The organism is Paraburkholderia sp. BL21I4N1, from assembly GCF_002973525.1.
In the GTDB taxonomy this organism is placed as follows: domain Bacteria; phylum Pseudomonadota; class Gammaproteobacteria; order Burkholderiales; family Burkholderiaceae; genus Paraburkholderia.
The window spans coordinates 575,281-1,036,653 of the sequence record NZ_PVEN01000001.1 but is presented as its reverse complement, the minus strand read 5'-3'; the positions used below and the strand labels follow the sequence as shown (position 1 = coordinate 1,036,653).

The 461,373-nt window shown below is 62.8% G+C and carries 414 protein-coding genes and 7 pseudogenes (2 of these 421 cut by a window edge); 173 read left to right on the top strand and 248 right to left on the bottom strand.

From position 1 onward, the window contains the following. On the top strand, positions 1-357 hold the 3' portion of the coding sequence (locus B0G83_RS04535) for a GNAT family N-acetyltransferase (RefSeq protein ID WP_105506189.1). It extends 165 nt beyond the left edge of the window; 357 of the gene's 522 nt are visible here — the last part of the coding sequence; its start codon lies beyond the left edge, outside the window; it ends in the stop codon at positions 355-357. 78 nt (positions 358-435) lie between these two features. Here B0G83_RS04535 and B0G83_RS04530 read toward each other — a convergent pair. Continuing rightward, positions 436-1,155: pseudogene (locus B0G83_RS04530) on the bottom strand (response regulator); the annotation flags it as partial. A gap of 439 nt (positions 1,156-1,594) precedes the next feature. Here B0G83_RS04530 and B0G83_RS04525 point away from each other — a divergent pair. Then, positions 1,595-1,966: a VOC family protein gene (locus B0G83_RS04525; RefSeq protein WP_105506187.1), complete on the top strand. Its 372-nt coding sequence runs from the start codon at positions 1,595-1,597 to the stop codon at positions 1,964-1,966. 67 nt (positions 1,967-2,033) lie between these two features. Here the strand turns inward: B0G83_RS04525 and B0G83_RS04520 are convergent, their stop codons facing one another. Together B0G83_RS04520 and B0G83_RS04515 are read right to left on the bottom strand one after the other, a co-directional pair. Further along, positions 2,034-2,753, bottom strand: coding sequence for a DsbA family protein (locus tag B0G83_RS04520; protein WP_105506587.1), 720 nt, complete (start codon positions 2,751-2,753; stop codon positions 2,034-2,036). After that, entirely contained in the window at positions 2,753-3,754 is a 1,002-nt protein-coding gene (locus tag B0G83_RS04515; protein WP_105506186.1) for an MBL fold metallo-hydrolase, read from the bottom strand. Before B0G83_RS04515 ends, B0G83_RS04520 begins: the two co-directional genes overlap by 1 nt. 107 nt (positions 3,755-3,861) lie before the next feature. Between B0G83_RS04515 and B0G83_RS04510 the strand changes: the two genes are divergently transcribed. Next, complete coding sequence (locus B0G83_RS04510) at positions 3,862-4,761, top strand: LysR family transcriptional regulator (RefSeq protein ID WP_105506185.1); 900 nt, start codon at positions 3,862-3,864, stop codon at positions 4,759-4,761. Between the two features lie 22 nt (positions 4,762-4,783). Here the strand turns inward: B0G83_RS04510 and B0G83_RS04505 are convergent, their stop codons facing one another. Both B0G83_RS04505 and B0G83_RS04500 read right to left on the bottom strand, forming a co-directional pair. Further along, complete coding sequence (locus B0G83_RS04505; RefSeq protein WP_105506184.1) at positions 4,784-5,134, bottom strand: hypothetical protein; 351 nt, start codon at positions 5,132-5,134, stop codon at positions 4,784-4,786. Positions 5,135-5,213: 79 nt separating this feature from the next. Beyond that, positions 5,214-6,062 (bottom strand): MipA/OmpV family protein, encoded by an 849-nt coding sequence (locus B0G83_RS04500; RefSeq protein WP_105506183.1) that lies wholly within the window; start codon positions 6,060-6,062, stop codon positions 5,214-5,216. Positions 6,063-6,216: 154 nt separating this feature from the next. On the opposite strand from B0G83_RS04500, the gene B0G83_RS04495 reads away from it, so the two are divergent. Then, on the top strand, positions 6,217-6,939 hold the full coding sequence (locus tag B0G83_RS04495) for a response regulator (protein WP_105506182.1): 723 nt from the start codon (positions 6,217-6,219) through the stop codon (positions 6,937-6,939). Then, a complete protein-coding gene (locus tag B0G83_RS04490) occupies positions 6,936-8,303 on the top strand; it encodes a cell wall metabolism sensor histidine kinase WalK (RefSeq protein ID WP_105506181.1) in 1,368 nt (455 codons plus the stop codon). Before B0G83_RS04495 ends, B0G83_RS04490 begins: the two co-directional genes overlap by 4 nt. A gap of 83 nt (positions 8,304-8,386) precedes the next feature. Here the strand turns inward: B0G83_RS04490 and B0G83_RS04485 are convergent, their stop codons facing one another. From B0G83_RS04485 to B0G83_RS04475, 3 genes are all read right to left on the bottom strand, one after another. Beyond that, positions 8,387-10,189 carry an NAD(P)/FAD-dependent oxidoreductase gene (locus tag B0G83_RS04485; RefSeq protein ID WP_105506180.1) on the bottom strand — a complete coding sequence of 601 codons (1,803 nt, stop codon included), beginning with the start codon at positions 10,187-10,189 and terminating at the stop codon, positions 8,387-8,389. Between the two features lie 85 nt (positions 10,190-10,274). Further along, complete coding sequence (locus B0G83_RS04480) at positions 10,275-11,444, bottom strand: sigma-54-dependent Fis family transcriptional regulator (protein WP_105506179.1); 1,170 nt, start codon at positions 11,442-11,444, stop codon at positions 10,275-10,277. Positions 11,445-11,629: 185 nt separating this feature from the next. After that, a complete protein-coding gene (locus B0G83_RS04475; protein WP_105506178.1) occupies positions 11,630-12,412 on the bottom strand; it encodes a helix-turn-helix domain-containing protein in 783 nt (260 codons plus the stop codon). Positions 12,413-12,898: 486 nt separating this feature from the next. Here B0G83_RS04475 and B0G83_RS04470 point away from each other — a divergent pair, with 486 nt between their 5' ends. Further along, positions 12,899-15,013 carry a TonB-dependent siderophore receptor gene (locus B0G83_RS04470; protein WP_258167690.1) on the top strand — a complete coding sequence of 705 codons (2,115 nt, stop codon included), beginning with the start codon at positions 12,899-12,901 and terminating at the stop codon, positions 15,011-15,013. Positions 15,014-15,047: 34 nt separating this feature from the next. On the opposite strand, the gene B0G83_RS04465 is transcribed toward B0G83_RS04470, so the two are convergent. Next, the gene (locus B0G83_RS04465; RefSeq protein WP_258167689.1) at positions 15,048-15,551 is read right to left on the bottom strand and encodes a thiol-disulfide oxidoreductase DCC family protein; all 504 of its coding nucleotides are present in this window, start codon (positions 15,549-15,551) and stop codon (positions 15,048-15,050) included. A 50-nt stretch (positions 15,552-15,601) separates the two neighbouring features. Here B0G83_RS04465 and B0G83_RS04460 point away from each other — a divergent pair, with 50 nt between their 5' ends. The 6 genes from B0G83_RS04460 to B0G83_RS04435 all read left to right on the top strand — a co-directional run bounded on the left by B0G83_RS04460 (position 15,602) and on the right by B0G83_RS04435 (position 21,467). Next, positions 15,602-16,132: a GbsR/MarR family transcriptional regulator gene (locus tag B0G83_RS04460; protein ID WP_105506175.1), complete on the top strand. Its 531-nt coding sequence runs from the start codon at positions 15,602-15,604 to the stop codon at positions 16,130-16,132. 134 nt (positions 16,133-16,266) lie between these two features. Next, positions 16,267-17,523: an SDR family oxidoreductase gene (locus B0G83_RS04455; protein ID WP_105506174.1), complete on the top strand. Its 1,257-nt coding sequence runs from the start codon at positions 16,267-16,269 to the stop codon at positions 17,521-17,523. Then, positions 17,520-17,993: a DUF2269 domain-containing protein gene (locus B0G83_RS04450; protein ID WP_105506173.1), complete on the top strand. Its 474-nt coding sequence runs from the start codon at positions 17,520-17,522 to the stop codon at positions 17,991-17,993. Before B0G83_RS04455 ends, B0G83_RS04450 begins: the two co-directional genes overlap by 4 nt. Positions 17,994-18,108: 115 nt before the next feature. Next, positions 18,109-18,912 carry a GNAT family N-acetyltransferase gene (locus B0G83_RS04445; RefSeq protein ID WP_105506586.1) on the top strand — a complete coding sequence of 268 codons (804 nt, stop codon included), beginning with the start codon at positions 18,109-18,111 and terminating at the stop codon, positions 18,910-18,912. A 145-nt stretch (positions 18,913-19,057) separates the two neighbouring features. After that, positions 19,058-20,095 carry a transporter gene (locus B0G83_RS04440; RefSeq protein WP_105506172.1) on the top strand — a complete coding sequence of 346 codons (1,038 nt, stop codon included), beginning with the start codon at positions 19,058-19,060 and terminating at the stop codon, positions 20,093-20,095. Positions 20,096-20,258: 163 nt separating this feature from the next. Continuing rightward, positions 20,259-21,467, top strand: a complete 1,209-nt coding sequence (locus B0G83_RS04435) for a GGDEF domain-containing protein (RefSeq protein WP_105506171.1) — start codon at positions 20,259-20,261, stop codon at positions 21,465-21,467. Positions 21,468-21,494: 27 nt separating this feature from the next. Here B0G83_RS04435 and B0G83_RS04430 read toward each other — a convergent pair whose 3' ends face one another. Continuing rightward, a complete protein-coding gene (locus tag B0G83_RS04430; RefSeq protein WP_105506170.1) occupies positions 21,495-22,040 on the bottom strand; it encodes a DUF1003 domain-containing protein in 546 nt (181 codons plus the stop codon). A gap of 262 nt (positions 22,041-22,302) precedes the next feature. Between B0G83_RS04430 and B0G83_RS04425 the strand changes: the two are divergent. Further along, a pseudogene (locus B0G83_RS04425) lies at positions 22,303-22,488 on the top strand (glutathione S-transferase C-terminal domain-containing protein); the annotation flags it as partial. Between the two features lie 52 nt (positions 22,489-22,540). Further along, positions 22,541-23,500 (top strand): alpha/beta fold hydrolase, encoded by a 960-nt coding sequence (locus tag B0G83_RS04420; protein WP_258167688.1) that lies wholly within the window; start codon positions 22,541-22,543, stop codon positions 23,498-23,500. 116 nt (positions 23,501-23,616) lie between these two features. Here B0G83_RS04420 and trpS read toward each other — a convergent pair whose 3' ends face one another. Continuing rightward, positions 23,617-24,645: a tryptophan--tRNA ligase gene (gene trpS / locus B0G83_RS04415; protein WP_105506169.1), complete on the bottom strand. Its 1,029-nt coding sequence runs from the start codon at positions 24,643-24,645 to the stop codon at positions 23,617-23,619. Between the two features lie 264 nt (positions 24,646-24,909). Continuing rightward, positions 24,910-25,143, bottom strand: coding sequence for a hypothetical protein (locus B0G83_RS38040; protein WP_146120156.1), 234 nt, complete (start codon positions 25,141-25,143; stop codon positions 24,910-24,912). A gap of 345 nt (positions 25,144-25,488) precedes the next feature. On the opposite strand from B0G83_RS38040, the gene B0G83_RS04410 reads away from it, so the two are divergent. Continuing rightward, positions 25,489-26,586, top strand: coding sequence for a porin (locus tag B0G83_RS04410; protein WP_105506168.1), 1,098 nt, complete (start codon positions 25,489-25,491; stop codon positions 26,584-26,586). Continuing rightward, a pseudogene (locus B0G83_RS04405) lies at positions 26,587-26,976 on the top strand (3-methyl-2-oxobutanoate hydroxymethyltransferase); the annotation flags it as partial. Here the strand turns inward: B0G83_RS04405 and B0G83_RS04400 are convergent. Beyond that, positions 26,923-27,492 (bottom strand): hypothetical protein, encoded by a 570-nt coding sequence (locus tag B0G83_RS04400; protein WP_105506166.1) that lies wholly within the window; start codon positions 27,490-27,492, stop codon positions 26,923-26,925. The pseudogene B0G83_RS04405 and the gene B0G83_RS04400 overlap by 54 nt on opposite strands. Before the next feature lie 1,125 nt (positions 27,493-28,617). On the opposite strand from B0G83_RS04400, the gene B0G83_RS04395 reads away from it, so the two are divergent. Beyond that, positions 28,618-30,675, top strand: a complete 2,058-nt coding sequence (locus B0G83_RS04395; protein ID WP_258167687.1) for a hypothetical protein — start codon at positions 28,618-28,620, stop codon at positions 30,673-30,675. A gap of 71 nt (positions 30,676-30,746) precedes the next feature. Here B0G83_RS04395 and B0G83_RS04390 read toward each other — a convergent pair whose 3' ends face one another. Then, a complete protein-coding gene (locus B0G83_RS04390) occupies positions 30,747-31,892 on the bottom strand; it encodes an MBL fold metallo-hydrolase (protein ID WP_105506164.1) in 1,146 nt (381 codons plus the stop codon). Between the two features lie 83 nt (positions 31,893-31,975). Between B0G83_RS04390 and B0G83_RS04385 the strand changes: the two genes are divergently transcribed. Further along, positions 31,976-32,614 (top strand): TetR/AcrR family transcriptional regulator, encoded by a 639-nt coding sequence (locus B0G83_RS04385; RefSeq protein WP_105506163.1) that lies wholly within the window; start codon positions 31,976-31,978, stop codon positions 32,612-32,614. A 6-nt stretch (positions 32,615-32,620) separates the two neighbouring features. Here the strand turns inward: B0G83_RS04385 and B0G83_RS04380 are convergent, their stop codons facing one another. Then, the gene (locus B0G83_RS04380; protein WP_219848998.1) at positions 32,621-33,628 is read right to left on the bottom strand and encodes a fatty acid desaturase; all 1,008 of its coding nucleotides are present in this window, start codon (positions 33,626-33,628) and stop codon (positions 32,621-32,623) included. A 326-nt stretch (positions 33,629-33,954) separates the two neighbouring features. Here B0G83_RS04380 and B0G83_RS04375 point away from each other — a divergent pair, with 326 nt between their 5' ends. Next, a complete protein-coding gene (locus B0G83_RS04375) occupies positions 33,955-35,142 on the top strand; it encodes a glycosyltransferase family 9 protein (RefSeq protein WP_105506162.1) in 1,188 nt (395 codons plus the stop codon). A 118-nt stretch (positions 35,143-35,260) separates the two neighbouring features. Here B0G83_RS04375 and B0G83_RS04370 read toward each other — a convergent pair whose 3' ends face one another. The 8 genes from B0G83_RS04370 to bla form a co-directional block, all read right to left on the bottom strand. Continuing rightward, a complete protein-coding gene (locus B0G83_RS04370; protein ID WP_105506161.1) occupies positions 35,261-36,688 on the bottom strand; it encodes a cytochrome-c peroxidase in 1,428 nt (475 codons plus the stop codon). A gap of 117 nt (positions 36,689-36,805) precedes the next feature. Then, positions 36,806-38,497 (bottom strand): phospholipase C, encoded by a 1,692-nt coding sequence (locus B0G83_RS04365; protein WP_105506160.1) that lies wholly within the window; start codon positions 38,495-38,497, stop codon positions 36,806-36,808. A 401-nt stretch (positions 38,498-38,898) separates the two neighbouring features. Continuing rightward, entirely contained in the window at positions 38,899-40,035 is a 1,137-nt protein-coding gene (locus B0G83_RS04360; RefSeq protein ID WP_105506159.1) for a pyridoxal-phosphate dependent enzyme, read from the bottom strand. A 74-nt stretch (positions 40,036-40,109) separates the two neighbouring features. Further along, the gene (locus tag B0G83_RS04355) at positions 40,110-41,081 is read right to left on the bottom strand and encodes an ornithine cyclodeaminase family protein (RefSeq protein ID WP_105506158.1); all 972 of its coding nucleotides are present in this window, start codon (positions 41,079-41,081) and stop codon (positions 40,110-40,112) included. Further along, a complete protein-coding gene (locus B0G83_RS04350; RefSeq protein ID WP_105506157.1) occupies positions 41,081-41,710 on the bottom strand; it encodes a transcriptional regulator in 630 nt (209 codons plus the stop codon). Before B0G83_RS04350 ends, B0G83_RS04355 begins: the two co-directional genes overlap by 1 nt. 162 nt (positions 41,711-41,872) lie before the next feature. After that, positions 41,873-43,684 (bottom strand): methyl-accepting chemotaxis protein, encoded by a 1,812-nt coding sequence (locus B0G83_RS04345; protein ID WP_105506156.1) that lies wholly within the window; start codon positions 43,682-43,684, stop codon positions 41,873-41,875. A 263-nt stretch (positions 43,685-43,947) separates the two neighbouring features. Beyond that, positions 43,948-45,072 (bottom strand): acyltransferase, encoded by a 1,125-nt coding sequence (locus tag B0G83_RS04340; RefSeq protein WP_105506583.1) that lies wholly within the window; start codon positions 45,070-45,072, stop codon positions 43,948-43,950. Beyond that, positions 45,069-45,947 carry a class A beta-lactamase gene (gene bla, locus B0G83_RS04335; protein ID WP_258167686.1) on the bottom strand — a complete coding sequence of 293 codons (879 nt, stop codon included), beginning with the start codon at positions 45,945-45,947 and terminating at the stop codon, positions 45,069-45,071. The genes B0G83_RS04340 and bla overlap by 4 nt, the downstream gene beginning before the upstream one ends. A 277-nt stretch (positions 45,948-46,224) precedes the next feature. On the opposite strand from bla, the gene B0G83_RS04330 reads away from it, so the two are divergent. Further along, a complete protein-coding gene (locus tag B0G83_RS04330) occupies positions 46,225-46,611 on the top strand; it encodes a cupin domain-containing protein (protein ID WP_258167684.1) in 387 nt (128 codons plus the stop codon). 60 nt (positions 46,612-46,671) lie between these two features. On the opposite strand, the gene B0G83_RS04325 is transcribed toward B0G83_RS04330, so the two are convergent. Then, positions 46,672-47,214 carry a PaaI family thioesterase gene (locus B0G83_RS04325; RefSeq protein ID WP_105506153.1) on the bottom strand — a complete coding sequence of 181 codons (543 nt, stop codon included), beginning with the start codon at positions 47,212-47,214 and terminating at the stop codon, positions 46,672-46,674. Positions 47,215-47,521: 307 nt separating this feature from the next. After that, on the bottom strand, positions 47,522-47,839 hold the full coding sequence (locus tag B0G83_RS04315) for a hypothetical protein (RefSeq protein ID WP_105506151.1): 318 nt from the start codon (positions 47,837-47,839) through the stop codon (positions 47,522-47,524). Positions 47,840-48,419: 580 nt separating this feature from the next. On the opposite strand from B0G83_RS04315, the gene B0G83_RS04310 reads away from it, so the two are divergent. Continuing rightward, positions 48,420-48,920 carry an N-acetyltransferase gene (locus B0G83_RS04310; RefSeq protein WP_105506150.1) on the top strand — a complete coding sequence of 167 codons (501 nt, stop codon included), beginning with the start codon at positions 48,420-48,422 and terminating at the stop codon, positions 48,918-48,920. Positions 48,921-48,933: 13 nt separating this feature from the next. Here the strand turns inward: B0G83_RS04310 and B0G83_RS04305 are convergent, their stop codons facing one another. The 3 genes from B0G83_RS04305 to B0G83_RS04295 form a co-directional block, all read right to left on the bottom strand. Beyond that, the gene (locus B0G83_RS04305; RefSeq protein ID WP_146120155.1) at positions 48,934-49,356 is read right to left on the bottom strand and encodes a hypothetical protein; all 423 of its coding nucleotides are present in this window, start codon (positions 49,354-49,356) and stop codon (positions 48,934-48,936) included. 241 nt (positions 49,357-49,597) lie between these two features. Next, positions 49,598-50,857: a dicarboxylate/amino acid:cation symporter gene (locus B0G83_RS04300; protein WP_105506148.1), complete on the bottom strand. Its 1,260-nt coding sequence runs from the start codon at positions 50,855-50,857 to the stop codon at positions 49,598-49,600. Continuing rightward, positions 50,841-51,506: a GntR family transcriptional regulator gene (locus B0G83_RS04295; RefSeq protein ID WP_105506147.1), complete on the bottom strand. Its 666-nt coding sequence runs from the start codon at positions 51,504-51,506 to the stop codon at positions 50,841-50,843. Before B0G83_RS04295 ends, B0G83_RS04300 begins: the two co-directional genes overlap by 17 nt. Positions 51,507-51,775: 269 nt before the next feature. On the opposite strand from B0G83_RS04295, the gene B0G83_RS04290 reads away from it, so the two are divergent. Together B0G83_RS04290 and B0G83_RS04285 are read left to right on the top strand one after the other, a co-directional pair. Continuing rightward, entirely contained in the window at positions 51,776-52,261 is a 486-nt protein-coding gene (locus B0G83_RS04290) for a GNAT family N-acetyltransferase (RefSeq protein ID WP_105506146.1), read from the top strand. A gap of 228 nt (positions 52,262-52,489) precedes the next feature. Continuing rightward, positions 52,490-53,728, top strand: coding sequence for a serine hydrolase (locus B0G83_RS04285; protein ID WP_105506145.1), 1,239 nt, complete (start codon positions 52,490-52,492; stop codon positions 53,726-53,728). A 63-nt stretch (positions 53,729-53,791) separates the two neighbouring features. On the opposite strand, the gene B0G83_RS04280 is transcribed toward B0G83_RS04285, so the two are convergent. From B0G83_RS04280 to B0G83_RS04250, 7 genes are all read right to left on the bottom strand, one after another. Next, positions 53,792-54,403 (bottom strand): ATP phosphoribosyltransferase regulatory subunit, encoded by a 612-nt coding sequence (locus B0G83_RS04280; protein WP_181156691.1) that lies wholly within the window; start codon positions 54,401-54,403, stop codon positions 53,792-53,794. A 284-nt stretch (positions 54,404-54,687) separates the two neighbouring features. Further along, on the bottom strand, positions 54,688-55,539 hold the full coding sequence (locus tag B0G83_RS04275; RefSeq protein ID WP_105506144.1) for an AraC family transcriptional regulator: 852 nt from the start codon (positions 55,537-55,539) through the stop codon (positions 54,688-54,690). 155 nt (positions 55,540-55,694) lie between these two features. Next, a complete protein-coding gene (locus B0G83_RS04270; protein ID WP_105506143.1) occupies positions 55,695-56,498 on the bottom strand; it encodes a lipid II flippase Amj family protein in 804 nt (267 codons plus the stop codon). Between the two features lie 67 nt (positions 56,499-56,565). Then, positions 56,566-57,891: an MFS transporter gene (locus B0G83_RS04265; RefSeq protein WP_105506142.1), complete on the bottom strand. Its 1,326-nt coding sequence runs from the start codon at positions 57,889-57,891 to the stop codon at positions 56,566-56,568. A 76-nt stretch (positions 57,892-57,967) separates the two neighbouring features. Next, the gene (locus B0G83_RS04260; RefSeq protein ID WP_105506141.1) at positions 57,968-58,813 is read right to left on the bottom strand and encodes an NAD(P)-dependent oxidoreductase; all 846 of its coding nucleotides are present in this window, start codon (positions 58,811-58,813) and stop codon (positions 57,968-57,970) included. A 10-nt stretch (positions 58,814-58,823) separates the two neighbouring features. Continuing rightward, positions 58,824-59,822, bottom strand: a complete 999-nt coding sequence (locus B0G83_RS04255) for a transketolase family protein (RefSeq protein ID WP_105506140.1) — start codon at positions 59,820-59,822, stop codon at positions 58,824-58,826. Beyond that, positions 59,819-60,601 carry a transketolase gene (locus B0G83_RS04250; protein WP_258167751.1) on the bottom strand — a complete coding sequence of 261 codons (783 nt, stop codon included), beginning with the start codon at positions 60,599-60,601 and terminating at the stop codon, positions 59,819-59,821. Before B0G83_RS04250 ends, B0G83_RS04255 begins: the two co-directional genes overlap by 4 nt. Before the next feature lie 300 nt (positions 60,602-60,901). Here B0G83_RS04250 and B0G83_RS04245 point away from each other — a divergent pair, with 300 nt between their 5' ends. From B0G83_RS04245 to B0G83_RS04235, 3 genes are all read left to right on the top strand, one after another. Then, positions 60,902-61,807 carry a LysR substrate-binding domain-containing protein gene (locus tag B0G83_RS04245; RefSeq protein ID WP_105506581.1) on the top strand — a complete coding sequence of 302 codons (906 nt, stop codon included), beginning with the start codon at positions 60,902-60,904 and terminating at the stop codon, positions 61,805-61,807. Between the two features lie 349 nt (positions 61,808-62,156). Next, positions 62,157-62,948, top strand: a complete 792-nt coding sequence (locus B0G83_RS04240) for an MHYT domain-containing protein (RefSeq protein WP_105506138.1) — start codon at positions 62,157-62,159, stop codon at positions 62,946-62,948. A 207-nt stretch (positions 62,949-63,155) separates the two neighbouring features. Further along, positions 63,156-63,851 (top strand): pyridoxamine 5'-phosphate oxidase family protein, encoded by a 696-nt coding sequence (locus B0G83_RS04235; RefSeq protein ID WP_105506137.1) that lies wholly within the window; start codon positions 63,156-63,158, stop codon positions 63,849-63,851. A 19-nt stretch (positions 63,852-63,870) separates the two neighbouring features. Here the strand turns inward: B0G83_RS04235 and B0G83_RS04230 are convergent, their stop codons facing one another. Both B0G83_RS04230 and B0G83_RS04225 read right to left on the bottom strand, forming a co-directional pair. Continuing rightward, complete coding sequence (locus tag B0G83_RS04230; RefSeq protein ID WP_258167750.1) at positions 63,871-64,425, bottom strand: SRPBCC domain-containing protein; 555 nt, start codon at positions 64,423-64,425, stop codon at positions 63,871-63,873. 118 nt (positions 64,426-64,543) lie between these two features. After that, entirely contained in the window at positions 64,544-65,272 is a 729-nt protein-coding gene (locus tag B0G83_RS04225; protein WP_146120154.1) for a hypothetical protein, read from the bottom strand. Positions 65,273-65,580: 308 nt separating this feature from the next. Between B0G83_RS04225 and B0G83_RS04220 the strand changes: the two genes are divergently transcribed. After that, positions 65,581-65,901, top strand: a complete 321-nt coding sequence (locus tag B0G83_RS04220) for a pyrimidine/purine nucleoside phosphorylase (RefSeq protein ID WP_105506134.1) — start codon at positions 65,581-65,583, stop codon at positions 65,899-65,901. 78 nt (positions 65,902-65,979) lie between these two features. On the opposite strand, the gene gcvA (B0G83_RS04215) is transcribed toward B0G83_RS04220, so the two are convergent. Beyond that, a complete protein-coding gene (gene gcvA, locus B0G83_RS04215; RefSeq protein WP_105506133.1) occupies positions 65,980-66,894 on the bottom strand; it encodes a transcriptional regulator GcvA in 915 nt (304 codons plus the stop codon). Positions 66,895-67,052: 158 nt separating this feature from the next. On the opposite strand from gcvA (B0G83_RS04215), the gene B0G83_RS04210 reads away from it, so the two are divergent. From B0G83_RS04210 to B0G83_RS04200, 3 genes are all read left to right on the top strand, one after another. Then, on the top strand, positions 67,053-67,829 hold the full coding sequence (locus tag B0G83_RS04210; RefSeq protein ID WP_105506132.1) for an SDR family NAD(P)-dependent oxidoreductase: 777 nt from the start codon (positions 67,053-67,055) through the stop codon (positions 67,827-67,829). Between the two features lie 139 nt (positions 67,830-67,968). After that, positions 67,969-68,571 carry a DUF1326 domain-containing protein gene (locus B0G83_RS04205; RefSeq protein WP_105506580.1) on the top strand — a complete coding sequence of 201 codons (603 nt, stop codon included), beginning with the start codon at positions 67,969-67,971 and terminating at the stop codon, positions 68,569-68,571. Next, positions 68,568-69,383: a DUF2182 domain-containing protein gene (locus tag B0G83_RS04200; RefSeq protein ID WP_105506131.1), complete on the top strand. Its 816-nt coding sequence runs from the start codon at positions 68,568-68,570 to the stop codon at positions 69,381-69,383. Before B0G83_RS04205 ends, B0G83_RS04200 begins: the two co-directional genes overlap by 4 nt. Here B0G83_RS04200 and B0G83_RS04195 read toward each other — a convergent pair. The 4 genes from B0G83_RS04195 to B0G83_RS04180 form a co-directional block, all read right to left on the bottom strand. Continuing rightward, on the bottom strand, positions 69,318-70,142 hold the full coding sequence (locus B0G83_RS04195) for a hypothetical protein (protein WP_105506130.1): 825 nt from the start codon (positions 70,140-70,142) through the stop codon (positions 69,318-69,320). The two genes, B0G83_RS04200 and B0G83_RS04195, sit on opposite strands and share 66 nt — an antisense overlap. A gap of 82 nt (positions 70,143-70,224) precedes the next feature. Continuing rightward, positions 70,225-71,499, bottom strand: a complete 1,275-nt coding sequence (locus tag B0G83_RS04190) for an oligosaccharide flippase family protein (protein ID WP_105506129.1) — start codon at positions 71,497-71,499, stop codon at positions 70,225-70,227. 249 nt (positions 71,500-71,748) lie between these two features. Then, positions 71,749-72,639 (bottom strand): sterol desaturase family protein, encoded by an 891-nt coding sequence (locus B0G83_RS04185; RefSeq protein WP_105506128.1) that lies wholly within the window; start codon positions 72,637-72,639, stop codon positions 71,749-71,751. Between the two features lie 67 nt (positions 72,640-72,706). Next, the gene (locus B0G83_RS04180; protein WP_105506127.1) at positions 72,707-73,585 is read right to left on the bottom strand and encodes a LysR family transcriptional regulator; all 879 of its coding nucleotides are present in this window, start codon (positions 73,583-73,585) and stop codon (positions 72,707-72,709) included. A 125-nt stretch (positions 73,586-73,710) separates the two neighbouring features. Between B0G83_RS04180 and B0G83_RS04175 the strand changes: the two genes are divergently transcribed. Further along, positions 73,711-74,538: an SDR family NAD(P)-dependent oxidoreductase gene (locus tag B0G83_RS04175; protein ID WP_105506126.1), complete on the top strand. Its 828-nt coding sequence runs from the start codon at positions 73,711-73,713 to the stop codon at positions 74,536-74,538. Positions 74,539-74,564: 26 nt separating this feature from the next. Here B0G83_RS04175 and argE read toward each other — a convergent pair whose 3' ends face one another. Genes argE through B0G83_RS04155 form a run of 4 tightly spaced genes read right to left on the bottom strand, consistent with a single transcriptional unit; the run spans position 74,565 to position 78,223 of the window. After that, entirely contained in the window at positions 74,565-75,749 is a 1,185-nt protein-coding gene (argE, locus tag B0G83_RS04170) for an acetylornithine deacetylase (RefSeq protein WP_105506125.1), read from the bottom strand. Further along, on the bottom strand, positions 75,742-76,422 hold the full coding sequence (locus tag B0G83_RS04165) for a DUF1028 domain-containing protein (RefSeq protein WP_105506124.1): 681 nt from the start codon (positions 76,420-76,422) through the stop codon (positions 75,742-75,744). Before B0G83_RS04165 ends, argE begins: the two co-directional genes overlap by 8 nt. Positions 76,423-76,432: 10 nt before the next feature. Next, positions 76,433-76,864: a RidA family protein gene (locus tag B0G83_RS04160; protein ID WP_105506123.1), complete on the bottom strand. Its 432-nt coding sequence runs from the start codon at positions 76,862-76,864 to the stop codon at positions 76,433-76,435. Positions 76,865-76,915: 51 nt separating this feature from the next. Then, on the bottom strand, positions 76,916-78,223 hold the full coding sequence (locus B0G83_RS04155; protein WP_105506122.1) for an NAD(P)/FAD-dependent oxidoreductase: 1,308 nt from the start codon (positions 78,221-78,223) through the stop codon (positions 76,916-76,918). A 196-nt stretch (positions 78,224-78,419) separates the two neighbouring features. On the opposite strand from B0G83_RS04155, the gene B0G83_RS04150 reads away from it, so the two are divergent. Continuing rightward, positions 78,420-79,346, top strand: coding sequence for a LysR family transcriptional regulator (locus B0G83_RS04150; protein ID WP_105506121.1), 927 nt, complete (start codon positions 78,420-78,422; stop codon positions 79,344-79,346). Positions 79,347-79,441: 95 nt separating this feature from the next. Here the strand turns inward: B0G83_RS04150 and B0G83_RS04145 are convergent, their stop codons facing one another. Further along, the gene (locus B0G83_RS04145; protein WP_105506120.1) at positions 79,442-80,851 is read right to left on the bottom strand and encodes a cytosine permease; all 1,410 of its coding nucleotides are present in this window, start codon (positions 80,849-80,851) and stop codon (positions 79,442-79,444) included. Between the two features lie 1,168 nt (positions 80,852-82,019). Further along, a complete protein-coding gene (locus tag B0G83_RS04135; RefSeq protein WP_105506119.1) occupies positions 82,020-82,757 on the bottom strand; it encodes an SDR family NAD(P)-dependent oxidoreductase in 738 nt (245 codons plus the stop codon). A gap of 166 nt (positions 82,758-82,923) precedes the next feature. Here B0G83_RS04135 and B0G83_RS04130 point away from each other — a divergent pair, with 166 nt between their 5' ends. Together B0G83_RS04130 and B0G83_RS04125 are read left to right on the top strand one after the other, a co-directional pair. Continuing rightward, the gene (locus B0G83_RS04130; RefSeq protein ID WP_105506118.1) at positions 82,924-83,868 is read left to right on the top strand and encodes a LysR family transcriptional regulator; all 945 of its coding nucleotides are present in this window, start codon (positions 82,924-82,926) and stop codon (positions 83,866-83,868) included. A gap of 193 nt (positions 83,869-84,061) precedes the next feature. After that, positions 84,062-84,604, top strand: coding sequence for a DinB family protein (locus tag B0G83_RS04125; protein ID WP_105506117.1), 543 nt, complete (start codon positions 84,062-84,064; stop codon positions 84,602-84,604). Between the two features lie 49 nt (positions 84,605-84,653). Here the strand turns inward: B0G83_RS04125 and yiaA are convergent, their stop codons facing one another. Further along, positions 84,654-85,094 carry an inner membrane protein YiaA gene (gene yiaA, locus B0G83_RS04120; RefSeq protein ID WP_105506116.1) on the bottom strand — a complete coding sequence of 147 codons (441 nt, stop codon included), beginning with the start codon at positions 85,092-85,094 and terminating at the stop codon, positions 84,654-84,656. 132 nt (positions 85,095-85,226) lie between these two features. Beyond that, positions 85,227-85,847 (bottom strand): YebB family permuted papain-like enzyme, encoded by a 621-nt coding sequence (locus B0G83_RS04115; RefSeq protein WP_105506579.1) that lies wholly within the window; start codon positions 85,845-85,847, stop codon positions 85,227-85,229. A gap of 116 nt (positions 85,848-85,963) precedes the next feature. Between B0G83_RS04115 and B0G83_RS04110 the strand changes: the two genes are divergently transcribed. Continuing rightward, on the top strand, positions 85,964-86,701 hold the full coding sequence (locus tag B0G83_RS04110) for a helix-turn-helix domain-containing protein (RefSeq protein WP_105506115.1): 738 nt from the start codon (positions 85,964-85,966) through the stop codon (positions 86,699-86,701). A gap of 49 nt (positions 86,702-86,750) precedes the next feature. On the opposite strand, the gene argC is transcribed toward B0G83_RS04110, so the two are convergent. Then, positions 86,751-87,680 (bottom strand): N-acetyl-gamma-glutamyl-phosphate reductase, encoded by a 930-nt coding sequence (argC, locus tag B0G83_RS04105; RefSeq protein WP_105506114.1) that lies wholly within the window; start codon positions 87,678-87,680, stop codon positions 86,751-86,753. A gap of 127 nt (positions 87,681-87,807) precedes the next feature. On the opposite strand from argC, the gene B0G83_RS04100 reads away from it, so the two are divergent. Together B0G83_RS04100 and B0G83_RS04095 are read left to right on the top strand one after the other, a co-directional pair. Continuing rightward, complete coding sequence (locus tag B0G83_RS04100) at positions 87,808-88,692, top strand: LysR family transcriptional regulator (RefSeq protein ID WP_105506113.1); 885 nt, start codon at positions 87,808-87,810, stop codon at positions 88,690-88,692. A gap of 362 nt (positions 88,693-89,054) precedes the next feature. Then, on the top strand, positions 89,055-90,302 hold the full coding sequence (locus B0G83_RS04095; protein ID WP_181156686.1) for an EAL and HDOD domain-containing protein: 1,248 nt from the start codon (positions 89,055-89,057) through the stop codon (positions 90,300-90,302). Positions 90,303-90,399: 97 nt separating this feature from the next. Here B0G83_RS04095 and B0G83_RS04090 read toward each other — a convergent pair whose 3' ends face one another. The 3 genes from B0G83_RS04090 to B0G83_RS04080 form a co-directional block, all read right to left on the bottom strand. Continuing rightward, a complete protein-coding gene (locus B0G83_RS04090) occupies positions 90,400-91,584 on the bottom strand; it encodes a porin (protein WP_105506111.1) in 1,185 nt (394 codons plus the stop codon). Positions 91,585-91,744: 160 nt separating this feature from the next. Beyond that, positions 91,745-93,079: an MFS transporter gene (locus tag B0G83_RS04085; protein WP_219848996.1), complete on the bottom strand. Its 1,335-nt coding sequence runs from the start codon at positions 93,077-93,079 to the stop codon at positions 91,745-91,747. 85 nt (positions 93,080-93,164) lie between these two features. Beyond that, positions 93,165-93,530 (bottom strand): cupin domain-containing protein, encoded by a 366-nt coding sequence (locus B0G83_RS04080; protein WP_105506110.1) that lies wholly within the window; start codon positions 93,528-93,530, stop codon positions 93,165-93,167. Positions 93,531-93,663: 133 nt separating this feature from the next. Here B0G83_RS04080 and B0G83_RS04075 point away from each other — a divergent pair, with 133 nt between their 5' ends. From B0G83_RS04075 to B0G83_RS38035, 4 genes are all read left to right on the top strand, one after another. Further along, a complete protein-coding gene (locus B0G83_RS04075) occupies positions 93,664-94,623 on the top strand; it encodes a LysR family transcriptional regulator (protein WP_258167683.1) in 960 nt (319 codons plus the stop codon). A gap of 113 nt (positions 94,624-94,736) precedes the next feature. Then, a complete protein-coding gene (locus B0G83_RS04070; protein WP_105506109.1) occupies positions 94,737-95,828 on the top strand; it encodes a mandelate racemase/muconate lactonizing enzyme family protein in 1,092 nt (363 codons plus the stop codon). 34 nt (positions 95,829-95,862) lie between these two features. Beyond that, positions 95,863-96,795, top strand: coding sequence for a dihydrodipicolinate synthase family protein (locus tag B0G83_RS04065; protein WP_105506108.1), 933 nt, complete (start codon positions 95,863-95,865; stop codon positions 96,793-96,795). A 265-nt stretch (positions 96,796-97,060) separates the two neighbouring features. Beyond that, complete coding sequence (locus tag B0G83_RS38035; RefSeq protein ID WP_146120153.1) at positions 97,061-97,333, top strand: hypothetical protein; 273 nt, start codon at positions 97,061-97,063, stop codon at positions 97,331-97,333. A gap of 65 nt (positions 97,334-97,398) precedes the next feature. Here the strand turns inward: B0G83_RS38035 and B0G83_RS04060 are convergent, their stop codons facing one another. Further along, entirely contained in the window at positions 97,399-97,842 is a 444-nt protein-coding gene (locus B0G83_RS04060; protein WP_105506107.1) for an SRPBCC family protein, read from the bottom strand. 110 nt (positions 97,843-97,952) lie between these two features. Beyond that, the gene (locus tag B0G83_RS04055) at positions 97,953-98,645 is read right to left on the bottom strand and encodes an NnrU family protein (protein WP_105506106.1); all 693 of its coding nucleotides are present in this window, start codon (positions 98,643-98,645) and stop codon (positions 97,953-97,955) included. A 151-nt stretch (positions 98,646-98,796) separates the two neighbouring features. Here B0G83_RS04055 and B0G83_RS04050 point away from each other — a divergent pair, with 151 nt between their 5' ends. Then, complete coding sequence (locus B0G83_RS04050) at positions 98,797-99,267, top strand: hypothetical protein (protein WP_105506105.1); 471 nt, start codon at positions 98,797-98,799, stop codon at positions 99,265-99,267. A gap of 68 nt (positions 99,268-99,335) precedes the next feature. Here B0G83_RS04050 and B0G83_RS04045 read toward each other — a convergent pair whose 3' ends face one another. The 7 genes from B0G83_RS04045 to B0G83_RS04015 all read right to left on the bottom strand — a co-directional run bounded on the left by B0G83_RS04045 (position 99,336) and on the right by B0G83_RS04015 (position 104,195). Further along, on the bottom strand, positions 99,336-99,728 hold the full coding sequence (locus tag B0G83_RS04045; RefSeq protein WP_105506104.1) for a hypothetical protein: 393 nt from the start codon (positions 99,726-99,728) through the stop codon (positions 99,336-99,338). A 125-nt stretch (positions 99,729-99,853) separates the two neighbouring features. Further along, complete coding sequence (locus tag B0G83_RS04040; protein WP_258167682.1) at positions 99,854-100,546, bottom strand: cytochrome b/b6 domain-containing protein; 693 nt, start codon at positions 100,544-100,546, stop codon at positions 99,854-99,856. A 43-nt stretch (positions 100,547-100,589) separates the two neighbouring features. Beyond that, positions 100,590-101,387 (bottom strand): BPSS1780 family membrane protein, encoded by a 798-nt coding sequence (locus B0G83_RS04035; RefSeq protein ID WP_146120152.1) that lies wholly within the window; start codon positions 101,385-101,387, stop codon positions 100,590-100,592. A 57-nt stretch (positions 101,388-101,444) separates the two neighbouring features. Then, a complete protein-coding gene (locus tag B0G83_RS04030; protein ID WP_105506101.1) occupies positions 101,445-102,617 on the bottom strand; it encodes a DUF1700 domain-containing protein in 1,173 nt (390 codons plus the stop codon). Beyond that, complete coding sequence (locus B0G83_RS04025) at positions 102,614-102,955, bottom strand: PadR family transcriptional regulator (protein WP_105506100.1); 342 nt, start codon at positions 102,953-102,955, stop codon at positions 102,614-102,616. The genes B0G83_RS04030 and B0G83_RS04025 overlap by 4 nt, the downstream gene beginning before the upstream one ends. A 201-nt stretch (positions 102,956-103,156) precedes the next feature. After that, positions 103,157-103,654, bottom strand: a complete 498-nt coding sequence (locus B0G83_RS04020) for a hypothetical protein (RefSeq protein ID WP_146120151.1) — start codon at positions 103,652-103,654, stop codon at positions 103,157-103,159. Between the two features lie 187 nt (positions 103,655-103,841). Beyond that, positions 103,842-104,195: a lysozyme inhibitor LprI family protein gene (locus B0G83_RS04015; protein ID WP_181156683.1), complete on the bottom strand. Its 354-nt coding sequence runs from the start codon at positions 104,193-104,195 to the stop codon at positions 103,842-103,844. A gap of 257 nt (positions 104,196-104,452) precedes the next feature. Here B0G83_RS04015 and B0G83_RS38030 point away from each other — a divergent pair, with 257 nt between their 5' ends. Further along, a complete protein-coding gene (locus tag B0G83_RS38030) occupies positions 104,453-104,725 on the top strand; it encodes a hypothetical protein (protein ID WP_146120150.1) in 273 nt (90 codons plus the stop codon). Between the two features lie 318 nt (positions 104,726-105,043). Here B0G83_RS38030 and B0G83_RS04005 read toward each other — a convergent pair whose 3' ends face one another. From B0G83_RS04005 to B0G83_RS03990, 4 genes are read right to left on the bottom strand one after another with little or no spacing between them, the layout of a single operon-like run. Beyond that, the gene (locus B0G83_RS04005) at positions 105,044-105,304 is read right to left on the bottom strand and encodes a PAAR domain-containing protein (protein ID WP_105506096.1); all 261 of its coding nucleotides are present in this window, start codon (positions 105,302-105,304) and stop codon (positions 105,044-105,046) included. A 42-nt stretch (positions 105,305-105,346) separates the two neighbouring features. Continuing rightward, on the bottom strand, positions 105,347-106,966 hold the full coding sequence (locus B0G83_RS04000; protein ID WP_258167680.1) for a DUF2875 family protein: 1,620 nt from the start codon (positions 106,964-106,966) through the stop codon (positions 105,347-105,349). Then, on the bottom strand, positions 106,963-109,155 hold the full coding sequence (locus B0G83_RS03995; RefSeq protein WP_105506095.1) for a DUF3274 domain-containing protein: 2,193 nt from the start codon (positions 109,153-109,155) through the stop codon (positions 106,963-106,965). The genes B0G83_RS04000 and B0G83_RS03995 overlap by 4 nt, the downstream gene beginning before the upstream one ends. A gap of 4 nt (positions 109,156-109,159) precedes the next feature. Beyond that, positions 109,160-111,976: a type VI secretion system Vgr family protein gene (locus B0G83_RS03990; RefSeq protein WP_105506094.1), complete on the bottom strand. Its 2,817-nt coding sequence runs from the start codon at positions 111,974-111,976 to the stop codon at positions 109,160-109,162. A 672-nt stretch (positions 111,977-112,648) separates the two neighbouring features. On the opposite strand from B0G83_RS03990, the gene drt3a reads away from it, so the two are divergent. From drt3a to B0G83_RS03950, 8 genes are all read left to right on the top strand, one after another. Beyond that, positions 112,649-113,878, top strand: coding sequence for an antiviral reverse transcriptase Drt3a (gene drt3a, locus B0G83_RS03985; RefSeq protein WP_105506093.1), 1,230 nt, complete (start codon positions 112,649-112,651; stop codon positions 113,876-113,878). Next, on the top strand, positions 113,871-115,427 hold the full coding sequence (drt3b, locus tag B0G83_RS03980) for an antiviral reverse transcriptase Drt3b (protein WP_105506092.1): 1,557 nt from the start codon (positions 113,871-113,873) through the stop codon (positions 115,425-115,427). Before drt3a ends, drt3b begins: the two co-directional genes overlap by 8 nt. A gap of 35 nt (positions 115,428-115,462) precedes the next feature. Further along, complete coding sequence (locus B0G83_RS03975) at positions 115,463-116,119, top strand: hypothetical protein (RefSeq protein WP_146120149.1); 657 nt, start codon at positions 115,463-115,465, stop codon at positions 116,117-116,119. Positions 116,120-116,876: 757 nt separating this feature from the next. Next, positions 116,877-117,347: a hypothetical protein gene (locus B0G83_RS03970; RefSeq protein WP_105506090.1), complete on the top strand. Its 471-nt coding sequence runs from the start codon at positions 116,877-116,879 to the stop codon at positions 117,345-117,347. A gap of 304 nt (positions 117,348-117,651) precedes the next feature. Beyond that, on the top strand, positions 117,652-118,383 hold the full coding sequence (locus B0G83_RS03965) for a gluconate 2-dehydrogenase subunit 3 family protein (protein ID WP_105506089.1): 732 nt from the start codon (positions 117,652-117,654) through the stop codon (positions 118,381-118,383). Beyond that, on the top strand, positions 118,383-120,161 hold the full coding sequence (locus B0G83_RS03960; RefSeq protein ID WP_105506088.1) for a GMC family oxidoreductase: 1,779 nt from the start codon (positions 118,383-118,385) through the stop codon (positions 120,159-120,161). Before B0G83_RS03965 ends, B0G83_RS03960 begins: the two co-directional genes overlap by 1 nt. After that, positions 120,158-121,543: a cytochrome c gene (locus B0G83_RS03955; protein WP_105506087.1), complete on the top strand. Its 1,386-nt coding sequence runs from the start codon at positions 120,158-120,160 to the stop codon at positions 121,541-121,543. Before B0G83_RS03960 ends, B0G83_RS03955 begins: the two co-directional genes overlap by 4 nt. 138 nt (positions 121,544-121,681) lie before the next feature. Further along, positions 121,682-122,875 carry a porin gene (locus tag B0G83_RS03950; protein ID WP_105506086.1) on the top strand — a complete coding sequence of 398 codons (1,194 nt, stop codon included), beginning with the start codon at positions 121,682-121,684 and terminating at the stop codon, positions 122,873-122,875. 4 nt (positions 122,876-122,879) lie between these two features. Here the strand turns inward: B0G83_RS03950 and B0G83_RS03945 are convergent, their stop codons facing one another. Genes B0G83_RS03945 through B0G83_RS03935 form a run of 3 tightly spaced genes read right to left on the bottom strand, consistent with a single transcriptional unit; the run spans position 122,880 to position 127,126 of the window. Continuing rightward, positions 122,880-124,304, bottom strand: a complete 1,425-nt coding sequence (locus B0G83_RS03945) for an FAD-binding oxidoreductase (protein ID WP_105506085.1) — start codon at positions 124,302-124,304, stop codon at positions 122,880-122,882. Positions 124,305-124,332: 28 nt separating this feature from the next. Continuing rightward, entirely contained in the window at positions 124,333-125,640 is a 1,308-nt protein-coding gene (locus B0G83_RS03940; RefSeq protein ID WP_105506084.1) for an MFS transporter, read from the bottom strand. Positions 125,641-125,695: 55 nt separating this feature from the next. Next, positions 125,696-127,126 (bottom strand): sulfatase-like hydrolase/transferase, encoded by a 1,431-nt coding sequence (locus tag B0G83_RS03935; RefSeq protein WP_105506083.1) that lies wholly within the window; start codon positions 127,124-127,126, stop codon positions 125,696-125,698. A gap of 130 nt (positions 127,127-127,256) precedes the next feature. Between B0G83_RS03935 and B0G83_RS03930 the strand changes: the two genes are divergently transcribed. Further along, complete coding sequence (locus B0G83_RS03930) at positions 127,257-128,207, top strand: LysR family transcriptional regulator (RefSeq protein ID WP_105506082.1); 951 nt, start codon at positions 127,257-127,259, stop codon at positions 128,205-128,207. A 21-nt stretch (positions 128,208-128,228) separates the two neighbouring features. On the opposite strand, the gene B0G83_RS03925 is transcribed toward B0G83_RS03930, so the two are convergent. Next, positions 128,229-129,080, bottom strand: coding sequence for a helix-turn-helix domain-containing protein (locus B0G83_RS03925; RefSeq protein ID WP_105506081.1), 852 nt, complete (start codon positions 129,078-129,080; stop codon positions 128,229-128,231). A 141-nt stretch (positions 129,081-129,221) separates the two neighbouring features. Then, positions 129,222-129,770, bottom strand: coding sequence for a carboxymuconolactone decarboxylase family protein (locus B0G83_RS03920; RefSeq protein WP_105506080.1), 549 nt, complete (start codon positions 129,768-129,770; stop codon positions 129,222-129,224). 221 nt (positions 129,771-129,991) lie between these two features. Between B0G83_RS03920 and B0G83_RS03915 the strand changes: the two genes are divergently transcribed. Next, positions 129,992-130,588 (top strand): molybdopterin-dependent oxidoreductase, encoded by a 597-nt coding sequence (locus B0G83_RS03915; protein WP_105506079.1) that lies wholly within the window; start codon positions 129,992-129,994, stop codon positions 130,586-130,588. A 3-nt stretch (positions 130,589-130,591) separates the two neighbouring features. Here the strand turns inward: B0G83_RS03915 and B0G83_RS03910 are convergent, their stop codons facing one another. From B0G83_RS03910 to B0G83_RS03900, 3 genes are all read right to left on the bottom strand, one after another. After that, on the bottom strand, positions 130,592-131,698 hold the full coding sequence (locus B0G83_RS03910; RefSeq protein ID WP_105506078.1) for a porin: 1,107 nt from the start codon (positions 131,696-131,698) through the stop codon (positions 130,592-130,594). 84 nt (positions 131,699-131,782) lie between these two features. After that, complete coding sequence (locus B0G83_RS03905) at positions 131,783-133,111, bottom strand: uracil-xanthine permease family protein (RefSeq protein ID WP_105506077.1); 1,329 nt, start codon at positions 133,109-133,111, stop codon at positions 131,783-131,785. Positions 133,112-133,161: 50 nt separating this feature from the next. Then, positions 133,162-134,277, bottom strand: a complete 1,116-nt coding sequence (locus B0G83_RS03900) for an aryl-sulfate sulfotransferase (RefSeq protein WP_105506076.1) — start codon at positions 134,275-134,277, stop codon at positions 133,162-133,164. A 104-nt stretch (positions 134,278-134,381) separates the two neighbouring features. On the opposite strand from B0G83_RS03900, the gene B0G83_RS03895 reads away from it, so the two are divergent. Further along, positions 134,382-135,338, top strand: coding sequence for a LysR family transcriptional regulator (locus B0G83_RS03895; RefSeq protein ID WP_105506075.1), 957 nt, complete (start codon positions 134,382-134,384; stop codon positions 135,336-135,338). A gap of 63 nt (positions 135,339-135,401) precedes the next feature. On the opposite strand, the gene B0G83_RS03890 is transcribed toward B0G83_RS03895, so the two are convergent. Continuing rightward, complete coding sequence (locus B0G83_RS03890; RefSeq protein ID WP_105506074.1) at positions 135,402-137,555, bottom strand: tetratricopeptide repeat protein; 2,154 nt, start codon at positions 137,553-137,555, stop codon at positions 135,402-135,404. A 242-nt stretch (positions 137,556-137,797) separates the two neighbouring features. Here B0G83_RS03890 and B0G83_RS03885 point away from each other — a divergent pair, with 242 nt between their 5' ends. The 10 genes from B0G83_RS03885 (at position 137,798) to B0G83_RS03840 (ending at position 148,124) form a co-directional block, all read left to right on the top strand. Continuing rightward, positions 137,798-138,199 carry a DUF2946 domain-containing protein gene (locus B0G83_RS03885; RefSeq protein ID WP_105506073.1) on the top strand — a complete coding sequence of 134 codons (402 nt, stop codon included), beginning with the start codon at positions 137,798-137,800 and terminating at the stop codon, positions 138,197-138,199. 82 nt (positions 138,200-138,281) lie between these two features. Further along, on the top strand, positions 138,282-140,690 hold the full coding sequence (locus B0G83_RS03880; RefSeq protein WP_105506072.1) for a TonB-dependent receptor: 2,409 nt from the start codon (positions 138,282-138,284) through the stop codon (positions 140,688-140,690). Between the two features lie 68 nt (positions 140,691-140,758). Next, the gene (locus B0G83_RS03875; RefSeq protein WP_105506071.1) at positions 140,759-142,285 is read left to right on the top strand and encodes a PepSY domain-containing protein; all 1,527 of its coding nucleotides are present in this window, start codon (positions 140,759-140,761) and stop codon (positions 142,283-142,285) included. Positions 142,286-142,337: 52 nt separating this feature from the next. Further along, on the top strand, positions 142,338-142,793 hold the full coding sequence (locus B0G83_RS03870) for a copper chaperone PCu(A)C (protein ID WP_105506575.1): 456 nt from the start codon (positions 142,338-142,340) through the stop codon (positions 142,791-142,793). 121 nt (positions 142,794-142,914) lie between these two features. Continuing rightward, positions 142,915-143,175, top strand: coding sequence for a DUF2282 domain-containing protein (locus B0G83_RS03865; protein WP_105506070.1), 261 nt, complete (start codon positions 142,915-142,917; stop codon positions 143,173-143,175). Between the two features lie 18 nt (positions 143,176-143,193). Next, on the top strand, positions 143,194-144,102 hold the full coding sequence (locus B0G83_RS03860) for a DUF692 domain-containing protein (RefSeq protein ID WP_258167679.1): 909 nt from the start codon (positions 143,194-143,196) through the stop codon (positions 144,100-144,102). Beyond that, entirely contained in the window at positions 144,086-144,859 is a 774-nt protein-coding gene (locus tag B0G83_RS03855; protein WP_105506574.1) for a DNA-binding domain-containing protein, read from the top strand. The genes B0G83_RS03860 and B0G83_RS03855 overlap by 17 nt, the downstream gene beginning before the upstream one ends. 134 nt (positions 144,860-144,993) lie before the next feature. Further along, on the top strand, positions 144,994-146,049 hold the full coding sequence (locus B0G83_RS03850; RefSeq protein ID WP_105506069.1) for a HoxN/HupN/NixA family nickel/cobalt transporter: 1,056 nt from the start codon (positions 144,994-144,996) through the stop codon (positions 146,047-146,049). A 129-nt stretch (positions 146,050-146,178) separates the two neighbouring features. After that, on the top strand, positions 146,179-146,973 hold the full coding sequence (locus tag B0G83_RS03845; RefSeq protein ID WP_105506068.1) for a DeoR/GlpR family DNA-binding transcription regulator: 795 nt from the start codon (positions 146,179-146,181) through the stop codon (positions 146,971-146,973). Beyond that, positions 146,970-148,124 carry an MFS transporter gene (locus B0G83_RS03840; protein WP_105506067.1) on the top strand — a complete coding sequence of 385 codons (1,155 nt, stop codon included), beginning with the start codon at positions 146,970-146,972 and terminating at the stop codon, positions 148,122-148,124. The genes B0G83_RS03845 and B0G83_RS03840 overlap by 4 nt, the downstream gene beginning before the upstream one ends. Here B0G83_RS03840 and B0G83_RS03835 read toward each other — a convergent pair. The 15 genes from B0G83_RS03835 to B0G83_RS03765 form a co-directional block, all read right to left on the bottom strand. Continuing rightward, positions 148,121-148,684 carry an isoprenylcysteine carboxylmethyltransferase family protein gene (locus B0G83_RS03835; RefSeq protein WP_105506572.1) on the bottom strand — a complete coding sequence of 188 codons (564 nt, stop codon included), beginning with the start codon at positions 148,682-148,684 and terminating at the stop codon, positions 148,121-148,123. The genes B0G83_RS03840 and B0G83_RS03835 overlap by 4 nt on opposite strands. A 214-nt stretch (positions 148,685-148,898) precedes the next feature. After that, the gene (locus B0G83_RS03830) at positions 148,899-150,230 is read right to left on the bottom strand and encodes a TadE/TadG family type IV pilus assembly protein (protein ID WP_258167677.1); all 1,332 of its coding nucleotides are present in this window, start codon (positions 150,228-150,230) and stop codon (positions 148,899-148,901) included. Positions 150,231-150,291: 61 nt separating this feature from the next. Beyond that, positions 150,292-150,942, bottom strand: a complete 651-nt coding sequence (locus B0G83_RS03825) for a TadE family protein (RefSeq protein WP_105506065.1) — start codon at positions 150,940-150,942, stop codon at positions 150,292-150,294. A gap of 1 nt (position 150,943) precedes the next feature. Then, positions 150,944-151,492, bottom strand: coding sequence for a TadE/TadG family type IV pilus assembly protein (locus B0G83_RS03820; RefSeq protein ID WP_105506064.1), 549 nt, complete (start codon positions 151,490-151,492; stop codon positions 150,944-150,946). Next, on the bottom strand, positions 151,489-152,352 hold the full coding sequence (locus tag B0G83_RS03815) for a sterol desaturase family protein (protein WP_105506063.1): 864 nt from the start codon (positions 152,350-152,352) through the stop codon (positions 151,489-151,491). Before B0G83_RS03815 ends, B0G83_RS03820 begins: the two co-directional genes overlap by 4 nt. A gap of 46 nt (positions 152,353-152,398) precedes the next feature. After that, positions 152,399-153,370: a type II secretion system F family protein gene (locus B0G83_RS03810; protein WP_105506062.1), complete on the bottom strand. Its 972-nt coding sequence runs from the start codon at positions 153,368-153,370 to the stop codon at positions 152,399-152,401. A 44-nt stretch (positions 153,371-153,414) separates the two neighbouring features. Then, complete coding sequence (locus tag B0G83_RS03805) at positions 153,415-154,392, bottom strand: type II secretion system F family protein (protein WP_105506061.1); 978 nt, start codon at positions 154,390-154,392, stop codon at positions 153,415-153,417. 36 nt (positions 154,393-154,428) lie between these two features. Continuing rightward, positions 154,429-155,808 carry a CpaF family protein gene (locus B0G83_RS03800; protein ID WP_105506060.1) on the bottom strand — a complete coding sequence of 460 codons (1,380 nt, stop codon included), beginning with the start codon at positions 155,806-155,808 and terminating at the stop codon, positions 154,429-154,431. Positions 155,809-155,851: 43 nt separating this feature from the next. Next, positions 155,852-157,057: an AAA family ATPase gene (locus B0G83_RS03795; protein WP_105506059.1), complete on the bottom strand. Its 1,206-nt coding sequence runs from the start codon at positions 157,055-157,057 to the stop codon at positions 155,852-155,854. 44 nt (positions 157,058-157,101) lie between these two features. After that, positions 157,102-157,395 carry a hypothetical protein gene (locus tag B0G83_RS03790; RefSeq protein WP_105506058.1) on the bottom strand — a complete coding sequence of 98 codons (294 nt, stop codon included), beginning with the start codon at positions 157,393-157,395 and terminating at the stop codon, positions 157,102-157,104. A 23-nt stretch (positions 157,396-157,418) separates the two neighbouring features. Then, entirely contained in the window at positions 157,419-159,242 is a 1,824-nt protein-coding gene (locus B0G83_RS03785) for a type II and III secretion system protein family protein (RefSeq protein WP_105506057.1), read from the bottom strand. 89 nt (positions 159,243-159,331) lie between these two features. Then, positions 159,332-160,171 (bottom strand): Flp pilus assembly protein CpaB, encoded by an 840-nt coding sequence (cpaB, locus tag B0G83_RS03780; RefSeq protein WP_105506056.1) that lies wholly within the window; start codon positions 160,169-160,171, stop codon positions 159,332-159,334. A 36-nt stretch (positions 160,172-160,207) separates the two neighbouring features. Continuing rightward, positions 160,208-160,744 carry a prepilin peptidase gene (locus tag B0G83_RS03775; RefSeq protein ID WP_105506055.1) on the bottom strand — a complete coding sequence of 179 codons (537 nt, stop codon included), beginning with the start codon at positions 160,742-160,744 and terminating at the stop codon, positions 160,208-160,210. Between the two features lie 142 nt (positions 160,745-160,886). Further along, entirely contained in the window at positions 160,887-161,072 is a 186-nt protein-coding gene (locus tag B0G83_RS03770; RefSeq protein ID WP_105506054.1) for a Flp family type IVb pilin, read from the bottom strand. Between the two features lie 1,069 nt (positions 161,073-162,141). Then, on the bottom strand, positions 162,142-163,764 hold the full coding sequence (locus B0G83_RS03765) for a methyl-accepting chemotaxis protein (protein WP_105506053.1): 1,623 nt from the start codon (positions 163,762-163,764) through the stop codon (positions 162,142-162,144). 359 nt (positions 163,765-164,123) lie between these two features. Here B0G83_RS03765 and B0G83_RS03760 point away from each other — a divergent pair, with 359 nt between their 5' ends. Beyond that, positions 164,124-165,239, top strand: coding sequence for a GAF domain-containing protein (locus B0G83_RS03760; RefSeq protein WP_105506052.1), 1,116 nt, complete (start codon positions 164,124-164,126; stop codon positions 165,237-165,239). Between the two features lie 59 nt (positions 165,240-165,298). Here B0G83_RS03760 and B0G83_RS03755 read toward each other — a convergent pair whose 3' ends face one another. The 14 genes from B0G83_RS03755 to B0G83_RS03690 all read right to left on the bottom strand — a co-directional run bounded on the left by B0G83_RS03755 (position 165,299) and on the right by B0G83_RS03690 (position 181,052). Next, positions 165,299-166,201 carry an alpha/beta hydrolase gene (locus B0G83_RS03755; RefSeq protein WP_374954893.1) on the bottom strand — a complete coding sequence of 301 codons (903 nt, stop codon included), beginning with the start codon at positions 166,199-166,201 and terminating at the stop codon, positions 165,299-165,301. Positions 166,202-166,337: 136 nt separating this feature from the next. After that, positions 166,338-167,348: a fatty acid desaturase family protein gene (locus B0G83_RS03750; RefSeq protein WP_105506050.1), complete on the bottom strand. Its 1,011-nt coding sequence runs from the start codon at positions 167,346-167,348 to the stop codon at positions 166,338-166,340. A gap of 58 nt (positions 167,349-167,406) precedes the next feature. After that, positions 167,407-168,063, bottom strand: a complete 657-nt coding sequence (locus B0G83_RS03745; protein ID WP_258167675.1) for a phosphatase PAP2 family protein — start codon at positions 168,061-168,063, stop codon at positions 167,407-167,409. A gap of 14 nt (positions 168,064-168,077) precedes the next feature. Then, on the bottom strand, positions 168,078-169,193 hold the full coding sequence (locus B0G83_RS03740; protein ID WP_105506048.1) for a hypothetical protein: 1,116 nt from the start codon (positions 169,191-169,193) through the stop codon (positions 168,078-168,080). Next, entirely contained in the window at positions 169,190-169,951 is a 762-nt protein-coding gene (locus B0G83_RS03735; protein WP_258167674.1) for a hypothetical protein, read from the bottom strand. The genes B0G83_RS03740 and B0G83_RS03735 overlap by 4 nt, the downstream gene beginning before the upstream one ends. Next, positions 169,948-171,021, bottom strand: coding sequence for a hypothetical protein (locus B0G83_RS03730; RefSeq protein WP_219848995.1), 1,074 nt, complete (start codon positions 171,019-171,021; stop codon positions 169,948-169,950). Before B0G83_RS03730 ends, B0G83_RS03735 begins: the two co-directional genes overlap by 4 nt. Positions 171,022-171,094: 73 nt before the next feature. Further along, positions 171,095-172,147: a glycosyltransferase family 2 protein gene (locus B0G83_RS03725; protein WP_258167673.1), complete on the bottom strand. Its 1,053-nt coding sequence runs from the start codon at positions 172,145-172,147 to the stop codon at positions 171,095-171,097. Positions 172,148-172,480: 333 nt separating this feature from the next. Further along, the gene (locus B0G83_RS03720) at positions 172,481-172,813 is read right to left on the bottom strand and encodes a DUF2322 family protein (RefSeq protein WP_105506571.1); all 333 of its coding nucleotides are present in this window, start codon (positions 172,811-172,813) and stop codon (positions 172,481-172,483) included. Between the two features lie 75 nt (positions 172,814-172,888). After that, on the bottom strand, positions 172,889-174,775 hold the full coding sequence (locus B0G83_RS03715; RefSeq protein WP_258167672.1) for an SMP-30/gluconolactonase/LRE family protein: 1,887 nt from the start codon (positions 174,773-174,775) through the stop codon (positions 172,889-172,891). A gap of 186 nt (positions 174,776-174,961) precedes the next feature. Next, a complete protein-coding gene (locus B0G83_RS03710; protein ID WP_105506045.1) occupies positions 174,962-176,344 on the bottom strand; it encodes a 2-hydroxycarboxylate transporter family protein in 1,383 nt (460 codons plus the stop codon). A 79-nt stretch (positions 176,345-176,423) separates the two neighbouring features. Further along, positions 176,424-177,788, bottom strand: coding sequence for a short-chain fatty acid transporter (locus B0G83_RS03705; RefSeq protein WP_105506044.1), 1,365 nt, complete (start codon positions 177,786-177,788; stop codon positions 176,424-176,426). A gap of 98 nt (positions 177,789-177,886) precedes the next feature. Beyond that, positions 177,887-178,771, bottom strand: coding sequence for an amidohydrolase (locus tag B0G83_RS03700; RefSeq protein ID WP_105506043.1), 885 nt, complete (start codon positions 178,769-178,771; stop codon positions 177,887-177,889). Positions 178,772-178,838: 67 nt separating this feature from the next. Continuing rightward, the gene (locus B0G83_RS03695) at positions 178,839-180,044 is read right to left on the bottom strand and encodes a CaiB/BaiF CoA-transferase family protein (RefSeq protein ID WP_105506042.1); all 1,206 of its coding nucleotides are present in this window, start codon (positions 180,042-180,044) and stop codon (positions 178,839-178,841) included. 99 nt (positions 180,045-180,143) lie between these two features. Continuing rightward, entirely contained in the window at positions 180,144-181,052 is a 909-nt protein-coding gene (locus B0G83_RS03690) for a CoA ester lyase (RefSeq protein ID WP_105506041.1), read from the bottom strand. A 102-nt stretch (positions 181,053-181,154) separates the two neighbouring features. Here B0G83_RS03690 and B0G83_RS03685 point away from each other — a divergent pair, with 102 nt between their 5' ends. Both B0G83_RS03685 and B0G83_RS03680 read left to right on the top strand, forming a co-directional pair. After that, entirely contained in the window at positions 181,155-182,060 is a 906-nt protein-coding gene (locus B0G83_RS03685; RefSeq protein WP_105506040.1) for a LysR substrate-binding domain-containing protein, read from the top strand. 513 nt (positions 182,061-182,573) lie between these two features. Continuing rightward, a complete protein-coding gene (locus B0G83_RS03680; protein ID WP_374954892.1) occupies positions 182,574-184,310 on the top strand; it encodes a protease pro-enzyme activation domain-containing protein in 1,737 nt (578 codons plus the stop codon). A gap of 133 nt (positions 184,311-184,443) precedes the next feature. Here B0G83_RS03680 and B0G83_RS03675 read toward each other — a convergent pair whose 3' ends face one another. Together B0G83_RS03675 and B0G83_RS03670 are read right to left on the bottom strand one after the other, a co-directional pair. Then, positions 184,444-184,950, bottom strand: a complete 507-nt coding sequence (locus B0G83_RS03675; protein WP_374954883.1) for a lipocalin-like domain-containing protein — start codon at positions 184,948-184,950, stop codon at positions 184,444-184,446. Positions 184,951-185,018: 68 nt separating this feature from the next. Further along, complete coding sequence (locus tag B0G83_RS03670) at positions 185,019-186,290, bottom strand: MFS transporter (protein WP_181156675.1); 1,272 nt, start codon at positions 186,288-186,290, stop codon at positions 185,019-185,021. 110 nt (positions 186,291-186,400) lie between these two features. Here B0G83_RS03670 and B0G83_RS03665 point away from each other — a divergent pair, with 110 nt between their 5' ends. Both B0G83_RS03665 and B0G83_RS03660 read left to right on the top strand, forming a co-directional pair. After that, positions 186,401-187,291, top strand: a complete 891-nt coding sequence (locus tag B0G83_RS03665) for a LysR substrate-binding domain-containing protein (protein WP_105506036.1) — start codon at positions 186,401-186,403, stop codon at positions 187,289-187,291. A 168-nt stretch (positions 187,292-187,459) separates the two neighbouring features. After that, on the top strand, positions 187,460-187,753 hold the full coding sequence (locus B0G83_RS03660) for a DUF1330 domain-containing protein (RefSeq protein WP_105506035.1): 294 nt from the start codon (positions 187,460-187,462) through the stop codon (positions 187,751-187,753). 78 nt (positions 187,754-187,831) lie between these two features. Here B0G83_RS03660 and B0G83_RS03655 read toward each other — a convergent pair whose 3' ends face one another. From B0G83_RS03655 to B0G83_RS03620, 8 genes are all read right to left on the bottom strand, one after another. Beyond that, complete coding sequence (locus B0G83_RS03655) at positions 187,832-189,028, bottom strand: aminotransferase class V-fold PLP-dependent enzyme (protein WP_105506034.1); 1,197 nt, start codon at positions 189,026-189,028, stop codon at positions 187,832-187,834. Between the two features lie 2 nt (positions 189,029-189,030). Then, a complete protein-coding gene (locus B0G83_RS03650; RefSeq protein WP_105506033.1) occupies positions 189,031-189,507 on the bottom strand; it encodes a RidA family protein in 477 nt (158 codons plus the stop codon). Positions 189,508-189,599: 92 nt separating this feature from the next. Continuing rightward, entirely contained in the window at positions 189,600-190,520 is a 921-nt protein-coding gene (gcvA, locus tag B0G83_RS03645; protein ID WP_105506032.1) for a transcriptional regulator GcvA, read from the bottom strand. A 26-nt stretch (positions 190,521-190,546) separates the two neighbouring features. Beyond that, a complete protein-coding gene (locus tag B0G83_RS03640) occupies positions 190,547-191,401 on the bottom strand; it encodes a helix-turn-helix transcriptional regulator (RefSeq protein ID WP_105506031.1) in 855 nt (284 codons plus the stop codon). A gap of 114 nt (positions 191,402-191,515) precedes the next feature. After that, positions 191,516-192,196: an OmpA family protein gene (locus B0G83_RS03635; RefSeq protein ID WP_105506030.1), complete on the bottom strand. Its 681-nt coding sequence runs from the start codon at positions 192,194-192,196 to the stop codon at positions 191,516-191,518. Positions 192,197-192,290: 94 nt separating this feature from the next. Beyond that, the gene (locus tag B0G83_RS03630) at positions 192,291-193,055 is read right to left on the bottom strand and encodes a flagellar motor protein (protein ID WP_105506029.1); all 765 of its coding nucleotides are present in this window, start codon (positions 193,053-193,055) and stop codon (positions 192,291-192,293) included. Positions 193,056-193,139: 84 nt separating this feature from the next. After that, positions 193,140-194,378 carry a Crp/Fnr family transcriptional regulator gene (locus tag B0G83_RS03625; protein WP_105506028.1) on the bottom strand — a complete coding sequence of 413 codons (1,239 nt, stop codon included), beginning with the start codon at positions 194,376-194,378 and terminating at the stop codon, positions 193,140-193,142. 195 nt (positions 194,379-194,573) lie between these two features. Then, complete coding sequence (locus B0G83_RS03620) at positions 194,574-195,467, bottom strand: LysR substrate-binding domain-containing protein (RefSeq protein WP_105506027.1); 894 nt, start codon at positions 195,465-195,467, stop codon at positions 194,574-194,576. Between the two features lie 98 nt (positions 195,468-195,565). Between B0G83_RS03620 and B0G83_RS03615 the strand changes: the two genes are divergently transcribed. The 6 genes from B0G83_RS03615 (at position 195,566) to B0G83_RS03590 (ending at position 201,518) form a co-directional block, all read left to right on the top strand. Then, positions 195,566-196,471 (top strand): DMT family transporter, encoded by a 906-nt coding sequence (locus B0G83_RS03615; RefSeq protein WP_105506026.1) that lies wholly within the window; start codon positions 195,566-195,568, stop codon positions 196,469-196,471. Positions 196,472-196,839: 368 nt separating this feature from the next. Further along, positions 196,840-198,996: a TonB-dependent receptor gene (locus B0G83_RS03610; protein ID WP_105506025.1), complete on the top strand. Its 2,157-nt coding sequence runs from the start codon at positions 196,840-196,842 to the stop codon at positions 198,994-198,996. A 27-nt stretch (positions 198,997-199,023) separates the two neighbouring features. Further along, positions 199,024-199,671 (top strand): MotA/TolQ/ExbB proton channel family protein, encoded by a 648-nt coding sequence (locus B0G83_RS03605; RefSeq protein ID WP_105506024.1) that lies wholly within the window; start codon positions 199,024-199,026, stop codon positions 199,669-199,671. Beyond that, entirely contained in the window at positions 199,668-200,066 is a 399-nt protein-coding gene (locus tag B0G83_RS03600; protein ID WP_105506023.1) for a biopolymer transporter ExbD, read from the top strand. Before B0G83_RS03605 ends, B0G83_RS03600 begins: the two co-directional genes overlap by 4 nt. Before the next feature lie 4 nt (positions 200,067-200,070). Next, positions 200,071-200,790 (top strand): energy transducer TonB, encoded by a 720-nt coding sequence (locus B0G83_RS03595; RefSeq protein WP_105506022.1) that lies wholly within the window; start codon positions 200,071-200,073, stop codon positions 200,788-200,790. Positions 200,791-201,017: 227 nt separating this feature from the next. Then, a complete protein-coding gene (locus B0G83_RS03590; RefSeq protein ID WP_146120148.1) occupies positions 201,018-201,518 on the top strand; it encodes a lysozyme inhibitor LprI family protein in 501 nt (166 codons plus the stop codon). 58 nt (positions 201,519-201,576) lie between these two features. Here B0G83_RS03590 and B0G83_RS03585 read toward each other — a convergent pair whose 3' ends face one another. Continuing rightward, a complete protein-coding gene (locus tag B0G83_RS03585) occupies positions 201,577-202,059 on the bottom strand; it encodes a cupin domain-containing protein (RefSeq protein WP_105506020.1) in 483 nt (160 codons plus the stop codon). 157 nt (positions 202,060-202,216) lie between these two features. Next, the gene (katG, locus tag B0G83_RS03580) at positions 202,217-204,400 is read right to left on the bottom strand and encodes a catalase/peroxidase HPI (protein ID WP_105506019.1); all 2,184 of its coding nucleotides are present in this window, start codon (positions 204,398-204,400) and stop codon (positions 202,217-202,219) included. 344 nt (positions 204,401-204,744) lie between these two features. Here katG and B0G83_RS03575 point away from each other — a divergent pair, with 344 nt between their 5' ends. Then, the gene (locus B0G83_RS03575; RefSeq protein ID WP_105506018.1) at positions 204,745-205,254 is read left to right on the top strand and encodes a DUF1993 family protein; all 510 of its coding nucleotides are present in this window, start codon (positions 204,745-204,747) and stop codon (positions 205,252-205,254) included. Between the two features lie 66 nt (positions 205,255-205,320). On the opposite strand, the gene B0G83_RS03570 is transcribed toward B0G83_RS03575, so the two are convergent. Beyond that, on the bottom strand, positions 205,321-206,343 hold the full coding sequence (locus B0G83_RS03570; RefSeq protein ID WP_219848994.1) for an NAD(P)/FAD-dependent oxidoreductase: 1,023 nt from the start codon (positions 206,341-206,343) through the stop codon (positions 205,321-205,323). A 575-nt stretch (positions 206,344-206,918) separates the two neighbouring features. Between B0G83_RS03570 and bfr the strand changes: the two genes are divergently transcribed. From bfr to msrA, 3 genes are all read left to right on the top strand, one after another. Continuing rightward, positions 206,919-207,395, top strand: a complete 477-nt coding sequence (gene bfr, locus B0G83_RS03565; RefSeq protein WP_105506017.1) for a bacterioferritin — start codon at positions 206,919-206,921, stop codon at positions 207,393-207,395. Between the two features lie 5 nt (positions 207,396-207,400). After that, the gene (locus B0G83_RS03560) at positions 207,401-208,450 is read left to right on the top strand and encodes an FUSC family protein (RefSeq protein ID WP_258167671.1); all 1,050 of its coding nucleotides are present in this window, start codon (positions 207,401-207,403) and stop codon (positions 208,448-208,450) included. A gap of 137 nt (positions 208,451-208,587) precedes the next feature. Then, the gene (gene msrA, locus B0G83_RS03555) at positions 208,588-209,097 is read left to right on the top strand and encodes a peptide-methionine (S)-S-oxide reductase MsrA (RefSeq protein ID WP_105506015.1); all 510 of its coding nucleotides are present in this window, start codon (positions 208,588-208,590) and stop codon (positions 209,095-209,097) included. 73 nt (positions 209,098-209,170) lie between these two features. Here msrA and B0G83_RS03550 read toward each other — a convergent pair whose 3' ends face one another. After that, positions 209,171-210,088, bottom strand: coding sequence for a LysR family transcriptional regulator (locus B0G83_RS03550; RefSeq protein WP_105506014.1), 918 nt, complete (start codon positions 210,086-210,088; stop codon positions 209,171-209,173). Positions 210,089-210,196: 108 nt separating this feature from the next. Here B0G83_RS03550 and B0G83_RS03545 point away from each other — a divergent pair, with 108 nt between their 5' ends. Further along, positions 210,197-210,856 carry a peroxiredoxin-like family protein gene (locus B0G83_RS03545; protein ID WP_105506013.1) on the top strand — a complete coding sequence of 220 codons (660 nt, stop codon included), beginning with the start codon at positions 210,197-210,199 and terminating at the stop codon, positions 210,854-210,856. Between the two features lie 66 nt (positions 210,857-210,922). On the opposite strand, the gene B0G83_RS03540 is transcribed toward B0G83_RS03545, so the two are convergent. From B0G83_RS03540 to B0G83_RS03515, 6 genes are all read right to left on the bottom strand, one after another. Then, a complete protein-coding gene (locus B0G83_RS03540) occupies positions 210,923-213,496 on the bottom strand; it encodes a hybrid sensor histidine kinase/response regulator (protein ID WP_105506012.1) in 2,574 nt (857 codons plus the stop codon). Positions 213,497-213,720: 224 nt separating this feature from the next. Continuing rightward, positions 213,721-214,572, bottom strand: coding sequence for a carbohydrate ABC transporter permease (locus tag B0G83_RS03535; RefSeq protein WP_105506011.1), 852 nt, complete (start codon positions 214,570-214,572; stop codon positions 213,721-213,723). Positions 214,573-214,582: 10 nt separating this feature from the next. Beyond that, positions 214,583-215,557: a carbohydrate ABC transporter permease gene (locus tag B0G83_RS03530; RefSeq protein WP_105506010.1), complete on the bottom strand. Its 975-nt coding sequence runs from the start codon at positions 215,555-215,557 to the stop codon at positions 214,583-214,585. Between the two features lie 96 nt (positions 215,558-215,653). After that, on the bottom strand, positions 215,654-216,907 hold the full coding sequence (locus B0G83_RS03525; protein ID WP_105506009.1) for an ABC transporter substrate-binding protein: 1,254 nt from the start codon (positions 216,905-216,907) through the stop codon (positions 215,654-215,656). 83 nt (positions 216,908-216,990) lie between these two features. Next, positions 216,991-218,997: a beta-galactosidase gene (locus tag B0G83_RS03520; protein WP_105506008.1), complete on the bottom strand. Its 2,007-nt coding sequence runs from the start codon at positions 218,995-218,997 to the stop codon at positions 216,991-216,993. Between the two features lie 11 nt (positions 218,998-219,008). Further along, positions 219,009-220,160: an ABC transporter ATP-binding protein gene (locus B0G83_RS03515; RefSeq protein WP_105506007.1), complete on the bottom strand. Its 1,152-nt coding sequence runs from the start codon at positions 220,158-220,160 to the stop codon at positions 219,009-219,011. A 190-nt stretch (positions 220,161-220,350) separates the two neighbouring features. On the opposite strand from B0G83_RS03515, the gene B0G83_RS03510 reads away from it, so the two are divergent. The 6 genes from B0G83_RS03510 to B0G83_RS03485 all read left to right on the top strand — a co-directional run bounded on the left by B0G83_RS03510 (position 220,351) and on the right by B0G83_RS03485 (position 226,890). After that, on the top strand, positions 220,351-221,382 hold the full coding sequence (locus B0G83_RS03510; protein WP_105506006.1) for a LacI family DNA-binding transcriptional regulator: 1,032 nt from the start codon (positions 220,351-220,353) through the stop codon (positions 221,380-221,382). 185 nt (positions 221,383-221,567) lie between these two features. Next, positions 221,568-222,344, top strand: a complete 777-nt coding sequence (locus B0G83_RS03505; RefSeq protein WP_105506570.1) for a flagellar brake protein — start codon at positions 221,568-221,570, stop codon at positions 222,342-222,344. 349 nt (positions 222,345-222,693) lie between these two features. Next, positions 222,694-223,698, top strand: coding sequence for a sugar ABC transporter substrate-binding protein (locus B0G83_RS03500; RefSeq protein ID WP_105506005.1), 1,005 nt, complete (start codon positions 222,694-222,696; stop codon positions 223,696-223,698). A 96-nt stretch (positions 223,699-223,794) separates the two neighbouring features. Then, complete coding sequence (locus B0G83_RS03495; RefSeq protein ID WP_105506004.1) at positions 223,795-224,781, top strand: ABC transporter permease; 987 nt, start codon at positions 223,795-223,797, stop codon at positions 224,779-224,781. A 20-nt stretch (positions 224,782-224,801) separates the two neighbouring features. Further along, positions 224,802-225,608 carry an ATP-binding cassette domain-containing protein gene (locus B0G83_RS03490; protein ID WP_105506003.1) on the top strand — a complete coding sequence of 269 codons (807 nt, stop codon included), beginning with the start codon at positions 224,802-224,804 and terminating at the stop codon, positions 225,606-225,608. A 31-nt stretch (positions 225,609-225,639) separates the two neighbouring features. Next, positions 225,640-226,890, top strand: coding sequence for an ROK family transcriptional regulator (locus B0G83_RS03485; RefSeq protein WP_105506002.1), 1,251 nt, complete (start codon positions 225,640-225,642; stop codon positions 226,888-226,890). Between the two features lie 37 nt (positions 226,891-226,927). Here the strand turns inward: B0G83_RS03485 and B0G83_RS03480 are convergent, their stop codons facing one another. Together B0G83_RS03480 and B0G83_RS03475 are read right to left on the bottom strand one after the other, a co-directional pair. Further along, entirely contained in the window at positions 226,928-230,011 is a 3,084-nt protein-coding gene (locus tag B0G83_RS03480) for a transglycosylase domain-containing protein (RefSeq protein ID WP_105506001.1), read from the bottom strand. A gap of 193 nt (positions 230,012-230,204) precedes the next feature. Beyond that, positions 230,205-231,218: a LysR family transcriptional regulator gene (locus tag B0G83_RS03475; protein ID WP_105506000.1), complete on the bottom strand. Its 1,014-nt coding sequence runs from the start codon at positions 231,216-231,218 to the stop codon at positions 230,205-230,207. 125 nt (positions 231,219-231,343) lie between these two features. Here B0G83_RS03475 and B0G83_RS03470 point away from each other — a divergent pair, with 125 nt between their 5' ends. The 5 genes from B0G83_RS03470 (at position 231,344) to B0G83_RS03450 (ending at position 235,948) form a co-directional block, all read left to right on the top strand. Then, positions 231,344-232,276, top strand: a complete 933-nt coding sequence (locus B0G83_RS03470) for a dihydrodipicolinate synthase family protein (protein ID WP_105505999.1) — start codon at positions 231,344-231,346, stop codon at positions 232,274-232,276. A gap of 206 nt (positions 232,277-232,482) precedes the next feature. Then, positions 232,483-233,052 carry an RNA polymerase sigma factor gene (locus B0G83_RS03465; protein ID WP_105505998.1) on the top strand — a complete coding sequence of 190 codons (570 nt, stop codon included), beginning with the start codon at positions 232,483-232,485 and terminating at the stop codon, positions 233,050-233,052. Further along, positions 233,052-233,834 carry an anti-sigma factor domain-containing protein gene (locus B0G83_RS03460; RefSeq protein ID WP_105505997.1) on the top strand — a complete coding sequence of 261 codons (783 nt, stop codon included), beginning with the start codon at positions 233,052-233,054 and terminating at the stop codon, positions 233,832-233,834. Before B0G83_RS03465 ends, B0G83_RS03460 begins: the two co-directional genes overlap by 1 nt. 34 nt (positions 233,835-233,868) lie before the next feature. Next, a complete protein-coding gene (locus B0G83_RS03455; protein ID WP_105505996.1) occupies positions 233,869-235,158 on the top strand; it encodes an FAD-binding oxidoreductase in 1,290 nt (429 codons plus the stop codon). Positions 235,159-235,252: 94 nt separating this feature from the next. Then, positions 235,253-235,948, top strand: a complete 696-nt coding sequence (locus tag B0G83_RS03450) for a TetR family transcriptional regulator (protein WP_105505995.1) — start codon at positions 235,253-235,255, stop codon at positions 235,946-235,948. Between the two features lie 91 nt (positions 235,949-236,039). On the opposite strand, the gene B0G83_RS03445 is transcribed toward B0G83_RS03450, so the two are convergent. The 3 genes from B0G83_RS03445 to aroQ are packed head-to-tail and all read right to left on the bottom strand — an operon-like array spanning position 236,040 to position 238,840. Then, a complete protein-coding gene (locus B0G83_RS03445) occupies positions 236,040-237,416 on the bottom strand; it encodes an MFS transporter (protein WP_105505994.1) in 1,377 nt (458 codons plus the stop codon). 60 nt (positions 237,417-237,476) lie between these two features. After that, on the bottom strand, positions 237,477-238,388 hold the full coding sequence (locus B0G83_RS03440) for a shikimate dehydrogenase (RefSeq protein ID WP_105505993.1): 912 nt from the start codon (positions 238,386-238,388) through the stop codon (positions 237,477-237,479). Next, positions 238,385-238,840, bottom strand: a complete 456-nt coding sequence (gene aroQ / locus B0G83_RS03435; protein WP_105505992.1) for a type II 3-dehydroquinate dehydratase — start codon at positions 238,838-238,840, stop codon at positions 238,385-238,387. Before aroQ ends, B0G83_RS03440 begins: the two co-directional genes overlap by 4 nt. 317 nt (positions 238,841-239,157) lie before the next feature. On the opposite strand from aroQ, the gene B0G83_RS03430 reads away from it, so the two are divergent. From B0G83_RS03430 to B0G83_RS03420, 3 genes are all read left to right on the top strand, one after another. After that, entirely contained in the window at positions 239,158-241,041 is a 1,884-nt protein-coding gene (locus B0G83_RS03430; protein ID WP_105505991.1) for a bifunctional sugar phosphate isomerase/epimerase/4-hydroxyphenylpyruvate dioxygenase family protein, read from the top strand. A gap of 180 nt (positions 241,042-241,221) precedes the next feature. Further along, the gene (locus tag B0G83_RS03425) at positions 241,222-241,554 is read left to right on the top strand and encodes a hypothetical protein (protein ID WP_105505990.1); all 333 of its coding nucleotides are present in this window, start codon (positions 241,222-241,224) and stop codon (positions 241,552-241,554) included. Positions 241,555-241,745: 191 nt separating this feature from the next. Continuing rightward, complete coding sequence (locus tag B0G83_RS03420; RefSeq protein ID WP_105505989.1) at positions 241,746-242,009, top strand: hypothetical protein; 264 nt, start codon at positions 241,746-241,748, stop codon at positions 242,007-242,009. Between the two features lie 113 nt (positions 242,010-242,122). Here the strand turns inward: B0G83_RS03420 and B0G83_RS03415 are convergent, their stop codons facing one another. From B0G83_RS03415 to B0G83_RS03390, 6 genes are all read right to left on the bottom strand, one after another. After that, positions 242,123-242,452, bottom strand: coding sequence for a hypothetical protein (locus B0G83_RS03415; RefSeq protein WP_105505988.1), 330 nt, complete (start codon positions 242,450-242,452; stop codon positions 242,123-242,125). Between the two features lie 10 nt (positions 242,453-242,462). Then, complete coding sequence (locus tag B0G83_RS03410; protein ID WP_105505987.1) at positions 242,463-243,230, bottom strand: AraC family transcriptional regulator; 768 nt, start codon at positions 243,228-243,230, stop codon at positions 242,463-242,465. A gap of 132 nt (positions 243,231-243,362) precedes the next feature. Further along, positions 243,363-244,760: an FAD-dependent oxidoreductase gene (locus B0G83_RS03405; RefSeq protein WP_105505986.1), complete on the bottom strand. Its 1,398-nt coding sequence runs from the start codon at positions 244,758-244,760 to the stop codon at positions 243,363-243,365. After that, positions 244,757-245,032, bottom strand: coding sequence for a 2Fe-2S iron-sulfur cluster-binding protein (locus tag B0G83_RS03400; protein WP_105505985.1), 276 nt, complete (start codon positions 245,030-245,032; stop codon positions 244,757-244,759). Before B0G83_RS03400 ends, B0G83_RS03405 begins: the two co-directional genes overlap by 4 nt. Continuing rightward, positions 245,025-246,152, bottom strand: coding sequence for an FAD-binding oxidoreductase (locus B0G83_RS03395; protein ID WP_105505984.1), 1,128 nt, complete (start codon positions 246,150-246,152; stop codon positions 245,025-245,027). Before B0G83_RS03395 ends, B0G83_RS03400 begins: the two co-directional genes overlap by 8 nt. Continuing rightward, positions 246,149-247,111, bottom strand: coding sequence for a 4-hydroxyproline epimerase (locus tag B0G83_RS03390; RefSeq protein WP_105505983.1), 963 nt, complete (start codon positions 247,109-247,111; stop codon positions 246,149-246,151). The genes B0G83_RS03395 and B0G83_RS03390 overlap by 4 nt, the downstream gene beginning before the upstream one ends. A gap of 349 nt (positions 247,112-247,460) precedes the next feature. Here B0G83_RS03390 and B0G83_RS03385 point away from each other — a divergent pair, with 349 nt between their 5' ends. Then, the gene (locus B0G83_RS03385; protein ID WP_105505982.1) at positions 247,461-248,366 is read left to right on the top strand and encodes a dihydrodipicolinate synthase family protein; all 906 of its coding nucleotides are present in this window, start codon (positions 247,461-247,463) and stop codon (positions 248,364-248,366) included. A 24-nt stretch (positions 248,367-248,390) separates the two neighbouring features. On the opposite strand, the gene B0G83_RS03380 is transcribed toward B0G83_RS03385, so the two are convergent. Continuing rightward, positions 248,391-249,113: a response regulator transcription factor gene (locus tag B0G83_RS03380; protein ID WP_105505981.1), complete on the bottom strand. Its 723-nt coding sequence runs from the start codon at positions 249,111-249,113 to the stop codon at positions 248,391-248,393. A 394-nt stretch (positions 249,114-249,507) separates the two neighbouring features. Here B0G83_RS03380 and B0G83_RS03375 point away from each other — a divergent pair, with 394 nt between their 5' ends. Then, on the top strand, positions 249,508-250,809 hold the full coding sequence (locus B0G83_RS03375; protein ID WP_105505980.1) for an MFS transporter: 1,302 nt from the start codon (positions 249,508-249,510) through the stop codon (positions 250,807-250,809). Positions 250,810-250,968: 159 nt separating this feature from the next. Then, positions 250,969-252,444, top strand: a complete 1,476-nt coding sequence (locus tag B0G83_RS03370) for an MFS transporter (RefSeq protein ID WP_105505979.1) — start codon at positions 250,969-250,971, stop codon at positions 252,442-252,444. A 159-nt stretch (positions 252,445-252,603) separates the two neighbouring features. Here B0G83_RS03370 and B0G83_RS03365 read toward each other — a convergent pair whose 3' ends face one another. The 6 genes from B0G83_RS03365 to B0G83_RS03340 all read right to left on the bottom strand — a co-directional run bounded on the left by B0G83_RS03365 (position 252,604) and on the right by B0G83_RS03340 (position 255,572). Continuing rightward, positions 252,604-252,876 (bottom strand): hypothetical protein, encoded by a 273-nt coding sequence (locus tag B0G83_RS03365; protein WP_105505978.1) that lies wholly within the window; start codon positions 252,874-252,876, stop codon positions 252,604-252,606. A 64-nt stretch (positions 252,877-252,940) separates the two neighbouring features. After that, positions 252,941-253,372, bottom strand: a complete 432-nt coding sequence (locus tag B0G83_RS03360) for a DoxX family protein (protein WP_035558872.1) — start codon at positions 253,370-253,372, stop codon at positions 252,941-252,943. Between the two features lie 256 nt (positions 253,373-253,628). Then, entirely contained in the window at positions 253,629-254,039 is a 411-nt protein-coding gene (locus B0G83_RS03355; RefSeq protein ID WP_105505977.1) for a VOC family protein, read from the bottom strand. Positions 254,040-254,129: 90 nt separating this feature from the next. After that, positions 254,130-254,594, bottom strand: coding sequence for an RbsD/FucU family protein (locus B0G83_RS03350; protein WP_105505976.1), 465 nt, complete (start codon positions 254,592-254,594; stop codon positions 254,130-254,132). 47 nt (positions 254,595-254,641) lie between these two features. Next, entirely contained in the window at positions 254,642-255,175 is a 534-nt protein-coding gene (locus B0G83_RS39040) for a hypothetical protein (protein WP_258167670.1), read from the bottom strand. Positions 255,176-255,203: 28 nt separating this feature from the next. After that, the gene (locus tag B0G83_RS03340; RefSeq protein ID WP_105506569.1) at positions 255,204-255,572 is read right to left on the bottom strand and encodes a nuclear transport factor 2 family protein; all 369 of its coding nucleotides are present in this window, start codon (positions 255,570-255,572) and stop codon (positions 255,204-255,206) included. Positions 255,573-255,845: 273 nt separating this feature from the next. On the opposite strand from B0G83_RS03340, the pseudogene B0G83_RS39535 reads away from it, so the two are divergent. From B0G83_RS39535 to flhC, 5 genes and pseudogenes are all read left to right on the top strand, one after another. Further along, positions 255,846-256,049: pseudogene (locus B0G83_RS39535) on the top strand (hypothetical protein); the annotation flags it as partial. A gap of 33 nt (positions 256,050-256,082) precedes the next feature. Next, positions 256,083-256,985, top strand: a complete 903-nt coding sequence (locus B0G83_RS03330) for a helix-turn-helix domain-containing protein (RefSeq protein WP_105505975.1) — start codon at positions 256,083-256,085, stop codon at positions 256,983-256,985. An 89-nt stretch (positions 256,986-257,074) separates the two neighbouring features. After that, a complete protein-coding gene (locus tag B0G83_RS03325) occupies positions 257,075-257,632 on the top strand; it encodes a GNAT family N-acetyltransferase (protein ID WP_374954882.1) in 558 nt (185 codons plus the stop codon). A 737-nt stretch (positions 257,633-258,369) separates the two neighbouring features. After that, positions 258,370-258,690, top strand: a complete 321-nt coding sequence (gene flhD / locus B0G83_RS03320; protein WP_035558891.1) for a flagellar transcriptional regulator FlhD — start codon at positions 258,370-258,372, stop codon at positions 258,688-258,690. A gap of 14 nt (positions 258,691-258,704) precedes the next feature. Then, the gene (gene flhC / locus B0G83_RS03315; RefSeq protein ID WP_105505973.1) at positions 258,705-259,274 is read left to right on the top strand and encodes a flagellar transcriptional regulator FlhC; all 570 of its coding nucleotides are present in this window, start codon (positions 258,705-258,707) and stop codon (positions 259,272-259,274) included. A 152-nt stretch (positions 259,275-259,426) separates the two neighbouring features. On the opposite strand, the gene B0G83_RS03310 is transcribed toward flhC, so the two are convergent. The 12 genes from B0G83_RS03310 to B0G83_RS03255 all read right to left on the bottom strand — a co-directional run bounded on the left by B0G83_RS03310 (position 259,427) and on the right by B0G83_RS03255 (position 274,524). Next, on the bottom strand, positions 259,427-260,755 hold the full coding sequence (locus B0G83_RS03310; protein WP_105505972.1) for an Nramp family divalent metal transporter: 1,329 nt from the start codon (positions 260,753-260,755) through the stop codon (positions 259,427-259,429). A gap of 61 nt (positions 260,756-260,816) precedes the next feature. Next, positions 260,817-262,019, bottom strand: a complete 1,203-nt coding sequence (locus B0G83_RS03305) for an acyl-CoA dehydrogenase family protein (protein ID WP_105505971.1) — start codon at positions 262,017-262,019, stop codon at positions 260,817-260,819. 35 nt (positions 262,020-262,054) lie between these two features. After that, positions 262,055-262,711 carry a methionine ABC transporter permease gene (locus tag B0G83_RS03300; RefSeq protein ID WP_105505970.1) on the bottom strand — a complete coding sequence of 219 codons (657 nt, stop codon included), beginning with the start codon at positions 262,709-262,711 and terminating at the stop codon, positions 262,055-262,057. Next, positions 262,704-263,864, bottom strand: a complete 1,161-nt coding sequence (locus B0G83_RS03295) for a methionine ABC transporter ATP-binding protein (protein ID WP_105505969.1) — start codon at positions 263,862-263,864, stop codon at positions 262,704-262,706. Before B0G83_RS03295 ends, B0G83_RS03300 begins: the two co-directional genes overlap by 8 nt. A gap of 13 nt (positions 263,865-263,877) precedes the next feature. After that, a complete protein-coding gene (locus tag B0G83_RS03290) occupies positions 263,878-265,320 on the bottom strand; it encodes an LLM class flavin-dependent oxidoreductase (protein WP_105505968.1) in 1,443 nt (480 codons plus the stop codon). Between the two features lie 42 nt (positions 265,321-265,362). Further along, on the bottom strand, positions 265,363-266,208 hold the full coding sequence (locus B0G83_RS03285; protein ID WP_105505967.1) for a MetQ/NlpA family ABC transporter substrate-binding protein: 846 nt from the start codon (positions 266,206-266,208) through the stop codon (positions 265,363-265,365). Positions 266,209-266,526: 318 nt separating this feature from the next. Further along, positions 266,527-266,904 (bottom strand): hypothetical protein, encoded by a 378-nt coding sequence (locus B0G83_RS03280; protein WP_258167748.1) that lies wholly within the window; start codon positions 266,902-266,904, stop codon positions 266,527-266,529. After that, positions 266,904-267,371, bottom strand: coding sequence for a helix-turn-helix domain-containing protein (locus B0G83_RS03275; protein WP_105505965.1), 468 nt, complete (start codon positions 267,369-267,371; stop codon positions 266,904-266,906). The genes B0G83_RS03280 and B0G83_RS03275 overlap by 1 nt, the downstream gene beginning before the upstream one ends. A 176-nt stretch (positions 267,372-267,547) precedes the next feature. Next, positions 267,548-269,149, bottom strand: a complete 1,602-nt coding sequence (locus tag B0G83_RS03270; protein ID WP_105505964.1) for an efflux transporter outer membrane subunit — start codon at positions 269,147-269,149, stop codon at positions 267,548-267,550. Between the two features lie 13 nt (positions 269,150-269,162). Next, entirely contained in the window at positions 269,163-272,348 is a 3,186-nt protein-coding gene (locus tag B0G83_RS03265) for an efflux RND transporter permease subunit (RefSeq protein ID WP_105505963.1), read from the bottom strand. A 57-nt stretch (positions 272,349-272,405) separates the two neighbouring features. Next, on the bottom strand, positions 272,406-273,626 hold the full coding sequence (locus tag B0G83_RS03260) for an efflux RND transporter periplasmic adaptor subunit (RefSeq protein ID WP_105505962.1): 1,221 nt from the start codon (positions 273,624-273,626) through the stop codon (positions 272,406-272,408). Between the two features lie 43 nt (positions 273,627-273,669). Beyond that, on the bottom strand, positions 273,670-274,524 hold the full coding sequence (locus B0G83_RS03255) for an alpha/beta hydrolase (protein WP_105506568.1): 855 nt from the start codon (positions 274,522-274,524) through the stop codon (positions 273,670-273,672). A 173-nt stretch (positions 274,525-274,697) separates the two neighbouring features. On the opposite strand from B0G83_RS03255, the gene B0G83_RS03250 reads away from it, so the two are divergent. Then, positions 274,698-275,702, top strand: a complete 1,005-nt coding sequence (locus tag B0G83_RS03250; RefSeq protein WP_105505961.1) for a LysR family transcriptional regulator — start codon at positions 274,698-274,700, stop codon at positions 275,700-275,702. A gap of 235 nt (positions 275,703-275,937) precedes the next feature. Beyond that, on the top strand, positions 275,938-276,255 hold the full coding sequence (locus tag B0G83_RS03245; RefSeq protein WP_105505960.1) for a DUF4148 domain-containing protein: 318 nt from the start codon (positions 275,938-275,940) through the stop codon (positions 276,253-276,255). A gap of 239 nt (positions 276,256-276,494) precedes the next feature. Here B0G83_RS03245 and B0G83_RS03240 read toward each other — a convergent pair whose 3' ends face one another. After that, positions 276,495-277,568 (bottom strand): purine nucleoside permease, encoded by a 1,074-nt coding sequence (locus B0G83_RS03240; protein ID WP_105505959.1) that lies wholly within the window; start codon positions 277,566-277,568, stop codon positions 276,495-276,497. A gap of 271 nt (positions 277,569-277,839) precedes the next feature. Here B0G83_RS03240 and B0G83_RS03235 point away from each other — a divergent pair, with 271 nt between their 5' ends. Further along, positions 277,840-278,820, top strand: coding sequence for an aldo/keto reductase (locus B0G83_RS03235; protein WP_105505958.1), 981 nt, complete (start codon positions 277,840-277,842; stop codon positions 278,818-278,820). Between the two features lie 7 nt (positions 278,821-278,827). Here the strand turns inward: B0G83_RS03235 and B0G83_RS03230 are convergent, their stop codons facing one another. The 5 genes from B0G83_RS03230 to B0G83_RS03210 form a co-directional block, all read right to left on the bottom strand. Continuing rightward, on the bottom strand, positions 278,828-279,733 hold the full coding sequence (locus B0G83_RS03230) for a cation diffusion facilitator family transporter (protein WP_105505957.1): 906 nt from the start codon (positions 279,731-279,733) through the stop codon (positions 278,828-278,830). A 130-nt stretch (positions 279,734-279,863) separates the two neighbouring features. After that, positions 279,864-280,682 carry an alpha/beta fold hydrolase gene (locus tag B0G83_RS03225; protein ID WP_105505956.1) on the bottom strand — a complete coding sequence of 273 codons (819 nt, stop codon included), beginning with the start codon at positions 280,680-280,682 and terminating at the stop codon, positions 279,864-279,866. 300 nt (positions 280,683-280,982) lie between these two features. Next, a complete protein-coding gene (locus B0G83_RS03220; protein ID WP_105505955.1) occupies positions 280,983-281,951 on the bottom strand; it encodes an anti-sigma factor in 969 nt (322 codons plus the stop codon). Further along, positions 281,948-282,505 (bottom strand): RNA polymerase sigma factor, encoded by a 558-nt coding sequence (locus tag B0G83_RS03215; protein ID WP_105505954.1) that lies wholly within the window; start codon positions 282,503-282,505, stop codon positions 281,948-281,950. The genes B0G83_RS03220 and B0G83_RS03215 overlap by 4 nt, the downstream gene beginning before the upstream one ends. 294 nt (positions 282,506-282,799) lie before the next feature. Then, positions 282,800-283,546: a superoxide dismutase gene (locus B0G83_RS03210; protein ID WP_105505953.1), complete on the bottom strand. Its 747-nt coding sequence runs from the start codon at positions 283,544-283,546 to the stop codon at positions 282,800-282,802. 304 nt (positions 283,547-283,850) lie between these two features. Here B0G83_RS03210 and B0G83_RS03205 point away from each other — a divergent pair, with 304 nt between their 5' ends. Next, complete coding sequence (locus B0G83_RS03205) at positions 283,851-284,954, top strand: TIGR03118 family protein (protein WP_105505952.1); 1,104 nt, start codon at positions 283,851-283,853, stop codon at positions 284,952-284,954. A 77-nt stretch (positions 284,955-285,031) separates the two neighbouring features. Here the strand turns inward: B0G83_RS03205 and B0G83_RS03200 are convergent, their stop codons facing one another. The 3 genes from B0G83_RS03200 to B0G83_RS03190 all read right to left on the bottom strand — a co-directional run bounded on the left by B0G83_RS03200 (position 285,032) and on the right by B0G83_RS03190 (position 291,842). Then, on the bottom strand, positions 285,032-289,873 hold the full coding sequence (locus B0G83_RS03200) for an NAD-glutamate dehydrogenase (protein ID WP_105505951.1): 4,842 nt from the start codon (positions 289,871-289,873) through the stop codon (positions 285,032-285,034). Positions 289,874-290,031: 158 nt separating this feature from the next. Next, entirely contained in the window at positions 290,032-290,808 is a 777-nt protein-coding gene (locus B0G83_RS03195) for an alpha/beta fold hydrolase (RefSeq protein ID WP_105505950.1), read from the bottom strand. Further along, positions 290,805-291,842 carry a M14 family zinc carboxypeptidase gene (locus B0G83_RS03190; protein WP_105505949.1) on the bottom strand — a complete coding sequence of 346 codons (1,038 nt, stop codon included), beginning with the start codon at positions 291,840-291,842 and terminating at the stop codon, positions 290,805-290,807. The genes B0G83_RS03195 and B0G83_RS03190 overlap by 4 nt, the downstream gene beginning before the upstream one ends. 327 nt (positions 291,843-292,169) lie before the next feature. Between B0G83_RS03190 and B0G83_RS03185 the strand changes: the two genes are divergently transcribed. The 5 genes from B0G83_RS03185 (at position 292,170) to phnE (ending at position 296,670) form a co-directional block, all read left to right on the top strand. Further along, complete coding sequence (locus tag B0G83_RS03185; RefSeq protein WP_105505948.1) at positions 292,170-292,766, top strand: PAAR domain-containing protein; 597 nt, start codon at positions 292,170-292,172, stop codon at positions 292,764-292,766. Between the two features lie 3 nt (positions 292,767-292,769). Then, positions 292,770-293,387, top strand: coding sequence for a type VI secretion system amidase effector protein Tae4 (locus B0G83_RS03180; protein WP_105505947.1), 618 nt, complete (start codon positions 292,770-292,772; stop codon positions 293,385-293,387). Positions 293,388-293,867: 480 nt separating this feature from the next. After that, positions 293,868-294,812, top strand: coding sequence for a phosphonate ABC transporter ATP-binding protein (gene phnC / locus B0G83_RS03175; protein WP_105505946.1), 945 nt, complete (start codon positions 293,868-293,870; stop codon positions 294,810-294,812). A 41-nt stretch (positions 294,813-294,853) separates the two neighbouring features. Further along, entirely contained in the window at positions 294,854-295,831 is a 978-nt protein-coding gene (phnD, locus tag B0G83_RS03170; protein WP_105505945.1) for a phosphonate ABC transporter substrate-binding protein, read from the top strand. Beyond that, entirely contained in the window at positions 295,828-296,670 is an 843-nt protein-coding gene (phnE, locus tag B0G83_RS03165; protein WP_105505944.1) for a phosphonate ABC transporter, permease protein PhnE, read from the top strand. Before phnD ends, phnE begins: the two co-directional genes overlap by 4 nt. A gap of 55 nt (positions 296,671-296,725) precedes the next feature. Here the strand turns inward: phnE and B0G83_RS03160 are convergent, their stop codons facing one another. Further along, positions 296,726-297,208, bottom strand: a complete 483-nt coding sequence (locus B0G83_RS03160; RefSeq protein ID WP_258167664.1) for a hypothetical protein — start codon at positions 297,206-297,208, stop codon at positions 296,726-296,728. A 280-nt stretch (positions 297,209-297,488) separates the two neighbouring features. Here B0G83_RS03160 and B0G83_RS03155 point away from each other — a divergent pair, with 280 nt between their 5' ends. Continuing rightward, on the top strand, positions 297,489-298,415 hold the full coding sequence (locus B0G83_RS03155; RefSeq protein ID WP_105506566.1) for a LysR substrate-binding domain-containing protein: 927 nt from the start codon (positions 297,489-297,491) through the stop codon (positions 298,413-298,415). A gap of 132 nt (positions 298,416-298,547) precedes the next feature. On the opposite strand, the gene B0G83_RS03150 is transcribed toward B0G83_RS03155, so the two are convergent. Beyond that, positions 298,548-300,191 carry a PLP-dependent aminotransferase family protein gene (locus B0G83_RS03150; protein ID WP_105505943.1) on the bottom strand — a complete coding sequence of 548 codons (1,644 nt, stop codon included), beginning with the start codon at positions 300,189-300,191 and terminating at the stop codon, positions 298,548-298,550. Positions 300,192-300,328: 137 nt separating this feature from the next. Here B0G83_RS03150 and B0G83_RS03145 point away from each other — a divergent pair, with 137 nt between their 5' ends. After that, positions 300,329-301,612 (top strand): 4-aminobutyrate--2-oxoglutarate transaminase, encoded by a 1,284-nt coding sequence (locus B0G83_RS03145; protein WP_105505942.1) that lies wholly within the window; start codon positions 300,329-300,331, stop codon positions 301,610-301,612. Between the two features lie 11 nt (positions 301,613-301,623). Further along, on the top strand, positions 301,624-303,084 hold the full coding sequence (gene gabD, locus B0G83_RS03140; RefSeq protein ID WP_105505941.1) for an NADP-dependent succinate-semialdehyde dehydrogenase: 1,461 nt from the start codon (positions 301,624-301,626) through the stop codon (positions 303,082-303,084). 172 nt (positions 303,085-303,256) lie between these two features. On the opposite strand, the gene B0G83_RS03135 is transcribed toward gabD, so the two are convergent. Both B0G83_RS03135 and B0G83_RS03130 read right to left on the bottom strand, forming a co-directional pair. Beyond that, on the bottom strand, positions 303,257-303,577 hold the full coding sequence (locus tag B0G83_RS03135; protein WP_105505940.1) for a DUF4148 domain-containing protein: 321 nt from the start codon (positions 303,575-303,577) through the stop codon (positions 303,257-303,259). 146 nt (positions 303,578-303,723) lie between these two features. Continuing rightward, positions 303,724-304,734 (bottom strand): GlxA family transcriptional regulator, encoded by a 1,011-nt coding sequence (locus tag B0G83_RS03130; RefSeq protein WP_105505939.1) that lies wholly within the window; start codon positions 304,732-304,734, stop codon positions 303,724-303,726. Between the two features lie 421 nt (positions 304,735-305,155). Here B0G83_RS03130 and B0G83_RS03125 point away from each other — a divergent pair, with 421 nt between their 5' ends. From B0G83_RS03125 to B0G83_RS03105, 5 genes are all read left to right on the top strand, one after another. Then, positions 305,156-306,109, top strand: a complete 954-nt coding sequence (locus tag B0G83_RS03125) for a choline ABC transporter substrate-binding protein (protein ID WP_105505938.1) — start codon at positions 305,156-305,158, stop codon at positions 306,107-306,109. A gap of 42 nt (positions 306,110-306,151) precedes the next feature. Beyond that, on the top strand, positions 306,152-307,081 hold the full coding sequence (locus B0G83_RS03120) for a 3-keto-5-aminohexanoate cleavage protein (RefSeq protein WP_105505937.1): 930 nt from the start codon (positions 306,152-306,154) through the stop codon (positions 307,079-307,081). A 106-nt stretch (positions 307,082-307,187) separates the two neighbouring features. Continuing rightward, on the top strand, positions 307,188-308,153 hold the full coding sequence (locus B0G83_RS03115) for an L-carnitine dehydrogenase (protein ID WP_105505936.1): 966 nt from the start codon (positions 307,188-307,190) through the stop codon (positions 308,151-308,153). A 92-nt stretch (positions 308,154-308,245) separates the two neighbouring features. Further along, positions 308,246-308,731, top strand: a complete 486-nt coding sequence (locus B0G83_RS03110; protein WP_105505935.1) for a thioesterase family protein — start codon at positions 308,246-308,248, stop codon at positions 308,729-308,731. A gap of 15 nt (positions 308,732-308,746) precedes the next feature. Further along, positions 308,747-309,727: an alpha/beta hydrolase gene (locus B0G83_RS03105; protein ID WP_105505934.1), complete on the top strand. Its 981-nt coding sequence runs from the start codon at positions 308,747-308,749 to the stop codon at positions 309,725-309,727. 29 nt (positions 309,728-309,756) lie between these two features. Here the strand turns inward: B0G83_RS03105 and B0G83_RS03100 are convergent, their stop codons facing one another. Then, on the bottom strand, positions 309,757-310,719 hold the full coding sequence (locus tag B0G83_RS03100) for a response regulator (RefSeq protein ID WP_105505933.1): 963 nt from the start codon (positions 310,717-310,719) through the stop codon (positions 309,757-309,759). Positions 310,720-311,054: 335 nt separating this feature from the next. Here B0G83_RS03100 and B0G83_RS03095 point away from each other — a divergent pair, with 335 nt between their 5' ends. Genes B0G83_RS03095 through B0G83_RS03080 form a run of 4 tightly spaced genes read left to right on the top strand, consistent with a single transcriptional unit; the run spans position 311,055 to position 316,011 of the window. After that, positions 311,055-311,375 (top strand): hypothetical protein, encoded by a 321-nt coding sequence (locus B0G83_RS03095; protein WP_258167661.1) that lies wholly within the window; start codon positions 311,055-311,057, stop codon positions 311,373-311,375. Next, complete coding sequence (gene mdtN / locus B0G83_RS03090) at positions 311,372-312,421, top strand: multidrug transporter subunit MdtN (protein ID WP_105505932.1); 1,050 nt, start codon at positions 311,372-311,374, stop codon at positions 312,419-312,421. Before B0G83_RS03095 ends, mdtN begins: the two co-directional genes overlap by 4 nt. Continuing rightward, positions 312,402-314,441 (top strand): FUSC family protein, encoded by a 2,040-nt coding sequence (locus B0G83_RS03085; protein ID WP_105505931.1) that lies wholly within the window; start codon positions 312,402-312,404, stop codon positions 314,439-314,441. Before mdtN ends, B0G83_RS03085 begins: the two co-directional genes overlap by 20 nt. Next, complete coding sequence (locus B0G83_RS03080; protein WP_105505930.1) at positions 314,428-316,011, top strand: TolC family protein; 1,584 nt, start codon at positions 314,428-314,430, stop codon at positions 316,009-316,011. Before B0G83_RS03085 ends, B0G83_RS03080 begins: the two co-directional genes overlap by 14 nt. A 24-nt stretch (positions 316,012-316,035) precedes the next feature. Here the strand turns inward: B0G83_RS03080 and B0G83_RS03075 are convergent, their stop codons facing one another. Further along, complete coding sequence (locus B0G83_RS03075) at positions 316,036-316,914, bottom strand: DUF2182 domain-containing protein (RefSeq protein ID WP_258167660.1); 879 nt, start codon at positions 316,912-316,914, stop codon at positions 316,036-316,038. 29 nt (positions 316,915-316,943) lie between these two features. After that, positions 316,944-317,711, bottom strand: a complete 768-nt coding sequence (locus tag B0G83_RS03070) for a DUF899 domain-containing protein (RefSeq protein ID WP_105505929.1) — start codon at positions 317,709-317,711, stop codon at positions 316,944-316,946. A 161-nt stretch (positions 317,712-317,872) separates the two neighbouring features. Here B0G83_RS03070 and B0G83_RS03065 point away from each other — a divergent pair, with 161 nt between their 5' ends. Together B0G83_RS03065 and B0G83_RS03060 are read left to right on the top strand one after the other, a co-directional pair. Beyond that, the gene (locus B0G83_RS03065; RefSeq protein ID WP_105505928.1) at positions 317,873-319,096 is read left to right on the top strand and encodes a helix-turn-helix domain-containing protein; all 1,224 of its coding nucleotides are present in this window, start codon (positions 317,873-317,875) and stop codon (positions 319,094-319,096) included. Positions 319,097-319,105: 9 nt separating this feature from the next. Continuing rightward, positions 319,106-319,783: a DUF5074 domain-containing protein gene (locus B0G83_RS03060; RefSeq protein WP_105505927.1), complete on the top strand. Its 678-nt coding sequence runs from the start codon at positions 319,106-319,108 to the stop codon at positions 319,781-319,783. Between the two features lie 45 nt (positions 319,784-319,828). Here B0G83_RS03060 and B0G83_RS03055 read toward each other — a convergent pair whose 3' ends face one another. From B0G83_RS03055 to B0G83_RS03015, 8 genes are all read right to left on the bottom strand, one after another. After that, positions 319,829-320,647 (bottom strand): hypothetical protein, encoded by an 819-nt coding sequence (locus B0G83_RS03055; protein ID WP_146120147.1) that lies wholly within the window; start codon positions 320,645-320,647, stop codon positions 319,829-319,831. A 422-nt stretch (positions 320,648-321,069) separates the two neighbouring features. After that, the gene (locus tag B0G83_RS38020; RefSeq protein WP_146120146.1) at positions 321,070-321,987 is read right to left on the bottom strand and encodes a hypothetical protein; all 918 of its coding nucleotides are present in this window, start codon (positions 321,985-321,987) and stop codon (positions 321,070-321,072) included. A gap of 134 nt (positions 321,988-322,121) precedes the next feature. Beyond that, entirely contained in the window at positions 322,122-323,486 is a 1,365-nt protein-coding gene (locus B0G83_RS03040) for a sensor histidine kinase (protein WP_105505923.1), read from the bottom strand. Further along, on the bottom strand, positions 323,476-324,153 hold the full coding sequence (locus tag B0G83_RS03035; RefSeq protein ID WP_105506563.1) for a response regulator transcription factor: 678 nt from the start codon (positions 324,151-324,153) through the stop codon (positions 323,476-323,478). Before B0G83_RS03035 ends, B0G83_RS03040 begins: the two co-directional genes overlap by 11 nt. 20 nt (positions 324,154-324,173) lie before the next feature. Further along, positions 324,174-325,499, bottom strand: a complete 1,326-nt coding sequence (locus B0G83_RS03030; protein ID WP_105505922.1) for an MFS transporter — start codon at positions 325,497-325,499, stop codon at positions 324,174-324,176. A gap of 126 nt (positions 325,500-325,625) precedes the next feature. Then, positions 325,626-326,615: a quinone oxidoreductase gene (locus tag B0G83_RS03025; protein ID WP_105505921.1), complete on the bottom strand. Its 990-nt coding sequence runs from the start codon at positions 326,613-326,615 to the stop codon at positions 325,626-325,628. A gap of 37 nt (positions 326,616-326,652) precedes the next feature. Next, positions 326,653-327,672: an ABC transporter substrate-binding protein gene (locus B0G83_RS03020; RefSeq protein WP_105505920.1), complete on the bottom strand. Its 1,020-nt coding sequence runs from the start codon at positions 327,670-327,672 to the stop codon at positions 326,653-326,655. 210 nt (positions 327,673-327,882) lie between these two features. Then, a complete protein-coding gene (locus B0G83_RS03015; protein WP_105505919.1) occupies positions 327,883-328,332 on the bottom strand; it encodes an Rrf2 family transcriptional regulator in 450 nt (149 codons plus the stop codon). Positions 328,333-328,458: 126 nt separating this feature from the next. Between B0G83_RS03015 and B0G83_RS03010 the strand changes: the two genes are divergently transcribed. Continuing rightward, complete coding sequence (locus tag B0G83_RS03010; protein WP_105505918.1) at positions 328,459-329,373, top strand: NAD(P)/FAD-dependent oxidoreductase; 915 nt, start codon at positions 328,459-328,461, stop codon at positions 329,371-329,373. Positions 329,374-329,438: 65 nt separating this feature from the next. On the opposite strand, the gene B0G83_RS03005 is transcribed toward B0G83_RS03010, so the two are convergent. The 3 genes from B0G83_RS03005 to B0G83_RS02995 all read right to left on the bottom strand — a co-directional run bounded on the left by B0G83_RS03005 (position 329,439) and on the right by B0G83_RS02995 (position 330,872). Then, a complete protein-coding gene (locus B0G83_RS03005) occupies positions 329,439-329,723 on the bottom strand; it encodes a hypothetical protein (protein WP_105505917.1) in 285 nt (94 codons plus the stop codon). 51 nt (positions 329,724-329,774) lie between these two features. Next, positions 329,775-330,191, bottom strand: coding sequence for a MarR family winged helix-turn-helix transcriptional regulator (locus B0G83_RS03000; RefSeq protein WP_105505916.1), 417 nt, complete (start codon positions 330,189-330,191; stop codon positions 329,775-329,777). 102 nt (positions 330,192-330,293) lie between these two features. Then, complete coding sequence (locus B0G83_RS02995) at positions 330,294-330,872, bottom strand: TetR/AcrR family transcriptional regulator (protein ID WP_105505915.1); 579 nt, start codon at positions 330,870-330,872, stop codon at positions 330,294-330,296. Positions 330,873-331,026: 154 nt separating this feature from the next. Between B0G83_RS02995 and B0G83_RS02990 the strand changes: the two genes are divergently transcribed. Beyond that, positions 331,027-331,449, top strand: a complete 423-nt coding sequence (locus B0G83_RS02990) for a 4-oxalocrotonate tautomerase (RefSeq protein WP_146120145.1) — start codon at positions 331,027-331,029, stop codon at positions 331,447-331,449. Positions 331,450-331,518: 69 nt separating this feature from the next. Here B0G83_RS02990 and B0G83_RS02985 read toward each other — a convergent pair whose 3' ends face one another. From B0G83_RS02985 to B0G83_RS02965, 5 genes are all read right to left on the bottom strand, one after another. Continuing rightward, a complete protein-coding gene (locus B0G83_RS02985) occupies positions 331,519-333,396 on the bottom strand; it encodes a cation-translocating P-type ATPase (RefSeq protein ID WP_258167659.1) in 1,878 nt (625 codons plus the stop codon). Between the two features lie 191 nt (positions 333,397-333,587). Continuing rightward, positions 333,588-334,766 (bottom strand): SPFH domain-containing protein, encoded by a 1,179-nt coding sequence (locus B0G83_RS02980; RefSeq protein ID WP_105505912.1) that lies wholly within the window; start codon positions 334,764-334,766, stop codon positions 333,588-333,590. Further along, on the bottom strand, positions 334,763-335,809 hold the full coding sequence (gene hflC / locus B0G83_RS02975) for a protease modulator HflC (protein WP_105505911.1): 1,047 nt from the start codon (positions 335,807-335,809) through the stop codon (positions 334,763-334,765). Before hflC ends, B0G83_RS02980 begins: the two co-directional genes overlap by 4 nt. A 43-nt stretch (positions 335,810-335,852) precedes the next feature. Further along, on the bottom strand, positions 335,853-337,766 hold the full coding sequence (hflK, locus tag B0G83_RS02970; protein ID WP_258167658.1) for a protease modulator HflK: 1,914 nt from the start codon (positions 337,764-337,766) through the stop codon (positions 335,853-335,855). Positions 337,767-337,869: 103 nt separating this feature from the next. Then, a complete protein-coding gene (locus B0G83_RS02965) occupies positions 337,870-338,598 on the bottom strand; it encodes a helix-turn-helix transcriptional regulator (protein ID WP_105505910.1) in 729 nt (242 codons plus the stop codon). Between the two features lie 299 nt (positions 338,599-338,897). Between B0G83_RS02965 and B0G83_RS02960 the strand changes: the two genes are divergently transcribed. Next, positions 338,898-340,058, top strand: a complete 1,161-nt coding sequence (locus tag B0G83_RS02960; protein WP_105505909.1) for a porin — start codon at positions 338,898-338,900, stop codon at positions 340,056-340,058. A 198-nt stretch (positions 340,059-340,256) separates the two neighbouring features. Next, complete coding sequence (locus B0G83_RS02955; RefSeq protein ID WP_105505908.1) at positions 340,257-340,709, top strand: TerB family tellurite resistance protein; 453 nt, start codon at positions 340,257-340,259, stop codon at positions 340,707-340,709. Here B0G83_RS02955 and B0G83_RS02950 read toward each other — a convergent pair. After that, positions 340,682-341,563 (bottom strand): LysR family transcriptional regulator, encoded by an 882-nt coding sequence (locus B0G83_RS02950; protein ID WP_105505907.1) that lies wholly within the window; start codon positions 341,561-341,563, stop codon positions 340,682-340,684. The two genes, B0G83_RS02955 and B0G83_RS02950, sit on opposite strands and share 28 nt — an antisense overlap. A 121-nt stretch (positions 341,564-341,684) precedes the next feature. Here B0G83_RS02950 and B0G83_RS02945 point away from each other — a divergent pair, with 121 nt between their 5' ends. Next, a complete protein-coding gene (locus tag B0G83_RS02945; RefSeq protein ID WP_105505906.1) occupies positions 341,685-342,449 on the top strand; it encodes a TerC family protein in 765 nt (254 codons plus the stop codon). A gap of 42 nt (positions 342,450-342,491) precedes the next feature. Continuing rightward, positions 342,492-342,794 carry a zf-TFIIB domain-containing protein gene (locus B0G83_RS02940; protein WP_105505905.1) on the top strand — a complete coding sequence of 101 codons (303 nt, stop codon included), beginning with the start codon at positions 342,492-342,494 and terminating at the stop codon, positions 342,792-342,794. A 49-nt stretch (positions 342,795-342,843) separates the two neighbouring features. Here the strand turns inward: B0G83_RS02940 and B0G83_RS02935 are convergent, their stop codons facing one another. From B0G83_RS02935 to B0G83_RS02915, 5 genes are all read right to left on the bottom strand, one after another. Then, positions 342,844-343,512 (bottom strand): DUF2894 domain-containing protein, encoded by a 669-nt coding sequence (locus B0G83_RS02935; RefSeq protein ID WP_105505904.1) that lies wholly within the window; start codon positions 343,510-343,512, stop codon positions 342,844-342,846. Then, on the bottom strand, positions 343,505-344,152 hold the full coding sequence (locus tag B0G83_RS02930; RefSeq protein ID WP_105505903.1) for an OmpA family protein: 648 nt from the start codon (positions 344,150-344,152) through the stop codon (positions 343,505-343,507). Before B0G83_RS02930 ends, B0G83_RS02935 begins: the two co-directional genes overlap by 8 nt. After that, complete coding sequence (locus B0G83_RS02925) at positions 344,149-346,506, bottom strand: DUF802 domain-containing protein (RefSeq protein WP_105505902.1); 2,358 nt, start codon at positions 346,504-346,506, stop codon at positions 344,149-344,151. The genes B0G83_RS02930 and B0G83_RS02925 overlap by 4 nt, the downstream gene beginning before the upstream one ends. A 10-nt stretch (positions 346,507-346,516) precedes the next feature. Next, positions 346,517-347,299 carry a DUF3348 domain-containing protein gene (locus B0G83_RS02920; RefSeq protein ID WP_105505901.1) on the bottom strand — a complete coding sequence of 261 codons (783 nt, stop codon included), beginning with the start codon at positions 347,297-347,299 and terminating at the stop codon, positions 346,517-346,519. 155 nt (positions 347,300-347,454) lie between these two features. Then, positions 347,455-348,399 carry an aromatic alcohol reductase gene (locus B0G83_RS02915; RefSeq protein ID WP_105505900.1) on the bottom strand — a complete coding sequence of 315 codons (945 nt, stop codon included), beginning with the start codon at positions 348,397-348,399 and terminating at the stop codon, positions 347,455-347,457. 324 nt (positions 348,400-348,723) lie between these two features. Between B0G83_RS02915 and B0G83_RS02910 the strand changes: the two genes are divergently transcribed. The 5 genes and pseudogenes from B0G83_RS02910 (at position 348,724) to B0G83_RS02890 (ending at position 354,964) form a co-directional block, all read left to right on the top strand. Further along, positions 348,724-349,635, top strand: a complete 912-nt coding sequence (locus tag B0G83_RS02910; RefSeq protein WP_105505899.1) for a LysR family transcriptional regulator — start codon at positions 348,724-348,726, stop codon at positions 349,633-349,635. Between the two features lie 5 nt (positions 349,636-349,640). Further along, entirely contained in the window at positions 349,641-350,873 is a 1,233-nt protein-coding gene (locus B0G83_RS02905; RefSeq protein WP_105506561.1) for an FAD-binding oxidoreductase, read from the top strand. Positions 350,874-351,219: 346 nt separating this feature from the next. Next, a pseudogene (locus B0G83_RS02900) lies at positions 351,220-353,469 on the top strand (TonB-dependent receptor). An 11-nt stretch (positions 353,470-353,480) separates the two neighbouring features. Next, positions 353,481-354,284 carry a tetratricopeptide repeat protein gene (locus B0G83_RS02895; protein WP_105505898.1) on the top strand — a complete coding sequence of 268 codons (804 nt, stop codon included), beginning with the start codon at positions 353,481-353,483 and terminating at the stop codon, positions 354,282-354,284. Further along, the gene (locus B0G83_RS02890) at positions 354,281-354,964 is read left to right on the top strand and encodes a Fe2+-dependent dioxygenase (RefSeq protein ID WP_105505897.1); all 684 of its coding nucleotides are present in this window, start codon (positions 354,281-354,283) and stop codon (positions 354,962-354,964) included. The genes B0G83_RS02895 and B0G83_RS02890 overlap by 4 nt, the downstream gene beginning before the upstream one ends. A 59-nt stretch (positions 354,965-355,023) precedes the next feature. Here B0G83_RS02890 and mctP read toward each other — a convergent pair whose 3' ends face one another. Continuing rightward, positions 355,024-356,505: a monocarboxylate uptake permease MctP gene (gene mctP, locus B0G83_RS02885; protein ID WP_105505896.1), complete on the bottom strand. Its 1,482-nt coding sequence runs from the start codon at positions 356,503-356,505 to the stop codon at positions 355,024-355,026. Beyond that, positions 356,502-356,699 (bottom strand): DUF3311 domain-containing protein, encoded by a 198-nt coding sequence (locus B0G83_RS02880; RefSeq protein ID WP_035559097.1) that lies wholly within the window; start codon positions 356,697-356,699, stop codon positions 356,502-356,504. Before B0G83_RS02880 ends, mctP begins: the two co-directional genes overlap by 4 nt. Positions 356,700-356,980: 281 nt before the next feature. Here B0G83_RS02880 and B0G83_RS02875 point away from each other — a divergent pair, with 281 nt between their 5' ends. The 7 genes from B0G83_RS02875 to B0G83_RS02845 all read left to right on the top strand — a co-directional run bounded on the left by B0G83_RS02875 (position 356,981) and on the right by B0G83_RS02845 (position 364,534). Further along, positions 356,981-358,387, top strand: coding sequence for a cache domain-containing protein (locus B0G83_RS02875; protein ID WP_105505895.1), 1,407 nt, complete (start codon positions 356,981-356,983; stop codon positions 358,385-358,387). Between the two features lie 7 nt (positions 358,388-358,394). Further along, positions 358,395-359,042, top strand: coding sequence for a response regulator transcription factor (locus tag B0G83_RS02870; protein WP_105505894.1), 648 nt, complete (start codon positions 358,395-358,397; stop codon positions 359,040-359,042). A 4-nt stretch (positions 359,043-359,046) separates the two neighbouring features. Next, positions 359,047-359,595: a hypothetical protein gene (locus B0G83_RS02865; RefSeq protein WP_105505893.1), complete on the top strand. Its 549-nt coding sequence runs from the start codon at positions 359,047-359,049 to the stop codon at positions 359,593-359,595. Positions 359,596-359,755: 160 nt separating this feature from the next. Continuing rightward, positions 359,756-361,702 (top strand): arylsulfatase, encoded by a 1,947-nt coding sequence (locus B0G83_RS02860; RefSeq protein WP_181156672.1) that lies wholly within the window; start codon positions 359,756-359,758, stop codon positions 361,700-361,702. 14 nt (positions 361,703-361,716) lie between these two features. Further along, positions 361,717-362,799: a formylglycine-generating enzyme family protein gene (locus tag B0G83_RS02855; RefSeq protein WP_105505892.1), complete on the top strand. Its 1,083-nt coding sequence runs from the start codon at positions 361,717-361,719 to the stop codon at positions 362,797-362,799. After that, a complete protein-coding gene (locus B0G83_RS02850) occupies positions 362,796-363,590 on the top strand; it encodes a MetQ/NlpA family lipoprotein (protein WP_105505891.1) in 795 nt (264 codons plus the stop codon). The genes B0G83_RS02855 and B0G83_RS02850 overlap by 4 nt, the downstream gene beginning before the upstream one ends. Then, on the top strand, positions 363,584-364,534 hold the full coding sequence (locus tag B0G83_RS02845; protein WP_105505890.1) for a hypothetical protein: 951 nt from the start codon (positions 363,584-363,586) through the stop codon (positions 364,532-364,534). Before B0G83_RS02850 ends, B0G83_RS02845 begins: the two co-directional genes overlap by 7 nt. Here B0G83_RS02845 and B0G83_RS02840 read toward each other — a convergent pair. From B0G83_RS02840 to B0G83_RS02790, 11 genes and pseudogenes are all read right to left on the bottom strand, one after another. Then, on the bottom strand, positions 364,531-365,769 hold the full coding sequence (locus B0G83_RS02840; RefSeq protein WP_105505889.1) for an HlyD family efflux transporter periplasmic adaptor subunit: 1,239 nt from the start codon (positions 365,767-365,769) through the stop codon (positions 364,531-364,533). The genes B0G83_RS02845 and B0G83_RS02840 overlap by 4 nt on opposite strands. Further along, on the bottom strand, positions 365,770-367,317 hold the full coding sequence (locus B0G83_RS02835) for an efflux transporter outer membrane subunit (RefSeq protein WP_105506559.1): 1,548 nt from the start codon (positions 367,315-367,317) through the stop codon (positions 365,770-365,772). A gap of 20 nt (positions 367,318-367,337) precedes the next feature. Further along, the gene (locus B0G83_RS02830) at positions 367,338-368,324 is read right to left on the bottom strand and encodes a glycosyltransferase family 2 protein (RefSeq protein ID WP_105505888.1); all 987 of its coding nucleotides are present in this window, start codon (positions 368,322-368,324) and stop codon (positions 367,338-367,340) included. Positions 368,325-368,334: 10 nt separating this feature from the next. Beyond that, positions 368,335-369,990, bottom strand: a complete 1,656-nt coding sequence (locus tag B0G83_RS02825) for a DHA2 family efflux MFS transporter permease subunit (RefSeq protein WP_374954881.1) — start codon at positions 369,988-369,990, stop codon at positions 368,335-368,337. Beyond that, on the bottom strand, positions 369,987-371,306 hold the full coding sequence (locus tag B0G83_RS02820) for a glycosyltransferase (protein WP_105505887.1): 1,320 nt from the start codon (positions 371,304-371,306) through the stop codon (positions 369,987-369,989). Before B0G83_RS02820 ends, B0G83_RS02825 begins: the two co-directional genes overlap by 4 nt. Before the next feature lie 9 nt (positions 371,307-371,315). Next, the gene (locus B0G83_RS02815; RefSeq protein ID WP_105505886.1) at positions 371,316-371,885 is read right to left on the bottom strand and encodes an isoprenylcysteine carboxylmethyltransferase family protein; all 570 of its coding nucleotides are present in this window, start codon (positions 371,883-371,885) and stop codon (positions 371,316-371,318) included. Between the two features lie 86 nt (positions 371,886-371,971). Beyond that, positions 371,972-372,871 (bottom strand): annotated as a pseudogene (locus B0G83_RS02810) (alpha/beta fold hydrolase); the annotation flags it as partial. Between the two features lie 387 nt (positions 372,872-373,258). Continuing rightward, on the bottom strand, positions 373,259-374,521 hold the full coding sequence (gene cls, locus B0G83_RS02805) for a cardiolipin synthase (protein WP_105505885.1): 1,263 nt from the start codon (positions 374,519-374,521) through the stop codon (positions 373,259-373,261). 149 nt (positions 374,522-374,670) lie between these two features. After that, positions 374,671-375,156 (bottom strand): hypothetical protein, encoded by a 486-nt coding sequence (locus B0G83_RS02800; protein WP_105505884.1) that lies wholly within the window; start codon positions 375,154-375,156, stop codon positions 374,671-374,673. Positions 375,157-375,178: 22 nt separating this feature from the next. Continuing rightward, entirely contained in the window at positions 375,179-376,018 is an 840-nt protein-coding gene (locus B0G83_RS02795) for an H-NS family nucleoid-associated regulatory protein (protein WP_105505883.1), read from the bottom strand. Positions 376,019-376,243: 225 nt separating this feature from the next. Next, positions 376,244-376,528 (bottom strand): hypothetical protein, encoded by a 285-nt coding sequence (locus B0G83_RS02790; RefSeq protein ID WP_258167657.1) that lies wholly within the window; start codon positions 376,526-376,528, stop codon positions 376,244-376,246. A gap of 298 nt (positions 376,529-376,826) precedes the next feature. Here B0G83_RS02790 and B0G83_RS02785 point away from each other — a divergent pair, with 298 nt between their 5' ends. After that, on the top strand, positions 376,827-377,063 hold the full coding sequence (locus B0G83_RS02785; protein WP_105505881.1) for a hypothetical protein: 237 nt from the start codon (positions 376,827-376,829) through the stop codon (positions 377,061-377,063). Positions 377,064-377,142: 79 nt separating this feature from the next. Here B0G83_RS02785 and B0G83_RS02780 read toward each other — a convergent pair whose 3' ends face one another. The 3 genes from B0G83_RS02780 to B0G83_RS02770 form a co-directional block, all read right to left on the bottom strand. After that, entirely contained in the window at positions 377,143-378,216 is a 1,074-nt protein-coding gene (locus B0G83_RS02780) for a DUF6765 family protein (RefSeq protein WP_105505880.1), read from the bottom strand. 225 nt (positions 378,217-378,441) lie between these two features. Then, the gene (locus B0G83_RS02775) at positions 378,442-378,795 is read right to left on the bottom strand and encodes an FKBP-type peptidyl-prolyl cis-trans isomerase (RefSeq protein WP_258167744.1); all 354 of its coding nucleotides are present in this window, start codon (positions 378,793-378,795) and stop codon (positions 378,442-378,444) included. A gap of 203 nt (positions 378,796-378,998) precedes the next feature. Next, positions 378,999-379,535: a MarR family winged helix-turn-helix transcriptional regulator gene (locus tag B0G83_RS02770; protein ID WP_258167656.1), complete on the bottom strand. Its 537-nt coding sequence runs from the start codon at positions 379,533-379,535 to the stop codon at positions 378,999-379,001. Between the two features lie 199 nt (positions 379,536-379,734). Here B0G83_RS02770 and B0G83_RS02765 point away from each other — a divergent pair, with 199 nt between their 5' ends. Then, positions 379,735-381,306 (top strand): sulfatase-like hydrolase/transferase, encoded by a 1,572-nt coding sequence (locus B0G83_RS02765; RefSeq protein ID WP_105505878.1) that lies wholly within the window; start codon positions 379,735-379,737, stop codon positions 381,304-381,306. Positions 381,307-381,412: 106 nt separating this feature from the next. Next, on the top strand, positions 381,413-382,753 hold the full coding sequence (locus B0G83_RS02760) for an MFS transporter (protein ID WP_258167655.1): 1,341 nt from the start codon (positions 381,413-381,415) through the stop codon (positions 382,751-382,753). A 17-nt stretch (positions 382,754-382,770) separates the two neighbouring features. Here the strand turns inward: B0G83_RS02760 and B0G83_RS02755 are convergent, their stop codons facing one another. Then, the gene (locus B0G83_RS02755) at positions 382,771-383,628 is read right to left on the bottom strand and encodes a carbon-nitrogen hydrolase family protein (protein WP_105505877.1); all 858 of its coding nucleotides are present in this window, start codon (positions 383,626-383,628) and stop codon (positions 382,771-382,773) included. A 220-nt stretch (positions 383,629-383,848) separates the two neighbouring features. Between B0G83_RS02755 and B0G83_RS02750 the strand changes: the two genes are divergently transcribed. The 3 genes from B0G83_RS02750 to B0G83_RS02740 all read left to right on the top strand — a co-directional run bounded on the left by B0G83_RS02750 (position 383,849) and on the right by B0G83_RS02740 (position 387,915). After that, a complete protein-coding gene (locus tag B0G83_RS02750) occupies positions 383,849-386,575 on the top strand; it encodes a ligase-associated DNA damage response DEXH box helicase (RefSeq protein ID WP_105505876.1) in 2,727 nt (908 codons plus the stop codon). Then, positions 386,572-387,234 carry a ligase-associated DNA damage response endonuclease PdeM gene (gene pdeM / locus B0G83_RS02745; protein ID WP_105505875.1) on the top strand — a complete coding sequence of 221 codons (663 nt, stop codon included), beginning with the start codon at positions 386,572-386,574 and terminating at the stop codon, positions 387,232-387,234. Before B0G83_RS02750 ends, pdeM begins: the two co-directional genes overlap by 4 nt. Before the next feature lie 183 nt (positions 387,235-387,417). Continuing rightward, entirely contained in the window at positions 387,418-387,915 is a 498-nt protein-coding gene (locus B0G83_RS02740) for a hypothetical protein (RefSeq protein ID WP_146120143.1), read from the top strand. Here the strand turns inward: B0G83_RS02740 and B0G83_RS02735 are convergent. After that, entirely contained in the window at positions 387,893-388,309 is a 417-nt protein-coding gene (locus B0G83_RS02735; protein WP_181156670.1) for a hypothetical protein, read from the bottom strand. The two genes, B0G83_RS02740 and B0G83_RS02735, sit on opposite strands and share 23 nt — an antisense overlap. Before the next feature lie 1,071 nt (positions 388,310-389,380). On the opposite strand from B0G83_RS02735, the gene B0G83_RS02730 reads away from it, so the two are divergent. Both B0G83_RS02730 and B0G83_RS02725 read left to right on the top strand, forming a co-directional pair. Then, a complete protein-coding gene (locus tag B0G83_RS02730; protein ID WP_105505873.1) occupies positions 389,381-390,142 on the top strand; it encodes a 3-oxoacyl-ACP reductase in 762 nt (253 codons plus the stop codon). Positions 390,143-390,363: 221 nt separating this feature from the next. Then, positions 390,364-390,954, top strand: a complete 591-nt coding sequence (locus B0G83_RS02725; RefSeq protein WP_105505872.1) for a YSC84-related protein — start codon at positions 390,364-390,366, stop codon at positions 390,952-390,954. 443 nt (positions 390,955-391,397) lie between these two features. Here B0G83_RS02725 and B0G83_RS02720 read toward each other — a convergent pair whose 3' ends face one another. Then, entirely contained in the window at positions 391,398-392,957 is a 1,560-nt protein-coding gene (locus B0G83_RS02720; RefSeq protein ID WP_105505871.1) for a methyl-accepting chemotaxis protein, read from the bottom strand. 217 nt (positions 392,958-393,174) lie between these two features. Then, on the bottom strand, positions 393,175-393,714 hold the full coding sequence (locus B0G83_RS02715; protein ID WP_105505870.1) for a YbaK/EbsC family protein: 540 nt from the start codon (positions 393,712-393,714) through the stop codon (positions 393,175-393,177). A 208-nt stretch (positions 393,715-393,922) separates the two neighbouring features. On the opposite strand from B0G83_RS02715, the gene B0G83_RS02710 reads away from it, so the two are divergent. Both B0G83_RS02710 and B0G83_RS02705 read left to right on the top strand, forming a co-directional pair. Next, entirely contained in the window at positions 393,923-395,272 is a 1,350-nt protein-coding gene (locus B0G83_RS02710) for a YihY/virulence factor BrkB family protein (RefSeq protein ID WP_105505869.1), read from the top strand. A gap of 410 nt (positions 395,273-395,682) precedes the next feature. Further along, on the top strand, positions 395,683-396,858 hold the full coding sequence (locus B0G83_RS02705; protein WP_105505868.1) for a porin: 1,176 nt from the start codon (positions 395,683-395,685) through the stop codon (positions 396,856-396,858). Positions 396,859-397,069: 211 nt separating this feature from the next. Here B0G83_RS02705 and B0G83_RS02700 read toward each other — a convergent pair whose 3' ends face one another. The 10 genes from B0G83_RS02700 to B0G83_RS38470 all read right to left on the bottom strand — a co-directional run bounded on the left by B0G83_RS02700 (position 397,070) and on the right by B0G83_RS38470 (position 409,454). Continuing rightward, positions 397,070-397,942, bottom strand: a complete 873-nt coding sequence (locus B0G83_RS02700; protein ID WP_105505867.1) for a proteasome-type protease — start codon at positions 397,940-397,942, stop codon at positions 397,070-397,072. 187 nt (positions 397,943-398,129) lie between these two features. Further along, positions 398,130-398,930, bottom strand: coding sequence for a transglutaminase family protein (locus B0G83_RS02695; protein ID WP_105505866.1), 801 nt, complete (start codon positions 398,928-398,930; stop codon positions 398,130-398,132). Positions 398,931-398,942: 12 nt separating this feature from the next. Then, positions 398,943-399,893 (bottom strand): alpha-E domain-containing protein, encoded by a 951-nt coding sequence (locus B0G83_RS02690; RefSeq protein WP_105505865.1) that lies wholly within the window; start codon positions 399,891-399,893, stop codon positions 398,943-398,945. Positions 399,894-400,022: 129 nt separating this feature from the next. Continuing rightward, complete coding sequence (locus tag B0G83_RS02685) at positions 400,023-401,432, bottom strand: circularly permuted type 2 ATP-grasp protein (RefSeq protein WP_105505864.1); 1,410 nt, start codon at positions 401,430-401,432, stop codon at positions 400,023-400,025. Between the two features lie 372 nt (positions 401,433-401,804). Then, complete coding sequence (locus B0G83_RS02680; protein WP_035559188.1) at positions 401,805-402,257, bottom strand: HU family DNA-binding protein; 453 nt, start codon at positions 402,255-402,257, stop codon at positions 401,805-401,807. A gap of 441 nt (positions 402,258-402,698) precedes the next feature. Further along, the gene (locus tag B0G83_RS02675; RefSeq protein WP_105505863.1) at positions 402,699-403,454 is read right to left on the bottom strand and encodes a tetratricopeptide repeat protein; all 756 of its coding nucleotides are present in this window, start codon (positions 403,452-403,454) and stop codon (positions 402,699-402,701) included. Continuing rightward, positions 403,451-405,514 carry a bifunctional 2',3'-cyclic-nucleotide 2'-phosphodiesterase/3'-nucleotidase gene (locus tag B0G83_RS02670; protein ID WP_374954891.1) on the bottom strand — a complete coding sequence of 688 codons (2,064 nt, stop codon included), beginning with the start codon at positions 405,512-405,514 and terminating at the stop codon, positions 403,451-403,453. The genes B0G83_RS02675 and B0G83_RS02670 overlap by 4 nt, the downstream gene beginning before the upstream one ends. A 187-nt stretch (positions 405,515-405,701) precedes the next feature. Beyond that, entirely contained in the window at positions 405,702-407,180 is a 1,479-nt protein-coding gene (locus tag B0G83_RS02665) for a PLP-dependent aminotransferase family protein (RefSeq protein WP_105505861.1), read from the bottom strand. Between the two features lie 57 nt (positions 407,181-407,237). After that, a complete protein-coding gene (locus B0G83_RS02660; protein ID WP_105505860.1) occupies positions 407,238-408,785 on the bottom strand; it encodes a peptide MFS transporter in 1,548 nt (515 codons plus the stop codon). 528 nt (positions 408,786-409,313) lie between these two features. Then, positions 409,314-409,454 (bottom strand): hypothetical protein, encoded by a 141-nt coding sequence (locus B0G83_RS38470; RefSeq protein WP_181156668.1) that lies wholly within the window; start codon positions 409,452-409,454, stop codon positions 409,314-409,316. A 132-nt stretch (positions 409,455-409,586) separates the two neighbouring features. On the opposite strand from B0G83_RS38470, the gene B0G83_RS02655 reads away from it, so the two are divergent. The 7 genes from B0G83_RS02655 to B0G83_RS02625 all read left to right on the top strand — a co-directional run bounded on the left by B0G83_RS02655 (position 409,587) and on the right by B0G83_RS02625 (position 417,633). Further along, positions 409,587-410,159, top strand: coding sequence for a cupin domain-containing protein (locus B0G83_RS02655; protein ID WP_035559194.1), 573 nt, complete (start codon positions 409,587-409,589; stop codon positions 410,157-410,159). Positions 410,160-410,331: 172 nt separating this feature from the next. After that, complete coding sequence (locus tag B0G83_RS02650) at positions 410,332-411,948, top strand: peptide ABC transporter substrate-binding protein (protein WP_105505859.1); 1,617 nt, start codon at positions 410,332-410,334, stop codon at positions 411,946-411,948. A 16-nt stretch (positions 411,949-411,964) separates the two neighbouring features. After that, positions 411,965-412,903, top strand: coding sequence for an ABC transporter permease subunit (locus B0G83_RS02645; RefSeq protein WP_105505858.1), 939 nt, complete (start codon positions 411,965-411,967; stop codon positions 412,901-412,903). Positions 412,904-412,906: 3 nt separating this feature from the next. Beyond that, a complete protein-coding gene (locus B0G83_RS02640; RefSeq protein ID WP_105505857.1) occupies positions 412,907-413,821 on the top strand; it encodes an ABC transporter permease in 915 nt (304 codons plus the stop codon). 1 nt (position 413,822) lies between these two features. Continuing rightward, positions 413,823-414,821: an ABC transporter ATP-binding protein gene (locus B0G83_RS02635; protein ID WP_105505856.1), complete on the top strand. Its 999-nt coding sequence runs from the start codon at positions 413,823-413,825 to the stop codon at positions 414,819-414,821. Next, the gene (locus B0G83_RS02630) at positions 414,818-415,843 is read left to right on the top strand and encodes an ABC transporter ATP-binding protein (protein ID WP_105505855.1); all 1,026 of its coding nucleotides are present in this window, start codon (positions 414,818-414,820) and stop codon (positions 415,841-415,843) included. Before B0G83_RS02635 ends, B0G83_RS02630 begins: the two co-directional genes overlap by 4 nt. A gap of 200 nt (positions 415,844-416,043) precedes the next feature. Then, positions 416,044-417,633 (top strand): OprD family outer membrane porin, encoded by a 1,590-nt coding sequence (locus tag B0G83_RS02625; protein ID WP_105505854.1) that lies wholly within the window; start codon positions 416,044-416,046, stop codon positions 417,631-417,633. A gap of 77 nt (positions 417,634-417,710) precedes the next feature. On the opposite strand, the gene B0G83_RS02620 is transcribed toward B0G83_RS02625, so the two are convergent. Then, positions 417,711-418,595, bottom strand: a complete 885-nt coding sequence (locus B0G83_RS02620; protein WP_105505853.1) for an IclR family transcriptional regulator — start codon at positions 418,593-418,595, stop codon at positions 417,711-417,713. A gap of 302 nt (positions 418,596-418,897) precedes the next feature. On the opposite strand from B0G83_RS02620, the gene B0G83_RS02615 reads away from it, so the two are divergent. The 7 genes from B0G83_RS02615 to B0G83_RS02585 are packed head-to-tail and all read left to right on the top strand — an operon-like array spanning position 418,898 to position 425,798. Beyond that, positions 418,898-419,989 (top strand): ABC transporter ATP-binding protein, encoded by a 1,092-nt coding sequence (locus B0G83_RS02615; RefSeq protein WP_105505852.1) that lies wholly within the window; start codon positions 418,898-418,900, stop codon positions 419,987-419,989. Beyond that, on the top strand, positions 419,982-420,896 hold the full coding sequence (locus B0G83_RS02610) for an ABC transporter permease (protein ID WP_105505851.1): 915 nt from the start codon (positions 419,982-419,984) through the stop codon (positions 420,894-420,896). Before B0G83_RS02615 ends, B0G83_RS02610 begins: the two co-directional genes overlap by 8 nt. Before the next feature lie 27 nt (positions 420,897-420,923). Next, the gene (locus B0G83_RS02605; protein ID WP_105505850.1) at positions 420,924-421,718 is read left to right on the top strand and encodes an ABC transporter permease; all 795 of its coding nucleotides are present in this window, start codon (positions 420,924-420,926) and stop codon (positions 421,716-421,718) included. 23 nt (positions 421,719-421,741) lie between these two features. Further along, complete coding sequence (locus tag B0G83_RS02600; RefSeq protein ID WP_105505849.1) at positions 421,742-422,128, top strand: (2Fe-2S)-binding protein; 387 nt, start codon at positions 421,742-421,744, stop codon at positions 422,126-422,128. After that, complete coding sequence (locus B0G83_RS02595) at positions 422,125-423,564, top strand: NAD(P)/FAD-dependent oxidoreductase (protein ID WP_105505848.1); 1,440 nt, start codon at positions 422,125-422,127, stop codon at positions 423,562-423,564. Before B0G83_RS02600 ends, B0G83_RS02595 begins: the two co-directional genes overlap by 4 nt. Then, on the top strand, positions 423,557-424,720 hold the full coding sequence (locus tag B0G83_RS02590; protein ID WP_105505847.1) for an FAD-binding oxidoreductase: 1,164 nt from the start codon (positions 423,557-423,559) through the stop codon (positions 424,718-424,720). Before B0G83_RS02595 ends, B0G83_RS02590 begins: the two co-directional genes overlap by 8 nt. Before the next feature lie 31 nt (positions 424,721-424,751). Further along, complete coding sequence (locus B0G83_RS02585; RefSeq protein ID WP_105505846.1) at positions 424,752-425,798, top strand: ABC transporter substrate-binding protein; 1,047 nt, start codon at positions 424,752-424,754, stop codon at positions 425,796-425,798. Positions 425,799-425,823: 25 nt separating this feature from the next. On the opposite strand, the gene B0G83_RS02580 is transcribed toward B0G83_RS02585, so the two are convergent. The 11 genes from B0G83_RS02580 to B0G83_RS02530 all read right to left on the bottom strand — a co-directional run bounded on the left by B0G83_RS02580 (position 425,824) and on the right by B0G83_RS02530 (position 436,586). Continuing rightward, positions 425,824-426,123 (bottom strand): hypothetical protein, encoded by a 300-nt coding sequence (locus B0G83_RS02580; protein ID WP_105505845.1) that lies wholly within the window; start codon positions 426,121-426,123, stop codon positions 425,824-425,826. A gap of 65 nt (positions 426,124-426,188) precedes the next feature. Next, entirely contained in the window at positions 426,189-427,124 is a 936-nt protein-coding gene (gene panE / locus B0G83_RS02575) for a 2-dehydropantoate 2-reductase (protein WP_105505844.1), read from the bottom strand. 199 nt (positions 427,125-427,323) lie between these two features. Beyond that, on the bottom strand, positions 427,324-428,289 hold the full coding sequence (locus B0G83_RS02570) for a nucleoside hydrolase (protein ID WP_105505843.1): 966 nt from the start codon (positions 428,287-428,289) through the stop codon (positions 427,324-427,326). Beyond that, entirely contained in the window at positions 428,286-428,675 is a 390-nt protein-coding gene (locus B0G83_RS02565) for a cytidine deaminase (RefSeq protein WP_105505842.1), read from the bottom strand. The genes B0G83_RS02570 and B0G83_RS02565 overlap by 4 nt, the downstream gene beginning before the upstream one ends. A gap of 15 nt (positions 428,676-428,690) precedes the next feature. Continuing rightward, the gene (locus B0G83_RS02560; RefSeq protein WP_105505841.1) at positions 428,691-429,968 is read right to left on the bottom strand and encodes a NupC/NupG family nucleoside CNT transporter; all 1,278 of its coding nucleotides are present in this window, start codon (positions 429,966-429,968) and stop codon (positions 428,691-428,693) included. A 228-nt stretch (positions 429,969-430,196) separates the two neighbouring features. Next, positions 430,197-431,384: a thiolase family protein gene (locus B0G83_RS02555; protein ID WP_105505840.1), complete on the bottom strand. Its 1,188-nt coding sequence runs from the start codon at positions 431,382-431,384 to the stop codon at positions 430,197-430,199. A 54-nt stretch (positions 431,385-431,438) separates the two neighbouring features. After that, on the bottom strand, positions 431,439-432,872 hold the full coding sequence (locus tag B0G83_RS02550) for an efflux transporter outer membrane subunit (RefSeq protein ID WP_105506555.1): 1,434 nt from the start codon (positions 432,870-432,872) through the stop codon (positions 431,439-431,441). Between the two features lie 10 nt (positions 432,873-432,882). Further along, positions 432,883-434,454, bottom strand: coding sequence for a DHA2 family efflux MFS transporter permease subunit (locus B0G83_RS02545; protein ID WP_105505839.1), 1,572 nt, complete (start codon positions 434,452-434,454; stop codon positions 432,883-432,885). A 10-nt stretch (positions 434,455-434,464) separates the two neighbouring features. Beyond that, a complete protein-coding gene (locus tag B0G83_RS02540; protein ID WP_181156667.1) occupies positions 434,465-435,565 on the bottom strand; it encodes an HlyD family secretion protein in 1,101 nt (366 codons plus the stop codon). A gap of 86 nt (positions 435,566-435,651) precedes the next feature. Beyond that, positions 435,652-436,074, bottom strand: a complete 423-nt coding sequence (locus B0G83_RS02535; protein WP_105505837.1) for a MarR family winged helix-turn-helix transcriptional regulator — start codon at positions 436,072-436,074, stop codon at positions 435,652-435,654. An 89-nt stretch (positions 436,075-436,163) separates the two neighbouring features. Next, positions 436,164-436,586 carry a MarR family winged helix-turn-helix transcriptional regulator gene (locus B0G83_RS02530; protein WP_105505836.1) on the bottom strand — a complete coding sequence of 141 codons (423 nt, stop codon included), beginning with the start codon at positions 436,584-436,586 and terminating at the stop codon, positions 436,164-436,166. 650 nt (positions 436,587-437,236) lie between these two features. On the opposite strand from B0G83_RS02530, the gene B0G83_RS02525 reads away from it, so the two are divergent. Next, positions 437,237-438,847 carry a DUF2957 domain-containing protein gene (locus B0G83_RS02525; RefSeq protein WP_258167654.1) on the top strand — a complete coding sequence of 537 codons (1,611 nt, stop codon included), beginning with the start codon at positions 437,237-437,239 and terminating at the stop codon, positions 438,845-438,847. Positions 438,848-438,952: 105 nt separating this feature from the next. Here the strand turns inward: B0G83_RS02525 and hutG are convergent, their stop codons facing one another. From hutG to B0G83_RS02485, 8 genes are all read right to left on the bottom strand, one after another. Beyond that, positions 438,953-439,933: a formimidoylglutamase gene (hutG, locus tag B0G83_RS02520; protein WP_105505834.1), complete on the bottom strand. Its 981-nt coding sequence runs from the start codon at positions 439,931-439,933 to the stop codon at positions 438,953-438,955. Continuing rightward, the gene (locus tag B0G83_RS02515; RefSeq protein ID WP_105505833.1) at positions 439,930-440,715 is read right to left on the bottom strand and encodes an amino acid ABC transporter ATP-binding protein; all 786 of its coding nucleotides are present in this window, start codon (positions 440,713-440,715) and stop codon (positions 439,930-439,932) included. The genes hutG and B0G83_RS02515 overlap by 4 nt, the downstream gene beginning before the upstream one ends. Then, positions 440,712-441,380, bottom strand: a complete 669-nt coding sequence (locus tag B0G83_RS02510; protein WP_105505832.1) for an amino acid ABC transporter permease — start codon at positions 441,378-441,380, stop codon at positions 440,712-440,714. Before B0G83_RS02510 ends, B0G83_RS02515 begins: the two co-directional genes overlap by 4 nt. 17 nt (positions 441,381-441,397) lie before the next feature. Then, positions 441,398-442,153 (bottom strand): transporter substrate-binding domain-containing protein, encoded by a 756-nt coding sequence (locus B0G83_RS02505; RefSeq protein WP_105505831.1) that lies wholly within the window; start codon positions 442,151-442,153, stop codon positions 441,398-441,400. 83 nt (positions 442,154-442,236) lie between these two features. Next, positions 442,237-442,986, bottom strand: coding sequence for an IclR family transcriptional regulator (locus tag B0G83_RS02500; RefSeq protein ID WP_105506554.1), 750 nt, complete (start codon positions 442,984-442,986; stop codon positions 442,237-442,239). A 203-nt stretch (positions 442,987-443,189) separates the two neighbouring features. Then, the gene (locus tag B0G83_RS02495; RefSeq protein ID WP_105505830.1) at positions 443,190-444,080 is read right to left on the bottom strand and encodes a transglutaminase family protein; all 891 of its coding nucleotides are present in this window, start codon (positions 444,078-444,080) and stop codon (positions 443,190-443,192) included. After that, positions 444,077-446,737 carry a circularly permuted type 2 ATP-grasp protein gene (locus B0G83_RS02490; RefSeq protein WP_105505829.1) on the bottom strand — a complete coding sequence of 887 codons (2,661 nt, stop codon included), beginning with the start codon at positions 446,735-446,737 and terminating at the stop codon, positions 444,077-444,079. Before B0G83_RS02490 ends, B0G83_RS02495 begins: the two co-directional genes overlap by 4 nt. 31 nt (positions 446,738-446,768) lie before the next feature. Continuing rightward, positions 446,769-450,242, bottom strand: coding sequence for a DUF2126 domain-containing protein (locus B0G83_RS02485; protein WP_105506553.1), 3,474 nt, complete (start codon positions 450,240-450,242; stop codon positions 446,769-446,771). Between the two features lie 333 nt (positions 450,243-450,575). On the opposite strand from B0G83_RS02485, the gene B0G83_RS02480 reads away from it, so the two are divergent. Next, a complete protein-coding gene (locus B0G83_RS02480) occupies positions 450,576-451,778 on the top strand; it encodes a putative zinc-binding metallopeptidase (RefSeq protein WP_105505828.1) in 1,203 nt (400 codons plus the stop codon). Between the two features lie 4 nt (positions 451,779-451,782). On the opposite strand, the gene B0G83_RS02475 is transcribed toward B0G83_RS02480, so the two are convergent. From B0G83_RS02475 to B0G83_RS02465, 3 genes are all read right to left on the bottom strand, one after another. Then, positions 451,783-453,069 (bottom strand): DUF3443 domain-containing protein, encoded by a 1,287-nt coding sequence (locus B0G83_RS02475; RefSeq protein ID WP_105505827.1) that lies wholly within the window; start codon positions 453,067-453,069, stop codon positions 451,783-451,785. A gap of 11 nt (positions 453,070-453,080) precedes the next feature. After that, entirely contained in the window at positions 453,081-453,530 is a 450-nt protein-coding gene (locus tag B0G83_RS02470; RefSeq protein ID WP_105505826.1) for a DUF2844 domain-containing protein, read from the bottom strand. Between the two features lie 565 nt (positions 453,531-454,095). After that, the gene (locus tag B0G83_RS02465; protein ID WP_105505825.1) at positions 454,096-454,521 is read right to left on the bottom strand and encodes a phasin family protein; all 426 of its coding nucleotides are present in this window, start codon (positions 454,519-454,521) and stop codon (positions 454,096-454,098) included. Between the two features lie 291 nt (positions 454,522-454,812). Between B0G83_RS02465 and B0G83_RS38465 the strand changes: the two are divergent. Both B0G83_RS38465 and B0G83_RS02460 read left to right on the top strand, forming a co-directional pair. After that, a pseudogene (locus B0G83_RS38465) lies at positions 454,813-454,980 on the top strand (hypothetical protein); the annotation flags it as partial. Between the two features lie 503 nt (positions 454,981-455,483). Continuing rightward, positions 455,484-456,251: a DUF4410 domain-containing protein gene (locus tag B0G83_RS02460; RefSeq protein WP_105505824.1), complete on the top strand. Its 768-nt coding sequence runs from the start codon at positions 455,484-455,486 to the stop codon at positions 456,249-456,251. A gap of 79 nt (positions 456,252-456,330) precedes the next feature. On the opposite strand, the gene B0G83_RS02455 is transcribed toward B0G83_RS02460, so the two are convergent. Beyond that, complete coding sequence (locus tag B0G83_RS02455) at positions 456,331-457,017, bottom strand: dihydrofolate reductase family protein (protein ID WP_105505823.1); 687 nt, start codon at positions 457,015-457,017, stop codon at positions 456,331-456,333. 118 nt (positions 457,018-457,135) lie between these two features. Then, positions 457,136-457,711: a DUF2878 domain-containing protein gene (locus B0G83_RS02450; protein WP_258167653.1), complete on the bottom strand. Its 576-nt coding sequence runs from the start codon at positions 457,709-457,711 to the stop codon at positions 457,136-457,138. A 447-nt stretch (positions 457,712-458,158) separates the two neighbouring features. On the opposite strand from B0G83_RS02450, the gene B0G83_RS02445 reads away from it, so the two are divergent. Then, positions 458,159-459,079, top strand: a complete 921-nt coding sequence (locus B0G83_RS02445) for a proline dehydrogenase family protein (RefSeq protein WP_105506551.1) — start codon at positions 458,159-458,161, stop codon at positions 459,077-459,079. Between the two features lie 150 nt (positions 459,080-459,229). Then, positions 459,230-461,373: the 5' portion of a LuxR C-terminal-related transcriptional regulator gene (locus tag B0G83_RS02440; protein ID WP_258167652.1), read on the top strand. 646 nt of this gene lie beyond the right edge of the window; 2,144 of the gene's 2,790 nt are visible here — the first part of the coding sequence; the start codon lies at positions 459,230-459,232; its stop codon lies beyond the right edge, outside the window.

Sequence of the window (461,373 nt, the reverse complement as noted above, 5' to 3'; positions counted from 1 at the left end):
TTGGTCGCGCGGGAAACGAAGTCGAACGGGATTGTCGGCATGATCAACGTCAACGAGATCGTCGCTGGCGTTTTTCAAAGCGCTTATCTGGGCTATTACGGCATGTCGGGCTTCGCACGCCAAGGTCTGATGACCGAAGCGCTGCGCGCGGCGGCGAGCTATGCGTTTGACGAGATGGGACTGCATCGGCTGGAAGCCAACATTCAACCGGGCAATGAAGCGTCGATTGCGCTGGTACGCCGACTGGGCTTTCAGAAGGAAGGGTATTCGCCGCGCTATCTGCGCATCGACGGCGAATGGCGCGATCATGAGCGGTGGGCGCTGCTGGCCGACACACCGTCCCGCGACGCAAGCTGAGCCCGAGGCGGGCTACGCAATGTCCCGCTGCGCCAACGCCAGCGAAGCGCGCCGGTTCGAGACGCGAGTCATCGTCTTGCGGACCGGCGAATGCCGTGCGCCATCCGGCACGAACACATAGCCGTGACTGCGCACGGTCTGGATAAATCTCGGCGCGGACGGGTCGGCCTCGAGAATCCGCCGCAACCGCCACACCTGCACGTCGACGCCGCGATCCGTGCGTTCGTCTTCCGAGCCGTGCAGCAATTCGAGCAGGCGCACTCGCGTCAGCGTCCGCATGGGGTTTTCGACGAACACCTTCAGCAACGCGAACTCCGCCGCGGATAGAAAGAACGCGCCGCTATCCATTTCCAGGGTGCGTGAGCGCAGATCCAGCGTGAACGGACCGAACACGATCGCGCGATCGTCTTCTCGCGCGGCGGCCGGCAGGCACGTATTGCAACGCCGCAGCACGGCCCGCACGCGCGCCAGCAGTTCGCGCGGATTGAAGGGTTTGCCGATGCAGTCGTCCGCGCCCATTTCGAGGCCGATGATGCGGTCGACGTCGGTGGGACGCGCCGTGAGAATCACCGGCACTTCGTTGCCCGCCGCGCGCAGCTTGCTCAGCGCATCCAGGCCTTCGGTGCCGAAGCGGATCTGATCGAGCACGATCAGATCGGGCGATAGCTGTTCGATCCTGTCCGCCAGCGAGCTCACGTCGCGCAGGACGGAGACCGTCATGCCCGCGCGTTCCAGCAGGGTGGTCAGCACCTCGGCGAGTTCGACATCGTCGTCAACGACCAGTATTTGTGCATTCATATCAAGGAATCTGACGCGCAGGATGGCAAGCGGGTTTGCAATCACGCCTGCGGGTAGACTCGCCGTGGCCGGATCTTGAAGTTGGCTTTCAAAGCCGCTTTCAAAACCGTCAGTCAGGTGCGATTCATGCGCAAACGTGCTGCCCAGATCTCTTGAACGGAGCGAACGGAGAGAATCCGTCGCTGAATGACTCATTATTTCTGTTGCGTCGTGCCGGTCTATACGGTAAGGCGCGGTATGGGCGCTCGAAAGCGGTCGGTAAGCCCCGTCAATAAGCGTGTTTTCAGGCAGCCGGGAGCAAACGCGCCGAAGCATCGAATGTGATCGCCGCGGAGCATTTAAACTTCGCCGGTGGCGTTGTGGTCACGAATTGCCAGCCGATCCTATTCACCCGGCGGTGCTATCGAAGTTCGAAGCGCTGCGCCCTTCGGAGAGATCCATGCCGTTGCACATGTCGAGATTGATTCTTTATGTCCACGACGTCGCGCTGCTGAAGTCCTTCTATCAAACCCATTTCGCGTTGCCCGTCAGCGAGGAAATCGAACACGAATGGGTCGTGCTGCAAGCGGGCGCGGTTGAGATTGCGCTGCATCGGGTTGGTGAGCCGTATCGCAAGCTGGCGGCCACACCGAATCATTCGAATGCGAAGCTGGTTTTTTCGGTCGATTCAGGACTGACCGAGTTGCACGACCAACTCACGCGCGCAGGCGTGCCGATGCGCGGTCTGAAACGCTACGACGGTTTCCCTCAACTGATGTGCGACGGCGAAGATCCTGAAGGTAACGTGTTTCAGCTTTCGCAAGCGGATTGACCGGGGTCGCGGCCCGACGTCCGCTTATGCACCGGTCCATGCCGCCCACGTTGCCATCAGGTCTTGTTCACGCGCAACCACCGATATCGCAGCTCGGCCCGCTTTCCGGCGCAGATGAAACCGTAGCGAACGCCGACGCCCCAATCGACACACCGGTCAAGCGAGCAAGCTCACGCGCCCATTCGACCGGCCGCCCGAGATACGCGCGAATATCGACGACGCCGACCCGACCGTTCTCATCTTCCAGCGCGAAGGTCGGGAAGCCGTGTCCCCCGACCTCGTCCAGCAGACGACGGCTAGCGCCGATATGCTGCTGCGTCGGCGCGCCGCTTTGCCGCGCGAAGGCCGCGCGAAACGCGTCCGCCGGCAAGCCGATCTCCACGGCGAGTTCCTGCAGCACGGCGGCGTCGCTGATGCGCATGCCTTCCTCATAGTGCGCGCGCTGTTGGCGATGAATCATGTCGAGTCCGCGCCCAGCCACTTCTTCCGCCGCCAACGCCGCCGTGATCGGTGGCTCCGAATCCATCACGGCGTGCTCGTCGCGCAACAGGCCGTCGAAATAAGCCGCGCCGAACGGCTGGCCGGTCAGGTCGGCAATGCGTCGGTCGTGCGGCATCACGTAGTCGCGCCATTGCGGCGTCACGCGACGGCGCTGCGCGCCCGCCAGCATGCCGCCGCCATGAAACGCGAGCGTGAGACCGGGCACGGCACGCGCCGCCTCGACGAGCGGTGCGGCGCCATAGCACCAGCCGCACAGCGGATCGTAGATGTAGTGAAGCGTCGCCATCATGCGCCTCCTTGCGCGGCGGCCTTGCCGTCCACGCGTTGACCGGCAGCGGCGGGAGCCGAACCCGCGGCTGCCGGTTTGCTATCCGATGCCGACGCCGCCGGCGCCGGCCATTGCATTTCGCCCTTGATGACCTTCGCGCTCAATTCGAGCGACGACACGCCGCCCAGGTCCGGATACGCCCGTTTCATCGCGTCGACGAGTTCGGTCGAATTGTTCGCCTTCGCGGCGGCGCGGTCGAAGGTCTTCAGATAGTCCGCGGTAAAGCGCACTGCCTTGACGCCCGTCGGCATCGGGCCGGTGAAGTGGCCGGGCACGACCGTCGCCGGCTTGAGCGCGACGATATCATCGAGCGTATTCAACCATGCCGCGCGCGACGCTTCGCTCTGTGTATCCGCGACCCACACATGATCGCCGCTATTGACCACCACGCCGCCCGCCACCGTCTTCAGCGACGGAATCCACAGATAGGTGCGCTCGGGAGCCGGGCCAGCGAGACCTTTAATCTCGATGGACCGGCCTTCCAGCATCAGACGATCGCCGTGCAGCGCTTCGGGCAACACGAGACGCTTCGGCGCATTGTCCTTCAACACCGGACCCCAGTAGGCGAGCTTGCCGTCCATGGTCGCCTTGATCGCGGCGACCGTTTGCGGCGTCGCGACGATCTTCGCGTGCGGGAACGCATCCTGAATGACGTCGAGGCCGAAGTAGTAATCGGGATCGCTCTGGCTGATGTAGACCGTGGTCAGCGTCTTGCCGCTGGCCTTGAGCTTCTTCACCAGCGCTTCGGCGTCGCTGCGCTGGAATTGCGCGTCGATCAGCACCGCGTCATGCGCGCCCGTGACGATCTCCGACGACACCGGAAACACGCCCTTGTCGCCGGGGTTATAGATCTCGAGATGAAGCGGTGCGGCGCCGGCCGCGTGAGCGGCGAGACCGATGCTGAGCAGCGCGGCGGGAACGACCAGACTGAATGGCGAAAAGCGGAAAGAGCGCGACATGGATTCTCCAATAGCGGGTTCTGAAACGATGCCGCCATTGTAAATTTCTTCGATCGATCTAAAAGCCGCTTATCATGCGCATATTTGTTGCATGAATCGATCGAATCATGGACCGTATCACCGCTGCCGAAGTTTTCGTGACGATTGCCGAACGGGGCAGCCTGACCGCCGCCGCCGACGGTCTGGCCATGTCGCGCGCCATGGTCACACGCTATCTGGCGCAAATGGAGGCGTGGTCGGGCGCGCGGCTGCTGCATCGGAGCACCCGGCGTATCAGCCTGACCTCTGCAGGCGAAGCGGCGCTGGCGCGTTGCCGGCAGATGCTCGAGATTGCCGGCCAGATGGCCGTGACCGACGGTCCCGAGGCGGAGACGCCGCGCGGCCTGCTGCGCGTGGCCTGTGCGCAGGTGCTGGCGCAGCAGGTGCTCGGCGCGGCGATGACAGCATTCCTGAAGCGCTATCCCGCCACCGCCGTCGATCTCGTGGTGGACGGCCGCACGGTGAATCTGGTGGAAGAGCGCATCGACCTGGCGATCCGCATCACCGAGCAACTCGACCCCAGCCTGATCGCGCGGCCGCTCGGCATTTGCCCGTCGGTCGTGTGCGCGGCGCCGTCGTATCTCGCCGCGCACGGCACGCCGCGCGACGTCACGGAGTTGGCCGTGCACAACTGCCTGACTTACTCGTACTTCGGCAAGAGTCTGTGGAAGTTCAAGGACACGGCGAGCGGAGAGCCGTCGGCCGTGGCGGTGGGCGGCAATCTCAGCGCGAACGATTCGATGACCTTGCTGGCGGCCGCGCGCGAAGGCGCAGGGATTGCAATGCAGCCGGTGTTCGCAGCGGCACCGTTGATCGCGAGCGGACAACTCGTGCGTCTGCTGCCCGGTCACGAAGCGCAAACGCTCGATATTTACGGCGTCTACAACTCACGGCGACAAATGCCCGCGGCGCTGCGTGTGCTGATCGATTTTCTGGTGGACTGGTTCGCGACGCATGTGGCGGCGTGACGCGACCTGACGCACCGGCCCCTCAATGGTCCGGACTAAAACCGCGCGCGTAGTCCAGCGCTTCGGCCAGTACATCGACTTCCGACTGTTTTTCCCGCAACTGCGCGCGCAGTTCGACGATCAGTTGAACCGCGTCAAGCACGTTCGTGACTTCGACCGGCTCGTGACCTGATGCCGCGCTCCCATCTTGCGAATGAAGACGGCCTTGCGCTTTCCATCCGTCGAGGTTGCTCGACCCGGACAGCGTGCCCACGGGCCGCTGACGACGCACTCTGCCGCGCCCGGCATCGTGCTCCTGACGGCAGTCGCTATCCGACGCCTCGCAGGACGCGCGGCGCCGGACGACTCGGGTGTGACGCGTAGCAAACAGCATGTTCTTCTCCGTTCCGGGGTATGACCGAACCGCGCCGCCCTGCCGCGCAGGCCCAAGCATACCCGGGACTTTATTTACGTTACTGGAACTGATACAGATACCCGACGCGCGCGGCGGGAATGAAGCGCCTGCCGACCAGCGGGCTATCGGCGATACCGCTGCCGAGATGCGTGACCTGCAGATCGAGGCTCACCGACTGACGCGGCGCGAGCTGATACGCGACGCGTGTGCCGATCGTCGCGTTCACCGTCGCGCTGCCGTCATACGCAGGCCGCCCGGCGCGCGCTTCCGACGAGGTCACGCCGTAGTAGTAGTCGACATATTTGCCGGCGAGCCAGGTGGCGTCCGCATGCGGTTCGATGCTCCAGCGTCCCATTTCAAAGGCCTTCTTGAATTCGAGGCTGGCCTGCTGGCCCTTGTTGCCGCCCAGCAGGTAGCTACCGGTAAGCGTGCCGAATGCCGTGTGCCAGCCCACCACCGGGCCGTACCAGAAGGTCAGGCTGTCGCGATTCGGCATGCCGTTCAGGATCGGCGCATCCGAGCCCCGATAGCCTTCGAGAATCCCCACGCGGGCCCGCAATGCAACCGTGACGCCGCTCCATTGTCCGACCTTCAGATCGAGCCTCGTGGCGTACGCGTTGATCCATTTATTGTCGATGTAGAACAGCGGAATCGGCGTCACCCGCGCCTTGTCGCCGCGGTAGGGCGACGCATCCACGCCCACGCCGGCGCCCAGGCCCCAGTGCGTCACGTTGGTCGCGTTGCTCAACACGGTGAAGCCGGAATCGGCCCCGCTATCGACGCCGCCCGCCCACGCGAGGCGGGAACTCATCAGCAGCGCGGCGGCCAGCAGCGCCGGGTAGTCGCGGCAACGGACCTTCTTCACGACATCGACAACACGACGCGTGGCTTTCGACGAACTCGCCATTCAGTAACCTCCAATCAGAAGCGGCGAGATTACTCAGGCGAATCGACGCCATGATGTGCGCGATATTTCGAGCCCGATACAATGTGTCAGCCCTGAAATATTGCCGGGGCACGGCTGACATAGATTAACGGCCGTTCAGGATTAGCATTTGGGAATGACTTATATGCCGCACGTACTGGTGGTCGACGACGAAGAGGACATCCGGTCCTTATTGACGGGGTTTTTTCGCCGGCATGGCCACGAGGTCAGTATCGCGACCGACGGCGTCACGCTCTTCGAAATGCTCAACAGCCGACCCATCGACCTGGTGATTCTCGACGTCATGCTGCCCGGCGAAGACGGCTTCAGCCTATGCCGGCGTTTGCGCGCCACCTCGAAAGTGCCCGTCATCATGCTCACCGCGGTGGCCGATCATGTGGATCGCGTGGTCGGCCTTGAAATCGGCGCGGACGACTACCTGGTGAAGCCATTCGACGCACGCGAATTGCTCGCCCGCGTGAAGGCTGTCTTGCGTCGCACGACGCAGTCCGATGTCGCCGTGGCGAGTACCGGCACGCGGCCGATGCTGTCGTTCGCCGGCTGGCGGCTCGATATTGCACGGCGCGAATTGCGCTCCGCCGACAACACGCTGATGATCCTGTCCAGCACCGAATTCGACCTGCTGCTGGCGTTCGCGGAACACCCGCAACGCGTGCTGTCGCGTGAACAGTTGCTCGATCTCGCGCACGGCGCGGCGCATGAGGTGTACGACCGCAGCATCGACGTGCAGGTTGCGCGCCTACGCCGCAAACTCGATCTCGACGACAAGGAACCGCCCGTGATCCGCACGGTACGCGGCGGCGGTTACATGTTCACCCCCACGGTGCGGCGCGGATGAAAACCAGCCTGCGGCCGCCCGATACGATCGGCTGGCGTATTGCGCTCACGGTCGGCTCCGCGATTGTCGGCGTGCTGCTGCTCAGCGTGGTGTTCAATCATTTCGCGGGCGTGTGGGCGCGGCCGTCGGTCGAGGAAACCGCGCTGCTCGGTCGGGCCAACGACATCATCCTGATGGTCGAGACCGTGCCGGATCGTTACCGTCAACCAGTGGCCAGCGCCTCGCACATTGCGGCGACCTCGGTCGACTGGTATCCGGCGGGCTCGCCGACCGCGCGCGTGCTCGCGGCGTCGCCCATGACGAGCCGCACCGACGCGGAGCTCACGCAGTGGTTCGCGGCTAATGGCCACCCGCGCACGGTGTTGCTGTTCAAATCGAACGACGACCTGTCGGGCAGCTTGCCGCATTACGATCGTGCCCGCGACCCGCACGCCTATTTTCTGGCGGCCGGACTGAACGACGGCAGTTGGCTCGTGTTCACCGCGACCCGCCGCGCGTGGGGACTGCCGCGGCCGGCGCAGATCGCAATTGCGCTAGGATTCGTGGCGCTGTCCATTCTCGCGGCCTCGGTGGTGGCCACGTATTACCTGTCGAAGCCGTTACGGCGTTTCGCCGACGACCTGCGCCGCTTCGGTGGCGATCCGCGTTCCGGTCCGGTACGCGAAGCGGGGCCGCGCGAATTGCGCGCCGCGATTGCGGCCTTCAACGCGCTGCAGGCACAGTTGCGCAAATTTGTCGAAGACCGTACCGCGATGCTGGCGGCCATGTCGCACGATCTGCGCACGCCGCTCACGAAAATCCGGCTGCGCGGCGAGTTCATCGAAGACGAGGATCAGCGCGAGCGCCTGTTCCGCGACGTCGACGATTTGCAGGCCATGGCGGATTCCGCGCTGTCTTTCTTTCGCGACGACTACAAGGACGAAGAATCGACCGTGTTCGATTTCGCCGGACTGCTGCGCACCATCGCCGACGATTACAGCGATCAGGGCAAGCCGGTTTTCTACGCCGGCCCCGAGCGTTTCGCGTTCAGCGGACGGCCGTTTTCATTCCGGCGCGCGTGTGCGAACCTGGTCGACAACGCGTTGAAATACGGCAACCGCGCGGAACTGGAGCTTCGCTGTTCGGCCACGCAGATTCACCTGAAGGTAATCGACCACGGCCCGGGCATTCCGTCGTATGCGCTCGAAAAAGTGTTCGCGCCGTTTTACCGCCTCGAACAGTCGCGCAATCGCACGACGGGCGGCATGGGTTTGGGGCTGACGTCGGCACGTGCGGTGATTCAGGCGCATGGCGGCGATATATCGCTGAGCAACCGGCAAGGCGGCGGGTTGGAGGTGAACGTGACGCTGCCCGCCATGTGCTGAGGGATCGGTTGTCGCATGGGGCACGGCGCGCGGGGCCGCCATCGTCCTCGCCACGAACCCGCGCCCCACACCCCGCGCTCACGCTACGACAGGTGATGCACCTCCTGCAGTCCGAACACCGGTGTCGCAATTCCTTCCATCCGTGCCTTGAGTTGCAACGACAGATACTGCGAGTAATGCCGCGACTGATGCAGGTTGCCGCCATGAAACCATAGCGCCTGCTGCTGCGTGGGCTTCCACATGTTGCGCTGCTCGCCCTCCCACGGGCCCGGGTCTTTCGTCGTGTTCGAACCGAGTCCCCATACCTTGCCTACCTTGTCGGCGACCTCGCGCGAAATCAGGTCGGCGGCCCAGCCGTTCATCGAGCCATAACCCGTTGCGTACACCACGACGTCCGCTTCGAGTTCGCTGCCGTCGCTCAGCAACACCGCATGCTCTTTCAGCTCGACCACGTCCACGCCGCTCTTCAGCTTGATCTTGCCGTCGGCCACCAGCTGCGACGCGCCCACGTCGATGTAATAGCCCGAGCCGCGCCGCAGATACTTCATGAAAAGGCCGGAATCGTCGTCGCCGAAATCGAGCATGAAGCCGCTCTTTTCCAGCTTGGCGTAAAACTCGGCGTCGCGCTCGCGGATCGCGTTGAACACCGGAATCTGAAACTCGTGAAGAATCGCGTACGGGATCGACGCAAAGGTCAGATCCGCCTTCGCGGTCGTCATGCCGGCCGCCACCGCGCGCTCCGAATACAGATCGCCGAGCGCGAATTCCATCAGCGAATCCGACTTGACGATGTGGGTCGACGAACGCTGCACCATCGTCACGTCGACGCCCGCTTCCCAGAGCGCGGCACAAATGTCGTGCGACGAATTGTTCGCGCCGATCACCACGACCTTCTTGCCCCGATAGTTGTCCGGACCGGGATGCTGCGACGAATGGTGCTGCTCGCCCTTGAACACGTCCATGCCCTTGAACTTCGGCAGGTTAGGCTTGCCCGACATGCCGGTGGCGAGCACCAGTTGCTTCGGGTGCAGCACGATCGTGCGGTCGCCGCGCTCGACTTCCACGGTCCATACGCCCTTGGCTTCGTCGTACACGGCGGACTTGCAGGTCGTGCCGCCCCAGTAGTTCAGCTCCATGACGTTGGTGTACATCTCGAGCCAGTCGCCGATCTTGTCTTTCGGCGTGAAGACCGGCCAGTTGTCCGGAAACGGCAGGTAGGGCATATGGTCGTACCAGACCGGATCGTGCAGGCAGAGCGTCTTGTAGCGCTTGCGCCAGGCGTCGCCCGGCCGCTCGTTTTTGTCGATGATGATGGTCGGCACGCCGAGTTGCCGCAGCCGCGCGCCGAGCCCGATACCGCCCTGCCCGCCGCCGACCACGAGGCAATACGGCTGCGTGGAAGTACCGAGTGCGTCGAGTTCGGCCTCGCGATTTTCCTTCCAGCTGGTGCGGTTCTGGCGCGCGCCGTGTTCCGCCCCCATCGGCCGCTTGGCGCCCTTCGGTTCTTCGTGGCCTTTAAGTTCGGCCATGGTGGTCAGCAAGGTCCAGATGCGGCCGTCTTTCAAACGAATGAAGCCCGTGCCGCGCGCCGCCTCCGTTTCGAACGTGATCCAGCCCTGCGTCATACCGCTTGCGTCGGTAGCCGGTTCGGGCTCCGCGAGCCTGAAATTCGATGGTTTGATCGCGCCTAGTTGCGCGCTCAACATGTCCGCGATCTGCTCGCGGCCTTCGAGCGTTTTGATGTTCCAGGTGAACGCGACCAGATCGCGCCAGTAGCAATCGGGCTGGAACAACTCGACGGCGGCCGCGACGTCGCCGCGTTTCAGCGCGCCTTCCAGCGTCTCCAGCACGGCGGATAGCGTAGGTTTGACGTTATTTTCAGGCATGGTTGCTCCTCCATACAGAACGGATGATCGAACTTCGATAGGAAACGCGGGTTCTACGCCCGCTAATGGAATCGGCGCGGCTCGGCTAGCACTTGTGTGGCGGTTTGATGCCCAGCCGCGCAATGCGCCGGTACAGGGTCGCGCGCGAAATACCCAGCGCTTGCGCGGCCAGTTCGGTGCGCCACTTCGCGTCGCTCAGCGCGGCGACGATGCGGCGGCGTTCGAGCGCGTCGTCGTCGGACAGCGGCGCGGTCTGCAATGCGGTCTGTGAAGCGGTCCGAGCGGCGGCGAGATCGCGCGGCGTTAGCACCGGCCGTCGTGTCGTACGCGCGAGCATGGGCGGACGCACTCGCGCATACAGCGGCGAACCGGTGTCGTTCAGTCTGAGCGAGACGAGACCGCGCGCCGCCCTGGTGTCGAACAGGCGCTCGGCGGTGATGTCGAATAACGCCGTCACGTGGCGCGGCAGCGCGTTGAGCGCGGGCATGCATTCGCGCGCGCGGCGGTTCACGGCGACGACGTTGCCGCTCGCGTCGACGGCTATCAGGATTTCCGGCTGCGCTTCCACATAATGGCGATTGCGGTGCGCGAGCAGCACCCAGCAGTCGGTCGCGGCGTTGAGGAAATACGCGTCTTCGATCAGCAATGCGCTCTGCCGCACGATGTGGTTGACGAGCCGCTGGCTCTCGCGGTCGTCGGGGGAACGCACCGCGGACGCATCCAGCACGCCGAGCAATTCGCCGTGCAAGCCGAAGATCGGCGAGGCGCTGCAAGTCAGCGTCGTGAACGCGGCCCGAAAATGATCCATGCGATGCACGGTGATCGGCTCGGCGTCGAGCAGCACGCTGGCCACGCCACAGGTGCCCTCCTCGCGTTCCGACCAGCACGACCCGAGATACAGGCCCGCGCGCTTGAAATCGTGACGGCGCTCGCGGTCCACGCGGTAGTCGATCGTCACGCCTTGCGCGTCGGTCAGCATTACGCAGTAGTCGGCCTCGCGCACCATTTCATGCAACCGCGACAGACACTGCCCCGACGCGCGGAGAAACGATTCCTCGCGATGCTGGACGTCGCGCAATTCGGGCACGGTCAGCACGCGCGGCCCGACGGTCGCGCACGGATCGAGATGATATTGCTCGAGCGAACGCCGATAAGACGATGCGAGCCGCGCACCGTCCACGCCGGGACGCACCGTACGCCCTTCGATGACGTTGCACACGCGGTCGATATGTCGGGTTGACGGAACGTACGGCATCGCGAGTCTCCGGCGAATTCAGCGCTTGTCGGGTGCTGGAGGCATTGTGCGCCACCTGCGGCGCCGCATCGTCTCCCAAGCTGAAACGTATGGGACGATTTTTAGCACGCGTGCTCCGGGAGATCACACCGCAGTGCACCATCGGCGTCGGTGAGAATTTTTTCTCAGGCGCCACACCGGCACATTCAGCCGGACAGATAGTGCTGAGGCGCGCTGCCGGTGATCTGACGAAACATCACGATAAAGGCGCTCGCACTGCTATAGCCCAACTCGCCCGCCACGCGCGCCACGGGTTGGCCGAGCGTGAGGCGCGAGATGGCTTCGTCGACCCGCATATGCTGGCGCCACAAACCGAACGTCATGCCGGTTTCGTCCTTGAAACGGCGCGCGAACGTGCGGCCGCTCGCGCCCATGCGCGCGGCCCAGAAATCGAGCGACGTGTCGCTGCCGGGCTCGTTCATCAGGTGTTCGCAGATTTTCAGCAGGCGCTCGTCGTGCGGTAACGGCACACCGCTTTCCGGCATCGTGGCGGCTTCGGCGATCACCTTGAGCAGCAACGGCACCGACAGCGCGGCCTGGCTCGTGGGCGCGTAGTCGTCGCCGCCGGCGCTCAGATTGAGCGCGAGTTCGCGCAGCAAGGGCGACGCCGACATTGCCAGCGGTTCGCGCCACTGCCATTCGAACACTTCGGGTTCGATATACACGTTGCACAACTCGAGCGCGCCGACCGCGTGCAATTCATGATCGACGTCCGACGGCAACCACAGCGCGCGCGATTGCGGCAGCGTCCACGTGCGCTGCGGCGTCAGCGCGCGCACCACACCGCGCACCGCGAACACCAGTTGCCCGTGATGATGCTGGTGCCACGAAATCCGTTCGCCGTGCCGATACTGCGTCAACGATGCCATCACACTGCGCGGCAACGGCAGCCGTGCCATCGGATAACGCTTCAGTAAAAACTCTTTCATCGGTTCCTCTTTGCCCGGCGGGATGCGCGCGTCGTGCTCACGTCGCCGCCGCCGGGCTGCTTCAGATTGCCCATACCGACGATTGGACACATGTTGTCCAAAAATCGACATTGATTGTCGGCCTTTCGGGCTGCGCAACCGATATTCTCCTTGCCTATCAACGCTTGAGGCCGCAGCCCTCGAGATAATAGGAATGAATCTCATTCTCAGGCTGGACGCCATCTTAACCGGAAAGAATGCTTCCGGCATGGATGTGACAGCCATCGCGAACACCACGCGCGGCACCGGCTGACATCCAGCGACGCCGATCGCCGGATCGAATAACAAAGCGCTCTCCCCGTCGACCCGCTTCAGGAAATCCGCTTTCAGCCGGAAGGGCATTGCTCGTCCATTTATTTTTAAACGCACTCAGTTCTTCACCCGATGAAAACAACGACAGACCACGCACGACGCGACGTTGCGCCACGACGTTTCAGCGCGCCGCCCATGACCTGCCTCGCGCTCGCGCTGCTCGCCGCGTGGTCGCTCCCGACGCACGCACAAACCGCTGCGCCGGGCAGCAACCTGCCGGTGGTCACCGTGACGTCCACCGCGGACGCCGATGCCTCGACCGAAGGCAGCGGCTCGTATGCGGCCCGCTCCGCGACGGTCGGCAGCAAGGTGCCGGTGGCGATCAAGGAAACGCCGGCGTCGGTGTCCGTACTGACACGCCAGCGCATGGACGACCAGAACATGGTCACGATCCAGCAGGCGCTGCGCTATGTGACCGGCGTCCAGTCGGTCGATTACGGCGACGGCACCGCGTACTTCAAGGCGCGCGGCAACATGCTCGGGGTCGAGTTCGACGGCGTGCCGATCGTCAGTGGCCTGCAGTATCTGCAACAGTTCGATCTGGCCATGTACGACCGCGTCGAAATCTTGCGGGGTCCGTCCGGCGTGATGGACGGCGCGGGCGATCCGGGCGGCACGGTCAATCTGGTGCGCAAGCGCCCGCAGGACACCTTCCATGTCGCGACCGAAACGCAGGCCGGCTCGTTCGGTTCGCTCCGTCAGATGGTCGACGTGACCGGACCGTTGAACAAGGACGGCTCGTTGCGCGGCCGCGCGGTGCTGGTGGGCAGCGACGGCTTGCAGTCGGTGGACGGCGTGCGCCAGAAAGAAGTGATGGCTTACGGCGCGCTCGATTTCGACATCACGCCGCGCACCACGTTGTCGCTGTCGGCGGCGTATCAGAACAACCCGATCTCCGGTCTCGATTACGGCGCGAGCGGTATCGTTAACAGCGACCAGAGCGCGTTGATCGGCCGGGTGCCGGGTTCGTATTCGCAGAACTTCAGCCCGAGCTGGAATTATGGCTACACGTCGGTGCAGGAGGCCAATGCAAACCTCGTGCATCGCTTCGAAAACGGCTGGCAGTCGCAGACCACGCTGTTCTATCGCCATGAACTGCTGAAAGCGGATTACGCGTACGCCGGTCCGGGTGCGAGCGCGAGTGGTCTGTCGTCTTACGGCGAGCAGCGGCAACGCAACACGTACGACTGGTTCGGCGCGGACACCAACGTGTCTGGTCCGCTGCAACTGTTCGGGCAGACCCACACGCTGACGTTCGGCGCGAACTACACGCTGCAGTCGAATACACAGAACTCGGGTTTCGTGCTGGCCAACGGTCCCTTCGCCGATGGAACGTTTAGTCTGTACGACCCGAATGCGGTTTCGAAGGTCGACGTACCGTTTACCTACGGCGCCAACAACCGGTTCGAACAGCTAGGCGTCTATGGGCAGGCGCGGATTCACATCACGCAGCCGCTCACGCTCGTGCTCGGCGCGCGCGAGGCGTTCTACCATCAGACCGCGCAGACCATTCTGCCGACCGTCTCCGACTGGGCGACGCAGGCGCAATTGAATCACCGCTTCCTGCCGTCCGCGGGGCTCGTCTACGACATCGTGCCGTGGCTGACCGCGTATGCGAGCTATTCGAAGTTCCTCGCCGCGCAGACCGCGACGACCTATACCGGTGTCGGCCTCGCACCGCGCACCGGCGAACAATACGAAGCGGGCCTCAAAGGCAGCTTTCTGCACAACCGCCTCAACGCAACGGTCGCGGTGTTCAACATTAACGACAACAGCCGCGCGATCACCGACCCGGATCATCCCACCGGCTCGATTGCGGGCGGCAAGTCGCGCGATCAGGGCGTCGAACTCGAGGTATCCGGCCAGCCGTTGCGGAACTGGAACGTTTACGCGGGCTACACGTACCTGAACGTCAACTACGAAAACGACGTGCCGAATCTGACGGACGGTACGGACCCGAAGCATCTGTTCAAACTGTGGACGAACTATGCCTTCACGCAAGGCATGTTGAGCGGCGTGACGATAGGCGGTGGGATGCTGGCGCAAACGCGTATTACGCGTGGTGTCGAGCAAGGCGCCTATGCGATCTTCAACGCGCAGGTCGGCTATAAGTTCAACAAGCATGTCGAGGCGTCGTTGCAGTTGAACAATTTGTTTAACCGCGATTACTACATTCGTCCGCCCGGCAACTTTTATAGCGTGTTCGGCGATCGCCGCAATGTGATGCTGACGCTGCGGTCGGATTTTTAAGGGCGTCGTGACATTCGCCTCGCGCCGTTCGAGTTCAGCGGAAGGGATCGGTCTTGATAGCACAGGTTCCGTCCGCGCAGCCGGACGCGGCACGCACGCCGAGCCATCTCGAGATGCGCATGCGGTTGCGGGCAAACCCACGATACAGCGCCTTGAAGGCCGGACGCATCGCCTTGATCCGCAGCGGCGCGACCAGCCAGCCCCGTCCGACCAGCGTGTACGCGGCGATGAAACTATCGATTCCCACGACACATTCGCCGCCCGCGGTCCACCCGTGCAACTCGCGGTTCAGATCCGCCAACTCGACGCCGAGCGGCGCGGGATCGAAACCCGGCTGCGCGATGTCGACAAAGCCCAACCGGTCGTGCCGGTCCCATTGACGCAGGCGGTTCCACTCGGCAACGCAAAGCGGGCAGTTACCGTCGATGTAAAGCGTGAGTTCAGGACGCGCCATGATCAATTCCCTTTTTTTGTCGATTCCGTTAATTCCGTTGTTTCTGTCAAAACAGAAATTAGATCGATGCAGCGTTCCCGTCAAGCGTTATTTCTGTCTTGACAGAAATAACTGAATGAAATAAAGTCCAAGACATGGAACTCACACCGATCGCTGAAAGATTCATCCTCCACTGGGGCGAAATGGGCTCTCGCTGGGGCGTCAACCGCACGGTCGCGCAAATCCACGCGCTGCTTTATCTGCTGGGCCGCCCTATCGCGGCGGACGAGATCGCGGACACGCTGGGCGTCGCCCGTTCCAATGTGAGCACGAGTCTGAAAGAACTCCAGTCGTGGCGCCTCGCGAAGGTGGTGCACGTCATGGGCGACCGGCGCGATCACTTCGAGACGTCCACGGATATCTGGGAACTGTTCAAGCTGATCGTCGAGGGGCGCCGGCAGCGCGAGATCGATCCGACGCTCACGGTGCTGAAAGACAGTCTGGACAGCCCGGAAATGGCGCAGGAAAGCCGTGACACCGAGCAGCGGATTCGCGACACGCTGCAGTTTCTCGAAACCTTGACCACATGGTCCGACGAGATGCTGCGCATGAAACCCGAAACGCTGATGAAGACGCTCGGCATGGGCGCGAAGCTCAGTCGCACGATGAGACGGACGAAGAGCTAGCACGATGGCGCGGACGATCGGATCGTCCGTTTTTTTGACTTTTAATTTCTGTCAATACAGAAATAACAGTAATTAAGAGAATGATAATGAATCCAACCTCGACGTTCGCTTGTCAGTCCGTCGCACCGGGCAGCATGAACATTTTGGTTTGCGGCGCGGATGGTTTCATCGGCCGTGCGCTGTGCGACGCGCTCGTGCGCGGCGGGCATCGGGTGCGCAAAGGCGTGCGGCACGCCCGGCACGACGACGAAGTCGAGATCGACTACACCGCCGATCTCGACCCATCGGTCTGGCTGCCCAGGCTGCGCGATATCGACGTGGTGATCAATGCCGTCGGCATTCTGCTCGAACGCGGCGATCAGACCTTCGACCGGATCCATCGGCGCGCACCGGTCGCGCTGTTCGAGGCGGCGGTTACGGCGGGCGTGCGGCACATCGTGCAGATCTCCGCGCTCGGCGCGCACGGCGGCGAGACGGCCTACTTCACCAGCAAGCGCGCCGCCGACACGTATCTCCTGTCGCTGCCCGTCGCGCACCATGTGCTGCGGCCGGCGCTCGTGTATGGGCCGCACGGTTCGTCGGCGCGCTTTTTCCGCTGCATCGCGAGCTTGCCGGTTCATCCGCTGCCGGCGGGAGGTCATCAATTGTTGCGGCCGATTCATCTCGACGAACTCGCCGAGATCGTCGTGCGCCTGGTCGACGGCAGCGTCACGGATCAGCCTGTGCTCGATCTGGTCGGCGGCACGCAACTGGCGTATCGGCAGATGCTGGCGACATATCGCGCGTCGATGGGATTGACGCCCACCGGAAGCATCGGCATCCCCGCTGCGGCGATCGGCTTGAGCGCGGCGTTGCTCGATCGCGTACCGCATTCCATGCTCACCCGCGACACGTGGCGCATGTTGCAATCGGGCAGCACCGCGCCGGCCGCAACGACCGCCAGGCTGTTGGGCCGCGAGCCCGCCGGGATCGAAACGTTCATCACGCCCGCCGACGCGCTGCCGCTGCGTCACGAAGCGCTAGCCGCGTGGCGCCCGGCCGTGTTGCGTGGCGCGCTGGCCATCACGTGGATCTGGACGGCACTATGCAGCGCGTTCATCTACCCGCGGGCGGACAGTCTCGCTCTGCTCGCCCACGTGCATCTGCACGGCGGCGTCGCCATCGGCGCGCTCTATCTCGCATCGGCGTTGGATCTGGCCTTCGGCGTGGCCACACTGGTCCGTCCGGGACGACGGCTATGGGCGATGCAGGCCGCACTAATCGCCGCGTACTCACTCGCGATTGCGATCACCATGCCCGAATTTCTCTGGCATCCGTTTGGCCCTCTGCTGAAGAACCTGCCGATCCTTGCGCTCCTGCTCATTCTATTTAGCGAAGAAACACAACCATGAACCTCTATCTCGCGATCAAGGCTTTGCACATCATGTCGTCGGTACTGCTGGTGGGCACCGGCTTCGGTACAGCGTTCTATCTGTTCTTTGCGAACCGCACGCGCTGCGTTCCCGCCATCGCCACGGTGTCGCGCCTCGTGGTGCGGGCCGATCTCTGGTTCACCACGCCGGCTATCGTGTTTCAACCGCTGTCGGGCCTCTGGCTCGCCCACACAGCCGGTTGGCCGTGGAGTACACCATGGATCGTCGCGGCCATCGGCCTGTATCTGGTAGCAGGCGTCTGCTGGCTGCCGGTCGTCTGGCTTCAACTGGAGATGGCAAAGATCGCCGCCAGCGCGAACACGAGCGGCGTGACCGCATTGCCTCGGCAATACTGGCGCTATGCACGCTACTGGGAATGGCTAGGCTATCCCGCGTTCGCGGCAATGGTCGCGATCTACTGGCTGATGGTGTTCAAGCCTGCGTTGTGAGCGCTTAGTGCCCTGGCCCCGATCGATCGACTCTACCGGTTAAATCGTCGACAATCGCGGCTCGGCCGTCGCGTGACGGCGCACCGCTGCCGCACACACCGAGATGCTCGACCTCATGCCCGTCGTACCCGAAAACCTTGGACTCGCCACCGATCTGCTGCTGCATGCCGAAACCGGCAGCGTGGAAACGAAGGATCGCTATGTGGTGGTTCGCACGCCTCAGGCGCACGACTACTTTTTCGGCAACATGCTGGTGTTGCGCGACCGGCCTTCGGCAGGCGAGATCGACCGGTTAGAGGAAGACTTCGCGCGGCTCGTCGGTGTCCCGCCGTCGATCGCGCATCGCACGTTCACGTGGCCTGAAAATGATGCCGGCGCCGTGGATCTCGCTGCGTTCGTCGAACGCGGTTACGACGCCACGCTGTGCAGCGTGCTCACGGCGACACCCGATCAAATCCGCCCGGCCGTCACGCGCGCGAACATTGAAGTCCGCGCATTCCATTCGCAGCGTGACTGGGACGACTGGGCCGCCATGCAACTCGCGGCTATGCCGAACCCGGCCGATCCCACCTCGCAGCGCTACATGGCGCAGCAGCAGATCGCCCATAGAAACGTCATCGCCCGCGGTATGGGTGCATGGTGGGGGGCGTTTATCGACGGCGAGCAGGTGGGCAGTCTCGGACTGTTCTTTTTCGGCCGTATCGGACGTTTTCAGGCGGTCATTACCAGCGAACAGCATCGCAACAAAGGCATCTGCAAGACGCTGATCAGCGAGGTGATCCGTGCCACGGCCGGTTCGGACGATCATCTGGTAATGGTCGCGGACGAGAGCTATCACGCGGGAAAAATCTACGCGTCGCTCGGTTTCGTGCAGCACGGCCGGCTCGGCAGCGTGTGCCGGGAGCCTGCGCCGGAGTGAGCCTCCTGCTTCGCCCGCTGCGAACACGCGTGCAAATTGCCTGCTGAAAATCCGGCCCTTTATGACGAACATGACGCGTTCATGATCTCCCGGTAAATTGCTGACCATGCCGAAACCCGGGTGCGAAGAGCACGCTGAACGACTTATGAACCCTGAACTGCTAGTGCAAACCTATGGTGCGGACTCGTCCGGCATGGTGTGCGGCTTCCTGTTTGCGTCGACCCGTGCGGGGCAGTCCATCGACGCGGCTGACGCCGCCAACTGGCTCCGCACGCAAGAAACGCCCGGCGCCACCGGCGAATCCGGCGAATTCATCTGGCTGCATTTCAATCTGGCGCACAGCGCGAGCGAGCGCTGGATCCGTGCTCACCTCGACTTGCCCGAAACGTTTTTCGACGCGCTGCGCGAGGGCTCGCACTCCACACGGATCGAACAGGCGGACGGCGCGCTGCGCGCGGTGGTCAACGACGTCATGTTCAACCTCGAATTCATTCCGTCCGAGATCGCGACGCTGTGGATCCACGCGAACCGGCGCGTGATCGTCACCGCCCGTTTGAAACCGCTGCGCTCGGTGGACCGCTTGCGGGCGTCGGTGCGGGACGGTGAACTGTTCCGCTCGCCCGCGGAACTGCTGGTTCATCTGATGCGCGATCAGGCCGATCTGCTGGTGCAGATCGTTCGGCGCACCAGCGCCGACGTCGACCGGATCGAGGACCGTTTTCTGTCGCAACGGCCGACGCAAAGCCGTCTGGACCTGGGCGCGATGCGCCGCACGCTGACCCGCTTGCAACGGATGCTCGCGCCCGAACCCGGCGCGATTTTCCGGCTGCTGGCGAGACCGCCGCGCTGGCTGCATCCCGATGACGTGCAGGACCTGCGCGAGTCGACGGAAGAATTTTCCGTGGTGATTTCCGACGTGGCCGGGCTGATTGAACGCGTCCGGCTGCTGCAGGAAGAAATCATTTCGCGGCTCGAAGAACAGAACAACCGCACGCTGTTCACGCTGACGCTGGTGACGGTGCTGGCCATGCCGATCAATATCGTCGCGGGTTTCTTCGGCATGAATGTCGGCGGCATTCCGCTCGCCGAGAATCGCCATGGCTTCTGGGTGATGGTGATCCTCGTGGCCGGGTTTACCGGGCTTGCCGGCTGGTGGGCGTTCAGTCGCCGCCGCGAACGGTAAGCGCCCGTTCTGGCGCGGTCGCGCTGCCCAAATCCCCCACCACCCCAATGCTACAATCCGCCGCGCCGAGGCTGCTGTCCCGTCTCGGGCAGCACCGCGCGCCTGGGCCGGCGAGCGGATCACCATAAAAAGACTGACGACGTATTTCGGGGAGGTGCCTCGAATGTTGGATCCCGCTGTGGCCGTCACCACCGCCGCACTGATGAGCCTGGTACTGCTGGTGCTGCTCGGCTCGCTGCTTCGCTCGGGTATGCCGGGCGTGCGCGAATGGTTTGCCGCCAATCTCGGCATCGTCGTCGCGCTGCCGCTTATCCTGATGCGCGGCAGCATTCCCGACGTCCTGTCCGTCGTCATCGCGAATCTGATGATGGCCTTGTCGGCCGTCACGTACTACGCCGGCTGTGCCCAATTTTTAGGGCGTCCGGTACGCTGGCCGCTGTTGAGCGCCTCACTCGTGCCGCTGGGTATCGCGCTGATCTACTGGCGTTACGTCGTCGACAGCATTCCGGTTCGCGTGCTCGCCACCACGCTCTTCACGGCCGCCGTTTGTCTCGCGACCGCACACCTCGTCGTTCGATACCGGCCACGCGAGCGCTCGACTTACCCGTATTGGGTGACCGCGGCGATGGCCCTGCTGTTCGCGCTGTGCCAGCTTGCGAGAGGCTTCTATTTCATGACGCTGGACGGCGTGTCGAACCCCGTGATGTTCGCTTCCGCAGGGAGCGTGATGTTGCTGGTCGCGGCCACGGCGATCATGCCCACGCTCTCCATGTCGGCAATGATGATGGTGCACAACGTGCTGCTGGCCGACGCGCGCGACGCGGCGAATCGCGACTACCTGACCGGCGCGCTGTCACGAAAAGGGTTCGAAGCGATCGCGCGAACCCGGCTGGAGGAAGCGGACCGGCACGGCTTACCCGTCTCCCTGCTGATCGTCGATCTCGATCATTTCAAATCCATCAACGATACGTTCGGCCATGCCGGCGGCGACACGGTGCTGCGCGAATTTGTTCGGGTGGCGCATTCCCAGTTGCGGCAAAGCGATGCGCTGGGTCGCCTGGGCGGCGAGGAATTTGCCGTGCTGCTGCCCGCCACGCTGCCGGACGACGCGTGGCGATTCGCGGAGCGGCTGCGCCAGGCGGTCGCCGCACAGCCGGTCACAACCGTCGCCGGACCCTGCGCCTACAGCATCAGCGGCGGTCTGGCAGGCTGGATGACGGGTGAAACGCTCGACCGCCTGAGTGCCCGCTCGGACCTTGCGCTGTATGACGCCAAACGCGCGGGACGCGACCGGATATGCGTGCACCAGCCGGTCACGAACGCCAGCGCGCAGCATCCGCGCGACAGCGCCGAACACGCGCTTGCCCGTTGAATGGCCGCGCGCGAAATCTCGGCGAATTTAAGCGCTGGGACCGACTTGCGCCAGCTTGTTGTGCAATTCGAGCGTCAATGTCTCGATGCGTTCGCTCATCTGCTTGGTCAGCGCGGTGAGTTGCGTGTTCTGTTCGAGCAACGCCACCAGTTGCTCGGTCTGCCGCGCGGCGAGCGCCTGACGCTGCTCGCTCGCCGTGGCGATATCCTCACGATGACGCGCGTCGGCATCCGCATGCACTTTGTCGCGATCCGCCTGACGCGTTTGCGCGAGCAGGATCAGCGGCGCCGCGTACGCGGCCTGCAGACTGAAGGCGAGATTCAGCAGAATAAACGGGTAGACGTCGAACTTCGTCCAGCCCAGCATGTTCACGGCAATCCACACCGCCACGATCAAGGTCTGCGCAATCAGGAAGGTCGGCGTGCCGAAGAATCGCGCGAAAGCTTCCGCCTTCAGCGCGAACCAGTCGTCGCCGAATACCGACGTGAGATGAACGTGCGGCAGGTGGAATCGATAGTGATGATTGCCCTGCGCGTGGGATGACTGGGGCTTCTCGTGTTTCGCGTCGCTCATGATGGTGGTCCGTTGACTGAAGGGATAAGGTCATACCGGCTGCGGGCATTGGCGCGATTTTGCGTCTACTGTGCGTCGATTTTGCGACTACGCCTGTCGCGACCGACTATACCGGGCTGACCTATCGTTCCTCTTACATAGCGGGCGGCATGTGGCCCGGCGCCGTGACTGTCGCGACATCTTCCCGCTTTACCCGTACCTGAAAAGTAAACTTGCGCGCCGGCGTTGCCGACCTATGCTGTTCGACGAGACGACGCGGTTCGCGGCGCGTGATTACAACCGGCTGCCGTATCACTATCAAGGCATCGGCCGTTACGAGCCGGACCAGATCTATGCAAGAGGTATCGACGATCCGCGCGTCGTGGCGGATCTGCTCGGCGTTGATGGGTTTGTTTTTGGGCCTCGTCCTACCAGCGTCGATGCGGCGATTTATGGCTTCGTCGCCGACCAGAAGGCCGACGAATGACGGCACCTTAATCGGACTTTCACGGAGTCTCTCTTTGCACGAACTTCAGATAGAAACGTTGCAGGTCGGCGCGCTGCGCATGCGTGTCGCCAGTCAGGGCAGCGGCCCGCTCGTGCTGCTATGCCACGGCTTTCCCGAGTCGTGGTCCGCCTGGCGGCATCAATTGGCCGCGCTCGCCGCCGCGGGTTTTCGCGCGGTCGCACCGGACATGCGGGGATACGGCGGCACCGATGCCCCGCCCGACGCCGACGCGTACACGATGCTGCATCTCGTCGGCGATATGGTCGAGCTCGTGAATGTTCTCGGTGAGCGCGAGGCTGTGATCGTCGGTCACGATTGGGGCGCGCCGGTCGCCTGGCATGCGGCGATGCTGCGGCCGGACCTGTTTCGCGCAGTGGCGGGTATGAGCGTGCCGTTTTATCCCCCTGCGCGGGACGATTTGCTCACGGCGCTGGAACGGCAAGGCGTGCACACCTTTTACATGCAGTACTTCCAGACACCCGGTGTGGCCGAAGCCGAATTCGAAGCGGATCCCGAAGCCGCCCTGCGGCGCGTGACCTTCAGCATGTCGGGCGATGGGCCCGATCGCATCGTGGCCGGGATATTGAACCCAGGCGCAGGATTTCTCGACAACACGGTCGATCCCGAAACGCTGCCGTCATGGCTCGATCGCGAAGAGATTGCTTATGTGGCCGGCGAGTTTGCGCGCACCGGTTTTCGCGGCGGACTGAACTGGTATCGCGCGATTCGGCGCACGTCGGAATTAATGGCCGCGTGGCGCGGCTGCGTGATCCGGCAGCCTTCGCTGTTCGTGGCCGGCGCGAAAGACGACGTGCTGAAATTTCCCGGCGCGCAGGCCCGTATCGAGCATCTCGCGAGCGTGCTGCCTGGTTTGCGCGGCTGCCATATTCTCGAAGGCGCGGGCCATTGGATCCAGCGTGAGCGCGCCGTGGAAGTGAGCAATCTGCTCGTGGCGTTTCTGAAAGGGCTGTAGATTCGCAGGCGGACCTGGGGTTGTGAGTGGCGGGTTGCGAGCCACAGGTTGCGGGTCGCGGCAACGATTCACCTTGCCGCGCGACCGCAACCGCCCGCTTCATTCAGCGCCGCGCGTCAGTCGGCGAAATAGTCCAGACCCAGCGCGCTCTTCACCTCGGACAGCGTGGCGCCGGCCACTTCCCGCGCGCGCATCGTACCGCTGCGCAGCATGGCCATCACTTCGCCACGGTCCGCTTCCATCTCGCGACGGCGTGCCGCGATCGGCGCCAGCATGGCTTGCAGGCGCTCGTTGAGCGCGCGCTTGACGACGCTGTCGCCCAGTCCGCCACGGCGATAGTGCGCCTTGAGTTCGTCGACCTTCGCGACGTCCGGCTCGAACGCGTCGAGGAACGAGAACACCACGTTGCCTTCCACCTGACCCGGATCGCTGACGCGCAGATGGTTCGGGTCCGTGTACATGTTGTTCACGGCCTTGGTGATTTCGTCAGGCGTTGCGCCGAGGGGAATCGCGTTGCCAAGCGACTTGCTCATCTTGGCCTTGCCGTCGATGCCCGGCAGCCGCGTCACGTTCGACAGCACCGCTTCGCACTCCACCAGCACCTGGCGTTCGACCGTGTTGTTGAAGCGCCGCACCAGTTCGTTGGTTTGCTCGATCATCGGCAACTGGTCGTCGCCGACCGGCACCTGGGTGGCCTTGAACGCGGTGATGTCAGCGGCCTGGCTGACCGGATACGTCAAGAAGCCGGCGGGAATATCGCGTTCAAAACCACGCAGCACGATTTCCTGCTTGATGGTCGGATTGCGTTCGAGGCGCGCGACCGTGACGAGATTCAGCAGGTATTGCGTCAGCTCGGCGAGTTCAGGCACCTGCGACTGGATGAAGATGGTCGACTTCGCCGGGTCGATGCCGACCGCGAGATAGTCGAGCGCGACTTCGATGACGTTTTCCGTGACCTTCTGATGCCGGCCGACGTTGTCGGTCATGGCCTGCGTGTCGGCCAGCAGCAGGAATTGCTGCGCTTCGTGCTGTAATTGCACGCGGGCGCGCAACGAGCCGATGTAGTGGCCGAGGTGCAGCGGGCCGGTCGTGCGGTCGCCGGTCAGAATGATGCGTTGCTTAGCGGGTTGGGTGTCTTGGGACATGATCCGAGTGTTCCGTGTTGATCGACGCTACCAGTTTCTAGCGCGCCAAAACGACGATGCCGCCAGACTGGCGGCATCACGTTTTCAATGTGTTGGGAAACGGGCCGCCTCGTTCAGGCGCACCACCAGCGCTTCAGTTGCAGCGGGATCCACGTCGTTTCCATCGCGCGAGTATACCGTCGCTTGCGCCGATGTGCCACCCGGGTATGCAGACGGACGGGTTTTGCTGTGCCTGGCGGCATTTTTGCCGATGCAGTATCCCGCCTAGCCGGGGTGAACGACCGTCAGCATGTTGCGCACGCCGAACGTCATCATCGCCAGAAAAGCGAGCAGCGCCAGAATCGCCATGATCACCAGCAGCGGACCCGCGAGCGCCGACTTCTCGACAATCGCCTTGATCGTCTCCAGGGTGGCTTTGTATTGCTCGCTTTGCGCCAATGCCAAAGAAGACGTGAATAACACGGCAACAGACAGCGCGCATTTCAGGAATGCATTCACACAGCCCCCGCTCGGAATTTTAATTCTTGTGTGCTCGTTCGCCTGACAGGTCTATTGATTTTCAATGCGGCGAGTCTGTCCGGTTTTCTACAGCACTGCGCTAACGAAAGACTTTCAGTTCGTTGAATTCGCAACAGATATTAAATTGACCCAGAGAAAACATTTGTGCGGTACGGCACGCAATCATTTGGGCGACTTGAATCGACTGCCCGATTCGACAGTCAACGTCAAGCTGGTGCGGACAATTCACCACGCCGCAACCGCAATGAAAGCTCGTCTTCGTAGAATCCCGCCGCGCCAGCAATTCAACTAGTAAAGCAACTATTCTGAGAGCACGGGGAATTAATGAAAATCGCCAAATACCTCCTTTTACCGACGCTTGGCGTCCTGTCGAGCATGGCCCACGCGCAAAGCAGCGTGACGCTGTACGGCTCGATCGACGAAGGATTCGAATACATCAGCAATCTGGGTGGCCATGCCGACTATGCGATGGTGAGCAACACCCAGCAACTGGGCAGCCGTTGGGGTATTAAAGGCACCGAAGATCTGGGCGGTGGCGTCAACGCGGTCTTTCAACTCGAAAACGGTTTCAGCCTGAATAACGGCAGCGCTTTGCCGAATGGGCAGATGTTCGGCCGCCAGGCGTATGTGGGGATCGGCTCGAATCAGTTCGGTACGGTGACGCTCGGACGACAGTACGACTCGGTTGTCGATTATGTCGCGCCGTTGGCGGCGGTGGGGAGCTGGGGCGGCACGTTGTTCTCGCATCTGGACGATGCTGACAACCTCAACGAGACTTTCCGCATTAACAACTCGGTCAAGTACACCAGCGCGGACTACGCGGGCTTGCAGTTCGGCGGGTTGTATGGTTTCAGCAATCAGGCCGGTGCATTTTCCGACAACCGGGCATGGAGTGTCGGCACACGCTATCAGAATGGCCCGCTGTCGGTCGCCGCAGCGTACATGAATATCGATAACGGCAGCGCGAACTCTACCGGCGCGGTTATTGGCACACCCCAACTGTCGGCGCAGCAACGCGTTGCGGGCGTTGGTGCGAACTATACGATCGGACCCGCGGTACTCGGCCTGGTTTACACGCACACCGATATCGTCGACCGGCCGACCGTGCCCGCGACAAGCACCGTCAAGTTCGACAACATCGAGTTCAACGCCAAATTCAACGTCGCAGCGGCATGGTATCTGGCTGCCATGTATGTCTACACCCGCGATTCCGTCACGTATTCGGGTGGCCACAATAATCCGCACGAGAATCAGGTTGGTGTGATGGCGGACTATCGCCTGTCGAAGCGGACCGATGTCTATGTACAGGGTGTCTACCAGAAAGCTTCCGGGAACGCCGTGTTTGCCATGATCGGTAATAACAGTGGATCGTCGGGTCAAAACCAGAGCGTCGCTCGCGTTGGTATCCGCACTTCGTTCTGATTTGCCGACACGCTAGCAATGGAACAGGCCGACGCATTCTGCGTGGTGGTCGAAGGTACGGCCGAAGCGTTGGCGAAACGCATTACCGCAGTACTGCCAGTGCCGACGATCGGCATTGGCGCATCTCCGTGTGCCGGCCAGACGCTGGTGACCGAACACATGCTCGGCGCGTTTAGCGCTTACACGCTCCGCTTCGTGAAGCAATACGCGGATACGAAGGCCGTCATGGAACACGCGATCAGACAGTATGCTGACGAGGTGCGTAACGGTGCGTTCCCCGCGTCGAAGCATGGCGTCGCGTACGGGAAGCCGCTTGCGATGATCGGCGTCGTAGTTTTACGGCAGCAGCGAAGCTATCGCGCCAGCCCAAAGGATCAACCCCGCGCATAACGGACCTAGAGGACTCGCGGGCCCCGTGGCGCCCAGATGAGGATAGACGAGCGCCACCAGCATCAAGGCAATGCCAATTACGTACCGTGCCTTCGACTTGAAGACAACACCGATCGGAATGAAATGCGCGCCAATCGTAAAGATCACTAGCGGCAGTATCCAGATGCTTTTGTTTAGTTCGGCAAGCGCTGTCGCCCCGACGACAATGATCGCCCACTGCACCGCATTGATGATATTGAAGGCTCGCGATTGTTTGAGCCTGCGCGGTGTGCCTTGATTCGCACGATAAGCCGATCTATTACGGCGGAATTGCGAAGACGAGAGCAGGAGAAGAGAGACGGCCGCCGCCACGATAAGCAGCAGGACGCCGAGCGCCGCGCCGTACACCTGCAGGCACCATAAAACCAGCCAGGCCGCGCCGAATACGCTAAAGAAGATCGCACCGATCGCGCGGCTTGCGCGCACCTCCGATTGCTGCGAGGTTAGATCGGTGTCGGCATGCTGGACAGCGCTCATAGAGCACCTATGGATTTTGGCTTATCACTAACAGAAAATATCGGTAAGCCGATGAAGAACAGTTCAGTTCTAATCCGCACCGAGAGCTTTTCTGATTGTACACATCGCCAATCGCCTTCTTAGCTCTCTCGCATAAACTCCAGAATTCCTGCAGAAATTGTTTCAGGTCCGTGACCTCTCTTCTTCAGGAAGTCGCTATCCGATTGGTTGCAACTGCAGCCACTTGCTTTGTAGCACGACTTTTTTATATTGCGGCCAGCCGGGGAAGCGCGACCACGAGCAGTGCGTCTCTTCGAGAAGGTCCCTTGATCGCGAAGAACATATTGGCCGGACGACACGATCGTGCGAACGCCGTCGGAACCGTCCAGAAGAAAGCGAACATAGCGCCGCGGAACAACGCCGCGAGTCGGATCGGCTATGCCGCGATTACCGCAGGGCTCGCGTCCATGCTCGGCGAGACTAATCGATCCACATCGGACATCCATACGCAGGCACCTTCGCCTTTATCCGGCGCTTTTTTGCGAGTGCAACCTCTGGGGCAATGCACTTCGCATAGCGTTTTCGACGGGCGCGTTCCATGTCTTTTTCGCCAATGCGCCCTTGGCCGCCCAGGCGGCATGCGATGTGTCTCCGGCAACGTTGGGCTTCCCATGTCTGAGTGGCTCGCTTCTCTGATCGCGCTGCTCGCCGCGTTATATGTGCGCGTCGTGGATACAGACCAGGAGCCTTGACGATTGGACATGGACACGTGACTCCCTGTGGTGAGTCATTGACCTGGAAGCCATGTCGCTTAAAGGACGTTGCATAAGCTGAAGCGCGCTGAACTCGATGTCCGCGCCGAGCGTCATGTCACGTTACGCCGAGCCGGAACACGGTCATGTTCTTGCGTGACATGCGACACGTGCAACTCGGCCGCGTTCCGTTCGCCCGGTCTTTAAACCGCGCCGTAGCGATACCGCACCTCGTTTCGATGACGAAGTGCCAATTGGCACGTTCTCTGCAGATACCCGCCTCGCATTCACCTCAGCAGCAATAACCAACACAGAGAGAGGCAGGGCGATGGAAAAGAACTTCGCAGGGACGGCGGTTACCGTAATAGCTTTGTGCGCGGCTGCAGCATTCGGCATGGCTGCAAGCGAAGCGGCCATGGCAGACTCGACGGTGCCGAGCGCCGGGTTGACCTTGGGCCTCGGCGCGGGTGTGACGCCCGGCTCGATTGCGTTGGGCGTTATTGGCGGTGGTACGGCCACGGCTAACGACGTCACGGTGACGGTGGGTGGCGCGGGCGGTGTCGCGGTCAGCTTCGGTAACGAGTCGCTTGCTCCGCTGACGGGCTTGCTTGGGACGGTGACGGGTAGCTTGCCCGGCGTGGGCGGCACGGATCCGTTGGCACCGATAACGGGGGCGATCGGGACGGTGACGGGAGCGCTGTCGGGCGCCGCGGGGAGTAACCCGCTGGCACCGGTGACTGGTGCAATCAACTCGGTAACCGGTGCGCTTTCCGGCGCTGCTGGAAGTGATCCGCTAGCGCCAGTAACGGGGGCTATTGGGACTGTCACGAGTGCGTTGTCGGGCGCTGCCGGTAGCAATCCGCTGGCACCGGTGACAGGCGTAATAAGCTCGGTGACCGGCGCACTTTCCGGCGCTGCTGGAAGTGATCCGCTCGCGCCAGTAACGGGGGCTATTGGGTCTGTCACGAGCGCGTTGTCTGGCGCTGCCGGTAGCAATCCGCTGGCACCGGTTACGGGCGCAATCAGCTCGGTAACCGGCGCACTTTCCGGCGCGGCCGGCAGTGATCCGCTCGCACCAGTGACAGGCGCCATCGGGACTGTCACGAGCGCGTTGTCGGGCGCTGCCGGTAGCAATCCGCTGGCACCGGTTACAGGTGTCGTCAATACCGTCACGGCTGCGCTCGCCAATGCCACTAGTGGCAATCCGCTTGCCCCCGTGAGCGGAGCGGTCTCCTCAGCGACGGGCGCGCTGACGGGCGCAATCGATTCCGGCACGGGCAGCCTGTCGAATACGATCAACATGACCACCGGCGTACTCACCACGGCGATCGATTCGACCGCGGCCAACGTGGCGAACAGCGTCAATGGAACGACAGCCGTTGTCGCGAATGCAGTCGACTCAGGTGCGAGCACGGTGTCGACCGCCGTTAATTCGCTGACCGGCATCGTCGCGGGCGCAGCGGGCAGCAATCCGTTAGCACCTGTCACGGGTGCGGTGAACTCTGTGACTAGCATGCTGGCTGGCGCTGCTGGAAGCAATCCGCTCGCTCCTGTGACGGGCGTGGTCAACTCCGTGACGAGCACGCTTGCGGGTGCTGCAGGAAGCAATCCACTGGCTCCGGTTACGGGCGTAGTCAATTCCGTCACTAGCACGCTCGCTGGTGCTGCTGGAAGCGACCCGCTTGCCCCTGTCACCGGTGTCGTGAATTCCGTGACCAGCACCCTTGCCGGCGCCGCCGGCAGCAACCCGCTGGCTCCCGTTACAGGCGCGATCAACTCCGTGACCAGCACCCTCGCCGGTGCCGCCGGCAGCAATCCGCTGGCTCCCGTTACAGGCGCGATCAACTCCGTGACCAGCACCCTCGCCGGCGCCGCAGGCAGCAACCCGCTGGCTCCCGTCACAGGCGCGATCAACTCCGTGACCGGCACCCTCGCCGGTGCCGCCGGCAGCAATCCGATCGCCCCCGTAACAGGCGCCCTCAGCGCCGCCACCGCGCCGATCAGCGGCGTGGTCAATAGCGTGACCAGCACCCTCGCCAGCGCCAATCCGATCGTGCCGATCACCAGCGCCCTCAGCACGGTCACCGGATCCGCCGGTTCATTGACGGGCACCTTGTCCGGTATCGCGAAGAGCAACCCGATCGTGCCGCTGGCCACCACGGTGACGTCCACGCTCGGCAACACGCTAGCCTCGACAACCGGCATCACCGCGTCGGTTACGGGTCTGGTCAACGCCGGCGTCGGCGTATCCAGCAGCGTCGTCAACGCCGGCGCAGGCGCCGCGGCGACGACAAGCGGTTCGACGAGCTCGGCGGCATCGGGTCTGCTCGCCCCCGCAACCGGTCTGGTCGCAGGGCTGACCTCGACCGCTTCGCACACGGGCAGCGCCACCAACGCGCTCGCCCCGGTGACGAACCTGCTCAGCTCCGTGACCGGCGCATTGCCCAAGTAACCGGACAGTGCCTTTAAAGCGGGGCCGGCTTCACTCTCCTGCAAGAGAATGAGGCCGGCCCCGCAACGCCATCACGAATTCGCCTGCCCCGCGCCGCGGCACGAGAACCACCGCCGCGACGTCTTTGGCGCGTCGGCAACTTCGGTCGCCTCGACGACCTCGATCACCTTGCGCCACCATCGCTCGCCGCGATGCGGCGCGGCGAGATCCAGCCGCTCGCCCATGCGCGGCGTCGACAGCGCAATGCCGCGCACCGCGGCCAATCCGATCACGCGCTCGAACGGCTCGTACCACCGGTGCATCGCCAGATCGAACGTGCCGTTATGAATCGGCACCAGCCAGCGGCCGCGCAGATCGGTATGCGCCTGCACGGTGTCGTCGGGCTGCATGTGGACGTACGGCCAAAGCTTGTCGTACGCGCCGGTTTCGACGAGCGTCACGTCGAACGGACCCAGCCGCTCGCCAATCGTCCTGAAACCGTCGAAGTACCCGGTATCGCCGCTGAAAAACACCCGCAGATCGCCGTCGACGATCACCCACGACGCCCACAACGTACTGTTGCTATCGAACAGGCTGCGACCGGAGAAATGTTGCGCGGGCGTTGCCGTGAACGCGATGCCGTCGATCTCCACGCCCTGCCACCAGTCGAACTGACGTACCTTGCGCGCGTCGATGCCCCATTCGATCAGCCGGTCGCCGACGCCGAGCGGCGTCAGAAACACGGTGGTCGTGGCGGCGAGCGCCAGCACCGTCTCGCGGTCCAGATGGTCGTAGTGATCGTGCGACAGAATCACCCCGGCCAGCGGCGGCAGATCGGCCAGCGCAATGGGCGGCGCATGAAAACGCTTCGGCCCGAGCCGCCGGAACGGCGACGCGCGTTCGGCAAACACCGGATCGGTCAGCCAGAACTGTCCGCGCAGCTTCAGCAGCAGCGTGGAATGCCCGAGCCGGTACAGACTGCGGTCGGGCGCGGCCTCGAGCTGCGCGCGCGTCAAGGTATCGACCGGCAGCGCACCCGTCGGGACAGTGCCCGACGGCTTGTTGACCAGCATGTTCCACGCAATGCTCAAGGTCTTGCCGAACCCTTCCACCGGCCGCCGCTTGACGTTGCGAAAGCGCTCGCCGTCATGCTGCGCCGATCCTAGCGAACGTTCGCGCCCACGTCTCGCGGCGGTGAAACCCAAAGCATGGCGGATGGAACCGATGAGCGAAGTCATTTAAGACGCCCCGAGGCAAAAAGTAGACTACTCAGTGTAGTTTATTTTTGAGAAAAGTAAACTACCCGGTGTAAAATTTCACGATGGACTCGAACGACACGCCCCAACGACTGACCGACCGCAAGCGCCTCGCCATCATCGGCGCGGCGATCGAAGAATTTCTCGCGGCCGGTTTCGACGCGACCAGCATGGACCGCATCGCCGCCAGCGCGAACGTCTCGAAGCGCACGGTGTACAACCATTTCCCGAGCAAGGAAGCGCTGTTCGCGGAAATCCTGCGACAGTTGTGGGAGGCCAGTCACGAAGGCGAGTCGCCCGCCTATCGCGGCGACCGGCCGTTGCGCGCGCAACTGCTCGCGCTGCTGTCGCGCAAGCTGAAGCTGATCAACGACGACGCTTTCCTGTCGCTGGCGCGCGTCGCGATCGCGGCGGGGATTCATTCGCCGGAACGCGCGCGGGAGATGGTGGCGCGACTCGGCGAACGCGAGGAAGACCTGACCGTGTGGGTCCGCGCAGCCGCTGCCGATGGGCGTCTCGACACGACGGATCCGCTGTTCGCCGCGCATCAGTTGCAAGGCCTGGTGAAGTCGTTCGCTTTCTGGCCGCAGGTGGCGATGGGACAGCCGCCGCTGGGTCCGGATGAACAGCAGCGGCTGGCGGAATCGACGGCCGATATGTTTCTGGCACGCTACGCGAGCCCGTCGGTTGAAAAACAGGATTGATGTCGCTCAACGCACCCGGCCGAAGCGCCGGAACTGCCTCAGCGCCGCGCTGAAATAAGCCTCATCCTCGATCGGCGAGGACGACGCCAGCCCCGACATCGCGTCGAGCTCGCGCGCCAGCGCCGGCAGCGCCGTCCACGGCATGGTCGGATGCCGGTGATGCAACTGGTGCAGATGATGATTCATCAGCACCCCTTGCCAGACCGCCGGCACACGAAAATTGCGGGCTCGCTGCGGGGTGTCGAGCGAGACGTCGTAATGCGGCAGGTTGTCCGCCATCGAGAGCCATACGCCACGCAGATACATCGTCACGGCAAGCGCCGGCCACCACGCGCCGTACAGATAGAACGCGCCGCCATGCAGCACGATCGACAGCAGCCAGTCGCGCCGAATGCGGCCGCGTCGCTCCGGATTGCCGGCAAAGCCGACGAACAGGCGCTGCACGTCGTCGCCCGCCGGGCCGGCATGGCCGATCTGCGATGCGACCAGCCGGCATGTCCACCGCGCCGGCAGAAACGACAGCAGCGGCAAGGCCATTTCCGCCAGATACAAACCGCCCAGCAAACGCAGCGTATAGCCGGCCCGGGCATAGGCTCGAGGCGTCGCGCCGTCGTACACGTCCGGCTGATCGTAGGGCTCGCGCGTAAAACGATGATGCATCAGATGACCGAAACGCACGGCGTCGAACGGCAACAGGTAGGCGATCGCGAGCAACCGGCCGAGTGCTTCGTTGCGGCGCCGCTGCGGCAGCAACTGACCGTGAATCGCTTCATGGATCAAGCCCCAGTGCGTCGGCGCCAGCACCACGAGCGGCACCGCGAGGCCGAGCGCGGCCATGCCCCAATGTCGCAACAGAAACGGCCACGCGACGAACTGCAGCACCATCGCCGCGCCGACGAGCGCCAGCAGCGTCAGATTCGCGCGGCGGTCGATCGCGACCGCGCGCGGCGCGCGCCGCACGCGTGCCGGGTCGGGCGTATCGGGTAATGCCGTGGCCAATGCCTGTGGGTCCATCAGTGCTCCGTCGACGACAAGTCGTCGCAGAACTTAGCAATGCGTTGTGACAGTCTGAAGAATCGCGGCCGCCCTCCGCCCGATCCGCGCGACACCGCCGATTGCCAATTCTTACGCGCCGATCCGGCGGCTACGTTTGTCGTTTGTCGTGGGTTCCGACGCGCTATCTCGCGATGCTTGCATCACGCCTGCTCCGCGATACCGCCGTGGCCGCGACCTCCGCGCCTCTGTACGCCCGGCCACACAATGCCGTGAGGCCTCCATGCACAATCGGGGCGAGATCCGGGCGGTAGCCCGCGACGCCGCCCTCTGCGCATGGAGAAACCATGGGTTGGAAGAGTTGGAAAAGCCTCCTCATCGAAGCGCCGGTCTGGCTGGCCGGCCGCTTCTATCCGCCGCGTTTCGATCCGCGGCGTGCCACGCCGCGCGAAATTCTCGTGCTGCGTCCCAACGACTTCGGCGAACTTCTGACCACCACGCCGCTTTTCGACGCGCTGCGAAAGCGTTTTCCGACCACGCGCCTGATCGCCGGCATCGGCGCCTGGGGACGGCCGATCCTCGAGAACAATCCGTTCGTCGATGAAATCGTCGAGATCGACGCGCCCTGGAACAACAAGCTGGTCGACGACCGTTCGCATCGCAACGTCCTGCGTTTTCTGTGGCGCTCGCCGCAGGTCGCCGCGTTGCGCGCGCGCGGCGGTGTCGATGTCGGCATCGACGTGCTCGGCAGTTACATGGGCGCCGTGTTGCTGATGCGGGCTGGCGCGCGTTATCGCATCGGCGTGCGCGGTTATCGCGGCGGCTGGAGCGGCTGTCAGGCGCACATCGAATTCGCGGCGCGCCAATGCGGGCGCGCGGCACTCGCGCAAGCCGAGTTGCTGGGCGCGACCGAACTACCGGAAGCACGCCCGCAATTGTTCCTGACCGACGACGAACGCGCTCACGCCACCCGCATCTGGAACGCTTGCGCGGACGCGTCGGGCCACCGGATTGTGCGGATCGTCGCGGGCGTGGGCGCCGGCGTGGCCAGCAAGGCATGGGACGCGCGTCAAGCGGGCGCCGCGCTCGCGCAGATCGCGCGGGCCATCGGCAAAAGCGGCGAGGTCTGCGATATCGTGGTTGTCGGCAGCGTGGCGGACCAGGCGCGCGCCGCCGAAGCCATCACCACGGCGGGCATGGGCGTATCGATCCGCTCGGTGGCGGGTCACGTGCCGATGCGCATTACCTTCGCGCTCACCGAACAGGCCGATGTCGTGCTGACCAATTCGTCGATGCTGATGCACGTCGCGGCCGCGTTTCATCGTCCGACCGTAGCGGTAATCGGCGGCAGCATCACGCGGACGGAACGGCACGATGCGATCTGGGGTTATCCGCCGCCGTATCGCAGCGTGTGCCCCGAGCAGATCGTGACGGACGACCCCGCACGCAACTGGCCGAGCGTCGAGCGGGTCGTGCAGGCGGTGCTGGAATCCATCGGCAAACAGCGCACGCAAGCGGCGGACGCCGCGGCTTGAGGTGATGTGGCAAGGCGCCGGGCGCCACAAAAAAAGGGTTGCGTCGATCTCGACGCAACCCTTTGGAGCCCACCTACTCTGCTGACCGCTCGCTACCCACCGAGCGGCGCTTCATCGCTCAAGGCTTGTACCCATCGTTCAAGGTCTTCAGGAACGCGATGATGTCCTTGATATCCGCGTCCGTCATCGCCGGCTTATCGCCGAATTTGCGATCGAACGGGGCGTCCTTATCGTCGATATTCGCCTGGTACTTGACCGGCAGATCGTCGTATTTCTGGACCTTGCCGTCCGGCCCGAGCGGATAGAACTTCTTCGGATCGGTATTGCGGTCGTTGTAGAACGCCATCACGTCTTCGAGCGTCTTATACACGCCGTTGTGGAAGAACACCTGACGCGTCGACACGTTGCGCAGCGTCGGCGTAAGGAACATGCCGCAGTACTGCGTCTGGTCCTTGATGTCGGTGCGGAACGGACCGCAAATGCCCATATCGTAGAAGTTGTGATCCTTGTTGACGGCCAGATGCGGATTGCGCGGCACGCCGAGCGCTTCGTACTGGTAGTCCGTGAACATCGGCGGCAAACCGTCCGTGCCCGGCTTCGAAAGATGGCAACCCGCGCAGTTCGCCTTGTTCGGATCGTTGAACAACCGCAGCCCGTGCAGTTCGGCCTGGCTCAAGCGCGCCTTGCCTTCCAGCCAGTAATCGTACTTGCTGGTGTACGGATGGAACGCCTGCTCTTCCACCTGATAACGCGCCACCGCGAACATCGCTTCCGACATCGCCAGGTCGGTGTTCTGAAACACGTTGGGACCGAACAACTGCAGGAAGTCTTTGCGATATTCCGTGTGCTGAAGTTTGGTCAGCACGTCGGCGGCATTCGCGTTGGCCATCTCGACCGGATTGAGCATCGGACCGGACGCCTGCAATTGCAGCGTGTCGGCGCGACCATCCCAGAACAATCCGCCTTGCGGCACCATCGCGGGTGCAGCTGGCGCTACACCGGCGTTCTTCTGCGCGCGGGCCACACCGGTGGCGGCACTCGCGGCCGCCGTCAGATCCGGCGCAACGTCCGCGTCGCCCTGATCCGGGCCGATGCTGAAGTTCGGCTGACGGTACAGATACATCAGCGATTGCGGCGGCCGATAGCCTTCCAGCGTCAGATGCGCGCCGCCCAGTTGCACCGCCAGATCGTTAGGCGGCCCAAACGCATGATCGGGGCTATGACACGAAGCGCACGACTGACGACCCGACGCGGACAGCGTCGGATCGAAGAAGATTTTCTTGCCCAGTTGCGCGACGGCACTCAGCTGAGGCGGTGCAACGGGACGTTGAAGCGCGATCGGCGTGGCGTTCGCACCGGTGAGGTCCTCGACCATCATGCCGACAGCAGCGGGCACGCGCGACGGGTACAGCAGCGCCCACACGGCAAACACGACGGCGGCGAGAATCACTGCGACGACAAGCTGCACAAGCAAACGCCGGATACCGGATCCGGGCGGGTTCTGAATAGGACTTGTTTCCGTTGGGCGAGCTGAGGAGGCGGGCATATGAGCGACGACAAGGGAAGCTGAAAGCGAAAAATGTTGCCAGCCCAAACGGGCTGGCAACACGGGGATACTGCCTGCTTCGTATCGACGCGATCGCGTCGATACGATTCACGACGTTTAGATCGCCGGGACCGACGAGACCACCGTACCCAGATTCGGGTCGACGAACACGGTCGGGTTGTTGCCGTTGCCGCTGAAGTTGAACAGGCTCATGATGCTGCCCGCCGTCGCGTCGAACGAACCGCCGCCGAGGCGTTGGCTACCGAGCCAGTTGTCTTCGATGAAGCGAACCACCGATGCCTGGCTGATCGGCGTGTGGTCAACGTAATTGACCTTGGCCCACGGCGAGATCACGAGGAACGGGATACGCGTGCCCGGGCCGCAACGGCCGTTGACCACGCCACCACCCACGCCCACCGGAGCCGTACCCGTGCCGCACTTGCCGGCGCCGTTCAGCTGGTCAGCCTGCGAGTCGAACGACGAGCTCGTCGTGTTTGCGAACGCATGGTCGTACCAGCCGTCCGAATCGTCCCACGCCACGATCACAGCGGTGCTCTTCCAGTCCGGCTGTTGCTGCAGGAAGTTGACCACCTTGGCCGTGAAGGCTTGTTCGTCCAGCGGATCCGAGTAACCTGCGTGGCCGTCCTGGAACGCCGGTGCCTTGATGAAGCTGACCGACGGATAGTTACCTGCCTTCACCGACGCGAAGAAGTCGTCCGTGTCGTACTGGTGGTTAGCCGGTTCGGCGGTCTTGCCGTCGGCTTCCAGCGAGTAGCCGATCTGGGCCGTCGCGCTCGGGCGCAAGTGTTGCGGATTGGCCGTCGACGCGAAGTACTGGAACCAGTTGTGGTGCGGGACGTAGTCGTTGGTCGGCTGACCCACTACCGGCGAGAGCGTGTTGCGCGTGCAGCCCGTCGAGTTGTTCGCGTTGACCGTGCTCAGGTTGAAGCCGCCCATGAAGCCGCCCCACGTGAGGCTCTTCGCGTTCAGCAGATCGCCGATGTTCTTGCCCGTCATCTGGATCTGATCGGTCGCGCTCGAGCACGTATCGCCAGCCGGGTCCGCGTCGTTGATCAGCGTGAAGCCGCCCTGGCCGTCGTTGACGTAGTACGAGCTCGACGCCGTCGTCAGGTTGAACACCGGGTGCGAGGTCTTGACGAGCTTCACGCCGTTGTTCTGACCGGAAACGACTTCGAGTGCGCCCGGCGTCGACGGACCATACGTGTCCGTATAAGCGTTGTCGCTCATCGCGAAGTTCTGGGCCCAGTTCCACATCGCGCCGACGGTGTTGCCGTCGTAGTAGCCCATCACCTGACCGCTCGTGCCAAATGCGCCTGCACCGCCGCTCGAACCCTTACCCGTGTACTTCGGGAACAGGTCGGCCAGACCGTTATCGTAGGCTTGCTGCTCTGCCGTGTACGCGTGGTTCTGGTCGGCCGTCGCCGCTTGCGTGCGGTCCAGGCGGAACGGGTTCGCCGCGCCGGTGCCGTTCGCCGTGTTGGTAAAGTTCGCGTTGGCGGTGAGCAGCGTGCCGCTCAGACCGTTGACCGTCGGCGTGCCCGCTGCGGCGTTGAACACCGGTTCACCCGCCGGGTTCCCCGCTACCGGGTAGGTCGCGAAGTAATGGTCGAACGAGACGTTCTCGTTATAGATCACCACGACGTGTTTGATCGGCGTGGAGGTGGCGGCCTGGTTCTGGACGGAAATCGGCGACAGCGTATTGCCGTTTCCGTTGTTGCCGCCGCATGCGTATAGCGAAACCGCTAACGCAATGCCGGACACGCCAAACAGGAAAGCTCGGGAAAACATAGGTGTTAACTCCGGATGTCGTTCTGCTAGTTATTCTTTAACCGCTGTTCTATTGCAAGTGAGCGGCCGTGTGGGGAGCGTTTCAATACCCGACGACATTGGAACACCGCGCCGTTACGGGGAAATGGCGCTTTGCTTACCTCGACATTACGGGTTTTGCGTGACTGGAGGGAGATTGAAGGCTTGCGGCGAGACGCGGTCTGCACGAGAAATGCGCGACGCTGCCCGGTAGGCAGGATGCTGCTAATGACGTAAAGCAATTGCGGGCGCAACCTTCTTGCAGCCCGTTTTTTTGAAGCGCGAATTTGAAGCGCCGAGATGAATTAGCTCCATTCGGCCGCTTTTATCCCCTACAAATGCATCGGCCGCTCGCGGGCCGAACACGGCACGACCGACAACAATTACGCCGGCTGAGCGAACAGCTCCGCGATATAACCCGCTGCCTTGATACCCGTGCCGGTCAACAACACGACGGTTCGTTCGGATGCCTTGATGGTGCCGCGACGCGTCAACTCGTCGAGCGCAGCAGCGGCGTGCGCGCAAGTCGGTTCAACGAAAATGCCTTGAATCGCGAGCTTTTTAAGCGCGGCGACGATGTCGTCTTCGGCAACCGCAACGGTGGAGCCGCCGCTATCGCGTAGCGCGGCAACCATTTCCCGCAAGCGAAGCGGATGCGCGATCGCGGTGCCTTCGGCAACGGTCTTCGAAACAGCGCGCGCCACCGGCACATCCAGGCCCGCCTGGAACGACGCGTCGAGTGGAGAACAATTCAACGGCTGCGATGCGAAGAGTCGCGGCAGCTTCTTGATCTGTCCCGCCGCCAGCAACTCCTTGAAGCCGATATCGCAACCCAGCAGATTGCTGCCCGCGCCGACCGGAATGATGATGTTGTCCGGCGCTTCGAAGTTGAAGTCTTCCCACAGCTCGTACGCGATCGACTTCGTGCCTTGCAGAAAGAACGGCTGCCAGTTGTGGCTGGAATAAAAGATCTCCGCCGACTGCCGGATCGCCTCCGCCTGCGATTCCTCGCGCGGCCCTTCGACCAGTTGAATCTGCGCGCCATACGCGCGGACTTGCGCAATTTTGGCCGGCGACGTATAGGCCGGCGCGAGAATTTTCACGCCCATGCCGCCCGCCGCGCCAAACGCCGCGACCGACGCGCCGCCGTTGCCCGAGCTGTCCTCGAGTACCGCGTCGACGCCGATCCCGCGCAGGAAGGACAGCATCACCGCTGTGCCGCGATCCTTGAAACTGCAGGTCGGGTTAAACCATTCCAGTTTGAAGAACGGCCGCAAGTCGTTCCACGCTTTCTGCACGAGCGGCGTGCAACCTTCGCCCATCGAAATCGGTTTGGCGATATCGACCGGCAGCGCCGCGCGGTAACGCCACAACGAGCGATTAGACCGGTCGATGTCGTCGCGCCCAATGCCGGGCTGCGCGGTGATTAGCAGCGGCGTCTGCGTATCCGAACACCAGCGCGGCACGTCGAACGGATAACGGGTTCCGGTAAGCGGATCGATGTATTGAGCTTGAGACATGATTTCTCTCGATAGGGATTGTTACTTCGGGCGGATGCAGCGAACGGTTGCGGCCTGACAGCCCCGCAAGCGCACTACCACGGCCATGGAATGTTGACCCCCACCCGCTCGGCAAGCGCCCGGCGATACAACACGCGCGCAACGGTCAGATCCTGCAGTGCAAGGCCGGTCATATCGAACAGCGTGATATCCGTCGGCTGCCGGTGGAAGGTCTCCTTGCCCGTGAGCAGGTCGCCAAGTTCGACGTTGGGTGTCGCGGGTGCCCACTGCGTTTCGCCAATCCGCTTCGCCTGTTCCCGGTCGTCCACGACGAGCGTCACGCGCGCCAGCACGCCGTCGGGCAGTTCGCGTTTGCCCTGCGTATCGGCGCCGACGCAGTTCAGATGGGTGCCCGCCTGCAAGGCTTGCGCGTCGAATAAAGCGCCCGCGCCGGGAGTCGCGGTGATGATGATGTCGCTCGCCGCAACCGCGTCGTTTCTATCCGTTGCGAGTGACACCTCGCACCGCGCTGAAAACGCGGCTTCGAATTGCGGTTTCGGCTGGCCGTCATGGGTAACGTAACGGACCTTCTCGACCGCGGGCAGGTGATCCAGCGCGAAGCGCAACTGGATCGCCGCCTGCACGCCCGCACCGAACACGCAAGCGCTCGCGCTGTCGGCGCGCGCCAGCGTCTTTAGCCCCCACGCACCCGCCGCGCCTGTACGCATCGTGGTAATGGCGTTGCCGTCGATCACGCAGACCGGACGGCCGGTGGCCGGGTCCATCAGCATCACGGTCGCCTGATGCGGCTCGCCGCCACGGGTGCGGTTATCCGGCCAGAAGCCGGCGGCCTTGAAGCCGAGCAAGCCCTGCGATTGCACGTCGCCCGCCTTGATGCCGAAGATGCCGCCCGTTGCGAGCGTTTCGCGCACCACCGGAAACACACGGCCTTCGCGATCGCTGTGCAGCACGAAGGCTTCTCTGACGGCCGCCATGACGTCGGCCGGTTGCATCAAACGCTCGACGTGATCCTTGTCGAGCAACAGAAGCTGCGCGTCGATCGGCATCACTTGGTATCGCTATAAACGGTGGCGCGCGAGACGCCCAGGTACTGCGCGGTCACTTCCATGGCGCGGCGGATTTCCATGATTCCCGACTCCTTGAGTTCCTTCAGCAGCGCGCGACGGTCTTCGGTCTTGAGCGCGCGCGGGGTGGTCGCGAGCCGCGCGGCGAACTGGTCGATCCGCGCGCGGATCAGATCGGCGCCGGCGGGGTCGAGCGACTCCCGGGTCGTTGCGCCCGCATCGACCCGGACGAACTGCCCGACCGCGCTTTGCAAACCGCGGAACAGTGTCAGGTCGATATTCATGCACAGCGCGGCCACGTATTGTCCAGACGAATCCTTGATGCCGATCGACGTGCTCTTCGCGGGCCGGCCGTCGGCGAATTGATTGGCGTAATTCGCGATCACCTGCGGATAATCCGGATCGGCGATACGCGCGAGGCCGAGTTCCGTTGCCGGATGACCGGCCTCGCGGCCGGACAGGTTGTTATGGATCGCCAGTACGGCGTGCTTCGGGTCGAGCAGGTCATGCACGACCACTTCGCAGAATGGCGCGAACGTCTGCGCCAGTCCGTCCGCGATCTGGCTGATCTGGTCCAGCAGCGCGCGCTGCTCAGCGGTATGTTTCGTCATCTGGACATACTATCCAGAATTGTACATTTTGTCAAAAACAGAAAAAATGTCTGGATGGCACGCGTGGCGCACCGAGGGATCGAGGCTTGGGAGGAACGGAGAAGGAAGCCGTGATGCGGGGTCGACGGCGCGCAGCCGCGACGTCGACCCCGCTATTGAAAATTACGCGCGCGCGTCGCCGTGACGCAGTTTGAAGGTTCCCACAATGCCCGACAGGCCATGCGCCTGCTCGTTCAGCGTCGCGGACGCGGCGGTCGATTGCTCGACCAAGGCGGCGTTCTGCTGCGTTGCCTGGTCCATCTCGGCGACGCTGCGGTCGATCTGGCTGATGCCGGCGCTCTGCTCGTGCATGGCGCCGTCGATCTCGCCGATCACGCGATTCACGCGCTCGATCCCATCGACGATTTCCTGCATCGCCGCGCCGGCCGCCTGCACGCGCTGCGCGCCGGTGCCCACGCTCGCTTCCGACGACTGGATCAGGTCCTTGATCTCGCGCGCGGCCGTCGCGCAGCGTTGCGCGAGCGTCCGCACTTCGCCGGCCACCACCGCGAAGCCGCGGCCGTTCTCGCCGGCTCGCGCCGCTTCGACCGCGGCGTTCAACGCAAGGATGTTGGTCTGAAACGCGATGCTGTCGATCACGCTGATGATTTCCGTGATCCGCGCCGACGAGCGGGCGATGTCGTCCATCGTGCTAACCGCGCTCGTCACCACCGCGCCGCCGCGTGCCGCCGCCTCGCTCGCCGAGGTCGCGAGCCGCGACGCTTCCATCGCGCTCTCGGCCGACTGCTTCACACTCGCGGTCAACTCCGTGAGCGCCGCCGACGTGTGCTGCAGATTGCTGGCCGACGTCTCCGTGCGTTGCGACAGATCGCGGTTGCCCATTTCGATCTCGCCGGTCGCGGTCTTCATGTTCTCCACGCCGGCCCGTACTTCGAGTAATACGGTGCCGATCTTGTCGACGAACGCGTTGAACGACGCGGAAATCTGCGCCACCTCGTCGTTGCCGACCACCGGCAGACGAAGCGTGAGATCGCCGTGGCCCGAGCCGATCGTGTCCATCGCGTCGCGCACCTGCGAGAGGCTGCGGAACGAATGCGACGTGAAGAAAGCGGCGACACCGACCGCCGCCAGCGTTAGCAGCACCATCGCGATACCGAGCGCCCGCAACACGTTGGCAAGACCCGCCGTCGCTTCGGCCTTGTCGAGCGCGATCACCAGATACCAGTCAGTGCCCGACACCGGTTGCGCCTTCAACAGTTTCGGCACGCCGCCCAGTTCGACTTCCATCGGCGCGCCGGCTTGCGCGAGCGAAGCCAGCGCGGCCGGCGTGAGCGCGGTGGAGATGTCGGTGGCCTGCTTGAGGATCAGCTTCGCGTCCGGATGGGCGATCACCTGGCCGTCGCGCGTCACGACGAACGCGAGACTCGACGGCGTCGGGTGCACGGTGGCGACCACCTCACGCACGCCTTCGAGCGGCACGGCGCCACTCACCGCGCCGGCCGGCTGGCCATTGCGAATCATCGGCGCGGCGAACGACACGAACGGCACGCCGGTCGATGCGTCGCCGTAGGGCTTCGTCACGACGAGCCCGCCCGCCGCGATTGCCGCCTTATACCAGGGACGCGCGGTCGGGTCGTAATCCGGCGGCGTGCCGCTGGTCGAGAAAAAGGTCTTGTCGGTCCAGCCGACGGTGGTAATCGGAAAGCCGTCCGCGCGGCTCATATGCTTGACGAAGCCTTGCGGATCGCCGTGCTCGACGTCGTCCGCCGATGCCTTGACGGCCTGCGCCTTGGCATCGACCCACTTGTCGATCGCCAGCGTGTTGGCGCCGGCAATGGCGCTCAGGTTCTGCGCGATGGTCTCCATCGTATTGGCGCGCACGGTGACGTAAGCGGCGCTGCCCGACAGCGCGAGCGCGCCGATCACCGTGGCGGAAGAAATGATCAGGATGCGGCTTCGGAGTGAGGAAATCATGTTTTCGTGAAGAGAGGATGGGTACTGCACGAATCGGAATGCCTGCTGCAATAGCTTGAAACAGCGCTTGAACCAACGCCTGAACCAACGAAAGCCGGGCCACGATGCTGAAGCCACTTCTGAAGCCACTTTTACGGTCTACGGCGGGAATGGGAAAAACTTGAGGGAGAAGTGGGATGCGAGGGGTTATAGCGAGGGACTACAGCGAGGGGTAATAACGGCGGGCGGCGGTTCTTAACGACCGCCCGGCCGCCCGCCATCGATCACACCGCGTTCAGCCAGTTTCTCAGCTTGCGGTTCAGCGGCTCTGAATAAAACCGCGCCACGCCGGCGCTCAATAGGGCGGACGACGCGAAAAACACCGCCAGTAGCAGGAGTTTTTCATCGCCAATAACGACACGCGGTGGCTGCACCGTGCGTATCGCGCCGAGTACGATCAGGTGGAACAGGTAAAGCTCATAGCTTTGCCGCCCGAACCATGCGATGCCCGCCGCCGCAGTCCATGCACGCTTTTCTCGCGGTTCGTCGCGGCGGTCATAAGCGGCCAATAACAGTACCGCCGTTCCCAGCGCCATGGCAGTGACGCCGAGAATATTTGTTTCCCCGATGGGGCGATATAGATACAGATACGCCATGCCGGCCACCACGATACTTTGCAACACGACCGCCCAGCGCCCTCGCAACGCGAATCGTTTCGCGAGCACCGCCGCGCAGCAACCGATCGCGATGCCGTCGATACACGCGAAATACGCGTAAAGGAAGCCCCCTTCGTCGCTCTGATGCGTGAAGCGATACAACGGTCCGATCGCGGCGATCACCAGCCAGAATGCAAGCAGCCGCGACTCGCGACGAAGCGCGACACACAGAAGCGGAAACGCCAGATAAAACACTTCCTCGACCGACAGCGACCACAGCACGCCCAAGGGATAATTGACCCAGCCATGTGCGGCGATCAGCACATTCATCCAGAAGGTCAGCGACGCCAGGTTCACGATCCAGAAAGAAACCGGTGTTCCGGCCAGCGCATGATTCTGGAATATCGCGAGCCCCGCGAACGCGGCTGCGTTGACGATGGCGAGCAACAACAGCAGGCAAGGCACGATGCGAGCAATACGCCGCGCGTAGAACGCCCGCGTATCGACACTACCGAGTCCCGCCCAACGCTGCCCGGCATTCGAGGTGATCAGAAAACCCGAGATCACGAAAAACATCGTCACGCCGTAATTGCCGTTACGCGCAACCGCGCGAACGGCATTCCAGCCCAACGTGCCTGCCAGTATCGTGTCGTTCAGGCGGTATGCGATATTGAAGTGATGAAACAGCACGAGCAGGATCGACACGCCGCGAATCAGATCGATCCGCCGGTTACGCAGACCGGCTTGGTTCATGCGCTCGCCTTGGCCCACTCCACGAAAACGTGGCCGGCTTCGCGCAACACGGTCTCGCGAAGCTCCATGCTGACGCCCGGTGCATCGTAATAAGCGGCGACGAGCAATGGCGACCGGCCCGGTGGACGCACGATTGCGTAGTCGTTGGTTTCGCGTTCCACGCTCGTACCGGGACGGTCGCCCGCGAGCCAGTCCGCGGGCAAGGCCGCGCGAAGCCGGTTGAGTCCCGGCTTGCAGGCGACCATCCATTCTTCGAGTTGCCGGCGCGATTGATGACTCAATACGTCGCCTAAAAGAATTCGGGCAGCCGATGTCGCGATGGCCCTCGGTGTCGTGGTATCGAGCAAGCCGCTATATTGGTTCGACTCAGGTTCGTAACGATCGGAGCGGGTAACGGTATCGCCGAGATCTCGCATGAAACGGGTCAGTGCCGCGGGGCCGCCAGTGCTTCTCATCAACAGAATCGCGGCGGTGTTGTCGCTCACCTCGACGGCGGCCTGACAGAGCGCGCCGACCGACATGGCGCCCTGCGCCACGTTCGCCTTGGTAATCGGCGACGTGAAAATGAGGTCACGCTCGGTGTAATGCACGAGGCGTTCGAGTTTCTCCTTGCCGGCGTCGACGCGGGCGAGCACCTGCGCAACGAGCAAACCTTTGAAGGTGCTGCACATCAGGAATCGCTCGTCGGCTCGGTAGGCGAGCGTTCTTCCCGAGCCGGTGTCCACGGCGAATAGGCCGAGGCGGCCACCGTAGCGGCGCTCGATCCCGGCTATCGGAGATTCCGCCGCGAAAAGCGGTGTGGAGATGCCGCTACCGATACCGAGCAGCAGAGGGAGTCCAAGGGTCAGGCGCCGGCGTGTTCTGGAAATTTTCACTCTACTGTCCTGTTGGTTTAAGGCCTGGCTTTGCGTGGAGCGCCGTATAAGCTGCGCGATTATCGGACGACATCGGCGCGCCTTTCCACACGAAATACAAAAGAGCATTGATTATTGGAATCAAGATTGACAGACCCCGCGCGCGTTCCGAGAATGACTTTACAGTCAGTGCTCCCGACGAGGATTGTCAATGGAACATCTCAAGCATTGCATCATAGCGAACGATGCTGCTCCCCGGACAAAGCCGTCCAATTACCCCGAGCCGTTCGCGTCGCGAATGAATGGCAGGACGAAGAAGCCACTCGGCGATCCGTTCGGGCTAAGCCAGTTCGGCGTCAATCTGACCACGCTTGAACAAGGCGCTGCGTCCGCGTTGCATCATCAACATTCGTTGCAGGACGAGTGGGTGTACGTGCTGCAAGGAGAGGTCACGCTTCACGTTGGCAACGACGAGTTCCCGATGCAAGCAGGCATGTGTGCCGGCTTTCGCGCGGGAGGCGAACCGCACCATATCGAGAACCGCTCATCCGCGAATGCGGTCTTCCTCGAAGTGGGCAGTCGCCCGCAAGGCGACGAAGTCAGTTACCCCACCGACGATCTGGTTGCGGTGATGAACGCAGCGGGGAAATGGGCGTTTGAACATAAAGACGGCCGGCCGTATTAACCACGCGGGAGGCTGGCCGACTTTCAGCGCAAGCGCCTGAACCCACACGCCGCGTCCGTCTTACCGAGTGGGGATTTCGAACACGAGGCAGGTCGTCGTGGCGTGCGCGTAGAGCGTGCCGTCGGGGCCGACGAGGCGAGCTTCCGCGGTCGCCAGTTGACGGCCGCAGTGAATCACTTTGCCCTCGGCACGCACACGCTGCACGCGCGGCAGCACGGCCTTCACGTAGTTCACGCTGAGTTCGGCGGTCGTATAGCCGCGCCCGACCGGCATCAAGGTGTGTACCGAACAACCGAGCGCGGAGTCGAGCAGCGTCGCCATCCAGCCGCCGTGAACGGTGCCGAGTGGGTTCAGATGCTGGGCGAGCGGCGTGCCCTGAAACACCGCCTGGCCTGCCGATACTTCGATCAAGGTGAAGTCGAGCGTCTTTGCGATCGCGGCATAAGGCAATTCACCGGCGATCATCGCCTGCAAGACTTCCAGTCCTGTCTTGCCTGCTATCTGCTCCGGACTCGCGAGGCCCGGTCCCGGACCGGCGTTGACTCTGGCAAGGACTTCCTGTTCTTTGGCCAGCCAGTGTTCGAGGGTTTGTTCGTGAGTCAAAGCAGGTCTCCCAGACGAATGAAAATCGAAGGCATCGATTAAATCATCATTTGGTCGTCACTGCTGCGGCGAGACAACGGACGCGAGGCGACGTGTATCCACTGCGGTGAACGTGAATGGCGCGGAGATCCGGCTTGTCCACGCGCCATGCGTTTTTGAGGTTTTCCTTGAAAAGGGCATTGCCTTCGCCATCGTCGACGCGACCGGCTCCGGCTTATCGTCAATTGCGATTAGCAACGGTCGCTCCATTCGGCTGCTGGTCGCGCGGCATTTTGCGGGGGCGAATATCGTTGGTAAGGTCTAAAGGCTATGACGTACGCCGCGCTGCTGTCGCCCTGGCACTGCGGTGACGACGGCGTAACACGGCATAGCCGACAAAGAGAAGCGCGCCGATGAGCAACGCCGCGATCACCCAACAGAGGAGCAGCGCAATCATCGGCATGTCATCCGGGTTAGCCAGATGTTCTGCTCCCACGGCGGTCAGGCCATGTCTTATGAAAGCGTCCTCTCCGGTCGGCATGTTGTAGGGCACCAGCATGAAAAGGCATGCCACGTACCAGCCGCCGACAATCGACAAAGCGGCAGCGACTCCACATCCGAGAATCTTCAACAGGATGCGTTTCATTTCACGATGACCGTTCCATAAGCCCTCATCGTAGTGCCAGGAACCGCCACGGTAAGTCCTTGGGACCGAATGAATGTCTGTAGTCTATCAAACGCAGCCGGCGTCGACGACGCTAATGCACGCGGTTCCTGGACACGTCAGAATCGACGTTTTTTTCCCGTTGAGAATGAAAGCGCATGCGACTGGCATAGAGACACTCCGTACCATACAGTGAATGCCCGCAGGCTACGAAGAACAGGATGGACGCAACAATAAGAGACCGTCGATCCGTCGCCCGGATTTTTCGCAATCTGGTCCCGTAAAGCCCCGTAGAGGAATAGCTACCGGTATTTAGATGCGGAATGTACTTTCCAGAGTCTCCGCACTACTTCGAAACAGGACGCACGAGAGAGTTCTCCCACTCAAATGTGCGACAATCCTCAACCATTTTTGGCGGCCGCGCCTGCTTCAGAATCATTTGTCTTCAAGCGGCTTTCATTTATATTCACGCATCACCATTAGACCACTTCCGACCTGTGAAGAGACGCCCACACGTCGATCCAAAAGATTGCACAAGAATGGGCACGCGGAGACATGCTGAATGACAACAAGAACCGTACATCGCGCGGCAACGGAACACGTTTCCGCTCTCACCGAAATCCTGAACGACGCCGTCGCGTACAAGCTGCAACAAGGCGACGCCGCGTGGGGCCAGACGGGCTGGACCGAGGCCGGTGTGCTGCAAACCATCACGCGCAGCGAAGCCTACGTCATCGAGCATGACGGTGTCTGCGTCGCGACCATGTCGCTCTCGTGGCAAGACGAAAAGTACTGGGGAATTCAGGAACCTGTCGCCGGTTATGTCCACCGCATCGCCGTGCGCAATGGTTTTCGTGGACTCAGCATCGGCCGCTTCGCAATGGATTGGTGCGCGAATCAGGTCAGCGCACGAAACCGGCGTTTTCTTCGACTGGATTGCGACCAAAGGAATACGAAGCTCTGCGCTCACTACGAGTCGCTCGGTTTTCTACGGGTTGGAACCCGGCCAATTCCGGAGTTGAGAAATTACGTCGCGGCGCTCTACGAGAAAGCGGCGCGTTAAACCGCAACCGCCCCTATCGCACCGCACCCGATTGCGGCTCCCTCTGCTGCTGTCCTGCGGCCAACCCATGCGCCACGACTCGCCGCGCACGCGCCCAGGCGAGTGACATCCGCGCCTCATAGTCGCTCACCATGGCATCCAGCCCATCGTCGCCGCACGCTTTGCGGCCATTGATCGCATCGCGCAGGTCTTCCAGTTCGAGCAGCTCGCGCAGCGCGTCGAACCCATCGGCCGACGCCGGCGCGTCCCCGTCGCCCGCAAGCCTCGCCGTCGCGGCGGCCGCGTCACGCTCGTCTGAAATCATTGCACCGTCGCTGATCACCGCCGCCAGCCTGTCCGCGATTTCCCCCAGCGCAAAGGACCGTTGCCACTCTCCGCCGAACGAGTAAGCGGTATCCGCTTGCTGCCAGATCGCAGTCAGTTCACGCATCAGCATGGGATGCACACCTTGCTCGCCGCCATCGCGCCGCACTGCCTGCCCGGCAGCTGGAGCACGCGCGGCGGGGCGCGCGTTCAACGCCTCCGCGACACGCTTTTCCAGCACGCCGTCGCCGCAGACGCGCCGTTGCGAAGTGCGTGCGCCGCTTGATTGATTTCCCCTGCCGCTGATCACTCGCGATTCACCGGCCGGACCATTCGCCGCACAACTCCATTTCCCAGCCATAACGGCCTCCGAGTCAGGCATTCTCATGTAAAGACCGCAGCGTCGCGGCGTGACTGCCGGCGATAGGCTCCGACGGCGCCTCGCCGGAAATGCGCATGGCAACCGCGGTAGCGACCGTGCTCGCATAGACATTGAGCGCCGTACGACCCATGTCGAAGAACGCGTCGAGGCCGAGAATCAGCAACACGGCTTCGGGCGGCAAGCCGACCGCCGACAGGATCGCCGTGATCGCCACGATCGCGCCGGACGGCACGTTAGCCGCACCGTCGATCGTGATGATGGTCAGCACGATGATGGTGAATACCAGCGGCCAGGTCCACGCCAGGTGATAGGCATCCGCGAGATAGCCGACGGCCAGCGCCGTGTACAACACCGCGCCGTCGCGATTGAAAATGTACGACAGCGGCAAAATGGTCGACGCGACAGTTGACGGCACACCCATTTCCGTCAGCCGCTTCAAATGGACCGGAAACGTGATTTCCGAAGAACGCGTACTGAACGCGAGAATCAGCGGCTCGCTGACATGCCTGATCACGGCACGCGGCGAAAGACCCACCAACTTGATGATGAGCGTGAGCACCACCGCCAGGATCGCCATGCCCAGATACGCGACGCCCAGCAACTTGAGCAGTGGCGTGATGGAAGCAATGCCCTTCGACGACACCAATGCCGCCAGGCCCGCGAATACGGCAAACGGCGACAACGCGATCACCCATTCAATCATCTTGAAGAGCGCGGCCAGCAACGATTCGAACACGGCAACGAGCGGCGCCGCGCGGTCCTCGACCACAGACAGCGCCGAGCCCAGCAACACGCCGAACACCAGCACCGGCAATGCATTCCCTTCAGCCAGCGCCGCCACGATATTCGCCGGCACCAGGTCGACGACGAACTTCGTCCAGTCGATTCCCGGCGCGAGGTTCTTCGGCATCACGGCGGTTTGCGCGAGGCTCGCGCCGAGTCCCGGCCGGAACAGCATATTGAGCCCGAGGCCGAGCGCGCTGGCCAGCAGCGTCATGAGCAGGAAAAAGGCGATGCTCAGCATCGCCGTCTTGCCGAGGTGGCCGCGCTGCACGCCGGCCCGATACGCGCCGAGCGTGACGGACAGCAGAATCAGCGGCATCACGACCATCTTGATCGCGTGCGCGAAAATCGCGGAGATAAACGACAGCTTGCCGCTGAGGTCCGGTACATAAATACCCGCGAGGATACCTAGCGCGAGACCCACCAGCATCTGCACCGGCATGGAGATCCGCTTATTTGACGGTTTCATTCTGAGCCCTTATTAGATTGATTCTTGCGTCAGTGCCATCGATGATGTGATTCCACATATGACGCCGCGCCGTCTCCGGCTCCTTGGCCTCGATCGCCGCGTAGATGTTCAGGTGTTCCAGCGTGCCGCGTCGAACCGTCGCTACGTCGTCGCGATGCAGTTCGTTCAGCGCCAACCCCGTTTGCGCCCGGAGCACCTTGTACGTAGTGAATAAACGTTCGTTGCGGGAAGCCGCGAACATCTCCTGATGAAACACCCAACCCGTACGCTGCTCGACCGATAGATTGGTGGAGGATTGATCGAGCAGTTGCCGCATCTGCGCGGCCGCCCGGGTCAATCCTTCCGTCGCACCGTTGATCGCGGCCAGATACGCGGCCGTGCTTTCCAGCGCCAGACGAACCTCGAAGATTTCCCGCAGATCGTTGTTCGTCGGCGCCGAAACGTAGGTGCCTTTCTTAGGAATGACTTCGACCAGCCCTTCGACAACCAGCCGTTGAATCGCCGAACGCACGGGCGTGTGTCCGAGCATCAGATCTTCCGCTACGTTGCGAGGCGAAAGCGGATGACCCGGCGCCAGCCGCCCATCGAGAATTCTCGTGCGGAGCTGGATATAGGCGGCCTGCGTATCGGATTGAGTTTCCTCTAACATCTGAGATCTCAGTTGGCTCTCTCGTTTAAACTGTATTTACAACGTTGGCGATGATTGCTCTAATGCGAGCACCGCGCAACTATTATTTTAGATAGGTACTCACTCTATTCATTCCAGATTGCAGATCGATCTGAATTGCATAAAACTGGAATACAAGGTGGCTCTTTTGACCAATCAGGGAGACCTGGATTAAGGTAAAGAGATGCTTCCAGAAGTAATCTATTCGCCCCTTTCGGGCACCATTCATTTTGCAGATACGGACTCAATTTATGCTGCGTGATCGTTCGCTCTTCGCTATACGCCCGGTTCCCGCCGAGCAGGTCTATCCGATTCGGAGTGCTGTTCTGCTGGACGGCGACATGGAGCAATGCCGCTTCCGCGGCGACGATCAGGCGACGACTTTACATCTGGCGGTGTGCGATGGCGACGCGATCGTTGCAGCAGCAACGGTTTGTCAGGAAGCCTTTCCCGGCTCGCCCGGCGACAATGCGTGGAGATTGCGTGGCGTGGCCGTGGAACCTTCAATGCAGCGCTACGGCTTTGGCCGGATGTTGATCAAACGGTGCGTCGATCATGCGAGAAAGGAAGGCGGACGTATCGTCTGGTGCACGGCGCGAGAAAGCGCGCGAGGGTTTTACGAGGCGCTCGGGTTCGCCTGCGCGTCCCCTCCTTTCACCTTACCGTCGCGGGGCGACGTGTTGTTCCATGAAATGCATTATGTATTGCCGGGAGAACCCGTTATGGATGTCGAGTAGTCGACACAGGCTCACGCCGGCTATTTGATGAAGATAATCCGCATTGCTCCCGTTCTTCTCCCAACAACTGAGGGCGGACTCGGCAAATAACCGCTAGATAACCGCTAATGGACCGTAGCCAGCGCGAAATCTCCGCTCAGGGTCAACCGGATTATTTCTCGACCGTTGTGTGAGTACCGGTGTCGCGGCAGACATCTACCTCGATTACAACAAGAAAGGAGCGATGCAATGCGGCAGAGCGTTAGGGTGGTCGTGGGCTTCATGCTTGCGTTGTCATGCGCGGTAGCGCAATCGGACGCGGTGTTCTCCGACGCCGGCTATGCCGCCGACGCTTACGGCGCCGCGGATCGTTATCCGTTACCGGTGCCGGGCCACGCCAGAACACAAAAACAGTTTGTCGGCTACTACACGCATTTCGACGAAGTTCATCCGACTGATCCGATTTCCAGAGCAGGCGTTCCGTCCACACTCAAAACCTCCGAACACGAGCTGGTACTGAATTATCCCTACGGAGGCCAGTATCGCAGTGTCAACGACTACCTCGATCGCAATCCGGTGACCGGCCTGCTGATCGCGCGCGACGACACGATTCTTTACGAGCACTACCGCTACGCCCGGAAGGACACCGATCGCTTCATGTCGCAATCCATGGCGAAAACGATTGTCGGCATGCTCATCGGCATTGCCCTATCGGAAGGAGCCATTCACTCGATTGACGACCTCGCGGCTGCGTACGTGCCGCAACTGGCCGACACCGCGTACGGCCAGACTTCAATTCGCGACCTGCTGCACATGTCTTCCGGCGTCCATTTCTTCGAAGACAGCAACGCCGGCGACGATCGCGACAAACTAGGCCGCGATCTTTTCAATCCGCACGGCGCGGGCGCCATCGAAGCCGTCAAACGCTTCAATCAGCGCGACCGCGCACCCGGCACGCATTTCAGCTACGCAAGTATCGAAACGGAAGTACTCGGTCTGGTCTTGAGTCACGCAACGCATCAGTCCGTGGCGCAGTACGCGAGCGAGCGCATCTGGAAGAAGATGGGCATGGAATCGGATGCGTCGTGGGGACGTGACGTAACCGGACAGGACATTACCTACTGCTGCGTGAGCGCCACGCTGCGTGATTGGACGAGACTCGGACTGATGCTGGCCAATGACGGCAAGTGGAACGGCCAGCAGATCGTGCCGCGTGACTGGGTGCTGCAAGCGACCAGCGTCGCCTCTCCCGATAGTTTTCTTGCCCCCGGCAAGGCCAATCCGTTGTTTGGCTATGGCTACCAGGTGTGGATTTTGCCCGGCGACCACCGCATGTTCGCGTTGCAAGGCATGGACGGTCAAAGAATTATCGTCGACCCACGCTCGAAGCTCGTCCTCGTGCAGACCGCCGTATGGACTAGCGATCACGATCCAGGCATGCGAGAGGTCTACGCATTGTGGAACGCGCTGGTCGCTCAATTCGGATAACGTCGTCTCGGGAAGGCTCGCGGCGACCGCCAATCGCTCAGCCTTCCCACGAAACGAACGTCGCTAGATCAGCGCTTGAGCGGCCATTGCCAGCAGCAGCCGTTCCGCGCCAATGCCGAAGCCCGCTCCCTCGCGATACGCCCCACCGCCCACAACTTGCTGTTGCGCGCCGAGTTCGGTACAACGCAACTCGAAACCGCGGCCGTTCAGATAGTAGCTAAGACCTCTTCTCGCAGCGGTGTCGATCTCGTAGCGCAGTCCGAGTGAATCGAAAAAGCCGCTCACGATCTCTTGACTGCGTCTCGCCGCGAAGTCGGGATCGGCGCACAGGTACTCGAATCCGAGTTGCGAGAACTCCCGATAGCGGCCCGCCTGGGGCCGCTCATACCGATAGCATCGCGCGATATAGAACAACATCCGTTCCGGTTTTCGCTCCAGCAGTTCGGCGCAACGCTCCTGGAATAGCGCGGTTGCTTCCGGAATCAGGCAACAGGGCCGTCCTTTCTTGTCGGGGAAAGCCCACATCTGGCCGATAATCTCGCTGCCACCGGCCTTCTGGATAAAAGTGTCCTGCGACCACAGCGCGGGAACGATCGCCTCCTCCGCGCCAACGTCAATGAAGATAGCTCCGGAATTGATTTTCCAGCGCGCGTATTTGTGCCGCCTCTTTCCCAACGACGAAGCGAGTTCCGCGAATCATGGTCATGAAAACCTCTCTGATCTAGTGGTGTGGTGGTGCTGAAAATAAAAAAGGCGCCTGAGGGGCGCCTTGGTTGTACGTGCAGGGAAGGGAGTCGAAATCCCGCGTTCCTTGCTATGGACGTAACGAACCACGGCGCAGTGCAATGCGACCGTGATGATGAGACTTGCTCGGGACGTTACGGGGTTCCATATTGCTTATAGTGGCACATTAAAAAGGTTCTGTGTGTGCTTGCCGAGGTGTCGCAGTACTTTCGCGATCAGTCAGACCGACGCGCACCGTCCTTGACCGGCAACCAGATCTCCAGCGTGCCGGTCCCGGCACAGGGATCGAAGTCCTCGCTATAGCGCTCGAACTCGGGCGCTTCCGCGGCCTCCATGCCCGACGCTGGCAGCCATTTATTCCAGATGCTGTGAACCGTCTCGTGCAAGGTGGAGATGTGCCCCTTGTGCTCAAAAACCGCGTAACGCCGTGGTTCGATTTCCACGCAACGGAACGAGTCGGGCAAGCGGTCCCGGCTTCTCACCTGCACGCCCGCAATGTAGTCGAATCCACCCTCTCCATCCGCATTGCAGCACACGCCGTAAGTCACGTAACCCACCTGGTCGGGCAGGTTCCCCATGTAGGGATTGAAAGTCTGCCAAAGCGCCGGAATGCCTTCGTTGGTTTCGAATGTGAACCGGCCGCCCATGCCGGCGATCAGAAGCCTCTCGCTCATTTCGAAGCGCGGCTCGGCAATATCGGTCAGTTTCGTCTCTTTCATACGTAGCGGTTCCACCAGAGAAAGACCATCGAGATCGCGCCGTGTCCGCACCTGTTCAGGCGTAACGCCGAACAGATCGTGAAAGGCGCGCGTGAATGCCTCGTGCGAACCATATCCAGCGTCGATCGCCACGCCGAGAATGTGCGGTGCGCCCTGCGTCAACGAGTGTGCGGCGCGCGTCAGCCGCCGTGCACGGACGTAGCGCATGACAGGCCAACCCGTACTCATCGAGAAGAGGCGTGAAAGACCGAAGCGCGACATGCCGCAAGTCGATGAAATTCGCTCGAGCGTGAGTTCGTCGCCGAGTTCGATTTCAATGAACCAGAGCGCCTTTGTAACCGCATTCATACCGCTCCCAGAATAAGTGTCCGACGGGAATATACGATATCGGCAGACGGCTCATTTGATCGTTCTTGCGCGATGACGGGCCGACTGGCGGCTTCAACTGTGTCGGTCAATGCGGCGGATCATGAGGTCGTGTTCGTGCAGGTGGAAATTTTCTATCAAATCACCTCGGCCACACGCACAATCAGAAACGCAGCCGGCACCAGCATCAATTGCGCGAGCAAGGTTCCCACGACTCGCGCGCCGATCAGCGTGGTGATCGCGCGCCGGAATCGATTTTCCGTGACGCGCCCTTCCATGACGTCGTCCGTCATGACCGATATTTGCGGGTCGATGATGACAGTCAGCACGATCGTCGCGAATCCATTGATGACCGAAGAAAGATTCGCACAGGTCACACGCAACTCCGGTTTCAACAACCCCGCGTAGAGCGACGCGAAAACGCCGACCGTCCAGAGCGACATGGCAACGACGTTCAGCATGATGACTTTCCACGACACACCGGCATCGGACGTCAATTGAGTTACGTTTTCTCGCGCGGGCAGGCGGGCACCGCCGCGAATGTACGCGATTCCGCCACGACTGAACGCATGCAGCGCCAGCCGCGGAATCGACCGATGCACCTGGAAATGGACTACTGCGCGGCTGAAATAGCGCTGAAAGGTGGGAATGAGAAACGCCCCGACGACCGTGGCAAGGGTGGCCGCCAACAGGAAAAGCCGGAAGTCCCCGAGCATGCCGGCCTGCACGTGATGGGCGAGATCTTCTTCGACCCGCTTTGCCAGAAACGGCCCCTGGAACGAGTTCGCCGTGCGCGAGACCAGCGCGATGACGCCGAACAAAGCGAACGAAACAGCAATCCGCCGTGTACGAACCCCGGCGATCCGAACGGCGTACGCCAACGTCGCGATAACGTGAATGACGAACGTGAGCGCGCAGATGATGATCAGTTGAGTATCCATGAGCGTGGCGGGAGTCGGGGCTGAGAAAGTCTACCTGACCTGCCTCAGCCCATCGACACGCCACTGCTCAGCGCGTGCCCACCTTATGGCGGCTCATCGGCATGTCGGAGCGTTTTTCGAGCACGGCCGGCGCGGTTTCGCGCATGGACAGCGCGCACAGGCTGGAGATAATGCCGAGCAGCGAGAACATCACGGCCGGTCCCATCCATCCGACCACGCCATACAGTCCGGTAGCGACGAACGGCAGCAAGCCCGCAACGACCGACGCCCCGTTATAACCCAGCGAGATCCCCGACGACCGCACGTTCGCCGGAAATTGCTCGGAGAACCAGCTCGATTCGACCGCGAAGATCGGATCGTGGCTGAACAGCAGCGACAGCGTCACCGCCGTGATGACCATGATGGCCGCACCGGTATTGACGAGCATGAACATCGGCATGCCGAACACCACGGTGAAAAGGGCGCCGAACAGGAACAGCGGACGCCGCCCTAACCGGTCGCTCAGCATGCCGTAAAACAGATGACTGCCGAGACCGAGCGCCGAGCCGATCATCGTCCCCCACAACACGTTCTCCTTGGCGGACACATGCGCCAGGATCACGTACGACAGCATGAAACTGGTGGTAATGTAGTAGCCGCCCGTTTCCGCGAGACGCAGGCCGATGATCTTCAGGATCATGCGCCAGTCGCTGCGGATCACCTGCAGCGCGGGCTGTTTGACGATCGTGTCGCTGGCCTTGATCGCCTCGAATGCGGGCGACTCCTTGACGCTCAAGCGGATAAAGAGGCCGATCGCCACCATAACGAACGACACCAGAAACGGCGCACGCCAGACCCAGTTGCCTTCGAACAGCGTCGACGACAGCAGAAACGCCCCGTTGGCCAGCAGCAGGCCCAACGGAATTCCCACTTGCGGCACCGCGCCGAAGAACCCGCGACGTTTGGCCGGCGCATGCTCGCACGCCATCAGAACCGCGCCGCCCCATTCCGCGCCGAAGCCGATGCCCTGCACCATGCGCAGCAGAATCAGCAGCACGGGTGCTAATACGCCGACCTGATCGTAGGTGGGCAGCGCGCCGATCAGCACGGTCGCGGCGCCCATGGCGAGCAGCGACCAGAACAACACCGTCTTGCGCCCCAGACGATCGCCATAGTGCCCTGCCAGATAACCGCCGAACGGCCGCATCAGAAAGCCGACCGCCAGCGTCGCGAACGCCGCCATGATGCCGACGATCGGCTCGTTCGTATGAAAGAAGATCTTGCCGAACCAGCCGGCGGCGGCAGTGCCGTAGATGAAGAAGTCGTAGCTCTCCACCGCCGAGCCGATCATCGATGCAAAGGACACCTTGATCGGATTGTCCTTGGCAGGAAGTGTCGCGGATGAGGTACTCATGGTTTGTGTCTCCGAATCGTTTTAGTAGGTGAATATCGCACTGAGGCTCCGGCTGAGGCCGGGTTGAAACCGCACGTCACCGCCAGGTTTCGATCACCCGGCTGTCGTCGCGCAATCCCAATCCCGCGTCGGCGGCCTGCTGATAGCGCTCGTGCGCAATTCTCAGCAGCGGCACGTCGGCGCCGCATTGCGCGGCGGCCTCATTCACCAACCCGCTGTCCTTAACGAAAATATTGATCGCGCTGGTCACCTCGACGTCGGTGCCCGCCACCATGCGCGGGCCGCGATCCGACAGCATCCACGACCCCGCCGCGCCTTTCTCGATCAGCTTCAGCACGGCGGCCGGATCGAGTCCGAGCGCGCCGGCAAGGTTCAGCGCTTCGGCGGCGGCCACGATATGCACCGAACACAGATGCTGATTCACGACCTTGATGCTTTGCCCGTCACCGAGTTGCGGGCCCGTCACCTGCACGTTGCCCATGGCGTCCAGCACCAGCCGCACGCTGTCGAGGTCCTGCCGCTCGCCGGCCGCGAAAATCACCAGCATGCCGGTTTTCGCCCGCGCGACGCCGCCCGTCACGGGCGCATCGACCACGCGCGCGCCGGCTTCGCGTAAACGCGCGCCCTGCTCGCGCACACTCGCGGGACCGACCGTGGACATGATCACCCACGTCTGGCCCTTCACCGCACCGACGGCCTCGTCGACTAGTGTCGACAGATGCTCCGGCGTGGCGACCATCACGACGACAATCTCCGCCGCCGGCGCCGCGCCGAAACTGGCGACCGCATCGATCCCGCTCGTCTGCGCGTTGTCACGCGCGCGGCCGAACACATCCACGCCGGTCACCGCATGCCCGGCCTGCTGAATGCGCAGCGCCATCGGCAAGCCGATCGCGCCGACTCCCACAAAGGTCACGTTCATCGTGGTCTCCTCACGCCAACCATTGTTTGATGCTGCCCACCAGCGACGACGTCGAGATGCCGTACCGGTCGTGCAGCGTGGGCAACGCGCCCGCCGCGAGAAACCGATCCGGCAGGGCGACCTGCCGGAATACGGGCTGCACGCGCGCGCGCATCAGCGCCGTGGCGACGGCTTCCCCAAGTCCGCCGACACAGCTGTGATTCTCCGCGACGATCACGAGGCGCCCCGAGCGCCGGCACGCTTCGACGATGGTCGCTTCGTCGAGCGGTTTGATGGTGGGCACGTGCAGCACGGCGACATCGGCAGCGCCGTCGCCGAGCGCTTGCGCGGCTTCGAGCGCGCGCATCGTCATGATCCCCGACGAGATGATCAGCACGTCCTTCCCATCGCGCAGCAGCTTCGCCTTGCCGAGTTCGAACTGGTAGTCGTATTCGTCGAGCACCAGCGGCACCTTGCCGCGCAGCAGACGCATATACACCGGGCCATCGTGCGCGGCGATCGCGGCGACCGCCTGTTCGGTATCGAGCGCATCGCACGAATCGACGATCGTCAGCCCCGGAATGCCGCGCATCAGTGCGATGTCTTCGGTGGCCTGGTGGCTCGGACCGTAACCCGTCGTCAGGCCCGGCAGCGCCGCGCAGATCTTCACGTTGAGGTTTTCCTCGGCGATCACCTGGTGGATGAAGTCGTACGCGCGGCGTGTGGCGAACACCGCGTAAGTCGTCGCGAACGGAATGAAGCCTTCCTTCGCCATGCCGCCGGCGGCGCCCATCAGCAGCTGTTCGGCCATGCCCATCTGGAAATGGCGCTGCGGGTATTCGTTGGCGAAAATGTGCAGGTCGGTGTACTTCGACAGATCCGCCGTCATGCCGACGATATTCGGCCGCTTCGCCGCTTCCGCCACGAGCGCGTGTCCGAACGGCGCGGCCGTGGTGCGCTGGCCTTCCGCTGCGATCGACGCAATCATCGCCGAGGTCGTCAGGCGGGGTTTATTGATGACGGTGCTCATGCTCGGTCTCCCGCGGGTTGCGCTGCGTCGAGCACGGCGATGGCCTGCTGCCATTCGTCCGGGTCGACGCGAATGAAGTGGTTTTTCTCGCGCTGTTCCAGAAACGGCACGCCCTTGCCCATCAGCGTGTCGAACAGGATCACGCGCGGCACCGGCTCGCTGACGTCGCGCGCCTGATCGAATGCGGCGACGACGGCGGCCAGATCGTTGCCGTCGACGCGCTGCACATGCCAGCCGAACGCGCGCCATTTGTCCGCCAGCGGCTCAAAACCGAGAATGCGCTGCGACGGGCCGTCCGCCTGCTGCTGGTTGACATCCACCAGCGTGATCAGATTGCCGAGCTGGTGATGCGCCGCGGACATCGCGGCTTCCCACGTAGCGCCCTCGTCGAGCTCGCCGTCGGACATCGAATTGAAGACCCACGCCGGATTGCCTTTCTGCCGCAGCCCGAGCGCCATGCCCACCGCGATGCACAAGCCCTGGCCCAGCGAGCCGCCCGAGATTTCCATGCCGGGGGTATAGCTCGCCATGCCGGACATGGGCAGACGGCTGTCGTCGGACCCGTAGGTTTCCAATTCCGCCTCGGCAATCACACCCGCTTCGATCAGCGCCGCGTACAGCGCGATCGCGTAGTGCCCATGCGACAGCAGAAAGCGATCCCGGCCTTCCCATTCGGGTTCGCCAGGACGCAGGTTCATCGCATGGCAGAACGCCACGGCAAGCACGTCGGCGAGGCCTAGTGCCTGGCCGATATAACCCTGGCCCTGCACTTCGCCCATGCGCAGCGCAAAGCGGCGGATCCGGTACGCGTGACGCGCGAGGTCGGCGTGGGAGGTGGCGTCGGAATCGGCGGGGGTGGCGGCGCTCTGCCGCCGTGTTTCGGTGATGGCTGTCATGTCTCCGTCCTGGATGTCTTCGGAATGCGCTGCCCGGCGTGGCGGGCGAGTCGACTAACTCGCTCGCAATAGATGCTTTTCATTCATCAGTTGCAAACCAGTTCGACGCAGAGCCAGCGTATCATTGGGAAAAACTGGTTGACAAAAGAAAAGATTGCACCCATTCATGAACGGAATTCACGCATGAAGCCGATTCGCAAGTTACCGCTGCCGTTCCTGCGCGTGTTCGAGGCGGCCGGCCGCACCGCGTCGTTCGCGACGGCGGCGCAGGAGCTGGATCTGTCGCCGAGCGCGGTCAGCCACTCCATTCGTAAGCTGGAAGAAACGGTGGCGTTGCGGCTGTTTCAGCGCAGCACGCGCGAGGTGACGCTGACCCGCGAGGGCGCGATCCTGCTCGAACACGTGCAGCGCGGCATGGAAGAGATGCGCCGCGGACTCGCGCTCGTCACGACCGACGAGCCGAGTCCGCTGCGCCTGCACACGGCCCCGAGTTTCGCCACGCAATGGCTGCTGCCGAGACTCGCCGGCTTCGTGAAAGAAAATCCCCGGATCGACCTGCGTTTTTCCGCGAGCACCGATTACGCACGCTTCGAGGACGACGACTTCGACCTCGATATCGTGTACGGCGAGCCCAAGCCGTCGCCTTATGAAAAAATCCCGCTCGCGCTAGAGAAGCTGACGCCGCTCTGCGCGCCGGAACTCGCGCGGAAGATTCAGCGCCCGGAAGATCTGTACGAACACACGCTGATTCAGTGCGACGTTCAGTTGTTTCAATGGAAAGGATGGTTCGAGGCCAACCAGCTGACGCCGCCGAATCAATATGGATTGCGCTTCGATCGCAGTTCGATGGCGATCGCCGCGGCCGTCGGCGGGCTCGGTGTGGTGCTCGAATCCACGCTGCTCGCCGAGCGCGAATTGAATCAGGGGACGCTGATGTCTCCGCTGATCGGCACCACGCGGGAAGTGCCTTATGTGGGTCACTATCTGGTGTACCCGAAACGGCTGCATCATCACCTGGCGTTCGACACGTTCAGAAGCTGGTTGCTAAAAGAGCTGGGGATCGAGAACTTACCTGGCTCTTTAATCTAAACCGCCCTGCTCGACGGTCGATGAAATGGAAAGTCAGTGAGGCGGCATTGCGACAATGCATCGAGCATTAAATTAGCGGGCACACAGTGCCAATACCTGTGCTTATTTAATCAGGCATCCGACGTACTTGCTTTAGATTCAGGAGTGCTTTATCGTAATCCATATCGCGTCGACCAGAAGCAAAATAAACGGCACGCCGGCTGCACCGCGGCAACGGCAAAGACACTAAATAAACGAATCGATCAACGCACAGGCCAGCGTGATGTACAGGGTCAGGCTCTTCGTCAACGAAGAGTCCTGCGAGGTTGTCCTCCATTACTCGTCGAGCTCTTCTGAAAGCCGTCAATCTATGCAAAGCAGCTATAACCTGGGCCTAGTCGCCTTTTCGCTCGTCGTCGCGACATTAGCGTCCTATACGGCACTGGATCTCGCCGACCGTATTTCCTTACTCGCCTACTCACGTTCCCGGCATATCTGGCTGGCCGGTGGCGCATTGGCCATGGGGATCGGTATCTGGTCGATGCACTTTATCGGCATGCTCTCGTTTTCCCTAAGTATTCCAATTGGCTATGATTTCGCGGTGACCTGTTACTCGCTCGTCATTGCCATTCTCGTTTCGTGGTTCGCGTTGCATGTCGTCACGCTCGATCGCCTGAAAATGTCGGGCTTAATCGCCGGCGGCACGCTCATGGGTCTCGGCATTTCCGGCATGCACTACCTCGGCATGGTCGCGATGAAAATGAATCCGCCTATTCAGTACGAGCCCACCATTTTCGCCGCATCGATTCTGATTGCGATCGCCGCCTCCACGGCGGCGCTCTGGCTTGCCAATACGCTGCGCGGCGCGGGGCCTAACCGTTTAATGCGCAAACGCATTGGCGCGGCTTGTGTGATGGGCATTGCCATTGCAGGCATGCATTACACCGGTATGGCCGCGGCGGACTTTCCGCTCGGCTCGATTTGCGGTGCGGCGGGCGGCATCAAACCTCAGTGGCTGGCGCTCGCGATCATTCCGTTGTCGATCGCCATTCTGGTCGTGACGTTGCTGCTTAGCCGGCTCGACGCGAGGGCGACGTTTCTGTCGAATTCGATTACGCGGCTCAATGAGCAGATCGATCGGATCCAGGGGCCGGCGCGGTAGGCCGGTTCGATCCATGCGCAACACTCGTTGCGATTGCCGCGTAGAGAACCCGATCTGAACCCGTGTGTCGGCGTCGCCGTGGGCTGTATCCGCGAACGTCAGGTTCATTATCATGGCTCTAAAAATAGCGTTATTCGTGGATCTACAAATCGTGGCGCGATTTTCTTATCGTGTGAGCCTTCCCGATTAAACGCACGGAGTTACGCCATGACCGCCACTGAAGCCTCGCCGCCATCCGAGCGCAGCCGCATTCGCCGCCTCGCGCAGCGGGGCCATTATGACCGCGCTACGCTCCACGCGGTCATCGACGCCGCGTATATGTGCCACGTCGCCTTCGCCGACGACCACGGCGTGCACTGCATCCCCACCGCCTGCTGGCGCGACGGCGATCATCTGTACATTCACGGCTCCAACGGCAGCCGCATGCTCAAGCTGGCAGCCAGCCGCGCGCAGGTTTGCGTGACGATCACGCACCTCGACGGTCTGGTGCTAGCGCGCTCGGCGTTCAATCATTCAATGAACTATCGTTCGGCGGTTATCTACGGCGAATTCGACGTGGTAGCAGACGCGTTCAAGTCCGCGGCGCTCGACACCCTGATGGAGCACATCGCGCCGGGTCGTTCGCACGAGGCCCGTCCAGGCGACGCCAACGAACTGGCCGCGACCACCATCCTGCGCATTCCGCTCGACGAAGCCGCATGCAAGATCAGCACCGGCGGGCCAGAAGACGACGAAGCCGATCTGGATCTGCCGGTGTGGGCCGGCGTGCTACCGCTAGCGCTGCAACCGGCAATGCCCGTGGTGGTCGCCGCGCCGCGCGGCACGCCCGACTATGTGGCGCGTTGGCAGGACGCCGCGGTTAACCGCGCGGACCTGGACGCGCTGGCGTCCGCAACGCCCTGAGCGACGACGCGCGCCCGCGTTACCCGGCGTGCTTCTGCCGGAGCATGTCTTTCGACCGATCCGGTAAAGGCGCGGACCCCTGCTCGGCGCGTCGCTTCAACGCTTCGTTCATCTCGCGCATGCTGTCGACCGTGTCTTTCAGAACACCGGAAGTCAGGCGCCCAACGAGAAGGCCGCTGAAGGTTTCGCCTTGAACGAAGCGTGTCCTGTTGCCCATCGGTTCAAGAACAAACCAGTGCTCGCCGTCGAAGAAACCCGGAAACCATATGGACCCCTTCCACCGCAACTCCCGCTCCGGCCGAACCACCAGAATTCGCGGATGAAACACCATGGCGTCCGGCCCCGTGCCCTCGGCGAATTCAATCACGTTGCCTTCGCGGAGTTGTCCATCCAACCGCGAAATCTCGGGATTCCATGCGGGGTAGTCGGCAGTCGCGGTGAGAACTCGCCAGACCGCTTGCGGCGAACGGTCGATCATCACGTCGGTTTCTATCGCGCCGTTGCGGTGCAGCGCGATGAGTGCCAACGCAACCAGAACAATCAGGCCAAGCAAGCCGACGACAATGCGTTTCACCAGACTCAAGTTTGATTCCTCGATGTTCGCGCGGGGCATGCGTCGCGATGGACGCATCGTTCGCCGCGAATCTTCGCATAAGTGGTTCTCCGTTAGATTCGCCGCATCCCGTTCCTCGTCACCCCGGACCTAGCACCAACCCCATGATCGGCTGCAAAAAAACATGGGTGCTAACGTGCGCGGTTTCCGCCGTGACGAAACCATATTTCCAGTAGAGAAAGCCCCACAAAACACCCGCCAGAATGAACCGCACAACCACATACACCAAAAAAACCGGTGTCAGGTGCGGCGGATAAAACGGCGCCTCGTTGATCAGCATCGGTACAGCTTGCGCAAGGATAATGGCGAACCAGTAAGCCGCGTTCGGCAATCGCCCTTGGGAATCCCGGCAGACAAGTCCAAGAACCCACACCACCGTCGACATGAAAAACAGGCGGTAGAAAATGTTCTCATTGAACGCGCGCAGCATGAAGTAAGTCAGACGCGCAGTCAGCGTAGCCCCGGAAAAATAGGCGACGTAAGTCGCAGGCAGCAAGTGCCGAAACAGAACAAGATCGACGAACGCCACGTAAAGCGCGACGAACAGAGCAATGCCAAAGGCGAGCGGAAGCGGATGACGAAGACCGTGAGCCGCCAGTTGCAAGCCGCTGCGCTGAGCACAATAAATCCCGACCACTCCGAGCACAAGAAACAACCCGACGCGAGCCCACGGCATGCCGCCGGTGACGGCATCGAAGACCCTATCTAATCCCGCCCGCGACGCGATCAGCGCGCCGACGCCCAGAAGCACGCCGGCCGGCAGCCAGTTCGAACGAAGTGAGCGTTCGGGGAATGTCGACATACTCATGGGTTTTCAGAAACCATCCAGCACCTCGAGAACGGTGAACCCGATTCGTTGCGTAATCCGCCACGCCTGTTTGCCTCGGGCGTATTGGACCATTGAAAAGAACTGAAAACGCATTCTGCTCAAACAAAATTCAGCTTTACAACTTTACTGGGCACGGCAAACCGCACCGCCGCCAGCCTGTATGATGGCGGCTCCGCGCCGGACCGCACAGCCAGGCGGCTCGCCTTATCTGCGGCCGCCATCACGGCCACCGCGCGCCAACGCATTCATTCGCCATTTCATTCACCCTACGCAGGAGGAAGACCGCCATGACGGCCGCCACGCAATTCGATCAAGTTTCCGTTATCAAACGCGCCAACGTCTACTTCGACGGCAAGTGTGTCTCGCATACCGTTCTGTTCGCCGACGGCTCACGCAAGACGCTCGGCGTGATTCTGCCGGGCACGCTGAACTTCGGCACCGACGCGCCGGAACTCATGGAAGTGCAGGCGGGCCAATGCCGCATCCGCCTGGAAGGCAGCGACACGTGGCAAACGTATGGCGCGGGCGAGTCGTTCTCGGTGCCGGGCAAGAGCCGCTTCGATATCGACGTGGTCGAGACGCTCGACTACGTTTGCAGCTACCTGTAAGTGCGAAGGCGACGGCGCGCGGATACACACCGCCCGCCGTCGCCCGCGAATGGCAAACGCGCGGCGGCCGAAGCTAATTCAGGCGGCCGACACTTCCTCGACCAGCCAGTCGCGAAACGCCGCCAGCTTCGGTAGCCCACCGCATTCCGGCCGGTACACGACGTAATACGCCAGCGCCGAGGTCAACGCCACCTCGGGAAAGAGACGCACCAGCCGCCCCGCCGCCAGGTCGTCGCTAGCCATGACACTGCGGGCCAGCGCGACGCCGTGTCCATCTATCGCGGCCTGCAGCACCGCGGCGGAGTTGTTGATCCGCAAACCCCGTTTGGTCGCTACGCCTTTCACGCCGGCGGCGTCGAGCCAGGCGTCCCATGTCGCGAAGCCCACGTGACTTTCCACCGATTGATCGTGAATCAGCGTCTGCCCGGCGAGATCGGCCGGCTTGCGCAAGCGGCGGCTGTTTTGCAGCAGCACCGGCGAACAAACCGGATAAAGCTCCTCTTCCATCAGCTTTTGCGCCGTCAGGCCGGCCCATGAACCGGCGCCGTAGCGCACGCCGATATCAATCCCCTGCGCAACGAAATCGAGAAGCTTGAGGCTCGTGTCGAGCCGCACGTCCGTCTCCGGCCATGCCGACTGAAACCGGTCGATACGCGGTAGCAGCCACTTCGCCGCGAACGCCGGACTCACCGTAACGGTCAGCACGCCGTTCGCCGACCCCTCCGTCAAACGCGACAGCCCCAGATTCAGCCGATCGAATCCCGCTCGAATGTCCGGCAACGCGCGCTGCGCCACTTCTGTCGGCATGAGACGCGCGCGGCCACTGCTGCCGCGATGGAACAGCGGCGTGCCGAGCCAGTCTTCGAGACTGCGTACCAGTTGCCCGATGGCCGCCGGTGTCACGTTGAGCTCCAGCGCCGCAGCGGAAAAGCTCTGATGCCGGGCGCTCGCCTCGAAGGCGCGCATCGCGTTCAGGTAGACGGGTGACTTCATGATTAAAAGATTTTCTTTACTGATCGCGAAGATTATCTCATTTGCCCGGATTGGCTGGCGTGCCAATAATAACGCCATGAATTAAGAGAAATTTTGTGGAAAAAGCGACGAAGCCAAGACACGCGGCGCGATCCCCATTCTTATCACGGAGAATCATCATGAACAGTTTTTCTTCTAATGTAGCGATCGTCACCGGCGGCGGCTCGGGGATCGGCAAGGAAGTCGCGCGACGTCTGGTCGACGCCGGCGCGTCGGTGGTGATAGGTGGCCGCGACGCGCACAAACTCGCGCAGGCCGCCAGCGAAATCGATCCGACCGGTGCCAAGGTGCGCACACTGGCGGGCGACATTGCGTCCCCCGCGACCGCGAACGCGCTGGTCGATCTCGCGACACACGCCTTCGGCGGCGTCGACATTCTGATCAACAACGCGGGCGTGTTCCGTCCGAAGGCTTTTCTCGATGTCGACGAGTCGGAGTACGACTGGTTCCTCGACATCATTCTGAAGGGCAAGTTTTTCATGGCGCAGGCTGCGGCGCGCGCCATGAAACTTCGCGGCGGCGGCGCGATCGTTCAGACCGGCTCGCTATGGGCCTTGCAGGCGATCGGCGCGACACCGTCGGCGGCTTATTCGGCGGCGAACGCGGGCGTGCATGCGCTGACTCGCAACCTCGCGATCGAACTCGCGTCGGCGAACATCCGCATCAACACGGTCGCGCCCGCCGTCGTCGAAACACCGGTCTACAACACGTTTATGAGCGAGGAGCAGGTGAAGGACACACTGCCGTCGTTCAACGCGTTTCATCCGCTCGGCCGCAATGGGCAGCCCGCCGATATCGCCGAAGCGATCCTGTTCCTCGCGTCGCCGCGCGCGTCGTGGATCACGGGTACGGTGCTGCCGGTGGACGGCGGCGTGATGGCGGGCCGTCAGGCTTGACGACGACGCGCCAGCCCGCTCGTATCACGGTGAAAGCGATTGACGCCGACGACTTCACGGCCGGACAATTACTTCCCCTTGCGGCCGTTTTACGACGGCGGCAAGAAGGTGTTTTGCGTGCCTCCACATGGAGATTCGTATGAGCTATCACCTGGAAGGACGTCTACTCGAGGTGTGCAATTGCAAGGTTCTGTGTCCCTGCTGGATCGGCGAGGACCCCGACAACGGAACCTGCGACACCATCGTCGCATGGCACATCGACCAAGGAACGATTGAAGGCGTGGATGTCGGCGGCAATACCATCGCGGCCGTCGCGCATGTCCCCGGCAATATCCTGCAAGGCAACTGGACCGCCGCGATCTATATCGACGATCAGGCGTCGCCGGCGCAGGAAGCCGCGCTACTGAAGGTCTACACCGGCCAGGCCGGCGGCCCGGTCGCCGACCTGGCCAAACTGATCGGTCAGGTAGTGTCGGTGGAGCGCGCGCCGATCCGCTTTACGGTCGTCGCGGGCAAGGGCGAACTCGAAATCGGCGCGAACTACTACGCGGAACTCGAACCTTACTCGGGTGCAACCGGCGGCCAGACGACCCTCTCCGACACGGTGTTTTCCACCGTGCCGGGCGCGCCGGTGTTCGTCGGCAAGGCGCCCACCTATCGATCGAAAAACGCGGCGCTCGGCATCGACCTCAATATCAAGAACCATAACGCGCTGCAGAGCACCTTCGTCTTCGACGCATGAACGCGCCGGCAAGCCGGGCACCGCCCGGCTCCTCGCGCCATAACCACGTGTTCGTGCCGGTCCTGGCTGCGTTGATCGCGCTGGCCTGGGCATTGTTGTGGGCCTGGGGGCGCAGTCCATATGGACGCTATCTCGACCACGGCGACTGGACCGCCGCGGGGCCGGCGGCGTTTCTATGCCGCGCCGTGCCCGCCGGCAACATCGTGTTGCCCGTGCTGCTCTACGCCATCGCGTGGATTCTGATGACAGCGGCCATGATGCTGCCAAGCACGTTGCCTCTGTTCGACACATTCGACCGCCTGACGGCGCAACGTCCCGATCATGCTCGCCTCCTCATGCTGCTCAGCCTCGGCTACATGACGGTGTGGGGCGCTTTCGGACTCGTGGCGCATCTACTTCACGGCGGCGTGTTCGCACTGTTTGCCCGCGTGCCCGCCCTCGCGTGGCATGGCTGGACGATAGGCGTCGCGATCGTCGGATTGGCCGGTGCATTCCAGTTCAGCAAGCTCAAGCATCGTTGCATGGACAAGTGCCGCACGCCGCTGAGTTTCGTGATCGAGCACTGGCGTGGGCACGCGCAAGGCCGCCACGCGTTCGCGCTCGGCGCGCACCACGGACTGTTCTGCGTCGGTTGCTGCTGGGCGTTGATGCTGCTGATGTTCGCACTCGGCACCGGCAGCCTCGGCTGGATGCTTCTGCTGGCGGCCGTGATGGCGATCGAAAAGAACGTACGTTGGGGCCGGCGGTTAAGCGCGCCGTTCGGTGTGGCGCTGTTGTCGTGGGCCGCCTTCATGGCGATCACTCACACCTGATGCGCGCGGCGTCGTCGCGAGCCGCTTCGTGCACCACTGCACGAACATTGCCAGTAACGCGGCCTCGATAAACGCGACCAGAGGGCGCTGATAAGGCAACACGAACGACAGCAGCAAGCAGAACGCAGCAAACGAAAACCGCCCGAGCACCATGCCGCGCAGCAGCGAAACGACGAAGTCCGGACCATGCGCCCGATGCGACGACACCGACAGCACGATGCCGAGCAGCGGAAAGACCGCGAGCAAACCGCTCCACGCGGCGCCCACCCGTCCCGACAACGACGTGACCAGCAGCGTCAACAGCGCGCCGGCCACCATCCGCCCGATCAGGTCGGCGCGCGACAGCGGCGCACCGGCCGCGACCGCCGAACCGCGCGGCAGGAACGACTGGCCGCAACACACCGCGACGAGTGCCACGATAGCGGCCCATAACGGCGACGCAGGCAACCAGGACAGGCCGAACGCGGCCACGATCCACGCGATCAATCCACTCGCCAATGCAAGCGGCCATGAGCGTGAGCGACAGGTCCATGCGTAGGCGAAATTGAAGGCTTCCGAAGCGAGAATCGCGGACAGCGATAGCGTCGCGGCCCGCGCGCCGAAAGCGGGCCCGTGCGCGAGCACGAGCAGATACAGAATCGGCCCCGCGACCACCGGCAGGCCCGCCAACCAGCCGGCGATGGAAGGCCCCCACCACTTGCCCGACATCGAAACGATCAGCAGAAACAACGGGACTAGCGTGAGTTTGAGCGCGAGCATGCCGGAATCGAGCGGAAGTAAAGTGGGATCATACCGTGCGCTCGCGCCGGGCCCCTTCCATTACCCGTGCCCTGACCGTCGGTCAGCCAACCGGCGGCACAGGGCGCGCATCGTGCCGCCGCAACGTGCGATACAACATCCATGTAGCGGCCGAGCCCATGCCGATCGTCATCGACCACGCGACGCCCGTCACGCCCCAGTAGTGCGTCATGGGCGGCACGATCGCGATCAGCAGCACCATCTGGATCAGCGATGCATGCGTCACCGCCTTCGCATCGCCCACCGCGCGCAGGTAAGCGACGAACACCGCGATCAACGCACCGATCGCCATGTTGATGACGAATATCTTGAAGAGCGGCACGGCCGACATCCACGCGGGCCCGAGAATGAACGAGAACAGCGGTTCGGCGATCATTCGCAGCAGCAAGACGAAAATCGCGAGGCCACCGGCCACGATCATCAGATACAGCCTGACGCGCCGCGCGGCGATGCGCGCGTCGTGCCGGTGTTGTGCGGAAAACGTCGGAAACAGATACTGACCCATCGCGAACGCGGCGTCGGTCAGCAGCATCTGCGCGAGCTTCGACGACATCTGATAGGCGCCGAGTTGCGCCGGCCCGAGCAGCTTGCCGACAATCACCTTGTCGAACTGGTTGAGCAGCAGGTTGACCACACTGCCCGCCCAGATCCAGCGGCTGAAGTCGATGTAATGGCCAATGCCGGCCCACGCGAGCCGGATCGGCGGCCGCGGCCGCATCGTGAGCCAGGTCAGCAGGCTTTTCAGCGTATCGCCGACGATCATCCCGATCAGCAGCGAATACGCGCCCGCGCCGCCGAGCGCGAGAGCGAGTCCGGTGCAACAGTCGACGAACGCCGCGGCCGTCTCGATTCCCGCAAGCTGCTGAAAACCGCGATTACGTTGCACGACGAAGTAAGCGGGCGAAGCGAGACCGCGAATCAGCGGCAACGCCGCCGCGAGTTGCAGCAGCGTAAGGGCATTGCCGAGGTGAAACTGGCGATTCATCACCGGCGCGAGTGCGACCAGCAGCAGCGCGACCACGACGCCGCGTGTCGTCAGCGTGGTCCAGACCGCGCCGAGTTCCTGATGCGTGGGCGTGTCGCGCCCCTGGATCACCGCCTGCGCCAGCCCGGTGTCGGACAGCGATTCCGCGATCGCCACCGCGAGCAGCGCAATGCTGACGCTGCCTATCGCCGACGGCCCGAGAATGCGCCCCAGCGCAAGAAACTTCACCGCCACGAGACCGCGTACGACAATCTGCTGCAACAACACCCAGGTGGGCGCACTCGGCCCGAGGCCCCCTCGCACCGAGAAAGCCGCAACCCTGATCGATCTCACTGTCTCCCCTCCCTGGTCGCTTGGTCCCCGGATGGCGTGATGTCTTGGCGATCAGGGCGGATGCGGCGTCGACCGAATTTGCGTCATCTTTGGGCAACGCTCTGTGCGGCACTTAACGTGGCGTGACAGAAATATGGCCGGGACAAGTCAGGGAGACGTTGCTTAGGAACGGAAAACAAACGGAAACTGCGGCGGCAAACCTTCGCGTGCACGATGGAGGCAAGAGCGCCAGGGTATTTCCCTGGCGACTTACGAGGGGCTGGCGCGGCGTCGTAGATCTTCGGTGGTCGCACCGTCGCCGCCGGGCCGCCAACCGGGCGGCTTGAACAGATAGCCGCAGACTTCGCCCGGCGAGCGTGCGGTCTTCAGGTCACGCCACAGTGCGCGCCAGTGGTCGAATTCGATCGTCAGCAAGTTGTAGGTCGTGACCGGCTGCACGAGGCCGTAACGGCATGGCGTGTCGCGCCGCTCCGCGATATAGGTGCCGAAAAGCCGGTCGAACACGATCAGCGCACCGCCGTAGTTGCCGTCCAGGTATTCGAGGTTCGACGCGTGATGCACGCGATGCGCGGACGGCGTGTTCAGTATCCACTCCAGCGGCCCGAGGCGCGGAATCCAGGTGGCGTGGATCCAGAACTGGTACAGCAGGTTGAGCGACAGAAAGGTCAGCACGACACGCGGCGGCATGCCGAGCAACGGCGCGAGCAGGAAGAACAGTTGCGAACCGGCGAGGCGCCCAGCCCATCCGAAACGATAGGCCGCCGACAGCGTCAGTTGATTCGGCGAGTGATGGACCGCGTGGTTGCACCAGAACCAGCGCGTGCGATGCGCCGCGCGATGAAACCAGTAGTAGCAGAACTCCTGACCGATGAAGCAGGCGACCCAGCCGCTCCAATGGTTCATCGGCACGGTCCAGAGGCGGTGGTGCCAGACCCAGTTCATCGCGTCGCTGTAGAAGGCCAGCGGCAACAACCAGCGCAGCGGGTATTCGCGCACCAGGAAGTCGACCACCGACACCGCCGCCGCGCGCCAGTCGTAGCCGTGCCGGCCGCGCCGAATGGTGAGCACGACCGCCTCGACCAGCGACGACACGAGCACGATCGCGACGCTGTATTTGAGGATCGTCAGCAACTCGTCCATGCGCGAACACTCCGTAGCGACATGCGGGCTAGCGTAGATCGGCAAGCCTCTTACCGCAAGGCCAACGTCATTCGCCAAACACCTGCAACGCGAACTCGACAAAACTCCGCAGCTTCGGCGAGCGATGATCCGCGAAGTAAACCAGATGCATGGGACGGCTCGGCAATTCGTAAGCGGCTAACAGTGGCACGAGACGCCCGGCGGCGACATCCGCTTGCAGCAGCACGGCGGGCTGCAAGACGATACCCAGGCCCTGCAACGCGGCCACGCGAAGCGCCTGACCATGGTTCACCCGCAGACGGCCGGTGACCGCGACATGGCTCACGCCATCGGCGCCGCTCAGCCGCCACGGCGCGCCGGACGACGAACTGAACGCGAGGCATTCATGCCCGGCCAGATCGTCGGGATGCTGCGGTGTTCCCCGCGCGGCAAGATACGCGGGCGACGCGCAGATCATCATCCGGTACGGCGCCAACGGACGCGCAACCAGGCCCGCGTCGGCAATCGCGCCAATCCGGATCGCAGCGTCGAAACCGTGCTCCAGCAGATCGACCGTGTGATCGTTCAGCGACAAGTCGACCTCGACTTGCGGATACCGCGCGAGGTAATCGCCGAGCGCGGGTGCCAGCACTTCACTGCCGAACGACACGGGCGCCGTCAGCCGCAGCGTGCCGCTCGGCACGGCCTGCCGGTTTTCCGCGTGGGTGTCGGCGGCGACGACGAGGCGCAGAATTTCCTGGCAGCGCACGTAATAGCTTTCGCCGAATTCCGTGAGGCTCTGACGCCGTGTCGTGCGATTGAGCAGTTTCATGCCGGTGCGTTTTTCCAGCGCGCGCAAATGGTTACCGGCCATCGTCGACGACATGCCGCAGTCTGTGGCGGCCGCGCTGAGGCTTCCCGCATCGATCGCGCGAACGAACACCCGCATGCTATCCAGAAGATCCATTTGACACTCTCAGTTGCAACAGAATCAAGATTCTCACAGATTATCTCCGTTTTCTTTTAAATCATACTGAGGCTTCCGCGCCGACCCAGGCACTCCGCCTTGCGCGCCATTCATGGAGCCTCCGCATGACAACTCATTCGCCTGCCCTCTTCCCATCGCGCTTTGCCGGCCGCACCGTGCTGATCACGGGTGCGGGCACCGGCATGGGCAAGGCCGCCGCGCTGCGTTTCGGCCGCGGAGGCGCCAATGTCGTGCTAGCCGGCCGACGCGCGGCCGAACTCGACGCCGTGGCCGCCACCATCGAGAACGACGGCGGCCGCGCGCTCGCGATTCCGACCGACGTCACCGACGCCGACGCGGTACGCAAAATGGTCGAACGCAGCGTCGCCACGTTCGGCGCACTGCATATGGCATGGAACAATGCGGGGATGCTGGGCGCCCTGCAACCTATCGTCGACATGGAGTCGGAGGATTTCGACGCGGTCATGGCGACCAATTTTCGCGGCGCGGCGCTGTGCGTGAAGCACGAGTTACGGGCAATGCTGGCCGCTGGGGTGGCCGGCGCAATCGTCAACACGTCGTCGTGGACGGCGCAGGGCGCGCTGCCAGGCACGTCGGCTTACGCAGCGAGCAAAGGAGCGCTCGATGCAATGATGCGTGCCGTCGCCATGGAAGTGGGTTCGCGCAATATCCGCATCAATAACGTGAGCCCGGGCGTGATCGCCACGCCCATGGCGGAAGCGGCGCTAGGAGACGAACGTGCGATGCGGCCTTTTCTATCACACACGCCGCTGCGGCGCATCGGTCAACCGGAAGATATCGCCGACGTGGTGCTCTGGCTGCTCTCGGACGACGCCCGTTTCGTCACCGGACAAAGCTTGCTGGTAGACGGAGGATTCACGCTAGGCGGTCTGAGGCCTTGGCTCAATGAGCTTGTGGCCGAACACGCGTGAAGCACGCGCGGACCGCGCCGGCCGCTTTAGCGTGTGGTCTGTTCCGCCGCGCGAGTGTCGGCAAGATAGCCCGCCAGCCGAGCCAGCATCGCGTCGCAATCGCTGAGTTGCTGAACCGTGACGAATTCGTCCGGTTTGTGTCCCTGATCCATGCTGCCAGGCCCACAGACCACCGTGGGAATACCGGCTTCATCGAACAAACCGCCCTCTGTGCCGAACGCCACCGTGCCGAACTCGGACGAACCGCTCAATAGCGTCAACAGACGCGCCGCTTCGCTATCCGGCGAGGTGGCCAGTCCGGGGTAGGCGCTCAGCGCTTGCAGATGAATGTCGGTGTCGGCCTGCACCGAGCGCATGGCCGGCAGCAATTCGGCGTCGGCATAGGAGCGCAGTTCGTCCGGGACCGCTTGCGCATCGAAGCCCGGCAGCGCACGCACCTCGAAATCGAACTCGCACTCCGCCGGCACGATGTTCAACGCCCGGCCGCCTTTGATGACACCCGTCTGCACCGTCGAGAACGGCGGATCGAAACGCCGATCGTGATGTTCGGTCCGGGCCAATTGCGCGCCGATCTGCCCGAGGCGGCCGATCAGCCGCGCCGCGTATTCGATCGCGTTTACGCCATACGGCGCGTAAGCCGAATGACACGCCGCACCTTTCACCCGGCAACGCATCGCGAGTTTGCCTTTGTGGCCGAGCACCGGTTTCATGCCGGTCGGTTCGCCGATCAAACACAGGCGCGGCTTGTGCGCACGCTTTGCCAGTTCGGCCAGCATCGGCCGGACACCGAGGCAACCCACTTCTTCATCGTACGAGAACGCGAGGTGAATGGGTAAGGTGAGCGACTGGTCGAGAAAAGCAGGCACGGCCGCCAGCACGGCGGCGATAAAACCTTTCATGTCGGCCGTGCCGCGACCATACAAACGGCCGTCGTTCTCCGTGAGCCGGAACGGCTCCACCGTCCACGCTTGCCCGTCGACGGGAACGACATCGGTATGACCGGACAGCACGATCCCGCCGCGATCCGGCGGGCCGATCGTGGCGAACAGATTGGCCTTGGTGCGCTCCGGGTTGTAGAACAGTTCGCTCCGCACGCCGAGATCCGCGAGGTAATCGCGGATGAACGCGATCAGTTCCAGATTCGAATCCCGGCTCACCGTCGCGAAGCCGATCAGTTGTTCGAGCAGCGCGCGACTGGATAGCCTATTCATCGCCCGGCACTCCGTAGCCCGGCGCCGCCGTGGGATTCAATGCGCGCGTCAGATAGTCCTGCATCTGCGGCCGATACGCTTGCCAGAGCGCGTCGAGCTTGCCGATCGGGTCGTCATCCGCCCAGTCGAGCCGCAAATCGACAATCGGCCAGCTCACGTCGCCGACCACCTTGAGTGCCGCCGAATGCACCGGCCCGGCTTCGCCGCCGGCCGCCATCGCGGCATGCATGGCCGACAGCAGACGATCCGCGAGCATCCCCGGCGCCTGCTCGAAGGCATGAACCATCGCGTCGATCACCTCGCGATCCGCCAGCAGATTGCCTGCGGCGACACACTGCTGGCCAGCCACCGCATGGTGGAGACCCAGCGCTTCGTCGCCGCTGAAAAACGCGGTACGTCCCTGACTATCGATCACCGTTACCTGGCGATAGGCGCGCCACGCGTCGGCGCCGAGCGCGTGATCGAGAGCCGTCGCCGGCTCGCCCAGTGGCACTTCTTCGAGGCCATCGAGAATCCGCGGCCCGAGCGCGGGCAGCGTGACGTTCTGCGTCGCGACCGCGCCCACGCCCGCGCGAACCCAAGGGCACCGCGCGCCGACCGCGATGCTGGACGAGCTGATGGCGATGCCAAGCTGGCCGGTGCCCGGACAGCGTCCAATGATCGAGAATGTCATGCCCTGCTCCTTAAGCGTGGTTCGCCTGCCAGCCGTCCGGGATCACCGCGATCACGTCGATTTCCATCAGCCACTGCGGCTGACCTAGCGCACTGACCACCAGCCCGGTGGAAATCGGGAATACGCCCTTCAGCCACTTGCCGACTTCCTGATAGACCGGTTCGCGATAACGCGAATCGATCAGATACGTCGTCGTCTTGACGATGTGAGACAGGTCGCTCCCCGCTTCTAAAAGCAGTTGCTTGACGTTCTTCATCGCCTGTTCCGCCTGCGCCTGCGGATCGCCGAGGCCGATCAGACGGCCGTCGAAATCCGTGCCGACCTGGCCGCGCACATAGACGGTATTGCCGGCGCGAACGGCCTGGCAGAGATCGTTATCGAGCGACTGGTTCGGATACGTGTCTTTCGTGTTGAACATGCGGATGCGTGTATGAGTCGGCATTAATTCACTCCCAATTCGTTGACGTGTTGAACTCGCGATTCGGCGGGTTCGCTAACGGGCGCTTCGTTGCGACGCGGCGTCGTTTCGCGTTGCGACGCGTCGCGACGCGTCGCGATACGACAGGTATTTGCGCTGCGTGGCGATGTGGTCGGCGATATGTTTGGCGTCGTGCCACACGCCCCAGATAAACGTGGAGCCGCGCCGCGACAGCCACGGCAACCCCAGAAAATAGACGCCGGGTTCGCTCGACACGCCGCGTTGATGCCGCGGCTTACCTTTGGCGTCGAACGCGTCGACGTGCAGCCAGTCGTAGTCGACCGCATAACCTGTCGCCCAAACAATCGAGGTCACGCCGGCCGCGGCCAGATCGAGTTCGAGAATCGGATCGCTCACGCAGGCGGGGTCCGCAAACGTGCGGCGCGCTTCCGGCTCTTCCGGCAGATCGAGGCCGTTGCGGGCGATATACGCGTCCGCTGCGTCCAGCAGCGACAGATAGTTCTCGTCGCCGCGCGCGAGGTTGATCGCCAGATCGGCTTCGAACGTGACGCGCGCGTCGTCGAAGGTCTTCGTCAGACCGACCAGCGTCACGCCCTGATGCGCAAGCGCTCTGAAGTCGACGGTATGGCCGCCGCGCGCACCGCTGACCGCGATCGTCACGTGTTCCTTACCCGGCCGCGCCGCCTCTTTGTCCCATTCGCCGAGCACACCGAGCCACCAGCAGAAGTCGCGATTGCGATAGGCGCGTGGAGGACGGTCGTGCGGGCCGACCGACAGGTAAACCTGCCGCCCCGCGCGTTGCAATTCCTCCGCGATCTGCACGCCGGACGAGCCCGCGCCGACCACCAGCACACCGCCTTCGGGCAGTTGCCGTGGATTGCGATAAGCCGCCGAGTGAATCTGCGTGAGCGTGCCCGTTTGCGGCGCGATCGGCGGAATCACCGGGCGCTGGAACGGGCCGGTCGCCACCACCACACGGCTGGCCTCGATCACGCCCATCGACGTGTCGACGGTAAATCCCGGCCGCCCCGCATGGCGGGCCACGCTCGTCACTTCCACGCCCGTACGGATCGGTGCGTTGAACTTGCGGGCATACGCCTCGAAATAGTCGGCGACCCGCTCTTTCGGCGCGAACGCGTCCGGGTCGAGATCGTCGAATTCCAGACCAGGGAAGCGGTCGTGCCATGCCGGACCGTTGGCGACCAGCGAATCCCACCGCCCGGTGCGCCAGCGTTCGGCGATGCGATCGCGCTCCAGCACGAGATGCGGCACACCGAGCTTGCTCAGGTGTTCACTCATCGCGACGCCGGCCTGACCGGCCCCCACCACCAGCGTATCGATTGAAATTTTTTCAGCAGTCATCGCTGTTTCCTTTTGAAAAGCGTTGGATGGCGAGCGCCTGTTCCGCCGCTGGCGCTCAACCATGAAGAAAATGTACGCCGGCCGCCTGATTTGGAAAAACATATTTAAAAAATCCATAGCATCGTTTTTTTCTATGCAAGGAAATTTTGTGTGGATCACAATGCAGCCAGTGGAAACCTGTTTTAGGAGAGGACGGATGGAAAGCAATCCGCTGCGTTACTCGCTGCGCCAGCTGCGCTATTTCGTCGTGACGGCGGAGGCGCTGTCGTTCACCGCGGCGGCGAAACGCCTGCATATTTCGCAGCCGTCCATCTCGACCTCGCTGGCGGATCTCGAGGAATCGTTCGGCGTGCAGTTGTTCATTCGCCATCACGCGAGCGGTTTGTCGCTCACGCAGGCAGGCCGCGACCTGCTGGGCCACGCGCGCAATCTGCTGAAGAATGCCGAAGACCTGCAATTGGCCGCGAAAGAAATGGACGGCGGCATGACCGGCACCATTGCGCTCGGCTGCCTGGTTTCGCTGGCGCCGCCGCTGATGCCCGGCATCATCAGCCGTTTCGTGCAGGATCACGCGGGCATTGCCTTTCGCACCGTGGAGGCGCATCAGGACACGTTGCTCAACGGCCTGCACGACGGCTCGCTCGACATTGCGCTGACCTATAGCCTCGATATCACCGAGGGCATCACCTTTACGCCGCTGCTGTCGTTGCCGCCGTATGTGATCCTCCCGAAGACGCACCGGCTCGCACGCGCCCGCAAGGTGTCGTTGGAGGAACTGTTGTCCGAGCCGTATGTGATGCTGGATCTGCCGCACAGCCGCGAGTATTTTTCGGCGCTGTTCGATGCGGTCGGCAGCCGTCCCGTCGCCGCGTTCCGCTCGTCGCAGCCGGAAGTGGTGCGCGGCATGGTGGCGAACGGGCTGGGTTACAGCATCCTCAATTTCCCGCTGAAATCGAACCGCACCGTGGATGGCGAGGACTTCGTGATCAAGCGTTTCAAGGACGACGTGAATGCCACCACGCTCGGCATCGCGCAATCCAACGCGATGAAGCCGCGTCAGGTGGTGCGACGCTTCTCGACGTTCTGCGAGTCGTATATCCGGCGGTTGCATATCGATCGGTGATCGACGCGCGCGGGTTCAGCAAGACTTTGCGCCGGAATAAAAAACAGCGACGGAGTCTCCGTCGCTGTTCTCTCGCAGGCAATCTGCTGGGCCAATCAGTGAACCGTCACGCCCGCCTGATTCTGGCGTCGACGATACGCGGTGTCCCGCGTGGCGAGCCAGTAGTAAAGCGGCGTCGTCACGATAATGCCCACCAGCCACGACAGATCCGCGCCGTCCAGGTGTGCCGAGAACGAGCCCACATACATCGGCGTATTCATGAACGGAATCTGCACGACAATGCCGACCGCGTAGGCGATCAGCGCCTGCATGTTGAAGCGTCCATAGATACCGCCGTCTACCCGGAAGATCGAATCGACGTCGTATTTACCTTTATGAATCACATAGAAGTCGATCAGGTTGATCGCCGTCCACGGCACGAGCACCACGAGCAACGCCAGCACCAGGTCGACGAAGTGGCCGACGAAATCTTTCGACGCCCCCACCGCCGCGAAACAGCAGGCCGCCATGATGATCAGCGACAGCACGGCACGCGCCTTCACGGTCGGAATCCACTTGTACGCAAAGGTCTGTAGCGAAGTGATCACCGACAACACCGCGCCGTACAGATTGAGCGCGTTGTGGCTGATCACGCTCAGCAGGAACAGAACCAGCATGAAAGGACCGATCGCGCCGGTGGAGAGTTTCACGGCGTCCATCGTGTCGACGCCCGGCGGCACGGCGAGCACGGCGACCGCACCGAAAACGAACGCCAGCGACGAGCCGAGCGTGCAACCAAGATAGGTCGCCCAGAACGTGCGGGCCACGCCGACGTTGGCCGGCAGGTAACGCGAATAGTCGGACACGTACGGCGCAAACGCGATTTGCCAGAGTGCCGACAGCGACACCGTGGCCAGCCAGCCGGCGATGTTGAAGCCGCCGCGCGTCAGGAAATCGGCGGTCGTCACGTGGGTCGCGATATACGTGAAGCCGATCACGATACCGATACCCAACACCCACGTGCCGATCCTGTTGAGAATGTGGATGAACCGGTAGCCGATGATACCGATCAGTCCCGACCCCAGCGCGCCGACCAGAATCCCGACCGGCACCGGAATCGTCGACTCGATGCCGTGCAACGATTTACCCGCCAGCACGATATTCGACGCGAAGAAGCCGACATACATCACCCCGGCGATCACCGTGACGAGCAGCGCGCCCCACGAGCCGAACTGGGCGCGGCTTTGAATCATCTGCGGAATGCCCATCTGCGGGCCTTGCGCGGAATGCAGCGCCATCAGCACGCCGCCGATTGCCTGACCCACCAGAATCGCGATGACACCCCAGAACAGGTTGAGGTGGTAAATCTGCACACCGAGCGCGCCCGTGACGATCGGCAGCGGAGCGATGTTGCCTCCGAACCAGAGCGTGAACAGGTCGCGCACCTTTCCGTGTCGTTCCTCGTGCGGAACGTAACCGATGGTGTGTTTCTCGATCAGTGGAACCGCACTGCGGCTGTCGGCCATATCACCCTCCCTTTGCTTCGTTGTTGCGCGGTGGCGCTCGGTAAGTTGCGACCAGGGCGTCGACGTCGCGCGGCAGACCGGCCTGTGCCTCATTGCCTGCGCCCCATGTGTCAATTCAATTTACTGAGGCCATATTTCTTTGACCAACACTGTTTACCGATGCCTTGCATAGATTTTTTCGATGCAGACGGAGGTTCGGCGTGGGGCTGACGATCCCTCGCAACAACGCACCCTTCAGCGGCGAACAGGCGATGCCTATTTTCTTTTGCACACCGTAGGGAGCAACCGGCAGATGTTCGATCAGGCAGCAGAAAGATCTGCGATTGCCCGCTGATCAATTTCATCGCGAACGTTGCTATCAGGGCCACGGGATTCTAGTCATCCGGTACGGACGCATACCAAATGAGAACGAGTCTCATTTGCTTGACGACTACACGCCGAATGTTTATCCTTGCTTTGCATATCGCGAAACGGTTTCACGATAAAACTTGCAATGACTTTTGTCGCACCGGCTGCGGCAAGACTGATAATGTCAATCAAGCTTTGGGTAATGGGACATTGAATCCGGAGAGACCCCGGCGTGTCGAATTCGGCCTCCTTAATTTAATTTATGCCCGATCTTTTAATTCTCATCATTTTGCTTCTAGGAGGGCTGGTTGCCGCGACGGTCGCCCTACTCGTTAAAACTGGCGGTATAAGGCAATCAAAGGGGGATGCCCGGCTATCTAGAACGCTACTAATCACGGCAGTTATTTTTCTGATTGCTTCATTTTTATATTTCTCAAGAAATCGGGGGTATTTATGATAGAGCTTGGCATTCAAGAAATTAATATGGCGTCAGGCGGCGCTGGACCTGATTGGGGTGAAGTTGGCGCTGGGCTCGCAGGTGTCGGTCTGGGTGTAGCCATTGCCGCAACGCCAGTGGGCTGGGTGGGTGCGGCTGGAGCCGCTCTCGCGAGCTTTTACGGTGGCGTGGCGATTGGGGATGGGTTCGGTGGTGGGGGAATTGCCCGCAGTGTGTTCTCAGGTCGTTCTCCTCACGACGAGGATTCGCATTAAATAGTCGGCCCTGAACAATTCGATTCTCGTGCCGCCTGCGTGACACCCTCACGTTGGCGGCAATCCGGCGATGAATAGCGTGGCGAGAACCTGTACGTTTCTCAGCGCTTCACCACGTTCCCGCGCTCGCGCCGCCATCCACGGCGAGCACCACGCCCGTGGTGTATTCCGCGTCGGTCAGATAAAGCACCGCATCCACGATGTCCTTCGTCGAACCGAGTCGCGCGGCAGGCTGCAACGTCTTCATGAAGACATGCCGCGAAGGATCGTGCAGCGGTGTGTCGATTGCGCCCGGCGCCACTGCCGATACTTTGACGTTGCTCGACGCCAGTTCGAGCGCGAGGGCTCGCGTGGCCTGATTCAAGCCACCTTTGATCAGCACGGGCAAGAGCGCGGGCACTTTCGCGGTCGGCTGCATGGCGATGCTTGCCGTGATGCTAACGATATGCCCTTGACGGTTGCGGGCCATATGCTCGGCGGCCTGCTGCGTCGGATAAAAGAAGCCCTTCAGATTGGTGTTGATCAGTGCGTCGAGATGGTCATCCGTATAGTTCGCGATCGGCTTCGCGATGAAGATGCCCGCGTTGTTGACGAGCACGTCGACTTTTCCGAACGCGGCGATCGCACGCTCGAACAGCATGCGTGACGTCGCCGGATCGGCGATATCGCCGGCGACCATCAGAAAGTTGGGCAGATTGCGCAGTTTCCGCGCGGCCGCCTCCAGACGCTCGATCGTGCGGGCATTGCCTACGACGTTAAAACCGCGCTCCAGATACGCCTGCGCCAACGCAAAACCAATTCCACTGGATGCGCCCGTAATGACCACGGTTCTCGCTTCGTTATTCACAGTTGAACTCCTGCCAAAGCATGCGCGGAGAAAGCTCGCGGACCTGCATCGCAGCGCGCCACGGCAGGGAATCCGCCGCACTTCGTCGATTCCCTAGGTCGGACTATACTGATGCCGTTTCAGTCGATAAATCCGGTTTTATAAAAATCTCCTGATACACCATGTAATGAATAGCAAACGGCAATTCGATGACCTTCTGCTCGGCAGCATCGAACTTTTCTGTCTGGCGGCCGAGCTGGCGAGCTTCACTGCGGCTGCCATGGCGGCCGGTGTCACGCCGGCGGCAGTGAGCCGTTCGGTGTCGCGTCTGGAAGAGCGCATGGGTGTGCGGCTGTTCGTGCGAACCACGCGGCAGATCCGTCTAACCGACGCGGGCCGCGCGTATTTCGAGCAATGCCGTGAAGCGCTGTCGCAACTGGTCGACGCGGAGCGTCAGGCCACCGGGCAGCAATCGGAGCCGGCGGGACCGTTGCGAATCAGCATGCCGACGCCCTACGCGCACTACAGGGTGCTGCCGCTATTGCCGGCGTTTCGCGCGCGTTATCCCCGCGTGCAGGTCGATGCGCACATCAGCAATCGCAATATCGATTTCGCGGAAGAAGGCTACGACCTGGCGATTCGCGGACGCGCGCCCGTCGATTCCAATCTGATTGCCCGCAAGCTCGAAGACGCGGAATTGACTCTGGTCGCGACACCCGAGTACCTGTCGCGCAACGGCACGCCGACGTCGCTGGAGGATCTGAAGCATCACGAGTGCATCCAGTTCGAGCGGCCTAGCACAGGTCGACGAATCTCGTGGACATTCAGGCGTGGCGATGAAACCGTTGAACTGATCACGGACGGCGGCTACTCGAGCGGCGGCGACGTGCTGGGCGGCGTGACACTGGCGCGCAATGGCGCGGGACTATTTCAGACGTATCGATTCGTGGTGCAGCGTGATCTTCGCGACGGCACGCTTGTCGAAGTTCTGCCGGCACTCGGTGGCGCGTCGAGGCCGTTCGTGCTGTTGTATCCGCATGGCCGGCATTTGTCGCTACGGGTGCGGTGCTTCGTCGATTTTCTCGTGGAGAAACTCGCGCACGATACGCGTGGGCGAAACGGCCGACGTTGACGCGGGCAATTCACGCACACGTCCAGAAAGTGAGCACTCGCCGCAATAAACGCCTGTTTCGAGGACCAGAAATTCAACGGGAGCGTGGCTATCATGTCCTTTCGCTGCGCGGGGAATGCGAGTGGACAAATGGACCGACTCCAAAAATAATAGGGATGAAGTTCACTCATTATTCCAACAAGGACGCCACCCCATGAGCACAAACCAACTATTGCTCCAGATGCTCCGCTACCAGGCCTGGGCGAATCAGGAATTGCTGGACGCCATGCAAGGGCTCGACGCCACGCATCATGCCGAGGAACGGCATATCGCCCTTCGGCTGATGAATCACTGTCTGGTGGTGGAAAAGATATTCGCCGCTCATTTGACGGGCGACCGTCATGGTTTCGCCGCGGACAACACGCCGGAGACGCCCGCATGGGACACGCTACGTGCGGAACTGTCGGCAATAGACAACTGGTATCTGGAATATGCGAGAACGGTCACGCCCGAGATGCTGTCCCAGTCGATTCCCTTTTCATTTACCGACGGCGATAGCGGAACCATGACGCGCGAGGAGATGCTCACTCACGTGGTGATCCACGGCGGCTATCACCGCGGCGAAGTAGGACGGGTTTTGAAGCAGGTATCGGCCCGGTTCCCGCAGAGTTTGCAGCTGCCGTGGGATACCTACGCGGTTCATCTGCATCGCAGCGAGCCGTCGCGCAGGCTGCATGACGTCGTAGCGGAACAATGATCGCAGTGTCGCGCGCAAAGCTGGGCGCGACGCTATCCCGCCGTGACTCTTATTCCGGCGTGCCCTGAGCTGGATCGACTTCCGCGAATTGCGGTTTGGTGGCCTTGATATCGCGCGTATTCTTTTGCACGGCGACCGAGCCGAACAACGCCAGAATAAACGCCATGCCGTAGAAGCCTTTTTCGCTCAGCGCCAGCGTGGCGTTGAACAGCCCCGCGCCAAGCAGCAGAATGGACAGCAGAAGCGAGACCCAGCACAGGCCGTAGTAAATCGCTGTAACAGGAATGCCTTCTACACGATCGCGCACGCTCTTTTGCAGTGAAATCGCCGCAAACAAACCAAATACGAGCACCGTGAAGTAATAACCTTTCTCGTTGAGTTGCATGCTGGCATTCCACAGGCCAAGCAGAAACGCGAAGAATCCGGCCAGCAATGCACCCCATGAAGCCGCAACGAATGCGAAAGACGGCTGTTGCGTGGAACGGTCCATAAAAACTCTCCTATTGTCGATTAATTTGTTCGAAGGGTAACGCGATTTAGACGCGACCGCAAAAAATTATCGATGCAGCATGATAAAAAGCGGTTGCCACATTTAGTGCCGGCTATTGTTCCGGGCTATTACTCAATTACTACCCCCTGTCGTTGTCAACACCGCGGGCGCCGTTTCAACGGCGTCGCACACAATCCACAAATGCGGGCTTCGAAGCAAACTCGCCGGCGTCACGGTGGGCCGGTGCCACGGAATCCGGCCGAAATACCAGAGTCGCCAGAACCCGAGTTTCGGATCGGGATGACGGCGCAGCAGCGTCGCAAAGGTCTCCACCTCGCCAAGTTGAATACGGGTCGCGTCGAAAACGACCTCGCGGACGAAGCGCGAACAGAACTGCCCCCGCGAATTCAGATTGAAGCCCGTGTCGTAGAACGCGCCCATTCGGCTTGTCACCGCGTCGATCAGTTGGCGGCGATGGGTGTCGTCCAACGGCGTGACGAGTCTCGCGATCACGTGGCGCCCGTGTTCGGAGCGTTTGACAAAGCGTGTCATCGGCGTGGTTCGCGCTATGGGAAAAGTACTTTCCGCAATCAGAGGATCGTCGCCGCGGTCGTCGATCACGATACCCACATGATTCGTCCAGGAGTTCGTGGCGTTGGCCACCTCAAGGAACGGCCGCGCGGTGACGCGGATGAAAACCAGATCGCCTACGCGTAATTGGGCCGGCGACGTTGCGTCCGCTTGTCTCGACATGCTGATCTCCTCGCTCGTTTGATGGAGCGCAGTATGCAAGCCGGTCGTGGATATCGCACCGTCTTCTTTTGAAATTGCTTAGACTGATACTTTTAGTATCGAAATTCAATACCTTCATGACCGAAACCCGTCAGCTCATTGCAACCATCAAGCAGCAACTCAAAGCGGCGGGGCTAACCTATCGCCACGTCGCATTGGCGCTCGATTTATCGGAACCTAGCGTCAAGCGCCTGTTGACTGGCGAGAGTCTGTCGGTGGAGCGCCTCGTACAGATCTGCGACCTGCTCGGCGTCACGCTGATCGAACTGCTTCAGGAAGCGGAGTCGTCGATTCCGCGCCTGCATGTACTCACGCGTGAACAGGAGGCGCAGCTCGTCTCGAATGAGAAGCTGCTGCTGGTGGCGATCTGTGCGTTGAGCCACTGGTCGCTGGAAGACATCGTGTCTGCTTATCGACTGTCGAAAGCCGAGTGCATCAAGCATCTTCTCGTGCTGGACCGCATGGGGATTGCCGATCTGAAACCGGGGAACCGGATCCGCCTGCTGGTGGCGCGAGACTTCGACTGGTTGCAGGACGGCCCGATCCGGCATCTGTTTCTGGAACAGGGCTTGCCCGATTTCATGGAGAGCCGCTTCGATGTACCGGACGAGTCCATGGACTTCGCGCATGGCATGTTGACCGAAGCGGCCTATGCTCAACTGCAAGTGGAAATGCGCAAGTTGCGCGGCAAGCTCGCCGCGCTTCACAACGAATCGTCGGACGCTCCGTTGGCGGAGAAGCGCGGCACCGCCCTGCTTCTGGCAATGCGCGTGTGGGAACCCGAAGTGTTCAGAAAACTCAGGCGGGCGGCATGACACCTCGCAGTTGAGAACTGCGTAGGCGCCGTTCGATAAATGGATGCGCTTACAACCGTTCGATCATCAGATTCAGATTCTGCACAGCAGCGCCCGACGCACCCTTGCCGAGATTGTCGAACACCGCGGCAAGCAGCACTTGCCCGTGCTCTTCGTTGGCGAATACAGTCAACTGCATATTGTCGGTGTCGTTCAGCGCTTGTGGATCGAGATGAGTCGAAGTGCGCGATTCCTCCAGCGACGTGACCTGCACGTGAGCCGCGCCGGCATAGTGCCGCGCGAGGCAATCACGCAGCATCGAGCCGTCCGTTCCCGCGGCAAGCAGACGCAATTCGAGCGGCACGGTCAGCACGATGCCCTGCCGGAACGCACCATAAGCGGGAACAAAAAGCGGGCGATGCGCGAGCCCCGCGTATCGCTGAATCTCCGGCGTGTGCTTGTGCGCCAACGCCAGGCCATATGTCTGGAACGGCAATGCCTGGGAAGCACCGGTTTTTTCGTGCGCCTCCACGGCGGCACGTCCGCCTCCCGAGTACCCGGACACCGCGTGGATACCGAGCGGGTAATCGTGCGGCACTAACCCGGCCTGCAACAGAGGACGCAACAGCCCGACCGCCCCCGTGGGATAGCAACCCGGATTCGTGACGCGATGCGCGCCCGCAATGCGCCCTGCCTGCCCTTGCGTCATCTCCGGAAAACCATAAGTCCAGCCGTCCTGCGTGCGATGCGCGGAGCTCGCGTCGATCACTCTGACCTTGGGATTGACGATCATCGACACTGCCTCGCGCGCGGCGACGTCGGGCAGGCAGAGAATCGCGACGTCGCACGCGTTGAGCGCCTGCGCGCGATGCTGCGGATTCTTGCGCTCCGCCGCGGCCAGCGTGACCAGATGCAGATCGGTCCGGCCGCGCAGACGTTCGTGAATCTGCAAGCCAGTGGTGCCTTGGTCGCCATCGATGAAAACAAGGGGAGCGCTCATATCGGGAATTCTCGCTTGATGTGGGAACGGCGAAATTGGGAACCGCTATCTTCCTCGCGTCGTTAGAATAGGGAAAGTTGAATTTCATGACTTTGATATTCAGATTTTCTGAACGAGGAGAACCGCCATGCGGGAGATCAGTCTGGACCGTTTGCGCACGCTGGTGGCCATCGCCGAGCGCGGCTCCTTCGCGGAAGCGGCGCGCGCGTTGAACCTTGCGCCGCCCACTGTCAGCCTGCACGTCGCGGAGCTGGAAAGCCGCATCGGCGCGCCGCTTCTGTCGCGCAAACGCGGGCAGGTGCGGCCGTCGGCGATTGGCGAAACGTTGGTGGAGAAAGCGCGACGGTTGCTGGACGACGCTGAACGCACGCTTGAGGAAGTGCAGCGCCAGGTGCAGGGCCTCGCCGGTCGGGTGCGGCTCGGCGCATCGACGGGCGCGATCGCGCATCTGTTGCCGCAGGCGCTCGAAGTGCTGGGGCAGCAGCATGCCGCTATCGACGTTCAGGTTGCCGTGCTGACCTCGCAGGAAACGCTGACGCGACTCGCGGACGGCTCACTGGACGTGGGGCTGGTCGCGCTGCCTCAATCGCCCGTGGCGGGGCTCGTGATCAAACCTTGGCGCCGTGACCCGGTGATGGCCTTCGTGCCGGCTCAATGGCCGTGCCCGGCGCGCGTCACGCCCGGCTGGCTCGCCGCTCAGCCGCTCATTCTCAACGACGCCACCACCCGCCTCTCACGCCTCACCGCGGAGTGGTTTGCCAATGGTGGACAACATCCGGCACCGCGTATTGAAGTCAACTACAACGACGCAATCAAAAGTCTGGTGGCGGCAGGTTATGGCGCCGCGCTGTTACCTCATGAAGCCACGACGCCATTGCTCGACACGCGTATCGTCATGCGTCCGCTGCGGCCCGCGTTGTGGCGTCAACTCGGTATTGCGCACCGCGCGGGGCATGTCGAGCGATCGACGCGGCATGTACTCGACGTACTGTGGGACCTGCGGCTGAGATAGAAACTGAACGATATTTTCACGGCCTGCGCCATTCAAGAACATTCAGCGCGACGTGAATAGATGGGACGCCCGTTACGGATAATGTGCTCCGCCAATACTGGTTTGTAATATGTCGTTTGCATTATGTAAAAGGGTCAGCTACAAACCGCTAATCGACGGCGTTACGCGAATCGGTGACAATCTACCTTTTTACCGAACTGACCGACCACTCGCGCTGCCGATATTTCGTCGATGTCGACATACGCGTGGCGAAAACCGAATTCAGAATATGATGGAAAGATTTATATCCGCGGTACCGAATTCTCTCTTTCAGGAGTGGCAATAACGATGTACCCCGGACATTGTCTGAAATGGAAACCGGAATGAGCGCAGTCAGCAGCGTGTCTACCGAAGTCGCCGTACCGCGCGATACGGCCGTGTTCGTGGCGCGTCAGCCCATCATGGATCGGGGCGGCCGCGTCGTCGCTTACGAACTGCTTTTCAGGGACGGCCCTACGGGACCCGGCCGCATCGACGACGATTTGCGCTGCACGACGGCCGTGGTGCAACGTGCGGTGGGGTCGATCGGTCTCGAACGTTTGGTCGGCAACAAGGCCGCGTTCCTCAACTGCCCGCATGATTTTCTGTTCTCTGACTACCCGAACGTGTTGCCTGCGTCCCGCTTCGTGCTGGAGATTCTGGAATCGGTCGAGCTGACTTCCAGTCTCGCGCGACGTTGTAGCGAATTGCGCGGCACGGGCTTCCAGATTGCGCTAGACGACGTGCGCGGCATGACCGACGAAATCCGCTGGTTTCTGCCGTCAGTGGATATCGTCAAGATCGACTGGCCGTTCGTGGAACGCGACGCGTTGCCGGAACTGGTCGCCGAGTTCAAACGTGCCGGCAAGGTCGTGCTCGCCGAGAAGGTTGAAACCGTGGAGGACGCGGAACTCGCCCGGGAACTCGGATGCGACCTCCTGCAGGGCTACTATTTTTCGAAGCCGCAGATTTTTTCCGGCAAGCGCGCCATGCCGCCGGTTAAGGCGATCCTGCGCGTGTTCGACCTGGTCGGCAGCGACGCACCGTTGAGCAGTGTTGCCCGAGCCTTGAAAGAGACGCCCATGCTGGTCGCGCAACTGCTGCGGCTGGCCAATAGCAGCGAGCAACCCAATGGCAAGGCCGAGCGAATCTCGTCGTTGAAACAGGCGCTTTCTATTGCCGGCAGCCGCCGGCTGCTGCATTGGTGCGGGCTTCTGCTTTACGCCAATCGCGACGGCCTGCCTATCGACGACGATCCGCTTGTGCTGCTCGCGCAGCGGCGCGCGCATTTCATGGAGAAGGCCATCGACCTGCTGCCGGACGAGTCGCGTCCGCTGCTTGCTACGGCTTATCTCACGGGCATGCTGTCGCTGCTGCATATCGCTTATCACATGGAGTTGCGCAATTTCGTCGACGAATTGCCGGTGTCCGAATCCATTCGCGGGGCGATTCTCGACGGCGGTGGCGTGCTTGGCGAATTGCTGTCGATCGCGGGGCATCTCGAACGGAGCGAGGGAGAAGCGGCGGTTGCAGGGCTGCAACGGCTAGCTGTTTCGCCGGAAGAGTCGCGGAAGATGATCGAGTGTTATTGAAGTCGAAGTCGTCCGCGTTTTTTCAGCATGCTGACACGGTCGGTACGCCGCCACGGGCTGGAGGGTGGAAGGCTTTGACGGCGTCCGCTTCGCGCGACTAGAACTTGTGCCGGATACCCACTCGCACCAATGCCTGCCGATCGTTGCTGGACGGTGACGACTGGTTATTAATCGACGCGACCGCCGGCAGGTTGCGCGAATCCGTACCCGACGCCTTCTGATAGATCCCAATCAAATATACGTCGGTTCGCTTCGATAGAAAGTAGTCGAGGCCGGTCATGATCTGGTGGTAAGTGGCCCCGTCGTTCTCTCCGGATCGGGTCGACGTGCTGCTTCCTCGCGTGTAATCGTAGGCAATTCCGGCGAAGAGAAACGGCGTCAGCCGATAACGGAAATTCGCTTCCGCATTGTTGAAATGCACGCTGCCGGAATAACCGCTCGGATTGGGCCCACTGGTGGTGTCGCCCAGTCCTTTGAAAGCAACATTCGAGTACGTGAACCCCAGCGTTGCGGGACCGAACGTGTAGGCGCCCCCCGCCGCGGCAACCTGATACGTGTGGGCGGACAGAAAACCGCTGTAGATTGGATAGCTGCTATTGGCGCTCGCCGCCGACGGCGTGCCGGTCGTCGCATTGCCGAAAAACCCCAGATTCGGATTGCGGACATTCATATAACCGGCGCCGAGCGACAGCGGTCCATTGACATACCCCGCGCCGACGGACCACGACTGATTGCGCGTCACATCCCCCGCCACGCCGCCAAGACTGTATAGGCCGCCGACAGAGAAGCCGCCGTAAGACGCACTTTTGAACTTGATCGCGTTGTTGGTGCGAACGGTATTGTTGAAGTTATCCAGATCGCCGGGATGCGCGCCGACGTTGCCGGCCCATTGATTACCGGCTTCGAACGGACCGACGAAATCGGCGCTCACGTCATATTGGCGCCCCAGTGTTACCGTGCCGTAGCGGCCGGATAAACCGACATACGCCTGACGACCGAAAAGCAGACCACCCTGGCTAATCTTCCCGCTGTTCAGATCGAAGCCATTTTCCAGCATGAAAATGGCTTGCAGACCGCCGCCCAGATCTTCCGCGCCGCGCAGGCCCCACCGGCTGCCCTGCATTACGCCGCTTTGCAGCGCGTAAGAACGGCCGCCCTTCATATTGCTGTTGTAGTTAAACCCCTGGTCGATCAGGCCATATAGCGTGACGCTGCTTTGGGCCTGGACTCCATTGCAGATCATGCCGCAAGCGGCAAAGGTCGCGAAAGCGATTTTCTTCATGAAACGTCTCCTCTATTTTTTGTGGAATGACGGAGCATTTGCGTTGAACGTGGACAAAGCTCCGCCCTGCGCGAGCGATGGGTCGTTCGCGCGAGAAAGCGACTTTCGGGGTGAATTGACTGTGTGCTGAACCTTCAGCGCAGGTTGTCGAACGCTGGCGTCACACGCGTTGAGCGGAAGAGCTTTCCGCGCCGCCAATGCGCCCTTTGCTTTTGCGCGTGACTATCATCAAACCCAGTACCGCGAGGACGGCCAATACGACAAGCGGGCTCATTGCAGTCGAATAACTGCCGGTGTGCTGCTTGATCTGAGCGACGACGTTCACCATCAACCCGCCGCCGATCAGATTGGAAATCGCGTTGATGCCCGCCACACCGGCGGCCATCGTCTGCGGCGACAGAATCTGGCTGGACATGGCCCAGAACGGTCCTTTGAACGAATAAGCGCCGACCAGACAACACGTCAGGCATACCAGCACGATGGGCAACGACACGCTACCGAAACTGATCACAGCGAAGCCGGCTGCCGTGAGCAGCAACGGCACAGCGGTATGCAGGCGCCGCTCGCCGGTCTTGTCCGAATGACGTGCCCACAGAATCATTGCAACGACCGTGATCGCATACGGAATCGAGTTGATGAAGCCGGTCTCCGTATTCGTCAAACCGAACGACTTGAGAAACTGGGGCTGCCACACGGCCAGCACGCTGCTGGTTGCGGAGGCTACCGAACACAGCAGCGCCATGACCAGGAAATAGGGATTGCGCAACAAAGCCCACAGGCTCAGGTGTCCCACCGCGTTGCCTTGCGAGCGCTCGCTGGCGAGACGTGCCTGGAGCCAATCGCGCTGCTCGAGCGTCAGAAAGCGTGCGTTTTTCGGCGAGTCGACGAGAACGAACAATGCGGCAATACCGAGTAGGACGGCTGGAATACCTTCGAGCAAAAACAACCACTGCCAGCCACGCAAGCCACCCGTGCCATGCAGTTTGAGCAAAGCGACGGACAACGGTCCACTCGCGAAACTCGCCAGCGCGTTCGACGTCGCGACAATGCCGAGTACTTGTGCGCGATAGCGCTTTGGCAACCAGTAGCTCAGGTACAGGATCGTGCCCGGAAAGAAACCCGCTTCCGCCAGACCCAGCAAAAACCGCATGACGTATAGCGAATTCGGGCCGACCACGAAGGCCATCAGCGAAGCGATCAAGCCCCATGTAATCATGATCCGCGCGATCCAGCGGCGGGCGCCGAACTTTTCCAGCGCGAGGTTGCTCGGTACTTCGGCGATAAAGTAAGCCACGAAATACAGGCTGGCGGCAAAACCGAACATCGAATGGGAGAGGCCCAAATCCGCGTTCATCTGCAGCGCGGCGAAACCGATGTTCACTCGATCCAGCAGCGCCATGAAATACGACGCCATCAGGAACGGCACCAGCCGCAGGATAACCCTGCGCATCGTGCTGCGCTCCAACGCGGATGTTTCGGATAGTTCTACCTGCATTGTCTCCTCCTGTTTTTGGCCGGCGCCGCCGTGGCGGTGCCGGCGCCATGCCCCGTTGCAAGCCGTCTGCGGCTAGTCTTCGGGTTTAATAACGTAGTGCGGAAGCGGCCACCCAACCGGGCAACTGATCGGTGCGAGCGGGCGCGGACAGCTCGTAATAACAGGCCCCTTGCGGGTCGGCACCGACTACCGCATGCAAGCTACCGGACGGAAAAAAAACCAGTTCGCCGGGCTCCGCGTCGAGAACCGTGTCGTCGATCTGCACGGACACTCGCCCCGACACCACCACCAGCATCTGTTCGTGCGGATGGTGATGAAGCCTGCCGTCAAAACGCGTGCCGCCCGCGACCACCACCTTCATCGCGGACATCTTTTCCCCGCAAACCGTTTTACGGATCAATCCTTGCCGGGCGCTATCGGCAGCGGGAATGCGGGTCCAATCGATCAGCATGCAATGTCTCCTCCTTTGTACGGGTTGTGCGGCACCAGCCAGAACCAGACACTAACCTGTAAGAAGTCTTAGGTAAAACGCATTTATCGGCGCTACCATTCTCTTTTTTCGATCAATCGGATGGAGCCGTACCGTGAGTGATCTGCCCGTACCTGTGACCCAGTTCAACCTGCGCCTGCTGCAAACTTTCATGCTGGTCGCCGATAGCCTGAGCTTCCGTGACGCGGCGGAGCAGACGCATCGGTCGCAATCGGCGGTGAGCACGCAGATCAAACAACTGGAAACGCAGTTGGGCATCACGTTGCTGCATCGCACGACGCGCAGCGTCGTACTCACGCCCGAAGGCCGCGAGCTGCTGGAGGGCACCAAACGCGCCATGCACGAAGTGAATCTCGGCTTGCGCAAGATCCGCGAATCCGCGGACATCAAACGCGGTCGCGTTTCGCTAGCCTGTTCGCCGTCCGTCGCCGCCAATCGCTTGCCGCAGATCCTTTCGACCTTCAAAAAGGTCCATCCTGGCGTGCACATCAGCCTGATGGAACAGCACTCCGCCGAGATCTTTCACATGGTCCGCCAGGGCGACGCCGACTTCGGCATCGGCCCACTGGTCGATACAGTGGACGACGACATCAGCTTCGAGCCGATTCTCGACGACCGGATCATGGCGCTCGTGCCACGCGTGTTGCTGGCCAGTACGCGCAAAACGATCTCGCTCAAGGAACTGGTGACCATGCCGCTTCTGCTCCACACACCGGGTAGCGCGATGCGTCGCATGATTGAAAGCGCGATCGACGCGCAGTCGCTCAAGTTCGATAACAATTACCAGTGCATGCAGATGCAAACGCTCGTCTCGATGGCGATGGCCGGCATGGGCGTGGCCGTCTTGCCGCAATCGGTGCTCAAGGGTGTCAACGCGTCGAGCACGCAAACGCTGCGGCTGGTGGAGCCTTCGCTGACACGCCAGGTCTGTCTGATCACGATGCGCGGCCGCAGCCTGTCGCCCGCCGCTGCGCAGCTCGCGCAAATGGTCCGCGACCTGATCGACGACACCGCCAAACCGGCACGCCGCCGAACCACGTCTATCGCGCATTGATTCACCAATCAGAATAATCGACGTAAATTATCTGATTCTAAAAAATATCGAATCGGCTCACGCTTGAGTCCTGACGTGCCACCTTAACGGCGCGAAACACAAGGACTGAAGCTATGAAAATTGCCCGCCTGGAGGCGCATCACCTCGCCAACATCCCGATTCAACCGCCGCCGTTTCGCAAACTGCCGAATGCCGAACACGCATTGATCGTCGAGATTGAAACCACCGACGGATTGATCGGCTATTCGATGGGCGGCTATACGCATCCCGTGGTCGTCGACTTTCTCAACCATCACGCGGCCGACCTGCTCGTCGGCGAGGACGCGAGTTGCATCGAGCGGGTCATTGCGCGCTTCGATCGCCATTCGGTCGTGCGGTTCATGGGCCGGGCTTATCTCTCGGCGCTGGCGCTGGTCGACATCGCGCTATGGGATCTGAAGGGCAAGTCGCTCGGCGTGCCCGTGCACAAACTGCTCGGCGGTGCGCCTGTCTACAGCGTCGAGGAACTGGCAGCCGAGGCGAAGCATCTCGCCGAACTCGGCAACCTGCATCTGAAGAACACAGTGGGTCGCCAGGCCGTGCCCAATCCCGCCGATGACTATCTCCGCATGAGGGCCATGCGCGAAGCCGTCGGCCCGCGCGTAAAACTCGCCATGGACGGCAATTCGCGGATGACCGTTGCACAGGCAACGAAGCTCTGCCAGATGACCGAGGAACTCGATATCTCGTTCATCGAAGAGCCCGTGATCGACAACCACCCCACGCAGCTTCGCGAACTGCGCGGCAAAACGTCGATTCCCATCGCCGCGGCCGAGAATCACAAGTACTCCGCGCGCGACCTGCTGGTCAACGACGCGGTGGACATTCTGCAACCCAACGTCACGAATGACGGCGGCTATACGGCCGGGTTGCGCATCGGCATGCTCGCGCAAGCGTTCGGGCGATCACTCGGTCATGGCAACGGCAGCGGCCCGCACAACATCGCGTTGCAGGCGGCGTTATCCAACGGCGGACTCGTCGAGTACCACTTCCATAAATGGATGGCTTACAACGCGATCTTCGAGAATGTGCCGCAGCCCGAGAACGGCTATCTGCAAGTCTCTCAGGAACCGGGACTCGGTCTCAATCCGAAACGCGGCCTGATCAAGGAATTCAAAAAGGTCGACCGCACGTCGCTGCTGTTCAGCCAACCCGGCGCGATGTAACGCGTTTCACCCCTCATTCCCCGAAGGAAATCCCATGATTGATGCGCGATCAACACGCCTGCGCGGCGTGCTCGCTCCTGTCGTGACGCCGTTCCACGCCAATCTGGACGTCAACGCCGGCGAGTTCGTGCGCCACTGTGCGTGGCTGCTGGAAAACGGAGCCGGCCTCGCGATCTTCGGCACTAACTCCGAAGCGAACTCCCTATCCGTCGCCGAGCGTATCCAGCTCACCGACACATTGCTCGACGCCGGCTTACCCGCCGCCTCGATGATGCCGGGAACCGGCACCTCGTCGCTAGTGGACACCGTGCTGCTCACGCGGCATGCCGTCGACGCCGGCGCGGGCGGCGTGCTGATGTTGCCGCCGTTCTTCTACAAGAAGATTAGCGACGACGCACTTTTCGCTTACTACGCGGAAGTCATCGAACGGGTTGCCGACGCACGGCTTTCACTTTACCTGTACAACATTCCCGCGCTATCGGGCGTGCCGATTTCACTCGATCTGATCGAGCGCCTGCTCACGCGCTATCCGGGCACAATCGCGGGCGTCAAAGACTCGTCGGGCGACTGGGCAAACACAAAAGCGATGATCGACGTCTTCGCACGAGATGGCCTCGACATCTTCCCTGCCAGCGAGGCGCTGCTGACCACGGCATTGCCGCTTGGCGCAGCCGGGTGCATTAGCGCGACGGCAAACGTCAATCCACGGAACATCGCGTCGCTCTGCGAGCGCTGGCAGAGCGAGGACGCGACCGCCTTGCAGGATAAGGTCACCCGCATACGGAAGGTGTTCGAATCCGTGCCGATGATTCCGGCAATGAAGCAGGTTATCGCTCATGCAAAGGATGATGGGGAATGGCTGACCGTTCGTCCGCCGCTCGAACAACTCAAGCCGGACAACTCGGCAAGGTTGATCGACGCGTTGACTACGGCCGGGTTCGAGTTCGAGAACTTGAGGAATCGGTGAGTACTTTCGACAACATCGTTAGCACTCACGCGGCAGTTAAGTGTTGACACGCATTCCAATTACAAAGAAACTTGACCCCATGCTGACGCTCAACTTCTTCTCTTTCGCAATGTTCCGCCAAATGGCAATCCGCTCGGATATGCCACGGGGGGCCTGTACGCGTTAGACAAGTAGACACGCAGCTTACAAGGCCTCGCCGCTAATACGGACGAGGCCTTTTTTGTTTATGGCGTCTCCGTGACCGGCATCACTCGCGGAGATCATCATGGACGAAAGAAGCCCAGAATCGACAAAATATCCCGATGCCACTGCCGAATGGCAGGGCGACGGGCGCGATGCGCAATTCCGCCTCAGCCGGATGTTGTACCCGTACGAGTACTGGAGTCTTCCAATGCAGGAAGAGCGGAACTGCCACGCGTTTAATGCGCGCGTTGCCGAGCATGATTCGCGGACAACTACACGCGCAACGGCTAACGGCATGCGTGCGGCTGTGGCACGCCTGTGGTTGCTGTTGACGCGTAGCATCTCGACACGCTGAGCAAACCGTCGAGGCCGTCTTATGACGGCCTCGCGTAGAAGCTATCGCCGGACGAGATTACACGTTCAAGGAATCACTGGCTCGACTAACTTCGCCAGTTGAGCCAGCGACTCCTGCCAGCCGAGATAGCACATCTCCACGGGAATCACTGCAGGCACGCCTTCCTGCACGATAGTGAGTTCACTCCCGCACGACACCTGTCGAATGGAAACCGTCGTGGTCATCTGGCCGGGCAGATTCGGATCATCGAACCGATCCGTATAGCGAATCTTCTCGAACGGCACGAGTTCAATGTACTCGCCGCCGAACGAGTGGCCCTCGCCGGTGCCGAAATTGTGGAAAGACATTTTGTACGTGCCGCCCACGCGCGCGTCCAGATGATGAACCGTGCAGGTGAAACCGTACGGCGGAAGCCATTTCGCTTTCGCATCGGCTTCCAGGAAGGCGCGATAGATGCGCTCGGGGGTTGCGTGCAGGACGCGATGCAGATGAATGGTTCCGGTAGCCATGGTTTGCTCGCCTTTCGCTAAAAAAGTTGGACATACCCGTACGACGAATTCGCGGCATCGATATCGACAAAATCATGGCCAGGGAAAACCCGGCCGTGCTGCGACGACGGTTAGAACCAGCGCCAGATACCCGCGGCGAACCCCGCGAGCGGCCCATGCGCCCAGGTGGCCGCGAGCCACACGACAAGCCCACCCATCAGCGCGTGCATGCCGAATCCACCGAGCCGCGCGCGGCCCGTGGCGATCGCCGCGAACGGCAGATAGCTCGTCTTCGATTCCCAAACCGGCCACTGTTCAGGCTGAAGCTGTTCCTTCTTCCGGTCCTGCATGGCGGAGCCGACGAGCGCAAGAACGATAACCGCCACGCCGAGGATCATGTTCTTCGCGATCGGAAACACCGCGATATGGCACAGCCCCCACAAAGCGAACGACCACATCATCGGATGACGCGTTACCGCGAATACCCCGAGCGCGACCTCTGGAAACGCGCCTGGCCCACCCATGGTGGGCAGCGCCGGGTTGCGGATCAATGAGCCCATCAGGAGAATCGACGCGACCAACATGACGACGGTGACCACTGCCCAAAGCACGTCCCCAACCGGCCAGAACGGCGACGTTAAAGGCGCTTTCACATAGGCCCAAATCAGCCAGCCGAAGGTCACGAATGCCACCAGCGAATAAACACCCTGGAAACCCACTGCGCCAATCGCGCGGACCAATGCGCCGCGCAATGGATGAGACAGGAGAAAGTGACTGCCCACAAAGGCGACCGCCGCCACTGCCACTGCCTGGGTGCTGTCCATGGCTTTGCTCCTCGGGTTTTCAGCGCGATGAAAACGTTATAGACGATGCAAGTGCGTGTACATTTGCAACGAGTGGTCTCCGACCCGCCACTGTGTTCTTCTAATCGGTCGTTATCGGAGTGAGTCAGTCTACAGTCGCGCGGGAGCCGGTATGAACAAGCACAGCAAGAAAGCTCATCTTGAAGCGGCGGCGTCACATCACGAACAGGCAGCGCGATATCACCACGGTGCGTCCCGTTATTTCGACACGGCTCAGGGTCAGGATCATGCGCATGCCGCGCATCAGGCGATGATGGCCCACGGCCACACATTGCAAGCCATCGACGAGGCTCACGAGGCCGGTGCGCATAGCACAGGCGCGCCGCCGACAACGCCTGCCTCGGCCGCACCGGGTGCCAGCCATGCCAGCATGGTTAGCGCGACGGCAAAACAGCACGCAGCGGCGGCGGAACTCCACCTGCAGGCAGCGCAGCATATGCGCCACGCCGTCAAACTTTTCGATCAGGATCGCGGCGCAGTCGCTCACGACGCGCAGCTCGCACTCACACTTGCATTGCGCGCGTTATCTCACGGCAACGAAGCGGCCCGACTGTTTGTCAGGCTCGCCGCCGTCGACGCTTAGCGAATAGAGCGGCTAATGAGCTGGCGCGCGCCCGATTCGCGCGCGCCGCTCACGGCGATATCTTGCGTTCAACCCGGACTAGCTTTCCTTTCCAGCAAGTCCGCCGCAACGGTCTTCGCATGCGCGACGGCCTCTTGCGCATTAAGGAAAACACCGAGCTGATCCCAGTGTTCTTCCACCGCGTACGTACCCCTCGTGCCTAGCGCTCGCTGGACGCGCAATTGCGCCGCATAGCCGCCCTCTTCCAGTGGCTTGGCCGTTGCAATGACCTTGTGAGGAAGACCGGGACGCTCTGGCTGAACCAGCTCCAGAGAACCGCCCGGCACACCCACATCGTTCAACGCATTCCTTGCCTTGCAGTCCGGGCAGTAAAAACACCACCCGCTGTCCTCGCGCTTCGGTTTGACCTGCCCGCGAGCGAGCACGGCGCGACACTCAACGTTTTCGCAGATGAACGGCATAGCTGTCTCCGGAGTTGTTTGCGGAAATCCTAGCATGACCGTCGACGCGCAACCATTGGCATTGATGCCTTATTTGCTTAGGGTCCGGTTGATCGCGAATCAGGCGCCGCGGCAGAACGCGCGTGTCAGAGATAGTTGGCGAGCGCCACGACGACGGCGGCCGCGATAGCGAGCAATAAGAGCGCCAGTGCCGCCGACGCCAGACGCGGCGCCTGGACGTCCATCGGCAGAGACTTACGGCCTGTCAGCATGGGCCGCAGCAGGTTGTGTCCCTTGGCGGCCGCGTAAAGCAGAATGGCCGTCACGTGCAGCACGACGGCGATCAGCAGGACGTCCCACACGACGGCATGCAGCGTGGAAATCGCATTGGCGACCGGCGCGGGCATCCATTCGGAAAGGGGGCCAACGTCGGCGACGTCGTTGTAGACGTAGAGGCCGGTGAGCGTTTCCGTCAGCAGTAAAGCAAGCAGCAGTAAAACCATCCACCCGCCGGCGGCATTGTGGCCCACCTGCACATCTCGATCGCGGCGCAACATATGCCGCAGATGCTGCAGCGCGGCAACGGGCGAAGCCAAAAAACTGCGGAATCGCGCCGTCTCGCTGCCGAAGCAGCCCCATAGCAAACGGAACAGCACCAGCGCGAGTAAGGTTTCGCCGATCCGGACGTGCCAGTCCATCCAGTTCAAGCGGATGGTGACGTAGGCTGCAACGACCAGCACCACCACGGACCAGTGGAAGAGACGGATGGGCAAGTCCCACACCACGACCGCTCGATGAGCAGACTGCTGCGCTGAACTGAGCGGCGGGTGGGGATCCACGTATTGGCCCTCGCGTGCCTGAGGCTGAGTGGGCGGCGCCGCTTTATCGCTCGCCGAATACCCCACGATAGCTACCATACAGCGACATGACGATCAGCGCAGTGGTCAGCGGCGTCACGATGAGTGCGCACACAAGCATCGGCACAAAAGGAACCAGTAATGCGCCGGCGACGATTGCAACGACGCCCAAACAGGCGATGGGCCAGTTGCGCACCACCGCTCGCACACTCGCTGTGATCGCATTAGCCGGTGACGCGTTGTTCAGCACCACCAAAGCCGGGGCAAACCACAACAGCGCAACCGGCACCACATGGATCAGCACATTGAACAGCGGCTCCAGCGCATTGTCCGCGCCATGGTATGTGGCGTAAGCGAACGTCAAGGCATGCACGCCATTCGCCGCAACGGAAGCCTTCACGCTTACATGAAATGCCGCAAACAGAATCAACTGGCCTATGTACGTCGCGGCAACGCAGCACGCGCCGATCGTGAGCAATGCGTTGCGGTGCGCATGGACAGCGTCGACCATCTCGCTGACCGACCACCGCGCATCATTGCCCGAGCGCTCCTGCATTAGCACGACCGCCGCGATCGCGATCGGCGCGACGAGCATGGCCAGCATCAACAACGACGGTACCAAGCCCAACAGCGTCGAGACGTCGGCGCAGGCCAGGACCGCCGCGAGCCACAACACCGGCCGTACGCGAGCGATGCGCACGCCTTCTTCGAGCCAGCCCGCGAAACTCGCCATACCGATCGCACGCGCATTCGGAACACGGGAGTCTTGCGTATTGCGTGCGCCGTTCGGGACTGCCGAGTCGTGCAAATAGTGCATTTTCATGACCATTTCCTTTTTACGGAGTGAGTTGACGAACGTGAGTCACCCGCGCCGCCCCTATCAGGAGGCGTGCCCTGCTTCCAGCCGGGTGGTGATGACCTCAAGTTGCCGCTGAACGTAGTGGGCCAGCGCGCGCCACGTAATGCGCGTCAGCCACACACAAAAAAACAAACCGACGACCCCTGCCAGCAGCATCGCGAATCCATAGATCATTACGCCGATGCTTGAATGACGCGGTCCGAAAATCATCACGTCATTGATGCCGTTCCTGATCGCAACGTGATCACTGTCGATCACCACCGAATCCGAGCCGCTGTGTACCGACAAACTTTTAGGTTGGCCGCCCGCGCCTTGTACGAAGGACAAACGGTCGCCATGATTCGATACGTCCCACGCCATGGCTTTCGGATCGCTGCCGATGCGCGCGACGGAAACATGGTCGCCGTCGGCATCTTTCAAATCGAGTGCAACGATATCGGCACGTGCGATCGACCATGAACCGTCTTTCTCGACCTTGAACAGATCGCGTCCGCCACCGACTGAGTCGATCTTCAGCTTGCCATTGTCATTCTTGATGTCCAGCGGGCCCGCCACCGTCACCACCGAAATTCGCGTGGCGTCGTCGGGACGCAGGAAGAAGCGGTCGCCCACTACGCGAAAGACCTTCATGTTCACTTGCGCGAGACGCGCGTCGTCGGAGTTGGAAGCGGCGCGTTCATCGCCGTCGTTGTCGTCGTCTTTGTCCGTTGCCTTGCTGCTCGATTTGGCGCTGACGTGGCTCACTTCGTCGCTTTCGAAATTGAACGGCAGCGACGTGAACGACGACGGCCACCCCAACAGATGATGACTGCCGAGCGCGATGACCGTCACGAATCCGGCAACGGCAAGCGCGCCGGATACCACGTAGCCGACCGTCAGCATCAGGAGATAAAACATGAACGGAATCAGCAGGAACAACTGCAACAAGCCGAGCCCGGCGATCGACACGATGACTTTGGCCAGATTGCCAAACGAGCGCCGTGCTTCCCACTGACGCAAGGTTGCCTGAGCCTTCAGTTCGCGCGCCAGTTTGATCGGGTCGCCGAGCGCCGCGACCACGTCCGCTTCGCTGCGGCCGGCGGCGAGCGCGTCGCCGAAATACTCGTGGTAGTCCGCCACGATCTCGTCCACTACGTGCTTCGGCAAACTCCCCAGTTCAACGCGGAGCTTCTGGATAAATTCTTCCTGCGTCATTCCTGTTCCCCTGTTCCCGAGGGCATGCGGGACAGAGCCAGCACGCCATTGACCTCATCGACAAAACTGCGCCATTCGTCCTGCATTTCCGCGAGACTGTCGCGGCCGGCGTTCGTCAAGGTGTAGTACTTGCGCGGCGGCCCCGAGCTGGATTCGACGAAGTACGTGGTCACCCACGCTTCAGCCTGGAGCCGGCGCATCAGCGGATAAATGGTGCCCTCGCTGATTTCCATGGTTTCCGATAGGGTCGACACGATCTCGTACGCGTAACTGTCGCCGCCGGCGAGGACGGCAAGCACACACATGTCGAGCGTGCCCTTCTTAAGCTGGGTTTTCATTCAGAGCCATTTTGTTGCGTGCATAGCACGGTACCTTGTTATGCACTGGCGGGAGGTGGTCTTCCCCGTTTGTTGATAGGTACTCTAGCAGCCGGTACCGTTCAATGCAAGGTATCTTTTTATGCACGGGCCCAGAGACGGCCAGTGGATCGAATGAGAACCGCGCGAAGCGACGCTTCGCGCGTTGCCGCAGGCAGCAGCTTAGTTCGTTGCCTGAGGGGCGCCTTTCTCGTGCAGCGTGATGACGAGCGACGGCAGGTATTGCGGGACGGTAATCAGCGAAGACTCGTCGTCGTCACCGCCGTCACCACCGGCGTCGGTGCCGAAGCGGAAATGTTTGGGCTCGATCTTGGCCGTGGTGGCTTCGATTGCGCCTTCAGTTGCCGCGAACCCTTCTTTTTCGCAGCGGATTTTGAGCGCGGATGCGGAGCGGCGAACCGTGACGGTGTCGGGCGCGGTGACGGACCAGTCGCCTTTGTCATTGGACAGCGAGCATTTTGCGTCGGTAATCGGGCCGGCTGGGCCCACTACCGAGACTGACAACTCTTCACGTTTCGGATCCTGGCCGCCGTCGTGGCCGCCATTGGCGCCGGTCACGTTGACGGTGTTTTTTCCCGTGACCATGAATTCACTCATTCCTTGACCTGCCATTGCACTGGCCGAGAAACTTGCGATTATTACGAAGATGACAGATTTCATACAGGCTTTATCCGTGGCGCGTGAGTTATAAATTTTTCTTTGCGACGGCGATCTTATTACATGTCAATTTATTTGGGGGGTTTGCGCGGGGTGTTTATCCACTCCGAAATATCGGGGTCGTGAATGCGATCGAGTTATCTATTTCGCATGGGGTGGTCGGGGCCAGCTGACTGTATTTTCGGCTTGATCAGGGCAGATATTCCAGCCAGGCTTTGAGTTCTCGCGTACGGTCCACGGTCCGCTGCGTCAGGCAATTCGACTGAAATGCGTTACGCCCAGTCCCCGCTTCGCTCACCTTGTACCAGGCATCGCATTCACTATCGCGAAAGCGAACCCATTGCCGCTGAGCCTCGGCGAGCTTCGCTTTCAACGCCGGATAGTCGACGTATTCGTTCTTAGGCACAGATATCTTCCGCACCACCTGACTGTATGTCGCGTTCAGATCGCGATCAGCCCTTTCGAATTCGCGCTGAGTGGCCTGTTCAACGCAGGGATCCGAGACATCGTTCGGCTTGCATTCCTGAGCTTGAACGGCGGACACCAACACAAACGCCGTGACGAGCGCGAATGAGAGGGTGAGGCATCGGCGTGGACGCAATGGCGGCTCCGAATCGTTAACGTGAGGACGATGTCCGAAGTATGGCGAAAGTGACTTCAAAACGTGGAGTTCAAAATCGCTTTTTCAGTCAAGTTTTGTCGCAGGATTTCCAGACATTTATCCTGTTCGTGACGCCGCATTTCCCAGAACGACAGTGACGCTCGACGCGGCTTCGCGCGTGCTTCGTTCGGACGGTTGTAGTGAATCGTGAGAAGAAAGCGGCCTCGCTTGATAAACACGATGTTCTCGTAAAAAATCTCGATACGCGCCACCTTGCACCGGTCGTGTTAAAAAACCGCGCGCGTGGTGAGGTTCATGCTAACCAGCGCGATCAACGGCGTAAAAAAGGTCATAAGGACCGTGCCGAAGCTCATGAACGGGTTCGATGCCGCGAGAAAGAAGAAGCAACCGAGAATGACAAGAATCGTTACGCCGAAGGCCGGCATCGCAAAGCGGCTACCGCGTATTGTTAGCTGCGGTCCGTTGGGCTGGGAAAGGGTATTCATCGCTGGGATTCTCGAATTGAAAATTGGGCTCGTCGGCGATACCAGAGCAGTTTTTTATCTTGCCCTTCGACGCGCTGGGTTAAGGCTGTGATAGATTTTTTTAAAAACGTTATTGGGCTGGGTGGGTATTTTGCACGATGGCGTGGACAGTGGAAGCGCAAATATCCGAAATTGATTCATTGAGCATCAATTTCAGTCGTTTCAATGTTTATTGCCTTTAGTAAAAAAAGATATCGCGGTCAAACTTGATTAGGTCGTTTGTCGGATAAGGTTGATGCCTGATCGTCAACCACCCGTCTCCGTCTGGCTGGCGATCAGGCGAGCGCCGCACGCGAGTTCGTCGCCATCACAAGCGGCCGGTTGTCCCGCGAAGCGTGCATTGCCGGATACTCGGGCGATGTGGGTCTGGCCGTGAATCTCGCAGATTGCCGGGTCATGCAAGCGGGCAATCGCACGGCCCTTGATGCGGGAGTGCGGTGCGCCCGATAAGACGCGGCCGCCATGGCTGTGCGTGTCGCCTTCGACGATGTATCGGTTCTTAGCCATTCATTCCTTTCGTTGCGATTGATAACGGCGTTGCACCGCTGCCTAAAAAGCCCAACTGAATTCCTGCGGATGCGCCTCGCGCGATGTTTGGTCGGGCGGTGACACCATCACGATGCTCGCGTGGAGCGGGTCGCGCAGGTTGATGAGTGCGCTGGTCTTGCCGTCGCTGTATCCCATCATCAGCGCGAGCGTCATTTGCACCCACGTCGAGCTCGTGCCGGTATCGCCTCCGATCCGGCGCTGCATGTCGAACGCGTCTTTGGGATCGTCCAGATCGATGTGCTGCGGGTTGTCGTGCAGTGCCTGGATGAGCAGCGCGAGATTGGTGGTCGACATGCCGGTGTCGTGGAATATTCGACCGGGCTGGTCGTTGGGAGCCAAGGTGCCGAGTGCCTGTCGCCAACCTTCACGCAATTTTTCGATGCGTTCGCCCTTCTTGAGCGGCTCGCCGTGGTTGTTGCTTAGATCGATCCGAACAGATCGATGCAGGTACGCGAGTACCGGCCAGTTGTCGTATTCCGTCAATTGCCATGTGGTCCACGGTATTGGGACCCAGGGGTTTGGTTTGAAGCCTTCTCGCGCCTTCAACCGCGTCGTCTTCCAGAACTCTGCCAATTTGCTGTGCCAATAGTCCCACGGCATCGCTTCCTTGCCGGCCTGCCAGTATGCGTGCTGAAGGTCCCAGAAATAATTCCACAACTTGATCACGTCGTATTGCGTCTTCGTGTTGTCGATTGATTCAGGAGCATCAACTACATATGGCCGAATCATCCGGTCGACACGATCCTTGCGCGTTACCAGCAACGCGACGAAACTGTCGGGCCGTTTCGGAACGAAATAGCCTCTAACGTTCGATTGCTCCTGGTAGTTGTCACCTGGTGTATTCATGTACATGCGAGTGTTGAGGCCGTCCTCAACCAGTACAACCGCAGCAGGTAGATCTGGATGCGTATCGAAGAACTCGAACAGTCGAGCGACAACACCGTCACCGTAAGCGGTGTGAACCTCGTCGAGTTGGATATATAGTGGATTCGTAATACCGGCTCCGTTATCCGCCCCCGAGATATGCGTTGCCATACGGTCGGCGTACTCGGTGCCCTCTCCGCGCGGAGGGCCGGCCACGATCACGGGAATTGGCCAAAAGTCGACCCAGCGGCGGAGCGTGTAGCCGAAAACATTATTTTCTCGCTGGTGTCCCGCGAAGGTACGGTCATCGAAAGTATAGGGGTAGTCTTTCGGAGACTGCGGCAGTAGTACCCCGTTTGGACCGGCTTCGTCGAGACGCATCAATAAGGCGCGTTGACGAAATCTGTCGACGGTCACGCCGAAGCGGCGGATCTCAAGCGTGAAATGAGGATCACGTGGGGCGATGGCGGCTGCGGCATCCTTACTGGCGGCTGAGCTTTGCACGATGGCTGGATCGAACTGTCGCACATCCTTACTCGCCCACGCGTCATATCCTATATACAGCCCTCCCGCCAGCAATACTGGAGGCACAATCAGGAGCAACAAGCGTTGGAACATCGAGGTGTCTTCCAAAGGTAAATAGCCATCTATCATGAGAAGCTTCAGCACTCCGGTCCATGCCAGGATCAGGGTTACCAGCGCGAAGATGAACAGGAACAACCCGCTACCCGGTGGGCGGGTCAGAGATGTCGTCATGGCGTGTCGGAACGGTGGAAAAAGGTTGAACGGATCGGACTGTGCGCTTTGATCCGAATCTGATCGTTGCGGGTTTTGATGATCTCGTTCACTACTTGTCGAGGTGGAGTCTTCGGCACGAGCGTTTCGCCCGGAAACTCGCCCTTGTCGTAATATGAGAAGGTCGCCTCGACGATATTCCGTGTCGACGGATCAAGCTGGTTATATCGACGGCCCGCATTCCTCGTCTTGTTCAAAGGTGTACGCCAGTTCGCAATAGCCCGCAGCAATACAGCCCAGTCCGGATCATCAAGCACCCGCGCCTGCCCAATCGACACATCGAACGCCGTTGCGCAACGATGATTGCGCCGCCCGCTCATCACCGCCGAGTGATACGAATCATCCACTCGATAATTGTTCATCAGCCTCACCTTCGCCTCGTTTGGCGTCTCATACCGGATCACCACGATCTGCCCCGCTACAACCGGCGCATCCGAATCCCCAACAGTCGGCGGGAACGCCCGGTACACCTTGCATTGGTCGTCGGGCTGCTTGCCCGCGTTCAGCACGCCCGCGACATCGGTAGTAGCCGGTGGCTTGCCAGGATTCAGTTCTGGCCACGGCATCATCTGAGGCGGCAGAAGTTCGAGCTCCGACACACTGAGCGCCGTCTCGGCCTCGACCTGATCGATCGACTGCCTTCCTGCATGTCGTTCGTTCAAGGAAACGCCATCGAGCGGTGCCTCCCCGCTACCCGGAAGCGCATTCGCCTCCATGTCCGGATCGAACGGCGGCGAGAGTTCCTCCCCGTTGATGGTACGCATCGTGTTCTTCGCGATTTGCGCCTGTTTCGCGAGTGCTGCCCCGCCGCTCGTTCCGTGTGAACTCTCACCCTCAAGACGCATGTTGTGCGGCCCTGGCGGCGTCCCCACTTGCACCGGCTTGCCTTGCCGCACGCGACGAGTAAAGACGCGTTGCAACAACGACCCGGATAGCAAAGTGACGGTTTCCTCCTTTGCGCCAAACTGCGCTGCGGAAACCTGAAGTGCGTCGGGCAAACCGATACAACCCATTCCGGCCACGCCTCTGAGACCGACGGTCGCGTCTTCGGGACAGAAGTACAGGTAGACCTTGCCGCGATTGTCCCGCTCGGCGAATACTCCGCATGCGTGTCCCGGTCCCGTCAGTCGAGTCGCCCGATGCGGATCCCAGGCGGGCCCCGTGACGCCATAGTTGTCGGCACCGCCCTTGACCATCTTCAGGCGTTCGAGCGGTGGCTGACTGTGTCGGTGGTTCGCAACCAGCGCGGTGAGGTTCGCCAGCGTCTTCGTACGCGCAAAGACGGTCTGTTGCTCGTCGCTACGTTGCAGGAATTGGTCGGTGCGAGATTCGTTGAGTGAGTACGGCGAATCGATCAGGATCAGCGTGTCAGCGGGTCTACACGCTGGCCCCGAACCTTCCATCAGGAAAGCCTGCGCCAGCAATGTAATCAACGTCCCCTGACTGTGCGCGATGATGTTCACCGTCTCATTGCTGTCGATCAACCGAATCTGCCTCACAAGCGCCGCCAGCCGTTTCGCGGCCAGCACCATGTAGTGCCGGCTCGGCGCTTCGCGCAGTGGATGGGTCAAGTCCCCTTGCAATGTGTCCAGACTCCATGTCTTTGCGCCTCCCTGAAAGTGCGAATCGAACATATCGGGGACGTTCGTCGTCGCATTGGCGAACATGCCACCGCCCTTCGCGCGATGACTGTCCAAGCGGTTGCCGAACTTATCGATGTACTGGCCGTTCTTGGTCTGCTTCTCCGGCTCTTTAGCCAGATCGCTGGCGCTAGCCTTAAACCCCCAATAAAACGGAATCACAGGACTCTTCGTCCCCGGCGGTTCCTGCCGACGATAGATCACATCGTCGAGGTTTTTCATCAAATCGGCGACGGTCACTTTGCTTGGGTCATTCGCCATACGACCATGCGTGTACTCACCGCCTTTCAAATCCAAGCGGCCGAGCCGATCGTTCAGGCCTTCGCACAGGCCGCTCTCCACTGCGCCAAAGTCGGTGCCAAGATCATTCACGCCATGGATAAGAATCGTCGTGCACGGATAGCGGTTTTCCACGTCGACGTTCGCGTGTGCATTGGCCGGCCGGTTGGGGTACAGCAGCGCTTTGCGCTCGCCCACCACGCGATCGGATCCGATTTTTGACGTGCTCATTGGATTACCCTTTCGCGTCGAATACCTGAATGTGAGCGATGTGCATGGCGTCGCAAGCCAGCAGATCCGTCAGCCCTTCACTGTCGGATATGCCTGTGATTTTCTGACCATCGCGCAACGTGATTTCGTACGGACGATTCGGCACAGGGTGCGCTGCCGCGCTTCCGCTTTCGCCATCGCTCGATCTGCGCGTTTCGCCATCGGTGCCTGAGTAACGCAAGCGGAATTTCTGGTCTGCACCGGCGTTGCTGAATGCGGGTGGGCTCACGTGATCGGTATCAGGGTCGAGGAAATCGTGGCTGGCCGCATGAGCAACAAAAGATCCATTGGAGCCCACGCGAACACCGCCGCCGATCTGCAAATAGCTGCCGTCTTCCGCAACCAGCCGAATGGTTTTTCCGGAGACGATCACTTCATCGCCCTCCGAACTGACGTGGACAGTTTTCTGCCCTGTCACCGTCACCGAGTCCTGCTGTGCCTGCACGACGACCGGGCCATTGCCGGCGATCGCATGCACGCCCTCGCCCCGGCCAAACACATGGACGCCCTGCCCGGCCGATGCAAGCAACCGCTGTCCACTCACCAGTTGCAGGTTTTGCTGCGCGACCTGATCGATGTTCTCGCCCGCGTAGGTCACGTGCGTCCTGGGCGTGAGGTTCACTGAGCCGGCTTGCGCGCCTAACGCCATCAGGCCTTGTGAACGAGACGTGCCCTCCGATTTCCCTTCACCGACGCCGGGCGTCCATTCCTCGAAAGTCGACGCGACGGCATGCTGTCCCGATGCATCCGGCGACTGGCCGCCGTGTTGGCCCACGTAGTCGCCCAGTGACTTGAACAAATCCGAGCATTCGCCGAGCAGTTGAAGTAATTCGTCCCGATCGAGCTGACCACCGCTCGCCTGTGTGCGGGCATAGGTCGTCAGCAGAATGCCCTGCGCCGCCCGCAATGCGGCTGCCGCGTCCGTGCGCAGCTCGGCGCCTTCACCGCGATCCTGTCCATAGCCGTTGTCTCGCGGATGCGTCAGATACCCCAGGTTCAACTGCGAATCCCCATGCTGACTCGCCAGTTGCACGCTGATCTGCTGCGGCGTGTCGTCGAACCTCAGTTGCCCGCCGTAGCGGTTTCCCTTGATTTCCCGAGTCTTGACTCCGGACAGGTAACGGTTGCCCGGCAACGCGCCGGTATCGCTGAACCGTGTCGGCGTGTTCATGCCGTTCGATAGGACGCCCAGGATCACCAGACGGTCGGGATCTCCGCCGATGCTGCCCAACAGCACTTCCATTCCCGCGCGGGGGATGAATGTTTGTCCGAAGCTCTCGCCCGCCAGGCTTGAGGCAACGCGCAAGGGTGCGCTGTCGCAGGGAGAACCTTTTGTGCCGACGCCCTGTGCATGAGCATGATCGGCAGGATTCAGTCCTTGAATCTGCACGAAGATACGGCCAAGCTCATCACAGGTCACCTCGTCGCCCGCGGATGCGACCACGACGCCCGTTAGCAGGTGCGTCGGCGGCAGATCAACCGTGGGGTCGTACGCAGGCGTAAGCGGCACGCCGCGTCGCACGCAGGTGAAGGTGTTCTTGTAGCGCGTGTCCTGCTCGCGCGATATCGTCAGCACCGGCGTGGATGTCGGCGGAACAAGATGATGGCTCGCCTGGAACAGCGCCTGGGCCCGTTCTGTCAGCCCCTTCGGCAGGTTGTTCCAGACGTCGTGCGTGAGCGATGTGATCACGAACTGCCGCTTCTCCGCAGGCTGCATGTCGAGCCCAGGGTCGCCGGTCAGCGTGAACCAGTGGCCGACCGCGAGATCGCGTATGCCGCTGACTCCGTCGTACTGTTCGGCCTCGAATTGATGCGCGAGCATCCGGTCGCGTGTGATGCGGTCGTGATCTTTCCAGGAATCGCTGACATGCGGGATCTCGATTGTGACGTCGGTCAATAGTTTGGCGAGGTCGTTGCCCGATTCGCCTTGGTCGATTTTGGTTGATGCAACCGATTCGTCGACGCGGGCCTGTTTGTAATCCCATGACGGACGGCTCGTTTTTCCAGGGATCAGACGTTGGTGTAGCGCGAAGAGCGTGACCGTGTCGCGCTGTTCGGTTGCAGCGTCGCGCGGATGCAGACGAACCGTGCCTGCTGGCGCCTGCTTCAGTCGCATCGGGTTGTCGCAGAACACCAGTGTGTGCACGGGGGTGTCGTCGGCGATGCTGCTTTCCTTCGCGGGGCCCGCCTTGGCGAATACGGTGATGCCTTCGCGACGTAACAGTCGACGAATGAAAGCTGCGTCCGGTTCGTTTGCTTGTCGCGTGATATCGCGCGCGGGGCATCGGTTTGCGTCGAGCGTCGATAGGTCGAACTCGAATGCGCGGGCTAGCGTTGGACTACGTTGTCGCCATTCGCCTAGCAGAATCGCGAGAATGTCGATAACGGTCTTGCTGCGGAATAGTCGCGAGTTGGTGCGTTTTTCCATTAACGACAACGCGTCGCAGACCGTTAGTTGATAGACAGTGAGATCGCCGTCGCTTTGTCCTGTCTGCACATGCTTGATGATCGTGTTGATCGTGTGGAGTTGGCCACGGTCGGTGACGATTCGGACGGAGACAGGCAGGCCTATGAATAGTGTGGGAGAGAGATTGTCGTGGGCCGACACGCACGTGAGATGGCCGCGGATGCCGCTCATCAGGCTTTCGTGGAGGGTGGCGTGCTGGAGGGCTAGCAGGTGGCCTACAGTGCGTTGGGCTTGTCCGAAGTTCAACCCGACAGGACGGTTGTTCCAGTCGACCGCGCCAGTGGCAAAGCTTTTTAAGGTTTGGTTGGTGGACATAGGTTCCCGCCCCCTTGCTGGCAAGGCGTGTGACTAGACGGACAGATCAGAAGGGTGTCCGGCTTTGGACGAAACGACGACGCTCGATGTTATCGAGCGGCATATCGAATGAGGGAACAAGACTGCGGACAACGTGGCACGTGAAATTTGCGGCAGCGAAATCCGGGAGACGGTCGTCGTAGTGCGGCGGCTTTGGCTGCGCGGACAATTCCGCGTTGATCAGATTCTTATATTTAGTTTGCCCTCCGAAACGATTAGTCGATGATTCGTGCCTACTGTCCATTTGGCGGCCCCCTCTCCAATGTGATTTAGCTCACTTGATTGATGATTGAGCGTGAAATTCTAGACGGTCTTGAACCCAGTTCTGTAAAGATTGGTCAAGATTACGCGGATTATGCGGAATGGATAGTTCAGTGAAAGCGTCGGCAGGGAGTAGTGTAAAAAATTTCTGATGATGCCATCCGATGCAACCTGCACAAATACAAACTGAAGCACGCTTTCTGCCAATGTTCCTGTCGGCACCAGCTTTCGACTATAGTTAACCTAGCCAATCCATAAAATAATGCCAGATACATAAAATCTCTTCATGCGCATGCGACTTCGCGCCTGTTGCGTAACGAATCAACAGATTAAAATTCCTATCATTTAAAATATCAACCTATAATTTCACCAATGTTAGATCAAAATTTTTCAGGGCGAAATTTTCTCCGACTCACATCGAGAACGGATCCTCGAAGGCATCGGCTCGGCAGAAACAGGAGGCAATATCTCGAAACACTAAATCGCATCAGCGAAGCTGCGCTAAGCGACAGTTTCAAATTTTCGAGATTTGCAAAATCAAGCATTGGAAACGACCCAATATTTACAGTCACTAGCCGCGTAGACGAATATGTGCTGCGAAAGCTAAACGACAACTTGACTCGAATCTATAGAGTAAAGCAGGCTGCACGCGGACAAATCGTATCTCAAGTTGCGACCCTTCTCGCAGAGCAGGTTCCATTTACGGCGATAAAACTTGACATAAAAAAATTCTATGAGTCAATTCATCGAAAAACTCTTATAGAAAAAATATGTGCGGATACAGAGCCAAGTTTTCAAACAAAAAGATTTTTGAACTTGCTATTTCAGCCTGGTCGCCACTTCCCAGGAACTGGCCTCCCGCGCGGAGTCGGACTTAGTGCCACTTTATCTGAAATATATATGAAAAATTTCGACGAGGCGATGTCGACATTCGACGGCGTCTATTTTTATGCACGATACGTCGACGATATTATAATATTTACATGCGGCAACTCCACAGAAACAATCGAATTTGCCAAAAATAATCTTCCCGCCGGGTCTCACTTTAATGAAGTAAAAGAAAAAATTATTCATATAAATGAGTTTGGTTTTTCATCAAATAAAAACTCCTCCTCATTAGATTATCTTGGCTATACCTTCAATTTCAAGAAGAAGGGTGACAAGAAAAATGACCCTCAACTAACAATAGAAATAAGCAAGAAGAAAATTGATCGCATAAAAAATCGGATCATACTTTCACTAATATCCTATACAAGAAATTTAGATTTTGAATTGTGTCGGGATCGATTCGCATTCATCACAGGAAATTTCGTCATGGAAAGCGAAAAGACGAAGGGTAAATTATATTCCGGAATATATTATAACTACCACCTAATTAGCGAGTCATCTCATCAACAATTACGAGATCTGGACGAATTTTCCAGAAAAGTAATATTTTCAAGAAAAAATGGTTTCGGCCGGCGGTTATCATGCGTTTTGTCTGACCCAGGCCGAAGGGATTTGGCCAAATACTCGTTTGAAACCGGCTTCAAGGCAAAGATAGTCAAACACTTTTCTCCTGCTCGCCTCGTAAAAATCAAAGGGTGTTGGAAGCATGTCTAAATCATACAAAAAAATAAATTTCCGGAAAAGTGATTTTTTTCGCGTATTACTTACGGATACTTTGCCGTATGAGGTTCCGCTTCCGTTCTCAAATGACGGGTTCTACACACGAATTAGAAAAAACAGTATCAATCGTCTAGACGATGAAATTCGAAAACATTTTTTCGAAGTTGAGTCATTTACCATTCCATACAATTATAGAATACGGAAAGACGTTGACAGCGATCGCTCACTAAGTGTTATTCACCCCGCCACTCAACGCCGTTTTTGCGATTTTTATGCAAGGTACGACTCTTTGATTATTGGATTGTGTTCTCGGAGCACTTTTTCAATCCGCCGCCCCAAAAGAGTGGCCAGTCGATACTTCGAAAAATCACTTGGCTTTAATGCGAGCTCCGCAAGTTCGCCATCGGTTGAAACTGAACATGACGGATTCAGCAAACAATCGAAAATTGCATCCTCCTACTTTTCGTACCATCGTTATGGGTTAGTGCACAGATTTTACGATTCGATGGAATTTATAAATATTGAAAAAAAATTTAAACACCTTCGCACACTCGATATTTCAAAATGCTTCCATCATATCTACACTCACACAATAGCTTGGTCCGTTAAGAACAAAAAGTATGCAAAGAAATATCGAGGCGAATCTTTTGAAAATCAATTTGATAAGCTTATGCAACATTCCAACTACAACGAAACAAATGGAATTGTTATCGGACCGGAGATATCCAGAATATTTGCAGAAGTTATTTTTCAAAAAATAGATTTGCGCGTAAAAATTACCCTAACCGACCTCAACCTCCACGAAGACAGAGAATATGTAATTCGCAGATACGTCGACGACTTCTTCGTGTTCAGCAACGACGAAGATCATTTAAATACAATTGAAGATGTCGTCAGTGATGCCCTGGGAGAATACAAACTCTATTTGAACGCGTCAAAAACGATTAATTTGGATCGCCCCTTTACTTCAAGCATTTCCGCAGCTAAAGGGGACGCCGCGAAACTGGTGGAACGAATTTTTGAGCAACTTTGTGGAGTTCAATCACAAAGCGAAGGTTCGACTTCAACCACAGGGACAGCCGCCCCCCTTACTTTGACGCCAATAATGGCCGCGTCAAACACGACTTTACCTAACAACATTGATCTAAGTATCAATACTACAGGCATCGCGGAAACGTCAATCGCAATAGCAGAAACTTTTGAAGCCACTCCTATTGCGACAGGAGTCGCTAGTCCAATTGCCCCGGTTAATCTAATTTCACCTCCTACGGCTCCCCCTGCTGCTGCATCGACGGCAGAGCTATTTCCGCGTGCTGGAGCAAGGTGGCCAAAAGCGATTCGTAGTGTCGACGGCCTAGCTGTTACCTACATTAAAGAAATAAAAAACATGATTCTATCGAATAAGGCATCCTTTGATAATATCGCGACTTATTTAAATTCTGGAATTCTGCGACGGCTTGATAAAATGTTCCGAGGTGCAACTTATAGACAGTGCAACGAAAAATCAGCTCGCCATGCAGCCGATTTTCTTTTTTTATTCTAAAAGTACAATTTTTTGTCCTATCAATGTCTACGCGAGTGCATTCGACACATCAAATCGGAAAATTGATACTATTTGTAAAAGCATTTATTAAAGATGCGCCACGCGACATATCGGAAATTCTTAAAAAGTACATTTTTGACGACCTGATATTAATCGCCAAAAATATTTCTGATCACAATCGTGCAGGATCTGTGGAAGCCTGCAATATCATAATATTAGCCAAGTCGCTTGGCGAACTGTACGATCTGAGTGAAAAAGAGATTTGCCACATATTTGGAATCGACGACCGGACAATTGGAATCTTCAAATTCCCAAAAGATTATTTTGGATATTTTCAGATTGTCACCATCATATATTACATGGGGTCGGCGTCTATATTTAATGCCCTGCGCGATGCCGTAGTCGGATTTGTCGTAGAAATTCTGGACAAAGAGGATTCGATAGGCACTATTGGTTTGCGTTCTGACTGCGTTATGCTAACTATGGACCTTCTGCGGTGTCCGTTCCTATCCCAAGACCAAAAAACGCTCATTGCCCGAGCCATATTAAAGAAGCGAACACTTGACAATATTCACTCTCGCATAGCGGATTTCATTGCCACAGCGGCCGAAGGCGATTGGTTTTTTAGCTGGGAGGCAGATAGCGACCTGCGCTCACTGTTAATGAAAAAGGAGTTGAGGCCTGCGTATTAATCGTCGTATAATTTGCGCCGGGGTGCAGTTTGCCTGTGTTTCTAGGGCCGCGTTTAGCGCAATCCATCGCGATTTTTGCAATATGTACACTGCGGTTGGCGGATTAGAAGTTCTTCCGGCATTCAGGGTTGACGCGGTTTAGTCAATCCACGTACGAAACCCCCTCACTGCAGTTTCCGTGGTCAACGCTCGCAAAGCGAAACGCCATGGGAGGTGACGGGACACACGAGTGGACGTGCTGCACCCCACCCTCAAATTCTTTGCGACGGCGTATGGTCGTCCTTGCTTCGTAGGTGTCTGTGCAGCCAAGGCCGCTTTGCATTTCGGAGTTGGCGCTCCGCCTCTGCATCACTCAGACTCGCAAAAACGCTATCTGTCAAACGCAAGACTTGCGACTAAACTCCCTTTTCAAGCAATGCCACGCCGGCGCTCTGCAGTCAAAGCCTTATTGGCCCACCCACGCACCAATTGCGCCCGTCCGGTTGCTCACTTCTACCCCATGCTTCCTTATAATTTGTGAGCCATCGGGACACACCCGATGGTCGGGATTGGAAGCCCGTCGCCTCGAACCGCACAGTCGCTCACGCGGCTAGCTAGTGCGTTCACATCTGCGCGTCTAAATTCCAATGGGCGGGTGGTGGCAAGGGAGCCGCGAGGCTCGCCGGCTTGTTCGAGGCCTGGTCTTCCAACCTTGTCACTCGCCCGCTCACCATGCAGTATCGGGCGATTCTCGAAAAGCACCAGGGAGATATCAACCATGCCTACCAAATCCAACAACAAAAAGAACATCACCGCCCGCCCACCCGTCGACGCCCTCCAATACGAGAAACTCGCCCTCTCCGCCTTCGACCTCTGCCACCGGCAAATGCGTCAACTGGAAACTCTAACCACACTCGCGTCCACATTGTGTAGGAATCCTCCCATCACAATCGACGAGCGCCATCGACACCGCACCCTGCTCGAACTACTCGCCCACACCGGCGAGGAATATCAGCAACAGCTAGCCACCGACCTCGAGCTTTTCGGCGTGATCGCCCTCGACGCAAAGGGCGTCGCAAACAAAGAACTTACGGCGAAGCAAGCGGCCCACCTTCTGGCCAACGCAACCGAGATCGCAACTCGACCCTCGGCAGCGATCAAGACCACACCACGCAAACGCTCATCGGCAAAATGCGTATCGATCGTGAAGAAGGACCGTACGCATCGCTCGGTCGCCGTCCAGCACTAATCCAACTCTGCAGAGCGGCCAAGGGGCCGCTCGAAACCCCACCCGCCCCTCCGTCGCTTTTCCACATCACCGCTTCCAGCCCCAACCTCGACCATCCAAGACGCCAGCCAATCCCTTAACCCATTGATTTAAAACCCCTTACCCACTCAAAACCCTCATTACCTCACATCCCGAAACAGCTTATTGTAAAATCCCGGAAAGACTTTGGAACCGGTTCCATTTACCATGCGACAAAATGTGACCGAACCTCCCAAAGACTGCCTGGCAGCGCAATGACGCGCTCCAACCTGGTGACCAGAACAATATGTCTCAATCCCCTCTAAGCTCGCGCCGCGGCTTTTTGCGCACGGCGATAGTGCTGGTTCCGGCCAGCACACTGGCTGCTTGTGACAACAAGCAGCCCACCGCAACCGCAACGCAAAGCGCAAACCAAAGCCAAAGCCCCGCCGCCCAAACCACCCCCTACAAACCCAAATTCTTCGACGCCAAGGAATGGGCCTTCATCGAAGCCGCCGTCGACCGGCTGATCCCATCCGACGCGGAAGGCCCCGGCGCGCTCGAAGCCGGCGTCCCTGAGTTCATCGACCGTCAGATGGACACGCCCTACGCGCACGGCGCGCTGTGGTACATGCAAGGCCCCTTCGCCCAAGGCGCCCCGGAGCTCGGCTACCAGCTCAAGCTGGTCCCCCGCGACCTCTACCGCCTCGGCATCGCGGCCGTCAACGCGTACTGCACGAAAACCTACGCCCGCAGCTTCGATGCCCTCGACGCCCCCATCCGCGACACCGTCCTCGGCGCGCTGGAAAAAGGCAAGCTCGAACTCACCGATGTGCCCGCAACTACTTTCTTCGGCCAGCTCCTGCAGAACACGCGCGAAGGTTACTTCTGCGATCCGATCCACGGAGGCAATCGCGACATGGCCGCCTGGAAAATGATCGGCTTCCCCGGCGCGCGCGCCGATTTCATGGACTTCGTCAATCAGAACGGCGCGGCCTATCCGTATGGCCCCGTGTCGATCGGAGGAAAGCGCACCTGATGTCTACTCAAACCAAACCGCACGTCGACGCGGTCATCGTCGGCTTCGGCTGGACCGGTGCGATCCTCGCGAAAGAGCTCACCGAGGCCGGCCTGAACGTGGTCGCACTCGAACGCGGCGAGTATCGCGACACCTATCCGGACGGCGCGTATCCGAACACGATCGACGAACTGACCTACAACGTCCGCAAAAAACTGTTCCTCGATCTGTCGAAGACCACCGTCTCGATCCGTCACAACATCGCCGAAACCGCGCTGCCGTACCGGCAACTCGCGGCGTTTCTGCCGGGCGAAGGCGTCGGCGGTGCGGGTCTGCACTGGTCGGGCGTGCACTTTCGCATCACGCCGGAAGAACTGAATCTGCGCAGCCACTACGAAGCACGCTACGGCAAGCGCTTCATTCCGGAAGGCATGACGATCCAGGACTACGGCGTCACTTACGACGAACTCGAACCGCATTTCGACTTCGCCGAAAAAGTATTCGGCACCTCGGGCCAGGCCTATAAAGTCAACGGCAAGGTCGTCGGCGACGGCAACATATTCGAAGCGCCGCGCAGCGACAATTTCCCGCTCGCCGCGCAGTTGAACACCTATTCCGCCGAGCGTTTCGGCAAAGCCGCGCGCGAGCTTGGTCTGAATCCGTACCGTCTACCCTCGGCGAATACGTCAGGTCCGTACACGAACCCATACGGCGTGCAAATGGGACCGTGCAACTTCTGCGGCTTCTGCAGCGGCTACGCGTGCTACATGTACTCGAAGGCATCGCCGAATCTGAACATTCTGCCCGCGCTCAAACCGCTGCCGAATTTCGAATTGCGCTCGCGTTGCCACGTGTTGCGCGTGGATCTCGACGATACAAAAAAACGCGCCAAGGGCGTGACGTATGTCGATCCCGCAGGCAACGAAGTGTTCCAGCCCGCCGATCTCGTGATCGTCGCGGCGTTCCAGTATCACAACGTGCATCTGCTTTTGCTGTCGGGCATCGGCAAGCCTTATGACCCGGTCTCGGGCGAAGGCGTCGTGGGCCGCAATTTCGCGTACCAGAACCTGTCGACGATCACCGCGTTCTTCGATAAAGACACCTTCACCAATCCGTTCATCGGCGCGGGCGGCAACGGCGTCGCGGTCGACGACTTCAACGCCGACAACTTCGATCACGGCCCGCTGGGTTTCGTCGGCGGTTCGCCGTTGTGGGTGAATCAGGCGGGCACCAAGCCGATCAGCGGCATCGCCACGCCGGCCGGTACGCCGAACTGGGGCGTGGACTGGAAGAAGTCGGTGAAAGACCACTACGCGCACACCATTTCCATGGACGCGCACGGTTCGAACATGTCGTACCGCGACGTGTTCCTCGACCTCGATCCGACCTATCGCGACTCGTACGGTCAGCCGCTGCTGCGCATGACCTTCGACTGGAAAGACAACGACATCAAAATGGCCCGCTACGTGACCGGTCAAATGCACAAGATCGCGCAGCAGATGGGACCGAAGTCGATCAACGTCTACACGCGCGAATTCGGCGCGCACTTCGACTCACGCCGTTATCAGACCACGCACCTGGTGGGTGGCGCGGTGATGGGCACGGACCCGAAGACGAGCGTGTTGAACCGCTATCTGCAAAGCTGGGACGTGCATAACGTGTTCGTGATGGGGGCGTCGGCGTTTCCGCAAGGCATCGGCTACAACCCGACGGGCCTCGTCGCCGCGCTGGCCTACTGGTCGGCAAAAGCGATCCGCACGCAGTATCTGAAGAACCCCGGACCGTTGGTTAGCGTATGAAGAAGATGATCGAAATCCAACGCGTCGCGTGGGCTATCAAACGTGCGAGAGCGGCGTCGCTGTGCGTAGCGGCGGCAATGAGCGCACCGTTCGCGGTGCACGCGGCGACGGCTCAATCGCAACCGCAATCGCAACGACAAGCCGACGCGGCCCTCATCGCTCACGGCGAATACCTCGCCCGCGCCGGCGATTGCATCGCGTGTCATTCCACGCCGGCAGGAAAACCCTTCGCAGGCGGCCTGAAATTCGACACGCCGATCGGCGCGATCTACTCCACCAACATCACGCCGGACCGCACCACCGGCATTGGCTCGTGGACCTTCGCGCAGTTCGATCGCGCGGTGCGGGCGGGCGTGAAGCCGAACGGCGACACGTTGTACCCGGCCATGCCATACCCGTCGTACGCGCGTCTGACCGAAGACGACATGCACGCGCTGTACGCGTATTTCACGCAGGGCGTCGCGCCGGTCAACCAGGCGAACCGTGCCGTCGATATCGTCTGGCCGCTGTCCATGCGCTGGCCGCTCGGCATCTGGCGTCACCTGTTCGCACCGGAACCGGCCACGTTCGACGCAACGCACTACGCCGACCCGGTCGTCGCACGCGGCGCGTACCTCGTGCAAGGCCTCGGCCACTGCGGCGCGTGCCACACGCCGCGCGCGGTGACGATGCAGGAACGTTCGCTGACCGATCTCGACGGCGCCGAGTTCCTCGCGGGCGGCGCTACCATCGACGGTTGGGTTCCATCGAGCCTGCGCGCCAATCCGCGCACCGGCATCGGCGCATGGAGCGAAGCGGACCTCGTGCAATTCCTGAAAACGGGCCGCACTCAGCACAACGCGGCATTCGGCGGCATGACGGACGTCGTGCAGCACAGCATGCAGCACCTGAGCGACGCCGACCTCACCGCGATCGCGCGATATCTGAAGACGCTGCCGTCCACCGATCCGAAGGAAACGCCATACGCGTATAGCGACAGCGCCGCGCACGCACTGCGCACCGGCGACGCCACGGCACCCGGCGCGGCCGTCTATCGCGACAACTGCACGGCCTGCCATCGCAGCGACGGTCGCGGCTACAACCGCGTGTTCCCGGCACTCGGTGGCAACCCGGTCGTCCAGGGTAAGGACGCGACGTCGCTGATTCATGTCCTGCTCACCGGCAGCACGCTAGAAGGCACGAAAACCGCGCCGTCCTCGTTCACGATGCCGCCGTTCGGCTGGCGTCTGAACGATCAGGAAGTCGCGGACGTCACCAACTTCGTGCGCACGAGTTGGGGCAATACCGGTTCGACGGTCAGCGCGTCCGACGTCGCAAAGATCCGCAAGACCGTCAGCGTGCACGCGCCTGAAATGCCACCGGGTGCTTCGCTGAGTCACTAACCGGGTCACCAACGCAATTCCCCGCGTCACCACGAACCCGCTCCGTCGCGAGAAGGAGCGGGTTCGCGTGTGCGCGGCAAAAAGAGAAATCGCCATCAGGCGACCTGAGATAGACGTTCCAACCGAGCTATTACCACGATGAAAAAGCAATGGATTGCCGCCCCTCTGATGTTGTCTTTCGCCGGCATTGCGTCCGCGCAGAGTTCCGTGACGCTGTACGGCATCGTCGATGCGGGTATCTCGTATCGCAGCAGTGAACGCACCGGCACGACCGGCAACTACAGTGGCCATTCGAACCTCGCGGCGACGAGCGGCAACCTGTCCGGCAGCCGCTGGGGCGTCAAGGGTCAAGACGATCTGGGCGGTGGCTGGAAAGCGCTGTTCCAGTTGGAGGACGGTTTCGACATCACGAACGGCAAGACCGGCCAGAACGGCGGATTGTTCGGCCGTCAGGCGTACGTGGGGATCGGCAACCAGCAATACGGCACGATCACGCTGGGCCGTCAGTACACCTCGTTGAACGACTTCGTGGCGCCCGTTGCACCGGTCGCGCTGGACGGCGGCTACGGCGCGCATCCCGGCGACATCGACGATCTCGATCAGACCGCACGCGTCAACAACTCGATCAAGTACACGAGCGCGAATTACGCGGGCTTCACGTTCGGCGCGTTATATGGATTCGGCGGTCAACCGGGCAGCCTGAAGCAGCAGAACACGTGGAGCGTGGGCGCCGGCTATGCGAACGGACCCCTGCACGTGGGCGTGGGTTATGAACGTTCGGACAACAGCAAGAGCGGCCCGAAAGACAGCACCTACGGCAAATGGAACGGCACCGACGACGGTCTGTTCAATTCCTCGATCAACGAAGGCTACGCGAGCGCGCAATCGCAGCAGATCATCGCGACCGGCGCGACGTACGATTTCGGCCCGGCGCTCGTCGGCGTGAACTACAGCAACGTGCAATATCGTTCAGGCGCCGACTCGCTGTTCAAGGGTCACGCGACCTTCAACATTGCGGGCGTGTTCGGTCAATGGACGATCCGACCGGCCGTGCAACTGTTCGCGGGCTACAGCTACACGCGCGGCGGCGAGGTGGACGGCGTGGATGAGCGCGCGCAATATCACAACGTCACGCTCGGCGCGCAAGTCAACCTGTCGAAGCGCTCGACGGTCTATCTGATGGGCGGCTATCAGCACGCGTCCGGCGGCACGCTGGACGCGCTGGGCAATCCGGTCGCCGCCACCGCATCGGTCAGCGACAAGGGCAATAGCCACTCGTCGTCGACCCAGTCGCAGGCGATTGTCAGCATCGGTTTGCGCCACAAGTTCTAATCGTTCAGTGCGGCGCCAGCGTGGTGGATTGAGCGCCGCCGTGCGAGTTGTCCGGCGCGATCACGCGTGCGTCGTTCAGAATGCCGCACGGGTCGAGCAGGGTTTTAAGTTTGCGCATCAGATCGGTCTCCGCCGTCGAGCGGCTCAGATGCAAAAACTCCTGCTTGACCACGCCGATACCGTGTTCGGCGGAAATGCATCCATTGGCTTTTTGCACTTGCTCGTAGACGAGTGTTTCGACTTTGTGCATGTCGGCCGCGTTCGCATACGGACCTGATAGCAGATGCAGATTGCCATCGCCGAGATGGCCGAAGAACAAATGCGTCTGCTCGGGGAAACGCGACGTCAAAGCTTGTTTGATCGCCGTGACGAAGCCGTCCATTTCGATCATCGGCAAGCCCACGTCGAACGCGGCGTGAGGTTTCAGACGGCTCAGCAATTCGCCCACGGTCTCCCGATACGCCCACAGTTGCCGCGCGTGATCGAGCGATTGCGCGACGATCACGTCATCCACGATTTCGTTTTCCAGCGCGTATTCCAGTACCTCTTCGAGCGCCTTGCGCTCGCTCTCTTCCGAGCCGCCCAGCGTTTCGACAAGCACATACACGGGTGAACGTGTGGCGAACGGCGCTTTGAGTCCGCCTATGTCCATCGCCGCGGACATGAAGTCGTCCCACATCAATTCGAACGACGACAACGCCGGCAAACGGCGGCGCAGTTCTTTCAGCAAACGCGTCGCGGCATCGAACGAACCGAGCGCACAGAGTGCGGTATTCGCGACCGTCGGCTTCGGTTCGAGTTTCAGCACGAGGCGCGTAATCACGCCGAGAATCCCTTCCGAGCCGATGAACAACTGCTTCAAATCGATGCCCGTGGTGTTCTTGGTGACCTTGTTCATCATCGTCAACACGGTGCCGTCCGCGAGCGCCACTTCCATGCCGAGAATCAGATCGCGCATTACCCCGAATCGCACCACGCGATTGCCGCCCGCATTGGTGGCCGCATTGCCGCCGATCTGACACGAGCCACGCGCGCCGAGATCGAGCGGAAAGAACCACCCTTGCGCTTCGACGTGGGTCTGCAACTGCTCCAGCGCGACTCCGGCCTGCACGGTGATCGTGCCGCCAACGTGGTCGAACTCTTCGATCGCATTCATTTTCGCGAGCGACATCGCGACCTCGCCGTCCCGCGGCGTCGCGCCGCCCGCAAGGCCGGTCAAGCCGCCCTGCACGACGACTTTCTGCCGCAGCGCCGACAGCACGCCGAGCGCGCGCGCCACTTCGTCGGGCGCGCGTGGCGTCAGCACGAGCGGCGGCCGCCGTTTTTCCGTATCGCTCCAGTCGCCCGCATGCGCGTCCAGCACGCCCGGGTCTAGCGACACGCATTGATCGCCCAGTTGTTCAACGAGTGCCTGCTGTAAGTCCGTCATATAGTCTATGTGCCGTGTCATCCAACAATCAGCCTTGTTCTGCGACGCGCCCGAGCTGGCCGCCGAAACGCTTCAATCCCAAGCCAGCGACGAGCGCAATCACCGCGACGCCGGTCAGAAACAATCCGGGCGCCGCCGCCGAGCCAGTCTTGTGCAACAACTGCGTCACGACCAGCGGCGTAATGCCCGTAAAAATCACTGTAGCAAGATTTAGTGATAACGCAATGCCACTGAAACGTACGGGCGTGGGAAACAGATCCGCCAGCAGGTACGCATACGACCCGTTGACCAGACCGCCGACGAAGCCGATCACCACGAACGCCGCCACCGGATCGATCTGATGCGCGGCGATCAGGCGATAGAACGGATAGCTGCCGGCCAGCATGAGGACCGAGCCAATCCGGTGCCAATGGCGCGACGGCAGCCGATCGCCGAGCCACGCGAAGAACAGCAACGACGCGGACATGGTCGCGATCCCGATGTTCTGCCCGGCGCTCGCGAGACTCGGCGAAACGTGCAGCACGGCCGTCATGTACGAAGGCAGCACCACGAACAGCAAACTGTTCGACGCGTTGACGATGCCCGCCACGCCGACGCCCACGGCCACCTGCTTCGGATACTCGCTGAGCACGATCCGGAACGGCCGCTTGACCTTATGACTGCGCAGCCGCTGAAATTCCGTCGACTCTTCGAGCGACGTGCGCAACCAGTAAGAGACGAGCCCAATCACCCCGCCGAAGATAAACGCGATCCGCCAGCCGAACGCCAGCACGGACTCGGCGCTCAAGCCCGCATGCAGCGCGAGGCTGATCAGCGTGGCCGTCAGCACGCCCGAGTTCAAACAGAAGATCACGAGTCCGCTAACGAGGCTCGCCCGCTGCGGAATCTCTTCCACCACATACGTAATCGAACACGGCAATTCACCGGCGAGGAAGAAGCCTTGCGCGAGCCGCAGCAGAATCAGCAGAACCGGCGCCATCACGCCGATCGATGCATACCCGGGAATCAGGCCGATGCCGATCGTGGAGGCCGACATCGCGAGCACGGAGACCAGAAAAACCAGCCGGCGGCCGAAGCGATCGCCGAGACTGCTGAGCACGATGCCGCCAAGCGGCCGCGACACATAACCGATGGCGAACACACCGAACGTGCTGATTAACGATGCGATCGGATCGGCGGCCGGAAAGAACTGCCGCGAGATTTCGCGGGCAAACACACCGTAAATGATGAAGTCGTAGATTTCCAGCGATCCTCCGAGGCTCGCGAGAATGACTGTCTTCCAACGGGTTTGGCGCGCGGGCTCATGCGCCGCCGCTGCCAGGTCTGCCGAGGCCATCGGGTTGTCTCCTGCCAATTATTTTGTTGTGTTCAAGCGGCGGTCCGGCCGCGAATCACGCCACGGGCACGGGCGTCGCGGCGGGCGTGCCGGTTTGCAAAGCGGCTTCACGGCCACCGAAGGCCTGAATCAGCCGATCCTGATCGGCTTTCGCGAGCCTGTCCACCCCTTCGGGATCAAGCAGTTCGCGCAAATGCTTCTCGAACGAAGCCAGCACCGGCGCGTACTCCGGCAGTCCTGCGAGATCGTGCAATTCTTGCGGATCGCGGCGCAGATCGAACAACTCGGGCCGCAAGCCGACGTAATGGTGGTACTTGTAGTCGGCATTCGCCAGCATGTAGGCGGCTGTTTCCGAGCCGACCGCGTGGTACTCGCTGAACGCCAGCCGGTCGGGTCGAGCCGGTGCGTTGGCGAGTTTCGCGAGCGACTCGCCTGGGCTCGCGTTAGCGGGCGCCATGCATCCGGTGCGCTCAAGAATCGTGTTCTGAATGTCGATCAACGACACCGGCGTTTCGCACACCTTGCCGCGCGGAATGCCTGCGCCCGCAACGATCATCGGCACGCCGGTCGACTCGCGGTACATCAGGCATTTGTTCCACATGCCGCGCTTGCCGAGGTTATCGCCGTGATCGCTGCTGTAGATGATCGTGGTCGACTCGTCGAGACCGTTGCCCTTGAGCGCCGCGAGAATCTTGCCGACCTGCGCGTCGAGGAACGTAACCAGGCCGAAATAACAGGCCATTGCGAGGCGGCGGCGCTCGTCGGTGCCGATAGCGGCGTCGTGATCCATGTGAATCGCCTGACGCTCGACCCACGGATGCCGGACATAGCCGCTCGACGGCTGCAACGGCGGCAATTCAATACTGGCGGGATCGTAGAGATCGAGATATTCCTGCGGCACGATCAGCGGGAAATGCGGTGCAACGAGTCCCGCGAATAGCACCCAAGGCTTCGTATCGTCGCGCGGCTCGCCGAGCCAGTCGACCGCCGCATCGGCGACCCGCATGTCGAAGCGGTTGTAGTTCGACAGGCCCGGGCCGATCTTGTCGTAAAGCGGCGAACGTCCCATGGTCCGCAGCAACGGATTGCGCACGGAGCCCCACACCTGACCGATGCCATCGAGAATATGTACCGCATGCAGCTGTTGACGAAAACCGACCGGCGCCGCCTCGTTCCTGTAGTGCAGCTTGCCGATCGAATCCGCGACCATGCCGTCGTGCGTCAGGTACTGTGCCCAGCCGGGCGTGCTGCCGTCGTACGCAATCGCGTTGTCCCAGCAGCGAATGTCGTGCACGTACCGGCCCGTTGCGAGACTCGCGCGGGCCGGCACGCAAATCGGCGACGGCGTATAGGCGTTGCCGAAACGCGTGCCGCGCGCGGCGAGTGCGTCCAGATTCGGCGTGTGAATGAACGGATGGCCGGCGCATCCCATCAGGTCGTGCTGATGCTCGTCCGACAAAATGAACAATACGTTCGTGGCTTTCATGGTGGGGATGTCCGGGCGCGCTATGAATGCGGCTGTCTCCTGAGCTTAATCATGGTCCGTCAGCGCATGACAAGCAATTGACATTTTGTCGAAAGCGCATAACCATCAGTTATTCGCCAGGAGGAGCGCCGTGGACCCGATCGAGCGATTTTTTCAGGCTGGATTGAAGCTGAATCATCTGCGGTTGCTCACGCTATTCGACAGCCTTGGGCAGATCCGGCTCGTTGCAGAGAAGCTGAATGTGACGCAACCGGCCATCTCCAAGCAGCTCGCCGAACTGGAGGCCGGACTCGGCGTGTCGGTCATGACGCGAGTCGGCAACCGGCTTCAGCTGACCGTCGTCGGCGAAACACTCACCCGGCGCGCAAGGGAGGTGTTTCATCAGCTCGAACAGGCGCGCTATGAAGTGGATGCGCTGACCAGCGGCATATCCGGGAAGATTTCCGTGGGCGCGGTGGCGACGGTACTGCCGGTGTTCGCGCCGGAGTTGATTCTCGAGTTGAAAAGGCGCGCACCGCATGTGAATGTCGCGTTGCAGGAAGCGACCAGCGACCGGCTGTTTCCATTGCTCGCGAACGGATCGCTGGATTTCGTGTTGAGCCGCACCGAGCCGGTGGGATTCGGCAAAACCGAATTCGCATCTCACATCATCATGGACGATCCGATCGTCGTGGTATGTGGCCGCGATCATCCGCTGGCGAATCGAAGGACTGTCACACCGGAAGATCTCGCCGGGTTGCCGTGGATTCTGCCGCCTAAAGAAGCGCCTACGTTCCTCGCGTTGCAAAGTTGGCTCGGCGAATCTGGACTCGCGTTTCCAGATGGTTGCGTGCAATCCATCTCGTTGCAAACCAACGAGGCGATGCTCGCGAGTTACCCGTTTCTTGCGTTGATGCCGTTAGCGGTTGCACGCAAGCGTGCGAGCCGCGCCGGGCTCGCGATTCTCACGATGCCGGGTGCAAGGTTTCTGGAGACGGTGCAGTTGTTTTATAGCAGCGAATCGGTAAATCCGGTGCTGCCTGCTGCGCTCGAATGTGTCGCTGCGGTGCAGGAGCGGTTGCGGCGGCCGGTGGTGGATTGAGGCGATCGCGGTTTGGCGCGATTACGCCCGTGCTTTCGTTTTCTTGTCGAGCATTTGCAGGTGAAGCACTTCGGTCTCGTCGTCCGCAGGGAACATGCATTCAATCCGTAGTTCCTGCGCCGCGATGGTTTGCGGCGTGCCGACGCTCGTGACCATCGAAAAATAGTTCATCACGCGGCCGTCTTTGATGAAGCCCATGGGTATCACCGGCATGGAGGCAGACTCAGTTTTTTGCGCGTCGCCAGGTTGCAACGTCGCTTCCACTTCGGGATACGCACGCAATGCATCCAGCAATTCTCGCGTCCTGTCGTCGATCACTCGCCCGACCGATTCTCGATACACGCGTTGAATCAAACTATCCGCCACTGCTTTCCAATCGGACACGAACGGCCGCATGCCCTCGGGGTCGAAAATCAGATGCAGCATGTTGCGCGGCTCCTTGCGCGCCGCCATGTCGATAAAGCAATTGAAAAAACGCGGCGCGGACTCGTTCGTCATCAGCACATTCCAGTAACGGTCCATGACGATAGCGGGAAACGGTTCATGCTGCCGCAGCATACGGTCGAGCGCCTTCGTGACGCCGTGCATTTCCCGCGCATTCCAGGCGCTGTCGGCATACATCGGCGCATAGCCGGCCGCCAGCAGCAGCGTGTTGCGTTCGCGCAAGGGGATGTCGAGCGTCTGCGCGATATCCATCAGCATCTGCCGGCTCGGCACACTCCGCCCGCTTTCGATAAAGCTGATATGACGCTGCGAGACGCCCGCATTGAAGGAAAGGTCCAACTGGCTGATGCCGCGCATATCGCGCCAGTGACGCAACAACACGCCGAGATCATTCGGCGGTGCTCTTTTGCTGGGGTTCGGAGGGTTCATCGTGCTCTTATCCACCGGTCAATACATACGGAAGCGGTTCGGTGATCGGTTGACGCACGCAATCTTTCCACGTCAACCGATCGACCGAACCTTGCCGGTCAGCATACTACGCATCGCCCACCGGCTTTTTCCTGAGGGGACTCAGGCATGCCATGCGTGAACCTGGAATTGAGATTCCAGCGGCGGCTGCGTAATACTGCCCACGTAGTTCGTGATCGTCGATGCCGCCGTCACCGCCAGCAGTTCGAGCACTTGATCGCGACTAAAATCTGCTTCGAGAAATGCGCTCACGTGCTGCTCGTCGAGATGGCCGCGCTTTTCGATTGCGGTCTTCGCGAGCGTGGAAAGTGCGGCATGTCGACGATCCGCAGGCGCACGGCCGGCGCGAATTGCTTCGACGTCGTCAGGCGTGAGCCCTTCGTGCAGCGCCAGCGCCGTATGAAACGCAACCGCCCACGAACATGCGTTGGTCACTGCATTCGTCAAGAGCAGCGTCTGGATCTGCGCTTCCGTGAACGTACCGGAATGCACCTTCTGAAACAGGTTGATGAACGCGCCGATCAGCACGGGCGATTCAGCCATGGCGCCCGCGATGTTCGGGATAAAGCCGAAGGTCTGCTGAAGCTGCTGCAACACCGGCCGCGATTGTTCCGGCGCGGAGCTAAGGGTATGAACTTGAAACGTCGACATGATGTGTCCTCGATAGTGAACGCGGTTCAGGGTGAACGGCGCGACCACCGAAGATTAGGCCTGAGCGGAACGCTCGCCAATTACCTCGCATGTAATAGAAATTCGATATGCTCGGCATGAAAAACACGCATCGCACAGACAGCGCTTATTCCCCGACAATAGAGCATGCGACCAGTAAGCCGTACACGTCGCCCTCCAACCCAAAGCAGGGAGTCCACGCAATGAACAAACGCCAGTTCCTAACCCGCGCTGCCGTATTAAGCGCCACGGCAGCGCCCGCATTCGCCGCCAAACCCGCCCGTCACGAAGCCTGTCATGCGTCGCCCGTGGTGCTGACCATCAGCGGTTCGATCAAGCGCCACAATCGCGGCGCGCTCGATCCGGCATTCGATCAATTGCTCGCAAAGCACCAGGTGAAGTTCCCGGAAGCGTACGGCGTGGACTTTGCCTCGCTCGCCGCCATGCCGGCGGTGACGATCAAACCCACCACCGAATACGATTCCCACCAGCACGCATTGAGCGGCCCGCTCTTAACCGATGTACTCGAACACGTCGGCGCACCGAGTGCAGGCAGCACCCAAATCCTGATGCACGCGGTAGACGGCTACGCCGTGATGACCACGCTCGACAAAGTACGCGCGTATCGCTTCATCGTCGCCACCCAAATGGATGGAAAGCCGCTGCCCCTGGGTGGCGTAGGTCCGCTGTGGGCCATTTACGACGCCGACAACATCGCCGAACTGTCGAACAAGCCGCTCAAGGATCGCTTCGAGTTGTCGCCGTGGGGGCTGTACCACTTGCAGGTAACTGAAGCGTAATGCTCAAAACAGGTGATGAATTCCGCTAAGGAACACCGTCTGTCGTCCGCCTGAGGCCGCGCCAATGCCGATCGTGTCCGCCACCGCCCCGCCACCCGCGGTCTCGAACATCAGGTCGGCGTAGAGCTGGGTCGTCTTGGACAGGGAGTAGACATTCGCCACGGTGAATTGCGTCCAGCGACGCCCGGCAAGCGTCGCGGTCCATGCCCCCGCCGACACTTCTTCGGCGGGCGTCAAACGCAGATTCGCGCCGCCATCCACGCTGCGAAAGTGCTCAACGCCACCGGCCGATTCGATCCTCAAGTCGGTGGCGAGCGCATGCACGGTCACGCGCTCGAACCGGTACGATCCGCCCATGCCCATATCGCGCACCTGTTTCGCGTTGAAGGTCGCGCCCGGCGCAATCGTCTGGCCTTCGAACGACGTCAGCCCGAGTCCGGTGGAAAGCGGTAGTAAACGGTCGCGATACTCGGAATAAACCGCCACCAGTTTGACCGGCCCGTTCGTGTAGTTCGCACCGAAACTGATGGTGCGCCCATTGGTATTGCTCGCCGCGGCACCGGCAAATCCATACATCGCACCGAGCGACAGTCCGTGAAAGTTCGCGCTCTTCCATTTCACGGTATTCGATAGTTGCACGGGCAACGTACTGCCGAGACCATCGAGATTGCCGGGATGAAACGCGGAGAAGTCGCCGAGCAATTGCCCCGTCGAGACGGAGCCAAGCCATTCGAAATTCCAGTCCGTCTGTCGGCCCAACGTCATCGTGCCGAATACCGGATCGGCCAGGCCGACATACGCCTGCCGATTGAAAAAGGTACTGCTGCTGGCGGACGCGCCGGTCGTCGTGACGAAACCGCTTTCGAGCCTGAATAGCACCGTGCGCCCCGCGCCGATATCCTCGACGCCCTGGAGGCCGAAGCGATCCGCCTGTAACGTGCCCTGTTCGGCGATATAAGCCTTTGCGCCATGCAGATTGCTCACATAGCCGAGACCGGCGTCGAGACTGCCATACAGCGTGACACTGCTCTGCGCCTGCGCCGTTGAAGAAACGCCGAGCGCAGCCGAGCACGCGAACGCCGTCGCGTGAAAAGCGAATTTGGTTTTCATGAGGTGTGGGGTGAAGCGTTGGAATGAGAAAGGCGAACGGCGAGTTGCAAACTGCGTGGGCGTCGACGCCCGCTTTCACGTGAGTTAGGTGGGTTGGACTTTTTTCGCCGGCGCGAGACGCCATGCCCCGAATACGAGATTGACCACGATCGCCGTGAGCGTGCCCGCCGCCATGCCATTACCGAGAACGATCTGCACCGGGCCCGGAAACGACGCATACACGTTCGGCACCAGAATCGGGATCAGGCCCACCACGAGCGCCGCCGCCAGCGTGTATTGATTGCCACGCGCGTGCAGATCGACCTTGCCGAGCAGATTGATGCCCATCACGCCGATCATCGCGAACACGATCAGCGCCGTCCCGCCCACCACCGGCGCGGGAATCGCGTAAGCCAGCCGGCCCAGCGGCGCAAATAGGGCGACCACCATCAACATCGCGCCGGCCGTGGCGGTTACGTAGCGCGAACGTACGCCGGTGGTCTGCACGACTCCGATATTCTCCGCGCTGGTGATGATGAGCGACGTGCCGAGCAACGAGCCCACTAATGACGCGAGCGCATCGCCGCGAATCGTCCGTGGCACGTCGCGGCGCATGTCGATCGGCTTGCCGGTGATCTCGCTGACGGCCACCGTTTGCGCGGTCGCCTCGGCCATCGAGATCGCACTGAAAATCAGCATCGGCAAGGCGGCGACTACGTCGAAGCGCGGCATGCCGAACGGCAGTAGCGCCGGCAGCGTGAACAGCGGCCCGTCCCACAGACCGGCGGCGGGCATCAACCCGGCCAGCCAGCTGGCCAGCGTGCCGGCAACGAGCCCCAGCAGCACGGCCAGCCGCCCGACGGTGCCCTTGAACAACCGCGCCACCGCAATCGTCGCCACGATCGTGAGCATTGCGAGACCGAGCGACAGCGGCCGTGCAAATCCCGGCGTACCCGGTTGTCCGACCACGATCCCCGCGTAGATCTTGATGAGGCTGACCGACACGAGCACCAGCATCGTGCCCACCACCACGCGTGGGAAGAATCGCAGGCAGCGCGCGAACACCGGCAACACGAGCCAGTAGAACAGACTGGTGAGGATCGCGGCGCCCGCGGCGGTACGCAAATCCGTCTGCGTGGCGATCACCGCGAACAACATGGCCGGCGCGCCGCCCGGCACCATGACGAACGGCAGGCGTGCACCGATCGACCCCGCGCCCAGCGATTGCAGCAACGTACCCGCGCCGCACACGAAAAACGTCGCGCCGATCAGATGCACGGTCATGTCGCCCGGCAGCGACAACATCTTCGACACCAGAAAAACCGCCGTGACGGGCGAGGCCGCCATCGACAAAACATGCTGCAGGCCGAACAACGCCAGTTGCCAGGCGGGCAACCGCGTATCGACGCCATGTGTGGCTGGATCAGAATTCACATAACCCCCGGGAGGCGAATCGCAACCAGGCGCAACAGCGCCCGCGACGTTCATGCGCGCAACCACGGCAGTTGCTCGCGGCTATAGCGGAACGTCTGGAATACGCTGTTCAACTGGCCGGGGCCCGTCTTGCGTGCGGCCTCGTCCGGGTACTGGCCGAACCAGGGAATCACGTACTCCCACACCACTTCGCCCGCCGGCGTCACTTCGAACAGACGCCCCGTGGCGGATTCGGTGACGTGCGTGTTGCCGTTGGCAAGGCGCTGCGCGTTGCCCATGAACGCACTGTAGAACGCGTTGACCATATCGTCGGCGTACGACCACACTACTTCGCGGGTCGACGGATCGATCTCCAGCACGCGCGAAAACGCGACATGCGCACCCGTGCGGAAATTGCCGTTGTCGAACGTGAGAATGTTGCCGTTATCGAGCGCCACCGGTGCATGCTGATGAGACACGACGCTCGGTGGAATGTGCGTCGTGACGCGGCCGCTTTCACGGTCCACAGCAATGATCCCCGACGTGGTGCGCAAACTCATCAGCACCTCGCCCTTTGCGTTCACGCCGAGTCCGTTGACGAGTGGCCAGTGATAGCGTCCAAAGCCCGCCGCGATCGGAAAGTCCTTGGGATTCAGATGTTCCGACGCTTTCCATTCCCACACCAGTTCACCGGCACGATTCACCTCGCGGATCACGTCCGCGTACATCGGCTCGTCGGGCCCGTGCGCGGTGCCGCCCGGCACACGCTCCGCGAAACCTGCCGGCACCCGTTCGCATGCGGCATACAGAAGGTTGCCGTTCGGCAGCCACTGCGCGTCGTGATGATGCGCGGGATCTTCGTAGCGCCAGACCACCTCGCCTTGCGGCGTGACTTCATAAAAATCGCCGCCGTGCCACATCGACCACGGCGCGTAGCGGTCTTCCGAATCCGCATGGTTGCCGTTGTAGCCGAGATTGCCGTTCGGCAGAATCACCGCATGGCGGCCGGGACGCACCGGCATCTGCCACTCGTGCACGACTTCGCCGCGAATGTCGACGAGATAAACGCGACCGCCCGCCGTCTGCGGCGCGATCAGCGTATACCCGCCGGCCGAGCGTTCCGCGTCTAGAGCGATAAGACCGACGCCGCGGCGCCGCTGGGTAATTTGATCGACAGTGGTGGTCACGATTCGCTCCGTTAAGATGATGGAGCAAAATCTAGGCTATTCGATCCGTCAGGAAAACATGATTGTTTTATACGGCCTGTACGGAAAAACCATACGGTGTAAATATGCGTCCAATATCGCAGACATTCCGCTGTTTCGACGAGGTAGTCAGGCGCGGTTCGATCCGCAAGGCGGCCGAATCGCTGCACCTGACCGCTGCCGCAGTGCACCAGCAAATCCTCAATCTGGAGGAACAGGTCGGCTCGCCCTTGTTCGATCGCCTGCCGCGCGGCATGCAGCTCACCACGGCCGGCGAAATCATCATTGCGGCAGTGCGGCGCGGGCAGCGCGATTTCGACAATGCGATGACTCAGGTCGAAGACTTGCGCTCGTTGCGGCGCGGGCATATCAACCTGGCGGTGTCCCCCTCGTCGGCCGAACAGTTGGTGCCTGACGCGATCATGGCGGCGATGCAGAGCTATCCCGGCGTCACGTACAGCGTGCGGTCAGGCAATGGCGAAAGCATCTTGAAGTGGGTGGAAACCGGCGAGGCCGACATTGGTTACGGACTGCGCCGCAAACCGCCGCCCGGCGTCGTGGAAGTGCGCGCGTTTTCACAGCATCTCGGGCTCGTCACGCCGCCGGGGCATCCGCTGACCAAACTGAACAAGCGGCCGCGGTTGCGCGATTGCCTCGACTATCCGCTCATTCTGATGACGCCCGATACCGAGTTGCGCGCAATGGTGGATCAGATCGACCATCGCGAGAAACGCAAGGCGCGCCCGCTAGTGGAGACCAGTTCGGTGTCGATGGTGCGTCGACTCGTCGCGGACGGTGTGGGGATCGGCTTTCTGATCGCGGAGAATGTCGCGGAAGACGTGGCACAGCGCAAACTCGCGTGGCTGGCGCTGGCGGACGCCGGCGCCAGATCGTTCAGTTGTCTGTACCAACGGGCGGACTTGACCACCACGGTCGCGATGAGCATGTTCCTGCAATTTCTCGGTCAGTCGATCGAGACGACCGAAAGCCGGTTTCATGCGAGTAAGCCGACACGGCGCAAACGCGCGGCACCGGTTACGTGACGGCGCGATCAGGTCGTTGCGAGCGCAACAGGAGCGTTTTCCGATTCACGTTGTCAGCGCACGTCAGTGTGGTGCTTCGACCGTCACGTCAGCGCTGAATCGCGCGAGGCATGCCTGACGCACCCGATCGATCGGCATCGACCAATCTTCGTTCGGTGCGCGGCGGAATAGCCGCACGGTGTGCGGATACCACGGCGAGTCGCTGCGCTCGTGCATCCAGCGCCAGTCGATATCTTTTTCCGGCAGCATCACCCAACACGGCTTACCGAGCGACGCAGCCAGATGCGCGGTGGACGTGTCCACGCAAATCACCAGATCGAGCTGTTCGATGATGGCCGCGGTGTCCGCGAAATCGTCGAGCTGCGAGCCGAGATGAAGCAACGGTTGCGCAGCGGGCGGGTTGCGCGCTTCGTCTTCGCCCTGTCCTTTTTGCAGACTCACGAAGCTCAGGCCTGGCACGGTCCAGAGTGGCGCTAGCAGCGCGAGCGAAGGAATCGAACGATTCGCGTCGTTATGGTGCGCCACGTTGCCCTTCCACACGAGACCAATCTTGCGGCCGGCCGGCAGCGCATCCAACGCCGGCTGCCAGCGTTCGACCCACGCCGGTTCCGCGCTCAAACGCGTAGGGCGCGGAATCGTATCGATCAGCGTACGCAGATGCAGCGGCGCACTCATCAGGCTCGTCCAGCAGTCGTAACCGGAGGCGCGCGTCAACGCCGTGTCATGGTCGACCACCGCATCGATGCCGTCGACGGAAGCCATCAACCGATGCAGCGCCGGCATGCACGCGAACTCGATCCGTTTGGCTCCCTGTGCCTTCAGTAACGCGACATAGCGGCTGAACTGAATCATGTCGCCGAGGCCGTCTTCCTGCCAGACCAGCAGCGTTTTATCGGCGAGCGTTTCGCCGCCCCACTGCGGACAACCCAGCATGTCACGCGTCTTGTAGTGGACGAAACCCGGCTGAAAATAGCGGAACTCGTAAAGCTGCCAACCCTCTTCGAAATGCCCCATGCTGAGCAGCAACACAGCGAGGCCGAACTTGGCGTCGCCGTAAGCGGGACTCAATGCGAGCGCGCGACGATAAGCACGTTCGGCTTCCGCCAGCCGCCCGAGTTGCGCCGCTGCCGCGGCGAGGTTGTAATGCGCCTCGGCCAGATCGGGGCACAACGCCAGGGCCTGTGTAAAGGCCTCGATCGCCTCGGGCAGGCGGTCAAGTAAACGCAGCACGCAGCCCAGATTGTTGTGCGCCTGCACGATATCCGGCCGCCAGCGAAGCGCCTCGCGATATGAGCGCTCGGCGTCGCCGTAGCGCTCGAGCTTGGCCTGCACGATACCGAGGTTGTAGTGCGCCTCGGCATAATCCGGACGACTTGCGACCGCGCTTCGATAGGCCGCTTCGGCTTCGGGCAAGCGCGTGAAATCGGTCAGCACGGCACCGAGGTTCAGATACGCTTCCGCGTAATCCGGGCGCATCGCGAGCGCGAGCCGGCAGGCCAGTTCGGATTCTTCCAGCCGGTTCGTCGCTTTCAGCACGCCGGCGAGGTTGTTCAACGCTTCCGGATACTGCGGCCGGATCGTCAGCGCCTGACGATAAGCCGCGTCCGCTTCCGGCAGTTGACCCAGTTCCATCAACACGTTGCCGAGGTTGTTGTGCGATTCTGCGTGCTCGGGTAGACCCAGTAGCGCCGCGCGATATGCCGCTTCGGCTTCGGGCAGACGGCGCAATTCGTGCAGCACCATCGCGCGGTTGTAGTGCGCCTCCGCATAATCCGGACGTATTTCAATTGCCTGACGGTAGGACGCCTCCGCCTCGTCCTTGTAACCGAGTCCGTAGAGCACGATGCCGAGATTGTGGTGGGCGTCGGCCCGGTCCGGCCGCAGAACGATCAGTTGCCGGTACATCGCCTTGGCCGCCGACAGTCGCCCAAGCGATTTGTGCAGCATGCCGAGGCTGTCGTACACCTCGACGTAGCCGGGTTTGATCTGCAAACAGCGGCGCCAGTAGTCTTCCGCCTCGTCCAGCTTGCGCAGCGCGAACGAACAGGCGCCGGCGATATTCAACGCGTCGGCGCGGGCGTCGGCGGATATCGTTGCGTTTTCAAGGAGCGGCGCAACCCGTTGCAATGCGTCGGCGAACTGTCCGGTCGAACATAGCGCGACGGCCTGCTGGTTGAGGTCGGTGATCGAGGAATCGGTCGTCTGCGTCGTGGTCATGAGTCGTGGTGCATGGAGACCGGCGCGGCGCCGGCCAGGTCGATCGTGGGTTGCGTGCCGCGGCAAAGCGCCGCGCCGGACGGAATGCGCAACATCTACCACGCAGCTTAAGCGAATCGGCGGCCGGGTAACGGCGGGAAATGAACGGTGTTCGGCCCTCTAATCCCGCGCTATAACCAGGATCACGCGAGAAAAGTTCGCGCCGCAGTGCTAGAATCGCCCCGCTTTTAACTTTCAATCTCATGACTCTACGCGCCCGCAACCGCATGACCGCCTGGCTTGGCCTCGTCGCCATGTGTCTGGTCGTGTTCGCGCCGCTCGTAAGTCAACTGCTGGTGTCGAACCGCGCGGGCGAGCCGATCGCCGCGCTCTGCTCGGCGCTTCAGCCGCGCGGACTAGGCGAGCTCAGCCAGTCCGTCGTCGCCACGCCGGCACCGGTTCAACTGAGCCATAACGACGCGTTCGGTGCCTGCGGCTACTGCCATCTGCTCGAACATCACGTCGCCATGCCGACGGTCGCCGCCGTCGAACCGCAAGCCGCACTCACGCTCGCCGGCACCGCCGCGCCCACACTCTCCACCCGCTTCACGCCGCTCGGCGCGTTTCCGTCCGGACGCCCTCGCGCCCCGCCCGCTGTTTCCTGATCGCTGCCGGTCCTGATCGCGCATTTGTCGCACCCGTATAGGGCGCGCGCGGTCGTCTGTTCAATGCATCAAGGAAACGTTCATGTTCAACTTCGCCCCGCGAAGCCTGTCCGCTCGCGCCCGCCGCGGCGCACGCGGCTTGATCTCCGCTCGCCTGCCGCTGCCGTCCTTGCCGGTCTGTCTGCCGGCTTTCATTCCGGCCTTCGTGCCCGCCTTCGTGCCGGCCCTCATGCCTGCTTTCGTTTCGACAACGGCCCGCGCCGATACCGTCATCGCCGAAGCCACGCTGCCCGCCGTCAATGTCACCGCCAGCGCGAATACGGCGGCCGCGCCGCGCGCCGTCGATCCGAATCTGCCCGCCTCGGTCGAGACCGTCACGCGCGATCAGTTCGACAACTGGAATGTGGTCAACACCGAAGACGTGCTGAAGTACATGCCGAATCTCGCGGTGCGCAAGCGCTTTATTGGCGATCTGAACTCGATCATCGCGGTGCGCGGCACCAGTAATTCGCAGAGCGCGCGCGGTCTCGTCTATGCCGACGGCCTGCTGCTCAGCAATCTTCTCGGCAACAACTATTCGTTTCCGCCGCGCTGGTCGATGGTGTCGCCCGACGAGATCCAGCAGGTCGATGTGATCTACGGGCCCTATTCCGCGCTCTATCCGGGCAATTCGCTCGGCGCGACGGTGCTCATCAGCACGCGCATGCCGAAGCAGTTCGAAGCCAGCGCCGACGTCAAGGCGTTCACGCAGCATTTCAGCCTGTTCGGCGTGAATCAGAATTTCAACGGCAACGAAGCGAGCGCGTCGATCGGCGACCGGGTCGGCAAGTTCTCGTACCGGCTGGACGTGAATCATCTGGACAACACCAGCCAGCCGCTGCAATTCGCCACGCTCGCCAAATCCGGCACGCCCGCGAAAGCCGGCGACGTGCCGGTCACCGGCGCGTATCTGTACAACAACCAGACCAACGCGCCGACGGCAGTGCTCGGCGTGAACGGCGAAGGCATTGAGCACACGATTCAGGACCAGTTCAAGCTGAAGATGCAGTACGACTTCACGCCGACGCTGCAGGCCGGTTTCACGCTCGGCTACTGGCATCAGACCTATAACAGCCAGACCTCCACCTTCCTGCGCGACGCGAACGGCAACCCCGTTTATAGCGGCAAGGTGGCGATTGGCGGCTACGAGTACAACATTCCCGCCGCCGCGCTCGCGCCGAGCCTCGGCTATAGCGAGAACTGGCTCTACGGCGTGTCGCTGCGAACGCGCTACGCCAGCGGCTGGAACGCCGAAGCGGTCGCGTCCTACTACGACGTCAGCAACAGCGTGGCGCGCACCGCCGCATCCGGGGCACCGGGCAACGGCCCCGGCACGGTGATTTTCGGCGACGGCACCGGCTGGAAAACGCTCGATCTGCGCAGCACCTACACGCCCGCCTCGAAACAGGCCGGTCTCGCGAATCACGCGCTGAGCTTCGGCTATCACTACGACAATTACTTCCTCGATAACGAGAGCTACAACACGCTGAACTGGCGCGATGGCGGAGCGATCACCTTCGCCAATGCATTCCGCGGCAAGACGCAAACCCAGGCGCTGTACGCGCAGGACGCATGGCGTTTTCTGCCACGCTGGAAGCTCGTGTATGGCGTGCGTTATGAAGACTGGCAAGCGTATGGCGGATCGCAAGCGCTGCCCGGCCAGGCGTTGCCGTTCAGCGACGCGAGCCAGCAGCATTTTTCGCCGAAGGCGTCGCTCTCGTTCGATGTGACCGACGATTTGATTCTGCGCGCGTCGATCGGCCGGGCGTATCGCTTCCCGACCGTCAGCGAACTGTTCCAGGGGCAAATCAATGGCTCGGCGATCGTCAACAACAATCCGAATCTGAAGCCCGAGGACGATCTCTCGAAAGAACTGACGGCGGAATGGGCACACTGGAATGGCGTGTTCCGCTTCTCGCTGTTTCAGGACGATGTGAAGAACACGATCTTCAGCCAGACCGATACGACCGTGATTCCGAACGTGACGAACTTCCAGAACATCGGCAAGGTGCGCTCGCGCGGCGTGGAAACGAGTTACTCGGGACAGGACGTGTTCATGCATGGCCTCGATCTGATCGCCAGCGTCGCCTACACGCAGTCGAAGATCATCGCCAATGCGCAAAATCCGGCCACGGTCGGCAAGTACTTTTACCGGATTCCGCTGTGGCGCGCGAATCTCGCGGCGACCTATCGCTTCGACGAACGCGCGGCCCTTACGCTCGCCGCGCGCTATTCGGGCCGCCAGTACAACACGCTCACCAATACCGACACCAATCCGGACGTATTCGGCGGCACCAGTTCGTACACCGTGGTGGATGCGAAGTTCACCTTCCGGCCGACAAAGCTGAGCGAGATCGGTGTCGGCGTCGACAACCTGTTCGACGCGCGCTACTTCGTCTACCACCCGTATCCGGGCCGCACGTTCTATGTGGAAGCGAAGCTGCGCATGTAAGCGCGCGCAGAACGCGTTCGTCGTGCGGCGAAAGCCGCTCGGCCTAACACCCATTTCAGGAGGATTTCATGTCCACCACCACCGCTCAACGCGTCGTCGCCGCGACTGACACAGCCAACCCCGGCTATCGCACACTATGGCGCTGGCATTTCTACGCCGGCCTCTTCGTGATGCCGTTTTTGGTCGTGCTGGCGATCACCGGCACGTTGTACTGCTTTCAGCCGCAAATCGAGCCGCTGCTGTATCCGCATCGGCTGGTCGTCAAACCGCAAGTGGTGCCGAAGCTGACCGAAGACGCGCTATTGAGCAACGCGCGCGCGGCCATGCCGAAAGATGCCGTCGCGGTCACCGCCGCGATTGCGAGCGCGCCGGATCGCAGTACGGAATTCGTGTTCCGTCTTGCCAATGGGGAAAAACAAAGCGTTTATCTGAACCCCTACAACGGTGACGTGTTGGGCACGCTGAGCGTCGAGAACCGCTTCATGCAGGTGGACCGCATGCTGCATCGCAAGTTGCTGCTCGGCAAGCCCGGCGAGTTGCTGATGGAACTCGCCGCATGCTGGACGCTCGTGATGATAGGCACCGGCGTCGCGCTCTGGTGGCCGCGTGAGAAGACCACCGCGCGGGCCGCGCTGGTGCCGCGCTTCGCGCTCAGGGGGCGCCCATTGTGGAAGAACCTGCACGCCGTGATGGGCATCTGGCTCGCGCTCGGCGCGCTCGCTTTCGTGCTCAGCGGGTTGCCGTGGACGGGATCATGGGGCAAGCAGTTCAAGGCGCTCGCGACGGCCGCGAATCTCGGCGCACCGCCCGGTGCGTGGGGCGGCGCGCCGTTGCGTTCCGTCCTACCGTCCGGCACGCCTATCGATGCGGCCGCAACGTCCGGTACGTCAGCGAAGGTGGATAAAACCCGCGCGACACACGACGAACACGACGAACACGCCGGCCACGGCGCGAACGCCGCCGACATGGATTCGATGCCCGGCATGGTGATGGACGATTTGCCGTTGCCGCTCACGCCGTGGGCGGTTGGCAATTCTCGAGTGCCTACCTCCACTGAACCACACGCAGCGCAACCGAGGCCGCTATCGCTCGACCACGTCGTCGCGCAACTCGCCCCGCTCGGTTTGACCGACGGCTACAGCATCGTGCTCCCCACCTCGCCGGCCGGCGTTTACTCGGTCTCATACTTCCCCGGCGATCCGAAAGACGAACGCACGCTGTACATCGATCAATACAGCGGTGCGGTGCTGAAAGACATTCGCTACAACGACTACGGCGCCGTGTCGAAGGCCGTGTCGTATGGCACGTCGTTGCATATGGGCCGCTATTTCGGCCTCGCCAATCAATTGCTCTGCGCGGCGATTTCGCTCGGCCTCGCGGCGATGGCGGTGACCGGTTGCGTGATGTGGTGGAAGCGCCGCCCGCAACGTTCGCTCGGCGCGCCGTCGCGTGAACGCGCCGCGCCGCCGATGCGCGGCTGGAAAACCGGCCTCGTGCTGCTCGGCATGATTTTCCCGCTGATGGGCGCCACGCTGCTGGCCGTGTGGCTCGCCGACCGGACGATTTTCGGTCGCGGCGCACGGCAACCGGTCTAACGTCGTTACCTTCCGTCCACTTAGTCGATTCTGTCGAACCATGGAGCACATCATGACCACGTCACGTCAACTTTTCCTCGCCGCTTTGCTGGGCGGCGCCGCTTTTCAGGCATTCGCGGCAGCCCCCGCATCCGCATCCGCGAGCGTGTCCGATTGCTGGATCCGCGCGTTGCCGGGCAATCTGCCCAAGGGCGGCTATTTCAAGGCCCATAACGCCGGCGACCAGCCGGTGAATCTCGTCGGCATCAGTTCGAACGCGTTCGGCATGGCGATGCTGCATCGAACGCAAAGCCAGGGCAGCACGTCGTCGATGGAGATGGTCGAACAGGTCGCGGTGCCCGCCCACGGCACGCTCGCGTTTGCGCCGGGCAACTATCATGTGATGCTGGAAGAGCCGAAACACGAGCTCAAGGTCGGCTCGTCGATTCCACTGACCTTCTCGTTCAGCAACGGCCAGAAAGTCACGGCTTCCTGCGCCGTGAAGAGTGCGGGTACGATGGGCCAGTAACACGCTGGACAGACAGCGCCGCGCGCTTAAAATCCTTCTGGAGATAAACCCGGCGCCGCAATCGGACTCACGCTTGCCTGTGCCATGCGGCCGGCCCCACCACTCACTCAGGAGAAGCACGATGAACTCGAAACTTGGTCGGCCCGCGTTGATCGCCGCCGCGCTCGCCGGCCTCGCGGCAGCGCCCCTCACCGCAGCGCACGCCGACGAAAAAGTGCAGTGTTACGGCATCGCCAAAGCCGGTCAGAACGATTGCGCGAGCAAAACCGGCGTGCATGGCTGCGCCGGCGAGGCGAAGGTCGACAACGATCAAGGCGACTTCAAGACCGTGCCGAAAGGCACCTGCAAGAAGATGGGCGGCAAGATCGACGGACAGACTTAATCACCCGCTGTGCCGCCCGTGTCGTCCACTCCGCTGCCGTCAACGAACGCCACCGCTTCGGCGCACGCGCCGCCGCGCGGCGTCGGGATCGGTTTGCGTCACGCGCACTACCGCGATTTTCTTGACACCACGCCGCCGGTCGATTGGGTCGAAGTCCACAGCGAAAACTACTTCGGCGACGGCGGCTTCGATCTGCATGTGCTACACGCCGTGCGCCGTGATCTGCCGGTCAGTCTGCATGGCGTCGGCCTCGGTCTCGGCTCGGCGAAACCGCTCGACCCGACGCACGTCGCGAAGCTGAAACGCCTCGTCGAGCGGATCGAGCCCGCGCTCGTTTCCGAGCATTTGTGCTGGGGCGCGACGGCGGCCGGTCATTTGAACGATCTGCTGCCTATGCCGCTAACCGACGCGGCGCTCACGCTGCTGTGCGCGCGCGTCGGCGAGTTGCAGGATGGGTTGGGCAGTCCGGTTCTGCTCGAAAACGTCTCCACCTACGTACGATTCCGCGACGACCAGTACGGCGAGACCGCCTTTCTCGCCGAGCTCGCGAAGCGTACGGGTTGCGGCGTACTGCTCGATGTGAACAATCTGTATGTCAATCAGTGCAATCACGGCGAGGACGCCATGGCGGCAATGAACGCGCTGCCGCCCGGCGTGGTCGGTGAAATTCATCTAGCGGGTCACAGCGTGACGGACGTGGCCGTAATCGACGATCATGGCGCTCGCGTCGCGGACCCGGTGTGGGCGCTGTACGAATACGCGGTACGACGATTCGGCGCGATACCGGCGTTGATCGAGTGGGACACCGATCTGCCTGCGCTGAATATTCTGCTGGATGAAGCCAGTCGCGCCCGTGAAATCCAAACCGCGAACCACACCGCACGGTCGGCCTCTTGTGGAGACGCAAACCATGCGCGCCTCGCTTGAGTCGCTGCAGCGCCTGTTTGCCGAGTCGCTGGAAACGGCACAGCGGCCGGTTCTTGCGCAACTGCGCACCGATGCCGCGCTTCAAAAGGCGCGGATCGATCTCTATCGAAACAACGTTCGCTCGCATCGGCGCGATGCGCTCGCAAGCGCGTATCCCGTCTTGCTGGCGCTGGTCGGGGAGACGTACTTCAACGCACTGTCGAAGGCCTACGCACACGACCATCCCTCGCGAAGCGGCGATCTGAATCGGTTCGGCGCGGCGCTGCCGGAGTTTATCGAGCGTTACGAAACCGATCCGCAGTACCGCTATTTTGCCGACCTCACGCGACTCGAATGGTCGCTGCACGTGGCCCACTACGCGGCCGACGCGACAACACTCACGCAAGCGGAATGGGCCGCAATTCGTCCCGACGATCTGCTCGACGCACGACTCGCCATCCACCCCGCTTGCGCGCTGATTGCTTCGCGCCACGCCATCGCCGATATCTGGAAAGCTCATCAGCCGGGCGGCTCGTTTCCAACGCGGATCGATTCGCCGAGTTACGCGCTGGTCGTGCGTCCCCGTTGGCACCCCAACGTACTCGTTCAATCCGCCGCAGCACACGCAGCGTTCGGCGCGTTGCAACGCGGAGCAACACTCGATGAAGCACTCGACGCCGCCTTCGGGATCGACGCCGAATTCAATTTCACGTCGCAATGGCGCGAATGGATCGCCACCTCCGCCATTACCGGCCTCGTGCACGACGCGCGGCCGTAGGCCGGAGCCACGCCAACGCCCGGATCGTAAAGGCTCTTCCAGCCTGACCGCGCGCAAGACTTTTGATCAGTTCGACAACGCCAACGCCGCCGTGTATAAGCCTGTAGAGCATGGCACCTCAAGGTCTACACCCGATGATTTCGCAAATTAAACAGATCTTCAGCGACTCGAACCATCACGTTCGCAGCCGCCTGCTCGGTATCTACGGCGTGCTGATCGCCACCAACGTAATCGCATGGCTCTGGGCACTCATCGCGTTTCGCCATCACCCTGTGTTGCTCGGCACCGCGCTGCTCGCGTACGGCTTCGGCTTGCGTCACGCGGTGGACGCGGACCACATCGCCGCGATCGACAACGTCACACGCAAACTGATGCAGGAAAAGAAGCGTCCGGTCACGGTCGGCTTCTTCTTCTCGCTCGGTCACTCGACGGTCGTGGTGCTGGCTTCCCTCGCCGTGGCCGCGACTACTTCCGCGATGCAAGGGCGCTTCGACCACTACAAGGAAATCGGCGGCGTGGTCGGCACGCTCGTCTCCTCGCTGTTCCTGTTCGCGATCGCGCTGATGAATCTCATCATCCTCAAGTCGATCTATCAGGCGTGGCGCAACGTGAAGCAAGGCGGCCGCTACGTCGACGACGACTTCGACATGCTGCTCGCCAACCGCGGCTTCTTCTCGCGCCTCTTCAAGCCGCTGTTCCGGATGATTAGCCGTAGCTGGCATATGTACCCGCTCGGCTTTCTGTTCGGCCTGGGGTTCGACACCGCAACCGAAATCGCGCTGCTCGGCATTGCCGCCGCGCAGGCGTCGCAGGGCTTGTCGCCATGGGCGATTATGGTGTTTCCGGTGCTGTTCAGCGCCGGCATGTCGCTGATCGATACGCTCGACGGCCACCTGATGCTCGGCGCCTATGGCTGGGCGTATCTGAAACCGATCCGCAAGATCTACTACAACATGACCATCACGCTGGTGTCGGTGGTCGTGGCGATCGTGATCGGCAGTATCGAAGCGCTGGGATTGATCTCCGACCAGCTGAAACTGCAAGGTCCGCTGTGGGACGCGATCGGCGCGCTGAACGACAACTTCGGCACGCTCGGCTACGTGATCATCGGCATTTTCGCGTTGAGCTGGCTGGTGTCCGCGCTGATCTATCGCGCGAAGAAATTCGACGATATGGAGATCAGCCGGTAACGGATAACGCGCCGCTCACCCCACAACAAACCCACCAACGCCCCTTTATGGGGCGTTTGTGTTTTTCGCCCGTTTACGCTACATTTTGCTCGGTTATGCTCGATTTACCCGATAACTGAGACCGAGACCATGCAGCGAACCCGCCAGGAAGCTATCGATGGACTGCTGCCCGAGCAGCGTGAACAGTTGATTCTCGCGCGGCTGCGCGCCGAAGGGCGCGTGCTGGCGTCGGCGCTCGCGGCCGAACTCCAGACCTCGGAGCACACCGTGCGCCGTCATTTGCGCGATCTGGCCGATCAGGGGCTGTGCAAGCGCGTCTACGGCGGCGCCCTGCTCGCCTCGCCCGCCGACAAGCCCGCCGCCGTACGCATGGGCGAAGCCGTGGACCGCAAGGCGCGTCTGGCCGCCGCGGCCGTGTCGATCGTGCGGCCGAAGCAGATCGTTCTGCTGGACGCCGGCTCGACCAATGTCGCGATTGCGGCGGCGCTGCCTGAGCACGCCGACCTGACCGTCGTCACCAATTCGCCGGAAGCCTGCGCGCGCCTGCTGAACCGGCCTGGCTTCACCGTGATCCTGATCGGCGGCCGTATCGCGACAGGCGCGGCCGGCTCGGTCGGCGCGACCGCGCTACTGCAGGTTCAGCAGATCCGCGCTGACCTGTGCTTTCTCGGCGCCTGCGCGTTCGATCCCGACGAAGGGGTCGCCGCATTCGACGCCGAAGACGCCGAACTCAAACGGGCGATGATAAAAGCGAGCGGTCAGATCGCGATCGCACTGACCTCGGAAAAGCTGATGACCGCCGCGCCGTTTTCCGTTGCGCCCGCAACCGCTGTGGACCATCTGTTCGTCGAGTCCGACGTACCGGCCGTGCGCCTCGCGAAGCTCGAAGCGGTCTGCGACAACGTCGAGGTGACCCGCTCATGAGCGCCTCCCCGCCACTTATCAAGGAACGCGCGGCCACCCTCGGGGTGTTTCTCGCCAACGGTTTCGGGATCGGCGCATGGGCCGTCGAAGTGCCTCGTATCAAGGAAAGCCTGGCGCTCAGCGACACCGCGCTCGGCATTTCGCTGTTCGCGTTCGCGCTGGGCGCCATTATCGCCATGCCGCTCGCGGGGCAATTGGCGCCGCGCTTCGGCAGCGGCCGCGCAACCGCGCTGCTCGGCGCCGCCTTCGTCGTCGCGCTGCCGCTGCCCGCCTTCGCGCCCAACATGGCGGTACTCTGCATCGTGCTACTGGCGCTCGGCGCGGCGAACGGCGCGCTCGACGTGTCGATGAACGGGCACGCCAGCAGCATCGAAAGCCAATGGCACGCGCCGATCATGTCGTCGTTTCATGCGGCTTGGAGCGCGGGCGGTCTGCTCGGCGCGGCGACCGGCGCCATGCTGCAAAAGAGCGGCGTGGGCGTGAGCGGCGGACTGCTGATCCCGGGTGCCGTGATCGCCGTGCTGCTCGCCGGCGCCGCGCTCGTTGCGTTGCGCGATGTGGGCCCGAGAGCGGCCGCGCCGGCCAGCGGCTTCATGTGGCCGAACGGCGCCGTGATGAAGCTGGCATTGCTGGCATTCCTCTGCATGCTGGTGGAAGGCGCGGTGGCCGATTGGAGCGCGGTGTATTTGCGGTCCACACTGAACCAGCAGGCCAGCGTCGCCGCGATTGGGTATTCCGCGTTTGCGTTTTCAATGGCGGCCTGCCGGATTGTCGGCGACGTCTCGGTGCGCCGGTTCGGTTCGAGCAAGGTGGTCGCGCTGGGTGGCTTGATCGCCGTGGCCGGACTCGCGCTGGTGCTGAGCTGGCCGACCGTGCTCACCGCCTGCGTCGGTTTCGCGATGGTCGGCATCGGCCTCGCGAATATCGTGCCGGTGATCTTCAGCGCGGCGGGCCGCTCGACCGTCACGCCGGCGATCGGCGTCTCGATGGCGGCCACCGCGGGCTATGCGGGCTTCCTCGTGGGGCCGCCGTTGATCGGCCTTGGCGCGGGCCTGCTCGGTTTGCGCGTCGCGCTGTGCGTGCTGGTGATGGCCACGTTGACCGTCTGCCTGCTGGGCGGCAAGGCCGTGCGCAGCACACGGCTCGCCTAGAACACGCCAGGAATCACGCGGAAACGCACCCGCGTTTTGTAGCTTCGGTAACCGTCGTCGGCGGACAGCAGTTGCTCTTCGCGAACAATCCGCACCACCTGCAACGCGAACTGGCAGCTGTAGACCAGCAGGTTCTGCAGCCCAAAGTTCACCAGCAGAAAACCCATGTCGGTCATGAAGTAGCCGAGATACATGGGATGGCGCACGAACCGATACGCGCCGCGCGAGACGACGCCGCGATTGGCCGGCAAGATGCCGAACGAACGGCGCAGCGACGCTTTGGCGAACAGTTGCCAGAAAATCCCCAGCAATTGCAGCGCCGCGCCGACGTTTTCCGGCACGAGATGCGAACCGGGGCTCAGACGCACCGCGAGAAAGTAGTAGGTGCCGCCCATCGCGCAGATAAACGCGAGCGGTCGCCAGTCGCGCTGTATCGGGACCCGCGAGAAGAGCGACAGACCGACCGTCACGAAGGCCGACACGACCAGCAGCAGCAACGTGATCCGCTGCGGCGCTGCGAGCCACTGCCGGATCGCCGCATAGCCGAACAGGCTCAGCATCGACGCGGCGCCGACCCGCGCGGCGATTTCGACCAGCGCGTGACGCAGGCTGGGCGAGCTTGCCTCTTCAGCAGAGGTAGGAGCGGAGGCGGAAGCGCAAGCACAAGCGGCCAGCTCGGCGGTCTCGGACGCCTTCTCTTCCACTGCTCGCTCATGTCTGGAACGAACCTCGGAAGGCAGATCTCGCAACGGTGTCGGCGATGTCATAGCGCGCTCACTTGGAAATACGAAGGATTTGCGAAGCCAGTTGCGTAAAGCACGGCATCAGATCGTTGGGGGTCGCGGCGTAACAATACACGCCGACCGGCTGGGCCGGGTTATAGCAACGAGCCAGCGAATCCGGCGTGTTGGCCATGCACTTGAGCACGTCCGAGCCCAGTTCGTTGTCCGGGCCTTCCTGCTGAACCAGTTCCGGCCCATAACCCAGCGTGAACACATAAGTGCCTTCGATCCGCGCCTGCGCCGCCATCGCTTCGAGCAGATTGCGCGACGCCCGGTTGACGTTCACATAAGTGATATTGCCGTTCGGCACCGGGCGCGGCGTGGTGACGGGCCAGATGGGGAAGATCTGTTCGTTGATATTGTGCGCGTTGTACCACTTCGGCATGGCCGTCACGAGTCGGGTCGCGTTGCTCTGATAGCACGGCGAGCTCAGGGCCTGGCTCAACGCGTTCATGTTGTAGAGCCCCGTCATGGTGCCTGCCGTGTCGGGACTCGCGAGCGTGGCGGGCGTGTTGTTGCAACTACTCTGATTGGTCGTGAAATACGACGCGAAACTGTTCGGCGCGCCATCCGAGAAAAACACGATCACCCGCAGACTGGAGGGTTGCGTAATCACCGTATTCAACTGGTTGCGCGCGTTCCAGACCGCTTCGGCCGAATTGGTGCTGCCGCCGAAGGTATAGCTGTTGATGTCGGTCGTCATTAACGTGCGGTTGAAACCGCGCGTGTTGCCGTTGAACGGCACGTCGACCACCGTGCCATACGCGAAGTGCATCAGTGCCACACGGTCGTTGGTCACGTCGAAATTATTCAGGAACGCAATCGCGTTCGCGCGCACCGCGGCCGGCACGCCGGACACGTTCAGCGAACCGGTCGTGTCGATCACGAACGCCATATCCAGCGTTTTGCGGATTGCCTGCGACGAGGAACTCACGTTCAGGAGTTTGAAGCCCAGTGTATGCATGAAGGTAACCGGCACGCTCGCCTGGGCGGTCATGCCGATCGTCACGGTACCGGCGTTGAACACGATCGACGGCGTACCCGCCGTCACCGTCGAACCGAGAAAGCCCACCGGATAGTTCGCCGCGAAAAATGCCGAGGCCGCCTGCTGCGCATTGGCGGTCTGCTGGGTCTGGTTGTTGCCGCGCGTCACCGCTTCGCCAGCGGCGATCACGGCGCCGTCGGTGGCCGCGTCGAGGCGTGCCTTGATCATGTAGCCCAGCCCGGAATCCACCGCGAGCCCGAGAATGCCGATCAGTGCGATCAGCGACACCGCCACGATGACGCTGACCGATCCTCTCTGCCGTGCTGTGTGTGCCGCCATTTTTTTCATCGCTACCCCCGACCCGCGTTTTTTTATTCGAGTGTTTTTATGTTTGTCTGAATCAGAACACCGTCATTGCATAGAGATTCGGCGACAGTGCCGGCGTGGCGATGCCGCGGCCCAGCTTGAGCGAGCCGATCAGCGGCGTCTGATGATAGAAAGCTTCGACCACGTAGGCGATCTGACCGCTGGAAAGCTGGCCTTGCAGCAGATTCACCACCGGCGACGCGGCGCCCGCTGCCGGGATGTTGCTGCAACTGCCGGTGCCGTCCGTCGCCCAACTCGTGCCCGCGCTGCCGCAATTCCAGGTCTGGCTTGCCGGATAGTAGTTGCCGCCGTTCCAGCGGTATTGCGCGACCACGATCCCCGTGCAGTTGTTGCCGCTGCTGTCGCAGTTGTTGTTACCCATGATCTCGGTGATGTAGATCATGCCGTGCGCGGTCATGTTGAGCGGCGGCGTGGTCGCGGTCAGCGACGACATAATGGTCTGCATCGGATACGTGAGCGACGCGCGCGACGTCAGATTCGCGCCTTCGCGGCTCACGTTGATCAGGATCATCTGCGCCTGGATGTTGCGCGCAATGTCGTAGACCGGCAGCGCGAGCGCTACCAGAATCGGCAGCAACAGCGCCATTTCCACGCTGACAATGCCGCGCGCCGCGCGCCGGCCGTTGCGCCGGCTATGTGTGCCTGGTTTTATGCGTGTGGGCATGTCAGAAGCCCTCGTTGCGCATCGTCGCCGCGACGCTGAAGCTGAACTTGCCGTTAGCGAAAAACGGCTTGATCAGCGGTGTCAACATCGGCCAGATGCAGTTGATCTGCAGCACCACGATGTCGCCGGGATTGCCGAACATGCCGGCGCTGTAATTCGCCTGCGTGCTGTAGGTTTGGCTCGTGCCGCCGTTGATGGTGATCACGTAGCTCGGCGACACGTAGTTGTACAGGCCCATCGAACTGACCTTGATCTCCTGCAGCACCGCCTCGTAACGCTGCTGGTTGGTCGCGCTCGGATCGAGATTGCTTTGCCCCGTCACCGAGTAGCGCGCGCCTTCCCGCACCGCGTATTGCATGGTCAGGTTGACCCACAACGCTACGCCCAGATCCATGGCAATGCACAGCAGCAGGAACAGCACCGGCGCGATCAGCGCGAACTCGAGGGTGGCGACGCCGCCCTGCTTGCGTCGATTGCGCATGCGGCCCGCGACAGGGGTTGCGGCGCAGGCGCCGGCTTCACAAACGGTCTTACGGCGAACGGCTTTCATTTCGGCTCCTGATCGATCGCCATCGGCTTGCCGGCGAATCGCTCGCCGCGCCCGGCCGGCAGCCGCAGCGGCCAGCTCAGCGCACCCAGCAGCGAGCGTGGTTGCGCGCCGTCGGCGAGACCGGTGGCCGGCCACTCGTGCTTCGACGGCACCCAGCGCGTGCCGAACAGGTGATCCCACAGCGGCAGCAACTGCGTGAAGTTATGGTCATAGTGCTCGACACGGTTCGAGTGATGCAGGCGGTGATATTGCGGATTGTTGATCCAGGTGCTGTAGCGGCCGAGATCGATGCGCAGATTCAGATGCGCGAAATAGTTGCCGATCATGAACACCAGCGACGTCGCGCCGACGATCGCCGGGGAAACTTTGAACATCACGCCGACCAGCGGATAGAGCAGACACCCTTTGATCAGCATTTCGAACCAGTGATGCCGCAGCGTCACCGTCACGTTGAATTCCACCGCGCTGTGGTGCAGCGAATGCAGCTTCCAAAGCAACGGCCACGCGTGCTGCAGGCGATGAAACGCATATTCGAGGAAGTCGATGGTCAGCAACACGATCACGAACGACGCCAGCGCGCCCCACCCGTGCGACACCAGCACCACCATGCCGCCGCCGAGCGCATTGACGATCGCCACGCTGGCGGCCGCCAGCAGCGGTTTCACCGCCTCGGCCAACACCAGATACAGCCCTGCATACATCACGTTGAACCGCTGCCCGGCGCGCGATTGCAGCAGCTCAGCCGGCCAGCGGCGCTCCAGCACCGCCCCCACGGCCATGATCGCCAGCACGAGCAGGTAGCCACGCAGCCACAGGCCGGCGTGGTGCAGCAGATCGGCAAACGCGCTCGATGCAAACATGGAATTCCCCGGTGAATATTCGTGCACGACCGGCACACCCGGCCGCTCAACCACCCATCCCGCTCATGACCGGGAACAGCTGGCGGACCAGCTGGATCGCGGACGGGCCGACCAGCACGGCCATCAGCGTCGGGAAAATAAAAAACATCAGAGGAAACAGCAGCTTTAATGCGATCTTGGCAGCCTGCTCCTCGGCACGCAAGCGCCGTTTGGTGCGCAGGTTGTCGGTATAAACACGGAGCGAATCGCCCACGCTGGTGCCGAAGCGCTCCGCCTGAATCAGCATCGCGGCGAGCGTGTCGATGTCCTCGACGCCGGTACGCAGCGACAGGTTGCGCAGCGCCTTGTCGCGACCCGAACCGGCGCGCAACTCCAGCAGCACCATCTCGAACTCGTCTTTCAGCGCGAGGCTCTTTACGCCGATTTCCTGCGTGACGCGCATCATCGCCGCGTCGAGGCCGAGGCCCGCTTCCACGCAGACGGTCATCAGGTCCAGCGCGTCGGGCAAGTCTTCGAACAGCTTGCGCTGGCGGCGCCGGATCAGCCGCGCCAGCACCACGTTCGGCAGATAGAAGCCGAGCGCCGACGCCGCCAGCACCGTGAGCAGCAGATACAGGTGCTGATCGGCCTCGAACGCGCCGCCGAACACGATCAGCGCGATGCCCGGTAGCACCAGCGCGAACAGCGTCTTGGCCGCGAAAAAAATCGCCGCCGCGGAAGGCGCGCGAATCCCCGCATTCGCGAAGCGCAAGCGCAACGCCGATTTGTCCCAGTCGTCTTTCGGCAGCGACAGCCGCGCGACCCGTTCCGATACCTTGGTGATCGTTTCGACCCAGTTCTTTTGCGCGCCGGAGCCGCTGTTGCCGTCGATCGCGATCCCGCCCGTCGAACCCGCCTGCGTGAGCCCTTCGATGCGCCGTTGCACCGGGTCGGGCCGCAGCAACACCATCGCCTTCAGCGCGGCGCCGAACACGATCAGGAACATCACTCCGAGCAAGACGATCTGTGCTGTTTTCATGGTCTGCGGGCCGGGCCCGCGCTCCTCGTGTCGAAAGCGATGGTCTAGATATGAATCCGCACGATCTTGCGCATCCACAGCGTGCCGAACAGCATCATGGTCAGCGACGCGCCGCCAAGCTGCATGCCGGCCGGGTCTTTCCAGAACACACTGACGTAGTCCGGACTGAGCACCGTCAGCGCCGCGATAACCACGAACGGCAGCGCAATCAGCACCCAGGCCGACAGACGCCCTTCCGCCGACAACACCCGGACCTTGCCGAGCAGCTTCATCCGCTCGCGAATGATCCCGCTGATGCAGCCGAGAATCTCCGCGAGGTTGCCGCCGGCTTCGCGCTGGATCAGCACGGCGATCACGAAGTAGCGCAGATCCTCGACCGGCACACGGTCCACCATGTTCAGCAGCGCATCGTTCAACGACACGCCGTAGTTGATCTCGTCGAACACGAGCGCGAACTCGCCGCCGAGCGGGTTCGGCAATTCGTCGCCGACCATGCCGAGCGCGGCGGGAAACGAGTGTCCGGCGCGCAGCGCACGGGCGATCAGATCGGCGGCATCGGGCAACTGGCGTTCGAGCTGAAGCACCCGTTTGGCGCGCTTGCGACGCAGGATCAGTGCGGGCAGCAGGCCAGGCACCACCGTCAGCAGCACGATGGTCAGCGCGGGCAAGCCGCACAGCATGGCGAGGAAACCACCGCCGAACGCGCACAGCAGCGTATAAGCGACAAAGCGTGCCACCGACCATTTCAGGCCAGACTGCTGCAACTGATGATCGAGTGCATGAATGCGTGGAATCCGCAGCAGCAGGCGCGTGACGAACGGTGACTCGCTCAAAAGACGCTGCTTGAGAATCGACAACGGCGCGTTGCTGACGTTGCCCGCCGCCGAGAGCGCGCGCAGCCGTTCGTCCATGCGCTTGACGGCCGGCCCGTGATGGCTGCTCCAGAACAGATAGACACCCTCGATCAGTAGCACGACCGCGAGAAACGCGAGTACCGCGAAGGCGATAAACGATGTGTTCATGTCATGCTCCCCCAACCCGTTTGAACGCTGCGCCGCTCATACTTCCAAACGCCGCGCCGGATCGAATAGCTGATCGGGCAGCGTGATGCCGAAGCTCGCCAACCGCTCGTGGAAAATCGGCCGCACGCCGGTCGCACCGAAATAGCCTTTGATCATGCCGTTCTCATCGACACCGGTCCGCTTGAACGCGAAAATCTCCTGCATGTTGATGATGTCGCCTTCCATGCCGGTGATTTCCTGGATGCTCATCAGCTTGCGGCGGCCGTCGGTCAGACGCGAGGCTTGCACCACCACCGTGATCGCCGAGGCGATCTGCTGACGGATCGCCTTGATCGGCATCGTCAGGCCAGCCATGCCGACCATGTTCTCCAGACGCGTCAGCGCATCGCGCGGTGTGTTCGCGTGCAGCGTCGCCATCGAGCCTTCGTGGCCGGTGTTCATGGCGTGCAGCATGTCGAGCGCTTCGGCGCCGCGCACTTCGCCGAGCACGATGCGGTCGGGGCGCATCCGCAGTGCGTTGCGCACCAGCGAACGCTGCGAGATTTCGCCCTTGCCTTCAATGTTCGGCGGCCGCGTTTCGAGCCGCAGCACGTGTTGCTGGCGCATCTGCAGTTCGGCCGCGTCTTCGATCGTCACGACCCGTTCGTCTTCCGGAATGAAGCCGGACAGCAGATTGAGCAAGGTGGTCTTGCCGCTACCCGTGCCGCCGGAAATCAGCACGTTCAGCTTGGCCTTGATCAGCGCTTCGAGCAGTTGCGCCATGGCGGGCGTGAAGCTCTGGTTGTCGACCATGTCGGCGACCGTGAGCGGATTCACCGCGAAGCGGCGAATCGACACCAGCGGGCCGTCGATCGCGGAGGGCGGAATGATTGCGTTGACGCGCGAACCGTCGGGCAAACGCGCGTCGACCATCGGCGTGGATTCGTCGATCCGCCGGCCGACCCGCGACACGATCCGCTCGATGATCTTCATCAGATGCGCGTCGTCGTAGAAGGTCACGTCGGTGTGTTCGAGGCGGCCGCGCCGTTCAACGTATACATGCTGCGACGTGTTGACCAGAATGTCGGAGATGGTCGGATCGTTGAGCAAGGGTTCGAGCGGACCGAGGCCGACCATTTCGTCGTGTACGTCCTGCGCGAGACGGCGGCGCTCCAGTTCGTTCAACGCGATCTTGTCTTCGTCGACGATCTTTTCCACCAGTTGCGCGAGTTCGCGCTTGATCTGTTCGGGCGACAGGCGTTGCAGCTTGTCGAGTTCCACCCGGTCGATAATCGCCTGGTGGATGTTCATCTTGAGTTCCTGATACGCGCGCCGCGCCGCCAGGCTTTCAGCCGCGACACCGGCCGCCGCCGCGCCGCCGGCCGCATCGAACGGCATGCTGCCGTTCTGCATCATCAACTGTTCGCGCAATGACATGGTGCTCTCCGCTGGGTTTTATAGGGCCGCCGGTTCATGCCGCTCAATGTCCGGTCTTCAGGCGCGGCGCCGCATTCGGCCGGCCCGGCAAAAGACGGCCGAACACGCTCTTGCGCGGTCCCGCCGGCAACGGCGGCCACAGCAGATCGGCCAGTTGCACGATGCCTTGTGCCAGCGCCCCGCCCTTCGAGGCCGTGACGAGCGGCACGCCGTGATTGAGGGCTTCGGTGGCCTGCTTTTCGTCGCGCGGCAGGTGATGCGCGATCTTCGCGCCGAAGGTTTCTTCGAGCGTCGTCAGGTTGATACGCGCGTTCTTTTCGTATTGATTGACGATCAGTTTCAGCTTGCTCGCCGCATAGCCCAGCTCGCGAAAAATATCCAGCATGCGGCGCCCGGCGTGCAGATACAGCACGTTTTGCCGCACCACCATGCAGATCGAGTCGCTGTGATCGAGAGAATGGATCGCGAGCGGATTGATGTTCTGGCCGACGTCGATCAGCACCGCGTCGTATTGCTCGCGCACCAACGTGAGGATCCGCTCCAGATGCGTGGCGCGCAATTCACCCGATTTCACCGGATCGCCCGCGCCGGCCAGCACGTCGAGATTCGGATGCACATGCATCACGCAGGCTTCGAAGAACGCGGCGTCGAGCCGGTCGATCTGCGAGCACAGGTCCGCGAGCGTGGCGGGCGGGGTTTTATCGGCCACCAGCAGGCTCGCATCGGCGAACTGCTGGTTCAGATCGATCAACAGCACGCGTTTGTCGCGCTGCGCGGCCAGCGCATAGGCGAGATTCACGGCGATCAGCGTGGTGCCGCTGCCGCCCTTGCAGGACGTGAACGACACGACCCGGCCCTCGCGACGCAGGCCGGCGTGTTTTTTGGCCGACACATGCGCGAGCGCGTCGGTGAATTCGGCTTCGTCGAGCGGCCAGGACAGCACGTGGCGCACGCCGACCCGCATCGCCGCCATCAGCAGCGTGGTAGACGGCGACGGCGTTACCAGCATGCAGTGCAGATGCGGTGTGTGCGACAACGCCTCTTCGACGCCGCTCAGGTCACGCGGCGTCAGGTCGGCGTCGTCGACGATCAGCAGATCGGCGCTGCGGATCGCCGCGGCGTGCACCCGCAACTGTTTCGCGGTGCCATGCAGCGTGCGCAGACGGAACGCCATGCCGCTCGCTTCGAGACGCGCCGCGATGCGTGGCGCGCGCTCGGCGCTGGACGAAATCAGAAGGGTGTCGATCATGGTGTGTCTCCAGGCGTGAATCCGGACCGTCGCGCGCAAGCGCTTCAGTAGTTGCTCGACGTGCCGATGCCGATCGTGAAGCTGTTGGTCGGCGCGGCCGGCGCCGTGAACGATTTGACGTAGCTCTTCTGCGCGGACGCGGCCGCCGTGCCGTCGATGCCTGCCACTGGATTCGTGTTGGCCGAGCCTTCCGGATTGAGCGTCTGCATTTCCCGGATCTGCCGGACCGAGTCGCCGAAGGTGGCGTCCCAGTGCGGCGTCGAAGTCATGCAACCGGACAGCGCGGCGCAGCAGCCCGCGCACAGCGCGGCCCGGATCAGTGTGTGGATGGATGTCATGTCGATCTCCAGAGGGTCGCGCATCAATGGACGGCGGGGGCGTCGTGGCTGTCGGGCGTGGGCGGAATCACCGCCACGTCGGCCGCCGACGACTGAGCCGGCGCGGGGACCGGTTTCGGCGTCGGAATCTGCGCCGGCGCCATCGCCGGTGCCGTTCCTGGTGCCGGCGCCGGCATGGGTGCCGGGCCGTCCGCGCCAGGTACCGCGCGCTTCGTGCCTTCCATGTGGCCGGTCAGGTACACGTTCGTTTCACCCGCGTCGCCGAAATGATCGGTGGGCAGCGGATAGTGCTGCGGCAGCGGTTTCGCGAGGCGCGGCGTCACGACGAACACCAGTTCGGTCTTGTCCTGTTCGTAGTTGGTGCTGCGGAACAGCGCGCCGAGCACCGGCAGTTCGCCGACGCCGGGCAAGCCCTTCAGCGTACCGGTCACGTTGCTCTTCATCAGACCGCCGATCGCGAAGCTCTGACCGTCGTACACCTGCAGCGTGGTCGAGGCGCGCCGCGTGGTGATCAGCGGCAGGATCGACGTCACATTGCCGTTGCCGGCGCTCACCACCACGCCCGTCGACGACAGTTCCGACACTTCCGGCGACACCTTCAGATTGATGCGACCGCCTTCGAGCACGGTCGGCGTAAAGGTCAGGCCGACGCCGTATTGCTCTTCCTGCAGCACGATCGTCGTGCCACCCGTGCCGTTGCTTTGCGGCACCGGGATATAGACTTTGCCGCCAGCGAGGAAACTCGCTTCCTGACCGCTGATCGCCATCAGGTTCGGCTCGGCGAGAATCTTCACGAGCTGATCGGTTTTCTGCGCGTCGACGGTCAAACCGAGCGGCGAGTTATTCGCTTTCGACGCGGTCAGCGCGCCGAGGCCGCCAGACAGGAAATTCGCCAGCAGCCCGAAGCTCCAGCTGCCGATACCGCCGTTCAGATTCGCTTGCACGCCGAGCTGGTCGATCAGCGTCTTCGAGACTTCCGCGACCTTCACTTCGAGCATGACCTGCTGCGGCGCGGCCACTTGCATCATGTTGATGATGCGTTCCCCGCTCGCCCCGCCAAGCGATGGCGTCGGCACGCCCATGGCGCGCGGCGCGGCGCCCACCGGCAGCGGACCGCTGCCCATCGGTGCGCCGCTTTGCAGCGGGGCGGTGGGCCGGGCCACGAAGGCGCGCGCCAGTTCCATCACGCGTTCGGCCTTGACCGCGTCGGTGACGGTGCCGGTCAGCACCAGCGTGTCGGCGGCAGCCCTTACCTGAATACCGGTTTCCTCGGGCATCAGCGTGGCGAGCGTATGTTGCAGGCCACCCGGGTCGGCGCCGACGCTCACGTCGATAATCGTGCAGGAGCCGCTGCGGCCTTGCACGATCATGTTGGTGGTGCCGACGTCCGAGCCGAGCAGATAAAGCGTTTGCGGCGAGACGAGCATGGCCTGCACGATCGACGGATTGCCGACCGTGCGCGAACGCACCGGCTCGCGGATGTCGACCATGGCCGACTTGCCGACCGGAATCGTCACTTCGGTATGGTCGGCGATCGGGCCGCTGCAATTCGGTCCGCGGCTGGTTTGCTGCATGCCGCGTGAGGTTGCGCCGCCGCTCATGCCGCTGGCGGCGATGGTCAGATGCACCGTGCCGTTGGGGGCCACCGTGATCGGCGTGCCCGGCAAACCCGGTACGTCCTGAGCGCTGGCCTGGGCCACCGGCAGCATCGCCAGCGACAGCCCGAGCAGCACGCAGGTACAGGCGTCGGCGATCCGGGTACGGCTGCGTGGTGCAAGCGAATTTGCTTCGCGCGGGCCGAGCGGGTGCTGCGGCGCGCAAGCGCGCTGTGTCGTTCTGGCGTTCATGTCCTACCCCCGTTGAGTGCCGCTTTTTTTACGCGCTGCCGGTCTAACTCAGTCGCGCGTATCGGTCACGGCTTGCAGGCTTAAGCCTGTCAAAAACATTCTTGTCTTGCGTCGGCGCCGTCGAGTACTCGCACGCAGTTGCCCGGTGCGCGCAGCGCCACTTTGCGCACGATCCGCAACGGCTTCGGTTCGGACGCGGCGACCGCGACCGCCACGACCGGCGTCTTCAACAGCGTGGACTTGGTCGCGCCGGCGGTGTCGATCGCCTGCGGATCGATCTGATTGCGCAACACCAGGGAAAGCGTGCCGATGCTGCGCGCCAGATCGATTTTCTCGGCCTGTTCCGGCGACACTTCCAGCGTCACCGCGTCGACCACTTTCGGTTTGGTTTCGTCGCGACCCACTTGCTGAGCGACCGCGAGGACGAGAATCTTTTCGAGCACGATCTTCGATATGTTCTGGTCGTGTTGGCCGGCAGCGGCGCTACCGTCTTTCTGCGTATTGACGATGATGTCGACGTAATTGCCCGGCAGCGCGAAACCTGCCACGCCGATCACGTCGTTCACCCGCACCGTGATGGCACGCTGGCCTTCGCCGATCACCGCCGAGAGACCGCCGAGCGTGCCGACCGGGGTCAGCTTCGCGTCGACCACCGGCTCGCCGTGCAGCAGACTATCTTTCAGCACACGGCCGTCGAGTTTCTGAATGTCGGTGTATGCGCCGGGCGGCACGCTATTAGAGGGCCAGTCGGTGAGCTTCAGGAAATCCGGTCCGATGCGCTGGCCGAGATTGATATCCGTTGCGGCCACCACGACTTTGGTGGTGGCGTTCGACGACTGCGAGACCATCCAGCGCGAGGCGAACACCACGGCGGTGAGCCCGGCCAGCGTCGCGATCAGCAACATCGTTACAGCGCGCGCGTTTTTCATTTTCAACCCCCGAATTGTTGTCCCACCTGGCACGCGTCACACGCTGGCGAACAACACGAGCGCGCTGCCTATTGCTATGGCCACTCCGTACGGCATGGTCCCCATTGCACTATGACTGGCGGCACTGCCGGTCCGTTGCAGCACGCCGCTTCCGGGCGTCGCGCAACGGGCCAGCAAAGCGGCCGCCTGACTCAGGCCGGTGCGCATCTGACGGCGCCGCAGCATGATTGCCAGCGACCCGATCGCACCGATCGCGCAGGTCGCCAAACCAATTTCAAAGGCGCCGAAAGCACCGCAGTACGCGCCGATCGCTGCCATCAGCTTCACGTCGCCGGCACCCATCAGACGCATCGCATAGCCGGGCAGGAAAATCGCACCACCCACCGCCATGCCGCCCAACCACATCGTCATCGCCTCGAATCCGCCGTGCGTGTAGCACTGCACCGGAATCGCCACGAGCAAACCTGTTGCCACCAGCCAGTTAGGAATCCGGCGCGTTTGCAGGTCCCACACGGCAGCCAGCAGTGCCAGCGTCATCACGCAGGGTCCAACCGGAAAAGGAACGCCATTCATCGCCAGCTCCGCTTCAAGGATCGAGTTGCCCTTCTTTACTGGAGTAACGCTTCGTTCGGCACGGATGCCGTCGCTACCCTGTCTCGAAGGACCGTCGAGACAGGGCGAGCGATCGGGCTTTGCGCCGCCGGGGCGGCACGACTCACGCAGCCGGAGCGGCCACGCCTGCCAGTTGCGTCGAGATATAGCCAAACACCGTGTTCAGATTCGTTGCGATCAACTTGGTCGCGGTAATGATCGCCACTGCGATCAACCCGGCCAACAGGCCGTATTCGATCGCTGCCACACCGTCTTCTTCGCGCAGAAATTGCTGGATCGTGTTCTTCATGCTAACCCCCGTAAGAGTGAAAGTTGACTGCGGTTGGTGCCCCTGCGGCCGCCTGAAAACAGGCTCGCCGAAGCGGCGTTCAGGTCCGTCCATCGGACGGAAAAAAGTGGCGGGGTCAGCGCTTCACGTCATCACGATCACCTGCGGCCGATATCGCGTATCGATCACCCGTGTCGTTGTTCGTTGACATCCGTTTTTCGTTGGCCCCGCCGCACCTCGTAAAACGCGTTGACTTCCCCGAACGCGACTTACGAAGACTGTTGCTGCTGCCGGTTTTTTTCTGCCCGTAGCGTGTGATGCCTGTTTGCTGTTTTCCTGCTTACCGGCCGCAGCGTGTTTCGCTTTGTGATCGACTTATTGCAACGGCTGTGCCATGAGGCCTCAAAGCCTTGCTGGACAAGGAGGTGCGTTACGCCAGGCGATGCGGAAGGGGGGCTGCGACGAGCGATGCCTCGAATTTGAGACGTGGTTTGGCCGGTGAAAAAGCACTTTCACGCGATGCATGGCGCATCAATCGGGCAGTCGAAAAACCGCCGGCACGTTGACTGGCAATGGTTTGACGAAGGTTCAGGTCAAAAATGCCTGATCTGGATCCGGTGAAGTATCTTTTACTTGACGTGGACCGGAATGTCGCAAGGATGAGACGAGGGAATGCCGGCACAAGCCGCCGTGGCGGGCCGGAGCGCGGCGACGGGCTGCTTCGCTATGTGCGGTGCCCCGCATTGTGAGATTGACCAGGGGTCAATAAATCGCTGCGCGTGCCGAGGGGCTGCGCAGGATCGAGACGTCACGGGAAATTTTTTTGCCGCGATGCAAGCCAGCCGGGCAACCCGTGGAGAGACCGCCCGATTTCGCGCAGCGCATTGCAGGCTGCGCGTCTTGAAGCAAGCAAGGGCTTTTGCGGGCGGCAGGATCGAACGCGCGGGCAATAAAAAAGATCAGGTACGGCGCGCGCTGCAGCGTTTGAAATTCGCCCGAAGCCCTTTGTGTCCGGGTTAGTTCAAAGCTGCATGCGTATCAGTTGCGAGCACGTGCACGGTGTTGCCGGCCGCCGCTTCAGCGACCCGCGTCAGGCGCCGGCTTCGACCAGCGTCGGCGCATGCCGCTGCTCCGCAGCCCAACCCGTCGACAACGTCCGTGCCCCACCCTGTCCCAGCCGGAACACCGAAGTCGCCTGTTTGAGATTACCCGCCTGCTCTTCCAACGACTGCGCGGCGGCCGCCGCTTCCTCGACGAGCGCGGCGTTCTGCTGCGTGACCTCGTCCATCTGCGACACGGCCTGATTGACCTGCTCGATCCCGCGGCTCTGTTCTTCGGACGCCGCCGCGATCTCGTTGACGATGTCTGAGACGCGCTTGATCGCCTGCTTGACCTGTCCCATCGTTTCACCGACACCCGCCGCCTGGCGCGTGCCGCCGTCGATAATCGCCACCGACGACGTAATCAGCTCCTTGATCTCCTTCGCCGCCGACGCCGAACGCTGCGCGAGGCTGCGCACTTCGCTCGCGACCACCGCGAAACCGCGTCCCTGTTCGCCGGCGCGCGCCGCTTCCACCGCCGCGTTCAGCGCGAGGATATTGGTCTGGAAGGCAATGCCTTCGATCACGCCGGTGATCTCCGAAATCTTGCTCGAACTGCCGCTGATCTGTTCGATCGTGCCGACCATCGCGCGCACCGCGTCGTCGCCCGTATCGGCGAGACCGGTTGCGCCGCTGGCGAGGCTGCTTGCCTGACGCGCGTTGTCGGCATTCTGTTTTACCGTTTCGGTGAGTTGCGTCATGCTCGCGGCGGTTTCTTCGAGCGACGCGGCCTGTTCTTCCGTCCGCGCCGACAGATCCATATTGCCGGCCGCGATTTCGCGCGAAGCGACCGTCACCGATTCCGTCGACGTCTGAATGCCGCGCACCGTCTGGGTGATCTGACGGTCCATCGTATCGAGCGCTTGCAGCAGCTGACCGAACTCGCCTTTCACATCCAGCACGATGCGGTTGTCCAGATTGCCGGCGGCGATCTCATTGGCCACGCCGATCGCACGATTGAGCGGCACGCCGATGGCCCGCAGCAGAAACACCGCGGTGCCGGTCATCACGACGAGACCGGCGACCACCAGCCCGATCGCGATCATCACCGCGGTGTTCGCGGTCGATTCACTGTCCCTGTTGAACTGCCTGGCCTGCTCGACATTGATCTTGATGTCGTCGCCGACCAGCGCGAGCAACGTGTCGGACAACGCCGCCTGATCGTTCACCACCTTGGTGGCGCCGTCATAGTTGCCGGCTGACAGCAGGTCGGCGGCCTGATCGGTGAGCTGCTTGAGTTGCGGCAACGTGTCCCCGATTTTCTCGGCCACGGCTTTCTCGTCGGCGGCGCTAACGCGGGCCGGATAGTAGTCGGCCCACGCGCTGTTCATGGCGTCGATGTCGGCATGCATGGAGTCGACGGTCTGCTTCGTCATGGCCGGATCGTGAAACACCTGAATACGCCGCAGCTTCAGGCGAACCCGCAACTGGGCCGCATGGAAGTTCGACAGATCCAGAATCGGCACGGTCACGCCGGAATACGAATCCGACACGTTCGACTTCAACTGCGAAATCGCCGACAGACTGAAAACGCTGATTGCCGCCATCAGGACGAAGCAAACCCCCATCGCCAGCAGAATTTTGAAGCGGATCGTTTGGAAAAAACCATTCATGTGAAGTCCCCTTTGGGCGGCGCATTGAACTCCTTAACGGCCTGGCGGCATGCATCTTGAGTGGAGGACTTCCATATTTTCCACTTTGCAAGCTAATAAAAAGGGATTGTTGGCGAATCGAAGGGAACCGGGCATTGCGGCAGAAAGGTCTGTCTACCGGGCGATAGAGCAAAAAAATGCCGGCAGGGGCCGGCATGCAAGTCCTTCGTAGTCGGGGTACCGCGAAGGCGTTGAATCGGTTGATTCGTTTTAGAGTGTATCACCAAGTTTCATATTTTCCATATTGCTCAGGTTTGCCGGGTTCTTGTCGATAGCCTGAGAATCGCCTATCGTGGCAAACACCTAAAATTCATACCAATATGGACGATCCCATCATCACCACCCGCGCGGCGGCCAAGTTGCTTGGCGTGTCGATCCGCACCGCGCAGGTGTGGATCGAACAGAACGCGATCGAGTCGTGGAAAACACCCGGCGGCCATCGGCGCGTGCGTCGCAGCGCGGTGACCGAACTGATGGGGCGGCTCAAGCCGCACCCCGCGCAACCTTCCACATTTGCCGTGATTCACGCGTCCGAACATCGGCTCGGCCACTATTGCGACGTGCTCGCGGCCACGCCGGAATGCGCGGTGGTGGCCGACAGCGACGCCTATGCGGCGTTGCTGTCGATCGGCGTGCTGATGCCGTCGATCGTCATCGTCGAACTCAACCGGATGGACCGCGACCGCCTGACGATGATTCGCCGCATCGGCCAGCATCCGGCGCTCGGGCATACACAGTTGCTGGTCATCAGCCCGCTCGGCGCGGCGCATCTCGCGGCGGAAACGGAACTCGGCGAACGGCTGCACGTGCTGGGCGCGGAGTGGACCGAAGCGGAGTTGCAGACACGTGTGCGCGGCCTGCTCAGTCAGGTGGACGAAGCGGCGGCCCAGACGGTGACGGTGGATGGCGCGCCGGACATGCCCGTCCCGGCCAACGAAGCGCGGCGGCTCCAGGCCGTTGCCGCCGCGGGCTTGCTCGATACGCCGGAAGAACATGCCTTCGACGAGATCACGCAACTCGCCGCGCAACTGTTCGACGCGCCGATCGCGTTGCTCACGCTACTGACGCCGGAGCGGCAGTGGTTCAAATCGCACTTTGGGCTAGACCGCACGGAGACGCCGCGGTCGTGGGCATTCTGCAATTTCACGATTATCGAGAACGACCTGCTGGTCGTCGAGGATGCGACCACCGACGCCCGTTTTGCGCGGAATCCGTTCGTGACCGGCGAGCCGCGGATTCGCTTCTATGCGGGTACGCCGGTGCGGGACGTGCAAGGCTATCCGCTCGGTTCGCTGTGCGTGCTCGACCGCGTGCAACGCCAGTTCGACGCCACGCAAAAGGCCACGTTGACGACGCTCGGTTCGCTCGCGGCGGATCGAATCAATTTGCGGATCAGGGAGCGTCAGTTGCGCTGGGCGCGGAACAAAACGCATTGAAGGCACGCAACGCCGATGCACGCGAGCGTGCCTACTCGCGACCGCGCGCGTCGGCGTCGTTAGCGCCGCACGAATGCCGAAATCACATCGACGATGGAATCGGCCAACGGCAGATCGGGGTTCGTGTAGGTCGCGAGGTTTTCGCTCAGATCGTCCGTGTGGACGGTTTTCAGCACATGGTTGGCGTTCGCCACCAGCGCCAGTTCGGCACGGGGGTCCGCACGCTTGAGCCGTTCGGCGTCGTCGCGCGTAACCTGAATATCCCGCAGCCCCTGCACGATCAGCACGGGCTTCGCGTAACCGGTCAGCAACGCAGCCGGGTCGAGCGACAGTTCGCTCATTAGAAACCGTTGCACCTGTGGCCTGAACAGAGGTAACAACGCGGGATCGATCCGCGTTGCCGGCACGGTGCTTCCCGCTTCGAGCGACGCAAGCACCGACATTGCGTTATCGAGAACCGGTGCGTTGGCCGGATTCGCTTTCAGTTGCTCCCTCAATACCTGCGCGAGTGGACGCCCTGCCGTGGCGACCAGGATCAGGCCGCACATGTCCGCGGTATCGCGTGCCGCCGCGAGCGCAACCAGCCCGCCCTCGCTATGACCCAGCACCCACACGCACGACGCGCCGGTCCGTTGGCGAATGCTCGTCACCCACGTGTGCAGGTCGCGCGCGTAGTCGTCGACGCTGACGTCGTCGGCGTTGGCAATCGCCGACGCGCTGCCAAACATGCCGCGCTTGTCGATTCGCACGCTCGCAATGGCGCGACTCGCCAACCCCTCGGCCAACAGTCGATAAGCCGACGTGCGAACCAGTGGGCCGTCGCCGTTGCGGTCGGTCGGACCGGAACCCGGCACGATCAGCACGACCGGCATCGATGCAGGTTGCGCGGCGGCCGACAGCAGCGTGCCGCGCAACGGACCGTGCGGCCCCGGCGCGTCGATGTCGCGCGGAACGAAGGGCACTAACGCGGCCGACTGAATGGCGGCTGCTAGCGCGACAGCGGCAAGAAGAGGCACTCGCGCGGGCTCCGGAACACGACTCGTGAAGACAGGCAGTTTGCCACGGCAACAGAACTCCAACAGCCGCATGGCGGTGACATCAACTTCGTACTACAGCAGCCTCTTTATCGCTACCGCTGACCGCGCGCAACACGTCGGTATAGCTCGTATATAGATTGCCGCGCGGCAGCAACTGCGCGTTCGATAGTTGCGCATGCACCTTGCCGAGATGATAAAACGGCATGCGTACGTACAGATGATGTTCGATGTGATAGTGAATGCCGTGCGGGCCGAACAGAAAGGTCTGCCATGACGGCGCGACGATCGTTCGGGCGTTGAGGCTTTGATCGTCGCCCGCGGGCAAGCCCGCATGTTCGAGAATCGCTCTGACGCGTCCCATCAGCGGCAGCAGTGTGATCGCGGGCAACAGCCACAAGCCGAGATAAAACCACGGATGCCCGCACAGCGCGAGCCCCGCGAACAGCAGGCCATTGGTCGCCAGTATCGAGACCGCTTCCCACACGATATACGCCGACGATTTCGCCGCTTTCGGCAAGATCTCACGGAAATCGCCCCGCGCAACCCGCCACGCACCGACGCAGTACGACACGCCGCACACGTCCGCGATCAGACGCCTGACCAGGCGTGCTCGCGACACGGGGTAATCGGCAATGCCGAACACGGCGGCCACCGGGTCGTCGTCCCGCATCGGCGCGAGATGATGTTTGATATGCCCGGCGCGATAGCTCGCGAGCGACAGAAACAACGGACCGGCCGCCAATGCCTGACCCAACGCGTCGTTCAGGCGCCGATTGCGCAGCAGCGTGCCATGTGCGCTTTCATGCATCATCACCGCCAGCGCGAGTTGCGTGCGCGCGATCACCACGGCCGCTGCCAGGTAAGTCAGCGGATGAGGCCAGCTTGCCGCGAACGCCAGGCAGGCTGCGATCAATCCCCAATCGGCGGCCAGGGCGATAAGTGCCCGCCACGGTTTCAGCACGAAGAGCGCCGCATCTGGTGCGAAGCGGCTCAACGCGGCGTTGGCGCCGGCTCGGGACGATTGCGTCGGCTGGAGCGTAGCAGCAAGTGAACATTCCGCGACCTCGGACATTGCAGGGCTCGCGGACTCCCCTGCTTCAGCAATTGCCGTGTGTAAACCATCCTCTAGCTTATGCATTGCCGCGTACCCCGACTGTCGTCCGCCACTTCGCCACCAGACCACCACAAAGCAACGACAACAGCACACCGCCCGCCACGTCGACCAGCGTGTGCTGCTTGATCGTCAACGTCGACAGACAGATCAGCAATCCGGTCCCCGCCGCGAGCCATCCGGCGCGCGTGGGCCACAGCATCCGGCATGCGAGGCAGGTCATGGCGACGTGCAGACTCGGAAAGCCGTTCGTGGGCAGATCGAGTCCCCACAATCGGCTAATCCGCTGCCGCAGAAACAGATTCCCGATCAGACCCGGATCGGGCCGTGGCACGGTTTCGGTGAACAGCATGAAGCACACGAGCCCGACGACGAACGCCAGCGACGCCGCCGCCTTGAACGACCGGAAGTCCGCCGACGAGGCATAAGCCGACGCGGTTACCACGAACGGAAAAAACAACACGTACACGCACCAGAACCACGGCAGAAATGGAATCGAATCGTCCGCGAACGTGACGAAGTGATAACGCGGCGTAACGAAGCGCTCGGCCGCGACAAAAATGACCAGGCCCAACGCCATGCCGAGCGACGCCACGAGCGCTTGCCGATAATCGGGTCGTCCCATCGCGCGATGCATGCCGGGATGAACGCCGTTGAGCCAATGATTTCGCATCATGCAGAGCCTATCCGTCAGGTTCGCGCGCTACTCGCACACAGCGCGATCAGGCGTTCGGTCCACGCGTCGACACGCGCCTGCGCGTTCTGCCGGCCGGCGGCGCCACTCGCGCGCGCGGCGTCGGAATGCGCAAGCTCATGCGCCGCGTCGGCGACCTGACGGCGAAAATCGTCGGCGTCGCCGCGCCACGTCACGACCCGATGCAACAGTCCGAGCCGCTTCGCGCGCGCCACGTTACTCGCCTGCTCGGGCTGATCGGTAAGCACCAGCACGATAGGGCGCCGATAGACCTGCGCGATCGCGAGCGCCGCCATACCCGGCGCCGACACGATCAACCGCGCATGCGCGGCACAATTCGCCCAGTTCGGATCGACACTCTGCCAGCCCGCTCGTCCCGCATACCCTTCGCCAACGCGGTGCGAGGTCAGTCCCGTGTCGTCGAGGCCGGCGGTCAACGCATCGGCAAGACTCGCGTCGCGAAAATGCGGGTTCAGGTAGACCGCGGCATCGTGGCGATGCTCGGGCGTTGACGGCGCGGCGAGCGCCACCGGCGTCGGCAACTGAAAGCGGCGGCTATCTGGAACGCCGTCGGCTTCGTAAGCGAAATCGTGTTCGATGCACGACAACGCCGCCTCGATCTGCCAACCGACGATGCGCGCGAACGTGCGGCTTAGCATGCGCGGCAACACGCCGTCGAAATTGGCGAGCAACGCGGTCTTCAGACTCGCGCCGTACACGTGCAGCATCTTGCGCCGCCAGCCGGGCAGCATGCCCATGAATAGCAGCGCCGGATGAAACGAATCGTTGACCAGCAAATCCGCATTGCGCGCAACCAGACGCAAACGGTAGATGTCGTACAGCATCCGCGTCGGCCGGAACACGTAGTGCGCGACGTTGCGATTGGTGGCGCGGCGCAGCATGTTCTGGCGCTCGTCGAACTGGACCGCGTAGTGCTGCGACAGGACCGGCGCGTCGATACCGAAGCTCGCCAGAAAGCGCCGCCCGGACTCCGACGTGGTCAGCACTTCGACCTGCGCGCCGGCCTTGCGCAGCGCATGCACCAATAGTTGCGCGCGCATCAGATGGCCGCGGGCGTCCGCTGTCGCTAGATAGATGATGTGAGGGGTCATGGAGTGCCGTGACGGTGCCGATTCGGCCGCGCGTCGGGACGTGTGCGTGTGCGCGCAAGCGTGAGCGGCCGGATCGCCCAGCTCGCCAGATAGATCGCCACTGCGCCGGTCAACGCGAAGCTGGCTTCGATCGCGCGAATCTCGCGCATCAACGCCGCGAGCGTCGCCGCTTCGCCGGGCGCCACCATACGCCGCAACGTGGTTTCGCAGAGGCGCACATGGCGGCGCTCGTCCGCCAGCACCGACGCGAACAGCGGATACAGCGCATGCCCGCCGCCGAGCACGTCGCAGTGGCGGGTGAGGACGCGCGTCGCCATCTGTTCGGCGCACAGTCCCGTGGCATAGACCGGCACCAGCACGCCCTGCGCGAAACGCGACGCATAGCGACGCGCGAGCCGGTCCCATTGCGCAATCTTGCGACGGCTCAGCCAGTCCGGCGCGAGACGATTGTCCGCGTCGTCGCCGGCCGCCCGCAGTGCGTCGACGAACAGCGCGACGTGACGGCGCTCGTCCGCCAGGTGCCGGTTCAATTGGCGCGTGAGCCACGCGGGCGACTGCGGCAGCAGTTCCTCTTGCAAGGCACGTTCGGTGGCATCTTCGGCGGCGAGGTACATACGCAACACCAGGCGCTCGCCGCGCGGGTTGGCATGCAGCCGCCGCAGCGCCTTACGTTTGATACGGTCGACCAGCCACGCGCGCAGCGCCGCGTAACCGCGAGGTTCGGCGGGTGCGAGGCAAGCATAAGCAAGCCGACTCACGCCGGCGCTCCGCCCGGCCGTTTCGCCGCGCGCGTGGCGGCTGGGCCTGCCGCCGCGCGTTCACTGGCATCGCGGCGCCACGCGAGTATCAGACCGATGAAGCTGTCCTGCATGAACGCGCGACCCGACGCGACCGCGCCAGCGAACGGCTCTTCGCGGCCGTTGTAACGCAGGAAGCCCGCGCCGTTCGCCACGCCGAAGGACAGCGTGTCGTGTTTGTCGAAGCCGCGTTCGCGCACGTCCTGCAACAGCCGGCTGGCTTCGAGACCGAACAGGAAGAGTTCGCGCTTGACCGCCCATGCGGGGATCTGGCTGCTCAACGCTTCCACGTCGACCGTCCAGTTGCCCTTGGCGAGCACCTGGTTCAGATCGGTGTCGTCCGGTTGATCGGAGCTGAAGCGCGCACGCGCCACCGACTTCGCCACCTGGCCGATGCCGAGCGCGATCGTGATGTCGTTCGCGTTGGCGTCGCTGCTAGCGGTCGGCCGGACCTCGACCAACTGACGCGCGACACGCGCCGCCAGCGACGGATGCGCGAGCAGGTCGCGCGCCTGCTCTGGCGTGAACACGATACGCTCCTCCGAGCCCTCGCGGACGACGATCCGGTACGGGTCCATCCGCACCTCGGTGAACTTGCCGGACACGGGCGCATGCACGTAGATGTCGGGGCTCCACGTGCGGCCCGTACGACGCAGCAACACCTGCACGCTCAACGGCACGCGTCGGCCATTCGACGCCACGCCGCTGCCCTGCAACAGCACGTCGCCGATCAGCGTTTTGCTTTCGTGCGCGGCGTCGGTCGACAGCCGGATAGTCTGTCCGGCCGTGTCGATGCTGGCATGCGCGTCCTGGGTATCGAGCGCCACGCGGTTGCAGTCGGCACGGGTTGCGTCGCTGGCGGCGATCGGATTAGCGCCGGTGAGATCGAACGGGCAACCGCTCGCCGATGCAAAGTGGTACACGCCACGGCCGGCCACGTCGATGGGCGCGGCCTGGGCCGCGGTACTCAGCAGCAGGAGTGCAATGCCGGTCGCGCGATAGCCGAGCGCGCGCGGAGAATAGTCGTTCATGGTCGGAAAGGTTGGACCTGCGGTGAGCGAACAAGCGAAGGACAGCGCCTGCGTGACCTGATCTCACGCCGTGTCAGTGGCGGTGATAGGACAGCGCCTGGGCATCGCGGCCGGCCGCGCGGCGCGGGCCGAAACCAGCGCCGCGCACGATAGCGCCCAGCGTGTCCACCAACGAAATGCCGATCAGCAACGCGGCCGTCGCGGCACGCCGCCAGCCACGCAGCGGCGGCAGACCTTGATGGTTGAGCGCGCGCAGACTGAAGCCGAGGCGCCCCGCCATTACGCAAAACGGCGCCAACGGCCCGCTGCGCGCGAACCATTGCAGCGACGCCGGCAAATACGCGCGGACAATGTACGGCGTGAGCGCCACACTGTCTTCGCCGCGCATCCAGCGAAGCTTCACCGTTTCGCGCCACCTATCCGGCAGACGGTGCTCCGTATGCGCGTCGTGCGCGTAATGCACGACCACGCCCGCGTCCTGCAGGCGCAAGCCCATCACCTGGCAATGCGCGCGATACACGCCGTCGAGTTTGCCGTAGCGATATTGCTCGAATACCTCGCGGCGAAACGCGACGTTGTTCGCATAGAAGTTACGCGTCGCGCCATCGCGCAGCGGACTCGGGAAATACATGAAGTCGATCGTGGTTAGCGCCGCACCGCTCATGCTGGCGCTATACGTGGTGCGCCCGGCGATTGCCGACAGCGCATCGGCGCCGGGTTCGTCGAAAGGGGCGAGCAGGCGCTCCAGCCAGTCGTCGGCGGGCTGACAGTCGGCGTCGCCGAATGCAACGTAGTCGCAGCGGGCCTCGTCGACCTGCTCGAAGCCGAGGTTCTTCGCGTCGTAATAGCCGGTCTGCGCGCCGATTTCGACGAAGTCGATGGGTCGGCCCGCCAGCTTGACGATCTCGTCGCGGGCACGTGCGTCGAGACCGTCGTGCGTGATGATCCACTGGGCGAATACTTGCGGCGCGAGGGTCTGCCGCGTCAGCCGCTCGATCAGCCGTTTCAGGCTCGACAGCGCGTTGGCCGCCGAGTCGCCGCCGCGCAAATTGTTGGTTTCCAATACCAGGGCGGTTTTAGCGGCGACCGTGGAAGCGTGGCCGATTAATCGTTCACTTTGATGCACTGCAAACACTCCTGATCTCGTTTCCGATTTCATCGCAATGGATGCTTTGAAAATGCAGGGGAATGGCAAGCGAGAAGTACGTTCCAATAACAGAACGTCTTTTTCCGACTGCCGCAGATGATAAGAGTATTGCAGGCCGCTGTGTGCGCTTTCTTCGCAGCTTATGCGGAATTCATCAAACGGTATTCATCGGGTGCGCTGCGGATAAACTTGCCGATGCGGCCACGGGCGACGCATAAGAAAATCCCGGCTTAGGCCACGCATAATGAGATATTCATTATTTAACCATTAAGCCGGGCTACCTCTATCTCCGCTATCAGTGCGACGACGGATTTAATCCGCCGCCACCACGTGAATCCGCAACGCCGGGCCGCCCGCTACGATCGCGAGCAGAAGATCGACGTTCGGATGCGCGCCCGGACGATTACGCGCGTCGGCGGTATGCTCCGCGAACAGCGCGAGACCGTGCCCGGCCGCGTCGGCGTCCAGCGTGCCGAAGGTCTGCTGCAGGTAGTGATAGACCGCGAGCGAGCCCTGCTTGCCCGGCTTGTTCTCGATGCTCGCCGCCACGGCGCCGTTGCCGTCGATCAGATCGATACGCGCAACACCGTCGATAGCCGGCATTTGCGCGAGGTTGTCCTTGAATACGTTGCTCGGTTGGATCACTGAAAACCACTCCTTCTGTTCGGAAAATTGCATCGCGGGCCGTATCTTATCCGATAGGCCTCGCCGCAAACGCCGTCACGGTGTCCAGCGATGCACCACGATACTCGACCCGTTGTAGTTGTCTTTCGTGATCACGTACTCGCCCGAGGCGCGCAGAAACGCCCGCAGCCCATACATCGAATCGACGTCGTTGCCCACGTCCACCGTCGCCGGACTCGCGTTGATCAACGTGGTGTCGAGTTGCCCCGTGGTCAGGTTGAACGCGTCGATATTGGGCACCGTGTGCACGTAGCCGACGAACAGATAATTGCCCGCCGCCGCGATCGACTTCGGATTCGCGCTGCTGAGGTTGATTACCGGATTGGGCCGCGTCGTGTTGCCCGCGCTCCAGCCGTGATAGATCTCAATGCGCGATAGCATCGCCGTCCAGTCCCAACTGCCGGCAATGCCCTGCGCGAGAATCATCGTGTCGCTTTCAGGCAGGTAGAGAATGCGCGTCAACGGCCGGATGGTCTGCGGTATGGAGATCGTCACGGCCGGTCCCCACAGCGGCTTGCCCGTGCCGTCGAAACCCGTCAACGGGTAGTGATAGATGTGGTTCGTGCGATCCAACCCCGCCCACACGTCGCCCCGGCTGTCGATGCAAAAACCGCCCGTGACCTGACGATCGGTATTGAACGTGGTGCCCGGAATCGACGCGTCCGGAATCGCGATATAGCCGCTCGCCGCGTTGAAATGATAGAAGTAGAAGATGCCGGGGTTCTGCCCGGATGCGACCAGAATCCGGTTGCCGCCCACCGTGACGAGTTGCCCGAAATGCTCGTCGCGTTGCGTGTCGTTCATGTTCAGACGCGGGTCGGACGGATAGGTAAACGGATCGACCGTATTCGCGACGAAGGTGCCGCCCGCCGTACCGGTGTAGATGTGCGCGCCGCTGTAGAAGTAAGCGCCGTCCGTCGACGGATCCGGCGCCGCGACCGCCTCGAAGTTCAACGCATGCAGCTTCCATTGCAGATTGCCGTTGCTGTCGTACGCATGCAGATCGGTCACGCCGTTGCGCCCCATGTCCCAACTGCCGCCCCACGGATTGTTGAGCACGTACAGATTGCCGGCCGCATCCTTGCCGATGCCCGCGACGCGTGTAAAGCGCTTGTCGCCCACCTGGCCTTTCACGCCGCCGGTGGTGTCGAGATAACCGCCCTGAACGCCGAACGTGCCGGCCAGCGTCGGCGCGCCCGCGATGTTGTACAGCTTGATGTTCATGTCCGGGCCCTGGTCGCCGACCAGTAATTGCCCGGACGTGGCGTCGAAATACAACGCGGACGGCCGCGACGTGGCCGCCATCTGGATCGTGTTCAGCGTCGCGCCGGCCGGACTGAACTCGACGATCGCGCCCGTGCTCTGCTGCGCGACCCACAGATTGCCCGCGCTATCCAATGCGAGCGCGCCGGGGCTCGTGATCGCGATGTCGCGCTGCCAGACGCCGTCGGTCGTGAACACGCGCACGCGATTGCCGAAGAAGTCGCTCGCATACAACAGCGAGCCCGCGGTCGCGAGGCCGGTGATGACATCGGCATGCGGCACGGCCGTCCATACGCTCACCGGAATCACCAGATCGCGCGTTTGCGTCGCCCGGTTGTAGCGTCCTACCGAACCGCTGCCGAACGAGCGGTTGTACTGCAAGGCCGCAAAGATAGAGGTGGCGTTGCCGGTGATCGCGCTCCCCTGGAAGTCGGCATGCGTGCCGATCGAGCCCGCGCTCTTGCCGTTCTGATAGATCGCGACGCCGCCTTCGTTTTCATCCCATAGCGAAGCGGTATAGATCACGCCTTCGGGCGCGACCCACAGCGAGCGAGCACCGTTGCCTACGTGCGTGGCGAGCGTGCCGAAGGTGTTCGCCAGCCAGTCGGTGGTGTATTGCGCGCGGCTGGCCGGTGAGAACAACGTGAGCGTGGCGAACATCACGCAAAAAAGTACTGGGTAAAACCGATGCCTGACCATGCGTCATACGCTCCGAACACTATCTCCTTGCCAATGTACAACGTCAGATATGAAAAAATATTCAATCGTATGAGGAAAAAAACACCGCATGAATGGCGCGTCTATGCGGCGTACATATCAGTAGTCCGGCACTCGCGTCGCGCGCATTCAGCGCAATAGGGCGAAGGCCGCGAGCGCCGTCATGACGGTCACCGCACCGCCAATGCGTGTCGCGATCTGCGCGAACGGCATCAGCTCCATGCGGTTGGCCGCGGTCAGGATCGCCACGTCGCCCGTACCGCCGAGACCGCTATGCGTCGCGTTGACGATCGCGGCCTCGACCGGGTACATGCCCACCATCCGGCCGACGAAGAACCCGGTAACGACCAGTGCCAACACCGTCGACACGGCCGTCACGATATTCACCCAATGAAACGCGGTGACGATCTCGCCCCACGGCGTCATGGCCACGCTGATCGCGAACATCAGCGGATAGGTGACCGCCGTCGAAAAGAACCCGTACATGAAACGCGCGCCGCCGCGCACGCGGGGCGACACCACCTGGAACAGTTGGGCGGCGACCACCAGCACGAGCATCACGACCGGCGCGGGCCAATCGAACCATTGATGACTCAGCACGCCGAGCAGGTACAACACGATCGCCGTCGCGCCGGCCGCCGCCACCGAACTAACGTCGAATTCGAACGAGAGCGGTGTGGCGTTCACCTCGGCGTCGTCCGGGTCGCCGACGGTCAGGCGGCCGTTGCCGGTCCACCGTGGCCGGCGCGTGCCGAGATAGCTCAGCAGACCCGCGCAGCAGATCGCGGCGATATTGCCGAGCATCACCGCCGACAACACCTGTGCGAACAGCGGTCCCTGATCGACGCCCATGATCTGCGCGTAACCCGCCGACAGCGGCAACGCGCCCTCACCCACGCCGCCCGCCATGATCGGCACGACCACGAAGAAGAACGCATGTTTGATGTCGAGGCCCAGCGCGGCGCCCACGCTCGTGCCGACCAGCGCCGCGACCACCGACCCGCTCGCGACCGGAATGAAGATCCGCACGAAGCCTTTGATCAAGGTCTGGCGATCCATGCTGAGGACGCTGCCCACGATAATCGCCGCGATGAACAGGTACAGAAAATTCGAGGTCTTCGTGAAGTCGGTGACCGCCTTCACGATGGGCTGCGGCATCAGCTTGTAATACACCAGCATCGACGGAATGAAGGCGGCGAAGATCGACGTCGCGCCGATATGGCGAATCCAGGGAATCCGTCTGGCCAGTTCGGCGCAGGTGAAACCACCGACCGTCACCAGCGCGATGCCGGTGGGCAAGTCCGACGCGAGCTTGCCTTTGAATGTCATCGCGCCCAACACGGCGATCAGCAGCAGATACACCGGCAACGGCAACGCACCGATGCGCACGTCGAAGATCGCCCACCAGCGGTCTCGGAACGAACGCGGCAACGGTGCGGGCGGAAGCGATGCCGCGCCGGTTGCGACGGCCGCGGCGGTGGCCGTCGCGCGATTGTGAATACCTGAGTCCATCTGCCTGTCTCCCTTCATTCTGTTCCATCGATCTGGCGCGGCGGGTCGCTAACGCCCACTCCTGCCAATTAAGGCCCGCTCAAACCAGCAGCAGCAACGCGGCGCCGTACACCAGCGCGCCGACCAGAAACGTCATCACCGTGAAGCCGAGCACGCGTTGCACGCCGATCCCCGCCATCGCCACCACTGGCGCGGCCCAGAACGGCTGCATCATGTTCGAGACCTGCTCGCCCATCGCCACGGCCATCGTCGTGGCCGGCACCGACGCGTGCAGCGCCACCGCGGCCGGTACCACGAATGGTCCCTGTACGGCCCAGTGGCCGCCTCCGCTCGGAATGAAGAACGTCACGATCAGCGAGCACACGTAGCTCCAGAACGGCAGCGTGTGCGCATTCGAAATCGCAATGAAGAAGTGCGAGATCACATCCGGCAAACCGGTCGCGTCCATCATGCCCATGATCCCGCCGTATAACGGGTACTGCAGCATCATCGAACCGGTCTGCTTCGCCGCGTTCTTGACGGCGTCCGCATAGGCGAGCGGATAGCCATGCAGAATCACGCCGGCGATGAACATCACGAAGATCACCGCATTCACGCCGGAAAACGCGACGTGTTGCGTCTGCGCCAGCACGAAGAGGGCCACGCCGGCCGCGCCGATAAATGCGCTGCCCAGCCACGAATATTCGATCCAGCGCGCGAAGCTGAGCTTGCCCTGCGGCTTTTCACGCGGCGGCGCATCGGGGTACTTGTCCGTGTCGAGCACGACCGCGTCGGCGTCGTTCGGCTTGAGCCACGCGAACACGAACGGCATCGCGAACAGCATCACGAGCGTCGGCACCAGGTTAAAACTGGTGAACACCGTCGTGCCGAGCGGCAGCACCTGGCCGGTCAGCTTCTGCACGACGTTCATCGAACTGCCGGGGGTCGACTGTGCGAGCGCGATCGAGCTCGAGATGCCGCTCGCCCACACCACCCATCCGGAGAAACCGGCGGCAACGATCCATGCGAAGTCGACGCGCATGCGCTTGGCGACTTCGCGTGCGAGCAAGGCGCTCACCACGAGGCCGAGCCCCCAATTGCAGAACGACGCGAGCGCCACCAGTACGAACGTGAGCGCCGCAGCCTGGGCGGGCGTGCGCGCCAGCGACACCAGCGCCTTGAACACGCGCTGCACCGGCGGCGCATGCGCGAACGCATGGCCGGTGACGAGCACCAGCGTGATCTGGAAGGCGAACGTGAGAATGTCGAAAAAGCCTTTGTACCAGCCCCCCACCAGCCGCCCCAGCGACGCGTGCGGCGCGAACACCGCCGACAGCAGCGCCACCACGGCAGTAATGAGGATCGCGAGTACGAACGGATCGGGAATGGTCCGCTCGAACAGGCGGATGGTCGCTTCGGTAAAGCCGGTCCGGCGCGCGGGCGTGGCCGCGGTAACGGGTTTCATGATGACGTGTCTCCTGGGGTTCGGTCTGGTCCACGCGTTTTATGTGCTTGATGTACGGATGCGTGGCGAAGGTTTCGTGTGCTGATGCAACCGCCGGATCACGGTGGAAAGCCGTACAGCGCCGCCGCGTTGTCGACCAGAATGCGACGTCGCGTGGCATCGTCGCCGGTCCAGTCGGCGAGCAGATCGAACAGATCGGCGTCGTCGGGCTTGTGCGCTTCGGTGGTGTGCGGCCAGTCGCTGCCCCACACCACGCGCTCCGGCATGGCCGCGATCCACGCGCGCGCGGTCGGTGCGATATCCGCGTAGCCGCCTGCCAGACCGACCGACGAGTCGAGATACGGTCCCGACAATTTCACCCAGGCACGGCCCGTTTCCGCGAGACCACGCACGATCGCGAACGCCGGATCGGCGGCGCCCGCCGGTAGCGGCAAACGCGCCATGTGATCGAACACGATCGAAGCGGGCAAGCGCGACAGCATTGTTCGATGGTCGACGATCTGCGCGGCTGTCCAGTGCAACTGCACGTGCCAGCCCAATTCGGCGACGCGGCGCGCGAGCGGCTCGACCATCTCGAAGCTCACCACCGCGTTCGCGGGTGTGTACAGCGTGAAACGAATGCCGCGAATACCGCCTTCGTGCAGCGCGGCGAGTTCGGTATCGGTGACGTCGGGGCGCAGCACGGCCACGCCGCGCGCGTGCTCGGGACCAAACTGGCGGATGGCGTCGAGCGTGACGCGGTTGTCGGTGCCGTAAGGGCGTGGCGTCACGACGACCGTGCGCTGCGTACCGAGGCGCGTTTGCACGGCCAGATAGTCGGCGACGGTAGCGTGTTCGACGAAGCCTCCGTTAACACCGTTGCCGTCGGCAAGAAAACGGCGCTCGAAGATATGCAGGTGCGCGTTGCACGCACCCGCCGGAACTTGTGCGGATCGCGGACGCTGCGCGTGGTTCGCGCGGGAAGCGTCGTCTTGAGTGTCCATCGTCGTCTCCGTGATTCGTTATCTGCCGTGCGTGCCGTGCATGCCGTGCCCGAAGGCCCACGCAGCGTTACAACACGGCGCGCCGCGCGCGCAGCGCGGCGATGTCCTCGTCGCTCAAACCCGCATCCTTGAGCACCGCGTCCGAATGCTGACCAAACGCCGGCGCGGCGATCGGCTCGGGTGCGGCCGCCGCGCCGAACCGGATCGGCTCGCGAAAACCGCGATAACGGCCCACGCCCGGATAATCGAAACTGCTTACCATCTCTTCGGCGAGCACCTGCGGATCGTCGAACATATCCTCGACGCTACGCGCCGCCGCGCAAGGCACCGCATCGCCGAAATGCGCTTCCCAGTCGAGCGCGCTGCGCGCCTGCAACGCGGCATGCAAACGCGGAATGATCTCGTCGCAATGCTGTGCACGTTTGCGCACACTGTCGTAGCGCTCGTCTTGCGCGAGCGCGTCGAGGCCGGTCTTCTCGCACAGCGCCTGCCAGAAATGCGGCGTGTTCGCCGAGATGTACAGATAGCCCTTGCGCGTCGGATGAATGCCGGTAATGCCGCCCGAGCGCATATCGCGGCCGACGTCCTTCGGTTCGCCTTCCGCCCAGATCATCCGCGCCGATTGCATGGTCAGCGCGCTACGCAGCAGCGACACGCCGACGTACTGGCCGGCGCCGCTGCGCTCGCGCTCGAACAGCGCCGACGAGACGCCCGCCGCGACCAGCGCCGCCGCGTAGTAGTCGACCACCGAGCCGTACAGAATTTCCGGCGGACCATCGCGCTTGCCCTGCAGCGTGCACATGCCGGTCATGGTCTGCAGCACCTGGTCGTAGCCGGCCTTGTCCTTGTTCGGACCGGTGTCGCCGTAGCCCGTCACCGCGCAATAGATCAGGCGCGGATTGACCTCGCGTAACTGTTCATACGCGATACCCAGACGCGCCGGCACGCTCGGGCGGAAGTTGTGCACCAGCACGTCGGCCCGTTCGACCAGACGCATCAGCACGGCGAGCGCCTCGGGCTGTTTCAGGTCGAGCACGAGGCCGCGCTTGCCGCGATTAACGCCGAGAAACGCGCGGCTTTCGGCTTCGAGTGTGGACGGATATTTACGCAGATTGTCGCCGGACGGCGGCTCGATCTTGATCACGTCCGCGCCCTGATCGGACAGCAGCGTGCAACCATAAGGACCGGCGATGTACGCGCTCAGATCGAGCACGCGAACACCCGCGAGCGGGCCGTGTGCGACAGGACGCGCGGCTTGCGGCGATCGTTCCATGAGAGTCTCCGTGTGATCCGACGCGGGGCCGGATGAAGTTCAGTAGTGCGGCTGCCTGACGGGCGTGGCGTGTGCGCGTCGTAAGCGCGTCGTGAGCGCTCAGCGGCGAGGCGCCGCGCCGTCGAGGGCGGCAAGCTGTGCGACCGTGAGCAGGCCCATACGCCGCGCGTCTTTCACCAGCACGCGAGCCCGTTCGACGAACGGCGGATCGATCATCCGGCCGTCTACCACGTAGGCGCCCACGCTTCGCGCATCGGCGTCGCGCGCCGCTTCGACCACGCGCACCGCGTGCGCGATGTCGTCGTCGGCGGGACGGAACACGTCGTTGGCGAGCTCCACCTGGCTCGGATGAATGCAGCTCTTGCCGAGGAAGCCCATCGCGCGAGCCATCCCGGCCTCCTCGCGGAAGCCTGCTTCGTCCTTGATGTTGGCGAATGCGGAGTCGTACGCGAACACGCCGGCTTCGCCCGCCGCCATGCGCAGCGCGAACATCGCCTGACGGATCGCCGACGCATCGCGGCGCGCAACGCCCAGCGGCTCGAACAGATCGCCGAGGCCGAGTTGCAGACCGGCCACGCGCGGATGCGCCGCGGCCAGCTCGGCGGCATGACGCAGAGCTCGCGGCGATTCGATGTTGAGCAGCAAACGGAGCGGCGTGGTCACCCCGTTGGCTCGTTCGGCGCGTTCGAGCGCGGCGGCCGCAGCCTGCACGTCGGCCACGCTCTCCGGTTTCGGCAGATTGACGAAATCGAGGCCGGCTTGCACGACCGCCTCGAGATCGGCCTGGAAGTACGCGCTGTCGAGCGCATTGATGCGAACGATCAGCACCTTGGTAGTGCCGGCCACCGCGTCGGACAGCAGCAACTCGCGCAACGCGAGCCGCGCCTGCGGTTTGCGTTCGGCGGCAACGGAGTCCTCGAGGTCGAACGACAAAGCGTCCGCCGCGCTCGTGAGCGCCTTGGCGAACAGCTCGGGCCGCGACGCCGGGACGAACAGTTTGCTTCTCATGTCTCCGATCCTCATTCTGATTGCTGGAATTCAGTCTATGCCGACACGGGATTTAGATAAACTATTCACATCTATCTTCAAAACATAGCCAATCTATCTTTTATGGACATCGCCTTTCTCGCCAATCTCCTGCAAGTGGTCGACAGCGGCTCGATGGCTGAAGCCGCGCGGCGCGTCGGCGTGACGCCGGCGGCCGTCGCGCAGCAGGTGCAGGCGCTCGAACGGGAACTGGGTGTGCCGCTGCTGGTGCGCGCGGGCCGCACGGTGATTCCGACCGAAGCGGGCCACCGCGTGATCGAACGCGCGCGCGGATTGGTTCGCGAGTTTTCCGAACTGAAGGCGTTCGCGCTCGAAGGCGAAGCGGCCGGTGAATTGCGCATCGGCACCATTACCACCGCGCTGCTGAGTCTGATGCCGAACGTGCTGGCGAGCTTCGCGTCGGCGTTTCCGCAGGCGAAGGTGCTGATTCGCGCGGGGACATCAATGGAGTTGTATGAAACGCTGCAGCGCGGCGACGTGGACATGGCGGTCTGTCTGCACCCCGCGTTCGCGCTCCCCAAGGCGTATGACTGGCATCTGCTGCGCGAGGAGCCGATCGTCGTGCTGGCGCCCGCGCGGCTCGCCGGGCGCGATCCGCACGACCTGCTGCGCGGCGAACCGTTCATTCGCTACGACCGCTCGCTCGGCGGCGGCAAACAGGCGGACGACTATCTGCGCGCCGCACGCATCGTGCCGAACGAACTGTTCGAACTGAACTCGCTGATGGCGATCGCGATGATGGTGGACCGCGGTCTCGGCGTCTCGCTGATGCCGGATATCGTCTCGCCGCTGACCGCGGGTCTCGACGTCGCGAAGCTCGCGCTGCCGGTGAAAATCGAACCGCGCCGCTTCGGCGTGGTATGGCACCGGGCGTCGCCGCGCGGGCGTCTGATCAAAGGCTTTCTTGAATGCGCGGATAGCGCGCTGCAGCGTGACGAACGCAAGGCCACACGCAAAAACCGGAAATAATCACATTGCCCGCATCTGATTGCGGTAACAATTGGATCGTGAATCGCATAATAAGCTATTTACTTTTCACAATAAGCGATATTCGCATTATAAAAACGAAATGTATTTGTAATTAAAATCGAATGTTCAGGTCAAAATAGTTAATTAGATTTCCCCCTCCAGATCCCGCACCAACAGGCCAGCGGCGGCGCTCCTTATCCGATTTGCATTGAAAATTCGAAATAAAACAGCTGCTTTAATCAAAATTGCAAATTTAAGATAAATAAGCTTGCGCTACATCAACTATCCATCCTGATAGGTACCGACTGCATGTAATGAACGGTAATTTTGCGTCGCTCACGATAGTTAAACGAGCACCCCTTAATTACCACCCATAACTGCGCCGCGAGACGGCATTTCACTTTCATTCAAATTCGACCTGAATTACCCACAAGGTAGATTCGGGCGTCTCCTCGCGCCGTTGTCTCAGGAGGTCACATGAAATCGTCAATCGCAAATCGAACGGCTTTCGGCCTGAAGCGTCACGCGGCCATTGCCTTGCCTCTCGCCATGGCTTCGTGCGCCGTGTTCGCGGCGTCGGCACCGTCGTCCACCTTGTGGGCGCCGACCGACACGAAGGCGTTCGTCACGCCCGCCCAGGTGCAGACGCGCTCACTCAGCGCCACGCCCCTGCTCGAACTCGCCGCCGGCGAGAGCACGCATATCGTGGTCAGCCTGAAGCTTCGCGACGAGGCGAAGCTGAAGGCGTTCGCGCAATCCGTCAATCAACCGGGCAACGCGCAGTTCGGCAAGTTCCTCAAGCGTCAGCAGTTCATCGATCAATACGCGCCGACCGACGCGCAGGTGCAGCAGGTCGTCGCGCATCTGCGCAAGAACGGCTTCGTCAATATCCGGGTCGCGGCGAACCGTCTGCTGATCTCCGCCGACGGCAGCGCGGGCGCGGTCAAAGCGGCCTTCAATACGCCGCTGGTGCGCTATCAGTTGAACGGCAAGAGCGGCTACGCGAATATCGCGGCGGCGCAAGTGCCGCAGAACCTCGGCGAGATCGTCGGCTCGGTGCTGGGCCTGCAGAACGTCGCGCGTGCGCATCCGCTGCTGAAGATCGGCAACCGTTCGGCGGCGAAGACGCTGGCCTCGGGCACCGCGAAGGCGCACTACCCGACCGAGTTCCCGGCGATCTATGACGCCACCAGCCTGCCCACCGCCGCGAACACCACGGTCGGCATCATCACGCAAGGCGGTGTGTCGCAAACGCTGCAAGACCTGCAGCAGTTCACCAGCGCGAACAACCTCGCCTCGGTCAACACCCAGGCGATCCAGACGGGCTCGCCGAATGGCGACTACAGCGACGATCAGGACGGCCAGGGCGAGTGGGATCTCGACAGCCAGTCGATCGTCGGTTCGGCGGGCGGCGCGGTGCAACAGTTGCTGTTCTACATGGCCGACGACAGCGCGTCGGGCAACACCGGCCTCACGCAAGCGTTCAATCAGGCCGTCTCGGACGACACCGCCAAGGTGATCAACGTGTCGCTCGGCTGGTGCGAAGCGGACGCGAACGCAGACGGCACGCTGCAAGCCGAAGACCGCATTTTCGCGGCCGGCGCCGCGCAAGGCCAGACGTTCTCGGTCTCGTCCGGCGACGAAGGCGTGTACGAGTGCAACAACCGCGGCTATCCGGACGGCAGCACGTATTCGGTGTCGTGGCCGGCGTCCTCGCCGAACGTGATCGCGGTCGGCGGCACGACGCTTTACACGACCTCGGGCGGCGCATGGTCGAACGAAACCGTGTGGAACGAAGGGCTCGACGGCAACGGCAAACTGTGGGCCACCGGCGGCGGCTTCAGCTCCTTTGAGAGCAAGCCGTCGTGGCAGTCGGTGGTGACCGGCACACCGGGTCAACGTCTGTTGCCGGACATTTCGTTCGACGCGGCGCAAAGCACGGGTGCGATGATCTACAACTACGGCCAGCTTCAGCAGATCGGCGGTACCAGTCTCGCTTCGCCGATTTTCGTCGGACTGTGGGCGCGTGTGCAGAGCGCCAATTCGAACAGCCTCGGTTTCCCGGCCGCCAGTTTGTACAGCGCGATCAAAGCGACGCCGTCGATCGTGCATGACGTGAAGTCGGGCAATAACGGCTACGGCGGTTATGGCTATAAGGCTGCCACGGGCTGGGACTATCCCACGGGATGGGGCAGCGTGGATATCGCGAAGCTAGCTTCGTATATCAGCAGCCATGGGTTCAAGAAGTAAGCACTCGGGCCGGCTCGTGCTCTCGTGACGAGCTGAACGCTTGAGCGGGCGCCGGTGATGAGGTAGTTGGTACCTCGTCAGCGGCGCTCGAACGATTCATGCTGCGTTCACGTCGGCACGCAGCGCATGTCGATCAACGCAGCCGATGCCAGACAGAGATCGGCACGTCGCCATTCGGCCGTGGCACGACGCGATAGCTGAGTTCGTCGCCCACCAGTTCATAGTGCCGGGTTTGGGTCTGCCCTTCCCAGTTTGGAAACGACGCCTTGTCGATCTGAAACGTCAGCGTATGCGCGACCGCATCGACTTTGATCGTGCCGAAGTGCGTGCTGGCCCCCATTACCGAGGCGGCGTATTCAGCCGGTGTGCCGGTCTGTTTATCACCCGACGCGAACCGCGGCCGTTCGGCGCTGAAAATCTGCAGCGTGTAACGGCCTTCGCGGTCGATCTGCAGCATGCCTTGCGGCGCGGCGCCGAAATCGCGCGCGCGTACGCCGTCGGCTTTGATGACGTCCGCTGCCACGAGCGACCAGGTGCCGGCCAGCGGCGAATCCGGCGGGTTGTCGTCGCCGGCGTACGAAGCCTGCGAAACCAGTGCGGCGGATAAGGACAACAGCGCGGGGAAAATGAGCTTGAGCATCGTGTTTGGGTTCATATACAGGTGTTGTGAGTCGAGGGAGCGAAGCGGAAAAATGCATGACGTCCGCGTCAATGGGACGACGCCGGCAACGACGACGCGGCTACGGAAACCGAAGGCGCGGGTGTCAGAAGCGGGCCGATACCGCGCTGCCGGCTGGCGAGCAGAACGACCGGAATCAGCAACGCCAACGCGCTCGCCTGAGCCAGATAAAGCTGGCGATACAGATGATGTCCGGCGCTCGCCGCGACGACGACGTACACCACCAGGCCCGCCAGGCCATTGAGCGCGTTGAAGGTCGCGCTGACACGTCCTTGATAGGCGGAATCCGTCGCGCGTTGTGCCGTGCTGAGGGCGATCACGCTGCTCTGAAAGCTCGCGCCTAGTCCGGCGTAAATCGCGAAAGCGGCCACCTGTCCCCCACATGCCGAGAACGCCAGCAGGCAGGCGGCCGCCATGCCGAGACTGAACAGCAGGACGGTACGTCGCCCGAATCGATTCGCCAGCCGCACCACGAAGAACCCGCCGACAATCGCGCCGACCGCGTACCCCGCATCGATCTTTCCGAATGCCGCGGCGCCCAGATGCAGTTCCTCCCGCACGAACGGTGCGAGCATTGCATTCATGCCAAACACCACGCTCATGTTCGCGACGAAAAGGCCGTAGAAAAAGCCGATTTCGGGACGCTCGACGATATGCGCGAGACCTGCGCGTAGATCTCGCCAATAGCGCTTCGGTTTGCCGTTACTTTCAGATAGGTGCGCCACGTGTTCCGCCGCCGTCAACCGGCGAGCCGTCAGCCAGCCGAAAATCCCCGCCAGTAAATACGTCGCGCTGGCGACGCAGACCGTTGCGGCCGCACCAATCGACGCGAGCACGATGCCCGACGCCGCCGCGCCCAGCACCTGCCCGGTTTGCCCGGTGACCACGGTCAATGCGTTGAGCCGCAGCATGTCGTCGGCGCTCGCGTTGCGCGCGAGCGCCGCTCGCCATGACAGCACCTGGACCTCGTTGCCCAGCGCGACCAGAAAGCTGATCGCATACGCCGACGCCGCCGTCGCGTGCCTGCCGGCATAGAGCGCGGCGTAGGCGAGCAGCATGGCCCAGCGAAACAGATCGGCGCGATACGCGAGTCTCGCGGGGTCGCCCCGGTCGATCATGAGACCGATCAGCGGCGACAACAGCAAACCCGGCAGCACCGTCATGATCAAACTGAGCGCCGCGCTCGACGCATGTCCAGTGATGTCGATAATCAGCCAGGTGTTGATGAGGAAGAAAAAGCCCGTGCCGATCTTCGAACTGGCGGTGGTCGCGCCATACAGCCGAATGGTGTGGGGAGTCATGGGGGCAGTCATGGGCGAGCCCGAAGTTTTTTCGATTCGGGAACCTTAAACGTCCTAGAATAATTAGAAAATTGAATATTTCTTATCCGATACATTCACAAAACCGAACGATGAACCGGATCAATCTCGACATGGACGTGCTGCGCACGCTGGTCACCGCGCAGCAACTCGGCAGCTTCAATCGCGCGGCCGATCGCCTCGGGCGCTCGCAGTCGGCGGTGAGCCAGCAGTTGCGCAAGATCGAGGAAAGCGTCGGCGAGGCGCTGTTTCAGAAGCAGGGCCGCGGTCTCGCGCTCACGCCCGCCGGCGACGTGATGCTGGCCTACGCGCGGCGCATTCTGGAACTCAACGACGAAGCGGTGAGCGCGGTGCGCGGCTTCGCGATCGACGGCCTGGTGCGCATCGGCTTGCCCGCCGATTTCGCCGAAACGTGGTTGCCGACCGTGCTCGGCCGCTTCAAACGCGCGCATCCGGCGGTGCGGATCGAAGCGGTAGTGGAAGGCAATCGGCGGCTGCTCGAACGGCTCGACAAGGGCGAGCTCGATCTCGTGCTGTCGCTGGGTCAGGAGACGCGCGCCGACGCCGAACCGGTGGGCGCCGTGGATCTGGTGTGGATCGGCCCGGCGTCGGAGGAAAGGTTGTGGGCCAGAGACGAGCCTATTCCGCTCGTGCTGTTCGAGGCGCCGTGTTTCTTCCGGCAGCGCGCGTTGGAGGCGTTGGATAAAGCCGGGCTGCCGTGGCGAATCGCGTTTACGAGCCCGAGCTTGCCCGGTTTGTGGGCCGCCGTGGAAGCGGGCCTCGGCGTGACGCTGCGCACGGCGGCAGGCTTGCCCGCGAAGCTTCAGGTGGTAGGCGATGCGCTAGCGCTGCCCACGGTGCGTGCGCCCGTCTTGCAGGTGTCGCTGCATGACGGCGCGCGAACGTTGGAACCGGCGGTGGCGCGTCTGAAAGACATCATCGCGGAAACGATCGCGGGTAATCTGCCGGTGGCGCATGCGTAAGCGGCATGAGCGGCATGAGCGGCCTGAGCGGCATGAGCGCAGCATCACACGCGGCACTGAGGTTCGTCATCGTCATGCCGCGTCGCCGGCCACGCGTGAAAGCGACATAATGCCGGTTGTCTGCTGTGCAATGCAGCGGCCGCATTCTCACCGAACCAGGAGATTCAAATGAGCAAGGGCTATTGGGTAACCTCATATCGCGCCACCAAAGACGCGTCGAAACTGGCCGCGTATGCACAACTCGCCGCGCCGGCCGTGGCCGCCGCGGGTGGCAAGTTCATCGTGCGTGGCGTGGCGGAAGATGCCCGCGAGCAGGGCCTGAAGGAACGCACGGTCGTGATCGAATATCCGAGCTTTGAACAGGCTGTCGCCGCGTACGAAAGCGAAGCCTACAAGAAGGCGCTCGAAGCACTCGGCGACGGCGTGGAGCGCGATCTGCGCATTGTTCGCGGCGCGGAATAACACCGTCATCCGCAGGCAACGGGGCGGCGCTCTTGCGAGGGCCGCCCCGTTTTTTTTTGCTGTTTCCAATCAGTCCGACTACGCCGTCAGCGCGTGGATCTGGCTCAGCAATCGCTCGATTTCCGCTTCCGTGGTCAGATAGCTGATCGACGCGCGCGCGATCTGTTGCAACCCGCGCGCCGTCATGTCGAACGGTGTATAGCTGACGCCGTTGCTGCCGATCACGATGCCTTGCGCGGCCAGACTGCGCTGCACCGAGACGGCGTCGAGACCCGCAAGGTTGAACGCGATCAACCCGGAACGTTCGCCCCCGAGATCGAGCACCGTCACACCGGGCAGTTCGGCTAGTTGCACGCGCAACCGCTGCGCCATGCTGTCGATCCGCGCGCGGATCGCGTCGATGCCGATTTCCAGCGCTTCTTCCAGTGCATTCGCCAGTCCACCATGCAGCGCGAGGGCCGCCTCCGACGATTCGAAGCGCCCCGCGTCGTCGCGCAAGACCGGGTCTCCGTTGGCGTTCAGCGGCGCGGAATGTGTGTCGGTATAGGACGGCGTCAAGCGCGGTAGAAACGCCTGCCGTACATACAGCAGACCGGTGCCCCGCGGCCCACGCAGGCCCTTGCGACCCGCGGTGCTCAGCACGTCGCAACCCAGCTCGGCGACGTTGATCGGCAACTGCCCGGCGGCCTGCGCGGCGTCGATGAAATACGCAATGCCGTGACGGCGCGCCACCTGCCCGATCGCCGCGGCCGGATTGATCAAACCGCCGTTGGCCGGCAACCACGTGAGCGCGATCAGGCGCACACGTTCGTCGAGCATCGCCTCCAGCGCTTGCGGATCCACCGCGCCGTTCGCATCGCAGGGAATCAGGTCGATCGAGACGCCGGTGCGCTGCGCCAGCGCACGCATCGTGCTCAGATTGCCGCCCCATTCGTGACGGCCGATGAGAATACGCTCGCCCGCTCGCCACGGACCCAACGCGGCAAATGCGGCGCCCCAGCCAGGCGAATTTCCCGTGGTCAACGCGATCTCGGCGGGCTGCGCATTGAACAGCCGAGCGGCCAGTCCGCGCGCGCGTTCGGTCTGCTCGCGTCCCACGATGCCGGCTTCCATCGGCCCTGTCGTGGCTTCGCGCCAAAGGTGCGCGTGTATCGCCTCCAACGTCGCCGAAGACGGCAGCGAAGCGCCCGCGTGATTGAAATGCGTGGTGTGCTGCGTGCCTGGCGTGCGGGCGCGAAGTGCCTCCACGGCGGCAGTAGAAAGCAGAGCGGACATAGTTATTCCAATGACGTCAGTGCAATCACGGCTTCGACTTCGACGGCCACGCCGGCGGGCAGCGAGGCGACGCCGACGGCGCTGCGCGCGTGCCGCCCGGCGTCGCCGAAGACTTGAACCATCAGGTCCGACGCGCCGTTGGCAATCACGCTGTGGCGCGCGAAATCAGGTGTGCTGGCAACGAATACGCGCAGTCGCACGACGCGGGCCACGCGGTCCAGACGGTCGCCGGTAGCGGCGGCGATCTGCGCTAGCACGCTCAGCGCGGCCGAACGTGCCGCTTCGATACCGTCGTCGTCCGACACGGTATCGCCGAGATGTCCGAGATAGGCCGGTTGCCCCGCCTTGCGCGAGATCTGGCCGGACACATGCAAAAGATGTCCTTCCTGCACGTACGGTACGTAATTGGCGGCGGCAGCCGCAGCGGGCTCGATCGTGAGACCGAGGCTTGCAACACGTGCGGAGATCGAAGCAGTCATGTCGAATTGTCCAGGCAAGAGGGAAAGTCCGATCGTATTAGCCCGGCACACACCGTGACCAATCAATTTTTCCCTGCAACGGATGAGCGAGACTAATGCGTCGGCTCTAACCCGTCCTGTTTCGCCGCCTCGGCGAGCCAGTCCCGGAACGCGGCGGCCGCCGCGCCCAGGTTGCCCTTGGGCGTGACGAACCACCAGCCGATGCGGGTGTCGTCCAGTCGTGCATCGGGCAATGCCTCGACCAGCGCGCCGCTCGCCAGTTGCCGCGCGATCAGGCGGTGACGGCCCATCGCAATGCCTTGTCCAGCGAGCGCCGCTTCCACGACGATGTTGTAGTCGTGCAGATGCACCTGCTGCGATTGCGTCAGATCGAGGCCGAAACGACGGCTCCAGGCGTCCCATTCGAACGACTGCCGCGAATACGACGTGAGCAGCGGAAAGCGCAACAGGTCCTTCGGTTCGCGCGGACGCTTTCTGCCCGCCACCAGCGACGGCGCGCACACCAGCGACAAACGTTCCGTCATCAACCGTTGCGCGCGCACCCCGCGCCAACCGCCGAGGCCATAACGGATCGCCACGTCCACTTCACCGCCCGGCACGTCGGCAAGTGCGATCTCGGGCCGTAGGTGCAGATCGATCCGCGGATGCGCCGCCGAAAAAGCCTGCAAACGCGGCGCCAGCCAGCGTGTCGCGAACGAAGCCAGAATGCCGACGCTCAGGCTTGTCCGTTCGACGGACGGCGCGCGAACCTCCTGAGTGCCGAGCCGCAACAACTCGAATGCTTCATGCACGCGCGCGTAATACGCGACACCCGCCGACGTCAATTCGACGGCGCGCGTGAGCCGATCGAACAGTGCCACGCCGAGATCGGCTTCGAGCTTCTGGATCTGATGACTGATAGCGCTCTGCGTGACGAACAGTTCCTGCGCGGCGTGGCTGAAACTCAGCAGCCTGGCGGCCGCTTCGAAAGCGCGCAGCGACAGCAAGGGCGGAAGTGGACGAGGCAGGCGCATCGGGTTCGAATGAAAAGGTTGTGCGTTCACGCGAGCTGGGCCTGACGCGCTACGAGCGCTTTGACCGCCTCGACATCGGCCGGCGCCACCGGCGTGAAGACGACCATGCTCAAGCCATCCGCGCCGGCCACGGGAAACGCGGAGTATTCGAGCGTGAGCAAGCCGGCCACCGAATGCCGCATGTGCTTCGTGCCGCCCCAGTGGTTGAGCACGTCGTTCTCGGCCCAGAGTCGCCGGAAGTCTTCGCTGCTGTCCTGGAGTTCGGCGGCCAACGCCGACGCCTCGCCAGAACCGCCTACCCGCGCGATATCGAAACGAAACACGGCGACCGCAACACGTGCGCTCTCTTCCCAATGCGGCTGGCAGGCGCGCAGGGTCGGGTCGCCGAACAGACGCCGCAACACGTTGCGCTCGCGAACCGGCAGCGCGGCGTAGTCGCCCAGCACCGCGACGGCGGCCGCGTTCCACGCCACCACGTCCCACGTCGGCGTTTTCACGATCGCGGCGCTGGTGGGCATGCCGTCCAGCACGCGTTGCAAAGCGGGCGTCACCGATGAAGTCTCTACGGGGCTGAGCGGCGGCGGGCGTTGCTGCGCGAGCAGAAACAACATCTCGCGGCCGGCGGCGTCGAGTTCGAGCGCGCGGGCGAGCCGCTCCAGAACTTCATTCGACGGCGGACCGCCGCGCCCCTGTTCCAGCCACGTGTACCACGCGACGCTGACGTTGGCGCGGATGGCCACTTCTTCCCGCCGAAGGCCCGGCGTGCGGCGGCGAATTTGCGCTTCCGGCGCGGGCTGCAGGCGCGAGCGACGATCGCGCAGGAAGCCGCCTAGCGAGCTGCAGGCGGACACGACCGGGTCCGGCGAGGTATTGACTGGCATGACGGTAAAGGGCTCCCGGAACGACGCGCGGCGGCATGGTTGCCGATACTTTAGCGTGGAATGAGAGGCTGGGTGCGGTGCGGTGCGGCGTTCTACGCCGCACTCGATACGTCTTCAATACTCGACGAGAATCGTCACTCGCCGGTTCGCGGCGCGAGCCGCGGCGTCGTCGCCGATAATCAACGGGAAATTATCGGCTCGACCGATCGCCGCCATTCTGTGGGCTTCGATTCCTTTATCGGCGAAAAATCGAACCACCGCCCCCGCCCTCGCCGACGACAGCTCCCAGTTCGATTCGAATTTCGCCGTGGCGATCGGCACGCTGTCGGTGTGTCCTTCGACGAGAATATTGTTCTTCGAACGGTCGCGCAGTACCGCGGCAATCTGGCTCAGCACGTCGAACGATTCGGGTAACAACCGCGCGTCGCCGGAGTTGAACAGGATCTTCGCGTTGATCGCGATTTCGACGCCTTGCGTCGCGTTCGAAATCGTAATCTGGCTGTTGCGCTTGAGTGGCGCCAGCAAGGAGAGCAATTGCGTCTTCGCGGTGTCGGGCGTGCTGCCGGTGCCTGCAACCGTCGCCGTCTTCTCCACGCGATGTTCCAGCGCCTTGATTTCCAACTCGCGGTTCTTAGCCAGCTCCAACGCGTATAGCGCAAGGAACAACACCATCAGCGAGGTGATGAGGTCCGCGTACGAAATCAGCCAGCGTCCGGATTGCTCGTCGGCTTCGTCGGCGTCCTGATAGCTGGTTTGGTCCGTCTTGAGGCGTCGGTTTCCCGAGGAGATAGTCATACGCGCAACGCCTGCTTCGAATTCACGTTTGATTGAACGACCGTCCACACCTGCTTTTCGAGTGCGGCGGCCGAATGTCGAGGCTTGCGGCTTGCTACCCCAGCAACTCGGCCGATCTCGCCCGCACGTCGCCCGCCAGGCGCGTTTCGATCGTATGCGGCGACTCCTTGCGCGAGATCGCGAGCAGACCGTCGAGATACAAACGACGGAAGCGCAACTCGCTATCCACCTGCGCCCGGATCTTGCCGTGCAGCGGCAGAAACACCAGATTCGCAAACGCGAGACCATAAAGCGTCGCCACGAACGCGGTGGCGATACCTTGCCCCAGTTGCGCCGGTTCGAGCATATGACCTGTCACCTGAATCAAGCCGAGCACCGCACCGAGAATGCCGAAGGTCGGCGCATAGCCGCCCGCCTGCTGCCAGATTCGCGCGGCCGCCAGGTGATTGCGCTCGTACGCGTCCAGCTCCCGTTGCAACGCGTCTTCGAGCACGGCGGTGGCCACACCGTTCGCCAGAAGCTCGAGCCCGCGCTGCGCAAACGGATTGATTCCGCCGGCCTCGATCGATTCGAACGCCAGCATGCCGTTCAGCTTCGCCTGATCCCCCCATTCGAGCAGAACCGACAGGCTCTTGCGATCGACCTGCCGCGCCCTCACGAAGGCCAGCCGCAGTTGCTTCACACCATCGAAGAATCGCGCCCACGTGTTCTGGATCATCACCGCGCCGAGCGTGCCGCCCAGCACGATGACGAACGCCTCCGGCTGAAACAGCGCCGTAACGTGCCCACCCTCCAGCGAGAAGCCGGCGACGATCGCCGTGATGCCGAACACGGCGCCCAATAGCGTCAAAAGATCCATACGTCCTCTCGAATGGCCGCCCGAATCACCGAACCTGCAATGAAAACAGCGTGTTTAGCGAGGCGGATCGGCACGCGAATCGCTTCACGCACTCCGGTTGGAAAGCGGCATCGCATTACCCGCCGGCGCTTTAAGCGCGCGTATGGTCTCGATGAAGCGCTGCTCGATCTCGGCAATTTCCAGCGGATCGATTTTGATTTCGCGCCGCATGACCCACGACACCTCTTTCTTTCGCGCTTCCGTCATCACCGACATCAAGCGCTCGGCCGCCGGTTGCCCCGTTGCCGCGGAAAGCAGTTTCGCCAGATCGTAGGTATCGAACGCGCTGACGGCTTCGAACAGCGTGCGCTGATCGACGAACTCCAGATCGTCGAGCGAGTTCACATCGCTGGCGCCGCGCACCGTACGACGCGAAAAATACGTAATGCCCTTCTCCTCGACGTAATTCAACACGCGGGTCTTGCGAAACGCGAACAGATCTTCGGCGATTTCCGCGTGAGACAGCTTGTTGAGAATGACCTTCTTCTCCACGCCGATCAACGCTTCCAGATCGTCGAGTTCGATCAACTCCAGTTCGCTGCTGATCGACAGATCGAGATCATGGTCCGCTACCTGTTGCGCGCGTTCCGTGATTCGCACCGGATCGAACGTGACGAGCTGACGGCCCGCCGCGCCTTCCGTCGAATAGCGCGGGGATGTATTGCTCAGACGTTCGGAGCGGCCCGGTTCGAGCGTGACCAGATTGAGTTTCTCCATGCGCTTGAGCATGGCCATCACATGGGGACGGGAATGGCCTGCAATCGCGTGGCACTTCTTGATGACTTCGGGAAGCGGCACAGAGAATTCCTCGCCTTGCGCGCGGCGCATGCGAGCATCCCGATCGGCGCTTTCGACACCGGCCATCAACGCGAGAACGTGCGCATACGAGACGACACCCGGCAGAAAATCGGCGTGCGTATTGGTGGCGAGCACATCGTCTTTCTTTTTCACGCGACGAATCATGGTGCGCACGATATGACGCAGCAGCGGCGACACGCGTTCGAGCTCTTCTTCCACGACGTTCGCCGCGATCACGGTGAGTTGAAGGAAGCTGAGTGCTTTCGCGGTATGCGCTCGCGGTTCCGGAGGCAACAAAGCCGCTTCACCGAAAAACTCGCCCTTACCTAGCGTGGCGAGAATCACCTTCTTTTCATCGCACTGGGTGGAGATTTCGACTTTGCCATCCGCGATAACGTAGATGACAGCGTCGCCCGCGAAGCCTTCCGAATAGATGACTTCGCCCGGAGCCGCTGTACGCGACCATGGCGATCGTTGGTGATTCAAGATTCATTCCCCCGTAGAGCTGATTCCTCGTGCGACCCACGCGCTGCCGGATGCGCGGATGCCCGATGGTCCTGACTTATTTCACGGGATAACGACATGCAGAACGCATTTCTTTAATATCTGGGTTTGTCCGCGAAGTCATCGCAAACGTTTGGCAGCCTTGCGGCACAAGGCTTTGCGGGAAGTCGAGAAGGCTCAGCGCGACGCTGCGCGCGCTTCTTCGATAAGCCACTCCTTGAGCTTGAGCGCAGACGGTTGCAACGCTGCCGACACGGGATGGACCACGTAGTAGCTCGTCGAAAGTGGCAACACCGGTTTGAAAGGTTCGATCAACGCGCCGCTCGCGCGCTCGCTGTCGGTCAGCATCGCACTCGTGAGGACGAGCCCCTGGCCGCGCACGGCGGCGTCGATCGCGATCAGCGACTGGTCGAACTGAATTCCCGGAATGGATGCGATCTGTTCATCGGATAAACGCGAGAACTTGCCGAGCCACGGCGACCAGTGCGGATGCAGCGTGTTGTGCAGCAGCGTCGCTTTCTTCACATCGTCAGGATGACGTATCTTCAGACGTTTCACGTAATCCGGCGCGCAGTACACGCGGGCTTCGTCCGTGCACAACTTTTCCACCGTGAGCGACGGATCCTCGCCATTGAAATAACGGATCGCCAGATCGACGCCGTCGAGCTCGAAGTCCACGAACGCGGTCGACGTGGTCAGATCCAGCGCCACCTCCGGAAAGGCCTTGAGAAAGCCGGCCATGCGCGGGGCGAACCACTTGGCGGCGAAACTCGGCGGCACGGACAATTTCACATTTCGGCTCTGACGCTGCCGCATGCGCCGGCTGGCCTGCGCAATATGTCCGAGCGCGGGATGAATCTGCGCGTAATACGCGAGCGCTTCGGCAGTGGGGGTGACCTGGCGAATCTGGCGCACGAACAGTGACACCCCCAGCCACGCCTCCAGCTTCTGGATCTGCTGACCCACCGCGCCCGGGGTCACGTTCAACTCCTCCGCTGCAAGAGTAAAACTACCAACTCGGATTGCCGCCTCCATCACAATTAACGCTTTCAACGGTGGATAAGCGCTCATGAAATAGTTTTCCTGCAGTATCGGTCAGATAATATCGTTTGTACCGGAAGCGGGCGCTGATCACAATGGGCTCTCGATAAAATCCGTTGTGGACCGACATGAACCCGTCCTATCTCGCCTTCGCCCTGCTCGGCGCCATCTGGGGAACCAACTTTCTCTTCATGCGGTGGGCCAGCGTGACGCTGTCGCCGGCTCAGATCGTGTTGCTACGCGTCCTGTTCGGGTTCGTGCCGATCCTGCTGGTCGCCTTGGGAACGCGCGCATTGCGTTGGCGTCATCTGCGCTACGCGCATCACTTCCTCGTCATGTCGCTGCTGGCCACCGTGCTCTACTACTTCGCGTTCGCCAAGGGCGCCGCGCTGCTGCTCTCCAGCGTCGCGGGCATGTTGAGCGGGTCGATACCGTTGTTCTCGTTTCTTTGCACGCTGGTCCTGTTACGCGACGAGCGGCCCACGCCACGCATGTTGATGGGCATTGCGATCGGTTTCGTTGGCGTGCTGCTGATTGCGCGGCCCTGGGCCGGCGCCGCTGCGGGAGTGAGTCTTCCCGGTGTGTTGTACATGATCGGCGGGTCGCTCAGCGTGGGATGCTCGTTCGCTTACGCGCGCCGCTTTCTGACACAACTGGACATCTCGCCGCTCGCATTGTCGACGTGGCAAATCGGCTTTGCGGTCGTCATCATCGGTCTCTTTACCGACTTGCATGGCATCACGCGTATCGCGACCGATGCTCGCGCGTTGATCGGTTTGACGGTAGGGCTGGGACTGGTTGGTACGGGCGTCGCTTACATGCTCTACTACTTTATCGTCCGCCGGCTCGGCGCGATTGCCGCTGCCAGCGTGACCTATATTCCGCCCGTTGTCGCGCTGCTGCTCGGCGTGATATTCGCGGGCGAGCCGGTACGAAACGCGGATCTGATCGCGATGTCATGCATTCTTGCCGGCGTCTATCTGCTGCAAACGGGGCGACAGGTTTCGCAGGCTCGGGCACTTCGCTCGACGTAATGCTGTTGCAGGTTTTGCCGTTGCAGGTTTTGCCGTCGCAGGTTTTGGCCCTCGCATCAATTCGGCCGCCCTGACCGAAGCATCGTGATCCGCGTGCAACGCGCGGATCATTCGCTTGAATTCACCGCACTCGCCCGTCAAACATTCCTCCCGCTCCCCTCCGCGCTTCCCCACCGAAACAACATCGTTCAAGTTTTCGTTGTTAATTTTTAATGTAATGTTATAACATTATCTGCCCCGGATGCCAGCCGGGACGTCGCGTGATCCAGACCAATCACGCCGCTCGCAGTCGTCCGCAGGAAACCAGGACGACCGTCGACGAGACGGACAACGCATCCACCGAGTCGCCAACACCACCCTCCATAACGATGAAAAACCGCACGCGTGTCTCTCATGCAGCTTTGCTGCTGTTCGCTATCGCCGCTCATGCCCATGCTGCAACAGACGGAAACCCGGCGACCGGCGCCGTTACCGATCAAGCGGACCCACCCGTCGACGGCCTCGTGAAGAGCGACACGCTCGACGTGCAGGTGAACGCCAAGCGCCTCGATCGCGCGCGCAACGGCTTGTTGCCGGAGACCGGCAGCAGCGTGTATCGCTTCAGCCAGGCCGATATCGACGCGCTGCCCGCGGGCCAAGACACGCCGTTGAATCAGGTGCTGCTGCAAGCCCCCGGCGTGGCCAGCGATTCGTACGGACAGTTGCACGTACGCGGCGACCACGCCAATCTGCAATACCGGATCAACGGCATCATCATTCCCGAGCCGATCAGCGGCTTCGGGCAGGCGCTCGATACGCGCATCATCGATCAGGTCAATCTGCTCACCGGCGCACTACCGGCGCAATACGGCTATCGCACGGCGGGTGTGGTGGACATTCGCACGAAGTCGGGCGATGCGGGCAACGGCGGCTCCGTCAGCGTGTTCGGCGGCAGCCATCAAACGCTCAAGACCAGCGCCGATGTGTTCGGCTCACAGGGACCGTTCAGCTACTACTTCAGCGGCTCGCTCGGCGTGAACAATCTCGGCATCGAGAATCCGACTTCCAGCGCGAACGCCATTCACGATCACACGCGTCAGGGCGATGCATTCGGCTACATGTCGTACATCATCAACCCGCTCACGCGCGTGAGCCTGATGTTCGGCACCACCAGCAACCAGTTCGAGATTCCCAACACGCCGGGGCTGGCCACCAACTTCACGCTGAACGGCAACAACACGTTCAATTCGAGTCAATTGAACGAAACGCAATCCGAGTTGAACAACTTCGCGGTGGTCGCCCTGCAGGGCACCAACGGCGGCGCACTGGACTACCAGGTCGCGCTGTTTACCCGCTATACACGCACCCAGTTCAATCCGGATCCGGTGGGCGATCTGCTGTTCAACGGCGTGGCATCGCAAGACTTTCACAGCAACACGGCGAACGGCGCGCAGGTGGACACCACGTGGCGGCTGAACGACAAACATACGATCCGCGCGGGCGTGTTCTTCCAGCAGGAACATGCGGTGTTCAACGACAGCGTGAATGTATTCGCTACCGACGACGCCGGCGCCCAGGCATCCGACCAACCCTTCAACATTCAGGACTCGAGCAGCAAAACCGGCTATCTGTATAGCGCGTACGTGCAGGACGAGTGGAAGCTCACCAGCAAGCTCACGCTCAATTACGGCCTGCGCTACGACAAGATGGACGAGTATGTGAGTGCGAGTCAGTTGAGCCCGCGCATCGGGCTGGTCTATGCGTTCACGCCGACCACGACCTTTCACGCCGGCTACGCGCGCTATTTCACGCCGCCCGCTTTCGAACTCGTGTCCGGCTCGACCATCAGCCGCTTCACTGGGACGACCAACCAGAGTCCGTCGAGTCAGAACGATCAGGTGCAGCCCGAACGTAGCCATTATTTCGATCTCGGCGTGACGCAACGCCTCGGTTCGAACGTGACGATCGGCCTCGATGCGTACTACAAGAAATCCACCAATCTGCTGGATGAAGGGCAATTCGGTTCCGCGCTCATCTATACGCCGTTCAATTATCGGCTCGGGCGCGTGTACGGCATCGAGTTCACGGCGAACTACAAACAGGACAACGTGTCCGCGTATCTGAATCTGGCGTACAGCCGCGCGCAGGGCACGCAGATCGATTCCGCGCAATTCAATTTCGACCCGGCCGAGCTCGCCTACATCAACAGCCACTGGGTGTATCTGGATCACGATCAGCGCATCACCGCTTCGTTCGGCGGCACCTACGATCTCGGCCGAACCACCTTCACGTTCGACGGCCTCGTCGGCACCGGCCTGCGCAGCGGCTTTGCCAACACCGACCGCCTGCCGGTCTACGCACAGGTCAACCTCGGCGTGATCCAGCATTTCAACCAGCCGCTGGTCGGCAAATTCGATGCACGCCTGATGCTCATCAACGCGTTCAACCGGGTCTACGAGTTGCGCGACGGTTCGGGCATCGGCGTCGGCGCGCCACAGTACGGTCCGCATTTCGCCGTCTATGCCGGCATCACCAAGCATTTCTAAATCTGTCAGGGAGCGAAGAGGTCGGTCATGCAAGATTGGACGAATATCCTGGCGGCGGTACGCGTGGGCGGATGGGTCATCTATCCGCTCACGATCCTGGCCGTCCTGGCGGTGGCGATCGTGCTCGATCGCGCCTATGTGTTTTTGCGCTTCGGACGTTTGCCTGCCGCGATACGTAACGCCGACGAAACCGGCATGCCCGGCTCGCGAATCGATTGGGCAGCCAGCTTGAAGGACGCCGGCAAGCAGAACGCGTTCAGGCGCATGAATGCGCCGTGGACGCCCGATCCTTCGGCGCCGTTATGGCTGCGCGAGGCCAGAGCGGAAGCCTTGGCCTCGCGGATCGAGCGCGATATGAGCAAAGGATTCTGGGTGCTCGAAACGATCGTCACCGCTGCGCCGTTGCTGGGTTTGCTCGGCACGATCGTCGGCATGATGCATTCGTTCCAGTTGTTCGGCGGCTCAGGGCTCGTCGATCCGGGTGGGGTGACCGGCGGCGTGGCCCAGTCGCTGGTGGCGACCGCCATCGGACTCGTGGTCGCCTTGTTCGCGCTCTTTGCGTTCAACTATTTTTCGCGCCGTCTTGAGCGCCTGATGGACGAACTCGAATCGTTCGCGAATGCGCGGCTCAGCGAAGTGCGTCTCGCCGTCACGGACGCGGGAGCGCTGCCGTGAAATTCAAGCGCTCGCGCGCGGCCAGGCGCGGTCGCATCGAAATCATTCCGATGATCGATGTGATGTTCTTTCTGCTGGCCACGTTCATGCTGGCTTCGCTGGCGATGCAACGGCTCGATGCGGTCAAGATCACGCTGCCCATGGGACAAGCGCAGAAGATGAGCGCGCACGAGCCGCTGACCATTTCGGTGGATAGCCGCAACGACGTGTTCGTCAATCGTCAGCGTGTGTCGGCGGATCAGGTCGAACCGACCGTAAAACGTCTGCTGCAAGCCGATCGCGATGTCGTGATCGCGGCTGACGATGCTGCCGGTCACGGGGTGGTCGTTCACGCGATGTTAGCGGCACGCCAGGCTGGCGCGACACATTTTCTGGTTGCGGTTCATCGTGAGTAGCCGGATGCGTTTGACCGGTTTTGTCGATGGTGCACCGACCCTGCGGATGGTGTTCGCGTTTCTTGTGGCAACACTGGTTTGGCTCGGGGTGCTGGTTGCGGTGGGGCATTGGCTGGGGACGTCGACGCCAGCTCCGCCACACGAGCAACCATTGGAAATGCGCGTGGTGGAACTCGAACCTCCGCCGGCTCCGACTCCTGCTCCGCCTTCCCCGCCGAAAGAGTCGGTCAGTCACGCTCTGCCCGCGCCGAATCGATCGGCGAACCAACCAGCGAAACCCGTCGCCTCTCGCCCCGATACGTTGCCGGCACATCCCGCACCGACGCCTGCCGAGGCACGTCCGGTGCAAAGCACTGAGTCGAGTCCTGCGTCTCCAACAAACGAAACGGCGACCCACACCACTCCCGCGCCAGCCAACGAAAAACCGAACACAACCGCTACTGGCGCGTCGACGGGCGACACGGCCGCGCATCCCATTGCCCAACCGTTGCCCGAATTACCCGACGATCTACGGGAGCAGGCCTACCAAACCGTTGCGACCGCACGTTTCACGATTCACACCGACGGCTCGATCGACGTCAATCTCATCAAGCCCACGCCGAACCCGCGCCTCAACCAGATCCTGCTTGAAGTGCTGCACAAATGGCGCTTCTTCCCCGCGATGCAGGCGGGCCATCCGATCGAAAGCCGCCAGGACATCCGCGTGCATTTCAATGTGAATTGAAATCCGGACGAGTACTCGCGCTAACGCAATCTGATGCGTCCACGGCACCGAATGGAAAAACAATTTCTTGTAATGACCTTGGGATCACGCCGCGTTCTCCACCAATCGCAAACTCGCGCGCGCCCTATTCTGCCGACGCGGCAATCGCATTCCTGAATGCGTGGCGGCAGGTACGGCCTTTTCGCGCCACGCGTCAGCCTGGTTACTTACCTGAACAGAGGCTCGGCATGTCCACTTCCCAACCTGTTTTCTCTTCCGTGCTTCAACGCCTCGTGAAACCGTCGGCGCTATTCTCGATCGGTCTGTTGATCGCGGGCGCGACCCTGGCCGCCGACGCAACCGCGGCGAGTTTCAAGTGCAACGGCAAATCGTCCGCATCGGAAAAGATTGTCTGCAAGGATCCCGCTTTGTCGGCATTGGACGACCGTCTCGCCACGGCCTGGCAACACGCCCGAGACACCACGCTCGACGCCGGCGCGCTCGAAGCCGCACGCACCCAGCAATGGTTGTGGCGGCAACATCACTGCAGCGATCAGGCTTGTGTGAAGAGCTGGTACGAGCGCCGGATCGCTGAACTGGACGCCGATTACGAGCAGGCGAAACACGCACGCAGCGAAGCATTCGACGCGTCGCTGGCCAAACAGAACCTCGCGCCTTCGGCAGCCGATGCGGTGCGGAAAATGAAAGGCGTGGCGGTTGCGAATGCAACGACCGCGAGCGCGCAGTAAGGGATCCGCGTTACCGGTTCGAAAAGCAACGCGCGTGGTCGTCTACGCGCGCGGCGCCCTAATCCGGCATCCCGTCATGGTCGCCGAGCGGTCGGCTTGGCCAGTCCGTCCACTGGTCCGTGCGTGTCTTCAGGTGCGCCTCATTGAGCGGATAGTGAATCAGATTATCGGCGCGCGGACGCTCGCCGATCACCATCAACCTGACTTCTTCTTTTGTATTGTTGATGAACGTGTGGCAAATCCCGGTGCCTGACGGAAACCCCACCGAATCACCCTCGACCAGACGATGAAGCACGCCGTCGATCCACACATCGGGCGTGCCGTGCAGCACGTACACGAATTCCTGCTCGGTACTCTCGCAGTGCGGATACGAAGACCGCCGCCCCGGCAAAAGCCGCACATGATGAATACCAATGCGCGTAATGCCCAACGCGGCGGACAGCGGCGAGTCGATTGCCATCAACTCGTCGGAACCTTGATAAGAGTGCGCGTTGGGGTCTTCCAGTTCGGTCCAGTGTTTGATGAATTCCGGTCGCTGCATCGTTTGTTCTCCTGGGGGACGAACGACGATGATAGCGGCTCACCGCAAGACCGGCGCGCCAATAAAAAACGGCTGATCTTACGATCAGCCGCTTTTGCTTCGGCATGAGACCTCTACGGCCTAACGCCCATAACAACCGTCCACGATGACACCCGCTTTACGCCAGGTCGAAGCGATCGAGGTTCATCACCTTGCCCCAGGCCGCGACGAAGTCATGCACGAACTTCTCCTGCGCATCCGAACTGCCGTACACCTCGGCCACCGCACGCAGCTGCGCGTTCGAACCGAAGATCAGATCGACGCGCGTGCCGGTCCACTTCAACTGGCCCGTGGCGCGATCGACGCCTTCGAACACGTCCTTCTCGTCCGATACCGGCTTCCACTCCGTACGCATGTCGAGCAGATTGACGAAGAAGTCGTTCGTCAGCGTCTCCGGACGCTTCGTGAACACACCGTGCTGGCTCCCGTCGTAGTTGGCGTTGAGCACACGCATGCCGCCCACCAGCGCGGTCAGTTCCGGCGCGGACAGCGTCAACTGTTGCGCCTTGTCGACCAGCAAGGCCTCGGCCGTGATGGTGTACTTGCCCTTCAGATAGTTGCGAAAGCCGTCCGCGATCGGTTCGAGCACGGCGAAAGACTCGAGATCGGTCTGCTCCTGCGACGCGTCCATGCGCCCCGGCGAAAACGGCACCGTGACCGCATGCCCGGCATTCTTCGCGGCCTGTTCGACACCCGCACCGCCGGCCAGCACGATCAGATCGGCCAGCGACACGCGTTTGTTACCGGACTGCGCACCGTTGAACGCGCTCTGAATCCCTTCCAGCGTCTTCAGCACGTTCGCCAGTTGAGCCGGCTGGTTCACCTGCCAATCTTTTTGCGGTGCAAGGCGAATACGCGCGCCATTCGCGCCGCCGCGCTTGTCGGAGCCGCGGAACGTGGACGCCGAAGCCCACGCCGTCGACACCAGTTGCGACACCGGCAGCCCCGACGCCAGCACCTTACTCTTCAGTTCCGCGACATCTTGCGCGTTGATTAATTCGTGATTGACCTCGGGGATCGGGTCTTGCCAGAGCAACTCTTCCGTCGGCACTTCCGGGCCGAGATAGCGCGCGAGCGGGCCCATGTCGCGGTGCGTCAATTTGAACCACGCGCGCGCGAACGCATCGGCCAGTTGATCGGGGTTCTCGTAGAAGCGCCGCGAAATTTTTTCGTAAGCCGGATCGAAGCGCAACGCGAGGTCGGTAGTCAGCATCGACGGCGTGCGGCGTTTGGTCGAATCATGCGGATCCGGCACGGTGTCGACGCCGGCGTCGCCCTTCGGTTTCCATTGATGCGCGCCGGCCGGGCTCTTGGTCAATTCCCATTCGTAGCGGAACAGGTTTTCGAAGAAGCCGTTGCCCCATTGGGTCGGCGTGGTCGTCCAGATAACTTCCAGGCCGCTCGAGATCGCATCGGCGCCCTTGCCGGTGCCGAAGGTGCTCTTCCAGCCGAGGCCCTGATCTTCGATGCCGCCCGCTTCCGGCTCGACGCCGACATGCGACGCGGGACCGGCGCCATGCGTCTTGCCGAACGTGTGACCGCCGGCGATCAGCGCCACGGTCTCTTCGTCGTTCATGGCCATGCGGGCGAACGTCTCGCGAATATCCACGGCCGCCTTGAGCGGATCGGGGTTGCCGTTCGGACCTTCCGGGTTAACGTAGATCAAGCCCATCTGCACGGCGCCCAGCGGATTTTCGAGGTCGCGCACGCCGGAGTAGCGCTTGTCGCCGCCGAGCCACGTGGTCTCGGAACCCCAATACACGTCTTCGTCCGATTCCCATACGTCCTGACGGCCGCCGCCGAAACCGAAGGTCTTGAAGCCCATCGATTCCAGCGCGACATTGCCCGTCAATACGATCAGATCGGCCCATGAAATCTTGTTGCCATATTTCTGCTTGACCGGCCAGATCAGCCGGCGTGCCTTGTCGAGGCTGACGTTGTCGGGCCAACTATTGAGCGGCGCGAAACGCTGCTGACCGGAACCCGCGCCGCCGCGACCGTCGCCGGTGCGATAGGTGCCGGCGCTGTGCCATGCCATGCGAATGAAAAACGGCCCGTAGTGGCCGAAGTCCGCCGGCCACCATTCCTGCGAATCGGTCATGACCGCCAGCAGGTCCTTCTTCACGGCCGCGAGGTCGAGGCTCCTGAACGCTTCAGCGTAGTTGAAATCCTTGTCCATCGGGTCGGACAAAGACGAGTGTTGATGCAGGATCTTCAGGTTCAGTTGATTGGGCCACCAGTCCCGATTCGACGTACCACTGCCAGCGGTATGGTTAAACGGACACTTCGCTTCAGTCGACATGCGCTTGCTCCTTGGATCGTTTGTGCTCCACGACTCGGCCTGTGTGGGGTACAGGCAATGCGGTCCTGCTCACATCCTAGTGTCAGGGAACTCCGGGCGGAAATAGCTTTAATTGATGGCGACGCATCAAAAAAACTAAGGCCGGCATCACATGACATAGTCGGGCCGCACAATGGTAATCTTCCGGCGCTTCATGCGCTCGTCCGGTGCCTTGGAAGGCGCTGTGAATGTCGCGCATTCAGTTCTTATCCAGCCGCTATCCGGGCCTGCTCGTTTACCCGCCCCCTCTCCTGGCCGATGCAGTCTCTCCGCATCGGCCTCCAACCTCGATTGAAAAAGCAATCATGACGAATTCCATGTACAGCGCATCCGTTCCCGTTTTCAAACAGATGCTGACCGCCTTGTCCGAGGTGCTGAAGAAAGCCGAAGCCCACGCAACCGGACGGAACATCGAGCCGAACGCATTGCTGCAGGCGCGTCTGTTCCCGGACATGTTCCCGCTCGTGCGCCAGGTGCAGATCGCCGCTGACTTCAGCAAGGGCGTCAGCTCGCGCCTCGCCGGCGTGGACGTGCCGTCGTGGCCCGACACGGAAGTGACGTTCGCCGACCTGCAAGCGCTGCTCGCCAAGGCATTGACCTACATCGGCACGCTCGACGCCGCGCAATTCGAAGGCAGCGAGAACAGGGAAATCGTGCTGCGCCCCGGCACGCCTAAAGAGAAGAAGCTGGTGGGCAGCGCCTATCTGCAGCACTACGGCCTGCCGCAGTTCTTCTTCCACGTCACCACGACGTACGCGATTCTGCGTCACAACGGTGTCGAGATCGGCAAGCGCGACTACATGGGTTCGTACTGATCGTCGATGCATGAGCCGGACGCGCCGCTGCATGCGGTAGCGGCCGTTCCGGCCGACCAGCCGACTTCATGCGCGCGAGGCCCGGTAGCCGTCGTTAAGCATCCAGTGGCTGAAGCGCGCGTATTCCTGCGCGTATTCACGCGTGTCTTGCGCCAGCTCCACGGCATGGGCCAATTCGTGCACGCGCGCGTAGTGAGGCATCCGGCTGCTTTCGTACGCCGACAGCGCAACCGCAAGTTCATCGTGTTTTCGCAGCGCCTCGACCAGCACGCGCACGTCTTCCACGCCGAGTGTGCCGCCCGCCGAGATATGCGGCGAGAGCGCATGCGCCGCATCGCCGATCAACGCGACACGCGCGGAGGTCCAGCGCGGCAACGCCGGCACGAACATGATCTGGTTGTGCAGGATCTGCGCTTCCGGCGTCCGCTCGATCAGCTTCAGCAGCGGATCGCTCCAGCCGTTGTCGTTCAGATGCGCGGCACGCAGCAAGGCCGCTTCCTTCTTCGTGCCGACGGGCGCCGCGCTGTCGAACTGATTCACCATCCAGACGACCTGATCGCCGTAAGTGCGGGTGTAGCCGCCGCGCGTACGCCGATGCCCGACGGTCAGGACCGAGCCTTCGGCGGGTTCGTCGCCCGCGGCTAGCATGCCGCGCCACACGTGGTGGCCTGCGTGCTCGCGAGCGCCATGACCGGGCACCAGTTGGGCACGCACCGCCGAGTAAGCGCCATCCGCGCCGAGCAGCAGGTCGGCGTGTTCGATCGTGCCGTCGCTCAAGGTCACCGCGACGTGATCCGCGTTTTCCTCGAACGCCACGACCTTGGTGTCGACGCGAATGTTGTCGAGTCCGACCGCAGCCGCCAGCAAGCGATTCAACTCGGGACGCGGCACCAGCACAAACGCATGATCGGCCGGCTCGAATCCGGGCGCCCTGAAGCGCGCGCCGGCGGCATCGTAAAACCATGTTTCGATCGGCATGCCGATTTCGCGGATCGCATCGCCCACGCCGACCTCCGAGAAAACGTCCAGCGCGTTGCGCCACAAGCCGATGGCCGCGCCCGCCGCGCGAATCTCCGGCCCTGTTCGCATACCAGCACGTCCCAGCCGATCGCCCTGAACGCGATACCCGCCGTCAGTCCGACAATGCCGCCGCCTGCAATGATGACTCGCATCGATACGTCGCTCCTTGCGGTCGCTTCCCGTTATCCGAGTCCGGCTACCGCGGCGCCGAACTCATCGGGCGGAATCGTGTGGATTCCTCGTTGAGGGTGAATGCCTCTAATTTATGAGCGATCGCTCACATTAGCTACTCGCTTTCACGACGTAGGACGGCGGCGAGGCGAAGCCTCGCCCGGCAACGCAGAGCGGGAGAAAATCGGGCGGATCGGAAGGCCCTCAAAACGGAAGCTCGCTTTTTCTTTGCGCGCCACTGGCTTCAGGGGCGATGTCCGACAGATCCACGACATCGCGATAACGATTTCAATTCTCATTCTGAGCATTGCGTGCGGAATCCACTAAGCTGGACTAACAGGTTGGAGGTACGCGCGCGAAGCGCGGCAATCCTCAGACCAGGCGCCGACCCACCACCAGAACGATTGACCGATAAAGCGCCGAGCTCGCCGCGGCGCTTCCTGAACGTTTCCCGAACCCGCCAGGGAGGCTTTATGCAAAGCGATCCAAAGGTCCTCGAATACCTGAACTCGCAACTCAAGAACGAACTGACCGCGATCAATCAGTATTTTTTGCACGCGCGCATGTATCGGCACTGGGGATTGGAAAAACTGGGCAAGCACGAATACGACGAATCGATCGGCGAGATGAAACACGCCGATTTGCTGATCAACCGTATCTTCATGCTCGACGGACTACCGAATTTGCAGGACCTGCACAAACTGCTGATCGGCGAGGAAACGAAGGAGATTCTCGAATGCGATCTGAAGCTCGAACGGATCTCGCAGTCCACTTGCAAGGAAGGCATCGCCTATTGCGAATCCGTGCGGGATTTCATTTCGCGCGAGATTCTCGTGAATATTCTCGATGAGACCGAAGAGCATATCGACTGGCTCGAAACGAATCTCGATCTGATCGACAAGGTCGGTATTCAGAATTACCAGCAATCAGGCATGGACTCGCCGAGCTGAGCTCGTTGATCGCGTCCGCCCTCCGCTGGCTGGAGCAGGTCGATCCGGGTACGCACCGCCGGATCAAAGGGTTGCGGCTCGTCACCGCGTACGGAATCGCGGCGGCGCTCGGCACATTGCAGGACATTATTCATAGCCTGCCCAGCGCGGTGTCGGTGGGGTCGCTCGCCGGCAGCTTCGCGTTGTGGGCGAGCGTCTCGGAAGCGCGCGCCACACGCGCCGAATCCAGCCGGGATCTGATCGTGCTGTGCGCGGCTGCGGCGTTTGGCGCGACGCTATTCGTCGCGCTCTCCCCGGCCCTGCGGGCCATCGCGACGGCGGGCCCCGAATTGACGCTCGTGACGGGCGCATTCCTCGTCGGTTATCTGAAGCGTTTCGGCATCCTTGGAGCGGGCGTGGGCTCGCAAATCTACATCGGCCAACTGCTGGCCTACGGCGCCCGCCTCACGCCTATCGATCTCACCGTGGTCGCCGTCGCCGGACTGATCGCGATGCTGGCGTCGATCGTGCCACGCCTGCTCAGCGGTCCGGCTGAGCATCCTGCGCCGGCCGCGCTCTCGTCCGTCGACGTGCCGGGCCGTTGGGGGCTCTCGCCCGAACTCGTGATGGGTCTGCAGGCGGCAAGCGGCTCGCTGGTCGTCGTTGCCTTGAATGAGGGGGTCGGGCTCAAGGAATCGGCGTGGGCGATTACCGCGTGTACCTACGTTGTCGCAGGTTCCGCGAGCGGCACGATAACGCGGGTGCGCCGACGGATCGTCGGCACCCTGATCGGCGTGCCGCTCGGACTCGCCTGCCTGCCGCTCGCCGTCCACGCGCCGCTGCTGATCTGGGGCGCGGCGGCGGTCGCCATGATCATCTACGCGATGGCCTTGCCCAATCGCTACGACGTCGCCTGCGCGGCGTTCGCGTTCACGCTGATCGTCACGCTGGCGGCCGGCGGCGTGCACTCGGTGCCGCTGCTGGCCGCGCGCGCTTGGGAAACGCTGCTCGGCGGCGCGCTCGGTCTGTTTGCCGCGACGTGTATTTTGCCGCTGCGTCCGTTGAGATCGAGTTGAGGTTGAGCTGAAGCCACGCTGAGGGCCCGCTGCGAGCGCGGCGCCATTCCGGTATCGTATCGTCCGATAGACGGCGAGCCGGTTCGCCGACGTGTTGCGCACCGCGTGGCGCGACGCCATCCAAGGAGAAGATTGAAATGACGACGCAAACCGAAACCGCCCTGCTGGCCGGCGGCTGCTTCTGGGGCATGCAGGAACTGCTGCGGCGCTACCCCGGCGTGCTGTCGACGCGGGTGGGCTACACGGGCGGCGACGTGCCGAACGCGACCTACCGCAACCATGGCACGCACGCGGAAGGCCTCGAAGTCGTGTTCGACCCGAGCCGGATCAGCTATCGCCAGATCCTCGAGTTTTTCTTTCAGATTCACGATCCGACCACGAAGAACCGTCAAGGCAACGACGTGGGCACGAGCTACCGCTCGGCGATCTTCTATCTCAGCGACGAGCAGAAGCAGGTGGCGTTGAAAACGGTGGCGGACGTCGACGCCTCCGATCTGTGGCCCGGCAAGGCCGTCACCGAGATCGTGCCGGCCGGCCCGTTCTGGGAAGCCGAACCGGAGCACCAGGACTATCTGGAACGCAATCCGGGCGGCTATACGTGTCACTTCATCCGGGCGGGCTGGAAGCTGCCCACGGCGTCGGCCTAGGAGGCCGGTCGGCCAATGCCGTGCGCTTTCGCGCGCGCGCCGTCGGTCGGCATCAACCGCTGCGCGCGTGACGCTATGCCAGCGTCCGCGCGCCGCCTTCGACTGAAATCGGCCTGAGTTCATCGACCAGGTAATCGATCAATGTGCGGGCGGCGGGACGCACTGCCCGCCTCGCCGGAAAAACCGCGTGGACCTCGACGGGTTCGAGCTGCCAGTCCGCCAGGACCTGCACGAGGCGCCCGTCGGCGATTTCGCTTCGGCATCCCCATAGACCGATCGTCAAGATGCCCAAGCCGGCCACGGCCGCCGCCGTGGCCCCTTCGTTCACGGAAATCGTCAGGCGTCCCTCGCTCCGAACGGCGAACTGCTGCTCGTCTTTGCGCAATGTCGAGCCCAATGCGCCCGCACTCGATGGTCCCAAAACAAACGCATGCCCGCCAAGCTCCGCGGGATCCCGAGGCAGACCCGCGTGCGCCAGATAAACCGGCGCGGCGACGAGAATGCGCGGCGAGCGGCCCACCAGCCTCGACGTCGCGCTCGAGTCCTGAAGCGTGCCGAAGCGAATCGCCACGTCCACGCCTTCCGCAATCAGATCCTGCCGGTCGTCGGCCATCAGCAGGTCGATGCGTAGTGCCGGATGCGCCTGCATGAAGCGTCCGATCCGTGGAATCACCTCGCGAATGCCAAAGCTCGTGGACAGCGCCACTCGAAGGCGTCCGCGCAGTTCCATCGTGCCTCGCGCGACCCGGTCCGCCTCTTCGAGCGCCTCCAGAATCGCGTCGACGCGTGTCAGATAGTCGACGCCCGCCGGGGTCAGTTTCACCGCGCGCGTGGTCCTCACGAACAGCGCGGCGCCCACTTCGATCTCGAGTTCCGAAATCTGCCGCGACACGGACGGCTGACTGATGCCCAACTCGCGTCCGGCCTTGGTGAAGCTCGACGTGCGGGCAACCCGCGTGAACAGCCGCAGAACGGATAGCTTGTCATTCATTTGCAGGGCGAATAACTGAAAGTCATCTGGCCATTCTACCCGTCGGTTCGCAAATGAATCACTATGCCTTCACGCCATCGACGGCGAGCAAAACCCAGGAGCTACACCATGAAACTGCAAGAGAAGCTGGACGCCTTCAAATCGAACTTCGAGGGCAAGGTCGCACCGCCCCATATCGTTGAACTCTTTCACCGGACCACGGCCGAGTTGATCGCAACAGGTCAGGCCGAGCGCGCGCTCAAAGTGGGCGACGTTGCACCCGCTTTCACGCTGTCCAATGCCGAAGGCGAACCCGTCTCATCGGCGTCGCTGCTCGAACGCGGACCGCTGGTCGTCACGTTCTACCGAGGTGTGTGGTGCCCGTACTGCAATATCGATCTGCAGGCGATCGAGGCTGCGGCGAACGAAATGCGCGCCCAAGGGGCGAGTCTCGTCGCGATCTCGATGCAAACCGCGCCGAATAGCCTTAAATCGCAGCGCGAAAACAAACTCAGCTACCCGATCCTCGTCGACGAAGGCGGCGAGACCGCACATGCTTTCGGGATTCGATTCCGGCTGCAAGACGAATTGATCGAGGCTTACCGTGGGTTCGGCGTCGATCTGCCGGTCATCAACGGCGAACCTGGCTGGACGCTGCCGATGCCCGCTCGCTATGTGATCGGCCAGGACGGAACGATTGCATACGCCGAAGTGAATCCGGACTACACGCGGCGGCCCGACCCCAGCGAGCTCATCCCTACGCTGCGCCGACTGCAGACGCCCGCGTAACGCCCCGGCCGGACTTTGCCTAGCGCCATGGCGACCGGACGGCCGTCCACCCGCGATCAATCACAATCAATCGTTTATCGCATCCCGATGATCGCGGGGCGCTTTCACCGACGCAAAATACGTCTGCAACGCCGGCGCCGAACGATTGCTCAACGAGCAGACTCGCGCCAGCCAGTCCGTCTCGGTGGGCCACTCGCCTTCCACCACGCGCGGATAGATCTGCCGCACGAACTGATGCAGCGCCTTCGCACCGATATTGCCGCTGACGCCGAGCAGGATATGCAACGCGCCATGCGTGGCGGCGAGGTCGCGCGCCGCGACACTGACGGCGAGCCGCGCCACCGTCAAGCCAATCTGATCGATGCCGTTGAGGAACGTCTGATCCAGCAGATCGAGCGCCACCAGTTCCTGCAGGTGCTTCTCGTCGAGCAACGGGCCTTCCTTGAGCGGCACGGACTGGGCGGTCCGCACCTCCGGCAGCGGCGCAGGCTCCACGCGGCCCGGCGCATTCGCGACGCGGTGCTGGGCAAACTGTCTGGACAGCGACGCGTACAGGGAGCCGATCTGCACCGGCTTGATCATCACCTCGTTCATGCCCGCGGCGAGGCACCGCTGCACGGCTTCCATATCGGACTGACTGGTCAGTGCCACGATCGGCACGCTGGCGTACGGATCGGTGCGCACGCGAATCAACGCGGTGGCTTCCACCCCGCCCATGCCCGGCATGTTCATGTCCATCACGATGGCGTCGATCGCGGCGCCTTCGTTCAGACGCGCCAGCACCGCGCGCCCATGGTCCGCCTCGACGACGCTCGCGCCGCATCGCTTCAGATAACCCTTGACCACCGAGCGGCTGTAGGCGTCGTCGTCCGCCACCAGAATCGTCTTGCCGATAAAGCCATCGAAACTTTGGCTCGGATGATGCCGGCTGCCGCTCTCGAACAGCTTCTGAAGCACGCCGATCAACTCCACCATGCTGGTGGCTTTATTGACCAGTTCGTCCATCCCGGCACGCCGCGCCAGCACGCGCGCGAGGTTGCCCGGCTCCACCGTGTAGGCCGCGATCAGTACGTTGGCGTTCGGACTCTGGTGGTCGGCGCGGATTTTTTCGGTTGTCGTGTAGCCGTCCAGAACCGGCATGTTGATGTCCATGAGGACGAGGTCGAAGAGCGTCGGCTGAGCCAGCCGCGTCAGCGCCGTTGCACCGTCGGCCGCTTCGCTCACGTCCGCGCCGACCTTCAGCAACGCGCGTTTCACCCGGTCGCATTGCGTCGCGTCGTCGTCGACGATGAGAATGCGCTTGCCGTTGAAAAACGGCGCGGCGCGCTCGAAAATCCGCCGCTCGTGGTCCGCGAGTTCGCGCTCCGAGACGAGTGGAAACTGCAGCGTGAACTGGGTGAATTTGCCCACTTCCGAACGGCAGCCGATCGTGCCGCCGAACGCGCGCATGGCCCGCTGACAGTAGGCCAGCCCGAGGCCGGTGCCCACCGGGTCGTCCGTGGTGGGGGACGCCTCGAACAGCTCCGGCAGAAGCTCGGCCGCAATGCCCGGACCGGTGTCGTGCACCATGACCGATTGCCGGTCGACCGTCAGCGTGAGCGTCGCGACCGGATCCGCCGTCATGTGATGGAGCGCGTTCCTGATCAGATTGAACAGCGTGAAGAGGTAGACCGTCTCGTCGACCTTGAACGTGAAGTCGTCCAGCACCACCAGCCGGACCCTGGCGCGCTCTTTTTGATCGCTGAAGCCGTACTCGTCCAGCGCTCTGCGCGTGGCCACCGCGGCGCTCACATAAGTGAATTGATCCGGGCTGATGGGCGAAGCGCTGACGTCGTCGAACGTGGTGGCGATAATGCGCAGCCCGTGATCGACCGACGACTGGCCGTGAGCAAGATGCCGGTACAGCAGCGCCGCCTTGTCGGGCGACAAAGCCGGCGCCGGGTCCGCGTCCGTGGCGGCAGGCAGCGTTTCTTCCACGCGATCCAGCACGTGCCTCAACTGGCTGAGCGGATTGCGCATTTCATGGGCGATCGAGCCGGCGAGCGCCCGCCGCGCACCATGCCTGGCCTGCGTGACGACCCCTTTCACACTGCTGTAACTGAACGTGACGCCGGCAAAAATACCGAATAGAAAAACCGGCAGATAGGTATAGATAAACAGGTGCGCATCGACATAAACGTCTTGCGGCGCGAAGAGTCGGGCGCACAGAACGGCCAGCCCGACGCCGGCAATCAGATTGATTGCCAACACAACGAATGACGGAAAGATGGCGATCAGGAAAAACATCATGCCCAATTCGGCCATGGACCAGACCATCGAATAATGGCTGGTCAGCAGGTAATACGTGAAAAAGAACGGCAGCGAAAAAGCGACCGTTACAAAGTAATACCACGGCAGGAAACGCAGCATCGACGCCGGCCAGAAACGGCGCAATAGCAGTAGCGCGCAGGAAACGGTGCCGAAAACCCGCATCAGCAGGCTTTCATTGGGCTGGGGATCGACGAACGTCCACCACAGCCAGTACACCGGATGTCCGACCGTGCCGATCACGCCCACCGCCAGCATGCTGTAGTCCGACACGCTGGCGCAGTCGCTCACCAACCGGTTGAGATAGCGGATGCCCCCTGAAATGGCTCTCATGTTGCTCTTTGTCTTGATCTTTTCAGCCTCAGAATTGAAGCTGCTAACGTTGAATGACATGCTGGCGCTGCCATCTGAGCATACCACTCTGTCCCCGCGTTGCAGCGTCGGTTAACTAAAGCGTCCACCGCGAGCCGTGGAACCCGCTTTTTTCCGCCCGAAAAAAAGCCCGCTTGCGCGGGCAACCTTCTCCATCCCTCACCAGGAACCCCGCCGGCGGCGCGCTACCCTTTCGTCGCACCAAATGTCAAACCCGCCACGAAATGCTTCTGCATGGCAAAAAACATCGCGACCGAAGGCAGCGCCGCCAGAATCGACCCGGCCGACACGAGATTCCACGCCGTGGTCCACTGTCCTTTCAGCGCGGCGACGCCGACGGTAATCGGCGCGGCATCGTCGCCCTGCGTGAGACAAAGCGCCCAGAAGTAGTCGTTCCACACGAACGTGAAAACCAGAATCGCCAAGGCCGCCAGCGCGGGCCGGATCAACGGCAGCACGATCCTGAAGAACACCGTCCATTCATTGGCGCCCTCGATCCGCGCCGCCTCGACCAGTTCAAACGGCAACTGCTTGATGAAATTGCGCAGGAACAGCGCGCAGAAGCCGGTCTGGAACGACACATGAAACAGAATCAGCGCGCCGACGGTATTGAACAGGCCAAGTTGTAAGGACAGATCCCGCACGGGAATCATCAGCACTTGCACCGGCACGAAATTCCCCGCGACGAAGGTCGCGAACAGGGTCGAGTTGCCGCGAAACCGGTAGATCGCCAGCGCGAATCCCGCCATGGCCGCCAGCGCGATCGAGCCCACCACGGCCGGCACCGTAATCAGCACGCTATTCCAGAAGTAATGCAGCATCGGCGAGGTGGTCAACGCCTCGCGATAGTTGTCGAACATCGCGAAGTGCTTCGGCCAGCCCCAGTAGTTGCCTTCGCTCAACTCTTCCGTTGAACGCACCGAGGTGACGAGTACGGCGATCATCGGCAGCAGCCAGATCAGCAGCGCGAGCGGCAATGTGAGTTTGTACACGCGGCGCGTTGCCGGCTTCCATTTGTCAATGGGGATCGGAAACATGGTCGGCTCCTTATTGCTCGGCGCGCAGCATCCGCCGCAAGTGATAAACGATGTACACCAGCATGATGGCGAACAGCACCACCGCCACCGCAGCCGAATAACCGATGCGGTAGTACTTGATCGCCTGGTCGTACATGTAATACGCGAGCACGGTCGAACTCTCGAACGGGCCGCCGCCCGTCATCACCGAGATCAGATCGAAACTGCGCAACGCGCCGATGATAGTGACGACGATCGCCATGAACGTGGTGGGCCGCAATTGCGGCAGGATCACGTGCCACAGCATCGACCAGCCGCGTGCGCCTTCCATTCGCGCGGCTTCGATCTGCTCGGCGTTCAGCGACGTCAGGCCGGTCAGATAAAGAATCATGCAATAGGCGGTTTGCGGCCAGAGTGCCGCGAACACGATACCGAGCGTCGCATAGCGCGGATCGCCGAGCACCGGCACGCCGTGCCCCAGAATCACGGCGAGCAAACCGAAGGTCGGGTCGTAAAACCACGAGAAGATCAGGCCCACCACCACGCCCGACAACACGAACGGCGCGAAGAACAGCGACTTGACGATGCGGATGCCGGCGACGGCCTGATTCAGGTACAGCGCGACGGCAAGGCCCATCGGCGGGGCGAGCAGGAACAACAGCAGCCAGATCAGGTTGTTTTTCAGCGCCGTGTAGAACGTCGCCGTGTGGAACAGCTCCACGTAATTCGCGAGGCCGACGAACGACGGCTCGGTCATGCCGTCCCAGTTGAAAAAACTCAGGCGGATGGTCGACAGGATCGGCCACACCACGTAGATAGCGACCATCACGCACGCGGGCGCGAGAAACAAAAACGCGGCGCGGCGTTGCCGGCGCGCGGTCGGCGACGGCCGGCGACGGCGCGTGGCGACCTGCGAGCCGCCGCGCGTCGCACCGCCGGCCGCGGGGCCACCGGTTTCAGTAGAGCCGCCCATGGTGTGGCGGGTGACGGATTGCGACACGATCATTCTCCTGTCGACCAGAGCGCGTGCTTTTACACCGACTCTGGTCCCACGCACGAGTGCGTTCGACACGACAAACGGCGGCCTTTCAGCCGCCACCGCTTACTTCTTGTAGATCCGCTTACGCGTCTGCTCGAGTTGCGCGAGAACGTCGTCGAGTTTCGAAGGATCGGAGATGAACTGCTGCATCCCCTTCATGCCCTCGTCGGCCATTTCCTTCGTCATATCGCGATCGTAGAACTGCGCAATGCCGCCCTTCGTATTCGCGAGAATCTGGAAACCGATCCTGGAGATGGGATCTTCCGGCTCCGGCGACTTGCTGTTCGCCGACAACGAGCCGAGCCCGGTCGCCAGTTTCGCGCCGATCTCAGGCGTTTCCACGAAAGCGAGGAACGTGTGCGCGTCGGCCTTGTTCTTCGCCTTCGACGGAATATGCAGCGATTCGACCGGCCCGTCTTCGGCGGTCGGCACCTTCGCGTCGATAATCGGAAACTGGAAGTAGCCCATGTCCGGCTTCACGTTCGGCGGGAAACCCGCGGTAATGAACGTGCCCATCAGCATCATCGCGGCCTTGCCCTGGAACAGGAACGGCTGCACCGAGTCAAGGTCGTACGAGAGCGAGTTGTCGATGAAATAGCCGGCGTCGATCAACTGCTTCCACGTCGTGTAGACCTTCTTCACGCGCGGATCGGTGTACGCAATGTCGCCCGCCATCAGCTTCTGGTGAAACGCATTGCCGTTCAGACGCAGGTCGAGATAATCGAACCAGCCGGCGAGCGTCCACGAATCGCGACCCGCGACGGCGATCGGCGTGATACCGGCGGCCTTCAGCTTCTTGCAGTCGTCGAGGAACTGGTCCCACGTTTTCGGTTCACCGGCAATGCCGACCTTCTGGAACAGATCCTTGCGATAGAACATGCCCCACGAGTAGTACACGGTCGGCGCGGCGTACTGCTTGCCCTTATACGACGACGCCTCTTTGGTCGATGCATACATGTCGTTCCAGCCGTTCTTCGCCCAGTCGCCGCTCAGGTCTTCGAACAGGCCGCGCTGCGCGTAATACGCCATGCGCTCGCCGTCATGCCAGTTGACGATATCGGGCGCGACGGTCGAGAGCCAGCCGGGCAATTGGACCTTGTACGCTTCCTCATCGACGAACGACACCTTCACGTCGATGCCGGGATGCGCCTTCTTGAAGTCGTCGATCACCGACTGCCACACCGCGCGCTGGCTTGCGCCCTTGAACGCGATATTGGCCGTCAGTGTGCCCGCCTGCGCCGTACTGACGACCGACGTCCCCGCAGCCGCCGCGGCCAGCGCGAGTGCCAACAGAATCTTGCGTGGTTTCAGCTTCATGTTGCCTGTCTCCTTTTTTGCCTTGATTTTGCGTCGTTGTATTTACTGCGTGGAATCCTGCCGGTCAGCGGTACTCGTGCGTATTACGTCTTCGTGGTCGATCGGTAGACGGCCACGCCTTGCGGTTCTATTTCACGTGCGCCGACCACGATGGATTGTGCGTCGACATCGGCGAGGGTGTACGCGTCGTCGCCGTAGTTGAACACATAGGTCAGCGCGCCGCGTCGGCTGATCCGGACGCTGTCGCCGAGCGGCTTCGTGTCGAGGCCCGCCTGGCCCGCGATCCGTTCGAAGAGACGTGTAGTCAGCGCATCGTCGAACAGGCTCGCGAGATAGTGGAACGCACCGCTTCGTACGTAGGCGGGATGGCCGTCCGCGAAATGGGCGAGGACTTCGAGACGCGCGCTCGCGTCGGCATCAGTGTCAGCTTCGATGAAATCGCGCCAATGCCGCGCGACGCCATCGTCGTGGTTCGCTTCGTGGCTCTGGTTCAAACGCACCGCTTCGGTCACGTTCGGGCGCATCGATTCGACCCGCCAGACCCGCAGCGGCAACACCGAAGCCAGCGCACCCGGCGGCAAATTGGCAGGAATCTGCAAGTCCGCGGTCTTGGAGCCGCTACGCGGCCCGAACACCACCTGCGCTCCCGAGCTGGCCAGCCGCGCGGCCAGATCGTCCGGCACCACCGGCAGCGGCGGCACGACGATCATCCGGTAACCGTCGAGCGGCGCATCGACCGGCACGACATCGACATCGAGCCCGAGCGCGCGCAGCGCCGAGTAATATTCGAACGCAAAGCGGGGATAGTGAAAGTCCGCTCCCTGTGGATGAATCTCGAACAGCCACTTCGCCTCGTAGTCGTAAACCAGCGCAACGGTGGAACGAATCGCGGCGTTGGCGTCGGCATCCGCCGCGAGCACCGTGCGAATTTCGTCGGCCACGCGCGCCGCTTCGCTACCGCCGACGTCGAGCCGGTTGTCCGGCGTATTCAGCCCGGCATGCATCTGTTCCTGCGCGAACGGCGCCTGACGCCAGCGGAAATACGACACGCAACCGGCGCCGTGCGCGAACGCTTCCCAGCTCCACAAACGCACCATGCCCGGCAGCGGCGCCGGATTCCACAGCGCCCAGTTCACCGGACCCGGCTGTTGCTCCATCACCCAGAACGGCAACTTCGACATGCCGCGATACACGTCGTGATTGAACGACGCAAAGTCGGGATGACCGCTGCGCAGCCAGCGCGCCTTCACGTCCGGCGCGAACCATTGCTCTTCGAGCGCGCCGAGCGGATAGCTGTCCCACGACGCGACGTCGAGATCGGCGGCGACCTTGTAGTGATCGAACTCGGTGAAGAGCTGCATGAAGTTATGCGCGACCGGCCGCCCCGGCGAATGCGCGCGAATGATCTCGACCTGCATGCGGTTATAGCGCGCGACTTCGTCGGACGCGAAACGCCGGTAATCGAGGCGATGCGACGGATGCGCTTCAGTCACGGTCGCGACCGGCGCGTCGATCTCGTCGAAGCTGCGGTACTCCATGCTCCAGAACACCGTGCCCCACGCGCGATTCAGCGCGTCGACGGTGCGATAGCGTGCCTTCAGCCATTCGCGAAAGCGCTCCACCGCCGCCGGCGAATAACTCACCACCGTGTGATGGCAGCCGAATTCGTTATCCGTTTGCCAGTACGCGACCGCCGGATGCTTGCCGTAACGCTCGGCCACCGCCGTGCAGATCTTCTCGGATGCAACGAAATACGACGGCGACGAGAAGTCGTAATGACGGCGCGAACCGAACGCGCGCGGACGCCCATCCGCGCCGATCGGCAGGATATCCGGATGACGGTCGATCAGCCACTTGGGCGGCGTCGCGGTCGGCGTACACATGACGACCTGCAGACCGGCCGCGCCGAGCACGTCGATCGCGCGATCCAGCCAGCCCCAATCGTATTCGCCGGGCGTGGGTTCGATGCGGCTCCACGCGAATTCGGCGATCCGCACCTGTTCGATGCCAAGGGCTTTCATCCGGCGAGCGTCGTCTTCCCACATCGACTCCGGCCAGTGTTCCGGGTAATAACAGACTCCAAGGCGCATCCGAATGTCCTCTATGCGTAGTGTTCGACGGATTCGAGCGAAGCGGCGGCAAAGCCGTCTTCGGTAAACAAATGGCAAGTGGCGCGGGGCACGCGCAAGCGCGCCTCGTCGCCGGGCACGAGGCGCGTATCGCCCGGCGCCTTGGCGATCAGCACGGCGCCGCCGGGTTGATCGAGGTGGACATAGCTGTGTTCGCCGAGCTGCTCGATGAGCGAGACGGTGCGAGTCAGCACGGCGTCGTCGTTGGCGGCGGCGGCATCGAGCAACTCCAGATGCTCGGGACGCACGCCGAGCGTGACCGGCTGCGCGGCTTGCAAGCCTTCGCCGCTCACCGGCACGCGGACGTTTTCGCCGGTGTGGTCGAGCGTCACGAGCACCCCTTGCGAATCGATCGACTGCACGCGTCCCGGCAGAAAATTCATACGCGGCGAGCCGATAAACCCCGCGACGAAGCGGCTTTTGGGGCGGTGATACAACTCGAGCGGCGCGCCGATCTGCGCGATGCTGCCGTAGCGCTCCGTGTCCTTGCCGGCGTGCAGCAACACGATCTTGTCGGCAAGCGTCATCGCTTCGATCTGGTCGTGCGTCACGTAGACCACGCTGGCTTTGGCGAACTGCTTATGCAGCCGCGCGATTTCGACGCGGGTCTGTCCGCGCAGCGTGGCATCGAGATTGGACAGCGGCTCGTCGAACAGAAACACGCCGGGCTGCCGCACGATCGCGCGGCCAATCGCCACCCGCTGCCGCTGGCCGCCCGACAACGCTTTCGGCCGACGTTCGAGCAACGCCTCCAGTTGCAGGATGCGTGCGGCTTCGCGCACCTTGCGGTCGATTTCGTCTTTCGGGGTTTTGGCGAGCTTCAGGCCGAAGGCCATGTTCTCGAACACGGTCATGTGCGGAAACAGCGCGTAACTCTGGAACACCATCGCCACGCCGCGTTGCGCGGCGGGCACGTCGTTGACGAGGCGTCCGTCGATCGAGAGGTCGCCGTCGGTGACGTCTTCGAGGCCGGCGATCATCCGCAACAAGGTCGACTTGCCGCAGCCGGAGGGGCCGAGAAACACGCAGAACTCGTTCTCGCCGATCTCGATATCGACGTCGCGGATCACCAATGCGCCGTCGCCATACGCCTTTTGCACGCCTCTTAACGAAATGCTCGCCATCGCATCGACTCCGTGATTTAATCGGCTCGAAGTCGGAGATTAAGCGCTTAATCAGCAAACCCGAAAAAATCGATCGCGAGCGATCGTTGGGTCTTGCCTGTCTCCGATATCGTTTGTTTATGAGATAGATGGTGCCGCGCCTTTGGCCTCGATGCAAATGTCGGGTATCCGTCCCATATATTGAAAACCCATGCCTACACTCAGCGAAGTCGCGCGTCATGCCGGCGTCACCCCGGCCACGGTGTCCAACGTGCTGCGCAATCGCGGCCGGGTCGGCGAGCAAACCCGCCAGCGGGTGCTCGCTGCCGTCGACGCCCTCGGATACCGTCCGCACCTCGCCGCCCGTGCGCTCGCCGAAGGCCGCGCGCCGACGCTCGCGCTGATGGTGTCGAGCATCGCCAATCCGTTCTATCCGGAGTTCGCGCTGGCTGTCGAACGCGCGGCGCGCACCAGCGGCCACTTCGTGATCATTTGCAATACCAACGAAGACCCGCAGACCGGCCGCGCGTATCTCGACCAGATTGCCGGCACGCTTTCGGAGGGCGTGCTCGTGACGAACGCGAACCTCGATTTCGCCGACCTGCACACCACCGAGGCGCGCGGCACACCGGTCGTGCTGTGCATGTGGGAGCGGCCCAACGAGCCACCCGGATTGCCGTGCGTCGCGGTGGATTTTCGTCTGGCCGGCGAACTGGCCGGCGCGCATCTGCTGGCGCTGGGGCATCGGCGGATCGGCGCGATTGTCGGCAGCAAGGCCTCGGGGATTCACGCCGCGCGTTACCAGGGTTTTGTCGATGCGCTGCACGCGGCCGGCGCGCCGAAAAGCCGCGTCAAACATGCGCTCGATACGATTCAAGGCGGCTACGACGCGGCGCGCGCGCTGCTCGAAGCGGATCCGAAACTCACCGCGATCTTCGCGACGAACGACTTGCCCGCGCTCGGCGCGATGCACGCCGCCGCGGACCTCGGCCTGCACGTGCCGGACGATTTGTCTGTGATCGGCATCACCGACATTCAGCTCGCGCGCGAATCGCGTCCCGCGCTGACTACCGTGGCCGTGCCGACCGTCGAAGTCGCCGGTCTCGCGGTGTCGTTGTTGCGCGAGTTGATCGAGTCGTCGTATGGCCAGGCGGGACGCGGCACGGCAAGCGTGCCGATGCGGATTTCGTCGCCGCCCGAACTGGTTGTGCGTGCATCCACCGGCGCGCCGCGTTCGCACTGATGTGGCCGTAACGCCCGCTCGGGCGTTACGTAGCGAACGCTGCAAACGGCGCGCACGCCGGTCACGTCCGTTCGCCGCAAAGCCATGCGGCACAAGGCTGCACGGCTGTCGTCCCCGCTTTCCATGCAGTTGGCACGGTCTCTGCAATAAGACTGGCCAGGGCCACCACACGCATGGACACTCAAATGATCGCCGATCTTCACCTCGACGCCGACGTCGCCGAACCGACACTCAACCGGGCTTCGGATATCGATTCGAATTTCGCGCAACAGCATCCGTTGCAAATCGCCGTCTGCCTGCGCAACCTGGTGACGAATCAGGACTTCGTGACGGTGGAATTCGGCGGCAAGCAGATCGTCACGCAACTGCTCGACGTCGACTCGCGCCATGCGCGCTTCATCTTCGACGCGGGGAATGTCGCCGAAGACAATCGCGCCCTTCCGCGCGCGCGCCAACTGACGTTCCGCAGCCTGCCGGGCGGCATCCGCACCGAGTTCACGACGCTCAACGCCATGCCGATCGTGTTCGACGGCCTGCCCGCTTTCGAGGCCGCCTTTCCGGCGCTGCTCTACTACGTGCAACGGCGCGAGTTTTTCCGTGTGCAGACTCCCGTGCTCGATCCGTACACGGCAAGCGGCGCTTACGTGGACGGCGGCTCGTTCCGGCTGGAGTTGCAAGATCTGTCGCTAGGCGGCATCGCGTTGAATACCGCCGACGAACGCTTCGGTTCGCTCGATGCGGGCACGGTTTTGCGCGACGTCACCTTGCAACTCGGCGGTTTCGGCGCGCTGCGCCTCGACCTGGAAATCGTCGCACCGCGTCGACTGGTGACGCCGAAGGGCGACCGGCGCTATGTGATCGGCTGCAAGTTCGCGCCGTTGCCGGGGACTGCCGAGCGGACGCTGCAACGCGTCGTCACGCAGCTCGAAACGAAACGGCAAACGCTCGCGCCGCGACGGTAGCCGAGCCACGCGGCGCACGCCACGCGTGCGCCAATCAAGCCGTCTTTAGCCTTCAACCGGCTTTCAACCGAGCCAGGACTTTCCCGAAGTCCCGCGGCTCCATCTTGCGCCGCAGCAAGCCGCTCAAGCCTTATTTCATCAGCCTCGCGGCCTTCACGCCGATTCGCGCGCGTCATCCCTCGTCTGGATTCCTTGCTTGACGCGCTTCATCGCGCCTGCTGTACTAAATCAACCAAAGTGATTTAGGCGAGTCAACCGACCCGCCGACCAGGTTGCCAGGCACGCAGCGTTCGCGTCTGCAACCGCCAGCAGTCCATCACATCGTTGCCAATAACCGGAGGAGCGTCCCATGAATCTGAATTCCCGCAGGCATCCTGTCGCCAGGAGAGTCGTGTCGATGTGCGTCGCGGCATCCGCCGTGTGGTGTGCGAGCGCGAGCCAGGCGGCCGATCAGCCGGTGGTCGGCCTGATCACCAAGACCGACACCAATCCGTTCTTCGTGAAGATGAAACAGGGCGCCGAAGCGGCCGCCGCCAAAGACGGCGCGAAGCTGATTACCGCCGCCGGCAAGTTCGACGGCGACAACGCCAGCCAGGTCACCGCAATCGAAAACATGATCACGGCCGGCGCGAAAGCGATTCTTATCACGCCGAGCGACACCAAGGCGATCGTGCCGAGCATCAAGAAAGCGCGCGCCGCCGGCGTGATGGTGGTCGCGCTCGACACGCCGACCGATCCGCAAGACGCCACCGACGCACTCTTCGCCACCGACAACTTCAAGGCCGGCGTGCTGATCGGCAAATACGCGAAGGCGGCGATGAACGGCAAGCCGGCGAAGATCGCCACGCTCGACCTCGCGCCCGGCGTGTCGGTCGGCGTGCTGCGTCATAACGGCTTCCTGGAAGGCTTCGGCGTGAAGGAAGGCGATGCGTCGATCGTCTGCAGTCAGGACACGCGCGGCGATCAGGCGAAGGGCCAGACGGCGATGGAAAACTGCCTGCAGAAATCGCCCGACATCAACGTGGTCTACACGATCAACGAGCCAGCCGCGGCCGGCGCGTATCGCGCGTTGAAAGCGGCGGGCAAGGACAAGAGCGTGATGATCGTCTCGATCGACGGTGGCTGCGAAGGCGTGCGCAACGTGAAGGCCGGCGCGATCGCCGCAACCTCGCAGCAGTATCCGCTGAAGATGGCCGCGCTCGGCGTGACCGCGGGCGTGGACTACGCGAAGACCGGCAAGAAGGTCTCCGGCTACCAGGACACCGGCGTGACGCTGATCACCGACAAGCCGATGTCCGGCATCGACAGCAAAGACACGAAGTTCGGCCTCGACAACTGCTGGGGCAACAAGTAACGCGTACGGACCGGCGGCTCGCCATCGTGCCGGCGAGCCGCCGCCGGATTTGCCGCGTGGCCCGTGTGTCACGCTCATGTTTCGAGGATCTCCATCATGTCGACTCCTTCCGCGCCTGCCGGCCACTCGCGCCACTTCGCCGACCGTTTGCCGTCGCTCGCCGAAGTCGGTCCGCTGATCGCACTGGTGCTCGCCTGCGCATTCTTCATCTCGCAGAGCAGCCGCTTCCTGTCGTTCCAGAACCTCTCGCTGATCTTGCAGCAGACCATGGTCGTCGCCGTCATCGCGATCGGCCAGACGCTGATCGTGCTGACCGGCGGCATCGACCTGTCGTGCGGCATGGTGATGGCGTTCGGCTCCATCATCATGACCAAGTTCGCGGTCACGCTCGGCGTACCGCCCGTGCTCGCGATTCTGTGCGGCATCGCGGCGAGCGCACTGTTCGGCGCGCTCAACGGCGTGCTGATCACGCGCATCAAACTGCCCGCGTTCATCGTCACGTTGGGGACCTTGAATATCGCCTTCGCGCTCACGCAGATCTATTCGAACGCCGAGAGCGTGTCGAATCTGCCGGATGCGATCATGTTCCTCGGCAACACCTTCAAGCTCGGCCCCGCGGATGTCACGTACGGCACCGTGCTCACGCTGCTCATGTACCTGGCCACCTGGTTCGTGCTGCGCGACACGGTGCCCGGCCGGCATCTGTACGCGCTCGGCAACAACGCCGAGGCCGCACGGCTGATGGGCCTGTCGTCGCAAAAGATCCTGCTGACCGTGTATTCGCTGGCGGGCGCCATCTACGGCATCGCCGCGCTGCTGTCGGTGTCGCGTACCGGCGTGGGCGATCCGCAGGCCGGGCAAACCGAGAATCTCGACAGCATTACCGCGGTCGTGCTCGGCGGAACGAGTCTGTTCGGCGGACGCGGCTCGATTGTCGGCACGCTGCTGGGCGCGTTGATCGTCGGCGTGTTCCGCAACGGTCTGACGTTGATCGGCGTGTCTTCCGTCTACCAGGTGTTGATTACCGGCATGCTGGTGATTCTCGCGGTGGCCGCGGACAAACTTTCTCATCGTCGCGGTTGAGCACTCAGGAGATATTCGTCATGTCGACCCCTACATCTGCTTCCGCCGCGAAGCCCGTCATGCCGGTTCTGCAAGCGCGTGGTCTCGTCAAACGTTACGGCAATGTGACCGCGCTCGACGGTTGCGATTTCGAAGTGCTGCCCGGTGAAATTCTCGCGGTGATCGGCGATAACGGCGCGGGCAAATCGTCGTTGATCAAGGCGCTTTCCGGCGCCACCGTGCCGGACGAAGGCGAGATCCTGCTCGACGGCAAGCCGGTCAAATTCCGCAGCCCGCTGGATGCGCGCGCGCAAGGCATCGAAACCGTGTATCAGGAACTCGCGGTCGCGCCGGCCATGAGCATCGCCGAGAACCTGTTCCTCGCGCGTGAATTGGTGAAGCCGGGATGGCGCGGTTCGATCTTCAAGATGATCGATAAACGCCGCATGCTCGAAGAGGCGACCGCGCATATGAAGGACTTGCAGATCGGCATCCGTTCGATGCGCCAGGCGGTGGAAACGCTCTCGGGCGGTCAGCGCCAGGGCGTGGCCGTGGCGCGCAGCGCGGCTTTCGCGCGGCACGTGGTGATTCTCGACGAGCCCACCGCCGCGCTCGGCGTGAAGGAAGGCAACATGGTGCTCGAATTGATCCGCCGGGTGCGCGAGCGCGGGCTGCCGGTGATCCTGATCAGCCACAACATGCCGCACGTGTTCGAGGTGGCCGACCGCATCCATATCCAGCGCCTCGGGCGGCGCGCCGCGCTCGTCAATACGAAAGACGTGCACATGTCCGAGGCCGTGGCGATCATGACGGGCGCGAAGGAAGCCGACGTCAAGGCGATCGCATGATGCCGGCCTCCTGCTGAAAGGCGTTCCGGCCATGGATACCACCGGCGCCCGCTCGCCTCTCAAACGCACGGTCGGCTCGAATCAGGTCGGCATGCGGCAGTTCAACGAGCGGATCGTGTTGCAGGCGATCCGTCTGCACGGACCGCTGCCGAAGGCCGATGTGGGCCGCCTGACGCGCCTGTCGATGCAAACGGTGTCGATGATCGTCGACCGTCTGATCGACGACGGTCTGCTCGAAAAGCACGCGCGCGTGCGCGGACGGATCGGTCAGCCGTCCGTGCCGATCGCGTTGCGTGCGGACGGCGCGTACACCATCGGCATCAAGGTGGGACGCCGCAGTCTCGACGTGCTGGCGATGGATTTCGCGGGCCACGTGGTGTGCCGCGATGTGTTCGAGTATGCGTACCCCGATCCGCGCACCCTGTTTCCAGCGCTCGAAAGCAAACTGGCGCGCGTGAACCAGACACTCGGCGCGAAAGCCGGCAAGGTGGTCGGCGTGGGTGTGGCGGCGCCGCTGTGGCTCGGCGGCTGGCGCGATTTTCTCGGCGCACCGCCCGACGCGCTGGACGCCTGGCACGAGATCGATCTGCGCGCGCGCATCGGCGCGATGACGGGCTTACCCGTCGAGTTCGCGAAGGACACCACGGCCGCCTGCGCCGCCGAACTCGTAATGGGCCAAGGCCGTGGCATTCACAATTTTCTGTATCTGTTCGTGGGCACGTTCATTGGCGGCGGGCTCGTGATCGACGGACGCTTGCACGGCGGTCCGCACGATAACGCCGGGGCGGTCGGGTCGATTCCGCTCGGCGGCGGGGCGGGTAGTGGCGGCAGTGGCAGCGGTGCGCGCAAGCCCGCACGGCAACTGTTGCATGCCGCGTCGGGTTTCGTGCTGGAAAAACTGTTGAGCGACGCGGGCGCACCGGCGGCCGCCGCGCATGACCATCGTGCGCTGTCGCCGGACCTGTGGCGGCATACCGAACAGTGGCTCGATAGCGCATGCCCCGCGATGGCCAACGCACTGACCAATGCGGCCGCGTTGCTCGACCTCGACGCCGTGGTGATAGACGGTGAATTCGACCGGCAACTGGTGCGGGAAATCATTCGCCGTACCGAGCGCGTGCTCGATCGCTTCGAATGGGAAGGCATGGTGCGTCCGCAACTACTGGAAGGCGCGATCGGCGCGGATGCACGCGCGATGGGCGGCGCGATTCTGCCGCTCTACGCGCACTTCGCGCCGGTGCATGAGTTGTTTCTAAAACCGGCGGCGGATACAGGTTATTAGGCGGCGCCGGTTGTTGCTTTAAAGCGCTGGCAGAGCGTTATTGCGCGGCCACCTTCGTGGCGGTCGCAGCGGTCTTCACTGGCGCCTTCTCCAGCAGCGGCTGCAACACCGGCGCCAGCGACTTCAGCAACTGCACGGACAGCGCACTGGTGAACTCATAGTGCGCGGCATAAGGTTCATGCACATAAGCGGTCAACGTACCGTAAAACCGATCGCCCATGACGAACACGAACGTCGCGCTGCGATTCACCTTGCGCGACTCGATCAGCCGCGCGCCTTTCGCGAACACATTGAAGCGCTGATCGCCGGTTCCCGTCTTGCCGTACACCTCGAGCGTCTGGCCGTTGGGGAAGGTCATGCCTTGCGCGAGACGTTTCGCCGTGCCGCCCAGCACGACATCGCGCAATAACACTTTCACCACACCCGCGATTTCCGGCGATACCTGCCGCTGCGGCGCTACCGCCGCGCGCTGAAAATGCGTTTCGTACGGCGTGTCTTTCGCGAAGTCGATTTGCGTGAGGCTCTCGGTCGGCAATTTACTGCCGTCGCTGGCAATCACGCCGATCAGTTGCGCGAGCGCGGCGGGCCGGTCGCCCGATGCGCCGATCGCCGCGGCATACGAAGGCGTCAGGTTCGAAAACGGATAGCCGAGCGCCTGCCACGATTTGCCGATCGCCTCGTAGGCACGCAATTCGACCATGCGCTTGATGCGGCGATCCTGGGTGGCGTGGTAGCGCGTCTTGAAGAGCCATGAATACGTCGACAGACGCACGTCGCGGCTCGCGCTCTGCATCTGGTTCAACGTGGCGTCGGGATGCTGGCGCAGATAGTTGAGCGTCCACAGTTCGAGCGGATGCACGCTCGCGATATAACCGCGGTCGTTCAGATTGAAGCGGTTCATCGCGTACTTCGCATATAGATTGGCCAGGTCTTCGTCATCCAGCACCGAGGCCGCCGGCGTGTTTTTCAGCGCCTCGCGCATCTTCGCGTTGAACCACGCGTTCGACTCGTCCGGCGCGACGCTGCGCAGCACGGTCGCGACTTTAGGCGGCGATTTGCGCACGCCGAGCAGCAGCAGCGCGAGCGCCTGATCGGGATTTTTGTCGTGGTACTTCGTGTAGAAACGCCCGAGGTAGACACGGCTTTCCTGATCGGCGAACTGCGTTAAGTACTGTTTGCGGATTGCCGGATCGTCGAGCCATTGCGACGACGGCCCGGTGGTCTGCACCATTTCGTAGTGGACGATGTCGCGCATCAAGCGCACGAACACCAGATTCACGGAATGCTGGAACGCGCGGTGTACGGTGAGAATGCGGCTGTTGTCGTCGGCTTCGAAGTTGTTGAAGGTTTGAGCGCCGCCGCCTGTGTAGAACGTTTCGCCAGGATTGGCCGAGTATTTGCGTTCCACCGCGGCGTCGAGCATGGGTTGCAGCGAGCGGTCCGAGGTGTGCGTCAGATAGTCGAGCGCCCAGCGCGTGAGCTGGTCGTTGGGATCGGGTTTGACCGCTTTCAGTTCCGCGTTGCTCAGCGGTGCATAACGCGTATGCAGATCGGAGACGATCTGCAAATACGTGACCACGGTGCGCAGTTTCGCGGTCGACCCGAGATTCAGCCGCGCCCCGGAATTGATGTCGAACGGCTGGTTGACGCTGTCGGTTTGCACACGCACCAGGTTCGCGCCGCCGGTGCGTTCGAACAGCGTGAAGCTGTAGGTGATTCGCGACGGATCGTCCGCCGGCCGCAGCATTTCGAAACCGACCAGACCCGCGGCCTTGGCGCCGTCGCGCGTGCCGGCAGCCGCGAGCCGTTCGCTCACGGCCTGCTGCACCGCATTGTTCAGCGTGCCCGTGGCTTGCAGGTCGAGACGGTCGAGTTCGTAAAAACTCGGCACGCCGAGCGCGGCCAATAGATGCGAGCGCATCGATGTGACGGCCTTGCGCGAGACGAATGAATCCGCATTCGGCGTGCTATGCGGCGTGCGATGCAACTCGACCCGCGCGGACAGCGCAGCGTCGCGCAACGGCGTCGACACGACGCCGCCGCTCGCGAGTAAACGCAGATAACTGTCGGTCAATTGTTCGAGCTGGTCGTAGCCGTGATGCAGGAAGTACGAGGGCGCACGTTGCGCGATCATCAACGACAGCACCTGCCTGAACGCCACCCCCTGCTCCGGCAAATTCGCTGGCGTGGAGGGCGCTTTCAGAATGCGGTTGACGTCGTTGAAATCGCGCCCGTACCAGGCGGCGAGGCCGTCGCCGATCCCGTTGATTTCTCCGATGCCCGGCTGCGCGGCGAGCGGCACCGAGTTCAAGTAATGCACCACGATCTGCCGGCGCGCAGGCAGCGTCTGCGGGCCGCCCAGATACGCACGCACCGAAGCCGATGCAATCTGCCGCAGCTTCTCCGGCGGCGTCGCCGTACGGCCGCCCGCCGAGTGACGGAATTTCTCGATCTGCGTGGCGAGCGTACTGCCGCCGGGCGTCGACTGATGACGGTTGAACACGCGCGCGCCTTGATCGATCAGCGCGCGGCTAAAGCGTCCCCAGTCGATCGCCGGGTTGCGATTCGGCTGATCCGGATCGAGCAGATAGCGGTCTTCGATAAACAGCAACGAATTCGCCACCACGGGCGGAATCGCGTCGAAATCGTCATACACGCGGCCGGGAAACTGGGCAGCGAAAAGCGGCGCACCGGTGCCGTCGACGAGTTGCAAACCCGCCTGATCTTTCTCCGCGTACGGCAGGAACAAACCGTTATCCGATAGCCACAGCATGCGGTCGGAATCGCGCGCCTGCGCGCTGATTTCAAACCCGCGTTGCAGCAGACGTTGCTGGATGGACGGCAGCAACGCGTAGCCGAGCCGGCTGTCGTAGGGGCCCTGGTCTGTCTGAGGGAAACGGATGGAATGACTCGGACCTTCGGCGACGGAAAAGCCCACGTCGCGAGTCAGTTCGGAGAGATAGCGCGCCTGCAGCCGCGAGGTCTGAATCTCGATCTGGCAGAAGCGCACCGCGAGTGCCAGCGCAAGCAGAAACGCCGCCGCCAACACCCATTTGAACCATTTCCGAACAGGCGCCATGCCTGTTGCGCGAAACGGTAACCGAACCAGTGGCCGATTCATGGTTGCTCCCCCCGACAGGGCGCCAGCTCTTGGATCTGGCGCACCTTCGGAGCAGTTTAGCGCGGAACCTGGAAGCGCGATCGGTACGGATTTACCCGACAGTGTCGCGGCTACAACACCCTTCGCAAGACATGGCGGCGGCCGGTTTGTCGTGAGATATTGAAAGTCTTTCGCGTACCGGAAAACCGTCTTCTCAGGCGGTTTTTTGCTTTGGCGCCGCGTCTCGCCGGCGCCGTATGCGCACCGGTCGTTCGAGCTGTTCGTGCGATTGCGCCTGCGCCACGGTGTGGGCTTGCACCAGTTCGATAAACCGCTCCGCCGGCGGCGACAGTACACCGCCTTTGCGCGTCACGATGCCGAAGGTTTGCGACGGCGATTTCAGCTTGACCGGCACGACGCGCAGCATCTTCCGCGCGACGAACAAACCGGCGATCGCGGTCGGCAGCAGCGAAACCAAGTCGGCGCTGCTGTGCAATAACGCGACCGTCACGAAAGTGGAAGCCGTTGAAATCGCGTTGTCGGGCATCTCGAGACCGGCCAGATCCATCTCGCGTTCGAGCAACGCGTGCAACGGCATCTGCGAGGGGTACGTCACCCAGCGGTGACCGGCCAGGTCGCGCAGCGTCACCTCCCGCCTCGGCAACGGCGGATGGCCATGCCCCACCACCACCGACAACGGCTCGTCGCCGAGCGGCCGATAGTGATACTTCGACGGATCGCCCGCTACCGCCGCCCGGCCGATCACCAGGTCGAGCCGCCCGTCGTCGAGTTGCTGCAGCATGCGCGCGCTGGTGTCTTCCACCACCTCGATCGACAGCCCCGGTTGCCCGGCATGCAACTGATTCAGCGCCGGCACCACGCACGCCGGAATCGCGCCCATGATCGCACCGACCGCGAGACGTCCGCCGCGCCCGGAACGGATCTCGGCGACGTCCTGGCACAGCGCGGTGAGGTCGGTCGCCATCAGGCGGGCATAGCGGATCACGCAGTGGCCGAGCGGGTTCGGAATCATGCCGCTCTTCGAGCGCTCGAAGAGCGGTGCCTCCAGCATGGATTCCAGTTCCTGCAAGGCCTTGCTGGCCGCCGATTGCGTCATGGACATCGTGCCGGCGGCTTTGTGCAGCGACTTCTGGTCGTCGAGCGCGATCAGCAAGTGCAATTGCTTCATGCGCAGTTTCGACAGCAAAACGTTCAGGGTGTCTTTCATGGGGCGTTACAGGTGAGTCGCAAAAGCGATCACAAGATGGAAACAATTCAATATACCCCGGGCTGTCCGCCGCCGTATAGTCGGCGCGGAGACATTCAACCCCCCCTTTTTGGACGGCCCCTATCATGCCAACGACAACCCCATCCACCGCGTTGCGCGGTGTCTTCCCGGTCGTGCCGACCATTTTCGACGACGCCGGAGGTCTCGACCTCGACGGCCAGAAACGCTGCCTGGACTTCATGATCGACGCCGGTTCGAATGGTCTGTGCATTCTGGCGAACTTTTCCGAGCAATTCGCGCTGTCCGACGACGAGCGCGACACGCTGATGCACCTCGCGCTCGACCATGTGGCGGGCCGCGTGCCGGTGATCGTCACGACCACGCATTTCAGCTCGCAGCAATGCGCCGAACGCAGCCGACGCGCGCAGCAGGCCGGCGCCGCGATGGTGATGATCATGCCGCCGTATCACGGCGCGACGATCCGTATCGGCGAACGCGGTATTTACGAGTTCTACCGCACGGTGTCGGACGCGATCGATCTGCCGATCATGATCCAGGATGCACCGGTCAGCGGCACCGCGTTGTCGGCACCGTTTCTCGCCCGCATGGCGCGCGAACTGGAGCATGTGTCGTATTTCAAGATCGAAGTGCCGCAAGCGGCGAACAAACTGCGCGAACTGATCGAGCTGGGCGGCGACGCGGTAGTGGGCCCGTGGGACGGCGAAGAAGCCATCACGCTGATGGCCGATCTGGATGCGGGCGCAACGGGTTCGATGACGGGCGGCGGCTATGCGGACGGCATCCGCCTGATCGTCGACGCCTATGCGAGCGGCGATCCCGAGGCGGCCGCCGCGCATTACCAGCAGTGGCTGCCGCTGATCAACTACGAGAACCGCCAGGGTGGCCTCGCGTCGTGCAAGGCCTTGATGAAGGAAGGCGGTGTGATTCGCTCGGACGCGGTGCGCCATCCGCTGCCGTCCATGCATCCGGCCACGCGGGAAGGACTTCTGAAAGTCGCACGGCGGCTCGACCCGTTGGTGCTGCGTTGGGGTCGCTGAAGCGCTTGCGGCCGCAACGGGTTTAACCGGCCACCCGCTGGCCAGCCGGTCTTCTCCAGGATGATGTCGACGCCCGCACCGCCGGGCTCTGCAGCCCTATACGCAAAGCGCGCCGCAACGGATGCACGCGCCCGGAAAAAAACCCGCATATAAGACATCGGCGAAATTGAGTAACATAGGCCCGCACGCCCACCCTATCTCTCTCCATGACCGCCAATCCTCGAGAATTAACGCCGGAAACCCTTGCCGAGCTGCTCGAACGTGTTGCCAAAGAAGACGCGGCGGCATTGCGTGAGCTATATGATCTCGCCGCCCCGAAACTGTTTGGCCTCGCGCTCCGTATATTGAGCAAGCACGAGTGGGCAGAAGAAGTGTTGCAGGACAGCTTCGTCAATATCTGGCGCTTTGCCGGCGACTATCGCCGCGCACTGTCCGCCCCCATGACGTGGATGTCGGCAATCGTCCGAAACCGTGCTCTCGATCACCTGCGGCGGGTCAACACGCAGGAAACAGAATGGAGCGATGCGTTGGACGATCTCGTGGCAACCGGCGATCCGGATCCCGAAGCGCTGACCGCGGTCAGCCTGCAGGCGCGTTTGCTGGCCGGCTGCATGCAGCAGCTGGAACCGGCGCAGCGACAGGCGGTGGCCCTCGCCTACCTGCGCGATCAGAGCCATAGCGAGATCGCCGACGTGCTGACGGTACCGCTAGGTACCATCAAATCCTGGATCAGGCGCGGCCTGGCCAAGCTGAAAACCTGTCTGGGAGGCGAGTGATGAACCTGCATCGCTATCCTCGGCTGGTCGATCTGCTGGCCGCCGAATACGTGCTCGGCACGCTGCGCGGCGGCGCCCGGCGCCGCTTCCAGTTGTACGCGGAACACGACACGACCGTGCGTCGAGCCGTCGACGAATGGCAGCGGCGCATCTCGCCGATGGCCGAACTCGCGGAACCGCGCATGCCGCCGGCGGAAGTGTGGCAAGCCATCGAACGGCGTCTCGGGCTCACCGCCACACGTGAAGCGGCACGGCCGCGCACCATGGTCGAAACCCCGCCGCGGCCGTCGCGCAGCCTGTTCGAGAACCTGGCGTTCTGGCGCGGCTGGGCGCTCGGCGTCACCGGACTCGCCGCGGTCGCGGTGGTGGTCGCGGTGCGCTCGCTGTTGCCGTCCTCTGCCACACCCGCCACCGCGCCGGTCGTCGCGCAACAGCCCGAAACGGCCGTTTCGCATGTCGCCGTGCTGAATAACAAAGACTCGCATCCGGTCATGCTGGTCGCGTGGGACGAAGCACATTCCACGATGACGCTGCATCCGCTCGGCAACGTCGAGTTGCCCGCGGGCCGCGCGATGGAATTGTGGGGCATTCCGGCGAGCGGCCATCCAGTCGCGCTCGGTATGCTGCCCGACAGCGCGAGCGGCAAGGTGCCGGCCGGTCAGCAGAAGCCGGAGAGTTATGCGGCGCTGGCGGTGTCGATCGAAGCGCCGGGCGGCTCGCCGAATCCGAATGCGCCGAGCGGTCCGGTGGTGTTTAGCGGCAAGCTGCTGCCGGTGTCCTGAACGGGCGCCTGGTTGCCGCTACCAACCTATCCGCATGCAAAGCTTTTACGAAGCCACTGTTAGCCGCCCGTCCGTCCATGCGCCGTTCGACGGGCGGCGCAGTGTGAACGTCTGCATCATCGGCGGCGGGCTCGCGGGGTTGTCCACGGCGTTGGGACTCGCTGAACGGGGCGTCACCGACGTCACGGTGCTCGAAGCCCAGCAGGTGGGTTTCGGCGCATCCGGGCGCAACGGCGGCTTCGTGTTCGGCGGCTACAGTCTCGATTGCGCCGATCTGCTGAAAACCCTCGGTCCCGTGCATGCGCGTGAGCTCTATACGCTGACCACGGACGCCGTCGATCTGATGCGTCAGCGTATTCAACGCTACCCGATCGACTGCGACGCGACCGACGCCGGCGTGATCCTCGCCAACTGGTTCGACGAACCGGCGCGCCTCGACGCGCAACGGCGCCTGATGCGCGATGGGTTCGGCGTCGATTGGGAACCGGTGGCGGCCTCGCAACTCGCTTCGCAACTCAAGACCGACCGTTATTACGGCGGCCTGTTCGAGCGCAACGCCTTTCACTTTCATCCGCTCAAGTACGTGCTCGGCGTGGCCGCCGCCGCGGCGCGCGCCGGCGTGCGGATACACGAGCAGTCGCCGGTAGTCCGTTTGCAGCGCGACGGCGCCGGATTCGTCGTGCATACGCCGCATGGCGTGCTCGACGCGCAACACGTCGTGATGGCAGGCGGCGGCTACGCACGCAAGGTCTACGCGAAGGTCGAACGCGCGGTGCTGCCGATCGCCACCTACGTGATGGCCACCGAACCGCTCGGCGCCCGTCTGAGCGACGCGCTCGACACCCGCGCCGCCGTCTACGACACCCGCTTCGCGTTCGACTACTACCGTCCGCTGCCCGACACGCGCATTCTGTGGGGCGGGCGCATCTCCGTGCGCGACCGCGCGCCGGACACCATCGCGCGGCTGTTACGACGCGATCTGCTGAAGGTCTATCCGCAATTGCGCGACGTGCGGATCGAGCACGCGTGGGGCGGCCTGATGAGCTACGCACGCCACAAGATGCCGCAGATCGGCCGCAGCGTGGACGGCGTCTGGTACGCGGTCGGCTTCGGCGGTCACGGCATGGCGCCGACCACCGTCTCCGGCGAATTGCTGGCGGCCGCGATTGCCGGCGAGCGGCCGGTGCCCGATGCGTTCGCCACTTTCGGCCTGACGCCCACCTTCGGCGCGCTCGGTCTCGCGGCCGCGCAACTGACCTACACGGCGATGCAAACGCGCGACGCGCTGGCCGAGCGCCGCCGGCCGACGCGGCCCGCTTCGTGACGCGCGTCAATGCGTCATAGCTAGCGGCCGAAACCGGCGTAAAACGCCGTTTTCGCCATGCTAGAATGCGCCGTCACTGCCGCTCGAATACACAATGAAAAAGGGAAGCAAGGCCGCCGAGCCTGATACCAACGGCATCCCGTCGGACACTCCGCGCACCGACACGCGTCGCAAGTACGATCCCGAACAGACCAAGCGCAACATCCTCGAGGTCGCGACCCAGGAGTTCTCCGCAATGGGCCTGACGGGCGCGCGCGTCGACGCGATCGCGGAACGCACCAACACCACCAAGCGCATGCTGTACTACTACTTCGGCAGCAAGGAAGGGTTGTACCAGGCGGTGCTCGAAAAGGTGTACGGCGACATCCGCGCGCTCGAACAGGATCTGCACATCAGCGAGCTCGACCCGATTGCGGGCATGCGCGCGCTGGTCGAATTCACGTTCGACTATCACGACCGGCAGCGCGATTTCGTGCGTCTCGTGACGATCGAGAACATTCACGGCGCGAAATACGTCGAGCAGGTGAAGACCTTCAAAGGCCGCAACGTCACCGTCATTCATACGATCGAAGATCTGCTCGCGCGAGGTATCGCGACGGGGCAATTCCGCAGCGACATCGACGCGATCGATCTGCATCTGATGATCAGCTCGCTGTGCTTTCACCGTGTCGGCAATCGCCATACCTTCGGCGCCGCGTTTGGCCGCGATCCGTCGCATCCGCGCTTGCGGGCGCGACATCGCGCCATGATCGTCGACGCCGTGCTGCGTTTCGTGCGCAAGGAAGATTGAGGCCGGCAACGGTGCAGTGGTGCAATGAAAAGCGGGACGTGGTTCGCACCACGTCCCGCTTTTTTTGCTGCTGGTCATTGCGGCGGAAGACTCAATCCACCAGCACGATCCGCTTGATATCGCCGACGATAAAGATGTACGACAGCGCGCCGACCATGGCAATCGCGCCGATAAACACCAGCGCGCCGACAAACGAGCCAGTCGCCGCGACGATAAAACCCACCACCAGCGGCGTGACGATGCCGGCCAGATTCGCGGCGAAGTTGAAAATGCCGCCCGTCACGCCGAGCAGACCTTCGGGCGCGATATCGGACACCAGCGTCCAGCCCAGCGCGGCCATGCCTTGCGCGAAGAACGCCACCGACAGAATCACGATGACCACCGCGTTACTCTCGACGTAGTTGGCGAGAATGATCGTCGACGCGAGCAGCAGGCCGGCGATGATCGGCAGCTTGCGCGCCACGTTCGCCGACTTGCCGCGGCGCAGCAGCCAGTCGGAGAAGAAGCCGCCGAACATCACGCCAATCGAAGCGGCAATGAACGGCATGATCGCGAAGAAGCCGATCTTGAGCCACGCCATGTGACGCTCGGTGGCGAGATAGGTAGGAAACCACGTGAGGAAAAACACCAGCGTCGAGTTGCCGGCGAACTGGCCGAGGCAAATACCGCTCAATTGCCGGTGCTTCAGCAGACGCCCAATGGTGCGCCATTCGAAGCCGCTTTTCGTGGACGCACCCGCGAGCGCCGCGGCACTGACGTCTTTCTTTCGATGCGTGAGACCGCCGCCCGCTTCGATATAGTCGAGCTCCGCCTGATTCGCCGACGGATGATCGCGCGGCTCACGATAGAACGCCCACCAGATCAGGCCGAACACGAGCCCCACGCCGCCCACCACGAAGAACAGCGACCGCCAGCCGAACGCGCCCATCAGCATGAACAGAAACGGGCTGAAAAACGCGAGGCCGATGTATTCGCCGACCGTGTAAGTGCCGGTCGCCATGGCGCGTTCGTTTTGCGGGAACCAGGTCGCGACCACGCGGCTATTGGTCGGAAAGCACGGTGCTTCGGAGACGCCGAGACCGAGGCGGAACACGAACAGCGCGCCGATTCCGTGTACCAGTCCTTGTGCGAGCGTGAAAAGCGACCAGAAGGTCATCGACAGAAAATACGTGAGCTTGCTGCCAAAGCGATCCAGAAACAGGCCGCCCGGAATCTGCGACGCCACGTAGCTCCACGAGAACACCGAGAACAGCAGGCCCATTAGCGCGGCGTTGATGCCGAGTTCCTTGGTCAATTGCGGGGCGGCGATGCCGAGCACCGTGCGGTCGAGATAATTGATCATCGTGCCGACCGCGAGCAGCCCGAGAATCTGGTAGCGGGCTTTAGAGCGGCGCGTGGTGCTTATGGCGTCTCCCAGGGGAATATCCTTCGGGGCGTTCGCGGGGCTGGATGGGATCGGTTGGGGCATGGCGTCTCTCTCTCCTCGGTCTGTTTATGGTCCCGTTCGTATTGCAGTGTCGGCGGACGGTTAGTCTTCGGTGTGGGGCAGCAAGGACTGGAAATGCGTGTAGACGCGCTCGGCGTCCGGTTCGAGTTCCGTGAAAATACGCATCGCGTCGACCGCCTGATACACCGCCATGCCGCCGCCGCTGAGCGTGCGGCAACCCAGCGCCTCGGCCGCCCGCAACAACTCGGTGCGGATCGGAAAATAGACGATGTCCGCCACCCACAAATCGCGGTGCAGCAAGTCGGCCGGCAACGGCAAGCCGGGCAATTTCGCCATGCCGGTGGGCGTCGCGTGAATCAGGCCGTTGGCCGCCGCCAGCGATTCCGCCAACGAACTGCCGGCGTTGACCGTGCGCGACGGGAAGCGTTGCTGCAACTCGGCGGCGAGCAAAGCCGCGCGCGCGGCGTCCACGTCGAATAGCGTGAGCGCCTGCGCGCCCATGCTCAGCGCGGCATGCGCGACCGCCGCGCCGGCGCCGCCCGCGCCGAGTTGCACGACGCGCGCCAGCGACACGTCCGGCAAGCCGCGCTGGAAAGCGCGGGCGAAGCCGGACCAATCCGTGTTATGGCCGATCCGTTTGCCGTTTTTGAACAGCACCGTGTTGACCGCACCGAGGGCGCGCGCGTCGTCGGAGAGTTCGTCCAGCAGCGGAATCACCGCCTGCTTGCACGGATAGGTAATGTTCAGGCCGTTGAAACCCATGCGTTCGGCGGCGAGCAGCAGGTCCGGCAGCGCTGAAATATCGAGTTTCAGCGCTTCCAGATCGATACGCCGGTACACGTAGTGCAGTCCGAGCCGGCTGCCCTCTTCCTCATGCATCGCGGGACTCAGCGAGCCGCCGATGCCCGAGCCGATCAGACCGACCAGATAGGAATGCGCCGAGGCCTGCGAGTGAGTTTGTGCGTTCACGGGTGTGTTCAAGGGTGCGTTCATTTAGCCGCCCTATTCTTAAGAATAGTCGTCATGCGCTCGAGCGCGAGCACATAGCCTTGCGTGCCGCATCCGACGATGATGGCCTCCGCCACCGCCGACACATACGAGTGATGCCGGAACGCCTCACGCCGATGCACGTTTGAAATATGCACTTCGATCACGGGCTTTTCGATCACCGTGAGCGCGTCGGCGATCGCCACCGAGGTATGCGTATAAGCCGCCGGATTGATCACGACGCCATCGACCTTGGTGCGCGCGGCGTGCAGCCAGTCGATCAGTTGATGCTCGGCGTTCGACTGACAGAAGTCGATCGACAGATCGAGCCGCTCGCCCGCATCGCGGCACAGCTTCGCGACGTCGTCGAGCGTTTCCGCGCCATAGATGGCGGGCTCGCGCGTGCCGAGTAGATTGAGGTTCGGTCCATTGAGGACCAGGACGGAGGCAAAACTCATGGCGACACCCCTGCAAAGTAAGACCTGAAGCCCGTCGCGCAATCGCGGCGGCTCTACAACGTGTACGAAGTGTGCGCGCATCCGTCGACGTCGTCATTCGGGGTTTCTACGAATTTGTACCATCTAGTTAGTTTGTATAGACTATCGAAAACTGCGACCATGACCGTTTATTCTTGCGCACGCATTACTATGACGAGTAACGGACTAGACCATTTTGCGCATTGCACCATGTGCGGCCAACCCGCTCACGCGCGCATTTCGCCGGTCGCCGTCAGGCGTTTTTCCGTAGCTGTTTGATTGTTTTGCAGGAGCCGTTCATGCAACGTTCGATTGCCACCGTGTCGATCAGCGGAACCCTTGTCGAGAAGCTGACCGCAATCCAGGCGGCGGGCTTCGAAGGCGTCGAGATCTTCGAGAACGACCTGCTGTATTTCGACGGCTCGCCCGCCGACGTGCGGCGTATCGCCGGCGATCTCGGGCTGAAAATCATGCTGTTCCAGCCCTTCCGCGATTTTGACGGCGTGAGCCCGGAGCGCCTCGCGCGCAATCTCGAACGTGCGAAACGCAAATTCGACGTGATGCACGAACTGGGTACGGAGCGGATTCTGGTATGCAGCAACGTCTCACCGGACACCATCGGCGACGATGCGTTGATGACCGACCAGCTCGGCGCGCTGGCCCGCGCGGCCGAGGCGGCCGGTGTGATCGCCGGTTACGAAGCGCTGGCGTGGGGCAAGCACGTCAAGACCTACCGGCATGCGTGGAAACTGGTGAACGCAGTGAATCATCCCAATCTCGGGCTCGTGCTCGACAGTTTTCATACGCTGTCGCTGAACGACACCGTCGATGCTATCGGCGAGATTCCAGGCGAACGCATCGCTTTCGTACAGATTGCCGACGCGCCGAAGCTCGCCATGGACGTGCTCGAATGGAGCCGCCATTACCGTTGTTTTCCCGGCCAGGGCGATTTCGATCTGGCCGGTTTCACCGCGCAGATCGTCAAAACCGGCTATACGGGCCCGCTTTCGCTGGAAATTTTCAACGACGGTTTTCGCGCGGCGCCCACGACGACCACGGCGGCGGACGGGCATCGCTCGTTGCTGTTCCTCGAGGAGCAGACGCGCGCCCTGCTGGACGCCGAGCAGCAGTCGATCGGCGATCTTTACCGTTCACCGGCGGCGCCCGCGCACGTCGGCTATCAATTTCTGGAGTTCGCCGTCGATCCGACCACGCGCGCGCATCTGGTCGACTGGCTCGACACGTTGCGCTTCCGGCAAGCGGGCCGGCATCGCTCGAAAGACGTGACGCTGTTTCAGCATGGCGCGGCGTCGATCGTGCTGAACGCCGAGCCCGATTCGTTTGCCAATGCGTTCTTTCAGCAGCACGGCTTGTCGCTGTGCGCGTCGGCGTTTCGCGTCGACGACGCGCGGCAGGCGTTCGAGCGCGCCGCCGGGTTCGGCTATGTGCCGTTCTCCGGTCAGATCGGCCCGAACGAACGCGTGCTGCCCGCCGTGCAGGCGCCCGACAGCAGTCTGAATTATTTCGTCGACGAAGCGCCGGATCGGCCCACGCTGTTCGAGGCCGATTTCGTCCTCACCGACGTCAACGGACCGGCCGAAGTGGGTCCGCTCGCGCGCATCGATCATGTTTGCCTGTCGGTACCGGCGAGTTCGCTCGATACGTGGGTGCTGTTTCTGCGCACCGCGCTGGGTTTTCAGGCCGAGCCGGGCGTGCTGGTGCCCGATCCGTACGGGCTGGTGCGCAGCCGCGCGTTGCGCAGCGGCGATGGCTCGGTGCGGATCGTGCTGAATGCGTCGGTGGATCGCCACACGGCGGTGGCGGAGGCGCTGCATACCTATCACGGTTCCGGGCTGAATCACGTGGCGTTCAGCACGGCGGACATTTTCGGCGCGATTGCCGGGTTCGTCGCGGATGGCTTGCCGGTACTGCGCATTCCGCGCAATTACTACGACGATTTAGAGGCTCGCTTTGCGCTGCCGGATGAAACGCTCGACGCACTGCGCGCGCATAACGTTCTCTATGACCGCGACGAGCGCGGCGGCGAGTTTTTCCACGCTTACACGGAGCAGTTGGATCAGCGGTTTTTCCTGGAGATCGTCGAGCGACGCGGCGGATATGACGGGTATGGCGCGGCGAATGCGGCCGTGAGACTCGCCGCGCAGGCGCAGCGGCGGAAGTAGGCCAGGCAGCGGGCAAAGGCCGGCGGGTTGCGCGTCAGGCACGCCACATGCGGCACCGCCGCAAGGCGCCACACCGCATCGATATAATGGCGCCTTTGAACGCGCGGCATTGCCCGCGCCGCTGCGCCCCGTATGCGGGCGTCGCCCGTCCCATCGGCCGAATCGAACGCCAGGAGAGATATGAAGAAGTTTGCCGTAGTCCTGTCAGTGCCCGTCCTTCTCAGCGCTTGCGCCTACTTCCAGAAGAACCCGGATGCCGGTGAACCCGTCACCGACACCACTACGCAGCGCTCCGTCAACGATGTGGTCGCCTGCCTGACGCAAGTCGCGACCAATCACAACGCCGCTTTCAAATCCACCTCGATCCCGCAGGGTCAGATGCTCGATTTCGGCGATTCGAACATTGTCAAAGTGCGCGCCGACAATGGAGCGACCACTTACCGCTTCTACGCGGGCAAACGCCATGTGAGCAACCTGTGGATCGAACAGGCCGGCAAAACCTGCGCGCCGTAAGATTGGCGCGCGGTTAGCGCGCCGTCGCCACGTGCGCGGCGGCGGTAAGAATGGGCAATGGAAACAAGCGGTAACCGGTGTTTGTGCAATCTTCGTGTCACGGTGTTACAGGATAATGGTGTCTTAAGAATCGTTTAAGACTTCGTCCGCATGATCCATCGCAGACGATTAATCCGCACGAGGTGCGCACCATGAACAAGCCAGATCAGAACACGAACGATACACCCGCGCCGGCCAAGCGTCCTACCATCCTGCGCCGCCTGCTGAGCCACCACGAACTGGCCACCCTGCTGCTGTTGCTGCACGCACCGATCGACGCCTCCGCGAAACCCGAGATTCCGCAGCTTCACGAGGCCGGTTTGATCGAGACGGTTGCCAGCGGCGAGACCGGCGCGGCGCATTTCCGTCTGACCTCCGAAGGCAATGCGGTATTGCGCGGACTCGGCGTGAAGTAAAGCGCCCTGCCGTGCGAGTCCAGCGACTCTCGCACGAGATTTTTGTAGCGTTTGGTATGAGTTGAGCGCGCCCGCCGGGCGCAGGCCGTCGAAAACAACCGCACGCCCCCGCCTTAAGCCTGCCACACGCCGTAGCCCGCCTCGCGCAGTCCGATCGCCAATTCCACCTCCATATCCTGTGCGCCGCGATAAGGCATGGGATTGAATATCTCGTACAACTCGGGCACGAGACGCAGGCCGTAATCGCGCACATAGCGGTTCGCCTGAATGCCAGCTTTATGCCGGTCGAAGCGCAGGTCCGGATCGAGTCCCGTCATACCCACGTACACGCAAGGCTTGTCGAACCGGTAATCCGGATTCGCTCGACGAAAGCGCGCCTCGTTCCAGACCGTGTCGTCCAACGCGACGACGTAGACGTAGTAGTGATGCTTGCGACGGACCATAGGCAGTGGCTCAGGCCCGCGACGTCCCGTGCAGCAGCATCCGGTATTCGGTCGGCGTGATGCCGACGGTCGCCTTGAACTGCCGCGTGAACGCGCTGTGGTCGGTGTAGCCGCAGAGCGCAGCGACGTCGGTGACCTTGTCGTGCGAGACGAGCAGCGCGGTGGCCGCGTCCAGCCGGGTTTTCAGCAGGACCTGACGCGGCGTCAGGTGAAAGACCTTGTGGAAGTAGCGCTCCAGTTGCGCGACCGACATATCCGCCATGGCCGCCAGTTGCTTCAGGTTCAGCGGCTGCACGTAATTGTCCTGAATCGACTGCACGACCGCGGCGAGGCGGCTATAGGCCGGATGGCTGCTTTCGTCCGCTTTCAGGTCGCGCGAAATGCCCGCGAGGCCGACCACCTTGCCCGCCGGGTCGCGCAGCGGCTGCTTACAGGTCAGACACCAGCCCGGCTGACGGCCCGGATACAGATGCAGTTCGAGTTGGTCGATCATCTGATTGCCGACGTTGATGATGGCCTTGTCCTGTGCCGTGTAGATGCGGCCGAAGCGGCGCGGGAAGACGTCTTCGGCAGTGCTGCCGAGCAGCGCCGATTTTTCCTTGAAGCCGCACCGCGAGGCCAGCGTGCGATTGACGAGCGCATAGCGCGCTTCTGCGTCTTTGACGAAAAAGACGACGTCCGGCATGGCGTCGAATACCGGCTCGAGCAGCCGGAAGTGCGACAGCATGCCGGCCAGCGTGGTGTCGTTCGATTCGAGCGCGTGAGCCAGCGTGTTCATCGGCGGGTCCGGTGGTCCGTGCGAAAGAGGAAGCGTTCGCCCGCGCCATGTCGCGGCGAACGGGTGCGGTCGATTATAGAACCGCGTGGCGGCCGACAATATCCGGGGTATATGCGGGTGCGAGCGGGTTTGTCATTCCGATTCGCTTGCCGGCGGTATTGGGTTCGCGGCCATTAGCGTGTCGATCCGCGCGGGACTGAAGGGCGGGCGCGGCGCGGCGGACGGCCAACCGAAGTAGAGGTTCGCCGCGGCGCCACAGATTCTTCCCTGGCACGCGCCCATGCCGCAGCGGGTATGCAGCTTCGCGTTCCGCCAGTCGGCGCAGGCGCGCACTTCGCCGACGCTGACGTCTTCGCAACGGCACAGCAGCGTGGCGTCGGCGGGCGGTGTGCGGGCGGCGGCCCGCAAGGCGAAAGCGGTAGCGACGCGGTGGCCGAAGCGGCGCCAGCGCGCGCGCTTCGCGTATAGGGCCTTCAACGTGTTGGCGTTGGCGTTGGCGTTGGCGTTGGCGTTGGCGTTGGCGTTGGCGTTGGCGTTGGCGTTGGCGTTGGCGTTGGCGTCGTCATATTCGCTGCGCTTCCGAGCGTCGTTCCCCCAGCCGCCATTCGCGCACAATCCCGCCATCTCCCCCTCCACGACCGCCAGTTCCGCACCGCCGACGCCAGTACATTCCCCCGCCGCCAGCACGCCCTCCACCGAGGTTCGCTGCCCGTCGTCGACGACGATCTCGCCCGCGTCGTTGATTGCGCAACCGAGCGCCTGCGCCAGCGTGACGTTCGGCACGAGCCCAAAACCGCAGGCGACGCGTTCGCAAGCAAGCGTCACGTTTTCGCGGCCACGGCGGATCGTCGCCTGCTCGACGCGGCCGTCTCCCTGCACCTCGTGAATGACGCTACCGGTCCAGTAATGCAGCCCCGCGAAGCCGCGCGTCATCTCAACGGCCTGCCGCAGCTTCGCAGGCTCCGCCAGCAGCGACACCCCGAAACGGGCGACATCGAACGCCGAAGCCTGCTCGACCACCGCGACCACGCGCGCGCCGGCATCGCGCGCGGTGGCCAGCGCCGCGATCAGCAGCGGGCCGCTGCCGGCAATCACGATCCGTTCGCCGCATACCGGCATACCGCCTTTGATCAACGCCTGCAGCGCGCCCGCGCCGGTCACGCCGGGCAAGGTCCAGCCGGCGAACGGCAGAAGCCGTTCGCGCGCGCCAGTGGCCAGAATCAATCGGCTGTAGCTGATCGATACGCCGTCGTGTTCCGCCGATTCGAGCAACAGACCACGCGAGGCCAGCGGTGCGACGACACGCGTCGACGGCCAATAGGTGACGGTGTTTCGCGCCCGCAGCAGCGTCAGCAGGTTGTCGAGCGGCGCTTGGCGCGAATGCGCCGGACCCTGGCGCCAGATCTGGCCGCCGGCGCACGGATTGTCGTCGAGCAGCGCGACCGTGGCGCCGTCGCGCGCCGCCGCGCAGGCGGCGTTCAGGCCGGCGGGGCCAGCGCCGACCACGACGATGTCGAAGTGACGCGTCATCGCGAGCGCTCCCCGTCACACGTGCGCACGATCTGACCTTCGCGGCACAGCGTCTGACACGCCAGCGCGTGCGCGCGGCCGTCGATCGTCACGCGGCATTCCTGGCAGACGCCCATGCCGCACAACGGCGCGCGGCGCTGTCCGCTCACCGACCTCCGCGCACCGCTCACGCCCGCGACAACGAGTGCCGCAGCCACGGTGGTACCGGCCGCGACGTGGATCGGCTGGTCATCGATCGTCAAGCGAATGCGCGTTGCGTCGAGACTATCCATGCATCACCTGACGAGCGAAACGAGCCGGCAAATAAGGCTCGACGGGAATCGGCGCGGCGCTCGACGTAATCTGCGCCGCGAGCAGCTTCGCGGTGGCGAGCGAAGTCGTCACGCCGAGCCCTTCATGTCCCACCGCAAGCCAGACGCCGGGCGCGAAATCGCCGGCCGGTCCGACTAACGGCAAACCGTCCGGCGAAGCCGCGCGAAAACCGGTCCAGGCGCGAATGCCGTTGAGCGTCGGCAGCGTCGGCAGATAACGCGCGGCGCGTTGCAGCATCCGCGCGAGGACGGGCATCTCGACGGCGGGGTCGGTGGTATCGAACTGGCGCGACGAGCCGATCAGCAATTGTCCCGTGGGCCGCGGTTGGGCATTGAACGCGACGGACGTCCCCAACGCGTGATGCGCGCTCTTGATATAGCCGAGTTCGAGCAATTGATGGCGAATCAGGCCGGGATACCGGTCCGTGATCAGCAAATGACCTTTTTTCGGCTGCAACGGCAACGACCGCACGAGTTCCCGCGCGCCCAGACCATTGGCCACGATCACGCAAGCCGCGCCGATCGATTCGCCGTTGCTCAGCGTGACACGATCGGCCGCGATCGCACTCACTGCCGCACCCAGCCGCACGCCGATATTCGCCGCGCCGGGCGATTGCGTCAGCAACCATTCGGCGACGGTGGGCGCATAGACGATGCTGTCGTGCTCGATCCGCAACCCACCCGCCAGCGACGCCGCCAGCGCCGGTTCGCACGCTCGCAGCGCGGCGGCGTCGAGCAGTTGCGCGGCGACGCCCTGCGCTTCGAACGCTGCCTGCATGGCGCGGGCGGCTTGCCACTCTTCGTCGTCGGCCGCGACCCACAGCGTGCCGCAGCGCGCGAACGCATCGCGCGTGCGGAGGCGCGGCGCAAGGTCGAGCCACAGGTCTCGCGCGTAGCGGCTCAACGCGAACTCCGCCGGCGAGTCGTTCATCACGACGATATGGCCCATGCCGGCCGCCGTCGCTCCTGAGCCGATGCCGTGCGCGTCCAGCACCTCGACCCGCATGCCGAGCGCGGCCAGCTCCGCCGCGCACGCCGCGCCGACGATGCCCGCCCCGACGATCAGCGCATCCGCTCTCATGCCGTGCGAATGCCCCACGCGAACGGATCGCGCTCGTCGAAACACAACCGCCCTTCCGCCATGATGTGCGCATGACCGGTGATGGTCGGAATCACGGCGTCACCGTCGCCCCCGGCAGCGCGCCGGTAGCTCGCTTCGAACACGCTGCCGATAATGCTTTCCTGCCGCCATACCGCGCCTTCGGCGAGCTTGCCGTCAGCCGCGAGACAGGCGATTTTCGCGCTGGTGCCGGTGCCGCACGGCGAGCGGTCGTACGCATTGCCCGGGCACAGCACGAAGCTGCGGCTGTCGATGCCGTCACGCGAGCCCGGTCCGAACAGCTCGATGTGGTCGATCAACGCACCGTCCGCGCCGGTGATGCGCTGCGCGATCAGCGCGTCGCGAATCGCGTCGCTGAACGCGGTCAATTCGCCAATGCGCGACGCCTCCAGCGCATACCGGTGATCGGCCACCAGAAAAAACCAGTTGCCGCCCCAGCCGATGTCGCCGGTCAGCTCGCCGTAGCCCGGCACATCCACCGCGACGGCCCGGCGATAGCGGTAGGCCGGCACGTTGCGCACGCCGACGCTGCCGTCCTCGTTGAGCATCGCCTCGACCACGCCGACCGGCGTCTCGATCCGATGACGCCCCGGTCCGATCCGCCCCAGATGCGCGAGCGACACGATCAGGCCGATCGTCCCGTGTCCGCACATGCCGAGATAGCCGACGTTGTTGAAAAAGATCACGCCGGCCGCGCAGGTGGGATCGTGCGGCTCGCATAGCAGCGCGCCCACCACCACGTCCGAGCCGCGCGGCTCGGTCACGACGCCCGCGCGCCAGTCGTCAAAGCGGGTGCGCAACACGTCGAGCCGCTGCGCCAAGGTGCCGCTGCCGAGGTCAGGGCCGCCCGCCACCACGAGACGGGTCGGTTCACCGCCGGTGTGCGAGTCGATGATGTCGATGGTTTTCATGACGCCCATGGTAGAAACCTCGGGCATTCGAGTCTTGGTGTGCTTGCGCGCGGATTGTGACGATTTCGGCATAGCTTTCATCGCGTGCCGAGCGCATTCACCTTGATAGAACCTTGGCCTGAGCGGGCTTATGCGATGCGTAACCCACGCAACGGCGCAACGCCCCCGTTATGCCTGATCGCGCCGCCCCGGCACACTCACCGATTTATCCCAATATCCGCCGAATGGCTTCAATCACTGGCGTCTCAAGCCCGGCGACTATGCTGAAATCGTCATCCGCCGCGCGCGATTCACGCAAGACGGCGGGATTTTCCCTGCTTACACTGCGCTTCATCACATCACACTCAGGAGAGCAGTCGTGGCGCATATCTGGGAAGGCGTATTGCCCGCAGTCACCACCAAGTTTCACGCGGATTTCAGCATAGACCGGGCATGGACCGGCAAGAATATCGACGCGCAGATCGACGCGGGCGTGGACGGTATCATCGTGTGCGGATCGCTGGGTGAGGCGTCCACGCTGTCGCTGGACGAGAAGCTGCAAGTGCTCGACATCGCCGTTGAAGCCGCGCGCGGCCGCGTCCCGGTTCTGCTGACCATCGCCGAAAACAGCACGCTCGACGCCTGCCGTCAGGCCGAAGCCGGTAGCCGCCACGGCGCGGCCGGCTATATGGTGCTGCCGGGCTTGCGCTATCTGTCGGACCGCCGCGAGACGCTCAACCATTTCCGCAGCGTCGCCGACGCGAGCTCGCTGCCGCTGATGATCTACAACAACCCGCTCGCCTACGGCGTCGACATGACGCCGGACATGTTCGCCGAGATCGCCGACGAAGCGAAAATCGTCGCGATCAAGGAATCCTGCGGCGACGTGCGGCGCGTGACCGACCTCATCAACGCGGTCGGCGACCGCTTCGCGATTCTGTGCGGGGTCGACAATCTGGCGATGGAAGCGATCCTGATGGGCGCGCACGGCTGGGTGGCCGGACTGGTCTGCGCCTTTCCGCGCGAGACGGTGGCGATCTACACGTTGTTGAAGGCGGGACGCCTGGAAGAAGCCCGCGCGATTTACCGCTGGTTCGCGCCGCTGCTGGCGCTCGACGTGTCGGCGAAACTCGTGCAGAACATCAAGCTGGCGGAGACGATCGTCGGGCTGGGCACGGAGCCGGTGCGACCGCCGCGTCTGCCTCTCGCGGGCGAGGAACGCAAAGCGGTGGAGACGTTGATTCGCGGCGCGCTGGAAACGCGGCCGGCGCTGCCGCAGGTGTAAGCCGGGCTGAAAAGCGGGCGGCCTTCAGGCCGCTTCTTTCTGCGTATCGGCGGCTTCATCCTGCAGCAGGTGCTGCAGCCGGTAGCCGCTTTTATAGATCGGCTGCAGCCGGAAGCCGTTCGGCTCTTCGATTTCGAGCAGCAGGCGCAGGCGTGACACGTGACTGTCGATGGTGCGGGTAAATTCGCGAAACTCGCGCCCCCAGACCATCGCGAAAATATGGTCGCGCGACATCACGCGGCCAATGTTGGAAAAGAACAGCGCCGCGAGCCGGTATTGCGTGCCGGACAACGTGACGATCCGTCCGTGCAGCAGAACGATCTGGCGGCGCGTGTCGAAGCGGTAAGGTCCCACCTCGAAGTTCGCATTGCTGAATCGCTCGGGATACGTGCGCCGCAGCAGCGCCGCGACGCGTTCGCGAAACTCGGCCGGCCGCACCGGCAACGCGACGTAGTCGTCCGCGCCGCCGACAAAGGCGCGCACCATGCTCTCCTCCGACGTATCGCTCGACGCGAACACGACCGGCAAGCGGTCGCCGCCGACCGTACGCACCAGCCGCAGAATCTCGGCGCCGGCGAGGCGCATGCCCTGCCAGTCCAGCACGAGCAAATCCACGGTGGAACGCGCGAGCGATTTCGACATGGCGAGGCCGTCGTCGTAGGTAACGCAGGTGTGGCTCGCGCCGGTCAGGATCTTTTCGATCGACTCACGCATGAGCGGGTCATGCTGAAGAATGGCAATGCGCATGGGATAACTCTCAACGGGTAGGTCGGACGCGATTCTCAGAGGCCCACCCACTCGATCCCATAGGACCAGTCCTAATTTGCATGGCCATCGGTTTGCGCTGACAGACGCGTCCGGTTCTCCTACGGGCGACTCCGATAATTCGCGTGGTTCCGTCCTGGCCGGCAGTTAAATGCCGTGCCGGGGAACTTTCCCTAATCTAATGAAGCACTTCCGGAAAGCATCGGCTTTCGTCCTGTAAAATCCCGCTTGGCCCCAGTCGTCATCGCGCTCGCCCTATCCGGGCCGGCGCGCCGGTGTCCCGTGCTCCACCCCGCGCTTGCCACACTTCTCGCCCGACGACCGCCGTATTTCCACGCGCTACGTGTGGCTTCCAATTCAAGAAAAGAAACAGGCAATGCAAGCGACAAATCTGGGTGGAGCGCAGGCTGTCACCCCACGCCCTCTTGGGCGCAGCGACTACAAGACGCTCGGTCTCGCGGCTCTTGGCGGGGCGCTGGAGTTCTACGACTTCATCATCTTCGTGTTTTTCGCGCCGGCCATCGGCCAGCTATTTTTCCCGCCCGACATGCCGGACTGGCTGCGCCAGGTACAGACCTTCGGCATCTTCGCCGCGGGCTATCTGGCGCGGCCGCTGGGCGGCATCATCATGGCGCACTTCGGCGACCTGTTCGGCCGTAAGCGCATGTTCACGCTGAGCGTGCTGCTGATGTCGGTACCGACGCTGATGATGGGCCTTCTGCCCACCTACGCCAGCATCGGCGTGCTCGCGCCGGTCCTGCTGCTGCTGTTCCGCGTGATGCAGGGCGCGGCCGTCGGCGGTGAAGTGCCGGGCGCGTGGGTGTTCGTCTCGGAGCACGTGCCGCAGCGGCACATCGGCTATGCATGCGGCACGCTGACGGCCGGTCTCACGGCCGGCATCCTGCTCGGCTCGCTGATCGCGTCGGCGGTGAACCGCAACTTCGCGCCGGCGGAAATCTCGGCGTACGCGTGGCGTATTCCGTTCCTGGTGGGCGGCGTGTTCGGTATGTTTTCGGTCTATCTGCGCCGCTGGCTGCATGAAACGCCGGTGTTCGCCGAGCTCAAGCAGCGTAAGGCGATCGCCGCCGAAGTGCCGCTCAAGGCCGTGCTGCGCGATCACGGCCGCGCGGTGATCGTGTCGATGCTGCTCACGTGGATGCTGTCGGCGGCGATCGTCGTGGTCATTCTGATGACGCCGACGCTGCTGCAGAAACAGTTCCACGTCGCGCCGGCCACCGCGTTGCTGGCGAACTGCGTCGCGACGCTGTGCCTGACGATCGGCTGCGTGCTGGCAGGCTCGATCGCCGGGCGGATCGGCGCGGGGCGGACGATTTTCGTCGGCGGGCTCGCATTGGCGGTGACCTACTACGTGATGTTCCAGCAGCTCGCCGCCGATACCTCGGCGCTGGTGCCGCTGTATGGCGTGGCCGGGCTGTTCGTCGGCGTGATCGGCGCGATTCCGTTCGTGATGGTCAAGGCGTTCCCGCCGGTGGTGCGCTTCTCGGGCATTTCGTTCTCGTACAACGTCGCGTATGCGGTGTTCGGCGGTCTCACACCGATCGCCGTTTCGCTGATGATGAAGTCCAACCCGATGGCCGCCCCAATGTATGTCGGCACGATCTGCGTGCTCGGGGCGTTGACGACGCTGTTTATCAAGGACGCGCCGCAGACGCATTGAGCTGGCGGCTGGCGGTGACTGGCATTGCCGGCTTGACCTGACAGAAAGAGCCGGCGGCTTGCGCCGCCAGCTCTTTTGCGACTTTTCGTAGTCCCACGACAGGCATACTTCACGTAGTCCCGAAACATGATGCGCCGCATCGCGCCTACGATGTAACGCATGAACTCGCCCAAACCCTCCCTCTCGCCCGCCCTCGGCCGGATTCTCGCGACCGTCAGCGTCGGCTTCGTCGTCACCCAGCTCGACGTGACGATCGTCAATATCGCGCTGCCGAAAATCGGCGCGGACCTGCACGCGAACGTGGCCGGCCTGCAGTGGGTCGTCGACGCTTACACGCTCGCCTTCGCCGTGCTGATGCTGTCGGCCGGCGTGCTCGGCGACCGGCTCGGCACGCGGCGCATGTACGCGGCCGGCATCGTGTTGTTCGCGCTGGCGTCCCTCGCCTGCGGACTGGCGCTCGATGCCACCACGCTGGTCGCCGCGCGCGCGGTGCAAGGCATCGGCGCGGCGGCCATGCTGCCGAATTCGCTCGCGTTGCTCAACCGCGCGTACGGGCACGACCCGAAACTGCGCGCTCGCGCGGTCGGACTTTGGACCGCCGCGGGCGCGATCTCGATCGCGGCGGGACCGGTGGTGGGCGGTCTGCTGATCGCGGCGTTCGGCTGGCGCAGCATCTTTCTCGTCAATCTGCCGATTTGCGCGGCCGGCCTGTTCGCCACCCTGCTATGGGTGCCGCGCACCGAAGCCGCCCAGAGTGATTCGCAACCGGCGGCTGGCGCCCGCACAGCCACGCCCCGTGGTATCGATCCGAGCGGACAGTGCCTCGCGATCGTCGCACTGACCGCCTTCGTCGCCGCGGTGATCGAATGGCGGCCGCTGGGGTTGAGCCATCCGCTCGTGGCCGGCGGCTTCGTGCTCGCGCTGGTCGCCGCGGGCGCGTTCATCGCCGTGGAAGCGCGCACCGAATCGCCGATGCTGCCGCTGTCGCTCTTCGGCAAGCGTAGTTTCAGCGTGGCGGTGCTGTTCGGCATCTGCGTGAACCTGACGTACTACGGCATGGTGTTCGTGTTGAGCCTTTATCTGCAGCGCGCCCGTGGCTATACGCCGTTGCAGGCAGGTCTGGCCTTCCTGCCGTTGACGGGCGGCTTCCTGATCTCGAACGTGGCGAGCGGCTGGGTCGTGGGACGCTTCGGCGTGCGAGTGCCGATGATTGCCGGCGCGATTACCGCGGGGCTCGGCTACGGCCTGCTGCATTTCGTCGACGCCGGCACGCCGCTGATCGGCCTGCTGCTGCCGTTCCTGCTGATTCCATCGGGCATGGGGCTGGCCGTCCCAGCCATGACCACCGCCGTGCTGGCCTCGGCCGAAGCGAAACGGGCAGCCACCGCGTCCGCGGTATTGAACACCGCGCGGCAAGCCGGCGGCGCGGTGGGCGTGGCAGCCTTCGGCGCGCTGGCGAGCGGCGCGGCGGCCACGCAGATCGTCGCGGGCATGCAGGCCGCGACCGCGATCTCGGTCGGTCTGCTGGCGCTCGGCGGTGTGCTGAGCTGCTTCATTCATCCGCAGCCGCATGCGTCTTCACCGTCGCCGCGCGACGCGGACAAAACGCGGATCGGCGAATCTCAGTCTCGCTGAAAACGCACGCTTTTCTGCTTTTCTATCAGCGCAAAAAACAACCCCCGCAATTGCGCGAGCAATGGCGGGGGTTGTTGCCGATGGGAAGCAGCGAAGTTGCAGCCTGGCTCCAGCGCGGCGGCCGCGCAAAAAACCTTGCGCCGGCACCGCAACGAGCTTTTACAGCGACGCCTCCTGAATCGTGCCCGTATCGATCGCGCGCTCGATCAGACCTTCGTTCTGCGCTTTGGCAATCGCGTCGGCGATCAGCTTTTCCGGTTCCTCGATCTCGGCCTTCAGGGCGCCAAGGAATCCGGAGGCGTCCAGCACGACCAGTGTTTTGGCCGAATCGGCGAGGCTGATGATGACCCGGTGAGGGGTCGGCCCTTCGCCGAGACTCGCGCACAACTGCGTGACGTTGCCGCCAATGGTTTGCTCGAAACTTTGAATCATTGTTTGCTCCCTTGGTTACAGCCAGAATCACAAGCACTCGACACAGCCTACCGCAATCCGTCGATCAACGACCCAGCCCGCCGCGCGGCGCTCGCGCTCCGTCGATACTGATACGGCCCGCGCCGGTCACGAACAGCAGCAGGAAACCGCCGGCAATCCCAATGTTCTTCCAGAAGTGAATCACCATGTCGCGTTGCAGCGCGGCGTCGGTGACATTCCAGAAATCGTGGCCGAGCACCGCCGTCGCGACCGTGTAGACGGCCATGATCAGCGCCAGCGGGCGCACCTTGAAGCCGACGATCAGCAACAGACCGCCGAGCGCTTCGACCGCGGTGGCGATCGGCGCGGCGATCTGCACGAAGGGCACACCCTTCGAATGCAAGTAGCCCACGAAGCCCGCATAGCCCAGCAGTTTCATCACGCCGCCCCACAGAAACAACACGGCGAGCGCAATACGCGCGATGAGGATAACGCCGGAATCGACGGGACGCGTCATGAGGGACTCCTGTAAATGAATAAGCAGCAGACCCGGCTGAAACGCCGCAGTTCCCCGCTGTGCACCTGAGAATATGTGCATTGCCCGTCTTTTCCAAGCTCGGGCGAGGTTGAACGGCGCGGGGCATGCCGCACGGCGTGGGAGTAAAACGGTGTCCGGGCGGGTCGCGGGCGGGGCCTGGCGACCGTGTTGCGCAAAACGCAAGCCGGCGTCGGCGTCGTGACGAGCGCCGACGGTATCAAATGGGTCACACCAGTCAGGCCCGAGGGTAGCTCGCCACTTCGATCAGATTACCGTCCGGATCGCGGCAATACACCGATGTCATCTTGCCTCGCGCGCCGTCGCGCTCGACCGGGCCGGCCTCGATGGCCACGCCCTGCGCCAGCCAATGCGCCTTGACTTCGGCCGGGCTCGCGGTGGTGGTGATGAAGCATAGGTCGGCGCTGCCCGGCACCGCCTCGCGCCCGGTGAACCACGCGACGGTGTCGGCCGTGGCGGGGCGCAGATTGATCTTCTGATTGCCGTAGGTCATCGCCACCCGCGTGCCGCTGCGCGATTCGAACTCGGTGCGTTGCATGCCGAGCATGCGTGCGTACCAGGCGGCGCTGGCCTCCACGTCGGCAACGTTCAGAACGAGGTGATCGAGCGTGTCGATTGAGAAGCTCATGAGGTTCGTCCTTGCGAGGTGAAGTGAGGCGCGCCGGCGAGCGGTAGCGAATGGTAGCCAACGGCAGCTAGCGGCAGCGACCCTGGTGGCTTACGACTGCGGCGCGTCGGGTGCCAGCAACACGCCCTTGGTGAAGACGAAGCAACCATAGCCGCGCTCTTCGCCCGTGGAGATGACGCAATAGGCCTTGCGCGCGCGCTCGTAAAAAGCGAAACGTTCGATCGATACGAACGGCACGTCACGACCTTCGGCAGCGTTGATCTCGATCTGCGCTTCGCGCTGCACGGCGGGAATCGTGTGCGGCTCGCCCACCACTTCCATCCGCGACGCGGGATGGTCGATGAACGTGTCTAGCGGCATCACCGACAACACCGCGCGAATCGCACGCGGCGCGCTCACGCCATCGAGGCGGAGCAGTTCGCCCAGCACCGACTCGCGCGCGACCGAACTGCCCGGGAAGTTGGCGTCGCAGATCACGAGTTCGTCGCCGTGGCCCATCGAGCGTAGCGCATGCAGTATGTCGGCATTCAGCAGCGGATCCAGATTCTTCAGCACGGTCTCTCCTTGAGGTCCGATTGGCGGCTTGCCGCCGGGTGTGGACGCTAAGTCCGGGTAACGCAAAGCGATCGTTGCGCACGCTTTAGCGGCGCGCCTGGGTTCGGCCAGGCGCCCGCTGACACGTGGCGCCCGACGCGGGCGGCACGGCGCGTCGACGCGCTTTCCGACGATCGATTGTAGCAAGCAACGTGAGCCCGTTCCGCGCCAACCGGCAGGGGGCGCGCGAGATCGTTCCGCATGACGGCGCGTGACTCGTTGCCGGGGTTGATTGCGGGCCGCTTCTCGTGTGCGGCGGGTGCGACATGCAGGGCGGGCGTGTCATGCGCGGCGCCCGCGACGTGTCCAGTATTACGCCCGCCACACTGCCAGCGCAGCCACCCGAGCGCCGCCAGCAACACGAGACCCACGCCGCCCAGCACCGGCTCGCGCCAGGCGAGCAATGCGGTAAACGTGAAGGCGCGCGTGCCGGCGAGCAGCGCGAAACCGGCAATGGCGCTGCACAACGTGTCGACAGCGCCCGACAGACGTGCAAACGCGACGACAGTATCGGGAATCGTGACAGCGGCGGGCTCATGCATGATCTTCTCCGTGACAAAAGGTTGTGGGTCAGGCGCCGCCCGGCGCCTCGTCGAGAAAGCCCGTCACCGCTTGCAGACGGCCGCGCGAATCGACCATGCCGAAGTCGGATCCCTTCACGATCGCGTCGCCGGCCGGCGTCACCAGCGCCCAGGAAAAACGCAGCCGGTTCGCGAAACCATCCACGTCGGTCGTGCGACGAAACGTGTGCTGCGGAAAGCGCTCGTGGACCGCGCGGATCATCGCGTCGATACCGTCGTGGCCTGCGCCGGCCAGCAGCGGATCGCGATAGTCGGCGTCGGCGCTCCAGGTCGCCGCGATCAACTCGCGACGGCGCGCGCCATCGGTTTCGTTCCATGCGTCGAAATAACGGTCGATCAGATCGGTATGCGCATTCATCTCAGACTCCTTCGTGAACTGCATTGAGCGCAACGCTCGGCGGACAACGTGTCGACGGCGGGCTCGGAGTGAAGATTGACGGCTACGGTGCGGTGAGTCGATTACGTGAGAGGTAAGCATCTCGATGCGACGCCGGGCAAGCCGTCAATCTCGCGCAGGAATCTGGGGGGCGCGCAATGTCGTCGCGCGGCATGCGAGGAACCGAACGAACCGGGATAGGAGCCGCTTAATTGAGTCGGGCGCGAGAGCCTCTATAAAACGCTCGCACCGGGCGCCAAGCCGCGCATGGACAGGGTATTCAAACTGCTGCGCGCGCTGCACGCTGGGCGCTGGGCGTCAAACTTGACGCCGTGCGGGAAGGCGTGGCCGCCTGATTCGTGTCTGCCGGGTTGCGCTCACGGTCGGTTCTTCGTAGTGCGGGGCGGTAGATACGCAGCGGTGTTGAAGGAGGCTCGAAGCGGTTACGGGCATTCGTAGATTTTCCCGGGGTATTCCATTACCTGTCAGGTAATGGATCGCCGGTGTGCTTTGGCTATCATCGGTGCCATGAACACACTCTCTGTTGCGCACACCACGCCGTCGTCGTCATCATCGCCATCGGCTAGCCGTACTGTCGGCGATCTGCTACGCGAATGGCGTCAGCGGCGAAGAATGAGCCAATTGCTGCTCGCCACCGAGGCCGAAGTTTCAACCCGGCATTTGAGCTTCGTTGAATCGGGCCGTGCGGTGCCAAGTCGGGAAATGGTCATGCACCTTGCCGAGCGACTCGACGTGCCGCTGCGTGCGCGCAATGCGCTGCTGGTCGCCGCGGGTTACGCGCCGCTGTTCCGTGAGCGCCCATTGTCGGACCCGCAACTCGCCGCCGCACGCGAGGCCGTCGAACTGGTACTCAAAGGACACGAACCCTATCCGGCGTTGGCGATCGACCGTCACTGGACCATCGTCGCCTCGAACAATGCGCTCGCGCCTCTGCTGTCCGGTGCCAGTCCCGAATTGTTGAAGCCACCGGTCAACGCGCTGCGGTTGAGCTTGCATCCGGACGGTATCGCCAATTCGATCGTCAATTGGCATGCGTGGCGCGAGCACGCGCTCACGCGTCTGCAGCGGCAAATCGACGTAAGCGGCGACGGCACCTTGAGCGCATTGCGCGACGAATTGGCCGCTTATCCCGCGCCGCCCGGCGCCGAGGCGGTCGAGAACGACAGCGCGGCGGTCAATCAGATCGCCGTGCCGTTGCGGTTACGCACACCGATCGGCGAGCTATCGTTTTTCAGCACGACCACCGTGTTCGGCACACCGGTGGACGTCACGCTATCGGAACTCGCCATTGAGGCGTTCTTTCCAGCCGATCAGCAAACCGCGGTCGCGCTGCGGGCATTCGCCGACAGCCAACGCGCCGAAGCCGCCCCTTGATCATTGCGTCACGCCGCGAGAGTGGGCACGATTGAGGGGTTAGCGGCGCACACACGCACGGCCCAACCCACACGCAAAGAAGGCTGCAATTGAACGACGCCACCGCCGTATTTATCCGCCAACTCGGCCCCGCGGATCGTGACGCTTATTTTCAGCTTCGCTTGCGCGGGCTGAAGGCGCATCCGGCTTCATTCGGGCAAAGCTATGAGGAAGCGCTAGCGCGCGGTCCCGAACAACACGACGCGAGGTTGCAAGGTCTGCGCGCCGCCGAGGGTGAGTTTCTGCTCGGCGCTTTCGCATCGGCTGACACATCGGCCGCCACAGCTGCGGACGCCTCGTTACTCGGCATAGTCGGCCTGTCGCGCAACCAGCATGACAAGGAACGGCACAAGGCGTCCGTTGTCGGCATGTACGTCGCACCGGAAGCAGCGGGCCGCGGCATCGGCCGCGCATTGCTTGACGAGTTGCTGGCGCGCGCTGCGCGGATCGACGGTTTGCGGCAAATCCAGTTGATGGTCGGCAGCCGTAACGAAGGCGCGCGCAAGCTCTACGAATCGGTTGGCTTTAGTCAGTACGGGTGTGAAGTGGGCGCGTTGAATGTCGGCGGCGTGTTTCACGACGCCGATCTGATGGTGCGCTTCATGTAACAGATCCTCACGCGAGGTCGCCCGGCTACAGCGCCCGCCTGGCGTGTGGTTGTAACATCGGCGCGCGCTTCAGCCGCATTGTGTCAGGCAGCCTGCACAGCCAGATCCGGCTCGCCGTCGCGTTCCCGGCTACATGCTCGGCGTGCCGTCCGCGCCCCCCGCTTCAGCCACCGAGTCGAACGCGTTCGACAGTCCCCTGCTAAACGTTACGTAAGACGTTACAAATGCGCCCAGGTTTGTAACTGGGGCCGCACCACCCCGTTACACCTTCGATTTGTCCCTCTAGCACCTCCGGCGAGCGGTATATATTACTTAATATTGCGCTCGCTTTCTGTTTCCTTTCTTGCCTCAGCGCAAATTACCGCATCGCGAGCGCACTCCGCGATTTGTTCATATGATTAAGTTGGATCCCCACTGGACAAGGGTTTCCATGGATCAGACAAAAATTTAAGACGGCAAAAAATCCGCAAAGCATTGACTATTACGGCACCGTGAAAGAGTTACCGAAATTTGATGTATCTTTTTGAGATATTTTTTAGAGAAGGGATTGATTTCTTGTTTTGCCCTTCATACAATTCGTCCCAAGCTGTTACGAAATGTAACGCGATGTATCAAAAGGTCGCCATCTGTATCAGGTCGGTGACATGTAGCCGGAGGTTATCGTTTCCGGCGAGGCAGAAAAGACATAACGGCAAAAAATGCCGACATAGTAATTCGGGGCTTCGGAAACAGAGAAAATGGACCGTAGCAGCGAGACGCTGGATTCAATCCGCGAGATTAACTTGTCTTACATCATGCTTGCGCAACGTATGTTGCGTGAGGACAAACCGGTCGGCATGTTCCGTCTCGGTCTGTCGTCGGAACTGGCTGATTTGCTGGCGGGCTTGTCGCTCGCGCAGATCGTCAAGCTGGCCGCTTCCGATCAGCTTTTGTGCTTTTTCCGCTTCAACGACCACGCCATGTTGTCGGCGTTGACGCAAACCACGAAGCACGCCGCTGTTGCACCGACTCACGCGGCAATCTTGCTGGCAGGCCAACCTGCTGAGCAGTTTGCTTAATCGAGGTGACGACAATGCTCAAGCGTAGCCTGACGGAAGACGCACAAGAGGTATTCCGTGCGATCGCGCTGATCGAACTGGGCGCCCGTATGCAGGTGCTCGAAAGTGAATTGACGCTCTCGCGCGACCGCATGATTCGCCTGTACCGCGAGGTCAAGGGCGTATCGCCACCCAAGGGCATGCTGCCCTTCTCGGCGGACTGGTATATGACGTGGCTGGCGAACATCCACGCATCGTTGTTCTACAACACCTACCTGTTCCTGAAGAACGAAGCGCGTTGCTCGCATCTGGACGCGCTGACCAAAGGGTATCGGCTGTATCTGGAGCATTGCCAGCACAGCGAATCCGAACCGGTGCTGGATCTGACGCGCGCCTGGACGCTGGTGCGTTTCTTCGACGCCGACATTCTGCAGTTGACCAAGTGCTGCCGTTGTACCGGCAAGTTCGTCGCGCACAAGCACGACCTGCAGCACAACGTCGTGTGCGGTGCTTGCCAGCCGCCGTCGCGCGCCGGCAAGACTAAGAAGGCGGCAGCCGCTCGCCAGGAAGCGCTCGAAGCCGCGCAGATCGCGCAAGCCGCCTGAGTTGAAGTTATTCGACGCGGGCTGGTCCGGCCCGACTCGAACCGAAGCCTGAAAAACAGAAGGTCCGCCATTGAGCGGACCTTTGTTTTTTTCTGCGTCGGATTTGTCGCGACGCCACGACACTTCACACGGCGCCGGTTTGAGACATCGACTCAGCCGATCAATCCGATCGTCTGCACCACCAGCCATAAGTTCGCCGCGCTGATCACCACGAACAGCGTCCACGCGACGAATCGCGTCAGCAGCGTATTGGCGAATTCCCCCATCAAGGAACGATCGCCTGTCATCCTGATCAGCGGATAAAGCGCGAACGGCAATTGCAGGCTCAACACGACCTGGCTGGCGACCAGCAACTTGCCGACCGCGCCGTTGCCCATCATCTGCACACCGATCAACGCGGGAATGAGCGCGAGCGCGCGGGTGATGAAGCGGCGCTGCCAGCATGGAATTTTCAGGTTCAGGAAGCCTTCCATGATGACCTGCCCCGCGACCGTGCCGGTAAAGGTGGAGCTTTGTCCCGACGCGAGCAGTGCGATGGCGAACAGCACCGCCGCGAAGCCGGTGCCGACGATCGGCGCAAGCAGCTTGTAAGCGTCTTCGATTTCAGTGACCTGGGTATGGCCATTGGCATGAAACGCGGCGGCGGCGAGAATCAGAATCGCCATGTTGATGAGCAGCGCGATCACCAGCGACACGATCGTATCGAGCCGCGACATGCCGATCGCCGAGCGGATGCTGGCGGGGTCGCGCTTTACCGCGCGCGTCTGCACGATTGACGAATGCAGGTAGAGGTTATGTGGCATGACGGTCGCGCCGAGAATGCCGATCGCCAGATACAACGGCTCGCGCGAACTGAGCGCCTGCCACGACGGAATCAGCCCCAACGCAACCGACGGCCAATGCGGCTTCACGAGCGCGAGTTCGACGATGTACCCCACGCCGATGGTCGCGATCAGGCCGAGCATGATCGCTTCGAGGTCGCGGAAATTCTTGCCTTTCAGGCCGAGCACGATCAGCGTATCGAACGCGGTCAGCAGCACGCCGGTGGTCAGCGAGCATTTGAACAGCAGGTGGAAGGCGAGCGCACCGCCGAGCACTTCGGCCAGATCGCACGCCACGATCGACACTTCCGCGAGCACCCATTGAAAGCGCGCCACCGCCGGTGAATAACGCGCACTCGACAGTTGCGCAAGGTCACGCCCGGTCGCGATGCCCAGTCGCATGCTCAGGCATTGAAGTGCAATGGCCGCGAGACTCGACAGCACGACGACGAACAGCAGACTGTAACCATAGCGCGAGCCGGCTTCGATGTCGGTCGCCCAGTTGCCGGGGTCCATGTAGCCGATCGAAATCAGCAGACCGGGACCGGCGAATTGCAAAATCTTTTTCCAGAACGGCGCGCCTTGCGTAATGGCGACCGAGCCTTGCACCTCGGATGGGCAAAACGGCGCCGTGGCGGTGGTGGGTAGTTTGAACTGCAAGCGTGGAATCTCTCGAGGAGGATAAAGTGCGGCGCCTCGTATCGAGGCGCCGCGGGCCGCCTCAAGTGTACAAAGAAACCTCCGGCAATGTCCCACTCAGTGCGTAGCGACCGACGTCGCGGATCCGATAGTCGAGCGGATCGTGCAACGTGTGGACTCGTGCGTTGCGCCAAAAACGATCGAGCGCGAGCGGCCCATGCGTGGCGCGCGCACCACAGGCGTCGAAGAGTTGTTCGCTGACGTCAAGCGCCGCGCGGTGCGCGACGATCTTCGCCTCCGAAGTTGCGAGCGCAACCTGCGCGCGCGTTTCCGCCGTGAGCGAGGTACCTTGCTGCCACGCGTCGTCGAGTGCATAGGCGGCGCGCGTGGCCAATGCTTCGGCGCTCACCGTCTGCAAACGCATCTCGCCGAAACGCTGGATCAGATAAGGATCGTCGGTGGCTTTATCGACACCGGAGCTGATCCACGGCCGGCCATGCTGGGTCACGTACACGCGCGCTTCTTCGAGCGCACCTTGCGCAATGCCTACAAACAGATTGATCAACACCTGCTGCGAGATCAGCGTGCGCAAACTCGCGTACGGCGTGTCGGCTCGGTGCAACACTTCGTGCGGTTCGACTACGACCCTCGCGAACGAAACGCTGCCGCTGTCGGTCTGCCGCTGGCCGATCGGATCCCAGTCTTCATGCACGGTGATGCCCTCACGCGCGGTCGGCACGACGGCGAACACCGGTTTGCCGGTGACGGGGTCGTGCGCGGACACCGTCATCATGTGCGAGCCGCGGGTGCCGGAGCAAAAGCCTTTCTGTCCGTCGAGCAGATACCCGCCACCACTGGTTGCGCTCGCAACCAGCCGGGTATCGAGCGGATTGACCGCGTTGCCCCACCACCAGCGGTGTTCAACGGTACCGCGCAGATAGCGGTCACGTTGCGCGGGATTGCCCCACACGTTGACGCTCACCACCTGCAGGCAGGTGAAGCCCAGCAAATGCGCAAGCGCGCTGTCGACGCGCGCGATCCGCCGGATCGTCTCGTAGATCTCGGGCCAACGCGCACCCGCGCCGCCGAATTCGCGCGGCACCGCGAGCGTCAGCAGCCCGGCCTCGGCAATCCATTGCTTTTCCTGCGCGGCATGGCCGCCGTCTCGATCGCGCCGCGCCGCGCTCGCGCGCAAGGCGTCGAGCAAACCGGCAAGGTCACTCGCCACCGGTGCAGTGAAGGCGTCGCGGGTGTGCAGTGCCGCGGTTGGGCGAGGGTCGTTCATCCTGTGTCCGTTTAGATAAATTAAGCGGCCTTCGCTCACGCGCGTTGAGCGAAGCGTCTAACGAGCCGGTCACCGGCGAACTGCACCGCCGTCACGATCGCGATCAGCAGGACGATCACCGTCACCATCACCGTCGTATCGAAACGCTGGTAGCCGTAACGGATCGCCAGATCGCCGAGGCCACCCGCGCCGACCGCGCCCGCCATCGCCGACGAACCGATCATGGCCACCACGGTAATGGTGAAACCGCCGAGTATGCCCGGCAACGCCTCAGGCAACAGCACATGCCAGACGATATGCCGACGCTGCGCACCCATGGCTTGCGCAGCCTCGATCAAACCGCGGTCCACTTCGCGCAGGCTCACTTCGGCGACACGTGCGAAGAACGGAATCGCCGCGATGCTGAGCGGCACGATCGCCGCCCAGACGCCGATCGTGGTGCCGATCAGCCAACGCGTCAGCGGCAACAGCGCCACCAGCAGAATGATGAACGGTGTGGAGCGGAACGCATTGACCAGCGCGCCGAGCACGCCGTTCACCGCGCGCTTCTCGCAGATACCGCCGCGCGTCGTGGTAACCAGCAACAGCGCCAACGGTATGCCGATCAATGCCGCGAAAAACGCGGACACGCCCACCATGACGATCGTGTCGCGAATCGCATCGGCCAGTTCGGAGAGCCACAAGTCAGACATAGCCCAATACCTCGACATGGTTCGCATAGCGGCGCGCGCGTTCAAGCAATGCCGCGATCTGCTTTTGCACGGTACTGTCCGCGCTTTCCCGCACTTGCGCCGACACCACCAGCCGCCCTTGCGCATGCCCTTGTATCCGGTCGATGCTGCCATGCACGAAACGGACGCTACCGCCCTGGCTGCTCAGCGCCGAAGTGAGGCCGCCGATATCCGGCTCGTGCGCGTCGGCGCCGGTGAAGCGCACGTCCAGCAGAATCCGCGCATCGGTCTGCGCGAGGTCGTGCAATGGCTTGATCCGTTCCGCCAGGTCCGCGGGCAAATCTTGCACCAGCGTGCGCAGCAACGCGCGCGTCGCGACGTGCTGCGGATCGCCGAACACACGCCAGACCGGGCCGTTTTCCACCACGGCGCCGCGCTCGATCACGGCGACCGTGTCGCAGACTTCACGAATCACCTGCATTTCGTGCGTGATCAGCACGATAGTCAAACCGAGCCGCCGGTTGATGTCGCGCAGCAACGCGAGAATGGCCTGCGTCGTTTCCGGATCGAGCGCGGAGGTGGCCTCGTCGCACAACAGAATGTCCGGGTCCGTGACCAGCGCTCGCGCAATGCCGACCCGCTGTTTCTGACCGCCCGACAAGCTCGCCGGATAAGCGTCGCGTTTAGCGGACAACCCCACCAGTTCGAGCAGCGCGGTCACTTTGGTGTCGATCTCGGCTTTCGGCACGCCCGCGATTTTCAGCGGTAACGCAATGTTTTCCCGCACTGTTTTCGCGGAGAGCAGATTGAAGTGCTGAAACACCATGCCGATGCGCCGGCGCAATGCCACGAGTTCGCGCTCGTCGAGTTCGCCGACGCTCACGCCGTTCACGCGCACCGCACCGGAGCCCGGCTTTTCCAGACCGTTGACGAGCCGCAGCAGCGTCGATTTGCCCGCTCCGCTGCGGCCGATAATGCCGAACACCTCGCCGCGCGCGACCTTCAGCGTGACGTTGGCGAGCGCCGTGGTCGACGCGCCGCGTGCATCCGTGAAGTGCTTGCTCACGTTGTCGAATATCACGGCGGTGTGCTCCGGCGTTTGAGGCGCATCGCGATCCGGAGCGAGAGACGGCGAGTCTTCGATGAACTGCGGGGCGTCGAAAAGATGGGCCATGGCAGCGCTCCTGTCAGGCTTGGACAGTAACAGGCAGGTCAGCCTGGCCACCGACTTGCGCACCAGTTTGCGGACTGTTTTGCGCAAGCCGCCGATGCTGCGCGCCGACATGCACCGCCGGCAGCCGCGCACGGCCTCCGCCGAACAGCTTCTCTCGCAGCGTGGGCGCCTGATCGTAGTCTTCCTTATAGACGCCGCGATTCTGCAACTCGGGTACCACCAGATTCACGAAGTCTTCGAACGATTCGGGCATGACGGTGCGCGTCAGATTGAAACCGTCCACGCCGGCCTCGTCGATCCACGACACCAGTTCATCGGCGATCTGCTGCGGCGAGCCGACCACTGGCTTCGCGCGACCACCGAGCGTCATCTGTTCCAGCACTTTGCGCTTGGTCCATACACCGCTCACGCTCTTCTTCGAAATTGCTTCGACGGCCGACTGCATCGACTCGGTCTTCACATACGAAATCGGTTCATCCAGCTCGTATTGCGAGAAGTCGATACCGGTGGAACTGGAGAAATGCGCGATGCCGCCTTCCGCACTCGCGTAGCGGCGATACTCCTCGAATTTTTCCCGCGCCGCGCGCTCCGTTTCGCCGACCACCACGGTAATACCCGCGAAGATCTTGATATCGTCCGGCGCGCGTCCAAAGCTCACCGCCCGCGCGCGAATGTCGTCGACAATGGAGCGCGTCAACAGCTTGTTCTGTCCACCCACAAACACGCATTCCGCGTGACGTGCCGCGAAATCGACACCGCGGCTCGACGAACCCGCCTGATACAACACCGGCGTGCGTTGTGGCGAAGGCTCGCTGAGATGAATCGCGTCGATCGAATAGTACGGACCGTCATGCTTCACGCGGTGCACCTTGTCCGGGTGCGAAAAGATGCGCGCCGCGCGGTCGCGCACCACGGCGTCGTCCTCCCAGCTTTGCTCCCACAGCTTGTAGACCACGTCCATGTAATCGTCGGCGCGGTCGTAGCGGTCGTCGTGACTGATCTGCTGGGCGAGTCCCATGCCGCGCGCCGCGCTGTCCAGATAGCCGGTCACGATGTTCCAGCCCACCCGCCCCCTGGTCAAATGATCGAGCGTCGACATGCGGCGCGCGAACAGATACGGCGGCTCATAAGTCAGATTCGACGTGACGCCGAAGCCGATGTGCTTCGTGACGTGCGCCATGGCCGGCACGATCAGCGACGGGTCGTTGATTGGAATCTGCACCGACTCGCGCAACGGCGTTTGCGGTCCGCCTTGATAAACGTCGTATACGCCGACGATATCCGCGAGAAAGATCCCGTCGAACTTGCCGCGCTCGAGCGTCTGCGCGAGGCTCGTCCAGTAGTCGAGATCGGTGTAGTTCGCTGACCGGTCGCGCGGATGCGTCCATAAACCATGATTGATATGGCCGACCGCGTTCATATTGAATGCGTTCAGCAGGATCTTTTTCTTCGCCATCGTGCGACTCCCTTTTCCATGGCTCCCGGTTACACGCGGCAGTTACCACGCCACGGCGTAAAGGTTGCCGAAGGCTTTGTCGAGCGCGGCGCGCACGGCGGGCGAATGCTGATAGATCGCGATGAACTTGCGAATCCGCGGATCGTTGACGCTTTCCGGACGCACGACCCATTGGATCGCGTAGTTCTTGTTTTCCAGCCCGTCGAACAGCAATGCGCTATTCGGATCGGCCGTGCCCGCGAGCTTGATGAAACTCGGGTAGCCCTGGGCGAGATCGACGTCGTCGAGCGAGCGCGCCAGTTGCGAGGCTTCCAGCTGGACGATCTTCAGATGCTTCGGGTTGTCGATAATGTCGAGCGTGGTCGCGCGATAGTCGATGCCCGGCGTCAGCTTGATCAGTCCGGCGCGTTGCAGCAGCAACAGACCACGGCCGCCGTTGACCGGATCGTTCGCAATGGCCACCGTCGCGCCGTTCTTCAATTCGTCGAAGCGTTTGATTTTCTTCGAGTACAAACCGATCTTCATGATCGTGCCCGGCGCGATCGCGACGAAGTTGTAGCCGCCCTGCTTCTTCGCGTTCTCGAGAAACGGAATGTGCTGGAAGTAATTGACGTCGATGTCTTTATTGGCGAGCGCGGCGTTCGGCGTATTCCAGTCGGTGAACTCGATGATCTTTACGTCGAGACCTTGTTCTTTTGCCTCGCGCGCGGCGACTTTGAGCGCCTCGATTTGCGGGCTGGTGGCGGTGCCGATTTTCAATGTGGGCGAATCGGCTGCCTGGGCGTGCGTGGCCGACAAAGCGAGTGTGAGACTGAACGTGATCGCGCCGATCAGCGCGAGCGTTGGCGCGTTGAGAAAACGCCGTACGTTAGGCAAGGAAATACGCATGATGAGCTCGTAGGGTTAGGCGTAGTGCGTTTCGAGGCGAGCGGATTCGACGGCCGTGACCGAGCTGAGTTCGGGTGAGCCGTACGGCATCGGGCATGGGAAACCACAACGCGCGGCATAGCCGGCGCATCGCGGCAGCAACGGGACGCGCGAATCGATCAGCGCGGACAGCGGAAGGTCGGACAGGTCATCGCCTCTCTCCAGATGAGGTGCGAATCATCATAGAGGGAGGAAAAGCAGCGGTCTACGAAGGGATTTTTGGAAGGAAAGCGGGAAAAATGATTTGGAGGTGGGGGTGCCCAATTGCTAGGAGCGAGGCTATAGCAGCGGCAGAACGTCGGCGCTGGATAACCATGCGCTAGTTTGAACCAGACCCGCACGGACCAACCGATCCAGCAATTCGCTTACCGACCATGGCGGCCGGCGCTTACGTGCACGCAAGTCCTTGAATGCAGCGAGCGCACGCTTTTCGTTCAGATCGATCAGATCCAGAACGAAGACATCTGGATGCTTGACTTCAATGCGCAGGCTGGACTCAAGATGGTTCGCCGCGAAATTCCACTCGTCGTGAATGCGCGCCGACCATCGGGGCGCGTAGAACTCGTGATCCGCGAAGGTCAGCAAGACATCTCGCACCACCATGGGAAATAACGCGCACGCATCCAGCACGACAGTGAAGCGACCGAACGACAGCATCAAAGATCGTATCCGTCGATCGATTCGCTATCGGCCACCACGTCATCCAATGCGCCTTTTCTCGAAGCACGCATGGATTCCTTGTAGCGCACCACATCGTCCATGCGCATGCGGCGATGCCGACCTACCTTGCGAAAGGGCAAATCGCCCGCTTCCAAACGAGCGATCAAAAACGGCCGCGACACGCCAAGTAAGTCCGCCGCCTGCTTGGTGGTCAGCTCAGTGTCAGCGGGATAGAGAAGAAACACCTGCTGGCTCGCCATCATGGCCAATACCCGCGACAACACGCGCAATGTGGCGGGCGGCACTTCGATACGGGCTATGTCGCCGTCCGTGCCCTCTTCCACCAACGCGACACTGTTGGCGCGCGAATGGTCGAGCGCCGCGCCCATCAGGCGGCTCGCGGCGGATAACACGGTGGCGTCGTCGTCCGACAGCACGATACGGTCGGGTGTAGCGGTAGTCATGATTGGCTCCAAATTACGTTTAAGTATACGTCAACAATCCACGCAAACGCAATAAACGAAACAAACGAAATATTCGAAACGTATTTTCATTAGCCGTCTGTCTGCTCGAACAACAAAAAAGCCGGGCCACGCTCCCGCGCGACCCGGCTTCCGCCACTGTTAACCCGGCTGGAGAACTACTGCTTCGCCACCTGCTGTACAGCCACAGCAGCGCCTTGGGACGCGGCCGAAACCGCGGCGGCCCCCGAAGCCGGCGCCACCGCCCCAACCGCGGCATCCGGCGCCTTCACATCACCCCACCCGCCGCCCAGCGCGCGAATCAGGTTCACCGTCGCGACCGCTTGCGTGCCCTGCAAATGGCTCGCCTGCAATTGCGAAGTCAGCACCTGCCGCTCGCCGTCGATCACATCCAGATAGCTGACCGCGCCTTCCGTGTACTGCGTGCGCGACAAATGAGCCGCCCGTTGCGACGCTTCGACGGCATTGTTCTGCTCGCGCATCTGGTCGTCGAGCAAACGCAGATCGGCCAGGTTGTCCTCTACCTCGCGGAACGCCACCAGCACCTGCTGACGATACTGCGCGACGTCTTCGTCGTACTTCGAACGTGCTTGGGCGAGATTCGCCTTACGCCGTCCACCGTCGAACAACGGCAACGTCAACGCGCCACCGGCGAGCGGCCCGAGCACGAACGCGCGGCTCGACCACATGAACAGGTCGCCCAGCGTAGCCGACTCGAATCCGAACGCACCGGTGATGTCGAGCTTCGGGAAGAACGCCGATTTCGCGAGACCCACACGCGCATTCGCCGCCTGCATCGCGCGTTCCGCGGCCGAAATATCCGGCCGGCGTTCAAGCAGCGCCGACGGCAGACCCGCCGGCACTCGCACCGTGACCGGACTGAGCGGCGCTTCCGCGAACGAGAAATCCGCCGGCGGTTTGCCGAGCAGAATCGCAAGGCTGTGCTCGGACGCGGCACGCTGACGCGCTACACCGACCGCGTCGGCACGCGCGCTAGCGAGTTCGTTGCGGGAGCGCGAAACATCCAGCTCACCGATATCGCCTTCCTTGAAACGCCGCTCGACCAGCTTCAGCGTATCTTCACGCAGCGCCACGGTACGGCGGTACAGATCCTGATCCGAATCGAGCTCGCGCAGCTGGAAGTAGTTCTGCGCCACATCCGCTTGCAACGACAACTGCACCGAGCGGAACAGTGCTTCACTTTGCTGCTCGTCCGCACGCGACGCGTTCACGTTCGAGCCGACCCGGCCGAACAGATCCGTCTCGTACGACGCGGTAGTTTGCGCGCGCCAGATCGTGCCGGTCGTACCACCCGCGCTATCCGGCAAAAACTGCGAGGCCGCCGACGCCCGCTCGCGCGTCGGGCCGAAGCCCGCGTCGAGTTTCGGGAACCAGTCCGACTTAGCCGCCTGCGTCACCGCACGCGACTGTTGCACACGCGCCGCCGCGGCCTTCAGATCCTGATTCGCGGCAGCCGCCTGCTCTTCCAGCGCATTCAACTGTGGATCACCGAACACCGTCCACCATTCGCCGCGATGCGCGTCGTCGGCGGGTTGCGCCGTTTTCCACGTACCGGTTTCCTGCGGCGATGCCGCCGCGCCCGACGTCGACGACGTCACCGGCGCTTCCTTGAAGGCCGTCGGCGTATCGACATCCGGCCGCTTGTACGTGGGTTCCACCGAGCAGGCGGCGAGCAACGCGACCAGCAAAGCGCTGGTTGCCGCGCGGCCCCACCCGCTCAAAGATTCATAGCGTTTCATTATTGTTTTCTCCTCAGGCTTCCGTCGCCGGCGCGCCGTAGTGCGGCGAATCCTTCTGCGCGACGTGAATCGTCCCGCCCGCCAGCGTACGCAGCACCACATAAAACACCGGGGTCAGCATCAGACCGAACAGCGTCACGCCGAGCATGCCGAAGAACACGGCGATACCCATTGCGTGGCGCATCTCCGAACCGGCTCCGCTCGACAACACCAGCGGCACCACACCCATGATGAAAGCGATCGACGTCATCAGAATCGGCCGCAGACGCAAGCGGCTCGCCTCGATCGCAGCCGACAGCGGGGTGTGCCCGTCATGTTCGAGTTCGCGAGCGAACTCGACGATCAGAATCGCGTTCTTCGCCGACAAGCCCACCAGCACCATCAAACCGATCTGCGTGAAGATGTTGTTGTCGCCACCGGTGAGCCACACGCCGGTCAGCGCGGACAGCACGCTCATCGGCACGATCAGGATCACCGCGAGCGGCAGCGTCAGGCTTTCATACAAGGCGGCCAACACGAGGAACACGAGCAGCACGCTGATCGGGAACACCCACAGGCCCGCATTGCCGGCAAGAATCTGCTGGTACGTCAGGTCGGTCCATTCGAGCTTCACACCGTGCGGCAACGTTTCCGCCGCCACGCGTTCGGCCGCGGCTTGCGCCTGCCCCGACGAGAAGCCCGGCGCCGGCCCACCGTTGATGTCGGCCGCCGTATAGCCGTTGTAACGCACCACCATTTCCGGCCCATAGGTCGGCGTGACCGTGACCAGCGACGACAACGGCACCATGTCGCCCGCCGCATTGCGCGTCTTCAGCTGCAAAATGTCGTCGGCACGTTGACGGAACGGCGCGTCGGCCTGCACCCGCACCTGGTACACGCGGCCGAACTTGTTGAAGTCGTTCACATACAACGAGCCCAGATAAATCTGCATCGTGTTGAACACGTCCGTAACCGGCACGCCGAGTTGCTTGGCCTTCACGCGATCCAGGTCGACGTTCAATTGCGGCACGTTGATCTGATAGCTCGAGAAGGTCGGGCCCAGTTCCGGCGTTTGCGCCGCTTTCTTCACGAATGCTTCCGCGGCCTTGTTCAATTCCGCGTAACCGACCGCGCCGTGATCCTCCAACTGCATCTTGAAGCCGCCGAGCGTGCCGAGACCGAGCACCGGCGGCGGCGGGAACACCGCGACGAACGAATCCTTGATCGCCCCGTATTTCTGATTCAGCGCACCGGCAATCGCACCGGCCGAGAGCGTCTTGTTGCCACGCTCCTTGAACGGCTTGAGCGTCACGAACACGATGCCCGCGCTCGAACTATTCGTGAAGCCGTTCACCGACAAACCCGGAAACGCCACCGCGCTTTCCACGCCCGGCTGCTTGAGTGCGATCGCGCTCATGTCGCGAATCACCTTTTCCGTGCGGTCCAGCGAGGCGCCGTTCGGCAACTGCGCGAAGGCAATCAGGTATTCCTTATCTTGCGCCGGCACGAAGCCGCCCGGCACCACGTGCGAGATCAGCACGGTGCCGCCCAGCAGAATCGCGTACACCGCGAGCATGGCGCCCTTACGACGCAGCACGCCGGTCACGCCCTTGCCATACGCCGTCGAGCCGCGATGAAAGACCTTGTTGAAGCGCTTGAAGAAGCCGCCCAGCAGGCGATTCATCACACGCGTCAGGAAGTCTTCCTTCGCGCCGTGACTGCGCAACAGCATCGCAGCCAGCGCCGGCGACAGGGTCAGCGAGTTGAACGCCGAGATCACCGTCGAGATCGCAATGGTCATTGCGAACTGCTTGTAGAACTGACCCGTCAGGCCCGTCATGAACGCGAGCGGCACGAACACGGCGACCAGCGTCAACGCGATGGCGATAATCGGCCCGCTCACCTCCTGCATGGCCTTGTAGGTCGCATCACGCGCACTCAGCCCGTTTTCGATATTCCGCTCGACGTTCTCCACCACCACGATCGCATCGTCCACCACGATCCCGATCGCCAGCACCATGCCGAACAATGACAACGCATTGATCGAGAAGCCGAAGGCAAGCAGCAGCGAGAAAGTCCCGATAATCGACACCGGCACCGCGATCAACGGAATGATCGACGCACGCCACGTTTGCAGGAACACGATGACCACGATCACCACCAACGCGATCGCTTCGAGCAGCGTATGGATCACCGCTTCGATACTCGAACGCACGAACTGCGTCGGGTCGTAGACGATCTTGTATTCGACGCCTGCCGGCATGTCTTCCGACAGTTCCTTCATCGCGGCGCGAACCTGATCGGAAATCGCCAGCGAATTCGCACCCGGCGCCTGGTTGATCGCGAGCGCCACCGCCGGCTTGTTGTCGAGCAGCGAACGCAGGCCGTATTCCGACGCCGCGAGTTCCACACGCGCAATGTCACGCAGGTAGGTCACGCCGCCGTCCGGCGTCGTCTTGACGATGATGTCGCCGAATTCGCCCTCCGACTTCAGACGGCCACGCGCATTCACCGACAACTGCAGTTGCGTGCCCGGCACCGAAGGCGATGCGCCGATCACACCGGCCGCCACCTGAATGTTCTGCTCACGAATCGCGTTGACCACTTCGGTCGCCGTCAACCCGCGTTGCGCGACTTTCTGCGGATCGAGCCACACGCGCATGGCGTAGTCGCCCGAACCCCACAGTTGCACTTCGCCGACGCCCTGAATCCGCGCCAGACGATCCTTGACGTTCAGCAGCGCGTAGTTGCGCAGATACGTCATGTCGTAGCGGTTATTCGGCGAGATCAGGTGGACCACCATGGTCAGCGTGGGCGAACTCTTGATCGTGGTGATACCGAGCCGTTGCACGTCTTCCGGCAGACGCGGCAGCGCCTGATTGACGCGGTTCTGCACCAGTTGCGTCGCGAGGTCCGGGTTGGTGCCGAGCTTGAAGGTCACCGTCAGCGTGAGGTTGCCGTCGCTATTGGCTTGCGACTGCATGTACAGCATGTTCTCGACGCCGTTGATCTGCTCTTCGAGCGGCGAAGCGACGGCTTCGGCGATCACTTTCGGGTTCGCGCCCGGATACTGCGCGTGCACCACCACGGACGGCGGCACGACTTCCGGGTACTCCGAGATCGGCAGCTTGAAGAGCGAAATAATGCCCGCCAGCAGGATCAATACCGACAACACGCCGGCAAAGATCGGCCGATCGATGAAGAATTTGGATATGTTCATGGGAAGCTCTTAACGTTGGAGCATGCGCCGCTCAGGTCAAACCGCGGCGCACTCGGCTCACGAATTCTTGTCCGCTTTGGTGCGTGCCTGCGTCGGCGTCTGGGCCAGCGGCGCGCTGTTCGGATCCTGATCGGCGTTCATCGGCACCATGTGGGCACGCACCGCGTCGCCTGGGCGCACACGCTGAATACCATTCACGACGATGCGGTCGGTTGCCTGCAAACCGCCCTTGACCACCCGCAGGTTGCCTTGCATGGAGCCCACCGAGATCTCGCGATACACCACGTGATTGCTCTGGTCGACCACCAGCACGAATTTTTTGTCCTGATCCGTGCCGACCGCTGCGTCGTCGATCAGCAGAGCCGCATGCGGCTCGCTGCCGCCGACTTTCACGCGTGCATACAGACCCGGGATCAATGCACCATCCTGGTTATCGAAGCGCGCCCGCACCCGGATCGTGCCGGACGACGTGTCGAGGCGGTTGTCGACCGATTCGATCGTGCCGCTGCGCGAGTAGCCGGTTTCATCCGCGAGGCCGAGTTCCACCGGCACCTTGCTGCCGTCTTTCGCACGGCTCAGGTATTGCAGGTAGGTTTGCTCGTCCGCGTCGAACGAGGCGTAGATCGGCGAAACCGACACCAGCGTGGTCAGCGGCGCGGCGCTTGCCCCCGCCGCCACCACGTTGCCCACCGTGATTTCCGCGCGCGACACGCGGCCCGCCACCGGCGCAACGATCTTCGTGTAGCCGAGATTGATGCGGGCGGTTTCGAGCGCGGCTTGCGCAGCCTTCAGGTTGGCGCTCGCTTCGCGCGCGGCGTTCTGACGGTCGTCGTAGTCGCGCTTGGCGATCGCGTTGTCGACGATCAGCCGTTGCGCGCGCTCCCAATCGCTTTGCGTGTAACCCGTGCGCGCCTGCGCGGCCGCGAGTTGCGCTTCGGCGCGATCCACTTCCGCCGCGTACGGACGCGGGTCGATCACGAACAGCGTGTCGCCCTTCTTCACGAGCGCACCGTCCTTGAAGTTGACGGACACGATCGTGCCCGGCACCTGCGAACGCACGTCCACTTTTTCGACGGCTTCCAGACGGCCCGAATAGCTCTGCCAGTCGGTAATCGTCTTTTGCACCACGGTGGCGACGTCGACTTCCGGCACGATGGTCGGCGCGGCCGGCGAGCTTGCGTCGACGCGGATCGCGCCGAACGTTCCCAGCCCGGCCACGACAACGACGGCAAGCGCTGCAATCGCCACGCGGCGACGGGAAAGAGGAAGAATAGTCATGAAAAGCTCCCGGTATCGTTGATGGATTTCTGCTTATTTCTGTTCATCGATGAGCGCGTGCGTCGAAGCGCCACTGAAAAAATTGCACCGCTTCCTGCAATGCGGGCGGGTGATCGGCCAATGCGGCATGCGACACGCTCGGATAGCGGACCACCTGCGTCAGCACACCCGCGTCGATCAGACTGCTGGCGTATTTCTCCGCTTCCACGTGCAGCACGTCGTTTTGCGCCGTCGCGATCAGCGTGGCCGGCAGGCCCGCGAGACGGCACGATTCGAGCGGCGCGGCATACGGATGCATGCGTTGCGACGCTTGCGGCAAGTACGCGCGATAACATGCCGCACACTCTTTGGCGGTGATATCCGAGCCGAGCCGCTTTTCGTCGCCGAGCCGCGTGAGGCTCGGATCGAGCATCGGCCCGAACAGCGCCTGCGCGGCAATCTGCACGTCACCCCGGTCACGCGCGATGAAAGCGAGGCAATTGGCCAATTGCCCGCCCGCATCGTGGCCGGCTACGCCAACCTTCCTGCTATTACCGCCGAACGCGCGCGCTCGCGTTTGCACCCACAGCGCCGCGCGATGCGCGTCTTCCGGTGCCGCTGGAAACGGGAACTGCGGCGCCAGCGAATAACCCACCGACACCACTAGCGCCGGTAAGTGTTCTGCGAAATACCGCGCGGCGTAGTCGGCCTGCTCGATCGAGCCCTTCGTAAAGCCGCCGCCGTGGAAATAAAGCAATACAGGCAGTGCGGTCTTCTTGCCTTGCCGGTACAAACGCAACGTAATGTCCTGAGCGTGCCCTTCGATCTGCACGTCGGTGACTTCGAGTGCCGTGCTATCTACCTCTGCCAGGCTGCTGCCGGAGGGCATGAAGGAGTACGGCGGTTTAAATGCATCCATGTCGAGCCGCGCAATGCGCATAGAACTTCAATGGTGCGAATTGTGGGTTCGGCAGACTCGTAAATAAATGCCTATAATCCGGCAACACAATTCGGCGCCCCTGAACAATCAGCTGCGATTGTCTGCGGATTCGTTTTCCCGCCCGGTGCGCCTGCCCCTTCCGGAGGTTTGCAATGGACCGGCTTCAGGCCATGCAAGTGTTCACGCGTGTCGTCGACACAAACAGCTTTACCCGCGCAGCGGAAACGCTCGACCTGCCGCGCGCATCCGTTACCACCATCATTCAGAATCTCGAAGCGTTCCTCGGTACGCGCCTGATGCACCGGACCACGCGGCGTCTGTCGCTCACGCCGGACGGCGCGGCGTACTACGAACGTTGCGTGCGCATCCTTGCGGATGTCGAAGAGACCGAGGCCAGTTTTCAGAGCGGCAATAAAAAGCCGCACGGCAAGCTGCGCATCGACATGCCGGGGTCGATCGGCCGCCTGCTGGTGATTCCTTCGCTGTGTGAATTCCACACACGCTATCCGGACATCGATCTGCAACTGGGCTTGTCGGACCGGCCGGTCGACCTGTTGCAGGAAGGCGTGGATTGCGTGGTGCGAGTGGGCGCGCTACAGGATTCCTCGCTGGTGGCGCGACGTATCGGCCTGTTCGAGGGGGTGACCTGCGCGGCGCCGGATTACATCGAGCGGGCGGGCATGCCGTCTTCACTCGAAGATCTGGACAATCACAAAGCAGTCAATTACTTCTCAAGCCGCACGGGACGCACGCTCGATTGGGCCTTCATGGTGGATGGCAAAGAAGTTGAAGTGAAGATGAAGAGCATCGTGTCGGTGAATGACGCGGACGCCTACGTGACTTGCGGACTTGAAGGCTTCGGTTTGATTCAGCCGGCGCTCTTCATGGTGCTGCCGCATCTGCGGTCGGGTCAGTTGGTAGAAGTGTTGCCGGAACTGAAGCCTTTGCCGATGCCAATTTCCGCGGTCTATCCGCACAGTCGCCATCTGTCGCCTAAAGTCCGCGTTTTCGTAGACTGGATTGCAGAGCTATTCGATCGTTGCCCGTTGTTGAGCGGACGCGGTAGTCTCGACGCCACCTGCACGAAGCGTACTTTCGAAGAACGCGAGTCGGCACCGACACTCGACACACCCGTCATCACCGAATGGGTTGCGTGAGCAACTAGTCTTGAACGGCAATTGAAGTACAGTTTCTGGAACAGTGAATTCCAACCGCGGCGCTAATGCCGCGGTTGCCTCGATCAACCGCCTTTCGCGCGGCCCTCACAACGATTGTTCCGGAATCGCGACAATTCATTTCGCGAAAGTGCGATTTATCCGCACTGTCTCGAAGTCTACATTTCACCCTGTCGCGGCGCTGCTTGCGCTGCAAACAAATCGACAGAGGTGAATCATGAAACGCAATCTCCTGGCAGGTCTCGCTCTTTCGCTGCTCGCAAGCGCACCGGTGTTCGCGCAAGGTAACGGCGGCGGCGGTATCGGTCGCGCCGGTACTTATGAAACACAACCCGCCGCAACGGTGGCCGCAACCGGCAAGACGCGTGCGGAAGTACAAGCTGAACTGGTCGCCGCGTATCGCGACGGTTCGCTGCCTTCGCTGAATCGCACCACGTACCCCAACAAAGGTTTGATCGGTCAAACGCAGGCGGCGCGTATTGCCTTGCAGGAAGGCCAGAACGGCGACGTCACGCGGGTAGCCGAAAAGCAGTAATGCGATGAAGCGAAGCGGCCGCAATGATTCGGTTTCCAAAAGAAACGCTCGGCGTGGCGCCAACCATGCACTCTTCAAAAAGGAGCACATCATGACACCCTCTGAACTCGACCATTGGGATACTGACGCACCCGTTTGGACGCCCTATCGCGCGCGGCAACGGTAAGTGTGTTGTTGGTAGCGGATGAGCGTGGCGGCGGAGTCGATCCTCCGCCGCCACGCTTATTAGCTAACTGGATCTAGCGCTTTGGTACGCCGTCGCGCCACTCGCTCCAATGCGTGGCAATATCCTGCACCAGCGGATTGCCAGAGCGGAACAGGTTCTCGATCGCAATGGTGAAGCCGCCTTGCGACGCGTAGTTGAGCAGGTTGTCGGCGCTCGTCTGTCCGTCATAAGGCCGGTCGAAATCGGAGCCGGCGCGCAACACGGCAACGCGGTTCAAATCGACCTTGCGTACGGAAGCGGCACGTTTGAGCGCCTCGTACGTTGCGTTGTCTTCCTGCTGCGTCGTGCAGTAAACGCCCTTGCCGTCCGTCAGAATCCGGGTCCAGTCACGAGCGCGCTGGCCAATCAACGTGCCGGACCACCACGTATCTCCGGCAAGCGTGTCGCACTGAACCACCGAAGGCGGCCGATTAGCCGGCGCGTACGAATACTTGGCCCGCGCGGCCTGAGCCTGCGCATCGTCCGACAAGGCGACGTTACGCGACAGCGCGAACGCCGTATCGGCAAGCTGCATATTCAGTTGGAACACCTCGGTCTTATAGTCGAGCGGCGGCTTCGCCGTTGGACTCGTGGTATTGATGCCGAGGTAGCCGGTATTCCAGTTCGACGGAATTTCACGCCCGTCGATCTCCCACTGAATCCCGAAGTCCACCAGATATTTCGCCCACGCGGCCGAACCCACCGTGCCTTGCTGCGGATCGATCCCGGCGATACCGGCCACCATGAAGTACGTGTGCCGCAAATCGAAACGCGGCGAGAACGTGAGCGCCATGATCGATGCAGCCGCGTTGGTATGTCCCATGCCCGTGGTCATCACGCACACGTCCTGCTTGTTGCAGTGAACAGTCGGGTAGTCGGGCGACAACCCGTCTACCGTAATATCGCGCCACGGCCCAAGCCGGTCGAGCCACACCTGGCCTTCCGGTCCGAACATCGAAATGATCATGACCTTGACGGGACGACCGTGTGAGCCGCCGCTGGCTTGCGAGAAATCGCCGTTGTCGTCAGCGCTGGCCGGGCCAGGTGTAAACGCCGCGCAGGCCGCGAGCGTGATAGCGCAGAAAGCGCCGAGTGTGCGAGTCAGCATCGAGTTCTTCCTTTTTGCTTGTGATGCAGGTTGGGAAAGAGTGCCGCTTTCAAGCCGGAAGAAGTATAGGTGTGAGGAAATCATTTGCCACTACGCAGCGCATCATTTCCCGAGCGCTCAGGGAGCGCGCCGCGCAAAACGCATGCGAATCGGCTCAATACGCACTTTTCGCCGAGTTCTTATAATCGATGGTTCGCAGCATGCCCCGAATGAATTCCCGTTCAAAGGTGCACCGCCTTTGTGCACCTCACTTCGCACCTGGAGCATCACGATGGACTATGTGAAACTCGGCCGCACCGGCCTCGATGTATCGCGTCTTTGTCTTGGCTGCATGAGTTACGGCGTGCCCGCTCGCGGCACCCACCCCTGGTCGCTCGACGATGAAGCGGCGCGGCCCTTCATCAAACAGGCGCTGGACTACGGCATCAACTTCTTCGACACGGCCAATGTCTATTCGGACGGCACCAGCGAAGAAATCGTCGGCCGCGCGCTGAAGGACTTTGCCAAACGCGACGAGATCGTGCTGGCCACCAAAGTCAACAGCCGCATGCATGCCGGTCCGAACGGCGCCGGTTTGTCGCGCAAGGCGATCATGTCGGAGATCGATCACAGCCTGCGGCGCCTGGGCACCGACTACGTCGATCTGTACCAGATCCATCGCTGGGACTACGAGACGCCGATCGAGGAAACCATGGAAGCGCTGCACGACGTCGTGAAGGCCGGCAAGGCTCGCTATATCGGCGCGTCGTCGATGTACGCGTGGCAGTTCGCCAAAGCGTTGCACGTCGCGGAAAGCCATGGCTGGACGCGTTTCGTGACGATGCAGAACTACGTGAATCTGCTGTATCGCGAGGAAGAGCGGGAAATGCTGCCGCTGTGCGAAAACGAGGGCATCGGCGTGATTCCGTGGAGTCCGCTGGCGCGCGGGCGTCTGACGCGCGACTGGAATACCGAAAGCGCACGCTCCGAAACCGACGAATTCGGCCAAACGCTGTATGCGCAAACCGAAGACGCGGATCGCAAGATCGTGGAACGGGTCAGCAAGATTGCCAATGAGCGCGGTGTGCCGCGCGCGCAGGTCGCGTTAGCGTGGGTACTGCAGAAGAAGCCGATCACCGCGCCGATTGTCGGCGCGACCAAGCTGCATCATCTGGACGATGCGGTCGCCGCGTTGTCGTTGAAACTGAGCGACGACGAAATCCATCAGCTCGAAGAACTGTATGTACCGCACGCGGTGACCGGTTTCAAATAAGCCGGTTTCAAACGCGCGGCACGTCCGGCTCGAAAAACACCCAACGGACTTGCGGGAAGGCCGCCTGCAAGTCCGCCTCGATCACGTTGATCGCGTCCACCATGGCGCGGCCGCTGGCGTAGTCGATCATTTCGGCCTGCACGGCCACCACCACGTGGCGGCCCCATTGCAGCGTAATCATGTTGATGATGCTGCGAATTTCGGTCCGCGCCTTCAGATGCGCCTCGATCGCGCGACGCACTTCCGGGCTCGCCGACTCGCCGACGATCATCGACTTCACCTCGCGCGCCACCAGCCACGCGATCACCATCAGCAGCAGCCCCACGCCGATCGAACCTAGCGCGTCGTAAACCGGATTGCCGGTCACCATGGTCAGCAGCACCGCGACGAACGCCATGGCGAGCCCCGCCAACGCCGCGATATCCTCGCCCGCGACCACCAGCAAGTCGGATTCGCGTGTCTCGCGAAACCAGCGCCACATGCTTTTATCCGGATGCGTCTTGCGGATTTCCTTCACCGCGCCCCACAGCGATAACGCCTCCAGCACGACCGACACGCCAAGCACCGCCAAGGCGACATACGCGTACTGCAGCGGCTCACGCTCGAACAGCCGATGCACGCCCTCATACACCGAGAACGCGCCACCGACGAAGAACAGCAGCAGCGCCACCAGCAGCGAATAGAAATTGATCTCGCGCCCGCTGCCCATGGGGTGCAACGGGCTCGCGGGCTTGCGCGCTTCGCGCAGACCGAATAGCAGGAGCAGTTGATTGCCGCAGTCGGCGGTCGAGTGGATCGCTTCGGCGAACATTGAACCGGAACCGGTGAACGCAGCGGCGGCGAACTTGCAGACGGCGATGCCGAGGTTGGCGGCGAGCGCATAGAAAATGGCTTTCGGCGATTCTTCTTTCATCGTCGTGGAGGCGTCGGTGGGGATCGGCGCCAATCATACCGCACCGTCTCCACACGACGAACACGACCCACGCCGAGCGATGACCCTCAGCGGCGATATCGGTGTCGATATCGCCTCGCCACCTCAAGACTCAGTTCTTGACCGCTGCGGTCGTTGCCGTTGTCGTTGCCGCGCCCGCTTCATGACCCGCCGCTTCCAGAATCAGATTAGCGATGTCCTGCGGATGCGATACGAGCGACAGATGACCCGCATCGAGTTCAATCGTCTTCGCCTTCATACGCGCGGCGAGGAACCGCTCCAGATCGGGGGAGATGGTCTGGTCGTCTTTGGACACCGCATAGAACGTCGGTTTGACGTGCCAGCCGGCCGCCGTGGTGCGCTCGCCAAACAGCGAAGCCGCCGTCGGCCATTGTTCCGCGTACATTGCCTTCGCCTGGTCGGGCGTGACGCCGTTTGCAAAATAACGCAGATAGGCGGTTTCGGAAATGGTGGTCAGGCCGTCGTGATTCTCCACGCCCGCACGAACCGGCATGGTCGGAAATTTGCCCGACAGCGCGACGAAATCCTCGCCGGCGTCGGGCGCGCGTGCGGCCACATACACGAGTGCCGAGACTTTCGGATCGTTGCCCACGTCGCTCACTACCGTGCCGGCCCACGAGTGCCCGACCAGCACCGTCGGACCGTCCTGCAAAGCCAGCGCGCGACGCGTGGCCGCATCGGAATCCGCGAGCGACGTGAGCGGGTTCTGAACCGCCGTCACATGCATGCCGGCCGCTTGCAGACGTTCCACCACACCGTTCCAGCTGGAGCCGTCGGCCCAGGCGCCATGCACCAGAACGACATTGTTGGCGCGCACGGGTTGAGTGGTTTGCGCCGACGCTTCGTTAAAGAACAGCGGCGCCGTCAGCGCGACGAGTGCAACGACATTCGAGAGACGAAAGGATTTCATGACTGTTCGGAATAGATTGATGAGGGTCAACGAACTCGATATCGCGGCGTGACCGCGACAGGGAGCCAGGTTTTTTACACGTGACTCCAGCGTTAACCCCGTTTCATCGGCTTTATTCCAAACTTTATTTGCCGCCGCGGTAGCCGATACATTCCGCCGATCGGACCGTTTGAATAAATTCATCGGTCCTGCAACGAAATAGATGGGTCTGCAAAGCGCTGTCTCCGATCGCAAGCACAACAATATGGATTCGCGCGGCCTTTCATCAACGACCCGGCGCATGCGTCGACCACAACGGGATCAAACTCGCGGCTCAGGCGCGCCGTTGCTAGCACTCCCAACCGTGGTCGTGACCTGACCGTTGTACAACTGCTTGCTGAGCGCGTCGAGATCCACTGTGCCGGGCTCGGCGATCAACGCATAGCCGAGTTGACCGCGACGCCACGACACCACGGCCATGCCATGCACATTGCCGTCCGACGGCGCGGCGTCCGCCTTCGCCTCTTTCAGCACGCACAGCGCGACAGGGTTGCCCTTTTGCGGCAGATAGACGATCTGCACGAGCGCCTTGTCATGAAAGCGCAAGCGCTGCACACGCTTGAAAGTGAGGCCCTGCCCGCTCAGATCGGGAATCTGCATCGCGAGGTTGTCGACATGGCGAATGTCGGCGACGGTGGCGGTCGTCACATTCATGTCGGGCTGCAAGAGCGCGACCGTATCGCGCGTGTAAAGCTGCTGATAGCCAGCGGCGGCCCGGATCCACGGCATCATGACGGCGTCGTTCGAGGCGGTGGTAATGCCGGCGCTACCGCCGTTGCTGTTGCCGTTGCCCGCCAATTGCGGCACCAGTCGCAACGCGAGGCCGCAACAGAATGCGCCCGCAACGAACGCGACGGCGAGCTTCGGCCACGACAGCGTGGGCAGTGAACGGACGCGCGGCTTCAGACGATGCACATTCTCACCTAAAGACACTTCTTCAGGCTCGCCAGGCGACGAAGCATCGGCAACGCCGGCCGCGTGCTGCCGCGCGGACGCATTGGCGCGATGCTGACGGATCATGTCGTCGACACTTCGGCTCAACGACTCAGGCACCGGCGGCAGCGATTGCTGATCGAATGCTTCGGCATAGGGGAGTTGCGACGCGCGCAACATCGACACGCGCGCGGCGATCTCCGCGGATTCATGGATCGCGTGCTCGACTTTCACGCATTCGTCGCCCGGCAGTTCGCCGTCGACGTAGGCTAGCAGGATGGCGTCATCGATCTTCATTGCGCCGCTCTCTGTGTGTTGCCGGTTGAGCGCGCTGCCGACGCGTCGCGCTCGCCGAATTGTGCGCCGATAGTCTGGCGCGCGCGGGACAGCCGGCTCATGATCGTGCCGATCGGCACGCCGAGCGTTTCGGCTGCTTCTGCATAGCTCATTCCTTCGACGGCGATCAGCAGCATCACGATCCGCTGCGCGTCGGGCAAACGCTCGACAGCCGCGATGATTTCGCCGCTCAGCAAGCTCGCTTCCGGATTGCGTGCGCCGGGATCGGCCACCGTCTCGAGAAAGTTATCGTCCCACTCCATGCTCGACCGGCTGCGCACATTGCGCGCGCGCAATTCGTTGATCCAGGTGGAGTGAACGATGGAGAACATCCAGCTCAGCGGCGACGTACCCGGCTGCAATTGATCGGCACGTTCGAGCCCTCGCACGCAGGCACGCTGGAGTACGTCTTCGGCGTCGTGCTGATTGCCGCATAGTCTCAAGGAGAATGCCCACAGCCGCGGCAGCATGCCCGGCAGCAAATTCGGCAGATCCACGACATCTGCTGTTGACATGATTGACTGGCTGGAAGCAGGGGTTGCGGGCGAACGAGACGGCCGAAGAACCAGCCGTTGCGGGCAGGCCACGAAGTTCGCGGATTGTACAACGTTAGTCATACCGCTGCTGCCGCAAAAAAATGCATGAAATCCGAGAATCCGGCCGTTTGAGACGGGACGCCAACTAAACAGACTGCTTTCGTTAACTAAACATAGTTCAATTAAAAGGTTCGCCGACGGACCGAGGAGACACAGCAAAAGAATCCGCGAAGGCCATCGCACACCCATCCGGTGCGATGGCCCCAGCGTCGATTACACGCGTTCGAAGTTGGCCGACGCGAACGCCCAGTTCAGATGACGCGAGACGGTCGCCACCAGATAGTCCGGACGGCGATTCTGATAGTCGAGGTAGTACGCGTGCTCCCACACGTCGACCGTGAGCAACGGCGCGAGGTCGGCCGTAAACGGCGTTTCCGCATTGCCCGTCTTGACGACCGCGAGTTCGCCACGATCGACGACGAGCCATCCCCAACCGCTACCGAATTGCGACGCGGATGTCGCGACGAGCGCCTTCGACAGCGCTTCGATCGAGCCGAACTTGCGTTCGATCGCGGCCTGCAGCTTTGCGCTCGGCGCGGTCACGGCAGGACTCAGCGAGTTCCAGTAGAAGTTGTGATTCCACGCTTGCGCCGCGTTGTTGAATACATCGGCGAGCGTCGGCTGATCGTGTGACTGCACGATGATCTGTTCGAGCGACGCCTGTTCGAGCGGCGTACCGGCCAGCAGCTTGTGCAGATTGTCGAAGTACGCTCGATGGTGCTTGCCGTAGTGAATCCCCACCGTGCGTGCCGAGATGGTCGGCTCGAGCGCGTTCTCCGCATACGGCAGCGGCGGCAGCGTTTGCGGCGACACGCCGAGATACGCGGGCACGACGCTGAGCGTGGGCTTCGCGCCGGTCTGCGCCGTTTGGCCGAAAGCAAAACGGGAGAGCGCGACACCGACCGAAGCCAGCGACCCGGTCGCAATCAGGCGACGGCGGGAAATGAGCGAATTGAGCATGACAGGTACCGAGATTGTGGAGAGAGCGCAGCCATCGCCTGAAAGACGGTGAGTCGTGGCCACTCACACAGAACAGTTGACCTCGTCCGGCTATTCCCACGTGAAGCAAATTTTTTTCGCGCGAAAAATCGTTGCAGTGTGGGTGGAATAAAGCGCGCCGCCGTGCGTTTTGCCAATGACGGTCGAATGATCCGCGGTCCATGCCGACGGACTCGCAGCCGTTGCGGCTCGCGTTGTCGATTCGCTCGCCTGATCTCGTGAAGGCGCGGCGGGCACGCACTCATCCCTCTACCGGAACTTCACTATGAAACTGCATCGAAACGCAGTGCTTACCGCACTGTGCGGTGTCGCGGCCGTCACCCTCGTCGCATGTGGCGGCGGCAATCACCTGGGCACCCCGACGCCGACACTGCCGTCGCAATTCAAGGCCACCACGCTCGTCTCGGACGGCAGCGCGAGTGCGCCGAACATCGATCCCAATCTGAAGAACGGCTGGGGTATCGCGTTCAATCCGACCGGTGTGGTGTGGGTGTCGGACAACAACACGAAGAGGTCGACGCTCTATGACGGCAACGGCGTCGTGCAGTCGCTGGTCGTGACGATAGCGCCGAATGCCGCCGGCGCCGCCGCGGGTCCGACCGGCATTGTGTTCAACAAGAGCACCGATTTCCAGATCAGCGCGAACGGCGGTGCCGCGTCCAATGCGCTGTTCCTGTGGGCAACCGACGCCGGCACGATTGCCGCGTGGTCGCCGAAGGTCTTGCCGACCCAGGCCGTCAATGCTTTCGACGACGGCGCCGGTGGCGCGGTCTACAAAGGTCTCGCGATCGGCGCAAACGCAGGCGCGAATCTGCTTTACGCCGCGGACTTTCACAACAAGAAAGTGGATGTGTTCGACAAATCGTTCAACAAGATCCATCTCGCCGGTAACTTCAGCGATCCGAATCTTCCGGCCGGCTTGTCGCCGTTCGGCATCGCGGCAATCGGCGGCACGGTGTACGTCACGTACGCGCTGCTCGGTCCCGACGGCCATACGCAGGTCAACGGCGCGGGCAACGGCGTGGTGGATGCGTTCGACACCGCCGGCAATTTCATCAAACGCATCGCGACCGCGGGCACGCTGAATTCACCTTGGGGTGTCGCGCTCGCACCCGCGAATTTCGGCGCGGCGAGCAATCTGCTGCTGGTGGGCAACTTCGGCGACGGCACGATCGACGCGTTCGATCCGAATACCGGCGTATTTGCCGGCGCGCTGATGAACACCGACGGCACGACGTTCAAACAGCCCGGCATCTGGGGGATCGGCTTCGGCAACGGCTTCGCGAATCAGCCGCTCAATACGCTGTTTTTCGCGGCAGGGCCGACACCGACGAGCGGGGTGTATGGACGTATCGACGTCACGCCGTGAGCGCCCGCGCGGGACGCGATTGATACGCGGGGCCAGTCTGAATCAGGCTGGCCCTGGCCCGCGTATGCGTTCTACTGTTACGCCCTCTCCAGCGCCGCCATTTCACGCACGATCACCAGCAGCATCGACAGACTCGCGCCACCCGTGGCCCGCAAATCGGCCAGCAACCGACCGTACCGGTCGAGCTGCGCCACACGTTTGTCGCGCCAGGTCTGAACCAGCGCATCCGGGGTCGACGCTTCGTCGGCGTCGCCTAGCGCGCTCATGGTCAGCGCGCGTTTCAGGCGGGCAAGCTCGGCCAGTGCCGTGGCACGCGCCAGCATGTCCCAGTGCGTGGGCGCGGGCAACGCCGCCGCACGCTCGCTGATCCAGCTGTAGTTCAGCAGCGTGCCGAGCGCGAAGTACACGCCCGCCACGAGTTCGAGGCTGCGTCCGCAGGTCGACGCCACTTCGGCGATATCGAGCAGCGCGGCCGAAATCTCGCCGCTCGCGATCCGCACCGCGAGTTCGCCGTCCACGCCAGCGTCCACGAGTACGCGTTGACGTTCGGACAACGCGTCGAGATCGGCGTCCGGCAGCAACGCGGGCCACTGCGGCGCGAGACGCTGCGCCGCGTCGCGACAACGCGCGAGCAGGCCGGCCACGTCGCCGTTGCCGACCGCACCCGATTGCAACTGCCGCAAAAACCACAGCGCCGAACGTTCGACAAGCCGCGCGACCTCGACGAACATGCGCGCCTGCACGTCGTCGGCGACGCGATTATCAAGCGCGTCGATACTGCGCCAGACGTCGTCGAGATCGAACACGTCGCGCGCCATGATGCAGGCGCGCACGATCTCGCCCGGCTGCGCGTCGGTCTCCTCCATCAACCGATGCACGAACTCGCAACCCACCCGGTTCACTAGTGCATTGGTCAAATGCGTCGCGAGGATTTCACGGCGCAACGGGTGACGCTGCATCGGTTCGCTAAAGCGCTGCCGCAGCGGTTTCGGGAAGTACTCGACCAGCATGTCGCTGACGAGCGGGTCTTCCGGCATGGTCGAATCGAGCAGCGCGTCGTATAGCCACATCTTGCTGTACGCGAGCAGCACCGCGCGTTCGGGCGTGGTGAGGCCTTGTTTCGCCGCCAGCCGTTCGGCGACTTCTTCATCGGTCGGCAAAAACTCGATCACGCGATTCAGGCGACCCGCGCGTTCGAGATAACGCATCAGACGCGCCTCGGCATCGAGCAGTTCGACGCCGTAGCGGCCCGCAATCGACAGCGCCTGGGTCTGGTAGTAGTTGTCCTGCAACACCAGCAGACCGACTTCGTCGGTCATTTCGGCGAGCAACGCGTTGCGCTGCTTCTCCGTCATCTCGCCATCCGCCACCACCAGTCCCAGCAGAATCTTGATGTTGACCTCATGGTCCGAGCAGTCGACGCCCGCGGAATTGTCGATCGCATCCGTATTGATGCGGCCGCCGCGCTGGGCGAACTCGATACGCCCAAGCTGCGTGAGACCGAGATTGCCCCCTTCGGCGACGACCTTGCAGTGCAGATCCGCGCCGTTCACCCGGATCGCGTCGTTGGCGCGGTCGCCGACCTGCAGGTGAGTTTCGCGGCTCGCTTTCACATAGGTGCCGATGCCGCCGTTGTAAAGCAGATCGACCGGCGCCTGCAAAATCGCCCGCATCAACTCGGTCGGCGCAAGCGCCGGCACGCCGATGCCGAGCACGGCCTGCACCGCCGGCGATAAAGGAATCGTCTTGGCGGTACGCGGAAACACGCCGCCGCCTGACGAGATCAGCGCAGGATCGTAATCGGCCCAGCTAGAACGATCGAGTCCGAACAGACGCCCGCGTTCGGCGAGACTACTTGCCGGATCGGGATTCGGATCAAGAAAGATGTGCCGGTGGTCGAACGCCGCCACCAGCCTGATATGCGGCGACAGCAGCATGCCGTTGCCGAACACGTCGCCGGACATGTCGCCTACGCCGACCACCGTGAAGTCCATGGTCTGCGTATCGACGCTCATTTCGCGGAAGTGCCGCTTGACCGACTCCCACGCGCCTCGCGCGGTGATCGCCATCTTCTTGTGGTCGTAGCCGACCGAGCCGCCCGAGGCGAACGCGTCGTCGAGCCAGAAGCCGTATTCCTGCGAGATCGCGTTCGCGTAGTCGGAGAACGTCGCCGTGCCTTTGTCGGCGGCGACCACCAGATAGGGATCGTCGGGATCGTGCCGCACCACGTCGGGCGGAGGCACCACGGTCGTGCCCGCGAGATTGTCGGTAACGTCGAGCAGGCCGCGCAGGAAGGTCTGGTAGCACGCAATGCCTTCGCGCATCCACGCATCGCGCTCGCTTTGCGGCGGCGGATTCTTCACGACGAAGCCGCCTTTCGAACCGACCGGCACAATCACCACGTTCTTCACCATCTGCGCCTTCATCAGGCCGAGCACTTCCGTGCGGAAGTCTTCGCGCCGGTCCGACCAGCGCAGACCGCCGCGCGCCACACGGCCACCGCGCAAATGCACGCCTTCCACGCGCGGCGAATACACCCAGATTTCGAACATCGGTTTCGGCTCGGGCAAGCCGGGCACCTGCGACGGATCGAACTTGAACGACAGATAGGGCTTTGGCTGGCCGTCCGCGTTGAAGCGATAGTAGTTGGTGCGCTGCGTCGCCTTGATGACGCCGAGAAACTGCCGCAGTATGCGGTCCTCGTCGAGATTCGGCACCTGATCCAGCGCGCTGTCGATCGTGCGCAGCCAGCCGTCCACGCGCGCCTCGCGTGTCTCGCCCAGCACCGGATCGAAACGCGCGATAAACAGTTCGACCAGCATCCGCGCGATCTCCGGATTCCCGGTCACCGCGCGTTCGATATACGCATCGCTGAAGGTCGAGCCCACCTGACGCAGATACTTGGCATACGCGCGCAGTATCGTCACCTCGCGCGCATTCAGCTGCGCGCGCAACACGAGTCGGTTGAAATCGTCGCTTTCGATCGCGCCGGTCCACACCTGCTCGAACGCTTCCTCGAACAGATCCTTGACCCGTTCGATGTCGAACTCGGCATCGTCCGCGAGTTCCAGGCCGAAGTCGTGAATCCACGCGGGCGTTGCGTCCAGCGCTTCGATCAGATAGGGCCGCTCTTCGTCGACGCGCACGCCCAGATGTTCGAGCATCGGCAAACTGCGCGACAGCGCGATCGGCAAGCCGGCACGGTAAACCTTGAAGCGGAACGCGCGCGGGCCCGCTTCGATCGGACGGTACAGGTTCATCGCGAGCCGCTCGCTGCCCTGCACGCGTTCGATCAACTCGATATCGCGCACCGCCGTGCGAGCCGGATAATCGTCGCGATAGCCGGCCGGGAACGAATCCGCGTAGTGTTGCAGCAGACGGTTGCCCTGCTCTTCGCCGAATGCGTCGAGCAACGCGTCGGCCAGATCGTCCTGCCAACGGCGCGCCACGTGCACGAGCCGCGCCTCCAGCTCTCGCGTGTCCACGTTTGGCATGCCGCCCGGTTTCGCATGCACGACAAAGTGGATGCGCGCCAGCGTCGACTCCGACAGCAGCGGCGTGAATTCAACGTTCTCGCCGTTGAATGCATCAGCTAGCAGGGTCGCGATACGTTGCCGCAAATCGGTGTTGTACTTGTCGCGCGGCACGAACACGAGGCACGACACGAAACGGTCGAAACGGTCGCGCCGGATAAACAGACGCGTGCGTTGATGTTCCTGCAAACGCAGCACGCCGAGCGCGATGTCGTAGAGCTGGTTTTCGTCGGCCTGGAACAGTTCGTCGCGCGGGTAGGTTTCGAGCACGGTAACCAGCGATTTCGCCAGATGACCTTTCGGCAGGAATCCGGCTCGCCGCACGATATTCGCGCATTTGCGCCGCACGATGGGAATTTCGGCCGCCGAGACGAAATAAGCAGTCGACGTATAGAGGCCGATGAAACGACGCTCGCCGGTCACCTTGCCGTCCGCGCCAGTCAGCTTGATTCCAACGTAGTCCAGATATCCAGGACGATGCACCGTGGCGCGTGAATTCGCCTTGGTCAAAAAGATCGGCGACGAACCGGCGATGATGTCGGCGGCAGCCGGCGGCAATGGCGTGACGTCGGGGGCGCCGATAGGCCGCAGTTCGTCACGCAGAATGCCGAGCCCCGAGCCCGGCACCGGACGCAAACCGTAGCCGATATCGTGCTGCACCAATTCATAATCGCGCTGGCCGAGAAACGTGAAATGATCGGCTACCATCCATTCGAGGAATGCGCGCGCCTCGAGTCCCTCCGGCCCGGCCTCTCCTGCCTTCATACCTTTGATCGTACCGCGCGCGAGTTCGACGATCTTCGGCCAGTCTTCCACCGCAGCACGCACGTCGCGTAACACCTTCGCGATTTCGTCGCGCAGCGCGTCGAGTTTTGCGGCGTCGCCGCATCGGTCGACTTCGAAGTGAATGAACGACGTGAGTTGCGAGCGCGAGTCGCTCGCCTCTTCGGCGCCCTGGCCGACGCGCGTGATCGCGCCGTCGGGGCCGCGCCAGATCCGGAACACCGGATGCACGACCGAATGCAGTGCGAGCCGCAAACCGTTGACCGCCATCGACACCGAGTCGACCAGAAACGGCATGTCGTCGTTGACGATTTCGATCACCGTGTGATCGGAATGCCAGCCGTGCTGTTCGAGGATCGGGTTATAGACGCGCAACCGTTCGACGCCGGGCACGAAGCGCTGCGCGGTTTGCCAGTGCGCAAGCGCCGCGCCGTAGAGATCGGCGATCGAGCGGCTTTGCAGGTCGTCGGCGTCGACGAAATCGTAGTAATGCCGCAGAAATGGCTCGACGACGTGAAAGGTCGGCTCCGGCAAACGGCCGCGCGCAAATTCGACGACATCGTTCAGCAGGTGCGTGACGGCTTCTTCGTTCCTGGCTTGCATGATCAACTCCCCCGGCTAGTGGCTATGGCGAGTATCGATTGATTCGCAGGCATCGATTGAAAGGGGATTATGCACCTGCCACCCTTCGCACGATGAGCGAGCACCGTTAGGTTATACCCGCTGACGCCCGCAAATCCGCTGCAGCGCCGGTCCGCCGCTCAGAACACCGGCTGCGAATCCGCGTAGTCTTGCGCGAGCCATGCCCGCACCTGCTCGCTGGTCCATGCCGGATCGTCATGCGGCAGATCGTGGCTCGCCCAGTCATGCTCGCGATGCGGCGCCTGCCACGCGGCCGCGAGCTTCGTCGAGCACGCCGGATCGACGAGTCTATCGTTGCGTGACGACAGAATCAGCAGCGGACAGTGCGGCTGTGCAGCATGCGCGGTAAAGCGCGCCGCCGCCCACAATTGCCGCAGCGCATTGCCGCGACTCACCGGCTTGCTCCGGCGAATCGCGCTCCATGCCTCAAGATCGGCGCCCAATGTTTCAACGTTATTGCATGTGAGGCGATGAATGCCCTGTTCGGCGCGGCGCGCATCGCTCCAATGCGCTGCGACGCCCAACAGCCCAGGCCATGCCGAGGGCCGCAGCCGCTCCTGCATGCGGCTGAACGGGCGCATGCTCGTGTTGATCAGGACCAGGCGCTCGATCTCGCCGGGATAGCGCTGCGCCCAGTCCGTCGCCACCATGCCGCCTAACGACATGGCCAGCACGCCATACGGACCCGGCACGCCGCTTTGCTCCGCAGCGCGCCGCACGAAACTCACCATATCCGCAACGCTTGCCGGCGCGCGCAAATGGGCAAACTCGCCGTTGCCCGGCAGATCGATCAGCAACGGATGGTCGATGCCGGCGGCGTCCCGCAGCGCATCGGGCAAGCGTCCCCAATGACGTGTTTCGCGCGTGAGTCCGCGCAACAGAATCCACGTACTCATACGATGTCCGGGGTATACCAATGGTCGATCGCGCATTGCAGCAGTTGCTCGCGGCGATTGCCTTGCGGCAGCCAGCGCTGCGACGAAAAAGCCGCGCGCGCCAGGAAGTCGAACAGATTCGCATGACGCCGCAGCACGCGTGCGGTGCGATGTGCCTTGACGGGATTGAACATGCCCTGACGCGAGAACAGTTGCCGCGGGTTCTTCTTGATCCACAGCCAGGAGCCGAGTTCGAGGGTCATGGGCAGAAAGACGTTGGCGGCCGGCGCGTGGTCGTAGGCGAAGTCCCACAGATCCCCGTGCAACAGATATTGATGGCTCTGCGGTTCGAATGCGTAGCCGTGATGCGGATGCGCGCGCTCGAACATCGTCTTCAATACGTACATTTCCGGCAGATGCGGCATCAGCTTGCGGGTTCGCGCGTAGGGAAACCAGATGCTGTCTTTCCAGCCGTAGCCCGAGTGGCAATCGAGCGCGATGCTCAGGGGGCGCGTGGCCAGCTCGGCTTCGACCACCTTTAGCAGCGCGGCGGCCTCCGCCTCCATGGGTTCGCCTTCGCGGCCGCGATACCAGGGCAACCACGCGCCCACGCGCTGACCGCCGGCCAGTAGCGGCACGCGTTCGTCGGCGTTTTGCGGCGCGTTGCGCATCAGATCGACGCCGTTCGGATTAGCGCGTGTAGCCGCCCACATGCCGCCGGGATTGACGATCGGCATAAAGATCAGACGAATGGACTGCAATTGACGCACCAGCAATTCGTCCCATTCGAGTCGCGCGAGCAGCGCACGCATGTAGTCGAGCACAAGTTGCGAGCCGATCCGCTCAAGTCCGTGAATGCCACCGAAAAACCCGATGGCCGGTGCGAGCGGATCGGTCGAGCCGATGCTCGCCGTGCGCACGGCGAATTGCCGGCCGCGTACCGTCGTGTCGCAGACGGTGCGGATTTCGAAACTCGCGCTGCCCTGGTCGAGGATCGTGTTGAGATCTTCGTACTCCGCAAAACTGTCGGGCAGAAAGCTCAGTGGTTGCGGCATGAGGGCGTTGAAGGGAACTGCAAGGTTATTGGGGACGGCTCAACGGATAACGAAATATAGCCTGGTGGTGCGGGATCATGCATGACAGGTAAGCGTTGGGGCAGAAGCTGTCACGTGGGTGTCATTTTTCATGCAAATGAATGACTTCGAATTCGCTTTACAACGACTCAGGACCACCGCAAAAAAATTGAAATGCATACGCCGTAAAACAAAAACGACGATTCGGTATCGGCGCAACGCGAGTTTCGGATAATTCCGATACCTAGCGGCGGCTAACCCAAACAGCCTGTCTCCCGAGGATTTTCTAACCTTGAAGGAGACGAATGCATGACGCATGAATCAACACCGACCATCTATTACGCAGCGGTGGAAGGTGACCCACTCGACAGCGCCAGCGGAAGTCATGTGCTGGCCACCACCCACGTCTGCACGATCGAGGGTGAGGACGGTCGGCACCGCCGAATGGCATTTATCGGTGACACTGCATGGTGTGACGCGTGCCAAAGCGTCGGCGTGATCGCGGGCAGCGCGCCAGTGCCTGAGGGCCGCCGCATGCTGGACATCGTAAACGGCGGCAGACGGCAGGCCGTGGGCGGCGATGTGGTCGTTTGCCGATGTGAGCGTCCTCCGCACATCGTGGCCACGTATGGGCGATGCTGGCGCATTGAGGACGTCGCCGGTCGCGAATCGGCCGGAAGGCGTGTGACGCCTTCAGACGCGCCGACCACCTATGACGAACAGGTTCGATGCGCCGGACGTGGCGCGACCAACGGCTATCCCTACTTCATCGAGACGGAGGACGGGCGGACTTTCTCGGGCCGACTTGAAAATGGCGTCCGCTTGCCGCGCATTCAAACCGACGTGACAAGCGATTACAGCGTCTTGTGGGGAGATGAAGCGTTGGCAAGGCATGAAGGAGCTTGAGCCATGCCGAATAAAATGACCGTGGTTAAAACCAATTCGACGTCTGATTCAATCAAGGAAGTGCCGCTGAAGGCGATAACTTTCGACGAACTCTGGAACAACTATCCGGCAGGTAATCCTTATGCCGATCCGGCCTATACGAACCAGTGTGCAATCCGAATGAGCATCACGTTCCATCGCGTCGGTATTGCGATGAAGTCGTTCTCGGCGAAACGGGTTAAACCGATGTCAGGCACGCCGACGATAGGCCGCATCATCCTCGATGGCAACGCAACCGCCACGCGCGCCGAGGAATTGGGGGAATGGCTGCAGCTACAACCATTTGCAGGGCTGCCACGGGCAGAAAATATCACTGGGCAAGACTGGGAATCGAAGGTTAAAGGGCGCAGGGGGATTATTCAGTTTTCGCGGTATTGGACGCGCGGCAGCGAAAGTCAGGCCGATGCGAGCGGCGGACACATTGACCTGTGGAATGGTTCGAGGCTGACTATCAGCGGCGCCGCTAACGCTGTGGCAACGATGGGTCGGATGCTCGGTCGTCAGTCGTTCCGACCCGGCAGCACGCTTGGTTGGTCTGATCTTGGACGCTCGAAGTCTATTCTGTTCTGGGAAATAAAATGAGGCGTCTCATTGCGGCTACCTGTTTTGCGATACTCGGCTTTGTAAGTCTATGGTGTTGGGCAGCCATCGCCGAAAGAATCCCGGATCAATCTCGAAACTCCGTACGCCACGGGTGTTATGAAATTGACAAATGTCCAATGAGTTTCTTCGAGGGTTTTCTATTCTTTCTGCTCGTATTGGGCCCTGCCGTCATATTCGGCGTTTCCGCGGCGATCTTCAGCAAAACCCGGCGCACATGGCAATCCTGGTTGCAGTTGCTAGGAGGACTGGTGGGATTGCACTGGGCTTTGATGTTGATCGATCGGTTGGCGTAGCAAGCTCGTCAATCCATACGCAACGCGTGTCTTCGAACTGCCTTCCCTTCGCCGCAAAACCTTCACAAATACATATAGTCGTCTAGACGTTGCGACACCTTCACTCAACCGTCACAGACGCTTCCTAGAATGAGCACCACACATGCTCGACGCGTCAGGGGTACTTATGAAGTCAATCCAGGAAGCAATCCGTATCGAACGGCTCAGTAAGACGTTCAACAACGGCCGCAAGGCACTGGACGAAATCGACCTGCGCGTCGAAGCAGGCGAAATGGTGGCCTTGATCGGTGCGTCAGGCTCAGGAAAATCGACACTTCTGCGCCATATCGCCGGCTTCACCCCCTCCGACGCGCAACCGTCGCAGATCTCGATTCTCGGTCGCCCGATCCAGCAGAACGGCCGCATCGTACGAGAGGTGCGCAGCATTCGCCGCGATATCGGCTTCGTGTTCCAACAATTCAATCTGGTCAATCGCCTCTCCGTCGAAACCAACGTGCTGGTCGGCGCACTCGCGCGCCTCGCCTGGTGGCGTCGACTAACCGGTCTTTTTCCGCGCGCGGAACGAGCCCTGTCGATGGCCGCGTTGAATGAGGTCGGCATCGGCGAACACGCGCGGGAACGCGCCGCCAATCTCTCCGGCGGCCAGCAGCAACGCGCCGCGCTGGCGCGAGCGCTGGTGCAGCGCGCTCGCATCGTGCTGGCCGACGAACCGATCGCCTCGCTCGATCCGGAATCGTCGCGCCGTGTGATGGACATGCTACGCACGCTGAACGTCGAGCATCAACTCACCGTGCTGGTGTCGCTGCATCAGGTCGACATCGCGATGCAGTACTGTCCGCGCACGGTTGCGCTGCGCCGTGGCAAGGTGGTCTACGACGGTCCATCGGCCGCACTCAGTCCGGCACTGCTCAAGAAACTCTACGGCGACGACGCCCGCGAACTGCTCGACGAAGCGCACGACAAAACGCACGACAAAACGCACATTGAATCGCACGATGGCGCGGACGCAAATCACGCGCTGCACAACACCGTGCCCACCGCAGCCGCACAAGACAGCGCCCCGCCGTCCCGGCGTTACGCGTTCGCCCTGAATCCGGCGCACTCGAACTGAGCGCGCCAACCCTTTCCGCTCCCCCTACCGGATCTCAACCGATGAAATTCCTGCGTTCACTCATCACGCTGACCGTCGGCGTGGCCGCCTTCGCGTGCGCCGCCACGGCCTACGCCGAAGACATCAACCTCGGCATCATCTCGACCGATTCGTCCTCGGTGCTGAAACAGCGCTGGGAACCGCTGATCGCCGACATGAACAGGCAAACCGGCCTGAACATCAAGGCGTTTTTCGCGACCGACTACGCCGGCATCATCGAAGGCATGCGCTTTAACAAGGTACAGGTCGGCTATTTCGGCAATGCGTCGGCGATCGAAGCGGTGGACCGCTCGCAAGGCGAAGTCTTCGCGAAGGTTCAGTACGCGAACGGCGCCGCCGGCTACAACTCCGTGCTGATCACGAACGTGAACAGTCGCTTCAAGACGCTCGACGATGTCTTCAAGAACACGAAAGACGTCACGCTCGGCTATGGCGATCCGAACTCCACGTCGGGCACGCTGATTCCCGGCTATTACCTGTTCGCCAAGCACAACGCGCCGGTCAATACGTCGTTCAAAACCGTGCTGCCGTCGAGCCATGAAGCGAACCTGCTGGCCGTGGTGAACAACAAGATCGACATCGCGACGAACAACACCGAAATGCTCGACACACTGAAGCAACAGCATCCGGACAAGTTCGCCCAGGTTCGCGTGCTGTGGACCTCACCGCTGATTCCGTCGGACCCGCTGGTGTGGCGCAAGGATTTGCCGCAGGCCACCAAAGACAAACTGCGCAACTTTTTCATAAACTACGCAAAGACCGATCCGCATGAAAAAGCCGTGATGGCGAGGATTTTCGGTTACGGCGGTTTCGCGGCCTCATCGGATGCACAACTGTTGCCGATTCGCCAGGTCGCGCTGTTCCAGCAGAAGCAGAAGATCGAGGCCGACTCGCATCTGTCCGACAACGATCGTAAAACCCAACTGGCCGCGCTCGACGCCAAGCTGAGCGCGCTCAATACCGAGCAAGCCAAGCCATGAATACGGCCGATCTGATCGCGTCGCCGGCACGCGCGAGCGAAACGCTCGCCGCGCAGGCGGCGGCTCAACCCGCCCCGGCGGCACGCAAGCGCAGCTGGTTTTCGCTGCTCGGTTGGATCGCCTTGTTCGCGGTGCTGGGCGGCGCATGGCATAGCGCCGACATGCGTCCGCTGGATCTGCTGAGCGACTCCGGCAACATGGGCCAGTTCGCGAAAGACTTTTTCCCGCCGAACTTCACCGAATGGCGTACGTATCTGCATGAAATGATCGTGACACTGTCGGTGGCGGTATGGGGCACCGCCCTCTCGCTCGTCTGCGCGATACCGTGCGGCCTGATGTCCGCGCACAACATCGCGCCGATGTGGATCGTGCAACCGGTGCGCCGTCTGATGGACGCCTGCCGCGCGATCAATGAGATGGTCTTCGCGATGCTGTTCATCGTCGCGGTCGGACTCGGGCCGTTCGCCGGCGTGCTGGCGCTGTGGGTGCATACCACCGGCGTGCTCGCCAAGCTGTTCGCCGAAGCAGTCGAGGCGATCGATCCGCGCCCGGCGGAAGGCATCCGCGCAACCGGCGCCACGCCGCTCGACGAAATCATTTACGCCGTGCTGCCGCAAGTGTTGCCGTTGTGGATCTCCTACGCGTTGTATCGCTTCGAATCGAACGTGCGCTCGGCGATGGTGGTCGGCATGGTCGGCGCGGGCGGAATTGGCGTGGTGCTGTACGAAGCGATCCGCTCGTTCGACTATGCGCAAACCTCCGCGGTCATGATCATGGTGATCGCGGTGGTGTCGGCGATCGATCTGGCCTCCGCCTGGCTGCGTGAGCGCGTGATCTGAAACGGCGCGCGCGGCGCGGCGCTGTTTCTATCGTGCCGTGCTCCGTCGGCCGTCATCACGGCCGAAACGGCGCGGGGCTATCATGCAGCGCCGCTTCGACCTTGGAAAAAAACGCATCGTAGTCTTCGCGAGCGAGCACGGTTTTCGAACGCGCGTCGCCGTTGCTGTCCCACACGGTATTGTCGAAACGCGCCCTCACGATCACGCCCGATCCGCTGACAGGCGGCCGCACGCTGACGAGCGCCGTGGTGTACTGGTGATCCGGTTTGGCCGGCAGCGAGCCAATCTTCGATTTCAGCACGCCCCGCACCACTTCACGCCACTTCGGCACCAGCACTTCGCTGCGGCCGCCCTCGACTAGCGCGGTATCGGCGTCCACCGTCACCGGCGCGTAGCCGCTCGCTTTTAACGCGGCGGCGACTGCCGCGAGCGCTCGTTCGCTCGAAGCGCCCGCGAAGCTGTGATCGCGCATGCCTGCCAGCGCGTCGCGTTCGGTCGCGGTCAGATCGACGCTCACCTGGGCCGAACTGTATTTCACGAACGTGCCGCCCGATCCGGTCACTCGTTGATTCGGGTCCGGCGTTTTGCACGCCCCAAACGACGCGACAACCCCCACGCCGACGAAAACGCGTAGCCAAAACCGCCGCCTGTTCGCTAACGAATAACAGAAAAGCTTGGATCTGGCATGCGGCAACGTGGACAATGCCATTGCGATAACCGGCTAAAGAAAGCCCTATCGTAAAAGCGCCGGGCCGGTATCTTCAATTGATAGTTTCTGTTAGAAATACAAGCAATACTTGGATATGAGGCTTTTCTCGATGCGTCGCCTGCCGCCTCTGAATACCTTGCGCAGCTTCGAGGCCGCCGGCCGCCTCGGCAGTCTCAGCAAAGCCGCGGACGAACTGTGCGTGACGCACAGCGCGGTCACGCAACAGATCCGTTTGCTTGAAGAGTATCTCGGCCAGAAACTGTTCGAACGCCGCGGCCGCAAGCTGGAAATGACGCCGCGCGCCAAACACTATCTGGTCGACGTCGCCAGTTGCCTTGGCCGCCTGAGCGAAGCCACCGAACAGATGGGCGGCCCCGCCACGCGGCGCACGATCCGCGTGAATACGTCGGCTTCGTTCGCACATGGCTGGCTGATTCCACGGCTCGCGCAGTTTCACGCGCTGCAAGCCGATCTCGACGTCGAGATCGTCGCCACCGCCGATCAGAACATCGATCTCGTCGACGAATCGCACGATGTGATCATTCGCCGCTTCGAGCCGAATCTGCGGCGTTATGGTTTCGATTCGCGCATGTTGATCGCGAATGTGGCCGTGCCGGTGTGCTCTCCCCATCTGAGGGAACTCGCGGCATTGCGCACGCCGGACGATCTGCGTCAGGTGCGTCTGCTGCATTTCGCCGGCATTCCCGAGGCATGGCAGTACTGGTTCCGCTGCGCCAACGTGATGGTCGGCGAAACGCTCGGCGGCCCGTTCTACGAACAGTTCTTCCTGTTGGTGCAGGCGGCCGCGAGCGGCCTGGGCGTGGCGCTCGCTCCGCGCGCGATCGTCGAGGAAGACGTGCGGCTCGGGCGTCTTGTAATGCTCTTTCCCGAGGTCAAACTCGAAGGGCCCCCGTTTCACTGCCTGTATCGGGTAGCGCCGCAGGACCGCGAACTCACGCTGTTTCTCGACTGGCTATTCGCCGCGGGACTCGCGACACCTGCCGCCGTATCGGACGACGCGGCAAAATCCCTCTAGCCGAAAGCGTCGTTCGATGTGGCGGTGGTGAATGCGCGAGACACCCACCGCGCGGCGGATAGTTGCATGCGCACCCGTTACGCCGAGACGCCGTACCGGTTCTGATTCGATGCGCGCGCAACGTCCTCGCCCTCACGCGAACTGCGGCAACGTCGCGTCGATCGCATCCGCCAGCGTATTGAACGCCGGTGCGATTTCCTCATCCGGCACGCACGCATAGCCGATCAGCAAACCCGACGGCGCCAGCGAAGGCTGGGCGTAATACCCCGACAACGGCCGCACGACGATATTACGCTCCAGCGCCGCCGTCGCCACTCGACGATCGTCGCTGCCTTCGGGCAACTGCATCACCAGATGCAAGCCGGCGTCGCCGCCCACGGCGGGCAATACATCGCCGTAACGGTGCGCGGCGGCATCGAGCAAGGTCTGCCGGCGCTGCCCGTAAAGCGTGCGCATCTTGCGGATATGCGACGTGAAATGCCCTTCAGCGATGAACTCCGCGAGCATCGCCTGTTGCAGCAACTGTCCCTCGCGATACAACTCGGCGCTAGCCGTGGCGAAGCTCTCGGCCAACGCTTCCGGCACGACCAGATAACCGATGCGCAGCCCCGGAAACAGCGTCTTGCCGAAACTGCCCACGTAGATCACCTGCCCGGAGGTGTCCAACCCCTGCAGCGACGCCAGCGGCCGGCTGCCATAACGGAACTCGCTGTCGTAGTCGTCCTCGATGATCCAGCACTGGTTCTGCCGCGCATATTCGAGCAGCATGCGGCGGCGCGCGAGGCTCATCACCATGCCGAGCGGGTATTGATGCGACGGCGTGACGAGCATCAGCTTAGGCGGATGCGCGAGATCGTCGGCGGAAGGATTGATGCCTTCGTCGTCGACCGCGATGGGCCGCGATTGCAGATCCGACACGTGCAGCACGCTGCGCACACCCCAATAGCAAGGATCTTCGGTCCAGATCAGGTCGCCCGGATCGGAGAGCAGCCGCACCGCGAGATCGACCGACTGGTGAATCCCGGTCGTGATGATGATCTGCTCGGGCGTGCAGCGCACCGAGCGCGAGGTGCGCAGATAGTCGGCCAGCGCGTGTCGCAGCGAAGCCAGACCGCCGCCGGGCGCGTACGTGAGGAGATCCGGGCGCAGTCGGCGCCAATATTTGTTGTGCAGCCGACTCCACACGCGCGCCGGAAACTTGGTGACGTCCGGTACGCCCGGCATGAACGCGCCCCACTGCCGCTTCGACACCCCCGCGCCCGCGATCAGCCGCGCGCCGCGCGTGGACAGCGCGCGCGCCGCCTGCAACGGCGGCGGGTCGCGGCGCGAATCGGGCGCGTTCAAGGCATCCGGCCGGTCGAGCGTGGCGGCGCCAATGCCTGAGCCAATGCCTGCGCCAATGCCTGAGTCAATGCCTGAGTCAATGCCTGCGCCAATGCCAGACGAGCCTGAGCCGACGCCAGCACCAACGCCAAACTCACCCTCAAGCGCCCCAACAATCTCATCCGGCGCACTATCCGCCACAAAGGTACCGCGCCCGGTCGCCGAACTCACATAGCCCTCGAGCACCAACTGCTCGTACACCTGCGTAACGGTATTGCGTCCAATGCCCAACTCCTGCGCCAGGAGCCGCGACGACGGCACCTTACTGCCCGCCGGCAACTCGCGCGACAGGATCGCTTGCTGCAACAGCCGGTGCAGTTGACGATAGATCGGCTGGCCGTTGCCGCGGTCGAGGCGCTGCGCCAGCCAGTCGGACAAAACGCTCGCGCGCATGATTGGCTCCTACATTTTTATTGAAATGGCTCTGAAATTAAGAGCCAAATCTCATTATAGTCGCTGCATGTGCTGCGCTGAGGGCGCGGCGTCCGCTAGCGGCACCCCCGCAAAACCGAGGAGCCAAGGAGATGACCATGAAGAATGCCGAACTGAAGAGCCGCAAAGACGCCGCCACCCCGCGTGGCGTCGGCGTGATGTGCGATTTCTACGCCGCGCGCGCGGAGAACGCGGAGCTGTGGGACGTGGAAGGCCGCCGCTTCATCGACTTCGCCGCGGGTATCGCGGTGTGCAACACGGGCCATCGCCATCCGAAGATCCTAGCCGCGATTCGCGACCAGCTCGATCACTTCACGCACACCGCGTATCAGATCGTGCCGTACGCGTCGTATGTCGAACTGGCCGAGAAGATCAACGCGCGCGCGCCCGGCGACTATCCGAAGAAGACCGCGTTCTTCACGACCGGCGCCGAAGCCGTCGAAAACGCCATCAAGATCGCCCGCGCCGCAACCGGCCGTCCGGGCGTGATCGCGTTCACCGGCGGCTTCCATGGCCGCACGATGATGGGCATGGCGCTGACGGGTAAGGTCGCGCCGTACAAGATCGGCTTCGGTCCGTTCCCGTCGGACGTATTCCACGCGCCATTCCCGAATCCGCTGCACGGCGTGACCACCGCCGATTCGCTGAAGGCGATCGAATTCCTCTTCAAGGCCGATATCGATCCGAAGCGCGTGGCCGCGATCATCTTCGAACCGGTTCAGGGCGAAGGCGGTTTCTATCCGGCGCCGGCAGAGTTCGTGCGCGCGCTGCGCAAGCTGTGCAACGAGCACGGCATTCTGCTGATCGCCGACGAAGTGCAAACCGGCTTTGCCCGCACCGGCAAGCTGTTTGCCATGAACCACTACGACGTGGTGCCTGACCTGATGACCATGGCGAAGAGCCTGGCCGGCGGCATGCCGCTGTCGGGCGTGGTCGGCCGCGCCGACCTGATGGACGCAGCGGCCCCCGGCGGTCTGGGCGGCACGTACGCGGGCAATCCGTTGGCGGTGGCCGCCGCGCACGCGGTGCTCGACATCATCGACGAAGAAAAGCTGTGTGAGCGCGCCACGCTGCTGGGCGATCGCATCAAGGCCAAGCTGATCGCGCTGCAAAGCGACGTGCCGCAAATCGCCGACGTGCGCGGCCCCGGCGGCATGGTCGCCGTGGAATTCTGCAAGGTGGGCGGCACCGAACCGGACGCGGACTTCACCAAGCGCGTGCAGACGCGCGCGCTCGAACGCGGTTTGCTGCTGCTGGTGTGCGGCGTGTATTCGAACGTGGTGCGCTTCCTGTTCCCGCTGACGATCCAGGACGCTGTGTTCGACGAAGCCATGGCGATCCTCGAGGAAGTCATCAAGGACAGCGTCGCCGTGGCGGCGTAAGGACGAGACTCATGAACACGTTGACATTGAAAGACCCGACGCTTCTCAAGACCCACGCGTATATCGCGGGCGAATGGCAAGGGGCCGACGACGGCGCGACCTTCGAGGTGAAGAACCCCGCCACCGGCGAAACCATTGCGACGGTGCCACGCATGGGCACGGCGGAAACGCGTCGCGCGATCGACACCGCGAACGCGGCGTGGCCCGCATGGCGCGCCACCACCGCGAAGCAGCGCGCGGTGATCCTGCGCAAATGGCATGACCTGATGATGGAAAACGCCGACGATCTGGCGAAGATCCTCACCACGGAACAAGGCAAGCCGCTCGCCGAAGCCAAGGGCGAGATCCAGTACGCGGCGTCGTTCCTCGAATGGTTCGCCGAGGAAGGCAAGCGCGTGAACGGCGACACGATTCCCACGCCGGCCAGCGACAAACGCATTGTCGTGACCAAGGAACCGATCGGCGTCTGCGCGGCGATCACGCCGTGGAATTTCCCGGCAGCCATGATTACCCGCAAGGTCGGTCCGGCTCTGGCGGCGGGCTGCCCGATTATCGTCAAGCCGGCCGAAGCGACACCGTTGTCCGCGCTCGCGCTCGCCGTGCTGGCCGAACGCGCCGGCGTGCCGCGCGGCGTGTTCAACGTCGTGACCGGCGAGCCGAAAGCGATCGGCGCGGAAATGACCGGCAATCCGATCGTGCGCAAACTGTCGTTCACGGGTTCGACGCCGGTGGGCCGTCTGCTGATGGCGCAGTGCGCGCCGACGGTCAAGAAGGTGTCGCTCGAACTTGGCGGCAATGCGCCGTTTATCGTGTTCGACGATGCCGATCTGGATGCGGCGGTGGCCGGCGCGATTGCGTCGAAGTATCGCAACAGCGGGCAGACGTGTGTCTGCACCAATCGCTTCTATGTGCACGACAAGGTGTACGACGCGTTCGCGGAAAAACTGCGCGTCGCCGTCGAGCAACTGAAGGTGGGCCGCGGCACCGAAGACGGCGTCACACAAGGTCCGCTGATCAACGAAGCGGCCGTGCTGAAGGTCGAGTCGCATATCGAAGACGCGTTGGCCAAGGGCGCGCGTATCGTGACCGGCGGCAAGCGTCATGCGCTCGGTCACGGCTTCTTCGAACCGACCGTGCTCGCCGATGTGACGCCGGCCATGAAGGTCGCGCGCGACGAAACCTTTGGGCCGCTTGCACCGCTGTTCCGTTTCTCGTCGGACGAAGAAGTGATTCGACTCGCCAACGATACGGAATTCGGGCTGGCCTCGTATTTCTTCAGCCGCGATATCGGCCGTGTCTGGCGGGTTGCCGAAGCGCTCGAATACGGCATGGTCGGGATCAACACCGGCCTGATCTCGAACGAGGTCGCGCCGTTCGGCGGCGTCAAGCAGTCGGGACTGGGCCGCGAGGGATCGCACTACGGTATCGATGACTACGTTGTCATCAAATATATGTGCGTCGGCGGGATCTGATCGTCAAGATCATTGAAGCATCGAGAGCGGCCACGTCGGACCATCCGGCATGGCCGTTTTTTCGTTGAATCGCTGAATGCAAAACAGGCTTGCGTCACCTTACGGTGAGGCAAGCCTGTTGCGTTTGGTGCGTATCGAGCCGGCGCGAGCAGTCGATTCGCGCCGCAGTCGATTAGTGACCGTAGTTGGCAACCGGAGCCGAGTACGAACTCGGCGTGGTGCTCGCGCGGCTACCTGCTTGCGACGAACCATTCGTGGCCGAACCATAACCGCTGGTTTGTGCATTTTGCGCAGCGACGCGGGCTTCGGCAGCCTGAATGTTGGCCGGGTAGTCGTAGTCGTTCGCGGTTGCCGGGTTGTAACCGGCCTTTTCCAGCTGCACCAGTTCAGCACGCACCTGAGCGCGCGTAACCCGCTGATTCGACTGGGCGAAAGCGGCCAGCGGCGCGGTGATAAGGGCGGCGATAACTGCGGCTTCGATCAGCGACTTCATGATAACTACCTCCAGAGATTTTTTTGTCTAGCGCTGCGAGGCGTGATGTCTGCAGCGGATGGAGGAAGTGTAGGATTCGGGTTGCCTAGGGTAAACCCCTAAAGTGCCAATTGAGTGTTGTGAAAATCGAGATAATCGCCGAATCGTCAGCTTTCTGAAAGCACGGAGGCAGGCAACGGCGCATCCGGCACCGGCGACTCGGCGGCATTTCTGCCGCCCATCGCCTGCCGGTCGCTTCTCGGGCTCGCCCCGAAGCGCGCACGATACGTCCGCGAAAAATGCGACGGCGACTCGAAGCCGCACGCCACACAGATCGACGTGATCGACATGTCGGTCTGCTGCAGCAACTCACGCGCTCGGGCGAGACGCAGTTGCAGATAGAAATGCGTCGGGGTGTCCTTCAGCGAGGCGCAGAAAAGCCGTTCCAGCTGGCGACGTGTCACGCCGATTTCCTGCGCGAGCTGGTCGGGCGCCAGCGGCTCTTCCATATGCTGTTCCATCACGCCGATCACCTGAATCAGCTTGCGATTGTGCACGCCGTAACGCGCGGCGATCTCCATGCGCTGATGATCCGAACGCTGCCGGATACGGCTCACCACGAATTGTTCCGACACCGCCGAAGCCAGCGCCGCACCGTGCTTGCGGCCGATCAGGTCGAGCATCATGTCGATCGACGCCGTGCCGCCCGCGCACGTAATGCGTCGCGCGCCGATTTCGAACAGCTCCTGGCTCGCATCCAGTGACGGATAGCGCTCGCGGAACGCCGACAGCGCCTCCCAATGCACGGTCACACTGTCCGTGCCGTTCAGTAACCCGGCTTCCGCAAGAATGAAACTGCCGGTGTCGATGCCGCCGAGCGTCGCGCCGGCCCGCTCGATCCGCTTCAGCGAATCGGCCAGCGCGCGGCTATAGCAGGCAAGCGGTTCGAAGCCCGCGACCACGAACAGCGTCTGCGCCGCACCGATCTCGCCGATGGCGGCGTCCGCGTTGATCGAAATGCCGTTGCTGGCCGCGACCGGCGCACCGTCGAGACTGAGAATGCGCCAGCGGTACAGCGCGTCGCGAAAGCGGTTCGCCACCCGCAACGGTTCCACCGCCGACATGAAGCCGATCGCTGAAAAGCCCGGCAGCAGCAGGAACGACATATCTTCGGGCATCGTGGTCAGACTCGATCAGGGAACCATCAGGGAGACAAACGCGGGCGACACGCGGGGTTCGGGCGAGCGTAGCAAGCAGTGCCTGAACCGGCAAGGCGCGCCAAAAATCCGCGCGGCGAGTCGACGAAGCGAGGCGCCCGGAGGCGAGGCGATGTGAAGTGTGTTGCACTGCAACGCCGCCAGAGCCCCCGTTCTAGCCCGCACTGCTGGTTTTCCCTCGGAGTCGCGTCAGAGCAAAAACGGGTCGCTCGCGGTCGCTTTGGCGGGAATATGGGGCATTAACGTAACGTCATTCCTGCCGTCCCGTCTCACCCAGTTTGTTGCTGCATTCAAGCCGTCGCGCCAGTCCGAAGACCGCCCGCCGTTCAAGCCTCGGCCCGGTTCGAAACACGCCGTTCAACGTGTCAGAAGGGGGAACCTCATGAAGTTACGTCTCAATGCCTTGCTTGCCTATCTCGTCGGCTTCGCGGCCATCGCCGCTGGTGCACCCGCTTTCGCGCAAGATCCTGCCGCTTGCCGCGCCGTGCATTTCGCCGACATCGGCTGGACGGATATCACGTCGACCACCGCGTTGGCGTCGACCGTGTTCGAAGGGCTCGGTTATCAGCCGGTGACGACCGTCGCTTCCGTACCGATCTCGTTCGCGGGTCTCAAGAGCAAGCAGCTCGACGTGTCGCTCGGCTACTGGTGGCCGGTGCAGGAGAAAGCGATCAGCCCGTTCATCGATTCGAAGGCGATCAACGTGCTGCAGCCGCCCAATCTCACCGGCGCCAAGGCCACCTTCGCGGTGCCGAGCTACGAATACGACGCGGGCCTGAAGACCTTCGCCGATATCGCCAAACATCGCGATCAGCTCGACGGCAAGATTTACGGCATCGAACCCGGCAGCAGTGCGAACGCGGCGATCCAGAAAATGATCGCCAGCAATCAGTTCGGGCTCGGCGGTTTCAAGCTCATCGAATCGAGCGAGGCCGGCATGCTCGTATCGGTGGATCGTGCGATCCGCGAGAAGAAATGGGTGGTGTTCCTCGGCTGGGAACCGCATCCGATGAACATCACGATCGACATGAAATACCTGACCGGCAGCGACGGCGTATTCGGTCCGAACGACGGCGAGGCGCGCGTCTACACGCTGACGTCCCCCGACTTTCTGACGCGTTGCCCGAACGCCGGCAAGCTGGTGAGCAATCTGCGCTTTTCGACGCAACTGGAAAACGTCGTCATGCAGTCGGTCATGAACAAGGAAAAACCCACCGACGCCGCGAAGGCGTATCTGAAGAAAAACCCGCAAGTACTCGACGCCTGGCTGGCCGGCGTGAAGACCTATGACGGCAAGGACGGCTTACCTGCAGTAAAGGCCTATCTGGGTCTCTGAGCGTGACGAGTCGCATCTCTCAATCCACAGGAAATAGCACGCATGAATCATGAAGTCATCGTGACCTGCGCGGTCACCGGCGCCGGCGACACGGTCGGCAAACATCCGGCCATTCCGGTCACACCGAAACAGATCGCCGACGCCGCGATCGAAGCCGCCAAAGCGGGCGCCACCGTCGCCCACTGCCACGTCCGCGATCCGAAAACCGGCCGCGGCAGCCGCGATCCGCAGTTGTACCGCGAGGTGGTCGACCGGATCCGCTCGTCGGGCACCGACATCATCATCAACCTGACGGCGGGCATGGGCGGCGATCTGGAGATCGGTCCCGGCGAAGACCCCATGCGCTTCGGCGCCAACACCGATCTGGTGGGCGGCCTGACGCGTCTCGCGCACGTCGAGGAATTGCTGCCGGAAATCTGCACGCTCGACTGCGGCACGCTCAACTTCGGCGACGGCGATTACATCTACGTGTCAACGCCCGCGCAACTTCGCGCCGGTGCGCAACGCATTCAGGCACTCGGCGTGAAGCCGGAACTGGAGATCTTCGACACCGGCCATTTGTGGTTCGCCAAGCAGTTGCTGAAGGAAGGCCTGCTCGACGCGCCGCCGCTGTTCCAGATTTGCCTCGGCATTCCATGGGGCGCGCCCGCCGATACCACGTCGATGAAAGCAATGGCAGACAACCTCCCGCCCGGCGCGCAATGGGCCGGGTTCGGAATCGGCCGCATGCAGATGCCGATGGTCGCGCAGGCGATGCTGCTCGGCGGTCACGTGCGCGTGGGGCTCGAAGACAACATCTGGCTCGACAAAGGTGTGCCCGCAACCAACGGCACGCTGGTGCGGCGCGCGGTGGAAATCATCGAACGGCTCGGCGCGCGCGCGCTGACGCCGGCTGAAGGACGCCGCAAGCTGGGCTTGCCGGCGCGTGGGGAGCGGCAACTGGAACGGCGTGTGGCTGGACAGTACGTGTGATGGCGCGGCGTGGGCGTGATGCTTGTCGCCTCACGCATGCTTCGACGTCTCGCGGCGTCAACTCGCCTCGAAACTCTGCAACTCGTAGACAAAGGAAATCTCAGCAATGGCAGTGATCGTCGATATCAAAACATTTGCGGCCATCGGCGTGGGCGTGATCGGCAGCGGTTGGGTCGCGCGTGCGCTGGCGCATGGACTCGATGTGATCGCGTGGGACCCGGCGCCGGGTGCGGAAAAACAGCTGCGCGAGAACATTGCGAATGCGTGGCCGGCGCTTGAACGCGTCGGGCTGGCCGAGGGTGCGTCGCCGGAACGCTTGCGCTTCGTCGCGACGATCGAAGCGTGCGTCGCGCAGGCCGATTTCATTCAGGAAAGCGCGCCCGAACGTGAAGAACTGAAGCTCGCGCTGCACGAGCAGATCAGCCGCGCGGCGAAGCCGGATGCGATCATCGCGTCATCTACGTCGGGGCTCTTGCCGAGCGATTTTTACGCGCGGGCAGTGCATCCGCAACGCTGCATTGTCGGGCATCCGTTCAATCCGGTTTATCTGTTGCCGCTCGTCGAAGTGCTGGGCGGTGCCGCGACCGCGCCGGAAACGATCGACGCCGCGCTGAAAATTTACCGCGCGCTGTCGATGCGGCCGCTGCTCGTTCGCAAGGAAGTGCCGGGGTTTATTGCCGATCGGCTGCTCGAAGCGCTGTGGCGCGAGGCGCTGCATCTGGTCAACGAAGGCGTGGCGACCACCGGCGAAATCGACGACGCGATTCGCTTCGGCGCGGGCATCCGCTGGTCGTTCATGGGGACGTTCCTCACCTACACGCTCGCGGGCGGCGACGCCGGCATGCGTCACTTCATGCAGCAGTTCGGCCCCGCGCTGGAACTGCCATGGACTAAACTGGTGGCGCCGAAGCTCACGGACGAGTTGATCGATCGTGTGGTGGACGGCACGGCGGAACAGGTCGGCCCGCGCTCGATCAAGCAGCTGGAGCGTTATCGCGACGATTGCATCACGAGCGTGCTCGCGGCGATCAGCGACGCGAAAGCGCGGCATGGTTTGCAGCCGGCCGATTGACCTGTGGGAGACGCCGCTCACGCCGACGCATTAGCGGCCTGAGCGGCGCCGAACCCGACTCATTTCAACCGAACCACGGAGACGATTAGCCCATGCCGCAGCCCGCTTCCCTGCCCTGCTATCGCGATTCGGTCCGCGCGGAATGGGTCGACTACAACGGCCACTTGCGCGACGCGTTCTACATGCTGATCTTCAGCTTCGCGACGGATGCGTTGATCGACCTGATCGGTTTGCCCGACGCGCTGCGCAAAGCGCGCGGCCGCTCGATCTACACGCTCGAAGCGCACCTCAACTACCTGCACGAGATCAAGGAAGGCACAGCGGTTCGCGTCGACATGCGGATACTCGGGCATGACGCGAAGCGGCTGCATCTGTATCTGGAGATGTTCGCGGGCGACGGTGCGGAACCGGTGGCCGCCGGCGAACAGATGCTGCTTCACGTCGACACCAGCGGCCCGCGCGCGGTTGCATTCGACCCGGACGTCGCGGCTCTCGTGCGATCATTGGCCGATGCGCATGCCAACTGGCCCGCGGCGCAATACGCGGGGCGCGTTATCGGCCTGCCGGTGAAAACCTGAATTCAGCGAGTCAACATGCTCGAACCGCAAATTGCCGCATTCATCGAACGGGCCGTGGCGATTTATCCCGCGCACACGACATCGCTATCGCCGCGTGAGCAGCGCGAGCTTTACGACCGCTACGCGGCCACGCTGACCCCCGCATTGCCGGACGAATTGAGCGTCAGGGACGCCGAGTTCCAGACCCGCGCGGGTCATCCGCTCAAGCTGCGGCTCTACCGCCATCGCGCGCGCGGCGAGCAGGCGGCTCACGGCGCGGTGTTGTACTTTCACGGCGGCGGCTTCGTGCTCGGCTCGCTGGACAGTCATCAGCTCATCACCGCGCGCATTGCCGCCGACACCGGGCTCGATGTCATCGCCGTCGATTACCGGCTGGCTCCCGAACACCGCGCGCCGGCCGCCCATGACGATTGTCTCGACGTCACGCTCGCCGCGCTGGAACGACGCCTACCGTTCAATCTGAACAGCGGCACGACGCTGCAACTCGCCGGCGACAGCGCGGGCGCCACGCTCGCCGCCAGCGTGGCGATGCGTCTGCGCGACGACGGCCTTGGCGGCGTGCAAGGACTCGCGCTGGTCTATCCGATGCTCGGCACCGATCCGCAGCCGCCCGCGCGCGACACCGAGGCGCAAGCGCCCATGCTCAAGCTGAGCGACGTCCATTCGTTTCGCGATCTGTATTGGGGAGAGCGCCCGCCCTACCCGGCATGGACGATTCCGCTCGACGGCACGCGCTTCGACGGCCTGCCGCCGACGCTGGCGATTGGGGTCGAACATGATCCGCTAAGGGATGACGCGCGTGTGTTCGTCGAACGCATCGACGCGGCAGGTGGCGAGGCCCGTCTCTGGATCGGCGCCGGGCTCGTGCATGGATGTTGGCGGGCACTCGAATCGAGCCCGGGTGTGCGGAGGCTGCATCGCGAGGTGTGCGATTTTCTGTCCGCGCATGCGGCGCCGGTGTTCGACGCGGATGCTTCAAGCGCTCACAGCCGCTAGCCGCCGCTCGACAGCCGCTCAACGCCCAATCAGTGGACGCTCTCCTTGCGCCACTGCGAATACGTCACGATGTCCATACCCACTTCCGCCGCTTCGATCCGCGTCCAGCAATAGAACGCGTCTTCCCAGCCGGGAATCTTCTGCGGCGTGAGCGACCGGAAATTCAGGCCGGTGCGATACGCCAGGTGCGGCCAGAATAACGGCATCGCCTCGCGCACCGCCATTTGCCGCAATAGCTCGGCCGGCCCGCTTTCGTCCGCGACGATTTCGCCCTGCGAGATCCAGTCGTTCTCCGCCCACGCGACGAACACGCTCGGGTTGCCGGCACGGTCGAACATCAGAATCGCGTTCTGCTCAGGACGCCAGTAGTACTCCACGATGCCGTGCGCGGCCACCACCTCGCCGATCACTTTTTTCGTGCGCGGGTCGCAGTACGTCAAACCGTTTTCGCCCAACGCCAGCCAACCGCCTTCCGAACAGTGCCGGCTCTTCGCGTCGTTCAGAAAATGGACCAGCCGGTTGGCCGAATCGGGCTCGGTTTTGCGCAGATACAAGTCCACGATGCCGGCATTGAAGGCCTTCACCGCGACCGTTTCATCCGCGACGCCGGTCAGCAGCACTTTCGCGCAGCGCAAATGCGAGATCGACGCGAGAAACTCGACGCCGCTCATGCCCGGCATGTCGTAGTCCACCACAACCGCCGCCACCTCCGCGAAGCGCGCGCCGCGCGCGAGCAGATCCCGCTCCGCCGACGTTTCGACCAGCCGCTCGATCCCGGTCTCGCTCAGACACGCCGACGCCGCGGCGAACTCCAGCGAATTTTCGCGCGCATGCTGGCGAATGAAAGCCAACGCGGTTTGCGGCCGCGAGAAAAACAGATTGGTCGTCGTATCCGGAAAGAAACGGCGCAGTGCGTCGAGGTAGCTGTCGTTGTCGTCGACGAAGACAACCGTGGCCGGATGGGAAACGGGGGGGCGGATAAAGTGGTTCATAAGCTCATGGGGACGATGCTGACGCGCCGCGCACCTGCTACACGCCGGAATGCCTGCTGGGCGCCGGGCCGGTGCCTGTGGACCATATAGTACAGGGCTCTTCGGGTCACGGCACAAACTTGCCTGCCGGCTTGCGATCGGCCATATGCCGATCGAATAACCGGTGCCGAACCGGACCAACCAAATGCGCCCGGACCGCCCGCCGACAAACCGCTTACGGCCGGTCGCGACCCAAACACGCCCTGTACACGAAAACGTCTTAAGCGACGGCGGCGCTGGTAAAGTGCGCGTGATCCGGTTGCTTACGTCACGCGTCCACCTCATCGCCCGCCGCAATGCTGCTTAAACCAAACCAACGAAGCGCCCGCAAGCCGAGCTTGCACCATGGTCGCACGCTTGCGGCCGTCGCCGCTTCGAGCCTGTCCCTGCAGGGATGCGCGCTGCGCGGCGCGCCATCGCTTGAAATCTTCGGCGCGTATTTTCCGTTCTGGCTGCTGAGCGGGGTGCTCGGCCTCGTCGGCGCGTTGATCGCCCAGCGGATTTTCTTGACCACCGGCTGGGCCCGGACCGTTCCGTACCTCCTCTTTGTCTGCGTGGCCATCGGGCTGACGGTCGCGGTTCTTTTCTGGCTTTCGGCAACAGGACTGCTCCTATGAAAATCGCCGGCTTGCGCAAAGCCTCGTCCAAGGGCCGCGTCATCGCGGGCGCGATCGTCGTGCTCGGTCTGGCGGCGGCGTACTACGCGCATGACCGCTCCACCCGTTTCCCCTCCACCGACGACGCCACCATCGACGCCGACGTCGTGCACGTGGCGTCGCCGGTGGGTGGCCGGATCGTGCGGCTCCCGGTCGAGGAAAACCAGCGGGTCGCGAAGGGCGACGTGCTGTTCGAGATCGACCCGGTGCCCTACCGTCTCGCGCTGGCGCAAACCCAGGCCGACCTGGAACTGGCGCGCGCCTCGCTCGACACGCGTCGCAAGACGATTGTGGGCGAGCGGGCGAACGCCTCCATTGCCGGCGACCAGACCGGCAAAGCCGCCCACAACTACGAACTGGCCACGCGCACCGTGCAGCGGCTCGCGCCGCTCGCCGCGAAAGGCTACGTGCCCCAGCAGCAACTCGACCAGGCCCAGGTCGCGCAGCGCGACGCCGCGCTGTCGCTGCAGCAGGCTCAGGCGCAGAAGCAGGCGAGCGCGCAGACCATCGGCGAGGAAGCCGACGCGATCGCCACGGTGCATGCCCGCGAGGCGGCGGTCGCGCTGGCCCAGCACGGCCTCGACGACACCGTCGTGCGCGCGCCGCACAACGGCTACGTGACCGGCCTGTCGGTGCTGGCGGGCGAGACCGTGGCGCCGAGCCAATCGATCTTCACGCTGGTTCACGCCGACGAATGGTTCGCCGTCGCGAACTTCCGCGAAGGCTCGCTGGCGCACATCGCGCCGGGCGACTGCGCGACCGTCTATTCGATGATCGACCGCAGCCAGGCGATCCACGGCAAGGTGGTCGGCATCGGCGCCGGCATCGCGGATTCGGACCGCATCAACTTGCCGCGCACCTTGCCGATCGTCCAGCAGTCGGTGAACTGGGTGCGGGTCGCCCAGCGGTTCCCCGTGCGGGTGCGTCTCGACGAACCTGCCGCGCGGCTGGTGCGGGTCGGCGCGAGCGCGATAGTCGAGGTCCGGCATGGCGCAGCCTGCCGGTGAACTGGCCCGCCCGGGCGCCGCGGATATTCTGAAGCTGCTCGCGCCTTATCCGGGGCGCGCGGCGATGGCGACCCGCATCGCGCTGATCTGCGCGCTGACGGTGTTCGTGGCGAGTGCCTACAGCACGCCGGAAGCGGCGCTCTCCGCGTATATCGTGTTCTTTCTCAACCGGCCCGACCGGGTGACGAGCGTGCTGCTCAGCGCCGCGCTGCTGGTGCTGGTCACGCTGGTGATCGGACTCGTGCTCGGCGTGGCGATTTTCGCGCTCGACGATCCGTTGTGGCGAGTCGCGTGTATCGCCGGACTGTCGTTCGGATTGCTGTTCGTGACGTCGGCGAGCAAGTTGCGGCCAGTGGGTGCGACCCTCGCGATGATCGTCGGCTTCGGGCTCGACAAGCTCGGCAGCGTGCCGTTCGGCGAAGTGGCGACGCGCGCGCTGCTCTATACGTGGCTGTTCGTCGCGATTCCGGTCGGCGTGTCGATCTGCGTGAACATGGTGCTGGCGCCGTCGCCGCGACGGCTGGCCGGCCGCGAGCTGGCGAAGCGTTTGCGAGCGGCGGCACGCGGCCTGAGCGAGCCGGACGATGCAGCGCGGGCCGCGCTGACCGCTTGCCTGCGTGACGGCGAGGCGCAACTCGGGACGTGGCTGAAGCTGTCGGTGGTCGACGGCTCGTCGGCGCGCGCGGATATTCCGGCGCTGCGGCAAGCCGTCTCGTCGACGCTGGCGATTCTCGTCGCGGCGGATCTGGCGGCTCGCGAACCGTCGGCGCGCTTGCCCGCGACGTTTGCCGCGCCGCTGGCGGAGACGCTGGAGAATATGGCGCGAATGTTAGACGCCGGCGGGTATCCGGTGGAGATCGAACTTGCGCTGCCTGGTTCGACGGCATTGCCGCCGCTCGTGCGGCTGGTCGTCGACAATCTGCACACGGCGATCACGGGGTTCGCCGTTGTCGAAGCCGCGCAGGAAGGTGACGCGGCGCCATCGGCGCCAGCACCCACATCTGCAACGCCTGCCCCCAAACCCGCCGGTTTCTTCCTCCCCGATGCCTTCACCGATCCCGATCACGTCCGCTACGCGCTGAAGACCACCATCGCGGCGCTGTTCTGCTATCTGCTCTACTCGCAGATCGACTGGCCGGGTATTCATACCTGTTTCATCACGGTCTACATCGTGTCGCTCGGCACCACCGCCGAAACCGTCGAGAAGTCGACGTTGCGAATCGCCGGCTGTCTTGTCGGCGCGCTCGTCGGCACGGCGGCGATTGTGTTCGTGACCCCCGCGCTGACTTCCATCGTCGGCCTGATGGCGCTCGTCATGGTGGGCGCCTGGCTGGCGGCATGGGTTGCGTTCGGTTCGCCGCGGATCGGCTATGCGGGCTTCCAGATCGCCTTCGCCTTTTTCCTGTGCGTGGTGCAGGGCGCGGCGCCCGCCTTCGATCTGACGGTGGCGCGCGATCGCACGATCGGCATTCTGCTCGGCAACGTGGTCGTCTATCTGGTCTTCACGCGAGTCTGGCCGGTGAGCGTCGCCACCCGTGTCGACGTCGCGCTCGCCGCCTTGCAGCAGCAGTGGCAACGACTGACGTCGCCCGCTCAAAGCGGCGCGCGCCGCACTCAGGCCGCGAGCGCGATGGCGCAATACGGCGCCGTGCAACAGGACCTCGCGTTGATGCATTACGAGCCGTCGTGGGTCCGGCCGGAACCTGAGTGGATCGCTGAACGGCGCGACGTGCTGGCCGGCTTCGGCGCGCTCGAAGGACCGATGTTCCTGCTCGCCGAACAACGGCCGGGCGACGTCGCGATCGATAGCTGGCTTCGGCGCATCACGCGCGAGATGCCGCACAGTCAGGCTGCGGTGGCGAGTAAAGAAGCGGCAGTCGCTCACCCCGCGCCACCGGAACCCACGCCCGACGACACACGCGCCGCGTTATTGAAACTCGGCGAAGCACGTCTCACCCAACTCGAACACGCCGCGTCGGACGATGCAGCGAAAGGCCTTGCGACTCATGCGCCGGTTTAACGCACCCTTCGCTCTGGCGATCCTGGCGACGGCGGGTCTGGCCGGTTGCGCGACGTCGTCGCTGGACATGGCGCCGGATAGTCCGGACCGTCCCTGGCAGCCGCGCACGGACGCTTCCGGCGCGATCGTGCCGGGGCCGGCGGGTGCGTCGGGCGCGTCAAGCGCGTCAGGTGCCTCGGCCACTTCGGCCACACCTTCAGGCGGCTACACGCTGCCCGCGAATCCCGCGCTCGCCGCCGTCCCACCCCCGCCCGCCCTGGAGCAAGCGCACGAATACAGCCTGCCGGAACTGATCGATCTCGCGGAATCGGCCAATCCGCTGACCCGCATCGCGTGGAACGACGCGCGCAACGCCGCGCTCGCGGCCGGCATCGCGAAGGCCGCCTACCTTCCGCAACTGTCGGCGGCGGCGATGGGCCTGTACGCCGATGCGCACGGCTCCTCTACCTCGGCACTCGGCGATTCGTCGGCGACCGCGTCGGGGCACGGCGAAACCTCGGTGCTCGCGTTGAACTGGCTGCTGTTTGATTTCGGCGGACGCGCCGCACGCGTCGAAGCGGCATCGCAGGGCTCGGTGATCGCCAACATCGGTTTCACCGCTGTCCATCAGCAAGTGATCTTCGACGTCAGCGTCGCGTTCTACAGCTATCAGGCGGCGCGCGCCCGCATCGATACGACGCGGCAAGGGCTCGACAACGCCGAAGCGATCCTCGCCGCCGCGCAGTCGCGCTACAAGCACGGCGTCGGCACCGTTATCGAAGTCGCGCAGGCCAATCAGAACCGCGCCCAGGCGAAGCTCGCGCTGGTCCAGGCCCAGGGCGCCGAAAGCAACAGCTATCTGACGCTGATCTCCGCGATGGGCATCTCGCCTCTCTCGAAGCCGAAAATCGCGACGCTGCCCACGCACGCGCTACCCGCCACCATGAACGACTCGATCGAACAGATCGTGTCGTCCGCGATCGCGCGACGCCCCGACGTATTGAGCGCTTATGCGGCCGAGCGGGTCAACCTCGCGAGGGTGAAAGCCGCCGAATCGGAGTTCATGCCCAAGGTGTTCGTGTCGGCCTCGGGCGCATACCACACCGGTAGCTCGTCGGTCTCGGCGGTGCCCGCCATCGGTCAGCAACTGCCGACCGTAAACCTGAGCGGTGGTCATTACGGCGGCAGTGTGATCGTCGGCGTCACGATTCCGCTATACGACGGCGGCTTGCGTTCGGCGGTACTCGCGCAGGCGCGCAACGACGCCGACAGCGCGACCACCCGCCTCGCCCGCAGCCGTGAAGAAGCGGTCCGGCAGATCGTCGCCGCGCAGAACACGTTGCAGACGAGCCTGAGCGCCCAGGCCGCCGCAAAAGACCTGCTCGCCGCCGCGCAGACCACTTACGACGCCGCGTTCGACGCCTACCGCCACGGCGTCGGCTCGGTCACGGACGCGCTGCTCGCGCAGAATCAGCTGCTGGTTGCCAAGAATGCCGATGCGGATAGTTACAGCGGCGCATTGTCGGCGGCCGCGGCGCTTGCGCTGGCGACAGGGTCGGTCGATTCGATTCCGGAGACGGGAAGCTGGTGAGCGCTTCGCGCCGCTTTCGTCACGTCACGCCAATCCCGCTGCCTGGGCGACCGTTATCAAACCCAGCCCGACTGCCAGCGCGCCGCTCGCCCGCGCAATGCGGTCACCGCGAGGCAGCAAGCGTTCGGCGGAAATCGCGAGCGTGACGGCGGCCATCACGCGCAAGTCCATCACGCCGCTTACCAGCAGAATCGCGGTAAAACCCGCGCAGCAGTCGCAGCAATGCAGACCGAGACGCACGCCGTGCCGCCAGGCTGAACGGGCATCGGCGGATAAAAGCGACGCGATCCACGGCGCCGATGGTGTCGATGGTGTCGATGAAACCGGCGCCAAAGTCGCACAAGCCGACGCGCGCCGGCAACCGGCAAGGCGCCGCGTTTTCCAGCGGCTGAATTGCCATGCGCCGGCCGCGAGAACGACCATGCCGGCCGCGAACGGCACGCCGCGCGAGAACGCGGCAAAGCGCACTTCCAGCGCGGTCAGCACGGCGCCGGCCACGAACACCACGCCGCCCAACGCGATCCAGACGACGAAATAAGCGACGCCGGCGAGTGCGGTCAGGCCATCGCGACGCGTCGTGGAAACGCCGCGTGAACGCGCTGGCGCGTTCGTCAACGAGCGCCGATAATGCCACAGCATCGGCACGAGCGAAGGCAGCATCATCGCCATCGTCATCACGGTCCACATGCCGATGAACGACGTCGCGACGCCCGCCCATGTCTGCCCGCAGATCGGCCGCCATGCCGCCGACATCGCCCAGCCGCCCGGCATCGGCATCGACAAAGACATGGGCATCGCACCCATCGCGACCGCGGACATGGAGGCGCACATGACGATCGTTGCCGTCACGCTCGCCACGAACAGCGCGGCGGCGACCGCGAAAAACGTTCGATCGCGGTCCACGTTCAAGCGCGCGCCGTCCACGACGAACCTCAGCGCGCCGCGTACTCGTCGTGCCGCTTCCACCACACGCCCGTTTCGTTGCGACCCTTCGGCGCGCGATCGAGCCACTGGTACATCGCCCAGATGCCGTCCACGCCACGCGCGTAAGCCGAATACGTGTGATACACGACGCCGTCTTCGAGCACGAACGCGCTGACGCCTGGGCGGTCCTGCGTGTAGGTCGCCGGATCGGTGCCGCACGTGGCGGCGAACTGCGCGACGGGTTCGGGCACCTGCGCTGCGTCCATTGCATGGCCGCCGCGCTGATAGTTGTATTCGACGCGTCCCTCGCGCTGTTCGGCATCCGTGAACGAGATGTTGAAGTCGAAGTTGAAGTCGCTGCCGTACGACGAGACCCACGGAAACGTCCAGCCCATCCGCTCCCGGTACGCAAGCAGCTTCGCGAGCGGGGCACGCGAGATCGCGCACAGCGTCACGTCATGATTCGCCAGATGCACGACGACCCCGTCGAAGCCGTCCGCGATCGACGAGCATGACGGACAGCCCGCCTTATAGTCCGGTCCGAACATGAAGTGGTACACGATCAGTTGCGAGCGTCCGCGAAACAGTTCGGCAAGCGTCGCGCTCCCCTCCCCGGTATCGAACTGATAAGTCTTGTCGATGCGGACCCACGGCAACGCCTGCCGCTGCCGGACCAGTTCATCGCTCTGGCGCGTCAGCGCCTTTTCCGCGTCGAGCAGCTTGAGCCGCGCTTCCAGCCATTGTTCGCGTGTGCCGGTGGAATGGGATGGGGTCATGTCTCTCTCCGTTGAAAAGCCTGCGCCGTGGGCCCTAAATGATGCAATTGGGTGCGGACGTTTCGATGAGTCCGGCCGGCGTGGCGGTTGTCGGTCGTGCTAGATTAGTCTTCCATCGTCGAACGAGGGGAGTGACAAGTGTGGCGCGATTCGGAGCGGCAATGGATGCGCTAGTCACGGCCGCGGCGCGCGCGCTCGCGGCAGGCGATCCGTTCGGCGCGCTGAACCACGTCGCGTTGCGCGACGACGCGCCCGCGCTCGCGCTGCGCGGCATCGCGATGGCGCAACTCGGCGACCTGCCGCGTGCCAGGGCACTGGTGCGCAGTGCAGCACGCGCGTTCGGTTCGCACGCACCGCTGGCCCGCGCGCGTTGCGTGCTGGCCGAAGCGGAAATCGCGCTCGCATCGCGCGATCTGCGCTGGTCCGTCGACACGCTCGACGCCGCGCGCGCCACGCTCGAAGCGCACGGCGACCGCCTGAATGCCGCGCATGCGCGTTATCTCGACGTGCGGCGCCTCGTGCTGACCGGCTGCCTCGACGATGCCGAACGCGCGCTCGCCCGGCTGGATCCCACGCCCCTGCCGCCCCCGTTGCGGACGGCCCACGAACTGATGAGTGCCGGCATCGCGCTGCGCCGCCGGCAGGCCGCGGCGGCACGCCGGGCCCTCGCGCGCGCCGCGCACGCCGCGCGGCTTTCCGGCATTCCCGCCCTGCTCGCGGAAGTCGACGACGCGGCCTCGATGTTGACCACGCCGGCCGCGCGTTTGCAGACGCGCGGCGCAACACGCGAACTGCTGCTCGACGACATCGAAGCGTTGCTGGCCTCGAATGTGCTCGTAGTGGACGCGTGCCGTCACGTCGTGCAAGTCGCGGATGCAACCATCCCGCTCGCGAGCCGGCCGGTGCCGTTTACGCTCGCCCGCGCGCTGGCCGAAGCGTGGCCCGCCGATGTGTCGCGCGACGCGCTGGTTGAACGCGCGTTCAGGGCGAAACACGCGGACGACTCGCAGCGCGCGCGTCTGCGGGTCGAAATCGGCCGCTTGCGCGCGCTGCTCGAACCGTGGGCAGGCATTCGCGCGACGTCACGCGGCTTCGCGCTCGCGCCGCGCGATGCGGCTGTCGCCGTCGCCGTACTCGCGCCGCCGGTGGACGAACAACACGCGGCGCTGCTCGCCTGCCTCGCCGACGGCGAATCGTGGGCCAGCTCCGCGCTCGCGCTGGCGCTCGGCGCGAGCCAGCGCACGGTGCAGCGCGCGCTCGATTCGCTGGCCTCGGCCGGCAAGGTGCAATCGACAGGACAGGGCCGCGCGCGCCGCTGGATGATGCCGCCCATCCCCGGATTCGCGACAGCTTTGTTACTCCCACCGCTGTTTCCAGACGATTAGGATGCCCACATGAAACGATCCAATGCCACCATCCTCCGTGAATACGGACCTTTTCCGGGCATCGAGCGCGTCCATGGCGTCACGTACGACGGCGAACGCGTGTGGCTCGCAACCGGCGACACGCTGACCTCGCTCGACCCGTCGAGCGGCGAGACGCTGCGTTCGATCGACGTCGCCGCGCACGCGGGCACCGCGTTCGACGGCCGGCATCTGTATCAGATCGCGGACGACCGCATCCAGAAGGTCGATCCGCAAAGCGGTCAGGTGGTCGCCACCATCCCCGCGCCAGGCGGCGCGGGCGCCGATTCGGGCATGGCCTGGGCCGAAGGCTCGCTGTGGGTCGGTCAGTACCGGGAGCGCAAGATCCATCAGATCGACCCGCAGACGGGCGCGATTCTCCGCACGATTCAATCGAACCGCTTCGTGACCGGCGTCACCTGGGCGGGCGGCGAGTTATGGCACGCCACCTGGGAGGACGACGCGAGCGAACTGCGGCACATCGATCCCGTGACGGGCGAAACGCTGGAGAGCGTCGCGTTGCCGGAGGGGGTCGGCGTGTCGGGACTCGAATCCGACGGTGCCGACCGGTTTTTCTGCGGCGGCGGCGATAGCGGAAAAGTGCGGGTGGTCCAGAGGCCGCCGGCCGAACGCGCGCGGAACGAGCCCGAGTCGGAGCCGGCGTCGTGAGCGGGCCTTAGCCACCGTCACCGCCGCCGTCGCGTATGTCGATCGTCAGACGCGGGGAAAGTCGTTAAGGTCGTAGGTCATGTTGCCGATCATTGCATCCAGCGAGTTGTTCGCGGCCTGGATGCGGCGAAGATCGTCCCTCAGCTTCCGCAGACGATCCAGCGTGTTCTCCGATGCGTGACGAGCCGCGTCGGCCGCGGCTACGATAACGTCTATTTCGAGCTGCGTCGTCCGCTCGAGTTGCCGCCCGTCCTCACGGTGCCTCCGCTTGTCGGCGAGCTCCTGCTGAGCCGACTGTCGAAGCGCCTGCACCTCTCTTCGCACGCCTTCGACGCCGCCCTCCGCCACGGCAAGCGAGAGACGGGAATCGTCCGATCTCCGCTGTGCGTCCTGTTGGGCTTGCCTCAGGTTCGCGCTGGGCGCGTCGGCCGCCCGGACTTGCGCATTGATCGCCGTCAATTCGTTTTGAGCTTGCCGTCTGGTCGTCCTTGCCTGCTCAAGGCGCTGTTCCGCCGCAGCGAGTTTTCTGGTCAGATCCTGTCCGAGCGAACCGCCTTTCAGCCCGACTTCGTCATGCCGTTCATAGTCGCCGTGCTGGTTCAGCCGAACGGGAATGCCCGGTTTCGCCGGATTGTCCGGCTGGTAAACGCGCTCGGTCCGATGATCGCGGTCGAAGCGGATCGCGTAAGCGTGCTTGCCGTCGCTAATGTAGCGCCGCCCTTTCTCGTCGATCTGAACGCCGGGATGGACGAGATCGGAACGGAGCGTGCCGCTGGGGTGCGCAATGTACGCGGCGGGCAGATCGCGTGGAGGCATCGCATTGCCGGTATCCGCATGACCATCCTCGATGGACAGGTGAATCAAAACCGGCGCCGAGGTGCGCGGCGCTTCGGGCTGGTGAGGTTCCGGCGGAATGTGCGCGGACTCCGGACGAACGTGGAAACTGCTGACGGAAGGAAACATACGCTACCTCGTCTCAGTGTTAAGTGCAGGTGGCGTCCGCGCCGATGCACGGACAGCTCCATGACAACCGATCCACTGAATCAAAAGGTAGTAGCTGTGTAGCGGCAAGACGTGCATGCGCCGGCCGGGCGACGCATGCGACTATTTCCTCGTGACCACCGCCGGAAAAACCATCGCCGCCCTCGTGCCCGGACCGGTTTTCCGCGGCGAACGCGATAGCGGATAGGACGCGTGGTCCGGCAGCCGTCCGATGAACCCGCAGCCGCCGAACCGGAATCGACTTGCTGATGCGCTAGGTGCCGCGATCAAGGCAGTGCGGTTTGCTAGAGGTAAGGAACGTCGGCCAGATCGCGATTCAGTTGGTCGATGTTTCGATCCAACGCCGCATTCGCGTCCTGGACTCGGCGAAGATCATCCTGCCGCCTCCGCAGATTGCCCTGCACTTCCGTCACGGACACGCCGCTCTGAAACGGCGTCACCTGCAGGAGATTGATTTCGAGCTGCGTGGCCGCCTCGGAACGTACGCCGTCCTGCCGACGCGCCTGCATCCGCGTCAGTTCGTCCTGCGTCCTTTGCCGAAGCTGACGCGCTTGCTGCCGTACGCCTTCGACGTAGTCCTCCGCGCCGCGAAGGTCGGCCTCGCGCCGCCTCAAGACCTGATTCGCGGCCTGCAATCTGGTCTGCGCGTCGGCATTGAAATCTGGCGACCGGCGGATTTCGTTTTCGATCGATTCCAGAACGACTTTGGCGTCATCCACCTCGCGCCTGCACCGCTCAAGCGATCCTTTCGCCACGTTATAAGCGCTCTGAATCTCTCGCCCAGGTGAACCGCCCTTCAGCCCGACGTCTCTGTGCCGCTCATACTCGCCGGCCCCATTAAGCCTCACGGGAATGCCGGGTTTCGCCGGATTATCCGGTTGAAAGACGCGCTCGGTCTGATTGTCTCGGTCGAAACGAACTGCGTACGCATTGGCGCCGTCATGGATGAAGCGTTGACCTCTGTCGTCGATCTGGATACCGGGATGGACGAGATCCGGATAAAGCTTGCCGCTGGGCTTCGAGACATAGTCCGCCGGCAGGCGCGGTCCGGCTGACGCATCGGCATTGCCTGAAAGGGCATCCACGCCCGGTGCGTGAATCGATAGGAACACGGACGGCGCGGAGCGCCCGGGTTGATGAGGTTCTCCCGGCACGTGTCTTGGCTCGGGATGAAAATGGAAACCACTGACCGATGAAAACATGGACTTACCTCGTCTCGGTGTTAAGGACGCCCGCTCCGACGCGCGGACAGCACCATGACAACCGATTTAGCAAATCACGAGGTAGTAAATAAATGCCTGCGCGAGGACATGCCCCGCAAACCGGTGGACCGCGCTCACTTCCCCGATGCCGGAAAAACCACCGACGCCCGCAGCCCCCGCCCATCCACACCGTCTTCGAGCCGCACTTCCGCGCGGTGCGCCCGTGCGATTTCCCGCACGATGGCCAGCCCCAACCCGCTTCCCTCCTCGCCGGAAGCGCGAAAGAACGGTTCGAACACGCGCTCGCGCAACGCAACGTCGATGCCTGGTCCTTCGTCGGTGACGGTGACGACCCAGCGTCCTTCGTGCGCCGCGAGATCGAGCGCCACGTGACCGTCCGCCGGCGTGTAGCGGATCGCGTTGTCGAGCAGATTGAACAGCAGAACGGAGAGCAAGGGTTCGTTGCCCATCACCTCAGCATCCTCGTCGAGCCGCGCCGACAACTCGACGCCGCGACGCTGGGCAAGCAGCGCCAACTGTTCGATGGTTGCGGTCGCCACGGCGCGCAGATCGACGGGCACGCCCTGAAAATCGGCGTAATCCGCGGCTTCCGCCTGCGCCAGCAGCAGCAACTGATTGGTGAGCGCCACCAGCGAATGATTGCTGCGATGCATCGCCAGCAACGTCTCCTTGATTTGCGCGAGATCGTCCTGGCGACGCGCGTATTGCAACTGCGTGCCGAGCAACGTGAGCGGCGTGCGCAACTGATGTGCCGCGTCCGCAATGAAGCGCCGCTGCATCGCCGTCTTGCGTTCGATGATGTCGAGGCATTGATTGAACGCGCTGACGATCGGCCGCAATTCGTTGCGCAGCGGATCGGCGCGCACCCGCAGCGACGCGTTCGGCGCGCGCGCGAGCATGTCGTTCGCGAGGCGCATCAAGGGCCGCAGCTCGAAGGTCAGGCCGACGCAGACCAGCACCACGGCAATCCCGACGATGCTCGCGAAATGCAGCATCTGCGGCTGCCATAGCGCGGCGGCGGTGGCGTCGCGTTGCAGCAGCGTGCGGCCTACCGACACCACCACCTGTTTGACCGCGCCCGCGTCGTACATCGGCCGGATCAGCGACACCGCGCGGATCGGATGACCGCCGACCGTCGCGTCGTACCAGAGCGGCGATTCGTCGGGCACGCGTTGCGGAAAGTCGGACGTGCCCGCGATCGTCGCGCCGCCCGCTTCGCGGATACTGAAATACACACGGTCGCCGGCCGGCGAACTCAGAATCTCGATCGCGCTCGGCGAGATCTCCGCGTGCAGATAACCGTTCTTCCACTCGATGTCGCCCGCCATCACGCGCGCGGACGACAGCAGCGCTTCGTCCTGCAACAGCCGCGCGGTGCGCGCGGCGTTGTCGTGGGCGATCAGGCCGGCGGCGATCACGTAGACCGTCATCGGCAGCAGCAGCCATAACAGCAGCCTGAGCCGCAGGCTATTCGTCATCGGCGCCGTCTTCCAGCAGATAGCCGAGACCGCGCAACGTGATGATCGTCGCGGTACTTTTTTCGAGCTTTTTGCGCAGCCGCGAGACGTAGATTTCGATCGCATCTTCGCTGGTCATCGCGTCGCCTTTGCTAAGCGAATCCGCGAGCATGGTCTTCGCGACGGTCTTCTTGGCGCGCAGTATCAGCGCTTCGAGCACCGCATGTTCGCGCGGCGTCAGCGCCAGCGGCTCGCCTTCCACCGCGAACTGGCAGCGGTCCATGTCGTAGGTGAGATTGCCGCATTTGAGTTTGTTCGAGCGCGACGGCGCCTGGCGACGCGCCAGCACTTTCACGCGCGCGACCAGTTCGCGCGCGTCGAACGGCTTGACGATGTAGTCGTCCGCGCCCGCGCCGAGCAGCACCACTTTTTCGTCGACGGCGCCGGTGGCCGTGAGGATCAGCACCGGCGTCGTGTCCTCGCGCTCGCGCATGCGGCGCAACACGCTTTTGCCCGATAGTTGCGGCAGATTCAGATCGAGCAGCACCACGTCGTAGGGGACGGCGCGCAGCGCGCTCTCCGCCGCCTCGCCGTCGCTGACACGGTCGAGCATGAAGCCGTCGTCGAGCAGAATCCGCGCGAGCCAGTGCGCGAGCTGGTCATTGTCTTCTACGAGCAGTAGCCTCATTCCTTCCATCCCCAAAGCGTTCATGCGGTCTTGTATTGCTCCCGTGCCGGCGCGGAACGGTACAGGACCAGCGTGGCGACCACGCCGCACACAGCGGCGAACGACATCCACGCGCCCGGCGAAGCCTTATCGCCGGTAGTATGAATCAGCCACGTCGAGATTGCCGGGGTGAATCCGCCGATCACGGTGGCGAGGCTATACGCCATCGAAAAACCGGTGGTGCGCACATGAGCCGGCATCAATTCCGTCAGCGCGACAACCATCGCGCCGTTGTACCACGCGTAGAGCACCGACAGCCAGAGCTCGACCATCAACAGACGCCCGAACGACGGTTGCCCGACCATCCATTGCATGACCGGATAGGCGGTCAGAATCGCCAGCACCGTGCAGGCCAGCAGCACCGGACGACGGCCGATACGGTCCGACACGGCGCCCGCGATCGGCAGCCAGATGAAGTTCGACACGCCCACACACACCGTCACCAGCAGCGCGTCGAGCGAGGACAGCTTGAGCACGACCTTGCCGAAGGTCGGCGTGTACGCGGTAATCAGATAAAACGACGCGGTCGTCATGATGACGAGGCCCATGCCGGCGAGAATCAGGCGCGAGTGCTGCACCATCGATCTGGCGATTTCGCCCATGCTCGGGCGATGCCGGCGCGCCGCGAATTCCTCGGTTTCCTGCAGCGAACGGCGCACGTAGAACAGGAACGGCACGATCATGCAACCGACGACGAACGGAATGCGCCAGCCCCATGCGTTCATTTCCGAAGCCGGAATCAGGCGGTTCAACACCACGCCGAGCGACGCCGCGAACACCACGGCGACCTGCTGGCTCGCCGACTGCCACGAGCAATAGAAGCCGCGATTGCCCTTGGTCGCGATCTCGGACAGATAGACCGACACGCCACCCAGTTCGACACCTGCGGAAAAGCCTTGCAGCAAGCGCCCGAACAGCACGACGGCCGGCGCCAGCAGACCGATCGCCGCGTAGCTCGGCACGAACGCGACGCACGCGGTGCCGATCGCCATCAACGTCAGCGACAGAATCAGGCCCTTGCGACGGCCATGATGGTCGATGTACGCGCCGAGCACCAGCGCACCGATGGGACGCATCAGGAAGCCCGCGCCGAATACGGACAACGCCAGCATCAGCGACGCGAATTCGTTGCCGGTCGGAAAGAACGTGGCGGCGATCGCGGCCGCGTAGTACCCGTACACGGTGAAGTCGTACATCTCGAGGAAGTTGCCGCTGGTGACGCGGAACACCGCTTTGACGCGCGATTCCCTCGGCGTGGGCGGTGCGTCGGCGGACGCCGTGGCGTCGATCGTGGAGGGTGATGTCATGGTGACCTCGGTAGTTGAGCCCGGCGTCGATCGTCGGGTTGATCTCGGTAGTGCGGGACGAACACGTCCTCGGCGGTCAGCGTGGCCGCCGGGTCCGGCTTCATGGATTCATGGAAAAGCGAAGGATCAGCCGATCGTCATCACGGCTTTGCCTAATTGACTGCGCGATTCGAGCGCTTCATGCGCCGCTTCGACGTCGTCGAATGTGTAGCGGCCGCTGATCTCGACTTTTAGCGTGCCGTCCTGCAGCGCGGCGAATATTTCATCCGCTCGGCGCTGCACGGTCGCGCCATCCGCGAGGTGATCGGCCAGACGCGGGCGAGTCAGGAACAACGAACCCGCTTCGCCCAGTTCGATCGGATCGAGATCGTTCAGCGAACCGGAGACCGAGCCGTAATTCACCACGAGGCCGCGCGTGCGGGTCGCGCGGAAACTGTCGCGCAGCGTCGCGCGTCCCACCGCGTCGAACACCACGTCGACGCCGCGACCCTCGGTCGCTTCGCGCACGCGCTCGGCGAAGCCGCCGTCGTCGTACAGCATCACGTGGTCGGCGCCGTGCGCTCGGGCCACCTCGGCTTTCGCTGCGCTGCTCGTCGTGGCGTACACCGTCACGCCGCGCCGCTTCGCGAGTTGCACCAGCAACTGGCCGATACCGCCCGACGCCGCATGCACGAGACACGTGCTGCCGGCGCCGAGTCGTGCCACGTCTTCGAGCAGATAGTGCGCGGTCGACCCCTGGAAAATCGCGGCGGCGGCCAGATCGAACGGGATCGCGTCCGGAATGCGCGCGACACGCGCCGCCGGCACGACGGCATAGTCGGCGTACGCACCCCACGAAATACACCACGCCACGCGGTCGCCGCGCTCGCACGAGGTCACGTTCGAACCGGTCTGCACGACCTCGCCCGCGCCTTCCATGCCGAGCGTGATCGGCAGGCGAACCGGATAGGTGCGCGACTCGCGGTATTTGCCCTGCCGCGTGTGGACGTCCATGAAATTGATGCCGGCGCAACCAACCCGGATCAGCACTTCGTCCGGCCCCGGCGACGGAATCCCGATGTCGACGCGGCGCAGGACCTCGGGACCGCCGTATTGCTCGATGCGTATGGCCTTCATATCTCGTGTTCCGTGCTTTTGAAGAAGATGAGGCGGCTCAATGCGCCGCGACGGCATTGACTTCGTCGGCGAACCGGTTGGTATAGGTCCGGCTCAGTTCGACGTGACGCGGCACGATCTCCGGATTCACCGCGGCGAGCGCGCCCAGCACAGTCTGCGGCGCGCCGTCGGGCATCCTGCCGTCACGCGAGAACGACGGCATCGTCGCGGCAAGCGCCTGGCGGTACAGCGCTTCGTTCGCGCCGACGAAATCGCGCGGCAGCACCGCCATGATCTGATCGGCGCTATGCGTGGCGATGAACGCGAGCGAGCGCACCATCGCGCGCACCAGCCGGCGGCTCTCGTCTGGGTGAGCGGCGACCCACTTGCGCTGCGCGTACAGGCAGGAACTGGCGTAAGGGCCGCCCAGCGCGAGCCGCGTGCCGTCGATGCTGCGCATGTCCACGAGAACCCGCGCCGTGCCGGCAGCGAGCAATTTCGATGCGGTGGGCTCCTCGACCATGACGGCGTCGATCGATCCGTTCTTCATCGCATCGGCGAAACTGCTGTCGGAACCCAGCGGCACGACCGTATAGGCGTTCGCGGGCAGACCCGCGCGCTGCGCCAGATAGCGACTCAGGAAATCGGTGGACGCGCCGAAACCGGTCACGCCGAGCCGCCGGCCGCGCGCGTCGGCCATGGTTTGCATCGGCCTCGCCACTTTCGTCGACGCGAGTTCGGCCAGTCCGGCGGAACGTGCGAGCACAACGATCGCTTCGACTTCGAGGCCGCGGCTTTGCAAATCGATCGTATGGTCGTAGAAGCCCACCGCGCCTTGCACGGCACCGGCGATCAGTTCGGTCGCGGTATCCACGCCGGCCGGTTCGGACAGAATGTCGACGTCGAGCCCCTCGTCGCGGAAATAGCCCAGCCGCGAAGCCAGCGTGACCGGCAGGTAGACGATCTTGGTTGCACCGCCCGTCATCAGCGTCAGCTTTTCCGCCTGGGCATGGGGCGTCCAGAGCAGGATCGCGCAGGCGGTCGAGGCGAGCGCCGTGAAGCGAGCGAACGGTGGCATGTCAAACGGTCTCCCTATGCGAGCACTCGTCCGATGTTGACGGATCGTCTCGTGCCGCGCTTGCCGAGGAGTATAAAAAACCAACGCCTTCTGCCTGCTTTCCGTCGCGCGGAAATGTTGTGGGTGTTTACCCTCTGCGGGCGGGTGCGAAGGCGTTTGCGTTGGAATGGGACGAAGCTGTGCGGTGTGGCTCGCCTACCGCTTGACCGCTCAACCGCCCTGCTCGCCCTGTTTGACGCGCGCGAAACGCTCGTCGAAGTCGCGCGCGAGCGCCCCCACCGTCAACTCGCCGAAGCGTGCGAGCAAAGCGGTCTCGGCTTCCTGCATTGTTTTGGACAAACCCGCGTTGACGGCCTGTTCGACCAGACATTGCGGGTCGTCGTCCGTGAGAAGTTCGGAGAACAGCGGCGGCTCGCCCACCGCGCGGTAGACGTCCAGCAACGTGAGTGTGTCGAGGTCTTCGGCCAGCACCCAGCCACCTCCGTGGCCTTTTTCAGAGCGCACGTAGCCCTGGTCCCGCAAACCGGCCAGCATTCTGCGCACCACCACGGCGTGAGTGCGCAGCATCTGCGCGATCGTTTCGGACGTCAGCGGGCCGTCGTGCCGATCCATGTGAATCAGCACGTGCAGCATCCGCGAGAGCCGGCTGTCGGTTCTCATCTCTCACCTCGTTATCGAACCGCGTCGCGTGGAGTCATGTCACGCAACATTAAAAGTTGCAAGAAGTATAGCATCGCCCTATCATGCAACTCGTGATGTTTCATGAGATGCGAACGGAGGGAAAACATGCGGACCGGACACGATGTGATCGTTGTGGGAGGGAGTTTCGCGGGACTATCGGCGGCGATGCAGTTGGCGCGCGCCAGACGCCGCGTACTGGTGGTGGATGCGGGTTTGCCGCGCAACCGGTTTGCCGCGCATGCGCACGGCTTCCTGGGTCAGGACGGCAAGCCGCCGGCCGAGATCATCCGCGAGGCCGCGGCGCAGCTTGCGCTGTACCCGACGGTTCAGATCGTCAAAGGCGAGGCCGTTGCGGCCGAACGGGTCGCGGATGGGTTCGAGGTCACGCTGGCCGGTGGTCGTATCGAATCGGCTGCACGCCTCATTCTCGCGACCGGCGTCAGAGACGAATTGCCGGCCATTCCCGGACTTCAAATGCGTTGGGGCATGACGGTCGTCCATTGTCCGTACTGTCATGGATACGAAGTGCGGGATCGGCGACTCGGCGTGCTGGCCAGTCATGCGTTGTCGATTCATCAGGCGCTGCTCGTTCCGGAATGGGGGCCGACGACGTATTTCACGCAAGGCCACTTCGAACCCGACGCGGAACAGCGGGTTCATCTGGCGGCGCGGGACGTTCGGATCGAACGCTCGCCCGTGGTCGAACTGCTCGGCGACGCGCCCCATCTCGACGCGCTGAGACTCGCCGATGGACGCGTGATCTCGATCGACACGCTATTCGTCGCACCGAAAACGCACATGACGAGTCCGCTCGCCGAGCAACTGGGTTGTGCTTTCGACGACGCGCCGCTCGGCCGTATCGTCCGTGTCGATGGATTCAAGCGCACCACCGTCGACGGCGTTTATGCGGCAGGCGACGCGACCAATGCGATGACAAACGCCACGTTCGCTTCGGCGGCGGGCGCCATGGCGGGGGTCAGTGCGCATCAGTCGCTCGTCATGCCGCAGCACGCTAACTAGCCAATCAGGCCGCCTGGCACCGGTTTTGAATCGCGCCGGCGGCGGCTTTTTGCAACACTCAGCGTTCAGCGCGAGCAGATCGTCACGGCTTGCGCGAGTGCGTCTTGCTGCGCCGGGTTCTGGAAGAAGGCTTCGAGACTCGTGTGTTCTTCGTTCGCGACCTGCTCCAGGCATAGCCGGGTATTGGCGCGCGTGCTGTCCGGCGCGTAAATAATTGCGACAACGACCAGGACCATGGCGACCAGCCAGATCGTCGCGCCCAATGCCCAGCGCAAGCCGCTTTCCGATATCCACGATAGTGGTTGCGTGCGCGGGCGCGTCGTTGCACTGTGTGCCGTGCAGGTTTTCATTCGACCTTTCCTTTTGATTAGCAAGACAACTATCTGGAATAGAAAAACCCTTCAGGAGAGGGCTTTTCTCACGTCATGCATGCCTGACACGGTCGATTCGAACAACTCCCTCCCGATCTTCGAGCGCAAGGTTCTGGCAATCCGCGCACTGGCCTCGGTGATGGGTCGATCCAGCGCCTTGCCTGCCTGTGTCGGATAAACGCCCCACTCCCTGGCGTCGGCTTCCCCCTGCCGACGCTCGACGAGTTCCTTGTCGCACAGGTTGTCGATCAGCCTCGTTGCAGTAGGCCGCGCGATGCCCAACAGGCTCGCCACCTCGCTGCTGAGTGAACCTGGCGAAGCCAGCACCACGCGCAATACAAAACCCTGCGCCGGCGTCAACCCGAACGGCGCATACGCAGTGGTCCACTCACGCTCGGTAAGCCGGGCGAGCGCCGAAGAGTTGAAGTAAAGGCAGTGATCGAACATGAATGCATTAGATCGCAAATTGGTTAGCAAGACAACCACAATTTGTTTGTTGCGCTGGCTCGCTTGCCTCGCGCATTTCGCTGTCCTAGCCTCGAACCCGATTCAGTTGTGACCACCAAGCTGCAACGCCGCCTTACGAACCGCCGCCGCAATCTCCTCACCGACGGCGGGATCCTTCACCGCGCGCGACAACGTCACCCCGCCCACCAATAAAGCCATCAACGCCGTCGCTTCCTCGCGCCGCGCTTTCGGTTTGCCTTCGAGCGCTTTCGCCACCGATTCGATAATCGCCGCCAATTCCGTCTCGAACGCTTGACGCGTGTCGTCGTCGGCGCGCGCCACTTCGCTCGACAGACTCTGCAACGCGCAACTGTCCGCGAGATCGCAGGTCCGCCGATCGCCCAGATAAAAGTCGATGAACCATTCGCGCCAGCGGCCGCCCATTTCCTCGCGCGTTCGGTCGATAGCGCGTCGCAAATCGCCGAGCCCAACCACGACAGCCTCCTGAAAGGCCGCCGCTTTCGATTTGAAATGCGCGTAGAACGCCCCCGATGTCACGGACGCATCTTTCGCCAGACCATCCACGCCCGAGCCGCCAAAGCCGCGAGTGCGGAACCCGCGGCCCGCGCTGTCGAGAATCCGTGCCTTACTTTCTTCCTTCCGGCCAGCCCGATGTGCCATGTCAACGCTCTCCACATAACGATCGCTATTTTGTGCTTGACGACATCACGATCGTTATGAAACTATCGCGACATCACGACCGTTATATAACGACCGTGATGTCTATGCAATAGCTCTGCTTCGACTCACTCATTCCATTCAGGAGTTTGCAGCCATGCCTATTTCAGTCCATGTCACTCAAGGTCTTTTAACCCAGCAAGGAGAACGTGAAGTGCTTCCGCTGGTCGCCGACGCGCTGTTGCGCGCTCACGGCCTGATCGATAACCGCTTCATGGCGCCGAACGTGATCGGCCATCTGATCGTGAGCGAGGAGTCGAAGACGTATGTGGGCGGCAAGTCTCAGTCGCTTGCTGTCGTGGAGGTGAAAGTGCCGTCGGCCACGTTTCCGAATGCCGACGTCAAGCAGGCGTTCGTCAGCGCGGTGACCGATATCGTCGATCGGCACAAGGCGGGCTCGCATCCGCGCGAACGCACGTATGTGAACGTGACCTATGCCGTGGATGGCGCGTGGGGTATCGGCGGCAAGGCCTATTCCAACGCTGAATTGGGCGAGGCGATTCAACGCGGCGCCCACTGAGAAAACGACACGATAGCCGCGCGATGCGGTGCTGTTATTTCAGCGCTGCATCGCGAATCAAGCCCACGGTCACGTGGAAACGCGTGGGCTGGCCGATGCTTGTGCGCCGCCGGTCGCATTGCTATCTTCGTCCATGCGCAGCAGCCGGCCCGCATTCGCAATCACGATGAACGTGCCGAGGTTATGCAGCAGCGCGATCCACACCGCGCCCAGCGTGCCCGTCGCCGCCAGCACGATCACTGCGACGGTCCATGCCAGACCGATCGCCGCGTTGATCGTCGCGGTATGCAAACAGCGCCGCCCGAGCCGCACGCAGGTCGCAATACGACGCAGGTCGTCGCCCAATAGAACAACGTCGGCCGAGGCAACCGCGATGTCGATGCCATGCTCGCCCATCGCCACGCTCGTCGGCCCGGCTTTGATCGCGAGCACGTCGTTCAGGCCATCGCCAACCACGAGCGGGTGATAGCCCTGCGCCATTTCCTGCACCACGTAGTCGAGTTTGTCGTGCGGCAAAGCTTCGGCGACGACAATCCCGATACCGGTCTGCGCCGCCACTTTACGTGCGACGGCCGCACGGTCACCGGTCAGCAGCGTCTGACGCGTCAGGCCGAGTGCGCGTAACGCTTCGAGCGCATGCGTCGCCTCCGCCCGCAGTGCGTCGGCGAAACCGAACCACGCGAGCAGTCGGCCGTTCAGTGCGAGGCCGACACACGGCCCGTCGATCTCGCGCGGCGGCTCCGGCAAATCCTGTACGTATTCAGAGAGCAAGCCGTGGCGACCCAGCACGGCGACACCGTCGACGGTATCCGCCACCACGCCGAGCCCGCGCAATTCGCGTACATGCTCCAGCGGCGTTTCGTCGACAACGCCCCCCCGTCCAGCCTCAGTCGCATAGCGAACCAGCGCGCGGCTCACCGGATGTGCGCTGCTGCCGCCCAACCGCGCCGCCAGTTCGAGCACCTGAGCCGTGTCGACACCCTCTTGCAGCACGACCCGTTCGACGCGCAACTCACCGTAAGTCAACGTGCCGGTCTTATCGATCACGAGCGAATCGATCTGGGCGAACTTGTCGAGAAACGCGGCGCTCCTGAACAGAATGCCGTGCCGCGCACCGACGGCGATGCCGGCGATCGCCGTCGACGGCGCGGCGAGCACCAGCGCGCACGGACACGCCGCGACGATCACGGCCAGCATCGCCGAGGCATTCGCCGACGTGAACCACACGATCGCCGCGATCAGCAAGACGAGGCACAGATAGCCGCCCATGTAGCGTTCGAGTAGTTGCGTGATCGGCGGCTTGGCCTGCTCGGCTCGCTGCATCAGTTCGATGATCTTGCCGAGCGTCGATTGTTTGCCCGCGTGCTGCACTTCGATTCGCAGTGGACCGTCGAGATTCATCGCGCCGCCGAACACGGCCATCCCCGTCTCGACGTCGAGCGGCACGGACTCGCCGGTGATCGCCGCATTGTCGACACTCGATTGACCATGCAGCACCACGCCATCGGCAGGGATACGCTCGCCGGCCGCGACTTCGATCCGGTCGCCCGCTTGCAACGCTTCGTACGGCACTTCTTCGAGCGAACCGTCGGCACTGACGCGCCGCACTTTGCCCGACGTCAAACGGCCGAGGGCGCGAATCGCTTCTTGCGAGCCAAGCACGCTGCGTTCTTCGAGCGCGTGGCCGAAGGTCATCACAATCGGCAGCAAGGCCGCCGTGGCCATGTCGCCGACGGCCCAGGCCGCCAGCATCGCGAGCGCGATCAGGCGGTCGGTCACGCCGTGCAGACTCGGCGACTTGAGACTGTGCCACGCGCCCGCAAACACCGGACCGGCGACGATTAGCGAGGCGAGTCCCGCGAGCACCTGGGACAATGCTTCGTCGGCGGGCGCGAACGCGTGCCAGGCGGTCGACAGTATCAGCAGGCCGCCGGCGAGTAGCGCCAAGGCGATTTGCCGCGTTACCGTGCGTTGCTCGGCGGCCGAAAGGGGAATGGGTTGGGCGGAAGCAGGGCGATGCGGAGCGTGCGCCGCGATGTGTTCTGCGTGCGCGTGTTCTGCGTGCGCGTGTTCTGCTTGCGCGTGCTCCGTGTGCGCGTGCCCCCCTTCCCCGCCTCTCACAGGCCCAATGCTCGCGCTCATCTCGCGTTCCCCGGCAGAATCAGATTGGACGTGTTGTGCGGATCGACCGTCGTCACACTGGCCGCTTTCGCAAGAATCGACTGCACGCGATCCCGATACGCGCGCGCCAGCAGACCCGGATCGCTGTTACTGCGCAGCGGCTCTTCCAGTTGCTGAATGGTCAAGGTTTTGGCCCGCGCCGTGGCCACCCGTTCGACCGCGCTCGCCTGCGCGTTCTGCACGATCCGGTCGGCGTCCTGCTCCGAATCCTGGCGGATCTTCTCGGCAGCGGTGCGCGCTTCGGCCATGCTGCGCTCGGCCACCTGCAACGACGTCAGCACCGAATTGAACGCGCCGACCGCCGCGGCCGGAAACGCCGCCTCGACATCGACACGCGCCACTTCGACACCCAGCGCCGCATGCTGCGCATCGAGTTGCCGCAGACGCCGTTCGACTTCCTGCGCGAGATCGCCGCGCAAGCGTTCGCGCTTCACGGCGAGTTGCTGATCCGCCGACAACAACTCCGGCCGCGCGACGAGAATCGCATCGAGGTTCCGCTTCGCTACGACGGCCGCCGCGGACGCCGACACGATCCGTTCGAGCGCGGCATCGAGCCGGTCTTTTTGCAGCACGTACGCGTACGCGTCGACGACGCGGTAGTACAGCGTGGCGCGCAACTGCAGGACGCCGTTGTCGCCGGTGAGCAGATAACCGGACCCCGCGAGTTCGTCGGACAACAACGTACCCGGCGCGGGCGCACCTTCGGGAGCGGCGTTGCCGTCCGATACAGCGGGTATTCCGCCGGGCGGCATATCCGCCGCGCCGGCCGCGCCGCTATCCGCATCGGGCAAACCTTGCGACATGGACGACGCGTCCGGCAACCGCGCATCCGCATCGCGCGCACGCGGGTCGCGTTCGAGCGATTGAATGTGCTGCTCCAGCACCCGCGCGCTGCCCGGCACCAGTAACGTCGTCTCGAACGGACGCGGCCACGCGATCAGCAAGCCCGCGTCCTGGGTGCGGACAAACGCGCCGAAGCGCTGCACAACCGCGCGGCTGTCGGGCGGAATACGCTGAATGTTCGAGCACGCCCACGCGCAAGCGGCCAGCACCGCCACGCCCGCGACGAACCAGAACGACAGGCGGACCGCCTGGGCGCCGGGTCCGAGCGGCGGCAAGCCGGCGTCGGTACTCATCGCGAGGCCCTGGATTTTTTTGCCGACGGCGCGGCCGCCGGACCTGCGCCGCTCGAGTCTTGCGGCCCCTGCACCAGCGCCTGGAACGGTGCGGCATCGGTGCGCAAGATCAGGTTCGTGTTGGCGCTGACCACGGTGTCGAGCGTGTCGAGCGAGCGCAGCATCGTGTAAAGCCGGGGATTGCCCGCGTAGGTGGCGCCATAGATCGCGGCGGCGTCCTGACGCGATTGCGCCTCGATCTGCGCGGCCTTCACGTTGGCATCGGCCACCGCGAGGCGCGCGTCGCGGTCAGCATCCGAACGGATCTGCGCAGCCTCACGATTGCCGTCCGCGGTGCGCTGCGCGGCGACTGTCTCGCGCTCCGCGCTCATGCGGCTGACCGTGGCCGCGAGTGTCACGGCAGGCAGCGTCAAGCGCTCCAGACCCACTTGCACCACGTGCACGCCGTAGGCCGAGTAAAGCTGCGCGTCGATCTGCGTGCGCAATGCGTCTTCAAACGCGGCAACGCGGACCCGCGACGGATCGGTGTTCACCAGCGACGCCAGGTCGAAACCTGCCGACGTAGTTTGCAACGACGAGCCGAGCAGCGAGCGAATCTGCTGCGCGGCCTCGTCGGGCCGGTTACCCACGGCGCGCACGAAACGGCGCACGTCGTTCGGATCGGCGGCGACGCGCCACGCCACGTAGGCCTGCACGATGATGCGCAGGCCGTCGCGCGTGCCGACGTCCTGCAAGCCGCTCGATGTCGTATGCAGGCGCAGGTCGACCGGCACCGCCGCCTCGATCGGCGCGGGCAGGCGCCACGCGAGTCCGGGTTCGAGCAGCACGCGCACGGGTTGCCCGAAACGCGTAATCACCGACGCCTCGCCCGCCCGCACGGATATGAAGCTCGCCACCGCGATCGCGATCACGACGCACAGCAACGCGAGCAGCACGCGCAGATAAAACGGGCCACCGCGTTTGCCCTGCGCGTCACCGTGATCGCCATGGTGGTGATGATGGTGATGCCCGTGACCCTCTGCATGCGAATGCAACAAACTCATGAAATCACCTTGAAAACGGCCTCGCCGGCATGGGGCGCGCGCCTCAGTTGCCGCGAGGAAGGCCGGCGACATCACCGGCCGTGAAAGTGCGCAGATCGAGCGTCGCGCGACGATCGGCGACCAGCCGGTCGTCGATCACGGTAATGCGCGCGTTCTGCAAGCCCTGTTGCAATTTGGCCAGGTAGTACTCGAACGTGAACGCGGGACCACCCAGGCGATACGCAACGGCTTCCGCGGAGAAATTGGTTTGCTGCACGCGCGCCGACGCCAGCGTGTCGCCAGCGCGCGCGCTGGCTTTCGCGATCTGGGTCAGCGCCTGCTGCTGCGCGGTGCCGAGCACCTGCGCGGCAAATCCGTGCGCCTGCGCGACGCTGGCTTGCGCGCGGATCTGCGCGGCCTGCACGTCGTGATAGGCGGCGGCCGCGCCCGCCGGCGGATGGACACTTTCGATCACGACCGCGACCACGTCGATGCCGCTGCCGAGCCGGTCGAGTTGCGACTGAACGGCATTACGCACTGTTTCCGCCATCACGGTCTGGCTGGTTTCGAGCAGCGACGCCAGCGTATGCGACGCGAGGTAATGCATCACCTCGCGATTGGCGATCGAGCGCACGGTGCTCTCCGGATCGACCGATCGATAGAGCGCGGCGCGCGCGGCCGCGTCGCTCAATCCGATGCGGTAATCGAGCCGCACGTCGGCATTGACGATCTGGAAGCTCTGCTGATCGCCGCTCGCACCGGCGATCACCTGACTCGTCTCCCACGGGTGCTGAGCGTCCCAGAGACGGTTCAACTGCTCGGGCGTGGGGCCGTCGGCCGCGGCAGCGGGCGCCGCGACGCTGCTGTCGTCCGCGCCGCCGGATACGATCAGTTGATGCACGGCGCCGTTGTCGACCACACGCGTCTTGCCGAACGGCCAGGGCAAGCCGGCATGCAAGCCCGGCGACCAGACTTCGACCGGCGCGCCGAATCGCTCGTACACCGCGCGTTGGGCCGGATTCAACACGACGACCGACGTCAGCAACCACGCGCAGACCGCCATGGCGACAATCGTTGCGGGCAGCAGGCGCATGAAACTGCGCAACACCCAGTTCTGCCGCAGATCGATGCCGTAGCGGTCATGCAATTCCGCGCCGAACGACGCCAGCGGCGAGCGGCGAAAACGCAACAGCCCGGCCAGCAGGCTCGAGGGAATATGCGTCGCGCGGTCGGCCGCACGCGGCATGAAAAGCCACAGCAACAGCATGCGCAACGCCATCTCGACGGCAGTCGCCGCACACAGCACGGCGGCCACCTGCACGACCAGATCGAGCGCCATGTGCGCGTAAATAAACCATCCCGCCGACAACGCCGCCGCGAGCGCGCACAGTAACAACACGCGCAACATGACGGCTAGCGACGCCGCGCGCGAAGCGCCCGCGCGGTCGGCGGCATGCGCGTAAAAACGTTCGGCGACGAGGGTAAGAAACGCGAGCGTCAGTGCCGCCGCGCCGCTGACGATCACAAGCGACGGCGTGACCATCGCGTGAATCAGCGTGGCCGGGTCGACGGGTTTCAACGCCGTCAGTGCGAATGCCACGGCCAGACAGCAGGCGGCGAGGACGCACCAGGGTTGCCAGCGAAGCCGACGCAGCATGCCGGCGAAAGAAGGCGTGTCGGCGTCGTGCCAGACGAATTGCCGGAGGTACGTGAGGCCGCGCTTCCAGGCCGGTCCGTCGACGGGCGCCGCCGCTCGCCGCGCCGCCGGCAGCCGCCAGATCGCGACAACGAGTACGTTGACGAAGGCGCTCGCCAGCACGGCACACCAGCGCGGATCGACCGGCAAGCGTTTCGTCAGGCTCAATGCGCCGAGCACCGCCGCGAACACCGCCGCGGCCCAGCCGAGCAGCGCGACGTCGTTACGTTCGGCCAGCCGCGCACGCATGTCGCTTTCCTCGCGTCCAGCCTGATCCGACATCTGCAATCCTTACCAATGAGTTACAAACCGGAAGACGTACTGCCTCTCCGAACCAGACCGCTCTGCACTGCGAGCCGCAATTTAACGTGCCGGTAGAGGAAACTCAAGGACGGTCGGCGCACGGCGTGCACCGTTCGATCGACTCCGGCGTCAGCCCCAGATGGTCCCGCAATCCCACCCAGCCTTCCTGCGTGATCTGCACGGCGCGCGACGTATCGGCCCGCCGCAACCAGCCCTTGGCGCACAACAGATCGAGAAACCCCACCCCGAGCGGACCGGCCAGATGATGCTGGCGCTCCGACCAGTCGAGACATTGACGCGCAATGCCGTGCCGGCCCGGCTTCACCGCGGCGATGTCGAGTCCCAGCATGCCGAACCATGCCGTGCCGGCCGGCGTGACCTCGAACCGTTTGTCGTCGGCGGCGGAAAGAAAGCCGTGCTGCATCAGATGCTTCGTGATCGCCACGCCGGCCTGCCCCGCCAGATGGTCGTAGCAACAGCGCGCAAAGCGCAACTTGCCCGCTTCGCGGCCGAGCGATTTACGACGCACGACCCGTTGCGTGCCGATTGACGCGAGGCTTTCGAGCGCCACGGCGACATGCGGGTTCGCGAGCCGGTAATAACGGTGACGCCCCTGTTTTTCCACGGCGACCAGGCCGCCGTCGAGCAGCTTCGCCAGATGGCTGCTGGCCGTTTGCGCGGTGACGCCGGCCGCATAAGCGAGTTCGCCGGCGGGCAGCGCGCGGCCGTCGACCAATGCCATTAGCATCGTGGCGCGCGCGGCGTCGGCGATCAGAAAAGCGGTGGCGGACAAATTGGGCTGTGCATGCATGACGGTCTCCGGTTGGCGGATCGAGCATAGCGCGACGACATAGTCGCACGTTTCGATCCGTATCGAAGCATCCGCCGCTCATAGCGGGAATCTTGATAGAAGACGCTGACGTAAACCGCCGAATGCTATTGAGTACAGCTCGGCATTACATCGAGCTTTCTTCCGCGACTTTCGCCCATGTTCCGAATCAGCGCGATACGCTTCTTTCCCGCACTGGAACCCGTTAAGCTTCGCGTCTCATTGTTTTTTGCCGCACGCAGCTTTCTTTTCGCCACGTCATTTATGTTCATTCCAACAGTATGAAAAAGTCTTTACTCGCAGTCGCTTTGTCCAGCATCTTCACGATGTCCGCGCATGCGCAAAGCAGCGTCACGCTTTACGGGCTCATCGACACGGGCCTCGTCTATACGAACAATCAACTCGGTCATGGCAACTGGCAACAAGTGACCGGTTCGACGCAGAACACGATATTCGGCCTCAAAGGCTCGGAAGATCTCGGCGGCGGTTTGCACGCGATTTTCAAACTCGAACAGGGTTTCCTGCTGAACAACGGCGCCCAGGCGTTCTCCGGCGACGGCTTCGGCTCCCAGGCATGGGTCGGCCTGCAAAGCGACCCGTACGGTACGTTGACGTTCGGCCGCCAGTTCGACGTGATGAACGACCTGGTAGGGCCGCTCACGGCGGAGTTCAATACGTGGGGCGGCAGCATGGCCGGCCATCCGTTCGAGAACGACAACCTGGCGGCGAACTCGGTCGTCATCAACAATTCGATCAAGTACGCGAGTCCGACTTACCGTGGCGTCACGTTCGAAACCATGTACTCGTTCAGCAACAAGGCCGGCGACTTCGCGAACAACCGCTCGTACGGTTTCGGCCTCTCGTATGCAATGGGTCCGGTGAATCTGGCCGCCGGCTACCTGCAATTCAATCATGCCGGCAACGGCAGCGGCGCGACAACCGCGAGCGACACGAGCGCGAACTTCCTCGCGCAACGGCAGCGCATCTGGTCGCTCGGCGGCAACTACACGTTCGGGCCGGCCACCATCGGGCTGGTCTGGAGCCATACGCAGATCGACAATACATCGGGCGTGTTCTCGTTCGGCACCGGCAGCTATCTGGGCGCGAACGACGCATCCGCCGGCAGCCTCGCCGGTTCGCTGCGCATGGACAACTACGAAGTGAACGCAAAATACGCCCTCACACCGGCGTTGACCGTGTCCGGCGACTACACGTACACGCGCGGCGCCTATAACGGCTCCTCGCCGGGTTGGAACAGTGCCATGCTGCAGACCGATTACGCGCTGAGCAAGCGTACGGACTTCTATCTGGAAGGCGTCTATCAGAACGTGCACGGCGCGCCAGCCGACTCCGTACTCTCGCACGCGATGATCAACACGCTGTCGCCGTCGTCGACGAACTCGCAAGTGGCGGTCACCGTCGGGATGCGTCACGCGTTCTAAGCGGCGGTTCACGCGCAAGCGGTGAAGACGGTTGCCGGGTTTCGGCCCGGCATCCGTTTTCATCGGATCACATTGAATGACATCGTTTCGGTTTTTCCGAATTGTCACTTCGCAATTAGCAGGTTTATTCGATTTGTCGAATCACGCAGACTGAGGTTCATCACCACGGCGGACACCGTCCGCGAAAGGAACCCGATCATGCGAACCTATCCCCGCAACAGTCCTCAAGCCGCAGCCCGTATCGTCGCGCTCGCCCTCACCGCCGACGGCCACGTCTGCAGTTCGGAGGAGCGTGTCCTCGACAAACTGGATATCGCCGGTCAACTCGGCCTCGCCCCGGCGCAATTCGCGCAGATCGTGCAGGCGATGTGTGAAGACCACTCCGGCGCGCAGACCTCGCTGGCGCCCACCGTCGGCCCGCTCGACGAGCCCATGCTCACCAAGCTGATCGCCGAAATCGACGACCCCAAGCTGCGTGCCAAGGTGCTCCGCCTGTGTATCGCCGTGACGATCGCCGACGACCACCTGGCGGACGGCGAAATCGCCTTGCTCGCCGCCATTCTCAACGCGTGGGGGCCGCAGCCCAACCCGCTGCTGAGCCGGCATGGCGCATTGCCGCGCGCTTACGAACGCGCGGCGGCCAGCACCTGAGAAGCGAGCGCATGATGTTGCCCGCGCCGCGAGCGGATCGCATGAATTTCTTCGACCACGCCTTCCGCGCGGCCGAGCCAGCGCACGCCGCGCAGCAACGTCAGGTCTTCCGCGCCCAGTTCCGCGAGCGGGAATACGCCGAGCCCGCGCGCCGCGAACACCGCCATCAGCGCGCTGTCCTCGAATTCGCCGACGATACGCGGCCGGATGCCGGCTGCCTCGAACCAGCGGTCGAGCCGTGCGCGCAACGCGGCGTGCCGGGTAGGCAGAAGTACGGGCACCTCCGCGAGACAGTTCGGAAAGCCCGCGCGCGTGGCTTTGCGAACGATTTCCGCGGGACCATACCAATCCACCGGTGAGCCGACGAGACGCTGGCTGAACACTCGCAGGTCGGTGTCGTGCGGCGCGGGCTGACACGCCAGCACGAGATCGAGCCGATGCAGCGCGAGCTCCGACAACAGCTGCGAATGCTCGCCCTCGTGACATAGCAACCTGAGCGACGGCGTTTCAAGCACCGGCGCGAGAAGCGCATGCGCCGCGAGCTTGGAAATGCCGTCGGAGAGGCCAACCGCGAGCCGCGCCACGCCCTCGCCGCCGGGTTCGCGCATCTCGTCGAGTAAGGCCTCGCCGATCTGGAAGATTTGTTCGGCGCGATTGAAGGCCGTTTCACCGGCCTCGGTCATCGTGACGCCGCGCCCGGCCGGTTTCAGCAACTGACGGCCGATCGATTTTTCCAGTTCGCGCACCTGCGCGCTGATCGTCTGGACGGCCATGTCGAGGTGTTCAGCCGCGCGCGCAAAGCCGCCCTCCTTCACGACGATCCAGAAATAGTAGAGGTGACGATAGTTGAGCATGTCGGAATCATTTCGAAAAAACCGATGTATCGATCAGCTTATCACTGATTTATCCGAACTTCGATAACGACGAAGATAGCGCTATCGCAACGGTTGATGCCTCTATTTTCTGACGACTCCCATGGACACCCTGCTCGTACTCTTTGCCGATCCCGCCGCATGGGCCGCGCTCCTCACGCTGGTCGTGATGGAAATCGTGCTCGGCATCGACAACCTCATCTTCATCTCGATCCTCAGCAACAAGCTACCCGAAGCGCAACGCGCCCGCACGCAGCGGATCGGCATCATGCTCGCACTCGTGTTGCGACTCGCCTTGCTCGGCACGGTGGCGTGGATCGCGCAATTGACCGCACCTGCGTTTGCAGTGTTCGGCCATGCGTTCTCGTGGCGCGATCTGATTCTGCTGGCCGGCGGCCTGTTCCTCGTCTGGAAGGCGACCGGTGAAATCCGGCACCACGTCACTCACAAGGACGAAGTCAGCGGCAAAGCAGGTTCGACGATCCAGTTGACCGCGGCGGCCGCGATCGGCCAGATCCTCGTGCTCGACATCGTGTTCTCGGTGGACAGCATCATCACCGCGGTCGGCATGACCGAGCACATGCCGATCATGTTTATCGCGGTGATTGCCGCGGTCATGGTGATGTTGTTCGCCGCACAGCCGCTGTCGCGCTTTATCGAGCGGAATCCGACCATCGTGATGCTGGCGCTCAGCTTCCTGCTGGTGATCGGTATGACGCTGATTGCCGAAGGTTTCGGCTCCCACGTGCCGAAGGCTTATATCTACGTGGCAATGGCGTTCTCCGCGTTCGTCGAAGCGATGAACATGATGGTGCGCCGGGCGAAATCGAAGCAGACCGCTAGCGGTAGCGAATCATCGACCGCGTGAGCCTGAGCGTTCTACGTTTTTGTACTCTTGAGGAGCGATACCATGAAATGCCCCGTTTGCAAGACCACCGACCTGCTCATGACCGAGCGCCGCTCGATCGAAATCGATTACTGCCCGGACTGCCGGGGTGTCTGGCTCGATCGCGGCGAACTCGACAAGCTGATTGCGCAGGACGACGCGAATCTCGATGCGCCCGCAACGGTACGCGCGGGCCGGGACGACTATCGCGAACGCGACAGAGACCATGCGTACGATCACCATCGTGGGCGCGACGAGCATCGTACGGGGTATCGAGGGGGATATAAGAAGAAACGTTCGATCTTTGACGTGTTCGATTTCGATTGAGCGTGGGGTTCTGGGTTGCGCGTTACGCCGCGCGACGCCGCACGCGCAATCAGCGTGCTTTGCCGCGAGCGCTCTTGCCCGCGCTCGCTACGCGAGGCGCGTCCTTACCCGAGGGCGCGCCGCCGTTCATCTGCTCCATCCACGACAACGCGTCGACATACGCCAGAAACTGCTTGAGATATCCCGGCGACAATTCGCGCATCAGCGAAAGCGAACGATGCACCAGACTGCTCGAATTGAGCGGTCCTGCATTGCCGGGGACCTGCTCCAACGACTGGCGCAACTGTTTCTCGGTCCGCACCTTCGACCAGATTTCCCTGAAGTGATCGAGCGCGGCCAGTTCCGGATACGACGCGGCGGCAGGCAGGCCATGCGCGACGACACGCTGCTCGCCTTCCGTCGGCGCGTGACGGACAATGTGCGCGGTCAAGCCCGCGAGCGCGCTTCGAGCGGGTTCATCCGCAGCCGCTACGGTCGTCGGCGTGGCGCTTTCGGCGGTTGAAGCTTCGGCTCGCTGCCAATCCGCCGCGTAGGCTTCGATCAGCGTCGCCAGCTTCGCGTCCAGAATATGCCGGGCCGCGCCGCTATGATTCGCCGCGCGACGTGCCAGCGCGTCGATGAAATGAAAGCGGATCGGGTCAAAGCGATCGGCCTGGCACTCACGCCAGGCGTCGAGCACGGCGCTTACCTCGCCTACCGCGTTCTTTGCGTCACTCACGCGTTTTCCCCGCCGCGTTCGCAGGCCCCGGCACTGGCGCGATTTCCACCCGCCGGTTCTTCGCCCGCCCCTGATCGTCCGCGTTCGAACCCACTGGCTGCTGCGAACCGAACGCGGCCGCGAACACCGAGGCCGCCGGCACGCCGTCGTCGATTAACGCTCGCGTCACCGTCAGCGCGCGCTGCGCCGACAGTTCCCAGTTGTCCGCAAAGCGACGATTCGCCTCGCGCACCTGCCGGTCGTCGGTGAAACCGCTCACCATCAGAATCTCGTCGCGGGCATGCAGATACGCCGTAAGCGGCGCGGCCAGACTCTTCAACAGTTCGCGGCCTTCGGGCTGCAACTGGTCGGAGTTCAGCGCGAACAACACATTGCCGCTAATGCCGATCCGCCCGTTGACCAGCGTCACGCGGCCCGCCGCCAGCGGTCCCGCGAGCGCCTGTTCGAGCGTCTTGCGGCGCTGCGTTTCCACCTGACGCTGTTTGACCTCCTGCTCCAGCTTGGTCGACAGTTCGAGTTGCACGCCGATGACGCCCACCAGGATCAGCACGAAGGCGCCCAGCAGCACGGACATCAAATCGCCGAAGGCCGGCCAGATCGGCGCGGTGGTCTCCACGCCACCGTCGATTTCCTCGCTCATGCGGCGTCAACTCCGGCCGAAGCCCGCTGCCCAGCGAGATGCTGCAGATCCTCGACGATCTGCTTCTGCGACATCACGCTCAGGTCGACGACTTCGCGCGCCTGCGCCACGTAATACGCCAACTGTTCGTCGCTGCGCGCAAGCGATTTATCGAGCGCGGCTTCGATTCGCTCCAGATGCGTCACCAGCTTGTCGTTCGATTCGCCGAACACCTTCACGGCGCCGCCGAACGCTTCGCCGAGGCTCGCCACTTCGACGGCACTCCCCGTCACCTGCGCGGCAATGTCGCCCAGTTTGCCGGTTTCGAATTCGACCTTGTCCGTGAAGCGCGTGCCGACCCGCTCCAGCAGATCCGCCGACGTCGCGACCAGCGCGTCGACGGCCGTACGCTGTTCGGTGGAGGCGTGATTCACGGCGTCGAGCAACGTCTCCAGCGTTTCCAGCAAACGCGCGCGCTCCTGCAACATCGCGGTATCGCGGACCATGCTGTCGGACAATTTCTGCCGCAATTCGGCGACGACTTCCGCCGCGGCCTTCGGCGCTTCCGACGCCGCCTGGACCAGTTGCCCGATCTCGGCGATCGTTGCGCTCGCATGCGTTTGCGTCTGCGCCGCGATGTCGCGCGCGGTCTGCTCCAACGTCGCGCAGATTTCCTGCTGACGGCTCGCCGTGCGCTCGCCGGCCTGTTCCCATTTCTCGCTCAACGCGACGGCCATCGAATCGAGTTTTTCCGTCCATGTGGCGAGGCGTTGCTGATCTTGCGCCGCCAGTTCCGTGCGCAGATTCGCGGCGGCTTTGGGGGCTTCGGCGGCGGCATCCACGAGACGCCCGATCTCGGCGATCGTTGCGCTCGCATGCATCTGCGTCTGCGCCGCGATATCGCGCGCGGTTTGCGCCAGCGTCGCGCAGATTTCCTGCTGACGGCTCGCGGTGCGTTCGCCCGTCTGCTCCCACTTCTCGTTCAACGCAGCGGTCATCGTACCGAGCTGTTCGGTCCACGCCGCCAGCCGTTGTTCGTCCCGCGCGCCCAGCGCCGTCTGCAGGTTCGCATGCGACTCGCCGACGTTGGCGAGCAACGACACCGAATGCTGCTCGAAACTCGCGGCGGCCGCCGCCAACGCCTGCCGGTTGTTGTCCGCAAGCGTCTCGCCGACGCGCTCCTGCCGTGACAACGCGTCGTTCCATGCCTGCGAAACGCCTTGCGCCGTGGCGTCCAGCCGCGCGGACACGCCGTCGAGCAAACCGGCCGAGCGTTGCTCGAACGTTTCCGTGAAACGATCGAGCGAAGCCCGCAGATGCTCCGTCAGTTCCTCGCTCGAACGCTGATGCCCGGCCAGCGCCTTGTTCCAGATATCGGCCACGTTCACGGCCGTCGCTTCGAAACCGTTCGACAAGCCGTCCAGTTGCCGCTGCACGGCGTGCGAAACGCTGTCGTGCAACGCGGTGGTCTCGCGCGCGAGACCGGCCATCGTCGCTTCCATCACCGGCTGCAACGCTGCGCCAGCCGCGCGCGTGCTGTCGGCAACACTCTCCTTCAACGATTGCTCGACGGACGCCGCCAGGCGCGTATAAGCGGCCTCGGCCTTGCCATGGAACGCCTCCTGACTAGCCACCTGACGCTCGTTCAGCGCGAGGCTCTGCTGTTCGATGGCCGACATCATCGACTGCAAGCGGTCGACCAATGCGGGCATCACGTCGGCTTGCCGTTGCAGAAGCCTGAAACTCTCGTCGCGCTGATGAGCCTGCGAATAGATGCGCAAGCTCGTGGCGATCTTCAGGTCGAGCGCTTGCGCCGCCTGCAACCGTTCGCGACGGCACAACGCGGCCAACAGCCCGAGCATCGCGGAGGTGGACACGCCCGCGATCGAGGTGCCGAATGCGAATCCCAAACCCTTGACTGGTGCGGCCAGCGAAGCGCGGATCGCCTGCAGATCGGTGGAGCTTTCCAGCGCCAGGCCGGTGCCGCGCAACGTCGCGACCATGCCGAGCAGCGTGCCGAGCATGCCCAGCAACACCAGCAGGCCGACCAGATACGGTGCGAGCGCGGGTCCGGGCAAGGCGACGCGTTCACCTTCGACGCGCAAACGCGCCGCGTTGCGCAAGCTCGGATGCAACGCGTCGAGCCAGGCGCCGAGGCTCGAAGGCGGTCCGGACAAATCCGCGACGGCACGCGTCAACGTGCCGGTCGCCTGGTTGTAACGATGCAGTTCGAGCGAGCCCGCCAGATAGCACACGCCGATCAACAGGGTAACGGCCAGCGCCAGCGGGTTCGAGCCGAGGTAACCCACGGCGATCCAGCACACGGCGGCCAGACCGGCCAGAAATACAACGAGGTCAATACGATATCTGGACATAGTGTCCCAGTTAGCTGGTGCGAAGAGCCGCGAGCAACCCTTCGACCGGTTGAAAACGAACGTCCAGTTCAGCAAGCAACACGCTCTGCATGTCCTTGCGGAACACGTCCAGCCATGCGCCGGGCGTGACCGCCACGGTGTCGTCCTCCGAGGCGGCGGCAGCGGCGAGTGCCGCCTGCTCCGCCGCGCGCAAGCGCTCGAAATGCCCGGCCAGCAGGCCGGGCACGCTGCCCAGCAGGTTCCGCTCGCGCTCGCCGAGTGCGCGCTCCATCACGGCGTCCAGCACCGCGAGCCGCGCCAGCGCGGGCGTTTTCGCGGCCAGCAGGCTGCGCAGGCGCACGCGTAGCGTGCCGACCGCGGTTTCCATCGACTGCTGCAACGCCTGGTAGCGCTGCCGGAACACCGCGTAGTCGGGCGCCGCGTCGGCCGGCGCGGGCTGCGACGGCATGTGGGCTTGCGCGTTTGGCGGCTGATGGATCTGCATGTGGGCCAATCCGCGCCGCTTGCTCGCGACAAGCACACTGTCGCTCGCCACGGACTTCGTCAGCGAAACCCGCACGCGCGCGCATTCGTCCTCTTCGGCGCGGCCGAACCTTCGCGCACCGGCCGGCACGGCGGGCGGTGCGCCGTTCAGCGCCGACGACAGCGCAATGGCGTCGGTCCAGCCGAGCCATTGGCTAAGCCGGTCCGAAAGCGATTGCCGGGATTCGGGGACATCGACATCCGCCAGACGAGCCAGCAGGCGAATGAGCGCCGGGCCGCTGAGAGCTGTGCGCTGGGGGGCTTGCAACATACCACCGGAGTCAAAAAAGTCAGCAGTTTACACGCTGCCGGGGTGGAAGCTGCCGCCGCGCGATTTAGCAGGCTCGCAAGAGACGTATTTCGCAGGACGCGGCGCGGCCGTGAAGCCCGCTCGAACGGGCCGCGCCGGCGGATGACCACGCAACTTTACTGGAGCGGAACGCTCGCGTCGAAGCGCAGGTTGGCGCGCATCCATTGCGCCATCGAGCAGACGGCGATCTGCTTTTGCGCGTTGAAGGTGCGCGCCTTTTGCCACGACACGCCCGCCCCTTCGGCGAACACCACGCGGTATTTGCGCAGCGAGTCGTCCGGCTCGGTCGCGAGTTCGCGCTTCAATTGCGGAACGCTCCATGCCACGCGCTGGGATTTCACGCCGCGCAGGGCGTCGATAGCGTCCGCGAGTTGGCCGTAGGTGACGGTGTCGCCTGCCACGTAGACGATTTCGTCCCTGATGCGCGGTTCGGTGAAAACGATCTCGGCGGTCAGCATGCCGATGTCGTCTGCGGTGGTGACGGTCACCGCGTTGTCCCAGCTGCCGAGCGCATGAACCGTGTTGCGTTCGAGGTCCACCACGCCGAAAGACGGCACAAAGAGGAAACTCGTGAACATGCCCGTCGACACGATCACCCATTCGGTATTCTGTTGCGCGCGCAACAGATCGCGTACGTCGAGTTGTTCGTCGAACAGATCCTGCGCGCTGCCCCGGCCGATCACGTCATAGTCGACGCCGAACTGCCACGGAAAATACCGTTGGATACCGGCGTCGAGCGCGGCACGCGCGAGCTTGAGCTGTACACCTCGACCGCCGACAAACCCGGTGCACGAAATCACGGTATCAAAGCGTCGGAACAAATCGGCAAGCGACGCCTCGGACAACGCGTTGAGGTCGCCCGGCACAAGTTCGACAGCCAGCGCGCGCAGTTCGGCGACGTCTTTCCGCCTGGCCGGATCGTTCGAATCGAGCGCCGACGGACGCAGCAGCGCGGCGACCGACACGCCCGGTTTCACAGCGGCGCGGCGCGCGAGACTGCGCAAGACGGCCATGCCGAGCTCACCGGCGCCGAGAACGAGAATGGATTGAGAATGCGACATGGTAGTGACCTTTTCCGACTGGCGATAAAGTGGACAAGCGAGGTTTGAAAACCGTGCGGGTGCGATCGTGATCCGCCGCTACCCGCGCGGTATTTCACGGGGTCTCAGGCAGGAGTCAGCCTGACGATCTGGAGTCTAGGGGCGCGGGGCATCGGCATTGTTCGCCGCGACGGAATTGACAACGCGTGAGTCCCGAACGCCCGGTTCGAGCGCGTACGGACGTAACGCCGGTCAAACGCAACGCGCGGGGGTATCGCTGTAAGATGATTCCCGCTTCAACGCGCCCATGGACGGCGCGACACGAACCGCACAGGTATCCGGCTCATGGACAAACTTCAAGCGATGACAACGTTTGTGCGCATTGTCGAGGCTCAAAGCTTCAGCAAGGCCGCCGAAACGCTCGCGCTGCCCCGTTCGTCGGTCACGACCATCATCAAGCAATTGGAGCGCGAACTAGGCGCCGCACTACTTCGCCGTAGCACCCGAACGCTCAGTCTGACCGACGCGGGTGAGCGCTATTACGCGTCATGCCGCGCAATCCTCGCGGAAATCGTACGCGCGGAAAACGAACTGTCGACCGACACCGCAGCCCCGCGCGGACGCGTGCGGGCGGACATGCCGGGCGTGATCGGCCGCGGCCTGGTGTTGCCGCGGCTCAAGGATTTCGAGCAGCGTTTTCCCGGTATCGAACTCGTGCTCGGTCTGAGCGACCGCCCCGCGGACCTGATCTACGACGGCATCGACTGCGTGATCCGCACCGGCGCGCTGGCGGATTCGACGCTGACCGGCCGTCGCATCGGCCAGTTGAACTGGATCACCTGCGCGTCGCCGCGCTATCTGAAGGCACACGGCGAACCCGATACCGTGGCGGCGCTGGCCGATCACCGGGCGGTCAACTACATCTCGAACGCGACCGGCCGACCGCTCGACTGGCGCTTCCACGTGCGGGGGGAGCCGCTCACGCTGAGCATGCCGAGCCGCTTCGCCGTCAACGAAACCGAAGCCTATCTGCAATGCGGTCTCGAAGGATTGGGGTTGATCCAGCTGTCGGAGTTCGTCGCGTTGCCGTATCTTCAATCGGGCCGTCTGAAGGAAGTGCTGGCCGACGCGAGAAGCTCACCGGTGCCCGTCTCCATCGTCTATCCGGATGGCCGCAATGCGAGCGGCGCGACGCGGGCGTTCGTGGAGTGGATCGTGGAATTATTCGCACACAGTGACTTCAGGCAGGGCCAATGAACCGTATTCCATTCGACACCGTGGTACTCGGCGCGGGTATCGTCGGCGTGTGCGCCGCCGTGCATCTGCAGAAGCGCGGCCGCCAGGTCGCCCTGGTCGACCGCAAGCTGCCGGGCAATGAGACGTCGTTCGGCAACGCCGGCTTGATCCAGCGCGAAGGTGTCTATCCGTATGCGTTTCCGCGCGACCTGGAGACCTGGCTTCGCTATGCGCGCAACCAGTCACCGGATGTTCGTTACCATGCCGCCGCCCTGTTCAAAATGGCGCCATTCCTATGGCAATACTGGCGCAATTCCCACCCCGCCACGCACGCGGCGATCGCGAAGTCGTATTCGACGCTGATCGAGCGCAGTGTGAGCGAGCACCGCGCGCTGGCCGACGCGGCCGGCGCAAGTGCGCTCTTGCGCCCGACCGGCTGGATGAAGGTGTTTCGCAGCGCGGCGGCTCACGACAAGGAAATCCACGTCGCCGAACGCTGGAAAGCGGAGTACGGTGTCGAGTTCGACGCGCTCGACGCCGTTCGTCTGCAGCAGATGGAACCCGATCTCGACGAGACCTTGCTCGGCGCGGTGCGCTATCCGCAGTCCGATTCGGTGAGCGATCCGCATGCGCTCGTCACCGCCTACGCGAAGTATTTCGAAGCGCTGGGCGGCCGCTTTTTTATCGGCGATGCGGACACGCTTCGCGAAGCTTGGGAAGTCGATACGCAGGATGGAACGATCGCCGCGCGATCGGCGGTCGTCGCGTTGGGACCGTGGTCGGATCGACTGACCACGCGACTGGGTTATCGCTTGCCGCTCGCCGTCAAACGCGGATATCACATGCACTACGCGCCGCAAGGCGCGGCCCGTTTGAACCATCCGGTGCTGGACGCCGAAACCGGCTACGTGCTCGCGCCGATGGCGCGCGGCATCCGCCTGACCACCGGCGCGGAAATCGCCTTGTGCGATGCGCCCAAAACGCCGGCGCAACTCGCCGCGGTCGAACCGGTTGCACGCAAACTGTTCCCGCTCGGCGAGCGTCTGGACGACGAACCGTGGATGGGACGCCGTCCCTGCACCCCCGACATGATGCCGATCATCGGGCCCGCGAGAAATCATCGGGACTTGTGGCTCGCGTTGGGTCACGCACATCACGGGTTGACGCTTGGCCCGATCACGGGTCGCCTGATTGCCGAAATGATGACGGGCGAGGAGACGGCGGTCGATCCGCGACCGTTCAGGGCCGAGCGGTTCTAGATTCCCGCCTAGAAGTGGCCACGTGGTAGCGCCTCGGCCACGTTGAAACGCGAGGCGGGCGGCAAAAAATCACACCAGACATTTAGACGACCAGACGTCGCCATGCGCCTCATCGAGCGCATCGAATCCCGCTCTTCCTCGCTCAAATTCCGCCATCTTCGAATAAGTACGCCTGCACCAAGTCCCCACTTCCCCGCCTCCCCGCACGTTTTTCGTTGAGAACGCTTCTCAATTACAACCGCATTGCATAGAATGCGTGCCGCAAACACTTTGTAATAAACATGGAATGACCGGGTAAGGTTGATGGAACAGCCACCCTGGTCGCCAGCACTCGACGGGGAAGAAAATGAAGTTGCGGTCCGACGAACCGAAGCTCGGGAAACTCAGCACGACACTCTGCGGCATGCTGGCCGCTGGCCCTGCTCTGGCACAGGGCACCGCCGGCACAGCGCCACCCGACAAGGAAGGTCAACTTGCGCCGATCACCGTGCAGGGTCAGGCGGACCACGGCTTCAAGACCGATCGCTCGGCGTCGGACAAATTCACCGCGCCGCTCGTCGACACGCCGAAGTCGGTGACCGTGATTCCGCAGGAACTGATCAGGAGCACCGGCGCCGCGACGCTGACTGAAGCGCTGCGCACCGTGCCGGGCATCACGTTCGGCGCCGGCGAAGGTGGCAATCCGCTCGGCGACCGGCCGTTCATTCGCGGCTACGACGCCTAGGGCAGCACGTTCATCGACGGCATGCGCGACGTCGGCGCGACCACCCACGAGGTGTTCGACATCGAGAGCGTCGAAGTCACCAAGGGTTCGGACGGCGCCTACGGCGGCCGTGGCGGCGCGGGCGGCAGTATCAACCTGATCAGCAAGGCGCCGCATCTGGGCAATTCCGCCGACGGCAGCGCGGGCCTCGGCACCGACCGCTACCGCCGCTTCACCGCCGACGGCAACTGGCAAATGGCCGATCATGCGGCCTTCCGCCTGAACGTGATGAGCCACAACAACGACGTGCCCGGCCGCGACGCCGTCAATAACGAGCGCTGGGGCATCGCGCCGTCGTTCACCTACGGGCTCGGCACGCCGACCCGCATCACCGCGAGTTACTACCACCTCACCACCGACGATCTGCCGGACAGCGGCATTCCGTATTTCTATACGACCACCAACAGGCCGGCCAACGTCGGCACGATCTATCCGGCCAATGTGGACCGTCACAACTTCTACGGCCTGATCGACCGCGATTTCCGCAAGACGACCTCGGACATCGGCACGGTGCGCGTCGAGCACGACATCAACGGCAATCTGACGATCCGCAACACCACGCGCTACACGAAGGCAACTCAGGACTACATCTGGACCCAGCCCGACGACAGCCAGGGCAACGTGGTGAACGGCATGGTCTGGCGCCGTGCGAACACGCGGGCCAGCGACGTCTACAGCCTCGCGAACCAAACCGAATTGTTCGGCGAGTTCAAGACCGGTTTTCTCAAGCACAGTTTCACCACCGGGCTTGAAGTGTCGCGCGAAACCAGTGTGAACGACTCATACACGGTGGCCGCGGCGACCGGCGCGATCTGCAAAACCAAGGGTATCGGCGCGGCCTCGGGCTATAACTGCACGAGCCTGTGGTCGCCGAATCCGAACGACCCGTGGGCCGGTTCGGTGCGTCAGACCAACGACCCGAGCGAACAGCGCACCGTCACCAAATCGGTGTATGCGTTCGACACGATCGAGTTGTCGAAGCGCTGGCAGGCGAACGTCGGCCTGCGCGTCGACGATTACTCGACCGATCTGCGCAACACGATGGCCAATGGCGGCAATCGCGTCTCACGCGACGACACGCTGTTCAACTACCAGTTCGGCCTCGTCTTCAAACCGGCCTCGAACGGCAGCATCTATGCGTCGATCGCGACCTCCTCGACGCCGGCGGGTGCCCTGCTCGGCCAGGGCAGTGAAACGCAATCGTTGACGCCGGGCCGCGGCGGCGTGGGCGCAAACGCCGCCGATCTCGCACCGGAAAAGAACCGCAGCATCGAACTCGGCACCAAGTGGAACGTGCTGAACAACAAGCTCTCGCTGACCGGCGCGCTGTTCCAGATCGACACGACCAATGCGCGCGTCACGCTGCCGAACAACGCCTACGCGATGGTGGGCAACAAGCGCGTACAAGGTTTCGAATTCGGCCTGGCCGGCCAATTGACGAACAGGTGGCAGGTGTTCGGCGGCTACACGTACATGAAGAGCGAGTTGCGCGACAACGGCAAGACCACGTCGGACAACGGCCATCAATTCCCGAATACGCCGAAGAACAGCATCAGTTTGTGGACCAGCTACGACGTACTGCCGAAGTTCACGATCGGCGGCGGCGCGTTCTATATGTCGCAGGTTTACGGCGACACGGCGAACCTGCGCGCGGTGCCGTCTTACTGGCGCTTCGATGGCGTGGCGACGTACCGGATCAACAAGAAGGTCGATCTGCAACTGAACGTGCAGAACATCTTCAACCGGACGTATTACGACCAGGCGTATCCGGCGCATTACGCGTCGATCGCCGCCGGGCGTTCGGCCTTCCTGACGCTCAACGCGCATTACTAAGCAGCGGCGCGATGGAACAGGTGACATTGAAGGCGCTGGCGAGCGTGTCGCATGACGAGTTCGCCGCGATTCTCGCCGGGCCGCCCGCCCAGGCCGCCGCGTGGGTCGCGGCGGCGGCGCAGAACGGCATCGTCGAGGCGCAGGCCGTGTACGGTCAGTATCTGCTCGACGGACACGGCGTGACGCGCGATGCCGGCGCAGCGTTCACGTGGTTCGCCCATGCGGCGCGCCGCGATCATCCAATGGCGATGAACATGCTCGGGCGCTGCTACGCGCACGGCTGGGGCACCACCGCCTGCGCGCCGGTTGCCGTGTATTGGTATCGGCTCGCGGCGCGGTCCGGACTCGATTGGGGCATGTACAACTATGCCTCGGCGTTGGCGCTCGGCAACGGCGTCGAAGCCGATCGGGCGCAAGCGTTGCGGTGGTTTCAGCGTGCCGCCGAACTCGGCCATGCGAAGTCGCTCAACTTCGTCGGCAGCTTTTACGAGGACGGCTGGGAAGTCGATGCGGACGCAAGCATCGCGTTTGACTACTATCGCCGCGCGGCGGAAGGCGGTGATTTTCGCGGTCAGTTCAATTACGCGCGGCTACTGGCCGCGCGCGGCGAGAGCGAAGCCGCGGTGCACTGGCTGCGGCAGGTGCCGCAAACGGCTACCGCTTCGTTCGTCGCGAAGATGCGGACGTGGCTGGCCGCTTCGCCGGTCAAGGCGTTTCAGGCCCTGGCAGACGACTTCAATACGGTGAGCCACGCGGGCAGCCTTGCCACCACGTTCGGCGCCACGCTGAACCCGACACGGGAGTCGCGCGCATGATGCTGCATCTTCCCGGCGTACTCAGCAAGGAGCAGGTCGCGCAATGTCGCGACGTTCTCGACGCGGCGCAATGGATCGACGGTAACGCGACTTCCGGTACGCAGTCTGCACAGGTCAAACGCAACCAGCAGCTAGCGGAAGGCTCACCCGCCGCACGCGCGGTGGGCGATGCGATTCAGGACGCGCTCGGTCGCCATGCTCGCTTCTTTTCCGCCGCGTTGCCGCTCAAGGTATTTCCGCCACTCTTCAACCGCTACGCCGGCGGCGACGGTTTCGGCACGCACGTGGACAACGCGATCCGCCAATTGCGCGGCACCGACTTCCGGATTCGCAGCGATCTGTCGGCGACACTTTTTCTCGCCGAACCGGAGTCGTACGACGGCGGCGACCTCTGCATTGAAGACACGTATGGCGTGCATCGCGCCAAACTGCCGGCCGGCGACATGGTGCTCTACCCCGCTTCGAGCCTGCACCACGTCAGCGCGGTTACGCGCGGCGTGCGGGTCGCGTCGTTCTTCTGGATTCAAAGCATGGTACGCGACGACGGCGAGCGCGCGCTGCTGTTCCAACTCGACAACGACGTGCAGCGCCTCACGGCCGAGAAAGGAGCGGACGACGCGACGGTAATTAGCCTGACCGGCGTTTATCACAATCTGTTGCGGCGCTGGGCGGATGCTTGAGCAAAAAAAACGCCGCGGACCCAATAAAGGTTCGCGGCGTTTTGCCATGCAGAAACCAATCAGACAGCCGCCGCCACCCTACGCGGCGACACGATCGACACCACGAAGCTCACGACGATATTCGCCGCCAGCGCGATCAGACCGATATACACCGGATAGACCGCATCGCCCAGGTGCAGCGCGTACACCGGCTTGAGCCCTTGAATGATGGCAAGGCTCGTGCCGATCACAATGCCCACCAGCCAGCCGAGGAACAAACCCGGTGTATTCAACCGGCGCGTGTACAGCGAGAACACGATAGCGGGGAAAATCTGCAGAATCCACACGCCGCCTAGCAATTGCAGATCGATCGCGTACTGCGTCGGCAGGAACACGATAAACAGCAGCGCGCCGAACTTCACGACCAGCGACACGATCTTCGCCGTGGACGCCTCGCCTTCAGCCGAAATATTCGGCGACACCAGCGGACGCCACAAATTGCGCGTGAACAGATTGGCCGCGCCGATCGACATGATCGCCGCCGGCACCAGCGCGCTGATCGCGATCGCCGCCGCCGCAAAGCCCACGAACCACGAGGGGAAAATCGCGTTGAACAACGCCGGCACCATGTCCGACGCCGACTTCACATGCACACCGGCCGCGATCGCCATATAGCCGAGCAGCGCAATCAAACCGAGCAACAGCGTGTACGCCGGCAGGAAAATCGCATTCTTGCGCACCGTCTTCGCCGATGCGGACGACAACACCGCCGTCATCGTATGCGGATACATGAACGCCGCCAATGCCGAGCCCAAGGCGAGTGAAGCGTAAGCCGTGAACTGCGTCGGCTTCAGAATGATGCCGGTCGCGCCGCCCTTGGCCTTGAAGTAGGTATCGGCCGCGTCGAACACGTGCGCGTAGCCGCCGAGCTTCGCCGGAATCAGCCACACCGCCGCGATCACGACGATATAGATCATGATGTCCTTGACGAACGCGATCATGGCCGGCGCCCGCAGGCCGCTTGCATAGGTGTACAGCGCGAGAATCACGAAGGCGACGATCAACGGCATTTCGCCGGTCACGCCGAGCCCCTTGATCACGACCTGCATGCCGACCAGTTGCAGCGCGATATACGGCATGGTCGCGACGATACCGGTAATGGCAATCGCGGCGGGAAACCACTTGCCGCCGTATTCGCCCTGCACGTAATCCGCCGCCGTGATGTGGTTTTTCGCATGCGCGATTTTCCACAGCTTCGGCATGACGGCGAATACGAACGGATAAACGATGATGGTGTACGGCAACGCAAAGAAGCCATACGCGCCCACCGAGTAAACCAGCGCGGGCACCGCGATCACCGTGTAAGCGGTATAGAAGTCGCCGCCCACGAGGAACCACGAAATCACCGTGCCGAACTGGCGGCCACCGAGACCCCACTCATGCAATTGGGTCAGGTCGCCACGCTTCCAGCGCGCCGCAAAAAAGCCGATCACGGTGACCAGCACGAAGAAGGCGATAAAGACGGTCATCGCGACCGGATTCACGGGGTTCACATCGCTCATTTGACACCTCGGTACACGACGTAAATCAGGAGCGAGGTCAACGGCACCCACAAGAACTGATACCAGTAGAAGAACGGAAAGCCCGCGAACGACGGACGCGTGTCGTTATAGAACGGCAGCCACAACAACGCGATGTACGGGATCAGCAGAATGAGCCAGAGCCATGAACGGCCGGCGGTTGGGGAGGTCTCCACACACGTCTCCTAAGTCTATTATTGAAACCGCGCGCCACGACTTGTGGCCCGGCACGCGGAAACCGGTTAGCTGATATCAGGCGGCAAACCCGAAGTTTGCGGCCGGCGCGGCCAGCCGCCAGACACATGTCCGCCGTCCGGCGCGGGGCCCGCGAGCCACCACTTGCCGCGGGGATGTAGTATTCGCCTTCGTCAGCGTCCTCACAAGCGCGCGACTACGTACGCCGACTACGTAATACTACGTAGCCTGCCTTGCGCAATGCGTCGCGGCCTTTTCACCGATGAAACTCAAAGCGAAGCTTGTCCTGCTAGCCATCGTGCCCTTTCTGGCCGCTATCGCCAGCATCGAAATCGGCGTGCGCCAGGAAGCCATGGCGCTCGCCGAGTCGCAGCACGCGACCACCCAGGCCGCCTACCTGGCCAGCAAGCAACTCGAACTCAAGCACTACGTCGAGCTCGCCTCCACGGCGATCGCGCCGCTATATAACGCCGGCCAGGAGAATGCCCGCGACGACGCGCTGCTGCGCACCCGGGCGCTCGACGTGCTGCGAAAAATGGACTACGGCAAGGACGGCTACTTCTTCGTCTACGACACGCACGGCCGTTCGTTGATGCATCCGCGCGAACCCGATCTGGTCGGGCGCGATCTGTGGGAATTGCGCGATCCGCAGGGCATTCTGACCATCCAGCAACTGCTCGCGGCGTCCGCGCGAGGCGGCGGCTATGTGCGTTACGTGTGGCATCGGCCGTCGACCGGCAAGCTCGCATCGAAACTCGGCTACGTGGTGCCGCTCGAACGCTGGGGCTGGATGATAGGCACCGGCATCTACCTCGACGACGTGGATGCGGCGCTCGCGGACATCGACGCGCGCGCGGCGGCGAATATCGATCGTACGATGCAATGGATCGACGCGATCGCGATGGCCGGACTCGCGGTGATTGCGCTGTGCGCGCTCGTGCTCAACGTCACCGAATACCGCAGCGCCGACGCGAAACTGAAGCGGCTCGCGCAGCAGGTGGTCGAGTCGCAGGAAAACGAACGGGCGCGTCTGTCGCGTGAATTGCACGACGGCATTAGTCAGATGATGGTGTCCGTGAAGCTGCTGCTCGAATCCGCGCTGGCGCGTTTCGAGCGCAGCGAGGTGCGGGTGCCCGCCGCGGAGGCCGCGCTCACCACCAGCTTGACGCGGCTCGGCGATACGTTGCGCGAAGTGCGGCGCATTTCGCATGCGCTGCGTCCGTCGATGCTCGACGACCTCGGCGTAGCCGCCGCGTTGGAGCAACTCACGCGCGAACTCGGCGAGCAGTCGGCGATCGAGATCGGCTTCACGCAGATCATGCACACCCACGCCGCGGTGTTGCCGGACGCGGTCAACACCGTGCTGTTCCGCATCGCCCAGGAAGCGCTGACGAATATCGTGCGCCACGCGCAAGCATCGAGAGCGGCGCTCACGCTGGAGGTTTCACACGACGCCGTCACGCTGACGATCGCCGACAATGGCCGCGGTTTCGACACCGCGCACGCATTCGTCGGCCGACGCTCGGGCGTGGGTTTGCGTAATATGCGCGAACGGCTGGAAGCGTTGGGTGGCAAGCTGTCGCTCAACTCGCAAACCGGCCATACGCTGGTGACCGCGCGCGTGCCGCTCGACACGCCGGTCCACGCGCCCGACTCGCAGGAAAGTTAATCACGTCATGAACGACTCCTCATCCGCTATCGCCCGCTTGCTGCTGGTCGACGATCACCCGCTGGTGCGCGACGGTTTGCGCGCCCGCCTCGAAGCTGGCGGCAATTTCGAAGTGGTCGGCGAAGCCGGCAATGCGCAGGAAGCCCTCGCGCTCGCCGCCGACATGACGCCTCATCTCGTGCTGATGGACGTCGGCATGAACGGGATGAACGGCATCGCGCTGGCCGGCATGTTTCATGAACGCTTTCCGGCGATCCGGGTGCTGATGCTGTCCATGCACGACAACCTCGAATACGTGACGCAAGCCGTGCGCGCGGGCGCCAGCGGCTACGTGCTCAAGGATTCGCCGGCCACGGAGATCATTCAGGCGATCGGCGTGGTGCTCGACGGCAAGCAGTTTTTCAGCGCGGGGCTCGGTGCGCGTTTGATTCAGGCGTCGGCAAACCAGTCGCCGGTTGAACGACTCACGCCGCGCGAGCGCGACATTCTCGACGCGCTCGCGGAAGGCCTGTCGAGCAAACAGATCGCGCAGCGCAACGACCTGTCGGTGCGAACGGTGGAGACGCATCGGCTGAATCTGAAGCGCAAGCTCGATATCGAAGGCCAGGCGGAGCTGATCAAGTTCGCCGTCGAAAATCGACGCACGAAGAGGTGAACGTATGAGGACAAAACGTCGGATCGCCGTGCGGCTCGCCAGTCTGATGTTGTTTGCCGCGACCCTTCACGCCCAAGCGGAACCGCTCCGCGTCAATCGCGGTCACGACCCGTTCTTGCAGATTTCCAGCGCAATCGATCATTGCCCCGCGCCGCTAGGTCCGCTCGAAACCGAGCAGGAATGGCTCGACGACAGCCATTACCGGATCGAGCGCGGCAATAGTTGCTGGGTGGAAGGACGTTGCCGTTTATCGAACGGCTATCTCTACGACGCGGAAATTGCCGATGCCGTGCAGCGGCGCCTCGCGAACATCAACTACGCGACTCACTGGCGCGAACAGTCGACCTTGTGGCTCACGCTGCAGCGCCGTTTCATCTATGTGCAAGGCTGCGTGGCACCCGGCTTCGACAAGCAGGCCTTTCTCACCGAACTCGGCAAAACTGCAGACGTGGAGCGCGTAATCGACGACACGACCAACAATCCGAATGCCGCGCGACTGCCGTACAAAACGCTCGCGGATCCGGACAAACCGCTGCTCGATCCCGGTAACTAACAAAAGTCTCCGCACGCGAAAACACCGCACGCGCCATACCCACTATTTCGCTGCAACACCTTTATCGGCAATCGGACATAGCAACGCAGAAATCGATCTTTGGCCGTCCTGACGTCATTGCTAACATCGGCGACCCGACACACACCCGGTCACCACAACAATGACAACACATCGATCGCAACCCCCTGCCCTGCGTCTCGGCATCATCGGCGCAGCCGTCGCCAGCCTCATCGTCCTTGCTTCCTGCGGCGACAGCAACGTGCCCGGCGGCGCAACGCCCCCCGTTGTCGCGCAGAAGCGCCCGAACATTCTGTACATCATGGCCGACGATCTCGGCTATTCCGACATCCACGCATTCGGCGGCGAAATCAATACGCCGAACCTCGACGCGCTGGTGCAATCGGGTCGCATTCTGACCAATCATCACACCGGCACGGTCTGCGCGATCACGCGCTCCATGCTGATCTCCGGCACCGATCACCATCTGGTCGGCGAAGGCACCATGGGCGTGCCGACCGATGAACGCAAAGGGCTGCCCGGCTACGAGGGTTATCTGAACGACCGCGCGTTGTCGGTCGCGCAACTGCTGAAGGACGGCGGCTATCACACGTATATGGCCGGCAAGTGGCACATCGGCTCCGGGATTGTCGGCAGCGCGACGGGTGGCGGGCAGACGCCGGATCAATGGGGTTTCGAGCACAGCTATGCGCTGCTTGGCGGCGCCGCGACCAATCACTTCGCACATGAAGTGGCGAATTCGCAGAACTACACCGAAGACGGCCAATACGTGCAGCCCGGCCAACCCGGACAACCGGGCGGTGCGGGCGGCAGCCCCGCCGTGTTCTACTCGACCGACTTCTACACGCAACGCCTGATCTCGTACATCGATTCGAACAAGGGCGACGGCAAACCGTTCTTCGCCTACGCGGCTTATACGTCGCCGCATTGGCCGCTGCAGGTGCCCGATCCCTATCTGCACAACTACGTCGGCCAATACGACGCGGGCTACGACGTGATTCGCAACGCGCGCATCGCGCGGCAAAAAGCGCTCGGCATCATTCCGAACGACTTCGTGCCGTACGGCGGCGCATCGGAAACGCTTGTCGCGAGCGCGGCCACGCCGAACAACGGCACGGTCAACGCGAAGTACGTGAGCGCGGTGCATAGCGCGGTGCAAGGCTATACCGACTACGGTCCGGGCACGGTGAACAAAACGTGGGCGAGCCTCTCGCCGGCCGAGAAGAAAGCGCAGGCCCGCTACATGGAAATCTACGCGGGCATGGTCGAGAATCTCGATCACAACATCGGCCTGCTGATCCAGCATTTGAAGGACATTGGCGAGTACGACAACACCTTCATCCTGTTCCAGTCGGACAATGGCGCCGAAGGCTGGCCGATCGATTCCGGCGCCGACCCGACCGCCACCGACACCGCCAATGCCGCCGACCCAATCTATTCGCAACTCGGCACCGACAACGGCAAGCAGAACGCGCAACGGCTGCAATACGGTTTGCGCTGGGCCGAAGTAAGCGCGACCCCGTTCCGGTTGACCAAGGGCTATTCGGGTGAAGGCGGCGTGTCCACGCCGTTGATTGCGCATCTGCCCGGCCAGACCACGCAGAAGCCGACGCTCCGCGATTTCACACACGTGACCGACAACACCGCCACGTTTCTCGCCGTCGCACAGATTTCACCGCCCACGCATGCCGCGCCGCCGCTGATCAACACGCTCACCGGCGTCGATCAGAACAAAGGCAAGGTGGTCTACAACAATCGCTATGTGTATCCGATCACCGGGCAGTCGCTGCTGCCGTTGCTGAACGATCAGAGCACGGCGGCGGTACACAGTGCGTCGTTCGGCGACGAAGCGTACGGTCGCGGCTATCTGCGCAGCGCCGACGGCCGCTGGAAAGCACTGTGGACAGAGCCCCCGCTCGGTCCCCTGGACGGTCACTGGCAACTGTATGACATGAGTGCCGACCGCGGCGAAACGCAGGACGTGTCGACGCAGAATCCTTCGGTGATCGACGGTCTCATTCAGCAATGGAACAGCTATATGAGCAGCGTCGGCGGTGTCGAGCCGTTGCGGCCGCGCGGCTACTATTGAGTCGCGAGCGCGCCATGACAGTACGTTTCAGGGTGAAGCGCGCCACCGCGCTTTACGGCGCTTACGCCGCAATCGCCGTGGCGGCGTTCGCCGCCGCTTTTACCGCTGCCATCGCCGCTTCGGCGGCATTTGGCGGCGCTAAGGCGGGCGCGTTCGACGACCTCAATCGCTCGCGCCCGCTGGTCCCGCTCGGCTCCGAATCGCAGTGCGAGCGCTACGGCGGATTGCCCGCCCGCTGGCGCGACGATCCGCGAGCCGGCATGGTGCACCTGCGTGGCGGCGACTTCGTGTTCGGCAGCAAACTCGGCTATGAAGACGAGCGTCCGGCCGGCGACGGCAAGACACACGTCGCCGGTTTCTGGATCGATCAGACCGACGTGACGAATGCGCAATTCGCGGCCTTCGTCAAAGCAACGGGCTATGTCAGCGATTCCGAACGCCAGGGCGGCGCCGTGGTGTTTCATACGCCGACGCGCGACGAGATGAACGCGCGCGATCTGGCGTGGTGGACGTGGGTGAAGGGCGCGGCGTGGAATCATCCGAGCGGGCCTGACAGCACGCTCGACGGTCGCATGAATCAACCGGTGACGATGGTCACGCAAGCCGACGCGTTCGCCTACGCACGCTGGCTCGGCCGCGACCTGCCGAGCGAAGACGAATGGGAATTCGCAGGCAAAGCGGGCCACGAAGGCGCGGATCTCGACACCGCGCCGCGCGACGAATACGGCAAGCCGAGTGCGAACTATTGGCAAGGCGTGTTTCCCGTGTTGAACACGAATGAAGACGGCCACGTGGGTCTTGCTCCAGTCGGCTGCTATGCCGCTAACGATTTCAGGCTCTACGACATGATCGGCAACGCATGGGAATGGACCCGCGACGTCTACACGGGTCCGCACCAATCGCACACCAATGGCGATACCGCCGCGGTTGCGCCGCACGGCCGCAAGCACGACACGCCGATGGTGATCAAAGGCGGTTCGTTCCTGTGCTCGCGCGACTATTGCGTGCGTTATCGCGCGGCGTCGCGCGAACAGCAGGAAGCGGATTTGCCGGCCTCGCATATCGGCTTTCGCACGGTGTCGAGGGACGCGTCATGAAGCCCCTTCAATTTGCCATGGCGCTGCTGCTGGGCGCGACATGCCTGCTCCAACACGCGGAAGCTGCGGAACCGCAGGTCGTCAGGATCGGCGTGATTCCCGGCGCACAGGCACAAATCATGGACGAAGTACGCCGTGTTGCAGCCCGCCAGGGACTCACGCTCGAAGTCGTGGTGTTCGATCGACCCGAGCGCATCGACGCGGCGCTCGCCGCGAGCCAGATCGACGCGGCAAGTTTCGAAGACGGTCCGAGTCTCGACGCGCAGCGCAAACAGCACGACTATCCGCTCACCCGAGTCACGACGACCGTGACGTTTCCCATCGCGCTGTACTCGCGCACGCTGACGAACCTCGGCCAGTTGCAACGCGGCGCGACGATCGCGATTCCCGACGACGCCGACGGCACCTCGCGCGCACTGATCCTGTTGCAGAATTTCACGCTGCTGACCTTCAGGGACAGCGCCGGCCTGCATGCAAAGCTCAGCGACGTCACCAGCAACCGGCTGAATCTGAAGATTCGCCGTGTGCCGCGCGCGCATCTGTTCGACACCTTGAATAGCGTGGCCTTCGCGGTGATCGATAGCGACGACGCAGCGCGCGCGGGTCTCTATCCGGCGCGCGACGGTCTCGGTATCGAAGACGCGCGCTCGCCGTACGCAAACGTGCTGACCGTACGCGACGCCGACCGCGCGCAGCCGTGGGTTTCGCAACTGATCGCCGCGTATCACTCGAACGACGTCGCGCATTTCATCCTGACGCGCTATCAGGACTCAGTGCGCCGGCCGTGGTAAATACCTTCTCGTTCGCGTGCTCGGCGTGTGGCAAATGCTGCAACAGCCCACCGGCAATGACATTGCCGGAGTTGTTCCGGCATCGCGATCTGTTCGTCGGCTGTCTGGCGATTGGCCGCGTACCGAGCAAGCGGACCGGCGAACGGCTGCGTGCGGGTCGCTATGAAAGCGTGCTCGACGAAACAGATGCCGCCGCGTTTGCCTCGCTCGCGGATACGTTGCTGCATGGTCGCGGTGACACCTTCAGCATCGTCACGCAGGGCTACGACTACCCCTCTCTCGCACGCTGCCCCGCGCTCGAAGACGACGGACGCTGCGGCATCCACCTGAAGGGGAAACCCGTCACATGCGAAGTCGTCCCACTCGATCCACTCGTGCCGGACAAGTTGCAGCATCTGGTGCTGGCCGGGCGCAATCAAAGCGCGCTGTATCTTGGCAACGATTGCATTCAGGAAGGACCGCACGCCGACGCGACGCTGCTGGTTGCCGACGGGCGCATCGAAGACGCGACCGCGCGGCACGCGTTGGCGCGCCGCCGCAGCGCGCTCGAACAGGAGAAGGCGATGTGGGGTCGCGCCGTATTCGAATCGCTACGTAAGGACCTGTTCGAATCGCCCGCCGCGTTGGCTCGCATTCCCGCAGGCGGCTTTCTGACAATTTCGATCGTGCCGGCGCTGCTGGCCGTAGCGGGCGCGTCGGTGCGCTGCCGGGAGCGGTGCCTCGACTATATCGACAGTCAACTTGCGTTGATCGAGCGCCGCATTGCGCAAGCGTTGTTGCGCCGCCGGCTCGACGACCGTCCGGTCACGCAGGAACTGCGTGGCTTCGCCAACGCGTTTCAGCGCGCCAGAACGCTGCTCGCCACGCCGCTAGCAAGCCGGAGTGAAGACAGGGCCTTCGCGGCGAGCGTCGAAGCCTACTTATCCAGCGCGGACGCTAACTAATCGGCTGTGCCACCGCGGTCGCTGTTCTCCTTGATGATTCGCGCGATCAACGCGTCGGCATCGCGCGAAACGTTATCGTGCACACGAGTCGTCTGGGTCGCCGCTGGTGTGTCGTTGCCGATCAGATGACCGCCGCGCTGGTGCGTATCCACCGACACCTGCATCGACAAACCCAACCGCAACGGATGTGCGGCCAATTCCGCCGCATCCAGCGAAATCACAATCGGCACGCGCTGCACGACCTTGATCCAGTTGCCGGCCGCGTTCTGCGACGGCAACATTGAAAAGGCGCTACCCGTACCCGCCGAAAAACCTTCCACATGGCCGCGATACACCACTTGCGAGCCATACACGTCCGATACGATACGCACCGGCTGCCCCACCCGCATGCTACGAATTTGCCCTTCCTTGAAGTTGGCCTCGACCCACAAGCGTTCGAGCGGAATGATCGACATCAACGCGAGCCCCGGCCCGACCTGCTGTCCGATCTGCACCGAACGCTGGCCGACTGTGCCGTCCACCGGCGACACCACGGTCGTGCGCTGAACATTGCGGTACGCGAGCCGCAATTGCGCCGCAGCTTGTAATACCGTCGGACTCGATTCGATCGAAAATTTGCCGCCCAGCGCACGCGCGGCGTCGAGCTGAACCTGCGCGGACGCAAGGTTCGCTTGGGCAACCGCCACCGTCTCCCTGGCGCGCGCCAGTTCTTCCGGCGACACGACTTCCACCGACGCATGGTCGCGCGCCGCTAGTGCGCGTTGCGCCAATGCGAGTTCGGCGCGGCGCGCGTCGATGGATTGCACGTACAGCTTGCGCGAAATCGTCGCGTTCGCCACCTGGCGCACGGCCAGCGTCAATTGCGCACGAGCCTGCGCGAACGCGGCGGCCGCTTCGGTATCGTCGAGCTTGACGAGCGGCTGACCGGCGCGCACCTGGCGTGTGTTGTCCACCAGAATATCGGTGACGGTGCCCGGTATTTGTGCTGCGATCTGCACGATGTTGCCGGCCACGTAGGCGTCGTCGGTCTCCTCGTAGAAGCGCGCGCTCAATCCCCAGTACGTGAGCCACGCCGCCCCGGCGAGCGCCACCACGCCGAAGAAAATGGCGAAGCGGCGTCGTCGTACCGCACTTTTGCGCTCGTGCAGCGTCTCCGCCGGGTCCGCCATGCTGGCCGCGTTGGACTGTTCCTGCGTCCAGCCGGCGGCATGCTGTGCCTGTTTATCGTTGTGCATTCAATCGAAGTGCGTGTCCATGATGCGTGCGTGGGAGAAAAAGGCCGGCTGCGAATGTGCGATCGGCGCGCCAGCCACGTTGCGTTCGTCGAACCCGCCGCCGAGCGCGCCGACCAGCGCCACTTGCAGCAAGCGACGACGCCCTTGCAGATCGACCTGCTGCGCGCGTTCGTCGAGTAGCGACAGATCCGCGAGCGTCACGTCCTTCTGCATACCGATACCGCGCCGGTGCCGCTCCTCGGCAATCGCGACGATGCGCGAGGCCGCATCCACCGCGCGCGTCTGCTCCAGCGCGAGCGTGTCGGCCGTGCGCAGCGAGGTAAGCTGCTGGGCGACTTCGCCAAGCGCCTGGTCGATCGTTTTGTTGTAAAGGCCAACGGCCGCGTCGACATTGGCGTAGTCGCCGCCTAGTTGCGCGCGCAAGCGCGTTCTGTCGAAGATCGGCAGCGAAATGGCCGGCCCCACCGAACCGGTCAGCGCGGCACGCGAGAACAGCGCGGCCGGCGTCAATGCGGTTAGCCCGGCAAACGCCACCAGATTCACGTCGGGATAAAACTGCGCGCGTGTCGCGTCGGTATTTGCGAGCGCCGCTTCGGCCCGCAACCGCGCCGCCACGATGTCGGGGCGGCGGCCGAGCAGATCGACCGGCAGTTGCGCAGGCAACGGACTGTCGGCAGTCGCGGCAAGTCGCGGGCGACGCAACGACAAGCCGCGCTCCGGACCGCGCCCCGTCAACACGCCGATCTGCAACTCGGTCAACTGGATCCGCTCGTCGTTGAGCGCCTGCTGCGACGCGAGGCGGCTGCGCTTGAGCGAAGCGTCGGCCGCGTCGTACGCATTGTCGATGCCGCGCGCGCCCCGCTCGCGCAGCACGGCGTCGACGTGGTCCGCTGCCTGTTGTTTCTGCAACAGGATTTCCTGCATCGCGAATGCTCGGTCGAGTTCGCAGTAGAGCGTCACGAGAGCGACTGTCAGTGTGAGGCGCGCCTGTTCGGCGTCGACGCGAGCGGCGTCGCGCGTGGACAGCAGGCTGCGTGTCAGCGCGGCGTTTTTACCCCACAGATCGAGCTGGTAGCTCAAACCGGCGATCACCGCGGACGGCGACACCGTCGAATCGTTGAACAACTGCACCGGAATCTGCTGGCCACCGACCGACACGTCGGCCACGTTATCCGGCTGTGGCAGACGGCTCTTGCTGACCGACGCGACCGCCGTGCCGGTCAAGCCCGTCAGCGAGGCGAACTGCTCCAGTTGAGCCTGCGCGGCGCCGACTCGCGCCTTGGCGATCTGCAGATCGGGATTGTTTTGCAACGCTTCGGCGGCGAGTTCGTTCAGTTGCGGATCGTTGTAGCGCTTGACCCAATCGGGTGCGGGCCATGCGCCGTTCGCGCCTGGGCCAACGGTTCGCGCAAGCGCATCGGTGGAAGGCTTGAGCGGCTCGACGTTCGTGTGCAGACCGGCATCGCTCACGCAGCCGTTGAGCGTCGCGGCAAGAAGCAGCAGCAGCGTCGTTCGCGTGAAGAGACGGCTTGATAAGCGTTGGCTCATGTCGTGCGTCTCGCGGCACATCAGGAATGACGCGGCTGATGCAACGCGCCGTCGCCGCCGGCCGGCGCCATCGCGGTGCGCGCTCGCGCCGCCTTGGCTGCAAGACGTGGACGCGTTTGTTCGAGCGGTCCCATGTGGCAGAACAGACCGTCCCATAAGCCCAGCGCGATTGCATTGAGCTTCGCCAGCTTGTCCTGCTCGGCCAGCACGATCTGCACGATCTGCCACAGCGTCAGCAGATTCGGCACAACGGCAACGGGCAAACGTAGTCCATATTGCAGCGCGAGTTGCATGGCATTGCGCGCGCTGTAGTAGCGGCGAAAGCCGGGGTGATTCATCGTCGTCATTTCGAACGCACCCAGTTTGTGGCGGCGCCGCGCGCCGATCCGATGCGACAGCACCAGCTGCGGCACGACGTACAAAGGCACGTTGCGCAACAGCGCGCGCAGACAATATTCGGTATCGACGTGATCGATGAACAACGTCTCGTCGAAACGGCCCAGGCGCGCGAACGCCTCGCTCGATATCACACAGCCCGATGAGATCAGAAACGCGCAGCGCTGCAACGCGGCGTCGGCGCGCACCGACAGCCGCTCGACCGCGAGCCCGCTAGTGGCGAGTTCGGGCAGAAAGCGCTGGTCGTTTTCATCGAAGATGCGCGGCCCCAGCAAATACGCGTTGCCGGCAAGCGAGGCGCAACGTTCCCGCATCACGGTGAAATAGTCAGCAGGGGTCTCCGAATCCTGGTCGAACAACGCGACCGCATCGACGCCCTGCTCGAACAGTGCGTGCAGGCCGCCATTGAAAGCACCCGCAATGCCTTGCCGGTTGCCGTGATGCAACAGCGCGACGCCCGCCGCTTTCAACAGTGACGCCGCGCGCGCGTCGGGCTGCGGCGAGTTGTCGACCACGAGCAAACGGTCGCACAGGTGGCGCATGGCCGCCGCACGTGCGAGTTGCTCGTCGCTCGGATGAAACAGCACGATCAGTGCGCCCAGCGTCGTCATCGCGATCTCCTTAGTGTCCCATGGTCATGGCCGCGCCCCGCTTCGGACGCGTGAGCCACATCATCGCGGCGAGCACGAGACACGTGACGCTCGCCATCTGGAACATATCGCCGGTGGCCATCATGTAGGCCTGTTGCTGCACCACGTGATGCAAGGTGGTGAGTTCGCGCGCACCGTCGATACCCATGCCGTGCAGGCTCTGCACGAAACGCTGCGTATTGCCCGACGCTTTCGTCACGGACTGCGCGACGACGTCGTAGTGATACAGCGCGCGGTTGTCCCATAGCGTGACGCTCATCGCGGTGCCGAACGCCGCCGACAACGTCCGCAAAAAGTTCGACAGGCTGGAGGCGGCGGCGAGTTTGTCGTCGGACACCCGCGAAAGCGTCGCGGCCGTGAGTGGAATGAAGAAACACGGCAACCCGATGCCCTGGATCAGACCCGGTGTGATGATTTGCGTGAAGCTCATGGTCAGCGTGAAATGCGCGTCCCACCACAACACGGCCGCGAACACGAGAAAACCGAACGTGGCAAGCATGCGGGCATCGAAACGCGCGGCGTAGATGCCGACCAGAATCGAGAACACTAAGGCCAGCACGCCGAGTGGCGCCGTGGCCAACCCGGCCTGATACGCGGTGTAGCCCATCACCGCCTGCAACCACAGCGGAAAGATCACGCCGACCACGGAGAAGCTCATCATGCCGAGCGAGATGATCAACACGCAGAACGAAAACGTGCGGTCGCGAAACAGGCTCAGATCGATCACCGGGTGCCGTTCGCCCGCTTCCCAGATCAGCAGCGAGACGATCGTCAGCGCGGCGACGATCGCCAGCGTCAGGATCAACGGAGAATCGAACCAGCCACGGTCGTGGCCGAGGTCGAGCACCACTTGTAGCGACCCGACGCCGACGATCAGCAGCACGATACCCGGCAGATCGATCGGCGCGGCGCGGGCGGCGCCGGCGCTACGCGCGTCGCCGCGTAGTAGCGTCATGCACACCGCGAACGAGAAGATGCCGATCGGCAGATTGATCAGGAAGATCCACGGCCATGAGAAGTTATCGATAATCCAGCCGCCGACCACCGGACCGAAAATCGGCGCGAGCAGCACCGTCATCGCCCACAGGGCGAGCGCCACGATCCGCTTGTCGGGAGGAAAGGTGCGCAACAGAATGGTTTGCGACAGCGGCACCATCGGCCCCGAAAACAGCCCTTGCAACGCGCGGCACACCACCAGCAGGTGAAAGTCGCCGGCCACACCGCAGAGCAGCGACGTCAGCGTGAAAAGAATCACGGCGGCGAGAAACAGCCGCGTTTCGCCGAGTCGGCGCGACAGCCAACCGGTCAACGGCACCGCAATCGCGGCGGCCACCGAGTAAGAACTGATCACCCACGTGCCCTGGCTGTTGGATACGCCCAGACCGCCGGAGATGGCGGGCACCGCCACGTTGGTCACGGTCGAATCCAGCACTTCGATAAAGGTCGCCAGCGACAAGGCGAAGGTCAGCAACGCGAGCCGCATGCCGCGTACGTGCGGTGTGCCTGACGGGCTGCCCACGCTGCCCAGGTTGTCGCCACTCGTATGCATGCCGTCCGGCTCGCGCTCGCGCTCGCGCTGCGCGTCAGGCCAACCTGCGCCTTCCGGCCGTGGCGTGGCCGTGCTCATACACCGTGTCCGGTCGCCGCCATGGCGAAACGGGGCACACGCTCGCGATCCGGCAGGCGCGCACTGCCGCGCATGAACCCTTCGATAAAGCGCGCGGCAGCGCCACAGCCGTCCGGCGACGCGGCCAGCTGGTCCTGCATGCGCCCACATTGCGTCGCGATCGACGGATCGCCGAGCACCTGCTTCAGCGCGCGCGCAAGCGCTTGCGCGTGCAACGGTCCGTCGAGCCGCACACCGCAACCGCTCGCCACCACCCGCTGCGCGTTATCGAACTGATCGTGCGCGAACGGCGTGACGACCTGCGCGATCCCCGCGGCATACGCCAACGCCGCCGTGCCGATGCCACCGTGATGCACCAACGCCCGGCAGCGCGGCAGAAGCGTCCGCATCGGCACGTAGCGCCGCTTCAGCAGCACGCCTGACACAGACGAGCCGGCGCACGGCTCCGGCGCCCGCGGCGTCAGCAGCAGGCCGCGCAGCCCGCTTTCACGCAGTACGCCACGTACGACCTCCTCATGGCGCGCGTGGTCGATCAGCGTCGAGCCGGCGGTGAACACCACGGGCCGCTCCCCCGCCTCGAGAAATGCGTCGAGTTGCGGATCGGGCGGGGGTTCTCCCATATCGTTGAAGAGCGGAAACCCACTCAGCCGATGCGGCGTGGGCCAGTCCGGCTGCGGTCGCGCGAACCACTCGGGAAAGAGGCACAGCACGCCATCGGTCGAATGAAGCCACTGGCCGAAAATACGGGTGGCCGGTGCCAGCCTCAGTTGTGCGCGCAACGTATTCAACGCCGGTCCACAGACCTTATCGAGCACCTGCCGCTCGATCACGCGCAGCAACGCCGACTTGACGACGAGTGGCAAGCCGCGCGGAATCGTCAGACGCGGATGGGTCGGCGGCGCATGCGCGGACAGCAACGTGGACGGCGACACCTGCACCGACACCAGCGGCACGCGATACAACTCCTGCATCAGCCGCGCGGAAAACGCCCACAGCGTGCCAACGAGAATCGTATCGTCGTCGGTCAAGGAAACGAGGGTCTGGAAGTGCGGCAGCAACGTCGGTGCAATCACCGCCCACAACGTGCGAAACGAGGTGCGCGGATTCCATAGCGCCGGGTTCGCCATGGCCGCCGCGTATTCATCCTCGCTACCGATCGGTCGGAACGCGAAACCTTGCCGACGCGCCACCGCCTCGAAGGGCGGATGACTGCAGAAAACGATCTCATGCCCGCGCGCCGCGAGAGCCGCGCCAATGCCGAGCAGCGGATGAACGTCGCCCGCCGAGCCGATCGCGGTAATGATGACTCTGGTCATACCGGCAACTCAGAAGAGACCGGGAATCAATGCGGCCACATCGCGGCGATACTGTGCGTACGCACCGCCGAAATGACCGGTCAGCCAGCTCTCCTCGACACGCACCTTGTACGCCAGCGACGCGAAGATCAGCAGCAGCCCGGCCGCGCCGCGCCATTGCATACCGATGATCGCAGCGCCGACGAGCGCCAGCAGACACCCTGTATAAATAGGATGCCGGACCAACGCATAAGGCCCGCTGCGCACCAGTTCGTGTCCTTCCTTCAGCGTGACCGACACGCTCCAGTTGGTGCCGAGATGCAGCCGCGCCCATATGGAAAATGCCAGGCCCGCCAACAGCACCGCGAGACCGGTGAGTTGCACCGTGCCGATCGCCTGCGGATCGAACGACCACGCCACGCGATTGAAGTCCGGCAGCACGATCAACGCGCCGCCCGCAATCAGCGGGATCGACTGCAACGTGCGCGATCGCGAAGCCTCCTTGCGCGCGGTCGCCTTGACCCGGTTCGACGTCGCGATCCAATACACGACCCACGCCGTCCACGGCATGGCGATGGTAATGCTCTGAGCGAGATTCATGGCAGTTCGGCCTGTTGGAACGAGTGATCGGCGGGGGTCTGCAACGCCACGTTGCCGACGTTGGCTATGTCGGCCACGTTAGCAACAGGCACTTGCGGCACCGGCAAAAGGGACGATCGTGCGGCAAGCGTCTCGAAGCAATCGAGCGCGCGTTGCACCGGCGGCGGCCCGAAGTAGTCGAGAATCGCGGCGCGCACCTGGCGCAGCGCCGGTTTGCCTTCGAGGTCGAGGAAATGGCCGGCCTGTCCGATCGTCGCGAATTCGGCGCGCTTCAGATGCACGCTCAACGAACGGACGTCCTCCGGCGTGGTGTATTCGTCGAGATCGCCATTGATGAACTTCAGCCCGCAATCAATATTGCGGAATTCATGCAGGTACTGCTCGGGACGAATCGCCAGAATCTGCTCGACGTGAAACGCCACCTGCTCCTGCTCTTCGCGTGGCAACGTCGTCAGATAGCGATAGTTGTAGAGTTTCATGATGCGCGACAGATGCTTGCCCACCGTGTCGTTGAGCAGTTGCGCGGCCTTCAGGTTTTCGCCGGCCGCTATATGGTCGCGCGCGGCGGTGACGTAAGCGGTCATCGCCTCGTTCAGGCGTGGCGAGAACGACGCGATCACCGCGCGCCTCACGCTGGTGCGTTCCCGCGACAACGCCAGCAACGAGGCCACACCGCCCCAGGAAACCGATAACAGGAAACTCGGTTCGAATAAGCGTATTAGATAAAGCAGAATGTCGACTTCGTCGTCTTTAGACAGAACGAAGCTGCATTTATTATGCGTTTTCGATTGCCCGGCATAAGGCAAATCAAAACAGATAGGGTTATAGCGTTCGCCGAGATATTTGATTGTCTGACCGAACGAAGCTGTGGTAGCCAGCGCGCCGTTGATCAGAATAACACTCTCGAAGGCCGGATCGAATACGTGACGTTCAACGTAGACTTTCAGGCCCGCGGGCAGCGGAACAAGGAGTTTTTCGATGGGCATGGCGTATTCGCATGCACTTGCGTCGAAGCAAATGCGTCCCGATACCGCGCCCGCGCTTGCGGACGCCTTGCGGCCGTGCCACCGCGGATCAGGCCCATGCGACTTGCCGTTGCGCCGGCAAGTCTGATCCGCGACGACCGCTCCTGCACCGAAGCCTTAGCTTTCGGTGCCTCGTGAACTATCTTATATGCACTAATTGAATGCACGCTAGAAACGGCCAACCGTGCTATTCATTGAATACCAGTCTGTCACTTCTGCGTTAAGACTAGATGTCAATATACGATAGCAAACCGCTTTTTAAAACAATTTAAAAACTATTTTTTTAGAAAAACCAATTCATGCAGACGGCATGAGAAATGCGATGTTTAGGCGAATGTAGTCTATTTGTCAGAGTTGCGTATCCAGTAACGGGATGCATTTTTCGATCAGCCTCTCGGTGAGCGGCCGGTGCAACCAGGCTTCGAGCGTGATCTGCTGCGATTGTTTGAGGTCGTCGGCGAAGACCGTTGTTTGCTGCTTCGCGAAGTCGCGGTCGTAGATGTTCAGATTCGCTTCGTCGTTGAGTTTGAACGAACGACTGTCGAAATTGGTGGAGCCGACCGACACCAGGTACTCGTCCACCACCAGCAATTTGCAGTGGAACATGGTGGGCTGATACTCGAAGATTTCCACACCTGCTTCAAGCAGATCGCCCCAACACGCACGCGATGCTTCGCGAACCGTGTGCGTGTCGATGCGTTTGCCCGGTGTGATGATTTGCACTTTCACGCCGCGCTTTGCGGCCTCGACGATCGCGTTGATCGTTAGCTTGTCGGGCACGAAGTAGGCGCTCGCCAGATGAATGCTATGAGTGGCCGCCGTGATCGCCATCAGATACATCAACTGCATGTCGTCGCTGCCGCCCGACGGCGAACTGCTGAACATATGCGCGAGCCCCTCGCCGGCAGGTTCGACGTCCGGAAAGTAGTTCGCACCATGCAACACGTTGCCCGACGCTTTGACCCAGTTGTCCATGAACACGGCTTGCATGTGACCGACCACAGGTCCGGCAACGCGGAAATGCGTGTCACGCCAATGCTTTTCATCCTGCGCATGACCGATCCATTCCGGCGCTATGCCCACGCCGCCGGTGAAACCAATTCGCCCGTCGATCACCAGCAGCTTGCGGTGCGTTCGATCGTTCATCCGACCGAGGCCGGTCCAATGCGGCTTGTGATACTGAATGACTTCGGCGCCGCCGTCGCGCAGCAGATTCAGATAGCGCTTGTCCATTTTCGACGAGCCGACCCAATCGAGCAGCACATGCACCGCAACGCCTTCGTGTGCTTTATCCGCTAATGCCTGGGCAATCTGTTCGCCTATTTCACCGGACCAGTAAATGAACGTCTCGAAGGTAATGGTGTGGCGCGCGGCTCGAATGCCTTCCAGCATCGACGGAAAAATGCGGTCGCCGTTGAGCAGCATCTCGAAGCGATTGCCGGTAATCACCGGCGGACCGAGCAACAGTCCCATGGAACGCAGGAATTGCGGATCGTCGCTGGCATAACGCCGCTCGATCTTGTGTTCGATCTTCTTCTCGCCACTCGACAGATTGGCAATCAGCAAAACGATAATGAGCGTGATGAACGCGGTAATAGCGATTGTCAGCATGCGTGGCCTCGATGCTAACCGGCGAGGCGTGCCGAATGCGCGCCCTGCGGTTCGATGGATAGACGCGAGCTCAAGGCCCGGTTTCAATCACGAACGCAGGACGCATTGCGCGTGCCCGTTGCAGGCCCGCGCCTTGCTACCCGACTGCTTTATCTGACGAGGGAGAAAGCTTCACGGCTGGCAATTTCACCGGCACCATAGACACCCACCACCGTGTAGTCCGACGCCACGCACTCGAACGTGGATTCGTTGAACGTGATGACAAAATGCCGCTGCGCAGGAATGGGCGACTCAACTGCCGAAATCTCGGCCGCGAGCGACGAATTCATGACTTCATGAACCGACAGGCCGGTCAAGCCTTGGCCAGCGAGCGGATGAATCTCCAGATCGACGTCGCCTGGCGGACCGAGCCGATGAAATACCGCGTCGGGAAACAGCACCGTACAGTGGGGATCGTCGTCGGGATCGAAAGGACCGAAGCGGTCAAAGTCGGCTTCCGCGATGGGATACGCCAGAATCACCCGGCGACCACTCGCGACGATGAAGGGTTCGGCGGCGTCCGCCGCAGGCTGAGGAACCGAGTCCAGCAGGACGACCTGGTCCTCCTGCTGGAATGAAGCAAGCGTGCTTGTCATCTACTTCGCGACTCCGTAGCGCTTACGCGCCGGCTTGCGCGGGCGAGGCTTGCGGCGCGGCGGCGGCCGAACCGGCTGCCTTCGCGGCGGGTTTGCGGCCCGGCGCTTTTCTCGCTACCCGGGTTGCGGCGGCTTTCTTTGCAGCGGGTTTAGCAGCCGCCGTTTTTCTGCTCGCTGCGCCGACTTTCTTCGCGGCGGTCTTTCTGGAAGCCGTCGCTTTCTTAGCCACGACTTTCTTTGCCGCGGCTTTCTTGCTCACTGCGCCACTGCTTGCCGTTGCTTTTGCTTTACCGGCCTTTTTGGCCACGGCTTTGCCCGCTTCTTTCACGCCGGCTGCCGCACTGTCGATCAGGAATTTGCTACGGTCTTTAACCGTTGCCAGCCATGCCGGCGCCGGACCGCGTCCACTCCAGGTCGCGCCGGTTTTCGGGTTGTGGTACTTGGGCGGTTGCGCGCCCTTAGGCTGACCTTTACCGCCTTTCGCGTGCGTGACCGCCGCTTTCGCAACCGACTTCAATTCGCTCGCGCCTTCGATCAGATATTGAGTGCGGTCTTTGACACCGGCAATCCAACCCGGCGCGCGACCGTGACCGGTCCAGGTCGCACCGGTTTTATGATCACGATATTTGGCCGGCTTACCGCCCGTTACAGCTTTCACCTTCCCGTTTCCGCCATGACCGTTCAGGCCTTTTGCCGCACGTCGCGCTTTTGCTTTGGCTTCGATATCCGTTGTAGTCAGGCCATGCTTGAGCATCAGACCGCGAATCTGGTCGACGGCATCTTGTGCTTTCCTGGCAATAAGGACGTCCGCTTGAGCCTGGAGCTTCTTAAGCTTTGCTTGGATTTGCTCTAACGAAGGCATTTGATTGCTCCTTATAGGTTGATCGATCGAACTATGCCACGAATGACACGAGAAAGGCAGATCTATGTGGCTATAAAGCAGCAGCCTTACTCGCTCATGCATGCCGTGGAGTCCGAACCTTTCGGGTCTTCTACTCTTTACTACTCGATAGTCTTCCTTTTACTTCCCTTCCCGCTGCGTTGCAGGTTGCCGCTCTTTTACTTCCGATCATTTTTTCCGAACCACTCATGCAGGCGTAAACACTACCGCCTGGCGATCGGCGATGTACCTCACGCTGCGAATGAAGCGGTATTGCTGCTCGTCGGCGGTAATCCGGTTGAGTCCCAGGCGGGTGAGCGCCAGCATGTCGTCCGCCTGAGTCGCGGCCACCACGCCGTGATCCGTCAATCGCTCCAGCGCGCCGGACGGATCGCCGATATAAACACTGCGCACGTGCGTACCGATCCGCATCAGAACCACGCTTTCTCCTTCGTCGAGCGCCAGTTCGAGAAAGCCGGCAAGCGTTCGCAACGACTCCGGCGTGCAAGTCTGAGACTGATAGATTGCAGCGTTCGGTAACATAATTTTCGTTTCCCCGGTCACGCGTCAAGCGAAGGCAGCCGCTGCGCGCGGCGACAATAGTCGCTTCTACTATAGGCAAGCATTCGGAGATTCAAAGGAGAGCAGTCGTTTTTTTAGCGTTTGAGTGGGTTTGCACGCCAAACGGCTTTGAATATCCCTTTGCCGGCAAACCGGGTTGCGGAACGTGCTATTGAAATAGCACCAATTAACGCCACCTTGGGACAACTCAACAGAACGGTACTTTCAGATGAAAGCTGAATACATCAAAACGGTCCTCGCGTCGGTGGCACTCACTTTGGCTGCGGTCGGCACGGCGAATGCCGCCGGTTGCATCAAGGGGGCGGTCGTAGGCGGGGTGGCGGGGCATTACGCCGGGCATCATGCCGTAGTGGGAGCGGTGGGTGGCTGCATCGTGGGACATCATCTGGCCAAAAAGCACGCGCAGGAACAGGCCGCGCAGCGCCAACAGGTGCGAGCGGAATAGCCCGAAAGCATTAAAACGGCGGCGCGGCGGCGGAGGTTTGCACGGCCGCCGCTCTATGCCAGTCAACCGGTCAGCGCCATTACGCTATCCGCACACCATGAGCCGGCAGAATCTCCTGCGTCGTCACGAAGCGGTGTTCCTTGACCGAGTCGTGAAATAGACGGTAATCGCTCTTCTCGAACGCATCCGTCCATTGGGGCTTATCGCCCGTGTCGTCATCGAACTGCAAACCGGTAGCGTTGCATTTCCAGGAACCAGGGCCTTTGGCGACATACCCCGGAATCGACTCCTTCAAACCCGGAATGCCGCCCGCGCTGACCACGTCGCAAATCGTCGTCAGGCGCTGGTTATCGTCCAGATTCCGATTGGTATCGAGAAGCTCGGTGAGCGTCTCTCTCACGTTCGGCGGCAAACCGGGTTGCGTTTCGAAGTCCTCCCGGCCAGCAACATAGGCGCGCACCGCGCGGCAAGCCATCTCCGCCGCCTGCACGAACTCCGGCAAATTGTGTCTTTCAATAAACTCGTTTCTGCCGTCGATGTAATGCCATTTCGCCCATGGCTGGTCGGGATAGTGCAACGCGGCGCCATGACCGACTGGCAACGCGACCGTGAGTACATCCTCTTCGACGTGCTCGATCAGATGCTGGGTGGCCAGCTTCAATCTGTCGAACCAGCCTTTGCGCGTGCAATCCTGCGACTCCAGCAAATGAACCCGGTTAGCCGGACTCTCGATACCGGAGAATCCCTGATGCGCCCAGGTATCGACGTAGGTGTGAAGCGTCACGCCCAGACGATGCAGCGCCGTTTCGGCGCCCCGCTGCCGGATCGCCCGGCGCACCATTTCGCGCGCCACCTCGCTATCCGGACGGCACACGGCTTTTTCCTGCAGCGTGTCGCCCTCGCCCGCCGGCAGAAAATGAAAAGGCGCCCAAACGAGGCGGTTCTGGTCATTCTCGGTGTTGGCATAGTCGAACATCTTGTGCGCGGTGGCAAAGCGCTCGAACGTCTCGCCCCCTTCGAAGCGCAGTATTCCCGCCGTCGTCGCATCGTCGACATACTGGCAGGCGTGCGCGACGGTGAGCGCGTCATTGGGCGCCATGCCGCCGATGCGAGCGGCGATATAGACCACACCATAGTGAAAGTCGATATTCATGGCAGGCGCTCCAGACGCGCGGCAAATGACAGTGGGATCGTTCGGGTTGGTGCGGCTTGGCAGAACCCGCGCCGGCGCACGGGTAGAGAGTAAACGAAGAAATCAGGCCGGACTTTAAATAATGCGCTCACGCGTCGACACATTTCAGACACGCGCATTGTGCTGAATGAAAAAAGCCCCGCTGCGATTACCGCAGCGGGGCTTTCTCTTTGTTCGTGTCGCGACTTACTGCTTGACGATATCGACCAGTTCGACTTCAAACGTCAGATCGCTATTCGGCGGAATCACGCCGACGCCACGATCGCCATAAGCGGTCGCCGCCGGGCAGGTCAGCTTCGCCTTACCGCCCACTTTCATCTTCTGCACGCCTTGCGTCCAGCACGGAATCACGCGGTTCAGCGGGAACGTAGCCGGGCCGCCATGGCTCGCGGAACTATCGAACTCGGTACCATTGGCCAACGTGCCACGGTAGTTGACCTTGACGACGTCGGTAGCGGCCGGTTGGGCGCCGGCGCCCTGCTTCAGCTGTTCGACGATCACGCCGGAAGGCAGTTTTTCGGTGGTGGGCGCGGCGGCCATTGCCGTCGAAGACAACACGGCTGCGGCGACCAAAGCAACGATGGATTTCAAAGCAAGTCTCCAGATGAAGGGTGCGCCTCATTGTAACGGATCGCCTGGCGTGTACCCCGGGCCGGGTAGTCCACGCATCGCCGCGTCGTTAATCGGCTCGGTGAAAAGGCCAATAAGGCCGCTGTTCTGGCAGCGCTTTCACCCGCGAGGATCTATTCGGCCTCGGTGTCTTCGTTCTCGTGGTTGCCCAGCACCGGACCGCTTTTCGCCATTTCACGCTGATTCAATAACACCGCCTGTTGCTCCATCCGCTTGAGTAGGCCGTCGAGAAGAACGGCTTCTTCATCGCTCAGGCAGGCGGCGAACTCGGTGTTGTAGCGTTGCCCGCTCTTTCGTGCGTGCTCGTAAACCTGAAGACCGGCTTCGGTCAGCGCGAGTACGGTCAGTCTTTTGTTCTCCGGCAAGCGTGTTTTCGCAATCAGGCCTTTATTGACCATGTTCGCGACGCAGCGGCTTGCCACCACCATATCGAGCGCCGCCTGATCGGCGAGCTGAGTCAAACTCGCATTCGGGTATTTACCGACGAACGCGAGAATGCGCCAGTCACGCCGGGTAATGCCAAGTTCTCGCCGAAACATCAGACCGGCGCCCTGAACCGCCACTCGCGCGAGGTTATGCAACCGGTACAGCAGGAATTCGTCGATGTGCTCGGGATGCTTCAGCACAGGCGGCAATGAAGGATCGGACACGGTGAATGTAGGGAAATTGTTGGCTCGCCGGCCATTATGACGCCCTTTTCCCGCAACGGCCCCGGCCTATTGTGCACTCGCACATATATTTGATTAGGTCAATCGTGGCATTCGTTTCTAGCATCGAACATCTTTCCGGTTCGTTACCGCTTCTTCTCTCTACTCTATTAGGCCGCGAGGCCGCAGACGGTGCTTACAGATGGCGGACACCCGCAACGTTCTCTTTATCATGTGCGACCAGCTGCGCCGCGATCACCTCGGCTGCTACGGACATCCTTACCTGCGAACCCGGCATATCGACGCACTCGCTTCACGCGGCGTGCGCTTCGACAACGCGTTTGTCAGTTCCGGCGTTTGCGGCCCGTCGCGCATGTCGTATTACACCGGCCGCACGATGAGCAGTCACGGCGCGAACTGGAACCGTGTGCCCCTTTCGATCGGCGAAATGACGCTCGGCGAGTACTTGCGGCTCAATGGCCGCTCGCTCGCGCTAGCCGGCAAAACCCACGTAATGGCCGACGCCCACGGCATGGAAAGACTCGATATCGCCCGGCAAAGTCCGCTCGGCCGCCGTCTATCAACAGGCTCGTTCGACGAACTCGACCGGTATGACGGTCACCACGAACCCGGCAAGGAAAGCGGCTATCCGGCCTTTCTGCGCGAGCACGGCTACGTGAGCGACAGACCGTGGAGCGATTTCGCAATCAGCGTGGAAGACGAAAGCGGCGCGGTCCACTCCGGCTGGAAAATGCGCAATGTTCGCTGGCCCGCGCGCGTGGCCGAACCGCATTCCGAAACCGCGTACATGACCCATCAGGCGATCCGCTATATCGAACAACAAGGCGACGAGCCGTGGGCCTTGCATTTGTCGTACGTAAAACCGCATTGGCCTTATGTCGCGCCGCGCCCGTATCACAACCTGTACTCGCTCGACCAATGTCTGCCGCTCGAACGCCAGGCCGCCGAACTCGACAACGCACATCCGGTCGTGGCCGCCTATCGCACCCAGGAAGAGTGCGTCAATTTCGCGCGCGAAGAAGTCTCGAACACGGTGCGACCGGTCTACCAGGGTTTGATCCAGCAGATCGACGACCATCTCGGCCAGTTGTGGGAAACACTCGAACGCCTCGGCCGCTGGGAAGACTCGCTGATCGTGTTCACTGCCGATCATGGCGATTTTCTCGGCGACCATTGGCTTGGCGAAAAAGAACTGTTCTACGACACCGTGCAGCGCGTGCCGATGATTGTCTACGATCCGTCGACCCAGGCCGACGCAACGCGTGGCAGCGTCGAAACGCGTTTTATGTCCTGTATCGACGTGGTGCCGACTGTACTCGATGCGCTCGGTCTGCCGGCTTATGAAGAGCGTATCGAAGGGCGCTCGGTATTACCCCTCACGCGCAGCGAAGCGGACGGCGCGCAGGGCTGGCGCGATTACGTGGTCGCCGAACTCGACTACAGTTTCCGCGGCGCGCGGCTCGCGCTCGGCCGTCAACCCGCCGAATGCCGCGGCTGGATGGTGCGCGACTCGCGCTGGAAGTACATTCACTGGCAGGGCTACCGGCCGCAACTGTTCGATCTGGCGAACGATCCGCATGAATACGCCGACCTTGGCGCCGACGCCAGTCATGCGGCGATTCGAGAGCGGATGCACGCAAAGCTCGCGGACTGGTACGGTTCGCTGAAACAACGCGTCACGATCGACAACCCGACCGTGGAAAGCAAGACCAACACGCACAAAGACTGGGGCGTGTTCTTCGGCGAATGGTAAAGGGCAATACGACATCGGCGGCAATAACCACATATCCAGTCCGCCAATAAGATAAAGATGACACACAGGCGTGCCGACCGAGCCGGCCGGCACGCCAGGAGACAGCATGATGCAGCGTTCGTCAGACCTCGGGCCCGAAGACGCGATCTATCGCAAGATCGCGCGGCGCATCGTGCCGTTTCTGTTCATGTGTTACGTGGTGAATTTTATCGACCGCGTCAACATCGGCTTTGCGAAGCTGCAGTTCCTGCAAGATCTCAAACTCGACGACGCCGTCTTCGGACTCGCGGCGGGCATGTTCTTCGTCGGCTATCTGGTGTTCGAATTGCCGAGCAATCTGTTGCTGGAAAAGGTCGGCGTCCGCAAGACGCTGCTGCGCATCATGGTGTTATGGGGCAGCCTGACGGTACTGCTGATGTTCGTGAAGAGCGCGAATATGCTGTACCTGCTGCGCTTTCTGCTGGGCGCCGCCGAAGCCGGCTTCTTTCCCGGCATCATTCTGTACCTCACCTACTGGTTTCCCGACCGGCAACGCGGACGTATCACGAGTCTGTTCATCATGGCGGTGCCGCTCGCGGGAATTATCGGCGGCCCGCTGTCGGGCTGGATCATGGTGCATTTCCACGACACGCTCGGCTTGCGCGGCTGGCAGTGGCTGTTCCTGATCGAGGGCGTGCCGGCTATCGCGCTCGGCATCATGGCTTTGCTCTATCTGGATGATCGTCCCGCGAACGCCGACTGGCTGACCGACGCCGAAAAGGCCCACGTGAGCGCCGCTTTGGACGAGGACCGCAAACAACGTGGCGTGCATCACGTGCCGCCGGCACGGCTCGCGGATGTCCTGCGCAATCCACGCATCTATCTGTTATCGGCGATTTATTTCTGCGTGTTCATGGGACTCAATGCGATCGGCTTCTGGATTCCGACTCTGCTACGACACGTCGGCGTGCAGCAACTCGGCCATATCGGCTGGTTGAGTGGAGGCATTTCGGTGTGTACGGCGATTGGTATTGTCGCGATCGGCCATAGTTCGGATCGTCGTGCGGAGCGACGCTGGCACGTGGCGGGTTGCGGCTTCGCGGTGGCCGGCAGTTTTCTGTTGCTGCCGCTCGCCGCGCATAGCGTGCCATTCACGGTTGCGTTGCTGGTGATCGCATCGATCTGCATTTACGCGACGCTCAGCATCTTCTGGACGATACCCACCGCCTATCTCGATGGCGGCGCTGCGGCAGCGGGAATCGCGACGATTACCGCGATCGGTGCAATTGGCGGTGCCGTGAGTCCTTCGCTGATCGGTATGCTGAAGACGCAAACCGGCAGCGTTTATGCCGGTTTTGCGGTGGTCGCCGTCCTGCTGATTGCCGGCATGATTGCGTTGTTATGGGCCGTGCCGGCGCCGCAATCGAAAGCGCTTGGCGCGGTGCGGGCAGCCGTCTCGAAGTCATAGCTTGAGGATGGTGCGCGTCAGTCGATGGCGTGCACCGTATAACTGCCGTCCGGCGCTTCGTCGCGCGCGTTGAAGTCCGCCAGCACGGTTTCGCGTTCGCGGACGTCGGCCAGCACCGCCGGGTCGAGTAGCGCGGTAATCACCTCGTCGCGATCGCGGCCCGCCTCCGCCACAACGTCACCGTATGGGCTCCAGATTGCGCTCGCGCCACACGTCGACCAACCACCGGTCGTGCCGACGTGATTCGATAACAGCACGTACATCGTATTGTCGAAAGCGCGCGCCGGGAACCAGATACGCGACTGGTGGTAGCCGCTCTTCACGCTGAAGAGCGCGCTCACCAGATAGACGTGCGCCCCGTTGACCGCCGCGAGTCTCGCGTGCTCCGGAAAACCCGAGTCGTAGCACACACCGAGTGCGAGCCGCCATCCGTCGAGTTCCAGCATGCAGCCTTGTGTGCCGGGCTGATAGATGCTCGCTTCGCTGCTATACAGGTACTGCTTGTGATACGGCTCGATCTGCACACCGCGCCGGTTGAAAATCAGCGATGAAATATTCAGGGCACCCGCGTTGCGCGTCGCCGCACCCACGATCACGGCAATCTCGCGCCGGCGGCACACTTCGCGGATCGGGTCGAGGCGAGCGTCATGGGCTTCGAAAGCGTATTTCGCGGGGTCGCCGGCAATCAGGTCCGGTTCGTAGCCACTGAGGAATTTCTCGGGAAAAACCACCAGTTTCGCGCCACGGTCGGCGGCGAGACCGGTCAGTTCGACCGTTCTGGCGATATTGGCGGCGACGTCGCCGGATACCGGTTGCGCTTGCGCAGCGGCGATCCGCAGCGACTTTTGCGGTAGGGATACCTGATTACGGTTCAACGCGAACTCCGTTTTGAATGGACGGTAGGTTTCAGGTTGCTCGCCCGCTTGCCGTCTTCGACATCGAGCGCGCGAAGCCCCGGCATTTAAACACGGCTATACGGCCGGCGTCAGTGCGAGCGTGTCATGATGAACTTGCGGCGCGTTCCGTATGTCCACAGAGAACATGCACCGCGAGGCATTCGTCACGCCACGAATCCCATGCTAAAGAGCGCTTTCGATGATCGAACCGGTTGATCCCGACGAGCCCGAGACTTCCGGACCCGACGTGCTGCCCGAAAAGCGCCGCGCACCCAGGTCCCGGCGGATTCCGCGCAGCCGCGAGCAGCAGGCTCGGCTCGACGCGCGCGAACCGGCTTTCGAACCGATTCCCTTTGCACTCGACGAGGCGGCCGCCTGCCGCCCGTTCGCCGATAGGCTCGATGCGTGGTTCGAGGCGCGTCGCTGGCAACCGTTCGAGTTTCAACGTGAGGTCTGGCGCGAGATTGGCTGCGGCGCGAGTGGATTACTGCACGCGACTACGGGTGCCGGTAAAACCTCGGCGGTGTGGTTCGGTGCGCTGGCAACTTTCGCGGACGCGGGTACTCGTTCAAGTGCGGGTTCGCGTGCTACTTCGGGCAAAACTTCGGGTGCGATTGAGTCCGCGACAGGCTCTGCTGCCAGACCCTCCGCCAGGCGCAACCCGCCGGCCGCGCAGCCGCATCCGCTCACCGTGCTCTGGATCACGCCGATGCGCGCACTCGCCGCCGACACCGCGCGTGCCTTGCAAAGCTCGGCGCTCGAGCTGGCCGTGCCATGGAGCGTCGGGCTGCGAACCGGCGACACGTCGTCGGCCGAGCGCGCGCGGCAGAACCGGCGCATGCCGTCTGCACTGGTCACCACGCCCGAAAGCCTATCGCTGATGCTTACGCGGCCCGACGCGCGCGGCGTGCTCGCGCAGGTGCGTCTGGTGGTTGTCGATGAATGGCATGAGCTACTCGGCAACAAACGCGGCACGCAGACGCAACTCGCCCTCGCGCGTCTCGCGCATTGGCGGCCGGAATTGCAGGTGTGGGGGCTGTCGGCCACGCTCGGCAACCTGCCGTTCGCCGCCGAAGTGCTGCTCGCGCCCGTCAGGACGCCGCGCGTCGACGTGCACGGCGCACTGCCGAAGGCGCTGATCGTCGATACGATCATTCCCGACACCATCGAGCGGTTTCCGTGGGGCGGCCATGTCGGCATGCGCCAGGTTGGCGCGGTCGCCGACGCCATTGGCGACGCGCAGACGTCGCTCGTTTTCACCAACACCCGCTCGCAATGCGAAGTCTGGTATCAGGCGCTGCTCGAAGCGCGGCCCGAATGGGCCGGCCTGATTGCATTGCATCACGGCTCGCTCGATCAGGAAGTGCGCGAATGGGTCGAGCGCGGCCTGAAGAGCGGCTTGCTGAAGGTGGTTGTGTGTACATCGAGCCTCGATCTCGGCGTCGATTTTTTGCCGGTGGAACGCGTGTTTCAGATCGGCTCGCCCAAAGGCGTCGCGCGCCTGATGCAACGCGCGGGGCGCTCGGGGCATGCGCCCGGCCGGCCGTCGCGCGTGACGATCGTGCCGACGCATGCGCTCGAACTGGTCGAAGCCGCCGCCGCCCGCGAGGCGGTCGCGAAGCGTCAGATAGAAGGCCGCGAAACGCCCGAGAAACCTTTCGATGTTCTCGTGCAGCATCTGGTGACCGTGGCGATCGGTGGCGGTTTCGACGCAAGCGAACTGATTGGCGAGATTCGCGGAACCTATGCCTACCGGCATTTGACGCAGGCCGAGTTCGACTGGGCGCTCGGTTTCGTGGAAGGCGGCAGCACCGCGTTGCGCGCCTATCCCGACTACCATCGCGTGATGCGCGACAGCGAAGGCGTGTACCGGGTGCCGCGCGACGATCTGGTGCGCCGGCATCGCAACAACATCGGGACGATCGTCGCGAACGGTACGTTGCATGTGACCTATCTGTCGGGCGGAAGAATCGGCGCGATTGAAGAGTCGTTCATTTCGCGGTTAAAACCAGGCGATATCTTTACCTTCGGCGGACGCGCGCTCGAATTGATTCGCGTGCAGGACATGACTGCCTGGGTGCGTCGCGCGACCTCGTCACGCGGTGCGATGCCGCAATGGGCCGGCAGCCGCATGCCGTTGTCGTCCGAACTCGCCGATGCGACGTTGACCATGCTGGCGCGCGCCGCCGCCGGTGTCTACGATGAACCGGAGATGCGCGCCGTGCGACCACTGCTCGAATTGCAGCAGAAGTGGTCGGCGTTGCCCGAGCCGGGCGTGCTGGTGGTGGAGTTGCTGAAATCGCGCGAGGGACACCATTTCTTTTGCTATCCGTTTGCGGGGCGCACGGCACATATCGGTCTCGGTGCATTGTTGGCTTGGCGAGTCGCGCGCGAGCAGCCCGGGACGTTTTCGATTTCAATGAACGACTACGGTTTCGAGCTGTTGTCCGCGCAACCATTCGATTGGGCGGCGCAACTCGACAGCGGATTGCTTTCTTCCGATGCGCTCGAACATGACATTCTCGCGAGTCTGAATTCGTCGGAACTCTCGATGCGGCGTTTTCGTGAGATTGCACGCGTGTCGGGGCTGGTTTTTCAGGGGCACCCCGGGCAGCAGAAAAGCGCGCGGCAATTGCAGGCGTCGAGCGGTCTGTTTTACGAGATCTTTCGCAATCACGATAGCGGCAATCTTCTGCTCAATCAGGCCGATGCCGAAGTACTGTTGCAGGAACTCGACGCCCAGCGCATTCGCGTCGCGCTCGAACGGATGAATGCCAGCCGCGTTATCGTGATGCGGCCGAAAAAGCCGACGCCGTTTGCGTTTCCATTGATTGTCGGTCGCTTGCGTGAGAAGGTCAGTACGGAGAAGCTCGCGGATCGCGTCGAGCGGATGTTGGCGGAACTCGAGAAGGCTGCTCGTGTATGAAGACTGGGTCGTTGACGGTGGAGATTGCCGGACAGGCACTTGTGCTGTCGAGCTTGCGCGCGGTTTTCGATCCCTTGCTGCGGTGCTTGTTCGTCGCGGATGCGCATTTCGGCAAGGACGCGGTGTTTCGTGCGCGCGGCATCCCTGTGCCGGTTGGCGCAACTGCGGACAATCTGCTGCGGCTCGATCTTTTGATTCGCGAGTTTGAGCCGGTGATGCTCGTGTTTCTCGGCGATCTGCTGCATGCGCGCGAGGCGCATTCCGCTGAGACGCTGGACGCGTTGCATGGCTGGCGCGCGCGACATGCTGGGCTGCGGGTGGTGCTGGTTGAAGGAAATCACGATCGGCATGCCGGTGCACTGCCGGATTCGATGGATGTTCAATGTGTGCAGGAGCCGTGGCGGATCGGACCTTGGGTGGCGTGCCATTTTCCGCAGACTGTTGAAGGCGCGTATGTGCTCGCTGGGCATGTGCATCCGGTTTATCGAGTGACGACGCGGGTTGATTCGGTACGCGTGCCGTGTTTTCGGTTTGGTGCGGGGGGTGGGGTGCTGCCGGCGTTTGGGAGTTTTACCGGTGGGGCGCGGGGGCATGAGCCGGTGGTGGGGGAGAAGGTTTTTCTGGTGGTGGAGAGAAGGGTGATTGCTGTGAGAAGCTGAAGAGTGTGGGGGTCGTGGAAGAAGAGCGGACGATGAGTTGTCCGCTCTTTTTTTGCCTTCGCGGAAGGGGTTAGTTTTGGCGTGGACGGCCGGGTAGGTTTACCGGCCGTCGCGCGTTGAAGGCGTGCAGTTGAGTTAGTGGCCTCGGCCGTGGCCGCCGGAGCTGCCGGAGCCAGAGTTGCCGTGGCCGCCATCACCATGACCGTTGTTGCCGTGGCCGCTGTCGCCATGGCCACCATCGCCGTGGCCGCTGTCGCCGTGGCCTCCGTTGCCATGACCGCCGTCGCCATGGCCGCCGTCACCGTGGCCGCTGTCGCCGTGACCGCCGTCACCGTGGCCACCATCGCCGTGGCCACCATCGCCGTGGCCGCTGTCGCCGTGGCCTCCGTTGCCATGACCGCCATCACCGTGGCCACCATCGCCGTGGCCGCCGTTGCCGTGACCGCCATCGCCATGACCGCCATCACCGTGGCCACCGTCGCCATGACCGCCATCACCGTGGCCGCCGTTTCCGTGGCCACCGTCGCCGTGGCCGCCATCGCCGTGGCCGCCGTCGCCGTGGCCGCCATCGCCGTGGCCGCCGTCACCGTGGCCGCCATCGCCATGACCGCCGTCACCGTGGCCGCCATCGCCGTGGCCGCCGTCACCATGACCGCCGTCACCGTGCCGCCATCGCCATGACCGCCGTCACCGTGGCCGCCGTCACCATGATGACCGCCACCCGAGCCGCTTCCACTTCCTGTTCCGCCGCTTCCTGTTCCGCCACTTCCTGTTCCGCCACTTCCTGTCCCACCACTTCCTGTCCCACCGCTTCCTGTCCCACCACTTCCTGTCCCACCACTTCCTGTCCCACCGCTTCCTGTCCCACCACTTCCTGTCCCGCCACTTCCTGTCCCACCGCTTCCTGTCCCACCGCTTCCTGTCCCGCCACTTCCTGTCCCACCACTTCCTGTCCCACCGCTTCCTGTCCCACCACTTCCTGTCCCACCACTTCCTGCCCCACCACTTCCTGTCCCACCACTTCCTGTTCCACCGCTACCCGTACCGCCGCTTCCAGTCCCGCCCTTCCCGCCACTACCACTTCCTCCACTATTCCCACTACCGCTACCACTCCCGTTACCACCCACCGCCGCCCCAGACCCAAGCCCTGCAACCCCACCGTTCCCCAACCCACCACTACCATTCGCCCCGCTTTCGCCCCCACCTCCCGACGCGGCTCCGTTACCGTTACCGCTACCGCTCTGCGTCCCCGAAGCCGATGTCGATCCCAAACCCGCCGCGGCTGCAACGCCAACCCCGCCGATCGCCAGTAAACCACTGCTCTCCCGTTTGCAACCCAGCGTATCGAACGACGGACAGTCGATCGGCAACGTCTGCGCAACCACCAGCTTCGACGCGGTCCCCGACGGCGTGCCCGGCGCCGGCGAGGTTGTTTGCGCACCCGCCATCGCCGCATACAGACTCACCGCCGCCGCCAATATCGCCCGACGCGTTCCAGGAATATGCGTGTCCCCATTGTGCTTTTTCATTTCAGCCTCCTAACTCAATACCTCGAACGACCGGCCCGAATAACAGACGAATCTGCGTTCACTGTTAAAAATGAAACTTCAAAGCCCAGTCGATATTGCCAGGCGTCACTCATAAAACAGCATGACGTCAGGTATCTCTCGCGGAAAATCCCGGTCCGATTCGACGTGATCCGAGAAAAACGACTGGCTGCGCAGGTAGTAGAGGTGAAAGAGCACAGCAGGGCCTGATGGAGATTGAAGTTATTCGCAGCATCACCCAGCCACCGTGCGCTAACCCACGCAATGCAGAATTGCCGGCGCTTTTTCGATTAAATGTGCGATTGAATTGTTAAGGAACGTCAATTACCGGATTTATATTGGCATCGGAAATTTCAACCTCTCCCTATACACTCCTAACTATTATTTTTACTTCATCATATGAATCAGATCAGCGAATTACCTAGGTATTAGTCCGGAGTTAAAAGCTCCCCCGCAGCCACAGTGAGAGTCAACCTGGAGACACCGCGAACCAGTGATCGCCACACACGCGCACCCTCTTTGCGGCATTCAAACTCGGCATCCGCCCTGAATCAGGCGACAATAAGAACATCGCCACTTCGTCGACAACAGGGAAACAGATGCTTCTATCCGAACAGTGGGTACTGGTAACGGGCGGCGCGCGCGGACTCGGCGCGGCGATCACGCGTGCGCTGGTACGCGAAGGCGCGGGCGTGGTCGTGAATTACCACAAGAGCGAAACGTTGGCGCTCGCGTTGAAGGAAGAACTCGGCGACCGCGTGCTACCGCTGCAGGCCGACGTCACCGACAAGGCCGCAGTCGAACGTCTCTTCGAGGTGGCGCAATCGCAAACCGGGCAGCCTGTCGTGTCGGTGGTGAACAACGCGTTGGCCGACTTCCGCTTCGACGGCGACGCGCGTCCAACGATCGACGCCGTCGACTGGACACGCTTGCAGCAGCAACTCGACGGCTCGCTCAAGGGCGCGCTCAATACGATTCAGGCTGCCGTCGCGGGAATGCGTTCGCGAGGCTTCGGCCGCATCGTCAACGTAGGCACCAATCTGTTTCAGAACCCGGTGGTCCCCTATCACGACTACACGGCGGCCAAAGCCGCACTGCTGTCGCTGACGCGTACGGCCGCGCACGATCTCGGCCCGGACGGCATTACGGTGAACATGGTATCGGGCGGCCTGCTGCGCACCACGGACGCGAGCGCGGCCACGCCGGAATTCGTCTTCGACCTGATTGCAAATTCGACGCCGGTACGGCGCGTCACCACGCCGGAAGAATTCGCCGACGCGGTATTGTTTTTCCTGTCGCCATGGTCACGCGCCGTGACCGGCCAGAATCTGATCGTCGACGGTGGCCTGGTGAAAGGCTAGACAAACGCCCTGCGCCACGGAATAGGAGAGCGCGACGCGACCATCATCCCAGCCGCTCAACACACAATCCTCATTCATGCGCCGAGGTCAGGCACGCGAAATGCTGATTAGCAAGCGACGTAGGCTATTGTTGACGTCACGACTCAAGCGCTCGCTCGCAGAGCGGCAACAACGACAGCACGTAAAGCAAACACAACTTCAATAACGCAAAGGAAACCATCATGCGCAGACGACAATTCATCCTCACCGGCAGCGCCGCTCTCGCCACCGCCGGCCTCAGCCTCGCCGGCTGTACGACGACGTCGCCGTCCTCGAGCGCGTCGCCGTCGGCAAACGCGGGCAAGCGCGACACGATCAATGCGGGCGTCGATTCGACGATGTCGCGACTTTTCGCCAACGTCGCCGGTTCGCGTGAACTGGTGGGCAAAGCGCGAGGCGTGCTGGTGTTCCCGTCGGTGATTTCAGCAGGCTTCTGGGTCGGCGGCCAATATGGTGAAGGCGCACTGCGCGTGGGCGGTCGTACGACGGGCTACTACAGCACCGTGGCGGGTTCGTTCGGTTTGCAGATCGGCGCGCAATCCAAGGCGCTCGTGTTCCTGTTCATGACGCAAGACGCGCTCGACAAATTCCTCGGCAGCCAGGGGTGGGCAGCCGGCGCGGACGCTACCGTCGCCGTGCTGAAAGTCGGCGCGAACGGTGCGGTCGATACGTCGACGGCCACGAGCCCCGTCGAAGCTTTCGTGTTGACGAACGGCGGTCTGATGGCCGGCGTATCGCTGGAAGGCACCAAGGTTTCGCGTTTAATGATCTGAGTGTTGAAGCTCGTGCCACGCAATCGCCGGGCGGTTGCGTGGCACGCTCGAGCTGCATTGAACCCGCAAAGCCCACGTTAACCCTCGCACGCAGCGCGAGTCTCCCGCCCCATCCCCGAGCACTCCGCTCACCCAACAGACGACTCCCCCGAATCACAACGCACCGCATTAGGCCCACGTCGCGTTTATCTTTGCGTCACGTCAAATAATCCGCATTGAGCAATGCCTACTCGCAGGTAAAAGCTCCCGAAGCTTTTTCTTTTTTACTACTTTAGACGTTCGGCCGCCGTCTCCGGGAGTCCACTGTGACAGGTTCAGGTTACGGTTTCACCCGCGGCTTGCACCGACGGCCCTGCTCGTCATGGCGCGTGGCGGACATCCTCGAAGACTATTTCGTTCACGCCTGAGGCGCGTTCAACGCCAGCGCGCCCCGGCCGCACCACTCAACGCACCGGCGGCAACGAGAACACCGCAATCGCTTCGGCCAGTTGCCCGGTCTGCGTTTTCAACACCTCGGCGGAAGCGCTCGCTTCCTCGACCAGCGCCGCGTTCTGTTGGGTCGTCTGATCCATGCTCGCCACCGCGATGTTGACCTGCTCGATGCCCGAGCTTTGCTCGACCGATGCCGCGCTGATCTCGCCCATGATGTCGGTCACGCGGCGCACCGCATGCACCACTTCCTGCATGGTGTCGCCGGCTCGCCCCACATACTGAGAGCCGCCTTCGATCTGTGCCGCGGACTCTTCGATCAGCGTCTTGATCTCCTTCGCAGCCGCCGCGCTGCGTTGCGCGAGGCTGCGCACCTCGCCCGCCACCACCGCGAAACCGCGGCCTTCTTCGCCGGCGCGCGCCGCCTCGACCGCGGCGTTCAGCGCGAGAATATTGGTCTGAAACGCAATCCCCTCGATCACACCGATGATGTCGCCGATCCGATGCGACGATTGCGAAATCCCGCGCATCGTCTCGACGACCTGACCGACTACTTCGCCGCCGCGCGCCGCCGTCTCGGACGCGTTGTGCGCGAGTTGGCTGGCCTGTTTTGCGTTGTCGGCATTCTGTTTGACGGTCGCGGTGATCTGCTCCATGCTCGACGCCGTTTCACCCAGCGCGCTGGCCTGCTGTTCGGTACGTCGCGACAGATCGGCGTTGCCCGCTGCAATCTCGTGCGATACCGACGAAATCAGCGTCGCGCCGCTGCGAATCTGCGTGATCGCGTGCGCGAGACGATGCTGCATGCGCTGCATCGCGGCGAGTAGGCTGGTTTCGTCGCCGGGTTTCGTGTCGACCACGAGGTCGAGTTCACCGTCGGCGATTCGCGCGGCAATTTGCGCCGCGTACGCGGGTTCGCCACCGAGTTGCCGCAAGATGCTGCGCAGGATCACGCCGATCACCAGCGACACCAGCAGACACAAAATCACCGCCGCGCCAACGTATTGCAGCAGCGTCGAATAAAACGCCGCGTCGATGTCGTCGGTGAAGACGCCGGTCACGATCGTCCAGTCCCACGGCTTATAAAGCCGGACGTAGTTGATTTTCGGCGCCATCTGATTCGAGCCCGGCTTGAGGAACTCCAGATGGATAAATCCTTCGCCATCGCGCTCGGCGAGATCCGAACCGTCCTTGAACACGTGGCGCCCTTGCGGATCGGTGAAGCCGCTCATGTCCTTGCCTTCGAGGTCGGCGCGCACGCCGTGCATCAGGACCCGGGCATGCGCGTCCTCGATCACGAGGTAGCCGCCGGCGCCGTCGTAGCGCATCGCGCGCAGGTCGGCCATTGCCGTGCGTTGCGCGTCGGCGAGGGGCATCGTGCCGGCCGTGACGAGGCCGTTATAGCGATCGAGCACGCTGTACGCGACGCTGACCACGCTCTTCAATTCAGCCTGGCGGTCGGCGATCATCGTGTCGCGCGTTTTGAAAGCACCCCACAGGCCGATCGCCAGAATGCCCATGCACATTACCGCTAGCGCGAGCCAAAGCCGCACTTTCAGGCGAAACCGTTCCATCTCCGTGTCCCTTGTCCTTATGATCGACACGCCGCGCAAGGCGGACGCCCCGGCGGTGCATGTCACTCTCTGGATTAACGGCGAAACGGCGGAAAACTTCAGGCTGGGTCGACGGTTGCCTTACTTGCCGCCTTCAGGCGGCAGCGCTTCGAGCGCCGCGCGCGAGGTTGTCTATTTTGATTGCGCGCGCAACGATCTGCGAAATATCCGCGAAACGTCACTCCGCAGGCAGCGTGAGCGCGGCCACTTCGCAACGCGGCCATTGCCGCAAGACGTCCGGCGCCAGCAGCAGCTTGGCGGCCCGCACGCCCGCCCCCATGACGATCCGCGCGCGCGCCATCACCTCGGCGTCGACCAGCACGCGCCAATCGTCAGGTAAGCCGAACGCCGTGATACCGCCGAATTCCATGCCGCTGTGCTCGACCGCCGCCTCGCGTTTGGCGAACGAAAGCCGTTGCGCGCCGAGCGCGGCCTTCACCGCGCCGTTGATATCGAGCCGCAGCGATCCGAGCGAAACCAGCGCCGCGTAATGCTCGCCGCCGTCTTTCTTGTAGCGGACCACGATCGTATTCGCGCAGTCTTCGAGGCCGAAGCCGTAGCGCGCGCTGAATGCGGCGGTGTCCGACGCGTCGTCGCTGACGGCGAAAACCGTCACGCCCTCAGCAGGCAACTGTTCGACGACATGCGCGGGCAAATGCGCGTCCAATTGCCCGGAAGGAATGACGTCGAGACGCGGGTCGAGTTCGTGCGAGTGCATAGTGATCTGTTTGAGTGAGGGTGCCCCGGCATTCTAACCAGAGGTGCGTTTGCGGTGCATCGCCGCGGCGCCGCGGGCCTGCCGCGCTTGTTATAGTGACAGGCACAAGGTTTGCGAACGACTTCGATGCGAACCCCGCGTCGAGGCGACCTCAACGGCTCTCGCACCCGCCCGTCCCGGCGCCGGAACCCCATTGAGAAACACGACCATGGACATCGACACGCTCTCCGCCGAGAACCTTCAACACGTGGCCCGCAAGCAGGCGAACTGGGCTATCGGCGCGTTCAAACAGTTTTCCGACGACCGCTGTGCCGCCATGGCCGCCAGCATCGCGTTCTACGCGGCGTTTTCGCTCGCGCCGACGCTGGTCATGGTGATCGCGGTGGCGGGCTGGTTCTTTGGCGCCGAAGCCGCGCGCGGTGAACTGTTCAATCATATTCACGGCCTGCTCGGCGACCAGGCCGCGGCGGGCGTGCAGACCATCGTCGAGAACGCGCATCACAGCGGCAGCGCCGGCGGCATCGCGGCGATCATTTCATTCACCATGCTGGCGATCGGCGCATCGGCCACCTTCTCGTCGCTCAATAGCGCGCTCAATATTGTGTGGCCCTACAGCGGGCCGCGTTCGTCGAGTGTGATCGCGATGGTGCGGGTCCGTTTGATCTCGTTCGGGCTGGTGCTCGGGGTCGCGTTCCTGCTGATCGTCTCGCTGGTGCTCGATACGGTCATCACGTTCATCGGCAAGTGGTTATGGGGCAATTCGCCGTATGTGGTAATCGGCAACCTGATGCAACTCGCCGTCGGTCTGCTGGTGCTCGCGTTCGCGTTTGCGGGCCTGCTCAAGTTCCTGCCGGACGACAAGGTGCGCTGGCGCGATGCATTGGTCGGCGGAATCGTCGCGGCCGTTCTGTTTTCGGCGGGCAAGAAGCTGTTCGCGCTCTACATCGCGCACGCCGGCATGGCCAGTTCGTTCGGCGCGGCCGGCTCGCTCGCCGTGCTGCTGATGTGGCTGTACTTCTCAGCCGCGGTACTGCTGCTAGGGGCGGAATTCTCGGCGGCGCGCGGGCGCATGCACGATCCGCGCGGCGGTTGGGGCATGCAGGACAACATGCCGCCCGGCAGCCGCGCGAAACTCGCTTCGGTGCTGGCGGCGTCGACTGTTTCGGCGAACGCCGTACCGCACAAAGATGCACCCATGCCCGATAACACTGCGGCGATTCCCGCGGCACGCGCGGCGGCGACAAGCGTCGCGGGAGCATTGCCAGCGGCAACGCCGGCGTCCGCGTCGATATTTCGGGTGAAGCCGCGCAATAAGACATCCGCCCGCGCGGCCGCGCTCAAAGTGGGACGCACCGTGGTGCTGGCCGAAGCCCAGGCCACTCGTATTGCCGCCGTCACGCTCGTCGAGGCAAGTCGCACCGCCGTGGCGGCTGATCGTTACGTCCGACGGCACCCGTGGACGTCGGTGTTATTCGCCGCTGCCGCAGGACTCGCCGCCGCCACCCTGGCGCGCCGCCACGCCGACGACGACATCGACGACACCCCGCGCGCCCCGTAAGACCACCAGAGTGCAACCGCGAAGGTTGCACTCTGGTGGGTCCAGCGAGTTGCTCCTGCTCACACCCCACAAGGTCTGTCCAGCATCCAGGTCAAGAGAGGCCGGTCCATTTTTATATGACCGCTACAAAACGGTCCGGACGACTAGACGACTAACTTACACAACCCTTCCAAACAAGTGCCAAAAGTGCGGGTACCGAGGCACTCACTGTCTACAAAACAACAATAATGCGTGCTCACTGAATAAATATTGCGAAAATAGGAATAATCGTTAACAGGCTTTAAATACAAGGCTTTGCGTGTTTTGTCAGTTTTTGGAGACAGTCTTTTTTTTCCAGTTCTTGTGGGTAGAGCCCCTGCGCTATTCTGCGTTTCGCAACAACGAAACTAATCATCTGCGTGGAGAAATGGATGAAACGAATCGCACTGTCTACCCTCTCGCTGGCGCTCCTCGGCGCCACCGGCGTGGCACATGCTCAAAGCAGCGTTACCCTGTACGGCGTGCTGGATGACTCGATCCAATACGTGTCCAATGTTGGCGGCCATAGCCTGTACAACATGGCAGCAGGCAACCTTCAAGGCAACCGTTGGGGCATGAAGGGCACGGAAGACCTGGGCGGTGGCCTGAAGGCGATCTTCCAGTTGGAAAGCGGCTTCAACCCGAATAACGGCAAGATGGGCAACTACAACGGCACGTCGTCGCTGTTCGGCCGTCAAGCCTACGTCGGCCTGACGGGCGACGCATGGGGCACGGTCACGATCGGCCGCCAATACGACCCGCTGGTCGACCTGGTTCAGCCGCTGACGGCTGACAACTACTGGGGCAGCACGTTCACGACCGCAGGCGACGTCGACAACAACGACAACAGCTCGCGCACGAACAACGCAGTGAAGTACACGTCGCCGGTGTGGGGCGGCTTCCAGTTCGAAGGCATGTACGCGCTGGGCGGCGTTGCAGGTCAAACGGGCTCGGGTCAATCGTGGGCAGGCGCAGCAACGTACGCAACGGGTCCGTTCAGCGTCGCAGCTGGCTACTTCCGCATGGACAATGCCTCGTCGGCAGTCATGCGCAAGGGTTGGGGCGGCACGTCGGACGGCACGTTCGACGGCGGCCTGGAAAACGCAGCTTACGCAACGGCCAAGTCGATCGGCATCGCTTCGTTGGCAGCGCAATACGTAGTCGGTCCGATCACGACCGGCCTGCGTTACAGCAATGTCCAGTACAAGCCGGACGCAGCATCGGGCTTCGGTTCGACGCAGAAGTACAACGTCGGTGCAGGTTTCGTGAACTATCAAGTGACGCCGGCAGCTTTGCTGGGCCTTGGTTACACGTACACGCACAGCAACGGCGAAGCGACGGCAACGTACCACCAGATCTCGCTGGGCGGCGACTATAACCTGTCGAAGCGCACGGACGTCTACCTGGTCGGCGCGTATCAGCACGTGAACGGCAACGAACGCAGCGTCAACGCCAATGGTTCGGCAGGCGCGCTCGTGTCGGCAACGGCATCGGTCGCCGACTATGGCTTCCAGTCGAGCAGCATCAATCAGGCTATCGTCAGCCTGGGTATCCGCCACAAGTTCTAAGCGAACTTGACGGACTGCTGAAGCACCACGCAGTTCAAAACCAGCCACGGGCGCAAGCCGGTGGCTGGTTTTTTTTCGTCCAGTGGTTTTGCAGTGATGCGAACGGCCACGGTGAAAAAAAGGCCGTCAGTCAGCGCTGCTTGCGCTTCGTGACGACCTGTTCTGGCATGGCTCGCATTGCTGTTGCACGCGCCGTGACGCGCCGCGAAATTTACCGCCGCTGCGACTTGCCCTTTTCCGCCTGCGCCAACGTCTGCGCAGGCTTCGCGTCGAGTTCATGCTCGACGCCGTCGGCGCCGACCGGCGCGCGATGCAGCACCAGCGCACGCTCGCGCTGCAACAACGGCACGTTCGGCGACTCCCGCCAGTCGGGATCGGGAATCTCGCCGAACACCTGACGCAAGCGCTCGCCCCAGGTACGGTGAATCATTTCGAAGTAGGTGTTGTCGTGGTCGATCGAGACGAAACGCGTGACGCGCAGCGAATCTTTCTCGTAGACCAGCAGATCGAGCGGCAGCCCGACCGACAGGTTCGAGCGCAGCGTCGAATCCATCGAGATCAGCGCGCATTTAGCGGCTTCGTCGAGCGGCGTGGACGGTGTGAGCACGCGGTCGATGATCGGCTTGCCGTATTTGGCCTCGCCGATCTGGAAATACGGATTCACCGCCGACGCTTCGATGAAATTGCCCGCCGCGTAGATCATGAAGAGGCGCGGCCGGTTGCCGGCAATCTGGCCGCCCAGAATAAAGCTGCAATTGAAGTCGACGCCGAATTCCTGCAACGCCTCCGCTTCGCGCTGATGCACGCTGCGCACCGCGCGGCCGATCACGCGGGCCGCGTCGGCCATGGTGGGTGCGTTCCAGAGCGTGGGCAGCGTAGGGTCGACCGGCTCGGACAGCTCGTGCAGCACCGCCTGCGTGAGCGACAGATTGCCCGCGCCCAGCAGCACCAGCATGCGCTCGCCGGGTTGCTCGAACACCGACATCTTGCGCGCGGTGCTGATGTGATCGACGCCCGCATTGGTGCGCGTGTCCGACAGGAACACGAGCCCGTCGTCGACGGACATCGCTACACAGTAAGTCATAGGAAAAAGTACCTGCTAAAAGCCAACTGAACGGCGCTATTGTAATGCGGCGCGCCTGCGCCTCTCGTCCGTATTACGGCCTCGGCGGGGTCAAACTGAATGGATGTGTGGGCCGGCACTCGTTGAAGGCGCTGGCGGGCCCCTCAGAACGCCCGCTCGAAGAGCCCCTGAGCGGCCCCTGAACGCCCTATTGCGCCAACTGCCCACTCACCGTCACCGACACCTTCAACTGCTCCTCCAGCCCGCCGATTCGCCGTCCACGCACCGGCGCGGCGGCTTCGTAATCTCGCGCCACCGCGAGCCGGCAGTAAATTTCGCTGGCAAACGCGGCGTGCGTGACGTCGACGGAAATCCAGCCCTTGCCGTCGAGCCACACATCCACCCACGCATGGCTCGCTCCGTGCTCGACGTCGCCGGGTTCGATATAGCCGCTCACGTAGCGCGCCGGAATACCCCGCGCGCGGCAGCATGCCAGCATCAGATGCGCGTGATCCTGGCACACGCCGTTGCCGAGTTCGAGCGCCTGCGCGGCCGTGCTGGTGACTTCGGTCACGCCCGGGTTGTATTTCACGCGCTGCACGATCTGTTCGGACAGCGCGATCACGTTGGCCGCGCTCGCCAGCGCCGGCACCGTGTGGGCCAGTTCGCGAATTCCCGCATCCGCTTCGGTCAGCCGCGTCGAGCAGGTGAAATGTTCGAGCGGAATCGGCCCGACGCCGTCGGGCAAATGCCCGTCGATCAGCGGAATCGTGTCGACTTCGCCCGCCACGTGCAGGCGGATTTCGTTGTGCGGTTTGTTGATGACAAGCGTATGCAGCACGTTGCCGTAGGCGTCGAAGGTCGCGTCGAGTTTGCCGGGCGCGTCGATGCCCCAGCGCCGCACCACTTGCGAAGCACCGCTTGCCGGCGTCAGACGCAATTGCTGGATCGAATAATGGACCGTCGCTTCGTAGCGATAGGACGTGTCGTGGCGGATCGTCAGGTACATGGGAAAACTCCGTCAGGCGACTGGCAGCATCAGATAGGTACGCGCCACCAGATTGCCGAGCTCGAACACGCGAGCAAGGAACTGTGTCAGATAGGCGTGCAGGCCGGCTTCGAAAATCTGCCGGATGTCGGAATACACCAGTTCGGCGCGCAGCTTGCCGGCGAACCGTTCGCACTGGTTCGAGCCCGAGGTGCGCAGCATTGCCAGATTCGCGCAGACGCCTTCGAGCGATGCGAGCAGCGACCTCGGCATCTGCTGGTTCAGGATCATCAGCTCGACCACGCGCGCCGGCGTCACGACATCGCGATACACCTTGCGATAAATCTCCAGCGCCGACACCGAACTCAAAATCGAGGTCCAGTAATAGAAGTCTTCGAGCTGGCGCGCGGCGTCACGTGAATTCGGTTCAACGTCCGCGAAACGCACGTCGAGAATCCGCGCGGTGTTGTCGGCCCGTTCGAGAAACGTGCCGAGCTGCGTGAAGAAAAACGCGTCGTCCTGCAGCGCGGTGCCGATCGTCACACCCCGTGACAGATGCGAGCGAAACTTCACCCACTCGAACAGCGCGCCCGGATTACTGGCCGCCTGACCCGCGGCAATGCGCTCGTTGAATTCGAGCCAAGTGTCGTTGATGGTTTCCCACCATTCGGTCGTCAGCGTGCCGCGCACGGCCCGGGCGTTTTCGCGCGCGGCCTGCAGACACGAGTGAATACTCGACGGATTGTTGGCATCCGCCACCATGAAATCGAGTACATGTTCGCGGGTCGGCTCGTCGTAGCGCTGCGCGAACGCGGTTTCGAGTTCGGAGATGCGCAGCACCGAACGTTGCGTGCGCGCCTCCTGCTCGGTGGTCTGCGGCAGGAGCAGCGCTTTCAGGTTGATGTCGAGCATGCGGGCGGTGTTCTCCGCGCGCTCCATGTAGCGGGCCATCCAGAAAAGGTGATCGGCGGTGCGGCTTAGCATGACGGCGTTCCGTATCTGATGACGCGAGGCCTTCGTCGAAGTAAAAGGCCCGCGCTGGTTATCCGTATGCGCCGGCGGCGAGCATGCTGCCTGTTGCGTGCTGCCTCGGCGCGCTGGGTTGCAAACGCGTCAGTCGACCATCCACGTATCTTTGGTGCCGCCTCCCTGCGACGAATTGACGACGAGCGAGCCCTCCTGCAACGCGACCCGCGTGAGGCCGCCAGCGACCATGTTGACGGTTTTGCCGGACAGCACGAACGGCCGCAGGTCGATATGGCGCGGCGCGATGCCGGCTTCGACGAAGGTCGGACACGCGGACAGCGCAAGCGTGGGTTGCGCGATATACCCGGCCGGCCGCGCGATCAGCCGCTCGCGGAACGACTCGATTTCGGCTTTCGTCGAGGCCGGTCCAACCAGCATTCCGTAGCCGCCCGCGCCGTGCACTTCCTTGACCACCAGCTCGGGAAGATGCGCGAGCGTGTACGCCAGATCGTCCGGCTTGCGGCACTGAAACGTGGGGACGTTGTTGAGGATCGGCTTTTCGCCGAGATAAAACTCGATCATTTCCGGCACGTACGGATAGATCGATTTGTCGTCGGCGATGCCGGTGCCCATCGCATTCGCCAGCGCGACGCGGCCCGCGCGATACGCGGTCAGCAAACCCGGCACGCCCAGCGCCGAATCGTTGCGGAACGCGAGCGGATCGAGAAAGTCGTCGTCGACGCGGCGATAGATCACGTCGACGCGTTTCGGCCCCTGCGTGGTGCGCATGAACACGTAGTTGTCGTCGACGAACAGGTCTTTGCCTTCCACCAGTTCCACGCCCATCTGCTGCGCGAGGAAGGTGTGCTCGAAATACGCCGAGTTATACATGCCGGGCGTGAGCACCACCACGACCGGATCGTCGACGCCTTCCGGCGCCACCGAACGCAACGTATCGAGCAACAGATCCGGGTAATGCGCGACCGGCGCAATGCGGTTCTGCACGAACAGCTCGGGGAACAGCCGCATCATCATCTTGCGGTTTTCGAGCATGTAGGAGACGCCCGACGGCACGCGCAGATTATCTTCGAGCACGTAGAACTCGCCCTCGTCGCCCGCGCGCACCACGTCGACGCCCGCAATATGCGCGTAAACACCGAGCGGTACGTTCACGCCCTGCATCTCGGGCCGGTATTGCGCGTTGGTGTAGACCTGCTCGGCCGGCACGATGCCGGCGCGCACGATGTTGCGGTCGTGATAGACGTCGTGGATAAACAGATTGAGCGCCTGCACGCGCTGGCGCAAACCGGCTTCCAGCGTTTGCCATTCGCCGCGCGGAATGATGCGCGGAATCAGGTCGAAAGGGATCAGCCGCTCGGTGCCTGACAGGTCGCCGTTCACCGCGAAGGTGATGCCGACCCGGCGAAACAGCAGGTCGGCTTCCGCACGCTTGCGTGCGATCGCCTCGTTGCCCTGCTTCACCAGCCACCGCTCAAAGCGCGCGTAGTGTGGCCGCACGGCATCGTCATGATGACGCATCTCGTCATAGCATCGCATGTCACGCCCCGCTCTTGTTGTCGGATAGAAGGCGAATGCGCTGCGCATTCGGTGTTCGACAATCGATCAAGCAAGCGCTATGCCATTGAGCTTATTGCGTGCAAAACGACGACACGTGCACGCTAACAGCGCATCCCGGCCGGCATGGCGTCGCTATCATCGTACTGCGGTGGCCCATGATGCGCTAGTACGGTGCACCCGCAGCAACGCGGTGCGTGGCGTGCGCGATTCGCGAACCGTCACGCACGCCCATGAAAAAATCCCCGTGGGTTCGCACCCACGGGGATTCGGACAACTTGCACCGCGAAACGGCTCAAGCGTTAACGATTGTCAAACCACCGAAGGTTCGACTCTTTAACGCATGAAACTCGCTCAGCCTGCAGCAGCGTCTTTCAGCTTCTTCAGCGGACGTGCCTTGATGCGCACGCTAGCCGGCTTGGCCGGGAACCAGCGCTCTTCGCCCGAGAACGGGTCTTTGCCGAAGCGCTTCTTCTTCGCCGGCACAGCTTGCACGACGATCTTCAGAAGACCCGACAGCGTGAATTCACCAGCGCCCTTCTTGTGCACTGCGCCGAGGATCGTGTCTTCGAGCGCGGCCAGCACGGCCTTGGCAGTCTTCGGTTCCACCGCGGCGCGTTCAGCGACGTGTGCAGCCAGCGAGGCCTTCGTGAAGGTGTCCTTGATCGGCGACGGAGCGCTGGACGCCTTCACGGCGACCTTCTTAGCTGCGACGGCTTTCTTCGCAGGAACTTTCTTTGCAGCAACCTTCTTGGCGGGTACCGGGGCAGCAGCCTTCTTGGCCACCTTTTTTGCGGAAGTCGGCATGTTTCTCCTACCTGTTGTGGTCAGTGAATAGCACGAAGCGCACACGGTATGTGCACGCTTCAACGCCGGATTCTACAAGCGCTAATACGATTTGCGCGACTCTTTTGTGTATAACGCCCAAGGTTTGTTGCGCGGCGCAGACTGCGAAACGCGTTTTGATGCTTGTTTTAGCGGGTAAACGTGCGTCGACGGGGTCGACAACACCAACTCGTAACGCACGTTACAAGCCGTTTCGATGCATGCATAGCGGCCTGTTTCGCGTCGGCCGGGTTGCGCGCGAGCGTCGATCCGGCGCGGCAGAACGGCAAAAGATAGCTACCAGAAGCACTCGTTACGCCTCGTCACGCAGCGGAAAAAACACGCCCCCAGCAACGAAATACGCTGCAGGGGGCGGCTAAATTTGATCTGCGACAGAAAATCGCAGACGGTTTCGACGCGCGATTACTGCCGGCTGACGTGTTTCAGATCGTGCTCGCTTTCCTTCACGTGCGCCCAGTATTCGTCGTCGTTGCGCGCCATGCCGAGTTCGCCGTTGCGATACGCGATCGCCAGCGCGAGGTTGGCTTCGGGTAACTCCGCATTGGCTGCACGCGTGAGCCATTGCAGCGCCAACGCGTCGTCGTGCGGCAGCGTCGTGCCGAAGCGATACTCGTTGGCGAGCTGGAATTGCGCGAGCGGCAGTCCGGCTTGCGCCGCCCGCGTCAGCCAATGAATCGCCAGCGAATTGTCACGCGCGACACCGTAGCCGTTGCGGTAAAGCGTTGCGAGATCGTAGGCAGCCTGGGCGTCGAGCGGTTCGCGCAACGCCGCCGGCGCGAGCCAGCGGCGGCTTTCCGCAAAGTCCGGCGCGATGCCGGGCAAGCCACGCAGCAGCAGATGGCCGAGCGTGGCTTGCGCGTTTGGCGCGCCGTCGAGCGCAAGTTGGCGGTACGTCTCGACACCTTCGCGACGCTCGTCGAGTTGCGCCGAACTCACCAGCACGTCGGCCAACGCCTCGCGCGCCGCCGCGTTGCCGAACGCCGCCGTCAGCCGCAGCCGCCACACCGGCGAAATCGCATGCGTGGACGCGCCTTGCATCTGCCAGTCGTCGATCTGCGCGTTGGACACGTGAGTGGCCGCCACCGTCGCGAGTGTGCCGCCGCCAATCGCGGCGGCGACGACGGCCGCCGCCATCGTCAAGGAGAAGCGCGCTTTCATTGGTTGAGGTTCACCGAGTAGACCGCGAGCCCCTTGCCGGTACCGTCGTCGGCCTGGATCTGCGCGACGTTGGTCATGCCGTTGGCCTGGGCGAGCGCCGCCAGATTCGGCGCCGCCTTGAACGTCACCGCGCCGGCGGTCGCGACTTTCGTGAAGCGCCAGCTGCGATCGCTGCCGTTGTTCGCCGCCTTGATGGCCTGCACTTTCTTGATGTAGGCGATCAGCACATCGCGGCTCGCATCCGGCGACGCGTAAATCGTCTTGCTGCCGTCGAGACCCGGGAAATTGCCGCCGCCGCTCGCGCGATAGTTATTGGTCGCGACGATAAACGACTGCGTGTCCGAGATCGCGGCACCCTGATATTTCAGGTTGCGGATCCGGCTGCCCACCGCTTGCGTCACGTCGATCTCGTAGCTGAAATCCTTCGACGTGATCATGTCGAAGTTGTAGCCCGGATAGTTGCTGACCAGCGCCTGCGCCGCCGTGTTGGCCGGATCGATCTTGTTGAAGCGCTGGGCGGCGGTTTCGAGCCACGCCTTCAGGTTGGCGCCCGTCACCTTCACCGCGTAGATCGTGTTCGGGTACAGGTAGAGGTCGGCGGCGTTGTTGATCGCCACGTTGCCTTGCGCGACGTCGGTGAAATCGTTGCCGCCGCCAAAGCCGCTCTTGAACGGCGCGCTCACCGACAGCACCGGAATGCCCGCGTATTGCGGCAGATTCGCGTTGATGTAGTCCTGCGTGTACGCCGCCTGCGCCTGGTTGACGATCTCGATGGCCGACACGTCGCCCACGTCGGCGAAGTAGGTGGTCATGCGGAAATCGGTCGCGCCAATCGGCGTTTTCACATAGTTGATGGTCGCCGCGTGTTCCGCCGCGATTGCCTGCGAGATCGACGGATCGACCGCGACGTAGCTGTTATCCGCGTTCTGGATCGAGCGCGCTTCCGCCGTGCTCGAATTGCGATCCACGGTCCACGTGCCGTTCGTGTAGTTCAGTGCGAGCTTGATGACGCCGAGATGCTTACCCCAGAAATTCGCCATCACGGTCGGCACACCGTTGACCGTGCCCTTCACCTTGTCGACGCCCGGCAGATTGAACTGCGAGACCGTGCTGTTCTTGTCGGGGAACACCTGGTGCGAATGGCCGATCAGCATCGCGTCGATGCCCGGCACTTTCGACAGATAGTAGCTGCCGTTTTCCATCGACGGCGAATAGGTCGAGTTGTCGAGCCCGCCGTGCGACATCGCGACAATGATCTGCGCGCCCTTCGCCTTCATTTCCGGCACGTACTTCGACGCGCTTTCCACGAGGCCTTGCGTGTAAACGTTGCCATCGAGCCAGCGTTTATCCCACGCCATGATCGCGGGCGGCGTGAAACCGATCACGCCGATCTTCACCGGCGCGCTGACGGTTTTGCCGTCGGGCGTTTTCGCGGTCAGCGTGCGTTCGAGAATCGTGTACGGCTTGAAGATCGGCTGCTGCGATTTCGCGCCGAGCACATTGGAAAGCACCAACGGAAATTGCGGTCCCGCGCAACTGGCTTGCGACGCCACCGGGCTCATGTTCGGCACGTCGAAGGTGTTGCCGGTGACCTGCGCGAGGAACGGCAGGCCGTAGTTGAATTCGTGATTGCCGATCGTGCCCGCGTCGTACTTCAACAGGTTCATCACCTTGTAGACGCCGAGCGTGGTCTTGCAATCGACCGGCGCGACCTGCGCCTGGTAATCCGCGAGCGCGGTGCCCTGAATCGTGTCGCCGTCGTCGAGCAACATCGTGTTCGGGAATTCCTTGCGCGCCGCCGCGATCAGCGTCGCCGTGCGTTCGAGACCCAGCGACTTGTCCTCGGCCAGCTTGTAGTAGTCGTAGCTGAGCAGATTGGTGTGGATGTCGGTCGTTTCGAGCAACGCGAGCGTCGCGGTCGTGCCGTTCGCCACCGCGGCTTGCGGCGGCGCGGAATCGAGATTGCTGCCGCACGCGCTCAACCCGATCGCGGCCAATGCGCTTAACGCGCCCCATCCACCGAATGCATTGAATGCACGCTTTGCGCCGCGCGTACGCAGCGGTTTTCCTACCGTCGACTTCACTCGCATCCTTACTGCCCTCCGGTTTGTTGTGTTGTTGTGCCGGACTGAGAGACCGGCTTTTCATTACAAACAATTACAGAGGCGCCAGCGTAAGGCCGCTTTGTGACACTGATTTGTATGGCGTTAGATAGGTTTAAGTAATGTTCAAGCTGGCGCGAACGTGTTACCGCGCGAGACGCGGCAGCACGGCGGCAAGCTTCGTGAGCGCGGCGTCGATGTGGTCGACCGCGATACTGCCGTAACCGAAGATCAGCCCCGCCTGCGGCTTCACGCGCAGATAGAAGGGCGCGATTCCGTACACGCCGACCGACACGTCACGCGCCGCGCGGGTCACCGCGTCTTCCGTCAGCGGTGCTTTCAGGCGCGCCGCCATGTGAATGCCGGCGGTCGGCACGATCGGCTCGAACCAGCGCGCGAGGTCGCCATGCAAGTGATCGAGCAGCATCGCGCGACGCGCGGCGTAAGCCTTGTGCGTGCGCCGCAGATGCTTGGCGAAATCGCCGTTGAGCATGAACGTCGCGAGCGCCGTTTGCGTGAGCGTGCAGCCGTGCCCGTCGACGATCTGACGTGCCTTGAGCAGCGGACCGAAGAGCGACGCGGGCGGCACCATGTAACCCACGCGCAGCTCCGGGAAAATGGTCTTCGAAAACGTCCCCACGTAGGCGACCAGTCCCGCGCGATCGAGGCTTTTCAGCGGCTCCATGGGCCGGCCTTCGAAACGGTATTCGCAGTCGTAGTCGTCCTCGATAATTACCGCGCCGCGCTTTTGCGCCCACTCGAGCAACTCGACGCGGCGTTCCAGACTCATCGGCATGCCGAGCGGAAACTGATGCGAGGGCGTCACGTAGACGAGCTTCGCCTTATCCGGCAGCTTGTCGACGATCAGACCTTCACGGTCCACCGGCACCGGCACGACGCGCGCGCCGGTCGCCTTGAAGCAGGCATGCGCGGGCGGATAGCCGGGATCTTCGAGCGCCACGATTTCGCCCGGGCCGAGCACGATGCGCGCGATCAGATCGAGCGCGTGCTGTGCGCCTTGCGTGACGATCACGTCTTCCCAATTGTTCGACACCGCGCGGTTGAACGCGAGGTAGCGCGAGATCGCGAGACGTAGCGCCTCCTCGCCGGCGGCTTCGCGATAGGTGCCGGGACTGCGCGCCTGCGAGCGCAGCGCGTGGTTCACGCAGCGGCGCCAGACGTCGAAGGGGAACAGCGTCTTGTCGGTCGCGCCGCCGATGAAATCGTGCGGCGACGGCACCGTGGGCCGCGGCAACGGCAAGGTCTGCGGCATCGCCTCCCACAGCGGCCGGGCGCGAGCGGCGGTCCGGGTGCCGGCTTTGCTGCGCTCGCGCGCCGCTTCCAGATCGCGTGCCTGCGCGGAGCGCGCCACCGGCAAACGTTCGAGACCCTCGGCGACGAATGTGCCGGAGCCGGCACGAGCGCTCAGATAGCCTTCGGCAAGCAGCCGCTCGAAAACATCGAGCGTGGTTTTGCGCGATACGCCGAGTTGCGTGGCGAGATCGCGCGTGGAGGGCAAGCGCGTGCCGCCGCCGAGACGGCCTTCGAGTATGCCGGCGCGCAACTGGCGATAGATCTGTCCGGACAGATCGTGATGCCCCTCGACGGCGATATGAATGTCCATCCGAATGGTTACCTTGAAGATCCGGTACAGGCTATTTTGAACGACCGGCGATGGCCGTCAGCTTACCTCCGCCGTCGCGCCGCTCATTGCCGCATTCTGAAGGGCGTTCACGCGCGCTTCGTCGGTGCAACGCTGATGTTCGCGCGACAGCTTGCGCATCAGCGGCAACAGCAGTACCGCCACCAGCGCGCCCACCGCCGCGAGCCAGCCGAGGCCGGTAAACAGTTTGGTATAGAGCGGCAACGATTCGAGCGGGTCCAGATTGCCCGCCGGCATCTGCGCGAAATTCGCCACCACGCTGCCCAGATACTGCGACACGCCGGTCGCCACGAAGTAAGCGCCCATCATGAAACCGCTCATCCGCGCCGGCACGTAGCGCGCAACCATCGCGAGGCCGAGGCCGCTCACCAGCAGCTCGCCGAGCGAACACAAACCGTAGCCGCCCACCATGAACCACGACGACACGCGGCCGTTCACCGCATAGTTACCGCTCGCCGCATAGACGAAGAAACCGGCCGCCACCACGGCGAAACCGAACGCGTACTTCACGGCGACCGGCATGTCCTTGCCGTTCTTCGAGAGCTTCGTATAGAGCAACGCGAGCAACGGGCTCAGCAGCATGATCCAGATCGGATTGAGCGCCTGGAATTGCCCGGCGCTCCACGTGAACCATGTCTGGCCGAACAGAATGAAACGCGGATCGACGTTGCGCAGCGCGAACAGCGTGAGCGAGGTCGACATCTGCACATAGAAAACGAAGAACAGAATCACCTGCGCCGTGAGAACCAGCGCGGCCAGCAGACCCGAACGCTCCGAGCGTTCGCACTTCAGCAGCATGTAGCCGAAAATCGCCAGAATCGCGAGACCCGCCGTGTACACGCACGCCACCGCGATCGCCTTGTGCTGCAGCACGAACATCGTCACCGCGCCCAGGGCGAGGCCGCCCAGTGCGACCGCGCCGACGCGCTTCCAGCGCACCGGTTCGGCGTCCGGCGCCGAACCGATGTGCGCGAGCGTGCGGAACATGACGAAGTAATTCACCATCGACAGCAGCATGCCGGCGCAGCAGACCGCGAACGCCGTATGCCAGCCCCAATGGTCCTTGATCCACGGCGTGGCGAGCATCGACACCGTCGAGCCGATGTTGACCGCCATGTAGTAAATCGTGAACGCGCTGTCGATGCGCGCGTCGTCCCCTTCGTAAATGCGGCGCACGAGGTTCGCGGCGTTCGCCTTGAAGAGCCCGTTGCCCACCACGATCACCCCGAGCGACGCGTACATGTACGACAGTTGCTCGTTCGGCAGCGCCAGCATGAAATAGCCGGCCGACAGCACGCCGGCGCCGAATATCATCGTGCGGCGCGCGCCGAGAATCCGGTCGCCGATCCAGCCGCCGATCGACGGCGCCGCGTACACCAGCGCCGTAAACGCACCCCACGTGAGCGTGGCGTGGCTGTCGGTAAAGCCCAGCTTGTCGATCATGAACAGCACCAGCAGTGCGGCCATGCCGTAGTAGCCGAAGCGCTCCCACAGTTCGATCAGAAAGACCGTCGAAAACGAACGGGTCTGCGAGACGCGTGCGCCGGTCGGATTGGATGAAATCATCGTGTACCTCTTGTTCAAACGGTTGCGGCGACGCGCGAACTAGCCGCGCGACGCGAAAAACGGGATCGGGAAAAACGGTCGACGACACACGCGCCATAGGGCCTGCGTGTGCGCGAATTGTCCGAAGCGCGTGGGTACGCTCATGCGCCGATACCGGCAGAAAAACCAGGGAATGGGATAGAGGCCCGCCGGTGGCTCGCACAACGCAGCGCTATCGGGCGGCGGCAGGCTGCGCGCCTGCTGCGGAAAAAATCGGCGGTGATGGTCATGTCCTTAAGCCGGCCGCCGTTCGGATGGAACGCGCCGGACAATGCTCCACCCCGCAGGATCGCTGCGGGCGGAATGTTAAACAGCGGCAGGCTCGCAGGTGAGGGTCGTGCGCACGCCTTTCGCCAGGCGGGCCAGATTCTCCGAATAGAAGCCTCTCGCGTCACTCAGGGAATTCACCTAATCGGAGTCAATGACTCGCCCTTACACGCCAACTGTCTTCACCTCGCCGGCCTGTCCCACCCAAAATAGTCTTTGATGTCATAGGTTTACTTCTCCTGATACTCGCATTGCATAAATGCCTGAATCATCATCTAAAACCGCAACTTTTACCGCCTTCATTGCTTCTTTTTCACAATAATCCGGTCGATTTGGGTCGCGGGTTTTCGGTTCTGGCAACATAGAGTGTTGTTTCCAAAATGCGGGCTCTTGCGTCCCCGGAGGGCTGAACCGGCCCACTGCCCTAGCCGGGACCGCAATCAAACCATATTTACTTATATCAAACAAATTTTGACGGGCTAATTTCCTCCTGCTATGGTCACGACAATTCAAAAAAGCAATCCGGCACTCGAAATCGGCAGCAAGATCCGCGCGCTTCGGCATCGACTCAAGCGCACGTTGGACGACACGGCAACCGCCGCGGGTATTTCCAAACCGTTTCTGTCGCAAGTCGAGCGCGGCCTGGCGTCACCGTCCATCACATCGCTGGCCGGGATTGCTCACGCACTTGGGGTCACGGTGCAGTATTTCGTCGACACACCTAGCGAAGAACGCTCGGTGTGCCGCGGCGAGCAGTTGAAGTTTTTCGGTTTTGCGGACTCGGCCAATCTGTTCGCTCGATTGACCAATCTGACGGGCGGCCGTCAGCTCGAAGCGATCCTCGTGAGGATGCCGCCCGGGCAAAAGCGCTCCGAAGTAACCACGCATGCCGGCGAGGAATTTGTGTATGTAATCGACGGCGAGGTGTCGTTGACGCTGGAAGGCAAGACGTTCGTGTTGCATGCGGGAGACAGCGCGCATTACGAATCGACCGTGCCGCACAGTTGGGTGAACACGGCTCGGGTCGAGTCGGTCGTCGTCTGGGTGGGCACGCCAAGACTGTTTTGAAGGGCAGGCGCCTTTTCCGGTTGATCCGGCCGGGGTTTGCCTGCATTACAACATGCAAGGAATCCTGTATGTCGGACAAACAACAAGGGCCGCCCTGGCCCGAGCACCGCGGATAACCGGGCGCCCCGGCGCCAGCGCGTTCTTCTCTCGACCTTTCCTGCGATCTCAACCGATGAAAACCCCGTTCGTCCTCGCGACGGCGCTGTCCGCGCTCGTCCTGTCGTTTCAGCCCGCCGCCTTTGCCGTCACGGTGCCCGCCGGCGTCACCCTCGCTGCCAGCCAGGAGATGACGCGCCAGGTGCCGGGCGAAACCGAATCGCTCGACCCCGCGCATATCGAATCGTGGACCGGCAATACGATCGGGCTCGACCTGTTCGAGGGTTTGACGCGCATGGACGCGAGCGGTGCGATCGTGCCGGGCGTGGCGGAGTCGTGGACGCGCACCGGGCCGACCACGTGGGTCTTCAAGCTGCGCCACGACGCGCGCTGGAGTAACGGCCAGCCGGTCACGGCGGCGGACTTCGTCTACTCGTGGCAACGCGTGCTCGATCCGAAGACCGGTTCGAAGTACACGGTGCTGGTCGAATTCGTGAAGAACGCCAAGGCGATTCTCGCCGGCAAGATGCCGTTGACGAGCCTCGGTGTGCGCGCCGCCGATCCGTACACGCTCGAAGTCACGACCGAAGTGCCCGCCGCCTTCTTCCCGCAACTGGTTTCCATGGCGACGATGACCCCGGTCAATCGTGCGACGGTGACGAAGTTCGGCGGCGAGTGGACCCGTCCGGGCAACTTCGTGGGCAACGGCGCGTACACGCTGACCGACTGGCAGCCGAGCAACCGTCTGGTGGCGACCAAAAGCCCGACGTACTGGAACGCCAGCAAGGTCGTGATCGCGAAAGTGACCTACCTGCCGATCGAAAACGACGAAACGGCCATGCGCATGTTCCAGGCCGGCCAGTTCGACTACACGTACGCGATTCCGTCGGGCATCTATGCGCAGGTGAGCAAGAGCCAAGGTGATGAGCTGAAAACCGGCCTGCAGATCGCCACATACTTCTACAGCCTGAATAACGACGACCCCGCCTTCAAGGACAAGCGCGTACGCCAGGCCCTGGCGATGGTGCTGGACCGCGACCTGCTGACCAAGCGTCTGACCGCCGACGGCGAAGTACCCATGTATGGCCTGATCGCCAAGGGCACTCAGGGCGCGGGCGTATTCACGCCGGACTGGGCGAGCTGGCCGATGGCCAAGCGCGTCGACTACGCGCGCAACCTGCTGAAGGCCGCCGGCTATTCGGACGCCAAACCGCTTACCTTCACGCTGACCTACAACACCAACGACCTGCACAAGAAGGTCGCGCTGTTCGCCACCTCGGAATGGCGCACCAAGCTCGGCGTCACCGCCAAGCTCGAAAACGTCGAGTTCAAGGTGCTGCTCAAGCAACGCCACGACGGCAAGGTGCAGGCTTCGCGCGACGGCTGGTTCGTCGACTATAACGACGCCAACTCGTTCCTCGATCTGATCCGTTGCAACAGCGTGCAGAACGATCAACACTACTGCAACCCGCAGGTCGACAAGCTGATCGACGAAGGCAACCAGCAGCTCGACGACGCGAAACGCACCGCGCTGCTCACGCAGGCACACGATCTGGCCATGAACGACTACCCGCTGGTCGCGCTCTTCCAGTATTCGGCGGACCGCCTGGTCAAGTCGTATGTGGGCGGCTACAAGCCGACCAACTACCTCGACATGCGCGCCACGCAAGACATGTATCTGATCAAGCACTAAGCGCGGGAGCACCGTCATGCTGGCTTACACGCTGCGCCGCACGCTCTGGGCGATCCCGACGATTCTCGCCGTGATCACCGCGTGCTATCTGCTGCTGCATCTCACCCCGGGCGGCCCGTTCGACACGGAGAAACACCTGTCGGCGGCCGTGATGGCGAACCTCAACGCCAAATATCACCTCGACGAACCGTTGTGGCTGCAGTACCTCCACTACCTCGGTGCGTTGCTGCACGGCGACCTCGGCCCGTCGTTCCGTTACGCCGACTGGACCGTCAACGATCTGGTCTGGAAAGCGTTGCCGGTCAGCCTCGGCGTGGGCGGCGTGTCGGTGCCGATCGCGCTGGTGATCGGCGTCACGCTCGGCACGCTGGCCGCGGTGCGCCGCGATCGTTTCATCGATCACTTCGTGATGGTGCTCGGCAACCTCGGCAACGTGGTGCCGCCGTTCGTGCTCGGCCCGGTGCTGGTGTGGATCTTCGCGATCCTGCTGAAGACCTCCGAAGGCCAGGGCTGGTTGCCGGCCGGCGGCTGGGGTGACGGCGGGTGGCGTTATCGCGTGCTGCCGATCGTGCTGCTCGTCATCATCAACGTCGCCGGGATCGCACGGGTGATGCGCGGCAGCATGATCGAAGTGCTGTCGGGCAACTTCATCCGCACGGCGCGCGCCAAGGGCCTGCCGGGCCGCACGATCGTGTTGCGCCACGCCATGAAGCCCGCGCTGATGCCGGTCGTCTCGCTGCTCGGTTCGATCTGCATCTCCTCGATCACGGCGGCCGTGGTCACCGAGTCGGTGTTCGCGCTGCCGGGTCTCGGCCAACTGGTCGTCAACGGCGCGATCAACCGCGACTACACCCTGGTGCTCGGCCTCGTCGTGTTGACGACCGCCGTCGCCGTGCTGTTCAACCTGCTGGTCGACCTCGCGTATGCGTGGCTCGATCCGCGCATCCGGTACTGATCCATGGCCCGCTCTCTTCAAACGGCTGCCGCGGCGCTCGATCCGCTCGCGGCCATTGTCAATGCACCGCGTTCGCGCGGACCGCTCGCCACCGCCGCCGCGCGCTTCGTGCGCAACCGCGCGGCGTTGACCGGATTCATCGTGCTGCTGCTGGTCGTGATCGCCTGCGTGGTGGGTCCGTGGCTGCTGCCGAACAATCCGATCGACAGCGACTGGAGCGCGATCAGCCTGCCGCCCGCGTGGCAAAACATGCACTGGTTCGGCACCGACGAACTCGGCCGCGACCTGCTCGCGCGTGCGCTGCAAGGCGGGCGCGTGTCGCTCGAAGTCGGCCTGCTCGGCACGCTGGTGTCGGGACTGATCGGCGTCGCGTACGGCGCGACCGCCGGCTATCTGGGCGGCCGCGTCGACGCGGTGATGATGCGGATCGTCGACATGATGTACGCGATCCCCTACATGCTGATCGCGATCCTGATGATGACGCTGTTCGGCCGCGCGTTCTATCTGGTCGTGCTCACCATCAGCGCGTTCTCGTGGCTCGACATGGCGCGCGTGGTGCGCGGCCAGACGCTGTCGCTGCGCTCGCGCGAATTCATCGACGCCGCCCGCGCGATCGGCGTGAGTTCGCGCTCCATCATCTCGCGCCACATCGTGCCGAATCTGTTCGGCGTGGTGGTGGTGTACGCGAGCGTGACCGTGCCCAATATCGTGCTGACCGAATCGGTGCTGTCGTTCCTCGGCCTCGGCGTGCAGGAGCCGATGACGAGCTGGGGCGTGCTGATTCAGGACGGCGCGCAGAAACTCGATTCGATGCCCTGGCTGCTGCTGTGCCCGGCCGTGATGCTGTGCATTACGCTGTATTCCGTGAATTTCGTCGGCGACGGTTTGCGCGACGCGTTCGACCCGAAGGACCGCTGACATGTCGCTACTCGAAGTCAAAGACCTCAGCGTGCGCTTTACGCGCCGCGAAGGCGCACCGGTCGACGCCGTGCAACGCGTGTCGTTCTCGCTCGAAGCCGGCCGCACGCTCGGCATTGTCGGCGAATCGGGCTCCGGCAAGAGCCAGACCGTGATGGCGTTGCTCGGCTTGCTGGCCGGCAACGGCAAGGTATCGGGCAGCGCCACCTATCGCGGCGACAACCTGCTGACCATGAACGAAGCGGCGCTGAACAAGATTCGCGGCGACCGCATCGGCATGATCTTTCAGGACCCGATGACCTCGCTCAATCCGTTCCTGACGATCGAACGGCAAATGACCGAGACGCTGCAGCTGCATCGCAAGATGTCGCGCCGCGAAGCGCGCCGCCGCGCGATCGAAACGCTGGAGTCGGTGCGCATTCCCGACGCCGCGCGCCGCATCGCCATGTATCCGCACGAATTCTCCGGCGGCATGCGACAGCGCGTGATGATTGCGATGGCCCTGCTCTCCGAGCCCGAAATCCTGATCGCCGACGAACCCACCACCGCGCTCGACGTGACCGTGCAGGCACAGATCATCGAACTGCTGCGCGAACTGAACCGCGAACGCGGCACGGCGATCATTCTGATCACGCACGACATGGGCGTGGTAGCCGGTCTGTGCGACGACGTGATGGTGATGTACGCCGGCCAGACCGTCGAACAGGCGAGCGCCGCCGCGCTGTTCGCCGCGCCGACGCATCCGTACACGCTCGGTCTGCTGAACGCGTTGCCGCGTCTGACCGACGACGATGACGACCGGCCGTTGCAAACCATTCCCGGCAATCCGCCGCTGCCCGGTGAAGTCGGCCAGGGCTGCGCATTCGCGCCGCGCTGCGCGTACTGCACCGAGCACTGCCTCGAAGCACGCCCGCCGCTCGCGGCCGTGGAGGGCTATCCGGACGCGCTGCGCGCATGCTTCAAACCGGTCGGCGAAATCCTGGAGGCACAACACGTATGAACGCCACGCCTATCGCAAACCAGGACGCGGCGACGCTGCTGTCCGTGGACAATCTCAAGGTGCAATTCGGCGTGCCGCGCGGCGGCTATCCGTGGTCCGGCAAAGCAACGCTGCGCGCGGTAGACGGCGTCTCGTTCAGCGTGCGGCGCGGCGAAACCGTGGGCCTCGTCGGCGAGTCGGGTTGCGGCAAGTCCACCCTCGCCCGCGCGATCATCGGTCTCGCGCCGGTGGCGAGCGGCAGCGTGCGCTGGCTCGGCGAAGAAACCGTGCAGTCGAACGCGCGCCGCGATACCTCGCGCTTGCGCCAGGACGTGCAGATGATTTTCCAGGACCCGCTCGCGTCGCTCGATCCGCGCATGACGATCGAACAGATCGTCGCGGAACCGCTGCTCACGCACGGCCAGAACGTAGCCCGCGCCGACGTGCAGCGGCGCGTGTTGACCATGCTCGAACGCGTCGGCCTCAATGCGCAGCATCTGCGCCGTTATCCGCATGAGTTTTCCGGCGGCCAGTGTCAGCGCGTCGGCATTGCGCGGGCGCTGATCGGCGAGCCGCAACTGGTGATCTGCGACGAGCCGGTGTCCGCGCTCGACGTGTCGATCCAGGCACAGATCGTTAATCTGCTGCGTGACCTGCAAAGGGAGTTGTCGCTGTCGCTGCTGTTCGTCGCGCACGATCTCGCGGTCGTCAAGGCGATCAGTCACCGCGTACTGGTGATGTATCTCGGCCGTGTGATGGAGTTCGGCGATAAGCGCGACGTCTACAGCGCGCCGCGTCATCCGTACACGCGCGCGTTGCTGTCCGCGGTGCCGGTGCCCGACCCTGCCGTGGAACGCGCGCGGCGTCATCTGCTGTTGCGCGGCGAGATCGCCTCGCCGCTCAGCCCGCCTTCCGGTTGCGCGTTCCGCACGCGCTGTCCGGAAGCAATCGAAGCCTGCGCCTCGGAGATTCCGCAGGCCGTCACGCATGGCGCGAGCGCAACGCGCGTCGCCTGTATTCGCGTGGGGGACGCCTCGAAGTAAGCGTCCTTGAAGTCCTTGCGCTCAGGCAGCGTCTCACGCAGCGCAATAGCACCCCGCTTCTACCGATAAAACCGTATTCCCGGCGCGACGGGCCGTCGCGCCGCTGGATTCGTTCGCCCTGCCATCAGCGGGGCGAGCGATAAGCGTGGACTGGCTAACCGCCAGCCAAAGTAGCACCACAATAATCAGAGACGTACTCAATGAAAGATAGCCGAACAAAAATCCGGACAAAAAAAACCGGAGCCGCCACCTTTTTTTATTGCGCATTCACGCTGCCCGCACTGACTCTCGCCGCCAGTGCTTATGCCGACGACGGCGTGACGGAGCCCACCTCCGAAACGTCGCGAACCCAGACGCTCGCGCAAGCGTCGCCCTCGCCTACGCCCTCAACCTCGCATGCGCCGGACTCCTCCCCGCAGTCCGCCAGATCCTCCGGCAAACGCCGTGCGGATCAGGGCGGTCAGGTGCGTAACGATCAACCCGACACGACCAACGCAATCGTCAATGCCGAAGCCAGCCAAACGGTCGAGCCGCCCAGCCCGCCGTCGAGTCAGGCAGCCAGTAAAGGCTTTATCGCCGATAGCCATCTCAACCTGCAGTTCCGCAATTACTCCGACTACTTCCAGGCGCCCAACGCGATCTACCGTCACGCGTGGATCCAGGGCGCGCAAGCCAACTATGAATCCGGCTTTACGCAGGGTCTGGTCGGCTTCGGCGTGGACGCGTCGCTGTTCGCCGCGTTGAAGCTCGACGGCGGCAACGGCGCCGGCAACATGGTGCACGTCGGCAAGGACGGCGGCGGTTCACAGCAGCTCGCGTGGGCCTATCCCGGTATGTATGACATCAAGGGCCGCATTTCGGAAACGGTCGTGAAGTACGGTTTGCAGATCGTCACGAACCCGTTTCTCGAACCGCACGACAACCGCGCACTGCCGCCGACCTTCCTGGGTGTCTCGATGGTCAGCAACGACCTCGTGCACACCACGCTCGAAGCCGGTAGCTTCACCAAGGTCGACGCCCGCGGCCACACGAACCTGAGCAACCTGACCACCTCGTATGGCGGCACGCGCATCGATCGGCTGACTTACGTGGGCGGCACGTGGCACTACGCGAAGAACGGCGAAATGGCGCTGTACGTCGATCAGGCCGACGACGTCTGGCGTCAGTACTACGGTTCGGTGGCGCAGTCGTTCGGCGATCCGACCACGATCAAGTGGAGCGGTCTCGCCAACATCTATTCGACGCACGACACCGGCGCGTCGAAGCAAGGGCATATCAACAGCAATGCGTACAGCGTGTCGGTCTCCGCGCAGCACGGCCCTCACGCGCTGCTGCTCGGCTACCAGCAGGTGCTCGGCGACCAGTTCTTCGACTATGTGAACGAAACCAACGGCATCTACCTGACCAACTCGATGGACGTGGACTACAACGCGCCGCACGAGCAATCGCTGCAATTGCGTTACACGTTCGACGGCAAGTACGCGGGCGTGCCGGGCCTGAAGGCGATGTTCTGGGGGCAATACGGCTGGAATGCGGATGCGTCGGCGGGCGCGGCGGAAAACGCTTCGCCTTCGGCGTCGCTGCACAATCTGTACTGGAAGAACGGCGAGCCGGTGCATGGCCATCATCACGAGTTCGGCTTCGTTCCTAGCTATACGCTGCAAAGCGGCCGCTTCAAGGATACGAAGATCACGTTCATCGCGATGTGGCACAACGCTCAGGCTCACTACTCGGACGGCAACAACATGGAATACCGTCTGGTGGTGAACGTGCCGGTGAAGGTGTTCTAGGCAGCACGTTTCTGCTCGATGCCTGATGTTTGAAAAGGCGTCACGGCTCGCGATGGGGCGACGTGACGCCTTTTTTCTTAAGCGTCCCCAGTGATCCGCTCGGTGGTCATGGCTCGCGACAAACCGTGCATCGGCCGGCGCAATGCCACGTCGAACGGATTGGTTTGCGGGCCGATCGCATCGGCCTGCCGCCTCAGCAATTCGACCACCATCGGCAGGCGGTCGTCGCCCAGACGCGACGCCAGCGTGCCCACGCTCAATGCCGCCACCGCGAGGCCGGTGCGGTCCAGCACCGGCACCGCCACGCCCGCCATGCCGTCGAGCACACCGGTGTTGTTCGCCGCGTAGCCCAGTCGCCGCACGCGTTCGATTTCGGTGCGCAAATACACTTCGTCCAGCACGCCGTAGCCGCGAATTCGCGGCACGTTGAAACGAATGATCTCCTCACGTTCCGCCTCGGGCAGAAACGCGAGAATGGCCAGGCTGCCCTGACCGACCCCTAACGCGACGCGACCGCCAATGTCGCCGGTGAACGAACGGATCGGAAACGGCCCTTCGCAAATGTCGAGACACACCGCGTCGAAACTGCTTTTGACCAGCAGAAAAATCGTGTCGCCGAGACTCGCGCACAGCCGCAGCAACGCCGGGCGGCACAGCGTACGCATGCCACTCGGGTTGCCCGCCTGCGCGGCCAGCGCGAAGAAATCGACGCTCAGCCGGTACAGCTTGGAGTTGTCGTCCTGCTCGACGATGCCCTCCGCGATCAGCGCGTGCAGGATACGGTGTACGGTGCCCTGCGTCAGCCCGACGGCTTTCGCCAGTCGCGTAACGCGGCCGCCGTCGGCTTGCGCTTCGGACAACGCGCGAATCACCGCGAACGCGCGTTCCAGCATGCCGGGGCCTGGCGTGCTGCCGTTTTCGGCCGGGGCGTGGTCAGTATCTCGTTGGGCGGCAGCTTTCATCCAGGTTGCTCTCATTTATTTCATTGACCGGAACACTATAAAGTGTTTTATCCGCAAGCGGAATAGTGGGCCGATTCCGCCTTACCGTGCCATTAACACTGATTCATAGGGATTTTCCGTACGCCATGCAGCGGAATTATTCCTGGCAATTCTTCAAACATATTCCGATCAGCAGAATTTTTTTAAATTTAATACCGTTGATCGGAATTTGAAATTGACGCCTCGTAATTTGGCTGGCTAGAGTCGATTCCATCGGGCCATCCCCGCTCGAATCGGTGTCGACTCATCCAAAGGCGAGAATCATGTCGTTCCTCACACTCACGGACGTAACGAAATCATTCGGCGATCTGCACGCTGTCGCCGACGTGAACCTCTCCGTGGAAAAAGGCGAGTTCGTTTCGTTGCTCGGGCCGTCCGGCTGCGGCAAGACCACCACCTTGCAGATGATCGCGGGTTTCGTCGAAACCACGCGCGGGCGTATCACGCTCGACGGCCGCGACATCACGCAGATGAAGCCGAACAAGCGCGGCCTCGGCATCGTGTTTCAAAGCTACGCACTGTTTCCGCACATGAGCGTGGCGGAGAACGTCGGCTTCGGGCTGGAAATGCGCAACGTCGACAAGGCCGAGCGCAAGGAGCGCGTGTGCGAGGCGCTAGCGCTGGTGCGCCTCGACACGCTCGCGCATCGCTTTCCGCGCGAACTGTCCGGCGGCCAGCGGCAACGCGTTGCGATTGCTCGCGCGATCGTGATCGCGCCGCCGGTGCTGCTGCTCGACGAACCAATGTCGAATCTCGACGCCAAGCTGCGTGAAGACATGCAGTTCGAGCTGCGCGGCATTCAACGCAAGATCGGCACAACCACGATCATGGTGACGCACGACCAGTCGGAAGCGCTGTCGATCAGCGATCGCGTGGTGGTGATGGAAGCCGGCCGCATCACGCAGATCGACACGCCGTATGAAGCATACGAGCGCCCGGAAAACCGCTTTGTCTCGCAGTTCATCGGCAAGGCCAACATGCTGCCGGGCACCGTGACGTCGTGCGACGGCGAGGCGATCTGCATCGACCTCGGCCATGACATCGAGGAAACCGGCCGCACCGCGCAATTGCCGGCGCGCGAGCGCGCGGTCGGCGTGGGCGACGCAGTCACCTTGTGCATTCGTCCGGAAAAGCTGCGTCTGTGCGCCCCGAGCGCCGGACGCGTGCCGGCCACCGTGACGAGCCGCTTCTTCCTCGGCAGCCAATGGCTGTACCGGCTCGACAGCCGTCTCGGCGAAGTGCTGGTGTGCTGCCAGAACGAAGGCACCGAGCCGCTGCCGGAAGGCGCGGCGGTCGGCGTGGACTGGAACAGCGAAGCGATCCGCTTCATTCAACGGGACGTCCAACATGGCTAGTACGCTCCCCGCCGCCGACAAGCGCAACGCGAACGCCCGCGACGCGCGGCGTGCGCCGTGGCATGCCTTCCTGCCGCTGTGGCTGATGTGCGCGCCGGCCTTTCTGCTGTTCGCGGCGCTAGTGCTGGTGCCGCTCTTGATGACGCTGGTGCTGACCTTTTACCGCTTCGATCCGGCAAGCGGGCCGATCGCCGCGTTCCAGTTCGGCAATTACGCGGAAGTGCTGGGCTCCTCGTATTTCCACACGATCTTTCTGCGCACCTTCGGTATTGCGTTTCTGGTCACGCTGCTGTGCGTCGTGATCGGTACGCCGGAAGCGTACGTGCTGTCACGCATGCGCGACCCGTACCGCTCGCTGTTCCTGCTGGTGATTCTCGCGCCGCTGCTGGTGTCGGTGGTGGTGCGCGCGTTCGGCTGGAGCATGCTGCTCAATAGCAACGGACTCGTGAATCAGGCCTTCGGTCTGATCGGTCTCGGACCCTACAAGCTCGAATACACGACCTTTGCGATCGTGATTGCGCTCGTTCACGTGATGCTGCCGTTCATGGTGATTCCCGTTTGGACCGCGCTGCAAAAAATCGACCCGCAGACGGAAAACGCCGCGCTGTCGCTGATGGCATCGCCCGCCACCACGCTGCGCCGGATCGTGTTGCCGCAACTCACGCCGGGCATCCTGTCCGGCAGCCTGATGGTGTTCGGTTTGTCGGCGAGCGCCTTTGCGATTCCGGGTCTGCTCGGCGGACGCCGCCTGAAAGTGGCCGCCACCGCCGTCTATGACGAATTCCTCGGTTCGCTGAACTGGCCGCTCGGCGCGACCATCGCGCTCCTGCTGCTGGTCGCGAATCTGATCGTGATGCTCACGTACTACCGGGTTCTGGAACGTAAGTACGCCAGAAGCCTCGGTTAATTCATCGGCCCCTTGGGTGACATCATCATGAGAAAGAACGGCCCTATTGCGCTGATTTTCCACACGCTCGTGATTGCGTTCGTGCTCGCGCCGCTCGTGATCGTCGTGCTGGTCGCATTCACGCCCGACGAAACGCTCACGCTGCCCACGCATGGCGTCTCGCTGCGCTGGTTCCGCGCGATCCTCGACTACCCCGATTTCATTTCCGCGTTTTTCAACAGTCTGAAGCTGGCGTTTGCGTCGGCCACGCTGTCGCTGATCGTCGCACTGCCCGCGGCATTGGCGATCGGCCGCGCGCGTTTTCCGGGACGCGGCTTTCTCAACGGATTGTTGTTGTCGCCGCTAGTGATTCCCGGTCTCGTGCTCGGCATCGCGTTACTGCGCTTCTTCGCGCTGATCGGCGCGACCGGTTCGTTCGCGTGGCTCGTGCTCGCGCACATGATCATCATCACGCCGTTCGTGATGCGCCTGGTGCTGGCGTCGGTCAGCGGCCTGGATCGCAGTGTCGAACAGGCGGCGCATTCGCTCGGCGCGGATGCATGGACCACGTTTCGCCGCATCACCTTCCCGATGATTCTGCCGGGCATTACCGGCGGCTGGTTGCTGGCCTTCATCAATAGCTTCGACGAATTGACCATGTCGATCTTCGTCACGTCGCCGCAAACCGTCACGCTGCCGGTGCGCATGTACATGTACGCGACCGAATCGATCGATCCGATGATGGCCTCCGTCTCGGCGCTGGTGATCTTCATCACGGCCGGCGCGATGCTGCTGCTCGATCGCGTGTATGGGCTCAACCGCGTTCTGATCGGCCAGCATTGATGTCTTCTTCCGCTTACGTTCCCATGCCGTCCAACTTACCGTCCACTCATGGCGCCGACGCGGCCCCCGCTCGCGCCGAGCCGCAATTCGTTCGCGTGGCCGAAACGCAGCGCGAGCCGCTGCGCTTCTTTCTCGATGGCTGCGAAGTCGGTGCGCTGCAAGGCGATACGCTGCTGACCGCCGTGTTGATGCAGCAACGGCGTGTGCGCGACAGCGAATTCAGCGGCGCGCCGCGCGCCGGCTTCTGTTTGATCGGCGCATGCCAGGACTGCTGGATGCGCAGCGAAGATGGCAAGCGCCTGCGCGCCTGTTCGACGCTGGTGACTGAAGGCATGCGCGTGGTGTCGCGATTCGGTGTTGAAACCGGCAACGCCGCGGTTTCGGCGCTCGCCAACGGAGACGCTTCATGAGCGACGAACGCCGCATCGTCATCGTCGGCGCGGGACCGGCCGGCGTGCGCGCCGCCGAGACACTGGTCGCAGCCGGCCTTCGCCCGGTCGTACTCGATGAAAACGCGCGCTGGGGCGGCCAGATTTATCGGCAACCGCCCGCGAACGGCGGCTTTCAACGTTCGAAAAAAACGCTCTACGGTTTCGAAGCGCACAAGGCCGACGCGTTGCATACGACGATGGCCGCGCTGTTGCCGCAACTCGACTATCGTCCCGACACGCTGGCGTGGGCCTGCGAACCTGGGCGGCTCGATACGCTGCATGCGGGGCGCGAGATTCGCGTGCCGTTCTCGCATCTGATCATCGCCAGCGGCGCGACCGATCGCGTGTTGCCGGTGCCGGGCTGGACCTTGCCCGGCGTCTATACGCTCGGCGCGGCGCAGGTCGCGTTGAAGTCGCAAGGTTGCGCGATTGGGCAGCGTGTCGTGCTGGCCGGTACGGGGCCCTTGTTGTACCTGGTCGCCTATCAATACGTGAAAGCGGGCGCGCAAGTGCTGGCCGTGCTGGATACCAGTCCGCTGTCGCGGCAGATCGCGGCCGCGCCGAAACTCGCGCGTCAACCGTCCACATTCGCCAAAGGGCTGTATTACGTCGGCTGGTTGAAAACGCGCGGCGTGCGGATCCAACGCAATGTGACGCTGGTCGGCATTCACGGCGAACAAGGTGTGCGCGCAATCGAATTTCGCGCTTCCCCGGATCGCGCCGCGCCCACCGAAACCCTGACTTGCGACGCGGTCGGTATCAGCTTCGGGTTGAAGCCCGAAACGCAACTCGCCGATCTGGCGGGCTGCCGCTTCCGCTTCGACGCCACCAACCGCTGCTGGCTGCCCGAACTCGACGCCGCCGGACGCAGTTCCGTGCCAGGTCTCTATCTCGCCGGCGACGGCGCGGGCATTGCCGGCGCCGACGCCGCCGAACTCGCCGGCCGCCGCGTCGCGCTGGCATTGCTCGACGATCTCGGCATGGCGTATCCGCGCGGTACGGGCAGACGCGAGGCGGCATCGCTCGAACGCAGTCTCAAACGTATCGCCGTCTTTCGCCAGGGTATCGAAACGGCCTTCGCACCACCCGCGCAATGCGCCGCGCAATGGCCCGACGACATGACCGTGTGCCGCTGCGAGGAAATCGACGCGGGTACGTTACGCCGCTGCGTTCGCGGCGGCGAAGCGAGCGAGATCAATCGTTTGAAAGCGCTCACGCGGGTCGGCATGGGGCGCTGCCAGGGACGCATGTGCGGCGAGGCCGCGCTCACGCTGCTAGCCGAGGAAACCGGCAAACCGCTCGCCGAAGTGGGCCGCTTGCGCGGTCAGGCGCCGATCAAACCGATTCCCCTTTCACCCGAGATGGTGACCGACGACAACCTCGCCGAAATCCCCGAGGAGGCTCGCGATGAGTGACACGCAACATTACGACGTCGCGATTGCGGGCGGCGGACTGGTCGGCTCATCGGCGGCGTTGGCGCTGGCGCGGCGTGGCTTGCGCGTCGGCCTGTTCGAGCGGCGCTATTGCGGCGCGCAGGCGAGCGGCGTGAACTACGGCGGCGTGCGCTGCCAGGGGCGCCCCGTCGAACAGATGCCGCTCGCCATGCGCGCGCGGCGCATCTGGGACCGCTTGCCGGAGTTGATCGGCATCGACGGCGAATTCACGATGTCGGGACACTTGCGGTTGGCGCGCGGCGAAGCCGATCTCGCCGCGCTGCAAGCGTGGGCCGACATGGCGCGCGATCACGGACTGCACGCGCGGTTAGTCAGTGGCGCCGCGTTCCGTGAGCGCTATCCGTGGCTCGGGCCAGCGGCTATCGGCGGCTCGCTGTGCGCGACCGATGGGCACGCGAATCCGCGTCTGGTCTCGCCCGCGTTCGCGCGCGCCGCGCGCGCGGCCGGTGCGGAGGTGCGCGAGCAAACCGAGCTCAGCGAGATTCATCACGACGGCAAGCGCTTTCACCTGCGCGCCGGCGACGCGCGCATCAGCGCCGACTGGCTGATCAATTCCGCGGGCGCGTGGGCGAATACGGTGGCGGGTTACTTCGGCGAGCGCGTGCCGATGAAACCGATTTACCCGAACATGTGGGTCACCGAGCCCTTGCCGCCCTTCATCACGCACAACCTCGGGGTGTACGGCGGCGGCATCTACGCGCGGCAAGTGGCGCGCGGCAATTGCGTGATCGGCGGTGGACGCGGACATGGCGACGGCGAATACGGCCACCCCTCCACCGACACCACGCGCGCCGTGATGCGCGACGCCTGCGCGCTGCTGCCCGCGTTGCGCGAGGCGCTGCTGATCCGCACGTGGAGCGGCGTGGAAGGCGAGACCGTGGACAACAATCCGATCATCGGCGCGAGCCGCATGGTGCCGCGTCTGTTGCATGCGTTCGGTTTTTCGGGCGGCGGTTTTCTGCTCGCGCCCGGCGTGGGCGAAGTGCTGGCCGATCTCGTGATCGACGGCGAGACCGCCACGCCGTTGCATGCGTTTTCGATTGATCGCTTTGCCGGCGTGGGCGCCTTATCCGTCGATTCGGCTGCGACCCCATCCGCCACCTCTTCCGCTGCTTAAGTCCCGTTTAGTGAAACCCAGGAGCCCCACCATGAAATTGTTCAAGACGATCGCGGCGCTCGCCGCCCTGTGTGCGTTCAGCGCGGCCGCGCCGGCGTGGTCGGAGACCAAAACCATCTACATCGGCATGAACGGCGGGCCGATGGAAAAGGCTTATACGAGCCAGGTGCTGCCCGACTTCGAGAAAGCCAACAATGTGAAGGTGGTGGTGGTGCCGGGCACTTCGTCGGACATTCTCGCCAAGCTGCTCGCCAACAAGGCGAATCCGCAGATCCACGTGGTGTTTCTCGACGACGGCGTGATGGCGCGCGCGGTCAGCATGGGCGTCTGCAAGAAACTCGACGACGCGCCGGTCCTGAAGGAACTCTACCCGTTCGCGCGCATGAAAGACGACATGGGCGCGGGCGTGCAACTCGGCATGACCGGCATTGCGTACAACAAGAAGCTGTTCGCTGAAAAAGGCTGGGCGCCGCCGACTTCGTGGATGGATTTCGCCGATCCGAAATACAAGGGCAAGGTGGTGTTCCAGTCGGCCTCGAGCAGCACGTTCGGCCTGCACGGCTTTCTCGCGATCAACCGTCTGATGGGCGGCAGCGAGCAGAACGTCGAACCGGGTTTCACGAAATGGGCGAGCACGGTTGGGCCGAACGTGGTCGAGTACGTGCCGAACTCCGCGAAGATTTCCGAAATGGTCCAGACCGGCGAAGCGGGCCTGTTCCCGCTGACGCCGACCGGCGTGAGCGATCTGCAAGACAAGGGGATTCCGGTCGCTTATGTGAATCCGAAAGAAGGGCCGGTGTTGCTGCTGGTCGATCTGTGCGTGGTCAACAACAACCCCGACCCGCAACTCGCGCAGAAGCTCGCGCAATTTCTGCTGTCCGCGCCCGCGCAGACCAAAGCGGCCGAAGCGGGCAAGCAGATTCCGACCAACCGCCTCGCGAAGATGACGCCGCCGATGCAGCAAAGCCTCGGCAGTATCGACGATCTGGTGCGCAAGGTGACAGTGGTGGATTGGGACACGATCAATGCGCACCGCGCGCAGTGGGATACGCGCTGGAACCGGCAGATCGAGCGGTGAGTTAGAAGCTTTTTGCCACGCCCAGTCAGAAAATCAGCGACACCGCCACGGCAAGCCAGATCGAGCCGACGCCCGCCAGAAACAGATGGCGAGCGATACGCATGTGGGTGTCGTTGGTTTCCGATTGGGCCGGGTTCGTTGCCAGCCACGGCACGAGCCCGAGACAGCCGAAACCGATCAGTGCGATCACAACGACCATCACGTCGCCGACGTGCCATTTGGTCGGCTCGTACATGCCCCAGTAGCCGAGAAAGACAATGCCGATCGAAAAGATCGTGGCCGACGCGCTACTGAGCGCGGCCACCGATCCGGTTGGACTCGGCATGCTTCACCTCCGATCGTTGGCTGTTACGGCATGCCTTGCGTGTCCATTTCAGCGAATGCGTTCCATCAGGACGTGCGGGCCTGCCTCGCTTCATACGTCTTCAGATGACTATAGGCGATCCGCAGCAACGACAAGCCGTGTTCGCCCTTCTGCGCGTCGCCGCCACGCGAGATCAGATCGCCGAGAATGTGATCCGCCTCGGTATGCGAGTGATTTTCCACGTCGCGCAGCATCGACGCGGTGAGCGGCGACGGCGTGAACAGCGTCTGCGTGGCGCGGGCGTCGAAGTCCGGGCCCATCGTGAAGCCTTTGTTCTCCGCCACCGCCCGGCACTCGCCGAGCAGGTTCTCGATCACGCGTTTGCCGTCCGGCGCAGCCAGAATATCGCCGACGGAACCCCGCATCAAGCACGTGCTGGCCGCTAATGTGGCCAGGAACACCCATTTTTCCCACATGCGCAGCAAAATGTTGTCGCTGACCGTGACGTCGAAATTCGCGCCGGCCATCGCGTCCGCGATCGCCTCGACGCGCTCCGATTTGCCGCCCGCCAGTTCGCCGAATGTAATGGCATGCATTTCGTTCAGATGCACGATGTGCTGCTCGGCGTTCAGCGTCGCGGCAATCACGCATTGGCCGCCCAATACCCGCTGCGCGCCGAACTTTTCGGTCAGCACGTCGATATGGCGCATGCCGTTGAGCATCGGCAGAATCAGCGTCGATTCGCCGACGAACGGCGCGAACGAGTCGATCGCGTCGTCGAGGCTGTAAGCCTTGCAACTGAGCAGCACCAGATCGAACGGCTCGGCGCTCACGCCGGCGAGGATCGTGCTGACATCGGGCAGCGTGAGATCGCCGCGCGCGCTATTGATCACGAGCCCGTCGCGCTTAAGCTTTTCCGCGCGGCCCGCACGAACCAGGAAAGTCACGTCCTGACCCGCCGCGGCGAGACGCCCGCCGAAGTAACCGCCCACCGCGCCCGCCCCTACTACTAGAATTCGCATCGTTGGCCTCTTGATAGATTTCGGTCGCGCGGCGTTGGGCTTCCGGATGGTAGACCTCGGAGCCGCTGACGCAGTGCGTGGGGAGAATGTAGCAAAGATTGGGTGTCGGCATCGGCCACGATTGCCGGGTTGGCATGCTGCGATGCGACGATTGTCAGGTCAGATCAATCGCCGCATCCCGCTCGCCGAAATGTTGCGCTCAGAACGCGCCGAGAATCGTGCTTTCGTAGAGCGCCAGCATGCCCTCGACATCCACGCCGACGCACACTTCGCACGCCGGGCGGCTGTCCCAGGCCGGCGCTGGCACCGGCATCGCGGCAGGCTTCTGGATCGTCTGACCGACCGCGATGCCTTCGGTCAACACCCGCACCGGACCGCTGCGCGTCGTGTAGAGATGCGGCGCCAGCACATAAGCCACTGCCGACGAATCGTGCACGTAAATGCCCTTAAGCTGCGCGCTCTCTTCATGAAACGCCTCGTAATGCCGCGACACGTCCCACACGAATTGTCCCGCCGCGCCACCGCGTTCACGCAGCGAGGCCAGATAGTCGTGGCTCATGATGGTGCGCTGCGTAACGTCGAGCCCGACGATCGCCACCGGCCAGGCCGCGCCGAACACGATATCGGCCGCATCTGGATCGCCGAGAATGTTGGCTTCCGCCGCGGGCGTCACGTTGCCGAGCACGCCGTCGGTGCCGAACGCGCCGCCCATGATTACCACCTGTTTGACCAGGGTGGCGAATTGCGGATCGTCGGCGAGCGCCAGCGCGAGATTCGTGAGCGGACCCACGGCGACCAGCGTGACTTCACCGGGATGCGCACGCACCGTGTCGATGATGAAGCGATGTGCGGGACGCGCGTCGAGCGTGGCGCCGTGGCTCATGTCGAGCACGATGTTGCCGAGCCCGTTGTCTCCGTGAATCCACGCCAGCGGGTCGGGCGCAATGCGCTTGAGCGGCGCGGTCGCCCCCTGCGCGGCCGGCACGCCAGGCGCGAAACGACCGGCGAGGAAACGCGCATTACGCGTGGTCGTCTGAATCGTTGCGTTGCCGAACACACTCGTCAGACCGAGCAGTTCGATCTCCGGGTGCCGCGCCTGAAATACCAACGCCATTGCGTCGTCCACACCGGGGTCGGTGTCGTAAATGATCTTGTGCCGGCTCATAGGTAAAACGCGTCCGGCAGTTGGTCGCGCGCGGTGGTGTCACGTGTCGCGCCATGCAGATTGCCGAGGCGAATCGGCAGGTCCGGGCCGCCGAGTTCGATGATCACCTGGCGGCACGCGCCACACGGCGCGATCGGACCTTCGGTGTCGCCGATCACGGCGAGCGCGGCGAACTGGTCACGCTGATAACCCGCGGCAATCGCGCTGAAAAATGCCGTGCGTTCCGCGCAATTGCACAAACCGTACGAGGCGTTTTCGACGTTGCAACCGTCGAATACCTTGCCGTCTTTAGTCAGCAGCGCAGCGCCAACCTTGAATTTCGAATACGGCGCATAGGCCTTTTCTCGCGCGACGCCCGCGCGTTCCAGCAGTTGTTCCATCTTCATACAGCGATCCTCGATTCAATGCAGCGTAATGAACATGCCCGCAATGGTGGCGCTCATCAGGTTCGAGAGCGTGCCGGCCAGCACGACACGTAGGCCGTAGCGCGCGACTTCCGCGCGGCGTTCCGGCGCGACGGCGCTAAAACCGCCCGTCAGCACCGCGATCGACGAAAAGTTCGCGAAGCCGCACAACGCAAACGACAGGATTGCAATGGTACGCGGATCGAGCGCCTGCAGGCCAGCCGCGGTGACGCTGGCGGCGTCTTTCAGATACGGCGACAGCGACGCATAAGCGACGAACTCGTTGAGAATCACCTTCTGCCCAAGGAAATTACCGGCGATGGTCGCCTCGCTCCACGGCACGCCGATCAGATACGCGAGCGGCGCGAACAGCATGCCGAGCACGGATTGCATCGACAGGTCCGGATGGCCGAACCAGCCGCCGATGCCGCCCACGATACCGTTGAGCAACGCGATCAGACTGACGAACGCGATGAGCATGGCGCCGACCATCACGGCGATTTTCAGGCCCACGGTCGCGCCGGAACTGACGGCTTCGATCACATTGGTGGGCCGCTTTTCGTCGAAGTTGAGATGCTGCAATTGCACGCGGCTCGGCTCGGTGCTCGGGCAAATGATCTTCGCGAACAGCAGGCCGCCGGGCACCGCCATGAACGACGCGGCGAGCAGATAGTCGACCCGCACGCCGAGCCCCGCGTAGCCCGCCAGCACCGAGCCCGCCACCGCAGCCATGCCGCTCGACATCACCGCGAACAGTTCGGCGCCGGTCATGTCGCGCGCGAATGGCTTGACGACGGCGGGCATTTCGCTCTGACCGAGAAAGATCGTGGTGACGGCCGAAAACGATTCGAGCTTCGACACACCCAGCAGTTTCTGGAACGCCGTGCCGAGCAGAAGCACGATCCAGCGCATCACGCCGAGGTAGTACAGCACGGAGATCAACGCCGTGACGAAGATAATGGCCGGCAGCACACGCACGGCGAACACGAAACCGCCGTCGCCAAAGACCTGGAACATCCTGGGCTGCACGAGGCCGCCGAACAGGAACTCGATGCCCGCGTTGCCGTACGCCAGTACGTGATTGACGCCGGATGCGGCCGCGTCGAGGATCGATTTGCCGAACGGCACAAACAGAATGAAAGCGCCGATGCCGATTTGCGTGAGCAGCGCGGCGACCACGGTACGTAAGCGAATGGCGCGCCGGTTGGCGGAGAAGATATAGGCGATGAACAACAGGACGGCAATACCGAGGAGGTTTCGGACGATCAGGGCCATGTCTCGTGACGTTCTTGTGAAAGTGGCACAGATGCTAAACGAAACTGACGCTGGAGGAAAAAGATTCGGTTAGGGGCGGTGTTCGGGTGATGAAGGATCGAGCGCGGGGCAATGCGTGGTGCATTTTTTGTGCGGGTGCATGGGGTGTTGCCGCGGCGCGTTAAGGTGCGATTGACGTTTCGCGCGCCGCAGCGATTGCATGTGCTGTTGCTGTTATTGCCTTAACGCTCAGAGCATTTCCAACGCCAATGCGATCCCTTGCCCGCCCCCGATACACAGCGTCACGATCCCGCGTTTGAGACCGTCGCGTCGCATCGAATGGATCAGTCGTGTGGTCAGCACCGCGCCGGTCGCGCCGATCGGATGGCCGTGCGCGATCGCGCCGCCCTGCACGTTGATCAATTCATCAGCAATGCCGAGCCGGCGCGCGACCGCGATCGGCACGGCCGCGAACGCTTCGTTGATCTCAAAGCGCTCGACGTCATGCAGTTGCCACCCGGCGCGCGCCAGGGCCAGCTGTACGGCAGGCACGGGACCGAGCCCGAACATGCCCGGCTCGACCGCCGCGACACCGAACGCCACCAGACGCGCGGCCGCTTCGATTCCGCGCGCTTCGGCGAAGCCGCGCTCGGCCACCAGCATCGCGGCCGCGCCGCTGTTCAAGCCAGGCGCGTTACCCGCCGTGATCGTGCCGTCGGGACGGAAAGCCGGACGTAGTTTGGCCAGCGTTTCCAACGTGGTGTCGGGGCGCGGTTGTTCGTCGCGCGTGAAGGGCTGCGGACCTTTGCGGCCCGGCACTTGCACCGCGATCAGTTCGGCGTCGAAGTCGCCGCTCTCTTGCGCTTCGGCGAATCGCTGTTGCGAACGCGCGGCCCAACGGTCCTGGCTTTCACGCGTCATGTCGAATTGCGCGACGAGGTCTTCCGTATGCCAGCCCGAATGCTCGCCGGAAAACGCGTCGTTCAGGCCGTCGCGCAGCAGACTGTCGTGAACCTGCGCGTTGCCCATGCGGTTGCCCCAGCGGCCGCTGTCGAGCAGATACGGCGCACGGTCCATGTTCTCCATGCCGCCCGCCACGGCGGCCTCCCCGAAGCCCAGCCAGATTTCCTGCGCCGCCGAGACGATCGCCTGCGCGCCCGACCCGCACACGCGATTCACGGTCAAGGCGGGCACCGCCACCGGCACGCCGCCGCCGATCGACGCCTGACGCGCCGGATTCATCTTGTTGCCCGCCTGGATCACATTGCCCATCACCACCGACGCCAGCGCCGCCGCGTCGAGACCGCTGCGACGCAGCGTCTCGCGCACGGCTACCGCGCCAAGGTCGGTGGCAGGCACCTCTTTCAGCGCTCCGCCGAAAGCGCCGATCGGTGTTCTTACCGGATTGCAGATCACGACTTCTCGTGGGTTCGTCATTGCTTCTCTCCAGTTGGCTTACGTTTGCAGGTTGATTTGCCGTGGCCGTGTGTGTCAGTTATTCGTCGATACGGCCGTGACGGTTCCCGGCAAATCCCAGCCGCCACCCAGCGACCGGTACAACGCGACCGCTGCGAGCGCATGCTCGCGTTTGGCCTGATTCAACGATTCGTCGTCGCGCAGATACGCTTCCTGTGCGTCCAGCACGTCGAGGAAACTGGAGGCGCCGTTCTTGTACAACTCCGTGGACAAACGCAGCGCGTGGCCCGAGGCATCGAGCGCGCCGCCAAGTCGTTGCACCTGCACCGATCCGCTCACCAGATCGCTGCGGTTGTCCTCGATTTCCTTCAGCGCTTGCAGCATGGTCTGCTGCAAGCCGAGTTGCGATTCGCGCATGCGGCTTTCACTCGCGTCGATATTCGCGGTGATGCGGCCCGCGTTGAAGATCGGACTGGTCGCGTTCAACGCCGCGCTGAACAGGTTATCGGTCAGCGTCGGCAAGCCGAGATACGAGGAGGCCAGCAAGCCGTCGGCGAGATTCAGCCTGAACTGCGGATAGCGCTGCGCTTTCGACACACCCACTTCCGCCGCGCGCTGTTCGACCGTCGCATACGCGGTGCGCACGTCAGGCCGTTTCAGCAACGCTTCCGACGGCAAAATTTGCGGCACGCTTTGCGCGGGCAACGGAATCTCACGGGCATTGGCGAGCAGCAAACCGTCGACACTCTCCGGCGTGCGCCCCGAGTACACCGCGATCAGACTCAATTGATGCTGCACCGCCGATTGAATGCGCGGAATCTGCGCCTGCAGATCCTGCAATTGATTCTGCGCACGCGCGACGTCGAGTTGTGTCGACAGTCCGTAATGCAGACGCTCTTGTGTGAGCTTCAGCGCACGGGCGCGAATCTGCTCGTTGTCGCTGAGAATCTGCAATTGCGATTGGGCCCAGCGCAGATCGATATAAGCGGCCGCCGTGTTGGCCGCGAGCGCGAGCCGCACCTGATTCAACGACGCCTCGCGGCCCGACACCTGCGCCTGAGCCGCCAGCACGGCGAGCCGTTCGCCGCCGAACACATCGGGCGTCCAGCTGGCCGACAAACCGAACCCGGCCTGACGCACGTAGCCGAGCGGCGGCGGCGTGTTCTGGCGTGAGTCGGACGCGCCGGCGTTCGCGTTCAACTCGGGCAGCAGCGCCGCGCGATCCTGCGTCGCGAGATCCTGCGCCTGCTTGACGCGCTCCACCGCGGCTTGCACGTCGAGATTGCCGGTCAATACCGACTCGACCAGTTGATGCATGACCGGGTCGCCGAATTGCGCCCACCAGGTGTCGGCGCTGACGCTGTCTTGCGGCGCGTCGACGTTCCACGCGGCCGGCGCCACGGTCTTGACCGTTTGCGGCAAATCCGCGTGTTCAGCCGGGGGGACCGCGCAAGCCGCGAGCGTCAACAACGCGGCGCTCGCGAGAACTTTGAGTACGATCGGTTTCATGTTGAGTTCCTCAATGAGCATCGGGCGGCGGCGCGGTGTTGCCGAACGGGCGCGAGAACAGCACGCTCAGCAAACCGACCACGAAACACAGCGACAACGCGAAAAACGTGTCGGAGAAAGTGAGCACCAGCGCTTCGCGCATCAGCAAGCCATGCAATGCGCCGAGCCCCGCGTTAGCCGCGTTCAGCGCGTCACCGCCGACCGCCGCGAAATGCGCGGTCTGTTGCTGCAACAACGATTCGAGCACGGGGCGTCCGGCGTTCAGATGTTCGTCCAGCCGCTCGTAGTGCAGATTCAGACGGTCGTTGAGCATCGTGCTGCTCACGGCAATGCCGATCGCGCCGCCGAGATTGCGCATCAGGTTGAACAGGCCGCTCGCGGAACGCAGCCTCGACATCGGCAACGAACCTAGCGCCATCGTCACGATCGGTGGAATACAGAACTGCTGGCCGATGCCGCGCAACGCCTGCGGAATCAGCAACTCCTGCCAGCCCCATTGATTGGTCAGCGGCACGTACAGATAACAGCCGACGCCAAACAGCACGAGCCCCACCACCAGCAGTATTCGCATGTCCACCATGCGGGCGAGGATCGAATACGCGACCATCGCGAGCAATTGAAAGCAACCGACCGACAGCAACGCGACGCCGATCTGCAACGAGTCGAAACCGCGCACTCGCGAGAGGAATACCGGCGTCAGAAACACCGCGCAGAAAATCCCGATCCCGGTAATGAACGACAGCAAACTGCCTATGCCGAAGTTCCGGACCGCCAACGCGCGCAGATCGACAATGGGCTCTTTCGCGGTGAACGCATGCACGATGAACAGGAAGCCGCAGATTGCCGAGACCCACGCACAAAACACGATCACGTCATCGCCGAACCAGTTTTTGCGCGGGCCCTCTTCCAGCACGTATTCGAGGCAGCCGAGAAAACCGGACATCAGCAGAATGCCGAGGTAGTCGCCTTTCTTCAGCAACGACAGGTCGACGTTATCGAAATGCACGTACTTCGGCACCATCACCGTGACGAGCACACCCGGCACGAGGTTCAGGTAGAACAGCCAGTGCCACGACCATTGCGAGGTGATCCAGCCGCCGATCACCGGGCCGATCGTCGGCGCGAGCGTGGCGAGCGCGCTGATGGTGGTGGACGCAATCAGACGCTGCTTGCCGGGAAACAGCACGAACGCGGTGGTGAACACGGTCGGGATCATCGCGGCGCCGAGCGCGCCCTGCAAACCTCGGAACAGGATCATCGAATTGATGTCCCATGCGAGACCGCACAGCATGCTGGTGACCGTGAAGCCGAGTGCGGAAAAGGCGAACACCCAGCGCGTGGAGAACACGCGAGTGAGCCAGCCGGACATCGGGATCACCAGAATTTCAGCGATCAGATACGAGGTCTGCACCCAGGAGAGTTCATCCTGGCTCGCGGACAAACCGCCGCCGATATCTTTGAGGGACGACGCCACGATCTGGATATCGAGCGTCGCCATGAAAAAGCCGATGCACATCAGCGTGAACGCGAGGACTTTGGTGCGCGTCGGCAGATCGGCGGGATTGGCGAGGACTTGGGTCATGATCGGTCTCTTAGCCGCGTGCCGGCGTGCTGCCGGTGTCGACGTGAACCTTCACCGTGGCCGAGAGGCCGGGGCGCAGCACGCCTTGCATGTCCTTCGGCACGTCGAGACGCACTCGCACCGGCACGCGCTGCACGATCTTCGTGAAGTTGCCGGTGGCGTTTTCGGCGGGCAGCACGCTGAAGGTCGCGCCGGTCGCAGGCGCCAGACTTTCCACCACGCCGTGAATCGGCCGGCTCGACGCGTCGAGATTCACGTCGACGCTGTCGCCGACCTGCATCTTCTTCAACTGGTCTTCCTTGAAGTTGGCGTCGATCCACAGGCCACTTGCGGGCACCACGGTCAGCAGCGAACCGCCCGTGTTCGCCAGCAGTCCCACCCGCGCGGTGCGATTGCCGATATAACCGTCGATCGGCGAGCGAATCGTCGTGTACTCCACGTTCAGCGCCGCGACGCGCTGCGCCGCTTGCGCAGTGGCGATGCGCGCGTCGGCGTCGCCGATCTGCGCGTCGAGCACGGCGATCTGGCGCTGTGCGGCGATCAGGGCCGCGCCGCTGCGATCGACTGCGGCATGCGCCTTGGTCAGATCGGCGTCCGCCCGTTCGACCACCTGGCTCGACACCGCGTCGTCCTTCACCAGTTCGCGATAACGCGTCTGGTCGGCGGCGCTGCGCGTCAGCTCGGCGCCGGAGGCGCGCACTTCGGCGGCCTGCTCGTTGATCGTGGCCAACTGCAAGGATTTCTTCGCCTGCAACTCGGTCACCGCGGCCTGGGCACTCTGCACTTCCGCGTTGGCCTGCGCGAGGCGGGCGTCGTAATCGCGTGCATCGAGCCGGATCAGCACCTGGTCCGCATGCACGAACTGGTTGTCGCGCACCAGCACATCCGTGACAAAGCCGTTTACTTTCGGCGCCATCACGGTGACATCGCCACCCACGTAGGCGTCGTCGGTCGTCTCGACAAAGCGGCCGACGAAGAACCAGTACGACACCGCCAACGCGAGCACGACAAGCACCGTGATGACCGCGAGCAGCATCCAGGGAATACGCCGCGCCGGTTTGGCGGATTGAGCCGCGCTGGGCGGCGCGATAGTGGAAGGGGTTGTGGACATGATGTCGATATGTGCGTATGCACTCCTTGAGTTAAAAAAAACGGCGCTCTGCGTTGCGCCGACCTTGCGGTACTGCCCGTCCGACTTCAGAGCGGATCCTGCGTGATGGCGAACAACTCGCCGCGCAATGCGGCGGCCCGTTCTTCGCCGAAACGGTGTTCGAATTCGGCTTGCGCCGCGTACCAATGCTCGCGGCCTGCTTTCAGACGTTCTTCGCCGGCGGGCGTGAGCGCGATCGACAGCGCCCGTACATCCGCGCCGAGCACGTCGCTCGATATCAGACCGTTGCGGCGCAGCGGCTGGATCGTGCGAACCAGCGTGGTGCGCTGCATCCGCATGGCTTCGGCCAGTTGCTTCATCGACATCGGGCCGACGCGTTTCAACCGACCCATCAGCGAAAACTGCGTAATGGTCAGCCCCACGTTCGACAGATGCCGGTCGTAAAGCTGCGAGACGTAACGGGCGGCCTGGCGAATCGCAAAGCAGTCGTCGTCGAAAAAGCCTTCCATCGCTGCGCTTCCTGAAGCGTGAGTGCGTATGCACATTAATAGGCGCGTTCAACCCGCCAGAACGAGTTCATGTGCTCTATCGGGTTAGGTTAGCCGGTGATGCTGAACAGCTCGGTGCGCAGCGCTCTTGCGCGCGCCTGCCCGAAGCGCTCTTCAAACTCGTCTTGCGCGGCGCGCCACGCTACCGACGCCTCGTCGAAGGTGGTTTCGCCTTTCGCCGTCAGACTGAACAGAAACGTGCGGCCGTCGTGCTCCGCCGCTTCCGCCACCACCAGGCCATCGCGCTGCAAGGGCTTCATGGCGCGAACCAGCGTGGTGCGCTCCATCACCATGGCATCCGCCAGATCCGCGATGGGCAGATTCGGCTTGCGAGCGAGCTTGGCCAGGATCGTGAACTGCGCGGCCGTCAGCCCTACGCCGCCCAGATGGCGCTCGTAGATTTGCGTGACGTGCCGCGCCGCCTGGCGCAGCGCGAAGCAGTTGCATTCGTCGTAAGAGAGAGGGCGGTTCATGTCGAGGAGTGTATGTGTGCATACGCACAGCGTCAAGGTGAATTTTGTTTGGAGGCGCGATGATGGATGTCGGCTGTCCGCGTCCAGCGGCAAAACTTCCATCCATACGTCTGTTTGAATTACCGCCGCAATGCCCCACCACACGGCGTGACGGCGAATCTTACGGGTTTGGATTAATGCCACTATATACAAGTCCGTAGCAGCGGCTTAATGTTCAGCCGCAACCAATTAAATCTAATAACAGGCCACGGAGACATTAATGCCATTCCACCCAGTCAGCGCGATTCCCACTATGCAATTCGCATGCGCCATTCCGACATTCGGCATTAAATACGTTTGCGTCGCATTGAAATTCCCCTGTTTTACCTAGCCCACGGCAAGCTGATCGGCATAACCGGGATTCGCCTGTCTCGTGGGCCTGCCGCGTTGTTCGACGTGGCCTGCGCGTATTGCGAATAAAGCTCGTTCGATGTCATCGATTGGCGGCGCCTATTTCATCGAGCATTCGTGGCCATTTTAGCGAGTGCACCCGGAGGTATCGCCGGGCACGGCGTTTCAGGTGGTGGACGGATAAAAATCCAGCGGCACCCGCGCGACTCATTTAATCGCGCGAATTAATAACGAACGACGATTGACGAGGAGACAAAACAATGGCGTTCAAACTGTGGGCAGGCTCATCCGCTTCAACAATGACGGGCGCGTTCGCGTTGTCCGTGCTGCTGGCCGCTTGCGGCGGTTCCGGCAAAGCGGACGCGCCGGGCGCCGTCGCCGTGCCGCAATGTTCGGGCGCCTCGTGCGGCGCGCAAGGCCAGCCGCCCGGCACGCCGGTCGTGGCGGCCAAGCTGTGCCCCGATTCGCTCGACTATTCGACCACCTACACCGGCGGCTCGGGTAGCGGCGAGTACATCAAGATGCAATTCAATTCGGCGACGAAGAAGTATCAGATGACCTTCATCGAATCCGCCGTGCCGATCTCCGTCGGCCAGGTCAACGTCACGCGCGCGGGCCTGACGATCACCGGCGACTACGACAATCCGACCGGCTCCTTTGCCCTGCCGACCGCCGAACAGAACCGCTGCGCAATCGTGCTGAAGAACGGCACGACCGCCGACGGCACCTACAGCGTCACCATCAATCCACAGGACCCGCCGATGCTGTTCGTCGGCGAGGGCATTATCGGCGGCGGAATTCCGGGGGCGACGATCCAGTTTTCCGGCGTCACGTCGCTGGGTATCCCAATTGGCGTCGTGCCGCAGCGCACCTTCGACTCGTATCCGTTCCTCGGTTTCAGCCAGACGGTCACCGACTTCACCCAGGTGGCCGGCGCCTATAACGAAGTCGGCTTCCGCATGAGCCCCGAGGGCAACCCGGCTCAAGGCACCGACGGCCTGACAACGACCGGCTGGGCGCCGCAAGCCGTTCAAGCCAGCGAGACGCTCAACGCGGACGGCACCTGTACGCCCGATTCATCGCCGAATTCGTGCGTTCTGACCGGCACGCCGTGGACGTTGCGCACTAACGCCGACGGCTCCCCGGACAACGTTTTTGTCAGCCGCGCCAACGGTCTGGCTTATCCGGCGGCCGGCGTGGGCGTGCTGCAATTGCTGTTCGCGCCGAGTCTGGCGCACGGCATCATGATCGTCGGCAAGGTGAACAACCAGCTCGTGCCGGTGATGATTCGCGTCGGCTATGCCCACACGGACAACACCCCGACCGGCATTCTGAACAACGCGCTCGACGATCAGCTCGGCATCTCGCTGCTGGCGCCCGCCACGAAGATTGCTCAAACGGCACTGAAGGGCGGCTATATCGGCGCGAATAGCGCGTCGGCGTGCGCCCTGGTAACCACCATCGGTCAAAGCCCGAACCCGATCTACGTGAACGGACAGCCGGTCTATGCGGCGTCGGGCACCTGCACCGACGGCAGCGCGTCGTTCAACCCGGGCGTGAATTACGGCGCGACCTTGTTCCAGAGCCCGTCGGCGGCCCTGTTGAATCCGTTCACGTCGACGGCGTCGAGCAACTTCTCGCTCGATTTCACGCAGACGCAACCGGGTATCGTCAATGTGACCGCGACCAAGCCGTTGATGTCCGGCAGCACCGCGCTCTACAACGCAGGAGACACCGGCGTGATGGTGCAGGTGGGACCGGTGTACGGTCTGCTCATGAACGGGATCAATCCGACGTTCACCACGAACGATCCCGCGCACAACATCGGTAAGGTGAATCCGTTCCTGTCGATCGGGGCGTTCGTGGAATAAACGTGCGGTGAGCGGAAGGTGAAAAAACGGCTCGCTGGAGTGATCCAGCGAGCCGTTCTGTTTGGTTCGTGCGCCACGTCCGCGGCGTAGCGCCACGCCCGGGAGCTAAAGCAGGCGATACGCCAGTCGCGCGGCGGCCCTCGCCGTTCGCTTGTCCTGATCGAGCGACGGGTTGTACTCCGCGATGTCCGCCACGCGCAGCTTGCCGGACGCCCGCACACGCTGCACCATTGCTTCGACCACCGACAACGGCACACCCAACGCAGCGGGTGCTGACACGCCGGGCGCGGTGGCCGCGGGCAAGACGTCGAGGTCGATGGTCAGATAAACGTCGTCGGTTGCATCGAGCAAGGATTGCAGTTCATTCAGGCGCTGCGGCAGATGCACGTCCTGCATATCGACGTCGAGCACATAGCGCACGCCGAGTTGCTCCGCATGCGCGAACAGCGACGCGGTATTGCCCAGATCGCTAATGCCGAAGCAGACGTAGTTGAACGGAACCCCACGTTCGGCGCAGTCGTTGGCGATCTGGTCGAACGGCGTGCCGGAATTCGCCGGACGCTTCTGGCGCAGATCGAAATGCGCGTCGAAGTTGACGATCAGCAGCTTGCGCGACGCAGCAGACCTGGCGCCTGCAACAGCCTCACGCTCCCGATGCAAGCGCAAGCCGCTATACGTGCCCCACGCGACTTCATGGCCACCGCCGAACACCAGCGGCCGGCCGCCACTGGCCAGCACATCGCTAACCACCTGCGCCAATTCCACCTGCGCGCCTTCCAGGTCGCCGTCGTCGCACACCACGTCACCCGCATCGGCGAGCGACGTCAACGCCACCTTCGCCGGCAGACCCGCCAGCGCACGCCGCAATTCCTTCGGCGCGTGCGCCGCGCCAGTGCGGCCCTGATTGCGGCGCACGCCTTCATCGGAACCGAAGCCGACGATCACCGGCATCTCGCGACAACTCTCGCGCTCACCCTGCCGCCCGTCGCCGAACGGCACCACCTGGTTAAACACGCGCCGCGTGTCGCCGGGCTCGCCGTCGTCGCAACGGCCCGCCCACACCTTGTCGTCGAATGGAACTCTCATGCGCGCGACAACACCGCCTGCAGAAACGCTCGCGTACGCGGCTGCGAGGGCGCCGAGAAAATCTCCGCCGGCGGCCCTGCTTCGACGATCACGCCGCCGTCCATCACGACCACCACGTCGGCCACCTCCTTGGCGAAACCCATTTCATGGGTGACGACCACCATCGTCATGCCTTCGCTCGCAAGCAGTTTCATGACTTGCAGCACTTCGCCGACCAGCTCCGGATCGAGCGCCGAGGTCGGCTCATCGAACAGCATCACACGCGGCTGCATAGCCAGCGCACGCGCAATTGCCACCCGTTGCTTCTGACCGCCCGACAGACTCGCCGGCATCACATTCGCCTTGTGCCCGAGCCCGACTTTCTCCAGCAAAGCGAGCGCGGCCGCCTCGGCCTCGGCCTTGCTCGCGCCACGCAACATACGCGGGCCCACGGTGATGTTATGCAGCACCGACAGATGCGGAAACAGGTTGAACGACTGAAACACCATGCCGACTTCGGTGCGCAGCGCGTTCAGCGAGCGCTCCTTGAGCATCGCGCCCTGCTCGACCAACCGATGCCCGCAAATATCGATCGTGCCGCCTTCCGCCTGTTCGAGGCCATTGCAGCAGCGCAGGAACGTGCTCTTGCCCGAGCCGCTCGGTCCGATCACCACGACGACCTGCTGCGGCTGAATATCGAAGTCGATGCCGTTGAGCACCGTATGCGAGCCGAACGATTTGGTCAGCCCACGAATGCTGACGATAGGGCCGCTCTCTTGAGCCACGGTATTCACGGTATTCATTGCACCATCCCTCCTGCGCGCAGATGACGTTCGACGCGATGCAACGCGTAGTTGGTCACCTGCGTCAACACCAGATAAACCAGCGCGATCACCAGGTACACCTCGAGCGAGCGGTACGACACGCTGATGATCTTCTGACCTTCATGCATCAGATCGTCGATCGTCAACAGCGACACCAGCGCCGAGTTCTTGATCAGCGCGATGAACTCGTTGCCGAGCGGCGGAATCATCCGCACGATTGCCTGCGGCAGAATGATCGCGCGCATGGCCTGTCCCGACGACATGCCGATGGAGCGCGCCGCTTCCATCTGCCCGCGATCCACCGACTGAATCGCGCCGCGCACGATTTCCGACACATACGCCGCCGAATACAAGCCGAGCCCGAGCATGCCGCAAACAAACGCCGGCAGCAGAATGCCGAATTGCGGCAAGCCGAAGAACAGCAGAAACAGTTGCACGAGCAACGGCGTGCCGCGGAAAAACGTCAGATACGCGGTGCAAAAACCGTACACCACGCGCCGCTGCGGCGTGAGCCGGCCGATACCGATCAGCAGGCCCAGCACGCAACTCAACGCGAGCGAGGCGGCGGTGACTTCGACCGTCACCAGCGCGCCATGCATGATGTCCGGCCAGCCGGCAATCACCGGCGAAAAATCGAGTGCCATTTTATTTACTCAGCCGTTTATTGCGCGCTCGCGCCGAACCACTTCTTGACGATCGCCGCATAGGTGCCGTCGGCCTTGATCTTCGCGAGCGCGGTGTTGAACGCGTTCTTCAGTTCCGGCTCGTCCTTGCGCACGGCGATGCCATAGGCTTCAGTGGTCAGTTGTTTGTCGAGCACGCGGAAACCGCCGCGCGTCTTCGCGAACTGATACGCGGCCGGCTTACCGGTCACGGCGGCGTCGGCGCGGCCAATGCCCACGAGGTCGAACATTTCCTGATTCTTCTCGACTTCGACGCGATTGATCTGCGGGTAGTTGTCGCGCAGGAAGTTCACCGACTTCGTGCCCACCTGGACCGACACTTTCTTGCCGTTCAGATCGGCCACGGATTTGACAGGCGAATCGTTTTTCACCAGCGCGACGAGGCCGCCCGCGTAGTACGAATCGGTGAAGTCAACCACTTTGGCGCGTTCGTCGGTGATGTAGATACCGGAAATCGCCGCGTCGAAGCGGTGCGCGATCAGGCCGGGAATCAGCCCTTTAAAGTCGATGTCGGTCCATTGCACGCGCTTGCCCATGGCCTTGGCGAGCGCGTTCATGACGTCGACGTCGAAGCCGGTACGTGCGCCGTTCTCGGTGAATTCCATCGGTGGGAAGGTGGCGTCGGTGGCGACGTTCAGCACGTCCGGCGTTTGGGCCGACGCGGCGCCGGAGAAGCCCGCAAAAGTCACGGCAACCGTGACACAGGCGAGGGACAGCAGTCGTTGCAGTTTCATGGGGTAGGCTCCTTGTGGTCCATCAAGTTCTTCAGTTCGTTCGGAATCCGGATCGAGGTGCGGCCGCGAACGGCCTGAATCGATCAATCGGTTTGCATGTGCTCGGAAATAGCGCGGGCCGTACGTAGCGTCCCGTCGATGAATTGGCTTTCGCGACCCGTGGCGCGCGTGGACGGCGCCATCAGGGTGATCGACGCGCTGCTACCTACGCCGCGTCCGCTGCGATGAAAGATCGGGGCGCTTACGCCCCACACGCCGGGGTCGACTTCGCTGTCGCTGACAGCGTAGCCCTGGGCGCGAATCTGGTCGAGTTCGGCTTCGATCGCGGCGCGGCCGGGCGGGTCGTTGTCGAACACACTGTCGAGTATTTCGTTGCGCGCTTTGTCGGCCATGAAGGCCAGCAGCGATTTCGCCGACGCGCCCGCCCTGAGCGGCACGGCCCGGCCTTTTTCGAACGAGCAGCGCAGCGAATGCTGACTGTCGACCATTTCGAGGCACATCACCTGGTGTTTGACGGCGACCACCAGCCCGATGCTTTCCTGCGACGCACGCGCCAGTTGCTGCATCTCGCTGCGGCTCGCTTCGACCAGCAGCGAATTCACGTCGAAGCCGAGCGCAAGTTGCAGACTGATCGGACCGGGTGCGTAATGCCCCGCGTTTTCCGCGACGAAACCCCAGCGTTTAAGCAGCGCGATCTGCCGATACAAGGTGCTTTGCGCGAGGCCGGTCACGGCCAGCAAATCCTTGACCGACATGGCCTTGCCATGACTGGCGAGCGCCGCCAGCACCAGCAATACCCGTTCCGCACCTGTCACACTTTGTTCCGCGTTCACGTCGACACCACCCGCAATCAATCACGGAATCAGAATGCCAGAACGTTCTCGGGTTTCAAAAATGGGATTCTCATTGAATGGGAATGAGAGGCAAGGGATTTCCCCGAGTGGGCGAAATTGAGCGTGCCGCGGCGAAACGCGCGACACGTCAAGAGGATTCGTCTGACAGAAACTGCCTGAATCAGGCGGTAAAGCAGGAAGATCTAAAGCGCGAGCACCGTCACACCCACTTCCACGCGATGCGCGCCGCCGCCGAGAATCATGCCGCGCAGCAACGACACGTCGCTGTAATCGCGGCCGATGGCCAGCGTCACGTGATCCATGTCGGCCAGCACGTCGTTGGTCGGATCGAGGTCGATCCAGCCGCTGCCGGGACAATGCACCGACACCCACGCATGCGACGCATCCGCGCCGATCAAACGCGGCTGCCCAGGCGGCGGGTCGTTGCGCAAATAGCCGCTCACGTAACGCGCCGGCAAACCCACGGAACGCAAACAGCCGATCATCACCTGCGCGAAATCCTGGCACACGCCGCTCTTCAATTCGAACGCGCGTTCGGCAGGCGTATCGAACATCGTCGCCGAAGGTTTGTAGTCGAAGTCCTCGTGAATGCGATGCATCAGGTCGATGGCGCCTTCGGCGATCGGCATGCCGGGCGGAAAACTCGGCAGTGCGTACGCGCGCAGCGACGGCCGCGGCACGATATTCGGCGACGCGAAACAGAACTCCACCTCGGGCCGGAACCGACCGCCGACGCGAAACCGCAGCGCCTCCGCCACTTCGTCCCAGGCGGGCGTCGTGTCCGGGTCGAGATCGGTCCAGCGCGGCAGCAACGCGACCGTGGTTTCGCTGACGAGTTGCAGGCGTTCGTGCGGCGCATCGAGTGCGAAATACAGCACGTCGTTGCCGAACGCGTCGAGACGGCTGTTCAGATATGACGGCTCCGGCTCGATCTTTTCGCTGTGCGACACCACGCGCTGCCACGCGCACGCGATCGGCCGGATCGTCGCGAGATGCTGGGCGGTCTCCACGTACGTGGAATAGTGGTACGTGGTGCGATGCGAAACGGACAACACGGTCGGCGCGTTCTTCATGACCACACCTGCGAGGCGACGGTGCTCGCGTGACTGAAGTAACGCGCGCTGATTTCGTGCGCGGCGGCGCCGACAAAGCCGCCGATCTGATCACAGACCGCCATCAGGTCGCCATGCACGCCGTTTTCGTCGACGGCGCACAGCGCTTCGAGCGTCGGCAACGACACGGCGGGCGGCATCAATTCCGCGAACGGACGATGCCGCACGCTGCCCGCCGCGACGGCGATCTCATCGAGTTTTTTACGCAGACGCGCGTACACGCCGTAGATGCCACGCGGATTGGTCGGCTCGCAGACCAGCAGGTCGAGCAAGGCCGGCACCTCGAAACGGCCGGGATACAGCGAGCGATACGTCAGCGTGCTGTCGAACAGTTGCAGCAGCAGATCGAAGCCGGCGGGCGTGGCGAGTTGGCCTTTATCGGCGATCACGCGCAGGAACGATGTCATGGCCGAAACACGCTCGATATGGCGGCCGACGAACAGCAAACGCCAGGCTTCGTCGCGCGTCATGCGGTCGCCTTGCGCGCCGCTGATTGCCGACAACTGCACCGACAAGCGTTCGAGCGCCGTCATCAACGTGACGCGGTCATAGCGGTCGAGGCGTTCGCCACGGCCGTAGGCACCATTCGCGGCGCCATTCCCGGACGACCCGCCGGACGACCCGCCGGACGACCCGCCGGACGGCCCCGGCATCAACGTCTGCAACGCATCGCGGAAGTCGTTGCGCGCGGCGAGAATCGTGCGCCAGTGATCGTTGGACAGCCGCCCCCGCACTTCGCCGTTCGAGCGCGCCTGGCGAGCCAGATTCTGGCCGATACTCGCCACCCCGGTGCTCTCGCTCAGATTCGCGACCAACGCGCGTTCGAACGCTTGCGGCGAGTGCGGCGACGCCATGTCGCCGGCCTGCACGAGCCCACAGTGCAGCGCGAGTTCGACCAGGGTCGGAAACATCGCGTCGGCGTCGTTGCCTTCCAGCGAGCCGAGAATCAGCCGCAACAGCCGCACGTTGTTTTCCACGCGCTCGCCGTAGCGTCCGGCCCAGAACAGGTTCTCCGCCGCGCGGCTCGACACGGTGCGATGCTTGCGCGCGAGATCGGCGGGTTGCATCGGCGAAGGCAACAGCGTGAACGTCGAGGTGGGCTGGCTCGACAGCACCCACGTATCGACGCTGCTGCCGCCGTACTGCATCGACACGGTCGTCTGACGTTCGGCGGCCATGCGCGTGAAACCGCCCGGCATGACATGCCAGCCGCCGTTGACGTCGGCGATCGCATAGACGCGCAGCACCGACGGACGGCGGCCGATCGTGCCGTCCTCGTAACGCGGCGTGCTGGAAAACCGCTGCGCCTGCTGGATCGTGTAAGTGTCGGGCATCGCTTCGATGCGCGCGCGCCACGAGGACAGTTTCTGCCGGCCCTGCTCGATGCCGGGCGGCGCATCGCGTGCGCCGACCGGCCACGTCGGCACGATAAACGCCTCGTCGAGCCGCGCGAAGGCGTGCTCGCGCGCGGCCTTTTCGCCGCACCACCAGGTCGGCACGCTCGGCAGCAGCAGGTCTTCGCCGAGCAGCACTTCGGCGATGCCCGGCAGAAAACCATGCAACGCCGGCGACTCGACAAAGCCCGAGCCCGGCACGTTCGACACGATCACATTGCCCGCGCGCATCACCTGCAACAGGCCGGGCACGCCGATGCTCGAATCGGCGCGCAGTTCGACCGGATCGCAGAACGCGTCGTCGAGACGGCGCAGCACCACATGCACCCGTTCGAGACCGCCGAGGGTTTTCAGATACAGCTTGTCGTCACGCACGGTCAGGTCTTTACCCTCCACCAGCGTGACGCCGAGATAGCGCGCCAGAAACACGTGCTCGAAATAGGTTTCGCTGAACGGTCCCGGCGTAAGCAACGCGATATGCACCGACTTTTCGGCGCCTTCGCTGTCGTGCCGCATGGTCGCTTGCGCGGCCTGCACGAGTGTTGCCATGAGTTGCGAATAGGTCGGCGCGAGGCGGCTCACCCGCATCGCGCGGAACGGATCGGCGAACAGCGTCGACACGATCAGCCGGTTTTCGAGCGCATAACCGAGCCCGGACGGCGCCTCGGTGCGATGCGCCATCACGGTCCAATCGCCGCCGGGCGTGCGCGCCAGATCCACCGCGACCACCTGCAGGTATTGGCCGCCAGGCGGCGTATAGCCCTTCACCGAACGCAAATAACCCGGATGCCCGAACACCAGCGCAGGCGGCAATTGGCCACGCTCCAGCAGGGTCTGCGGGCCATAAATATCGGCGACGATCGCATTGAGCAGATGCGCGCGCTGCGTCACGCCCCGCTCGATTCGCGCCCACTCTTCCTCGCTGATCAGGAACGGCAGCAGGTCGAGCGCCCAGGGCCGGGGCTCGCCGTTATCCGCGTAGACGTTGTAGCTGATGTCGTTGTCGCGGATCTGCTGCGCGATCGACGCGCGATGATCGTCCAGCCGCGCGATGCCGTCTTCGCCGAGCCGCTCGAAGAATTGTCGCCAGGGTTCGCGCAGTGCGCCCGAGGCGTCGCGTAACTCGTCCCAATGTCCCTCGTAAGCCGGCAGCAGGCGCAGCAAGGACGAAGCGTCCGCGCGCGCCGCGGACGTCTCGAAGGGAAAAGTCGATTGAAAGGCCAAGGTCGTGTCGTTTTAAGAGTGTGCTGCGTGGTTACCAGTAGCGCAGGTCCAGCGTGAACGGAAACTCCAGGCTGCGCTGCGGCATGTCGACCGTGAGCGGCCCCGGCGTATGGCCCGACGCCAAATAACGCGCGCGCCGCCGGCTTTCCGCCTCGTAAGCATTGACCGGGAACGTCTCGTAATTGCGTCCGCCCGGATGAGCGACATGATACTGGCAACCGCCCACCGAACGGCCGGTCCATGTGTCGACCAGATCGAAAGTGAGCGGCGCATCCACGCCGATGGTGGGATGCAACGCCGACGGTTGCGACCACGCGCGAAAGCGCACGCCGGCCACGTACTCGCTGACGCGGCCGGTCGGCTGCAACGGCACCGGCACACCGTTCACGGTCAGCACATGACGGTTGTCGTTCAGCCCCAGCGCGCGCACTTCGAGCCGCTCCACCGACGAATCCACATAGCGCACGGTGCCGCCCGGCGAACCCTCTTCGCCCATGACGTGCCACGGTTCGAGCGCGTTGCGCAGTGTCAGCGACACGCCGTTCACCGTGGTCGCGCCGACCAGCGGAAAACGGAATTCGAAGTGCGGCGCGAACCAGTTGCTGTCGAACGCGAAGCCCGCCTGGTTCAGTTCGCCGATCACGTCGTCGAAATCCATCTTCGCGAAGGTGCCGAGCAGGAACCGGTCGTGCAGTTCGGTGCCCCAGCGCGTGAGCCGCTGCGTGTAAGGCGTGCGCCAGAAGCGCGCCACCAGCGCGCGCAGCAGCAACTGCTGCACGAGACTCATGCGCGCGTGCGGCGGCATTTCGAAACCGCGCAATTCGAGCAGGCCGAGGCGGCCGGTCGGACCATCCGGCGAATACAGCTTGTCGATGCAGAACTCGGCGCGGTGCGTGTTGCCTGTTACGTCGATCAGGATATTGCGCAGCGAACGGTCGATCATCCACGCCGGCAAACTGGCGCTTTCGCGGCCGCCGAGCAGGTCGATCTGCCGCTGCAATTCGCGGAACGCCACTTCGAGCTCATAGACCTGATCGTTGCGGGCTTCGTCGATCCGCGGCGCCTGGCTGGTCGGTCCGATGAACAGCCCGGAAAACAGATACGACAGCGACGGATGGTTGTGCCAGTACGCAATCAGACTCGCGAGCAGATCGGGGCGCCGCAGGAACGGACTGTCGGCGGGCGTCGCGCCGCCGAGCACGAAGTGATTGCCGCCGCCGGTGCCGGTATGGCGGCCGTCGGTCATGAACTTCTCGCTGCTGAGATAACTCTCGGCCGCGGACTGATACAGATACTCGGTGTGATCGACCAGTTGATCCCAGTTCGACGCCGGATGAATGTTCACCTCGATCACGCCCGGGTCCGGCGTGACCTGCAGGATCTTCAGACGCGCGTCGCGCGGCGGCGGATAGCCTTCGAGCACGACCTTCATTTGCAGCTCGGCGGCGGTCGCTTCGATCGCGGCCAGCAGGTCGAGATAATCGTCGAGCTCGGTGAGCGGCGGCATGAACACATGCAGCAAGGTGCGGCCGCTGCCGAACGCATCGGTCTCGGCTTTGGGACCGGCGGCCCGTTTCGGATCGCGCGCCTCGACGCAGATCGCCGTGCGCAAGGTTTCCTTCGACGACATCCCGCGCGCCGGCGGCTGCTCGCCACCGGTCTGCGGCGCGAACGCCAGCACGCCGCTGCCCGCCATGCCGCTCAGCAAATCCGCGGCCGACGACGACAAGGCCGCCGCCCGCCGAGCCTCCGTGGCACTCAGCGTGCGCTGCTCGCCGTCGTATTGCATCCGCAACTGCGCGGCCGAGCGTAACGGCACGGGCGGCGCGAACGGATCGTGCGCGTGCTGGTACGGGTAGTCGGTCTTCGACACCCACGGCAGGGCGTCGAGCGGCAGGCGGTAGCCCATCGGCGAATCGCCGGGAATCAGGAACATGCGTTCGTCGCGGAAGAACCAGCGGCCGCTGACCCACTTCGGCGCTTCGTGCGGCACGTCGCGTTCGCGGCCGAGCGGCAACACGAAACCGGTCGCGCCGCCCAACCCCGCGTCGAACACGCGGCGCAGGCGCACGCGCTCCAGTTCGTCGTCGAGGCGCGCATCGAGCGGATCGACGTTGACCGGCAAACGGCGTTCGCGCCACAGGTAGTACCAGACGTCTTCGAAACCTGGCTGGATGCAATCCGTGTCGAGGTCCAGTTTGGTCGCGAGATGCGCGAGGAAGCGTTGCGCGTCGGCGGCGGTGTAGTTGCCGGGCTCGCGTTCGTCGCCGAACAGCGACGGATCCTGCCAGCACGGCTCGCCGTCGGCGCGCCAGTAGAGCGACATGGCCCAGCGCGGCAGTTGTTCGCCCGGATACCACTTGCCCTGGCCGATATGCAGGAAGCCGTTCGCGCCGTAACGCGCGCGCAGTTTTTCCATCAGCGCGACGGCGTAGCCGCGTTTGGTCGGGCCGAGCGCGTCGGTGTTCCATTCGGCGGCGTCGCGATCGCGCACCGACACGAAGGTCGGCTCGCCGCCCATGGTCAAACGCACGTCCATGTCTTCCAATTGGCGGTCCACTTCGGCGCCCATCGTCAGCACGTCGGCCCACTGCGCTTCGCTGTACGGCTTCGTGACACGCGGCGTTTCCAGCACCCGCTCGATCGACATGGTGTGCTCGAACTCGACCTCGGACTCGTCGACCGCGCCCGAGATCGGCGCGGCGCTGCCCGGTTCCGGCGTGCAGGCGACCGGAATATGCCCTTCACCGGCCAGCAGCCCGGAGGTCGGGTCGAGGCCGATCCAGCCCGCGCCCGGCAAGTACACCTCGCACCACGCGTGCAGGTCGGTGAAGTCGACCTCGGCGCCGCTCGGGCCGTCGATCGATTTGACGTCGGGCGCCAGTTGCAGCAGATAGCCGGACACGAAGCGCGCCGCCAGCCCCAGTTGCCGCAACGTCTCGACCAGCAGCCAGCCCGAATCTCGACACGAACCTGCGGCGCTCGTGAGCGTTTCTTCGGGCGTCTGCACGCCGGGTTCCATCCGGATCAGGTAGCGGATCTCGTGTTGCAGCCGTTGATTCAGCGCGACGAGGAAGTCGGCGGTGCCGGCCGGCGTGCGGTCGATACTCGCGACGAACTCGGCGAAGCGCGGCGTCATCGGCCGTTTGACGCGATAGGGGGCAAGCTCCAGCGCGAGGCCGGGCTCATAGTCGAACGGAAATTGCTCGGCCGACGGTTCGAGGAAGAAATCGAACGGGTTGTAGACCGCCATTTCGGCGATCAGATCCACGGTCACCTTGAACTCGCGGGTCTTCTCCGGAAAGACGAGGCGCGCCTGATAGTTGGCGAACGCGTCCTGTTGCCAGTTGATGAAGTGTTCGGCCGGCTCGATCCGCATGGAATAGGCGAGGATCGGGGTACGGCAATGCGGCGCAGGCCTGAGACGCACGACCTGGGGCGACAGCGCGACCAGCCTGTCGTAGCGGTAATGTGTGACATGATGCAACGCGACGCGTATGGACACACCGGACTCCTGGACGAAGGATGGCAGCCCGCCAAAAAGCAAGCTTCATGCCGTTTATCAAACAAGCGCGAAAATCCGCGTGAACAGCCGATTAGCCCCGGAATACCGCCCGCTGCGAAGTGTGCCGCGTCCATCGAGCGTCCGGTCGCTCGACTAGCGCGCCTTTCTACCGCCTTGCGCCGGGCCGCGCACCAAAGCGGCGCAGCCTCGATGCACGATCATGCACGTAATGTGCGTTAAACCGGTGACGTCTGGCAATTGCGGCATAAAGATTGCGACGAGTCGTCGCTCGCGATCCGTTGCGATCCGCTCTCCACTCTTCAGGCTCCATCGATGAAAACGTTCCACTGCAATCACTGTTCGCATCTCGTCTTTTATGAAAACGTGCGTTGCGAAAGGTGCGAGTCGTTGCTCGGCTACGTGCCCGAGGTCGCGGAAATCAGCGCCTTCGAAGACGCCGGCGAGGGACGCTGGCGCAGTCTGCATCCCGATCTGCCCGACGCACTGTTCCGCCAGTGCCACAACTACGCGGTCGAAAACGTCTGCAACTGGATGATTCCCGCCGACTCGCCCGACACGCTGTGCCGCGCCTGCCAGTTGACGCGGACCATTCCGAACCTGAGCGCGCCGGACAACCGGCTCTACTGGTATCGGCTGGAAATGGCCAAGCGTCGCCTGCTTTACACGCTGGCGGCACTCGGTCTGGATGTGAAGTCGCGGCAGATGGACCCGGAGCACGGCCTCGCGTTCGAATTCCTCGAAGATGGCGGCGATGGCGAACAGGTCATGACCGGTCACGACAACGGGCTGATCACGCTAAACATCGCCGAAGCGGACGACGCGTATCGCGAGAAAGTCCGCACCGCGATGGGCGAGCCGTACCGGACCCTGCTCGGGCACTTCCGCCATGAAACCGGTCATTACTATTTCAGCCAGTTGGTGCAGGACAACCCGCGCTGGCTCGAACCCTTTCGCAAGCTGTTCGGCGACGAGAGCGTCGACTATGGCGAAGCGCTCACGACCTACTATCGCGACGGCGCGCCGGCCGACTGGCAGGCGTCGCATATCAGCGCCTACGCGACGATGCATCCGTGGGAAGACTGGGCGGAAACGTGGGCGCATTACATGCTGATCGTCGACGTGCTGGACACGTCGACGTCATACGGCGTCGCGCTGCTGCCCGACGATCCGAGCGAGCCGACGCTGACCGACCGCACGCCGGTGGAGGACGCGAGCTTCGAGAATCTGATGAAGCGCTGGTTTCCGCTCACTTACGCGTTGAACAGCCTGAACCGCAGTCTGGGAATGGCGGACGGTTATCCGTTCACGCTCGCGGCGCCGGTAGTGGATAAGCTGCGCTTCGTGCATCGCGTGATCGCGGAGGCGGGCGATAAGTCGCGGCCGAGGGAAGCGGCAGCGGTGGCGGGTGCTCCCGCGCCTGCGGCAGCACCCGCAGCGCCACCGCCCTTGCCGCTGTCACAACCAGCGGGTGCCGCCGCCGCTCCCGCACCGACGACCCAACCCGCCAAGTCCTGACAACTCAATACGCGACGTAAGGCCCCGTGCCGCCGGGCGTCGCCTGTTGCTCGACCGCCGCGTACACATTGCGGCCGTAGAAGAACGGCAGCCCCCAATCGAAAATCGTCGACGTGACGAACGCCGGACCCGCCAGCAACGGCAGCGCCGAACTGCCGCTATAGGTCTGCGCGATCGTCGTCGCATTGCCGACGCTGAAGTTCACCGCGCTCGTCACGCCGTTCACGCCTTCTATCATCGCGCTCAGTTGCTCCGTCGACGCCGGACAGTAATACGAACTGTTCGGACTCGCGCACACCGGCATCGCGCTGCTCGCGAAGAACAGGCCGGTCGAGCCGCTGTCCAGAATACTTTGCGAATACGTGTTACTGCCCTGCACCGTCGTGAACGTGCCGTTCGACGGACTGACGCCGATCACCTGCGCGCCGCCCAACGTATTGTTGGTCTGCGTGCCGATGCCGAACACCAGTTGCCCCGTCACTGAAGCCGCGCCGCCGGAAACCGTTGGCAGGCTCAGCATCGAACCGTTGTTGTCGGTCGCGAAGTAGGGAATCGGGTTGGCTACCTGATACTGCTCGGCGAGCGGAATCGACGTGCACGATGCACCGCTGCATGCGTAGTACGTACCATCCACCGCTTGCTGCACGCAGTTCGCGCCGCAGTCGTGCTTGAACACGCCGATGCCGAGAATCCCGTTGGCCTGCAGCGTGGCCGGCGTGTTGCGCGATGAGCCGAAGCTCGCGCAAGCGGCCGGCAAAGACGCGTAGTTCGGATCGATCACCTGGATCGGCAGCGACGAAGCTTTCTCGCCGGCGATCTGCAGATCGGCGAGCCGCACCGAGCCCCACGTGTAGCCGTCGAAGAACTGCATGCATTCGGCGACCGGGTTACCCGAGGCGTTCTGCTGCTGCGGCAGCGGCACCGAAGCGGGCAATTGCGACGCGAAGATACGCACGCCCCACGAACCGGTGTCGACCAGCACGTGATCGAGGGTCTGGCATTGGGTGGTGCCGGGCGTGCAGATCGTGAGGCTGACGAACGGCATGTTCGGCACGCTGCTCACGCCGGAGTCGACCGTCACGCGCACCGCGTTCGCGGCCAACGCTGGCGACGAAGGCGCCGACAACGCCGTGGTCGAACTGCTCGAACTGGCCGAGGCGCTGGAACCGCCGCCACCGCCGCCACCGCACGCGGTGACGAGCAGCGCGAGCAACGCCGCGCCCAACAGGGTGATCGCCGTCGAGGAACGGGAAGAGGAAAACGCGGAAGAGAACGAAGACAAATAACGCATGATTCGCTCCGTTATTGAATGACGCCGACATCGACGCCCGCGGGCACCGCTTGCGGCAAATACGCATGGCCGGCGAACGCGCGCAGATGGCCGCCGGAGTAGACCACCAGATCGCTGTTGGACACCGCCAGCGGCGTGCCGCGACGCGTCGCGGTCGCGGCGACGTAGGTGTCGAACGAGGCGCCGAGCATCGACTTCAGATCCGGCAACGTGGGGCCTTGCCACGCGACGCCGAACACGACACCGCTCGACGCCACGTATTCGCGCACCTGGGTGCCCGACGGCATCGTGATCAGGTGTACCGAATACGCACTTTGCGTAGTCGCCGTGTGAGCGACGGCGTGCAGACGCGCCTGATCGTTGTCGATCGTGCTGACGTTCTGGCCTAGCGTGGCGTGTGCGGCGAACGACAGCGCGCAGCTTGCCCCGAGCATTGCGCGAGCAATGCGGGTAGAGAGCATCGGTTTCAAGAGAATGTCCTTCGAGGTGAAACGCTCATGACGACCTTGGCCGGGTCGGTCAGGAACGGGAATCCAGGGGCGCACTCCTGATCGGCGGTGCCGGTTCTGCATTCACACCGGTTGGTTTGCGTGAATGCGTCAACGGAGTGGCAGCGCGAAACTTTAGCGAGCCGGGCATGACGTTGCAATCGTTTGCGCAGCAATTTAAACCGCCACGCGACGCGCCTCCGTTTAGGCCTGTTTGATCGTAAGGAAGAGGATCACCAACGGACGGTGCTTACGCGTAAATTTTCGCGTCGGAGCCCGTTTAAAGCGAACACGCGCATGAAATAACGGGGACGTAGTAAAAAAACATCCATGCGCGTTGCATTACTCAGTCGATGTAAGCGTGTGCTGAATAAACTGCCTCGACATCGCGTTTTCCTCTGACGATAAGCACTGCCCCGCATGCTTTCGTGTGACGAGATGAAGCCCACGCAACGCGCCGTTGCCGAGGCAAAAAAAAGCCGCAAATGACACACAGGTCATTTGCGGCGTCGGCCGGGATTCGCGATCCCGGCGCTGGCTATTTCTTCTGCTGCTGAAGAAGCGACTTCAGTTCCTGCACATTTTCCTCGACGCGTTTTGCGATCACCGCATACGACTCGGCTTGCGTCTGATACGCGGCTTGCGCGAGTTGCTGCATGTCGGCGAGCGACTTGTGCAGGCTTTGCTGGATCAGTTCGGCGGCCTTCGACGAAGGCGCGGCGCCGCCGCTCGACAACTGCCCCGTCAGCGACTGCATTTCGCCCAGCGTGGTGCGCAACATATCCGCCTGTTTCTGCGCGAGCGACTGCATGCCCTGGAAGGCCGTCTGATTTGCCTGAACGAGCGCTTCCATGTCCTTGCGTCGCGCTTCCATGATGGCGGGTACGTCGAAGCCGGGGAGCTTGAACTGCTCCAGCATTTTGGTGAAATCGCCAAACGGATTGGCGGCGTCAGGTCGGTCCATGCGAAATCCTCCTTAACGGTTGAGTACGCGCCGGCGGTGCGTCGCCGTATTGTGTGCCATGACGCATGCACCCGCGGCGCGGCGTGCGCCGCGCGTCCCGCGAAGCCATGCGCTTCTGGGGTCGGACGGCACATCGGGTCAATCATGCGCCATCCGGCCAACTTGCGCCAGCAGGCAGAGCCCTGGATTACGTGGCGGATGCTTCAAGGCGTTGGTGATTTTTATGGTGCCGAAGGCAAGGTACGGTAAGTTACAGCGCGGCTTCAGTAACCCGACGGAACGGCGCGTCGCGTGCTGAGCAAAACGCAAGATCCGATGCTGCGTCACTACGTCTACGACTCACTGGCGCGCGAGCAGTTGAAGCCCGCCAATCCCGATCAGGCCATTGCTACCTTACGCACCAGCCTGTCGGAAGATCTTGCCGCCGCGAGCAAGCCGCCGGCCGGTCCGGAAAGATGACAATGCAACGACTTTTCCATGACCGCGCACTGGAAGCGTTACCGCCAACGCACAACGCGAAGCTGTTCGACCGGATGCGTTAGCTGCCCCACATTGCCGCTTCACTGCCCACTTTTCATCTTCCGTCAGGTGATTACGATGGAGGCTCCAAAACGCTAGAGCCTGGTGAAGAATGCGCTACCCGCTCAACATGGCCGTTGCCGCCGCCCTACTCGTCTTCGTTCTTTGCTGCATCGTCAGGCTCGCGTTGAACTGACGTCCGAATCACGCGGAACTCCCTACGTTTCGCGCCATGACATGGCGCGAAATAATTGTCGAATGGAGTTGCAACAGCACCTCGCCCATACTTCGTTTCGCTGCCGGTGCGTAAGAAACGAACGCATGAGATCAAGGTGTTTAACGTGCGAGTGCGTCTCGCCGGTGATCAACGATCCTACGGTTGCCCGATCGCCGAACGAGACGCCCGAACATAACGGCACCCGCGTGCCGACGACAGGACGACCATGTTGCTTTCACTGAATTTCCTCAAGAACCAAACCGCCCGTTTGGCCTGCATCGCGCTGGTCTGCGGCAGCGCGCTGCTGAGCGGTTGCGCCGGCGGTCACATCGACAACGCGAGCGCGGCCACCGCGCAGCCGCAAGTGCGCCCGGACAATATTTATGTCTACACGTTCGCCACCGATTCCGATCAGGTGAAACTCGACGGCGGCATGCTGCAAAAACTGAAGACGCAGATGGACGGTTCGTCGGCGGCGGAAAAACAGGCGGCCGATGCGCTCGCCGTGCGTGAACAGGTGGCGGACGAAATCGTCCATCAATTGCAATCGATGGGCTTGCGTGCGATTCGCTCGGACATTCCGGCGCCCGCCGATCAGAACGTGCTGCTCGTGCAAGGCAGCTTCGACACGATCGACTCGGGCAATCGCCGTCGCCGCATTCTGATCGGCCTCGGCGCGGGCAAGAGCCAGGTGAGCAGTTCGGTGCAGATTCTGTATAAACCGGCGGGCGGCGAGGCGCGCCTCGTGCAAAGCTTCAGCGCTTCGGGCGACAGCGGTAAGGCGCCCGGCATGGTGGCAACCGGCGGCGTGGGTGCGGCGGCCGGTAGTATCGCGACGACGGCGGCGGTGGGCGGCGGCTTGCACGCGGTATCGGAAACGAAAAAGACCGGCGTCTCGGCGGATGCGAAACGCCTCGGCGACGCGGTTGCTAAACAGATCGCGCAGATCGGGGTGAGCGGCGGCTGGTTGTCCACGCAACAGGCGAAAAGTTAAGCGGCCTGGAACGCGTTGCGAAGCGCGGCCCGGAGAGCGGAACAGCGCTCTCCGGGCCGCGCTTCTTTCTGCCGCCTTTTTATACCTTCACCAACTTCGTGTAACGCAACCAGACTGCATCGTGTTGTGTTTTTTCGACCGATGTCAGTTTCAGATACGCGGGCGCTTGCCATTTATCCATGGCCACTTCGAATGAAGACGGATGCTCGCTACGGCCATCCACCAGCGGCACGATCAGCACACTCACTTCGTCCACGAGTCCCGCGTTCACGAACGCACCGCTCACATGCGAGCCGCCCTCCACGATCAATGTCTTCACGCCCAATTCGTGCGCGAGCGTCTGCACCACTTTGCCGAGATCGATCTCATGTTCTCCGCCGAATACGTACGACACACCGATCGATTGCAAGTACGCGAGATAGTCGTCGCTCACCTGACTGGTGAGCACTTCGACCACGTGCGATTTCAACGCCGTGTTGCTCTTCCAGGCCACACGTCCTTGCGGGTCGATGGAGATTGCATACTGAGCGGCGTTGCGCTCGACGATATGGTCCGTACGCGGCACGGTGCCTTTCGCGAGACCCTTCGGATAATCGTCGCCGTGCGAAATCTCCTGCATGGTCACGCGGCCGCAGATCCAGCCGTCGGCCTTAAAAGTGGCCGCGGTGTCTTCGTACAGGTCCGACGCGAAGTCGAGATGCCAGCCGTCGGTGAGACTGCGGCCGTCGAGCGAGGACATCATGTGAACGACGATATAAGGTTTCATGCGCAAAGCCTCCGGTTAAGGTCCATCCAATTCAATCAATAGACCTTTAGCAAGGGGCATTCCGCGATGGCGTTTTTTTGCCGCCTTAGCCGGCATGCGGCGGATGCAGTAAATGCGCTTAAGTTTCGCGATGCACGCCGTCCCAGCGTTTTGCAAGCTGCAGCAGCGCGGGCAACAGCACGGCCCAACCGATCGCGAGCGCGATCCACGCCGCGTACGGCCGGTTGAAATGCACCGCGCCCAACGCGGCGCCGGCTCGAAACGACAGCGGCCCGGCGATTGCGCCAAGTACAGCGGCCAGCATCGGCCGCGTGCGCAACCACGCGAACACCACGTTGAACTGGATCGCGAACAGCGCCCATAGCGCGCTCATCCAGTAGGGCGCGCAACCTTCGATCGTCGTGCCGCTCGGATAGACCAGCAGGCCCGCGTACACCAGCACGCTCTCCCAGATCATGCCGACGCCCACCGTCACCATCAGCAGCCGCGCTTCACGCCGGGGCTCAGGCACGCGCGTCAGGTGCCAGACGACGGCGCATGCCGCGAACCCCATCCCGAGCCAGCCGGCGCCATGCGCGGCGCTCAACACGCAGACGAACCAGCCGGCCTGACAGACCACGAAGTAGAGTCCGGCGACCGAGCCGCTGCCGCCTCGCGCGAAGAGACCAGCGAGCGAATTTTTCATCGATTGCATGCGATGGGTCCGTTGAGAGCGATGGCCTGGCGGTGCGGCTCCGCGAGAGGGCGCGTTTTGGAGCCGCCGCGCGGCTCATCCCATGATTACGCGCGAGACGCCACACTGGATGCACAACGCCCGGCCATCGACTCAAGGCTTGTTCAGCGCAGCGTGCATCGGCTCATCAACCGTCTGTGCGTTCATGCTACGATTCCCAACGCCTGAATGACATGAAGCAATCGGGCATTGACTCACCCCATAGTTAACTGCAAAAGACTTCGCTCGAACAATGTACGCAGCTGCCTGGCCTCCCTCGAAAACGTACTGAAAGCCTGGGTAGACGCAGTGATTGCGTCCGCGCCGGCATTCGTCCCGGAACTGTTGTCAATAACAGTTCCGGCGATGTCGCTCGAATCGACCTATCACGTCCAGATTCGCGCGACTGCGTATTCAAGAGACCACAACATGCGTATTCTCAATACGATGGCGGCTCGCGCCATCCCGCTGGTTCCCCGTTCGCTGATCCGTAAGATCTCCCGTCGCTACATTGCCGGCGAAACCCTCTTCGATGCCCGCGCGCGCATCGACGTACTCCACGCAGCAGGCTTCCGAACAACCGTCGATGTGCTGGGCGAGACTGCATCGTCGTCGGATCAGGCAGAGTCGATGGCTCGCGATTATCTCAATCTCGTCCAGGAGCTCGGTGTGGAAAACGAGCCCACGGAGCTGTCTATAAAACTCACCGCTTTGGGGCTGCATCTCGATGAAAGCGCATGCGTGACGCGAGTCTCGATGATTCTGCGAGCGGCGGCATTGCAAGGAATCAGCGCATGCATCGATATGGAAAACATCAGTTGCACCCAGAAAACGCTCGACGCTTTTTTGAAGCTGGAAGCCGACGGATATCCCGTCGGAATCGCACTGCAATCGTATCTGGTTCGCACGAACGACGACATCGTTCCATTGCAGGCACGCAAGAGCCGCATGCGCATTTGCAAGGGAATATATGCAGAGGCAAACGAGCATCTCGTCAACGGTGCATCGAAGGATCGGGCCGCGATCAATGCGCACTTCGTTCGGCACGTTACAAGCGCAATAGAAGCGGGATCGTTCGTGGGCATTGCAACGCACGACGCGGATTTGATCGATACGCTGACAGATTGGCTGGAACGCGAGCGGATTGACAGGTCACGATTCGAGTTCCAGATGTTGTTGGGGGTGTGCGAGCCGCTGCGCGATGCTTTGCTTGCGCAAGGATTTAACGTTCGCGTCTATGTGCCGTACGGTCATGACTGGTACGGCTACAGCACCAGGCGAATCAAGGAGAATCCGCGAATTGCCGGCTATATCCTGGCTGCGATGCTCCGCAGTCCGTTGGCTCGCTAATACTTACGGCAGCATTCCTGGCGCGGGACCGACCGTATCTGGTCCCGCTCTTACCCGGGCGGAAAGGTGAGCGACGCGTCATGGCAATAGCGATAGCAAATGTTAAATTACGCGCTATGATCGCCGGGGTCGGGGTTCCAGAAGAGGGCAATGATGCATGCATCGTCAGACAGTGCCGATCGCCAATGGAGCGTGTCGCTGATTCAGACCAAGATGCTGCCGCCCCCTCTGCAGGCTGGCTGTGTGCAACGACCCGTGTTTCTTGAGTGGTTACGTAATCAGCCGGTTCGTAGCATCACTGTCGTAACGGCCCCCGCGGGGTTCGGTAAGACGACCTTGCTGGCGGAATGGAGTGAAGCGCTGTCGCAGCAAAAGCATCTTGTCGCATGGCTCAGTCTCGACGAAGAAGATGACGATCCGCAGCAGTTCTGCGCCTACCTGGTGGCCGCATTCTCCAGGGCTTCGGCGGAAATTGCCTCGCAAGCGCAGCAGATGCTTAATAACGATCCGCTGACTCCTATCAGAACGGTCATTTCATTGCTCCTGAATGGGATCGCGGCATCTGGCCGGCGCGTTTTCCTCATGCTGGATGACGCCGATCGTCTCACCGCAAAACCCGTTCTTGCGCTTACGTCACGTTTGCTTCGCTACGCCCCTCGGAACATGCATATCGTGCTCGGGGCACGAGGTGGCCCTGCGTTGATGGTCGGCCAGTTTCGAGCGCCAGAGGAAATAGTACGTATTAATGTCGACGATCTGCGCTTTTCGAATGCCGACGCGCAGGCGTTTTTTGAACGGACAGGCACTGTGCCGCTTGACCGGACCAGCGTCGAATTGCTGAACGACGCAACGGAAGGATGGGTCGCCGGCTTGCAACTGGCTTCTCTCGCGCTGCGCGATGGGGGCGATGCGGCCAAGGTCGCTGGCAATCTGGTCGGCGCCACCTCCGGAATCGATTCGTACCTGAACGATACCGTGCTTGCGCGTCTGCCACCCCCCATGCTGAAGTTTCTGCTGTACACGTCGATTCTTGAACGACTCGCCCCTGCGTTGTGCGATGCCATCATAGGCGAAGGAAGCGGAAGCGGGAGCAAGCTCGACTGGCTCGAGCGGCATAGCGTGTTCATCCGGCCGCTGGATGGAACGCTGCAGTGGTACCGCTATCACGCGCTCCTGTCCGACGCGCTTCGCCGACGCCTTCTCCGCCAGATGCCGCAACAGGTCCCGTTGCTACATCGTCGTGCCTCCCAATGGTTTGCAGGAGCAGGTCTTTGGCCCGAGGCAGTCAGACATGCCCTGGCTGCGGGCGAACTCGAACAGGCTGCACAGTGGGTTGAGAACTGTGCGACGGAAATGCTCGAGCGCGGTGAGTTGAACATGTTGCTAGGGTGGATCGGAAAACTGCCGCCGGATGTCATTCAGGGACGGCTTCGTTTGCGTCTTACGAAAGCATGGGCGCTCGTGTTCTCGATTCAACCGGACGCCGCCTCGAAGGAAGTTGCCGCCGTTACCGACGAGTTTTTCCGGCGGCGTCGCAAAGAGAGCACCATGGCCGAGGAAGCCGCATTGGCCGAGATCAACGCGGTCAGCGCATTGATTGCCACCATGGCGGAGGAAAGCGAGCGGGCGCTCGAACTAGGCAGTGCGGCGCTAGCCTCGATGGCGCCGACGGCGCCGTGGGTGCAACGCTGCGCGCAATACGCACAGCTTTTCGGCCTGATGCATGGGGGCTGGTTCGACCAGATAGGTGAAATACGCGACGCCGTCGGCGAGCGGGTCGAACAAGATGAGGAGCCTGACTACTCGGATATGTTTCGACGCTCGTCGTTCGGCGTTGCTGCCTTTGTGCATGGCGAGCTGTCTGAATCAAGGCGAATTTTTGAGGCGATGTTTTATCGCATCGAAAAAGCCTGGGGCCACTCGTCGTCCTGCGCAACGTGGGCGGCCAGTTGCCTTGCTGCGATCCACTACGAGTTCAACGAACTGCCTGAAGCCCGGAAGATGATCGCGGGCCGCACGACCATTGCGTTGGATACCTCGCCGCTAACGGGTTTGATGCGCCACATCCTCTGCGCGGCACGCTTGCTGTGGCGCGACGGGGAAATGGGTTCGGCGCTGGCTATTCTTGAAGACGGTCGACAGGCCGCGGTAACCCGCCGCTGGCTACGTCTGAAGTTGGCGCTGGATGCCGAAACGGTCAGATTGCTCCTTGTAGAGGGCAACGTTGACGAAGCCAGGCAGATCGCCGATGAACTAAGCAAGAGCGTGCCAGCGATGTGCGAAGGGCGGACGGG

Coding starts and splice junctions, on each gene's coding strand:
- B0G83_RS04525 (WP_105506187.1), top strand. CDS start 1,595: ATGCCGTTGCACATGTCGAGATTGATTCTTTATGTCCACGACGTCGCG.
- B0G83_RS04520 (WP_105506587.1), bottom strand. CDS start 2,753: ATGGCGACGCTTCACTACATCTACGATCCGCTGTGCGGCTGGTGCTAT.
- B0G83_RS04515 (WP_105506186.1), bottom strand. CDS start 3,754: ATGTCGCGCTCTTTCCGCTTTTCGCCATTCAGTCTGGTCGTTCCCGCC.
- B0G83_RS04510 (WP_105506185.1), top strand. CDS start 3,862: ATGGACCGTATCACCGCTGCCGAAGTTTTCGTGACGATTGCCGAACGG.
- B0G83_RS04505 (WP_105506184.1), bottom strand. CDS start 5,134: ATGCTGTTTGCTACGCGTCACACCCGAGTCGTCCGGCGCCGCGCGTCC.
- B0G83_RS04500 (WP_105506183.1), bottom strand. CDS start 6,062: ATGGCGAGTTCGTCGAAAGCCACGCGTCGTGTTGTCGATGTCGTGAAG.
- B0G83_RS04495 (WP_105506182.1), top strand. CDS start 6,217: ATGACTTATATGCCGCACGTACTGGTGGTCGACGACGAAGAGGACATC.
- B0G83_RS04490 (WP_105506181.1), top strand. CDS start 6,936: ATGAAAACCAGCCTGCGGCCGCCCGATACGATCGGCTGGCGTATTGCG.
- B0G83_RS04485 (WP_105506180.1), bottom strand. CDS start 10,189: ATGCCTGAAAATAACGTCAAACCTACGCTATCCGCCGTGCTGGAGACG.
- B0G83_RS04480 (WP_105506179.1), bottom strand. CDS start 11,444: ATGCCGTACGTTCCGTCAACCCGACATATCGACCGCGTGTGCAACGTC.
- B0G83_RS04475 (WP_105506178.1), bottom strand. CDS start 12,412: ATGAAAGAGTTTTTACTGAAGCGTTATCCGATGGCACGGCTGCCGTTG.
- B0G83_RS04470 (WP_258167690.1), top strand. CDS start 12,899: ATGACCTGCCTCGCGCTCGCGCTGCTCGCCGCGTGGTCGCTCCCGACG.
- B0G83_RS04460 (WP_105506175.1), top strand. CDS start 15,602: ATGGAACTCACACCGATCGCTGAAAGATTCATCCTCCACTGGGGCGAA.
- B0G83_RS04455 (WP_105506174.1), top strand. CDS start 16,267: ATGAACATTTTGGTTTGCGGCGCGGATGGTTTCATCGGCCGTGCGCTG.
- B0G83_RS04450 (WP_105506173.1), top strand. CDS start 17,520: ATGAACCTCTATCTCGCGATCAAGGCTTTGCACATCATGTCGTCGGTA.
- B0G83_RS04445 (WP_105506586.1), top strand. CDS start 18,109: ATGCCCGTCGTACCCGAAAACCTTGGACTCGCCACCGATCTGCTGCTG.
- B0G83_RS04440 (WP_105506172.1), top strand. CDS start 19,058: ATGAACCCTGAACTGCTAGTGCAAACCTATGGTGCGGACTCGTCCGGC.
- B0G83_RS04435 (WP_105506171.1), top strand. CDS start 20,259: ATGTTGGATCCCGCTGTGGCCGTCACCACCGCCGCACTGATGAGCCTG.
- B0G83_RS04430 (WP_105506170.1), bottom strand. CDS start 22,040: ATGAGCGACGCGAAACACGAGAAGCCCCAGTCATCCCACGCGCAGGGC.
- trpS (WP_105506169.1), bottom strand. CDS start 24,645: ATGTCCCAAGACACCCAACCCGCTAAGCAACGCATCATTCTGACCGGC.
- B0G83_RS04410 (WP_105506168.1), top strand. CDS start 25,489: ATGAAAATCGCCAAATACCTCCTTTTACCGACGCTTGGCGTCCTGTCG.
- B0G83_RS04400 (WP_105506166.1), bottom strand. CDS start 27,492: ATGAGCGCTGTCCAGCATGCCGACACCGATCTAACCTCGCAGCAATCG.
- B0G83_RS04395 (WP_258167687.1), top strand. CDS start 28,618: ATGGCTGCAAGCGAAGCGGCCATGGCAGACTCGACGGTGCCGAGCGCC.
- B0G83_RS04390 (WP_105506164.1), bottom strand. CDS start 31,892: ATGACTTCGCTCATCGGTTCCATCCGCCATGCTTTGGGTTTCACCGCC.
- B0G83_RS04385 (WP_105506163.1), top strand. CDS start 31,976: ATGGACTCGAACGACACGCCCCAACGACTGACCGACCGCAAGCGCCTC.
- B0G83_RS04380 (WP_219848998.1), bottom strand. CDS start 33,628: ATGGACCCACAGGCATTGGCCACGGCATTACCCGATACGCCCGACCCG.
- B0G83_RS04375 (WP_105506162.1), top strand. CDS start 33,955: ATGGGTTGGAAGAGTTGGAAAAGCCTCCTCATCGAAGCGCCGGTCTGG.
- B0G83_RS04370 (WP_105506161.1), bottom strand. CDS start 36,688: ATGCCCGCCTCCTCAGCTCGCCCAACGGAAACAAGTCCTATTCAGAAC.
- B0G83_RS04365 (WP_105506160.1), bottom strand. CDS start 38,497: ATGTTTTCCCGAGCTTTCCTGTTTGGCGTGTCCGGCATTGCGTTAGCG.
- B0G83_RS04360 (WP_105506159.1), bottom strand. CDS start 40,035: ATGTCTCAAGCTCAATACATCGATCCGCTTACCGGAACCCGTTATCCG.
- B0G83_RS04355 (WP_105506158.1), bottom strand. CDS start 41,081: ATGCCGATCGACGCGCAGCTTCTGTTGCTCGACAAGGATCACGTCGAG.
- B0G83_RS04350 (WP_105506157.1), bottom strand. CDS start 41,710: ATGACGAAACATACCGCTGAGCAGCGCGCGCTGCTGGACCAGATCAGC.
- B0G83_RS04345 (WP_105506156.1), bottom strand. CDS start 43,684: ATGATTTCCTCACTCCGAAGCCGCATCCTGATCATTTCTTCCGCCACG.
- B0G83_RS04340 (WP_105506583.1), bottom strand. CDS start 45,072: ATGAACCAAGCCGGTCTGCGTAACCGGCGGATCGATCTGATTCGCGGC.
- B0G83_RS04330 (WP_258167684.1), top strand. CDS start 46,225: ATGAATGGCAGGACGAAGAAGCCACTCGGCGATCCGTTCGGGCTAAGC.
- B0G83_RS04315 (WP_105506151.1), bottom strand. CDS start 47,839: ATGAAACGCATCCTGTTGAAGATTCTCGGATGTGGAGTCGCTGCCGCT.
- B0G83_RS04310 (WP_105506150.1), top strand. CDS start 48,420: ATGACAACAAGAACCGTACATCGCGCGGCAACGGAACACGTTTCCGCT.
- B0G83_RS04305 (WP_146120155.1), bottom strand. CDS start 49,356: ATGCTGATGCGTGAACTGACTGCGATCTGGCAGCAAGCGGATACCGCT.
- B0G83_RS04300 (WP_105506148.1), bottom strand. CDS start 50,857: ATGAAACCGTCAAATAAGCGGATCTCCATGCCGGTGCAGATGCTGGTG.
- B0G83_RS04295 (WP_105506147.1), bottom strand. CDS start 51,506: ATGTTAGAGGAAACTCAATCCGATACGCAGGCCGCCTATATCCAGCTC.
- B0G83_RS04290 (WP_105506146.1), top strand. CDS start 51,776: ATGCTGCGTGATCGTTCGCTCTTCGCTATACGCCCGGTTCCCGCCGAG.
- B0G83_RS04285 (WP_105506145.1), top strand. CDS start 52,490: ATGCGGCAGAGCGTTAGGGTGGTCGTGGGCTTCATGCTTGCGTTGTCA.
- B0G83_RS04275 (WP_105506144.1), bottom strand. CDS start 55,539: ATGAATGCGGTTACAAAGGCGCTCTGGTTCATTGAAATCGAACTCGGC.
- B0G83_RS04270 (WP_105506143.1), bottom strand. CDS start 56,498: ATGGATACTCAACTGATCATCATCTGCGCGCTCACGTTCGTCATTCAC.
- B0G83_RS04265 (WP_105506142.1), bottom strand. CDS start 57,891: ATGAGTACCTCATCCGCGACACTTCCTGCCAAGGACAATCCGATCAAG.
- B0G83_RS04260 (WP_105506141.1), bottom strand. CDS start 58,813: ATGAACGTGACCTTTGTGGGAGTCGGCGCGATCGGCTTGCCGATGGCG.
- B0G83_RS04255 (WP_105506140.1), bottom strand. CDS start 59,822: ATGAGCACCGTCATCAATAAACCCCGCCTGACGACCTCGGCGATGATT.
- B0G83_RS04250 (WP_258167751.1), bottom strand. CDS start 60,601: ATGGGCGAAGTGCAGGGCCAGGGTTATATCGGCCAGGCACTAGGCCTC.
- B0G83_RS04245 (WP_105506581.1), top strand. CDS start 60,902: ATGAAGCCGATTCGCAAGTTACCGCTGCCGTTCCTGCGCGTGTTCGAG.
- B0G83_RS04240 (WP_105506138.1), top strand. CDS start 62,157: ATGCAAAGCAGCTATAACCTGGGCCTAGTCGCCTTTTCGCTCGTCGTC.
- B0G83_RS04235 (WP_105506137.1), top strand. CDS start 63,156: ATGACCGCCACTGAAGCCTCGCCGCCATCCGAGCGCAGCCGCATTCGC.
- B0G83_RS04225 (WP_146120154.1), bottom strand. CDS start 65,272: ATGAGTATGTCGACATTCCCCGAACGCTCACTTCGTTCGAACTGGCTG.
- B0G83_RS04220 (WP_105506134.1), top strand. CDS start 65,581: ATGACGGCCGCCACGCAATTCGATCAAGTTTCCGTTATCAAACGCGCC.
- gcvA (WP_105506133.1), bottom strand. CDS start 66,894: ATGAAGTCACCCGTCTACCTGAACGCGATGCGCGCCTTCGAGGCGAGC.
- B0G83_RS04210 (WP_105506132.1), top strand. CDS start 67,053: ATGAACAGTTTTTCTTCTAATGTAGCGATCGTCACCGGCGGCGGCTCG.
- B0G83_RS04205 (WP_105506580.1), top strand. CDS start 67,969: ATGAGCTATCACCTGGAAGGACGTCTACTCGAGGTGTGCAATTGCAAG.
- B0G83_RS04200 (WP_105506131.1), top strand. CDS start 68,568: ATGAACGCGCCGGCAAGCCGGGCACCGCCCGGCTCCTCGCGCCATAAC.
- B0G83_RS04195 (WP_105506130.1), bottom strand. CDS start 70,142: ATGCTCGCGCTCAAACTCACGCTAGTCCCGTTGTTTCTGCTGATCGTT.
- B0G83_RS04185 (WP_105506128.1), bottom strand. CDS start 72,639: ATGGACGAGTTGCTGACGATCCTCAAATACAGCGTCGCGATCGTGCTC.
- B0G83_RS04180 (WP_105506127.1), bottom strand. CDS start 73,585: ATGGATCTTCTGGATAGCATGCGGGTGTTCGTTCGCGCGATCGATGCG.
- B0G83_RS04175 (WP_105506126.1), top strand. CDS start 73,711: ATGACAACTCATTCGCCTGCCCTCTTCCCATCGCGCTTTGCCGGCCGC.
- argE (WP_105506125.1), bottom strand. CDS start 75,749: ATGAATAGGCTATCCAGTCGCGCGCTGCTCGAACAACTGATCGGCTTC.
- B0G83_RS04165 (WP_105506124.1), bottom strand. CDS start 76,422: ATGACATTCTCGATCATTGGACGCTGTCCGGGCACCGGCCAGCTTGGC.
- B0G83_RS04160 (WP_105506123.1), bottom strand. CDS start 76,864: ATGCCGACTCATACACGCATCCGCATGTTCAACACGAAAGACACGTAT.
- B0G83_RS04155 (WP_105506122.1), bottom strand. CDS start 78,223: ATGACTGCTGAAAAAATTTCAATCGATACGCTGGTGGTGGGGGCCGGT.
- B0G83_RS04150 (WP_105506121.1), top strand. CDS start 78,420: ATGGAAAGCAATCCGCTGCGTTACTCGCTGCGCCAGCTGCGCTATTTC.
- B0G83_RS04145 (WP_105506120.1), bottom strand. CDS start 80,851: ATGGCCGACAGCCGCAGTGCGGTTCCACTGATCGAGAAACACACCATC.
- B0G83_RS04130 (WP_105506118.1), top strand. CDS start 82,924: ATGAATAGCAAACGGCAATTCGATGACCTTCTGCTCGGCAGCATCGAA.
- B0G83_RS04125 (WP_105506117.1), top strand. CDS start 84,062: ATGAGCACAAACCAACTATTGCTCCAGATGCTCCGCTACCAGGCCTGG.
- yiaA (WP_105506116.1), bottom strand. CDS start 85,094: ATGGACCGTTCCACGCAACAGCCGTCTTTCGCATTCGTTGCGGCTTCA.
- B0G83_RS04115 (WP_105506579.1), bottom strand. CDS start 85,847: ATGTCGAGACAAGCGGACGCAACGTCGCCGGCCCAATTACGCGTAGGC.
- B0G83_RS04110 (WP_105506115.1), top strand. CDS start 85,964: ATGACCGAAACCCGTCAGCTCATTGCAACCATCAAGCAGCAACTCAAA.
- argC (WP_105506114.1), bottom strand. CDS start 87,680: ATGAGCGCTCCCCTTGTTTTCATCGATGGCGACCAAGGCACCACTGGC.
- B0G83_RS04100 (WP_105506113.1), top strand. CDS start 87,808: ATGCGGGAGATCAGTCTGGACCGTTTGCGCACGCTGGTGGCCATCGCC.
- B0G83_RS04095 (WP_181156686.1), top strand. CDS start 89,055: ATGAGCGCAGTCAGCAGCGTGTCTACCGAAGTCGCCGTACCGCGCGAT.
- B0G83_RS04090 (WP_105506111.1), bottom strand. CDS start 91,584: ATGAAGAAAATCGCTTTCGCGACCTTTGCCGCTTGCGGCATGATCTGC.
- B0G83_RS04085 (WP_219848996.1), bottom strand. CDS start 93,079: ATGCAGGTAGAACTATCCGAAACATCCGCGTTGGAGCGCAGCACGATG.
- B0G83_RS04080 (WP_105506110.1), bottom strand. CDS start 93,530: ATGCTGATCGATTGGACCCGCATTCCCGCTGCCGATAGCGCCCGGCAA.
- B0G83_RS04070 (WP_105506109.1), top strand. CDS start 94,737: ATGAAAATTGCCCGCCTGGAGGCGCATCACCTCGCCAACATCCCGATT.
- B0G83_RS04065 (WP_105506108.1), top strand. CDS start 95,863: ATGATTGATGCGCGATCAACACGCCTGCGCGGCGTGCTCGCTCCTGTC.
- B0G83_RS38035 (WP_146120153.1), top strand. CDS start 97,061: ATGGACGAAAGAAGCCCAGAATCGACAAAATATCCCGATGCCACTGCC.
- B0G83_RS04060 (WP_105506107.1), bottom strand. CDS start 97,842: ATGGCTACCGGAACCATTCATCTGCATCGCGTCCTGCACGCAACCCCC.
- B0G83_RS04055 (WP_105506106.1), bottom strand. CDS start 98,645: ATGGACAGCACCCAGGCAGTGGCAGTGGCGGCGGTCGCCTTTGTGGGC.
- B0G83_RS04050 (WP_105506105.1), top strand. CDS start 98,797: ATGAACAAGCACAGCAAGAAAGCTCATCTTGAAGCGGCGGCGTCACAT.
- B0G83_RS04045 (WP_105506104.1), bottom strand. CDS start 99,728: ATGCCGTTCATCTGCGAAAACGTTGAGTGTCGCGCCGTGCTCGCTCGC.
- B0G83_RS04035 (WP_146120152.1), bottom strand. CDS start 101,387: ATGAAAATGCACTATTTGCACGACTCGGCAGTCCCGAACGGCGCACGC.
- B0G83_RS04030 (WP_105506101.1), bottom strand. CDS start 102,617: ATGACGCAGGAAGAATTTATCCAGAAGCTCCGCGTTGAACTGGGGAGT.
- B0G83_RS04025 (WP_105506100.1), bottom strand. CDS start 102,955: ATGAAAACCCAGCTTAAGAAGGGCACGCTCGACATGTGTGTGCTTGCC.
- B0G83_RS04020 (WP_146120151.1), bottom strand. CDS start 103,654: ATGAAATCTGTCATCTTCGTAATAATCGCAAGTTTCTCGGCCAGTGCA.
- B0G83_RS04005 (WP_105506096.1), bottom strand. CDS start 105,304: ATGGCTAAGAACCGATACATCGTCGAAGGCGACACGCACAGCCATGGC.
- B0G83_RS04000 (WP_258167680.1), bottom strand. CDS start 106,966: ATGACGACATCTCTGACCCGCCCACCGGGTAGCGGGTTGTTCCTGTTC.
- B0G83_RS03995 (WP_105506095.1), bottom strand. CDS start 109,155: ATGAGCACGTCAAAAATCGGATCCGATCGCGTGGTGGGCGAGCGCAAA.
- B0G83_RS03990 (WP_105506094.1), bottom strand. CDS start 111,976: ATGTCCACCAACCAAACCTTAAAAAGCTTTGCCACTGGCGCGGTCGAC.
- drt3a (WP_105506093.1), top strand. CDS start 112,649: ATGTTAGATCAAAATTTTTCAGGGCGAAATTTTCTCCGACTCACATCG.
- drt3b (WP_105506092.1), top strand. CDS start 113,871: ATGTCTAAATCATACAAAAAAATAAATTTCCGGAAAAGTGATTTTTTT.
- B0G83_RS03970 (WP_105506090.1), top strand. CDS start 116,877: ATGCCTACCAAATCCAACAACAAAAAGAACATCACCGCCCGCCCACCC.
- B0G83_RS03965 (WP_105506089.1), top strand. CDS start 117,652: ATGTCTCAATCCCCTCTAAGCTCGCGCCGCGGCTTTTTGCGCACGGCG.
- B0G83_RS03960 (WP_105506088.1), top strand. CDS start 118,383: ATGTCTACTCAAACCAAACCGCACGTCGACGCGGTCATCGTCGGCTTC.
- B0G83_RS03955 (WP_105506087.1), top strand. CDS start 120,158: ATGAAGAAGATGATCGAAATCCAACGCGTCGCGTGGGCTATCAAACGT.
- B0G83_RS03950 (WP_105506086.1), top strand. CDS start 121,682: ATGAAAAAGCAATGGATTGCCGCCCCTCTGATGTTGTCTTTCGCCGGC.
- B0G83_RS03945 (WP_105506085.1), bottom strand. CDS start 124,304: ATGACGGACTTACAGCAGGCACTCGTTGAACAACTGGGCGATCAATGC.
- B0G83_RS03940 (WP_105506084.1), bottom strand. CDS start 125,640: ATGGCCTCGGCAGACCTGGCAGCGGCGGCGCATGAGCCCGCGCGCCAA.
- B0G83_RS03935 (WP_105506083.1), bottom strand. CDS start 127,126: ATGAAAGCCACGAACGTATTGTTCATTTTGTCGGACGAGCATCAGCAC.
- B0G83_RS03925 (WP_105506081.1), bottom strand. CDS start 129,080: ATGAACCCTCCGAACCCCAGCAAAAGAGCACCGCCGAATGATCTCGGC.
- B0G83_RS03920 (WP_105506080.1), bottom strand. CDS start 129,770: ATGTCGACGTTTCAAGTTCATACCCTTAGCTCCGCGCCGGAACAATCG.
- B0G83_RS03915 (WP_105506079.1), top strand. CDS start 129,992: ATGAACAAACGCCAGTTCCTAACCCGCGCTGCCGTATTAAGCGCCACG.
- B0G83_RS03910 (WP_105506078.1), bottom strand. CDS start 131,698: ATGAAAACCAAATTCGCTTTTCACGCGACGGCGTTCGCGTGCTCGGCT.
- B0G83_RS03895 (WP_105506075.1), top strand. CDS start 134,382: ATGCGTCCAATATCGCAGACATTCCGCTGTTTCGACGAGGTAGTCAGG.
- B0G83_RS03890 (WP_105506074.1), bottom strand. CDS start 137,555: ATGACCACGACGCAGACGACCGATTCCTCGATCACCGACCTCAACCAG.
- B0G83_RS03885 (WP_105506073.1), top strand. CDS start 137,798: ATGACTCTACGCGCCCGCAACCGCATGACCGCCTGGCTTGGCCTCGTC.
- B0G83_RS03880 (WP_105506072.1), top strand. CDS start 138,282: ATGTTCAACTTCGCCCCGCGAAGCCTGTCCGCTCGCGCCCGCCGCGGC.
- B0G83_RS03875 (WP_105506071.1), top strand. CDS start 140,759: ATGTCCACCACCACCGCTCAACGCGTCGTCGCCGCGACTGACACAGCC.
- B0G83_RS03870 (WP_105506575.1), top strand. CDS start 142,338: ATGACCACGTCACGTCAACTTTTCCTCGCCGCTTTGCTGGGCGGCGCC.
- B0G83_RS03865 (WP_105506070.1), top strand. CDS start 142,915: ATGAACTCGAAACTTGGTCGGCCCGCGTTGATCGCCGCCGCGCTCGCC.
- B0G83_RS03855 (WP_105506574.1), top strand. CDS start 144,086: ATGCGCGCCTCGCTTGAGTCGCTGCAGCGCCTGTTTGCCGAGTCGCTG.
- B0G83_RS03850 (WP_105506069.1), top strand. CDS start 144,994: ATGATTTCGCAAATTAAACAGATCTTCAGCGACTCGAACCATCACGTT.
- B0G83_RS03845 (WP_105506068.1), top strand. CDS start 146,179: ATGCAGCGAACCCGCCAGGAAGCTATCGATGGACTGCTGCCCGAGCAG.
- B0G83_RS03840 (WP_105506067.1), top strand. CDS start 146,970: ATGAGCGCCTCCCCGCCACTTATCAAGGAACGCGCGGCCACCCTCGGG.
- B0G83_RS03835 (WP_105506572.1), bottom strand. CDS start 148,684: ATGCTGAGCCTGTTCGGCTATGCGGCGATCCGGCAGTGGCTCGCAGCG.
- B0G83_RS03830 (WP_258167677.1), bottom strand. CDS start 150,230: ATGGCGGCACACACAGCACGGCAGAGAGGATCGGTCAGCGTCATCGTG.
- B0G83_RS03825 (WP_105506065.1), bottom strand. CDS start 150,942: ATGCCCACACGCATAAAACCAGGCACACATAGCCGGCGCAACGGCCGG.
- B0G83_RS03820 (WP_105506064.1), bottom strand. CDS start 151,492: ATGAAAGCCGTTCGCCGTAAGACCGTTTGTGAAGCCGGCGCCTGCGCC.
- B0G83_RS03815 (WP_105506063.1), bottom strand. CDS start 152,352: ATGTTTGCATCGAGCGCGTTTGCCGATCTGCTGCACCACGCCGGCCTG.
- B0G83_RS03810 (WP_105506062.1), bottom strand. CDS start 153,370: ATGAAAACAGCACAGATCGTCTTGCTCGGAGTGATGTTCCTGATCGTG.
- B0G83_RS03805 (WP_105506061.1), bottom strand. CDS start 154,392: ATGAACACATCGTTTATCGCCTTCGCGGTACTCGCGTTTCTCGCGGTC.
- B0G83_RS03800 (WP_105506060.1), bottom strand. CDS start 155,808: ATGTCATTGCGCGAACAGTTGATGATGCAGAACGGCAGCATGCCGTTC.
- B0G83_RS03795 (WP_105506059.1), bottom strand. CDS start 157,057: ATGATCGACACCCTTCTGATTTCGTCCAGCGCCGAGCGCGCGCCACGC.
- B0G83_RS03790 (WP_105506058.1), bottom strand. CDS start 157,395: ATGACATCCATCCACACACTGATCCGGGCCGCGCTGTGCGCGGGCTGC.
- B0G83_RS03785 (WP_105506057.1), bottom strand. CDS start 159,242: ATGAACGCCAGAACGACACAGCGCGCTTGCGCGCCGCAGCACCCGCTC.
- cpaB (WP_105506056.1), bottom strand. CDS start 160,171: ATGAAAAACGCGCGCGCTGTAACGATGTTGCTGATCGCGACGCTGGCC.
- B0G83_RS03775 (WP_105506055.1), bottom strand. CDS start 160,744: ATGAATGGCGTTCCTTTTCCGGTTGGACCCTGCGTGATGACGCTGGCA.
- B0G83_RS03770 (WP_105506054.1), bottom strand. CDS start 161,072: ATGAAGAACACGATCCAGCAATTTCTGCGCGAAGAAGACGGTGTGGCA.
- B0G83_RS03765 (WP_105506053.1), bottom strand. CDS start 163,764: ATGAATGGTTTTTTCCAAACGATCCGCTTCAAAATTCTGCTGGCGATG.
- B0G83_RS03760 (WP_105506052.1), top strand. CDS start 164,124: ATGGACGATCCCATCATCACCACCCGCGCGGCGGCCAAGTTGCTTGGC.
- B0G83_RS03750 (WP_105506050.1), bottom strand. CDS start 167,348: ATGTCCGAGGTCGCGGAATGTTCACTTGCTGCTACGCTCCAGCCGACG.
- B0G83_RS03745 (WP_258167675.1), bottom strand. CDS start 168,063: ATGATGCGAAATCATTGGCTCAACGGCGTTCATCCCGGCATGCATCGC.
- B0G83_RS03740 (WP_105506048.1), bottom strand. CDS start 169,193: ATGACCCCTCACATCATCTATCTAGCGACAGCGGACGCCCGCGGCCAT.
- B0G83_RS03730 (WP_219848995.1), bottom strand. CDS start 171,021: ATGAACGACTATTCTCCGCGCGCGCTCGGCTATCGCGCGACCGGCATT.
- B0G83_RS03715 (WP_258167672.1), bottom strand. CDS start 174,775: ATGTTCGCCACGCTCACGTTGTTCTCACCGGCCAGCCGCGCGCAATAC.
- B0G83_RS03710 (WP_105506045.1), bottom strand. CDS start 176,344: ATGGACTCAGGTATTCACAATCGCGCGACGGCCACCGCCGCGGCCGTC.
- B0G83_RS03705 (WP_105506044.1), bottom strand. CDS start 177,788: ATGAAACCCGTTACCGCGGCCACGCCCGCGCGCCGGACCGGCTTTACC.
- B0G83_RS03700 (WP_105506043.1), bottom strand. CDS start 178,771: ATGGACACTCAAGACGACGCTTCCCGCGCGAACCACGCGCAGCGTCCG.
- B0G83_RS03695 (WP_105506042.1), bottom strand. CDS start 180,044: ATGGAACGATCGCCGCAAGCCGCGCGTCCTGTCGCACACGGCCCGCTC.
- B0G83_RS03690 (WP_105506041.1), bottom strand. CDS start 181,052: ATGAGAAGCAAACTGTTCGTCCCGGCGTCGCGGCCCGAGCTGTTCGCC.
- B0G83_RS03685 (WP_105506040.1), top strand. CDS start 181,155: ATGGACATCGCCTTTCTCGCCAATCTCCTGCAAGTGGTCGACAGCGGC.
- B0G83_RS03675 (WP_374954883.1), bottom strand. CDS start 184,950: ATGCTCAAGCTCATTTTCCCCGCGCTGTTGTCCTTATCCGCCGCACTG.
- B0G83_RS03670 (WP_181156675.1), bottom strand. CDS start 186,290: ATGACTCCCCACACCATTCGGCTGTATGGCGCGACCACCGCCAGTTCG.
- B0G83_RS03665 (WP_105506036.1), top strand. CDS start 186,401: ATGAACCGGATCAATCTCGACATGGACGTGCTGCGCACGCTGGTCACC.
- B0G83_RS03660 (WP_105506035.1), top strand. CDS start 187,460: ATGAGCAAGGGCTATTGGGTAACCTCATATCGCGCCACCAAAGACGCG.
- B0G83_RS03655 (WP_105506034.1), bottom strand. CDS start 189,028: ATGTCCGCTCTGCTTTCTACTGCCGCCGTGGAGGCACTTCGCGCCCGC.
- B0G83_RS03650 (WP_105506033.1), bottom strand. CDS start 189,507: ATGACTGCTTCGATCTCCGCACGTGTTGCAAGCCTCGGTCTCACGATC.
- gcvA (WP_105506032.1), bottom strand. CDS start 190,520: ATGCGCCTGCCTCGTCCACTTCCGCCCTTGCTGTCGCTGCGCGCTTTC.
- B0G83_RS03640 (WP_105506031.1), bottom strand. CDS start 191,401: ATGCCAGTCAATACCTCGCCGGACCCGGTCGTGTCCGCCTGCAGCTCG.
- B0G83_RS03635 (WP_105506030.1), bottom strand. CDS start 192,196: ATGACTATCTCCTCGGGAAACCGACGCCTCAAGACGGACCAAACCAGC.
- B0G83_RS03630 (WP_105506029.1), bottom strand. CDS start 193,055: ATGGATCTTTTGACGCTATTGGGCGCCGTGTTCGGCATCACGGCGATC.
- B0G83_RS03620 (WP_105506027.1), bottom strand. CDS start 195,467: ATGAGCGCTTATCCACCGTTGAAAGCGTTAATTGTGATGGAGGCGGCA.
- B0G83_RS03615 (WP_105506026.1), top strand. CDS start 195,566: ATGAACCCGTCCTATCTCGCCTTCGCCCTGCTCGGCGCCATCTGGGGA.
- B0G83_RS03610 (WP_105506025.1), top strand. CDS start 196,840: ATGAAAAACCGCACGCGTGTCTCTCATGCAGCTTTGCTGCTGTTCGCT.
- B0G83_RS03605 (WP_105506024.1), top strand. CDS start 199,024: ATGCAAGATTGGACGAATATCCTGGCGGCGGTACGCGTGGGCGGATGG.
- B0G83_RS03595 (WP_105506022.1), top strand. CDS start 200,071: ATGCGTTTGACCGGTTTTGTCGATGGTGCACCGACCCTGCGGATGGTG.
- B0G83_RS03590 (WP_146120148.1), top strand. CDS start 201,018: ATGTCCACTTCCCAACCTGTTTTCTCTTCCGTGCTTCAACGCCTCGTG.
- B0G83_RS03585 (WP_105506020.1), bottom strand. CDS start 202,059: ATGCAGCGACCGGAATTCATCAAACACTGGACCGAACTGGAAGACCCC.
- katG (WP_105506019.1), bottom strand. CDS start 204,400: ATGTCGACTGAAGCGAAGTGTCCGTTTAACCATACCGCTGGCAGTGGT.
- B0G83_RS03575 (WP_105506018.1), top strand. CDS start 204,745: ATGACGAATTCCATGTACAGCGCATCCGTTCCCGTTTTCAAACAGATG.
- B0G83_RS03570 (WP_219848994.1), bottom strand. CDS start 206,343: ATGCGAACAGGGCCGGAGATTCGCGCGGCGGGCGCGGCCATCGGCTTG.
- bfr (WP_105506017.1), top strand. CDS start 206,919: ATGCAAAGCGATCCAAAGGTCCTCGAATACCTGAACTCGCAACTCAAG.
- msrA (WP_105506015.1), top strand. CDS start 208,588: ATGACGACGCAAACCGAAACCGCCCTGCTGGCCGGCGGCTGCTTCTGG.
- B0G83_RS03550 (WP_105506014.1), bottom strand. CDS start 210,088: ATGAATGACAAGCTATCCGTTCTGCGGCTGTTCACGCGGGTTGCCCGC.
- B0G83_RS03545 (WP_105506013.1), top strand. CDS start 210,197: ATGAAACTGCAAGAGAAGCTGGACGCCTTCAAATCGAACTTCGAGGGC.
- B0G83_RS03540 (WP_105506012.1), bottom strand. CDS start 213,496: ATGAGAGCCATTTCAGGGGGCATCCGCTATCTCAACCGGTTGGTGAGC.
- B0G83_RS03535 (WP_105506011.1), bottom strand. CDS start 214,572: ATGTTTCCGATCCCCATTGACAAATGGAAGCCGGCAACGCGCCGCGTG.
- B0G83_RS03530 (WP_105506010.1), bottom strand. CDS start 215,557: ATGATCGTGTCGCAATCCGTCACCCGCCACACCATGGGCGGCTCTACT.
- B0G83_RS03525 (WP_105506009.1), bottom strand. CDS start 216,907: ATGAAGCTGAAACCACGCAAGATTCTGTTGGCACTCGCGCTGGCCGCG.
- B0G83_RS03520 (WP_105506008.1), bottom strand. CDS start 218,997: ATGCGCCTTGGAGTCTGTTATTACCCGGAACACTGGCCGGAGTCGATG.
- B0G83_RS03515 (WP_105506007.1), bottom strand. CDS start 220,160: ATGGCGAGCATTTCGTTAAGAGGCGTGCAAAAGGCGTATGGCGACGGC.
- B0G83_RS03510 (WP_105506006.1), top strand. CDS start 220,351: ATGCCTACACTCAGCGAAGTCGCGCGTCATGCCGGCGTCACCCCGGCC.
- B0G83_RS03505 (WP_105506570.1), top strand. CDS start 221,568: ATGATCGCCGATCTTCACCTCGACGCCGACGTCGCCGAACCGACACTC.
- B0G83_RS03500 (WP_105506005.1), top strand. CDS start 222,694: ATGAATCTGAATTCCCGCAGGCATCCTGTCGCCAGGAGAGTCGTGTCG.
- B0G83_RS03495 (WP_105506004.1), top strand. CDS start 223,795: ATGTCGACTCCTTCCGCGCCTGCCGGCCACTCGCGCCACTTCGCCGAC.
- B0G83_RS03490 (WP_105506003.1), top strand. CDS start 224,802: ATGTCGACCCCTACATCTGCTTCCGCCGCGAAGCCCGTCATGCCGGTT.
- B0G83_RS03485 (WP_105506002.1), top strand. CDS start 225,640: ATGGATACCACCGGCGCCCGCTCGCCTCTCAAACGCACGGTCGGCTCG.
- B0G83_RS03480 (WP_105506001.1), bottom strand. CDS start 230,011: ATGAATCGGCCACTGGTTCGGTTACCGTTTCGCGCAACAGGCATGGCG.
- B0G83_RS03475 (WP_105506000.1), bottom strand. CDS start 231,218: ATGAAAGACACCCTGAACGTTTTGCTGTCGAAACTGCGCATGAAGCAA.
- B0G83_RS03470 (WP_105505999.1), top strand. CDS start 231,344: ATGCCAACGACAACCCCATCCACCGCGTTGCGCGGTGTCTTCCCGGTC.
- B0G83_RS03465 (WP_105505998.1), top strand. CDS start 232,483: ATGACCGCCAATCCTCGAGAATTAACGCCGGAAACCCTTGCCGAGCTG.
- B0G83_RS03460 (WP_105505997.1), top strand. CDS start 233,052: ATGAACCTGCATCGCTATCCTCGGCTGGTCGATCTGCTGGCCGCCGAA.
- B0G83_RS03455 (WP_105505996.1), top strand. CDS start 233,869: ATGCAAAGCTTTTACGAAGCCACTGTTAGCCGCCCGTCCGTCCATGCG.
- B0G83_RS03450 (WP_105505995.1), top strand. CDS start 235,253: ATGAAAAAGGGAAGCAAGGCCGCCGAGCCTGATACCAACGGCATCCCG.
- B0G83_RS03445 (WP_105505994.1), bottom strand. CDS start 237,416: ATGCCCCAACCGATCCCATCCAGCCCCGCGAACGCCCCGAAGGATATT.
- B0G83_RS03440 (WP_105505993.1), bottom strand. CDS start 238,388: ATGAACGCACCCTTGAACACACCCGTGAACGCACAAACTCACTCGCAG.
- aroQ (WP_105505992.1), bottom strand. CDS start 238,840: ATGAGTTTTGCCTCCGTCCTGGTCCTCAATGGACCGAACCTCAATCTA.
- B0G83_RS03430 (WP_105505991.1), top strand. CDS start 239,158: ATGCAACGTTCGATTGCCACCGTGTCGATCAGCGGAACCCTTGTCGAG.
- B0G83_RS03425 (WP_105505990.1), top strand. CDS start 241,222: ATGAAGAAGTTTGCCGTAGTCCTGTCAGTGCCCGTCCTTCTCAGCGCT.
- B0G83_RS03420 (WP_105505989.1), top strand. CDS start 241,746: ATGAACAAGCCAGATCAGAACACGAACGATACACCCGCGCCGGCCAAG.
- B0G83_RS03415 (WP_105505988.1), bottom strand. CDS start 242,452: ATGGTCCGTCGCAAGCATCACTACTACGTCTACGTCGTCGCGTTGGAC.
- B0G83_RS03410 (WP_105505987.1), bottom strand. CDS start 243,230: ATGAACACGCTGGCTCACGCGCTCGAATCGAACGACACCACGCTGGCC.
- B0G83_RS03405 (WP_105505986.1), bottom strand. CDS start 244,760: ATGACGCGTCACTTCGACATCGTCGTGGTCGGCGCTGGCCCCGCCGGC.
- B0G83_RS03400 (WP_105505985.1), bottom strand. CDS start 245,032: ATGGATAGTCTCGACGCAACGCGCATTCGCTTGACGATCGATGACCAG.
- B0G83_RS03395 (WP_105505984.1), bottom strand. CDS start 246,152: ATGAGAGCGGATGCGCTGATCGTCGGGGCGGGCATCGTCGGCGCGGCG.
- B0G83_RS03390 (WP_105505983.1), bottom strand. CDS start 247,111: ATGGGCGTCATGAAAACCATCGACATCATCGACTCGCACACCGGCGGT.
- B0G83_RS03380 (WP_105505981.1), bottom strand. CDS start 249,113: ATGCGCATTGCCATTCTTCAGCATGACCCGCTCATGCGTGAGTCGATC.
- B0G83_RS03375 (WP_105505980.1), top strand. CDS start 249,508: ATGCAAGCGACAAATCTGGGTGGAGCGCAGGCTGTCACCCCACGCCCT.
- B0G83_RS03370 (WP_105505979.1), top strand. CDS start 250,969: ATGAACTCGCCCAAACCCTCCCTCTCGCCCGCCCTCGGCCGGATTCTC.
- B0G83_RS03365 (WP_105505978.1), bottom strand. CDS start 252,876: ATGATTCAAAGTTTCGAGCAAACCATTGGCGGCAACGTCACGCAGTTG.
- B0G83_RS03360 (WP_035558872.1), bottom strand. CDS start 253,372: ATGACGCGTCCCGTCGATTCCGGCGTTATCCTCATCGCGCGTATTGCG.
- B0G83_RS03355 (WP_105505977.1), bottom strand. CDS start 254,039: ATGAGCTTCTCAATCGACACGCTCGATCACCTCGTTCTGAACGTTGCC.
- B0G83_RS39040 (WP_258167670.1), bottom strand. CDS start 255,175: ATGCATGAGCCCGCCGCTGTCACGATTCCCGATACTGTCGTCGCGTTT.
- B0G83_RS03340 (WP_105506569.1), bottom strand. CDS start 255,572: ATGAATGCGCATACCGATCTGATCGACCGTTATTTCGACGCATGGAAC.
- B0G83_RS03330 (WP_105505975.1), top strand. CDS start 256,083: ATGGATCGCCGGTGTGCTTTGGCTATCATCGGTGCCATGAACACACTC.
- flhD (WP_035558891.1), top strand. CDS start 258,370: ATGGACCGTAGCAGCGAGACGCTGGATTCAATCCGCGAGATTAACTTG.
- flhC (WP_105505973.1), top strand. CDS start 258,705: ATGCTCAAGCGTAGCCTGACGGAAGACGCACAAGAGGTATTCCGTGCG.
- B0G83_RS03305 (WP_105505971.1), bottom strand. CDS start 262,019: ATGAACGACCCTCGCCCAACCGCGGCACTGCACACCCGCGACGCCTTC.
- B0G83_RS03300 (WP_105505970.1), bottom strand. CDS start 262,711: ATGTCTGACTTGTGGCTCTCCGAACTGGCCGATGCGATTCGCGACACG.
- B0G83_RS03295 (WP_105505969.1), bottom strand. CDS start 263,864: ATGGCCCATCTTTTCGACGCCCCGCAGTTCATCGAAGACTCGCCGTCT.
- B0G83_RS03290 (WP_105505968.1), bottom strand. CDS start 265,320: ATGGCGAAGAAAAAGATCCTGCTGAACGCATTCAATATGAACGCGGTC.
- B0G83_RS03285 (WP_105505967.1), bottom strand. CDS start 266,208: ATGCGTATTTCCTTGCCTAACGTACGGCGTTTTCTCAACGCGCCAACG.
- B0G83_RS03280 (WP_258167748.1), bottom strand. CDS start 266,904: ATGCTGTCGTTCGGTCGCTTCACTGTCGTGCTGGATGCGTGCGCGTTA.
- B0G83_RS03275 (WP_105505965.1), bottom strand. CDS start 267,371: ATGACTACCGCTACACCCGACCGTATCGTGCTGTCGGACGACGACGCC.
- B0G83_RS03270 (WP_105505964.1), bottom strand. CDS start 269,149: ATGAAACGCTATGAATCTTTGAGCGGGTGGGGCCGCGCGGCAACCAGC.
- B0G83_RS03265 (WP_105505963.1), bottom strand. CDS start 272,348: ATGAACATATCCAAATTCTTCATCGATCGGCCGATCTTTGCCGGCGTG.
- B0G83_RS03260 (WP_105505962.1), bottom strand. CDS start 273,626: ATGACTATTCTTCCTCTTTCCCGTCGCCGCGTGGCGATTGCAGCGCTT.
- B0G83_RS03255 (WP_105506568.1), bottom strand. CDS start 274,524: ATGGATGCATTTAAACCGCCGTACTCCTTCATGCCCTCCGGCAGCAGC.
- B0G83_RS03250 (WP_105505961.1), top strand. CDS start 274,698: ATGGACCGGCTTCAGGCCATGCAAGTGTTCACGCGTGTCGTCGACACA.
- B0G83_RS03245 (WP_105505960.1), top strand. CDS start 275,938: ATGAAACGCAATCTCCTGGCAGGTCTCGCTCTTTCGCTGCTCGCAAGC.
- B0G83_RS03240 (WP_105505959.1), bottom strand. CDS start 277,568: ATGCTGACTCGCACACTCGGCGCTTTCTGCGCTATCACGCTCGCGGCC.
- B0G83_RS03235 (WP_105505958.1), top strand. CDS start 277,840: ATGGACTATGTGAAACTCGGCCGCACCGGCCTCGATGTATCGCGTCTT.
- B0G83_RS03230 (WP_105505957.1), bottom strand. CDS start 279,733: ATGAAAGAAGAATCGCCGAAAGCCATTTTCTATGCGCTCGCCGCCAAC.
- B0G83_RS03225 (WP_105505956.1), bottom strand. CDS start 280,682: ATGAAATCCTTTCGTCTCTCGAATGTCGTTGCACTCGTCGCGCTGACG.
- B0G83_RS03220 (WP_105505955.1), bottom strand. CDS start 281,951: ATGAAGATCGATGACGCCATCCTGCTAGCCTACGTCGACGGCGAACTG.
- B0G83_RS03215 (WP_105505954.1), bottom strand. CDS start 282,505: ATGTCAACAGCAGATGTCGTGGATCTGCCGAATTTGCTGCCGGGCATG.
- B0G83_RS03210 (WP_105505953.1), bottom strand. CDS start 283,546: ATGCTCAATTCGCTCATTTCCCGCCGTCGCCTGATTGCGACCGGGTCG.
- B0G83_RS03205 (WP_105505952.1), top strand. CDS start 283,851: ATGAAACTGCATCGAAACGCAGTGCTTACCGCACTGTGCGGTGTCGCG.
- B0G83_RS03200 (WP_105505951.1), bottom strand. CDS start 289,873: ATGCAAGCCAGGAACGAAGAAGCCGTCACGCACCTGCTGAACGATGTC.
- B0G83_RS03195 (WP_105505950.1), bottom strand. CDS start 290,808: ATGAGTACGTGGATTCTGTTGCGCGGACTCACGCGCGAAACACGTCAT.
- B0G83_RS03190 (WP_105505949.1), bottom strand. CDS start 291,842: ATGCCGCAACCACTGAGCTTTCTGCCCGACAGTTTTGCGGAGTACGAA.
- B0G83_RS03185 (WP_105505948.1), top strand. CDS start 292,170: ATGACGCATGAATCAACACCGACCATCTATTACGCAGCGGTGGAAGGT.
- B0G83_RS03180 (WP_105505947.1), top strand. CDS start 292,770: ATGCCGAATAAAATGACCGTGGTTAAAACCAATTCGACGTCTGATTCA.
- phnC (WP_105505946.1), top strand. CDS start 293,868: ATGAAGTCAATCCAGGAAGCAATCCGTATCGAACGGCTCAGTAAGACG.
- phnD (WP_105505945.1), top strand. CDS start 294,854: ATGAAATTCCTGCGTTCACTCATCACGCTGACCGTCGGCGTGGCCGCC.
- phnE (WP_105505944.1), top strand. CDS start 295,828: ATGAATACGGCCGATCTGATCGCGTCGCCGGCACGCGCGAGCGAAACG.
- B0G83_RS03155 (WP_105506566.1), top strand. CDS start 297,489: ATGCGTCGCCTGCCGCCTCTGAATACCTTGCGCAGCTTCGAGGCCGCC.
- B0G83_RS03150 (WP_105505943.1), bottom strand. CDS start 300,191: ATGCGCGCGAGCGTTTTGTCCGACTGGCTGGCGCAGCGCCTCGACCGC.
- B0G83_RS03145 (WP_105505942.1), top strand. CDS start 300,329: ATGAAGAATGCCGAACTGAAGAGCCGCAAAGACGCCGCCACCCCGCGT.
- gabD (WP_105505941.1), top strand. CDS start 301,624: ATGAACACGTTGACATTGAAAGACCCGACGCTTCTCAAGACCCACGCG.
- B0G83_RS03135 (WP_105505940.1), bottom strand. CDS start 303,577: ATGAAGTCGCTGATCGAAGCCGCAGTTATCGCCGCCCTTATCACCGCG.
- B0G83_RS03130 (WP_105505939.1), bottom strand. CDS start 304,734: ATGCCCGAAGATATGTCGTTCCTGCTGCTGCCGGGCTTTTCAGCGATC.
- B0G83_RS03125 (WP_105505938.1), top strand. CDS start 305,156: ATGAAGTTACGTCTCAATGCCTTGCTTGCCTATCTCGTCGGCTTCGCG.
- B0G83_RS03120 (WP_105505937.1), top strand. CDS start 306,152: ATGAATCATGAAGTCATCGTGACCTGCGCGGTCACCGGCGCCGGCGAC.
- B0G83_RS03115 (WP_105505936.1), top strand. CDS start 307,188: ATGGCAGTGATCGTCGATATCAAAACATTTGCGGCCATCGGCGTGGGC.
- B0G83_RS03110 (WP_105505935.1), top strand. CDS start 308,246: ATGCCGCAGCCCGCTTCCCTGCCCTGCTATCGCGATTCGGTCCGCGCG.
- B0G83_RS03105 (WP_105505934.1), top strand. CDS start 308,747: ATGCTCGAACCGCAAATTGCCGCATTCATCGAACGGGCCGTGGCGATT.
- B0G83_RS03100 (WP_105505933.1), bottom strand. CDS start 310,719: ATGAACCACTTTATCCGCCCCCCCGTTTCCCATCCGGCCACGGTTGTC.
- B0G83_RS03095 (WP_258167661.1), top strand. CDS start 311,055: ATGCTGCTTAAACCAAACCAACGAAGCGCCCGCAAGCCGAGCTTGCAC.
- mdtN (WP_105505932.1), top strand. CDS start 311,372: ATGAAAATCGCCGGCTTGCGCAAAGCCTCGTCCAAGGGCCGCGTCATC.
- B0G83_RS03085 (WP_105505931.1), top strand. CDS start 312,402: ATGGCGCAGCCTGCCGGTGAACTGGCCCGCCCGGGCGCCGCGGATATT.
- B0G83_RS03080 (WP_105505930.1), top strand. CDS start 314,428: ATGCGCCGGTTTAACGCACCCTTCGCTCTGGCGATCCTGGCGACGGCG.
- B0G83_RS03070 (WP_105505929.1), bottom strand. CDS start 317,711: ATGACCCCATCCCATTCCACCGGCACACGCGAACAATGGCTGGAAGCG.
- B0G83_RS03065 (WP_105505928.1), top strand. CDS start 317,873: ATGGATGCGCTAGTCACGGCCGCGGCGCGCGCGCTCGCGGCAGGCGAT.
- B0G83_RS03060 (WP_105505927.1), top strand. CDS start 319,106: ATGAAACGATCCAATGCCACCATCCTCCGTGAATACGGACCTTTTCCG.
- B0G83_RS38020 (WP_146120146.1), bottom strand. CDS start 321,987: ATGTTTTCATCGGTCAGTGGTTTCCATTTTCATCCCGAGCCAAGACAC.
- B0G83_RS03040 (WP_105505923.1), bottom strand. CDS start 323,486: ATGACGAATAGCCTGCGGCTCAGGCTGCTGTTATGGCTGCTGCTGCCG.
- B0G83_RS03035 (WP_105506563.1), bottom strand. CDS start 324,153: ATGAGGCTACTGCTCGTAGAAGACAATGACCAGCTCGCGCACTGGCTC.
- B0G83_RS03030 (WP_105505922.1), bottom strand. CDS start 325,499: ATGACATCACCCTCCACGATCGACGCCACGGCGTCCGCCGACGCACCG.
- B0G83_RS03025 (WP_105505921.1), bottom strand. CDS start 326,615: ATGAAGGCCATACGCATCGAGCAATACGGCGGTCCCGAGGTCCTGCGC.
- B0G83_RS03020 (WP_105505920.1), bottom strand. CDS start 327,672: ATGCCACCGTTCGCTCGCTTCACGGCGCTCGCCTCGACCGCCTGCGCG.
- B0G83_RS03015 (WP_105505919.1), bottom strand. CDS start 328,332: ATGAGAACCGACAGCCGGCTCTCGCGGATGCTGCACGTGCTGATTCAC.
- B0G83_RS03010 (WP_105505918.1), top strand. CDS start 328,459: ATGCGGACCGGACACGATGTGATCGTTGTGGGAGGGAGTTTCGCGGGA.
- B0G83_RS03005 (WP_105505917.1), bottom strand. CDS start 329,723: ATGAAAACCTGCACGGCACACAGTGCAACGACGCGCCCGCGCACGCAA.
- B0G83_RS03000 (WP_105505916.1), bottom strand. CDS start 330,191: ATGTTCGATCACTGCCTTTACTTCAACTCTTCGGCGCTCGCCCGGCTT.
- B0G83_RS02995 (WP_105505915.1), bottom strand. CDS start 330,872: ATGGCACATCGGGCTGGCCGGAAGGAAGAAAGTAAGGCACGGATTCTC.
- B0G83_RS02990 (WP_146120145.1), top strand. CDS start 331,027: ATGCCTATTTCAGTCCATGTCACTCAAGGTCTTTTAACCCAGCAAGGA.
- B0G83_RS02980 (WP_105505912.1), bottom strand. CDS start 334,766: ATGAGTACCGACGCCGGCTTGCCGCCGCTCGGACCCGGCGCCCAGGCG.
- hflC (WP_105505911.1), bottom strand. CDS start 335,809: ATGAGTTTGTTGCATTCGCATGCAGAGGGTCACGGGCATCACCATCAT.
- hflK (WP_258167658.1), bottom strand. CDS start 337,766: ATGTCGGATCAGGCTGGACGCGAGGAAAGCGACATGCGTGCGCGGCTG.
- B0G83_RS02965 (WP_105505910.1), bottom strand. CDS start 338,598: ATGCATGCACAGCCCAATTTGTCCGCCACCGCTTTTCTGATCGCCGAC.
- B0G83_RS02960 (WP_105505909.1), top strand. CDS start 338,898: ATGAAAAAGTCTTTACTCGCAGTCGCTTTGTCCAGCATCTTCACGATG.
- B0G83_RS02955 (WP_105505908.1), top strand. CDS start 340,257: ATGCGAACCTATCCCCGCAACAGTCCTCAAGCCGCAGCCCGTATCGTC.
- B0G83_RS02950 (WP_105505907.1), bottom strand. CDS start 341,563: ATGCTCAACTATCGTCACCTCTACTATTTCTGGATCGTCGTGAAGGAG.
- B0G83_RS02945 (WP_105505906.1), top strand. CDS start 341,685: ATGGACACCCTGCTCGTACTCTTTGCCGATCCCGCCGCATGGGCCGCG.
- B0G83_RS02940 (WP_105505905.1), top strand. CDS start 342,492: ATGAAATGCCCCGTTTGCAAGACCACCGACCTGCTCATGACCGAGCGC.
- B0G83_RS02930 (WP_105505903.1), bottom strand. CDS start 344,152: ATGAGCGAGGAAATCGACGGTGGCGTGGAGACCACCGCGCCGATCTGG.
- B0G83_RS02925 (WP_105505902.1), bottom strand. CDS start 346,506: ATGTCCAGATATCGTATTGACCTCGTTGTATTTCTGGCCGGTCTGGCC.
- B0G83_RS02920 (WP_105505901.1), bottom strand. CDS start 347,299: ATGTTGCAAGCCCCCCAGCGCACAGCTCTCAGCGGCCCGGCGCTCATT.
- B0G83_RS02915 (WP_105505900.1), bottom strand. CDS start 348,399: ATGTCGCATTCTCAATCCATTCTCGTTCTCGGCGCCGGTGAGCTCGGC.
- B0G83_RS02910 (WP_105505899.1), top strand. CDS start 348,724: ATGGACAAACTTCAAGCGATGACAACGTTTGTGCGCATTGTCGAGGCT.
- B0G83_RS02895 (WP_105505898.1), top strand. CDS start 353,481: ATGGAACAGGTGACATTGAAGGCGCTGGCGAGCGTGTCGCATGACGAG.
- B0G83_RS02890 (WP_105505897.1), top strand. CDS start 354,281: ATGATGCTGCATCTTCCCGGCGTACTCAGCAAGGAGCAGGTCGCGCAA.
- mctP (WP_105505896.1), bottom strand. CDS start 356,505: ATGAGCGATGTGAACCCCGTGAATCCGGTCGCGATGACCGTCTTTATC.
- B0G83_RS02875 (WP_105505895.1), top strand. CDS start 356,981: ATGAAACTCAAAGCGAAGCTTGTCCTGCTAGCCATCGTGCCCTTTCTG.
- B0G83_RS02870 (WP_105505894.1), top strand. CDS start 358,395: ATGAACGACTCCTCATCCGCTATCGCCCGCTTGCTGCTGGTCGACGAT.
- B0G83_RS02865 (WP_105505893.1), top strand. CDS start 359,047: ATGAGGACAAAACGTCGGATCGCCGTGCGGCTCGCCAGTCTGATGTTG.
- B0G83_RS02860 (WP_181156672.1), top strand. CDS start 359,756: ATGACAACACATCGATCGCAACCCCCTGCCCTGCGTCTCGGCATCATC.
- B0G83_RS02855 (WP_105505892.1), top strand. CDS start 361,717: ATGACAGTACGTTTCAGGGTGAAGCGCGCCACCGCGCTTTACGGCGCT.
- B0G83_RS02850 (WP_105505891.1), top strand. CDS start 362,796: ATGAAGCCCCTTCAATTTGCCATGGCGCTGCTGCTGGGCGCGACATGC.
- B0G83_RS02840 (WP_105505889.1), bottom strand. CDS start 365,769: ATGCACAACGATAAACAGGCACAGCATGCCGCCGGCTGGACGCAGGAA.
- B0G83_RS02835 (WP_105506559.1), bottom strand. CDS start 367,317: ATGAGCCAACGCTTATCAAGCCGTCTCTTCACGCGAACGACGCTGCTG.
- B0G83_RS02830 (WP_105505888.1), bottom strand. CDS start 368,324: ATGACGACGCTGGGCGCACTGATCGTGCTGTTTCATCCGAGCGACGAG.
- B0G83_RS02825 (WP_374954881.1), bottom strand. CDS start 369,990: ATGAGCACGGCCACGCCACGGCCGGAAGGCGCAGGTTGGCCTGACGCG.
- B0G83_RS02820 (WP_105505887.1), bottom strand. CDS start 371,306: ATGACCAGAGTCATCATTACCGCGATCGGCTCGGCGGGCGACGTTCAT.
- B0G83_RS02815 (WP_105505886.1), bottom strand. CDS start 371,885: ATGAATCTCGCTCAGAGCATTACCATCGCCATGCCGTGGACGGCGTGG.
- cls (WP_105505885.1), bottom strand. CDS start 374,521: ATGCTGACAATCGCTATTACCGCGTTCATCACGCTCATTATCGTTTTG.
- B0G83_RS02800 (WP_105505884.1), bottom strand. CDS start 375,156: ATGACAAGCACGCTTGCTTCATTCCAGCAGGAGGACCAGGTCGTCCTG.
- B0G83_RS02795 (WP_105505883.1), bottom strand. CDS start 376,018: ATGCCTTCGTTAGAGCAAATCCAAGCAAAGCTTAAGAAGCTCCAGGCT.
- B0G83_RS02785 (WP_105505881.1), top strand. CDS start 376,827: ATGAAAGCTGAATACATCAAAACGGTCCTCGCGTCGGTGGCACTCACT.
- B0G83_RS02780 (WP_105505880.1), bottom strand. CDS start 378,216: ATGAATATCGACTTTCACTATGGTGTGGTCTATATCGCCGCTCGCATC.
- B0G83_RS02775 (WP_258167744.1), bottom strand. CDS start 378,795: ATGGCCGCCGCGCCCACCACCGAAAAACTGCCTTCCGGCGTGATCGTC.
- B0G83_RS02765 (WP_105505878.1), top strand. CDS start 379,735: ATGGCGGACACCCGCAACGTTCTCTTTATCATGTGCGACCAGCTGCGC.
- B0G83_RS02760 (WP_258167655.1), top strand. CDS start 381,413: ATGATGCAGCGTTCGTCAGACCTCGGGCCCGAAGACGCGATCTATCGC.
- B0G83_RS02750 (WP_105505876.1), top strand. CDS start 383,849: ATGATCGAACCGGTTGATCCCGACGAGCCCGAGACTTCCGGACCCGAC.
- pdeM (WP_105505875.1), top strand. CDS start 386,572: ATGAAGACTGGGTCGTTGACGGTGGAGATTGCCGGACAGGCACTTGTG.
- B0G83_RS02730 (WP_105505873.1), top strand. CDS start 389,381: ATGCTTCTATCCGAACAGTGGGTACTGGTAACGGGCGGCGCGCGCGGA.
- B0G83_RS02725 (WP_105505872.1), top strand. CDS start 390,364: ATGCGCAGACGACAATTCATCCTCACCGGCAGCGCCGCTCTCGCCACC.
- B0G83_RS02720 (WP_105505871.1), bottom strand. CDS start 392,957: ATGGAACGGTTTCGCCTGAAAGTGCGGCTTTGGCTCGCGCTAGCGGTA.
- B0G83_RS02715 (WP_105505870.1), bottom strand. CDS start 393,714: ATGCACTCGCACGAACTCGACCCGCGTCTCGACGTCATTCCTTCCGGG.
- B0G83_RS02710 (WP_105505869.1), top strand. CDS start 393,923: ATGGACATCGACACGCTCTCCGCCGAGAACCTTCAACACGTGGCCCGC.
- B0G83_RS02705 (WP_105505868.1), top strand. CDS start 395,683: ATGAAACGAATCGCACTGTCTACCCTCTCGCTGGCGCTCCTCGGCGCC.
- B0G83_RS02700 (WP_105505867.1), bottom strand. CDS start 397,942: ATGACTTACTGTGTAGCGATGTCCGTCGACGACGGGCTCGTGTTCCTG.
- B0G83_RS02695 (WP_105505866.1), bottom strand. CDS start 398,930: ATGTACCTGACGATCCGCCACGACACGTCCTATCGCTACGAAGCGACG.
- B0G83_RS02690 (WP_105505865.1), bottom strand. CDS start 399,893: ATGCTAAGCCGCACCGCCGATCACCTTTTCTGGATGGCCCGCTACATG.
- B0G83_RS02685 (WP_105505864.1), bottom strand. CDS start 401,432: ATGCGATGCTATGACGAGATGCGTCATCATGACGATGCCGTGCGGCCA.
- B0G83_RS02680 (WP_035559188.1), bottom strand. CDS start 402,257: ATGCCGACTTCCGCAAAAAAGGTGGCCAAGAAGGCTGCTGCCCCGGTA.
- B0G83_RS02675 (WP_105505863.1), bottom strand. CDS start 403,454: ATGAAAGCGCGCTTCTCCTTGACGATGGCGGCGGCCGTCGTCGCCGCC.
- B0G83_RS02665 (WP_105505861.1), bottom strand. CDS start 407,180: ATGGACATTCATATCGCCGTCGAGGGGCATCACGATCTGTCCGGACAG.
- B0G83_RS02660 (WP_105505860.1), bottom strand. CDS start 408,785: ATGATTTCATCCAATCCGACCGGCGCACGCGTCTCGCAGACCCGTTCG.
- B0G83_RS38470 (WP_181156668.1), bottom strand. CDS start 409,454: ATGTTGCCAGAACCGAAAACCCGCGACCCAAATCGACCGGATTATTGT.
- B0G83_RS02655 (WP_035559194.1), top strand. CDS start 409,587: ATGGTCACGACAATTCAAAAAAGCAATCCGGCACTCGAAATCGGCAGC.
- B0G83_RS02650 (WP_105505859.1), top strand. CDS start 410,332: ATGAAAACCCCGTTCGTCCTCGCGACGGCGCTGTCCGCGCTCGTCCTG.
- B0G83_RS02645 (WP_105505858.1), top strand. CDS start 411,965: ATGCTGGCTTACACGCTGCGCCGCACGCTCTGGGCGATCCCGACGATT.
- B0G83_RS02640 (WP_105505857.1), top strand. CDS start 412,907: ATGGCCCGCTCTCTTCAAACGGCTGCCGCGGCGCTCGATCCGCTCGCG.
- B0G83_RS02635 (WP_105505856.1), top strand. CDS start 413,823: ATGTCGCTACTCGAAGTCAAAGACCTCAGCGTGCGCTTTACGCGCCGC.
- B0G83_RS02630 (WP_105505855.1), top strand. CDS start 414,818: ATGAACGCCACGCCTATCGCAAACCAGGACGCGGCGACGCTGCTGTCC.
- B0G83_RS02625 (WP_105505854.1), top strand. CDS start 416,044: ATGAAAGATAGCCGAACAAAAATCCGGACAAAAAAAACCGGAGCCGCC.
- B0G83_RS02620 (WP_105505853.1), bottom strand. CDS start 418,595: ATGAAAGCTGCCGCCCAACGAGATACTGACCACGCCCCGGCCGAAAAC.
- B0G83_RS02615 (WP_105505852.1), top strand. CDS start 418,898: ATGTCGTTCCTCACACTCACGGACGTAACGAAATCATTCGGCGATCTG.
- B0G83_RS02610 (WP_105505851.1), top strand. CDS start 419,982: ATGGCTAGTACGCTCCCCGCCGCCGACAAGCGCAACGCGAACGCCCGC.
- B0G83_RS02605 (WP_105505850.1), top strand. CDS start 420,924: ATGAGAAAGAACGGCCCTATTGCGCTGATTTTCCACACGCTCGTGATT.
- B0G83_RS02600 (WP_105505849.1), top strand. CDS start 421,742: ATGCCGTCCAACTTACCGTCCACTCATGGCGCCGACGCGGCCCCCGCT.
- B0G83_RS02595 (WP_105505848.1), top strand. CDS start 422,125: ATGAGCGACGAACGCCGCATCGTCATCGTCGGCGCGGGACCGGCCGGC.
- B0G83_RS02590 (WP_105505847.1), top strand. CDS start 423,557: ATGAGTGACACGCAACATTACGACGTCGCGATTGCGGGCGGCGGACTG.
- B0G83_RS02585 (WP_105505846.1), top strand. CDS start 424,752: ATGAAATTGTTCAAGACGATCGCGGCGCTCGCCGCCCTGTGTGCGTTC.
- B0G83_RS02580 (WP_105505845.1), bottom strand. CDS start 426,123: ATGCCGAGTCCAACCGGATCGGTGGCCGCGCTCAGTAGCGCGTCGGCC.
- panE (WP_105505844.1), bottom strand. CDS start 427,124: ATGCGAATTCTAGTAGTAGGGGCGGGCGCGGTGGGCGGTTACTTCGGC.
- B0G83_RS02570 (WP_105505843.1), bottom strand. CDS start 428,289: ATGAGCCGGCACAAGATCATTTACGACACCGACCCCGGTGTGGACGAC.
- B0G83_RS02565 (WP_105505842.1), bottom strand. CDS start 428,675: ATGAAGATGGAACAACTGCTGGAACGCGCGGGCGTCGCGCGAGAAAAG.
- B0G83_RS02560 (WP_105505841.1), bottom strand. CDS start 429,968: ATGGCCCTGATCGTCCGAAACCTCCTCGGTATTGCCGTCCTGTTGTTC.
- B0G83_RS02555 (WP_105505840.1), bottom strand. CDS start 431,384: ATGACGAACCCACGAGAAGTCGTGATCTGCAATCCGGTAAGAACACCG.
- B0G83_RS02550 (WP_105506555.1), bottom strand. CDS start 432,872: ATGAAACCGATCGTACTCAAAGTTCTCGCGAGCGCCGCGTTGTTGACG.
- B0G83_RS02545 (WP_105505839.1), bottom strand. CDS start 434,454: ATGACCCAAGTCCTCGCCAATCCCGCCGATCTGCCGACGCGCACCAAA.
- B0G83_RS02540 (WP_181156667.1), bottom strand. CDS start 435,565: ATGTCCACAACCCCTTCCACTATCGCGCCGCCCAGCGCGGCTCAATCC.
- B0G83_RS02535 (WP_105505837.1), bottom strand. CDS start 436,074: ATGGAAGGCTTTTTCGACGACGACTGCTTTGCGATTCGCCAGGCCGCC.
- B0G83_RS02530 (WP_105505836.1), bottom strand. CDS start 436,586: ATGAACCGCCCTCTCTCTTACGACGAATGCAACTGCTTCGCGCTGCGC.
- B0G83_RS02525 (WP_258167654.1), top strand. CDS start 437,237: ATGGCGTTCAAACTGTGGGCAGGCTCATCCGCTTCAACAATGACGGGC.
- hutG (WP_105505834.1), bottom strand. CDS start 439,933: ATGAGAGTTCCATTCGACGACAAGGTGTGGGCGGGCCGTTGCGACGAC.
- B0G83_RS02515 (WP_105505833.1), bottom strand. CDS start 440,715: ATGAATACCGTGAATACCGTGGCTCAAGAGAGCGGCCCTATCGTCAGC.
- B0G83_RS02510 (WP_105505832.1), bottom strand. CDS start 441,380: ATGGCACTCGATTTTTCGCCGGTGATTGCCGGCTGGCCGGACATCATG.
- B0G83_RS02505 (WP_105505831.1), bottom strand. CDS start 442,153: ATGAAACTGCAACGACTGCTGTCCCTCGCCTGTGTCACGGTTGCCGTG.
- B0G83_RS02495 (WP_105505830.1), bottom strand. CDS start 444,080: ATGAAGAACGCGCCGACCGTGTTGTCCGTTTCGCATCGCACCACGTAC.
- B0G83_RS02480 (WP_105505828.1), top strand. CDS start 450,576: ATGAAAACGTTCCACTGCAATCACTGTTCGCATCTCGTCTTTTATGAA.
- B0G83_RS02475 (WP_105505827.1), bottom strand. CDS start 453,069: ATGCGTTATTTGTCTTCGTTCTCTTCCGCGTTTTCCTCTTCCCGTTCC.
- B0G83_RS02470 (WP_105505826.1), bottom strand. CDS start 453,530: ATGCTCTCTACCCGCATTGCTCGCGCAATGCTCGGGGCAAGCTGCGCG.
- B0G83_RS02465 (WP_105505825.1), bottom strand. CDS start 454,521: ATGGACCGACCTGACGCCGCCAATCCGTTTGGCGATTTCACCAAAATG.
- B0G83_RS02460 (WP_105505824.1), top strand. CDS start 455,484: ATGTTGCTTTCACTGAATTTCCTCAAGAACCAAACCGCCCGTTTGGCC.
- B0G83_RS02455 (WP_105505823.1), bottom strand. CDS start 457,017: ATGAAACCTTATATCGTCGTTCACATGATGTCCTCGCTCGACGGCCGC.
- B0G83_RS02450 (WP_258167653.1), bottom strand. CDS start 457,711: ATGCAATCGATGAAAAATTCGCTCGCTGGTCTCTTCGCGCGAGGCGGC.
- B0G83_RS02445 (WP_105506551.1), top strand. CDS start 458,159: ATGCGTATTCTCAATACGATGGCGGCTCGCGCCATCCCGCTGGTTCCC.